Origin of the sequence: Maribacter sp. MAR_2009_72, from assembly GCF_007827235.1 — a bacterium.
Classification (GTDB): Bacteria; Bacteroidota; Bacteroidia; order Flavobacteriales; family Flavobacteriaceae; genus Maribacter; species Maribacter sedimenticola.
Genome location: NZ_VISB01000001.1, coordinates 634,385 through 1,095,757, shown reverse-complemented (window position 1 = coordinate 1,095,757; position 461,373 = coordinate 634,385). Strand labels below are relative to the sequence as shown.

At 37.3% G+C, this 461,373-nt stretch carries 421 protein-coding genes, 1 other RNA gene and 1 riboswitch (1 of these 423 running past the window's edge); of the genes, 197 read left to right on the top strand and 225 right to left on the bottom strand.

Annotated features, from left to right (window positions below):
• The 3 genes from JM81_RS04725 to JM81_RS04715 form a co-directional block, all read right to left on the bottom strand.
• Window positions 1–218, bottom strand: partial view of a universal stress protein gene (locus JM81_RS04725; protein ID WP_144800973.1) — the 5' portion only. The gene continues 628 nt to the left of window position 1, outside the view; 218 of the gene's 846 nt are visible here — the first part of the coding sequence; its start codon is at window positions 216–218; its stop codon lies beyond the left edge, outside the window.
• A 99-nt stretch (window positions 219–317) separates the two neighbouring features.
• Window positions 318–1,367, bottom strand: coding sequence for a response regulator (locus JM81_RS04720; RefSeq protein WP_144800971.1), 1,050 nt, complete (start codon window positions 1,365–1,367; stop codon window positions 318–320).
• Window positions 1,364–2,518, bottom strand: a complete 1,155-nt coding sequence (locus JM81_RS04715) for a PAS domain-containing sensor histidine kinase (RefSeq protein ID WP_144800969.1) — start codon at window positions 2,516–2,518, stop codon at window positions 1,364–1,366. Before JM81_RS04715 ends, JM81_RS04720 begins: the two co-directional genes overlap by 4 nt.
• Before the next feature lie 90 nt (window positions 2,519–2,608).
• Here JM81_RS04715 and JM81_RS04710 point away from each other — a divergent pair, with 90 nt between their 5' ends.
• The 4 genes from JM81_RS04710 to upp all read left to right on the top strand — a co-directional run bounded on the left by JM81_RS04710 (window position 2,609) and on the right by upp (window position 5,261).
• Entirely contained in the window at window positions 2,609–3,019 is a 411-nt protein-coding gene (locus JM81_RS04710; RefSeq protein WP_144800967.1) for a hypothetical protein, read from the top strand.
• An 80-nt stretch (window positions 3,020–3,099) separates the two neighbouring features.
• Window positions 3,100–3,732, top strand: coding sequence for a WG repeat-containing protein (locus JM81_RS04705; RefSeq protein WP_186435526.1), 633 nt, complete (start codon window positions 3,100–3,102; stop codon window positions 3,730–3,732).
• Window positions 3,733–3,737: 5 nt separating this feature from the next.
• On the top strand, window positions 3,738–4,499 hold the full coding sequence (locus JM81_RS04700; protein WP_144800963.1) for an SDR family NAD(P)-dependent oxidoreductase: 762 nt from the start codon (window positions 3,738–3,740) through the stop codon (window positions 4,497–4,499).
• Between the two features lie 108 nt (window positions 4,500–4,607).
• Window positions 4,608–5,261, top strand: coding sequence for a uracil phosphoribosyltransferase (gene upp / locus JM81_RS04695; RefSeq protein ID WP_144800961.1), 654 nt, complete (start codon window positions 4,608–4,610; stop codon window positions 5,259–5,261).
• An 11-nt stretch (window positions 5,262–5,272) separates the two neighbouring features.
• Here upp and JM81_RS04690 read toward each other — a convergent pair whose 3' ends face one another.
• The gene (locus JM81_RS04690) at window positions 5,273–7,768 is read right to left on the bottom strand and encodes a cation-translocating P-type ATPase (protein WP_144800959.1); all 2,496 of its coding nucleotides are present in this window, start codon (window positions 7,766–7,768) and stop codon (window positions 5,273–5,275) included.
• Window positions 7,769–7,924: 156 nt separating this feature from the next.
• Here JM81_RS04690 and JM81_RS04685 point away from each other — a divergent pair, with 156 nt between their 5' ends.
• Entirely contained in the window at window positions 7,925–8,683 is a 759-nt protein-coding gene (locus tag JM81_RS04685) for an RNA polymerase sigma factor (protein ID WP_144800957.1), read from the top strand.
• Between the two features lie 75 nt (window positions 8,684–8,758).
• Here JM81_RS04685 and JM81_RS04680 read toward each other — a convergent pair whose 3' ends face one another.
• Complete coding sequence (locus JM81_RS04680; RefSeq protein WP_144800955.1) at window positions 8,759–9,226, bottom strand: pyridoxamine 5'-phosphate oxidase family protein; 468 nt, start codon at window positions 9,224–9,226, stop codon at window positions 8,759–8,761.
• Between the two features lie 419 nt (window positions 9,227–9,645).
• On the opposite strand from JM81_RS04680, the gene JM81_RS04675 reads away from it, so the two are divergent.
• The 8 genes from JM81_RS04675 to JM81_RS04640 all read left to right on the top strand — a co-directional run bounded on the left by JM81_RS04675 (window position 9,646) and on the right by JM81_RS04640 (window position 20,562).
• Window positions 9,646–11,286, top strand: coding sequence for a TldD/PmbA family protein (locus JM81_RS04675; protein ID WP_144800953.1), 1,641 nt, complete (start codon window positions 9,646–9,648; stop codon window positions 11,284–11,286).
• 25 nt (window positions 11,287–11,311) lie between these two features.
• Window positions 11,312–12,628: a TldD/PmbA family protein gene (locus JM81_RS04670; RefSeq protein ID WP_144800951.1), complete on the top strand. Its 1,317-nt coding sequence runs from the start codon at window positions 11,312–11,314 to the stop codon at window positions 12,626–12,628.
• A 94-nt stretch (window positions 12,629–12,722) separates the two neighbouring features.
• Window positions 12,723–13,343, top strand: a complete 621-nt coding sequence (locus tag JM81_RS04665) for a DUF4159 domain-containing protein (RefSeq protein ID WP_089260575.1) — start codon at window positions 12,723–12,725, stop codon at window positions 13,341–13,343.
• A 12-nt stretch (window positions 13,344–13,355) separates the two neighbouring features.
• On the top strand, window positions 13,356–14,360 hold the full coding sequence (locus tag JM81_RS04660; protein ID WP_144800949.1) for an AAA family ATPase: 1,005 nt from the start codon (window positions 13,356–13,358) through the stop codon (window positions 14,358–14,360).
• Between the two features lie 21 nt (window positions 14,361–14,381).
• A complete protein-coding gene (locus tag JM81_RS04655) occupies window positions 14,382–15,281 on the top strand; it encodes a DUF58 domain-containing protein (protein WP_144800947.1) in 900 nt (299 codons plus the stop codon).
• 1 nt (window position 15,282) lies between these two features.
• Window positions 15,283–16,578 (top strand): BatA domain-containing protein, encoded by a 1,296-nt coding sequence (locus tag JM81_RS04650; protein WP_144800945.1) that lies wholly within the window; start codon window positions 15,283–15,285, stop codon window positions 16,576–16,578.
• The gene (locus JM81_RS04645) at window positions 16,578–18,815 is read left to right on the top strand and encodes a tryptophan-rich sensory protein (protein ID WP_261374960.1); all 2,238 of its coding nucleotides are present in this window, start codon (window positions 16,578–16,580) and stop codon (window positions 18,813–18,815) included. The genes JM81_RS04650 and JM81_RS04645 overlap by 1 nt, the downstream gene beginning before the upstream one ends.
• Window positions 18,808–20,562 carry a hypothetical protein gene (locus JM81_RS04640; protein WP_144800942.1) on the top strand — a complete coding sequence of 585 codons (1,755 nt, stop codon included), beginning with the start codon at window positions 18,808–18,810 and terminating at the stop codon, window positions 20,560–20,562. The genes JM81_RS04645 and JM81_RS04640 overlap by 8 nt, the downstream gene beginning before the upstream one ends.
• A 7-nt stretch (window positions 20,563–20,569) precedes the next feature.
• Here the strand turns inward: JM81_RS04640 and JM81_RS04635 are convergent, their stop codons facing one another.
• From JM81_RS04635 to JM81_RS04580, 13 genes are all read right to left on the bottom strand, one after another.
• Window positions 20,570–20,983, bottom strand: a complete 414-nt coding sequence (locus JM81_RS04635; RefSeq protein WP_089259956.1) for a DUF6691 family protein — start codon at window positions 20,981–20,983, stop codon at window positions 20,570–20,572.
• 1 nt (window position 20,984) lies between these two features.
• The gene (locus tag JM81_RS04630; protein WP_144800940.1) at window positions 20,985–21,545 is read right to left on the bottom strand and encodes a YeeE/YedE family protein; all 561 of its coding nucleotides are present in this window, start codon (window positions 21,543–21,545) and stop codon (window positions 20,985–20,987) included.
• Window positions 21,546–21,650: 105 nt separating this feature from the next.
• Window positions 21,651–21,839 carry a DUF2892 domain-containing protein gene (locus tag JM81_RS04625; RefSeq protein ID WP_144800938.1) on the bottom strand — a complete coding sequence of 63 codons (189 nt, stop codon included), beginning with the start codon at window positions 21,837–21,839 and terminating at the stop codon, window positions 21,651–21,653.
• A gap of 9 nt (window positions 21,840–21,848) precedes the next feature.
• The gene (locus JM81_RS04620; protein ID WP_144800936.1) at window positions 21,849–22,154 is read right to left on the bottom strand and encodes a hypothetical protein; all 306 of its coding nucleotides are present in this window, start codon (window positions 22,152–22,154) and stop codon (window positions 21,849–21,851) included.
• Window positions 22,155–22,186: 32 nt separating this feature from the next.
• Window positions 22,187–25,399 carry an efflux RND transporter permease subunit gene (locus tag JM81_RS04615; protein WP_144800934.1) on the bottom strand — a complete coding sequence of 1,071 codons (3,213 nt, stop codon included), beginning with the start codon at window positions 25,397–25,399 and terminating at the stop codon, window positions 22,187–22,189.
• A gap of 124 nt (window positions 25,400–25,523) precedes the next feature.
• The gene (locus JM81_RS04610; protein WP_144800932.1) at window positions 25,524–26,606 is read right to left on the bottom strand and encodes an efflux RND transporter periplasmic adaptor subunit; all 1,083 of its coding nucleotides are present in this window, start codon (window positions 26,604–26,606) and stop codon (window positions 25,524–25,526) included.
• Window positions 26,607–26,638: 32 nt separating this feature from the next.
• A complete protein-coding gene (locus tag JM81_RS04605; RefSeq protein WP_144800930.1) occupies window positions 26,639–27,943 on the bottom strand; it encodes a TolC family protein in 1,305 nt (434 codons plus the stop codon).
• Between the two features lie 166 nt (window positions 27,944–28,109).
• On the bottom strand, window positions 28,110–28,304 hold the full coding sequence (locus JM81_RS04600) for a DUF6132 family protein (RefSeq protein ID WP_144800928.1): 195 nt from the start codon (window positions 28,302–28,304) through the stop codon (window positions 28,110–28,112).
• Complete coding sequence (locus JM81_RS18385) at window positions 28,304–28,444, bottom strand: hypothetical protein (RefSeq protein ID WP_186435525.1); 141 nt, start codon at window positions 28,442–28,444, stop codon at window positions 28,304–28,306. Before JM81_RS18385 ends, JM81_RS04600 begins: the two co-directional genes overlap by 1 nt.
• Window positions 28,445–28,496: 52 nt before the next feature.
• Window positions 28,497–29,951, bottom strand: a complete 1,455-nt coding sequence (locus JM81_RS04595; RefSeq protein WP_144800926.1) for an NAD(P)/FAD-dependent oxidoreductase — start codon at window positions 29,949–29,951, stop codon at window positions 28,497–28,499.
• Window positions 29,952–30,373: 422 nt separating this feature from the next.
• A complete protein-coding gene (gene cydB / locus JM81_RS04590; RefSeq protein WP_144800924.1) occupies window positions 30,374–31,411 on the bottom strand; it encodes a cytochrome d ubiquinol oxidase subunit II in 1,038 nt (345 codons plus the stop codon).
• Between the two features lie 9 nt (window positions 31,412–31,420).
• A complete protein-coding gene (locus tag JM81_RS04585; protein WP_144800922.1) occupies window positions 31,421–32,776 on the bottom strand; it encodes a cytochrome ubiquinol oxidase subunit I in 1,356 nt (451 codons plus the stop codon).
• A gap of 235 nt (window positions 32,777–33,011) precedes the next feature.
• Window positions 33,012–33,491 carry a Dps family protein gene (locus JM81_RS04580; protein WP_144800920.1) on the bottom strand — a complete coding sequence of 160 codons (480 nt, stop codon included), beginning with the start codon at window positions 33,489–33,491 and terminating at the stop codon, window positions 33,012–33,014.
• Between the two features lie 238 nt (window positions 33,492–33,729).
• Between JM81_RS04580 and JM81_RS04575 the strand changes: the two genes are divergently transcribed.
• The gene (locus JM81_RS04575) at window positions 33,730–34,107 is read left to right on the top strand and encodes a hypothetical protein (protein ID WP_144800919.1); all 378 of its coding nucleotides are present in this window, start codon (window positions 33,730–33,732) and stop codon (window positions 34,105–34,107) included.
• A gap of 81 nt (window positions 34,108–34,188) precedes the next feature.
• On the top strand, window positions 34,189–36,486 hold the full coding sequence (locus JM81_RS04570) for a TonB-dependent receptor (protein WP_144800917.1): 2,298 nt from the start codon (window positions 34,189–34,191) through the stop codon (window positions 36,484–36,486).
• A gap of 38 nt (window positions 36,487–36,524) precedes the next feature.
• Here the strand turns inward: JM81_RS04570 and JM81_RS04565 are convergent, their stop codons facing one another.
• Window positions 36,525–37,118 (bottom strand): class I SAM-dependent methyltransferase, encoded by a 594-nt coding sequence (locus JM81_RS04565; protein ID WP_144800915.1) that lies wholly within the window; start codon window positions 37,116–37,118, stop codon window positions 36,525–36,527.
• Window positions 37,119–37,129: 11 nt separating this feature from the next.
• Window positions 37,130–37,657 (bottom strand): DsrE family protein, encoded by a 528-nt coding sequence (locus JM81_RS04560; RefSeq protein WP_089259961.1) that lies wholly within the window; start codon window positions 37,655–37,657, stop codon window positions 37,130–37,132.
• Window positions 37,658–37,839: 182 nt separating this feature from the next.
• Here JM81_RS04560 and JM81_RS04555 point away from each other — a divergent pair, with 182 nt between their 5' ends.
• Window positions 37,840–38,877, top strand: coding sequence for a c-type cytochrome (locus JM81_RS04555; protein WP_144800913.1), 1,038 nt, complete (start codon window positions 37,840–37,842; stop codon window positions 38,875–38,877).
• A 5-nt stretch (window positions 38,878–38,882) separates the two neighbouring features.
• Window positions 38,883–40,217 (top strand): OprD family outer membrane porin, encoded by a 1,335-nt coding sequence (locus JM81_RS04550; protein WP_144800911.1) that lies wholly within the window; start codon window positions 38,883–38,885, stop codon window positions 40,215–40,217.
• A 16-nt stretch (window positions 40,218–40,233) separates the two neighbouring features.
• Here JM81_RS04550 and JM81_RS04545 read toward each other — a convergent pair whose 3' ends face one another.
• Together JM81_RS04545 and JM81_RS04540 are read right to left on the bottom strand one after the other, a co-directional pair.
• Complete coding sequence (locus JM81_RS04545) at window positions 40,234–41,544, bottom strand: FAD/NAD(P)-binding oxidoreductase (RefSeq protein WP_144800909.1); 1,311 nt, start codon at window positions 41,542–41,544, stop codon at window positions 40,234–40,236.
• Between the two features lie 130 nt (window positions 41,545–41,674).
• Window positions 41,675–41,881 carry a DUF2892 domain-containing protein gene (locus tag JM81_RS04540; RefSeq protein ID WP_089259965.1) on the bottom strand — a complete coding sequence of 69 codons (207 nt, stop codon included), beginning with the start codon at window positions 41,879–41,881 and terminating at the stop codon, window positions 41,675–41,677.
• Window positions 41,882–42,107: 226 nt separating this feature from the next.
• Between JM81_RS04540 and JM81_RS04535 the strand changes: the two genes are divergently transcribed.
• Window positions 42,108–42,989, top strand: a complete 882-nt coding sequence (locus JM81_RS04535) for a sterol desaturase family protein (RefSeq protein WP_144800907.1) — start codon at window positions 42,108–42,110, stop codon at window positions 42,987–42,989.
• 27 nt (window positions 42,990–43,016) lie between these two features.
• Here JM81_RS04535 and JM81_RS04530 read toward each other — a convergent pair whose 3' ends face one another.
• The 9 genes from JM81_RS04530 to JM81_RS04490 all read right to left on the bottom strand — a co-directional run bounded on the left by JM81_RS04530 (window position 43,017) and on the right by JM81_RS04490 (window position 50,067).
• Window positions 43,017–43,286 (bottom strand): heavy-metal-associated domain-containing protein, encoded by a 270-nt coding sequence (locus JM81_RS04530; protein ID WP_144800905.1) that lies wholly within the window; start codon window positions 43,284–43,286, stop codon window positions 43,017–43,019.
• Between the two features lie 3 nt (window positions 43,287–43,289).
• Window positions 43,290–43,931 (bottom strand): DUF3365 domain-containing protein, encoded by a 642-nt coding sequence (locus tag JM81_RS04525; RefSeq protein ID WP_144800903.1) that lies wholly within the window; start codon window positions 43,929–43,931, stop codon window positions 43,290–43,292.
• Window positions 43,932–43,949: 18 nt separating this feature from the next.
• The gene (locus JM81_RS04520) at window positions 43,950–44,294 is read right to left on the bottom strand and encodes a rhodanese-like domain-containing protein (protein ID WP_144800901.1); all 345 of its coding nucleotides are present in this window, start codon (window positions 44,292–44,294) and stop codon (window positions 43,950–43,952) included.
• A gap of 85 nt (window positions 44,295–44,379) precedes the next feature.
• Window positions 44,380–45,042 carry a peroxiredoxin gene (locus JM81_RS04515; protein WP_089260576.1) on the bottom strand — a complete coding sequence of 221 codons (663 nt, stop codon included), beginning with the start codon at window positions 45,040–45,042 and terminating at the stop codon, window positions 44,380–44,382.
• Window positions 45,043–45,249: 207 nt separating this feature from the next.
• The gene (locus tag JM81_RS04510) at window positions 45,250–46,659 is read right to left on the bottom strand and encodes an MBL fold metallo-hydrolase (protein WP_144800899.1); all 1,410 of its coding nucleotides are present in this window, start codon (window positions 46,657–46,659) and stop codon (window positions 45,250–45,252) included.
• Between the two features lie 123 nt (window positions 46,660–46,782).
• A complete protein-coding gene (locus JM81_RS04505) occupies window positions 46,783–48,198 on the bottom strand; it encodes an MBL fold metallo-hydrolase (protein ID WP_144800897.1) in 1,416 nt (471 codons plus the stop codon).
• Window positions 48,199–48,281: 83 nt separating this feature from the next.
• Window positions 48,282–49,079 (bottom strand): sulfite exporter TauE/SafE family protein, encoded by a 798-nt coding sequence (locus JM81_RS04500; protein ID WP_144800895.1) that lies wholly within the window; start codon window positions 49,077–49,079, stop codon window positions 48,282–48,284.
• 69 nt (window positions 49,080–49,148) lie between these two features.
• Entirely contained in the window at window positions 49,149–49,781 is a 633-nt protein-coding gene (locus JM81_RS04495) for a Crp/Fnr family transcriptional regulator (RefSeq protein WP_089259973.1), read from the bottom strand.
• Between the two features lie 7 nt (window positions 49,782–49,788).
• Complete coding sequence (locus tag JM81_RS04490; RefSeq protein WP_315897743.1) at window positions 49,789–50,067, bottom strand: DUF983 domain-containing protein; 279 nt, start codon at window positions 50,065–50,067, stop codon at window positions 49,789–49,791.
• Window positions 50,068–50,364: 297 nt separating this feature from the next.
• Between JM81_RS04490 and hemN the strand changes: the two genes are divergently transcribed.
• Together hemN and JM81_RS04480 are read left to right on the top strand one after the other, a co-directional pair.
• Entirely contained in the window at window positions 50,365–51,726 is a 1,362-nt protein-coding gene (hemN, locus tag JM81_RS04485; RefSeq protein WP_144800891.1) for an oxygen-independent coproporphyrinogen III oxidase, read from the top strand.
• Between the two features lie 44 nt (window positions 51,727–51,770).
• Window positions 51,771–52,592, top strand: coding sequence for a universal stress protein (locus JM81_RS04480; RefSeq protein ID WP_144800889.1), 822 nt, complete (start codon window positions 51,771–51,773; stop codon window positions 52,590–52,592).
• A gap of 80 nt (window positions 52,593–52,672) precedes the next feature.
• Here JM81_RS04480 and JM81_RS04475 read toward each other — a convergent pair whose 3' ends face one another.
• The 10 genes from JM81_RS04475 to JM81_RS04430 all read right to left on the bottom strand — a co-directional run bounded on the left by JM81_RS04475 (window position 52,673) and on the right by JM81_RS04430 (window position 63,621).
• Window positions 52,673–54,124, bottom strand: coding sequence for a vanadium-dependent haloperoxidase (locus JM81_RS04475; protein WP_144800887.1), 1,452 nt, complete (start codon window positions 54,122–54,124; stop codon window positions 52,673–52,675).
• Between the two features lie 64 nt (window positions 54,125–54,188).
• Complete coding sequence (locus JM81_RS04470; protein ID WP_144800885.1) at window positions 54,189–54,677, bottom strand: GTP-binding protein; 489 nt, start codon at window positions 54,675–54,677, stop codon at window positions 54,189–54,191.
• An 18-nt stretch (window positions 54,678–54,695) separates the two neighbouring features.
• The gene (locus tag JM81_RS04465) at window positions 54,696–55,400 is read right to left on the bottom strand and encodes a sulfite exporter TauE/SafE family protein (RefSeq protein ID WP_144800883.1); all 705 of its coding nucleotides are present in this window, start codon (window positions 55,398–55,400) and stop codon (window positions 54,696–54,698) included.
• 5 nt (window positions 55,401–55,405) lie between these two features.
• Complete coding sequence (locus JM81_RS04460) at window positions 55,406–55,852, bottom strand: FixH family protein (protein WP_089259980.1); 447 nt, start codon at window positions 55,850–55,852, stop codon at window positions 55,406–55,408.
• Window positions 55,853–55,867: 15 nt separating this feature from the next.
• Window positions 55,868–57,286 carry a cytochrome c oxidase accessory protein CcoG gene (gene ccoG, locus JM81_RS04455; RefSeq protein WP_144800881.1) on the bottom strand — a complete coding sequence of 473 codons (1,419 nt, stop codon included), beginning with the start codon at window positions 57,284–57,286 and terminating at the stop codon, window positions 55,868–55,870.
• Window positions 57,287–57,332: 46 nt separating this feature from the next.
• Window positions 57,333–58,289 (bottom strand): cbb3-type cytochrome c oxidase N-terminal domain-containing protein, encoded by a 957-nt coding sequence (locus JM81_RS04450; protein ID WP_144800879.1) that lies wholly within the window; start codon window positions 58,287–58,289, stop codon window positions 57,333–57,335.
• Window positions 58,286–58,477, bottom strand: a complete 192-nt coding sequence (locus JM81_RS04445; protein ID WP_089259983.1) for a CcoQ/FixQ family Cbb3-type cytochrome c oxidase assembly chaperone — start codon at window positions 58,475–58,477, stop codon at window positions 58,286–58,288. The genes JM81_RS04450 and JM81_RS04445 overlap by 4 nt, the downstream gene beginning before the upstream one ends.
• A gap of 5 nt (window positions 58,478–58,482) precedes the next feature.
• The gene (ccoN, locus tag JM81_RS04440; protein WP_144800877.1) at window positions 58,483–60,687 is read right to left on the bottom strand and encodes a cytochrome-c oxidase, cbb3-type subunit I; all 2,205 of its coding nucleotides are present in this window, start codon (window positions 60,685–60,687) and stop codon (window positions 58,483–58,485) included.
• Window positions 60,688–60,812: 125 nt separating this feature from the next.
• Window positions 60,813–60,974 carry a cbb3-type cytochrome oxidase assembly protein CcoS gene (gene ccoS / locus JM81_RS04435; RefSeq protein WP_144800875.1) on the bottom strand — a complete coding sequence of 54 codons (162 nt, stop codon included), beginning with the start codon at window positions 60,972–60,974 and terminating at the stop codon, window positions 60,813–60,815.
• A 250-nt stretch (window positions 60,975–61,224) separates the two neighbouring features.
• Window positions 61,225–63,621 (bottom strand): heavy metal translocating P-type ATPase, encoded by a 2,397-nt coding sequence (locus JM81_RS04430; protein WP_144800874.1) that lies wholly within the window; start codon window positions 63,619–63,621, stop codon window positions 61,225–61,227.
• A 292-nt stretch (window positions 63,622–63,913) separates the two neighbouring features.
• Here JM81_RS04430 and rpiA point away from each other — a divergent pair, with 292 nt between their 5' ends.
• From rpiA to JM81_RS04395, 7 genes are all read left to right on the top strand, one after another.
• Window positions 63,914–64,591: a ribose-5-phosphate isomerase RpiA gene (rpiA, locus tag JM81_RS04425; RefSeq protein WP_144800872.1), complete on the top strand. Its 678-nt coding sequence runs from the start codon at window positions 63,914–63,916 to the stop codon at window positions 64,589–64,591.
• Window positions 64,592–65,062: 471 nt separating this feature from the next.
• Window positions 65,063–67,093, top strand: a complete 2,031-nt coding sequence (locus JM81_RS04420; RefSeq protein ID WP_144800870.1) for a transketolase family protein — start codon at window positions 65,063–65,065, stop codon at window positions 67,091–67,093.
• Window positions 67,094–67,118: 25 nt separating this feature from the next.
• The gene (gene fsa, locus JM81_RS04415; protein ID WP_089259989.1) at window positions 67,119–67,772 is read left to right on the top strand and encodes a fructose-6-phosphate aldolase; all 654 of its coding nucleotides are present in this window, start codon (window positions 67,119–67,121) and stop codon (window positions 67,770–67,772) included.
• A gap of 139 nt (window positions 67,773–67,911) precedes the next feature.
• A complete protein-coding gene (locus tag JM81_RS04410; protein ID WP_144800868.1) occupies window positions 67,912–68,769 on the top strand; it encodes a CPBP family intramembrane glutamic endopeptidase in 858 nt (285 codons plus the stop codon).
• A 354-nt stretch (window positions 68,770–69,123) separates the two neighbouring features.
• Window positions 69,124–70,686: an arylsulfatase gene (locus JM81_RS04405; protein ID WP_144800866.1), complete on the top strand. Its 1,563-nt coding sequence runs from the start codon at window positions 69,124–69,126 to the stop codon at window positions 70,684–70,686.
• 225 nt (window positions 70,687–70,911) lie between these two features.
• Entirely contained in the window at window positions 70,912–74,100 is a 3,189-nt protein-coding gene (locus JM81_RS04400) for a glycoside hydrolase family 2 TIM barrel-domain containing protein (protein ID WP_144800864.1), read from the top strand.
• A 35-nt stretch (window positions 74,101–74,135) separates the two neighbouring features.
• Window positions 74,136–75,266: a formylglycine-generating enzyme family protein gene (locus JM81_RS04395; protein ID WP_315897742.1), complete on the top strand. Its 1,131-nt coding sequence runs from the start codon at window positions 74,136–74,138 to the stop codon at window positions 75,264–75,266.
• 5 nt (window positions 75,267–75,271) lie between these two features.
• On the opposite strand, the gene JM81_RS04390 is transcribed toward JM81_RS04395, so the two are convergent.
• Window positions 75,272–75,967: a LytR/AlgR family response regulator transcription factor gene (locus JM81_RS04390; RefSeq protein ID WP_186435524.1), complete on the bottom strand. Its 696-nt coding sequence runs from the start codon at window positions 75,965–75,967 to the stop codon at window positions 75,272–75,274.
• A 228-nt stretch (window positions 75,968–76,195) separates the two neighbouring features.
• On the opposite strand from JM81_RS04390, the gene trxB reads away from it, so the two are divergent.
• Window positions 76,196–77,179, top strand: coding sequence for a thioredoxin-disulfide reductase (trxB, locus tag JM81_RS04385; RefSeq protein ID WP_089259996.1), 984 nt, complete (start codon window positions 76,196–76,198; stop codon window positions 77,177–77,179).
• A gap of 68 nt (window positions 77,180–77,247) precedes the next feature.
• Here the strand turns inward: trxB and JM81_RS04380 are convergent, their stop codons facing one another.
• The 7 genes from JM81_RS04380 to JM81_RS04350 all read right to left on the bottom strand — a co-directional run bounded on the left by JM81_RS04380 (window position 77,248) and on the right by JM81_RS04350 (window position 83,586).
• Window positions 77,248–77,694: a hypothetical protein gene (locus JM81_RS04380; protein WP_144800858.1), complete on the bottom strand. Its 447-nt coding sequence runs from the start codon at window positions 77,692–77,694 to the stop codon at window positions 77,248–77,250.
• A gap of 137 nt (window positions 77,695–77,831) precedes the next feature.
• Window positions 77,832–78,869 carry an aminotransferase class I/II-fold pyridoxal phosphate-dependent enzyme gene (locus JM81_RS04375; protein ID WP_261374959.1) on the bottom strand — a complete coding sequence of 346 codons (1,038 nt, stop codon included), beginning with the start codon at window positions 78,867–78,869 and terminating at the stop codon, window positions 77,832–77,834.
• Window positions 78,869–79,882, bottom strand: a complete 1,014-nt coding sequence (locus tag JM81_RS04370) for a dipeptide epimerase (protein WP_144800854.1) — start codon at window positions 79,880–79,882, stop codon at window positions 78,869–78,871. The genes JM81_RS04375 and JM81_RS04370 overlap by 1 nt, the downstream gene beginning before the upstream one ends.
• Window positions 79,883–79,968: 86 nt before the next feature.
• Window positions 79,969–80,700, bottom strand: coding sequence for a head GIN domain-containing protein (locus tag JM81_RS04365; RefSeq protein WP_144800852.1), 732 nt, complete (start codon window positions 80,698–80,700; stop codon window positions 79,969–79,971).
• A gap of 96 nt (window positions 80,701–80,796) precedes the next feature.
• Window positions 80,797–82,584 carry a PspC domain-containing protein gene (locus tag JM81_RS04360; protein ID WP_089260001.1) on the bottom strand — a complete coding sequence of 596 codons (1,788 nt, stop codon included), beginning with the start codon at window positions 82,582–82,584 and terminating at the stop codon, window positions 80,797–80,799.
• Window positions 82,585–82,586: 2 nt separating this feature from the next.
• Window positions 82,587–82,922: a PadR family transcriptional regulator gene (locus tag JM81_RS04355; protein WP_068484071.1), complete on the bottom strand. Its 336-nt coding sequence runs from the start codon at window positions 82,920–82,922 to the stop codon at window positions 82,587–82,589.
• A 181-nt stretch (window positions 82,923–83,103) separates the two neighbouring features.
• The gene (locus JM81_RS04350) at window positions 83,104–83,586 is read right to left on the bottom strand and encodes a DUF4870 domain-containing protein (RefSeq protein ID WP_144800851.1); all 483 of its coding nucleotides are present in this window, start codon (window positions 83,584–83,586) and stop codon (window positions 83,104–83,106) included.
• A gap of 195 nt (window positions 83,587–83,781) precedes the next feature.
• Here JM81_RS04350 and JM81_RS04345 point away from each other — a divergent pair, with 195 nt between their 5' ends.
• From JM81_RS04345 to JM81_RS04325, 5 genes are all read left to right on the top strand, one after another.
• Complete coding sequence (locus tag JM81_RS04345) at window positions 83,782–84,240, top strand: DUF4442 domain-containing protein (RefSeq protein ID WP_089260003.1); 459 nt, start codon at window positions 83,782–83,784, stop codon at window positions 84,238–84,240.
• 61 nt (window positions 84,241–84,301) lie between these two features.
• Window positions 84,302–84,769, top strand: a complete 468-nt coding sequence (locus tag JM81_RS04340; protein WP_144800849.1) for an FKBP-type peptidyl-prolyl cis-trans isomerase — start codon at window positions 84,302–84,304, stop codon at window positions 84,767–84,769.
• Between the two features lie 336 nt (window positions 84,770–85,105).
• The gene (locus tag JM81_RS04335; RefSeq protein WP_144800847.1) at window positions 85,106–85,324 is read left to right on the top strand and encodes a hypothetical protein; all 219 of its coding nucleotides are present in this window, start codon (window positions 85,106–85,108) and stop codon (window positions 85,322–85,324) included.
• Between the two features lie 53 nt (window positions 85,325–85,377).
• Window positions 85,378–86,175 carry a TIGR00266 family protein gene (locus JM81_RS04330; protein ID WP_089260006.1) on the top strand — a complete coding sequence of 266 codons (798 nt, stop codon included), beginning with the start codon at window positions 85,378–85,380 and terminating at the stop codon, window positions 86,173–86,175.
• 198 nt (window positions 86,176–86,373) lie between these two features.
• Window positions 86,374–87,027: a DUF2461 domain-containing protein gene (locus JM81_RS04325; protein WP_144800845.1), complete on the top strand. Its 654-nt coding sequence runs from the start codon at window positions 86,374–86,376 to the stop codon at window positions 87,025–87,027.
• Here the strand turns inward: JM81_RS04325 and JM81_RS04320 are convergent, their stop codons facing one another.
• Window positions 87,028–88,572, bottom strand: coding sequence for a M81 family metallopeptidase (locus JM81_RS04320; protein WP_409994647.1), 1,545 nt, complete (start codon window positions 88,570–88,572; stop codon window positions 87,028–87,030).
• A gap of 342 nt (window positions 88,573–88,914) precedes the next feature.
• On the opposite strand from JM81_RS04320, the gene JM81_RS04315 reads away from it, so the two are divergent.
• From JM81_RS04315 to JM81_RS04300, 4 genes are all read left to right on the top strand, one after another.
• Window positions 88,915–90,615, top strand: a complete 1,701-nt coding sequence (locus JM81_RS04315; protein WP_144800841.1) for a GMC oxidoreductase — start codon at window positions 88,915–88,917, stop codon at window positions 90,613–90,615.
• A 3-nt stretch (window positions 90,616–90,618) separates the two neighbouring features.
• A complete protein-coding gene (locus JM81_RS04310; RefSeq protein WP_144800839.1) occupies window positions 90,619–91,215 on the top strand; it encodes a gluconate 2-dehydrogenase subunit 3 family protein in 597 nt (198 codons plus the stop codon).
• Between the two features lie 136 nt (window positions 91,216–91,351).
• Window positions 91,352–91,933, top strand: coding sequence for a GDP-mannose pyrophosphatase NudK (gene nudK / locus JM81_RS04305; protein WP_144800837.1), 582 nt, complete (start codon window positions 91,352–91,354; stop codon window positions 91,931–91,933).
• Between the two features lie 23 nt (window positions 91,934–91,956).
• Window positions 91,957–92,457, top strand: a complete 501-nt coding sequence (locus JM81_RS04300) for a peptide-methionine (S)-S-oxide reductase (RefSeq protein ID WP_144800835.1) — start codon at window positions 91,957–91,959, stop codon at window positions 92,455–92,457.
• Here the strand turns inward: JM81_RS04300 and JM81_RS04295 are convergent, their stop codons facing one another.
• Window positions 92,458–93,726: a D-alanyl-D-alanine carboxypeptidase/D-alanyl-D-alanine-endopeptidase gene (locus JM81_RS04295; RefSeq protein WP_144800833.1), complete on the bottom strand. Its 1,269-nt coding sequence runs from the start codon at window positions 93,724–93,726 to the stop codon at window positions 92,458–92,460.
• A 143-nt stretch (window positions 93,727–93,869) separates the two neighbouring features.
• Here JM81_RS04295 and JM81_RS04290 point away from each other — a divergent pair, with 143 nt between their 5' ends.
• Both JM81_RS04290 and JM81_RS04285 read left to right on the top strand, forming a co-directional pair.
• The gene (locus tag JM81_RS04290; protein ID WP_089260012.1) at window positions 93,870–94,067 is read left to right on the top strand and encodes a hypothetical protein; all 198 of its coding nucleotides are present in this window, start codon (window positions 93,870–93,872) and stop codon (window positions 94,065–94,067) included.
• 77 nt (window positions 94,068–94,144) lie between these two features.
• Window positions 94,145–94,555, top strand: a complete 411-nt coding sequence (locus JM81_RS04285) for a lipocalin family protein (RefSeq protein WP_089260013.1) — start codon at window positions 94,145–94,147, stop codon at window positions 94,553–94,555.
• A gap of 1 nt (window position 94,556) precedes the next feature.
• Here the strand turns inward: JM81_RS04285 and JM81_RS04280 are convergent, their stop codons facing one another.
• From JM81_RS04280 to JM81_RS04270, 3 genes are all read right to left on the bottom strand, one after another.
• On the bottom strand, window positions 94,557–95,492 hold the full coding sequence (locus JM81_RS04280) for a LysR substrate-binding domain-containing protein (RefSeq protein ID WP_144800831.1): 936 nt from the start codon (window positions 95,490–95,492) through the stop codon (window positions 94,557–94,559).
• Window positions 95,493–95,702: 210 nt separating this feature from the next.
• The gene (locus tag JM81_RS04275; RefSeq protein WP_144800830.1) at window positions 95,703–96,197 is read right to left on the bottom strand and encodes a CIA30 family protein; all 495 of its coding nucleotides are present in this window, start codon (window positions 96,195–96,197) and stop codon (window positions 95,703–95,705) included.
• A gap of 307 nt (window positions 96,198–96,504) precedes the next feature.
• Window positions 96,505–97,113 carry an FMN-binding negative transcriptional regulator gene (locus JM81_RS04270; RefSeq protein WP_144800828.1) on the bottom strand — a complete coding sequence of 203 codons (609 nt, stop codon included), beginning with the start codon at window positions 97,111–97,113 and terminating at the stop codon, window positions 96,505–96,507.
• Between the two features lie 127 nt (window positions 97,114–97,240).
• Here JM81_RS04270 and JM81_RS04265 point away from each other — a divergent pair, with 127 nt between their 5' ends.
• Window positions 97,241–98,074, top strand: a complete 834-nt coding sequence (locus JM81_RS04265; RefSeq protein WP_144800826.1) for an alpha/beta fold hydrolase — start codon at window positions 97,241–97,243, stop codon at window positions 98,072–98,074.
• A gap of 62 nt (window positions 98,075–98,136) precedes the next feature.
• Window positions 98,137–99,270: a M23 family metallopeptidase gene (locus JM81_RS04260; protein ID WP_144800824.1), complete on the top strand. Its 1,134-nt coding sequence runs from the start codon at window positions 98,137–98,139 to the stop codon at window positions 99,268–99,270.
• Window positions 99,271–99,327: 57 nt separating this feature from the next.
• Here JM81_RS04260 and JM81_RS04255 read toward each other — a convergent pair whose 3' ends face one another.
• Window positions 99,328–100,161, bottom strand: a complete 834-nt coding sequence (locus JM81_RS04255) for an endonuclease/exonuclease/phosphatase family protein (RefSeq protein ID WP_261374958.1) — start codon at window positions 100,159–100,161, stop codon at window positions 99,328–99,330.
• Window positions 100,162–100,297: 136 nt separating this feature from the next.
• Here JM81_RS04255 and JM81_RS04250 point away from each other — a divergent pair, with 136 nt between their 5' ends.
• Together JM81_RS04250 and JM81_RS04245 are read left to right on the top strand one after the other, a co-directional pair.
• Entirely contained in the window at window positions 100,298–100,678 is a 381-nt protein-coding gene (locus JM81_RS04250) for a glyoxalase superfamily protein (RefSeq protein ID WP_144800822.1), read from the top strand.
• A 46-nt stretch (window positions 100,679–100,724) separates the two neighbouring features.
• On the top strand, window positions 100,725–101,708 hold the full coding sequence (locus JM81_RS04245) for an SDR family oxidoreductase (RefSeq protein ID WP_144800820.1): 984 nt from the start codon (window positions 100,725–100,727) through the stop codon (window positions 101,706–101,708).
• A gap of 311 nt (window positions 101,709–102,019) precedes the next feature.
• Here the strand turns inward: JM81_RS04245 and JM81_RS04240 are convergent, their stop codons facing one another.
• Both JM81_RS04240 and JM81_RS04235 read right to left on the bottom strand, forming a co-directional pair.
• Entirely contained in the window at window positions 102,020–102,763 is a 744-nt protein-coding gene (locus tag JM81_RS04240; RefSeq protein ID WP_144800818.1) for a DUF6090 family protein, read from the bottom strand.
• A gap of 52 nt (window positions 102,764–102,815) precedes the next feature.
• Entirely contained in the window at window positions 102,816–104,312 is a 1,497-nt protein-coding gene (locus JM81_RS04235) for a M28 family peptidase (RefSeq protein WP_144800817.1), read from the bottom strand.
• 402 nt (window positions 104,313–104,714) lie between these two features.
• Here JM81_RS04235 and JM81_RS04230 point away from each other — a divergent pair, with 402 nt between their 5' ends.
• The 4 genes from JM81_RS04230 (at window position 104,715) to JM81_RS04215 (ending at window position 111,042) form a co-directional block, all read left to right on the top strand.
• On the top strand, window positions 104,715–105,911 hold the full coding sequence (locus tag JM81_RS04230) for an FIST signal transduction protein (RefSeq protein ID WP_144800815.1): 1,197 nt from the start codon (window positions 104,715–104,717) through the stop codon (window positions 105,909–105,911).
• Window positions 105,912–105,920: 9 nt separating this feature from the next.
• The gene (locus JM81_RS04225; RefSeq protein ID WP_144800813.1) at window positions 105,921–107,246 is read left to right on the top strand and encodes an adenylate/guanylate cyclase domain-containing protein; all 1,326 of its coding nucleotides are present in this window, start codon (window positions 105,921–105,923) and stop codon (window positions 107,244–107,246) included.
• 98 nt (window positions 107,247–107,344) lie between these two features.
• On the top strand, window positions 107,345–109,564 hold the full coding sequence (locus JM81_RS04220) for a hypothetical protein (protein WP_144800811.1): 2,220 nt from the start codon (window positions 107,345–107,347) through the stop codon (window positions 109,562–109,564).
• Window positions 109,561–111,042, top strand: coding sequence for a hypothetical protein (locus JM81_RS04215; RefSeq protein ID WP_144800809.1), 1,482 nt, complete (start codon window positions 109,561–109,563; stop codon window positions 111,040–111,042). Before JM81_RS04220 ends, JM81_RS04215 begins: the two co-directional genes overlap by 4 nt.
• 105 nt (window positions 111,043–111,147) lie before the next feature.
• Here the strand turns inward: JM81_RS04215 and JM81_RS04210 are convergent, their stop codons facing one another.
• From JM81_RS04210 to JM81_RS04165, 10 genes are all read right to left on the bottom strand, one after another.
• Window positions 111,148–111,741 carry a Pycsar system effector family protein gene (locus tag JM81_RS04210; protein ID WP_222430287.1) on the bottom strand — a complete coding sequence of 198 codons (594 nt, stop codon included), beginning with the start codon at window positions 111,739–111,741 and terminating at the stop codon, window positions 111,148–111,150.
• Between the two features lie 21 nt (window positions 111,742–111,762).
• Window positions 111,763–112,371 (bottom strand): HD domain-containing protein, encoded by a 609-nt coding sequence (locus JM81_RS04205; RefSeq protein WP_144800807.1) that lies wholly within the window; start codon window positions 112,369–112,371, stop codon window positions 111,763–111,765.
• Between the two features lie 101 nt (window positions 112,372–112,472).
• Window positions 112,473–113,513, bottom strand: coding sequence for an adenylate/guanylate cyclase domain-containing protein (locus tag JM81_RS04200; protein WP_144800805.1), 1,041 nt, complete (start codon window positions 113,511–113,513; stop codon window positions 112,473–112,475).
• A gap of 4 nt (window positions 113,514–113,517) precedes the next feature.
• Entirely contained in the window at window positions 113,518–113,892 is a 375-nt protein-coding gene (locus JM81_RS04195) for a response regulator (RefSeq protein WP_047245016.1), read from the bottom strand.
• A gap of 18 nt (window positions 113,893–113,910) precedes the next feature.
• A complete protein-coding gene (locus tag JM81_RS04190; protein WP_144800804.1) occupies window positions 113,911–117,561 on the bottom strand; it encodes an ATP-binding protein in 3,651 nt (1,216 codons plus the stop codon).
• A gap of 18 nt (window positions 117,562–117,579) precedes the next feature.
• Window positions 117,580–119,697 (bottom strand): sensor histidine kinase, encoded by a 2,118-nt coding sequence (locus tag JM81_RS18505; RefSeq protein WP_261374957.1) that lies wholly within the window; start codon window positions 119,695–119,697, stop codon window positions 117,580–117,582.
• Between the two features lie 6 nt (window positions 119,698–119,703).
• Window positions 119,704–121,869, bottom strand: a complete 2,166-nt coding sequence (locus JM81_RS18580) for an ATP-binding protein (protein WP_261374956.1) — start codon at window positions 121,867–121,869, stop codon at window positions 119,704–119,706.
• Window positions 121,862–122,209 carry a hypothetical protein gene (locus tag JM81_RS04175; protein ID WP_144800803.1) on the bottom strand — a complete coding sequence of 116 codons (348 nt, stop codon included), beginning with the start codon at window positions 122,207–122,209 and terminating at the stop codon, window positions 121,862–121,864. Before JM81_RS04175 ends, JM81_RS18580 begins: the two co-directional genes overlap by 8 nt.
• Before the next feature lie 416 nt (window positions 122,210–122,625).
• A complete protein-coding gene (locus JM81_RS04170) occupies window positions 122,626–123,318 on the bottom strand; it encodes a peptidase E (RefSeq protein ID WP_144800802.1) in 693 nt (230 codons plus the stop codon).
• A 53-nt stretch (window positions 123,319–123,371) separates the two neighbouring features.
• On the bottom strand, window positions 123,372–124,676 hold the full coding sequence (locus tag JM81_RS04165; protein WP_144800801.1) for a DEAD/DEAH box helicase: 1,305 nt from the start codon (window positions 124,674–124,676) through the stop codon (window positions 123,372–123,374).
• Between the two features lie 460 nt (window positions 124,677–125,136).
• On the opposite strand from JM81_RS04165, the gene JM81_RS04160 reads away from it, so the two are divergent.
• A complete protein-coding gene (locus JM81_RS04160; protein WP_144800800.1) occupies window positions 125,137–125,373 on the top strand; it encodes a hypothetical protein in 237 nt (78 codons plus the stop codon).
• A gap of 183 nt (window positions 125,374–125,556) precedes the next feature.
• Here JM81_RS04160 and JM81_RS04155 read toward each other — a convergent pair whose 3' ends face one another.
• From JM81_RS04155 to JM81_RS04135, 5 genes are all read right to left on the bottom strand, one after another.
• A complete protein-coding gene (locus JM81_RS04155) occupies window positions 125,557–127,107 on the bottom strand; it encodes an NAD(P)/FAD-dependent oxidoreductase (RefSeq protein WP_144800799.1) in 1,551 nt (516 codons plus the stop codon).
• 225 nt (window positions 127,108–127,332) lie between these two features.
• Entirely contained in the window at window positions 127,333–127,806 is a 474-nt protein-coding gene (locus tag JM81_RS04150; protein WP_144800798.1) for a hypothetical protein, read from the bottom strand.
• 107 nt (window positions 127,807–127,913) lie between these two features.
• On the bottom strand, window positions 127,914–128,288 hold the full coding sequence (locus JM81_RS04145) for a hypothetical protein (protein WP_144800797.1): 375 nt from the start codon (window positions 128,286–128,288) through the stop codon (window positions 127,914–127,916).
• Window position 128,289: 1 nt separating this feature from the next.
• Entirely contained in the window at window positions 128,290–129,762 is a 1,473-nt protein-coding gene (locus tag JM81_RS04140) for a potassium/proton antiporter (protein WP_144800796.1), read from the bottom strand.
• A 110-nt stretch (window positions 129,763–129,872) separates the two neighbouring features.
• Window positions 129,873–130,664 carry a glycosyltransferase family 2 protein gene (locus JM81_RS04135; RefSeq protein WP_144800795.1) on the bottom strand — a complete coding sequence of 264 codons (792 nt, stop codon included), beginning with the start codon at window positions 130,662–130,664 and terminating at the stop codon, window positions 129,873–129,875.
• 388 nt (window positions 130,665–131,052) lie between these two features.
• Here JM81_RS04135 and JM81_RS04130 point away from each other — a divergent pair, with 388 nt between their 5' ends.
• Together JM81_RS04130 and JM81_RS04125 are read left to right on the top strand one after the other, a co-directional pair.
• Window positions 131,053–131,445 carry an Hsp20/alpha crystallin family protein gene (locus JM81_RS04130; protein ID WP_409994646.1) on the top strand — a complete coding sequence of 131 codons (393 nt, stop codon included), beginning with the start codon at window positions 131,053–131,055 and terminating at the stop codon, window positions 131,443–131,445.
• An 81-nt stretch (window positions 131,446–131,526) separates the two neighbouring features.
• The gene (locus JM81_RS04125; RefSeq protein ID WP_186435523.1) at window positions 131,527–131,793 is read left to right on the top strand and encodes a hypothetical protein; all 267 of its coding nucleotides are present in this window, start codon (window positions 131,527–131,529) and stop codon (window positions 131,791–131,793) included.
• A 62-nt stretch (window positions 131,794–131,855) separates the two neighbouring features.
• On the opposite strand, the gene JM81_RS04120 is transcribed toward JM81_RS04125, so the two are convergent.
• On the bottom strand, window positions 131,856–132,725 hold the full coding sequence (locus tag JM81_RS04120; RefSeq protein ID WP_144800793.1) for an AraC family transcriptional regulator: 870 nt from the start codon (window positions 132,723–132,725) through the stop codon (window positions 131,856–131,858).
• A 160-nt stretch (window positions 132,726–132,885) separates the two neighbouring features.
• Here JM81_RS04120 and JM81_RS04115 point away from each other — a divergent pair, with 160 nt between their 5' ends.
• From JM81_RS04115 to JM81_RS04075, 9 genes are all read left to right on the top strand, one after another.
• Window positions 132,886–136,377, top strand: a complete 3,492-nt coding sequence (locus JM81_RS04115) for a PVC-type heme-binding CxxCH protein (protein WP_144800792.1) — start codon at window positions 132,886–132,888, stop codon at window positions 136,375–136,377.
• Between the two features lie 22 nt (window positions 136,378–136,399).
• Complete coding sequence (locus JM81_RS04110; protein ID WP_144800791.1) at window positions 136,400–137,260, top strand: sugar phosphate isomerase/epimerase family protein; 861 nt, start codon at window positions 136,400–136,402, stop codon at window positions 137,258–137,260.
• A 10-nt stretch (window positions 137,261–137,270) separates the two neighbouring features.
• A complete protein-coding gene (locus JM81_RS04105) occupies window positions 137,271–138,401 on the top strand; it encodes a Gfo/Idh/MocA family protein (protein ID WP_144800790.1) in 1,131 nt (376 codons plus the stop codon).
• Window positions 138,402–138,604: 203 nt separating this feature from the next.
• The gene (locus JM81_RS04100) at window positions 138,605–139,927 is read left to right on the top strand and encodes a 2TM domain-containing protein (protein ID WP_144800789.1); all 1,323 of its coding nucleotides are present in this window, start codon (window positions 138,605–138,607) and stop codon (window positions 139,925–139,927) included.
• A 354-nt stretch (window positions 139,928–140,281) separates the two neighbouring features.
• Window positions 140,282–140,566, top strand: a complete 285-nt coding sequence (locus JM81_RS04095) for a 2TM domain-containing protein (protein WP_089260046.1) — start codon at window positions 140,282–140,284, stop codon at window positions 140,564–140,566.
• Window positions 140,567–140,583: 17 nt separating this feature from the next.
• On the top strand, window positions 140,584–140,874 hold the full coding sequence (locus JM81_RS04090) for a 2TM domain-containing protein (protein ID WP_144800788.1): 291 nt from the start codon (window positions 140,584–140,586) through the stop codon (window positions 140,872–140,874).
• Window positions 140,865–141,203, top strand: coding sequence for a 2TM domain-containing protein (locus JM81_RS04085; RefSeq protein WP_144800787.1), 339 nt, complete (start codon window positions 140,865–140,867; stop codon window positions 141,201–141,203). Before JM81_RS04090 ends, JM81_RS04085 begins: the two co-directional genes overlap by 10 nt.
• 2 nt (window positions 141,204–141,205) lie before the next feature.
• Window positions 141,206–141,541, top strand: coding sequence for a 2TM domain-containing protein (locus JM81_RS04080; protein ID WP_144800786.1), 336 nt, complete (start codon window positions 141,206–141,208; stop codon window positions 141,539–141,541).
• A gap of 11 nt (window positions 141,542–141,552) precedes the next feature.
• Window positions 141,553–142,317, top strand: a complete 765-nt coding sequence (locus tag JM81_RS04075) for a LytR/AlgR family response regulator transcription factor (protein WP_144800785.1) — start codon at window positions 141,553–141,555, stop codon at window positions 142,315–142,317.
• A gap of 27 nt (window positions 142,318–142,344) precedes the next feature.
• On the opposite strand, the gene JM81_RS04070 is transcribed toward JM81_RS04075, so the two are convergent.
• A complete protein-coding gene (locus JM81_RS04070) occupies window positions 142,345–143,547 on the bottom strand; it encodes an LETM1-related biofilm-associated protein (RefSeq protein WP_144800784.1) in 1,203 nt (400 codons plus the stop codon).
• A gap of 213 nt (window positions 143,548–143,760) precedes the next feature.
• Here JM81_RS04070 and JM81_RS04065 point away from each other — a divergent pair, with 213 nt between their 5' ends.
• The 3 genes from JM81_RS04065 (at window position 143,761) to JM81_RS04055 (ending at window position 146,701) form a co-directional block, all read left to right on the top strand.
• Window positions 143,761–144,471, top strand: a complete 711-nt coding sequence (locus tag JM81_RS04065) for a DUF4331 family protein (protein ID WP_089260052.1) — start codon at window positions 143,761–143,763, stop codon at window positions 144,469–144,471.
• 22 nt (window positions 144,472–144,493) lie between these two features.
• Window positions 144,494–145,291, top strand: a complete 798-nt coding sequence (locus tag JM81_RS04060; RefSeq protein WP_261374954.1) for a DUF4331 domain-containing protein — start codon at window positions 144,494–144,496, stop codon at window positions 145,289–145,291.
• A 129-nt stretch (window positions 145,292–145,420) separates the two neighbouring features.
• Window positions 145,421–146,701, top strand: coding sequence for a tetratricopeptide repeat protein (locus tag JM81_RS04055; protein WP_144800783.1), 1,281 nt, complete (start codon window positions 145,421–145,423; stop codon window positions 146,699–146,701).
• Between the two features lie 336 nt (window positions 146,702–147,037).
• On the opposite strand, the gene JM81_RS04050 is transcribed toward JM81_RS04055, so the two are convergent.
• Window positions 147,038–149,284, bottom strand: coding sequence for an efflux RND transporter permease subunit (locus tag JM81_RS04050; RefSeq protein WP_144800782.1), 2,247 nt, complete (start codon window positions 149,282–149,284; stop codon window positions 147,038–147,040).
• Between the two features lie 109 nt (window positions 149,285–149,393).
• Between JM81_RS04050 and JM81_RS04045 the strand changes: the two genes are divergently transcribed.
• Complete coding sequence (locus JM81_RS04045) at window positions 149,394–150,491, top strand: BamA/TamA family outer membrane protein (RefSeq protein ID WP_144800781.1); 1,098 nt, start codon at window positions 149,394–149,396, stop codon at window positions 150,489–150,491.
• A 5-nt stretch (window positions 150,492–150,496) separates the two neighbouring features.
• Here JM81_RS04045 and JM81_RS04040 read toward each other — a convergent pair whose 3' ends face one another.
• A complete protein-coding gene (locus JM81_RS04040; RefSeq protein WP_144800780.1) occupies window positions 150,497–151,285 on the bottom strand; it encodes a DUF547 domain-containing protein in 789 nt (262 codons plus the stop codon).
• A 220-nt stretch (window positions 151,286–151,505) separates the two neighbouring features.
• Here JM81_RS04040 and JM81_RS04035 point away from each other — a divergent pair, with 220 nt between their 5' ends.
• Both JM81_RS04035 and JM81_RS04030 read left to right on the top strand, forming a co-directional pair.
• A complete protein-coding gene (locus tag JM81_RS04035) occupies window positions 151,506–152,210 on the top strand; it encodes a glycosyltransferase (protein WP_144800779.1) in 705 nt (234 codons plus the stop codon).
• Complete coding sequence (locus JM81_RS04030) at window positions 152,203–153,252, top strand: VOC family protein (protein WP_144800778.1); 1,050 nt, start codon at window positions 152,203–152,205, stop codon at window positions 153,250–153,252. The genes JM81_RS04035 and JM81_RS04030 overlap by 8 nt, the downstream gene beginning before the upstream one ends.
• Before the next feature lie 14 nt (window positions 153,253–153,266).
• Here JM81_RS04030 and JM81_RS04025 read toward each other — a convergent pair whose 3' ends face one another.
• The 7 genes from JM81_RS04025 to JM81_RS03995 all read right to left on the bottom strand — a co-directional run bounded on the left by JM81_RS04025 (window position 153,267) and on the right by JM81_RS03995 (window position 160,582).
• Complete coding sequence (locus JM81_RS04025) at window positions 153,267–153,449, bottom strand: hypothetical protein (RefSeq protein WP_089260059.1); 183 nt, start codon at window positions 153,447–153,449, stop codon at window positions 153,267–153,269.
• Window positions 153,450–153,515: 66 nt separating this feature from the next.
• Complete coding sequence (locus JM81_RS04020) at window positions 153,516–154,307, bottom strand: anti-sigma factor domain-containing protein (protein WP_144800777.1); 792 nt, start codon at window positions 154,305–154,307, stop codon at window positions 153,516–153,518.
• Window position 154,308: 1 nt separating this feature from the next.
• Window positions 154,309–154,842 (bottom strand): RNA polymerase sigma factor, encoded by a 534-nt coding sequence (locus JM81_RS04015; RefSeq protein WP_144800776.1) that lies wholly within the window; start codon window positions 154,840–154,842, stop codon window positions 154,309–154,311.
• A 74-nt stretch (window positions 154,843–154,916) separates the two neighbouring features.
• Complete coding sequence (locus JM81_RS04010) at window positions 154,917–155,510, bottom strand: superoxide dismutase family protein (protein WP_144800775.1); 594 nt, start codon at window positions 155,508–155,510, stop codon at window positions 154,917–154,919.
• A 111-nt stretch (window positions 155,511–155,621) separates the two neighbouring features.
• The gene (locus JM81_RS04005) at window positions 155,622–156,347 is read right to left on the bottom strand and encodes a DUF2490 domain-containing protein (protein ID WP_144800774.1); all 726 of its coding nucleotides are present in this window, start codon (window positions 156,345–156,347) and stop codon (window positions 155,622–155,624) included.
• 22 nt (window positions 156,348–156,369) lie between these two features.
• Window positions 156,370–159,621, bottom strand: coding sequence for a VPS10 domain-containing protein (locus JM81_RS04000; protein WP_261374953.1), 3,252 nt, complete (start codon window positions 159,619–159,621; stop codon window positions 156,370–156,372).
• A 370-nt stretch (window positions 159,622–159,991) separates the two neighbouring features.
• The gene (locus tag JM81_RS03995; protein ID WP_315897741.1) at window positions 159,992–160,582 is read right to left on the bottom strand and encodes a methyltransferase domain-containing protein; all 591 of its coding nucleotides are present in this window, start codon (window positions 160,580–160,582) and stop codon (window positions 159,992–159,994) included.
• Between the two features lie 147 nt (window positions 160,583–160,729).
• Here JM81_RS03995 and JM81_RS03990 point away from each other — a divergent pair, with 147 nt between their 5' ends.
• The 13 genes from JM81_RS03990 (at window position 160,730) to JM81_RS03925 (ending at window position 174,117) form a co-directional block, all read left to right on the top strand.
• Window positions 160,730–163,957, top strand: a complete 3,228-nt coding sequence (locus JM81_RS03990) for a S41 family peptidase (protein ID WP_144800772.1) — start codon at window positions 160,730–160,732, stop codon at window positions 163,955–163,957.
• 118 nt (window positions 163,958–164,075) lie between these two features.
• A complete protein-coding gene (locus JM81_RS03985) occupies window positions 164,076–164,810 on the top strand; it encodes a DUF3667 domain-containing protein (RefSeq protein WP_144800771.1) in 735 nt (244 codons plus the stop codon).
• 208 nt (window positions 164,811–165,018) lie between these two features.
• A complete protein-coding gene (locus tag JM81_RS03980; RefSeq protein WP_144800770.1) occupies window positions 165,019–165,522 on the top strand; it encodes a hypothetical protein in 504 nt (167 codons plus the stop codon).
• Between the two features lie 208 nt (window positions 165,523–165,730).
• The gene (locus tag JM81_RS03975) at window positions 165,731–166,108 is read left to right on the top strand and encodes a hypothetical protein (RefSeq protein WP_144800769.1); all 378 of its coding nucleotides are present in this window, start codon (window positions 165,731–165,733) and stop codon (window positions 166,106–166,108) included.
• A 29-nt stretch (window positions 166,109–166,137) separates the two neighbouring features.
• Window positions 166,138–167,328: an alpha/beta hydrolase gene (locus tag JM81_RS03970; protein ID WP_261374952.1), complete on the top strand. Its 1,191-nt coding sequence runs from the start codon at window positions 166,138–166,140 to the stop codon at window positions 167,326–167,328.
• Window positions 167,329–167,523: 195 nt separating this feature from the next.
• Entirely contained in the window at window positions 167,524–167,889 is a 366-nt protein-coding gene (locus JM81_RS03965) for a hypothetical protein (RefSeq protein ID WP_144800768.1), read from the top strand.
• 397 nt (window positions 167,890–168,286) lie between these two features.
• Window positions 168,287–168,853, top strand: a complete 567-nt coding sequence (locus JM81_RS03955; protein ID WP_144800767.1) for a TetR/AcrR family transcriptional regulator — start codon at window positions 168,287–168,289, stop codon at window positions 168,851–168,853.
• Window positions 168,854–168,921: 68 nt separating this feature from the next.
• Window positions 168,922–169,893 (top strand): alpha/beta fold hydrolase, encoded by a 972-nt coding sequence (locus tag JM81_RS03950; protein ID WP_261374951.1) that lies wholly within the window; start codon window positions 168,922–168,924, stop codon window positions 169,891–169,893.
• 37 nt (window positions 169,894–169,930) lie between these two features.
• Window positions 169,931–170,497, top strand: a complete 567-nt coding sequence (locus tag JM81_RS03945) for a Crp/Fnr family transcriptional regulator (RefSeq protein ID WP_144800766.1) — start codon at window positions 169,931–169,933, stop codon at window positions 170,495–170,497.
• Between the two features lie 76 nt (window positions 170,498–170,573).
• Entirely contained in the window at window positions 170,574–171,311 is a 738-nt protein-coding gene (locus tag JM81_RS03940; protein WP_144800765.1) for an SDR family oxidoreductase, read from the top strand.
• Window positions 171,312–171,485: 174 nt separating this feature from the next.
• The gene (locus JM81_RS03935; RefSeq protein WP_144800764.1) at window positions 171,486–172,469 is read left to right on the top strand and encodes an aldo/keto reductase; all 984 of its coding nucleotides are present in this window, start codon (window positions 171,486–171,488) and stop codon (window positions 172,467–172,469) included.
• Window positions 172,470–172,543: 74 nt separating this feature from the next.
• Complete coding sequence (locus JM81_RS03930) at window positions 172,544–173,443, top strand: sterol desaturase family protein (RefSeq protein ID WP_144800763.1); 900 nt, start codon at window positions 172,544–172,546, stop codon at window positions 173,441–173,443.
• A gap of 53 nt (window positions 173,444–173,496) precedes the next feature.
• On the top strand, window positions 173,497–174,117 hold the full coding sequence (locus JM81_RS03925; protein WP_144800762.1) for a DUF998 domain-containing protein: 621 nt from the start codon (window positions 173,497–173,499) through the stop codon (window positions 174,115–174,117).
• Between the two features lie 21 nt (window positions 174,118–174,138).
• Here JM81_RS03925 and JM81_RS03920 read toward each other — a convergent pair whose 3' ends face one another.
• The 3 genes from JM81_RS03920 to JM81_RS03910 form a co-directional block, all read right to left on the bottom strand.
• Window positions 174,139–175,383 carry a metal-dependent hydrolase family protein gene (locus JM81_RS03920; RefSeq protein WP_144800761.1) on the bottom strand — a complete coding sequence of 415 codons (1,245 nt, stop codon included), beginning with the start codon at window positions 175,381–175,383 and terminating at the stop codon, window positions 174,139–174,141.
• A 12-nt stretch (window positions 175,384–175,395) separates the two neighbouring features.
• A complete protein-coding gene (locus JM81_RS03915) occupies window positions 175,396–176,820 on the bottom strand; it encodes an amidohydrolase family protein (protein ID WP_144800760.1) in 1,425 nt (474 codons plus the stop codon).
• Between the two features lie 118 nt (window positions 176,821–176,938).
• A complete protein-coding gene (locus JM81_RS03910) occupies window positions 176,939–177,535 on the bottom strand; it encodes a YdeI/OmpD-associated family protein (RefSeq protein ID WP_144800759.1) in 597 nt (198 codons plus the stop codon).
• 122 nt (window positions 177,536–177,657) lie between these two features.
• Between JM81_RS03910 and JM81_RS03905 the strand changes: the two genes are divergently transcribed.
• Window positions 177,658–181,053 carry a ThuA domain-containing protein gene (locus JM81_RS03905; RefSeq protein ID WP_144800758.1) on the top strand — a complete coding sequence of 1,132 codons (3,396 nt, stop codon included), beginning with the start codon at window positions 177,658–177,660 and terminating at the stop codon, window positions 181,051–181,053.
• 79 nt (window positions 181,054–181,132) lie between these two features.
• Here JM81_RS03905 and JM81_RS03900 read toward each other — a convergent pair whose 3' ends face one another.
• The 8 genes from JM81_RS03900 to JM81_RS03865 form a co-directional block, all read right to left on the bottom strand.
• Window positions 181,133–181,603, bottom strand: a complete 471-nt coding sequence (locus JM81_RS03900) for a GAF domain-containing protein (RefSeq protein ID WP_144800757.1) — start codon at window positions 181,601–181,603, stop codon at window positions 181,133–181,135.
• An 87-nt stretch (window positions 181,604–181,690) separates the two neighbouring features.
• On the bottom strand, window positions 181,691–182,296 hold the full coding sequence (locus JM81_RS03895) for a YkgJ family cysteine cluster protein (RefSeq protein WP_144800756.1): 606 nt from the start codon (window positions 182,294–182,296) through the stop codon (window positions 181,691–181,693).
• A gap of 113 nt (window positions 182,297–182,409) precedes the next feature.
• The gene (locus JM81_RS03890; protein ID WP_089260079.1) at window positions 182,410–183,525 is read right to left on the bottom strand and encodes a DUF2914 domain-containing protein; all 1,116 of its coding nucleotides are present in this window, start codon (window positions 183,523–183,525) and stop codon (window positions 182,410–182,412) included.
• A 101-nt stretch (window positions 183,526–183,626) separates the two neighbouring features.
• Entirely contained in the window at window positions 183,627–185,243 is a 1,617-nt protein-coding gene (locus JM81_RS03885) for a M1 family metallopeptidase (RefSeq protein ID WP_144800755.1), read from the bottom strand.
• Window positions 185,244–185,288: 45 nt separating this feature from the next.
• Window positions 185,289–186,620, bottom strand: a complete 1,332-nt coding sequence (locus JM81_RS03880; RefSeq protein WP_144800754.1) for a M28 family peptidase — start codon at window positions 186,618–186,620, stop codon at window positions 185,289–185,291.
• Window positions 186,621–186,755: 135 nt separating this feature from the next.
• Window positions 186,756–187,931 carry an MFS transporter gene (locus JM81_RS03875; protein ID WP_144800753.1) on the bottom strand — a complete coding sequence of 392 codons (1,176 nt, stop codon included), beginning with the start codon at window positions 187,929–187,931 and terminating at the stop codon, window positions 186,756–186,758.
• Between the two features lie 4 nt (window positions 187,932–187,935).
• Window positions 187,936–189,459, bottom strand: coding sequence for a nuclear transport factor 2 family protein (locus JM81_RS18500; protein WP_222430286.1), 1,524 nt, complete (start codon window positions 189,457–189,459; stop codon window positions 187,936–187,938).
• 21 nt (window positions 189,460–189,480) lie between these two features.
• Window positions 189,481–191,694 carry a bifunctional alpha,alpha-trehalose-phosphate synthase (UDP-forming)/trehalose-phosphatase gene (locus JM81_RS03865; RefSeq protein WP_144800752.1) on the bottom strand — a complete coding sequence of 738 codons (2,214 nt, stop codon included), beginning with the start codon at window positions 191,692–191,694 and terminating at the stop codon, window positions 189,481–189,483.
• A gap of 103 nt (window positions 191,695–191,797) precedes the next feature.
• Here JM81_RS03865 and JM81_RS03860 point away from each other — a divergent pair, with 103 nt between their 5' ends.
• The gene (locus tag JM81_RS03860) at window positions 191,798–193,600 is read left to right on the top strand and encodes a glycoside hydrolase family 15 protein (protein ID WP_144800751.1); all 1,803 of its coding nucleotides are present in this window, start codon (window positions 191,798–191,800) and stop codon (window positions 193,598–193,600) included.
• Here the strand turns inward: JM81_RS03860 and JM81_RS03855 are convergent, their stop codons facing one another.
• The 7 genes from JM81_RS03855 to JM81_RS03825 form a co-directional block, all read right to left on the bottom strand.
• A complete protein-coding gene (locus JM81_RS03855) occupies window positions 193,601–195,022 on the bottom strand; it encodes a pyridoxal phosphate-dependent decarboxylase family protein (protein ID WP_144800750.1) in 1,422 nt (473 codons plus the stop codon). It abuts the gene before it with no gap.
• A 101-nt stretch (window positions 195,023–195,123) separates the two neighbouring features.
• Entirely contained in the window at window positions 195,124–196,935 is a 1,812-nt protein-coding gene (locus tag JM81_RS03850) for an acyl-CoA dehydrogenase family protein (RefSeq protein ID WP_089260086.1), read from the bottom strand.
• A gap of 48 nt (window positions 196,936–196,983) precedes the next feature.
• Entirely contained in the window at window positions 196,984–197,340 is a 357-nt protein-coding gene (locus JM81_RS03845; RefSeq protein WP_144800749.1) for a four helix bundle protein, read from the bottom strand.
• A 45-nt stretch (window positions 197,341–197,385) separates the two neighbouring features.
• Window positions 197,386–198,576: an acetyl-CoA C-acyltransferase gene (locus JM81_RS03840; RefSeq protein ID WP_144800748.1), complete on the bottom strand. Its 1,191-nt coding sequence runs from the start codon at window positions 198,574–198,576 to the stop codon at window positions 197,386–197,388.
• 7 nt (window positions 198,577–198,583) lie between these two features.
• A complete protein-coding gene (locus tag JM81_RS03835; RefSeq protein ID WP_144800747.1) occupies window positions 198,584–200,989 on the bottom strand; it encodes a 3-hydroxyacyl-CoA dehydrogenase/enoyl-CoA hydratase family protein in 2,406 nt (801 codons plus the stop codon).
• A 15-nt stretch (window positions 200,990–201,004) separates the two neighbouring features.
• Window positions 201,005–201,454, bottom strand: a complete 450-nt coding sequence (locus JM81_RS03830) for a MarR family winged helix-turn-helix transcriptional regulator (RefSeq protein ID WP_089260090.1) — start codon at window positions 201,452–201,454, stop codon at window positions 201,005–201,007.
• Window positions 201,455–201,710: 256 nt separating this feature from the next.
• Complete coding sequence (locus tag JM81_RS03825; RefSeq protein WP_144800746.1) at window positions 201,711–203,480, bottom strand: AMP-dependent synthetase/ligase; 1,770 nt, start codon at window positions 203,478–203,480, stop codon at window positions 201,711–201,713.
• Window positions 203,481–203,734: 254 nt separating this feature from the next.
• Between JM81_RS03825 and JM81_RS03820 the strand changes: the two genes are divergently transcribed.
• Window positions 203,735–206,332 (top strand): DUF6923 family protein, encoded by a 2,598-nt coding sequence (locus JM81_RS03820; protein WP_144800745.1) that lies wholly within the window; start codon window positions 203,735–203,737, stop codon window positions 206,330–206,332.
• A gap of 70 nt (window positions 206,333–206,402) precedes the next feature.
• Here JM81_RS03820 and purL read toward each other — a convergent pair whose 3' ends face one another.
• Entirely contained in the window at window positions 206,403–210,125 is a 3,723-nt protein-coding gene (gene purL, locus JM81_RS03815) for a phosphoribosylformylglycinamidine synthase (protein ID WP_144800744.1), read from the bottom strand.
• Window positions 210,126–210,401: 276 nt separating this feature from the next.
• Here purL and JM81_RS03810 point away from each other — a divergent pair, with 276 nt between their 5' ends.
• Both JM81_RS03810 and JM81_RS03805 read left to right on the top strand, forming a co-directional pair.
• Complete coding sequence (locus JM81_RS03810) at window positions 210,402–210,767, top strand: winged helix-turn-helix transcriptional regulator (protein WP_089260093.1); 366 nt, start codon at window positions 210,402–210,404, stop codon at window positions 210,765–210,767.
• A gap of 153 nt (window positions 210,768–210,920) precedes the next feature.
• Window positions 210,921–212,513 carry an amidohydrolase gene (locus JM81_RS03805; RefSeq protein WP_144800743.1) on the top strand — a complete coding sequence of 531 codons (1,593 nt, stop codon included), beginning with the start codon at window positions 210,921–210,923 and terminating at the stop codon, window positions 212,511–212,513.
• A 75-nt stretch (window positions 212,514–212,588) separates the two neighbouring features.
• Here JM81_RS03805 and JM81_RS03800 read toward each other — a convergent pair whose 3' ends face one another.
• A complete protein-coding gene (locus tag JM81_RS03800; protein WP_144800742.1) occupies window positions 212,589–213,803 on the bottom strand; it encodes an RsmB/NOP family class I SAM-dependent RNA methyltransferase in 1,215 nt (404 codons plus the stop codon).
• Between the two features lie 152 nt (window positions 213,804–213,955).
• Here JM81_RS03800 and JM81_RS03795 point away from each other — a divergent pair, with 152 nt between their 5' ends.
• Window positions 213,956–214,978: a WD40/YVTN/BNR-like repeat-containing protein gene (locus JM81_RS03795; protein ID WP_144800741.1), complete on the top strand. Its 1,023-nt coding sequence runs from the start codon at window positions 213,956–213,958 to the stop codon at window positions 214,976–214,978.
• Between the two features lies 1 nt (window position 214,979).
• On the opposite strand, the gene JM81_RS03790 is transcribed toward JM81_RS03795, so the two are convergent.
• The 7 genes from JM81_RS03790 to JM81_RS03760 form a co-directional block, all read right to left on the bottom strand.
• A complete protein-coding gene (locus JM81_RS03790; protein ID WP_089260099.1) occupies window positions 214,980–215,417 on the bottom strand; it encodes a hypothetical protein in 438 nt (145 codons plus the stop codon).
• Entirely contained in the window at window positions 215,410–215,916 is a 507-nt protein-coding gene (locus JM81_RS03785) for a hypothetical protein (protein ID WP_144800740.1), read from the bottom strand. The genes JM81_RS03790 and JM81_RS03785 overlap by 8 nt, the downstream gene beginning before the upstream one ends.
• Window positions 215,917–215,949: 33 nt before the next feature.
• Window positions 215,950–216,516 carry an RNA polymerase sigma factor gene (locus tag JM81_RS03780; RefSeq protein WP_186435521.1) on the bottom strand — a complete coding sequence of 189 codons (567 nt, stop codon included), beginning with the start codon at window positions 216,514–216,516 and terminating at the stop codon, window positions 215,950–215,952.
• A 74-nt stretch (window positions 216,517–216,590) separates the two neighbouring features.
• Window positions 216,591–218,420, bottom strand: coding sequence for an ABC transporter ATP-binding protein (locus JM81_RS03775; protein WP_144800739.1), 1,830 nt, complete (start codon window positions 218,418–218,420; stop codon window positions 216,591–216,593).
• Window positions 218,420–220,129 (bottom strand): phospho-sugar mutase, encoded by a 1,710-nt coding sequence (locus JM81_RS03770; RefSeq protein ID WP_144800738.1) that lies wholly within the window; start codon window positions 220,127–220,129, stop codon window positions 218,420–218,422. Before JM81_RS03770 ends, JM81_RS03775 begins: the two co-directional genes overlap by 1 nt.
• Window positions 220,130–220,167: 38 nt before the next feature.
• Window positions 220,168–221,130, bottom strand: a complete 963-nt coding sequence (locus JM81_RS03765) for a glycosyltransferase family 2 protein (protein WP_089260103.1) — start codon at window positions 221,128–221,130, stop codon at window positions 220,168–220,170.
• Window positions 221,131–221,177: 47 nt separating this feature from the next.
• Window positions 221,178–221,699, bottom strand: a complete 522-nt coding sequence (locus tag JM81_RS03760) for a DUF4199 domain-containing protein (RefSeq protein ID WP_089260104.1) — start codon at window positions 221,697–221,699, stop codon at window positions 221,178–221,180.
• A 180-nt stretch (window positions 221,700–221,879) separates the two neighbouring features.
• On the opposite strand from JM81_RS03760, the gene JM81_RS03755 reads away from it, so the two are divergent.
• The 3 genes from JM81_RS03755 (at window position 221,880) to mtaB (ending at window position 224,898) form a co-directional block, all read left to right on the top strand.
• Entirely contained in the window at window positions 221,880–222,149 is a 270-nt protein-coding gene (locus JM81_RS03755) for a type B 50S ribosomal protein L31 (RefSeq protein WP_089260591.1), read from the top strand.
• A 160-nt stretch (window positions 222,150–222,309) separates the two neighbouring features.
• A complete protein-coding gene (locus JM81_RS03750; RefSeq protein WP_144800737.1) occupies window positions 222,310–223,485 on the top strand; it encodes a GlmU family protein in 1,176 nt (391 codons plus the stop codon).
• A gap of 84 nt (window positions 223,486–223,569) precedes the next feature.
• Window positions 223,570–224,898, top strand: a complete 1,329-nt coding sequence (gene mtaB / locus JM81_RS03745; protein WP_144800736.1) for a tRNA (N(6)-L-threonylcarbamoyladenosine(37)-C(2))-methylthiotransferase MtaB — start codon at window positions 223,570–223,572, stop codon at window positions 224,896–224,898.
• A 37-nt stretch (window positions 224,899–224,935) separates the two neighbouring features.
• On the opposite strand, the gene JM81_RS03740 is transcribed toward mtaB, so the two are convergent.
• Complete coding sequence (locus JM81_RS03740; RefSeq protein ID WP_089260107.1) at window positions 224,936–225,232, bottom strand: GNAT family N-acetyltransferase; 297 nt, start codon at window positions 225,230–225,232, stop codon at window positions 224,936–224,938.
• Window positions 225,233–225,410: 178 nt separating this feature from the next.
• Here JM81_RS03740 and JM81_RS03735 point away from each other — a divergent pair, with 178 nt between their 5' ends.
• Window positions 225,411–226,073, top strand: a complete 663-nt coding sequence (locus JM81_RS03735) for a YqiA/YcfP family alpha/beta fold hydrolase (protein ID WP_144800735.1) — start codon at window positions 225,411–225,413, stop codon at window positions 226,071–226,073.
• A gap of 64 nt (window positions 226,074–226,137) precedes the next feature.
• Window positions 226,138–227,094: a lytic transglycosylase domain-containing protein gene (locus tag JM81_RS03730; RefSeq protein WP_144800734.1), complete on the top strand. Its 957-nt coding sequence runs from the start codon at window positions 226,138–226,140 to the stop codon at window positions 227,092–227,094.
• A 6-nt stretch (window positions 227,095–227,100) separates the two neighbouring features.
• Here the strand turns inward: JM81_RS03730 and JM81_RS03725 are convergent, their stop codons facing one another.
• Window positions 227,101–227,616 carry a DUF2892 domain-containing protein gene (locus tag JM81_RS03725; protein ID WP_144800733.1) on the bottom strand — a complete coding sequence of 172 codons (516 nt, stop codon included), beginning with the start codon at window positions 227,614–227,616 and terminating at the stop codon, window positions 227,101–227,103.
• A gap of 255 nt (window positions 227,617–227,871) precedes the next feature.
• On the opposite strand from JM81_RS03725, the gene rpmH reads away from it, so the two are divergent.
• The 4 genes from rpmH (at window position 227,872) to JM81_RS03705 (ending at window position 233,766) form a co-directional block, all read left to right on the top strand.
• The gene (gene rpmH / locus JM81_RS03720) at window positions 227,872–228,039 is read left to right on the top strand and encodes a 50S ribosomal protein L34 (RefSeq protein WP_027067351.1); all 168 of its coding nucleotides are present in this window, start codon (window positions 227,872–227,874) and stop codon (window positions 228,037–228,039) included.
• Window positions 228,040–228,128: 89 nt separating this feature from the next.
• Entirely contained in the window at window positions 228,129–230,981 is a 2,853-nt protein-coding gene (gene carB / locus JM81_RS03715; RefSeq protein ID WP_089260110.1) for a carbamoyl-phosphate synthase large subunit, read from the top strand.
• 219 nt (window positions 230,982–231,200) lie between these two features.
• Window positions 231,201–232,496 (top strand): hypothetical protein, encoded by a 1,296-nt coding sequence (locus tag JM81_RS03710; protein WP_261374950.1) that lies wholly within the window; start codon window positions 231,201–231,203, stop codon window positions 232,494–232,496.
• A 52-nt stretch (window positions 232,497–232,548) separates the two neighbouring features.
• Window positions 232,549–233,766 carry a Pycsar system effector family protein gene (locus JM81_RS03705; RefSeq protein WP_144800732.1) on the top strand — a complete coding sequence of 406 codons (1,218 nt, stop codon included), beginning with the start codon at window positions 232,549–232,551 and terminating at the stop codon, window positions 233,764–233,766.
• 37 nt (window positions 233,767–233,803) lie between these two features.
• On the opposite strand, the gene JM81_RS03700 is transcribed toward JM81_RS03705, so the two are convergent.
• Complete coding sequence (locus JM81_RS03700; RefSeq protein ID WP_144800731.1) at window positions 233,804–234,154, bottom strand: GIY-YIG nuclease family protein; 351 nt, start codon at window positions 234,152–234,154, stop codon at window positions 233,804–233,806.
• Window positions 234,155–234,543: 389 nt separating this feature from the next.
• Between JM81_RS03700 and JM81_RS03695 the strand changes: the two genes are divergently transcribed.
• The 6 genes from JM81_RS03695 (at window position 234,544) to JM81_RS03670 (ending at window position 249,291) form a co-directional block, all read left to right on the top strand.
• Window positions 234,544–237,612 (top strand): SusC/RagA family TonB-linked outer membrane protein, encoded by a 3,069-nt coding sequence (locus tag JM81_RS03695; RefSeq protein WP_144800730.1) that lies wholly within the window; start codon window positions 234,544–234,546, stop codon window positions 237,610–237,612.
• Between the two features lie 17 nt (window positions 237,613–237,629).
• Window positions 237,630–239,291 (top strand): RagB/SusD family nutrient uptake outer membrane protein, encoded by a 1,662-nt coding sequence (locus JM81_RS03690; RefSeq protein WP_144800729.1) that lies wholly within the window; start codon window positions 237,630–237,632, stop codon window positions 239,289–239,291.
• 209 nt (window positions 239,292–239,500) lie between these two features.
• A complete protein-coding gene (locus JM81_RS03685) occupies window positions 239,501–241,291 on the top strand; it encodes a hypothetical protein (RefSeq protein WP_144800728.1) in 1,791 nt (596 codons plus the stop codon).
• A 54-nt stretch (window positions 241,292–241,345) separates the two neighbouring features.
• Entirely contained in the window at window positions 241,346–243,655 is a 2,310-nt protein-coding gene (locus tag JM81_RS03680; RefSeq protein ID WP_144800727.1) for a GH92 family glycosyl hydrolase, read from the top strand.
• Between the two features lie 6 nt (window positions 243,656–243,661).
• The gene (locus tag JM81_RS03675) at window positions 243,662–245,197 is read left to right on the top strand and encodes a glycoside hydrolase family 28 protein (RefSeq protein ID WP_261374949.1); all 1,536 of its coding nucleotides are present in this window, start codon (window positions 243,662–243,664) and stop codon (window positions 245,195–245,197) included.
• A gap of 65 nt (window positions 245,198–245,262) precedes the next feature.
• The gene (locus JM81_RS03670) at window positions 245,263–249,291 is read left to right on the top strand and encodes a two-component regulator propeller domain-containing protein (protein ID WP_144800726.1); all 4,029 of its coding nucleotides are present in this window, start codon (window positions 245,263–245,265) and stop codon (window positions 249,289–249,291) included.
• 7 nt (window positions 249,292–249,298) lie between these two features.
• Here JM81_RS03670 and JM81_RS03665 read toward each other — a convergent pair whose 3' ends face one another.
• The 4 genes from JM81_RS03665 to gndA are packed head-to-tail and all read right to left on the bottom strand — an operon-like array spanning window position 249,299 to window position 252,445.
• Window positions 249,299–250,111, bottom strand: a complete 813-nt coding sequence (locus JM81_RS03665) for an SDR family oxidoreductase (protein WP_144800725.1) — start codon at window positions 250,109–250,111, stop codon at window positions 249,299–249,301.
• A 15-nt stretch (window positions 250,112–250,126) separates the two neighbouring features.
• Window positions 250,127–250,462 carry a n-acetylglutamate synthase gene (locus tag JM81_RS03660; protein ID WP_186435520.1) on the bottom strand — a complete coding sequence of 112 codons (336 nt, stop codon included), beginning with the start codon at window positions 250,460–250,462 and terminating at the stop codon, window positions 250,127–250,129.
• Window positions 250,463–250,494: 32 nt separating this feature from the next.
• Complete coding sequence (locus tag JM81_RS03655; protein ID WP_222430285.1) at window positions 250,495–251,034, bottom strand: DUF3124 domain-containing protein; 540 nt, start codon at window positions 251,032–251,034, stop codon at window positions 250,495–250,497.
• A gap of 10 nt (window positions 251,035–251,044) precedes the next feature.
• Window positions 251,045–252,445, bottom strand: a complete 1,401-nt coding sequence (gene gndA / locus JM81_RS03650; RefSeq protein WP_144800723.1) for an NADP-dependent phosphogluconate dehydrogenase — start codon at window positions 252,443–252,445, stop codon at window positions 251,045–251,047.
• A 185-nt stretch (window positions 252,446–252,630) separates the two neighbouring features.
• On the opposite strand from gndA, the gene zwf reads away from it, so the two are divergent.
• Together zwf and pgl are read left to right on the top strand one after the other, a co-directional pair.
• On the top strand, window positions 252,631–254,163 hold the full coding sequence (gene zwf / locus JM81_RS03645; RefSeq protein ID WP_089260122.1) for a glucose-6-phosphate dehydrogenase: 1,533 nt from the start codon (window positions 252,631–252,633) through the stop codon (window positions 254,161–254,163).
• 34 nt (window positions 254,164–254,197) lie between these two features.
• Complete coding sequence (pgl, locus tag JM81_RS03640) at window positions 254,198–254,923, top strand: 6-phosphogluconolactonase (protein WP_144800722.1); 726 nt, start codon at window positions 254,198–254,200, stop codon at window positions 254,921–254,923.
• Here the strand turns inward: pgl and JM81_RS03635 are convergent.
• The 6 genes from JM81_RS03635 to JM81_RS03610 form a co-directional block, all read right to left on the bottom strand.
• Window positions 254,904–255,449 (bottom strand): acyl-CoA thioesterase, encoded by a 546-nt coding sequence (locus JM81_RS03635; protein WP_144800721.1) that lies wholly within the window; start codon window positions 255,447–255,449, stop codon window positions 254,904–254,906. The genes pgl and JM81_RS03635 overlap by 20 nt on opposite strands.
• Window positions 255,450–255,485: 36 nt before the next feature.
• Window positions 255,486–255,851: a 6-phosphogluconate dehydrogenase gene (locus JM81_RS03630; RefSeq protein WP_089260125.1), complete on the bottom strand. Its 366-nt coding sequence runs from the start codon at window positions 255,849–255,851 to the stop codon at window positions 255,486–255,488.
• A gap of 120 nt (window positions 255,852–255,971) precedes the next feature.
• Complete coding sequence (gene rmuC / locus JM81_RS03625; RefSeq protein WP_144800720.1) at window positions 255,972–257,321, bottom strand: DNA recombination protein RmuC; 1,350 nt, start codon at window positions 257,319–257,321, stop codon at window positions 255,972–255,974.
• A 113-nt stretch (window positions 257,322–257,434) separates the two neighbouring features.
• Window positions 257,435–258,136, bottom strand: a complete 702-nt coding sequence (locus tag JM81_RS03620) for an ABC transporter ATP-binding protein (RefSeq protein ID WP_315897761.1) — start codon at window positions 258,134–258,136, stop codon at window positions 257,435–257,437.
• Window positions 258,137–258,235: 99 nt separating this feature from the next.
• Complete coding sequence (locus JM81_RS03615) at window positions 258,236–259,267, bottom strand: FecCD family ABC transporter permease (RefSeq protein WP_144800718.1); 1,032 nt, start codon at window positions 259,265–259,267, stop codon at window positions 258,236–258,238.
• Window positions 259,268–260,416: an ABC transporter substrate-binding protein gene (locus JM81_RS03610; protein WP_144800717.1), complete on the bottom strand. Its 1,149-nt coding sequence runs from the start codon at window positions 260,414–260,416 to the stop codon at window positions 259,268–259,270.
• 70 nt (window positions 260,417–260,486) lie between these two features.
• A riboswitch (cobalamin riboswitch) is annotated at window positions 260,487–260,742 on the top strand.
• Between the two features lie 69 nt (window positions 260,743–260,811).
• On the opposite strand from JM81_RS03610, the gene JM81_RS03605 reads away from it, so the two are divergent.
• Window positions 260,812–262,683 (top strand): TonB-dependent receptor plug domain-containing protein, encoded by a 1,872-nt coding sequence (locus tag JM81_RS03605; RefSeq protein WP_144800716.1) that lies wholly within the window; start codon window positions 260,812–260,814, stop codon window positions 262,681–262,683.
• 57 nt (window positions 262,684–262,740) lie between these two features.
• On the opposite strand, the gene JM81_RS03600 is transcribed toward JM81_RS03605, so the two are convergent.
• Together JM81_RS03600 and JM81_RS03595 are read right to left on the bottom strand one after the other, a co-directional pair.
• Window positions 262,741–264,207, bottom strand: coding sequence for a S41 family peptidase (locus JM81_RS03600; RefSeq protein WP_144800715.1), 1,467 nt, complete (start codon window positions 264,205–264,207; stop codon window positions 262,741–262,743).
• 27 nt (window positions 264,208–264,234) lie between these two features.
• On the bottom strand, window positions 264,235–265,764 hold the full coding sequence (locus JM81_RS03595) for a S41 family peptidase (RefSeq protein ID WP_144800714.1): 1,530 nt from the start codon (window positions 265,762–265,764) through the stop codon (window positions 264,235–264,237).
• A gap of 230 nt (window positions 265,765–265,994) precedes the next feature.
• Between JM81_RS03595 and JM81_RS03590 the strand changes: the two genes are divergently transcribed.
• The 6 genes from JM81_RS03590 to JM81_RS03565 all read left to right on the top strand — a co-directional run bounded on the left by JM81_RS03590 (window position 265,995) and on the right by JM81_RS03565 (window position 269,704).
• Complete coding sequence (locus JM81_RS03590; protein WP_089260133.1) at window positions 265,995–266,504, top strand: RNA polymerase sigma factor; 510 nt, start codon at window positions 265,995–265,997, stop codon at window positions 266,502–266,504.
• Complete coding sequence (locus tag JM81_RS03585) at window positions 266,491–266,925, top strand: hypothetical protein (RefSeq protein WP_144800713.1); 435 nt, start codon at window positions 266,491–266,493, stop codon at window positions 266,923–266,925. Before JM81_RS03590 ends, JM81_RS03585 begins: the two co-directional genes overlap by 14 nt.
• Before the next feature lie 5 nt (window positions 266,926–266,930).
• Window positions 266,931–267,488 carry a DUF4252 domain-containing protein gene (locus JM81_RS03580; RefSeq protein WP_089260135.1) on the top strand — a complete coding sequence of 186 codons (558 nt, stop codon included), beginning with the start codon at window positions 266,931–266,933 and terminating at the stop codon, window positions 267,486–267,488.
• 112 nt (window positions 267,489–267,600) lie between these two features.
• Window positions 267,601–268,143 carry a DUF4252 domain-containing protein gene (locus JM81_RS03575; RefSeq protein ID WP_089260136.1) on the top strand — a complete coding sequence of 181 codons (543 nt, stop codon included), beginning with the start codon at window positions 267,601–267,603 and terminating at the stop codon, window positions 268,141–268,143.
• Between the two features lie 64 nt (window positions 268,144–268,207).
• Window positions 268,208–268,747: a DUF4252 domain-containing protein gene (locus tag JM81_RS03570; RefSeq protein WP_144800712.1), complete on the top strand. Its 540-nt coding sequence runs from the start codon at window positions 268,208–268,210 to the stop codon at window positions 268,745–268,747.
• 147 nt (window positions 268,748–268,894) lie between these two features.
• Entirely contained in the window at window positions 268,895–269,704 is an 810-nt protein-coding gene (locus JM81_RS03565) for a mechanosensitive ion channel family protein (RefSeq protein ID WP_144800711.1), read from the top strand.
• Between the two features lie 54 nt (window positions 269,705–269,758).
• Here the strand turns inward: JM81_RS03565 and JM81_RS03560 are convergent, their stop codons facing one another.
• From JM81_RS03560 to JM81_RS03550, 3 genes are all read right to left on the bottom strand, one after another.
• Complete coding sequence (locus JM81_RS03560; RefSeq protein ID WP_089260139.1) at window positions 269,759–270,646, bottom strand: mechanosensitive ion channel family protein; 888 nt, start codon at window positions 270,644–270,646, stop codon at window positions 269,759–269,761.
• Window positions 270,647–270,765: 119 nt separating this feature from the next.
• Window positions 270,766–272,109: an adenylosuccinate lyase gene (gene purB, locus JM81_RS03555; RefSeq protein ID WP_144800710.1), complete on the bottom strand. Its 1,344-nt coding sequence runs from the start codon at window positions 272,107–272,109 to the stop codon at window positions 270,766–270,768.
• 115 nt (window positions 272,110–272,224) lie between these two features.
• Window positions 272,225–272,791: an adenylosuccinate lyase gene (locus JM81_RS03550; protein ID WP_144800709.1), complete on the bottom strand. Its 567-nt coding sequence runs from the start codon at window positions 272,789–272,791 to the stop codon at window positions 272,225–272,227.
• Window positions 272,792–272,825: 34 nt separating this feature from the next.
• On the opposite strand from JM81_RS03550, the gene JM81_RS03545 reads away from it, so the two are divergent.
• Window positions 272,826–273,299 carry a heme-binding domain-containing protein gene (locus tag JM81_RS03545; RefSeq protein ID WP_089260142.1) on the top strand — a complete coding sequence of 158 codons (474 nt, stop codon included), beginning with the start codon at window positions 272,826–272,828 and terminating at the stop codon, window positions 273,297–273,299.
• Here JM81_RS03545 and JM81_RS03540 read toward each other — a convergent pair.
• On the bottom strand, window positions 273,268–273,948 hold the full coding sequence (locus JM81_RS03540) for an SIR2 family NAD-dependent protein deacylase (RefSeq protein ID WP_144800708.1): 681 nt from the start codon (window positions 273,946–273,948) through the stop codon (window positions 273,268–273,270). The genes JM81_RS03545 and JM81_RS03540 overlap by 32 nt on opposite strands.
• A 51-nt stretch (window positions 273,949–273,999) precedes the next feature.
• On the opposite strand from JM81_RS03540, the gene JM81_RS03535 reads away from it, so the two are divergent.
• Complete coding sequence (locus JM81_RS03535; RefSeq protein WP_144805571.1) at window positions 274,000–274,653, top strand: TrmH family RNA methyltransferase; 654 nt, start codon at window positions 274,000–274,002, stop codon at window positions 274,651–274,653.
• 40 nt (window positions 274,654–274,693) lie between these two features.
• Window positions 274,694–275,224, top strand: a complete 531-nt coding sequence (locus JM81_RS03530; RefSeq protein WP_144800707.1) for an SRPBCC family protein — start codon at window positions 274,694–274,696, stop codon at window positions 275,222–275,224.
• A gap of 192 nt (window positions 275,225–275,416) precedes the next feature.
• On the opposite strand, the gene JM81_RS03525 is transcribed toward JM81_RS03530, so the two are convergent.
• The 5 genes from JM81_RS03525 to JM81_RS03505 all read right to left on the bottom strand — a co-directional run bounded on the left by JM81_RS03525 (window position 275,417) and on the right by JM81_RS03505 (window position 281,189).
• Window positions 275,417–277,114 (bottom strand): alpha-amylase family glycosyl hydrolase, encoded by a 1,698-nt coding sequence (locus JM81_RS03525; RefSeq protein WP_144800706.1) that lies wholly within the window; start codon window positions 277,112–277,114, stop codon window positions 275,417–275,419.
• A 51-nt stretch (window positions 277,115–277,165) separates the two neighbouring features.
• Window positions 277,166–277,936 (bottom strand): carboxypeptidase-like regulatory domain-containing protein, encoded by a 771-nt coding sequence (locus tag JM81_RS03520; RefSeq protein WP_089260146.1) that lies wholly within the window; start codon window positions 277,934–277,936, stop codon window positions 277,166–277,168.
• Window positions 277,937–278,010: 74 nt separating this feature from the next.
• Entirely contained in the window at window positions 278,011–279,813 is a 1,803-nt protein-coding gene (locus tag JM81_RS03515) for a DEAD/DEAH box helicase (RefSeq protein ID WP_144800705.1), read from the bottom strand.
• Between the two features lie 157 nt (window positions 279,814–279,970).
• On the bottom strand, window positions 279,971–280,615 hold the full coding sequence (locus JM81_RS03510; RefSeq protein WP_144800704.1) for a DUF4337 domain-containing protein: 645 nt from the start codon (window positions 280,613–280,615) through the stop codon (window positions 279,971–279,973).
• Window positions 280,602–281,189 (bottom strand): non-canonical purine NTP diphosphatase, encoded by a 588-nt coding sequence (locus JM81_RS03505; RefSeq protein WP_144800703.1) that lies wholly within the window; start codon window positions 281,187–281,189, stop codon window positions 280,602–280,604. Before JM81_RS03505 ends, JM81_RS03510 begins: the two co-directional genes overlap by 14 nt.
• Window positions 281,190–281,249: 60 nt before the next feature.
• Here JM81_RS03505 and JM81_RS03500 point away from each other — a divergent pair, with 60 nt between their 5' ends.
• The 5 genes from JM81_RS03500 (at window position 281,250) to serA (ending at window position 285,931) form a co-directional block, all read left to right on the top strand.
• Window positions 281,250–281,702: a methyltransferase family protein gene (locus JM81_RS03500; protein WP_144800702.1), complete on the top strand. Its 453-nt coding sequence runs from the start codon at window positions 281,250–281,252 to the stop codon at window positions 281,700–281,702.
• Between the two features lie 96 nt (window positions 281,703–281,798).
• Window positions 281,799–282,404: a SatD family protein gene (locus tag JM81_RS03495; RefSeq protein ID WP_144800701.1), complete on the top strand. Its 606-nt coding sequence runs from the start codon at window positions 281,799–281,801 to the stop codon at window positions 282,402–282,404.
• A 1-nt stretch (window position 282,405) separates the two neighbouring features.
• Window positions 282,406–283,110 carry a DUF3307 domain-containing protein gene (locus tag JM81_RS03490; protein WP_144800700.1) on the top strand — a complete coding sequence of 235 codons (705 nt, stop codon included), beginning with the start codon at window positions 282,406–282,408 and terminating at the stop codon, window positions 283,108–283,110.
• Between the two features lies 1 nt (window position 283,111).
• Complete coding sequence (locus JM81_RS03485; RefSeq protein ID WP_144800699.1) at window positions 283,112–283,897, top strand: alpha/beta fold hydrolase; 786 nt, start codon at window positions 283,112–283,114, stop codon at window positions 283,895–283,897.
• A 141-nt stretch (window positions 283,898–284,038) separates the two neighbouring features.
• Window positions 284,039–285,931, top strand: a complete 1,893-nt coding sequence (gene serA, locus JM81_RS03480; RefSeq protein ID WP_089260154.1) for a phosphoglycerate dehydrogenase — start codon at window positions 284,039–284,041, stop codon at window positions 285,929–285,931.
• A 113-nt stretch (window positions 285,932–286,044) separates the two neighbouring features.
• On the opposite strand, the gene rlmH is transcribed toward serA, so the two are convergent.
• Window positions 286,045–286,518, bottom strand: a complete 474-nt coding sequence (gene rlmH, locus JM81_RS03475; RefSeq protein WP_144800698.1) for a 23S rRNA (pseudouridine(1915)-N(3))-methyltransferase RlmH — start codon at window positions 286,516–286,518, stop codon at window positions 286,045–286,047.
• Window positions 286,519–286,582: 64 nt separating this feature from the next.
• Here rlmH and nadC point away from each other — a divergent pair, with 64 nt between their 5' ends.
• The 4 genes from nadC to priA are packed head-to-tail and all read left to right on the top strand — an operon-like array spanning window position 286,583 to window position 291,308.
• Window positions 286,583–287,440 carry a carboxylating nicotinate-nucleotide diphosphorylase gene (gene nadC, locus JM81_RS03470; protein WP_144800697.1) on the top strand — a complete coding sequence of 286 codons (858 nt, stop codon included), beginning with the start codon at window positions 286,583–286,585 and terminating at the stop codon, window positions 287,438–287,440.
• A complete protein-coding gene (locus JM81_RS03465; RefSeq protein WP_089260157.1) occupies window positions 287,441–288,409 on the top strand; it encodes a YihY/virulence factor BrkB family protein in 969 nt (322 codons plus the stop codon). It begins immediately after the preceding gene.
• The gene (locus tag JM81_RS03460) at window positions 288,406–288,846 is read left to right on the top strand and encodes a DUF2147 domain-containing protein (RefSeq protein ID WP_144800696.1); all 441 of its coding nucleotides are present in this window, start codon (window positions 288,406–288,408) and stop codon (window positions 288,844–288,846) included. Before JM81_RS03465 ends, JM81_RS03460 begins: the two co-directional genes overlap by 4 nt.
• 5 nt (window positions 288,847–288,851) lie before the next feature.
• Complete coding sequence (gene priA / locus JM81_RS03455; protein WP_144800695.1) at window positions 288,852–291,308, top strand: primosomal protein N'; 2,457 nt, start codon at window positions 288,852–288,854, stop codon at window positions 291,306–291,308.
• A 53-nt stretch (window positions 291,309–291,361) separates the two neighbouring features.
• Here the strand turns inward: priA and JM81_RS03450 are convergent, their stop codons facing one another.
• Window positions 291,362–292,054 carry a LytR/AlgR family response regulator transcription factor gene (locus JM81_RS03450; protein ID WP_058103007.1) on the bottom strand — a complete coding sequence of 231 codons (693 nt, stop codon included), beginning with the start codon at window positions 292,052–292,054 and terminating at the stop codon, window positions 291,362–291,364.
• Between the two features lie 230 nt (window positions 292,055–292,284).
• On the opposite strand from JM81_RS03450, the gene rpsF reads away from it, so the two are divergent.
• From rpsF to hisS, 6 genes are all read left to right on the top strand, one after another.
• Entirely contained in the window at window positions 292,285–292,629 is a 345-nt protein-coding gene (gene rpsF / locus JM81_RS03445) for a 30S ribosomal protein S6 (RefSeq protein WP_089260160.1), read from the top strand.
• 5 nt (window positions 292,630–292,634) lie between these two features.
• Window positions 292,635–292,931 (top strand): 30S ribosomal protein S18, encoded by a 297-nt coding sequence (gene rpsR / locus JM81_RS03440; RefSeq protein WP_027067300.1) that lies wholly within the window; start codon window positions 292,635–292,637, stop codon window positions 292,929–292,931.
• A 13-nt stretch (window positions 292,932–292,944) separates the two neighbouring features.
• Window positions 292,945–293,397, top strand: coding sequence for a 50S ribosomal protein L9 (gene rplI, locus JM81_RS03435; protein WP_089260161.1), 453 nt, complete (start codon window positions 292,945–292,947; stop codon window positions 293,395–293,397).
• Window positions 293,398–293,499: 102 nt separating this feature from the next.
• A complete protein-coding gene (locus JM81_RS03430; protein ID WP_144800694.1) occupies window positions 293,500–296,607 on the top strand; it encodes a carboxypeptidase regulatory-like domain-containing protein in 3,108 nt (1,035 codons plus the stop codon).
• Window positions 296,608–296,667: 60 nt separating this feature from the next.
• Complete coding sequence (locus tag JM81_RS03425; RefSeq protein WP_144800693.1) at window positions 296,668–297,144, top strand: DUF6495 family protein; 477 nt, start codon at window positions 296,668–296,670, stop codon at window positions 297,142–297,144.
• Window positions 297,145–297,226: 82 nt separating this feature from the next.
• The gene (gene hisS / locus JM81_RS03420) at window positions 297,227–298,603 is read left to right on the top strand and encodes a histidine--tRNA ligase (RefSeq protein ID WP_144800692.1); all 1,377 of its coding nucleotides are present in this window, start codon (window positions 297,227–297,229) and stop codon (window positions 298,601–298,603) included.
• Here the strand turns inward: hisS and JM81_RS03415 are convergent.
• Complete coding sequence (locus tag JM81_RS03415; protein ID WP_261374948.1) at window positions 298,592–299,167, bottom strand: NUDIX hydrolase; 576 nt, start codon at window positions 299,165–299,167, stop codon at window positions 298,592–298,594. The two genes, hisS and JM81_RS03415, sit on opposite strands and share 12 nt — an antisense overlap.
• Window positions 299,168–299,190: 23 nt before the next feature.
• Complete coding sequence (locus JM81_RS03410) at window positions 299,191–300,282, bottom strand: M42 family metallopeptidase (protein WP_144800691.1); 1,092 nt, start codon at window positions 300,280–300,282, stop codon at window positions 299,191–299,193.
• Window positions 300,283–300,386: 104 nt separating this feature from the next.
• Here JM81_RS03410 and JM81_RS03405 point away from each other — a divergent pair, with 104 nt between their 5' ends.
• On the top strand, window positions 300,387–301,079 hold the full coding sequence (locus JM81_RS03405) for a DUF4294 domain-containing protein (RefSeq protein WP_144800690.1): 693 nt from the start codon (window positions 300,387–300,389) through the stop codon (window positions 301,077–301,079).
• Here JM81_RS03405 and JM81_RS03400 read toward each other — a convergent pair.
• From JM81_RS03400 to JM81_RS03355, 10 genes are all read right to left on the bottom strand, one after another.
• Entirely contained in the window at window positions 301,076–301,315 is a 240-nt protein-coding gene (locus JM81_RS03400) for a DUF6095 family protein (protein ID WP_144800689.1), read from the bottom strand. The two genes, JM81_RS03405 and JM81_RS03400, sit on opposite strands and share 4 nt — an antisense overlap.
• Window positions 301,302–302,216: a DUF4249 family protein gene (locus JM81_RS03395; RefSeq protein WP_089260168.1), complete on the bottom strand. Its 915-nt coding sequence runs from the start codon at window positions 302,214–302,216 to the stop codon at window positions 301,302–301,304. The genes JM81_RS03400 and JM81_RS03395 overlap by 14 nt, the downstream gene beginning before the upstream one ends.
• Window positions 302,217–302,220: 4 nt before the next feature.
• Window positions 302,221–304,620 carry a TonB-dependent receptor gene (locus JM81_RS03390; RefSeq protein WP_144800688.1) on the bottom strand — a complete coding sequence of 800 codons (2,400 nt, stop codon included), beginning with the start codon at window positions 304,618–304,620 and terminating at the stop codon, window positions 302,221–302,223.
• Window positions 304,621–304,734: 114 nt separating this feature from the next.
• Complete coding sequence (locus JM81_RS03385) at window positions 304,735–306,951, bottom strand: NADP-dependent isocitrate dehydrogenase (protein ID WP_144800687.1); 2,217 nt, start codon at window positions 306,949–306,951, stop codon at window positions 304,735–304,737.
• A 642-nt stretch (window positions 306,952–307,593) separates the two neighbouring features.
• Window positions 307,594–307,944 carry a 50S ribosomal protein L19 gene (gene rplS, locus JM81_RS03380; RefSeq protein ID WP_089260171.1) on the bottom strand — a complete coding sequence of 117 codons (351 nt, stop codon included), beginning with the start codon at window positions 307,942–307,944 and terminating at the stop codon, window positions 307,594–307,596.
• Between the two features lie 137 nt (window positions 307,945–308,081).
• Window positions 308,082–308,756, bottom strand: coding sequence for a tRNA (guanosine(37)-N1)-methyltransferase TrmD (trmD, locus tag JM81_RS03375; protein WP_144800686.1), 675 nt, complete (start codon window positions 308,754–308,756; stop codon window positions 308,082–308,084).
• Window positions 308,757–308,770: 14 nt separating this feature from the next.
• The gene (locus JM81_RS03370) at window positions 308,771–309,214 is read right to left on the bottom strand and encodes a GNAT family N-acetyltransferase (RefSeq protein ID WP_144800685.1); all 444 of its coding nucleotides are present in this window, start codon (window positions 309,212–309,214) and stop codon (window positions 308,771–308,773) included.
• Between the two features lie 36 nt (window positions 309,215–309,250).
• Window positions 309,251–309,871, bottom strand: a complete 621-nt coding sequence (locus JM81_RS03365; protein WP_089260174.1) for a tRNA (guanine-N1)-methyltransferase — start codon at window positions 309,869–309,871, stop codon at window positions 309,251–309,253.
• Between the two features lie 143 nt (window positions 309,872–310,014).
• A complete protein-coding gene (locus JM81_RS03360; protein ID WP_144800684.1) occupies window positions 310,015–311,463 on the bottom strand; it encodes a glyceraldehyde-3-phosphate dehydrogenase in 1,449 nt (482 codons plus the stop codon).
• Window positions 311,464–311,583: 120 nt separating this feature from the next.
• Window positions 311,584–312,975: a S1C family serine protease gene (locus tag JM81_RS03355; protein WP_144800683.1), complete on the bottom strand. Its 1,392-nt coding sequence runs from the start codon at window positions 312,973–312,975 to the stop codon at window positions 311,584–311,586.
• Between the two features lie 127 nt (window positions 312,976–313,102).
• Between JM81_RS03355 and dapF the strand changes: the two genes are divergently transcribed.
• The 4 genes from dapF to JM81_RS03335 all read left to right on the top strand — a co-directional run bounded on the left by dapF (window position 313,103) and on the right by JM81_RS03335 (window position 316,218).
• On the top strand, window positions 313,103–313,879 hold the full coding sequence (dapF, locus tag JM81_RS03350) for a diaminopimelate epimerase (RefSeq protein ID WP_144800682.1): 777 nt from the start codon (window positions 313,103–313,105) through the stop codon (window positions 313,877–313,879).
• On the top strand, window positions 313,873–314,397 hold the full coding sequence (locus JM81_RS03345) for a GNAT family N-acetyltransferase (protein ID WP_144800681.1): 525 nt from the start codon (window positions 313,873–313,875) through the stop codon (window positions 314,395–314,397). The genes dapF and JM81_RS03345 overlap by 7 nt, the downstream gene beginning before the upstream one ends.
• Entirely contained in the window at window positions 314,397–315,440 is a 1,044-nt protein-coding gene (gene mltG / locus JM81_RS03340) for an endolytic transglycosylase MltG (RefSeq protein WP_144800680.1), read from the top strand. Before JM81_RS03345 ends, mltG begins: the two co-directional genes overlap by 1 nt.
• Before the next feature lie 148 nt (window positions 315,441–315,588).
• Entirely contained in the window at window positions 315,589–316,218 is a 630-nt protein-coding gene (locus JM81_RS03335; protein ID WP_089260180.1) for a hypothetical protein, read from the top strand.
• Window positions 316,219–316,273: 55 nt separating this feature from the next.
• On the opposite strand, the gene JM81_RS03330 is transcribed toward JM81_RS03335, so the two are convergent.
• The 3 genes from JM81_RS03330 to dnaA are packed head-to-tail and all read right to left on the bottom strand — an operon-like array spanning window position 316,274 to window position 318,888.
• Window positions 316,274–316,999 carry an SAM-dependent methyltransferase gene (locus JM81_RS03330; protein ID WP_144800679.1) on the bottom strand — a complete coding sequence of 242 codons (726 nt, stop codon included), beginning with the start codon at window positions 316,997–316,999 and terminating at the stop codon, window positions 316,274–316,276.
• 1 nt (window position 317,000) lies between these two features.
• Window positions 317,001–317,450 carry a low molecular weight protein-tyrosine-phosphatase gene (locus JM81_RS03325; protein WP_144800678.1) on the bottom strand — a complete coding sequence of 150 codons (450 nt, stop codon included), beginning with the start codon at window positions 317,448–317,450 and terminating at the stop codon, window positions 317,001–317,003.
• A 13-nt stretch (window positions 317,451–317,463) separates the two neighbouring features.
• A complete protein-coding gene (gene dnaA, locus JM81_RS03320; RefSeq protein WP_089260596.1) occupies window positions 317,464–318,888 on the bottom strand; it encodes a chromosomal replication initiator protein DnaA in 1,425 nt (474 codons plus the stop codon).
• A 202-nt stretch (window positions 318,889–319,090) separates the two neighbouring features.
• Here dnaA and JM81_RS03315 point away from each other — a divergent pair, with 202 nt between their 5' ends.
• On the top strand, window positions 319,091–319,489 hold the full coding sequence (locus JM81_RS03315; RefSeq protein WP_144800677.1) for an acyl-CoA thioesterase: 399 nt from the start codon (window positions 319,091–319,093) through the stop codon (window positions 319,487–319,489).
• Window positions 319,490–319,492: 3 nt separating this feature from the next.
• Here the strand turns inward: JM81_RS03315 and JM81_RS03310 are convergent, their stop codons facing one another.
• From JM81_RS03310 to ribD, 4 genes are read right to left on the bottom strand one after another with little or no spacing between them, the layout of a single operon-like run.
• Window positions 319,493–320,095, bottom strand: coding sequence for an IMPACT family protein (locus tag JM81_RS03310; RefSeq protein ID WP_144800676.1), 603 nt, complete (start codon window positions 320,093–320,095; stop codon window positions 319,493–319,495).
• 15 nt (window positions 320,096–320,110) lie between these two features.
• Window positions 320,111–320,995 carry an EamA family transporter gene (locus JM81_RS03305; RefSeq protein ID WP_144800675.1) on the bottom strand — a complete coding sequence of 295 codons (885 nt, stop codon included), beginning with the start codon at window positions 320,993–320,995 and terminating at the stop codon, window positions 320,111–320,113.
• Window positions 320,996–321,598: an HAD family hydrolase gene (locus JM81_RS03300; RefSeq protein WP_089260186.1), complete on the bottom strand. Its 603-nt coding sequence runs from the start codon at window positions 321,596–321,598 to the stop codon at window positions 320,996–320,998.
• Window positions 321,576–322,697: a bifunctional diaminohydroxyphosphoribosylaminopyrimidine deaminase/5-amino-6-(5-phosphoribosylamino)uracil reductase RibD gene (gene ribD / locus JM81_RS03295; protein ID WP_261374947.1), complete on the bottom strand. Its 1,122-nt coding sequence runs from the start codon at window positions 322,695–322,697 to the stop codon at window positions 321,576–321,578. Before ribD ends, JM81_RS03300 begins: the two co-directional genes overlap by 23 nt.
• Window positions 322,698–322,774: 77 nt before the next feature.
• Between ribD and JM81_RS03290 the strand changes: the two genes are divergently transcribed.
• The 5 genes from JM81_RS03290 (at window position 322,775) to JM81_RS03270 (ending at window position 327,822) form a co-directional block, all read left to right on the top strand.
• Window positions 322,775–323,260 carry a GNAT family N-acetyltransferase gene (locus JM81_RS03290; protein WP_144800674.1) on the top strand — a complete coding sequence of 162 codons (486 nt, stop codon included), beginning with the start codon at window positions 322,775–322,777 and terminating at the stop codon, window positions 323,258–323,260.
• A 2-nt stretch (window positions 323,261–323,262) separates the two neighbouring features.
• Complete coding sequence (gene prmC, locus JM81_RS03285) at window positions 323,263–324,117, top strand: peptide chain release factor N(5)-glutamine methyltransferase (protein WP_144800673.1); 855 nt, start codon at window positions 323,263–323,265, stop codon at window positions 324,115–324,117.
• Between the two features lie 165 nt (window positions 324,118–324,282).
• The gene (gene ligA / locus JM81_RS03280; RefSeq protein WP_144800672.1) at window positions 324,283–326,274 is read left to right on the top strand and encodes an NAD-dependent DNA ligase LigA; all 1,992 of its coding nucleotides are present in this window, start codon (window positions 324,283–324,285) and stop codon (window positions 326,272–326,274) included.
• Window positions 326,275–326,281: 7 nt separating this feature from the next.
• Window positions 326,282–327,520 carry a cation:proton antiporter gene (locus JM81_RS03275; RefSeq protein WP_089260598.1) on the top strand — a complete coding sequence of 413 codons (1,239 nt, stop codon included), beginning with the start codon at window positions 326,282–326,284 and terminating at the stop codon, window positions 327,518–327,520.
• A complete protein-coding gene (locus tag JM81_RS03270) occupies window positions 327,517–327,822 on the top strand; it encodes a hypothetical protein (RefSeq protein ID WP_144800671.1) in 306 nt (101 codons plus the stop codon). Before JM81_RS03275 ends, JM81_RS03270 begins: the two co-directional genes overlap by 4 nt.
• 111 nt (window positions 327,823–327,933) lie before the next feature.
• Here JM81_RS03270 and JM81_RS03265 read toward each other — a convergent pair whose 3' ends face one another.
• Window positions 327,934–328,617, bottom strand: coding sequence for a hypothetical protein (locus tag JM81_RS03265; protein WP_144800670.1), 684 nt, complete (start codon window positions 328,615–328,617; stop codon window positions 327,934–327,936).
• 225 nt (window positions 328,618–328,842) lie between these two features.
• Between JM81_RS03265 and JM81_RS03260 the strand changes: the two genes are divergently transcribed.
• On the top strand, window positions 328,843–332,112 hold the full coding sequence (locus JM81_RS03260) for a S41 family peptidase (RefSeq protein WP_144800669.1): 3,270 nt from the start codon (window positions 328,843–328,845) through the stop codon (window positions 332,110–332,112).
• Between the two features lie 115 nt (window positions 332,113–332,227).
• On the opposite strand, the gene JM81_RS18575 is transcribed toward JM81_RS03260, so the two are convergent.
• From JM81_RS18575 to JM81_RS03230, 6 genes are all read right to left on the bottom strand, one after another.
• The gene (locus tag JM81_RS18575) at window positions 332,228–332,926 is read right to left on the bottom strand and encodes a hypothetical protein (protein WP_261374946.1); all 699 of its coding nucleotides are present in this window, start codon (window positions 332,924–332,926) and stop codon (window positions 332,228–332,230) included.
• Window positions 332,927–333,014: 88 nt separating this feature from the next.
• The gene (locus tag JM81_RS03250) at window positions 333,015–333,932 is read right to left on the bottom strand and encodes a gluconolaconase (RefSeq protein ID WP_222430284.1); all 918 of its coding nucleotides are present in this window, start codon (window positions 333,930–333,932) and stop codon (window positions 333,015–333,017) included.
• Window positions 333,933–334,057: 125 nt separating this feature from the next.
• Complete coding sequence (locus JM81_RS03245) at window positions 334,058–336,946, bottom strand: glycosyl hydrolase 115 family protein (RefSeq protein ID WP_144800668.1); 2,889 nt, start codon at window positions 336,944–336,946, stop codon at window positions 334,058–334,060.
• Between the two features lie 114 nt (window positions 336,947–337,060).
• Window positions 337,061–337,510 (bottom strand): GNAT family N-acetyltransferase, encoded by a 450-nt coding sequence (locus JM81_RS03240; RefSeq protein ID WP_186435519.1) that lies wholly within the window; start codon window positions 337,508–337,510, stop codon window positions 337,061–337,063.
• A gap of 11 nt (window positions 337,511–337,521) precedes the next feature.
• Entirely contained in the window at window positions 337,522–338,430 is a 909-nt protein-coding gene (locus JM81_RS03235; protein WP_144800667.1) for a bifunctional metallophosphatase/5'-nucleotidase, read from the bottom strand.
• Between the two features lies 1 nt (window position 338,431).
• Window positions 338,432–339,217 carry a 5'-nucleotidase C-terminal domain-containing protein gene (locus tag JM81_RS03230; protein ID WP_144800666.1) on the bottom strand — a complete coding sequence of 262 codons (786 nt, stop codon included), beginning with the start codon at window positions 339,215–339,217 and terminating at the stop codon, window positions 338,432–338,434.
• A 45-nt stretch (window positions 339,218–339,262) separates the two neighbouring features.
• Between JM81_RS03230 and JM81_RS03225 the strand changes: the two genes are divergently transcribed.
• The 13 genes from JM81_RS03225 to JM81_RS03165 all read left to right on the top strand — a co-directional run bounded on the left by JM81_RS03225 (window position 339,263) and on the right by JM81_RS03165 (window position 351,746).
• Window positions 339,263–339,796 carry a DUF6913 domain-containing protein gene (locus JM81_RS03225; RefSeq protein WP_089260198.1) on the top strand — a complete coding sequence of 178 codons (534 nt, stop codon included), beginning with the start codon at window positions 339,263–339,265 and terminating at the stop codon, window positions 339,794–339,796.
• Between the two features lie 2 nt (window positions 339,797–339,798).
• Window positions 339,799–340,689, top strand: coding sequence for a 4-hydroxy-tetrahydrodipicolinate synthase (gene dapA / locus JM81_RS03220; protein ID WP_089260199.1), 891 nt, complete (start codon window positions 339,799–339,801; stop codon window positions 340,687–340,689).
• Between the two features lie 118 nt (window positions 340,690–340,807).
• Window positions 340,808–341,635 carry an outer membrane protein assembly factor BamD gene (locus JM81_RS03215; RefSeq protein ID WP_245838862.1) on the top strand — a complete coding sequence of 276 codons (828 nt, stop codon included), beginning with the start codon at window positions 340,808–340,810 and terminating at the stop codon, window positions 341,633–341,635.
• A gap of 11 nt (window positions 341,636–341,646) precedes the next feature.
• Window positions 341,647–341,979, top strand: a complete 333-nt coding sequence (locus JM81_RS03210; protein ID WP_171017225.1) for a DNA-directed RNA polymerase subunit omega — start codon at window positions 341,647–341,649, stop codon at window positions 341,977–341,979.
• Window positions 341,980–341,983: 4 nt separating this feature from the next.
• The gene (gene coaBC / locus JM81_RS03205; protein ID WP_144800665.1) at window positions 341,984–343,189 is read left to right on the top strand and encodes a bifunctional phosphopantothenoylcysteine decarboxylase/phosphopantothenate--cysteine ligase CoaBC; all 1,206 of its coding nucleotides are present in this window, start codon (window positions 341,984–341,986) and stop codon (window positions 343,187–343,189) included.
• Entirely contained in the window at window positions 343,182–344,075 is an 894-nt protein-coding gene (locus JM81_RS03200) for a DUF4835 family protein (protein WP_089260202.1), read from the top strand. The genes coaBC and JM81_RS03200 overlap by 8 nt, the downstream gene beginning before the upstream one ends.
• Before the next feature lie 54 nt (window positions 344,076–344,129).
• Window positions 344,130–345,791, top strand: coding sequence for a DNA repair protein RecN (gene recN, locus JM81_RS03195; protein ID WP_144800664.1), 1,662 nt, complete (start codon window positions 344,130–344,132; stop codon window positions 345,789–345,791).
• Between the two features lie 156 nt (window positions 345,792–345,947).
• Window positions 345,948–346,754, top strand: a complete 807-nt coding sequence (locus JM81_RS03190; protein ID WP_089260204.1) for an enoyl-ACP reductase — start codon at window positions 345,948–345,950, stop codon at window positions 346,752–346,754.
• A gap of 55 nt (window positions 346,755–346,809) precedes the next feature.
• Entirely contained in the window at window positions 346,810–347,811 is a 1,002-nt protein-coding gene (locus JM81_RS03185) for a glycosyltransferase (protein ID WP_144800663.1), read from the top strand.
• Window positions 347,812–347,816: 5 nt separating this feature from the next.
• Window positions 347,817–348,782 carry a CdaR family protein gene (locus JM81_RS03180; protein WP_144800662.1) on the top strand — a complete coding sequence of 322 codons (966 nt, stop codon included), beginning with the start codon at window positions 347,817–347,819 and terminating at the stop codon, window positions 348,780–348,782.
• On the top strand, window positions 348,779–349,366 hold the full coding sequence (gene coaE, locus JM81_RS03175) for a dephospho-CoA kinase (RefSeq protein ID WP_144800661.1): 588 nt from the start codon (window positions 348,779–348,781) through the stop codon (window positions 349,364–349,366). The genes JM81_RS03180 and coaE overlap by 4 nt, the downstream gene beginning before the upstream one ends.
• 80 nt (window positions 349,367–349,446) lie before the next feature.
• A complete protein-coding gene (locus JM81_RS03170) occupies window positions 349,447–351,027 on the top strand; it encodes a sensor histidine kinase (protein WP_144800660.1) in 1,581 nt (526 codons plus the stop codon).
• Window positions 351,028–351,032: 5 nt separating this feature from the next.
• Window positions 351,033–351,746: a response regulator transcription factor gene (locus tag JM81_RS03165; RefSeq protein ID WP_089260209.1), complete on the top strand. Its 714-nt coding sequence runs from the start codon at window positions 351,033–351,035 to the stop codon at window positions 351,744–351,746.
• Window positions 351,747–351,801: 55 nt separating this feature from the next.
• Here JM81_RS03165 and JM81_RS03160 read toward each other — a convergent pair whose 3' ends face one another.
• Genes JM81_RS03160 through JM81_RS03130 form a run of 7 tightly spaced genes read right to left on the bottom strand, consistent with a single transcriptional unit; the run spans window position 351,802 to window position 357,983 of the window.
• Window positions 351,802–352,290, bottom strand: coding sequence for a gluconokinase (locus JM81_RS03160; protein ID WP_144800659.1), 489 nt, complete (start codon window positions 352,288–352,290; stop codon window positions 351,802–351,804).
• Window positions 352,283–353,206: a tRNA (adenosine(37)-N6)-dimethylallyltransferase MiaA gene (gene miaA / locus JM81_RS03155; protein WP_144800658.1), complete on the bottom strand. Its 924-nt coding sequence runs from the start codon at window positions 353,204–353,206 to the stop codon at window positions 352,283–352,285. The genes JM81_RS03160 and miaA overlap by 8 nt, the downstream gene beginning before the upstream one ends.
• Window positions 353,199–354,056: an ion transporter gene (locus JM81_RS03150; protein WP_089260211.1), complete on the bottom strand. Its 858-nt coding sequence runs from the start codon at window positions 354,054–354,056 to the stop codon at window positions 353,199–353,201. Before JM81_RS03150 ends, miaA begins: the two co-directional genes overlap by 8 nt.
• 1 nt (window position 354,057) lies before the next feature.
• Window positions 354,058–355,425 (bottom strand): exonuclease domain-containing protein, encoded by a 1,368-nt coding sequence (locus JM81_RS03145; RefSeq protein ID WP_144800657.1) that lies wholly within the window; start codon window positions 355,423–355,425, stop codon window positions 354,058–354,060.
• Window positions 355,426–355,462: 37 nt separating this feature from the next.
• A complete protein-coding gene (locus JM81_RS03140; protein ID WP_144800656.1) occupies window positions 355,463–356,116 on the bottom strand; it encodes a YggS family pyridoxal phosphate-dependent enzyme in 654 nt (217 codons plus the stop codon).
• A 5-nt stretch (window positions 356,117–356,121) separates the two neighbouring features.
• Window positions 356,122–357,012 carry a 3-hydroxyacyl-CoA dehydrogenase family protein gene (locus JM81_RS03135; RefSeq protein WP_144800655.1) on the bottom strand — a complete coding sequence of 297 codons (891 nt, stop codon included), beginning with the start codon at window positions 357,010–357,012 and terminating at the stop codon, window positions 356,122–356,124.
• A complete protein-coding gene (locus JM81_RS03130; RefSeq protein WP_144805565.1) occupies window positions 357,009–357,983 on the bottom strand; it encodes a Gfo/Idh/MocA family protein in 975 nt (324 codons plus the stop codon). Before JM81_RS03130 ends, JM81_RS03135 begins: the two co-directional genes overlap by 4 nt.
• Before the next feature lie 147 nt (window positions 357,984–358,130).
• Here JM81_RS03130 and JM81_RS03125 point away from each other — a divergent pair, with 147 nt between their 5' ends.
• Complete coding sequence (locus tag JM81_RS03125) at window positions 358,131–358,772, top strand: protein-L-isoaspartate(D-aspartate) O-methyltransferase (RefSeq protein WP_089260216.1); 642 nt, start codon at window positions 358,131–358,133, stop codon at window positions 358,770–358,772.
• Here the strand turns inward: JM81_RS03125 and smpB are convergent.
• The gene (smpB, locus tag JM81_RS03120) at window positions 358,769–359,230 is read right to left on the bottom strand and encodes an SsrA-binding protein SmpB (RefSeq protein WP_089260217.1); all 462 of its coding nucleotides are present in this window, start codon (window positions 359,228–359,230) and stop codon (window positions 358,769–358,771) included. The genes JM81_RS03125 and smpB overlap by 4 nt on opposite strands.
• An 87-nt stretch (window positions 359,231–359,317) precedes the next feature.
• Window positions 359,318–359,860 (bottom strand): SixA phosphatase family protein, encoded by a 543-nt coding sequence (locus JM81_RS03115; protein ID WP_144800654.1) that lies wholly within the window; start codon window positions 359,858–359,860, stop codon window positions 359,318–359,320.
• A gap of 84 nt (window positions 359,861–359,944) precedes the next feature.
• On the opposite strand from JM81_RS03115, the gene JM81_RS03110 reads away from it, so the two are divergent.
• A complete protein-coding gene (locus JM81_RS03110; protein WP_144800653.1) occupies window positions 359,945–361,573 on the top strand; it encodes a type IX secretion system membrane protein PorP/SprF in 1,629 nt (542 codons plus the stop codon).
• Window positions 361,574–361,653: 80 nt separating this feature from the next.
• Here JM81_RS03110 and JM81_RS03105 read toward each other — a convergent pair whose 3' ends face one another.
• Together JM81_RS03105 and clpB are read right to left on the bottom strand one after the other, a co-directional pair.
• Window positions 361,654–362,247: a TetR/AcrR family transcriptional regulator gene (locus JM81_RS03105; protein ID WP_089260220.1), complete on the bottom strand. Its 594-nt coding sequence runs from the start codon at window positions 362,245–362,247 to the stop codon at window positions 361,654–361,656.
• Between the two features lie 110 nt (window positions 362,248–362,357).
• Window positions 362,358–364,958, bottom strand: coding sequence for an ATP-dependent chaperone ClpB (clpB, locus tag JM81_RS03100; RefSeq protein ID WP_089260221.1), 2,601 nt, complete (start codon window positions 364,956–364,958; stop codon window positions 362,358–362,360).
• 156 nt (window positions 364,959–365,114) lie between these two features.
• On the opposite strand from clpB, the gene ytxJ reads away from it, so the two are divergent.
• A complete protein-coding gene (gene ytxJ, locus JM81_RS03095) occupies window positions 365,115–365,510 on the top strand; it encodes a bacillithiol system redox-active protein YtxJ (RefSeq protein WP_144800652.1) in 396 nt (131 codons plus the stop codon).
• Window positions 365,511–365,539: 29 nt separating this feature from the next.
• Here the strand turns inward: ytxJ and JM81_RS03090 are convergent, their stop codons facing one another.
• A complete protein-coding gene (locus tag JM81_RS03090) occupies window positions 365,540–366,724 on the bottom strand; it encodes a hypothetical protein (RefSeq protein WP_144800651.1) in 1,185 nt (394 codons plus the stop codon).
• Window positions 366,725–366,969: 245 nt separating this feature from the next.
• Here JM81_RS03090 and glyA point away from each other — a divergent pair, with 245 nt between their 5' ends.
• On the top strand, window positions 366,970–368,244 hold the full coding sequence (gene glyA / locus JM81_RS03085) for a serine hydroxymethyltransferase (protein ID WP_144800650.1): 1,275 nt from the start codon (window positions 366,970–366,972) through the stop codon (window positions 368,242–368,244).
• 11 nt (window positions 368,245–368,255) lie between these two features.
• On the opposite strand, the gene JM81_RS03080 is transcribed toward glyA, so the two are convergent.
• The 8 genes from JM81_RS03080 to JM81_RS03050 form a co-directional block, all read right to left on the bottom strand.
• Window positions 368,256–368,900 carry a hypothetical protein gene (locus JM81_RS03080; RefSeq protein ID WP_144800649.1) on the bottom strand — a complete coding sequence of 215 codons (645 nt, stop codon included), beginning with the start codon at window positions 368,898–368,900 and terminating at the stop codon, window positions 368,256–368,258.
• 156 nt (window positions 368,901–369,056) lie between these two features.
• Window positions 369,057–369,728 (bottom strand): response regulator transcription factor, encoded by a 672-nt coding sequence (locus tag JM81_RS03075; protein ID WP_089260226.1) that lies wholly within the window; start codon window positions 369,726–369,728, stop codon window positions 369,057–369,059.
• A gap of 28 nt (window positions 369,729–369,756) precedes the next feature.
• Complete coding sequence (locus tag JM81_RS03070; protein ID WP_144800648.1) at window positions 369,757–371,850, bottom strand: ATP-binding protein; 2,094 nt, start codon at window positions 371,848–371,850, stop codon at window positions 369,757–369,759.
• Window positions 371,851–371,943: 93 nt separating this feature from the next.
• Window positions 371,944–372,120 (bottom strand): hypothetical protein, encoded by a 177-nt coding sequence (locus tag JM81_RS18380; protein ID WP_186435518.1) that lies wholly within the window; start codon window positions 372,118–372,120, stop codon window positions 371,944–371,946.
• A 136-nt stretch (window positions 372,121–372,256) separates the two neighbouring features.
• Entirely contained in the window at window positions 372,257–372,988 is a 732-nt protein-coding gene (locus tag JM81_RS03065; RefSeq protein ID WP_144800647.1) for a LytR/AlgR family response regulator transcription factor, read from the bottom strand.
• 139 nt (window positions 372,989–373,127) lie between these two features.
• Complete coding sequence (locus JM81_RS03060) at window positions 373,128–374,672, bottom strand: right-handed parallel beta-helix repeat-containing protein (RefSeq protein WP_261374945.1); 1,545 nt, start codon at window positions 374,670–374,672, stop codon at window positions 373,128–373,130.
• A 19-nt stretch (window positions 374,673–374,691) separates the two neighbouring features.
• Window positions 374,692–375,081 carry an acyl-CoA thioesterase gene (locus tag JM81_RS03055; RefSeq protein WP_144800646.1) on the bottom strand — a complete coding sequence of 130 codons (390 nt, stop codon included), beginning with the start codon at window positions 375,079–375,081 and terminating at the stop codon, window positions 374,692–374,694.
• A 1-nt stretch (window position 375,082) separates the two neighbouring features.
• Window positions 375,083–376,138: a glutaminyl-peptide cyclotransferase gene (locus JM81_RS03050; protein WP_144800645.1), complete on the bottom strand. Its 1,056-nt coding sequence runs from the start codon at window positions 376,136–376,138 to the stop codon at window positions 375,083–375,085.
• Between the two features lie 135 nt (window positions 376,139–376,273).
• Between JM81_RS03050 and ffs the strand changes: the two genes are divergently transcribed.
• Both ffs and JM81_RS03040 read left to right on the top strand, forming a co-directional pair.
• Window positions 376,274–376,372, top strand: an RNA gene (gene ffs / locus JM81_RS03045) — signal recognition particle sRNA small type.
• Window positions 376,373–376,462: 90 nt separating this feature from the next.
• On the top strand, window positions 376,463–377,272 hold the full coding sequence (locus JM81_RS03040) for an SDR family oxidoreductase (RefSeq protein ID WP_144800644.1): 810 nt from the start codon (window positions 376,463–376,465) through the stop codon (window positions 377,270–377,272).
• A gap of 30 nt (window positions 377,273–377,302) precedes the next feature.
• Here the strand turns inward: JM81_RS03040 and JM81_RS03035 are convergent, their stop codons facing one another.
• Window positions 377,303–378,685 (bottom strand): TlpA family protein disulfide reductase, encoded by a 1,383-nt coding sequence (locus JM81_RS03035; RefSeq protein WP_144800643.1) that lies wholly within the window; start codon window positions 378,683–378,685, stop codon window positions 377,303–377,305.
• A gap of 178 nt (window positions 378,686–378,863) precedes the next feature.
• Between JM81_RS03035 and JM81_RS03030 the strand changes: the two genes are divergently transcribed.
• Together JM81_RS03030 and JM81_RS03025 are read left to right on the top strand one after the other, a co-directional pair.
• Window positions 378,864–380,486 carry an ABC-F family ATP-binding cassette domain-containing protein gene (locus JM81_RS03030; RefSeq protein ID WP_089260234.1) on the top strand — a complete coding sequence of 541 codons (1,623 nt, stop codon included), beginning with the start codon at window positions 378,864–378,866 and terminating at the stop codon, window positions 380,484–380,486.
• Between the two features lie 32 nt (window positions 380,487–380,518).
• Window positions 380,519–381,643, top strand: coding sequence for a hypothetical protein (locus JM81_RS03025; RefSeq protein ID WP_144800642.1), 1,125 nt, complete (start codon window positions 380,519–380,521; stop codon window positions 381,641–381,643).
• A 9-nt stretch (window positions 381,644–381,652) separates the two neighbouring features.
• Here the strand turns inward: JM81_RS03025 and JM81_RS03020 are convergent, their stop codons facing one another.
• Window positions 381,653–382,375, bottom strand: coding sequence for a hypothetical protein (locus JM81_RS03020; RefSeq protein ID WP_144800641.1), 723 nt, complete (start codon window positions 382,373–382,375; stop codon window positions 381,653–381,655).
• Window positions 382,376–382,579: 204 nt separating this feature from the next.
• On the opposite strand from JM81_RS03020, the gene JM81_RS03015 reads away from it, so the two are divergent.
• Entirely contained in the window at window positions 382,580–383,155 is a 576-nt protein-coding gene (locus JM81_RS03015; protein WP_144800640.1) for a fasciclin domain-containing protein, read from the top strand.
• Here the strand turns inward: JM81_RS03015 and pheT are convergent, their stop codons facing one another.
• A complete protein-coding gene (gene pheT, locus JM81_RS03010; protein WP_144800639.1) occupies window positions 383,156–385,585 on the bottom strand; it encodes a phenylalanine--tRNA ligase subunit beta in 2,430 nt (809 codons plus the stop codon). It abuts the gene before it with no gap.
• Between the two features lie 123 nt (window positions 385,586–385,708).
• Between pheT and JM81_RS03005 the strand changes: the two genes are divergently transcribed.
• Complete coding sequence (locus JM81_RS03005) at window positions 385,709–386,935, top strand: peroxiredoxin family protein (protein ID WP_144800638.1); 1,227 nt, start codon at window positions 385,709–385,711, stop codon at window positions 386,933–386,935.
• Window positions 386,936–386,938: 3 nt separating this feature from the next.
• Here the strand turns inward: JM81_RS03005 and leuB are convergent, their stop codons facing one another.
• Window positions 386,939–388,057, bottom strand: coding sequence for a 3-isopropylmalate dehydrogenase (gene leuB / locus JM81_RS03000; RefSeq protein ID WP_089260240.1), 1,119 nt, complete (start codon window positions 388,055–388,057; stop codon window positions 386,939–386,941).
• 2 nt (window positions 388,058–388,059) lie between these two features.
• Window positions 388,060–389,232 (bottom strand): 2-isopropylmalate synthase, encoded by a 1,173-nt coding sequence (locus JM81_RS02995; protein WP_144800637.1) that lies wholly within the window; start codon window positions 389,230–389,232, stop codon window positions 388,060–388,062.
• Window positions 389,233–389,377: 145 nt separating this feature from the next.
• Between JM81_RS02995 and JM81_RS02990 the strand changes: the two genes are divergently transcribed.
• Together JM81_RS02990 and JM81_RS02985 are read left to right on the top strand one after the other, a co-directional pair.
• A complete protein-coding gene (locus tag JM81_RS02990) occupies window positions 389,378–390,922 on the top strand; it encodes a hypothetical protein (protein ID WP_089260242.1) in 1,545 nt (514 codons plus the stop codon).
• A gap of 13 nt (window positions 390,923–390,935) precedes the next feature.
• On the top strand, window positions 390,936–391,790 hold the full coding sequence (locus tag JM81_RS02985; RefSeq protein ID WP_261374944.1) for a DMT family transporter: 855 nt from the start codon (window positions 390,936–390,938) through the stop codon (window positions 391,788–391,790).
• A gap of 11 nt (window positions 391,791–391,801) precedes the next feature.
• Here JM81_RS02985 and JM81_RS02980 read toward each other — a convergent pair whose 3' ends face one another.
• The 4 genes from JM81_RS02980 to panB form a co-directional block, all read right to left on the bottom strand.
• The gene (locus JM81_RS02980; protein WP_245838868.1) at window positions 391,802–392,332 is read right to left on the bottom strand and encodes a DUF4252 domain-containing protein; all 531 of its coding nucleotides are present in this window, start codon (window positions 392,330–392,332) and stop codon (window positions 391,802–391,804) included.
• A gap of 35 nt (window positions 392,333–392,367) precedes the next feature.
• A complete protein-coding gene (locus JM81_RS02975) occupies window positions 392,368–393,066 on the bottom strand; it encodes an RluA family pseudouridine synthase (RefSeq protein ID WP_144800635.1) in 699 nt (232 codons plus the stop codon).
• An 81-nt stretch (window positions 393,067–393,147) separates the two neighbouring features.
• The gene (gene lspA / locus JM81_RS02970; protein WP_144800634.1) at window positions 393,148–393,645 is read right to left on the bottom strand and encodes a signal peptidase II; all 498 of its coding nucleotides are present in this window, start codon (window positions 393,643–393,645) and stop codon (window positions 393,148–393,150) included.
• A gap of 11 nt (window positions 393,646–393,656) precedes the next feature.
• Window positions 393,657–394,475, bottom strand: coding sequence for a 3-methyl-2-oxobutanoate hydroxymethyltransferase (gene panB / locus JM81_RS02965; RefSeq protein ID WP_089260246.1), 819 nt, complete (start codon window positions 394,473–394,475; stop codon window positions 393,657–393,659).
• A gap of 109 nt (window positions 394,476–394,584) precedes the next feature.
• Here panB and JM81_RS02960 point away from each other — a divergent pair, with 109 nt between their 5' ends.
• The gene (locus JM81_RS02960) at window positions 394,585–395,061 is read left to right on the top strand and encodes a nuclear transport factor 2 family protein (RefSeq protein ID WP_144800633.1); all 477 of its coding nucleotides are present in this window, start codon (window positions 394,585–394,587) and stop codon (window positions 395,059–395,061) included.
• A gap of 16 nt (window positions 395,062–395,077) precedes the next feature.
• Here the strand turns inward: JM81_RS02960 and JM81_RS02955 are convergent, their stop codons facing one another.
• Window positions 395,078–396,118: a ThuA domain-containing protein gene (locus JM81_RS02955; RefSeq protein ID WP_186435517.1), complete on the bottom strand. Its 1,041-nt coding sequence runs from the start codon at window positions 396,116–396,118 to the stop codon at window positions 395,078–395,080.
• Between the two features lie 176 nt (window positions 396,119–396,294).
• On the opposite strand from JM81_RS02955, the gene JM81_RS02950 reads away from it, so the two are divergent.
• On the top strand, window positions 396,295–396,825 hold the full coding sequence (locus JM81_RS02950) for a hypothetical protein (protein WP_144800632.1): 531 nt from the start codon (window positions 396,295–396,297) through the stop codon (window positions 396,823–396,825).
• A 22-nt stretch (window positions 396,826–396,847) separates the two neighbouring features.
• On the opposite strand, the gene JM81_RS02945 is transcribed toward JM81_RS02950, so the two are convergent.
• From JM81_RS02945 to JM81_RS02925, 5 genes are all read right to left on the bottom strand, one after another.
• A complete protein-coding gene (locus tag JM81_RS02945; protein WP_144800631.1) occupies window positions 396,848–397,228 on the bottom strand; it encodes a VOC family protein in 381 nt (126 codons plus the stop codon).
• 36 nt (window positions 397,229–397,264) lie between these two features.
• Window positions 397,265–397,735: an OsmC family protein gene (locus JM81_RS02940; protein WP_144800630.1), complete on the bottom strand. Its 471-nt coding sequence runs from the start codon at window positions 397,733–397,735 to the stop codon at window positions 397,265–397,267.
• Window positions 397,736–397,788: 53 nt separating this feature from the next.
• Window positions 397,789–398,949 carry a DUF3095 family protein gene (locus tag JM81_RS02935; RefSeq protein WP_144800629.1) on the bottom strand — a complete coding sequence of 387 codons (1,161 nt, stop codon included), beginning with the start codon at window positions 398,947–398,949 and terminating at the stop codon, window positions 397,789–397,791.
• A 302-nt stretch (window positions 398,950–399,251) separates the two neighbouring features.
• Entirely contained in the window at window positions 399,252–400,028 is a 777-nt protein-coding gene (locus tag JM81_RS02930) for a TIGR03915 family putative DNA repair protein (RefSeq protein ID WP_144800628.1), read from the bottom strand.
• A gap of 208 nt (window positions 400,029–400,236) precedes the next feature.
• Window positions 400,237–401,496: a putative DNA modification/repair radical SAM protein gene (locus JM81_RS02925; RefSeq protein WP_144800627.1), complete on the bottom strand. Its 1,260-nt coding sequence runs from the start codon at window positions 401,494–401,496 to the stop codon at window positions 400,237–400,239.
• Between the two features lie 138 nt (window positions 401,497–401,634).
• Here JM81_RS02925 and JM81_RS02920 point away from each other — a divergent pair, with 138 nt between their 5' ends.
• Entirely contained in the window at window positions 401,635–402,402 is a 768-nt protein-coding gene (locus tag JM81_RS02920) for an XRE family transcriptional regulator (protein ID WP_089260253.1), read from the top strand.
• A gap of 9 nt (window positions 402,403–402,411) precedes the next feature.
• Here JM81_RS02920 and JM81_RS02915 read toward each other — a convergent pair whose 3' ends face one another.
• The 4 genes from JM81_RS02915 to JM81_RS02900 form a co-directional block, all read right to left on the bottom strand.
• Window positions 402,412–402,837 carry a GNAT family N-acetyltransferase gene (locus JM81_RS02915; RefSeq protein WP_089260254.1) on the bottom strand — a complete coding sequence of 142 codons (426 nt, stop codon included), beginning with the start codon at window positions 402,835–402,837 and terminating at the stop codon, window positions 402,412–402,414.
• 50 nt (window positions 402,838–402,887) lie between these two features.
• Window positions 402,888–403,589: a hypothetical protein gene (locus JM81_RS02910; RefSeq protein WP_144800626.1), complete on the bottom strand. Its 702-nt coding sequence runs from the start codon at window positions 403,587–403,589 to the stop codon at window positions 402,888–402,890.
• A gap of 74 nt (window positions 403,590–403,663) precedes the next feature.
• On the bottom strand, window positions 403,664–405,355 hold the full coding sequence (ggt, locus tag JM81_RS02905) for a gamma-glutamyltransferase (RefSeq protein WP_144800625.1): 1,692 nt from the start codon (window positions 405,353–405,355) through the stop codon (window positions 403,664–403,666).
• 56 nt (window positions 405,356–405,411) lie between these two features.
• Window positions 405,412–406,008 (bottom strand): ACP phosphodiesterase, encoded by a 597-nt coding sequence (locus JM81_RS02900; RefSeq protein WP_144800624.1) that lies wholly within the window; start codon window positions 406,006–406,008, stop codon window positions 405,412–405,414.
• Window positions 406,009–406,102: 94 nt separating this feature from the next.
• On the opposite strand from JM81_RS02900, the gene glmM reads away from it, so the two are divergent.
• The gene (glmM, locus tag JM81_RS02895) at window positions 406,103–407,491 is read left to right on the top strand and encodes a phosphoglucosamine mutase (RefSeq protein WP_144800623.1); all 1,389 of its coding nucleotides are present in this window, start codon (window positions 406,103–406,105) and stop codon (window positions 407,489–407,491) included.
• Between the two features lie 56 nt (window positions 407,492–407,547).
• On the opposite strand, the gene JM81_RS02890 is transcribed toward glmM, so the two are convergent.
• Window positions 407,548–408,444, bottom strand: a complete 897-nt coding sequence (locus tag JM81_RS02890; RefSeq protein WP_144800622.1) for a lysophospholipid acyltransferase family protein — start codon at window positions 408,442–408,444, stop codon at window positions 407,548–407,550.
• 57 nt (window positions 408,445–408,501) lie between these two features.
• On the opposite strand from JM81_RS02890, the gene JM81_RS02885 reads away from it, so the two are divergent.
• Window positions 408,502–409,152, top strand: a complete 651-nt coding sequence (locus tag JM81_RS02885) for a rhomboid family intramembrane serine protease (RefSeq protein WP_144800621.1) — start codon at window positions 408,502–408,504, stop codon at window positions 409,150–409,152.
• A gap of 125 nt (window positions 409,153–409,277) precedes the next feature.
• Window positions 409,278–410,939: a hypothetical protein gene (locus tag JM81_RS02880; protein WP_144800620.1), complete on the top strand. Its 1,662-nt coding sequence runs from the start codon at window positions 409,278–409,280 to the stop codon at window positions 410,937–410,939.
• Between the two features lie 77 nt (window positions 410,940–411,016).
• Here JM81_RS02880 and JM81_RS02875 read toward each other — a convergent pair whose 3' ends face one another.
• Together JM81_RS02875 and JM81_RS02870 are read right to left on the bottom strand one after the other, a co-directional pair.
• The gene (locus JM81_RS02875) at window positions 411,017–412,135 is read right to left on the bottom strand and encodes a TlpA disulfide reductase family protein (protein ID WP_144800619.1); all 1,119 of its coding nucleotides are present in this window, start codon (window positions 412,133–412,135) and stop codon (window positions 411,017–411,019) included.
• A 100-nt stretch (window positions 412,136–412,235) separates the two neighbouring features.
• The gene (locus JM81_RS02870) at window positions 412,236–412,730 is read right to left on the bottom strand and encodes a hypothetical protein (RefSeq protein WP_089260608.1); all 495 of its coding nucleotides are present in this window, start codon (window positions 412,728–412,730) and stop codon (window positions 412,236–412,238) included.
• Window positions 412,731–412,820: 90 nt separating this feature from the next.
• Between JM81_RS02870 and JM81_RS02865 the strand changes: the two genes are divergently transcribed.
• The gene (locus tag JM81_RS02865; RefSeq protein ID WP_144800618.1) at window positions 412,821–415,739 is read left to right on the top strand and encodes an FAD-binding and (Fe-S)-binding domain-containing protein; all 2,919 of its coding nucleotides are present in this window, start codon (window positions 412,821–412,823) and stop codon (window positions 415,737–415,739) included.
• Window positions 415,740–415,746: 7 nt separating this feature from the next.
• Here the strand turns inward: JM81_RS02865 and JM81_RS02860 are convergent, their stop codons facing one another.
• Window positions 415,747–416,592, bottom strand: a complete 846-nt coding sequence (locus JM81_RS02860; RefSeq protein WP_144800617.1) for a UDP-2,3-diacylglucosamine diphosphatase — start codon at window positions 416,590–416,592, stop codon at window positions 415,747–415,749.
• 227 nt (window positions 416,593–416,819) lie between these two features.
• On the opposite strand from JM81_RS02860, the gene aroC reads away from it, so the two are divergent.
• Together aroC and JM81_RS02850 are read left to right on the top strand one after the other, a co-directional pair.
• Complete coding sequence (aroC, locus tag JM81_RS02855) at window positions 416,820–417,884, top strand: chorismate synthase (protein WP_144800616.1); 1,065 nt, start codon at window positions 416,820–416,822, stop codon at window positions 417,882–417,884.
• Window positions 417,885–417,944: 60 nt separating this feature from the next.
• Window positions 417,945–419,246 carry a dicarboxylate/amino acid:cation symporter gene (locus JM81_RS02850; protein ID WP_144800615.1) on the top strand — a complete coding sequence of 434 codons (1,302 nt, stop codon included), beginning with the start codon at window positions 417,945–417,947 and terminating at the stop codon, window positions 419,244–419,246.
• Window positions 419,247–419,267: 21 nt separating this feature from the next.
• Here JM81_RS02850 and JM81_RS02845 read toward each other — a convergent pair whose 3' ends face one another.
• The 4 genes from JM81_RS02845 to JM81_RS02830 form a co-directional block, all read right to left on the bottom strand.
• Window positions 419,268–420,065 (bottom strand): DUF1206 domain-containing protein, encoded by a 798-nt coding sequence (locus tag JM81_RS02845; protein WP_144800614.1) that lies wholly within the window; start codon window positions 420,063–420,065, stop codon window positions 419,268–419,270.
• Between the two features lie 106 nt (window positions 420,066–420,171).
• Window positions 420,172–421,212, bottom strand: coding sequence for a DUF748 domain-containing protein (locus tag JM81_RS02840; protein WP_315897740.1), 1,041 nt, complete (start codon window positions 421,210–421,212; stop codon window positions 420,172–420,174).
• Between the two features lie 191 nt (window positions 421,213–421,403).
• A complete protein-coding gene (locus JM81_RS02835; RefSeq protein ID WP_144800612.1) occupies window positions 421,404–421,808 on the bottom strand; it encodes a thiol-disulfide oxidoreductase DCC family protein in 405 nt (134 codons plus the stop codon).
• 306 nt (window positions 421,809–422,114) lie between these two features.
• Window positions 422,115–424,286, bottom strand: coding sequence for an endonuclease MutS2 (locus tag JM81_RS02830; RefSeq protein WP_144800611.1), 2,172 nt, complete (start codon window positions 424,284–424,286; stop codon window positions 422,115–422,117).
• 199 nt (window positions 424,287–424,485) lie between these two features.
• On the opposite strand from JM81_RS02830, the gene JM81_RS02825 reads away from it, so the two are divergent.
• Together JM81_RS02825 and JM81_RS02820 are read left to right on the top strand one after the other, a co-directional pair.
• Window positions 424,486–425,154, top strand: a complete 669-nt coding sequence (locus tag JM81_RS02825; RefSeq protein WP_144800610.1) for a uracil-DNA glycosylase — start codon at window positions 424,486–424,488, stop codon at window positions 425,152–425,154.
• Window positions 425,155–425,233: 79 nt separating this feature from the next.
• Window positions 425,234–425,662 carry a response regulator gene (locus JM81_RS02820; RefSeq protein ID WP_089260272.1) on the top strand — a complete coding sequence of 143 codons (429 nt, stop codon included), beginning with the start codon at window positions 425,234–425,236 and terminating at the stop codon, window positions 425,660–425,662.
• A gap of 1 nt (window position 425,663) precedes the next feature.
• On the opposite strand, the gene JM81_RS02815 is transcribed toward JM81_RS02820, so the two are convergent.
• The 6 genes from JM81_RS02815 to JM81_RS02790 all read right to left on the bottom strand — a co-directional run bounded on the left by JM81_RS02815 (window position 425,664) and on the right by JM81_RS02790 (window position 431,776).
• The gene (locus tag JM81_RS02815; RefSeq protein ID WP_144800609.1) at window positions 425,664–426,509 is read right to left on the bottom strand and encodes a substrate-binding domain-containing protein; all 846 of its coding nucleotides are present in this window, start codon (window positions 426,507–426,509) and stop codon (window positions 425,664–425,666) included.
• The gene (gene ppk1 / locus JM81_RS02810; protein ID WP_144800608.1) at window positions 426,496–428,538 is read right to left on the bottom strand and encodes a polyphosphate kinase 1; all 2,043 of its coding nucleotides are present in this window, start codon (window positions 428,536–428,538) and stop codon (window positions 426,496–426,498) included. Before ppk1 ends, JM81_RS02815 begins: the two co-directional genes overlap by 14 nt.
• A 46-nt stretch (window positions 428,539–428,584) precedes the next feature.
• Window positions 428,585–429,451, bottom strand: a complete 867-nt coding sequence (locus tag JM81_RS02805; protein ID WP_144800607.1) for a nucleoside phosphorylase — start codon at window positions 429,449–429,451, stop codon at window positions 428,585–428,587.
• Window position 429,452: 1 nt separating this feature from the next.
• On the bottom strand, window positions 429,453–430,385 hold the full coding sequence (locus tag JM81_RS02800; RefSeq protein WP_144800606.1) for a DUF1835 domain-containing protein: 933 nt from the start codon (window positions 430,383–430,385) through the stop codon (window positions 429,453–429,455).
• A 108-nt stretch (window positions 430,386–430,493) separates the two neighbouring features.
• The gene (locus JM81_RS02795) at window positions 430,494–430,823 is read right to left on the bottom strand and encodes a translation initiation factor (protein WP_144800605.1); all 330 of its coding nucleotides are present in this window, start codon (window positions 430,821–430,823) and stop codon (window positions 430,494–430,496) included.
• Between the two features lie 2 nt (window positions 430,824–430,825).
• Complete coding sequence (locus tag JM81_RS02790) at window positions 430,826–431,776, bottom strand: isopenicillin N synthase family dioxygenase (protein ID WP_144800604.1); 951 nt, start codon at window positions 431,774–431,776, stop codon at window positions 430,826–430,828.
• A 121-nt stretch (window positions 431,777–431,897) separates the two neighbouring features.
• On the opposite strand from JM81_RS02790, the gene JM81_RS02785 reads away from it, so the two are divergent.
• From JM81_RS02785 to JM81_RS02740, 10 genes are all read left to right on the top strand, one after another.
• Window positions 431,898–433,874 carry a dehydrogenase E1 component subunit alpha/beta gene (locus JM81_RS02785; RefSeq protein ID WP_261374943.1) on the top strand — a complete coding sequence of 659 codons (1,977 nt, stop codon included), beginning with the start codon at window positions 431,898–431,900 and terminating at the stop codon, window positions 433,872–433,874.
• A 152-nt stretch (window positions 433,875–434,026) separates the two neighbouring features.
• Complete coding sequence (locus JM81_RS02780; protein WP_144800603.1) at window positions 434,027–434,506, top strand: lipocalin family protein; 480 nt, start codon at window positions 434,027–434,029, stop codon at window positions 434,504–434,506.
• A 38-nt stretch (window positions 434,507–434,544) separates the two neighbouring features.
• Window positions 434,545–435,228, top strand: a complete 684-nt coding sequence (locus JM81_RS02775; RefSeq protein ID WP_379921833.1) for an OmpA family protein — start codon at window positions 434,545–434,547, stop codon at window positions 435,226–435,228.
• An 82-nt stretch (window positions 435,229–435,310) separates the two neighbouring features.
• The gene (locus JM81_RS02770) at window positions 435,311–436,432 is read left to right on the top strand and encodes an NAD(P)/FAD-dependent oxidoreductase (RefSeq protein WP_144800601.1); all 1,122 of its coding nucleotides are present in this window, start codon (window positions 435,311–435,313) and stop codon (window positions 436,430–436,432) included.
• A complete protein-coding gene (locus JM81_RS02765; RefSeq protein ID WP_144800600.1) occupies window positions 436,432–437,139 on the top strand; it encodes a methyltransferase domain-containing protein in 708 nt (235 codons plus the stop codon). Before JM81_RS02770 ends, JM81_RS02765 begins: the two co-directional genes overlap by 1 nt.
• A gap of 21 nt (window positions 437,140–437,160) precedes the next feature.
• Complete coding sequence (locus JM81_RS02760) at window positions 437,161–438,216, top strand: type III polyketide synthase (protein ID WP_144800599.1); 1,056 nt, start codon at window positions 437,161–437,163, stop codon at window positions 438,214–438,216.
• Window positions 438,217–438,222: 6 nt separating this feature from the next.
• Window positions 438,223–439,020, top strand: a complete 798-nt coding sequence (locus JM81_RS02755; RefSeq protein ID WP_144800598.1) for an SDR family oxidoreductase — start codon at window positions 438,223–438,225, stop codon at window positions 439,018–439,020.
• 16 nt (window positions 439,021–439,036) lie between these two features.
• The gene (locus JM81_RS02750; protein WP_144800597.1) at window positions 439,037–439,489 is read left to right on the top strand and encodes a 3-hydroxyacyl-ACP dehydratase FabZ family protein; all 453 of its coding nucleotides are present in this window, start codon (window positions 439,037–439,039) and stop codon (window positions 439,487–439,489) included.
• On the top strand, window positions 439,482–440,762 hold the full coding sequence (locus JM81_RS02745) for a beta-ketoacyl-[acyl-carrier-protein] synthase family protein (protein ID WP_144800596.1): 1,281 nt from the start codon (window positions 439,482–439,484) through the stop codon (window positions 440,760–440,762). The genes JM81_RS02750 and JM81_RS02745 overlap by 8 nt, the downstream gene beginning before the upstream one ends.
• A gap of 26 nt (window positions 440,763–440,788) precedes the next feature.
• Window positions 440,789–441,043 (top strand): acyl carrier protein, encoded by a 255-nt coding sequence (locus JM81_RS02740; RefSeq protein ID WP_144800595.1) that lies wholly within the window; start codon window positions 440,789–440,791, stop codon window positions 441,041–441,043.
• A gap of 51 nt (window positions 441,044–441,094) precedes the next feature.
• Here the strand turns inward: JM81_RS02740 and JM81_RS02735 are convergent, their stop codons facing one another.
• Window positions 441,095–442,039: a TerC family protein gene (locus tag JM81_RS02735; RefSeq protein ID WP_089260287.1), complete on the bottom strand. Its 945-nt coding sequence runs from the start codon at window positions 442,037–442,039 to the stop codon at window positions 441,095–441,097.
• A gap of 174 nt (window positions 442,040–442,213) precedes the next feature.
• Between JM81_RS02735 and JM81_RS02730 the strand changes: the two genes are divergently transcribed.
• Together JM81_RS02730 and JM81_RS02725 are read left to right on the top strand one after the other, a co-directional pair.
• Window positions 442,214–442,822 carry a nitroreductase family protein gene (locus JM81_RS02730; protein WP_144800594.1) on the top strand — a complete coding sequence of 203 codons (609 nt, stop codon included), beginning with the start codon at window positions 442,214–442,216 and terminating at the stop codon, window positions 442,820–442,822.
• Window positions 442,823–443,010: 188 nt separating this feature from the next.
• A complete protein-coding gene (locus tag JM81_RS02725; protein ID WP_144800593.1) occupies window positions 443,011–443,340 on the top strand; it encodes a hypothetical protein in 330 nt (109 codons plus the stop codon).
• Between the two features lie 30 nt (window positions 443,341–443,370).
• Here JM81_RS02725 and JM81_RS02720 read toward each other — a convergent pair whose 3' ends face one another.
• Entirely contained in the window at window positions 443,371–443,673 is a 303-nt protein-coding gene (locus JM81_RS02720) for an HPF/RaiA family ribosome-associated protein (protein ID WP_089260611.1), read from the bottom strand.
• A gap of 230 nt (window positions 443,674–443,903) precedes the next feature.
• On the opposite strand from JM81_RS02720, the gene JM81_RS02715 reads away from it, so the two are divergent.
• From JM81_RS02715 to JM81_RS02705, 3 genes are all read left to right on the top strand, one after another.
• Entirely contained in the window at window positions 443,904–444,218 is a 315-nt protein-coding gene (locus tag JM81_RS02715; RefSeq protein WP_144800592.1) for a hypothetical protein, read from the top strand.
• Window positions 444,219–444,334: 116 nt separating this feature from the next.
• Window positions 444,335–444,658 carry a hypothetical protein gene (locus JM81_RS02710; protein WP_144800591.1) on the top strand — a complete coding sequence of 108 codons (324 nt, stop codon included), beginning with the start codon at window positions 444,335–444,337 and terminating at the stop codon, window positions 444,656–444,658.
• 77 nt (window positions 444,659–444,735) lie between these two features.
• On the top strand, window positions 444,736–445,287 hold the full coding sequence (locus tag JM81_RS02705; RefSeq protein ID WP_144800590.1) for a DUF4251 domain-containing protein: 552 nt from the start codon (window positions 444,736–444,738) through the stop codon (window positions 445,285–445,287).
• 28 nt (window positions 445,288–445,315) lie between these two features.
• On the opposite strand, the gene JM81_RS02700 is transcribed toward JM81_RS02705, so the two are convergent.
• Entirely contained in the window at window positions 445,316–446,827 is a 1,512-nt protein-coding gene (locus JM81_RS02700) for a TolB family protein (RefSeq protein WP_144800589.1), read from the bottom strand.
• 269 nt (window positions 446,828–447,096) lie between these two features.
• On the opposite strand from JM81_RS02700, the gene JM81_RS02695 reads away from it, so the two are divergent.
• The 6 genes from JM81_RS02695 to JM81_RS02670 all read left to right on the top strand — a co-directional run bounded on the left by JM81_RS02695 (window position 447,097) and on the right by JM81_RS02670 (window position 451,221).
• Window positions 447,097–447,525: a peptidylprolyl isomerase gene (locus JM81_RS02695; RefSeq protein WP_144800588.1), complete on the top strand. Its 429-nt coding sequence runs from the start codon at window positions 447,097–447,099 to the stop codon at window positions 447,523–447,525.
• Between the two features lie 152 nt (window positions 447,526–447,677).
• Window positions 447,678–448,580 (top strand): DUF1080 domain-containing protein, encoded by a 903-nt coding sequence (locus tag JM81_RS02690; protein ID WP_144800587.1) that lies wholly within the window; start codon window positions 447,678–447,680, stop codon window positions 448,578–448,580.
• Window positions 448,565–449,104, top strand: a complete 540-nt coding sequence (locus tag JM81_RS02685; RefSeq protein ID WP_261374942.1) for a TlpA family protein disulfide reductase — start codon at window positions 448,565–448,567, stop codon at window positions 449,102–449,104. Before JM81_RS02690 ends, JM81_RS02685 begins: the two co-directional genes overlap by 16 nt.
• Entirely contained in the window at window positions 449,104–450,345 is a 1,242-nt protein-coding gene (locus JM81_RS02680) for a hypothetical protein (RefSeq protein ID WP_144800586.1), read from the top strand. Before JM81_RS02685 ends, JM81_RS02680 begins: the two co-directional genes overlap by 1 nt.
• 78 nt (window positions 450,346–450,423) lie before the next feature.
• Window positions 450,424–450,900, top strand: a complete 477-nt coding sequence (locus JM81_RS02675) for a nucleoside deaminase (RefSeq protein WP_144800585.1) — start codon at window positions 450,424–450,426, stop codon at window positions 450,898–450,900.
• A gap of 126 nt (window positions 450,901–451,026) precedes the next feature.
• Window positions 451,027–451,221 carry a cold-shock protein gene (locus JM81_RS02670; RefSeq protein ID WP_089260297.1) on the top strand — a complete coding sequence of 65 codons (195 nt, stop codon included), beginning with the start codon at window positions 451,027–451,029 and terminating at the stop codon, window positions 451,219–451,221.
• A gap of 884 nt (window positions 451,222–452,105) precedes the next feature.
• Here JM81_RS02670 and JM81_RS02665 read toward each other — a convergent pair.
• The 4 genes from JM81_RS02665 to rnhC all read right to left on the bottom strand — a co-directional run bounded on the left by JM81_RS02665 (window position 452,106) and on the right by rnhC (window position 455,868).
• On the bottom strand, window positions 452,106–452,570 hold the full coding sequence (locus tag JM81_RS02665) for an RES family NAD+ phosphorylase (RefSeq protein WP_144800584.1): 465 nt from the start codon (window positions 452,568–452,570) through the stop codon (window positions 452,106–452,108).
• Entirely contained in the window at window positions 452,567–453,136 is a 570-nt protein-coding gene (locus JM81_RS02660; RefSeq protein ID WP_144800583.1) for an antitoxin Xre/MbcA/ParS toxin-binding domain-containing protein, read from the bottom strand. Before JM81_RS02660 ends, JM81_RS02665 begins: the two co-directional genes overlap by 4 nt.
• Window positions 453,137–453,643: 507 nt before the next feature.
• A complete protein-coding gene (locus tag JM81_RS02655; protein WP_144800582.1) occupies window positions 453,644–454,927 on the bottom strand; it encodes a hypothetical protein in 1,284 nt (427 codons plus the stop codon).
• A complete protein-coding gene (gene rnhC / locus JM81_RS02650) occupies window positions 454,927–455,868 on the bottom strand; it encodes a ribonuclease HIII (protein WP_144800581.1) in 942 nt (313 codons plus the stop codon). The genes JM81_RS02655 and rnhC overlap by 1 nt, the downstream gene beginning before the upstream one ends.
• 35 nt (window positions 455,869–455,903) lie before the next feature.
• Here rnhC and JM81_RS02645 point away from each other — a divergent pair, with 35 nt between their 5' ends.
• Both JM81_RS02645 and JM81_RS02640 read left to right on the top strand, forming a co-directional pair.
• Window positions 455,904–456,947 (top strand): type II toxin-antitoxin system RnlA family toxin, encoded by a 1,044-nt coding sequence (locus JM81_RS02645; RefSeq protein WP_144800580.1) that lies wholly within the window; start codon window positions 455,904–455,906, stop codon window positions 456,945–456,947.
• Window positions 456,947–457,309: a type II toxin-antitoxin system RnlB family antitoxin gene (locus JM81_RS02640; protein ID WP_144800579.1), complete on the top strand. Its 363-nt coding sequence runs from the start codon at window positions 456,947–456,949 to the stop codon at window positions 457,307–457,309. The genes JM81_RS02645 and JM81_RS02640 overlap by 1 nt, the downstream gene beginning before the upstream one ends.
• Before the next feature lie 190 nt (window positions 457,310–457,499).
• Here JM81_RS02640 and JM81_RS02635 read toward each other — a convergent pair whose 3' ends face one another.
• The 3 genes from JM81_RS02635 to JM81_RS02625 are packed head-to-tail and all read right to left on the bottom strand — an operon-like array spanning window position 457,500 to window position 460,511.
• Window positions 457,500–459,014: an amidohydrolase family protein gene (locus tag JM81_RS02635; protein WP_144800578.1), complete on the bottom strand. Its 1,515-nt coding sequence runs from the start codon at window positions 459,012–459,014 to the stop codon at window positions 457,500–457,502.
• A 15-nt stretch (window positions 459,015–459,029) separates the two neighbouring features.
• Window positions 459,030–459,956 (bottom strand): protein-glutamine glutaminase family protein, encoded by a 927-nt coding sequence (locus tag JM81_RS02630; RefSeq protein WP_144800577.1) that lies wholly within the window; start codon window positions 459,954–459,956, stop codon window positions 459,030–459,032.
• 18 nt (window positions 459,957–459,974) lie between these two features.
• Window positions 459,975–460,511, bottom strand: coding sequence for a hypothetical protein (locus JM81_RS02625; RefSeq protein ID WP_144800576.1), 537 nt, complete (start codon window positions 460,509–460,511; stop codon window positions 459,975–459,977).
• Window positions 460,512–461,373 lie beyond the last annotated feature (862 nt).

The window sequence follows — 461,373 nt, the reverse complement described above, 5'->3', positions numbered from 1 at the left end:
ACTAATTCGTTTAGTTTGCTATTGGTTAAATTTTCAATTGAATTTTTGTTTTTTTCAAAATTGGTATCGTCCACATTATGAAAAGGACCATATACTTCATCTGCATAGGCATGGATGATATAAAAATTGGTACGTTCACATTTAAACAGGTTTAAGGCATAAGAGATAGCATGATCTGCGTTACCGGAGAAATCTGTAGGTATGAGTATATTTTTCATGGCAATTCTTTTTATGGACGTGATAAAAGTATTTGAGGTCCAAAAGAAAACCTATGATAAATGTCATGAGGAGCGTAAAGTGAGTGTTATTAAGTTAAGTTAGGTTACATATTGCAGTACTTTTAGTTCCTTAATACGTATGTTCCTACCTTCAATTTCAATCAGTCCTTCCTTTTTAAAGCTAGATAAGGTGCGTATTAGACTTTCAGTGGCAATACCAGCTACACTTGCCAGATCTGCACGTGAGATTCGTATTGGCTTTGAGGCATCATTGTTCATGATTTCCGCAAACTGCAGTAAAGTTTGGGCAGTTTTTTTTCGTACGGAACTGTATGCCATTTGTAGTAGTTGATGTTTTATTTCAGAAATATTATCCGATAAAAGTGTCATTAGCTCTAACGGTATGGTGTGGTTTTCGGCAACTATTTGGTGTAGATGTTCCTTACTTACCGCAGCTAGTTCTACTTGTTCCAAGGCAGTAGCAGATTCTTGGTTTACACTATTGTTCATCAAAGAGGTAAACCCAAGAAAATCATCTGCATGGTATAGGGTGGTAATCAATTCCTTACCATCTTGGTCCATGGTATGGCACTTTACGGCTCCTTTTAAAATTAAATATACGTAGGTTGATCGGACCCCTTCTTCATAAATGGTCTCACCTTCGTTCATTTTAATGATCTCTCCATGATCGTCAAAATAGTTTTTTAATTGATTGAGGTTACCAATGGCATCTGGATCGTTAACCTCTTCAGTAGTATTTGTTTTTAGCTGATGGAGCAATTTGGATTTTGCCAATCTACTTTCAATGGCGCTAACTAAATCCTCTTCTTCAAAAGGTTTGGTAAGGTAATCATCGGCACCAAGATCCATTCCTTTGCGTATAGCCTTATGCTCCGTTATTGCGGATAAGAATATAAACGGAATATTTTGGGTGGATTCATCGGAGGAAAGGGCATCCAACACACCGTAGCCATCCACTTCCGGCATCATGATATCACATACAATTATATGCGGTTTTTTTTCCTTTACGGTCGCAATGCCAATTTTTCCATTAGGAGCCGTAATAACGTCATAACCTGATAATTCTAAAAGTTCTGCGGTATTCTCCCTTAAAATATTGTCATCTTCTATGAGTAAAACGGTTTTCATTGGGTATTACTTTTTATGTTTCTTGGAATTTGGATGGTAAATGTTGACCCCACATTTTCTTGGCTTACAAAAGAAAGGGTAGACCCCAAATTTTCAAGATGTTGTTTAGATATGTTTAGACCTATACCGGTTCCTTGATTAAGCAGGGCATTTTCTGCTCTAAAATACCGGTCAAATATATATTTTTGTTGCTCTTTGGGAATTCCTATACCTTCATCCGCAACCTGAATGGTAAAGTAATCATCCTTTATGGTGAAAATAATTTTTATAGTGGTTTCCTCCGGAGAATATTTTATGGCATTTTGAAGCAAATTGGACAAAGCTAGGGCCAAAGTTTTTTCATCAAAGGTAACGACCACTTCATCTATATTGTCTGGATAGCGGATCTTTTGTCCAGTTTTCAATAACATATTGGCATCATAGACCACCTCATTAATGACCCTGCTTAAAGGAAAATCCTCAATGCTGTAATTTACTTTGCCCAGTTCAAGGCGCTCAACGGATAAAAAGTCATTAAGTATAGTATCTAACTGCCGTACCTTGGATTTTATGGTGTCTACATGTTTGTCTCTTTTTTCTTGTTGGCCAGTTTCTGTATACTTGGATAATAAGGTCACGGAAGTAAGAATACTGCTCAAGGGAGTTTTAAATTCATGAGAAACCAAAGATAAAAATCTAGTTTTCAGTTCGTTAAGTTCTTTTTCCTTCTCCAGGGCATCGGTTAGTTGCTTTGTGCGTTCCTGTACGGTCTGCTCTAAGTTTAACGTATAGTTTTTACGTTCCGTAATATCGGTGACCAAAGCCATAACATACGTATTTCCATATAGCGTAAAAGGATTAAGACCGGCTTCAACAGGAAATTCCTCGCCATTTTTTCTTAGTCCGCTAAGATCACGGCCATGTCCCATTTTTCGTTTTTCGCTTTTTTTCATGAAGCTTGAAAAATGCCCTTCATGTTTATGATGATACCGCTTAGGAATAATACACTCCAACGATTTTCCTATGAGTTCCTGCTTTTTGTATCCAAACATTTCCTCGGCAGAGGAATTGGTCGCTACAATTTCTTGAGCGGTATTTACTAAAATAATTCCTTCGGATATTCCTTCTGAAAGTAGATGGAAAACGTTACTGTCCTTTTCAAAAACATTCATTTCTAAATATAATCCTTAACTGATAATTATCATAGTAAAGGTGATAATATAAAAGTAAATTTTCTTCATGATAATCTTAAATCTAAAAAAATGTTGAACTCTCAAAAATTTGGTCTGGAGCTATATGAAAATTTAGGGAAAGTATTTTACGCTTTGGCAAGTGCGGACGGTACAGTACATATAAAGGAAATTGATCATTTAAGGTCCTTTATTAGAAGTTATTGGTTGCACATAGATGATATAGAGGATGAATATGGTTCTGATGCTGCCTTTAGGATAGAAACAACGTTTGACTGGTGTTTGGAATATGATAAAAAATCAGCGGACTGTCTTCAGCAATTTAACATATTCTATGAGGAACATTATAACCTATTTACTCCTGAGGTAAAACGATTGATTTTGGATACGGCCAACGCAATGGCCAATGCTTATGCCGGTAAAAATAAGGCAGAATTGATTGTTTTATCAAAAATTGAAATTTTGTTTACGGAGCATGGGTAGTGGTAATCTACCTATATGACAATGGTCATAATGAATGGATTAATATGGAATTACTTTAATAAACTTAAAATATGGGAATTATGAAAAATAGATTGATGCTTTTAGCGATAACCGTCTTGGCCGTACTACCCGTTTCGGCACAAATGGTACAAGGTATAGATGAAATAGCACCTTTTAGTGAAGGCCTGGCCGCTGTTCGTAAAGGTGGTGAATGGGGATTTATAGATGAGGAAGGAAAGCTGGTAATAGATTTTAGAGATGATGTGTATTGGAACCCATCTCAAGATAACGCAATTGCTCTTGGTGCACCATACCCCATGTTCAATGAAGGACTTTGTGCCATTACACAGAAAGTTGAAGATGGTGTACCCGTATTTGGATTTATGGATAAAACCGGTGCGGTGGTGGTCCCCCCACAGTTTCTAAATGTGACCCCTTTTAAAGATGGTTACGCTACAGCTGTTTTTGTCGACAAAACATTTAAGGGCGAAAATGAATTCAAGCTCAAAATTTATGAATATAAATTTTTTGATGTACTTGTCTCTAGCAACGGTGAGATTGCCGAATATTTTGGAAAACGAGACCATATACAAATGACCGTTAAACGGTACAAAGTACCCACTATTGGTGCAAAAATGCTCAATGCACAACTAGTGGCCACCCATAAGCCAGATCAGGGATGGGCCATACAACAACTACAAACAAAAAAATAAGAATTATGAAAAGGTTGAACAATAAAGTAGCAGTTATTACCGGGGGTACTGGAGGTATAGGTATGGCTACGGCAAATTTATTTTTGGATCAAGGTGCAAAAGTAGTGTTGGTCGATAATGATGCCAATGCCATTGACAGATTACGTAAAGAGTTAACACATGAAAACATAGCTTTTGTTCAAGCGGATGTTTCCAGTAAGACTGATACCCTTAAGTTTTTGGATTTTACCTTAAAGACATTTGGCAAAATAGATATCTTTTTTGCCAATGCTGGTATTGAGGGGGTTGCCCAGCATATAGCAGATTATCCGGAAGATATATTTGATAAGGTAATCAATGTAAATATAAAGGGTGTTTGGTTGGGCTGTCAACACATAATCCCTAAAATGGAAATTGGCGGTAGCGTTATGATTACGTCATCTGTTGCGGGTTTAAAGGGTTTTGCCAACCTTGGAGCGTATGTGGCTTCCAAACATGCCGTGGTAGGAATAATGAAAGTTGCTGCCATAGAAAATGCATCAAGAAAAATACGTGTGAATACAATACATCCCGGTCCGGTTGATAATGATATGATGCGTAGGATTGAAAGCGATATGTCTCCGGAAAGTCCTAAGACGGTAAAGGATGGCTTCACTGCTGCAGTACCTTTTGGACGTTATGCCACATCAAGGGAGATAGGGGAGATAGCCCTTTTCCTGGCCTCTGATGAAAGTAAGTTCATTACTGGTTGTACGCACTTAATAGATGGTGGAATGCTCACTGCCTAATAATAATCGGTTTAAATGGTGAGAAAAACTTGAATGTATTGATACGTGATATTGATACATTCAAGTTTTTATATTTGTAAATGGTACCTTACCTTAAAATTGACAACCATGATCATTCATAATTTAAGTGAAGAAAATTCTGTTCTAAATCAGTTTATTTCTGAAGTACGAGATGTACATATTCAGAAAGATACTATGCGCTTTAGACGAAATATAGAACGTATTGGGGAGGTGTTAGGTTATGAACTGAGCAAATCATTGTCGTATAATGCTACTACGGTAGAAACACCTTTAGGTTCTAAACCAATGAACCTTAGTAAGGACCAATTGGTTATTTGCTCCATTTTACGTGCAGGACTACCCCTTCACCAAGGATTATTGAACTATTTTGATACTGCGGAAAATGGTTTTATATCCGCCTTTCGTAAACATGAAGGGGATGCCGATGATTTTAAAGTAATCGTAAATTATTTTGCGGCACCTACCTTGACTGGCAAAATATTGATTTTAACAGATCCTATGCTAGCCACGGGAAGCACTTTGGAAAATGTACTATTGGCATTAAAGGAGCACGGAACTCCTGAGGCCATTCATATCGTTTCGGTTATAGGTTCCCGGCAAGGGATAGATAAGGTAGCCAATATTTTTCCGGATAACACCCATTTATGGATCGCTGCCATTGATCCCAAATTAAACACCAGAGGATACATTCTTCCCGGTATTGGGGATGCGGGTGATTTAGCTTATGGTCAAAAACTGTAGTTTAATAGAGTTTAGCGGCGTTTGCCCCATTTCACCAGTTCATACCATAAAACGGATAGAGTGCCTACGATGATGGACATTCCGATCTGTGTTAGTGTCAAACGTTCAAACTCAAAAAAGTGGGTCAATACGGGCAGGTAGAGTAATAATAATGTTAAAAGTATGGTGATGCCGATAATTAAGGGGACCAATGAATTCTTGTACCTAATGGTCGTAAAAATGGAATAATAAAATGAGCGGTTGACTAAGGTCAAAAAAATATTGGCTACTATCAAGACCAAAAATACCATAGTCCTGGTAGTACTTTCACTATAGGAAGCTTCAACCGCATAACGATAGATAAACAGTGCGCCAATGGTGATGACAAGTCCTTGTAGAATGCTAGTGGCCAATTCCTTATAATTAAAAAAAGTGGTGGAGAACGGGCGAGGTCTTTTGTCCATTAAATTTTTTTCCATAGGCTCATTTTCAAATATAATGGAGCATGTAGGTCCCATGATCAACTCCAATAAAATAACATGTGAAGGTGAAAATATATTTGGGTATATCCACCGCAAAGCCAAGGGAATAAAAACGGTCAATATTATGGGAATATGTATGGATATGATATACTGTATGGCCTTTTTTAAATTGGTGTAGATTTTTCTGCCCATGGCAATGGCATCGACCATTTTGGAGAGATCATCGTCCACCAAGATTAAGGAGGCGGCCTCTTTGGCTATTTCCGTTCCTTTTTTGCCCATGGCTATACCTATATGTGAAGCCTTTAAGGCTGGCCCGTCATTAACTCCATCCCCCGTCATGGCTACAATTTGGTTATTTTCTTTCAGGGCATTTACGATTCTAAGTTTTGCATCTGGAAACATCCTTGAAAAAACATTTACCGTCTTGACCTTTTCTTTTAATTCCTGATCGGTCAATTGCATAAGTTCATCACCGGTCATTGATTTTTCATAGCCAATAAAATTAATTTGTTTGGCTATGGCCATAGCGGTATTTGCATTATCCCCCGTAACCAGTTTAACTTGTATTCCCGCTTTGTCAAAATCCTGTAATACTTGGCTAATGTTATCTTTTGGAGGGTCGTAAAATGCTACAAGCCCCATAAAATCAAACTTAAAATCCTGCTGGTGTTCTGGATAGGTTGATCCCGTAAAAATACCTTGACCAACGGCCAGTAATCTATACCCTTCCCTTCCTAGGTTATAAATAGTCTCCTGTAGTTTTTCTATCTGCTTTGACGTAAGGTTGGAGACTGCAATTAGGGCTTCTGGCGCTCCTTTGGCCGCAATGATCAAATTTCCTTTTTCATTTTCAAATAAATGGGTCATCATTGGTGGTTTACCCCCTAAAGGATACTCGTGAACCATTTTGTAATTTGGTCGCTCATCAACTTGGGAGAAGCTTCCATATGCATTGTGCAATGCCACTTCCATAGGGTCAAACGGTATAGGTTCACTGGCCCACATGGCCATTTTAATTAGGTCTTTTTCTGGTTGTTCCAGGTTTTCATCCGCATTGACAATGGCATAGGTTTGCAGCGTAAACAGTTTGGCCAAGGCCATTTTGTTCTGGGTAATGGTGCCTGTCTTATCCGTACAAATGACCGTGGCACTGCCCAGTGTTTCCACTGTTTTCATTTGTTTGACCACAATGCCCATTTTCATGAGTCGCCATGCTCCTAAGGCCATAAAGGTTGTGAAGGCAACGGGAATTTCTTCAGGAAGAATACTCATGGCCAAAGTGAGTGCTTTTAATAAGCTATCAAGAACGGCACCGGAACGAAGGTAGTTAATGATCCAAACAAGGATAAATACTGCTCCGCCCCAGATGGACATTAATTTTACAAAATTTGAGATCTTTAGTTCTAAAGGGGTTTTTTCTACGGTAATTTGATCTAGGCTCTTACCAATTTTACCTAATGAGGTTTTGGCGCCAATAGCTGTAATTTGTGCTATGGCCAATCCACTTGCAACGGTGGTTCCGGTAAATATTTCCGGATTTGGGCCATTGGCATCTTTGTAGATCGGTAAAGATTCGCCCGTCAAAATAGATTCGTTTACAGAAAAATCGTTAGAATGTTGAATGACACCATCAGCAGAAATGGTGCTACCTTCTTCTGCCATAAAATAATCGCCTATGACCAATTCATGACTATCAATGGCAATTACCTCACCGTTACGTATGACCTTACTTTTGGGTTGAGTAAGATTTTTAAGGTTCTCAAGGGCCTTTCTACTTCTTGAATCTTGATATAGGGAAATGGAACCTACCAATATAATGGCCGCAACCAAAAAAATACCGTCACCCCAATTACCTGTAATAAAATATATAGCAGAGGCTACCAATAGAAGAATGACCATAGGTTCCTTGGCTAAACTTTTAAGGGCGTCCACAAAGCTATTTTCCTTTTGGTGATCAAAGGTATTGGAGCCATATTTGGTCCTTGATGCCACCACCTCTTGGTCCGTAAGGCCAGAAATTCCAAAATCTTTGGGTGTATTCATGAATGCAAATTGATAGACCGTTTTAAGATAATTCTTTATTGTTTGAAAATCACCAAATTATAGGAAAATCAATTGGTCGGTACTGATAATTATCATAGTATTTATGTGTAAAAGGATGCAATTTTAGGGTACTATAAAAACTTTAATCTCAGTACTATGGAAACCGTAAACAAGACTGTTCACATTATTTTAAAAGAGACATATACCAATTTAATTACTTTAAAAAAGAAAGATGACCAAGAAGCATTCAACAATGAACTAATGAAAATACTACCCAGAATTTACCGGTATGTTTCCAATAGGCTCAATAGTGCTGTGGCCAATGGTACGTTGAAAAAGGATATGTTTGATCCCAGTGATTTTACCGATCAGCTATTTATAGAAGTCTATGACCATATGGACAAAATTGGTAATGAGGATGAACTTCATGCATTTCTTTTTAAAACGGTAGACCGCTTGTTAGAGGATAGTTTAGTGGAGGAGGAATTTGATCAGCTTTTTTTTGAGAATATAGATGCGTATTCCAAACCGGAATGGGATGCCATGGAGGAAAATTATAGTACAGATGGTGATGGTGACCTGGTCATGCTAGAGGAACTGGATGATTCTTCCTATGATAAAGGAGATTATAGCTTGGATCATGTCTTTATCACGGATGATGAAAAGGAACTTGCCGCAAAATTAGATGAGTCTTTGAACAAGGAACGCATTGAACGTCATATGCGTTTGGTACTTGGAAAAATGAATTCAGCCATGAGAACCGTCTTTGAACTTTTTGTACATCAAGGTTTTACCTTAAAGGAAATAGCGCACATTAGAGGGACCAAATTTACTGAGGTGGAGCGGATTTTAACGGATGCCCGTAAATTTTTAAAGGAGAGTTTTGAGAAAAGGTTCTTGATCGAAAGTAATTAAGGAGGAATAGAAACGAAAAAAGCTCCCAATTGATTATTGGGAGCTTTTTGTATATTTAAGGTTTAAAGCTCAAGTTTAATTCACTGATTTGTTTTCCCTAAGTTTTCCGGTACAATCGCTAATAGTAATGCGAAATACGATTGGAGCATCTTCGTCATGTATTTTAGCAGAAAATTCACTGATATATTTTGGGTGTGCCCCGTATTTGTTTAGCAGCACATCCTTTACCCCTTTAGAAAATTCATGTAACATATGCTTGGCGTCAATGCGGGACAACTCTTCAAAAGTACCTTGTACCAAAACCGATTTCCAGTTTTCTATGGAAGAAATTTCATCTACGCCCATACTAACTGCATTGTTTTTTCGCATGGCCTTTATCTTATGTCCTTCGGCAGAATAACTTATAATAGAATTATGTTCCACATCATAGAAGAAAGTAATGGGTACTATGTGTGGAAATCCTGCAGATATGTAAGCTAACCGTCCAATATAATTTTGTTCCAGTATTGCCCTGCATTCCTCTTCAGTTAAATTTCTTCTCATAATTATGGTGATTTGATGTTGAATTAAATATAGGTGGCATTATCTGGACAACCTATGATATAAATCAGGTATGTTCATATCATCTGCATGGTTAAAGTTTCGGAGAGGTAGAACTATTCAATTGTGGTTAACCAATTTTATTAAAGCTTTAAAAAGGAAAAATAAAAAGGGAGTATATAATTTTACATTATTCTCAAAAACAGGGTGTAAAGTTATATTTTATGTTAAGATTAACATAATTGTTAAAAAAGCCTCTCTATTTTTAGAGAAGGATAAGTAGTAATGCAATGTGGAACTTGTGTATGGCCGGCATTCTTTTGTATTCGCCTCCCATATGGATCTTGAGCACATTGGCATATAACCTATGTATTTCCTTGGAAATATATATCATATTCTAAAAAACCACTTAAAACTAACACATGAAAAGAAGAGATTTTGTACAGTACGCCGGGTTGGGTGCCGGAGCATTGATGATGCCATCATTATTGCTAGGTAACGACATCCCTACAGAGGCGTTACTGGAACCAGGTATGGATGCCTTGGTGAAAAAACGAATGGCAGATGTTGCCTTAAATACTGCTAAATCATTGGGTGCTACCTATGCAGATGCCCGTATAGGCAGGTATTTAAATCAGTATGTATTCACTAGGGAAGACAAAGTTCAAAACGTGGTCAATACAGAATCCTTTGGTATAGGTATACGTGTAATCGCTAACGGTACATGGGGTTTTGCCTCTACCAATAGTGTTACTGAAGATGGTATTAAAAAAGCAACGGAGCAGGCAGTTGCCATTGCAAAAGCTAACTCTAAAATTCAAAAAGAACCGGTGAAGTTAGCTCCTGTTAACGCATATGGAGAAGTGTCTTGGAAAACACCGATAAAAAAGGATTTTAAAGAAGTTCCAGTTTCAGAAAAGGTAGATCTTTTGCTAAGTGCAAATGCCGCTGCTTTGGATAACGGAGCAAACTTTGTGAACTCCGCATTATTTATGGTCAACGAGCAAAAGTATTTTGCTTCTACGGACGGCTCTTATATTGATCAGGATATTCACCGCTTGTGGCCAACATTGCGAGTAACTGCTGTGGATAAGGCTGCCGGTACTTTTAAGACCAGGGAGAATATGAGTGCTCCCGTAGGTATGGGCTATGAGTATTTAGACGGATTGGAATCTGAGAAAATTGATGGTCCTGCTGGATTGCGTTTATATAGAAACAGCTATGACATGGTAGAAGATGCCACTATCGCAGCAAAACAGGCAAGAGAAAAACTTACGGCAAAATCTGTTGATGCCGGTAAGTATGATTTGGTTTTAGAGCCTAATCACCTAGGTTTAACAATTCATGAGTCCGTGGGTCACCCATTGGAACTGGATCGTGTATTAGGTTACGAAGCCAACTACGCAGGTACAAGTTTTGCCTCATTGGATAAATTAAAATCGGGCAACTTTAAATATGGTAGTGATATCGTCAACCTTGTTGCGGACAAGACCCAAATGGGTTCTTTGGGCGCTGTTGGTTATGATGATGAAGGTGTGAAATCTAAAAAGTGGGATTTGGTACGAAACGGCGTATTGACAAATTTCCAAGCCATACGTGATCAAGCACATATGATTGGTGAAGAGGAATCTCACGGTTGTTGCTACGCACAAAGTTGGGACGATGTTCAGTTTCAGCGTATGCCAAACGTATCATTAGAGCCTGGTAAAGAAAAGTACTCTATTGCCGAAATGATAAAAGACGTTGAAAAAGGTATTTATATTGCTGGTAGAGGTTCTTACTCTATTGATCAGCAACGTTATAATTTCCAGTTTGGTGGTACTGTTTTTTACGAGATTAAAAATGGTGAAATTGTGGGTATGTTAGAAGATGTAGCCTACCAAAGTAACACCCAAGAATTTTGGAATTCATGTGTTAAGATTTGCGATAAGGATGATTACCGTTTGTTTGGTACGTTCTTCGATGGTAAAGGGCAGCCTTCACAGGTGAGCGCTGTATCTCATGGTAGTTCTACTGCCAGGTTCAATGATGTAAACGTAATTAACACAGGTAGAAACATTTAATTGTTTCACTCTAAAAAGAACAACAATGGCAATTTATACAAAAGAAGAAGCAAGAAAAATATTGGAGAAGGCATTGAGCTTTTCCAAAGCCGATACCTGCGAGATTAATTTAAGTGGGTATAATAGTGGTAATATAAGATATGCAAGAAATACGGTATCTACATCTGGGTACAGTTCTAACCAAAGCTTGGCGGTACAGTCTAGCTTCGGTAAAAAATCAGGTACGGCAACTATTGATGAGTTCGATGATGCATCACTGGAAAAAGTAGTGAGAAGGGCTGAGGAGTTGGCTCAACTTTCTCCTGAGAATCCGGAGTTTATGGAGCCTTTAGGTCCGCAAGTGTATGATGAATCGATCACATATAGCGAGTCAACAGCAAACATAACGCCGGAGTATAGAGCAGAAGTAGCCAGTAGCAGTATTGTACCTGCAGCTGCAAAAGATGTTACAGCAGCAGGATTTTTAAATGATTCGGCAGGTTTTAGCGCTATGATCAATTCTAAAGGGCTGTTCGCTTACAATCAATCTACCGATGTTGATTTTACAGTGACCATGCGTACCAATGACGGTACAGGTTCTGGTTGGGTTAAAAGAGATTTTAACGATGTAGATAAGTTTGATGCAGAAGAAGCTGCAAAGACCGCAATTGAAAAAGCTGTACTTTCAAGAGAGGCAAAAGCAATTGAGCCAGGGAAATATACGGTAATATTGGAACCAGCCGCTTCGGCAGATTTGTTACGTAATATGTTCCGTTCTTTAAACGCGCGTTCTGCCGATGAGGGAAGAAGTTTTATGTCCGCTCCTGAAGGTAAAAATAAGATTGGGGAAAAAATAGTGGATGAGCGTGTCAATATTTATTCGGACCCATTGCATCCAGAAGTACCTACATCTACTTGGAACGGAGAAGGGCAACCTATAAAAAAGACGAGTTGGATTGAAAACGGAGTGGTGAAGAACTTGGCGTATGACCGTTTTTGGGCAAAGGAAAAAGGTGTAGAGCCAGTTCCTTTTCCGTCGAACGCAATTATGGCTGGTGGCGATGCCAGTTTAGAGGATTTGATCAAGAGCACTAAGAAAGGAATTTTGGTAACACGTTTATGGTATATACGTAGTGTTGATCCACAGACCTTGTTATATACGGGACTTACCAGAGACGGAACTTTTTATATAGAAAACGGTGAAATTAAATATCCTGTAAAAAACTTCAGGTTTAATGAGAGTCCGATCATCATGCTGAACAATCTAGAAACCCTTGGAAAACAAGTACGTATCAATGGTAATTTAATACCTTATATGAAGGTGCGCGACTTTACGTTTACCAGTCTTTCAGATGCGGTGTAAGGCATCATAAAGCACTATAAACTGGTTGATTGTGACATTTCACATCAGCCAGTTTTCTTTTTTCAAGCGGAATAAAAACACTAATTACTTGCCCTTGAGCAACGAATTTTTCTTCACGAGATTACAGTATGAGTCCGGCGACTGGGATGTGGATCAGCGTATGCCATCCAACCTGCTGAACTCATTGGTGGAGTACACCACCTTGAAAGTAGATACGCAAGAAAAGATAATCACCTTGGCAAGCGATGATATTTTCAAGAGTCCGTTTTGCTATATCTCAGGTCATAAATTGGTAGAGTTTACCAAAAAGGAAAAAGAGAATTTTGAGAAGTATGTGCGCAACGGAGGCTTTGTTTTTGCCGATGACTGCAATCATGATATTGACGGCTTGTTCGCAAAATCCTTCGAGCGGCAAATGGAAGAAATATTTGGTCCGTCCGAATTAAAAAAAATACCCAACGACCATGAAATCTATACCATATTCTTTGATTTTGAAGATGGTCCGCCTACCACATCACAAGAGCTGAACGGCTGGGGCGATGATTTGGTGCACGATTATTTAAAGGCAATAGTCATTAACGGTAGAATAGGGGTACTGTACAGCAATAAGGATTACGGTTGCGAGTGGGATTATGATTTTAGAAACAAACGTTGGTACAAAATAGACAATACACGGTTTGGGGTAAACATTGTTATGTATGCCCTAACCTCATAAACATATTTTTGAATGGATAAAGAATTACAACGCATTGCAGATGAGGTAGAAATGCTTTCCGGTAAATTAAGTGCCCTAAAGCAAGAAATCGGGAAAGTGATTATTGGGCAGGAAGAAACCGTATCGCAATTACTGATTACGTTTTTAGCCGGAGGTCATGCATTGTTAGAAGGGGTTCCCGGTTTGGCAAAAACACTAATGATTAGGACTTTGGCAAATGCCATCGATTTAAAGTTTAAAAGAATACAGTTTACACCCGATTTAATGCCTTCGGACATTATCGGTACCGAAATTTTGGAGGAAGATCATACCACAGGTAAAAAGTTCTTTAAGTTCAATAAAGGACCCATTTTTTCTAATATTATACTAGCGGATGAAATTAACCGTACACCGCCAAAAACTCAGGCGGCATTATTGGAAGCGATGCAAGAATTTGAGGTTACCTACGGAGATAAAACCTATCCGTTAGATAAGCCATTCTTTATTCTGGCTACACAAAACCCAATTGAGCAATCAGGAACCTTTGTTTTACCCGAAGCACAGCAAGACAGATTCTTGTTGTACATCAAAATAGGATATCCAACACAGCAAGATGAAGAAGCCATTTTAAAAGCGACAACGGGTACCTTTAAAAAGAAATTGAACCGAGTTATTTCGGGCGATGATATCGTGCGTTTGCAACAGCTGGTAAGAGAGGTATCCATCAGTGATGCGCTCATCAGTTTTGTGAGTGATATCATCAGGGCAACCCGCCCAGAAACCACGACCGATGCGTTTGTAAAAGACTGGGTAGATTGGGGGGCAGGTCCGCGTGCAGGTCAAGCTATGATCTTAACGGCAAAAGCTAATGCCTTGTTAGAAGGTAGATTAGCGGTAACATTAGATGATATTAAAGCAGTGGCATTGCCCGTACTACGTCATAGGGTTTTGGTGAATTTCAGGGCAGAAGCGGAAGGCATTACGTCTGATAAAGTGGCAACCCATTTACTGAGTGCCATTCAACTAAAAGGTAAATAATAACTCTCGATTATCGAGTTTATGGCAAAACAGGACTATCAAGATTTATTAAAACCAGAAGTCATCAATACGGTTGAGGGACTTTCCTTAATATCGCGCATTGTGGTAGAGGGCTTTACGGCAGGTTTAAATAGAAGTGCCAGTGTGGGTCCTGGAATGGAATTTAGTCAGTACAGAGGTTACGAACCCGGTGATGATTTACGGCTGTTGGATTGGAAAATGTTGGCACGCTCGGGCAGGTATTACATCAAACAGTCGGAAATTGAGAGTCAGGTAACCATTAAGTTTATTATAGATACCAGTGCATCCATGTTGCACAAAGAAACCGAATTGTCAAAGGTGGATTTTGTTCGCGTGTTGGTGGCTACCTTAGCCTATTTGGCGCATAGGCAAGGTGATGCGGTGGGCTTATTCGCTTTAAATGAAAAAGATGCAATTAGCATATATCCTAAAGCGGATAAAAAGCATTACAACCGGTTGCTGTTAGAGTTGATTAAACTTTCAAACACAGGAAAGTGGCCGGCAACCCATATTTCAAACAAACGCATACCGAACAGAGGAGGGAAGGAGCTGATTTTTTTCTTGACGGATATGTATGAAACCGTTGACGAGATTTCAAAATTTATAAAGGGATTAAAATCCGCTAAGAACGAGGTGGTGGTTTTACAAATTATGGGTGCTGCCGAGATGGATTTCAATTACGGTGCTAATATCACTTTTGAGGATTGGGAAACAGGAGCAAGAATAAAGGTAGATACGCAGCAGGCAAAAACCGAATATTTAAATGCTCTTGAAAACAGATTGAAAAGTATAAAAGAAGAATTGCTGTCTAACGGAATAGACCATCATGTGTTTAGAATGGATGCACCTTTGGGCGAAGCGCTTCAATTATTTTTAAAACAACGAAAAAGAATCGGTTAGTATGTCATTTGCACATCCTTCATATCTATGGGCTTTATTGGGACTTCTGGTTCCCATAGCCATCCATTTATGGAGTAAAAAGGAAGCAAAGACCATTAAAATTGGTAGTGTGCAGTGGTTATCAGAATCAAAATCAAAACAATCTAGCAGTATTCAATTGAATGAATGGTGGTTGTTGGTGTTACGCATGGGCATCATTTCGCTGTTGGTATTGTTGATGGCAAAACCACAATGGCAATCAAAAGTGAGCAATACATCCCTGACCTATATTATTGAACCAGAGCTGGTACAGTATACTGGTTTTATGTCCCGCTTCAATGAAATAAGCGATGATCAAGAAATTAGACTGTTGCGAAAAGGCTTACCGTTAAAGGAAAAAGAACAAGACATAATTGCGCAGCATTTTTTACTTGATTATTGGGGTTTGGCATCTGAAATGGATGCCCTACAGACCGATAGTATTGTTGTCTTTACCAAGGGTTTAGCAAAGGGGTTAAAAGGGGCAAGACCGGAAACCAAGCATAAAATGCATTGGGTAGTCATTGATTCCGCATTAGCGAAAGAGACACCTTTATTAGCCTATAAAAAGAAGAATGGTTTACAATTGTTTACAGGCAAGAGTACTCCGTTTGATACCAAAGTTACCAATAAAAATGTCAACTTAGGCGATGAATTTACGCTTAGCAACAGTGGGGATAGCTTAGTAATTTCAGGAACGAATCCGGTAGATAAAATTCCTGTGTATGTTCAAAAATCCATCAAAATAGCACTTTATTATACCGATAGTTTACAGAAAGACAAATCGTATATAGAGGCATCGTTAAAGGCGCTTTCCATTTATTTGGATAGGGAGATTCAGGTAGAATCTAGCTTAGATACTGAAGTAGTATCAGACAAAGAAGCAGATGCCATCATCTGGCTTAGTGCAAAACCTTCCCCTAAAACGACAAAAAAGTTACTGGCCTTCAAAGAGGATGCGCTATCGCAATCAATGGTAATTCCCGGCGTAGAGAAGCATAGTTTCTATTTGACCAAACGCATAAACTCAGAGAATGCGATTACGGAGCGATTAACGGAGCAATTGTTACAAATGCTGGAAGTCAATGGTGAGGTTGAAAAATTAGTAGCTGAGGTGGATCATCGTTCGGTCTCTACGGCTGAATTGGAAACCACTTATACACCTAGTAAAAAGAAGCAAAAACAAATGGCAAGTCAGAATGTGAATCCGTACTTATGGTTAATCCTCTTAGTATTGTTATTGGTGGAACGCTTTGTAGCATATAAACGCAAACAGTGATGGAGCAGGGCAAACTAAACTTGGTGAAATTTCAAAAGCGATGGCAGTTGTTGTCATACGCCGAGGCTGTTCTGTATGCCTTGGGCATTGCTGTACTATGCTATTTTATTACTGAAAACGTATGGTTTGGCTTGGCATTATTTATTTTAAGCGTGTTACTTTTTGTCTTCATAAAAAAGCCTTGGAAGCATAATTTGAACACTATAAGTTCATATATAGATGCCCACGTTTCAGAAGCCTCATTTAGTACGGGACTACTATTACAACCAGAAGACAACTTATCCAATTTAGCGAGGTTGCAACGCTATAAGGTTTCGGAAGAACTCACCAAAAGATTGGGGGATATAAGTCCGCCAAACGCCCTAAAACAAGCATTTTTAGTCATGCTAGGTTGTATATTACTCGGCTTTATATTTCACAAGTTGGCTATATTTCCCGGGGTTGCTAACGAGCTAAACAATCCTAAAAATATCGAGCAAATTCAGTTTGTGGCAACGGATAGTGTACAAGCTAAAAGCAGTATTCCGGCAATTGAGAAGCAGGAAATACGGGTTATTTATCCATCGTACACAAGATTGGGGAGTAAAACTACAGCTGACCCAAATATAAAGGCAGTTACCGGAGCTAAAATTCAATGGAGGTTACAATTTGATGCAGTAGTGGTAACACCAATATTAGATGTGATGGGCAAGTTAATACCCATGCAAAAATCAGAAACGGGTTATCAAGTGCAGTTGCCTTTAACAGCATCAGGTTTTTATAGTTTTAAATTTCAAAATGAAGAAGGAACAGAGTTTACATCCGATTTGTTTTCGTTGGAGGCGGTAGCGGATAATCCGCCCGAAATAGAGATTTTAGGATTGGAACAGTACACCTATTTTGATTTTTCCGATAAAAAATTGGTAGAACTGCAAAGTACCATTACAGATGATTTTGGAATTGATGAAAGCTACATTATTGCAACAGTAAGTAAGGGAACGGGAGAGTCTGTGAAGTTTAGGGAAGAAAAATTGAATTTTAAGGAAACCATTTTAAAAGGAACCAAATCTATAAGAGCCACCAAAACATTGGATTTGAATGCATTGAAAATGGAAGTAGGTGATGAGCTTTATTTTTATATAGAAGCCTTTGATCAAAAACAGCCGAAGCGTAATGTGGCACGTAGCGAAACGTATTTTGCAGTAATCAAAGATACCGTTGGAGAGCAATTTGGTGTAGAAGGAACTTTAGGCGTAGACCAAATGCCCGATTATTTTAGAAGTCAGCGACAACTGATTATTGACACCGAGAAATTAATAAAGGATAAGCCCAGCATTTCAATTCAAGAATTTAAATCGAGAAGTAATGAATTGGGGTTTGACCAAAAAGCGCTTCGCCTAAAGTACGGACAGTTTATGGGCGATGAATCTGATATGGCAGAAGCACCTGCCGTGATCGAAAGTCATGAAGAAGGTAAAGACCATGATCATGCTGAAGATCAAGAAAATATGCTCAAAGAATTTATGCATGACCATGATGGTGATAACGAGCATAACTTGGTAGAACAGGATGAGCATGGACATGAAGATACAAGCGAAGAACCAGAAGACCCTTTGCATGATTACCTGCATAATCATGATGATCCAGAAGAATCAACCTTGTTTGAAGAATCTTTAAAAACCAAATTAAGAAAGGCGTTAAGTATCATGTGGGATGCCGAATTATATCTGAGATTATACGAACCAGAAAAGTCGTTGCCGTTTCAATACGACGCTTTAAAATATATTCAAGAAATAAAGAACAGTGCCCGTATTTATGTACATCGCATAGGTTTTGATCCACCACCGATTAAGGAGGAAAATAGGCTTACCGGAAAAATAAAGGACATTAAAAATTATAGTAAAAACGAAACTACTAGTGCAGACCAACCTTTTGAAGCCATTATAAACGCAGTTAGCCGATTGGAACAGTTGGTACATGGCGAACAGGAGTTTAAAAAGGATGATACTATACTTTTTACCGCTGCAGGCAACAAACTGGCACAATTGGCAATAGAAAACCCGAGTAAATATTTGCAGGTACTGCAAGGGCTAAAAAGTATAGAGAACAACACAGGAAGAACCATTGAAAATTACCGATTCGTTCAAAAAGGATTGTTACTGGCTTTGCCAAGTACGCCGCAGGTGCCCGGATCTGAAAAAGTGTACAGAGACGAAATCAATTCATTATTTCTAAAACAATTGGAAGTGTATGATTGATGGAATTTCGTTTGTACAGCAAGAATTATTAATACCCATTTTATTGGGAGGTTTACTGGTATTTGTAGTTTTTGTTTTTAAGGAATGGCGTACACGAGACAAGGGCAGGTTTACTTTAAATGCTATAGTAGCATTTATAACCCTGATTGCTTTAATACTAATTGTTTTAGAACCTAGCAAAGAAGTAGAAATACAGCACAAGCAAGGACTACTTTTAACCGAAGGCTACCGAACGGCACGACAAGATAGTTTAGAGGCGATTTACGAGGGAATTCAGGTATTAGAATATAACCCAAAGCAACCGGTTCGTAGGGCTTTAGATTCGCTAACAAGTCTGGTGATTATTGGCGATGGGGTAGCACCCTTTGATTTTTATAAGTTTGATAGTATACCCACTAGCTACTTACCAAACGAAATTACATCAGGTATTACCAAAGTAAAGTGTAATGATCATCTTGTTTTAGGGGATGAGTTTAGGCTGAACGGAACTTATGCCAAACCGAAACTAGGTTCCATCTTGGTATTGCAAGATTCACGAGGTAATGGTTTGGATTCTATTCTTTTAGAAGATAAGAGTTCGCAAAATTTCTCTTTAAAAACGGTCCCAAAAGTTAGTGGTGATTTTATTTTTAAATTATCGGAAAAAGATAGTGTGGGCAAGATGTTAGAGTCAAATCCGCTTCCAATTACAATTCGTAAAAAAGAACCTATTCGCGTTTTGATTGTAAATACTTTTCCAACATTTGAAACAAAATACCTCAAGAATTTTTTAGCGGATGAAGGGTATGAAGTTACGGTTCGTAGTCAGCTGACAAAAGGCAAGTTTAAGTTCGAGTATTTTAATACCAAAGCATCGCCAATTTATCAATTTACGGAGGAGAGCTTACGTAAGTTCAATGTAGTTATTACAGATACCGAAACCTATTTTAATTTCGGAAAAACGGTAAAAAATCGCTTTGAACATAGCATACGTGAAAACGGATTAGGCTTGTTAATTCAACCAATCGAACTGCTGTTTAAACTTGGTAAAGCAATGCCTTATTTTAGTTTTAAAAGCGATGGCGTAAATGAGGTACAATTACCCAATAATACCATCAACATAGAAAAATATCCTTTTACATTTAATGAAACATTCGCCGTGAATGCAATAGATTCAAATGAACTTGGCAAATTATCGTATTTTAGGCAATTGGGCTTGGGTAGAGTTGCAACCACTACATTGTTAAATAGTTATCAGTTAGTGTTGCAGGGAAAGAATCAAGCTTATAAAAGTATTTGGACTCAGATTTTAGATAAGATTGTACAACGAAAAGAACAAGTGGTAGCATGGCAATCGCAAACGGAATTGCCAAAAGTGGGCGAGCCTTTTTCTTTTGTATTACGTACCGGTTTGGAAGATTTTCAAGTATTGAATACTGAAGAAAAACGTGTTCCCTTGCTACAAAACGCAAATGTGTCTTTTAAATATTCGGGTACTACCTATCCGAAGAAAGCAGGGTGGAATACTTTGGAAGTAGAAGGCGACAGTACCACTCAATTTTCCTATTACGTTTATGATGTCGATGATTGGAAATCTTTAAGTGCATCTCATAAAAGAGAAGCGAATGCAAAACAGTTTGGTAATGCAATAAAAGAAAATAGGACAGTTATGGTAAACCGTCCTATATCGCTACTATTTTTTTATATCCTTTTTTTACTGGGGATTGGATGGTTGTGGTTATCACCAAAATTATCCGCCCTAAGCTAAATCAGTTTTAATGCGGTAGTTTGTCCTTTAACAAACCATACACAAATGTTCCCAATAGCGCACCTCCTATAACGACTAGTATAGAAGGAAATCCAGCACCTACCAACACATACATAGGACCTGGGCAAGCACCTGCCAACGCCCATCCTAAACCAAAAATAATACCACCTATTAAATAACGGGCAACACTTTTTGTTTTAGGGTGTAAATTCATTTCTTTTCCTCCAATGGCTTTGATGTTATTTCTTTTTATAATCTGTACGCCAATTACCCCTAGAACAAGTGCGGAGCCAATAATGCCATACATATGAAAAGATCCAAACTGAAACATTTCATAAATACGAAACCACGAAGCAGCTTCAGATTTATACATGATGATGCCGAAAAATATACCTATGGTCAAATAACTTAAATACTTCATGTTAACTAAAAATTAGGGGGAATAAAAGGTGAATCATAACCAAGCCGCCAATAAAAAAACCAATCACGGCAATTAAAGATGGCAACTGTAAATTACTTAGTCCGGATATAGCGTGACCACTGGTACAACCACCCGCATAACGAGCGCCAAACCCAACCATGAATCCGCCTAAAATCAAAATTGCTAAAACAAAGGGGTCCGATAAATTTTCGGATGCAAACAATTCTGTAGGCAAATACGCCGATCCAGCACTTTTAATTCCATAATCCTGTGAAAGATGTGTGGCAATTTCCGGATTTATTTCAACGGTATTATTTGATAGGAATTGTGAGGCTATAAACCCGCCGATAATGGAACCTAAAACAACAGTAAGGTTCCACCGTTGCGACTTCCAGTCGAATTTAAAGAAATCACTGTATTTTCCTGCACCACCGATAGAACACATGGTTCTTAAGTTGGAAGACATACCAAATTGTTTGCCAATATATAGCAAAACAAACATAGTAAGGGCAATTAAAGGTCCGGCAACATACCAAGGCCAAGGATCATATATCCAATTCATCTAGTCAATTTTTCAACTAGCAAAAATAGACTATTTAAGGTATAAATTATGTAACAATGGTTAAAGAGCTAGAAAATTGACTTTTAACTACATTGATTCAGGATATTAATTTTTTTTCACGCCTAATTTTAAAAGAATAGTCTCCAGCAGACACCATTTGGTAAAGGCCGATTGAATCAAATTCACTCCAATAAATACCGTAAACCATAACCAATTGATACTTACATAAACAACTAAAACAACACTTAATAAAATAAATGTTCCAACGATAACTCTAAAATAAGTATTTAACATATTTGACGTTTAAATTGATTTTTCAATAGGTACCACTACCGCTTTGATAGGGTTATTGGTATCTAAATTTTTATTGAATGACCTAATCAGTGTAAACAGTAGTTCAATGTTTTCATCTTCGGTAAAGGAGAATAATAAGCTGGATTGCACTCCACTTTTTTCACTGGGAAACCAATTGGAAGTGCGCACCAATGTCGTATTATTTTTATAACCTTCTATATCGGACCCACTAAAACTCTCTATATCGGCTTTTTTAAAAAGCCGAATAATATCTTTTTCAAATTCTTCAACAACAGTTACAATAAGTAGTTTCATTAGTATATTATTTAATTTTGACCGTTATCTATTTAATCGATGTTTTCTACTTCTGGATAATTTTTCTTTTCTATCATGTAGTACACCAAAGGCACAACCAATAGGGTAAGCACGGTAGAAACAATAGTTCCTCCCATTAATGAGATAGCCAAACCTTGAAATATTGGGTCAAATAAGATTACGAAAGCTCCAATAACTACGGTACCTGCAGTAAGCAAAATTGGAGTGGTACGTACCGCACCAGCTTCAATTGCTGCCTGTTTAATAGGTACGCCTTCGGCTAATCGCAGGTTAATGAAATCTATAAGTAGTACCGAATTTCGTACCATAATACCAGCAAGGGCAATCATACCAATAAAAGAAGTAGCGGTAAAAAATGCGCCCATAATCCAGTGACCTAGAATAATTCCTATCAATGATAATGGTATGGCTACCATCATTACAATAGGGGCTTTAAAGTTTTGGAACCATCCTACAATTAAAATATAAATTAAGATGATGGCTCCCATAAAGGCAATTCCCAAATCACGGAATACTTCAAGAGTAATTTGCCATTCACCATCCCATTTCACGGTATAGTCATCTTCAAACTCAGGTTGACCTAAGTACATTTCGGTAATTTGATATCCTTTAGGCAATGCTATTTCTTTTAGCTTTTCTTCCATACCTAATATCGCATATGCGGGGCTCTCTAATTCTCCTGCCATATCTGCCATTACATATACTACGCGTTTTTGATTTTTACGGTAGATACTCTTTGCACTGGTAGTTTCCTTAATGTCGACTAAATCTGCAATAGGCACCATTGTACCATGTTTAGAAGTAATTTTTAATTGTGAAATATCTGAAATTGTTGATTTCTCCTTTTCATCCAAAGCCAATAGTAAACCTACTTGGTTGCTAGCATTTTCATCGTATAAATTGGTTATAGCCCTATTCGATAATGCCATATTCATGGTATAGGCAATTTGCTGTGGTGCCACGCCATAAAGCATTGCTTTCTCTTTATCGATTACAAATTGATATTCTGTTTGGTCTGCTTCCACCAGCCAGTCGATATCAACAACGTCATCGGTATTCTTTAAAATATCTTGAACGCTATTGGCAATTCTCATTTGCTCTTCATAGTCAGGACCATAAACTTCTGCTACAATTGTAGATAATACAGGAGGCCCGGGTGGAACTTCAACCAATTTTACATTCGCATTATATTTTGCCGCTATTTTTTGAATAGCTGGGCGCAATAATTTTGCAATGTCATGACTCTGGGCAGATCGTTCACCTTTGTCAATAAGATTAACTTGAATATCTGCCATATTACTACCTCCACGTAAATCGTAATGGCGTACCAAACCGTTAAAGGTAATAGGGGCAGAGGTACCTACATAGTTCTGGTAATTTACAACCTCTGGTCTAGTAGATAAATATTGAGCAATTTCTTGGGTAACCACACCTGTACGTTCTAACGTAGTACCTTCTGGCATATCGATAACCACTTGAAACTCGTTCTTGTTATCGAACGGTAACATTTTAACGGCTACAGATTTGGTGAAGAATAATACCATAGAACCCATAAGCATTAGGAAAGTCAATCCTAAAAATAACCAACGCTTACGACTGTTTTCAATTAACGGTCTTTCGAACTTGTTATATATTTTGTAGATATAAGTTTCTTCAAGAGGCTTTTCTTTCTTTTCAACTTTACCTTTTTTATCTTTTTCTCTCAAGAAAATATACCCCAAATAAGGTGTTATGGTCAAAGCCACGAAAAGAGATAAAATCATGGCTATTGATGCACCTATGGGCATTGGAGCCATATAAGGACCCATTAAGCCAGATACGAATGCCATTGGTAAAACTGAGGCGATTACGGTAAATGTGGCTAATATAGTAGGGTTACCTACTTCATTTATAGCATACAGTGCAGCTTGCTTAAACGGTAGCCGTTTCATTTTAAAATGCCGGTGCATATTCTCGGCAATAATAATGGAGTCATCTACCACAATACCTGTTACAAAAACCAAGGCAAATAATGTAATTCTGTTTAAAGTGTAGTCAAGCATATAATAACTCAACAATGTCAAAGCAAATGTAATGGGTACGGATAAAAATACGACCAAACCACCACGCCAGCCCATAGCTAACATAACTACTAATGTTACCGCAATTATAGACCCTATTAAGTGTAATAAAAGTTCTGACACTTTATGAGATGCAGTTTCTCCATAGTTTCTAGTGATTTCTACGTGAACATCATTAGGAATTAATGTGGCTCGTAAATGGTCAACTTTATCAATAACGATATCTGCAATTTTCATCGCATCGGCACCCTTTCTTTTTGCTACCGAAATGGTAACCGCTGGGTATTCAGATTTGTAATCAGTCACCTTATCACTGGCCTGCCCGAAACCTAAAGACACATAACTTTGTGGAACTTCCGGTCCGTCGATAATGCTCGCAATTTGTTTTAAATAAATAGGCTGGTTTTGTTGTACACCAACCACAAGATTTTCAACATCGGTTACCGAAGCCAAAAAATTACCGGTATTTACCAAAAACTCAGTATCATTCTTATCAAAACTACCAGAGCTTAATTGCGCATTGTTAGTCTTAATCATTTCAGAAACAGATAAGAAATCCAATCCACTGGCGGCTAGTTTATCCTTATCTAGAACCACTCGTAATTGGCGGTCTTGATTTCCTATTTTATGGGTAATAGCCACATCGTTTACCTTTTTAATCTCGCTTTCTAACTCTTGTGCCATTTGGCTTAACTGGTACCCGTCATAATTTTCACTCCATAAGGTAAGTCCAAGCATAGGCACGTCATCAATAGCACGCGTTTTCACCAATGGGAATGTTACGCCCTGCGGCATAATATCCATATGCTTATTAATTTCATTGTACAGTTTTACAAAAGAACGCTCTATGTCTTCGCCCACGTAAAACTGAACAATGACCATACCCTGTTCTTTCATTGAAGTTGAATACACATATTCTACACCTTTAATATTCGAGATTAATTTCTCTAAAGGTTTAATTACACGCGATTCTACTTCAGCAGGACTCGCACCAGGGTAGCCTACAAATATGTCTGCCATTGGCACGTCAATTTGTGGTTCTTCTTCCCTCGGAATCAAAAACGAACTGTACACCCCAATGACCATAAATACAATCATTAGTAGTACCGTTAACTTACTGCCTATAAATAATTTGGCAATTTTACCAGCTAAACCTTCCTTCATTATTTCTATATTTTATTAGTGTGTTACCACCTGCCGGTTGGCAGGTGGACGGGCTTTCCGCTCATACTCCTCGGCACAAAAAGTGCCTGTGGGGTAACCGCTTCAATCCCTAACCCAGATTCGTTTATTGATTGGAGATTTTTGCTCCGTTAAATAATTTCCCTTCCGCAGAAACTATATATTGTTCATCTGCAGATAATCCTGATAATACTTCTACTTGATCACCAAAAGTTCTTCCCAATCGCAACCAACGTAATAAGGCTGTATTGCTTTGGCTCACGGTATAAATTCCGAATAATTGACCATTCTTCACAATGGCTTCTACAGGTATCATTACGGCAGAACTTGTTGTTTTTCGTGCTACCGGAAATTGTACGGTTGCGTACATACCAGATAAAATCTGAGCATCGGTTTTGTCTAATATAACCTTGACCAAATATTGACCTCCTGTATTTTTAGAAGAAGTACTCACTTCTGTTACCTTACCTTTTACATTCTCATTTAAAGCTTTTACCTGTACGGTAACCTCAGTGTCATTTTTAACAGCAAGAATTTCAGATTCCGGAACCATTGCCAAAACTTGATATTTACCTGGAGATTCTACTTCTAGCAAAGGCATACCTGGGTTTGCCATATCACCTGCACTAATGAATTTATTGGTGACTACACCATTAAAAGGAGCACGAATATTCGCATAACCCATTTGTGCATTTACACCGTTTCTCATTTGTTTAGCAGACTCTAAACGTGCCTTTGCCATGTTATAATTGGCTGTGATATCATCTAGTTCTTTCTGTGAAGCACTGTTTTCTTTAAATAAAGTTGAGAATCTATTAAAGTCTTTTTCGGCATTAGTAAAAGCAGCTTCAGCCTCAGTGATTCCTGCATTTACCTGTGCTAATTGAGCCGATACATCTGCATTGTTAACACTCATTAGTAATTGACCTTTATTCACTTTATCACCAACATTTACATATATCTTATCTACATACCCCATCATACGGGTACTGATATTTGCACTCTTGGCAGCTTCAATTTTTCCACTTACGGTTAAAAACGGACTACTACTATCTTCAGAAACAGTTTTTACTTGAACGGCTATTGCTGGCGAGTTATCAACTACATCTTTTTTATCTTTGCTTCCACAACTAGAGATTAGGATTGTTGCTCCTAAAATTGCCGAGATTATATATTTTTTATTTTTCATCTTTTTGCTTGGTATTAAGTAATGGATTTATGCTATTCTTTCGTTAGAAATTGTACATACGCCAAGGCGTAATTATGTTGAAAAATTGTTGCGTAATATTCTAATTGCTTTTGAGAGTATTGCGTTTCGGACATTAGTAAATCTGTAGTTTTTTCTAAACCTTGCTTGAATCTATTGGTGCGTATACGTAATGATTCTTCAGATTGTTCTAGTGCCAGTTTTGTAAGCTTTAATTTGTTTTTAGCATCTTCATAACCTCTTTTTGCTTTGTTAAGTTCTAATTGGCTTTCAGATTTATACTGTTCTAACTGTAATTTAGATTTGTCATATTCAGCCTTACTCTTTTGAGATTTTCCAAAACGCTTACTTCCTTCAAAAAGATTCCATTTTAATTCTGCACCAAATAAATATCCTTGGGCTTGACCTTGGAAAATTTCATCGTCATGTAACTCATAAGTGCCAAAGGCATTTAATCTAGGTAAGAAAGACATTTGGTCTGCCTTATGCATTTGTCTATATGCTTCGGTAGCCGAATTCATGGCTAAAATATCTTTTCTGTTTTCAGATAAGTTTACAATCGTTGCAGTCGCATCATTAGTGATAGCTAATGAATCTGAAGGTTTTAAAATTTCATTTTCATCAGTATTCATTAAAACAGATAGGTAGTTGCTGGCATTTAGAATATTACTTTTTGCGTATTGCAGTTGATTCTCTATTTCTGTAACCCGCACTTCTATAGAAAGAACATCAGATTTTTGTAGGTAGCCTTGTTTGTAGCTATTATCAGCTATACGCTTATTTTCTAAAGCTGTTTCTTGGGCTTTTTCTAAAACCTTCACCGTTTTATAGGCGAGTTGTAATTGCATATAGGCTTTTTCAACCTCAAGCGCTAAATAATCTTCTGTTCGTCCAGATTGCAGCTCAGTTGCTGTTAACTTAGCTTTTGCTGCTTTACGTTGATAAATTCCGTCGAAGTTTATAAGCGGCTGTTGTACTTCAACCCTGGTCGCAAAATCTTCTATTTGGCTAGGGTCATTTAACAAATCTGGGTTAAAATCTGCCGCAGTTAAAATTTCCTGATTCAGTTTGGATCCAAAAGCCATTAAGGGGTTCGTAGTAGCTATAGCTGTATGTGAAACGCTAATATTGGGCAATAAAATGGCATTGGTCTGTTTGTAATCACCCTTGGCGGACAATACATCCTGATGTGCCATTTTTAACGTGTTATTCTGTTCCTTAACTTTAGCTAGAACTTCATCTTTTGTAATTGACTTAGTTTGCTGTGCAAATCCAGAATAAAAGACCAATAACAATACCAATCCTAATTTATACTTCATCGTATTCATTTATTTAGTACAAAATTAGGGTGGTAAAAGAGGCTGTACAGTAACTAATGTTACCTATGAAAATTTCTTTATAATTAAAAATTCATGAAAAAAAGAAAAGCACCCTTTTATAAAGAGTGCCTTTTGCCATCAGCTGAAAATTAAAAGTAAATTCAGCTCATTTTTTAGAAGTTTTTACAAATATATTGAATAGCAACCCACCCATTAAACCACCATATAATGTACTGTTTAAAGGTTTGGAAGTAATGGCACATGTACCACTAATACAACCAATTTCCACGTAATATAAATACCCGGAAAGAGCGCCGATCACCACACCAATTGCAGTTAGTAAAATCACTTTTTTTGTCATTAATTATGGGCTTTTCTAGTGCCGCCATGACCTCTGGCTACAACCAACATTATTTTTATACTCAACCAAATGAATTTAAAAAATTGAATTATTGGGTTCATCATATAAAAACGCTTGGATTTGGATATTCTTTGTGTCATTTCTTTTAATTTTAGGTTTTATACTTTCAATTCTAAATAGTAATATTTGAGGTTATTCAGGAATTAGCCACCAAAAAGGTTTCATTTTTGCTTTATAGATAAAAGCGTAGTGTAAGGCTAGTTTTAACCAATGTCCGGCCAACCCAATTTCGCCAAAAGTCTTGTTTAATTGTCTTCCTTGTGTATCTGGATATTTTTGGTAATCAGGTACAATAGGGTAAGTGGTAATACTAACGCCACTGCCTTTTGTCATGCCATATCCTGCCGATGCAATACACGCAGCACCCATATTGCCTAACGAACCTTTATGGTACAATTCTTTTTTTCCTTTAATGATATCGATAATATTATCTGCCACTAATTTTGCGGTAATACCAGAAGGCATTCCTGTTCTGGGTGGGGCAGGAGATATGGTCGTTCCGTTCTTACTGACACGTGGCTTTGAAATTGCATGTGGTGGAGCAAAAGCGATACCTGGTGCGAAAATATTTTTATAAGATGGATTCTGATACGTTTCAGGCCAATCTTGAACACTCCATTCTTCATAGGGTTTAGGTGTATAATCAGCATCTACCAACATAAATCCTTTAAAGAGTTTTTCTGTGATATCTTCATTGTTTTTATCAAAAGCCTTAAAGCCATGCCCTGAGAAAGCAGGTATAAGCATCGCAAAATCATATGTTTCAGTATGGTATTCGCCATCTAAGGTTTCATAATGAGCTATACCGTCTTCTATTTTATTAACCCCTGCACCAATTATCCATTTAATACCACGGTCTTCGAAAACCATTTCTACCATTTCGCTAGATTTCATGATGTTGTTACCATAGGTAAGTAACATTCCATCCATGCCAAAATCACCTAATTGATGCTCATTGGCAATCCATACAACTTCAGCTTTGTCACGTACGTTGTATCGTCTCAGTTCTTGTTCAACATTTAAAATGTATTCAAAAGCGGCACCTTGGCATGTGGATTTTGCATGACCAGTGCCAATAAGTATTTTTACTTTTTTACCTTGTTTCATTTCTTGAATCAAGTCGTTCAAAGCATGCCAGGCATGTTCGGCGTGGGTATATGTACAAACAGAATATGCTTTATTAGTACCCGGTTTTAGACCTTCGGTCATATCAAAAGCTAATTTGGGTCCAGTAGCGTTTATTAAATAATCATAGGATACTTTTTCGGTTTGTCCTTTTTTCTCATCGTTTACATATTCAATATTTATAAAAGGCTTTTCAAGTTCTACATCACCTTCTGGGTGAAACGTAGTTACTTTTGCTTGTTTATAACCAATATTTTTTCTCTTGTATAATGGAGTCAAGGGAAATAGAATTTGTTCAGACTTCATACGACCGATACCTACCCATATATTAGATGGTATCCATTGGTAATTGCTATTGGGCGAAACAACCAGAACTTCATGTTCTTTCGATAGTTTTCTTCGAAGGTGCGCAGCAGCAACATGACCCGAAATTCCCGCACCTAATATGACTATTTTTGACATTATGACAAGGTTTAAAGTTTACACGAAGTTCACATTTAACTAAAAGGCATACAGCAACTTTGGTTACATATAGTCCATAATTTACCTAGTAATAATTACCATTTTATAGGATGTTCCCATTAATAGTATGAAGCTAAATTTTAAATGAAATTATATTAAGGATTTATGAATCAAGATTGATTAATATCATATTTCTAAAAAGATATGGTAATTAATTTTGTGTACATTTTTTAATATAGGTGAAGAATGAGAGGTAGTTCAAATACATTAATTTATATCGTTGCGGGTATCATATTACTTCATTTTGTGGTTGGTTTTATTTGGCTTGTTTATAAGCTAAATAAGAAAAAGGAAAATGAAGATTAGAGTAAAATTGCTTTTAGCATTTTAATATGGAGAGCGTTGGGGTATTAGGTAGACTACTAATAACTAGTATCATCTAGCTGCACCTTTCCATTAAAAGTTTTATATAAAAATAATAGGTAACCAACTAAAATGGGAGCTCCAATGACTACCATGGTAAGCATAATACCCAATGATTTTTGAGATGATGCGGCATTATATATAGTAACACTGTGGTTGGGATCAATTGTTGATGGCAATAAAACAGGATACAATTGAAAAGCTACCAACATTAATAGAAACGCCATGGTCAATGAGGAAAACACCAATGCGTGAAAATATCTTTTTTTAGAGACCAACCTTGGCACATTAGCTACTGCTAAGAAAGCCAATATGGGCAGAATAAAGAATAGTGGCTGTGCCTTAAATTTATCGGTTACCCCATGTATAAATATGAGTGTATAAAGCGAAGTTACCGCAAAGCTGGTAATAAAAAATATCATGCCTTTTTTTAATAGAAAAGTCAATCTTGCATGTAAGCGCCCTTCCGTTTTAAGTAGAAGGAAGATAGCCCCTTGGGTCATAAACAATGAAAGTGTAGTAAAGCCCGTCATAATTGCATACGGACTTAGAAAAGCAAAGAAAATACCTCCTTTGTATGAGAAATTTTCACCGATTTCAAAACCTTGTAATATATTTCCTAAAACAACTCCTAGTAGAAAGGCTATTAAGGTATTTGATATGAAATAGGTAAAATCCCAGGTTTTTCTCCACCAAGTCATTTTTTCCGCACTTCTAAATTTTATTGCAGAAGAGCGCAAGACCAATAATAAGAGGAAAAGCATAAATGGAATGTACATTGCAGAAAGCATAGTGGCGTACATGACAGGAAATCCGGCAAAAAGTGCTCCGCCACCAATAATAAGCCATACCTGATTGGCATCCCATAAGGGTCCTATTGCATTTATGGCAATACGTCTACTAAGGTCTTTTTTAAAAAAAAGATGCCAAGATCCAGCACCATAATCAAATCCTTCTAAAATTGCATAGCCAGAAAACAATAATCCGACGACTAAATACCAAAGGGTAGGGTAATCTATACCTAAAAAAGTTTCCATAATTTGTAATTAAACGTATTTTAAAAATTCATTTGGATTTTTGGCTTCGTCGTAGGGACCGTGCTTTATCTTTTTATTCATAGAATAGAGAAACAAAAGAAACAAAATGGTATATACTATGGCAAAAAGGATTAACGAGAATAGAATTTGGTTAGCCGATACTTCTTGTGAAAATCCTTCGCTAGTTCGTAAATGACCATAAACTATCCAAGGTTGTCTACCCATTTCAGCGGCAAACCAACCAACTTGGTTTGCAATTTGTGGTAAAATAGCGGAAAAAATAAATATTCTCAACAACCATTTTTTCTCAAATAACTTTCCTTTCCACCATAGAAAACTTGCATATAGTGTCAATGCAATTAAAAACATACCAATGGCAACCATAATATGATAAAACTGAAAAACGGCATTTACTTGTCCGGGCCTATCTTCTTCTGGAAAAGCATTTAATCCTGTAATAGGAGCTTCAAAATTTTGATGTACCAAGAAAGATAATCCGCCAGGCAGACCAATACCGGTTACCTCTTGGGATTCATTATCTACCCAACCAAAGAGATATAGGTCTGCCGGCGCGGATTTTTCATAATGTCCTTCCATAGCGGCCAATTTTGCAGGTTGATTTACGGCCACACCATCTGCAGAACTATGACCTGATAATAGTTGGGTCAACGAAATAATTGTAGCTACGGATAAAGCAATTTTAAATGCTTTTTTTGAAATTTCGGTAAACCTTCCTTTATATAGATAGTAGGCATGTACGCTCAATACCAAAAAAGCACCTGATAAAAACGCGCCTTGCCAAACATGTATTATTCTATCTAAACTTGAAGGATTAAATACCATAGCCCAAAAATCTGTTACTTCTGCTCTGGCATTAAAACCTTCACCTACAATATGATATCCTGCAGGTGTTTGTTGCCAGCTATTTGCAACCACTATCCATACGGCAGAAAACATTGAACCGAAAAATACACCTAGTGCAGAAATAAAATGGACTCTAGGTGAAACTCTATTCCACCCGAAAAGCAAAATGCCTAGAAAGGTGCTTTCAAGGCCAAAGGCGAACAAACCTTCGGCAGCTAATGCACTGCCAAAAATATCGCCCACATATTTTGAATATACTGCCCAGTTTGTGCCAAATTCAAACTCCATTATAATACCGGTTGCAACCCCAATACCAAATGTTATCGCAAAAAGTTTTAACCAAAAACGTGTTAAGACCTCATATTGTTTATTACCTGTTTTTAGATATAAACCTTCCATTACGACCATAATTAAACCAATACCTATACTCAGGGGTGGATATATATAATGAAAGGCAATGGTGAAAGCAAATTGTATTCTGGCAAGAATTTCTACGTCCATAAAGCACTGTTTTTTACAAAACTATTTAATAACTAATTATGCAACGGTAACATAGGTTACAATAGCATTAAAGATACTTATAAATGATTTTTTAGATGTGAAATACAAAAGACAATTTCTTAGTTAAAGCAATAAAATAAAGGGCTTGAAAAAGTGTTTATCATATTTTGGAATATAAAAATCCCTAAAATTTGATCACACCAATTTTAGGGATTTTTAATAATTGAAGACTATATTAGTCTTTATATGCAGAAAGCATCCAAACTAATTTTTCTTGCTGTGTAATATAATCGCTCATTAATGAAACTGTTCCTTCATCTTCAGCCTCAGCAGCAATTTTAAGCGTTGCCCTTTCTTTTTTTAATAAGATACTTAAGCTTTCTAATATATTATCAACAGCCTTATCGCCGTCAACAACATTTTCTATAGGCTTAATCTCAGAGCTTTCTATATACTTGGCAAAAGTATGAATTGGTGTATTGCTTAAAGTAAGTACACGTTCTGCAATTTCATCTACTTTAATTAAAGCGTCATTATACAATTCTTCAAATTTCATATGAAGTTCAAAAAATTTTCTTCCTTTAATATTCCAATGAAAACCTCTTAGATTCATATAAAACATTTGGTAGTTAGATAACACATCATTTAAATGAGTTGCGATATCGTTAGTGCTGTTTTTGTCTAATCCGATGTTTGATAAATTCGTATTTGTCATGACTTCTGTATTTAAAACTATATGATTAGTAATAGGGTAAGATTATAGATAAATTAATATTTGATAAATTTATTTTATAGTTGTAATGTGTTTAGTAACCTAAGTTACATAGAAATCTTTTTAACATAGTTTAACAATTGTCCCGGCTTAAAGAATCCCATGTATTGCGAAGTACGTTATTTCGTTTATGTGACTAAAGTCACATTTTTAAATCAATAAGGGCACTTAATTTTGCAGCATGAAGTTGTCAAGCTTTACTATATCATTAATGTTTACATTCATTTCATTAGCAAGTAGTTATAAGACTGCTAGTGTAATGAGCTATTATGCTTTGTTTACAACTGATTTTGTGGAGCGATTTTGTGAGAATAAAGAACGACCAGAATTAAAATGTGATGGTAAATGTGCCCTATCTCAAATGTTATCTAAGAAAGCCGATGATGAAAAGACACCCATTAATTTAGACTTGCTTAAAAATGAAACGGTATTGTTTATTAAATCGTTGACTGCATATGAGTTTGTACAACAACCTAGAAAAGTGGTGCATAATGTACTGTATCGTGTTCTTTACGATTTTCATTTTTTTGAACGTATCAAACATCCTCCCAAAATTTAAAAATTTTCATTTCAATTTAATGTATCTAGCTCCTTATTAAGAGGAAGTTGGATAGTATTTCTATTAATTAAAATTTTTAAAATGAACCTAAAATATCTTTGGGTACTATCGGTATTATTATCGACACCCTTATTATACGCACAAAATTTATCAGGAAAAATCATCTCTAAAATTGACCAACAACCACTTGATGGTGCTCACATTTTGACTAATAACGGATTAGCAACATATACTAATTTTGATGGTGATTTTGTTTTAAAAAATGTTGAAGAAAATGTGATATTGACCATATCTTATGTTGGGTATAAAACCATACAACAACAAGTACTTGACATTAATACCCCAATTGTAATCACTTTACAAGAAGCGCCCATTGCCATAAATGGAGTTTTAGTGACAGGAAATATGAAAATTGACCCTGTACTTACCTTAGAGACCAATGATTATGTAAAAAAAATAGTTCAGCCCAGAAACGTGGCTGATTTATTCAATGATGTTAATGGTTTTTCGTTGATTAAAAGAGGGAATTATCCAATTGATCGTAGTTTTAGAGCAACGCAATATGAGCAGTTAAATGTGCAGTTTGATGGTGGTACAAAAGCCATGAATGCTTGCCCCAATCGTATGGATCCCATTACTACCCATGTGATACCAGAAGAAATTGAAAAAATTGAAATTATAAAAGGACCATACTCTGTTAGATATGGTGCTACTTTTGGTGGTATCGTTAATATGGTGACCAAAAAACCAACTGTAGAAGATTATGGTCTTCATGGTAGTGTAAGTGGTGGTTATGAAAGTAACGGTAATTCTATGGTCTCTATGGCGAGGTTACAACAGGCAACTGAGAAATATGACGTAGCAGGTAATATTGGTTTTCGTGATTTTGGTAATTATGAAGATGGTGACGGTACAGAAATTCCGTCTTCTTTTAGAAACTTGGATTATGGCATAAAAGCGGGTGTTAATTTTACTGAAAATCAAAGACTACAAGCACATTGGCGACAGTCTATCGGGCGCGATGTTTTACATGCTGGTCTTCCTATGGATACCGAGGAGGATAATAGTAGTATTCTCTCTTTAGATTATAAATTAGGCAGTATGCCAGGTCTTGTAGAAAGCATAGATTCTAAAATCTACTATAGTTATGTTGATCACATAATGACCAATTACAATAGGCCAACCTTTATGATGACATCTGCAATTTCTGCAATTGATGCTACAACGGCAGGTGGTAAAGTAGAGTTAAAATTAAAACCAACAGACAATCTTGCCGTATTTACAGGTGTTGATGTTTTGCATATTGCACGAGATGGCAATAGAACACGTTTAGTAAAACGCAATGCTATGGGAATTTTAGAAACACCCTTGACATTTGAAGATAAGGTATGGCAAGATTCCTATATAAATGATATTGGTTTATTTGCAGAAGGTAAATACCCCATAACAGAAAAAACCATGTTAACTGCAGGTGTTCGTTATGACAATGTAACTTCTGAATCAAAAGATCCAGAAGCTGATTTTACTGCTTTATACACTGATTTAGATAAAAGAACCGAACATAATGTTAGTGGTACCGCTTCAATTAAATATGTGTGTTCTCCGCAATTTATTATGGAAGTGGCGTTTGGTCGTGGTGTTAGATCAGCAAATATGATAGAACGTTTTATTAATCATTTTAGCGTAGGTCAAGACGCGTATGAATATGTTGGTAATCCTAATTTAGAGGCAGAGGTAAATAATCAGTTTGAGTTAGGTTTTAAAGGAAAAATGCCTATTTCCGAAAACACTTCAGATATGTTTAGGTATAGCACTTCATTCTATTACTCCCTTTACGAAAATTATATAGTAGCTATCATAGATGAAACACTAACAAGAAAATTCATGCCAATGAATGAACCGTACAACGCAAAGGTTTTTAGAAATTTAGATGATGCGTACAAGACAGGTTTTGAAATTATGGCAGGTATAGATTTTTGTAATCATTTCAATTTTACCACTGAACTTGCTTATGTATATGCGAAGAATAATGACTTAAATGAGTCATTACCTCTGGTACCACCTTTAGTTACAAGGTTTAAATTGGGCTTTGAAAAAGAAAAGTTTTGGGTGAATGCAGAATATAGGCTGACTGCCGAGCAAGATAATATTGCGTATTCTTTTGGTGAGCAGGTTACACCAGGGTATGAAATAATGGATTTACGTTTAGGTGTAATACCAATGAAGAACCTAACTTTAGGTGTTGCTGCATTAAATGTTTTCGATAAAACATATAGTAATCACCTCAATTTCGCATTTAATAATCAGGCAGAATTTGGAACGGAACCCATCAATGATCCAGGAAGAAATCTATCGGTTTTTATTCAATATGAATTTTAATAGATGAATATAAAAAAGGGACCAAATGTGGTCCCTTTTTATATTTTAGTGCCGGTAAACCGAATAAAAGAAGCATCACCAATATGGTAAATTCCTTCGTTCAATTCTATTTCCTTTTCTTCTAAAATTTCAAAACTTATTCCATTAAACTCATTTTCAATTTCATCAATTGCATAGAGCATGTCAATATTCTTAGGTCCACCAGAAGATTTTCCTAGTTGATTTTTAGAGAATGCCTCAAAAATGATATGTCCGTTTGGTTTTAATGATTTTAAAAGATGTTGGTTTGCTTTCTTTCTAATAGCTGACGGAAAATGTGCATAACAGAAGGCGATTACATCAAACTTATTAGTAGCATTAAATTTAAGGGCATCAATTATTTGATATTCAATGTTAAAGCCATTTTTTAAAGCAAGACCCTGCGCTTTAATTTTAGCAGATTCACTAAAGTCAAAAGCCAATACTTCCCAACCTTTAGATAGTGCATAGACGGCATTTCTACCTTCACCTTCGGCAGGCAGTAAAATAGAACCTACATTTAATTTATCTAATTGTTGTTTAAAGAATTCATTTGGCGAGCTCCCATAAGCATAACTTTCTTCGTCATAACGCTCGTTCCAAAAATCTTTCATGTGGTAATTATTTATGGCATCAAAATATATCCATCTATTTGATAATTGGCAAGGACCATCATAGCCGATAGACCTAGTTCGGTGTTTGGGTTTAAATCGTTAGCCTCAATTCCTCTGGCCGCAGTAGCTTGGGCACAAACATAAAATTGTACTCCATAATCTTTTAAAAGCTTTATAACTTCTGCATTTGGGTTTTCCTTTTCATATTTTGCTTTATACTTTTCATTGTTCAGGGCAGTAAAGGTAGCACCACCATGAATGGCGGCCACTATATGAACCTTGTCAGCAGAAATACCATTGGCTCCCAACATGTTGATCAAGCGTGCAATCTTAAAATACCCAATATTGGTACCTTCCATTTCCCGCTCATCCTTAAGGTCAAAGACCACATTGTATTCTTTGGTGGGGTCAGGTAAAGAGGCCATATTTTTAAAATCTTTTATTTTTCCATAACCATCTATAATGGGCGTGGTCCAATCTTGAGATGTTACAATTTGTGTTCCCATAAGTAAAATGGCAATTAGAAGTGCATTTTTCATTTTCGTTGAATTTATAGAGATAGTGTTGGTTTAAATTTAAATATTATTTATCTCTAATGTCAGTTATTTTAAAAGGAATAAAAGTAAATTAATGTATTTAACGTAACTGTAACCTTGGTTACTGTACTATTGATCGTATAATTATAGATTCGCTATTTAAATTAGCTTAAAATTATATTTCTATGAATGAATTGCGGGTATTGGCAAAACAACTTTTTAAGCTATTTGTAATAGTCTTTGTTTTAATAGGCCTTGTCTTTATATGGTTGTTGACCTATAAACCGAATTCTAAAAAGGAAATATTAGATAAAACTGAAATTATAGTTTCTATTGAGAATTGGAAAGCTAAAGATGCAATTTTGGAGTTGACCAATATGCCCCGCAGGGTTAAATCTGGATATTATCTTATTTCAGAAACGTCTGCTTATATGGGTCCTTACGCCGTTAGGCCAGAAGATCGGTATAGTGGCAATAATTTGGCATGTTCCAATTGTCATTTGCAAAAAGGGGCCCAGGCAGGTTCTGGCTCTTGGGTAGGTATTTTGGAGCGCTTTCCACAATTTGGGGGTAGAGCAAATAAAATGGGCACCATTGAAGATCGTATCAATGGTTGTATGGAACGAAGTATGAACGGTAAAATACTACCAGTGGATTCAGAACAAATGAAGTCCATTATAGCATATATGGAATGGTTGGGCGAAGATATTCCGGAAAGTAAAAAGGCTGAGTTTAAGGGATATCCCAAAATTAAGATTCCAGATGAAAAGGTAGATTTAGTGAAAGGTAAGCAAGTATATAGCAAAGAGTGTGTTGTTTGTCATGGTGAAAATGGAGCTGGCGTTCTTAATACTGAAGTTGGTAAGGGATATACCTATCCGCCTTTGTGGGGACCGGATAGCTTTAACGATGGGGCAGGTATGAACAGGGTTATTACCGCTGCAGAATTCATTAAAAGTAATATGCCTTATTTACAGGCTACTTGGGACAATCCTAAACTTACGGACGAAGAAGCTTATCATGTAGCGGGCTATATCAATAGTTTTTCTCGCCCTCATAAATTTAATACCGAAAATGATTATCCGGACAAAAAACTAAAACCGGTATCTACACCTTACGGTCCTTGGGTAGATGATTTTTCTCCAGAACAACACAAATACGGACCGTTTCCGCCCATCATTGAATTTTATAAAAAGAAATACGGAATTACAAAAACAAAGTAGGCATTATGCGAATTCTATTAATACTCATTTATTGCCTTCCGTTTTTTGCCATGGGTCAAGATACCCTCAGCACCAAGAAAGGAACCTTTTCCGGACAATGGCGAACCTATTATATGCGGACAGCAAACAAAGGTGATTTAAAAAACTTTAATGCCTTGGCCACAGGAGGTAAATTAAAATACCAATATCAATTTACAGATAATTTGGAAGTTGGTGCAGCCATATATAATTCTACTAATATAGGCTTAGAGGATTTAACTGTTCCTGACGATGCTACTGGTAGAATTAGTAGGTATGAAGAAGGATTGTTTGATCGATTGAACTTAAATAACGATGCAGTTTTTTTATTGGGTGAATTATATGCAAAATATAAATTGAACCAGCATGCCTTTACCCTAGGGCGTATGAAGATTAATACACCTCTTATAAACCCTGAAGATGGTAGAATGATACCAACTTTAGTACAGGGTTTATGGTATAATTATAAAATAGGTAAAAACACCTTTCAATTTGGGTTATTAAATGAAATAGCACCAAGGTCTACAGGTCAATTTTATGGTATAGGCGAGAGTATTGGAACATACCCTGTAGGTAGAAATAAGTATGGAAATGCTTCCCTATATACTGATAATACGGAGTCGGATTATATACTGATGTTTAATTCAGATTTTGAATTAGCGAAGAACTTAAGAATAAACGTATGGAACCAATATGTAGAAAATGTGTTCAATTCTATTTATATTAAACCTTCTTTTAAGTTATCTAAATCTGTGCAAATAGCAGGGGAGTGGCTACATCAAAATAAAATTGGAGATGGGGGTAATGCTATAGATTCCCTGCGATATTTTAATCAAAATACAGCAGATGTTTTAGGATTGAAAATGTCCTATACGGATAAGGTAAGATTAGTTTCTTTGGCCTATAATAGAATTTTACCTCAAGGTCAATTCATATCTCCAAGAGAATGGGGTAGGGAAGACTTGTTCAGCTTTCAAAAACGAGAGCGTAGCGAAGGTTCTGCGGATAATCATGCACTGGTTCTAAACTATAAACAAGAGTTTAAAATTTTTAAAGAGGATCTAAACCTAATTTCAATATTAAGTATTGGAAAGCATTGGAAACCAGATGTAACCAATGCTATTTTAAATAAATATGCAATGCCAGATTATACCCATATCAACCTGGATATTTTTTTTAAAATAAAGAAAATTAAAAGCCTACGACCAGAATTATTGATTACCTCTAAAATGGGAAACGGGGATATTCCTGATAACCCTAATTTCTATTTCAATAAGGTTGATTTGTTTCATTTGGATATAATCTTGAATTATAATTTTTAAATGATATTATGTTCAGTTAAACGTTTTTACCTTTCATCATCTTGTTCCAGTACAAATAGGGCAACCCGTATTTTTTAAGCATCCATAATCTCCAATGTTCTTTAGAAGAATCGTTTATGAGCATTCTTTTTAACTTAGGATCCGGGGTGAAATTATTGTCATAATCAAACTCTGCCAACACCATTTTGCCATAATCCGTAACCAATGGGCAAGAAGAATATCCATTATAGGATTTAGTTCCCATTTGTTTACTTTTCATCAAAAGGTTCAAATTATCTACTACGATAGGAACTTGTTTACGAATTGCGGCTCCTGTTTTAGCAGTAGGTAAGGCAGCGACATCGCCTAACCCAAAAATATTGGCGTAGGTATTATGTTGCATAGTTTGATGGTTAACATCTAACCAACCCGCTGCATTAACTAAAGTCGAATCTTTTACAAATTTTGGTGCCACAGAAGGCGGTGCCGTATGCATCATATCATAGTGAATACCATAGCGGTTGCCATCAACGCTAACTTTTACATCTTTATAATTATATTGAAATTTTTCATCTAATTTTAAGTCATCGACCTTATTACTAGAAATAACCACACAACCACCAGCAGTAATTTCTTGACCCATTTCATACCAGGCAATTTGTTTATCACCATCTACAGCAACCAATTTATGATGGAATCTTAAGTTGATATCTTTTCTGTCAACAACTTCCATTAAAGTCTTCGCTACTTCTTTTACACCAAAAATAACTGTGCCCCCTGTAGCAAAAATCACATCAGTCTTTTTTCTAATACCACTTTTTCTAAAATGGCTTTCTGCTAAATACATTATTTTTTGAGGTGCGCCGCCGCATTTTATAGGCGTTGTAGGTTGTGTAAATAGGGCGGTTCCGCCTTTAAAATTTCTTATTACGTCCCAAGTATGTTCTGGGTCGGTATAATTACTGCAGACCACACCTTTGTCCATAACTTCACCTAGTCCTGGTACTAAACTAAAATCATATGCCAAACCGGGGGCTACTACCAAATAGTCATAAGTAATATCTCCTTTGGTGGCTGTATGTACCTTGTTATGTTCAGGGTCAAATCCTGTTGCTTTATCCTTGATCCATGTTGCACCTTTTGGAATGACCGATGACATTGGTCTTGCCGTTTTTTTGTAATCATACGTGCCGGCACCAACTAAAGTCCATGCAGGTTGGTAATAATGGGTCTCTGCAGGTTCAATAATTGCAACGTCTTTTGCTTTTTTTGAATGTAGAAGTTGGGCAGCAACCATAATTCCGGCGGTTCCTCCTCCTATAATCACTATTTGATGATGTGAGTTCATTTTTAGACTATTTAATTAGGATTCAATAAATATAGTCTTTGAAAAATGATAATTATGTAACAAAAGTTACATAAGATTGTGTATAATGCACATCTTCATTTAAGAGTAGTAATTCTTGTCCATCGAACGATCATTTATTCAATTTGCAGGTATTTATGCCTAATAGCGTGTATAGCGGACAGAAACTAACAAATGTGGTAAGAATCAAAACGCCTGCAATAGCAGCCAATATATAACCAAAAGTTCCAGTTACGGTATCCGTATAAAAAGTAGTTAAAAGTGCAACGGCAATAAAGATTCTAATAAATCTGTCTGTACTTCCCATATTTTTTCTCATGATAGGTTGTTTTAATAATTAAACAAAGATGTAAGATCACAGCCAAGCATTGACTTGTTTAAAGTTACCTGTTTTAACTGGACTTACCTTTGCAAAGTAATCGCAATCTCTTAAATATGGTATGACATTGGTCATGTTCAACAGATAGTCAAAAGTATGGTTTAGGTAACATAAGTTGCATATAGGAGGGCGTATTTATGGTATTTTTGTAAAAATCTAATAATCAATGGAAGCATATTTAGATGCATTTTTAAACGCAATCACCGGAACGTTAAGTTGGACATGGAAATCAATTATTTTTAATGTTCCATGGTACCTGAATTATTTTTGGGGATTGATACTGATTTCCTTGTTGGTATGGGTTTTGGAAATTAAATTTCCATGGCGTAAGGAACAAGGTGTTTTTAGAAAGGATTTTTGGCTGGATGCTTTTTATATGTTCTTCAATTTCTTTCTCTTTGCAATTGCGATAAGCGGTATTTATAAGATACTTCAAGTATTTTTTGAGGATATTGGCATTTCATCTAATAGTTTGGCCTTGATCGATATTTCTACTTGGCCCATGTGGGGACAGTTATTGCTATTTTTTATAGTGTTGGATTTTGTTCAGTGGTTTACCCATATCTTGCTTCACAAGTATGCTTTTCTATGGAATTTTCATAAGGTACATCATAGCGTAAAAGAAATGGGATTTGCAGCCCACCTAAGGTACCATTGGATGGAGAATATACTCTATAAACCATTAAAGACTTTTGGGGTTATGGTATTGGGAGGTTTTGAACCGGAACAGGCTTATATTGTTCATTTTGCTGCTATTGCAATTGGTCATATAAACCATTCCAATATAAAAATTACTTGGGGACCTTTAAAATATGTGTTCAATAACCCGGTCATGCATCTGTATCATCATGCCTATGAATTGCCGCCAGGTACGTATGGTGTTAATTTTGGAATTAGCCTTAGTCTATGGGATTATTTATTTAAGACCAATTATATACCTGAAGACAGTGGCAAGGTGAAGTTGGGTTATCCTGGTGACGAAAATTTACCTAAGGACTTTTTAGGGCAGGTTACCCACGGTTTTAGAAAAAGGAGAAGTAACATTTAGTTTCTTCTCCTTTTTCTATTCTTAATTTTAGTTTGCTAGTTTACCAGAAGCACAACTTACAAACGACTTGGCTTTGGACAAGACGGAATTTTCTTCATCTAAGCTGGGGTATCCTATGGACTTTAATTTAGATTTTACCGTAGCGATATCTTCTTTTTTTAAAGCTTCAAAAGAAACCGATGATTTTTCAACATTTACGGATACATTGGTAATAGTAGGAATTTCTTCTAGTTTAGATATAATAGTTTTGGCACAGCCACCACATTTTAAATTTTGAATAGGAATTATTGATGTCATATCTTATTTACTTAGTTCGTTATTAAAAGTTATACTCCAAATACCCCTTACCTCATTTTTTGTATAGCCAACCGCTTGGTCATATGGATATTTATTATTCAAAAGTTGTGTAACCTTTGGATCAATATTCATTTCTGGAACTCCGTGGCAATTTAAGCACATAGCATTGGTAATAATTGGGGAATAGAAATTAGTAGTACCGTCCTCGTTTGAGATTATTGGTTCGTAAGGCTCGTTGTTATTGATTTTTGATTTAAAAAATTCAATATACTCCAGTTCTTTTTGGTTTGCTTGGTTGTTGGTATTTCTTGGTTTGTCACTGACCCTTCTAATTTTGGCATGATGAACAAGTGCCATACTATCCGTTAGCGGATATGCCTTTTCATTACAAAATTCTACAGCACCAACGGTACCGCTTTTTTGTAAGCTGGTCATAAGATTTTTACCTAGAACTTTTTGGGTACTCTGTGCAAACTTTTTTCCTTTTTCTAGCAGGATACTATCGTTGGTTTTCAGGTCAACGACCATAGTATTATTGATCTTGGATTCATTCGTAACATCATCTAAGCTCTCTTGTTTATTTTTCGGAGACTCTTGACACCCTATAAAAAAAAGTAGCCCTAATAGTAAAGTAAAATGTTTCATTTAAATCAATTTTATAGTTTATTTCCATGCACTATAACCACCCCTTAGGTCAAACACTTGTTCAAAGCCCATCTTTAACAGTTTACGTGCTGCTTTTTGGCTTCTAGCTCCTGATCTACAATACACATAAACTGCTTTTTCTTTATTTAATTTTTCAAAATATTTTTCAAAATTACCCGTATTGAAAAAATCCACATTTATAGCATTCTTTATATGGCCACCCCCATATTCTAAGGCAGTTCTTACATCAATAGGCTTAATGTTATTGGTGATGATTTGGGTTGCGTATTCGTTCTTGTTCAATATAGTGATATTACCTGTGGTTACTTCTTTTTTACCAAAGAGGCTACTTAAAAATGACATAGTGTTTTATTTAAAATTAATATTCAATAATAGAAAGTAACGGTCTTTTATTTGACCGTTACTTTCAAAACCAACCAATAAAAAATTAATTAAGACTTTTTTTAGCTAAATACCAATCAACCTTTTCCAAAGTATCATCGGCAATACGAGCATTAAGTTCATTTAAGGTTTTTGGTGGGGATACAATGACCTTGTCACCTTTTTTCCAATCCAAAGGCATTGCTACCTTATACTCATCTGATGTTTGCAAAGCTTCTAAAGCCCTTAAGATTTCGTCCATATTTCGCCCAACATTTAGTGGGTAATACATTATTAGTCTTATTTTTTTCTTTGGGTCTATAAAGAAAACGGCACGTACTGCTGCAGTTTCACTTTCATTAGGCTGAAGCATTCCGTATTTCTTGGAAACCTTCATGTCCAAATCTGCTATAATAGGAAAATCAAAATATACGCCTGTATTTTTGCGAACGTTCTGTACCCATCCTAAATGCGCATGAACACTATCTATACTTAAACCCAACAGTGCAGTATTAAGTGCATCAAATTCTGGTTTTCTTAGTGCAAATCCACTCATTTCAGTTGTGCATACCGGTGTAAAATCTGCAGGATGCGAAAACATGACGATCCACTTATCTTTTGCAAATTCAGATAATTTAATTTTTCCTATAGTTGTTACAGCTTCAAAATCTGGAGCAATATCCCCAATTCTAGGCATGCTTGCTATTTCATTATTTTGTATTGTTTCCATGTTCATCTAATTTTAACTAAAGGTACAGCTAGGAGGCAATAGGTACAGTAACACTAGTTACATAGCATAAATAAATCAGAAAAAAAAGGAGGGGTACTTTAGTATAAAAAGTACCCCTCCTAACATCAACCAAACTGCCGTTAAACAGCATTAAAAACTAAATCAAGTTTTAACATAATAAAATATCGTGTCCAATAATAATTTTGACTATAGTGTAGTAGGGCAGATAAAATCTGATACTGGTATTCCTGCTTCTTTTATTGATTTGAATCCTCCTTTTACATCTATTAGATTATGAATACCTCTACTTTTTAAAATAGATGCCGCAATCATACTTCTGTAACCACCGGCACAGTGTACATAAAACTGTTTCTTTTCTGGAAATTCTGCTAAATGATCATTTAGGAAATCTAACGGAGTATTTTTTGCATCTAGGATATGTTCAGATAGAAATTCAGATTCTTTACGCACATCAAATACAGGTGCTTTTTCAGTTTCAAGAACTTCTTTAAGCTTGTTGGCATCAACTTGGCTAACGGTATCATATTCCATTGCTGCCTTTTTCCAAGCATCAAAACCTCCTTCTAAATACCCTAAAGTACCATCAAAACCAACTCTAGAAAGTCTAGTCACTGCCTCTTCTTCCAAACCAACGGGAGTAACCAATAAAATAGGCTGTTTAACATCGGCTATTAAAGCACCTACCCAAGGAGCAAAGCTACCATCAAGACCAATAAAAATAGAACGTGGTATATGACCAGCCGCAAAATCATTTTGGTTTCGCACATCTAATACAATGGCACCTGTTTCATTTGCAGCAGCTTCAAAAGCCTTTGGGGAAAGAGCTCTTGTACCACGTTCCAAGACTTCTTTTATATCTTCATAACCTTCTTTGTTCAATTTTACGTTTAAAGGAAAATATTGAGGTGGTGGTAGTAAACCATCGATCACTTCATCAATAAACTCTTCTTTGGTCATATCTGAACGTAAAGCGTAATTCATTTTCTTTTGGTTGCCCAAGGTATCTACTGTTTCTTTCATCATATTCTTACCACATGCAGAACCGGCACCATGAGCGGGATAGACGATGACGTCATCTGCTAAAGGCATAATTTTTTCACGTAGACTGTCAAATAAGAATCCGGCTAGGTCACGCTCTGTCAATTCGCCCATTTTCTGAGCAAGATCAGGTCTGCCCACATCACCTAAAAATAAAGTGTCTCCGCTAAATATAGCATAGTCTTTACCATTGGCATCTCTTAGTAAATATGTGGTACTTTCCATTGTATGCCCAGGAGTATGTAATGCAATAATGGTAATATCACCTAATTTAAACTCTTGATTATCTTTTGCTATTATAGCTTCAAAAGACGGATTTGCTTTTGGTCCGTATATAATATCAGCACCAGTTTCTTTGGCCAAGGTTACATGACCACTAACAAAATCTGCATGAAAATGGGTTTCAAAAATATATTTTATTGTAGCGTTGTTGGCCTTTGCTTTGTTTATGTAAGGTTGTACTTCCCTTAATGGGTCAATTATGGCAACTTCTCCATTACTTTCAATATAATAGGCACCTTGCGCCAAACAACCTGTATAAATTTGTTCTACTTTCATTATTCAATGATTTAATTGTGGTCAAAATTACAAGTTGGGCCATTCATGCACAGTAACTAAAGTTACATAGGGTAGGGGGCAAAAAAAAGAGCCCTGTACTTACAAGGCTCTCTTTGGTTTAAATTATAATAGTGTTGTGGGGCAGACGTAATCAGAAACAGGAATAGAAGTTTTGGAAATTGCGTCAAATCCACCTTTGACATCGGTAAAATCCTGCCATCCCCTTTGTTTTAATATAGATGCGGCGATCATGCTCCTGTAACCACCCGCACAATGAAGGACAAAAGGTTGGTCCTTAGGAAATTGAGCAAGGTGCTGGTTTATTTCGTTTAAAGGAACATTGATAGCCCCAATAACATGTTCAGAATCATATTCGCTCTTTTTTCTTACGTCGATAACTAAAGGCTTTTTGGTAGCAATTAAATTTTCCAATGTGGTAGCGTCTATTCGATCACTAGTTTCATATGCCTTATTTGCGCCTTTCCAGGAATCAAATCCACCTTTTAAGAATCCTACCGTATTGTCATATCCAACCCTGGACAGTCTAGTAATGGCTTCCTCCTCCTTGTCCTTATAGGTTACCAAGAGAATTTCCTGTTTTATATCAGGAATCATTTCACCTACCCATTGGGCAAAACTACCATCCAGTCCTATGTTGATACTGTTTGGAATAAAGCCTTTTGCAAAATCTTCCGCATTTCGGGTATCCAGTACCAATGCACCTGTTTCATTGGCTACGGTTTCAAAAGCTTCTGGAGAATATGGCGTGGTTGCCCGATCCATAATTTGATCTAGACTTTCATACCCCTGTATGTTCATAATGACATTTTTGGGGAAATACCCCGGAGGTGCGGTTAAACCGGTCAACAATTCTTTAATGAACTCTTCCTTGGTCATGTCTGGTCTTAGGGCATAGTTGACCTTCTTTTGATGACCTAGGGTATCCGTTGTTTCCTTGCTCATCATTTTACCGCAAGCGGAGCCCGCCCCGTGATTAGGGTAAACGATCAAATCATCATTTAAGGGCATGATTCTATTCCTTAACGAATCGTACAAATGTGCCGCTAATTTTTCTTCGGTAAGATCGGCCACTACATGCTGTGCTAAATCTGGTCTACCTACATCACCAATAAACAGGGTGTCTCCCGTTATCAATCCATGTTCTTTATCATTTTCATCAATTAAAAGATACGTGGTACTCTCCATGGTATGGCCAGGGGTATGGATAACCTTCACCTTATAATCGCCAACTTCAAATATCTGATTGTCATTTGCCGTTGTGGCCTTGTATGCCGGTTTAGCTCCGGGACCAAATACGATTTCAGCTCCTGCTTTTTTCTGTAGGTCTAAATGTCCGCTGACAAAATCTGCATGAAAATGTGTTTCAAAGACATATTTGATTTTTGCATTATCTTTTTTGGCACGTTCCAAATAAGGCTGAACTTCGCGCAATGGGTCAAAAACCGCGGCTACACCCTTACTTTCTATATAATAGGCAGCGTGTGCCAAACATCCGGTATAAATTTGTTCTACTTTCATGATATAATTGTATTGATTAATACCTAAAATTACTTGAAGAAAACATGTTGTACAGTGACATTGGTCACATAAGGAATTTTATTTTAAAAAAATTCCATGTAGAAAATAAAGGCCGCCATAACAAGAATGAAATAACCAAAACCTTTCTTTAACTTATTGCCGTCTATGAAATTGCCAAGGTAGCTACCAATAAAGATGCCTATGAGCGAAAGGCCGGTAAAAAGGAAGAGAAAGCTCCAATCTATGAGCATTGTCATAGCATCGCCCAAAAGAAAACCAAGCAAAGATTTTATGGCAATAATGACCAATGAGGTTCCTACGGCGACTTTCATTTCTACATTTGCCAAAATGACCAATGCGGGTATGATCAAGAAACCGCCACCAGCACCGATAAGTCCTGTAATACCGCCAACCAATAATCCTTCTAGAAGAATTAACGGATAATTATAGGCAACGTCACCTTTAGTTGTTATAACTTTTTCCTTTTTAAGCATGGAGTATGCCGCAGGAATCATTAAAAGAGCAAATAGGCCGAACATGGCCATTCTACGGGTAAATTGTAATTGTTCAATTTCAAAGAGGACATCTGGCATTGCTGGAACTACATAATGTCTTACCATAGTAACACCAATAATGGCAGGTATGCCAAAAACTATGGCGGTACGCCAATCTACATACCCTTTTAAATGTTGTTGCCAGCCTCCAACAAGCGCACTGGCCCCCACAGTGAATAGGGAGTATGCCGTAGCAGCTTTTTCATTGATGGTAAACAGATAGGCCAGAACAGGTACGGCCAAAATAGAACCGCCACCGCCAATGAGTCCTAATGAAATGCCAATGACCAAGGCGCTGAAGTATCCAATAATGTGCAATATTTCCATGATATTTTTTTAATACCACAAAAGTATTGCGGGTGCCTGTCCTTGGCAGTAACAATGGTTACAAAGGCACTATAATTGAATTATTTCCAAATAATTTCTATGAAGTTTTATTTTGCCCATTTCCTCTAATTTTTTTAATAGTCTAGAGATCACCACCCTAGAGCTGTGTAGGTCGTAAGCAATTTCCTGATGCGTGTTATGTATGATATCATCTTTGGTAACCCTGGCCTTCTCCTTTAAGTAGCCTACCAAGCGTTCGTCCATTTTTTGAAAAGCGATGCTATCCAAAGTACTCAAAAGCTCGTTCAATCTTTCGTGGTAACTATTGAATACGAAGTTGCGCCATGATTTGTATTTGGCCGTCCATTCCTCCATTTTTTGAATGGGCACCATTATCAACTTTGCATTGGTTTCGGCAATGGCCCTTATTTCACTTTTTGCATCGTTTATGCAGCATGCCATGGTCATGGAGCAGGTGTCTCCCTTTTCAAGATAGTATAGCAATAACTCATCACCATCCTCATCCTCTCTTAAAATCTTAATAGCTCCAGATATGAGAAGGGGCATACCTCTTAAATAATCACCTATTTCAATTAACTTAAAACCTTCGGGAACCTCTTTAAAAGTACCTACCTGAACAATTTCATTGATTAGTTCATTTTCAAAAATAGTTCCGTACTGTTCTTTTAAATCCTGTATCATATCAATTTTAGTTAACGTTCTGTGCTATTTTCTTGTCAAATTTAAAAAAGAAATTGGCCCAAATAATCTTAGAGACTGCGGCAATCCATGGCATTGTCAATACCAAGGCAACAACAATCAACGTAAACAATGTACCTATGCTTGTCTGTAGGCCAAAAAGTAAGGTCAGCACGTAAACTGCAACCGCTACGGCAATACCAACAGCATACGAGACATACATGGACCCCGTATAGAAACTGGGTTCAATACTATACTTTAAATCGCACTTGGGACAGTGTTTTTTCACCTTGTTGAAGTTACTTAATTTATAGGGATTGGCTTCTAAAAATTCCCCTTTATGACACCTAGGACACTTAATAAAAAGTATACTATATAGTTTGGTACCCTTTAATAGCATATGATTAAAATTTAGAGCAAAGTTATTGGATTGCACTTTTTGATAACGTAACAATGGTTACACAAGGCCTTGGTTAAGTTGATATCCCAAAAAATCAAAATTAACGGCTAGTACCCAATATGAAACTGATAAAAGTCATATTATTTTTTAGGATGGGTACATAAGTTTGTAGTAAAATCAAATACTATGTGTTCGCTTGTTCAAAAATATAATGTACCAGGCCCTAGGTATACCAGTTACCCAACCGTACCATTTTGGGATATTTCTACATTTTCCGGTAAAAAATGGGAAGAAACGGTCAAAAAAAGCTTTCATGCGAGCAATTCAACTACGGGTATTAGCCTTTATATCCATCTGCCTTTTTGTGAAAGCATGTGTACCTTCTGTGGTTGTCATAAACGTATAACGAAGAGGCATGATGTGGAATTACCCTATCTTAAATCCGTTATTAAGGAATGGCGACTTTATACAGCGTTGTTCGATGATAGGCCAATAATCAAAGAACTTCATTTGGGTGGTGGTACACCAACCTTTTTTTCACCAGAAAACTTAAAATTTCTCATAGAGGGAATTCTAAGGATAGCGAACAAGGCTACAGATGCCTCCTTTAGTTTTGAAGGTCATCCCAACAATACCACCAAGGAACATTTACAGGCATTATACGATGTAGGATTTAGAAGGGTCAGTTTTGGGGTACAGGATTACAATGAAACCGTACAAAAAGCAATTAATAGGATACAACCTTTTGAAAATGTACGTAACGTTACCCAATGGTCCAGGGAAATAGGGTATGAGTCCGTGAGCCATGATATCATCTTTGGATTGCCACATCAAAAATTGGAACATGTGGTACACACTATTGAAAGAACCAAGGAATTAAAACCAGATAGGATCGCTTTTTACAGTTATGCCCATGTGCCTTGGTTGGCGGGTAATGGTCAACGGGGATATAATGATGCAGATCTCCCGGCGGGCGATGAAAAAAGGGCCCAGTATGAAATGGGTAAAAAAATGTTGCAGACCAGTGGGTATCAAGAAATTGGTATGGATCACTTTGCATTGGAGACAGATGCATTGTATCAGGCTATGGTAACGGGCAGCTTGCATAGGAATTTTATGGGGTATACCAGCTCCAATACCCATTTAATGGTTGGTTTGGGTGCATCCAGTATTAGTGATAGTTGGTACGGATTTGCGCAGAACGTTAAGAATGTTGAAGAATATCAAAATTTGGTGAACAACAATATTATACCCTTGTATAGGGGTCATATTTTAACTGAAGAAGACCAAATTATACGTAGACATATCTTAAATTTAATGTGCCAGTTCAAGACTTCTTGGAGCGCTTTTAAATTGCACTTGCCCCAAATGGACAGTATATTGGAAAGGTTGTATGAGCTGGCGGAAGACGGTATAGTTGAAATTACGGAAGGTAACTTAAAGATAACCGAAAAGGGAAGACCTTTTGTGCGGAATGTTTGTATGGCATTTGATTTACCATTGCAAAAGAAAGCACCGGAAACAAAGTTGTTTTCAATGACCGTTTAAGAAGTAACTTAGATAACATAATATGAACTTCAAATAACAAAATCATGAAAAAGATTATTGTACTTACGGATTTTTCGGAACAATCCAATCATGCCCTTAAGGCTGCGGCGGACTTGGCTAAAAAATTCAGCGGGGAGCTGTTGGTGGTTCATATGTTGGAGCTTAATCAAGCTTTGCTTACCTCACCAGATGGGGTGTATGCGGAACAGACCGTATTCCTAGTAAAACTGGCAGAAAAGAATTTGAAGGAATTTTTGTCCAAGCCTTATCTGGAAGGACTAACGGTAACTCCCATCATTAAACATTATAAGGTGTTTAGTGAATTGGATTCAATTGCCGAAGACCATAGTGCAGATTTAATCGTCATGGGATCTAACGGTACAAATGGTTTTGAGGAAATTTTTATTGGTAGCAATGCAGAGCGGGTAGTACGTAATGCTACCGTACCCGTTTTGGTCATTAAAGGGGAAATAACAGATTTTACTATTGAAAGATTTGTTTTTGCCTGTGATTTTAATGACGATAGTTTACCGGCTTTTCAAAAAGCAAGGGAATTTGCAGAACTGTTCAAAGCATCTATGGAAGTCGTTTATATCAATACCCCCAACGATAATTTTATGAGCAATAGGGATGCTTACCAGAAAATCAATAAATTTTTGACCAAGGCGAACGCAGCGGACCAAGTTGAAGTATATAATGATTATAGCGTAGAGCAGGGTATTATTAATTATGGGAACACAATTTTAGCAGATGCTATAGCCATACCTACCCACGGTCGTAAAGGCATATCGCATTTTTTTAATGGAAGTATAGGTGAGGACGTTGTTAACCACGCCAGGATTCCTGTAATTACATTTAAGATATAGCTCTAACCACATCTATAAACAAAAATAAACCCAAGGCATATGCCTTGGGTTTATTTATTTAATGTATTTCCTGTAAAATTTTAGTTACCTAGGTGTTTGTTGTAGAACTCCCAAGCTTGGTGCGCTACATCTCTTCCCAATTGTAATCCGGCAATATTATCCGCTTGAATATGGTAGCCTCCCATAACCCTGGAAATACCGGCCATATTGGCTGCTTCTGTAAAGGTCGGGAAAGTTATGGTAACCGGTTTTCCATAGTATTTGGCATCCAATTCCGTTAAGGTTCCTGGTACCAATTCAACAGATACCCCAAAATTGTCATCCCCGGTAAAGAGCCGTAATACTTCTGCACAACCCCCGCTAATGGTACTATGGCCAGAGGTATAGCTGGGAAAAGGAGGGCATAGAAAAACATCTGGGGAATACGGTCTCCATTCCTGACCTTTCATTTCTACGATACCTTTTCCGGGTCCGCCCCACGCTTTAATGGTCTTATCTTTATAATATTCATGAACCAACGCATAAGGTCTTGCAAAATCATAGAACATTTTAGAGTCCCAAGAGGCTATAAATGCATCCATGGCGGTAATTTCGGTTAGAAAATACATTTTTACATCGTCATCTAGGGTATGGTTGTCCCTTCTAGAAACATCTTGCGCAAATTTTAGCCAGTGACCGGCCTGTTGAACAGATTGTGGTCCATCTCGCATAAATTCAACCAAGGCCTTATCCTCATCGGTTAGGTTTGCCTGCAGGTCAACCACTTCTTTAACCTCAAGTTTTAATTGTTCCGAGCCCACCATTGGTGGCGGTCCAGGTCTAAATTGATCGGCTGAGGTAAGGGTTATAGGGGTAACCTTTTGCCAATATGGGGTTAGGCAACCAGGTGCAAATTGCCCTCCTTTGCCATCTGAAAAATATTTGGGTTGCCAACGGTTAATATCCGTACTTTCATCTGCGGTATTTACAGGACTATAAGTAGTATAATCAAAATAGGGTTTGCCATTGGAACCTGATACTTCACCATATTGATTGCTTCCATCATTCTTTCTGGCTTCAATAGTAGCCCTTGCTGCTAGATTACCTATGCCCTCTGGAGTGGAGGGGTCCAAAGATTCGTTATCCGGATCAAGGCCTAGATCTATCATAAATTTTCGGAACATATCGGTATCGGAATAATAGTATTCCTTCATGGCGCCAAATGCGGCATAGCTAATGGCTATTTCCTTATTGGAAAGGGAGTGCTCTGCCAAAGGTCTTCTTTCCACATTTTTTAAATATACCGGAATAGCGTTTTGGTCATACCTGGACCATGCATCGAAAATTGTGGTAAATATCAAACCTAAATATCTGGAGGTGATGGTTGGCCTTGGCTTAAATTTTTCGGTATCGGATGCAGTGGCGTCCAATGCCATTTTGCCCCATTTATAGGCAATGTTTTCGGTACCCGTTGGTTCAATTTTCTGTTGCTGTGCGGTCATATGCACATGTAGAGAAAATAGGGTCAGTAAAAAAATAATAATACGCTTCATTAGTTTTGTTATTAGACTATTGAACAAAAATCAAATATACTAAAGTGAGTTAAAGATTTTAAATTCATTCTGTAAGAACATTCATCATAAAATTATATAATTGTAACATTTGTGGTTTTCCCTTTTTTTTTCCTGCCCTGCCAAGGAAATAAAGTACCGTCCATAAAAGTATAAGTATGACCATGCCTCCTAATTGTATATGGTAGTTTTTGCCAAGGGAAGCACTTGAATAGGCCCAAATCCCCATCACAATAAATAGTATGGCAATGACAAAATGGATGAACATAAAAAAGGTCCATAAAGTAGGGTTGGGGCCAAAAACTCCATATAGTTTACAAGTATTTTCTTCATCTACAATTTCTAAATGCAATTGTGGCGACCAAAAGTGATTGTTGAGGTTATTGAATCTTATAAAGACATGTTCATCCAATCGCTTAATTACAAAAGGGTGGTCCATAGCATGTTGAAAATGGGTCAATATGGTTTCCTTATCCTGAACCAATGTAAGCTGAAACCTTGGCCTAAGTACAATATCATTTGGTAAAGGTTTCATGGTTTGGAATATTGGAAATTAGTTATGACATTCTATAGAGCTGCTAACCATATTCGTAGCAGGAGCGGGAGAGATATATGGAATACCCAAGCCTAAACCCCTTAGTATAAATAGAATACCAATGGCAACTACAAATACAGGTATGGTCTTTTGAATTTTCTGTTTAATACCGCCCTTTAACAGACTGCTAAAATAAATTGCGGTAGTCATTAGTGGTATGGTACCTACGCCAAATAGGAGCATATATAGTCCACCTTGTATTGAACTACCCATTGCAATAGAAGCAAAAAGGGCCATATAAACCAGACCGCAAGGTAGAAATCCATTTAGGAATCCTATGGTCAAGAAGGTATCGGGAGATTTTTTTTGGAGCTCTTTGCCCAATCTACTCTTTACCTTGGATACCAATTTAAAAATAGGTTTGGAAAAATTATACTTGTTAAAGGTTTGATATGGAATTAATACGATGAAGATCATGAGGATACCAATGGCAATGGAAAGTTTTTGTTGTAATCCAAAAACGGATAAGCCTTTTCCCAATAAACCAAATAATAGTCCAATAATTCCGTATGCCAATAAACGTCCTATATGATAGATGAATATCTGTCCAAATTTTTTATAAGGGTTTGTCCTATCTACCGGAAGCAAAAAGGCAATGGGTCCGCACATTCCTACACAATGCAAACTTCCCATAAATCCTAATATGAGGGCAGATAGTACCATTTTTATTAATGGGTTATACTTTTTTTAAACAAAAATTCTTTTCCTTGATAGCTCCATGCTATTTTAATGTCCCAACGACCATCCAACAAGCGTTCATTAGGTATGAGGAATTTTGAGTTTGTCAAGGCAATGGGTAAGTCAAAATCCAAGTGCTTATTAGATGGTCTATAAAGGGACACATTTCCTGATACCGCAGATACGTCATAATGGTTTGGGAAAACGATCAAAAGACCTTCCTTTACATTCGTTACCTGTAGCGGTTCTATTTCGTCCTTTGCGTTTTGTTCCGCATCTATTTCTTTTTGATAGCCTAACTCTGCCTTATAATAGTCCTCGGTAACTAAATCATGGTTGGCGTCATGGCTCGTGGTCATTTTGACAACGAAGAACATGATAAAACTTATGAAACCTATTATGGCTATAACAATACCGGTACCCCAATTAATTTTCATGGTGATTTTAATTTGCTATTTATAACTGCGTGGTGCCAAAAAGCGCGCTGTAGTGGTCTCTATTAATTTATCCTTACTGTAAACCCCTATCTTAAGGTTGTTCTTATCCCCGCTTAAGACCGCTGCATTTATCTCTATAAACAACGTACCTTCTGCCAAGGCTTCTGGTTGTACGTCAAAATTTTCATGGCGTACCAGTTTAATTTCACCTTTTGGAGATATTAATTTAAAATGAACGTCCTCAACTGTTTTAGTGGTTTTGTTCAGCAATTTGTAGGTATACACATTACTGATGATATTTCCCTCTTTATGTTCGTACAGTTGCCCTGGTAGCCTTAGAATATTTGCTTCAAGGTCGTTTCTCAGGAACATCATACCTATTAGTACCCCTGTCAATATAATCAATACGGCGGTATACCCTTTTAAACGGGGCGTAAACTTAAATTTCTTCTTTTTGGTAATTTCATCTTCACTGGCATAACGGATCAAACCTTTTGGTAAGTTTACTTTTTCCATGATGGTATCGCATTCATCAATACATGCCGTACAATTAACACATTCCAACTGAGTTCCGTTTCTGATGTCTATTCCCGTTGGACAAACGTTTACGCATTGAAAACAGTCTATGCAATCACCATGGCCAAGTGCTTCACGGTCTTCGTTCTTACGCCATTTTTTTCTTCCATTTTCGGCCTCACCACGTTTGTGGTCATAGGCAACAACAATTGATTTGTTGTCCAATAGTACTCCTTGCATACGTCCATAAGGACAGGCAATGATGCAAACTTGTTCCCTAAACCAAGCAAAGACAAAATAAAACACGGCCGTGAAAATCAACAAAGAGATCATTGTGCTTATATGCTGTGCCGGTCCGTCCGTAATGTATTGTATCAAACGGTCACTACCAATCAGATAAGCAAGAAACACATTCGCAATTATAAAGGAAATAATAAAAAAGATGCTCCATTTAAGCATTCTTTTTCTAATTTTCTCAGCGTTCCATTCCTGTCTGTCCAATCGCATTTGGGCACCACGGTCACCATCTATCCAATATTCAATTCTACGAAAGACCATTTCCATAAATATGGTCTGTGGACACATCCATCCACAAAAAATACGGCCAAATGCAACGGTAAACAATGCAATGAAGACCACCCCAATGATCATGGAGATTACAAATAGGTGAAAATCTTGAGGATAAAATGGAAAACCAAAAATATTAAAACGTCTTTCCAGGACATTGAACATTAAAAATTGGTTGCCGTTAATTTTGATAAAAGGGGATAAGATCAAGAATGCAAGGAGTCCATAGCTAACATATTTACGGTACTGGTAAAACTTGCCGCTGGGTTTTTTTGGAAATACCCAAGCCCGTTTACCATCTTCCTTTATGGTGCCTATAGAATCCCTGAAATGATCTTGATCTTGTGACATACTATTTTTCTTTACTGCATTTGGGAGGTATGGCCCTCCATCAATATTAGTTCATAGTAACCGATGCCGAGTCTATTGCGATTTCAGGTACATCAGTTTCTACCGGAGCTTCCTGGGCCGGAGCATTGGGATCTGCCCATATATCTCCTTCCGGTGCTTTAGGGTTTGCAGGAGTAGTGCCTTGAAAACTCAGTACATAACTTGCAACCTGGGCTATCTCTGCTGGTTTTAGATTCTGTTTCCAAGCGATCATACCCTTACCATCACGTCCACCTTCGGAAATGGTGTTGAACACATTTTTAATGCCTCCGCCAAGAATCCAATTCTGATCGGTCAGGTTAGGACCTATACCACCGCCACCATCTGCCATATGGCAGGCCACGCAATTACTTTCAAATATGCCTTTACCGGCATTAAGGTCGCCGGCATCGGTCAATAGTTCTACCGTGCTGGCGTCTACTAGGCCTTTAGCCGTTTTTTTGTATTCTTCAATTTCCAATTGGGCTGCTGCAACTTCTTGCTCGTATTCCAATTTTTGGTCGTAATCGTTAAAGACATGAAAACGCAATAGGTAAACCACACCAAATACTATTGATGCATAGAACAGGTATACCCACCAAGGTGGTAAGTTATTGTCCAGTTCTCGTATACCGTCATAATTATGGTCAAGTATAATTTCCTCTTCAGACTCTATAGGCTTGCTGCCCAACATTTTGGCATACATCTTTTTGCCCCATGTCCATTCCCATTTTTTATTTTTTTCTGCCAGATACCGTAGTTTGGCTTCTTCATCCAAGGTGTTGAACAATACGTTTTCTATAGCCTGAACAATAAATGCAATGGCCAATAATAACAGTAAAATCAAGGCCATAAAGCCGAACATCATAGTAGGGTAAGCAATGAAAGCCGGTTTATCGCCACTTTCTATATAAATCTCCATAAGTACAACGACCATAAAAAAGGCCACTGTTATTCTAAACCACCAAGCTGTATTATTTTTCATAGGTCTTTATTTTGTTGGTTATCTTCTTCTAAGGGTAATTCGCTAACTTCTTTGATATATGATTTAGAGGCTGTTATTACCCACCAAAACAAGAGGGTGAAAAAAACAAAGAATATGAGCAATGATATCATGGGGTAGGTTGCTACGCCATCTATGGTTTCCATGTAACCTTTTACAAATTTGAACATGTTTTTTAGTTTTTGTTATCAGATAATAATTCGCCAGTTTCCTTAATTTTAATATCCGTACCCAATCGTTGTAGATAGGCTATTAAGGATACAATTTCACGGTCTCTCATTTCTGTAAATTCCTCACCGTTTTCTGCCGCATATTTTTTATCGGCCTCATAGGTTCTTGCAAAGTCAGGATCACTATATAGGTTTTGTTCTATTTTTTCCGCTTGTGCATCTATCATGGCATTGGCGTTTGCAATGTCTTCTTCTGTATAAGGAACACCAAGAGTAACCATAGCTTCCATTTTTGCTTGAATATCGCTTCTGTCATGCTTATTACGTACCAACCACGCATATGCAGGCATAATGGAGCCAGATGATGTACTTTGTGGGTCATACATGTGGTTCAAGTGCCAGTTATCGGAATATTTACCACCAACCCTTAATAAATCTGGTCCTGTACGCTTACTTCCCCATAAGAAAGGATGGTCATAAACAAATTCACCGGCTTTGGCATATTCGCCATAACGTTCAACCTCACTTCTAAAAGGACGAACCATTTGTGAATGGCAACTTACACAGCCCTCTCTAATATATAGGTCACGACCTTCCAATTCTAAGGGTGTATAAGGTTTTACACTGGTAATGGTCGGTATATTGGACTTCACCAATATGGTAGGTACAATCTGTATGATACCACCGATCAATATGGCAATGGTAGCCAAAATGGTCAATTGAATTGGTTTACGCTCTAACCAAGTATGGAATGTTTCACCGGCCGTTCTTCTTTTTGAAACCTTTGTAAGGGCAGCAGCTTCTGCCAATTCGTCTTCTATGACACTACCGGCTTTAATGGTTCGTACTACATTGTAAACCATTACGATTGCACCAACTATATAGAGACTGCCACCAATGGCACGCATCCAATACATAGGCATAATTTCGTTTACGGTTTCCAAGAAGTTTCCATACACCAAAGTGCCATCAGGATTAAAATCTTTCCACATTAGGGCCTGTGTAAATCCGGCAACGTACATTGGTAAGGCATAAAGTATAATACCAAGTGTACCGATCCAGAAGTGGAAGTTGGCCAATGGGGTAGAGAATAATTTCTTCTTGGTCATTTTTGGAACCAACCAATAGATCATACCAAAGGTCAAGAAACCGTTCCAAGCCAAGGCACCTACATGAACGTGGGCAATAATCCAATCGCTGAAGTGGGCAATGGCATTTACATTTTTAAGGGATAGCATAGGACCTTCAAAAGTGGCCATACCATAACCGGTAATTGCGACAACCATAAACTTTAGGACCGGATCGGTACGCACTTTGTCCCAAGCACCACGTAAGGTTAACAATCCGTTGATCATACCGCCCCATGATGGAGCCAAAAGCATGACCGAAAAAGCTACTCCTAGGTTTTGGGCCCAATCTGGTAGAGCGGAATATAATAAGTGGTGAGGACCGGCCCAGATATAAATAAAAATCAATGACCAGAAATGTACAATGGACAGTCTGTATGAATACACCGGTCTGTTCGCAGCTTTGGGAACAAAATAGTACATAAGCCCTAAAAAGGGAGTAGTAAGGAAAAATGCCACGGCATTATGCCCATACCACCATTGTACCAAAGCATCTTGTACCCCAGCATATACGGAATAACTTTTTAGTGCCGTTACAGGTAATTCTAAACTATTGAAAATATGTAGTACCGCTACAGTAACAAATGTTGCCAAGTAAAACCATATGGCCACATACAGGTGGCGCTGTCTTCTTTTGATCATGGTGCCTATAAGGTTAATACCAAAAGCCACCCATACCAATGCAATGGCTATATCTATGGGCCATTCCAGCTCTGCATATTCCTTAGAACTAGTATAACCCAACGGAAGGGTAATAGCGGCGGCAACAATGATCAATTGCCATCCCCAGAAATTAAATTTGCTAAGAAAATCACTGTACATACGGGCTTTTAACAATCGTTGCGTAGAGTAGTAGACTCCCGCGTAAATGGCATTCCCTACAAATGCAAAGATTACCGCGTTGGTATGCAACGGGCGTAAACGACCAAAACTTAACCATGATATACCGTCGGTTAAATTTGGAAACATGAACATGAAGGCCAATAATAAGCCTACAGACATACCCACAATACCCCAGAACATGGTTGCGTAAAGGAAATTTTTCACGATTTTGTTATCGTAATAAAACTGCTGTACTTCCATAATTATACTTGTTTATTTAGTTGGATTTTATTTTTATTGAATGGAGAACAGAGCGAAAAAAAATTAGAGAACAAACTCTTGTTAATTTGCAAATGTCCTACACGTTTAATCATTTACTCTTTACTTTACTTTTTTTTAGGTTTAACCAGTTCGTCCTCAAAAAGCATGCGAACAGAAGGGGTGTAAGAGTCGTCATATTGGCCTTGCCTGACCGAAATGATAAAAGCGATAAAAAAGATGATTGCCACTACCAGGCTAATCGTCAATAACACATAAATTACACTCATACCTAATTGAATTATGCTGTAAAATTAGGAGTGGAAAAGCCGTTAGAAAATGACATTTGTCATACTTTATTATTTTCTGTGTACAACCGTATTTTCAGGTTTGAAAAATATAAACCACGTGTTGTTATATTGCTTTAAATCAATAATTTAGGGTAATGTAAAAATTCAGATTAGTTAAAAACTAAAGGAGTGAAGAATTGATTTTTTATTAAAAATAAATTGAATACCCCAATTGGGTTAGTGTTCAATTTTAAGAAAGTTTTCTTCCTAAAAGATTGGTCATTATCGTCGTAAATACAACTATACTTATAGAGCTTAGCGGCATTAAAATTGCTGCAATAACTGGCTCTAATTGCCCGGTGACGGCAAAGTAGAGGCCTATACAATTATAGAGCAAGGATAGTACAAAACTCATTTTAATTATTTGTATTGACTTTCTGGATGCTAGGATATATTGATATAACTGTTGAAATTTGGAAGCATCTAAAATTGCATCACATGCGGGGGAGAATACATTGATGTTTTCTGATATGGCAATGCCTACATTACTTTGGGCTAGGGCACCGGCATCATTCAGTCCATCACCAACCATCAACACTTTTTTTCCTTGATCCTGTAAAGTTTTGATGAAATTAAGTTTTGTTTCCGGTTTTTGGTTAAAATACAACGGGGTCATTTTAGGAAGTAGTGCCTCTAGGCGTTCTTTTTCACCCTCATTATCACCAGACAGGATTGCTAGATTCAATGTTTCTGACATGTTCTTGAAAACGGAGGACAACCCTTCGCGATATTGATTATGAAAAACGTAGCGCCCTTTATACGCATTGTTTGAGCTTATATAAATTGAGGTATCCATTAAATTTTCAGTAGTAAACTTACCCACAAAATTTGCTGAACCAATTTTCATTTTAATATCGTCTTTTGAGCTCTTTAGCCCATTACCAATATGTTCCTCGTATTCATCTAACGTTATGATATCCTGTTCTTTAAGAAGGTCATATAAAGATCTGCTTAAAGGATGGTTAGAGGCCCTAATGGTATTTTTCAATATAGATTCCTCATCAGGTGTTAAAGGCATACCCTCATAGTGCGCCGTACTTTTTTGTGTGGTCGTAATCGTCCCTGTTTTATCAAATATTGCAGTATCTATCTTGGCCAATTGTTCAATAGTCTGCGTATTTTTTATGTAGAATTTTTTCTTCCCAAAAATACGGAGCATGTTCCCAAGTGTAAAAGGAGAGGCCAATGCTATTGCGCAAGGACATGCAATGATCAATACCGCGGTAAATACGTTCAAGGCTTTACCTGGGTCATAAAAAAGCCAGAATGCCGTGGCTAAAAAAGCAATGGATAGTACCCCAATGGTAAACCGTTTGCCAATACTGTCCGTAAGGTTTTGGAATGCGGTAGCCTTATCCGTTTTAAAGACTGCATTGCCCCATAGCTGGGTTAAATAGCTTTGGGAAACGGATTTGGAGGCAATCATTTCTATGACCCCGCTCAATTGTTTTCCGCCTGCAAAAATTTGTTCTCCAATTTTTTTTGATACCGGTTCTGACTCTCCTGAAACAAAACTGTAATCTATTTGCGCATTGCCGTAGGTAAGCTTGCCGTCTACCGGAATCATTTCTTCATTTCTGATCAAGATTCTATCACCTTTTGCAATTTCCTGTACGGGTACCGTTTCTTCCTTTCCATTAGGGGTTAGGCGAGTTATGGCTATGGGAAAATAAGATTTGTAATCTCGCTCAAAGGACAAAAAGCTATAGGTGCGCTGTTGAAAGAATTTACCAAGTAGGAGAAAGAATACCAACCCGGTAAGCGAGTCAAAAAATCCGCTGCCAAGGTTAAAGGTTATATCAAACGTGCTTCTAAGAAAAAGAACTACGATGCCAAGGGCAATGGGTACATCAATATTTAAGATTTTGGCACGTAAGCCTTTAAAGGCGGATACAAAATAATCACTTGCGGCATAGAAAACCACAGGTAACGAGAAAACAAACATGAGCCAACGGAATACATCTTGATATTTGTTCAGCCAGTATTCTCCCCCAGAAGCGGCGCTAGAGCCTAGGTCAAAATATTCCGGAAAGGATAGGAACATGACATTCCCAAATGCAAATCCGGCTACGCCCAACTTATAGAGCAGACTTTTATCCGTTGTTTTTTTACTGCCCTCAAAATCCTCTAAGGATATGTAAGGTTCATAGCCAATTTTTGTCAATAGCAATACCAGTTCCTTTAAACTAATGCCTTCCTGCTTGTAGGTAACCCGAATAGTTTTTTGTGGAAAATCTACTTGAGAATTGGTTACCTGTGGGTTCAGCTTGTTTAAATTCTCCAATATCCAGATACAGGAGCTACAATGAATGGTAGGGATGTAAAGGTTTACGATCTGTACGGCACCATCATTAAACTCCGTTAACCTAGATATGATTTCTTCGTTATCAAGGAAATCATATTTACCTTCTATAGCTTTGGGTGTTGTACCCGCAGCCTCCTGCAGGTCGTAATAGTATGAGAGATCGTTACTGCTAAAGATTTCATAGACCGTTTTACATCCTGCACAACAAAAAGGTTTTTCGTCAAATGTAATTGGCGTACCCGTGCATGTATCCCCGCAATGAAAACAATTTGTAGTCTGCATAGTTATTGCTAAAACTTATATCAAAGATGAAAATGATGACATTTTAATACTATGACATTTGTCAGCTTTTAACTTCAGCCAATAAATAACCATCATAATTTGGATTTTATTGATAGTAATACTACTAAATTTGTGGCCGAAAAAAGTTACCGGTTAAGGCTATTGTTGTAATATGGCAAAGTTAGTTATGCGTATCACTAATTATTCGGCATTTGCAAAATATAGTTCAAACGCTTCGGTTTATTATAAATATCTTTAGCGGCAGAAATTAGTAACTAACAATAAACGAAAAGTGAGCGGGGTTAACGAAAAAAAAGTTGCTGCCTTGGAAGCGGTAAAATATGTAAAATCTGGAATGAAGGTTGGCTTGGGTACGGGTTCTACGGCCTTATATATGATCCAGGCCATTGGCGAAATGGTCAAGAACGGACTTAATATCAAGGCAGTGGCAACATCCGTGGAGACCGAAAAATTGGCAAAAAGCCTTGGAATAGAAATAATTACGCTTGCTGAGGCAAAAAGGCTGGACATTACCATAGATGGCGCGGATGAAGTCAATGAAGAATTTCAATTGATTAAAGGTGGGGGCGGTGCATTGTTACGGGAAAAAATTGTAGCCCATAATACCAATCTAAATATTATCATAGTAGATTCGTCCAAGAAGGTATCAAGATTGGGAAAATTTAAATTGCCCATAGAGACCATACCGTTTGCTACCCAATTGATCATTAGTGAACTGGAGGCCATGAATTTAGAACCTATACAACGATTAAACGGTGATCAAGTCTATAGGACAGATGAAAATAACGATATCATTGATGTAAATATTTGGAATTGTGATGAACCGTTATCAGATTTGGAGCAACGCTTAAAGGCTATACCGGGGATTGTAGAAACCGGCTTGTTTTTAACCACGACCAATGTGGTCATTGTTGCAGAAGGAGAAAAATCGGTAAGTAGAAAAAGGTAGCTTGTTTGGAAGTAAGCTTTAATGGTGTCCATAGAAACAAGGATATAATCTTTGATTTTGGTCGTAAGTATTATTTGTAGGTGGGTAATACCTTCCGGTCCTAAATACAGAAAATGAAAATTTTGTTACATTAATAAAGGTCAAATTGGACCCTAACGCGGCTGGAAATAATTAGCAAAGGAATATTGGCATGATTAAGATTGCTGGTGAGCATATCTTTTTAAAGGTGTAATGGTCTTGTTTTTAGTAACTAAGAAAGGTTATAGGTTATTTCTTTTCCTTAATATATTTTCGAAAACCCTTTCGAAAGCGCTAATAATCCACACTATCGGTATAAAGGGGCTTATGACTTGAAAGCTATAGAATTATGTTGCTTCAAATATTTTAATTAGCGCTTTAGATAAAGTATCTTTGGGTAGATTTTTAAGAAATCAAAAAAACACGAACCTTAAAAAATAATCTGATTAATAAATGAATAAGGAAATAGATCAATTAGCGGCAGATAATATTAGGGCATTGGCGGTTGCCATGGTTGAAAAGGCGAACTCCGGACACCCAGGCGGACCAATGGGCGGGGCAGATTATATGCATATTTTATATTCTGAGTTTTTTAACTACGATCCATCTGACATGCACTGGCCATTTCGTGACCGTTTTTTCATGGATGCTGGTCACCTATCCACACTAATGTACGCCCAGTATTATTTATTGGGTAATTATGCAAAGGATGATGTTGCCAATTTTAGACAATGGGGATCGGTAACACCGGGTCACCCAGAAGTAGATGTGGCAAGGGGTATTGAAAATACATCTGGTCCATTGGGCCAAGGTCATACAATGGGTGTTGGTGCGGCAATTGCGGCTAATTTTCTAAAAGCACGTTTTGGAGATTGGATGAACCATAAGGTTTACGGATTTATATCCGATGGTGGTGTACAGGAAGAAATATCACAGGGGGCAGGAAGGATTGCCGGTCATTTGGGATTGAGCAATTTTATTATGTTCTATGATTCCAACGATGTTCAGCTTTCCTCTAAAACAGATGAGGTTACCTCTGAAAATACGGCCATGAAATATGAAGCATGGGGATGGAAGGTTGTCACTATTGATGGTCATGACCATGAACAGATCAGACAGGCATTGAAGGATGCCAATGCGGAAACCGAAAAACCTACCTTGATCATTGGGGAGACCATTATGGGGAAAGGTTGTGTAACTGCAGATGGTACTTCATATGAGGGGTATACAGAACTACATGGTAAGCCAATTGGCGATACAGGGGCGGACTATGAGAAGACCTTGGTCAATTTAGGGGCAGATGTAGAAAATCCTTTTGATATTTATGCCCAGGTAGAGGAATATTATGAAGGCATCATCAATAGAAAGAAAGATGAGGCCCAAGCTAAAAAGAAGGAAATAGACGCATGGCGTGCACAAAACACCGAGCTCTCCGCTAAGCTAGATGGTTTCTTGGAAGGGAAGATGCCAGCATTGGATTTTTCTTCAATTCAGCAAAAAGAAGGTCAGGCAACAAGGGCGGCATCGTCCAATGTATTGGCGTACTTGGCGGAAAACGTAGAAAACATGATCGTTTCCTCCGCAGATTTGTCCAACAGTGATAAAACCGATGGATTCCTTAAGAAAACAAGCGTATTGCAGAAGGGTGATTTCTCCGGTGCATTCTTACAGGCCGGCGTTGCAGAATTGACAATGGCAACAATAGCAAACGGTATAGCCCTTCATGGTGGGGTAATACCAGTGGTGGCCACGTTCTTTGTATTCTCTGATTATATGAAACCGGCCATTCGTTTAAGTGCCATTCAGGAATTACCTGTAAAGTTTGTTTGGACACATGATGCCTTTAGGGTAGGTGAGGACGGTCCTACACATCAGCCAATAGAGCAAGAAGCCCAAATACGTTTGTTGGAAAAATTAAAGAACCATAGTCATGAGCAGAGTTTTGTGGCCTTGCGTCCTGCAGATTCTCAAGAAACGAACGTAGCCTGGAAAATGGCAATGGAAAACCAAAAGACACCCACGGGCCTAATCTTATCCAGACAAGGTATCAAAGATGTTCCGGCAATGAACGGTACACGTTACGAGGCAGCTTTGGGAGCGGAAAAAGGAGGTTACCTGGTGCAGGAAGTAGCTGACCCGGATGTTATTTTAATTGCCAATGGTTCTGAGGTTTCTACCTTGGTAGCGGCCACAAAATTATTGGAAGAAAAAGAGGGGTTGAAGGTGAATATTGCATCCATCCCATCAGAAGGTATATTTAGACAGCAGCCGCAGGCTTACCAGGAGAAGGTAATTCCACCAAACAAACCGGTATTTGGTCTTACGGCAGGTTTGCCCGTAAACTTGGAAGGTCTGGCCGGACCAAATGGTAAGGTTTTTGGATTGGAGCATTTTGGATATTCTGCACCCGCAACGGTTCTTGATGAGAAATTTGGCTTTACCGGAGATCAGGTATATCAACAAGTAGTCGATTTTTTAAAGTAATTAACAATATTAAAATAAGATAAGGATGAAATTTTTTATAGATACAGCAAATTTAGACGAAATCAAGGAAGCTCAGGATATGGGTATTTTAGATGGTGTAACCACTAATCCTTCCTTGATGGCAAAAGAAGGCATTACCGGCGCGGAGAATATTTTGGCACATTACAAAAAAATATGTGACCTGGTTGACGGTGATGTAAGTGCAGAAGTAATTTCTACTGATTTTGAGGGTATGATCGAAGAAGGGGAGAAGTTGGTTAAGATCAGTCCGCAAATCGTCATTAAAGTGCCTATGATCAAAGAAGGGGTTAAGGCAATTAAGTATTTTTCCGATAAGGGATACAGAACAAACTGTACGTTGGTATTCTCCTCTGGCCAGGCATTATTGGCTGCAAAAGCAGGTGCAACCTACGTGTCACCGTTTATTGGCCGTTTAGATGATATTTCTACGGATGGTTTAGGTTTAATAGCGGATATCCGTTTAATCTATGATAACTACGGTTTTGAAACAGAAATTTTAGCGGCTTCTGTACGTCACGTAATGCATATTATTGACTGTGCCAAAATCGGTGCGGATGTAATGACCGGTGGCTTAGGTGCCATTACTGGACTTTTAAAGCACCCATTGACTGATAGTGGTTTGGAGAAGTTCTTGGCCGATTATAAAAAAGGAAACTAATTGTAACCAATTAGTCTAATTGATATAAGAAGCATCACTTTTAAGTGATGCTTTTTTTTGTTTTATATTAGTTGGGGTATAAAAGATATTTGTAATTGTATTGATATATAATTCATTGCAGAAATTTCAAAAAATGTAAATGATAAAAGAAACATTTCTTGATTTATATCATTTTCTAAATAACCCAGGCGATAGTAGATCTAAGTTATCTTTCAAAAATAAGTTGGTATTTATTTTCATTCTCTTATTATTTGAATTAATAATTACGGCATTATTTATTATTCCAATTGAATATGGGATTGAATTGTTTATTGATGTTCGATTTGATAAAATTGATTATTCTGAAACAATTTGGAGAATTGTTCTTTTAAATATTCTTCTCATCCCGTTTGTTGAAGAGCTTATATTTAGATACTTTTTAAGATACAAAGTTTTTAAAACTAGATTTATTAGCTTGGATAATTGGAAAAGAATCTTTGGTTTTTTAGTTTATGTATCCGCTTCATTATTTGGATTACTACACATTACTAATTATGACAACAACGAGCATTTGTTTTATGTTTTGACTCCCTTTATTACTTTAAGTCAAATATTTGGAGGTTTAATAATTACTTTTATACGAGTGAGACTTTCATTTCTATATGGGGTTATATATCATATTCTTTGGAATTTTTTAGTAATTATCGCAATACCAGCAATAATTATAACAGTTCAAAATCCTATCGACATTACTAATGATGTATGTACTTTAAAGATTACTGAAAAATTATTTTTTGAAGAAAATTTGAGTCAAGAACTAAAAATAGACAGCTTAAATGGTAAGATTTTTGAGATGACTATTAACCAATATTCTCTTCAACATATTCTTGATACTTTATATAATCCAAAAACTTACTATATAGATGATGTTTTAATAGACGGTGAGTTTAAATCGGAAAATGGAATTGAAAAAAGTAAAATTGTTGACATTCTAAAAATATATTATGACATAGAGTAAAAACTTCGGCTAACTATGTCTTAATGTAATATGAACTCCATTAATTCTTAATATTTAAAAATGCCTACCAACTAGCGGTACGTTTTTTAGGTTGCTACATTCACTCTTAATGCTTCCAATTAATTGGTAGTGATAATAGTACGATGTAAATCCCAAATTATCAGTAAGTAATTAGAAGGTAAAATTATCTGTGCGTTTATTCAGTAGATGCAAAATCATTGGGTTGTATAGAACTGAATTCTTAAGATATAGGACAACATTGAACATATGAATATGTAATGGTTGAGAACGCTATTCGCCCCTAAAGTTTTAGATATTTCAATATCTTTAAAGCTATCTATCAACCTATACCATATGAGAAATCTATTTCTAGGTCTTTTTATTGCTTTGTCTTTTTTGTCCTGTAATGAAGAAAAGAAGTCAGAAGCGCCTACAGAACAAAAACCGAACATCATTTACATATTAGCAGATGATTTGGGCTATGCTGAAATAGGGGTTTTTGGTCAGGAAAAGATAGAAACACCCCATATAGATGCCTTGGCGAAACAGGGTATGATTTTTACCCAGCATTATTCAAGTGCTCCGGTATGTGCACCGGCCAGATATATGTTTCTTACTGGTAAACATTCCGGTAAGGCCTTTATTCGTGGCAATGATGAGTGGAACGAGCGTGGTGATGTCTGGAATTACAAAGCAATGGCAAAAGATTCTACGTTAGAGGGGCAGCGACCGGTACCTCAAGGAACAAAAACAATTGCTTCTTATTTAAAAGATGTTGGCTATAAAACGGCTTTGGTTGGTAAATGGGGTTTGGGAGCGCCACATACGCATTCCATACCCAACGAAATGGGTTTCGATTTTTTCTATGGATTCAATTGCCAACGTCAGGCACATACATACTACCCGTTACACCTATACAAGAACAGAAACCGTGTGCATTTGGCAAATGATACCGTTGCACCTAGTTCACCTTTTCCAAAAGGATTGGATCCAATGAATCTCGAGAATTATAAGGACTACACCTTAACGGACTACGCACCGGACTTAATGTTCCAAGAACTTACCGGCTTTATTGCTCAGAATAAGGACCATCCTTTTTTCCTGTATTGGGCAACTCCCATTCCGCATGTAGCATTACAGGCACCACAGCGTTGGGTAGATTATTATATAGAAAAATTCGGTGAGGAAGAACCCTACCTTTCAGGTAACGGCAATGGGTATTTTTCGCATCGTACACCACATGCCGCCTATGCTGCCATGGTTTCCTATTTTGATGAAAATGTGGGTAAGTTGGTGCAGCAATTGAAAGATGAGAATATTTATGAAAATACATTGATCGTTTTTACATCGGATAACGGACCAAGTTATGCCGGTGGAGCGGATCCCCAATTTTTTGATAGTGCCAAACCTTTTAAGGGTGGGTATGGTAGGGGCAAAGGATTTGTTTATGAAGGTGGAATTAGAGTGCCTACATTTTTTACTTGGCTAGGTAAAATTAATCCAGGTACTACTAGTGACCACGTATCTGCACATTATGATATGTTGGCCACTTTTGCAGATATTACAGATTTTGAAATTAAGCATGAAACGAACGGTATAAGTTTATTGCCTACGCTGCTAGGTCAACAAAATCAAGAACAACATAATTTTTTGTATTGGGAGTTTCCGGAATACGGAGGCCAGATTGCCATTAGAATGGGCAAATGGAAGGTAGTACGCCAACATATAAAGGATGATATGCCGCCCACCTTAGAACTTTATGACCTAAATGTAGATGCATTGGAACAGCACAATATTGCATCTAAACATCCTGAAATTCTACAAAAGGCGGACAGCATTTTCAAAATAGAGCATACCATGCCTACTACGGTACGTTTTCAAATTCCCTTATTGGTAAATGGATTGTTAAGTCAATAATTATTGGCTATCCATTTTATGAAAGGAAATGGTCCCGTTCACTTATTTTTTCCTTCTCGTTTACCAAGTTTAGTTGTATTTTGCAGGGATTCAAAATTGCCGAAAATTTATATTTTTAAGCTATAAAATATGAATGTTGGTAATTGGCTAGGGTCAAAATGAGAAAACAATAGTATTAAATCCAATTTTCCGTTGTACGGAAGCATACAGTAGAACACGCATAATATGAAAAACAGCTTAAAATTTTACGCCTTCACTTTTTTGTTAATTTCAGTTTTTGGTCAGGCCCAGGCTCCAAAATGGGAGAACCCTGAGTGGGAGAATCCGGAAATATTTCAAATAAACCGTTTAGAACCTACTGCTTCTTTTTACAGGTATACGGACATTGAAAATGCCTTGGCAAACGATAGTTGGGAGAATTCCCCATTGTATCAATCCTTGAATGGAGAATGGGATTTTAAATATGCGGCTAGTGTTCCGGAAAGGCCTGTTACTTTTTTTCAAAATGACTTTGACACCTCTGGTTGGGACAAGATAAAGGTGCCTTCCAATTGGGAATTGCAAGGGCATGGTATTCCTATCTATACCAATATAGAATACGTCTTTCCAAAGAATCCACCGTTCATACCACATGATGAAAATCCTGTTGGTAGCTATAAACGTAATTTTAAGATTTCAAAGGATTGGGACGGTAAGCAAGTGTATTTGCATTTTGGCGGCGTTAGCGGGGCAATGTACGTATATCTTAATGGTACAATGATTGGCTATAGCGAAGGCAGTAAAACACCCGCGGAATTCAATATTACGGATTATTTGACAGAAGATGACAATACTTTGGCCGTACAGGTGTTGCGTTGGTCTGATGCCAGTTATATGGAAGACCAAGATTTTTGGCGATTAAGCGGTATTGACAGAGATGTGTATCTATATGCCACCAATGACGCAACTTTATATGATTACAGGGTAATTGCAGATTTGGACAATACCTATTCCAACGGAATGTTAAACCTGGATATGGAATATAGGAACACGGGTAAAAATATAAAAGGGTACCAATTGGATATTGTTTTAATGGACGATGGCCAAGAAATTTACACCACAACTCAAAAAATTGATTTGCCTAAGGGAAAGACCAAAGTCCAGTTTAATAAGGAATTGCCCAAAATAAAAACATGGAACGCGGAACAACCAAACCTTTATACATTGCTCTTTGCCCTAAAGGACAAAAAAGGTAATGTTGTAGAGGCTATACGTTCTAAAATAGGTTTCAGAAAAATAGAGATTAAGAATAATCAGTTCTTGGTGAACGGCCAACCAGTATTGGTCAAAGGGGTAAACCTTCACGATCATGATGAGGTTACAGGGCATGTAATCGGTAAAGAAATTACCTTAAAGGATATGGAGGTGATGAAACGCAGTAACATAAACGCCATTAGGTGCAGCCATTACCCAAAGAATGAATTCTTTTATAGAATGGCGGACAAATACGGATTTTATGTGGTGGACGAGGCCAATATAGAAATACACGGTATGGGTACTACCAATCAAGGATTGGACAATAATGAGGAGGCAAAAAAAATACATCCAGGTTATTTGCCGCAATGGAAAGCAATGCATTTGGACAGGACTATTAGGATGTATGAAAGGGATAAAAATTATACCTCTATCGTAACATGGTCTTTAGGCAATGAAGCGGGTAACGGTAAAAATCTTGAAGCTACGTACGCATGGTTAAAGTCTAAAGATGAGACTAGGCCCGTGCAGTATGAGGGTGCCACTAATTATGCAAATTCAGATATACAGGCACCTATGTATGCTACCATAGAACAAACTATTGCATATGCGGAAAACAATCCACAACGCCCTTTGATTCAGTGTGAGTATGCCCATGCCATGGGAAATAGTGTAGGCAATCTTCAAGATTACTGGGATGTGATAGAAAAATATGATGTTCTTCAAGGAGGATTCATTTGGGATTGGGTAGACCAAGGTTTAAAGGCGGTAAATGAGAACGGTGAGGAGTTTTATGCCTTTGGTGGCGATTTAGGCGGTGCCGAAATACAGAACGATAATAATTTCTGTTTAAATGGCTTGGTAGATCCGGATCGCTCTGCACACCCATCCTTATATGAGGTGAAAAAGGTTTACCAGTATGTAAAGTTCAATTCTGACAATCCTAAATCCGGTGTAATTTCATTGAAGAATATGTATGATTTCACCAATTTATCGGCATATAATTTTTCATGGAGGCTATTGAAGAATGGTGAACAGATCGCCAATGGTAAAATAGCGGATGTCAATGTTGCCCCTTATGCCACTCAAGACGTACAAATAGCATTACCGGAGCTCAAGGAAGAAGATGCCGAGTATTTATTAAATGTCTATATGACCACTAAAAAGGCAGATGCCTTGATACCGGTACATTTTTTACTGGCGTATGAGCAATTTCAACTTACGGATTATACGCCCACTATTTTTGAAGAAGATATAGACGGACTTGAAGTTACCAAAGAGGATAAGATTATTACCGTAACGGGAAATGATTTTAAAATTGGTTTTGACAGTGCCAATGGTATGTTGGTAAATATAGATTATGGGCTGGGAAATTTACTGCAAAAAGGTCCGAGCGTAAATTTCTGGAGGGCGCCAACGGATAATGATTATGGCTATAATATGCCCAAGCGCCTAAAAGTTTGGAAAGAAGCTACGGAAACTCAAAGTTTAGTCAGTTTAGAGGTGAATTCCAATGAAGGAAAAAAGAGTATCGATGCCGTAAAACTGACCAAGAATCCATTTAAGATTCGGAAAGATTTTAAATTGTCCGCAAAATATGGGCTACCCTCCGTAAAAGGGCAGGTGAACGTAACCTATACCATTAATAACAAAGGGCAAATATTGGTAAGTACTGCACTGGATGGCATTGATAATAATCTGCCAATATTGCCAAGATTCGGAAATAATTTGATCATTGATAAAAGTTATGACAATGTAACGTGGTATGGCCGTGGAGAACATGAAAATTACCAGGATCGTAAAACTTCTGCGTTGGTAGGGGTATATGAATCTAAAGTATCAGATCTGTACTATGAATATATCCGACCTCAAGAAAATGGGTATAGAACGGATATTAGGACAGTATCCTTTACCAATGATGCCGGACAGGGGTTTACCGTAAGTGCTCCTCAACTCTTTGGATTTAGTGCGCATCACCAGTTAAATTCAGATTTTGATGAGGGCGATGAAAAAAGACAGCAACATACTTATGATATTCTTAACAGAGATTTGATAAATATCAACATAGACCATAGTCAGATGGGAGTAGGTGGGGATAATAGTTGGGGATTGTTGCCACATGACGAGTATCAGATAAAACCGAAAAATTTATCATTTTCTTATATAATCAGTCCTCAATAAGCCAGTAAAAAACTAATTTGGGCATGTAAATGATTATGATGAAAAGAAGGACCAATTTAATTGTATTGATGCTGATTTGTTCTATGTTAGCATGTTGCAAAACGGAACCAAAAAGCAATGCTAGCGTGCATGAAGAAGCTGTGCAAAAAACGGGTGGTGTAGCACCAAATCATAAACTAATAGTGGAAAAACCAGCTGATATTGCCGTACCGGAGGGTATGGTGTGGGTGCCAGGGGCGGCATTTAAGCAAGGAGCCGTAGGTTTGGATAAAATGGCCATGGGGCATGAGAAACCGGCAATAGAAGTCTTGGTAGACGGGTTTTTTATGGATGTCACAGAGGTTACCAATAAGGAATTTGCGCAATTTGTCAAGGAAACTGGATATATAACCGTGGCGGAGCGCGGTATAGATTGGAATGAATTAAAGAAACAGGTACCCGAAGGAACCCCAAAACCACATGATTCCATTTTACGCCCAGGATCGTTGACATTCAAAAAAACCAAATCTCCGGTTGCAAATCTTTATGATTTTTCACAATGGTGGCAATGGTCTATTGGGGCCAATTGGAAACATCCCAATGGGCCTGAAAGTTCAATTGAGGGTAAAGAGGATTACCCAGTGGTACAGGTGGCTTATGAAGATGCAATGGCTTATTGCAAATGGGCGGGAAGACGCTTACCTACGGAAGCCGAGTGGGAACTGGCCTCTAGGGCTGGAAAATTTGGAACAATCTATCAGTGGGGCAGTGATAGCGGCCAACTGGTTAAGAGTGCCAACACATGGGAAGGAAATTTCCCAAATGAAAACACTAAACTAGATGGTTTTGAATTAAGGGCACCCGTTAAATCGTATCCACCAAACGCATATGGAATATATGATATGGCGGGTAATGTGTGGGAATGGACCAGTGATTGGTATAATAGTGGGTATTACAAGGAGTATACAAATAAGGGCAAAGTAATCTTAAATCCTACAGGGGCATTGGAACCGTTTACACCGAACAATCCTTTAGCAAGGGAGAAGGTGATAAAAGGGGGCTCATTTCTATGTAGTGCATCGTATTGTGCAAGCTATCGTATATCGGCACGTATGGGTTCCAGCATGGATTCTGCTTTGGAACACACAGGGTTTAGAACGGTTGCAACTGTAAAAATGCTGCAATAAGTTCACTAATCCACACAATTGAGAAGTTTGTCCAACTCTAAGTTTTTGGTTCGGCTTATCGGTATTTTTTTATCCTTTATTTCTATGAATTCATGATTGTACCGTTCAACCATATTTAAGTTGATGATGAAGGATTTATGGATGCGAACAAATTTATCATCTTTTAGTCGCTCATGAAAAGCACTCATAGTGGACAAGATTACATAGTTTTTTTCTGGGGTAATGACTTTTACGTAATCGCCTAGGGCCTCTACCCAATGAATAGCATGTATATTGAGTTCTACCTGTTTTAAGTTATGTTTTACCATTAATTTACCTTCCGTATTGGACAACGAGCGTTTTCTAAATTTTTCAATGGCTTTTCCTATTGCAATATCAAATCTATTCTTGCTATAAGGTTTTAATAAAAAATCAGTCGCATTGTAATCAAATGCTTCTAGGGCATATTTGGGATTTTGGCTTATAATAATGACTTCTGCCGGTACTTTAAGTTTTCTTAGAAACTCAAATCCGTTCATAACGGGCATTTCAATATCCAAAAAAATGAGATCAACCGGTAATTTGTCAATTACCGACAGTGCCTCTGAACCGCTGTTAAAAGATCGGTATAGTTGCAATTGAACGTTCTTTTCAACCAGTCTTTCCAGTAAAATCCTTTGTACGTTGGAGTCTTCTACTATGGCACATTTTAATGTTCTCATATAGTAATTGTTAATGGTTCTCTTAATATGTACGGGAGAAAAGGTGTTGGGGTTCATAAATTTACAAAAAATTAAGACTTCGTTATAATTTTATATTAACTATTGGCATCCCTTTATTTAGTATATGTTCTCCTTATGTGCAGATTAAAACTTTTGATAACTTAATTGTAAGTTTTTTGCTCAAAAACCTACTTTTGTAGTAGAACGAAAACTGAACAACTTCAAATTATGTCTGATAAAATAGAACGCGTTAAAACATTGATTATAGGATCTGGTCCCGCAGGTTATACTGCGGCAATTTATGCCGCCAGGGCAGATTTAAAACCGGTAATGTATACGGGTATGGAACCTGGAGGTCAGTTAACGACCACGACCGAGGTAGATAATTTTCCCGGATATCCTGATGGTATCGATGGGCCTACGATGATGGTGCAGTTGCAGCAACAAGCGGAACGTTTTGGAACGGAAGTAAGGATCGGGATGATTACTGCAGTGGAATTTTCCAAAGTACCGGGAGGCATCCATAAGGTTATTGCAGATGGCGAAAAGGAGATTGAGGCAGAAACGGTTATCATTTCTACAGGAGCATCGGCAAAATATCTAAATATTCCAAGTGAGCAGCGTTTGCGTGGCGGCGGCGTATCTGCTTGTGCCGTTTGTGACGGATTCTTCTATAAAGGTCAGGATGTTGCCATTGTTGGGGCAGGTGATACCGCTGCGGAAGAGGCTTCTTATCTGGCCAATATTTGTAATAAGGTGACCATGTTGGTACGAAGGGATGAAATGAGGGCTTCCAAAGCAATGCAGCATAGGGTAAACAGCCTTAAGAATATTGAGGTACGTTATAATACGGAAGTAGATGAGGTTTTGGGCGACCAAGTGGTAGAAGGTTTACGTATGGTGAACAATAAAACCGGCGAAAAAGATGAAATTGCCATTACGGGTCTGTTCATTGCCATTGGGCATAAGCCAAATACGGATATATTTAAAGGTCAACTGGATATGGACGAGACGGGTTATTTAATAACCAAAGGCAAGTCAACCAAGACCAATTTACCTGGGGTGTTTGCAAGTGGCGATGCTCAGGACAAAGAGTACAGGCAAGCGGTTACCGCTGCTGGATCAGGTTGTATGGCCGCATTGGATGCGGAACGATATTTGGCAGAAATTGGTTCTGTGGAAGAGACCGTTGCAGGGCAGTATAAAATATAAATTGCAAGAATACCATGAAAAAAGCGCCATTTTCTAGAAAATGGCGCTTTTTCATGTTTAGAAACGGTCTAATCGATTCTTTTGTAATTTTCGGAGAACGTCCGGTTTCCTTCCTCGTCTAAACTAATTTGGCTGAACTTATCATCGCTCAGCATTAGTTCAAAGGTAAAGATCCTCATAGTATCCATAGCCTGTATCATTTCATTGTCACCGTATTCCAAGGTTTCTACCAGGCGGTCTTCAGTAATATGGTACGTTCCATAACCGAACCTTCCTACTTTGTCTACCGGTACATAACGGCTCCACATTATTTTACCGTTGTAGTACATTTTAACCTGCCGGTAACCGTCTGTTGTGGGTACGGTATCAATGACCTGTTGGCCATCATAATTATAAAAACTTTCTAATTCCCAAGTGCCCTCAATAGTGTGCATGTAGTCAGTTTTAAGGGTATTGGTAGAGGCTGCTGAAACCAAAATGAGCAATAATGCAATTAATCCTAGAATTTTTTTCATAATGGTAAGGTTTAAGTTAATAATTGTGTTGAATGAGTACTAAAAAGATACGATAATTATTTATAAATTAACATAAATTACCCATGTTAATTATGGATTTAATAATTATGTATCTATTTGATTGTTGATATAATAAATCAAGAAGGGTCAAAGCGATTTATGGTATCACATAGGGTAAGAATGTCTTCGGCCGTATGTAACGCACTGATTACAATACGGCTCATTACCGCATCATTGCAAGTAGGATATCTAAAATTGGTAACGATAATTCCATTTTTTTCTAGGTACAATGTCAATTGTTCATTTTGAAAGCTAAACGTAGGATGGCCTGTAGAGAACTTGAACAAGGATGGTAACTGTACATTCTTGGTGAACAAGGTTAAATTTTTTTGTAATACCAATTGTTTCTTATGAATGATGTGTTCCGCATCCTTAATTGTAGCTAAAGCAGCTGGAGCGGCAGGACTGGAGCCTCCGTACATTTCTGTATCCCTTAATCGTTCTATCATGGTATTAGCGCCAAAAATGGCACCGGCACCTATACCGTATCCCTTTCCTAAGGAACATGAAACCACTAGGTTCTTAGGGTTAAGGGATTGTAAAAATCGATAGCTTCCACTACCGTTAATTCCCGTAATGCCAATTCCATGGGAATCATCGACCACTAAGGTGGTATGTTGCAAGGGTATGGTCGTTAGCCAATGATAATCCGGATAATGCTGACCGTTAAAATCTATGCTGTCCAATAAGATTACTTTTTCCTGATTTGGAAATTTTTTTAAATCCGTGATCATTGCTAAAATAGTAGCATACTTATTGGTCATCTCATTGGATAATGCGGAATGGGTTTGTGGTGCGTAAAATAGCTTGTGGTCGTTCTTGCACAAGTATTGATAAATTAACTGACCGGCAAGATAACCGGAGGACATGGTCATACATTGTTCTGAACCAACGATATGGGCTAAATAATGCTCTACTTCATCATACACGGAAAGTTTAATATTGGATTTACGTGATGCACCGTACCCCGTACCATATCTTTTCATGTTTTTAAGGTAAAGCGCTTGAAAAGCCATATTGGTCTGTAACCCTAAATAGGAGGTTCCGCCAAAATACAGATAATTTTTATCCTCTATTTTTACTTCTCTTCCCGGAAATTCATTTAGGATATGCATTATTCTAGGAGCTGAATACCGCTGCCGGCCAATTTAGGAAAGATAACCTTTGCTTCGTTAGTAATCTGTACTCCCGTAGCAATGTCTTTTTTTAACAATAAGGCACCGTCCATATCTACATAATCTAGCTGTGGCAATAATTGGGCAATGGCAGAGATGCCAACGGTAGACTCCGTCATGCAGCCCACCATAACTTTTAGGCCCAATTGTTTGGCTTTTTTGATCATGCGCAGGGCAGGGGTAAGACCGCCACATTTGGTCAATTTTATGTTGATACCCGTGTAGTGAAGGGCACATTTTTCAACATCGCTCTCCACAATACAGCTTTCATCTGCAATTACCGGTAATACGCTATGGTGCATTACCTCTTCCATACCGGCCCAGTCATTGGCCTTTAAGGGCTGTTCCAAAAATTCAACGCCAAGTTCTTTAAGAATTGAGGCGTTAAATATCGTCTCTTGGGCGGTCCAGGCACAATTGGCATCTATCCTAAAAACGGCGTTGGTATGTTTTCGTAATTCTCTCACTATGGCTACATCGTCTGGAGTGCCCAATTTAATTTTAAAGATAGGCCACGGCATTTCCTGCATTTTATTCAGCATAACATCAATACTGGCAATACCTATGGTATAGTTGGTTATGGGGTAATGGCTATTGTCCGTACCCCAAAGGGTGTACAGTGGTTTTTCCTTCAATTTACCATAAAGGTCATGTGCCGCTAAATCTAATGCACAGACAGCAAAATTGGATAAGCCTTTGGAGGTTAAAAATTGATGAAATACTTCTGGGGTAGTAAAATTGAAAGTGGTTATTTCTTCCTCGACCGCCATTATTTCCTTTTCCATACTATCTACAGTAATTTTATAGTAGGGATTGGAGGTAGCTTCACCATATCCGGTTTTACCGTTTAGTGTCAAGGCAGCGATGAGGGTATCCTGAACATCATGGGACTCCCTGGAAATACTGAATGTATGTTTTAGGGGGAGGGAATATTTTTTTAAGAGTACTTGCATAGTACTAATATACAGATAAGGATGCTACTAAAAAATGAAAACCCGCTGAACGTTCAGCGGGTTTTTAATTATTCTGTTCCTTGTAATCAATACTTGTGTACGCTACCGGAAACCGATTTGTTCTTTTGTACGGAAGGTTCGCCTTTGTACGAGATGTTGCCACCGCTAGATGCTTCTGCAGTTAAATTATCCTGTACATAGATGCTCACATTTGCACCACTGCTTGCATCCGCATTGCAGGCAACCGTCTTTAAGTCGCCGGCTTTGATATTGGCACCACTGCTACCATCCACATATACTTCTTTGGCCGTACCTGATAATGTAATATTGGCTCCGCTACTGGCATCGACTTCCATATCCGTAACATTTACATTGGCGCTTAAAATTGCACCGGAACTGGCATCTACTTCCAGTTTTTCTGACTGTATCATGTTCTCTGCCGTTAATTGTGAGCCGCTAGAAGCATGAAGACCACTTACTTTTGGTAAAGTAACGTATACTTTTTTGGTAGCTCTGCCAATGTTCTCTATGGCATGAATTTTAAGTTTGCCGTTTCTTATATCGGTACCGATCAAATCCATAATATTTTCATCTGCCTCTACCAAAATATCAAAATCGCTTCCTTGGGTAACATACACCTCAAGACCTTCCGATGCCGATACTACGGTAAATTCTTCGGTTATTTCACGGGTTTCCTCAACGACCACGCCGTTACCTTTTTCCCCTGAACCAAAATCCCCAAAGTTAATGTCAAAGCCGCAAGAGGATAATAAGAGGGCTAAGACTAGAGCTACTGTAATTCTTACTAATGTTGTCATGATTGTTTGTTTTTAGATTGATGTAAATTTGATGTTTTTATAAGGTTGTTACCACAATATCTTACCCAACTGTAGATACTGGTAACCGAACTGTAATTAATTGATACTGTCATTGGCGTTGATCTTTACGCCGTTCTCGTCCACTTTCATTTTAAACATTTCTCCGTTATCGTTGACATCGATATCAATACCGTTTTCATTGATCATAATTTTTCCTTTTTCCCCGTTGCCGTTAATATTGATATCTATGCCCTGGCCATTAATGTTGATACGGTTTTTGTTTTCATCCTCATTTTGAATACCCAGATAATCAGGGCAGTCTAAACAATGGAGTTCACCATTATCTTGCATTTCCCAAACATAGCCTTCCAGGTTATCCACATCCCTGTCCGTAGACATGGTCGTAATCCAATTTCTGCTATTGTCCTGTTCATAAGTTAATATGGTGCCTACCGGTAAAAATACATTTACACGTACTTCCTGATCTTTGAACTTTGGACCTTGTGTGGTCAGGTAATCATTTAAGGAAATGGTATTACCGTTTATCTCATAATCATAATTTATCTGCTCCGCAATTTCCTTTGCTTCCCTGTTAGATGGTCCGTCTGCTTCTTTACGTACTTGAATACGCACTAAACTGTCCTTTGACTTTCTTATGCGGAAACGCACATCATCAGAAACCAAGATCTTGTTACCTGCCTCATCATAAGAAATAAACGTATCTCCCATATGCATGTTTTTCTCATAATCGAACTCATCTGTCGTTATAATTCTTAGGGCAATGGTATCTGAAGGTATTACGCTCGTAATTTCATTCTCAACGGATGTGCTACCCGTATATGCGTGCGATGCCGCTTCCCTAATTCCAAAGACAATTAATAGAATTATGGATATGAGCCATAAGCCCAGCAATGAAAACTTAGCAATACTACCTATGGATTTTAGGTTGTTCACCAGTATTTTAAGCCCAAGGTACATTAGAAAGAAAAAAGGAATACCAATAGCGAAAAATGCCAATAAAGATACCACCCAGATTGGCATGTTGGTAGAATTCACCACATTGTAAAAATCAATGCCAGGTACATGGATCACATCCAAAATACCAACGGTAAACATACCTACAAATAAACCTATTAAGGTTGTGGCCCCAATAATGACCAATAAAATACCTATAAACTTGCCAAAAATCTTAAAAATAAACATGACAATATCACCAAAGGTGTCAAAAATTGTTTTCCCTCCTTTTTTGACGGTGTCGCCTACTTTTTCGTAATCGACACTTTTTACACGATCCGCTACGTCATCAAAACCCTCTTTGACCTTACGTTCAATATTACTAATGTTAACGGCTTGGCCGCTCATGTCCAATTTTTGAGAGGTAGTCTTTGCCTCTGGAATAAGGATCCATAACAGGCCGTAGATAAAGATGAAGCCGCCCCATGTAAAAATGGTAAGGAAAATCCATATCAAACGTATCCAAAGGGGGTCAATGCCAAAGTAATGGGCAAGTCCGGAAGAAACACCTGCAACATATTTTTTATCGGTATCCCTAAATAATTTTTTGACCCTGGTCTTTGTACCGGTACTTTTTGCCCTTGGCTCATCTTCAAAAATTTCCTCATCTACCATATAATCTTCGGGCTGTCCCATAATGGCAATGACCTCGTCCACTTCCTTATGGGTAATTACCTGTCTGTCGTTCTCCAATTTTTCATGGAATAATTCTGCAATACGGGCTTCTATATCCGCAATGATTTCGTCACTTCCAGGTGTGTTGGCAAAGGACCGTTTTACCGATTCCAAATACCTTCGCATTTTATTATATGCCTCTTCGTCAATATGGAAGAGCATGTTTGCTAGATTTATATTTACTGTCTTGTTCATTGTTAGCTGTTTTTAGTGTTGGTTACCAGGTTGGTTGCTTTTCTCAGTTCGTCCCAAGTAGTGTCCAATTCCTTTAAGAAGAGTTTTCCCGTCTCGGTTAAGGTATAGTATTTTCTTGGCGGTCCAGATGTGGATTCTTCCCATCTGTAGTTTAAGAGTCCGGCATTCTTTAACCGGGTAAGTAGCGGATAGATTGTTCCTTCTACTACCAGCATTTTGGCATCTTTAAGCGTTTCTAGGATTTCTGATGCATACTTGTCATGCCCGTTTAAGATGGACAGGATGCAGTATTCCAGAACCCCTTTTCGCATTTGCGCTTTTGTGTTTTCTACGTTCATAATGTCTTTTTGCTTTTTATGCAGACCCCCTCTTGCTGGGGGTTGCTCCATGGTCCCTGTTGTCTGCATAGATTAACTGTTCGTTTTTTGATTGATGAATAAACATCCTGATTGATTTTTTTTGATTGATTGATAAACTCTTTTAGGTGTGATGAGTACCTATTTTTAATGATTACGGTAATTATTTAATAAACTTAATGATTAGCGGATACTGAAAGTGTTGGCCTTCATTAGTACGTATGGTAGCCAATATGGTGTACACAATATTAATGATGAACAAAGCTGATTGGGCAAAAACCAAAACTCCTGCAGGTATCATCCACGGTCCAAAGAAATGGTCACTATCAAAATGAAAATTTACCGAGTTCAGATTTGAAAATGTTGAAAATCCAAAATGGTCAAAATCAAAGAGATTTGGAATCAGTCCGCCTAAAAAGAAGGGCAAACTGATCATGCCAATTAAAATGGAGTAGAGCAAAATGCTAATTTGAAAATTCAGCGCTTGCTTACCGTTATGGTCTACGAAATCATATTCCTTTTTATTGGCGGTCCACAATACAAGGGGAATAATAAAATTCCCAAAAGGAATAAAATACTTGGAAAACGTACTTGCATGGATAATTGCAGAGAGGTTTCTTTCGTGCTTGGTTAATGTTTCTGTCATGATTGATGTATTATTTGATGATTGATGTTTTGGTTACTAGGTTAAGACCAATTACGTTGATAACCTATTAACTTCCTATGCAAATATATGTCTAAAAAAAGGTACTATGTAACGCATAGTACTAATATTTAACATTAATTTAACATTTTAGAATACTGTAAATTATGGCTACTTTTATCGAAATAATAAAAGTATATGGCTGTTACCGCTAGTAAATTCAATATGTTCGCCTTTATGAAACTACCGGCCGCCTGGTGGTGCGGAGTGCGTTTAAGGGAAATAGATAAGGAACGTGCAATTGTTACCGTAAAACATAGATGGATCAATCAAAATCCGTTTAATTCCATGTTTTGGGCCGTGCAAGGAATGGCCGCAGAGTTGTCCACAGGGGCCATGATGATAGACCAAATAGAGGCTACTGGAAAAAAAATTTCAATGCTGGTGGCCAATAATAAAGCCAATTTTTCTAAAAAGGCAACAGGTAAGATAACATTTACCTGTACGGATGGCCATTTAATAAAAGGTGCGTTGGAAAGAACCATTGCCACGGGAGAAGGGCAGACCATTTGGATGAAATCCGTAGGTGTAAACGAAGAAGGGGTTGTGGTCAGCACATTTGATTTTGAATGGACGGTGCGTTTAAAAAAGAGATAGTGTACGGGAGAATTACCCAAAATAGAAAGAAATTTAATTGAATAAATAATAATATATAATAATGAAAAAGTGTTTAGTTCCCTTGCTGTTATTGTTGGTGGTAAGTTGTTTACCCGATAATTCGAAATCAGAAATTCCAACGACGGATTTTACGGCTGCGAACGAGGAAGAGATAATTACCTATATAAACGATAATAATTTAGATGCTCAAAAAAGTGCATCCGGACTTTATTATGTAATTGAAAATCAAGGAACAGGTGCGGCACCAACGGCAAGTTCTGATGTTACCGTGGCGTATAAAGGATATTTTTCAGATGGTTCTGTATTTGACGATAGTCAAGGAGATGGCATTACCTTTAATTTAAGTGGAGTTATTGCTGGGTGGACAGAAGGCATCACATATTTTAATGAAGGTGGTAGTGGTATATTATTGATACCCTCTCGTTTGGCATACGGTAATGCGGGTAGATCGGGAATTCCTGGTGGAGCCGTTTTAATTTTTGATATAGAATTGCAATCGGTTAATTAATAAAGTAGTATTTCCCTTATATTTAAGGAAGTTTATCAGTTTAAGCAACCTTTGGCGAACAAAATATATTTTAAGGAAACTCAGAAATTCACCCAAGGATGGTTATGGATTTTATTGATAACTCCTTTGGCTCTTTAGGTATATCAAGTTCTAGCTCCTATTTTTCAGACCGATCCCAATACATTTGGCAATCTTTCATTTTCTATAACAGCACCTAAAAGTTTTTGGATTAGTTTTTTAGTATTGTTATTAGTAATTCTATTTATCGCATTCTCAAAACTAAAGACGATAATTACAGAAGACACTATACAAATTAGGCATTTGTTATTTGTAAAAATGATTATCAACACTAAGGATATTGAAAAAGCCGAAATGATTACATATGGTTTTGTAGGCTATGGTATTCGGCTAAGTTTAAAACATGGTACGGTATATAACGTTAAAGGAAATACTGGACTGGCCATTATCTTAAAAAATGGTTCAAAGTATTTGATTGGCACCCAAAAAAAGAAAGAATTATCAGGTGTCATTAAAAAAATCTTACCGGATATGTAACATTTGAATGCTAATGCACATCTAATAGTCATCAATCAAAAATAAATTATACAATGAACGCACACGAAATAGACTACGAAATTTTTGGAGAAGAAATGCAATATGTAGAAGTAGAGCTAGACCCACAGGAGGCGGTAGTAGCCGAGGCGGGTAGCTTTATGATGATGGATACGGATATAAAAATGAATACCATTTTTGGAGATGGCAGTAATCAAGATAATAGTGTTTTAGGTAAAATATTCTCTGCGGGTAAACGTATGTTAACAGGAGAAAGTCTTTTTATGACCGCTTTCTTGAATATTGGTCAGGGAAAGAAAAAAGTCAGTTTTGCATCGCCATACCCAGGTAAGATTTTACCAATAGATTTATCTGAAATGGGTGGTCGTTTTATTTGTCAGAAAGATGCTTTCTTATGTGCCGCTAAAGGCGTTTCAGTTGGTATTGAATTTTCAAAGAAATTGGGACGTGGACTTTTTGGAGGTGAAGGATTTATCATGCAAAAATTAGAGGGGGACGGAATGAGTTTTATTCACGCCGGCGGAACCTTGGCTAAGAAAACCTTAGGTCCTGGAGAAGTGTTGAAAGTTGATACCGGTTGTATTGTTGGCTTTACAAAAGATGTGGACTATGATATAGAGTTTGTTGGGGGTATCAGAAATACCATATTTGGGGGTGAAGGACTGTTTTTTGCGACGTTAAGAGGTCCGGGTACCGTATATATTCAATCACTACCGTTCAGTCGTTTGGCGGGCAGGGTTCTTGCTTCTATTCCTCGTGGAGGAAAGGACAAAGGTGAAGGAAGTATTTTAGGTACATTAGGAGATATCGTTGGTGGTGATAATCGGTTTTAATTTTAAGTACAAAGTAGGAAGTACAAAATAAGAAGTTCGAGGTACAAAGTAAGAAGTACAAAGTAATAAGTACGAGGTACAAAGTATTAAGTACAAAATGAATTTGATTTTTGAACTTGAACTTATAATTTTTAACGAGCAACGAGCAACGAGCAACGAGCAACGAGCAACGAGCAGCGAACAACCAACAACCAATTAATGAGTTTCAAAAATCAAATAGAATTCCTTAAAGAACTTCAAAAGAATAACAATAAGGAATGGATGGACGCAAACCGAAAATGGTATAAGGAAGTACGGGATGAATATATCAATTGGCTAGATAGTATGAACAATAGACTATCACATATTGATAAGGATTATTACGATACGCCCGGTAAAAAGGGCATCAATAGAATTAATAATAATTTGATGTTTCATCCCAACAAACCCGTGTACAAAGATCACTTTGGTGCCGGATTTGATAAAAAACCAAAGACAGCAGATTTCTATTTTGAGTTGGGTATAGAACGATGCATTTTTGCTGGCGGTTTATGGAGACCGGAACCAAAAGTAGTACGTAGTGTTAGGGAGGCTATAGATTATGATGGTGATGAACTTCAAAAAATCCTGAATAAAAAATCATTCAAAAAGCTGTTTGGCGGATTATATGAAGATGTAAACCTGACCAAAGCACCTAAAGGGTTTGCGCAAGACCATAAGCATATAAAATTGCTCCGTCATAAAACCTTTGCGGTTGAGATAACCTTTGCCACGGAGCAGACTTTCCATACAAATTTCGAAGAACGATTAATTGAAGTGTATCAGGAGATGCTACCCTTTAGGCGGTATTTAAACAAGGCAATTACCGTTTAATTATTCAGCGTTTGAAGCCGGTATCCATCGGGCGGACAGGTCAGGGTCTTCCATGTCCGCATCTAAAGGAAACATAGGTCTTTTAATACGTTTATAACCCAATCTTTGTAAATCTTGGTCCACACCGCCTGGTGTCAATGCCATAGTCCAATCGCCACGCATATCATATAATTCAGGAACTAAATATCCAATTTTAACCACCACAATATCGGTTTCCTTAGGTTGTAATCCTAAGTTGGTGAAATCGCTTAGATGGTGGTAGGGTTTCCGTTTCTTGGTGACTATGACATCAATATTGCCCACTTTAACCACAACTTCTACTTCTGCGTTGACATCCCCTTTTTTAATGGCGGTTATGGTGCCTTCCAAAGTCAGTGGTCCGGCAAAACGGTTATCTACAGCCGCACCCGCTTCCGCTTTAATTTTTCCTCCCACACCTATTTCTAGAGCTTTTTCGACAAATTCAGGTCCAGGTATAGAGGCATAAATAAGAGATTTGCCATTTGTAGAGGTAAATTCAGGTCTGTCCAACAATTCCTTTAAAGTCCAAGTAACATCACCAGCACCCCCAGCTGTGGGGTTGTCGCCCATATCGCTTATCATATAAGGTTTTTTATCACTGGCCAATGCCAATTTCAAACTCTCGTCCAAAGTGGTGGTAGGGGCTACAAATTCAAATTGTTTTCTAACCTCCCAAAAACTTTGTGCTAGATGTTCAGCTCCCTGTTCAACTTGCTCTTTATTATCACCGGTCACCATAACCACGGCATGGTTTCTTGGTTCATCTGCCCAAGCGTAGCCTATCCAGATAGCCGCATCAATGACTCCGTCTTGTTTTGTGATATCCGGAATTTTTGCATACAGACTTTTGCCCGGTTCTATGCGTGTACTCGTTTTTTCCCCTGGTAAAAGTATGGGTACGGGAACCCAAGCTTTGTATGCAGGTTTACCTTTGCCATTTTCCAATCTATCTATAAGATTGGTCACAGCTCTTTTTTTAGACTGTATTGCATCTTCATGCGGCGCCATACGATAGCATGTAATGAGATCGGAATGTTGTGCCAATCGTTCAGAGACATTGCCATGTAAGTCCATGGAAGTTGATACCAGAACATCATCGCCAATGACCTCACGTATACGGGCTATCAAATCTCCCTCGGGGTCATCCAAACCAACAACGCTCATTGCACCGTGTATATCAAAAAAAAGTCCGTCATACGGTCCGTTTTCTTCAAGAAGTTTTAAACTTTTGGCTACCAAGGATTCATAAGCCTCTCTCGTTACGGTGCCTCCTGGTAAAGATTTGCCTACCAGTGTTGGTATCCATTCTGCCCTTTGTCTCTGTAATGAATCCAGCTGTAAAAAAGGATATCTGTTATAAACGGAATCCCCAATTTTTGCATGAAAGGCTTCTTCCGTAGAAAGGGCTGGAGAAAACGTGCTACTTTCAATTCCTATACCGGCAATGGCAATTCTCGGTAATTTTTTTTGTTGCAGGTCCTTTGTACCCTCATTGCAGGAAGAAAGAACCAATACGAACAGAATCAAGTAAATGTATGTAGTTTTCAATACAGAAGTTGGTTTATGGTTTGTTATGAAAAGATAGAAAAAAAGCAGTGTTATAACCAATAGTATTTGCCCGATGACCTGTATGAGGCTATCAATGTAATAAAATAACCTGTTAGGCACACTTTTAACGAAAAGGTTTTCGAAGATATGGATGTTGGTTTTTTGATTGTTTAATCCATATTATGATGTAAACACAACACTTAATTTTAAAGTTTAGGCTGTATTCTATGTTGATAGTAAATAGCTAGAAAGTGAACAAAGTTTGACACGTGCATTAAATCAACTAAATTGGATGTAGAAATCAACTCAAACCAAATAATGGCAAATTTTAATATTGATGCAAAGAAGGAGGTCACCTATGATGCGATCGTTATTGGATCGGGAATTAGTGGCGGATGGGCGGCAAAGGAACTTTGTGAAAAAGGATTGAAAACATTAGTGCTGGAGCGTGGGCGTATTGTTGAGCATGTAGTGGATTATCCTACCATGAACGTAGATCCTTGGGATACAGAACTACGGGGCGGTCTAACACCAGAGCAGAAAGAAAAACACTATAAGGCAATCAGGTCTGGTTGGATCGGTACAGATACGGAACATTTTTGGGCAGATGATAAAGCTAATCCATATACGGAAGAAAAGCCTTTCTTATGGTTGCGAGGCCATCAAATGGGGGGGAAGTCTTTGTTATGGGGCAAGCAGACCTACAGATGGAGCGATTTGGATTTTGAGGCAAATGCCAAGGACGGCCATGGAGTAGATTGGCCTATCCGATACAAGGATATAGAACCTTGGTATACCTATGTGGAGAAATTTGCGGGCATTAGTGGAGAGGCTTTAGGTTTACCGCAATTACCGGACAGTTATTTTTTACCACCAATGGAATTAAATTGTGTTGAAAAACATGTGAAAAGTAGGATAGAGGAGGAGTTTTCCGGTAGAAACATGATTATTGGAAGGGTAGCCCATTTAACCCAACCCCACAATGGTAGGGGCCAATGTCAAAATCGAAATAGATGTAGCCGTGGTTGTCCATACGGAGCTTATTTTAGTAGTAATGCCGTTACTTTACCTCCGGCAAATGCTACAGGAAACCTGACCATACGACCTTTCTCAATTGTTCAATCCTTGGTTTATGATGAAAAAAAGGAAAAAGTCACCGGAGTAAGAATCATTGATTCCGAGACCAATGAGGCCATAGAATATTCGGCAAAAATAATATTCGTCAACGCATCGACCTTAAGCACAACACAGATACTCATGAACTCTAAATCTAACCGTTTTGAAAACGGATTGGGTAATGATAGTGGTGAGTTGGGCCATAACCTAATGGACCATACCTATAGGGTAGGTGCAATAGGAACGGTAGAAGGTTTTGAAGATAAATATTATAAAGGGAGAAGACCTAATGGCATCTATATTCCCAGATATGTGAATATTGATGAGAAGAGTAAATCTGATAAATTTTTACGTGGTTTTGGTTATCAAGGAGGAGCCTATAGAGGGGGCAATGCGGCAAATGTAGAAGCCTTTGGAGCAGATTATAAGGATAGCATACTAAAACCCGGTCCATGGGAAATGTTCATAACAGGTTTTGCGGAATGCCTACCGTACCACGATAATAAAATTTCCTTGAATACGGACGTTTTGGATAAATGGGGGCAACCGACATTAACTATAGATGCTGAATTCAAGGAAAATGAAAAAGCGTTGAACAAACAAATACAGGAAGATGCCGTAGAAATGCTCACAAAAGCCGGGGTCAAGGATGTTTTAGGCTTTGATAATGAGCATCCGCCAGGATACGGAGTGCACGAAATGGGTACAGCACGAATGGGGCGTGATCCAAAGACTTCCGTATTAAATGGATTTAACCAAGTGCATGCCGCTAAAAATGTATTTGTTACGGATGGTGCGTGTATGACCTCGTCATCTTGTGTAAATCCGTCATTAACCTATATGGCATTAACGGCCAGGGCAGCGGACTATGCGGTATCCGAATTAAAAAAATTAAATATCTAGGCAATGGACAGAAGAAAAGCGTTACAAAAAACAGGACTTTTTGCGGGAGCAACATTTTTAATGCCTTCCATGCTTTCATTATTTGAATCTTGTAAATCTGAAAATAGATTAGATTGGAAACCGTTGTTCTTTACGGATGTAGAGGCAAAAACTATTGCTTCCTTGGTAGATAAGATTTTACCTAGAACAGATACGCCAGGGGCCTTAGATGTAAAATCGGATATTTTCATCGATACGGTAATTGCTAAATCTTACGATAAGGCCGGACAACAACATATGAGGGCGGATATAGCCGCTTTTAATGAAAATTGTTATTCTAAATATGGTGATGTATTTTATAATTTAAGCGATGATGATAAAACGGCCGTATTGAATGAGGCAGAAAAAAGTTCAGGTAAATTTGGCAAAGGCGTATGGGGTGCTGGTGTAGGGCCTCAAGAAGAAATTGGTTTTTACAGGTCAATGAAGTCCATGGCTATTTGGGCATATATGACGTCTGAAGAAATTGGTAAAAATGTTTTGAATTATGATCCCGTTCCAGGAGAATATGAACCTTGCAAGCCGCTTTCCGAGGTTGGGAATAAATGGAGCTTAGGTTAAGTTTTTAAAATTCTAATGAGATGCTTTAAATAGCTTCACTACAATAGACCATCATAATGCATATTCTTTATGATGGTTTTTTAATGGAATCAAGATTCTAAGGTATATTTATGGTCAAACTTAATTTTCTTGTAGATTGAAAAATAATAAAGTGCGCAATATAAAGAGGGAAATTTTATCGGATAATTGGTACACCCTTAATAAATATACATTTGAATACCAAAGACCAGATGGTACTTGGGAAACGCAAAATCGTGAAGCATATGACCGCGGAAATGGGGCGGCCATACTTCTGTACAATACGGATAAAGGTACAGTGGTAATGACCAAGCAATTTAGGATGCCTACCTATGTAAACGGAAATGATGATGGTATGATGATAGAGGTTTGTGCCGGTTTATTGGACGGTGACAACCCGGCGGACTGTGTACGGAAGGAAACCGAGGAGGAAACTGGGTATAAGATCAATAATGTCAAAAAAGTGATGCAAACTTATATGTCCCCCGGGTCCGTAACCGAAATCTTGCATTTGTTCGTAGGTGAGTACGATGACAGTATGAAAGTCAGTGAAGGTGGTGGCGCTGAGGACGAAACTGAAAATATAGAAGTATTGGAATATCCTTTTGATAAAGCAATGGAAATGATCGCCACTGGTGAAATCATTGACGCAAAAACCATTGTACTACTACAGTATGCCAAATTAAATGGGTTAGTTTAAGCAAAAACATCCGACAAAAATATATGGATGATTTAGATACCATAGGGTTTGGAGGTGGTTGCCATTGGTGTACGGAAGCTGTATTTATGGCACTTAAAGGCGTTGTTAAGGTTGAACAAGGTTTTATTGCGCCATTAAAGAATATGGGAAGTTTCTCGGAAGCGGTGATTGTACATTATAGTCCAGAGATAATAGATTTGAAGGATTTGGTTGCCATTCATTTAGATACTCATAGAAGTACCAAGAACCATTCTATGCGTAACAAGTATCGTTCTGCCATTTACTATTTTGAGAAAAATGACAAGCCTGTTCTATTAAAAATTATGTCAGAGTTGCAACAAGATTTTAATGCCCCGATTATTACGGATATACTTTCGTTCGGAACTTTTAATTCATCCGAAGAACAATTTCAAAATTATTATTTCAGCGATATTGATAAACCGTTCTGTAAAACCCACATAGCGCCCAAGATTAACTTGTTGAAAGAGAAGTATGTTCAACATGTTTCTACAAAGGTAATTTAGTTAGTAGTGATCTCGCAGCATTTGCAACATTGCTTCAAGATGGGTGCGTTCATCACTTGTTGAATTTCTAAAATGATTGTTCATTACACTGAAAATCAAGGTTTTTCCAGAGTTTGTAATTAAATATCCACTTAGGCAATAAGTGTTGCTCAGACTACCCGATTTGGCATAAATATATGGTTTTTGATTGCCGGCAAATCTATTTTTTAATGTACCGGATAGTCCTCCGGCAGGGAAAATAGTATATAAACGTTCCCTAGGTAAATCTATATATAGTTTGTTTAAAACTTCTACCATATTCTGTGGGGTAAACAAATTGTACCTTGATAAGCCGGAACCATCTACCCAACGCGGTGATTGAACTAGATCGGCCAGCTGGTTCTCCAAGATGTAAGTTCTGGCCATAGCACTGCTCAACGTATCTTTTAACTCAGATACCGCAAGGATCAATAACTGCTCTGCAATAAAATTATCACTTTCGTGCATCATTCTAATGTATAGGGAATCTGCATTTATGCCACGCAAGGTTTTTTTTGTTCCCTTGGGCATACGCGGCCGTGTTGTAATTTTTTGATTCAAGGTATTTTCCAAGATAGAGCGTGTAGTTGCCGTACTCGTGATAAACGGTATTTCTAAAGTATCACGACCTTGGGTTGGATAAAAAAATAAATTGGAAGTTTCCTTGCGTTGGTCGGTATGGTTCATATTTAGCACACTATCCTTGAAATAAGGGGGAGTGACCTGTATTCCTTGATTTGTATTTATCATTACCACATTTCCGTATATGGGTAAAGCATTTTTTTCTGGGGAATAATACCATTGATAATCATCCCATGCCCAACCTGGACCATATTTTTTATCCTGAAAATTATCCGTTACATACACCAAATTGTTCTTGCTTTTCAAAAATGTAAATGCAGTGGAATCCTTTAAATACGGGTGTAGAAATGATGGGTCGCCTGTACCCTCAAAATATAGGGTGTCGTTAGATTCTATATATTTAAGAGCGGGTATGTGGTCTGGGATGGTTTTAATAGAGGTGTACAGGGTGAATATTTTGGTATTACTGGCAGGTATAAAATATTTATCACTTTCACGATCGTATATGGTATCCTTGGTTTCGGCATCGATCACTAAAATACCTGTAAATTGATTTTTGTAAAATGGGGTAGATAACTTATTATCCAGTTGTTTTGTAAGCAAGGCCCTAGAGCTACGGCAAGCGGTAAAGGTCAATGTAACTAAAAGGATATAAAGTAAATTCTTCATGGCTTCTAAAGTACAAAAGATTCATCTTTAAAATCTTGAAAAATTTAACACGCAAAGGTTTACTTTAACTTTTTATATGCAATATTAACCCTCCAAATCTGTTTACCTTTATACCACAACAAACTAATTAATTAATGTTAATCATGGCTATTTCAATGCTAGAGTATAGTAAAACAGTACTTAAAAAAGTGAGCTTTGATACATTGCTTTTTTGCAAAGAATTAAAAAAAGCGCTCATGACCTTACTACCGGAAGAGGTAGAAGAATTGAAAATCTGGTTGGAACATTATATTACGGACAAGCCAGAATTACAACAAAGTTTAATTTACTTAAAATCATAACAAAGAGCCACTGTACAGTGGCTCTTTTTGTAAGCAACCAATTAGCTGTTTCTGTATCTATTTAATAAATAGATGTTATGAAAATTTCCATATCAATTTTATTATTGTTCTTTCTAACGTGTCAAAAAGATGATGTTTTTTACGATACCCCAATAGATGAAACGGGTATAGTGGGTGAGTGGTTGCTAAAGGAAACGTATATAAGCCCAGGTGGTGAAACCGATTGGAAAGATGTAGCCGAAGGGCATATGTATTTATTCCGATCAGATGGTAGTTTTCAAAAAACGGCCACGGCAACAACACCAGGGCAAACAGGAGATTATGAAATAAATGAAAATGAACTAATTCTATACGTTAATAACGATACGGCAAAAGATACCTTGGGTTTTAACGCCAATTTCAACGACGTGAAAACAATTTTGACATTGTCGCCTACGTACCCCAATATGTGTATAGAAGGCTGTTATTACCGCTATAAGAAGCAGTAGTTTATTTGTTCAACGGACTAATAATCTTAACATCCTGAAAAGCAATTGCACCGCGTACTACACTTGTAATTACATCTTTTAGGGCATCGGTTATTTGTACCTTTAGTTCTTTTTTGTGGTAGATCAAACTAACTTCACGGGCAGGTGAAGGTTCTTTAAAATATTTAAGTTGTTTCTTTTTTCCGGTATCTAGTTCAATGGTGTTCAGGTAGGGGAGTAATGTCATTCCCAGTCCTTCGTTAGATAGGTTGATCAAAGTTTCAAAACTTCCACTTTGCAGACTAAAATGTTCACCGCCTATTTTTGGTGTCTTGCAAAGATTTAATACGCCTTCCCTAAAACAATGTCCGTCTTGTAGCAATAAAATATCGGCTATATCCAAATCTTCCGGGACCAGTTCTTTTTTGTTGCCCAAACGATGCTCATTAGGTACATAGCCAACAAAAGGTTCATAGTATAAAGGTCGTTCCTTTATAAAATCTATCTCTAAAGGAGTAGCCGCTATTGCGGCATCTAAATGGCCATCTTGTATATTTTTGATCAGGCTTTCCGTATTCTGCTCCTTTATGATCAAATTTACCTTTGGATACTTCTGTATAAAGGTTTTTAAGAACATAGGTAGTAACGTTGGCATTATGGTAGGTATAATTCCTAACACATAATCCCCGCCAATATATCCTTTTTCCTGTTCAACAATATCTTTTATCCGTGATGCCTCATTGACAATATTCTTGGCCTGTTCCACAATTTTTTTACCAACTTCTGTTATGGAAATGGGCTTTTTACTACGGTCAAAAAGAAGAATATCAAGTTCATCCTCTAACTTTTGTACTTGCATACTAAGGGTAGGCTGTGTAACAAAACTTTTCTCTGCAGCAAGCGTAAAGTTTTTATATTCCGCTACGGCAAGTACATATTGCAATTGGGTAATGGTCATATGTATAGTTTAAGGCTATAAAGTTACCAAAAACTATATTTAGAACCTATAAATGATTTCACTGTATCATTAAATTATTAATCCAAATTGGAAATGAAATCCTACGGTTGAACAGAGGCTCTTAAATTATGGAATTAATTCTAATAAATGCTGATAATGGTATTGATAAAACGTTGATAATATAACACTTACAGGTGTTATGTAAAGGTGTTATTTTAATTGGATATAGTCCAATTCAAGATTAAAATCCTCTTCTTTGTTATTACCAATTAGAATACCTATCTGAGTAAGAAAATCGCCATGGTAATTAGGCATCTTTAGGGCATCTCCTCTAAAAAAAGGTTCCATTTTCGAGAATGGTATGGTAATGGTTTTCCATTCCTTACTACTCGTAAAATGATAAATATAAGAGTGCCGTTGATGCTCTCCGGATTTACATCTAAATTGATATTTTTTTCCATCGCCCTTTAACCTAATTTCAAAAGATGAAAACTTTGATACATCAATCCTATCCATATCGTACCGCACCAAACAAAAACCGCCATTGTGTTCTAAGGATACATGTCCGCTAAAAACACCTTTACCCTCTTTGTTCAGTTGAACAAGTCCCATGGAGACACCGCCCATGACCTCATCATTTACTATATGCCAGTTGCTAAGTTTCTTTTCTTTGGAAAATTGATAAATCATTAAAACATCGCTCATAAATTTCCTTAAATTAATAACCATTTAAAAGTACACGATGCCTAAGGTACATGTACATTCATTTAAAGTATAATTTGACTTAATAAAATTGGAGTAAGTAAAAAAGGGCCATGTTATATTCTCTCCATTTTATGGCCTATGTTCTAAATAGTGTTCTAAGTCCTTATAGGCAAAATTGGTAATTGATAATAATACCGATACAAACGTCATAATAAGGGAAAAAAGTAGATAGGTCATGATAATAGCCTTTTTAAGAATCTACCTTATTTACGTCAAAAATTGGAAATGGTTTGTTGTTTCTTTTATGTTAAGGAATCATTTTTCTCATTTCACCCGCAACCGCCTTCTCTGCAGGGCCTCTTTTTTCCAATTCGTCAATAATCTTAGCATGGTCTTGGTTTCTGCCTTGCGATAATTTGTGAACGGCCTGTATCTCATTAATGGTAATTTCAAATCCTATTATGCCCGTAACCTGTCTCATGGTTTTTTTGGACATATCATTTAAGGAGATAGGATTTTTAGAAGCTTTTTCATACTTATCGACCAATTGATGCAGGGCATCTAGAAGCTCTTCTTGACTTTGTAACTTAACCGTTCCATAAACGTGAACGGCGACATAGTTCCATGTTGGAACCTCTTCTTTTGTGTACCAAGAGGAGGAGATATAACTATGTGGACCGTTGAAAATGCATAGGACTTGATCTCCGTTTGCTAGATTTTTACTTTGAAGGTTTGCCTTGGCTATATGTCCTACCAAAACCTCAGAACCTTTTTTATTTTGGGTAAGTTCCAAAGGAATATGTGTACCCCAAGGTTTACCTTCTATGGTATTGATTAGGATACCAAAACTATTATTTTTTAAGAAGTTGCGTATCTCTGTTGGGTCATTGTTTCTGTAGTGTTCCGGTATAAACATGAATTACGTTTTATACCGTAAATATAAACGATATTCCTTCCTTTTTATGAGCAAATTATTTAATGTTTTACGCTAAGTCTACTCAATGACGATAGCTATCTTGTATTGAATTTTTTAAATAAAGAATATGCCATTTATAACAAATACAAAAGCAAAAGAACCTGTAGATATATTTTATGAAGATTACGGAAGTGGACAACCAGTCATACTTATACATGGTTGGCCGTTAAGTAGGAAATCTTGGGAACAGCAAGTATGGAAAATCGTTGAGGAAGGATTTCGCTGTATCTCTTATGACAGGAGAGGGTTTGGTACATCTTCCGCACCATGGGCAGACTATGGTTATTCTGCTTTGGCCAGTGACTTACAGGCCATAATTGAAAAATTGGATTTAAATGATGCCATTATTGTCGGGTTTTCTATGGGTGGAGGAGAAGTAGTCCGTTATTTAACGGATTACGGTTCTGATAAAATTGCAAAAGCGGCATTGATCAGCTCCATTATTCCTTTGGTGAAACAAAAATCTGACAATCCAGATGGCGTAGCGGAAAAGGATTTGGATGGAATTATAGATGCTCTACAAAATGATAGGGTAGGGTTTTTAAAGGAGTTCAGCAAAGGGTTCTATAATTTTGACGAGAATAAAGGTGAGCGGGTAAGTCAGGCACAATTAGATTATGATTTTACCATTGCTTCCTTTGCTTCGCCCAGAGCTACCATACAGACTGCTTTGGCTTGGATGCATACAGATTTTAGGTCCGAGTTGAAGAATGTGGATGTACCTACGTTAATCGTACATGGAGATGCAGATGCTACGGTGCCCATTGAAACCTCGGCCAAACAGGCAGCAGCGGAAATTAACGATAATACCTATAAGATCATTGAAGGGGCTCCACATGGACTTAATATTACCCATGCCAAAGAACTGAACGATATCCTAATAGGCTTTTTAAAAAAATAAGCATTTGACTAAGTTGAAAAGATCGGGCCACTTTGCCCGATTTTTTCTTTTCTAGAAGTTTCATGATAAGAAGAACGACTTTTATACAATGTGCAATTCTACTTCTTGTACTGATTTCAATAGGTTGCAAGCAGATAAGAAAGGTGGCAGATGTACTGGTACAACCTACCGCAAGGGAAATTTATGCACGAAATTTTGAGAACGATAATCAACAGTTTGCCATATGGGAAAGAGCGTTTAAAGAAGCAAGAAAAGATAGTTTGCTCATTAATTTGCCCTATGTGGAAATAGCCAAAGGGTTTTCCCATAGGTATGTGGTCTATAGTTATAACCTCTTTTTGGAAGAGGGAGTAACATTACATGTTGATATAAAAAATAGGGAAGAAGAGAGTCGGTTTTTTATAGACGTCTTGCAAATAGCATCAGATAGTAGCATTGCTCAATTTGCACAAAATGAAATCAACAGCCCTATATTGCAGATTGAGATTGAAACAACAGGTACCTACAAAATATTGATACAACCGGAAATAAATGCTCTAGGTGATTTTGAGATACAAATGTACAATACGCCCAGGTTCATGTTTCCTGTGGCAGGGAGCACTAATGATGCCGTACAAAGTTTTTGGGGTGCCAAGCGTGATGCCGGCGCACGTTTACATGAAGGTATAGATATATTTGCCACACGCGGCACCCCGGTGGTTGCCGCCGCGGAGGGTAGAATTACTTCAGCAGGTAATAGGGGGTTGGGCGGTAAACAAGTATGGTTGCGTACCGGTTTGTTGGGAAAGTCGCTTTACTATGCCCATTTAGATAGTATTATGGCACAGGTAGGAGATAGGGTCAACGTAGGAGATACTTTGGGTCTGGTAGGTAATACAGGCAATGCCAGGTCTACCGCGCCGCATTTACATTTCGGTATATATAAAACCGGTAAAGGAGCGGTTAATCCGTTACCATTTGTATGGAAGACCACCAAGCCGGAACTGACGAATCCTTTGCCGATCACACCTCAACTAAAGGTTTCTTCAACAAGGGCCAATCTAAGAAATAGTCCTACCACCAATAGTTTGGTTGTGGGCGAGGCAATTAAAAGTGATACGTTACAATTACTGGGGTATACAAACAAATGGGCCCATGTACTTACCGCTAGCGGTAAAAAGGCTTTCGTTCATAGTAGTTTAGTAGCTACACCCTAATAAACGGTTGTTCAATAAGGCCTTGAACATTGTTTATGACCCCACAGAATTAAGTGTTCAATTTAATTGAACATGTGCCAATACCGGAAGGTGGTCAGAGATATGCTTATTATTTTCCATGCGGTCATCAATATGCATATACCTGTTTACGGTTGCATTCTTTATAAATACATAGTCTATCCTATCCGTAAGGTTTTTTTTATGGTTAAACCCGTTAAACGTACCAGTTGGCCCATAAAAGGGTTGTCTGGAAATTGATTGGCCGTCTTGTAGCACATTTTTTAAATATTGAATTGGTGCTTCTTGGGGTTTTAAATTTAAATCACCCATAAGTATAACGGGTAAATTTTCTGTGTTGAGCTCTTTTATTTTAGCCACGATCAACTGTGCGGATTTTTCCCTGGCTAACGTTCCCCTGTGGTCAAAATGTGTGTTGAACACCCAAAATTGCTTTTGCGTTTGTAGGTCTTGGAATAAGGCATAGGTACATATTCGTTCTAGTGCCGCATCCCACCCCACAGAAATTTTTTGGGGAGTATCGGACAGCCAAAAAGTTTCACTTTGTATCATTTTATATTTTGATGCATTGAATAAAATAGGGGAATACTCGCCCTTTGTTTTGCCATCTTCACGACCCACGCCAACGTAATTGAATCCTTTTAGATGTTGGTTCAAATAACTCAATTGTCTGTCCAACACCTCTTGCATACCCACAATACCCGGTTGATAATGTGTAATTAGATTAACCATGGCTTCTTTTCTATCGTTCCAATTATTTATGGTGTCACCGGTATTGTCATATTTAATGTTATAGCTCATTACTATGGCATCTTGTGCTATAGTAGTTGTTGTAAATAGTAGAACCATTAATATTTGAAGCGCAATTTTCATTTATTGAATTTATAGGTTGTTTTCGCTTTATGAAGATAATGATATTGTTATTGTTTTCACTCACGAATAAGGTGAAATTCAAAGTATAAACGCTTTCTTAACAACTGTTATTTATTGCTTTTTGTATTTTCACGGTATGGAGGTAAAAGGCTATTTACATCAAATACATCCCGTGCTTCCCGTTTGGGATGTTGTAGAGGCGTTGGATTTTTATGTCAACCGTTTGGGTTTTAGGATTGCATTTGCGGATGATTCCAAAAAACCTAAGTATGCCGGGGTCATAAGAGATGCTATAGAAATACATTTACAATGGCACGATGTTAAGGAATGGGAATTGGAAATTGATCGGCCCATGTTGCGTATCGTTACCCAAAATATCCAAGCATTGTATAATGAATACGCAGAAATGGATATTTTTAATCCCCACACCTTATTGCGAGAAACGGCGTGGGGTACCAAGGAATTTGCCTTTTACGATCCATTTAAAAATGGTTTGACCTTTTATAGGGATATATAATATAAGTTAATTTAAAAATTTGATTATCATATAAATAGAATAATAAATGAAAGTATTGTTTATTGGTGGAACCGGAAATATAAGTACACCTAGTAGTAAATTGGCCATTGCAAACGGAATAGATTTATATGTGTTGAACAGGGGCAAGGCAAAAGTTGAGCTCAAAGGTGCACAATCCATAATAGGTGACATCAATAAACCCGAGGAATTAAGCGAATTAAAAAAACATGATTGGGATGTTGTGGTCAATTGGATTGCGTTTACCAAAGAAGATATTGAACGTGATATTGAACTATTTAGTGGAAAGACCAAACAATATATATTTATTAGTTCCGCGTCTTGTTACCAGACTCCGTTAAGTTATCCGGTAATCACTGAATCTACGCCGTTGTACAATCCGTTATGGGATTATTCACAGGATAAAATTGCTTGTGAGGACCGTTTGCAGCAAGAATACCGAAATAATGGATTCCCTATTACAATTGTAAGGCCATCATTGACCTATGACACGGTCATACCTATAGCTATTGGCGGATTTGATAAATTTAATACCGCTCAACGTATATTGGACGGTAAGGAAATTATAGTTCATGGTGATGGTACCTCTCTTTGGACGGTAACCCATTCCGATGATTTTGCAAAAGGCTTCGTTGGTCTGTTAGGGTTACAAACGGCTATAGGACATGCATTTCACATTACCTCTGATGAAGTGCTAAGCTGGAACATGATTTATAAAATTTTAGCCGATGCCCTGGGGAAAGAAGCTAAAGTGGTACATATAGCCTCTGATTTTATCTGTAAAGTTGAACCTTCATTTACAGGAACACTGTTGGCTGACAAAGCAGAAAGTGTCTTGTTTGATAATACCAAAATAAAAACCTTCGTTCCCGGATTTAAAGCAACCATTCCTTTTTCTGAAGGGATAAAAAGGACCGTAAAGTGGTTACAGGAAAATCCGGAGTACCAAAATATTGACGACGATACAGAAGCTAAGATAGAGAATGTCTTAAAGGCTTATAAAGGTTTGTAGATTTTTGAGAATACTAGCAGGTTGATTCACCATTTGTATTGCCCACCCCTAGACCCTCTAGGGAGGGGAATAGTTTATTGTTTTAAAAGGACTTTGAGTAGATTATTGTTGTTTTTAAAACTTCAAATTTGCCAGAAACCCACAAACTAAAACGTGTTTTTCCCCTCTTGGGAAGGGATTAAGGGTTGGGTTCTTTGAGTCTGCTGAATTTTTTCTTTACTGTGAAATTATAATAAAAGTATACATTGTACACAATCATTTTCTTCACCGTGGAGTGGTAAGTGATGAGTAATTATATACTAACTTGAATCTTACTTTTCATGATGCTCTAAATAATTATCTATTCTGTGATATAGGAGTGCAGCATCTCTTTTAGCATACTCAAGCCTACTTAAAATAGAATAGGCATACGTTAATTCTGAATTAGTGAGTTGGTAAAATTTATCCTTACGCATCATTTTTAAAAGAATGGGGATTTCATTGGGACTTACGGAATCTGGAAATTTAGGGTTAAATACTTTATATGAGTTCATAAAATGCGGATAATCACTACGTGAATCTGCACCATATTCATATAAGAATTCTAAATTTAAATAGTACGCAACAATCTCATCACGAATGTCTTGGTCTGAGATAAGGCTAATATTACCTGTACTTGATAACTCATTATAAGTTCTGTTATTAGGGGTAAGCCTGCCGATGCCATAAATACCACCATAAGCTACATCATTTATAAATGTGATGGTATCGGTTGGTATAATACTGTTCAGATAATAATTTTTAGCTTTATTTAAGCCTTGTATTTTTTTATCACCTCTTTTAAACCAACTTCTTTCAAAATATAAAGAATCCGATAGTAAATCTTCTTGAATGTTCTTGAGGTAATTCAGTTCTACTTCTCTGCTTTTACGAGACTCATTCCAATTATTAATCTGTAATGCAATCAATATTCCAACAACAACGAGAATAATTTCACCGATGGCGTATTTTAAGTACTTGGAGACTTTGCCTTCTTCGAGCAGGTTTCTTCGGATTTTTCTAAAGAAATTAATCATTGGTCAATTGTTCTGATTTCTGGGCGTCAAATTGATTTATTTTAGAGTGCGTTCAATTTTTAATAGGAGCTTCAGGAACTTTACTATATAGTACATTTGCTGCAGCTTCATACTTATCTCCTTTTATCCAATAAGGCCTTTCCGGGTCATTGGCAATAGAACGACCGGAAAGTATATATCCTTTATAAAATTTTACCAAGTAATCATAGTCTAAACTATTGGCCTCATCAGCAGCCTGATGATAGTATTTGTTTATTTCATCATCAAAGGCATCAAAACCTGTAGAGTATGTAGGAGAAGGGATACCGACTCTGGCAAAGCTTACATTATCGCTGCGGTCAAAGAGCCCTTCTTCCGGGGCTACCTCATCAATATCCAAAGCTTTTAACCCAAAGGTCTTAGCACCTTTAATCATTTTGTTTTTAGCAGTGGTACGGTTTAGACCGGCAATCGTAGCTAAGCTTGTATTATTGTAACCGCCGCCGTCTGTATTGAAGCAGTAAATCATTTGATGTAATGGTATAACCGGGTTTTCTACGTAATACCTACTACCTAAAAGCCCTAATTCTTCACCTGTAAATAAGATAAATAGAGCTGAGCGTTTGGTAGGATACTTGGATAAATTTTCTGCCATTGATAAAACTGCTGTGGTTCCAATAGCGTTGTCTCTGGCGCCATTGTAAATACTATCACCTTGTGCATCGGGTGTGCCAATACCAATATGATCATAATGGGCAGAATAGATAATATACTCCTCCTTTAGCTTTGTGTCCGTTCCTTCCAATACTCCAATTACGTTTTGCGTTTTTAGTATTTCATTTTGGATTCCCGCACTCTTAATTTTTATTTGTATGGATTCGTTACCAAGTTTTTCTAAGTTTTCAGGAGAAGTCTGTACCCATAAAAAAAGCGGTAAAGGTTCTTTTTCACTTTCTGTTAGACTTGTACGCTCCTCAAAAGCATGTTTAAAACGTGGCCATAAAGCAGTATCAAAAGAACCAACTTCAATTAAACCCCTTGCACCATTCTGAATTGCTAGTTCCCGTTTAGGTGCTCTACTACGCAGGGCAGGTCTCAATTCATTATTTTCTGGAGTACCAGCCTTTACAATAATTATTTTACCTTTTACATCTTTGCCTTTATAATCTTCTTCAAGACCATAATTAAGATAGATGGCATCCTCTTCACTATCAATGGCATCTATATCAAAAGCAACCACTTCAGGATAGTTTTGTCCACCAAATGAAAGTTCTATGTCTTCGGACAAAAAGTAATGGTGCAAATCTACATTTTGATAGTACGTTCCATTTTTGGGGTTTGGCTTAACACCATATCCTCTTAAAGTGTTGGCTAAGTATGATGCGGCTATTTTCAATTCTGGAGAACCGGTAGCGCGTCCTTTTAATGCATCATCTGCCAAAAAGTAAATATGGCCCTCAATTTCGTTTCTATTAACGGTCTGCTCGGCTATTTCTGAATCTGTCTGTGCAGCGACAAAGGTAGATATGGAAAGTCCTAGAATAGTAAATATTATTTTTATGGATTTCATACTTTTTATTTTTTAAATGGTTATACTGTCGTTTGCCTATTTACAGTTTCTAGCTCCGACCAAAAGGCTTTTGGCCAATTACTGTTAATCCAATGATATAAAACTATAGTTTGTATTTGGATGTTCTTTGTTAAAATTAATACTAGAAACCATAGCTTTTAAATGAAATATACGCCAATTATTAGCGTATTGAATAATTCGCAATAAATTTTAAAAATTTTAGAAGTACTACATAATTAGTAAAAATAATTTAGAATATTGAATGATTTAGGCTTGAAATTTTGAATTTATGAAATTGAATTATGTTGAAATCCATAATAATGATTTTCAACTATATTTTTCATATATTTACGTGAGTGCCAGCCGTTTCCCCTTAAGGTTGTCTAAACCAAAAATTAAAAGATGGAAACAAAAATAGGTATTGGTTTTAGCAACCAGACAGTATCTGAACGTGCTGGAATTGAAGCTGCGAACCTAGCTCTCCAAAATGGAAATATAAAAAGACCTGATTTTGCTCTTATTTTTAGTGGAGGCAAACATGATCCCCACGAGTTTTTAAAAGGTGTAAACCAAGTTTTACCTGATGTTGCAAAGGCAGGCGGTTCTTCCTTCGGTATTATTACAGATGATTTTATTGGTTATGATGGTTTTGAAGTAGGTGTAACCGTATTCAGCTCTGACAACATTCGGTTTCAAACATTTGCCGCTGGATATCTTAAGGAAGATGAGTACGCAGTAGGGGATAAACTTGGTAAAAAAATTAAAGGAGCCATTAGTGACGACTCCCAAGGTTTATTTGTGTTCTATGATTCCAGTAAGCAGCAAAATCCTCCAATGCTAAATTTTGCAACACCCCTTTTTGCTGCTTTAGAAAAATACTTACCCTCAGGGCTTGCAGTAGCTGGAGGTGGTTTTTTGGCGGATATGATGCTGAGTTCTTGTTACCAGTATATAGATAATAACGTGTACACCCAAAATGCTATTGGAATTTTAATGTCTGGTAATTTTACTATGGACGTTGCAATATTGCACGGTTGCCAACCTTGTAGTGATTATATTACGGTTACAAAAACGAACGGACCAGTATTGTTAGAAATTGACAACCAACCAGCATTAGAAGTCATAGATGGATTACTTGGTGGTAATCACGGTATAAATGTCAAGGACTTTGCCATGAACGTAACCCTTGGTGTAAATAGAGGTGATAAATTCAGCGCGTTTAAAGAAAGTGAATACGCCAATAGACTTACCCTGGCAGTTGATGAAGAAAATAAGGCTTTAATAATGTTTGAACCAGACCTTAAAGAGGGAACCGAGGTTCAATTAATGAGACGTAATTTGGATTCTAACTACGTAACAGATGTTATTAATGTGTTGAAAGAAAAAAATCCAAATCCTTCGTTTGCTTTTTATATTAACTGTGGGGGTAGGGCAAAACCCTTCTCTGGCGTTGGATTCGAAGATGCGGAAGAAGTACGTAACAATTTAAACGGAATTCCATTGGCTGGATTTTATTCAGGTGTGGAAGTTGCCAAAGTAGGTGAGCATTTACAAGCCCTTGATTGGACAGGTGTTTTATGTGTATTTTCAGAGTTATAATTTAAATAAATGAGTTCAACAACACATACAGAGTCAGCGCAGAAAGAAATTGATTACTATAAAGAAAGACTTAAAAAACTGACAAGTTCTTATATGTCTTTGGAGTATAGAAATGCTGCATTGGCAAAAGATGTATTGGAAATGAGTGAGGGTCTCAAGGTAATTTCTTCCTTACAGTATAAAAAAGATTCTGGCCTAAAGTTAGAAGAACTTTTAGATTTTCTTACGGAAAATATCAATGTTCGTTTAAAAATGGATGTAACGCTGTTACTTATCCCAGAAAATGAAATGAACCAATCTTTTAAGCCTAAGTTTATAAAGGCATTTAACAGCTATAATAAAGAAGCAATTTTAAAAAAAAGTGTTTCTTTCAATACTGATTTTGTAGAAAGTAAATCCTATATCATTAGTGATGACAATGAAAATTACAAAGATTTTATATCAAAAATTAGGCAAGTATTAGAAATAGACCATTTTATTTTATCCCCTATAATTAATACGGAAGAAATAATTGGTTACATATTTACTGGAAGAAGATCTCAATTATTACAGACCGGCACAGGATTGGTATCATATCACCACAATATTTTGGAAGCAATTAGTAGTGTAATTTCAGCTTTAAGAAGTCAAATAGATCGTAATAAAATTCTAGAAAAAAAAGTAGCAAAAAGAACGGCAGAATTGCGGAAAGAAAAGGAAGTAAGCGAAAAACTTTTGTTGAATATACTTCCTTATGAAACTACGCTTGAGCTTAAGAAAAATGGGTTTGCAAAAGCTAAGGATTACAGTGTAGTAACTGTACTTTTTACCGACTTTGTCAATTTTACCTCGTTCAGTGAAGGCTTGGAATCACAAGAATTAGTAGCGGAAATCGATTTTTACTATAGTGCTTTTGATAACATCATCAGTAAGTATGAGATTGAAAAAATTAAAACGATCGGTGATAGCTATATGTGCGCCGCGGGGTTACCCGTTAAAAATTTTACACATGCTATAGATGCCATTAATACGGCACTGGATATACGTGATTTTGTAGAAAAAACGAAATTGGAACGAATAAAAGAGAACAAGCATTATTTTGATATTAGAATTGGCCTTAATAGTGGTCCGGTTATAGCAGGTATTGTAGGTATTAAGAAATTTGCCTATGACATATGGGGCGATACTGTTAATATAGCATCCCGGATGGAATCTAGTTGCGAACCTGGTAAAATAAATATAAGTAAATCTACATATGACTTGGTTTGGAAAGATTTTGATTGCACGCATAGGGGCGCCATAAATGTTAAAAACAAGGGAGTAATAGATATGTATTTCGTAGAGAGATTAAGCTGATTTATCGCTTATAACAGCTAGCTTACGCTAACAACGTTTTGGTTCTCGCCAGGGATAATGCCTTGATTATTTTATAAAAATAACTTTAGAACCATACCATGAGCCAATTTAATTTTCCACGTATCAATTTTCATGGCAGCGTATTGTTAGACGTTGCTACAGCAAATAATGGTCGCTTTCATCCTTTAAAAGTGTATGACCAAAACGCAGCTTTACCTTATTTTCCACCAAGAGTATATTTATTAAAAGACCAAGTTGCATATGTTAAACTAACTTGGCCGCAGTTCCCGGTAATTTCAGATGGAGAAGAATTCTATGTGGAAATTACCCCTATAAGCAATGCTGATATTTTTATAGAGTGGTCTAAATGTAATATTGGTACTTATGATAAAGACAAACAGTTTATGGAGTTTTACCTCTATGCTTTTTTATCTGATAACGGAATTACAAAAGACTCACCCAATTGGATACAACCCGGATATTGGAACTATTATGGTGATATGAGTGTTTATACGGAAGATGTGAGAATAACAGGTGTACAGTTACCTAATGGAAATGGTGTAAGTACATGGAGTCCAGGAAATACAGATGGTTGTCCTCCTATTTTATCTCAAATATTAGGAACATCTCTTTCCTTTCACACCGATTTTTTTGCAGAAGACCCTAGATCATCTGCTGTTTTTTGTGATGTGGATAGCGAGGGACAGACTTGTACCCAATTATTTTATGGAAAAGCGGGAATTTACGATGATTCTAACGGGCAGCAACGAACATTTTTCAATGGTAAACCATGTAAGTCTACTTTTAATTGGATGACATTGAGTAAGATGCTGAATTGGATGGATAAAAGTTTAATGCCAATGAGTGGTGCTACCTATTTTTATTCTACAATAGATTTAACAAATACGGATAGTACAAGTAACAATTACATTGACCCAGAACTTCAGGCATTGTTTAACCAATATGCCGGACAAAATGTTACTGCACTTTCTATGAAAATTTCAGTGCATGAAGTTTATGAAGTCCACAATCCAGATTACGGTAAAATGCCTACAACGCCAATGGGTAATAATCAAACTAATGTGCCTAAAAACCCGGCCAGAGTAGCTTTTTCAGGATCTATATGTCCTTATGTGGATGGTGATATGAAAACCAATACCATAGCTAGAATATTGAAGAATCCACCATCTGTGAATATTCCTATTGACAATACGGACAATAAAATTAAACCGCCAACGGTAAAAGAAGGCTTAAAATTCGTTCCAAACAAGTTAAAGGTACCTACCTCTGTTCAACTGCCACCGTCATTTCTTCATCATGACCAAATAAACAATATAATTTCTTTGGATATGATAAACAGCATACCGGAATATGGTATGGATTTAGGAGTTCCTTATCCCTATGGAGGCGATACCTCTATACCTCCATTTATGAAATTCGAAAATTATGATTTAGGAGTAATAAGTCTCTACTTCATGCAAAGAGGCAGTAGTATTCCTAGTTTGATAGGCAGTATAAGTCATAGTGAACATTATAATTATGAAAGGTTTATAAGTATTGGAGGGGTTTTTAATTTTCCTACTAAACCAGGAGTTGATTTTACCAATGGTACTTTCTATCTAAGTACGCCAACACAAAAAATAGCAGTGGAAGATGAATATCTTATATTGAGTGATCAACAAGGTTCTTATGCGGAACAAAATCAAAGTTCAAATGAAGGATATATGTCCGATGGTTTACCCAAGGGGCCTATATTTATTAGGGCTTTCAAAAATGGTATACCTATAAAAAAAGAGGATCCTTGTCAAGGTTGGGTACAAACCATCAATTTAGCTGAAGAATCTAAATCTCAAATGCCCATTTCAATTTATGACGGAATGCCATTTTCATATCCGGTAGATAAACCTGGGTGTTGCATGTATGGTTTTGCAGCTACCACATCTCAACTAATGCCTGGAGATTGGAGTAAATTCGAATATTTTCTTTCCAATGGTTATTTTATAACAACACGCGTGTTGGAATATAGTACAAAACTTCAAAATCTTTTAGCCCAATCCTCCATAACATTTGATGATATTTATGACAATGTATTGGTCAATTACCATACGGTATTACCTATTATGGCAGTAATCTTACCCTTTACTGAAGAAACATGGAGAGAGCCGTGGGTATTAAGAAGAATGCTCGCCTCCATAGCCGAAACCAGTTGGAACGGCCCTATGTATATGCCGGTAACTAGGGAACTTTCTGCACAGCAAAGACAATTACTGCAAAAGTGGGCATATCAAATTTTAGGGAATGAAAATCAAGAAGCATGATCAACACACAAAATTTATGGGGTAATATCTGTTTTATTATAGTGCTATTTACTTTAGGCTGTAAAGAAAACAAGACCAAACAAGTACAAATTAAAAATAATCTGCAATTGCATGTTGCCGCTCATTCAGAAAAGGCGAAAATAGATGATGAGGTGCCAGATGTGTTTCAAGTAAGTGTACGTGAGGCAGAGCTGAATTTTAAAATCCCGGCATTTCAGAGTGCAGCTGTTGCCAAATATGATGGTAAATGGTTGCTTATTGGGGGCAGAACTGTTGGTTTGCATAGTTTGGATAATGATCCGCCCGCTTTTAGGAAGGATAAAGCAAACGATTCTATTTGGGTAATAGATCTAGAAAGCCAACAAAGCATTGGTGTACCTGTACCAAAGGAATATGGCAGAAATCTATCGGCAACAAGTCAACAATATTATCAGGTTAATGAAAAATTGTACTTGGCAGGAGGTTTTACCGTAAAGGATACGTCAGCCGTAAATAATTGGACCTCTGATCTATTTTTTGAAATTGATCTTCCATCCTTAATTGATTATGTAACTAATAATGCCACAATACCGTTAGAACAAGTTTTTACCAAAGTTATTCAAAATCCTTATGTGCAGGTAACTGGGGGCGAAATGATGGTCGTTAACAATAATTTCTACATTATAGGTGGTCAAAATTATCAGCAGGCCTATGTTCCAGGTTATACTGGAGTTTATACGAATGCAATACGAAAATTTAGTTTGCTGAATAATAATGGAATTTGGCAATTGAGCGATACCTTAACACTAGAGGATAGTGAAAATCTACACAGAAGGGACTTTAACATGACGGAAACGGTTATGTACGGAAATGATTCCATAGGGGCGGTAATTTACGGTGGGGTATTTACAAATAATGAAATGGCCTACAGGCACCCCGTTTATATAAATGGTTTGGTATCGGGTATACCTACTATTGAAATTGACACCAGCTTTCATCAAAAAACAAACCTGTACACCGGTGCTAAGATACAAGCTGCACTTTTTTATAACGACAAGGGTTGGTTTTACAATCATACCACATTTTTAGGGGGTATATCCTATATGACGTTAAAGCCGGGTGCAGATAGTTTATCGGTACCCGAAATGGGTAACGAATTGCCTTTTTCCAATGTGATTTCTTCATTTTTAACAGATGGGGAATTTTATTCAATTGAAAAAGTACAATTACCACCTAATGAAATCTTACCTACCTATTTGGGTACTAATGCAACGTTTTTTGCAAAACCTGGGTTTGCATTAAAAGGACATCCAGAAATATTGGATTTAAATAAGATATTTAATAACATTGATTTTAATCAACCAGTTTCTATAGGTTATATGTATGGTGGTATATTGTCACCTGTTCCTAATACTTTTACAAGTAACGGGCATATGAGTACATCAACAAATAAAAAACTTTATGAAGTTTTTATGACCATGAAAATACCTGGGAGTTAATAAAGCACATGTTTAAAATAGACTAAACAGTTATCCAAAAATATTTTGGGAACATACATATCCTAACGTATTGGTTTTACCAATTTTGTATATTAATACACTATGTTAGTTAAATAAAAACTTAAGCATGGTAAAAATAATACTGGCACCAAGAAGGGCAAAGAGGCCAAATGCTAAAAAGCGTATTGCCAAGTTTACACATTTAAATTTATATGCGGAGATTTTGGAAATAATAAAAATTTGCTGACCCAATTGATCAAAAAGTTCTTCTTCTTTTAAACTGATATTATAAAAGGTTTGCGAAAACTCGTGTATAGTTCCAAATTTTGATATGATATCTCCAAAAAAGAAAATATTAGGGTCGTATTGGGCTTCTATTTTTGGTATAAAGCAGCGAACGCTAAAGTAAATTGAAATAATAGTGCATAGCATCCAAATGCCCAATAAGATTAATATGAGGATATTGCTCACTTCGTCCTGCAATACGGCAGTAATATTTTGATAAATGATATTCAGTAAAATACCATAAAAAGATAAAATTAAACCCGCTTTTATCTCAGATGCCTTTATTAAGCTAAAAACATAATTGATGCTGCCCCAATAATGATCTACAAGCTCTTCGGTATGTGCACTTTTTCCCTTAACCAATGTGCCTACCTTTTTTTTAGCATCTTTTTGTGTTTTGGTCTGTTTTTCCATTTTAGGGGTATAATAAATTAATTATTTCTGAGGCCTTATCTTACTTTTTATTTCTTGTAAGGTTAACATTTTTTTAGAGGACCTATTTTCTTTTGCAAAAGCAGTATGGTAATCATGATTTTCTAAGAAATCCACCTGTACTTGTAACCATTCTTCTTTTGTTTCTAAAACATTGTAATAAATAAATTCTTTAAATAATTCCTTGCTCAATTTATTATAATCTGTTCTTCCAAGATAATCTAAATCGGCATCTGCTAAAATTTCTTCATAAAAAGTGGTTGGTTTTTGAGGAACTTTAGTAGCTCTTATTAAACCATTAACCGTGGCAATTTGTCTTTCATTAAGTTCCTTTTTTAAAAAAGGTTCAATTTCTTTAATACCTAATTCTTCATGATCAACTGGTGAAATTAAATAACCTATATCATGACTTATTGCAGCTATACGAATTAAATCTGCGTTGTCTTTGTCAATTGCATAGTGAGAAATATATGTATTACAAACATTGGCTACATCTATAGTGTGTAATATGCTATGATAAGTTAGATGACAAGGCCATTTGTCTTTCATATAAGAAAGAATTTCTAAACTTAAATTGGGGTAAGATGCTTTATTATGTAAGTGTGTAACCATTGTATGGTAACGAAATTTGAAAAAAATAAAATTTATATTTTCAATTTACGATTTATAGAATAAAAATCATTTTGTTTTAAATACTATTCGGGTTAAACATGTTATTCTATTACATTATAAACAGTAAGAGGTTGCGCTTTGTTTTTCATGTTAATACTACCAAGGTTCTCACATTTAAAAGCTTCTTTTACTTGTTCATAGCAACTTTCGCAGATAATTATTTGATTTTCCTTAGCGGCATCTTGCAACCTGGCGGCCGTATTTACGGTGTCGCCAATTACGGTATAGTCAAGCCGTTTTAAAGTAGCGGAACCTATATTGCCCGATATCATTTCTCCACTTTTAATACCTATGGAAACTTTTGGTTGGTATGTTTCTTTTCCTTCCTCTTCGGGTAAGCTGTTCACTTGATTTCTAATGGCAAGAGCGGCATCAATGGCGCGATCTAAATGATATTCTCCCCTAAATACGGCCATTACTGCATCACCTATAAATTTATCTATTATGCCATTCTGTTCCATAATTTCTTTGACCATGGCATCAAAATAAGTGTTGAGCATGGTGACTACTACATCCGGACTTGTAGTTTCACTTATTTTTGTGAATCCACAGACATCTATGAACATGACCGTGCCTTCAATGCTTTCGTTTGCCATGATCTTTGACTCGTACTCCTGTCCCCCCATGAAATTAAGCACGTTTTCATCCACATACATTTTAAGGATATTATTTTCCTTAATTGCCTGTAGTGTCTTTCTTATTTCTTTGGCATGCTTCAGGGTTTTCTCCATGGTCAAAGTAAGGTCCTCAAAATTGATGGGCTTGGTAATGAAGTCAAAAGCACCACGGTTCATGGCCACACGAATATTTTCCATATCACCATAGGCGGAAACAATGACCGCTTTAATAAGCGGACTGGATTCATGCAGTTCTGAGAGTAGGGTAAGACCGTCCATCTCTGGCATGTTGATATCGCTCAAAACAATATCCACCCCTGGATGTTCAGCAAGTTTATCCAATGCATCCTTCCCGTTTACCGCAAAGACAAATTCATATTCGTTTTGCCGTATTTGCTTCCTAAATTTTTGTTTGATGAGTATCTCTAAGTCCGTCTCATCATCTACTACCATTATCTTTGCCATAGTCTTACGTTAAGGTTATCAGCTTGTCTTTAAGGAGTGAAAAATCTAAAGGTTTGGTTAGAAAGTCGTCCGCACCTAGATTTTTTGCCATTGTTCTATTTTCATCATCTCCATAGGCGGTAATCATCATAACCATAGGAGGCGGTTTTACATAATTTTTTTTGATGGTATCTAATAATTCCAATCCGCTCATACCCGGCATATTAATGTCAGATAATATAAGTACTGCTTCATGTTCCATTGCTTTCATTAAGTTTAAGGCTTCTTCGCCAGAAAAGGCAAATACAAACTCTAATTCTTCTTTTCGTATTTCTTTTCTAAAACGCTGTTGAAAAAGCACTTTAACATCTTGTTCGTCATCTACAACTAATATTTTCATAAGGTAGTTTTTAGTGGTTTATTTTATTGGTAATGCTATGGTGAAGGTGGTGCCTTCTCCCTGTTTGGTGTCAACAGTTAATTCACCGCCATGTACTTTTACAATATCATAGCTTAGTGATAGTCCTAATCCGGTTCCTTCCCCAGAAGGTTTGGTCGTGAAAAAAGGTTGAAATATTTTATCCAATACCTCTTTAGGCACTCCGTTACCATTGTCCGATACTTTTATGAATACCATAGTATCTTTCTTTTCCGTAGTTACCGAAACGGTAGGTTCGTAACCATTTGGGTTTTCTTCTTTTTTCTTTTTTACCACATAAAAAGCATTGGTAATAAGGTTTAGAATAACTCTACCCATATCTTGAGCTACGATATTCAATTTGCCGATTGAGTCATCAAAATTAGTATTCAACGTGGCATTGAAGCTTTTGTCTTTTGCCCGTAAACCATGATAGGCTAGGCGTAGGTATTCATCTGATAAAGTATTGATATTGGTCAATTCTTTTTGACCGGTACTACTACGGCTATGTTGTAGCATTCCTTTTACGATACCATCGGCACGTTTACCATGAAAGATAATTTTATCCTCATTGTCAGAAACATCTTTGGCCAGGGCTTTTACTTCATCATAATTACCATTCTCAATTTCTTCTACCATTTCTTCTAGAAGTTCTTTATTTACTTCAGAGAAATTATTGACGAAGTTTAACGGATTCTGAATTTCGTGGGCAATACCTGCGGTAAGTTCACCCAAACTTGCCATTTTTTCAGATTGGATAAGCTTTGATTGTGTGGATTTTAATTCGTCTATCTTTGTTTTTAGCTGAACCGTTCTGTGACTAACACGTTCTTCTAAGATTCTATTTTCTTTAGTTAATTTTCTGGCCCTAAAAACAATATATGCCCTTAAAATACTAGCTGCAATTAAACCGAAGAGCAAGTATGCCCACCAAGTTTGCCACCATGGGGGATTTATTTTGAAAGATAGGCTATCGGGATCGGACCAATTGCCAATGGAATTTCTAACGGCAACTTTAAAGGTGTAATTTCCTGGTTTTAAATTATAATAGTTCTTGGTCTTGGTTGCATTTGCAGCATAGCTCCAATCTTCATCTTCACCATCTAGAATAAAACGATAGTTTAATTTATCCCTGTTGAAAATATCATTACTACCATAACTAAAACTAATACTGTTCTGATCATAAGGTAGGATAAGGCCTTGAGGTAGGTTGTATGGACGTTTTACCGAATCCCATGTTATACTATTGGTACTGGCATAAGTTGAAGTTTGCACCTTTGTAGAATCTTTCTTAAGGTTGAACCCGAAACCCGGATTTTCATCCATGACGAACATGCTGTTAATTTGAACGGAGCTGATGGTACTGTCTTGATGAGGTTCTGAATTAAGAACAAGTAGCTTCCATTCACTGGAAGTACTCGTAACACCTGACCAAAACTGGCCATTTTTTAAAAATTTAGGTGAATTTTGTAAATAGTCGTTCGATTTAAAACCGAGTCCACCGTTAAAATTATAGAAGCCTTTATCTGTTGTTTTTGCACTGGCTTTTTCCACGGCAATTAGGCCATTACCACTAGCGGCGTACATCATGCCTCCTTTTTCGGTCAGATCATAAAAATCTGTAGGGTATAGTCCGTTTTCTTTCTTTATTGAGGTAAGCGTATTTTGCTCTAAGTTGAGTATGTTAATACCATTTGCGGTAGCTAACCATAGCTCTCCTTCGTTAGAAATTTTGGCTATGGATACATTGTTATTGCTAAGACCTTGTTCTTCTCTAAGGTAACTTACGGTGTTCGTTTTTAAATTTACCTTGGCTAATCCATTCGTAGTAGGGATCCAAAGAATTTCTTTATCATAAACCATTATGGATCCGCTTCCCGCTATTAAAATATCAGGGTCATTTTTGGAAACTACTTTTTTAAAGCTGTTGTTTTCAATATTATATACATACAGACCTTTATTCGCATATATTGCAAAGGTATGTTCATTTATAATTGCAATACCTGCTCCGAAAACTGCGGCAGAATTGGCGTATGAAGTTATTTTACTTTTTTTCCTATCAAGAATAGAAAAGCCATCTCTAGTATTTATAAAATAAATATTAGGTGTGATCTCTTTAATAAAACTAATTGTGTTAGGATTGCAATGTAATTGCTGAAAACTAAGAGCTTTTATAGATTTATTTTTCAAGTTGATAATATTGATTCCCGCAGCTGTTCCTAACCATATATCACCATTTGAGTCTTCTTCTATTTCCCAGATTTCCTCATTTATTAGACCTCTAGTGTCATCAAAATATTCCGTTTGTAAAGTGTAATTTGTGGTTATTAGCACTCCATTATCCGTAGTGGCAATCCATAACGAGCCATCCTTTCTTTTTAAGGGTCTAGGAATTTTTAGGGAGCCTTGTAGTGTGCTGTTTAATAGTATTGTTTTATATTTTTCCAGATTATTACTTAAAATATATGCCTCTTTAGCTCCCAAAATCCAGATATTACCTTTGTTATCTTCTACTATTTCGGTACCTATTATGTCATAGGCATTTTCGGCATCTAATAATTTTATAGTATTTTCTTTTAAGGAAAGCTGAAAAACCCTAGGATTAGCATTGTTATTGTTTGTAGAAGGATAAGGATAGTTTAACCAAATGTTACCCAATTGATCTTCTGTAATATCCCAAACAATAGAGTTTATTTCAATATCTGCAATTCTTGAAAGTGTTTTAAGTTCCTTTCTATCTTTGTCTAAAATCGCCAGATGATTCGTAAAACCTAACCAAAGGTTATTATTACTATCTTCAAAAAGCCTCCAGGGTTTGGAGCTATTTATATTTGTTATCTTTTGCATATTTCTTAACTCCGGATCTATTGTATAGAAGCCTTCATTAAGTGATGCTATATACATTGTACCGAGATGGTCGCAGAGTATGTCGAACGGGGTGAAATTTTCAGTTCTGGTAATGGTATATTCTATATTATTATCGAAATCTAATACATGGATTATGCGATCAGCAGGTCTAACCAACCAAAGTTTGCCTTGTTTGTCAAATTCCATTTTATAGACTGTATTGTAGTCATAGATAAATGCATTTTCACCGTCATAAAGTGTTAATGGTGATGCAGAGGAAGATGACGCTATCCAAATACCACCATCCTCCGTTTCTAAAAAGGAGGTAATATCATTAGAGAGCAATCCTTCATTTGATGAAAGTTGTAAAAGGTTTACGTTAGTACCGGCCATATTTCCAAGTGGTTTAATTTTGGTAATGGTCGGTTTTTTTATGGTAGATTTTGTGATAGTAAACGAAACGGTATCAAACTTCAAATCTTCTACTGGAAAATTGTCCCAATCCAAATCGTATTCCTTCATTGGGGACTTCAGCGGTTTAAACGTGTTTAGTTCAAAAGGTTTGTTGGGCAAGGCATCTACATCTAAATCATAAGCAACAGGGGTTGTAACGGTATCGTTGGTTATGGTTTCCCATTCAAAAGGTTCTGGTTCCGTAAATTGTAAAGGAATGGTTTCTGGAACCTTATAATCACCTACAGTAGTTTCCGTTTCGGACTTGCTTTGTTTATGGCAAGAAACCAAAAACAGGCAGCAGAAAAAGCCGATTATAAGTACAAGTTTACTTTGTTGTGTATTTTTCATACTGGTTTGGTTGTTGGTCTAGTTTGGTAATTCTATAATAAATGTGGTTCCTTTATTTTTTGTTGTTTCCACTTTTAGATTTCCATCATGTCCTTTTGTCACAATATCATAACTCATGCTTAAGCCCAAGCCGGTACCTTGACCAGTTGGTTTAGTGGTAAAAAAAGGTTGGAATATTTTCTCTTTGACTTTTTCAGGAATGCCATCACCATTATCAGAAACACTAATGGTGATATGTTCATCAGACTTTTTGGTACTGACAGTAACTATGGGCTTAAAACTAACATCTCTTTGTTTTTTCTCGTTTACCGCATAAAAAGCGTTGGTAATCAAATTAAGAATTACCCGCCCCATGTCCTGTGGTACAATATTTACTTTTCCAATGTTCTCGTCAAAATCGGTTATGAGTTCGGCATTAAAAGTTTTATCCTTTGCCCGCAGACCATGATAGGCCAAGCGCAAATACTCATCGGCAAGGGCATTGATATCCGTAGGTTCTTTAGTGCCACTGCTACTCCTAGAATGTTGTAGCATTCCTTTTACAATATTGTCCGCACGTTTACCGTGATGGTTTATTTTTTCAAGGTTTTGTTTGATATCCAACGAAATAGCTTTCACTTCTTCAAGATCTCCTTTATCCAATTCCTCGTTCATTTCATCAACAAGTTCGTTGCTTACTTCAGAGAAATTATTGACAAAGTTTAAGGGATTCTGAATCTCATGGGCAATGCCGGCGGTAAGTTCACCAAGGCTTGCCATTTTCTCGGATTGGATGAGTTGTGATTGGGTGGCTTTTAGATCATCTAAAGATTGATTTAATTCTGATGTGCGCTCCTTAACTTGTTGTTCTAAGGTATCTTTTTGTTCAGATAGAATGGATTCTTTTTCTTTGGATAGTTTTTGAACACGTTCTAAATTTAAACGTAAGGATTGACTTCGGATACCAAAGAAATAGCCCAAATATATGGTGATACTTAAAGGTAATAAAATATAGGCAAAAGGAATATAGTAGATTAATTGTGGTAGATCAATATAGCCTAGTTGATGTAAAGTAGCTATAATCCAAAATATTAAATTAAGGACACCCGTTAAAAGAAAAATTAGAGCTCCAATTTTATCAGATTTAAATGAAAGACTACTAACTCGTAGAAATTCAAAAAGTATGATAACTCCAAAAATATGTCCGGTAATTACTGAAGTGACAAAAAACCCTAAAAGGATGAATAGGATACCTATTGCAGTAATACCCCAATAAAAATACCCAATACGTTTATTGAAAATTTTATAGATGCAATAGAGAACAGCTAAGGGATAGAGTACATCAAGAATACCAATAATAAAATCATATTTAAACTCATAAAAGTTAGTTTTATATTCTAACAAAATGGCACCAAGAAAACAAGAGTATAATAGACTGGTTAGTGCAAAATAACCATTGATTTTTTCGCGTTTAAAAAAAATATACAAACAAAGAAAAAGTACAAACATAAATAATACAATACCAAAGACGATATATAAATTGTTGTAATAATTTCTTACCTCTTTACGTGGAGTTACAAGTCTTGGATCGGTGGTTAATATATTATGTAATGAGGTGGCTTGTATGTTAATAAGACCTTCGTTCATATAATATTTAGGATATTTTCGCTGAGAATTTACAAACCTAACAGCCAATAAATGTTCTTTATTTTTTTCTAAAGGCAAGTGAAATACAATATTCCAGGAAAAGATCGTTTCAATTTCTTCTGGATTGGAACTCACTTTACCAAGGGTGCGTATAAGTTTACCATCAAGATAAATTTCAGAAGCACCTACTTGATAAACATATAACACAATAGGATTATTGAACGTGCTGTCTGTTTTAATAAGCTTGCGAAACCATACAATTTCATTGTCGCCACCAATAATTTTATTATTTGGTTTGTTTAAATTTTTACTTGAGATTGTTGTCCAAGATGAATCATCAAATTTGGGGTCAGACCAATTAATATTATCACCCTTTTTATAACTCCAATTAGATTCAAGATATGCCCATCTATTTACTAAGGTGGTATCTGAAATTGTTAATACTTTATCCTGTTGACTAAAAACTGTCAACGAAAGCAGAAAACCAATAATGTATAATATATGTTTCATTATCATTTAAATTAAAGGAAAAATGATTTTAAAAGTGGTTCCTTCACCTTGTTGTGTTGTCACCAGCAATTCACCACCATGCCCCTTAGTAATAATATCGTAGCTCATGCTTAAGCCCAAGCCGGTACCTTGCCCAGTAGGTTTGGTGGTGAAAAAGGGTTGGAATATTTTCTCTTTGACGTTTTTAGGAATGCCATCACCATTATCAGAAACACTAATGGTGATATGTTCATCAGACTTTTTAGTGCTGACAGTAACTATGGGCTTAAAATTAATATCACTTTGTTTTTTCTCGTTTACCGCATAAAAGGCATTGGTAATCAAATTAAGAATTACCCGCCCCATATCTTGTGGTACAATATTTACTTTTCCAATGCTCTCGTCAAAATCGGTTATGAGTTCGGCATTAAATGATTTATCCTTTGCCCGAAGACCATGATAGGCCAAGCGCAAATACTCATCGGCAAGGGCATTGATATCAGTGGGTTCTTTTGTGCCGCTGCTGCTCCTAGAATGTTGTAACATACCTTTTACAATATTGTCCGCACGTTTGCCGTGATGGTTTATTTTTTCAAGGTTTTGTTTGATATCCAATGAAATAGCCTTTACTTCTTCAAGATCTCCTTTATCCAATTCCTCGTTCATTTCATCAATAAGTTCATTGCTTACTTCAGAGAAATTATTGACAAAGTTTAAAGGGTTTTGAATTTCATGGGCAATGCCGGCAGTTAACTCTCCAAGTGAAGCCATTTTCTCGGATTGGATGAGTTGTGATTGGGTGGCTTTTAATTCTTCTAAAGATTGATTTAACTCTGATGTTCTTTCTTTTACTTTTAATTCTAACTTTTCATTTTGTGAAGTAATTAGCGCACTCTTTTCAGCTTCAACCTTTACAAGTTCCATTGCATTTTGAAGCATATCCTCATTTTTCTCTCTCATGCGATAAGCGACAAATGCCAACATGCCTAAAAAGAGAATGGCTTTACCGATCGTATCACTATGAACCATTATTAACCTTAGACTAAAATCATCTTTTATAGAGGATTGTCTTACTAAAAGTCCAAGAAGAGTAATGACATAAGAAAATGTTAAACAATAAAGAAGTATTCTAGCAGATAAAACTTTATTCTTAGACTTTATGGATAGGTAGATTAAGAAAATGCCAATACTAATTTTAAATATAAAATATAGGACATCCCCTATATCGTTAGTTGCAAAGAAGAAAAATAATGGTATTATCAAACTTGCCAAAATAAGCCATTTAGGAACTTTTCCATAATATATTTTATAGGCGAACAAAACGCAGAATAAGTAAAAACATAATTCTAAATAAAATCCGCAATAGGCAAGTATTATCATGTAATGAGAAGGAATTGTAAAGTATAAACTACTACCACCATAGAAAGCTAAGCTAAAATTATCTAATACCATTATAGTAGAAAAAAGAGCGATAAAGAGTAGTTCACTTTCCTCTTTAATGAGGAAATAAAGAAGCCAGAAAAGAATGAAGAAAATGAAAGAACTCAATAAATTAAATAATTGTCTATACCCTATAAAACTCATGTAGTCAAAATAGTCATTGGTAACAAATCTGGTAGAGCCCAAAGGAAGCAATTTAGCAATGCCCCAATAGGTACTATAGTCAACATAATGTATGGCTAATGTATATGTAGTGTCAGGCTCTAAAAAAATAGGAGATCGTATGTCGAAATCTTGAATATGCTCTTTAAACGAGGCTCTGTCATTCCCTTTTTCTCCAAATTGGCGGAACAACTTTCCATTTATATAAATATCCTCTGCTGCATGGTCTTCTTTGTCCAAGTAGAGTGGAAGCTTTGCAAAAGCACTATCAATGGTAAATTGCAATCTGAACCATCCTTCAAATTTTCCGGAACTATCTGCCATATCATTGGTTATCTCAGAAGGATTTAATCGTTCCCAACCCCCTAAATCAATGTCCATAGATGATGCATCTTGGCTATTTCCTGATTTAAAAATCCAACCTGCTTTATTTGTCAACCTTAAACCAAAAATTGAATCTAAATCTGCTTTCGTAAAATGCACGATTGTATCTAGTGCCAATCCATTTTTATCTACCGGGTTTTCTTGCCCACTTGCCGTAAATAGCATACAGAAAAATAGCGTGATGAATAGGAGGGATTGTTTAATCATGTATTCTAAAGTTAATTATGAAAGTGGTGCCTTCACCTTCTTTTGTGGTTTCGTGGAATTCTATACCGTGTGGTTTGCATACCATATCATAGCTCATGCTCACGCCAAAGTTGGATCTATGAATTATAGATTCTGAGGTTGAACCCTGTTCAATGATGCCAGTAAATAAATTGGTAGTAGTAGAACGAATTAAAAATGTTCCATGTAAGAAAGTACCGTTAAAACAAGTGTCATAATTAAAATTAGAAACATAGGTTTTTGCGGAGACATTTAAATAACAGTGTAACCACTTATTATAAAAATCTAATGCCGTAACTTCAATATTCTTGGTCGGTTTCATTACTTGGTCGATACTATATAACTACGGCTATTTAGAAAAATGATGTATATATACTATCAATGGAGTTTTAGGCCATTTCTAAATATTTAAAAACAAAACCGTATTCTAATTGATCAATATAATGACCAATCATAATTTGATTTTCAAAATAAAATTTGGGGAGACTTTGTAGTTGTTTAAATTAAGGAAATTAGCTTTAACTTGTATTAAATCCAGAATAGAATTTACTTAAAGGCTTAACATCCTGATTTTTAATTGAATATTGCCGAATGAATAGGGATGTAGCTGATTTTTTTTAAATACCGCTATAATTTTTTGAGTGAGTAAAGCCATTTGGAATTACTTTTTGGGCAGTAAACAATCTTTAAAACCTTGAAATTTTTATATCTACCTATAAATTCGATATTAAAGTTAGATTAACTGATTATGGAATTTGGTAAGCAATTTTCCACAATTTCACCGTCTTTTAAATACACGTAATAAGAGTGGTTATCTGCATCTAATGAAACGGACGTATGTACTTCTTCGTTAATAAAATGAATAGCAGATCGGTCATCACACGCGTAGCCTTCTGAAAGTTTTCCGGATAGAATGTTTTCATGATAGAGTGGTCGTCTATATTTTTCTGAGTTGTAATGTGGACAGTGGCTTTTATCAATGAATGACATCCCTTTTACAATACTCAATTCCTTAGGTCTGGAATCCGTAGTGCCACCATTGAACCAGCAAAGGGAACCAGCACTCCCGCCACCCATTACTACGCCGTTGTCATAGGCATTTTTAAGTGCAATGTCTATACCTTGGGCTTTCCATATGGCAAGCATATTTAGGGTGTTGCCGCCGCCCACAACAATGGCATCCATATTAGAGATAATTTCCTCGAAACTTTCTTTTTGGTCATAGGAATTGATCCAAACGCTCATGACATGTGGCACTACATTAATCTGGGAACAGACTTCATGAAAAGAATTTATATAATCCCGGTCTTCACCACTAGCTGTTGGTATAAAGCAGAGGTTGGGTCTATCCTTACCGGTTGCCTCTGCCATGTATCTTAAAAAGGGCACGGTATGTCGCCCGCTACCATAAACCAATACCTGTTTCTTCATGCCTTGCCAAAATAAAGGTTAAAGATACAGGATACATCGTATTTTATAAAATGCTATTCAGAACTGCTATTAAAATTTCTAGGTTTTGGTTTATTGGTATTTCTGTTGTTCTTACCTCTAAAATTTGAATTCCCGGATTTTTTTTTATGGTTGTTCTGACCCTTGGAACGGTTGTTGGATCTTGGCTGTCTTTGTGGCCTATCCTCTTTTTCCTCTGGAGAATCATCCATAAAAGGATGCGGACCTAAACGGGGAACTTCTTGTTTGATCAATTTTTCAATATCCCTTAAATAAGGTCTTTCATCTTTATCACAAAAAGAAAGGGCAGTACCGCTTGCATTGGCACGACCTGTTCTACCAATACGGTGTACGTAGGTTTCAGAAACATTGGGTAGGTCATAGTTAATGACCAAGGACAACTCCTCAACATCTATGCCCCTTGCCGCAATATCAGTAGCTACCAATACTTTTAGCTTGCCATCCTTGAAGTCGCCCAAAGCTTTTTGCCTTGCTGTTTGGGACTTGTTGCCATGAATTGCGGCAGAACGAATATCTGCTTGGGCCAATTTTTTGACAATTTTGTTTGCGCCATGTTTTGTGCGCGAAAATACAAGTACCGAATCTTGTGGTTGTTGTTCCAATAAATGCACCAATAATTTAGGTTTGTTGGCTTTTTGGACAAAATATACGCCCTGCTCAACTTTTTCTGCGGTAGCCTGTTCAGGTTTAATCGTCACCCGTTCAAAATCGCCCAACATTTTACGGGATAGCTCCACAATATCTTTTGGCATAGTGGCCGAAAAAAATAGGGATTGCCTTTTTGGAGGCAGTTTGGCTATAATTTTTTTAATATCGTGAATAAAGCCCATATCTAACATCTGGTCGGCTTCGTCCAGAACAACATGCTCCAAATCCCTAAAGGAGATTAAACCTTGGTTCATTAGATCTAACAAACGCCCAGGTGTGGCAATCAATATATCAACTCCGCCCCTTAAGGCGTTAACTTGTTTACCTTGTTTTACTCCACCGAAAATAACGGTATTCCTTAGTCCGGTGTGTTTGCCATAAGCGGTAAAACTTTCACCTATTTGAATGGCAAGTTCACGTGTGGGGGTCACTACCAAAGCTTTTACCTTTCTTTTGGATTGGCTAAGACTAATTCCTTCATAAAGATGATGAAGAATTGGAATGCCAAAAGCAGCCGTTTTTCCTGTACCGGTCTGTGCAACCCCTAAAAGGTCCTTGCCCTTTAGCAATATAGGTATAGATTGTTCTTGAATTGGTGTTGGGTGGGTATATCCTTCAGCTTCCAAGGCTTTAAGGATGGGTTCGGCTAAGCCGAGTTCTTTAAATGTCATAATTTTTAATAAGCCGCAAAGGTACACTTAAATGTGGAAGGAAATGTAAAGTGAGGTTAAAGTACAAAATACAAAGTAAGAAGTATTAAGTATTAAGTAAGAAGTATAAAGTAGTTGAAAGTAAGAATATAGAAAATAGAATAAAGAGAATAGACTTTTTTGATTATTACCTAATCAAGTGTATTTAGCAAAGCTAAATTTTATAACAACCAACATCTATTTTCTCTTCTCTATATTCTATCTTCTTTTATGTACTTGAGTTTGTATTTGAATTTCACCTGTACATCGATTAACGACACTAAATATCGGTAAGCTGAAAGCAGGGCTGATGTCGTTTATCGACAAGATTTTACACTTAGTCCGAATCTATGTCAAGTAACGAGAATTTGGTGTTTTTCAGCGATTCACGACCTAGTAAAACAAGGTCTTGGGCGTTCTATTAGTGTAACAAACGCAAGTCATGAAAACAATAGCAACAATCATCTTCATCATCTTTTTAAGCTTCACTGCCCAAGCTCAAAATTCTACAAAGGAAGTTAAGGTAGCTACTATAGAAATGAGCATTGTAGAAGACATTACAATTACTGAAACTGCTAACAATAAAATGGAGGTTGCGCGTTTGTACAAGTATAAAAATTCAAAAATTAAAAAAGCGTTGAATTTCATCACTAAGGCCAACAAACCAAAAATGGCATAATTTCAGTGTTCAGTTGCCAGTTACAGTTTACAGTATTAAGTACAAAGTGGAAAGGAGAAAATAGAGTAGAGAGGAAAGACTTTTGGTAATGAAAATTTTGCTTTGCAAATTATCATTTTTCAACAAACAACAAACAACAACTCATTTTGAACTTGAACTTGAACTTGAATCTTGCACTTGAACTTACAACCCTGCCATGGCAGCTTCGGCACATCTTTCACCATCCATAGCTGCTGAAACAATACCACCTGCATATCCACCGCCTTCTCCACAAGGAAATAAACCTTTAATGTCCGGATGTTCCAATTGCTCGTTCCTTGGGATGGTTACCGGGGAAGAAGTTCGTGATTCAACCCCAACTATATTAGCTTCATGCGTGTAATAGCCATGCATTTTTTCTCCAAAGGCTTTAAAGCCCTGTCGTAATCTACTACCTATTAATTTGGGCAATAGTGAATGTAATGGTGCAGATTTCAATCCGGGTTGGTAAGAGGTAGGATTCAAATCTTCGGACAAATTTCCGTTTACGAAATCAGTTAAACGTTGTGCCGGTGCGGTCTGCGTTCTTCCACCAGAAGTGTATGCCAACCGCTCCAAATCCTTTTGATATTCCAAACCTTTTAATGCGCCAAATTTTTCATATTTGGGAATATCCGTGTCTACGTTAATTTCTACTACAATACCTGAATTTGCATAAAGGTTATTTCTTTTTGATGGGGACATACCATTGACCACAACTTCGCCTGGTGATGTAGCGGCGGGAACAATAAAGCCACCCGGACACATACAAAAGGAGTAAACGCCTCTGTCCTTAACCTGCTCTACAAGACTATATGACGCTGCGGGCAACAATTCATGTCGTTCACCGGAACAATGGTATTGAATACTGTCAATAATATGTTGCGGGTGCTCTACACGTACACCCATGGCAAAAGATTTTGCTTTTAGGGTAATGTCTTTTTTATGCAATAAAGTAAAAATGTCTCGAGCGGAATGTCCGGTAGCAAGTATTACCCGTTTAACGGACATTTCATCTTTTTCGTTAAGAATAATGGCTTTTAAGGTGTTGTTTTTAATGATAAAATCCGTCACCTTGGTATTAAAGTGAATTTCGCCACCACGATCAATGATCACCTCTCTAATATGCTGTACAATTTTGGGCAATTTGTTCGTGCCAATGTGAGGATGGGCATCTACAAGAATTTGGTCTGTAGCGCCATGGTATACAAGGCTTTCAAAGATGCGACGAACATCTCCCCGTTTTAAACTACGGGTATACAATTTACCGTCAGAATAAGTTCCTGCGCCTCCTTCACCAAAACAATAATTGCTTTCCGGATTTACCTGATGGTCTTGGTTAATGGCTTTTAAATCTCGCCTACGATCTTTAACATTATTTCCCCGTTCCAGTACAATGGGTTTGTACCCCATTTCCAAGCAGCGCAGTGCGGCCCACATTCCTGCAGGACCAAAGCCTATAATATGTATTGGTTTGGCTTTGGAAACATCTTTATAGTCAAAATTTATGGCATCTTTAGGGGCCGGTTCGTTGATATATACGGCCAATTTATAGTTGAAAACAATTTTTGGTTTACGGGCATCTATAGATTTTCTAAGCACCTTGATCTTAAAGGAACCTTCTTCCAGACCTAAATAGTTGGTGGTACGCAATTCCAGACCGTTAGGTGTAGCTTCTTCTTTTAATGATAACCGCAATTGTACATTTCTGACCATGCCGCAAAATTAAATGAAATAAAGCGATCCTATTTCAATAACTTATAAATCCTTTTCAGGAAATTACTGCGTATCCCCAATTTAAACTGTGGTTACAGATTCAAAATGTGTACTAAGCAAATGGCTATAAAAATAATAAGAGAACAGCAGGTACTTGATCTTTTAAATGCTAAATGATATAACCAGGCACCTGCTGTTTTTTGTTTAATGATAAATTACTTAGTTTTAGGCCAACAAGGTCTTGATTCTATTGTTCCATTTTTGAATAGATTGAAATTCACCACTTAATTGAAAATGCGTTTCAGCATTGTAAAATTCCAGCACCTTGTTGCTCTCATTAACATCTTTTGGAAAAAATAATAGGTTTAACCGTTCCGTTATTTTTTCCTTCTTATGATTGTTACGGCCAATATTTGCAATTTCACATGTTAGGATATTGCTTAAATCAATGTATTGTTCTTGAATTATTTCGTTTGTAATTGAAGTAAAAAACACAAACTTGTTCTGTTGATCAATACCTATGGCATAATGGCCAAATAGCTCATATTCTTCTACAATTGCATTATGCTTTTTTGCAACATTTTGTAAGGTTGTATATAATTTTCTTTCCTTTATTTTTCTATTTCCATTGGTTAGAATAAAAGGTATTGCACAGAGTGCAACAGATGTAATGCCAATTACGGCAACTCCTATTTCCATTTTGGTGATTTTTAAAATTGATAAGACTGCTATGTATATAAAGCAATTGATTTGCTTTGTATTAAGGATATAGCCAACATAATCGTATATGTGGCAGGGGAACGGACTTACCAGAAATTATGAAAAGGAAATATAAGATTAGACTTTCTGTGTCTGATCAGTAGGGTAGTATAGTAATTGTTGTACTGCTTAAAACCAGAATAAAAGAAAAGTTCTTGGTTACTGCTTAGCAGGCTAAAACACGACAGCGATAGTTTAAAATCTATGGTAATACTTTCGGTGCTATCGGAAAATGTTATCTGGGGCTGTTGTGCATGCGGGGACAGGGCCCTTGAGGAGGCCTTTAAAATTTGGTTTTGACCTTCATCCTGGACTACATGGATTTCGTTAACGGTGGAAGCATTGTCCACTGCGTTAAACATCCCAAAACTATACGTTAAGAGAAGTGTAAAAACCTTAAGTAATTGACCCACTTTTTTCATGTTATGCGACAACATTTTGGTCGAGAATTTGATTCACTTCTTTCAAGCTATCTTCATTATCCAACAACAATACCAAGATATCGTTTGCCTTAATAACGGTAGCGCCTCCGGGACGTACAAATTTATTGTCCCTTTTGATCATTACAATAAATGCGGACCTTGGGAAATGCAGATCAATAATTCGTTTATCGACCGCAAAACTATTTTCAGGAATAGTCACCTCTTCCATCTCTGACTTGGGGAGGTTTAAAATATACCGATCATTCTCTGTAATTGGCTTCACTTCATCTGGCAAGGCCACATGCAACCATTTTGCGAATATAGAAAGTGTGGTTCCTTGTATAAGAACAGAGGTTACGGAAATAAAGAATACGATGTTAAAGATCATATTTGCTTTATCTATACCGGCCAATAATGGGTAAGTGGCGAACACAATGGGTACGGCACCGCGTAGACCTACCCAAGAAATATAAAACCGTCTACGCATTCTCATCTTAAAAAACATTAAGCTTAGAAATACACTTACGGGGCGCGCCACAACAATCAAGAATACGGAAATAAGGATTCCAAGTCCCATATACGGGATGATTTCTGAGGGAAATACCAAAAGTCCTAATGTAAGGAACAATACAATTTGCATTAGCCAAGCCAAACCATCGAACATTTTTATAATGGTAGATTTATGGATCAAATCCTGATTGCCCAGATACACTGCACAAATATAGATGGCAAGGAAACCATTACCGCCAACGGCGTCCGTGGCAGAAAAGGTAATGAACATTAGCGCTATGACCAACACGGGATACAGACCTTCAAACCCAAGTTTAATCTTGTTGATGATAATCTCGCTCAATTTCCCAAATGCAAATCCGCCAATTCCACCCAAAACCATTTGCTGTAGGAACAAGGGTATAATAGAGAACACACTTAAATCTTGATTGATGACCAAGGTCAAGAAAGCAAGCGTGAGTACATAGGCCATTGGGTCATTACTACCGCTTTCCAACTCCAAGGTGGGCCGTAAGTTGTTTTTAAGGGCTAAATTTTTTGACCTCAATATAGAGAATACCGCCGCCGCATCGGTTGATGAGACTATAGAGCCCAGCAACATACTTTCATAGATGGTGAAATCCGTAATATAGTACACAAAGGTACCTAGGGTAACCGCGGTAAGCAATACCCCCAGGGTAGAAAGTACCAAGCCTTCCTTTAAAATAGGTTTAACCGCTTTCCAGTGGGTATCCAGGCCACCACTAAATAAGATAAAATTAAGCGATACAATACCTATGAACTGTGCAAGTTGTGGATCATTGAACCTAATGCCGCCTATACCGTCCGATCCTGCCAACATACCTATGGCCAAGAAAAGAATAAGGGTAGGCACACCAAACTTATACGAGGTTTTCCCGACTATAATGCTAATAAATAGCAATAAGGAGCCCACCAGTAATATGTTTTCTATGGTTAAGTTCATGCGTTCAAAGTGCCAATTTTACACCTGCAAATTTACTGTATTGATTGTATTAAGCTATGTATTGTACGGTTTTGTTTATATAATTTTTGACATCGAATTATGGAGTGGTACTAATTGTGTTTTTTACAATTTTCCACGAGTTGAAGTACGTTATAATACGCTGCATATTGTGCTTTGATTTTGGCATTACTACGTCGACTGGGGCTATAGTTACCGTTGGTAATAGTTACTTTATGCACGGGAAAATTTAATTGATGGGCCAGTAGACATAATAAAAGATCCAATCCCCATTTCATATCATAGGAGACTACAATTGGCAGTTGCAAAAGTTGTTCAATGACACTTTTTGTGAATAGTACCGTTCCTGAAGAAACAGGGTTGTAATTTTTAATTTTTAAACCTTCCATTAGATAGACCCTCATTTTTTCTTGCTCCGAAATTTCCAGTGGTGATAGTTGGCTTTGATCTGCAACAAAGCGTTCACCTATAAGAATTTGTATTTTGCTGGATCTGTTTTGCTCAATGAGCTCCAAGAACATTGAAATGGCCAATTTATGGGGTACATCGGTATCCATATCACATTTTAGAATATAATGTGGTCCTAGGGACAGCGCGGTTTGCAATAATCTTTTGGTTGAGGTTACGATTCCCATATTGCTTTCATTTCTCAAAATTGTGATATCTACCGGATTGTTTTTGGCAATTTGGTTTAAAATAGCCAGGGAACTATCCGTACTGCAATCGTCCAAGATCAAGATTTGAAAAGAAAAGGCAGGGTATTCAAGAAGATGTGAAGTAATTTGTCTTAACGTATGTTCTATATGAAACTCCTCATTATAGCAAGGGATGACAAGGGTTATGGAAATTGGTACAGGTAATTGTATTGGTTGATCGTGGTTCATAAATTAAGAAAGATGGCAAATTTGACCCATAGCAATAAGGACCTTAAATTAAGGTAAAACAGATAAAATATAGGTACAAAAAAGAGAAAGCCATAATAGGTGCAATGGTGTCATTTAAAAATGTCAATCTGACATTTTTGAAAAAAGAAAATTTGACATCACTTCTGATAATTTGACAGAATTTATAATTGAATCATTGTCAACTTATGGTATCGTTCCAATTTGGTATTTAATTTGCTTGTATGATAATGAAGTCTATACGATTTCAGATTTGAAACAATGTTTAATTTAAAATTTTGTAGTTATGAGCAATTTAGTAACTGTTCCTAAAAACGGAAGTTTAACAAACACTACTTCAAATGTAAACTTCCCATTATGGTCTAATTAGATCGATGATTTGTTTAACCGGGATTTACCATTGGTATTCACCTCTAATTTTAATACCGGAATAACCTTACATAAAGTAAACATCAAGGAAACAGCCGATGCCTTTATGGTGGAGATGGCTGTGCCGGGTCTTAAAAAATCTGATTTTCATATTGACCTAGATAATCAAGTTTTGTCCATATCTACGGAAACCAAGGAAGATAAGGAAGAAAAAAATTCCAATTATACACGAAGGGAGTTTGGCTATGCTTCTTTTAAAAGATCATTTACCTTACCTGAAACCGTAGATGATGATAAGATCAATGCCAATTACACGGATGGTATCTTAAGTATTCTCTTGCCCAAAAAAGAAGAGGCCAAACAAAAGCCGGCAAGGAATATTAAAATTTCTTAATTACAGTTTAAAGAATGGTATAATAGGAGGCCAATAGGCCTCCTAACTACCAAAATGTTCAATCATTTATAAGGTAGTATTATGTCAAGAAAGTTTAAACCAGGTGATTGGGTAAAGGTCAAAGGATTGCTCAATTCGCCTAAAATGCAAGTGCTCAAATACGTTTCAAAAAAGAATCCCATTTTTGGCGTTTTATATAATAATAGCTACGTAGAATGTGTATGGTACCATAATGGTGAACGAAAGTCAGACATTTTCCATCAGTACAAGTTGGTACATGCCATGGATACCGGTGGACTGTTCATAACGGTGCCAATAAAATCAAAAACAACATATTCTAAAATATAGCATGCTGAATTTTTAAGCCATATAAACCACAGTCAAATTTATATAGCGGGTACCATTAATTATTAATAGACTTCATATTCTTTTTTGTAGGCCAAGGGCGTACGTTGGGTAATGTTCTTAAACTGTTTATTGAAATTGGATAAGGTAGAAAATCCACTTTCATAGCAAGCCTGGGATACATTCATTTTCTGTTCTATAAGCAGTTTACAGGCATGGCCTATGCGTATTTCGCTCACAAATTCAGAAAATGATTTATTGGCATGAAGTTTAAAATATCTACTAAACGAGGTAGGTGTCATATTGGTCAATTGAGCCAGTTCATCCAATGTCATCCTACGTTTAAAATTATTCATTACAAAAGCATAGACATTGAACATACGTTGGGTATCGGCTTCGCGTAGGGTATTGGTATAACCGGGGCTGGCCAATATACCATATTCCTTGGTTTGGCTAATGAAGTCCAGTATTTTTAATAGATGTAGAATTCCTTCAAAGCCATCTTTGTCCAATAACTCCAGCATTAATTTCTGTAAAATTGTGGCGGTCGTTGCAGTAAATTCCATACCCCTACGACTTTTATGGAACACTTGTCTTAAGCGTATGGCCTCATCGGTCTTCAATAAATTCTCCCCCAAAAAATTTTCATGGAAATAAATTACCACCCCTTTGGACCATGCAATATTTTTTTCCTGTTCATGCACATGCTCACTACGCCACATGTGTGGTAGATTTGGACCTGTAAAGGTAATATCTCCCGCTTTATAGGATTTTACGTTATCACCAATAAACCTGGTGCCACTTCCTTCCAGCACTAGGAATAATTGATATTCAGAATGAAAGTGCCAGTGTGGGTCAAAAACCGGCTCGTTCAACGTTCTAGCCAAATAGGCCTTTGTTTCTGGAATCGGAGATTTTTGAAGAGCAGATTTCATTAATGTGTTACAAATTGAAAGGTCGTAATTGCATACTAATTTATCAATAAAACTATCATTTATAAAATGAAATGATAAAATACAGTCAGTATGTGGTAAATAAGAGTGATTTCCAAGGTACTATTTTATGTAATATTGAGATAACAAAACAACGCTCATTATGAAAATCAACTACCCGTCGCTCAAAGTATTAATTATACTCTTGTTTTTTGCGGCATGTTCACCCACCGAAAAGAAACAAACGGATGATGCTCCTCGAAGGATAGAACTTTTATTCTTAGGACATGAAATAGAGCACCATAACTCAAGGGAATATTTTCCAATATTGGCTTCGGCGTTGACCAAGGATGGTATTAATATATCGTATACAGAAAAGCCTTCTGACCTAAATACCGAAAATCTTGCAAAATATGACGGACTCATTGTGTATGCCAATCATGAGGAATTGGAAAAAGCAGAGGAGAACGCCCTGCTCAATTTTGTAAAGGAAGGTAATGCGTTTATTCCTATTCATTCCGCTAGCTTCTGTTTTAAAAATTCTCCTGAATACATCAATTTGGTAGGGGCGCAATTCTTGAGTCACGATACCGGTACCTTTACTGCGAATATTGTAGATAAGGCACATCCTATCACAAAAAATCTGACCCCTTTTGAAACATGGGACGAAACCTATGTACATGATAAAATTGCAGATGATATTACCGTTTTAATGGAAAGGGTTGAGGAAGACCATCGTGAACCTTGGACATGGATTAAACGTTTAGGAGAGGGTAAGGTTTTTTATACCGCTTATGGACATGATGAGCGAACATGGCAGAACAAAGGATTTCAGGACTTGGTAAAGAACGGTATACTTTGGGCGGTCAATGATGAGGTTAAAAAGAATTGGGAGGGTTTTATGAAAGATATGCCGACCTTAACTTATGAGGAACGCGCAAATATTCCCAATTATGAGAAGAGAGATCCCGCGCCAAAATATCAATTACCGTTGTCGCCAGAAGAATCAAAAAAATTAATTCAGGTACCTGCCGGTTTCAAAGTTGAACTATTTGCTTCGGAGCCACAGATTATTAATCCAATTGCTATGAACTGGGATGAAAAAGGTAGGCTATGGGTCATTGAAACCGTAGATTATCCCAATACGGTACGTAATGATAATAGTGAAGGTGATGATAAAGTGAAAATTTTGGAGGATACCAACGGAGACGGTAAGGCAGATAAGGTAACCATCTTTGCGGATAAATTGAATATACCTACCAGTTTTACCTTTTATGACGGAGGCATTGTCGTATCGCAAGCTCCACATTTTATTTTTTTAAAGGACACAGATGGTGATGATAAGGCCGATGTAAAAGAGATTCTTATAGACGGTTGGGGTACGTTCGATACCCATGCAGGACCGTCCAATCTACAATATGGTATAGACAATAACCTTTATGGGGTAGTAGGATATTCCGGGTTTGACGGTGAGATTTTTGGAGAGGATTATAAATTCAATCAAAATGTATACAAGTTTCATCCCAAGCGTAAGACGTTTGAAGTATTGACCAATACTAGCAACAATACGTGGGGTTTGGGGCTTACAGAGGATAATTCAATTTTTGCATCCACGGCCAATAATACCCATAGTGTATTTGTAGGGATTCCTAATGCCACCTTGGACCATGTAGAAGGTATTGGAAAGGACGGAAGTGCAAAAATAGACGGCCATTATTTTATGCAGCCTATTACGCCCAACGTAAGGCAAGTAGATGTTTTTGGAGGATTTACGGCAGCTGCAGGCCATCATTTCTATACCGCAAGGGCATATCCAAAGGAATATTGGAACCGTATTGCTTTTGTATGTGAGCCAACCGGTGGTGTGGTGCATCAAGCAAAAATTGTAAGGGATGGCGCAGGATATTTGGAAGAAAATGCAGGAAATCTATTTGCCTCCTCAGATGAGTGGAGTTCACCTGTAGATGCTAAAACCGGCCCTGATGGTGCCGTTTGGATAGCGGATTGGTATAATTTTATTGTACAGCATAACCCTACGCCCAATACGGAAAGGGGTGGTTATGATGCCGAAAATGGAGAGGGAAATGCCTATGTTAATCCGTTACGTGATAAAGGACATGGAAGAATCTGGCGTATTGTACCCAAACATGATTATACCTATGAGGAAATGCAATTATCCAAGGATGACCCAGACGCTCTACTCGAAGCTTTGGGTAGCGATAATCAATTTTGGAGGTTAACGGCACAGCGCCTATTGGTAGAAAGAGGTAAGACAGATGTGTTGAACGATTTATATAAATTGGTAAATGCCAAACAAGTAGATGATGAGGGCTTAAACAATGCGGCAATGCATGCCCTTTGGACTATTGATGGTTTGGATGCCATGGATACCGATAGCAATGCAGTGGGTGTTGTTAAGGGAGCTTTGTACCATAAAGCCTCTGCAGTACGTAAGGCGGCCATTCAGTTATTACCTAAGAATGATGATAGTGATGATGCATTGTTCAAGGCCAATACTTTAAATGATCGCGATCCCAATGTACAGTTGTCCGCCCTTATCTATTTTACATCAAGGCCATCATCACAAAAAGTAGGTTCATTACTACACGATCTTGGAAAAAATGATGAGGTTATCAATGACCTATGGTTGTTCAAAGCGTTATATGCCGCTGCGGCAAAACATGTAAGTGGATATCTAAATGCATTTATGGAAGCAAATCCTGGTTTTAAAGCTCCCGGTAATGAGGTGAGCGATTTTAGTTCGCCAACATATGACGATAGCAACTGGGAGTCTATGGAAATTCCCCAGTATATAGAGGATGCCGGTTTGGACATGGACGGTGTCATTTGGTTTAGAAAAGAAGTAAATGTACCGGGCCCAATGGCCAAAGAGGCCAGTATTCTTTCTCTGGGACCTATTGATGATTCTGATATTACGTACGTTAACGGTGTTGAAGTTGGTGGAATGGCTTCTAGTTATAGTTCCAATAGAACTTATGATATTCCTAAGGGAGTCTTAAAGCCAGGAAAAAACACAATTGCCGTAAGGGTAGAGGATAATGGTGGAGAAGGTGGACTTTATGGTAATTTTTGGCAATTATATATTAAATCAGGTGATGAATTGATCAGGATTCATGGACAATGGAAATATAAGGTAGAAAAAAATAGTACTGGGCAATTGGCCAAAACATATTCCAACACCGATATCGCCACGCTATTGATGAAGTATTATGGAGAAGGTGCCACAGAATCTTTGGCAGATGAAATAGAGGATGTCAATGCTAAAGTCATACAGATGAAAACCATCACCAATGAAATGAAATATGATGTAACTCAATTTAGGGTTAAGGCGGGTGAACAAGTTGCCTTGGTTTTAGAGAATCCTGATTTTATGCAGCATAATCTAGTAATTACCAAACCCGGAAAAAAAGAGGTAGTGGGTACCGCGGCGGATAAGATGGCCGCTGACCCTAATGCGGCACAGTTAAATTATGTACCACAAATGAGTGATGTTCTTTTTGCGACACCATTGTTAAATCCAGATGAAACCTATACCCTAAAATTCAAAGCTCCTTCTACGCCGGGGGAATATCCTTTCATTTGTACGTTCCCTGGGCATTGGAGAATTATGCAAGGGGTAATGATTGTGGAATAATTGAGGAATAAATATAGCAATGATGAAAAGTAACATAACATTTGGCGTAAGTACTTGGTTGTGGCAGTCACCGTTTACGACCAATTCGATCGCACTTTTTCCCAAGATAAAAAGTATGGGTTTTGATGTGGTGGAAATTCCATTGGAAAACCCTTCGCTTGTAGATGTTGCCCAAGTTAAACAGGCTTTAAGCGATAATGGTTTAACACCTACCGTATGTATTGTATTTGGGGATGATAAGGATTTGACCGCGGCAGACCCTATTTTCCATGACAATTGTTTTGAATTTGCCAAAAGATGTTTTGAACAGGCAAAAGCCTTGGAGGTTAATTTTGTGGCAGGTCCATTATATGCAGCCGTAGGTAAGGCCAGGTTGGCAACAGATGAACAACGTAAAATAGAATGGGATAGATCGGTAAGGAATTTAGGAAAGCTTGCATCCTTGGCTCGGGAACATGCATTACAAATTGCATTGGAACCCTTGAACAGGTTTGAGTCCGACCTTATAAATACCGCAGATGAAGTAATGCGCTTAATTGGGGACATCAATGAAGATTGTGTTAAAGTTGCGTTAGATGGTTTTCATATGACCATAGAGGAAAACAACATACGTAAGGCCATAAATTCCGTTGGTGATAAATTGATACATGTACAGGTTTCTGAAAACCATAGGGGAATTCCGGGAACCGGTCTAACTCCTTGGCAAGATTTTGCTGATGGTCTAAAGGATATTGAGTATAACGGCGCAATGGTAATTGAAAGTTTTACACCAGAAATAAGGGAGTTGGCCGCTGCTGTAAATATCTGGAGAAAATTAGCCGATGACCAAGATTCTTTTGCTAAACAAGGATTGGAATTTTTAAAAAGAACGTTTAACGATTAAGAGATCAAAAATGAGTGAAAAAAAGATAAAAGTAGCCATCATAGGACTAGGTTTTGGTGCAGAATTTATTCCTATTTACAAGAAGCACCCTAATGCGGAGCTGGTGGCGGTTTGCCAACGTAATGAAGATAAATTAAATGAAATTGCAGATGCTTTTGGTATAGCTAAAAGATATACGTCTTATGAAGAACTACTAAAGGATGATGAAATAGAGGCTGTTCATATAAATACGCCTATACCAAACCATGGGGAACAGTCTATCCAGGCATTAAGGGCGGGCAAACATGTTGCTTGTACAGTTCCTATGGCTACGACGGTGGATGAATGTAAACAAATAGTGGAGTTGACGGAGCTAACAGGTCTTACCTACATGATGATGGAAACCGTGGTTTATGCGCGTGAGTTTTTATATATGAAGGAGCTATACGATAATGGAGAATTGGGTAAGGTTCAGTTTTTAAAAGCTAGCCATCAACAGGATATGGACGGTTGGCCAAATTACTGGCCTGGTTTACCGCCAATGCATTACGCCACCCATTGTGTTGGCCCGGTGTTAGGTTTGACCAGGGATGAAGCGGAATATGTTTCTTGTTTTGGTTCCGGAACTATACGTAAGGAACTTATAAAGGAATACAATTCGCCATATGCCGTAGAAACTACACATATTAAGTTTAGAAATTCTGATTTAAGTGCCCAGGTATACCGTTCCCTGTTTGATGTAGCCAGACAGTACCGGGAAAGTATAGAGGTCTATGGTTCCAAAAAATCAGTGGAATGGCCTTTAATTGAAGGCAAACCTTTGGTAGTCCATACCGCTAAAAAACCGGAACCGGAAATTCCGGAAGAAGTGGAAAGTCCAGATTTTGCAAAACTGTTACCAAAGGAAATTCAATCGTTCACGACAGAAGGAGTATATGATGAAGATGATAATCAGCATTTGTCCTTTACCCAAGGAGCGGGACATGGGGGTTCTCATCCGCATTTGGTGCATGCTTTTATAGATGCCTTGGTAAAAGGTACTTCTCCCTATCCTAATGCTAGACAGTCCGCAAATATCACGTGTGTAGGAATACTGTCCCATGAATCTGCCATGAAAGGCGGTGAACTTATAAAATTACCCAGTTTTACGTTTACAAGTTAACAACCAAGCAACCAACCCTAATTACAGTTCGGAGGTCATTTTTGACATTTCGGACTGTAATTTTTTTTGTTTTATATAAAGGAATGCAATTTTAGGCTTGCATTATGATCCAGTTTAAGATTACAGGTTATGAAACAAATACCTATTTTTAGAATTTTGGAAGGGGTACTGCATATTTGGCGTAATGTTAATTGATCAAGGGTATGGGTAATTTTTTAAAAGTGTTGAAAATAGGGGTAATCATTACCCTGGTCATTGTAATCATTAATTTTTTATTTTCCGACTGGGACACTATTACGTGGTTTGGGGAGCTTCAATTTGCAGGTATAACTTTTCTCTATTCCTTTGTACTGACCTTTGTAAATGCATATTTCAACCAATATATCTCCAAAATATATAGTTGGGAAAAACATACTCAAAAACGATTGTGGTATGGTGCCATAGGTTCTATACTTCTAACTATTTTAGCATTTGCCCTACTAAGATGTTTTATAGAGGTAGTACTTTTTGGAAATGACTTCTCTAAATTTTTAGAGACCGAGAATCTTGGTCATTACTTGGGCATTTTGGTCATTACCCTTATTGTTTCACTCTTTTTGCACGCTTTTTATTTTTATAAGGCTCTACAGGATACCAAGGTAAAGGAACAAAAGATAATAGCAGGTTCTGCCTCTGCAAAGTTCGATGCACTTAAAAATCAATTAGACCCACATTTTTTGTTCAATAGTTTAAATGTATTGACCAGTTTAATTGAAGAAGATCCCGATCAGGCTCAAAAATTTACCACATCCCTATCCAAGGTCTATAGATATGTATTGGAGCAGAAAAGTAAAAATCTGATTTCGGTAGATGAAGAACTTAAATTTGCCAGAACCTATGTGCGCTTGTTAAAAATGCGTTTTGAGGACAGTATCATTTTTGAAATTCCGGAAAAGGCTTTAAATCCAGAAGCCAAAATTGTTCCTTTATCCCTACAATTATTATTGGAGAATGCCGTAAAGCACAATATTGTAACGTCTGCCAAACCACTTCATATCAAAATTTATGAAGAGGGCAACTATTTGTATGTAAGTAATAATTTGCAGGAAAAACAAGTGGTTAAAAAAAGTAGTGGGGTAGGCCTACAGAATATACGTCAACGATATGCCATTCTTACCAAAGAAGAAATGCAGATTTTTAAAAGCGACCGGGAGTTTAAGGTACGTTTACCTATGTTGACCACTGAAATTGCATTTAAGGAAACACAGGAATCCTTTATAAGTAGTAAACGTTATGAAAAGGCAAAGGAGCGCGTTGAGATGATCAAAGGGTTTTATGGAAACCTTATGGCGTATTGTATAGTGATACCCGTACTTGCCTATATCAATTATAGAACAACAAGTTTTACTTGGGTAATCTTTCCGGCTTTGGGTTGGGGTTTTGGTCTTGTGGGCCATGGTCTTAAAGCCTATGGCTATAATCCGTTCTTTGGTAAGAACTGGGAAGAACGCAAAATAAAACAATATATGGAGGATGAGAACTTTTAGGCTTTCATCATTGCTTAAATACCCATACCCGTATGATAACTATACACCTATATAAATAGAACTGGATAATTTTATAATATCTCACATTTTAAGGACGGTTATGTCCTTATCCCTGATCAAATATTTTAAGTTTCATGGTCCGCTTTTAGGGGATTTTACGAGTTAATTTACACGTACCATCATCAAACTTCTATATAGTACGGGCATGGTAATTTGGCTTTTAATATTGTATACGACCACTTTTTACAATTCAGTCATTAAAATTTACAACTGGGTAGTTCTATTTTTTAAAACCTGCACTTTCTACCGAGATTTGAGGTATAGAAAACAAATAATAACCTAAAACAAATTAAGATGGAAACCAATTTAATGAACAGCGAAAACTATAAGTATCAAAAAGCAAAGGAAAAAGTAAATGCCATAAAAGGATTTTACGGGAATCTATTGGCCTACTGTATAGTAATACCCATTTTGGCGTATATAAATTATAGGACTACTGAATTTCCTTGGGCTATTTTTCCTGCGCTAGGATGGGGGTTTGGTTTGTTGATGAACGGTCTTTACGCATACGGATATAATCCTTTATTCGGAAAGAAATGGGAGGAGAGAAAGATCAAGGAATATATGAATGAGTTTTAATAAAAAATATAGGCATCATGGACAATACAAAATATAATAAAGCAAAAGAGCGGGTTGTTGAGTTAAAGGAGTTCTATGGCAAGGTATTTTCGGCCTTAGGTACAATAGTAATCGTAGCCGCATTAAATTATTATTTTAATGAATGGCGTTACCCTTGGTTTTTATGGGTGGTATTTGCATTCGCAATTAGCCTTTTTTTAAAGGCGATTAAAATCTTTAACTTTAATCCTTTCTTTGGTAGGGACTGGGAAGAAAGAAAGTTACGCGAATTTATTCAACAGGAAGAAAACGAACAACGATGGAAATAAACGAATTTGAACAAAACGAGAAATTGGCAAGAGCCAAAAAACAGGTTAAGGAGTTAAAAGGATTTTATATTCATTTATTTGTCTACATATTGGTAAATCTCTTTATAATGAGTTTGACCGTTATGGCCAGAATGAACAGCGGGGAATCTTTCAATGAAGCGTTCTTTAACTTTGGAACTTTTTCTACGCCGTTTTTTTGGGGGATTGGTTTAGCATTTCATGGGGCAAGGGTATACCATTTTAATCCCTTTTTCTCAAAAGATTGGGAGGAAAGACAAATACGAAAATTTGTAGAACAAGAGCAAAAGAAAGCAGATAAATTTAGATAGGCATGAACAAATTGGAACAACATAGTAAAGAGCAAAGGGCCCTTCTACGTATTGAAAGTATTAAAAAATTTTTCAAACATTGTCGATTGTTCATCACGGCCAACGTATTGATTTTATTTGTGTCAAAAGATATATTTAATTGGTTTGATATAGCGGCTATTACGGACAATGGATTTAAGCAATGGGTTATGTGGAATATTGCAAGTATTCCAATAATTTGGTCAATTGTTCTAACAATTCATGCGCTGGTAGTCTTCAGGATACGTTTAGTTCGTTTTAAGTGGACCAAGCCTGAAATGCTGATTAAGTGGGAACAAAAAATGATACAGGATATTTAACAAAAGGAATTATGAAGACCATTATTATTGAGGATGAAAAACCTGCGGCACGCAGACTATCTAGAATGCTGGAAGAACTAGATGTAACCATAGCGACTATGTTACACTCCGTTGACGAGGCCATAGAATGGTTTCAGAACAATGAGCATCCAGATTTAATTTTTTTGGATATCCAGTTATCAGACGGTCTATCCTTTGAAATTTTTGATGTGGTTGAGGTGCATAGTGCAATAATATTCACAACGGCTTTTGATGAATATGCCTTACAGGCGTTTAAATTGAACAGTATAGATTATATCCTTAAACCTATTGATGATGAAGACTTGGAACAGGCGGTAAATAAATACCGTACTCGTTTTAAAACAGCCGTAGAGCCCAATAAAATAGCTTTGGATTTTGAGGACATCAAGAAATTGTTGGTAAATCCGTTAGAACGTGAATACAAAAAAAGGTTTACGGCCAAGGTAGGGCAACATTTAAAGATCATCAATGCAGAAGATGTAGAGTGTTTTTTTAGTGAAAATAAAGGGACCTATGCGGCGACCAAGGATGGACGTAATTATTTATTGGATACTACCTTGGAACAGTTGGAACCGGAATTGAAGCCACAAACCTTTTTTAGGGTAAGTCGCAAATACTTTGTGAATGTGGATTATATAAAGGATATCATCTCCTACACCAATTCTAGACTACAGATTAAATTGAACAACAATCCACAATTGGAAATTATAGTAAGTAGGGAAAAGGTAAAGGACTTTAAATTGTGGCTGGAATAATCATAATAATGGTCAATGCTGTTTTGCTTAATCAGTAAAATCTTCATCATCGATCCTATTTTCGTCAAAGGCAGACGGCAGTAATTTAGGAATCAATTTGATAAAAATAGGTAGTAGTATAGCCCCACCGGGCAAAATAAAAATGGCCAATGAGGGTATGCTCTTAAAAATATCCAAGAGTTGGTTTTGTACTTTTCTCTTTTCATCATTACTGAGGTCCCTCACCGTAGATTTGGATAATAAGGAAACCAATTCCGCACTTTGTGAAAGCTCTTTAACTAGACGTTTGCTATTTCTGAGAATTAATTTTTTTACGATCTTACCCATACTGTCGTAAAATTGATGGGCCAGATTTTTCTCCTTCAAATAATGAATAGTATGCATATTAAGCTTAAAAAAAGCGGTAACATGGGTAATGGATTCCAAGATAATAGCATTGGCAAGTCCCAAATCCTTTCCTATTCCAAAAATAAAATCAGACTCCGTATAATCTAAGGAGTGGTCTTCCCAAACGGTCAAACAGGCCATATCCAGAAAATATCTATTTTCCCATATATCCTTGTTGTTAAGCAATCGATCTCTATAAGATCCATCAAAGGTATGACTGGCACATTCTATATAGGTTAATGATGAAGCTAGTAATTGGGATAATTTGTTATCCTTTCGTTGAGCCTCCTTGGAACTTAAGGCATGGTAGGTAATGTTAATGGCCAAATATTCAATCTCTTCGGCTTTTGACTTTAAATTAACGGCATGGTTTAAATAATGCTTAAAAAGCAATACATCAATAAACAGTAAGGAGTTGGTAATAAGGTTATTGAATGTTTTGCTGAATATGTTGTCCTCTATATATATGCGGGAGGCCATGAGTTTTTCCAACTTTGAGGAAGTTTTGTTTCCTGTAAGCAATTTATCGAAAAAACCTACTTTGTTAATTTTAAGAATTTGATAAAATTTAAAGACCTCAGTAATAAAAACAGTATAATCTGTGGAGTGCGCTTCTATCTTATAGGTAAAATATAGGGCATTCAATAAATTTATCTTTGCCTTTTCATCTTCAGATAAGGTATGTTCCGGTCGTATGAAATGGGGTATGTCCGCATTTAGTCCATACACAAATCCATTTTTTCTCAAAGCGGAATATAGGGTATCAAAATTTGGATATGCGTTTTGGTTCTTTTGAACGACCGAGCCATATTTTTCAATCCAGCCAGAGGCAGACGGGTTCATACTTTCACTTTTTTAATGCGCAAAGTTAGCCAAATATTATAAGGTTGGTTAAGTAATGTGTATTATCTAAAGTCTTATAAAAAGGGTATTTATAATTGTTGTATTCTGAATTTTAGTGAATTATATAGGATATTTTAATTTTTTTTTGAAAAAAAATGAACCTTCCATTTAATGTCTCGTAAGTAAGGGTGATTCTAATCTAAAAATAAGATAATGAAAAAATCAAAATTATTTATGGGACTTGGGGCTTTGGCCTTAGTTGGGGGCCTTTTAGTTGCGGCAGATCATATTGATGCGCCCGGGGTAACCAACACAACGGCAGACATTGCCGATTTTTATGCGTTTGAACCTACAGAAGGTTCGGACAATACCGTTTTTGCGGTAGACTTACAAACCAATGTGCTGCCAGATTTGGCCTATGGTACATTTGATGAAAACGTATTGATGGAAATCAATATAGACAGAACCGGTGATCTTGTAGAAGATTTGGTCATACAAGCTATTCCACGAAACGGTAAAATGTACTTTTTTGGACCCGTTGCACCTAGCGAAACCGGATTGAACGGTACCGTTATGGTAGATTCCCCTTTAGGTTCGGTAGATATTTCGGCTGAAACCGCAATTGTAGAAACTACGGCAGACGGGGTATCGTTATTTGCAGGCCCTAGGCAAGATGCATTTTTCTTTGATTTTTTTCAGTTTAACGAAGTAATTGGTGGTACGGCTCCCTTAGGGTTTAAACCGGCTGGAGACCCCAATACAACAGACGATGATGATGAAACCGCAGTAGATACTTTTGATGGTGCAAACACAATGTCCATTGTCATTGAAATACCAAATAGTATGCTCGGCGAAACAACCGCTGTAAATGTATTACAACTACCTGTTTACAAAACTTGGGTAACTACCAATGTTAAACAATAATAACCTTATAAAAAGTAATAAAATGAAATTTAAAAATATAAAATATACGTTTTTGTCGCTTTGTGCAATGATGGCTTTGGCTTCTTGTAACAATGATGATGATAATACACCGGTTGTAGATACTGCAACCTGTAATGATGGTATTATGAACGGTGATGAGACCGGCGTGGATTGCGGCGGTTCAACCTGTGAACCTTGTGAAGATGCGATGGAGCCTATGGAACCGGATTTCTCTGGGACCTACGCACAGGCGGATTTTATGGGTAGACCAGGTATCAATACGGTATTAAGTGCAGATGAGGCCACCAAGGAAATGCATAACGTTTCTATCCCTTCTGAAATGGAAGCAACGTTTCAAGCTGCATTTGAAGCAAGATTGGAAGCATACCATGATGTTTATGCCAACATTTTAGGAGCTGACCCAGAAGCGGTAAATTTTGAGCCTAATATTTTAGGTGATATTTTGAACGGACCTACAGATGATGGATATACCAATAACCCGGTTACGGCTACGGTTTTGACAACTGTATTGGCCAACGATGTATTGGAAGTAGCACCAAATTTGCCAACAACATATTTTAACGGAGGTAGTGGTGCTCCAAATTATGATGGTGCAGTAGGACTAACCGGAAGAACCCCTCAAGATGATGTAATCGATGTTTCATTGATTTTATTGTTCGGTGGTGGTGACGGTGCTAGATTTAGTGGACAGGATACCAATGATGACGGTATGGCAGATTTACCAAGGTTAACTTCAGACGGTGTTGGGCTTACCGCAACTGTAGGTACTACCTTCCCATATTTGGGAGCTCCAGAATAAAAAGTTGCCTTCCCCTTATCGTAATAGCTATGATAAGAAAGGCACAACCCTAATTGCTTATGAAAAAGAAGGGCGGGGGAGTTGAAAAGCTCCCCTTTTTTTAAACAATCCAAAATAAAATACAACCTAATGAAATTTGTAAGGCTTTTAATAATAATGATATTGATATCCTCCTGTAGTTCCAAAGAGAATAATGGGAGTATAGCACAACAAGCGGATTATAATAATTATTTAGAAGTGAAGGAATTGAGCACCTCATCTAAATATTTTGATTTATGGAACTCTAAAATTAGACCAGATAGTATGCAGCTTACCAGTTTTGGTATAGTAGGCGGTGAATACAGTAGATACTTTCAACAGACTGGGGATATCCAATACTTGAAAAAGGCAGAGCAAAGCCTTAAAAGGGCCGTAGAGATTGCGGCAATTGGTAAGGCCGGTTATTACAGGGCTTTGGCAAGAAATTATATTTCACAGCACCGTTTTAAGGAAGCTTTACAATTAACGGATTCGGCCATGGCGATAAATGGAAGTAAAGTAGAGGGACAACGCCTTTATTTTGATATCCATATGGAGTTGGGCAATTATATGCTAGCAGAAAAGTATTTGGATAGTATAAGGAATATGTCAGATTTTGGATATATGATTCGTCTTGCCAAATGGAACGATTATAAGGGAGATTTGGATACGACCATAAAATTTATGGAATTGGCAGGAAAAAAAGCGGAGTCGGCTAAAAACAGTGAACTTATGCTGTGGAGTTATACCAACTTGGCGGATTATTACGGACATGCAGGGCGAATAAAGGATTCATATGACCATTATCTAAAAGCGTTGGCCATTGATAAACATAATGCCTATGCCAAAAAAGGTATTGCCTGGATTCTTTTTTCTAATGATAACAATCCTAAGGAAGCCATTAGAATTTTGGATTCCGTGACCGAGACATACCGTGCTCCGGACTACTTTTTACTAAAAGCGGAAATAGCGGATTATATGGGTAACGACTTGGTTCGTACAAAAAATTTAGATCGCTATTTTACCTTGGTTCAGGACCCGGCCTATGGTGACATGTACAATGCATACAATTTAGGGTTGTACTTGGACGAAACCAAGCAATACGACAAAGCGCTCAATTTGGCTAATCGTGAAGTAATGAACAGACCTACGCCAGAGGCATATAGCTGGCTGGCATTTAGCCATTTAAGAAAGGGTGATAAAGAAAAGGCTATGGAATTAATGGATACCCATGTTTATGGAAAAACCTTTGAGCCCGCTTTATTGTATCAGGCGGCAGAAGTATATAAGGCCAATGGTATCTATGACAAGGTCAGGGAACTTAAAGCAGAATTAATAGGGGCGTTATATGAACTAGGGCCCCATATGGAAAAGCAGATTCAAGATTTGTAATTAATTGCCCAATTATTTTCATTTCTGGTTTGTTTTAGGTTGGATTGTTTTTTTTCAGGGCCGTGGTTTATCCGCGGCTCTGTTATTTTTTAGGTATTTCGTCGAAAAATTAACAGATTTTAAGATTTGTATGGATGAAATGCATATATTTATCGACCAAATACATTTAAAATGCCCCAGCATCTTAAATACGTTAACTAAATGTTGTCACTAAAACTAGTAATGTTATGGAATACCTACTCTTCACATTATGGATTAGCTTAATGATTTTATTGGTTGGAAAAACAATTTTCGCGTATAGATCTCTTCAAAAAACGCTTAATAAAACCAATAATTCTATTTAATCAATTTTCTTAAAAGTACCGGTAGCAGGAGTAAATCCAGTATTAAGGCCGTTACCAGGGTTACACTTATGATCAATCCTATTGTTCTACTGGGTTGGTGAATGGAGAATAACATGACCATAAATCCAAAGAACAGGATAATGGTGGTGATGACCAATGCCCTACCAGTCTGTACAAAGGTTTTTTCCAGCGCGGCCTCTTTGCTTAGCCCTTGGGTAATTCCTAGTTTGTATTTTCCCAAGAAATGAATGGTATCATCTACCGCTATGCCAAAAACAATGGCAAAAACCACGGATAATGATGCCTCTAGCGGTATATTTAAAAAACCAAGTACACTACCGGCAAATAAAATTGGAAGAATATTGGGCACAAGTGATATCAGGAAAATTTTAATGTCCCTGAAAATAAATGCCATGATCACCCCAATTAAAAGAAGACCGTACAACAGTCCTTCCAATAAATTTTTTCTAATGTATTTTGAATTTTTATCTAGTAAGATGCTTTTACCTGTAATCTTTACCGTAACGATAGAAGTATCCATCTGGGTTGTAGCAAAATCAGTAATACTTTTGTAAACTACGCTAAGGCTGTCCGTTCCTACGTCTTGCAACTTTCCGTTGATACGGGCCACGGTTTCATCTTCAGAGATAAACTGTCCCAATTGTTTGCGTACTAAGCGATTGGCATCTTTTTTATATTTTTCAAAAGTAGATTTGTCAGGTGGAAGCTTAAAATAATCAGCGTTGTTCAGATGGTAGGCCTTATTGATGATTTTATAGGGCAAGTTTGCAGATTGTACGTTGCCAATGCTTTTAAGGGTTTTTAAATGGACCAATAATTTTTCAACTTCTTGCGCAACCTCAAAATCGGTCACTTTGAACTTTGGCTTGCTGGTTACTGCAATTTCCAGTGGTCTAAAACCTGCATAATTTTCTTGGAAAAAATCAAAATCTGCAGCAATCTTACTTCTTGCCGGTAAGGCTTGCTTAAATTCATAATCGGTTTTTATGAGATAAATTCCTAGAAAGCAGAGTAGTGTAAAAACTACGGTCCCAAAAATTATACTTTTAGGATATTCCCTAGTAAATGTATTTAGGCGCAATAAATAGGTTGTCCATTTTATAGAAACACTTTTGCCCCCAATCAGTTTTTTTTCCGGTAGACTGATCAATAATGAACCGGTCAGGAAAATGACCGTAAAATAGGCAACTAAAACACCAATTGCGGCATTGATTCCAAAGTCTTGGATACTGACCAATCTAGACGATAAAAGAGTTACAAAACCTATTGCAGTGGTTACCGAGGTCAATAAAGTAGTCATACCTACTTCCTTTAACGAAGATAGTATAGCGGTATAACGCGGTAAGCCGTTTTGAAGTTTTCGTATATAACTATCCGTAAGATGAATAACATCTGACGTACCAACAATGAGCATTAGCACAGGATAAAATACGGCCATGGCATTTAGTTCTTTCCCCAAAACTGCTAATAGTCCCATAAACAGTAACAATGAAAGGGCTATGGAAAATACGGAAATCCAGACAACGGGCATACTACGATAAACCAATAGTAGGATTATAAAAACAAGGATAGAGGCAACAATGGTGGTGGTTAGTACCTCTGTTTTCTGCATATCCACTATGGCCTCGTAAAAAAACGCCCTTCCCAAAATATGGTAGGAATTTAAATGATGCCTTTTTAAGGAGGCACGTACACTGTCCAATAACACACCGGACTGTTTATAATCCAAATTATCCTCGGTTTTTAAGGCCAGTACCATTGATGACCTATGTGCATCTATGAGTACATTGGTAAATAAGGAATCTTCCTGAATTTTGCGCCAGTCTTTTTCATATTGTAAAGTATCATCAATATGTATAATGGGTAGGGTAGTATAACCAAACGATGTTTTTAGCGGGTAGGATAGGGTGGTCAAGGAACTACTCTCCAACACATGTTCAAAACCCTTACTTTCACGGGAAAAGGAATCAAAATTGTTTAAAAATTCGTGTTGAAAGATATTGGGACTGTTTTTTACAGCTATAAGCAAGAAGTTGTCATCTGTACCAAATTTCTCAACATAATCATCATAAAACGCCAAGTCCGGATCCTCTTCGGGAAAGAACTGACTAAAATCAAAGGAGAATTTTAAATTGCCCAATTGAGTGGCGGAAACTGTGCCCAACAATACAAATGCCCCTATACATATTTTTTTGAGTAGACCTAGGTTGACCTTCATATAACGAAGTGAGGTGAAAATTATAATTCCAGTGCAAATTTACCATTCTAGTTAGTATTTACTGCATTAAGAGCATTAATAGCAACTATTATGTCGTTATTTTACCCATATGCAAAAAAATATAGCAAGAATACTTTTTGTGTTGCTTACAGGTGGGTGTTGCCTTTTACATGGACAATCACAGCAAGTGGAAGAGGACACTATAAAAAACTTAAGATTAAATGTCTTGCCCGTAGTATTCTATACACCGGAAACCGGTTTGGGATATGGGGCATTGGGTCTATCCACATTTAGGTTAAAGGGTGAAAAAACAACTACGCGACCCTCTTCCGTACAACTGGGCATTACCTTTACCTCTAAAAAACAGTTTTTAATGTTCATGCCATATGAATTTTATTTGGATGAGGAACGTTGGAGGTTTAAGGGAGAGCTGGGCTATTATAAATATTTCTATAATTATTACGGATTGGGAATGGATTCCAGAGAGGAGGACAAAGAACTGTATACTGCAGATTTTCCTAGGTTTCGCCTAGCTGCATATAGGGAATTGTTTAAAGGATTCTCAGTTGGTTTGGGCTATGAATTTGATGGATATAATGTATTGGAGCCAGAACCTAATGGACTTCTTGATGCAACAGCGGATATTATAGGAAAGGATGGGGGAACAATATCCAATATTGGATTGTTGGCCCTTTACGATACACGTGATAATATATTTCACCCTACAAAAGGTTGGTATATAGAGGGGGTCTTTTACAATAGTGCCCCATGGCTGGGATCTGATTTCACCTATCGTAAATTTGAGCTGGATACCCGCTATTATCAGCGAATAAAAGGTGATATCATTTTAGCTTCCAACTTATTTTTTGGTAACCGTAGTAGTGGTACGCCATTTCAGGATTTAAATTATTTGGGAACCAAGAGAACAAGGGGATTTGATAACAGGCGTTATCTTGATAAGAATGAAATTAGTTTGGCAACGGAATTGCGTTTTCCTATTTATAGAAGATTTAAAGGAGCTGTATTTGGTGCTTCTGGAACTGTAATACCATCGTTGAGCCAGGCCATTAATACCTCCTACAAAAGTGCATTTGGTGGTGGGTTCAGATATATAGTCAACAAAAAGGAAGGTACAAGATTACGGGTAGACTATGGAATCTCCAGTGAAGGTGGTCAATTTTATTTTACCATAAATGAGGCATTTTAAACTTATTAAAGCTCAATAAAATTATTGAGGTCCAAAGTCCAGTCATAATTTTGATACTCCAAGTCTATACCCTTGGTAGTAGGAATAAAACCTTTATTCTTCAATATTTTTTTAATACCGCCTTTCCCGCCAAAATCGCCCCTAAACCAATTAAATAAAGAACTAATTGTAGCAACTTTGGTACTCGGGTCATAGTCGGTGGTTCTTTCAAGGTACTGTTGGGTACCTTTATTAAACTGCTCATCTAAACGTTGCCACTCATATATTGCTACTGGCGGACAGTCCTTTGCGCCACAGTTTAAGGCAAAATGAATTTGATACACGGGATCGTTAACACGTAATTTTCGTTCAAATTTATTAGGAAACCATTTTCTAATATAGCCAAGGCCATATTCAAATTGCGACTTTCGTATAAGACCGTGTTCTATTTTGGCAAACGAAATGGTTTCTCCGGCTATTTTAATTTGCTCTTTTTTAAAAAAACTGCCACGATCATCATATAATTCTGGGTTTTTCTGTAATATCACCTGTATATACGCATTGTAGATGTTTATCCAAAATGCCAACCTTTTAGCATTGGAATCCAGGGCCTTGTCAAGTGTTGCAATGTTGGTATTAGCGAAAATATCCTGTAGCTCTTGCGTGTTTTCTTTATCGATGATTTTTTGCAGAAATAATTCTGACAATTTATTAAAGTCTTCTGGTATATCTGTCGAAGTTTGTGCGTTTATATTTTCACAATGGACCAAGAATGTAAAGCAGAACACCAACAAGGAATACAGGTAATTTTTCATATATATACTATTAGAGTATCTTAATTACGTAAATATGGGGAAAAGGTTTGTGGATTGTTAGTCGTATCAATAATTAAGTGATTACAAAGACCTTTTTTTATAATTTGTATCAGAATTAAAACTATTTTCATCAATTTGCGTAGGTAGAGGAAAGTCAAAACATTAAAAATTGAAAGACGGTATTTCTAAGGTAAAAATTTTCCAAAAGTAGTACGAATATATGATCAGTATAATAATACCAGCACATAATGAGTATGTTAATTTGGAACGTCTTTTTAACAGTGCGGTTTTTTTACATCACCGGCAACTTCTGGAAGTTATCATTGCCGCATCCCCATCAACAAATGACGCAACGTCATCGCTAAGCAGTATTCCAAAAGTTAATGTAATCAATTGTATTAACAAAGGTCGTGCGGCCCAAATGAATGAAGCTTCACAAATGGCTATGGGCAATGTTTTGGTTTTTTTACATGCAGATGTCTTACCACCGGCCAATTTTTTGGATAATATTTTAGACCGATTGGAGAATGGTTTTGATGCCGGTTTCTTTTCCTATAGGTTTGATAAGGAAACATGGTTTCTTAAAATGAACGCATCGTTTACCGCAAGGGATGGTTTTTTTACCGGAGGGGGAGACCAATGTCTGTTCATACGTAAATCTGTTTTTAACAATTTAGGCGCGTTTGATGAGCAACAGGTGCTTATGGAGGATTTTGAATTTTTTAACCGAATGAAAAAGGGCAAGGTGCCATATACCATTATAAAAAATGATCTAGTGGTCTCTGCCCGTAAGTATGAGTGTAATTCTTATCTTAGGGTTAACCTTTCCAATTTGCTTTTAGTAATGTTGTTCAAATTGGGTTGTCCCAGTTGCACATTAAAAAGTCTTCATAATAAATTGATACGAACCCCATATAATGGTTGAGGTAATAAATGGTATACAGCAAATTGGTATTGGGGTCTTGGATACTAAAACCGTATTTAATTGGTATAGAAAGCATTTAGGTTTTAATGTGTTATTGTTTAAGGATGAGGCAGTTGCGTCGTTAATGACACGGTATACCAATGGTAAGGCAGAAAAGCGTGATGCCTATTTATCATTAAATTTAGTTGGGGGTGGCGGTCTGGAAATTTGGCAATTTAAGGATAGGCTTCCCGCAGCTGCTCAAAATGATATTGTTCTGGGTGATCTTGGAATATATGCCATGAAGATCAGGTGTAAGGACCTTGTTGCCATGCATGGTTACCTAGAACATATAGGGGTATTGCAGTTAACCGATATCATAAAAACATTACCACATAGTGCCAGTTTTTATTTTGATGATCCATTTGGAAATAAAGTGCAAATGGTACAGGATTCCTATATGTTCAGTGCGGAAAAGTCTAAATGTGGTGGTGTTATGGGTGCTGTTATAGGAGTTAGCAATATGGAGCGATCCATAGAATTTTATAAAAGGATGTTGGGCTATACGGTAGTGCTGTATGATGATATAGAGACTAATGGTACTGCAGCCAATAAAAAGTATAGAAAGGTAATCCTTGGTCAAAATCGTAAGCATATAGGTGGTTTTGGAGATTTATTGGGTCCTACGCAATTAGAATTGGTGGAAATGCTACAAGGTACGCCTACAAAAATTTTCAAAGACCGTTTATGGGGAGATTTGGGTTATATACATCTTTGTTTTGATGTACAGGGTATGGACTCCTTAAGGGAAAAGGCCAAGATTCTGAAAACGCCCTTCACGGTGGATAGTTCCAACAGTTTTGATATGGGAGATGCCGCGGGTCACTTTAGTTATATAGAAGATCCGGACGGTACGTTGATAGAATTGGTAGAAACCCATAAGGTACCTATCGTAAAATCATTGGGCATTTATTTAAATCTCAAGAAAAGAGATCCGTATAAAACACTACCTAAATGGTTGGTTAAAAGTCTTGGTCTACATAAGGTAAGCAAAGACCTATAACCCTCAATAATCGTTTAACCCTTACTCGTCGTTCGTATCAATCCAATGCCCGAAAAGAAAAATATTGCGCCCAACACTCCATATACAATAAGTTGTTTGGTAGTGCCGGAACTGTTTCCAAATAAGATTGCCGCGTATACCAGACCGCCAATACCTAATAAGGTCAATACGGTCCCAAAAATTTTCTTTAAATCCATGGGCGAAAAATAATAAAAAAAGGGCAGTTAATAACTAACTGCCCTTTTAAACAATACATATATTTTTTAAGAAGCGGACACTACACCAAGTGTATATAATTGTTCCAAGGTGGGAGATTCACTTCCGCCCGCTGGTTCAAGTGTAATTCCAAATGCCTCTGATTCGTTAGGATTGTTCAAAGCAAATACCTTGTTCTCATCTGTAGCAAAATCTTCAAGGAGTCCCATACTTGTTGGTGTAAGGGGCGATAATTTCAAAGACCAGACTTGGTACACAAAACCATCTGGTGGTTCCGGTAAGCCTTTGGCATCTATGTAAACTTTTTCTTCTTTTTTGTTCCAATAAGCCTTTGCATAGGAGGTAGGGGATACCGTCTGTCCGCCAAGGGCAATAACATTAATATCCTTGTCCCTAATCGTATTCAATAATTCTTGCGTTTTTTCCAATGAAGAATCAGTGTCCGCTATTTGCTGTTCCAAAGAAGTATTTTGTTTTTCAACAACTTCAATGTTAGACTTAAGTTCCTGATTTTGTTGGTACATAAAGAACAGACCAATTGCCAATAATAATGAGGCGGCCCAACCAATATACGTCATAGCGGAACTAGATCGTTTATTCATTGAAATAACCTTACCTCCCTTGTTAATTCTGTCCATTAAGGATTGAAAGGTATAAGAAACACCCGGAGATGCTTTTTTGGATAAAGTCAATATGGAAGCTTCAATGGCTTCAATTTCCTTTTTGATTTCCGGATATTCCTTGGCATAGTTGGCTATTTCCAAATTTTCCTTATCAGAAAGGATACCGGCCACATAAAGTTCCAATATTCCCGATGCTATGTATTTTTGTACATCCATTCTATATGCTTTCCATGTTTTCCCTTAGTTGGGAAATGCAACTTCTATTTCTTGTTTTTACAGTTCCTATAGGAATGTTCAGCTCTTCGGCAGCATCTTTTTGCGTGTAACCTCTAAAATATAATAGTTCAATGATCTGAACACATTTTTCCTTTAAATTTTTCACAAGTTTTTTTAACCCTTTGGTATCTACCGCCATATGTTCCTCTTCCCTGCTTTCTAAAATACCTACGAAGTAATCTGCAGAAAGGTTCTTTTTTTGATTTTTATACGTTTTACTGCGTATTTCATCGATAGCTGCATTTCTGGCGATGTTTAGTATCCAAGTAAAGAACCTTCCTTTACTGGAATTATAACTTTCGGAATTGTTCCAGATTTTAATAAATACATCTTGACAAATTTCTTGGGCCACACTATCATTTTTAACAATGGTATTGATAACCCCGCAGATATTGTCGGCATACATTTCATGTAAGGTTTTGAAAGCGTTGGGATCCTTCTTTCTAAACTGTTCTACCAATAGGTCTAATTGCATGGATAAATTTTTATATCCGTTAAATATAAAAAAAGCTGTTCTATGAACAGCTTTTAAAAATTAAATAATTGACTCTATTCAATAATACCGGCACAACTTATACGTGCACCTGCGGCACCACTGGGCTGTGAAGTAAAATCATCTACACCTTGGTGAACGATTACTCCTTTGCCAAGAATATCCTTGTTTTCATCACCACAACCAATACACCACTCATCTGTGGAAAACTCAACATTGGCAGTACCATCTGCATCAGCGGTAAAATTACCGATGTCTCCTTTATGGTAGCCTTCTGCAGCTCCCCACTTTCCATGTGGTTCATTGGTAGGGTTCCAATGTCCACCGGTAGATGTTCCATCAGCAGAAGAACAATCTGCAGTTTGGTGGATATGTATGGCATGCTCTCCTTCAGAAAGACCGGTTAAATTTGCCGTCATGCTCACTTCACCATCCTCTTCGGTAAAAGTAACTTCACCTTTTACCTCGCTATCGCTCTTGGGTTCCATCATGAATTTAATGGTAGTGACCTCTTCGTTCATTTCCGCTTTGGCTTCTTCCATTAATTCCTCTACTTCTTCTTTGGCCTCATTGGTCTCTTTTTTGACCTCTTTACAGCTAAAGGCTGCAATTAGCGCTAAAAATGCTATTTCAAATTTTAATATTTTCATATTCATGTTTTTTAGGTTAGACCATAAAGTTACATATTAATACCTACAATCTTTGCTCATATACAATCGATTTTAACATGAAAAACGATTGCATTTATAAGAGGCTGAAAATTATTCCTTTTTCTTGAACAGACCGCTTAAATCCGTATTATAGAATACCCCAACCTGCAAACGGTCAAAATTAGCCCCGGTAAAATGATTTTTCAGGTATCCAAATTGCATGCTTAAATCTTCAGTTACATTTACCCCAAGTGCGGCATAGGCACGGTTCTGACCAAAAGCATTGTCTTGTAGATTTATGAAAATTTCATCATAGAAATTTAAGAAAAAGATATCGGTTAGGGGCAAGGTCATCTGTATTCTATACCTGGCCCGGTGCAAGGTATTGCTTACATTGGTATAATTGTCCTGCACAAAACGCTGTTCCAATCGGTAACGATGTTCAAATTTAAATTCCCATACCTTATTTTTCAAAATAAACTGTTCAAAGATCCTGTGTTCCGATATGGAATTGTTTTCAAAAAATACATCATCACCTAGAATATCAAAAGCACTAAAGGTAGGATCCGTTTCTATAAAACCGTATCCTAAAGTAGCTATAGCGTTGTCATTGATATGATAATTTGCACCTGTCCTCAATAACAATTGGTTAAAATTGGATGCCATTTCATAATATCTAAACTGTGCTTCTGTATGAACACTCCATTTATCTGAAACTTTATTAGTGCCAAAATACATGAACCAACTGCCAAAATCATCTTCACCCGTACCTTCATTTTGGGCATTGACATGTAGTGTAGCAATGCATAATGCCATTATAGCTAAAATGTTCTTCATTTTTTATCCTCTTCTTTATCTATTAATTGATGTTAAATGTTTTGGTTTCTTTAAATGGCGATAGGTCCAAACGTTCCATTGCCGCTTTGTATTTTGCCCAATCATCCGTATAAAAACTGTTTGTTTTGTCCAATGCGGTTCCTAATTCCTGTTTGGCAAAATTGATTAATTGGGTTTCTGTAGCGGTCATACCATTTTTGCGGGATCCTACATAGCTTCTTGCGTTTTGAAGCCGTTGCATAACCGTAATTTCCTTATTTCGGGTAATTCCTTGACGCTTATCTACCTTACCCAGGTAAAGGGCTATTACAGAATCTGTTTGTTTGATAATATCTTTGGATGCTTCAATTTGTTCCTTGTATTTCTTCTCGTCCAATTTCTTGAGGTCTTTCTGAAATTGTTCTGCGACTGTTTTACTTTCTACCAATTGCTTAACGGCATCCGAAGCCTTTTGCAAATAGGACTCCAAAAGCTTTCCATTGGTATATACTGCATTGATTGCTTCTGGTGAAATTTGTAAACGTGGGTCTGATTTTACGGTAATGGAGGATTCTTCAATTGCATCCCCATACATCATTTTAATAATATACGTTCCCGGTTTAACGTCTACACCGCCGGATTCCCTTTTCCTAGTCTGAATTTTTCGGGATGGCCTGTCCGGTCCTTTTTCATCCATTCCCCAGTATATTCTATGAAACCCAGGTTTTTCAGGCGTCTTATACTTTAAGGTTCTTATAAGTCGGTCACTATCATAAAAATCAAACTGTATAGAATCCTTTTTCTGTACCCCGGTTAATTTGGGCTGTTCTGTAGATAAAGAATCCTTGGCCACGTTGCCCTTATCGGCTTTATTTGTGGTACCTTTTTCCTCCTTATCTTTTTTTGAGTTGCCCTTTTTATTGCCCGTTTTCAGGTAGTATGTAATCATTGCACCTTGTTTTCTATTTTCACCTTGGTAAAGGGCATCTCCACCAAAACGGCTTCCCGTTGGTTGTTGATAGGCTGCTTGATAAGCGGTAGGAGGATCAAATAGCTCAACGTCCTTGTTCAATATACTTAAATCCGTTGCCAAGGCTCGTAACGGACGTATATCGTCCAACACCCATGCGGCCCTTCCAAATGTACCAATGACCAAATCATGCTCCCTTGGGTGTATGGCCAGGTCCTTTGTTGATACGGTAGGAAATCCTTCGGTCCATTTTTGCCATTTTTCTCCAGCGTTGAACGATAGGTATAGCCCGTCATCCGTTCCCAAGAACATTAGATTAGGATTTTCAGGATCTTCAATAATAGATAAGGTATAACTTTCCACATCATTGGCATCTACAATCCTGGTCCATGTTTTGCCATAATCCTTTGTTCTATATGCATAAGGGGTGTAATTGAACCTTCTATAGTCGTTGGCAATTAAAAGGGCTTCACCCTTATTGCGTGTAGATGCTTTAATTTGGGGAATCCAACTTCCTTTGGGCAGACCTTTTAAATTGGCGGTTACCTCTGTCCAGGTTTCACCACCGTTTTGGGTATAGTGCACACGACCATCATCTGATCCAACCCATAGCATATCCTTTTCTACTGAAGAAGGTTCAATGACCAAAATCGTGGTATGGTTTTCTGCACCTGTTGCATCCATGGAAAGTCCACCACTTTCACTTTGTTTTTGTTTTTCTGGATCATTAGTGGTCAGGTCAGGGGAAATTATTTCCCAGGTCAAACCTTTATCACTACTCTTATGAACAAATTGACTTCCAAAATATACGCTGCTATTATCAAAAGGTTCCTGGCTTATGGCCGAGTTCCAATTAAACCGCAGTTCTGTTTTTGCATCTGGCGGGGTAGGCCTAACAATATAGTTGTTACCTGTTTCATGATCAAAACGTTGTACAAAACCTTGTTGGCTCATGGTATAGCCATATCTAGAATCTTCAGGATCGGGAACTACGTCAAAACCGTCTCCAAAACTGATTTCTTGCCAGTAACTGTTTCTAATGCCCTGTGCTTTCCAAACATAGGCTGGTCCACGCCAAGAACCGTTATCCTGCATTCCGCCATAAACATTGTACGGATAATCGTTGTCCGTGGCTATATGATAAAACTGGGCCACCGGCAAATTGCCGATAAAGCGCCATGTTTTACCTCCATCTTTGGAGATATTGAGTCCGCCATCGTTACCGTCCATCATGAACTGACCATTCTCCGGATGTATCCAAAAAGCATGATGATCTGGATGTACCCCGTTATCCACTCCATAGGCCGGCATTAATTGTTCAAAGTTCTTACCGCCATCTTGGGATACGTTGACATAGGTAAAGACAGAAAATACCCTGTTTTCGTTTTCCGGGTCTACATAAATTTCGGAATAATAAAAAGGCCTGTTGCCTATATCTCCTTTATCATTGACCTTTTTCCATTTAAATCCACCATCCTCAGATTTATAGAGCGCATTCTTTTTGGCCTCTACCAAAGCGTAGACCACATTAGGTTTGCCTGCGGCTATGGCCACACCAATTCTTCCTAGGTCACCAGCGGGCAACCCATCCTCTTCGGTCAATTTTTTCCAATTCTTACCGCCGTCATGGGTCATATATAGTCCACTGCCGGCACCACCGGAGTTAAAGAACCAAGGCTCACGTTTGTGTTCCCACATTGCCGCAATCAGTTTATTGGGGTTTGAGGGGTCCATGATCAAGTCCGCCACACCGGTTTTATTATTTACAAAGAGAACTTTCTCCCAAGTTTCGCCACCATCCGTAGTTTTGAAGACACCACGTTCCGGGTGCTCGCCCCAAGGGGAACCAATGGCCCCCACATATACGGTATTAGGATTCATGAGGTCTATTTTTATTCTGTGGATGTGTCTCGTTTTTTCAAGCCCCATGGATTTCCAGGTTTTTCCCCCATCCAAGGATTTAAAGACACCGTACCCTCCATTTAAACTATTTCTAGGATTACCTTCACCGGTCCCTGCCCAGATTACGGAAGGATTATTTTGTTGAATAGCGACCGCACCTATGGACGCCGTGACCTCTTTGTCAAAAATAGGTTCCCATTTTATACCGCCTGAGGTAGATTTCCATAAACCTCCCGAAGCTGTTCCTACATACATAATATCTGGATTGCTGATAACGACATCAATTGCCGTAACCCGGCCGCTCATACCGCCAGGTCCAATATTACGGGGTTTAAGGTCCTGTACGAGGTCCATTTTAAATTCTTGGGCAGTAAGTAAAACAGATGCGAAAAGCATCAAAATGGAGAGTAATTTTCTTGTCATTTGAGTGGTTTGTTAGTTATGTTTCTAAAAATAGCAGAAAAGAAAGGGAAGTATTCTTAAAAGGATGTTAACAGTGAATACTTTTGAAGAATCTATAATCCTTTAACAGTTTTGGTGTTGGTTATTGGTTGTTTGTTGCAGATCTACGGTATTCAGTGTGCTGCTGTTCGTATCCGTGGCAGAATCAGCGAGCAATGTTCAGTTTTTTAATAGCAAGGTAAGATGCAATCCATAAGATCAGTGTTCCTAACATCTCGATAACGTAAGATGTGGCAAAGATCCAAACTGTTAATGGAACTCAACCAGAATAACCGAAAAAGGACTTGGGACAACGAAAAGCGAGCAGAAGACTGCGCGCTACAAATTATGGTCACAGAACCTCAAAAATACCGAACAACTCTTTACCTAATCTTGGGGGGATGGAATTGTAACAGCGATCAAAAGTGATCGTTTTAAAATAAGGGGTTAAATAACTGATATATAATTCTTTATTCCCTCCAAATGGGCGATTTTCCATGTCCTCTGTCAAGGGAAAATCAAACCAGACACCAACAAGTTTACCATTAGGTTTTAAAAGGCTGGCCATATGTTTGGCATAGGCCCTTCTATTTTCATCCGTAGGTACAAAGGAGCAAAAGAACGTCTGTTCCAGGATAAGGTCGAACTGGTCATGGTAATCAAAAAAATCCCCATGATGCACCTGTGATCTAGGAAAACTTTGATTTCGTTCAATAAAAGCTTGTAATGGTAAAATAGAAATATCTAAAATATGTACCTGCCTAAATCCTTGTTGCCATAAATATTCCGCTTCATAGGCATTTCCCGCACCGGGAATCAATATTATAATTTCTTTGTCCTCTAGCTGGTCTATATAATCTTTTATTGGGGTAGACGGGTATCCAATGTTCCATCCGGTGTGGTGTTCCTTATAGCGCTGTGTCCAATATTGCTCTTCGTTCAAAATCAGGATATTTATTGATTTATAAAATTAAACAGATTTAAGGGTAATGCCAAGTATGTAGAAAACCGATCCATTGGTCATTCTTCCTTTGTGGCAAACAAATCAATTTCCTACCTTACCCACCAGCTAACCATCAACGAATAACGTATGAGAAAATTTATTTGTGCCATAATTTTGGCTTGTTTTACCCTTGCCGGTTTTGCCCAAACCAACCCTAAATGGGCAAGGTATCCATCTATAGCACCAGATGGTAAAACCATAGCGTTTACCTATAAGGGCAATCTATTCTCCGTTGATGCAGTTGGTGGTCTTGCCAAACAACTAACGTTTCATGCCGCCCATGATTACGCTCCCGTATGGAGTAAGGATGGCAAGCACATTGCTTTCTCGTCCAATAGGTATGGAAATTTTGATGTTTTTGTAATGAATGCAGATGGTGGTCCCGCAAACCGACTAACGTTTCATAGCAATGATGAAACACCGTTTTGTTTTTCCGCGGAAAATGATAAGGTGTTATTTGGGGCAACCCGGTTAGATGCCATTACGCACAGACAATATCCTACCGGCACACAACCGGAACTCTATAGTGTCTCCAAGGAAGGAGGGCGCGTGGAGCAGGTACTGACCGTTCCAGCAGAAGATGTTCAGATAAACAATGAGGGCACAAAAATGGTCTATCATGATAAAAAAGGATATGAAGATGTATTTAGAAAGCATCATGTATCTGCCATTACCAGAGATATTTGGTCGTATACACCCGCAACAGGGGAGCATGTAAAATTAACCGATTTTGAGGGGGAGGACCGTAATCCGGTTTTTGCAAAGGATGGAAAGACCATATTTTATTTAAGTGAACGCAAAGGGTCGTTCAACGTATTTTCCAAAAGTTTGGATGAAAACCTTCAGCCTACCCAACTAACCAATTTCAAGACACATCCCGTCCGCTCTTTAAGTATAGGAAACAATATATTGGCCTTTGGCTATGACGGTGAAATTTATACCCTTAAGGAGGGTCAAGATCTAAAAAAGGTTAATATCATCATTAGAACACAAGAAGAAAATAACCCTACCGCGTATATTTCCATTAACGGTGGTGTAAGTGAAATGGATATAGCGCCCAATGGAAAGGAAATAGCTTTTATAAGCAGGGGGGAAGTCTTTGTTACCTCGGTAGATGGTGCGTTGACCAAGCGAATTACCAATACCCCGCAACAGGAAAGATTTGTAAAGTTCATGCCAGATGGCCAGAGTGTGGCCTATGCAAGTGAACGAAATGGCAAGTGGTCCATTTTTAAAACTTCAAAAGCACGATTACAGGAGCCTTATTTTTTTGCTGCAACCGTTTTTAGGGAGGATACACTAGTGAGTTCAAACAAAGACATTTATTTACCGGAATTCTCCCCGGACAGTACCTATATAGCCTATGTAGAAGGCAGAAGAACCTTAAAAGTGAAGAATCTAAAAACAAAGGAAGAATTTACATTGCTAACCCCTAAGGAGCTTTACCATATGCAAGATGGAGACCAATATTTTAAATGGAGCCCAGATAGTAATTGGCTGCTGGTAAGCTGGGGGGTATCATTAAGTAATTCAGAAGTATTGCTGATTTCCAAGGATGGCAAGCAAAGGAAGAATTTAACGCAAAGTGGCTATTATGATGGTTCGCCAAAATGGGTAGACAAAGGAAACCAGTTGCTATATTTCTCCAATAGGGATGGTCTTAAAAGTTACGCTACAAGCGGTAGGTCAGAATTAGATGTGTACAGTATGTTCCTAAATAAAAATGCATGGGACAAGTTCAACAAATCCAAGGAAGAGTATGATTTGTTAAAACTGATAGAGGATGCGGAAAAGGAAAAAGAGGAAGCGGCTTCCAATGATGATAAGAAGAAAAAGAAGGCGGATAAAAAAGAAGAGGTAAAACCCTTGATGTTTGATTTAGAAGATGTGGAACAAAGAAAATCCCGTTTAACCATTCACTCTTCTCTATTGGCGGATGCCGTGTTGTCCAAGGATGGCGAAAAATTATACTACCTGACCCGTTTTGAAAAAAATCTTAATCTATGGGAAACCGAAATACGGACCAAGAACACCAAACAATTGGTTGCCTTGGGAGCCAAATCCGGAAGTTTGCAATGGGATGCAAAAAAGGAAAATTTGTTTCTTTTAGCGGACGGTAAGATTTCAAAAGTTGATTTAACGGCAAAAAAGACCGAACCGGTAAAACTAAATGCCGAAATGGTTTTGGACGTGGATGCGGAGCGAGAATATATGTTCGATCACATATGGTTAAGGACAAAGGGAATTTTTTATACCTCTACCTTTCATGGTGTAGATTGGGACTTTATGCGTACCGAATATGAAAAGTATTTGCCGCACATTGGCAATGATTATGAGTTCGCAGAAATGATTTCGGAAATGTTGGGAGAGTTGAATGTAAGCCATGCCGCAGGCCGGTTCACCGATACAATTGAAAACGGCGATAAGACAGCTTCTCTTGGTATTTTTATAGATTATGGTTATTTGGGTAAAGGATTAAGGATTATGGAGGTTATTAAAAATGGACCCTTGGACAAAGCCGGATTTGATATAGAACCGGGAATGAACATTGAAAGGATAAACGGTATTGAAATAGATACGACAGTAGATGCAGCCTTTTACTTAAACCGGATAGAAGGGGAATTCACATTGTTGGATATTCTGGGAGACAATAACAAAAGAAAGCAAATTACCGTAAAACCCATTTCCTTGAACGAAGAAAATAAATTGTTGTATAAGCGCTGGGTCAACATCAATGAAAAGGATGTATTGGAAAAGAGTAACGGTACATTGGGCTATGTGCATATTCCCGGTATGAGTGACGGGCCTTATAGAAGCATTTATGAAGAAATGTTGGGTAAGTTTAATGACAAGAAGGGGGTTATTGTAGATACGCGGTTTAATGGAGGTGGAGATTTAGTTGCGGATTTGGCCATGTTCTTTACGGGAGTACCCTTTTTGTCCTATGAAACGGAGACCAGGGTAGTAGGCGGTGAACCTACGTCTAGATGGACCAAGCCTACATTGGCCATGTTCAATGAATCAATGTACAGTGATGGTTCATGCTTTGCAAGTGGATATGTTGATTTAAAAATTGGTAAAACGGTTGGTATGCCGGTACCGGGCACCTGTAGTTGGGCCGGTTGGGAACGTTTGCCCAATGGTGGGCGTTGGGGCGTTGTTCCAATTAGTGCAAAGAACAAAGCAGGTGAGTGGATGGAGAACAACGAAACCAATCCAGATATTTTAATTAAAAACCAACCAGAGATAATTGTAAAGGGTATTGATCAACAATTGGAAAAGTCCATTGAGGTATTGATGAAAGAAGTAGAATAGTTATTTCCACAATTAAATTTATACGCGCAACAACTTAATATAGTTACTGGTACTGATATTTAGTTGTTGCCATTCATTGTGGAATGCAATTTTTAACTAAGGAAAAAAACACAAATAAATGCAATGTTTAAATTGTAATAATTCGGTCAAGGAAAATTTCTGCCCAAATTGTGGACAAAAAACATCAACACACCGGTTTTCGTTTAGTTATATTTTTGATAATGGAGTATTAAACGGAATTTTTAACGTTAACAAAAGTTTTTTCTTCACTATAAAAGAGCTTTTTATACGCCCTGGGCATAGCATCAGAGAATATATTCAAGGAAAAAGAATACGACATATTAATGCTTTTAGTCTATTAATATTGCTAATTGCAATTGAATTTTTGCTTGATTTTGGCAATGTAAATAGTAATGAGACATTACCGGAAATGTTTAAGAATTCTGGGGATTCGCTGGATCAAATTTTCGAAACTTATCCGCAACTTACCTATTTAATTGTTATTTGTGTCACAACTATTTCCAGTTATCTGTTTTTTAGAAGAAGCAAACTGAATTTTGCTGAACATTTAATAATGAATATCTATTCTTGGTCTGGTTTAATTGTACTGGGATTACCTCTTACCTTATCATTTGCTTTCATTGATGATAAATCGCTGATAAGACCACTAATTAATATATATGCGTTAATTGGTTTTGGTTATGCTTTTTGGTTCTTTTATCAATTTTTTTCAGGATACCAATACAAAAAAATATATTTAGTTTTAAGAGTGTTATTGGTACTTATAATATCGCATATTTTGAAATTTATTACACTTGCTGCTTTACTTGAAATTAATAAGCTTACGAATTAAAATGCTGACTAAATTCACTCAAACGCTGAATATGGAAATCTGAATGATTGAATAATATGAACGATTAAAAATAACGAATTGGCAACACCGTATAAATTTAATTACTGATTTTTAGCCTACTTGCCAAAGTCCTGGAGCACTTTCTATATGTGATTTATTTGCTAAATTTAGTACTTGAACCACGCAACTAATAGTATACAAACACGATATGCCTAATTTAAAAAATATGAAATGTTTGTTGTTCATTCTTACTCTTTTACTTTTTTCATGTGATTTTAATGGTAAAAATGGAATTGAAATATATCAATTAAATTGGAGGTCAATAGACTTTCTTGAAAATAATAGGAAAGGAAATTATTGTGATTTAAAGATTAATCAGGAGGACCTATTTGACAAACCAATTCTAACAGATTCAGATATTGCTCATTTCGATTGGAATTCTCAAGAACTTATTTTAACAGAAAAAGGACGAGTAAAAATTGATTTACTAAAAATTCCATTGGACGGATTAGCGGTTGCCATGATTTTAAATGGAGAGATAATCTATGGTTTCTGGTTTTTGAACTCAGAATCTCCATACGGTTGTGGTGGTGTTTATTCAGAACCAAAACTAGATTTTAAATTAAAGTTTGGGCAAGCGGACGGTTATGATTATGGGAAAGACCCAAGATTTGACTCTAGAATCAAAGAATACCTAAAAACAAGAAACTAGCTAAAACAAAGCCTAGAATGAAAAAATGCGGACATTAGGGCTAAATCTAAAGGTCTGTGTATATTTTCTAAGTCGCTAAATCTTCCTATTTAGCTTTGAATAAAAAAATAAAACTAAACAATAAGCTTTTGCTGCGTGAGTAGATGGTAATAAAAAGTTTCCTCGCCTCCGCCTACACCTGGACCAAACCTTGTAGCCAATATTTGAAATGAAGACTGCCGTTAATATAAATTATAAACTTTGGAGGAAATATATTCATGAATTATACCAAAAAGATTGGAAGGTAGTTGAAAAATATTGTGCTTATGATGCCTCTATTGATTTTGATTTTATAATTCTTAGAAAAAATAGAATTACAATTAAATTTGGATGGGAATTATGGAACAATGGTGAAATTAAAACAAATAGTAAAGGGTTTGAAATTTTAAATTCTATTCATGATAATCAATTTGAATTTGGTAAGCCAAAAGTATTGAATTTTAAAACAATGTTAATTACTAGGCCAGTTACAATTTTTACAAGATTGAGTATGAATAAAAGAAAACTAATGGATAACTTTTTCTATTTTACAGGGAATAAAATTTAATATTTAAAATAGAAACACAGGTTGCAACAATGGCTGTAGTTTGGTTTTGCCATCCTTCTAACTTGAAAATATTAACTTTAAGCCAACTCAAATCCATGAAGTTAAGGTTCATTTTTATCATTTGCGGTTTTGTCAGTACAATTGGTATAGCACAGGAAAATAGCTCTCAAATTACTATTGGCGTTAATCATACTATTAAGTCTGCTATATTAAACCAAGATAGGACAATTCAAATTTACTTACCAGATAGTTATTCAGATTCAAGTCAAGACTATCCTGTTTTATATATTTTAGATGGACAATGGTATTTTTTAAGTGGCGTAGCAATTCAAAAAAGCCTACGAACTCCTAGTGCTATACCAGAAATGATTGTTGTAGGTATCAACAATAGCAATCCATTAAGAAGAACATTGTTCAATGATGAAAGTAAAAAGTTTACTGAATTCTTAATTAATGAAATAGTACACTACATAGATACTAATTACAGGACAAATAATGAAAGGGTCATTTTTGGCTGGGAAGCTGCCGCTTATTATATAAGTGAATTAATTTTAACAACGAGGGAATTTAATGGAGCTATTATAACTGACGGTGGTTTTGCTTCTGAAGATTTAGTGAAAGAGTTTACTTCAAAAGAAGATAAATATCTCTTTATGGCCAACTCCAGAAAAGATATTTATTATATAGGTTCAACAGATGCATTCCATAAAATATTAAAAGAGAACAATCCTAAGAACCTTATTTGGAAATACGATTTGTTTAATGATGAAGTGCATGAATCATTAGCCCATTTAGCGCTATATAAAGGTTTGAAATACTATTATCATAATTACGATTCACCAGTTTTTGAAAGTATTCAACAATTTATAGATTTAGGCGGAATGAATTACCTGACTAATTATTTCAAAGAAAGAGCACGACGTTTTGGGGGTGATGGACAAATAGATAATAGCACAAAAAATGCATTAATTTGGTTAGCATGGAACAGGGATAATTTTGAATATTTTAATTTCTTTATGAATGAATTCAGTGACGTCTTGACGACCAAAAGATATTCTTCAGGCTACTGGCAAAATCGTTTTGGCCAATTTTATTTAAAACACAAAGATTACCAAAATGCGATCAAATATTTTGAAGCAGGTCTTGTCGATTACCCATATTCACAATTTAAGGAAGAAATGCAAAAGGGACTTATTGATGCGAAAAACGGAACAAACTAATTAAAACACATTTTACAACACGGTACATAAATAATAGCGGCTAAGAACGAAAACAAAAACATGAACAATAAAGAAAGGTCAGTGTAAAACGAATATTAACCTATATAGCCTGTAACTGGCGATTATACTAAAGAATTGGCAAATAGTTATAATCAATTTAATGTGATTGACTTATCTAAACAGTAAACAATAAAAATGAAACAAATTTTAATCTTAATTTTTGCAATTTGTCTTTTCTCTAATTGTTCAAAAGATGATTCCAATAATGATGTAAACATTCGCTTATCTAATGTCACTGATATGGACTTTAAAAATATTATAGTCAATACCACAAACTATGGTAATTTAAAGTCCAACCAAGTTTCTGAATACAAAAACTTCAACAAGGCCTATCGATATGCCTATGTAGAATTGAATATTGGAGAGGAAACGTATACTATACAACCAATAGATTATGTTGGTGAAACACCGCTGACTAATGGTAATTACACCTATCAGCTAGATTTGGTTAGTTATAATGAAGGCTTTCTCGACCTAACCATTACACTGATAGAGGAATAAAATTTTTTGCGGACAAAACCCAATTATTCAACATCCTACACTTATGATATATGACGAACAGGATATGATTCCAAAACTCCAAAACTTAACAGATTTTGTTATTAATGCACAGGTCATAAGTTTAGATTGTGGTCATTGTATTAAATAAGAAAAGACAGTAGAAATAATCAAGCGATTTTGAAATGGTTGGGACAACAGAAAGTCTAAAGATGAAATAATAATATATTAATTTAAAAGTCAAACAGATTGGAGAAACTGATTTTAGAAAATTATTGGTTAAAAGAGATTATTTGGCTTTTTTTTTAAATATTTTAATACACGTATTGAAAGATATGTATTATGGAAAAATTAGTTACCGAACGTTTGGTAAATAAATAAATTATTTTAATTTTGCCTTATGAGACCACAAAAGATAATGGACAAGGAAATGCTTAATGGACTTTCGAAAGTTTTTAAATCGAAAGGATATGAAGCTGCTAGCCTCAATGAACTAGCCCAAATTACCGGCTTAAAAAAAGCAAGTTTATATCATAGATTTCCCAAAGGAAAACAAGGAATGGCAGCTGCCGTACTTTTAGATATTGAGAAATGGGTAACCCAAAATATATTCGATGTCTTAAATGGAGATGAAGAAGGTTTGCCAGAAGTACGGCTAAAAAAAGCATTGTCTAGCATTGAAAAATTATATGATGGCGGCAGTGAGCCTTGTATTTTTAGAGCATTCTCCATGCAATCTGCGTTAAATTTATTTGAAAAGAATATTAATGACGGAATGACTAGTTGGGTAAACGCATTTACATCTATTGGTATTGCATTACAGCAATCACCAGATACAGCTAGAGAATTAGCGTTAGAAGTCATAATTGAAATTCAAGGTAGCTTGATTGTTACTAAATGCATGAATGACACTACAATATTTAAAAATGCTTTAATTAAAATTGAGAAGAAATATTTAGCAACATAAAAAAATTTAAATAATTAGATTACCGAATGTTCGGTAAAATATTTTTGTAGAACTAGAACTACTATACTATGAAACATTTAAATCAGCTCTCCTTTCTCTTTTTAATTACCCTATTCGGTTGTCAGTCAAACCCTAATACAATTTCAAAAGAACTTAATAATACCCATAATCAAATGAACAAGACAAAATATAAGACTCTAGATGTAAACGGAATTTCTATAGCGTATCGTGAAGCAGGAAACGTAAATAATCCTACAATCCTACTATTACATGGTTATCCATCATTTTCTCATCAATATCGAAAAGTATTGAACCAACTTGCCGACGAATTTCATTTAATAGCACCAGATTATCCAGGTTTTGGAAACAGTGATTTTCCAACACCTGATAAGTATGAATATACCTTTGACAATATAGCATCTACCATGGAATCTTTTATAAAATTAAAAGGAATGGATTCCTTTGCCATTATGATGCAAGACTATGGAGCTCCTATAGGATTTAGAATAGCTACTGCTAATCCAGAAAAAATTACTGCAATTATAACCCAAAACGGAAATGCTTACGAAGAAGGTATTGGTGAAGCTTGGCAAAGTATAAAGGCTTTTTGGAAAGATAGAAATGAACGTACCGAAAATGCTTTATTACCTGCATTTACACTTGAGGGTTTAAAGTGGCAATATACACATGGTACTAGAAATCCTGAAAATGTAAATCCAGATACTTGGCAGTTAGATTTTTTAAGAATGAATAGACCTAATGCACATAAAGTAAACTTGGATTTATGGTATGATTATCAAAATAATTTAACCCTTTACCCTGTATGGCATAAATACCTTCGAGATAACCAACCGCCTCTATTGGTAGTTTGGGGAAAAAATGATGAATATTTTCCAGAAAGCGGTGCTAAAGCATTTAAAAAAGATGTAAAAAACATTGACTATAACATATATAATACAGGCCATTTTGCTTTAGAAGAAGATGGAGATATTATTATTGAAAAAATTAGAGTATTCTTGAATAGGGTTTTTACCAAATGATAATTCAATAGTATTTCATTGTACTCAACTTGTGGTTATGAAAGAATTAGTTGACTATATTTTACAATTTGGCAGCTTAAATAAGCAACAAATTGAGCTTATAAAGTGTAAATCTGAAGAAATTGGTCTAAAAAAAGATGACTATTTTTCTGAAGCAGGTAAGGTACCTAGACAAGTTGGTTTCTTAGTACAAGGAGTAGTTCGTGGTTGCTATTATAATAATAAAGGCGAGGAAATAACCCGTTGCTTCATTAATGAAAATAGCCTGATGGTAGACTATGTTAATTTTGAAGCAAATACAGTTTCTTCTGAATATTTACAGGCTTGTACCGACTGTAAGTTAATTGTTTTTTCTAAAAAAGGCTGGGAAGAACTCTCGCAAATTATTGTTGGTTGGGACAATATAAAAAACAAGATGGTTCAAATATGTATGTACCAAAAATCTAGAAATGGACCCGTAATTTCTCAAGACGCAACAACGCGTTATATAGAATTTATGAAAAATTACCCAACACTTATTAATAGAATTCCATTGTTATACATTGCCTCTTATTTAGGTGTTACACAACAATCATTAAGCAGAATTAGGAAGAGTATTAGTTAATCGCTTTTTATCATTTGGTAAACCATTTTATTTTTAATCATTAGAACTTTACTTCATTAATTTTAAGTAAAGAAAAATGAAAAAAGCATTAATTACAGGAGCCAATAAAGGCATAGGTTTTGAAACGGCTAAACAATTATTACAAAAAGGATTTTACGTTTACATCGGAAGCCGTGATTCAAATTTGGGAAAAGAAGCAGTTAAAAAATTAAAATCACAAGGATTAAGTAATGTAGAAGTAATTCAATTGGATGTCACCGATGAAAACTCTGTAAAAACTGGTCGTGAAGCAATAGGCAGTAAAACAACTTCTTTAGATGTGCTTATCAATAATGCCGGTATCAATGGCGGCAGTCCGTACACGGCACTTGAGGCAAGTTCTAAGCAATTTGAGACAGCATTCAATACCAATGTATTTGGAGTGGCAAGAGTAACACAAGCATTTATTGATTTATTAAGAAAATCGCCAGAACCAAGAATTGTAAACGTAAGTACCAGTGTTGGTTCTCTGTCGCTGCAAAGTGACCCAAGTTGGCCTGCTTACAACTTTGCTAAATTTGCAGTTTATGGTGCATCAAAAGCAGCACTGAATATGCATACCATTCATTTAGCGTATGAGTTACGTGAAACTAATTTTAAAGTAAATGCCGTTTGCCCTGGTTATACAAGTACTGATTTTACTTTTCATAACGGAGGTGATGTAAAAATTGCAGGAAATAGAATTATAAAATATGCTTTAATTGATAGAGACGGGCCCACTGGCAAATTCTTTAGTGAAGAAACCAACCCTGAAACAGGCGAAATATCTTGGTAAAAACTCATCGTTTAAAAATGTAAAAAAAAGCAAAATGGTACTTGGTGAAAGTTTTGGTAGTATTTATTTAATGACCAAATATTAAGTCTAGGTAATAAAGGAGGTAAATAACGAACAAAATTTATACATTGGTTTTTATCTTGATTAATGGTATATAGAAAATAAAATAATTGAATGAAAAATAGAATACTTGGTAATAAAGGTTTTGAAATAAGTGAAGTGGGTTTAGGTTGTTGGCAGATTGGTGGCAATTGGGGCAATGGTATCCAAGAAAATAAGGCTTTTGAAATATTGGAAGAAGCCGTAGCTAGTGGCATTACATTTTTTGATACCGCAGATGTTTATGGAGATGGCAGAAGTGAAAAACTCATTGGCGATTTTTTAAAACGTACAAAAGCAAATATTAGAATAGCGACCAAGTTTGGCCGTGGGGCCAATGTATTTCCAAATTCCTATACGGAACAAGCATTAAGGGAAAGTGTAGATTCATCTAGAAAACGGCTTAATGTAGAGTGTCTGGATTTGGTTCAATTGCATTGTATACCCACGCAAGAATTAAAAAATGGGCATATTTTCAATTGGCTGAGAACATTAAAAGATGAAGGTAAAATTCTGCATTTTGGTGCAAGTGTGGAAAGTGTGGAACAAGGGTTAATTTGTTTAGGGCAGGAAGGATTACAATCGCTCCAAGTTATTTATAACATTTTTAGACAAAAATTGACTCAAGAGTTATTACCACAAGCCGCTGATAAAGGTGTGGGCATTATTGTACGTTTGCCTTTGGCCAGTGGATTGCTCACCGGTAAATTTAGTTCGGGTACCACATTTTCGGAAAACGACCATAGAAATTTTAATAAGGATGGTGAAATTTTTAATGTAGGTGAAACCTTTGCGGGTCTACCGTTCAATAAAGGGGTGCAACTTGCCAATGAGCTTAAAACAATTTGTCCCTCGGAAATAAGTATGGTTGAGATGGCACTAAGGTGGATTTTGGACCATAAAGAGGTAACTACCATAATACCTGGAGCAAGTTCTCCTAACCATATTAAAGATAATGCCAAAGCAAGTGAATTAACTCCATTATCTAAAAAACTAATGAAAGATTTGGACACTTTTTATAAAGAAAAGGTGCATGCACACATACGCGGGGTATATTAGATGAGCAACTTCTACTATAAACAAATTGTTGGGATTACAATAGTTTCGTAAATTGTAAAGGGCAATATCAACATATGGAGATACCGGAAATTCCTAATTTAATTCATTACGCAATTCCCTTTTTTGCGGCAACGGTGGTATTGGAAGTTATTTTGACCGTTAAATTAAAATTGGAAGATTACGAATTTAAGGATGCCGGTACCTCAATACTTATGGGTCTGGGTAATGTAGCTATAGGTTTGTTTACCAAAGGCCTGGCATTGGGTGTTTTTTATGCTTTATATAATTTATTTCACCTCTTTGAGATACCGTTTTCATGGTGGGCATGGTTGATATTACTTTTTGCCGAAGATTTCTGTTATTATTGGTTTCATAGGATAAGTCACGAAAGTAGACTGTTTTGGGCCAGTCATATTGTTCACCATTCTTCACAGAATTATAATTTAAGTACGGCATTGAGACAGAGCTGGTCCGGTGGATTTTATACGTTTATTTTCTGGATTCCCCTAATAATAATTGGTTTTCATCCTGTTATGGTATTGGTACAAATGTCCGTAAGTTTAATTTATCAATATTGGATACATACGGAACTGATACACAAAATGCCCAACTGGTTCGAATTTGTTTTCAATACACCAAGTCACCATAGGGTTCATCATGCAACTAACCCCCAATACTTGGATAGAAACCATGCAGGAATCTTTATAATTTGGGATAGAATATTCGGAACTTTTGAACCGGAAGACGAAAAACCGGTCTATGGATTGGTAAAGAATATAGACACCTATAACCCAGTAAAAATTGCCTTTATGGAATGGTATAAAATGTTGGGCGATTTCTTTACTTCCAAAACCTCATTTTGGAACAGGTTAAAATATTTGGTGAAACCACCTGGATGGCGTCATGACGGTAATAGTGTACTTTCTTCAGATTTAAGGAAATCATGGGAGGAATCCAATAAAACGGTTAAGTAGTGTAACGTAATCATTATAATATAGTCTTATGGGTTAACCAACATCTACATTAAATGACCAACAAATTAGTAGCGTACATTGGAATAGCGGGAATAGCTTTATTTGCCATTGCGGCTATTGTTGGTCCGTTGTTAATAGATGATTATAGTGTAGTTAGTCAATACATTAGTGAATCGTTTGCCTCTAATACTGAATACGGATTGTATTTACAGTACTTCGGATATATACCTAGCGGAATTTTGACCACCATTTTCTGTTTTAGCGCACCAAAATATCTTCCTAGTTCAAGGTTGATTAAATCCGGATTTTTTGGACTTGCTATTTTTTATGGCCTGGGAACTATCCTTGTGGGCTTATTTCCATGCGATGCTGGTTGTCCAACCGCCATAGGCAATTCCAGTACGGCACAATTAATTCATAATGCGGTGGCTTCGTTGACGTATATTTTTCTACCACTTTGTATTATCGCCATTGGCCTAGGATTGAAGAAAACCGAATCTCATCAACGATTATTTCAAATTGCATTAATAACAGGAATTATAAGTGCCATTTTCATTTTTGTTTTATTTTCAAATGCGGAATCTGAGTACCGTGGTTTGTTGCAACGGGTAATTGAAACCTCGTTTATCATTTTTATAATTTCCAGTGCCTTGAACATAAAGGACAGCCAATAAATAGAAATTAGTTCAACTAATCTATTCCTTATAAATTACCCCATCTTTCATCACAAAAGAAACATCTTTCATAGTAGATATATCTTTGGTAGGATTTCCTTTTACGGCAATGATATCGGCTAAAAAACCTGTTTTCAACTGTCCTAAGCGTTTTAGGTGAAACATGTTTGCATTGCCAGACGTTGCAGTTTGCAATACCTTTATGGGTTTCATTCCATATGCTACCATTAGTTCCATTTCGCGGTAATTTTCACCATGTGGAAATACACCTACGTCACCACCAAAAACAATTTGCACACCAGATTCCAAGGCTTTTTTAAAGGAGTTGCGTTTTTGTACTATTCGCTCAGGTTCTTTGTCCGTAGCTTTGTTCCAGCCACGGTATTGGGTAATGGCGTCTCCGGCAGCTAGGGTAGGGCATAGTCCAATTCCTTTTTCCTTCATCAACTTAAAAATTTCCAAAGTACCGCCATCGCCATGTTCAATAGTTTCCACGCCGGCTAAGATGGCTCTTCTCATACCTTCTGGGGTGCTGGCATGGGCAACCACATATTTCCCTGCTGTAGAGGCGGTTTCAACCATGGCATTGATTTCTTCCTGTAAAAATGTTGGTTGGGAATCGGCACCTGGCGTCCATCGGTAATCGGCATATATTTTGATCAGGTCCGCACCATGGCCCATCTGTCTACGTACGGTTTCCATACATTGCTGCACCCCACTTGCTGGTTCTGCGCCAAGTGGAACACTTACACCGTCATGAAAACCTTTAGGTCCGTATGCTCCTGTTGCCACAATTGCAGGTCCTGCAACTAATAATCTTGGTCCATCTATAATTCCGTTATCAATGGTTTTTTTCAAATACACATCTGTATAGCCTGCACCTTCAGCGCCTAAATCGCGCATAGTGGTAATACCCGCCATCAATGAATTTTTTACGTGTACGGTGCCTCTTATGGCACGTTCCACTGGCGATTCCTTTAAAACTTGGTCATTCCAATCCGTCTCGTTATAAGGATGCAGCAATACGTGGGAATGTCCTTCAATAATGCCCGGCATTAAAGTACTCCCCGACAATACTATTTCTTGGGCATGCACCGGTAGCGCTACGCCGTTTGACTTGCCCACATAGGTAATTTGATTTTGTTCTACTAAAACGACCCAATTCTCATGCAGTTCGGTACCATCAAAAACCCGGTCTGGTTTTAAGAGTATTTGCCCTAAACCGGATGCTGAATAGAATAAGCAGATAAAGAATGCTAATCTCATAATTTATAATGTTTAATTGACTTCGGCCTCTATTAAAAGTTGTTGCAGATCTGATGCTGTATGTAAATTTCCGTTGGACAGGACCATAAAGATATCTCTAGTATATCTAATGTTTTCCAGCGGATTGTTGTTCAGTAAAACAATATCTGCGTATTTACCGGCCGCAATGCTTCCATAATCGGCATCCTGTTTTAAAAATAGGGCACCATTGTAGGCAGAAGCCCTTAACGCATCTAATGGTGAAATACCAATGTTGACCATAGCTTCCATTTCTTTGTGAAGGGAAATACCTGGGTACGTATAGCTATTGAAGGCACCACTATCCGAACCCGCCAAGAGGGATACGCCGTTTTGTTGAAGTTTAAGGGCAAGTTCCCCAAAAAAATGGTCCAATGCCTTGCGGTCCGCAACTTGTTGTTCCGTAGCATGTTCTACACGCGCAATTCTTCCTCTATAGGTTTTTTGTATGCCCTGTGTAATATATTTTAGATAGTCGTCATTGGTATGGTCTACTTCATCCAAATAACTAAGTACTCTTCCTATATGAAGGGTAGGTACAACAAATACGTTATGATCCTTAAGGTTCTTGAATGTTCTTAAGGCAGTTGAATCTGCAAAGGAAGACTGTAGTAAGGGCATGGCATCCCAAAATCCAATTTCATTTTTTAGCAGTTGCTGGGTAATAGCCTTTTCTTTGGTAGAGCAACCTTTCATAATGTAATATAAATGTTCAATGGCATCTATACCGGCATTAATTGTAGCATCCAATTCAACGGTAAAGGGCATATGACCAGATGTAATTAGACCTCTTTTTTCAGCCTCTTCAATGGTCTGCAAGTAATGGTCCGAAGTAATGCGGCTATCATAGATTTTTACAAAGTCTGCGGGTATGGATTGCAATGAATCCAACACTTTTGCAATATCATTGTCACTGTCCACTTCCAAAGAACCGGCCCAAGTAGCTCCAACGCCATCAACTTTTGGTCCTGATGTAAAAATTCTTGGACCGATCATTTTATTTTCGGCAATGGCCTTACGCCATGAAAGAACGGCAGTCGTTAAATCTCCGCCAGCATCCCTGACCGTGGTTATTCCATTGGCCATAAAAAGGTTTAAAAAATTTTGGTTTGCTTCCGTTAACGAGTCGCCACCCCTAAAATGTGTGTGGTTGTCCCAAAAGCCGGGGACAATATATTTGTCCTTGGCATCTATTATGGTATTGGCCTCAAACGAATTAAAGACGGTGTTTATGGATATGGTATCAATTTTATTGTTCCTTATCAGAATATCGGCATTGACAATACTACCATCTTCTAGGTTGATGATGTTTCCGTTTTTAAAAACTACATCATAGGTCGGTTTAGTTTCCTTACAACCCAAAAGGAATATGATCGCACCTGCGGTAAATATCTTTCCCGTTTTCCAAATTTTCTTCATGTATTGTATTTTGGTCAAGGAAAGGTAAAAAGAATATATGATAGATAATTCTTTTAAAGGAAACGGCATTTTGTAACATGTAGGATTTTATACTAATAGGTTACGGATAAGTTGTTTTTTATTTTTTGGAACTTTGCCAACCTCCATTGCCTCTGTATTTAAGGTTTTGATCACAATGGTGAATAATTTCTATAATTCTTTTATCTCTGGTTTCTTGTCTTTTGGCTTGGTTCAAGTAATACAGATAGCTTTTCCGTTGGCTATGGGTAAAATTCTTGAAGTGGGTAAAAGCTTGTGCATTGGCATTGAAAGCTAATTGAAGGTCTTTGGGGATTATTCCGCTTTCAACATCATCCAAAGCGGTCCAGGAACCATTCTGCTTTGCAACTTGTATGGCATCCAATCCGGCAGAGTGCATAAGACCTTCAGCTTTCAAAAATTTAATATGGTCTTTGTTGACTTTGCTCCAAACGCTCTTAGGTTTTCTAGGACAAAAATATTGCCTGCGCTTACCGTTACCCAAACTTTTAACCGTACTGTCTATCCAGCCGTAACATAAGGCTACTTGTACCGCCTCTTCCCAGCGCATGCTTTCATTTAAATGGGCAACGGAATAAAAAATGAGATGTATCCCCGTATATTGCATATGGTTATTGTGTAGCCATTCTCTAAATTCAGTATCATTTTTGAAATAGAATTCAGGTATTTTTGTCATAATCCTACATTTTAAGGGTTAAATTTTCATAAAAATACAATCTTTGGTATTTAAAGTATTGGTATTTACAATTACACGCCCTACTTTTAGCAATTCAACAACAACTAATCAACAACTTACGTATGAAAAAAATGTTACTGGTGCTGCTTTTGGGCTTTGCACTTACTATTGTCTCTTGTGGTGGCAATAAACGGGAGGGAGAACCTAAGGTCTTGGTCTTCTCTAAAACCATGGGGTTTAAACATGCTTCTATTCCTGCCGGGATAGCGGCAATTCAAAAATTGGGTAAGGAGAACGGCTTTGTGGTAGATACCACTAAAAATGCATCACTCTTTACCGAGGAAAATTTAGGGCAGTATGCCGCCATTATTTTTTTAAGTACCACGGGCAATGTGCTGGACCAATATCAAGAAGCAGCATTTGAACGTTATATACAGGCCGGGGGTGGCTATGTGGGTATTCATGCAGCGGCAGATACGGAATATGACTGGGGATGGTACAATAAACTTGCCGGCGCCCAATTTCTAAGCCATCCTAGTGGTACGCCTACGGCGGATTTTATCATTAAGGACAATACCTTTAAAGCCACGGAATTTTTCACGGACACGGTTTGGAACAGGACAGATGAACTCTACAATTACAAAAATATTAATCCAGAAGTTAAGGTATTGATGACCTTGGACGAGTCAACTTATGAAGGAGGGGCCAATGGAGATTTCCATCCTATTGCTTGGTATCATGATTTTGATGGAGGACGCGCATTTTATACTGGAGGAGGCCATACCGATGCCAGTTTTTCCGAGGAGCTGTTTCTAAAACATGTATTGGGCGGAATACAATATGCCATTGGTGACAATTTAAATTTGGACTATTCCAAGGTATCGTCACAAATACCCCCCGATGCTGACCGTTTTGCAAAGGTTACATTAAATGAAGGAGGATTTTTTGAACCTACTGAAATGGCCGTTTTGCCCAATGGTGATGTGTTGATTGCCCAACGTAGGGGAGAAGTGATCTTATATAATGAAGAGACAAAAGCATTGACCGAGGTTGCAAAATTGGATGTGTACAGCAAAACCTTGAACACCCCGGGAGTAAATGCGGAAGAGGGATTGATGGGCCTACAAAAATATCCTGATTTTGAAAATAACAATTGGATATATCTATATTACGCACCAACAGGAGATGATTGGGTCAATAGATTATCGCGTTTTAAATATAAGGATGGTAATTTTGACCTAGCATCTGAACAAGTGATTCTTGAGGTAGATTCCCAAAGGGAAATATGCTGCCATACGGGAGGATCCATTGCCTTTGGACCCGATAATCTCCTTTATCTTTCAACGGGAGACAACTCTACACCATTTAATGAGCCGGACCAAAAATATGTAAACAATGGGTTTGCCCCGTTGAACGATACCCCGGGTCATGAACAATATGATGCCCGAAGAACATCGGCCAATACCAATGATCTACGAGGTAAGATTTTAAGGATTAAGGTCAATGAAGACGGTAGTTATGCTATTCCAGAAGGAAATTTGTTTCCCGTAGGAACCGAGAAAACAAGACCGGAAATTTATACCATGGGACATAGAAATCCGTATAGGATATCCGTAGATATCAAAAGGGGCTATTTGTATTGGGGAGATGTAGGGCCAGATGCAAGGGCAGATAGTTTGGCCACAAGAGGGCCTAAAGGATATGATGAAATGAACCAGGCGCGTAAACCGGGCAATTTTGGTTGGCCTTTATTTATTGGGGACAACTTTGCTTACAAGGAGTATAACTATGAAACGGGCGAAACTGGTGAGGAATTTAATCCGGAAAAACCAATGAACACCTCCCGAAACAATACGGGGCTAAATGAATTACCACCAGCAATACCCGCTTATGTATATTACCCTTATGATGAGTCCGCTAGCTTTCCACAAACAACAACTGGTGGTAGAAATGCAATGGCCGGTCCAACATACTATTCCGATTTATATGAAGGTGATGAAAAACTACCGAGTTATTATGACGGCAAGGTCATAATATATGATTGGATGCGTGGGTGGATGTTTGCCGTTCATTTAGCGGAGGATGGCAGTTTTAGTAAAATGGAGCCATTTGCACCCCAAATAAAACTGAACAACCTTATAGATATGGAAGTAGGTCCCAATGGTAAGATCTATTTGTTGGAATATGGTAGTGGATGGTTTTCTCAGAATGCAAATTCAGCCTTGGGATACATAGAGTATAATGGCGGAAACAGGCCACCTTTAATAAACGAAGTTACAATCGATAAAACATCGGGTAAATTACCGTTGACCGTAACGGCCAATGTAGTATCTAATGATCGTGAGGGCGATGCCGTACAATATCTTTGGGATTTTGGAAACGGAGATACCAAGGAAACGACGGATCCAAGTGTAAATTACACGTATAATAATGCAGGTTCCTATAAATTGAACGTTACCGTTAGCGATGATAAAGGAGCGTCCGCTACAAGTGAAAGTTCAAGTATTGTAGCAGGAAATTCAAGGCCGGAGGTCAATATATCATTAGGTGGGGAAACCCCCTCTTTTTACCTGCCGGGACAAAAGATAGCTTACGATGTTACCGTTACTGACGCAGATGGGACTCCTATAGATTCGGACAATATTTTTGTTAGTGTCGATTATTTGGAAGGCATGGATAAAGTAGCTATGAATTTAGGACATCAGCAGGTATCAGCGGCGGTGACCGGAAAAGCACTTACACAGGCAATGGACTGCAAAACCTGTCATAAGGAAGCAGAAGCGTCCATAGGACCAAATTATAAGGATATTGCAATGAAGTATAAGGATAGGCGTGATGCCGCCAGATATCTGCAGGGTAAAATCGTTACCGGTGGTAGTGGTGTTTGGGGAGAGGTTACCATGCCCGCACACCCAAAAATTACTTCAGATGAGTCTAGACAGATTGCATTATATATTCTTTCATTGTCCGGAGAGCAGAAGAAGGAGAAATCATTACCTGCCAAAGGCAGTATAACCGCAGCACCGACTACACCAGGGCATATGCTCGTAATTACGGCAAGTTATACTGATGATGGTGCGGAAGGTACCATACCGTTAACAGGTTCCAAATCAATAGCAATACCTAGCAGTACCTTAAAATTTAATGACCAGATGAAGCTTGACGGAATGCAGGCTATGCAATTTGGTGGCATGGATTTACTGCTGATTGGAAAATCTAGCGGTTGGTTCATGTTGGAAGACATATCTTTAAAAGGAGTAAAATCTGTTTCTTTTACCGCAGGATGGCAATCGCCTCCTACTATGTATTTTGATTTTGAAATCCATGAGAACACTCCAGATGGTCCTCTTGTGGGATCTGGAAGATTAAATGCACAGCCAGAAGGCACGCAAGGTACCATGTTCACAGTTCCTATAACGGGAACGATTTCAGGTAGCGGCCCGTATTATGTAACCTTTAAAGGGGAGGAAGGTAAGGAACTTTCACAGCTGGCCTTGACCAGTGCTATTTTTAAATAGGAAATTCAAAAATGATAAAGCCCGCTATTAGCGGGCTTTTTTTTTGATATATAATTAGATTCTATTGTTTACATACTTTTTATTTGATCATTTTCTTACTGATCAAATTTCCAATTTGCATCAACAGGGATATTTCTTTTTCGGAAAAGTCATAGGGAATAGGTTTTGCTATTCCAATAGTACCGTAAAGGGTATTGTCATGTAATAGGGGTGCGGCCAATGAACCTTCTACTTTAGTATCCTTGGCAGAGGGTCTGGCTACACCAGAATCATCGGTTTGTAAATTGCACATTTCTACTGGTTTTTTTCGTTCTGCAGTAATACCGGCCATACCTTTTCCTATGGGGATGGTGGTAAGTTTAGGTATTAAAAATTCGGAAATTCCTTTATGGGCCGTCAATTGTAATAGCGAGTTTTGGTCAAGTGTATGTATGGTACCCGTGGTACAATCGAAAAAATTCAAGGTGGCGTTTAAGACCAGTTCCCAATTTGGGTGATCATTCCCTAATTCGTCAGTTATTGTTTTAGGAATTTCAGAAGTAATACTCATTATAATTTGTGTTCATGCCCACTAAAGGGGTTGTATCTTATTTAGACCAATAAATGTACATTTTATCTTTTTGAAGTCATAAATATTTTAAGCAACTTTAGTTCCTCTGGGCGGTCTGCGATAAGCATAATAGCCTAGTACGGCATTAATAGCCTTTGCAATTGCTATGCGAATAGGGTATAGTTCTTCTCCCAATGAAGCATCTATTGACCTAAGTTGCATGTAGTAATCACTGATTAGGGGATAATTTTTATTTGCGGCAATTTGTCTTTCTGCCTGAAGGACGGCTTCCGGTTTTCCTTCCTTAATAGGTTTACATGTTACTAGCGTAGGCTTATTGTTCTTGTGGAGCATAGCTGAAAAACCAAATAGTCTACAAATTAGACCCCTATGTGCATAATCTGAACAAAAGCCTATTTCCCCGGGGGATAAAATTGAATTCAGTATAGGACAAAGTGTTGTAGAGCGATCATTGTTCAATTGGTCCAAATATAGCTCCGCCTCTCCATTCTTGAATAATGAATAGGCAAAAGGTAGAAATTCCAAAGCAGTGGCATTGATATCCGGTTTTGTGCAACACTTGCCGCAATTGGCAACACAGCCTAACCCAGTGGATTTTTGAAAGGAGCCCACCTCCTTTTCCAATTGGTAGAAAACACGTTCTACGGCTCGGACTTTATGGTATATTGACAATCAATAAAAATTAGGGGAACGAAGGTAGGCTAAGTTTGCATACAACGACCAAAAGCTTTGAAAAATTATGAATTTTTTTACTATAAATGAATGGGGGTATGTAGTAAAACCAACTAAAATCGCTCTGTTTTTAGTTTTTTGCCATAATTGGTATTTCTCTCAATAATGGTAAACCCGATCACCCCCAAGACCTGCTCTTCCTCGGTTAGCACTTGTACTTCCCATTCCCCGGGCCTAATATTATTTTTGAACGTATATCCTCTAAAGCCTCCATCTCTACCACCGGTAATATCATAACCAATGTCATCTAAATTCTCCCACTCTTCGGTCTTTGGATTATACCATCTCCAACGATGAAAAACCGCTTTTTTTAAATTGGTAGGAGCAAAGATTGAAGAAAAGATATAGACATTCTGGTCTGGAGTATAGCTAAATTCCAAATTATGTTTTCGCCAGAAAACATAAGAATCTTCTGCCTCATAAGTAACGTGGTATTCATTATTCTTCAGTTCAATGTTATGTGCTACGATTCCTTTGTCCAGGGCAAGGGGTACCGGAGGTATGAGCTTCATAAAATAGAACAGATTTATTACCGCATATATGACCAATATAATACCGATCATCTTGCCTAATTGTATTTCTTTTCTTGTGCTAGGACTTTTACTGTAAATAAAGGTCAAAAGAACCAAGGTACATAATAGGCTTATTCCGCCAGAAATCAAAAAGACCATATTGTTCAATTCCTTTAGGAATACGGGTACCATAAATGCAAAGAAGGTAAAACTGATAAAATAATAAACCCCAAATTGCAGGTATTTGTTGGAGATTCTTTTTTTTAAAAATTCATTGGCAATCAATAATAGGACCAGAATTATAAAAAATGATGCCGTTTTGGATAAGGAGACACTTCTTGAAAAATAGATGACATACGCACTGGAAAGGCCTCCAAAGAAAAATTGAATTGCCAAGGGCAGATACTCTGTATATCGTTCAAGGAATGTATGTTTCCATTTGCCGTCGTCTGCCAAATTGTAGAGGTAAAGGGTAATGGAAAGGGATGTCATGTGTAGGCATAGAACCGTTAGGTCATAAGTACGGTCTATGCGGCCCAAGGTCAATGTGTCAAATATAAAACCCCCAATGAAGAAAAGGATGGGGGCGTATTTAGAATGCCTTCGAATAAAACTTCTAAAAGCACTATTTCTAAATTTTACGAAAGTTCTTTTCATTGATTAGGGATGGTATGCGCTAAAAATAACACAATTATTTGTGCACCCTTAACGCTAAGGCCAACATTTATACCTTATAACCATTGTACTTAATACGCTTGTTATTCATTTACCTGTTGGCTATTGATATAAAAATTTGGGTCTACTGCTAGTGTACTTAGATCGCCCTTAAGTTTTTTGGTTTGCCACTTATTGCCAGGTTTGATCCATAGGGGGTTGTTTTCTACATAAATACGTATAGGTAGCCTAAAGTCTGTATTAGTATTGGTGTACCGGTATATGAATTTATTGTCCTTAATTTTATATTCCAGGACAGGAATTTCAACAGTACGTAAATACTGGTCAAAGAAAGGTTTTAGGTTCATGTCCATCTGCTCGGCAATATATGTTTCAATCTGTGCCGTAGTAACTGTTTTATGATAAAATTCCTTGTTTAGACCTCGTAGTATCGTGCGCCATTTTTCATCGTTGTTGACAACCTGTCTTAACGTATGTAATATATTGGAGCCTTTATAATACATATCTCCACTACCTTCATAATTAACATCGTATATACCAATGATTGGTCTATCGTTGCGTATATTTTTACGAATGCCCTGAACATAAGCGTTCGCTGCCTGAGTACCATAATGATAGTCCAAGAACAGGCTTTCAGAATAGCAGGTAAAACCTTCATGCACCCACATATCCGCTGCATCCTTATAGGTGATATTATTGGCGAACCATTCATGACCCGCTTCATGGATAATGATAAAATCAAATTTTAGTCCCCATCCAGATCGTGATAGGTCTCTACCCAAATACCCTTTTAGATACTGATTGCCATAAGTTACGGAGCTTTGATGCTCCATGCCTAGATAAGGTACTTCAACCAGCTTAAACGAATCCTCATAGAACGGGTAGGGACCAAACCAATGTTCAAAAGCTTCCATCATTTTTGGGGCATCTTTAAAATGCTCTTTTGCTTTCTCCAAATTATCCTTTAAAACGTAGTAATCCATATCCAGGGCACCATTTTCTCCTTGGTATATTTCATCGAAATGAACGTAATCTCCAATATTTACATTTACTCCATAATTGTTAATAGGATTGGAAACGAACCATTGATAGGTATTGGTTTCTTTGTCGATACTTCTTAGTCGTCCATTAGATACGTTCATTAGACCTTTTGGGGCTTTTACACTAATCAACATACTATCTACCTCGTCATACATGTGATCTTTATTGGGCCACCATACACTTGCTCCCAGACCTTGGCAGGAAGTGGCAATGAAATCTTTGCCGTTATTATCTTTTTTCCAAGAAAATCCGCCATCCCAAGGAGCATTGACCGCTTCTTTGGGTTTTCCGGAATATGTGATAATTACCTCATTGTAATCACCGTTAATCTGTGGTTTTGTCAATGTAATAAAATGGGCATTGCCGTTATGCTCTACATCCAAAACTTTCCCTTCTTGCATAACTTTTTCAATCTGCAAAGGAGGTTGTAGGTCAACTTGTAGGACCTGATGCGGTTGTAATACTTTGTAACGTATAGTGTTGGTACCGTTGATATATTTTTCGGCAGGGTCAACTTCAATATTTAAATGATAGTAATTTAAATCCCACCAAGCGCGTTCTGGAGTTATGCTGCCTCTAAGGGTATCTTGTTCAGTAAAAGTTTGGGCTTGTAAAAGTCCAGCAAGACCTAAACAAATTGCAAATGCTGTTTTTCTCATGTTTGCGATTAAAATAGTTTGGGATTCAATAATGTTAAAAGGTGTTTACCTAAATATTCCATTTGGAAATACAACGGGACTTTCAAATCCGTTTTCACCAACTGCAGATATGCCAAAGAAATAATTATCGATTACAATACCGTTCAAAACAAATTCAGTGACATCGCCAACATAACGGCTATTGTCCCAGGTAGGGGAAGTAGTATCCCTCCAATAGATTTTGTAACCTTTGGCACCATTTACCTTACTCCATTGAAATTTTGCCGCAGGCTGAACGATACCGCCAATCTTTACGGTCATAGGTGCTGGTGGCGCCCAGGCCAGTGATGCCAGGTTGATAGCATTTACCGCGGTCAGTTTAGCGGCATATTCAAAATTTACGTGTTCCAGTACATCACCATAGGCAATGCCATCTTCTGCACGTATATCTTGGTGTTGTTGGGTATAATTTTCATGGGCTTCCATGATACGTATACCTGGAAAACCTGCGTCATTAAATGGCCTGTGATGACCACCACGACCAAAACGGTCTAGACGGTATATCATCATTGGGTTCATTTCGGGCATATACAGCGTTACGTTTTTGTGAACATATCTAGCCAATTGTCTAGAAACGCCATCTACTTCACCTCCATAAAAACGTCTTGCCTTTCTTTGTTCTTCTGTTTCCGTAGGGGGAACGGGCTCTGAAAAAATTCTAAAATCTACGTTGCTGATCGTGCCGTCCACACCTTTAATGTTACCTATCATGTCATTATTAAAAATACCGATAACTTCCCAGCCTTGGTCCTTAGCGTATTGAGCTACGCCACCACCGCCAAAGAGACCTTGTTCCTCTCCGGAAAGTCCCATATAGATTATACTGTTTTCAAAGGTGTATTTAGAAAGTACGCGGGCAGCCTCTAAGGTACCGGCCATTCCACTAGCATTATCATTTGCGCCAGGTGAATCATCTGTAAAATTGGTAGGGTCACTAACACGTGAATCAATATCACCACTCATGATGATAAATCTATTAGGATAAGTTGTTCCTTTTTGTATTGCCAGGACATTTACAATTTCAACATCCTTTACAATACGTTGGTTGGCTCCTTTTTTTACCAAATCTTTTTGAAAGAACACATTAAGACAACCATTACATGCAGCTGAGGTTTTTTCAAATTCGCTTTTGATCCATCTTCTTGCAGCACCAATTCCCCTAGTACTGGAAACCGTATCGCTTAATGTATGCCTTGTACCAAAATTTGCCAGTTTGGTAACATCGTTTTTAATACGTTCGGCAGAAACTGCATCTATAATATCATAAATGCGTTGATCGGTCTGGGCGTTTATTACAAACGTAAAAGCTAAAAATAGGAATAGGTAAAGGTTTTTCATTTCAAGTTTTTTAATAGGAAAATATAGTGTTGGCAATTTACTTCTAAAATTAAGTAAAATATAAGGGCGACCATAATTTGGTGCGAAAAACTATATCCGGTCTAACCGTAATTAAAAAGTTTTAAAGAGTTGTTTTCAATAGCTTTTTTTCGTTTTCTTTTGGATGAGGTAGTAGACACCTAATAATGGGCCTATACCTAGCAGTATGAATAACAAATTCATTGGGATAATTGTTTGAAGCAATCCAAGGAGCTGAATGCTAACAATAGTAATGGCAAAACCAATACAATTTACAATAGTAAGCGCTGTGCCCTTTAATTGTGGGGAAACAGAAGAGGCTACCAAATTAGAGAACTGAGGAGAATCTGCTGTAACGGCTATTCCCCATAAACACCAACATGTCAAAAATAGATATACGGGCAATACGAATATTACGGGCGAAATAAAACAGAATATGCCGGATGTAAGCAATGCTTTCAATGCTACCCTTTTACTTCCTATACGTTGAGAGATCATTCCTCCAAAAGCACAGGATAGCCCACCGAGCGCAATTACGATTCCTGTCCATAAAAAAACCGATAATTCGTTGTCGGTCTTATTAGAAAACCATTGCAAGGCAATAGGGGTAAATGCCCAAAAGGCATAAAGCTCCCACATGTGGCCAAAATACCCAAAAGCGGCTTTTTTAAAATCATGATTCTTGAAAAGTCTTGGACCTGCATTTAATTGTAAAGAGGTGCTTGCCACCCTGTAGGGACCGTTAGGTACAAGTGCTACTAGTAGAAAACCTCCCAAGACGGTTATACCAGAAGTAAGCTGTATAACACTATTAGGATCATTTGCCCAAGATGTACCTTTTATTAGAAAAGGAAATGCAGTACCTAAAACCAAGGCGCCCACCAAAAAGCCCAAAGCTTTCCCTAGTCCTTTTTCATAATAATCGGCTGCAATCTTCATTCCTACCGGATAGATACCGGCAAGGAAAAAGCCGGTACCAAATCTAGCAAGCAATAAACCAGAGATGTTCAAATTAGGTGCAATAAGGGTTAAATTGGATAAAGCAGCCAAACAAGCGCACACCATAAAAACTTTTGAGGGCGAAAATCGATCGGCAATCATTAGAATTCCAAAAATCAATGTGCCTATTATGAATCCGAATTGTACTGATGAGATGACATAACCAACAATATCAGGACCAAAATTTAAATTTTTGGCCAACGATTGTATAATGGCATTGCCCGCAAACCAAGTTGAGGTACAGGCAAACTGTGAAACTATTATAATAGGGAGTATATGTAGCGTTTGCTTCAATAGATCAATGTAAAAAGGTAACCTTGGCTATTTTATTATGTTCAATTTCATAAATACCTATTGCCGAGAAGGACTTACCGTTTGCAGTTATAAATTCTTCATCTATGACAATATTACCGATCACGATTCTATTCTTTGATTCACAGTGTAGGTCTGGTGTCGTTGCAAAAAAATCAGAATATCGATTTCGCATGTTTTCAATACCCGCTGTTCTAAGTACGCCATTGTCACCATAAATTTTTACATTTTCAGCGTACGGGCTTAAAAAAGTATTGATGTTTTTTTGGTTATAACCTTCAAGCTGGCGTTGTACAAGTATTTCCGGATCATATTTAGTGGGTAAATCCTGGATAAAGGTCATACTGTTTATAAGTCCATCAACTTTATATATTGCAACTTGTTGATGCTGTTTTCCACCAACGGTAACCTGTTCTTGGTCTATGACGGTCTGCCCCAGATGTATCCTAGAGGCGACTTTTACCTCTACAGACGGTGTTCTATCATAGAAAAGTTGATATTTTTCCTTGAGAATTTGTCGTCCAACATACAGTGTATCCATTGGATAATTAGAGACAATAACGTTTTCGGAAAAACAATTTGCAAATGCATTGACATCTCGGGCATTGAACGTTTCAACTTGCTGGTCAACAATTCTTTTTTGTGAATCATTGGAAACAAAACTTAAATAATTTCCTTGCGGACTTATGGCCAACCTAGAGATACTGTTCACATCTGGATTATTGATTTGGTAGGCCATTTTCCAATTCTTATCCTTTTTTGGATTAAACGATAGAATATTATTGTCAAAAGCAGTAATTAGGCTTCCGTCCTTCATCCAACTAATATCTTCTGAATTTTCTGGCAATGATATGATATCCTCTGAATGTAAGTATTGAGGATTTAAAGATTTGATCATATTTGTGGTGTTAGATTTTGAAATATAACTTATAAGATCGCTATCAGGTATTTTATGTAAAGACCTGCCCACATTTTGTTGAACCGTAATATTGGTAAGATTTTTTAAGTTGGATATAACTAGGTCCATTCTATTTTCGCGCAAAACCGTGCAGACCAGTAAGTCTTTTGAAAACCACACATGATAACCAACTTTTAAACTATCCAAAAGAACGCCGTGTTCATTGGTGTCCAAATTATATTCATAAAGTCTTTGTAAACCATTGTCATCCAATCTAATAGCTGAAACCGCATTTTTCCCAGGTATTTTCGTTGGGGAATATTCGCTGCCATTTGGGGTATTGGTAAGCCATGAAATAGACCTGTCGTTAATATGGTACAACGCAATATCCGTTTGACCGTTTCTCGTAGCTGCAAATAACAAATTGTCATTATCAAAAAACGAAGGCTGATTATCATAGCCTTCGTTATTGGAAATATTAATGGCATTATTTATATGCAAGGAATCAACTTCCATTTCCAAATAGGTCAAATATACCTCTGTGCTTTGTTGGGCTTGCAGATGAATAAAGGGCATAATACTAAGCAATAGCCAAAAACACTTAAATGTCATAAAATTAAATTGAGGTAAATTTCAATGCTTCTCTGCAAACCTTTTTAAAATGGAACGCACGTTTTTAGTGTTGTCCACAAAGTATTTAGCTTGTGTTTTTTGCCTACCAACCTTAACGGTTACGGCGTCATCAGGTAATTCCTGAAACATAAATTCATCGGTCCAATCGTCACCAATAGCAAAAACAAAGTCATATTCATGCTCCGTATATACTCGCATAGAGGCTCTACCTTTGTTTACGTTACTGCTCTTTATTTCCATAACCTTGTTGCCATTTAGCACGCTGAGGTCATCATTGGCTATAAGACTGGTTAATACCGTGTTTAGTTCTACCGATCTCTTTTGTCCAAAATCTGGATCGGTGTTTCTATAGTGCCAAGCTAAAGAGTAATTCTTTTCCTCAATAAAACTACCAGGTGTTCGATCAACAAAAGACTCAAGAACCGGTAGAATTTTTTCCATCCAATCTTTTTTGACCGTTTCAAGCATTCTAAACTCTTCTCCACCTTGTGAGATCCATACGCCATGTTCAACGATCATATTGTATTTTTTGGGAAGGAACCATTTGGTAAATGTTTCCTTGTCCCTGCCACTGATCAAATACATATCCGTATTTTCCTGTGAAGAAATTTGATCTAGCAGTTCGTACAACGCTTCATCAGGTGAAGCTTTTTGGGGGTCATTATGAAAACCGGCCAACGTGCCATCATAATCCAAGAAGACCAACCTTCTTTTTGCATTCTTATACTCTTTCATGATCACGTTCATCACATCCACGGATAAACGGCTAGATACATAAGTTTGATTATTATGTTTTTGATTGATCAAGGAGTTCATAAAGTCATTGGCCCATTTTTCTACATTATAGCGTTCCAATCTTTTTTGCAACAGGGCATTACGTGAAATCTGCTCTTCCTTAGGCATGTTCAAGGCTTCGTTCAAAGAATCGGCAATCTGTTCAAAGTTATTTGGATTGATCAATAAGGATTCGTTCATCTCATTGGCAGAACCTGCCATTTCGCTCAATATCAACACTCCGGTCTGATCTGTCCTTGTAGCAATATATTCTTTGGCTACCAGATTCATACCGTCCCTAATGGGGGTTAACCATGCAATATCTGATGATGTGTAAAGGTCGATCAGATTATCAAAAGGCATAGACCTATAAAAATACCAAATAGGTGTCCAGCTTACGGTAGATAGTTCACCATTGATTCTGCCCACCAATTCATCTATTTCCCTTTTCAATAACTGGTATTGGGGAACGTTTGACCTAGAAGGAACGGCAAGGATAATAAGACGTACTTTTTCCTTATACTGCGGATATTTGTTCAAAAAGTACTCAAATGCCTTAAGACGTTTGGCTATACCTTTTGTGTAATCAAGGCGGTCAATGGACAAAAAGAATTTTGCATCTGGAGCAGATTTCTTATGGGTATCCAACCTTTTTTGAAGTTCTGATTTTTCGTCTTCGCTTCGTTGGGAATGTTCTTTGGCCGCATTGCTGAACTTTTTATAGTCAATGCCCATAGGAAAAGAATCCACCTTAATAATACGGTCATCCAAATAAATATCATTAAAGCTTACTTCTAAGCCTAAAAGCCTTCTTACGGAACTTAAAAAGTGACGTTCGTAATCATAGGTGTGAAAACCAATTAGATCAGAGCCCAAAAGCCCGGAAAGTACCTCCTTACGCCATGGCAATGTTCTAAAAATCTCATAGGAGGGAAATGGGATATGCAAAAAGAAACCAATTGAAATATTCGGCCTTTCTGCACGTACCATTTGTGGTACTAGCATTAATTGATAATCATGTACCCAAATCGTATCATCGTTATTGGCCTTTTCTAAAATGGCATCGGCAAATTTTTGATTTACCGCTTTGTAGATTTCCCAACTTTCCAGTTCAAATTCGGAATATTCCAAGAAATAATGAAATAAGGGCCAAATGGTCCTGTTGCTAAAACCATAGTAAAAACCATCCACTTCCTTTTCGGTAAGGTTTACCTTGCTGGAACCATGTTCGGCAAGGGCGTTATCGATTTTGGAAACCAATTGCTCAGGAATTTCCTCATCGGTAAGTCCGCTCCATCCGATCCACAGACTATCTCCACCAGAATGAACGGATTTCATACCGGTTGCCAATCCTCCTACGCTTGGAACGGCCGTAATGTCTCCATTGCTAATTTGTAATTGAACAGGTAATCTATTTGAGATAATGATAGTTTTAGCCATAAAAGAGATTTATTTGCTTCTTCTTGAAAATTATTTTTCTAAATTTCGTGAAAAAGGAGGCCAATACCAATTGAAACCTCAAATGAATCAAGAATTTTATTGAATGGATAATTTAGACTACGGAATAATAGGAAATTGTAGAAGTGCAGCATTAATATCAAAAACAGGAAGCATAGATTGGTGTTGTTTGCCAGAATTTGACAGTCCATCTGTGTTTGCAAAATTACTGGATGAGGAAATAGGGGGTAGTTTTGAAATACATGTTGATGATAGTTATAAAATTACCCAGAAATATGAACCATATACCAATATATTGATCACTTCCTTTAAATCTGGGGAACATCATTTTGAGATCCATGATTTTATGCCAAGGTATAGGAAGGAAGGTAACGCATATCATGCTCCGCCAGAATTGATTCGCTATTTTAAATACATATCCGGCACACCCAAATTCTCGGTACTATATGATCCAAAGCTTGAATATGCTATAGGAACAACGGAATCCTTTATAAAAAAGGATTTTGTGGCCAGTTTAACCCATGATGTAAAGTTTGATACCATATTTCTATATTCATCCTTTGCTAAAGAACGTATTGTAAATTCTGAGCAAATAGAACTTACTGAGGATGGATATATATTAATAGGATATAATGAAAAATTGTTGTTGCCTACTACGGAACGTGCTTATTTAGATTTACAAAATACAAGGGTCTATTGGTTGAATTGGTCCAATTTAACGCCAACCTATAAAAAATTCAATGAGGAAATTTCACGAAGTGCCCTTACGTTAAAGTTATTGAGTTATGATAAGACCGGTGCCGTACTGGCTGCCGCAACAACCTCCTTGCCAGAAACCATAGGTGAGGTTAGAAATTGGGATTATCGTTTTTGTTGGATCCGTGATGCATCTATGGTAATCAAGGTAGTATCTGAACTTGGCCATAAAAATGTGGCAAGACGCTACTTGCAGTTTATTATTGATTTAATCCCGGATAAGGCAGAAAAACTACAGATAATGTACGGGATTAATAAGGAAAAGAAGTTAACGGAGGAAACATTGGATCACTTGGCCGGTTACAAAGGTTCCAAACCCGTTAGAGTAGGTAATGCGGCCTATCACCAAAAGCAGAATGATATTTATGGTATTTTAATGGATGTCATATATGAGCAAATGGTAAAGTTTAGTGTTGATATCGATAACGGGGAGGATTTATGGGCCATTACCAAAGGAATTGTTTGGATCGTTAGTAATAACTGGAAAGATGCGGATAAGGGTATTTGGGAATTTAGAGCTGAGGACAGACATTTTACATTTTCTAAGGTATTATGTTGGACTGCATTGGACAGGGCGATCAAAGTAGCGGAAATGCTTGATAAGAAGCATAAAATTGAAAAATGGGAGCCAATACGAGCGGAGATATGGAAAGATATCTATGACAACGCGTGGAATGATGAAGTTGGCGCCTACACCCAATCTTACGGTTCTAAGGAATTGGATGCCTCAGTTTTGTTAATGGAATCCTACGGATGTGTGGATGCCAAAGATGAACGTTACATTAGTACGGTCCATGCCATTGGAAAAGAGTTAAGTAATGATGGACTATTGTACCGTTACAAAAATGAGGACGATTTTGGACTGCCATCTTCTTCCTTTACCGTATGTACGTTCTGGTATATCAATAGTTTGTTTAAAATTGGCGAGCGTAAGAAGGCTTTGGAATATTTTGAGCGTTTATTGGGCTATAGCAATCATTTAGGATTATTTAGTGAGGACATAGATTTCAAGACCAAACGATTGCTCGGTAATTTTCCACAAGCCTATTCACATCTAGCGTTAATAGAATGTGCCATTAACTTTTCAAAGAAAGACAGTGAAGATCAAATGGTAGAGTCGTTACGAGATTGATTATAATACGAATCTTTTTATTTTTTGTATGAGATTCTTAAAGTGGGCAATGTCAGTAAACGGATTCATTACGGTAATCCTCATATAGAATTTTTGTCTCAATTTGGTTTGTACAATATAAAATTCGCCATCTTCTAACAAAGATTGGCGAATTTTTGCATTTAGCGCATTCTCACGTTCTAAGGTCAAAGATGGGGAACAATATCTAAAGCAAACAATGTTGGACATTGGGGTTATGGCAACTTCAAAATTGGGCTCATCTTCAATAAGGTCCGCAAACAGTTTTCCCATATCATATAATTGGGTTACGTAAGCGTCAAAAACTTCTTCACCATAAAATTTTAGTAGCGTATACCAATGGATGGCCATCATATTCTTTGTACACTCAAAGGTACGTTTGCCAGAATTATACCAATCTTCATGTTCCGAGTCTGACAATAAATAGTCTGCTTTTTGGCTAAACGTGGCCTTGGCATTGACTTCATCCTTAAAAAGGAGAGCAGTCGTCAATGCGGGCATCATCATCATCTTATGTCCATCTATCACTACACTATCCGCATGTTCTATTCCTTTTAAGGTATGCCTGTATTTTTCTGAAAATATCCCTGCACCTCCATGGGCACCGTCCACATGAAACCATATATTCATTTTTTGGGCAAATGCGGCAATCTTTGATAAGTCATCAAAAATTCCGGTTGCCGTAGACGGTGCGCTACCAACTATTGCAAATATTTCAATGCCTTTTGCCTTAGCTTCTACATATTTTGCAAGTAACACGTCTGTATTCATTGCAAAATTATCGGTTACGGGAATTTTAACGATACCTTGCGCACCCATGCCCATAATACGCGCGGCACGATCAACACAATAATGAGCTTCTTCACTAACCATAATACCTAATTGGTTCACCATACCCTTGTTCCATATATCTGCTTGGGTAATGGCCTTGCGGGCACTCAACAAAGCGGTTAGGTTGGCTAGGGTTCCGCCAGAAGTAAGGAACCCGGCAGAGTGGGGGCCATATCCTATCTTTTCGCATAGTTTTTCAGTTATTATGCGTTCTATGGCATTTGACGCCATACCCATTTCATAAACTGCTGTTCCGTTGTTCAATAACGAGCTTAACAATCCAGTTAGAGCGGTTATAGGAGCAGGAGGGGCAACCTGATGGCCCATATAATGGGGATGGTGGATATAAGTGGTATGTTTTGTTATTTCCTTGAATATATCCGCTTTGTCCCCATGGTGCAAAAACTCTTTCCAGAATTGTAGCTCGTTCTCAGGAGTATTCCATGGTATCGCCGTATTGGATAATTGAAAAAGCTTGTTCTCCAGGTGTTCCGTTAATTGGTCAATAAGTGAATGGCCAATGGAATTAAATTCAGATGGACTATATACTTGTTTGAGTAGTTCCTTGTGCATTGTTCAAAATTAGCGGTATGTTAGAATTTGAGCAAATAAAAAACCGCCCTTTTAAGGGCGGTTCCTATTCATTTTACCAAACAACAAAAAGGTAATCTGAACTAGTCAAAGGTATACCCGTTGTCTGCGGCAACTTTATCGGCAATTTGTGTGCGTAAAGCTACTACATTAGGGTAGTTCGTATATTTTGTAAAGCGTTTAAGTCCCATTAGCATCATGCGTTGCTCATCACCTTCTGCAAAGGAGATTATAGCTTCCTTACCTTTATTGATGATTTTTTCAACGGCATTGAAAAGATAAAGTTTAGACATGGCTATTTGCGTAGCCTGTGCTTCTTCACCAAAACGTTTCGCATTTTTTTCCGTACGTAATAGGGCAGATTCTGCCATATATACTTCAATAAGGATATCAGATGCCGCCAACATTAATTGTTGGTGCTTTTCCAATTCAGGTCCGTATTTTTGAACCGCAGATCCAGCCACCATTAAAAACACTTTTTTAAGTCTTTTTAAAATATCTTTTTCTTCAGCAAACAATTCAGAAAAATCAGGAGTATCAAAGGAAGGAATTCCCATAAGTTCCTCACCAACGGCAGTTGCAGGTCCTAATAGGTCTACATGACCTTTCATAGCCTTTTTAACAAGCATACCTACAGCTAACATTCTATTGATTTCATTGGTTCCTTCATAGATACGTGCAATTCTTGCATCTCTCCAAGCAGATTCCATTGGTGTATCTGCACTAAAGCCCATTCCGCCAAAAATCTGAACACCTTCATCAGCGGTATGTTGAACATCTTCGGATACTGCTACCTTTAATATTGAGCACTCAATTGCATATTCCTCCACACCTTTTAACTCGGCTTCTTGGTGGGTATTACCTTCACTTTCCCTAATAGCAATACGGTCTTCGATATTCTTTGCGGCACGATAGCAGGCAGATTCTCCTACATAGGCATTGGTGGACATATCTGCCAATTTGGCTTTTATAGCACCAAAGTTAACAATGGGAGTTTTGAATTGGATTCGTTCATTGGCGTAATTTACTGCTTCATTGATTACCCTTCTTTGGGCTTCCAAACATGCAGCCGCCAATTTAATACGACCTACATTCAATGCATTCATTGCTATCTTAAAGCCATTTCCTCTTGTTGAGAGCATATTATCCACAGAAACTTTTGTTTCATTGAAAAATACCTGACGGGTAGAGGAGGAGTGAATTCCTAATTTCTTTTCTTCATCTCCTAATGATATGCCATTACTAGGGTCATTTTCAACGATAAATCCTGTAATATTCTTATCATCCTCTATACGGGCAAATACGATAAACAGGTTACAAAAACCAGCATTTGAAATCCACATTTTCTGACCGGTTATGCTATACGTTTTCCCATCTTCTGATAACACCGCTTTTGTTTTACCGGAATTTGCATCTGATCCGGCACCTGGTTCAGTAAGGCAATATGCACCAAACCATTCACCTGAAGCCAATTTAGGCACATATTTTTGCTTCTGCTCTTCTGTACCGTATAAAGTTATAGGCATGGTGCCAATACCGGTATGCGCTCCAAATGCAGTACTAAAAGAACCTGTAGCGCCAGAAATATAATCACAGACCAACATAGTAGAGACAAAGCCCATTCCCATTCCACCATAGGATTCTGGAACGGCAACACTCAATAAGCCCAATTCACCGGCTTTGCGCATAGTTTCTTCCGTATACGCATAATCTTTTTTCTCAAAACGTTCCCAATGCGCCCACAATTCCCTGTCAACAAATTCCTTGGTGCTATCACGCATCATTCGTTGTTCCTCATTTAAGTCCTCTAGGGTGAAAATATCTTCACAATTGGTTTCCTTGACGAGAAATTGTCCTCCTCTAAGAATGTCTTTATTTATTGTTTCTGCACTCATGTTATTAATTGTTTTTAGAAATTAGAATTGAGAGAATAGAAAAGAGAATTATACAAGGCTATTTTGAAACCCCATGGTCATTTTCTGAAATTCTTCAATCTTGTCTTCGAGTAATTTTAATTTAATATCAGTTATATAATTTCTATGATATGCTATTAGTAGTTGTGTTCCTAGTTCAAAAGATGAACCTAAAGAGATACTTAAAAAATGACTAAACGACTTATCTGTTCTTGCAGATCCCTCTGCAATATTGCTTGGAATAGAGATAGAACATCTGCTCATTTGAGAACTTAAATCAAATCTCTCGTGCTTAGGGAAACTTAAGATAGTATCAGATATATCATTAGCTATGCTTATCCCTAACTTCCAAATTTTTAAATTTCTATAGTTATGCCTGAAAGCCATTTATCTTAATCTTATCTCTTTATTCTAATATCTAAATTCTATCGTTTAGTTTAAAAATTCAAAAATACCTGCGGCACCTTGTCCTGTACCCACGCACATTGTTACCATACCGTATTTGCCTTGCATATTACGCTTACGCATTTCGTCAAACAATTGAACAGAAAGTTTGGCACCGGTACATCCTAATGGATGTCCTAAGGCTATTGCTCCACCATTCACATTCACGATATCTTGGTTTAGGTCAAGCTCACGCATAACGGCCAAGGATTGTGAGGCAAATGCTTCGTTCAATTCAATTAATTCAATGTCGTCTTGTTTTAAACCAGCTTGCTTTAGTGCCTTTGGAATTGCTTTTACAGGTCCAATACCCATAATACGAGGCTCTACACCGGCAGCGGCATAATTCACCAAACGTGCAATAGGCTCAATATTGAGCTCTTTGACCATTTCTTCGCTCATGATAAGAACAAAAGCGGCACCATCGCTCATTTGCGAGGAGTTACCGGCTGTTACACTACCACCTGCGGCAAACACAGGTCTTAAACCGGCCAAAGCTTCTTTGCTGGTACCTTTTCTTGGTCCCTCATCCTTGGAAACGGTGTAACTTCTATTTGCTTTTTTACCATTTTCATCTACGTATGTCTGATCAACCGTTATAGGAACAATCTGTTCTTGAAAACGGTCTTCGGCTTGGGCGCGAAGTGCTTTCATATGGGAATTGTATGCAAACTCATCTTGGTCTATCCTAGATACATTGAACTGCTTAGCAACGGCTTCTGCGGTATTACCCATTCCCCAATAATAATCCTCATGGCCAGATTTTACCAAATCATAGTTTAATTCCGGTTTATTACCTGTCATGGGAACGGAGCTCATACTTTCTGCACCACCTGCTATGATACAATCTGCCATTCCTGACTGAATTTTTGCCGTTGCAATACCAATCGTTTCAATTCCTGAAGAACAAAAACGATTTACGGTCACCCCCGGTACATCCACAATATCCAATCCCATAAGTGATATTAAACGTGCCATGTTCAAACCTTGGGAACCTTCTGGCATAGCATTGCCCACAATAACATCGTCAATACGTTTTTTATCCAATTGGGGTACTTCACTCATCATATGCTGAATGGTCTCGGCGGCCAATTCATCAGCTCTTTTAAAGCGGAAAACCCCTTTTGGCGCTTTTCCCACTGCCGTTCTATATGCTTTTACTATATATGCTTGTTTCATATCCTTTTTAGTTTCTTAATGGTTTACCTGTTTTTAACATGTGCTGAATTCTTTCCAATGTCTTACGTTCCGTACATAATGACAGGAATGCTTCACGCTCTAAATCCAAAAGATATTGTTCCGATACGCGTGTTGGTTCAGACAGATCACCACCGGCCATTACGTATGCCAATTTATTGGCAATCTTTTTGTCATGCTCACTTATATAGTTACTGTCTTGCATGGAGTCCGTACCTACTAAGAACATACCTAAAGCCTGTTTGCCCAAAACTTTAATATCCTTACGTTTTACAGGTTGGGTATACCCTGCCTCGGCCATTAATTGAGCATGGGCCTTAGCGGTAGCAATTTGTCGGTCTTTATTCACCACCACAATATCCTTGCCCGATTGTAAAATTCCTAAATCATACGCTTCATAGGCAGAAGTGGATACCTTAGCCATACCTATTGTTAAAAAGTATTCTTGAAGTACGTTCAGTTCAACATCGTTTTTATGAAACAAATCTTGTGCTCGCAAGGCAAACTCCTTAGAACCGCCACCACCTGGGATTACACCAACTCCAAATTCAACCAAACCTATATAAGTTTCTGCAGCGGCTACTACTTTATCCGCATGTAATGACAGCTCACAGCCACCGCCCAAAGTCATACCGTGGGGTGCGGATACTGTGGGTATGGCGGAATAGCGCATGCGCATCATGGTATCCTGAAACATTTTTATTGCCATGTTCAATTCATCATACTCTTGCTCAACGGCCATCATGAATATCATACCGATATTAGCACCAACAGAAAAGTTTGGGGCTTGATTACCAACAACAAGACCTTGAAAATCTTTTTCGGCAAGGTCAATTGCCTTATTAAGTCCGGCAAGAACATCGCCCCCAATCGTATTCATTTTGGATTGGAATTCTACATTCAAGATTCCGTCTCCTAAATCTTCAACGACTACGCCGCTATTTTTAAATACTTCCTTGGATTTTCTAATATTATCCAAAATGATAAACGAATCCTGGCCAGGTATTTTTTCTATCGATTTTTTTGGAATATCATAATAGTAGGTAGCGCCATCCTTAACGGCATAAAAAGAAGTAGATCCGGCTGCGAGCATCTCTGTTACCCAAGCAGCAGGTGTTTCTCCTTCCGCTTTCATTATTTCTATTCCTTTCTCGACGCCAATGGCATCCCAAATTTGAAAAGGTCCGTGTTCCCAACCAAACCCAGCTTTCATGGCATCGTCAATCTTATAAAGTTCGTCCGTAATTTCAGGTATTCTATGCGATACATAGGCAAATAGGGCAGCAAAGTTCTTTCTGTAAAACTCACCGGCCTTGTCTTTACCTGCAACCAATACTTTAAATCTATCAACGACCTTATCTATTGTTTTGGTAAGTTCCAATGTGGCAAATTTTGCACTTTTCTTGGAACGGTACTCCATGGTATCCAAATCCAACGTCAAAATTTCAGTCTTGCCCTTTTCATCTTTGGATTTTTTATAAAAACCTTGGCCGGTCTTACTACCCAACCACTTGTTCTCCATCATAGTATTGATAAAACCAGGCAGTTTAAAGAGTTCTAACTTTTCATCATCCTTACAATTATCCGCAATTCCGTTGGCTACGTGCACTAAAGTGTCCAGACCAACCACATCTACGGTTCTAAACGTTGCGGATTTTGGACGACCTATTACTGGACCGGTCAATTTGTCTACTTCTTCTACAGTCATGTTCATATCCTTGACCATATGAAAAAGGCTTTGGATACTGAATATGCCTATTCTATTACCTATAAAAGCAGGGGTATCTTTTGCGATAACAGAAGTTTTACCTAGAAATTTTTCTCCATATCCGTTTAAAAATTCCAGTACTTCAGGAGAAGTCTTGGGTCCGGGAATAATTTCAAACAATTTTAAATATCGTGCGGGATTAAAAAAGTGTGTTCCACAGAAGTGTTTCTGAAAATCCTCACTACGGCCTTCACTCATAAAATGAATAGGAATACCCGATGTATTGGATGTAATCAATGTACCTGGAGTCCTATGCTTTTCCAAGTTTTCAAACACCATTTTTTTAATATCAAGTCGTTCAACAACTACTTCAATGATCCAGTCAACCTTGGCCACTTTTGCAATATCATCCTCTAAGTTTCCAGTAGATATCCTATCTGCAAATTTTTGATGATAAATAGGGGAGGGCTTAGATTTTAGTGCTGCAGCCAATGAATCGTTAACCAATCTATTACGAACAACTTTATCGTTAAGTGTTAAGCCTTTGGCTTTTTCCTTTTCCGTAAGTTCTCTTGGTACGATATCCAATAGTAATACTTCGACTCCAATATTGGCAAAATGGCAAGCAATGCCACTACCCATTATTCCAGAGCCGATAACTGCTACTTTTTTAATATGCTTGTTCATGTAGTTTAATCGGTATTAATTTGATATATTTTTTGAAAATAATTTTTTGTCCGCAATTAGTTTATTGATGGTTTCCGTAACCTCAAAGAAGTTCAGAATTTTTTCCTGGTCCACTTCTTGCCTAATAGCTTCATTAAATTGAAGTACGGTACTTTTAGAAAGGTTTCTTTTTTCCAGACCCATTTCGGTCAAATAGATTAATACCCCTCTTCCGTCATCTGGGTTAGGCTTTCTTAGAATGAGCCCTTTTTTTTCCATACTCTTTAAGATTCTGGAAAGACTTGTAGCTTCCATGCCCATTTTAGGTCCTAAAGCGGTAGATGGAGTTCCCGTTTTGGGGTCAATACTCAATAAAGTAAAACCTACTGCCATTGTAGAATCAAAATTCTTTGCTTCTTCATTATACATTCTAGCTACGGCTTGCCATGTAGCTCTAAGTGCATAATCAATTGTTACTTCTTTCATACGCTGGTGGTTGCAGCCCAAATATAATAAAATTTATTATGCATGCATAATAAATTTATGAAATATTTAAGCAAAACCTATTCCTTTTTTGAATTTGGTACAATTGCCTATATAAAATTACGGAATGCCGTATTTAACAAGAATTGGGTAAAAGATTAACTTGGTATTATACCAAGTTAATCCATATAGATTAATTAAACCCGGGCAGTAGGTTAAAATTCCGTTTGGGCTTTTCTAATTTTGGTGGAATATGGTCTTAATATCCATAAATATCATTGTATAGGTCAATGTATTTTTCCTTGATGATTTTTCTCCTCAATTTCATTGTAGGGGTAAGATGTCCGCCCTCAATACTCCAGATGTCCGGTGTAAGCCTAAATTGTTTAATTTTTTCCCATTTGGCAAAATTTTCATTGGCCTTGGTAACTTCTTCGTCCAATCTTGCAATTACTTTTTCATTAAGTACAATATCAGAATTTTCACCTACGGTAATTTTATTCTTCTTGGCCCATTCATAGATATAATCAAAATTGGGCTGAATAAGTGCAGCGGGCATTTTTTCACCTTCACCAATAACCATAATCTGCTCAATGAAACGGGATTGCTTGCATCTGTTCTCCAACAATTGGGGTGCTACATATTTACCGCCGGAAGTTTTGAACATTTCCTTTTTTCGATCGGTAATCCGCAAAAAACCTTCATGGTCTATTTCACCGATATCCCCTGTATGGAAGTAGCCATCTTTGATGACTTCGGCGGTTTTTTCCGGATCCTTATAATAACCCATCATTACGTTAGGACCCTTGCATAAAATTTCGCCATCTTCGGCAATCTTTACTTCCACATCTGAAATGACCTTACCTACGGTGGCAATTTTCCACCCGTTGTTACGTACATCGTTTACAGAGATGACAGGTGAAGTTTCGGTGAGACCATAACCTTCCATTACAGGAATACCTGCGGCGCCAAAAATTCTACTTAGACGGGGCTGCAAAGCGGCACTACCGGATACCATTATGCCAAGATTACCTCCTAGGCCTTCTTGCCACTTGCTGAAAATTAACTTGCGTGCTATGGAAAGTTTAAATTCATACCACCACCCGTTGGCCTTATAAGGTTCAAATTTTAGACCTACACCAACGGCCCAAAAGAACAGACTCTTTTTTATACCCGTTAGACTTGATCCTTTTGCAATTATAGATTCATATACCTTTTCTAACAACCTGGGTACTACGGTCATTAAATTTGGTTTTACTTCTTTTAAGTTATCACTTATTTTATCCAACCCTTCGGCAAAATGAATTTCAATTCCGCAATATTGGTAGAGATAAAGAATCATACGTTCAAAAATATGGCAAACGGGTAAAAAGCTTAACGCTGTATCATTGGTGCTAGAGGGAACACGTTCTTTACTTGCTACAACATTGGACACCAAATTATTATGGCTCATCATTACACCTTTTGGTCTTCCAGTGGTACCCGAAGTATAGATTAAAGTTGCAAGATCAGATGGTTGAACGTTATTCTTTAACGTTTCTACTTCTTCTTGGTTGGTCGTATCCGCACCTTGGTCCAATACTTCTTGCCAATTAGGGCAATTATCTATTTCATTGAACGAGTATACTCCTTTAAGGGATTTTACATTGCCCTTGATATTGTTGACCTTTGTCAATACCTCTGTACACGATACAAAACAATACTGTGCTTCTGAATGGTTTAGCACATATTCATAATCCTCTTCAGAAATAGTGGGATAAATTGGTACATTCTGTGCGCCGATCTGTAATATTCCAATATCCAAAATATTCCACTCCGTTCTGTTGGTCAATGAGATAACGGCTATTTTGTCATTAGGTTTAACTCCTAAGCGAAGCAAACCCCTGCTTATGGCATTTGCTTTATTAATATACTCTTGCGTGGAAGTGGCTATCCATTTCCCGTTTTTTTTGGTTACAAGAGCTTTTTCAAGGTTAAAATGCTCTAATTGATAATAAGGTATATCGAATAGACGGGTTATTTTTTGCATATGCAGATTATAAACTTTTTTGCAAAATAATGAAAGAACTCGGTATTTTAAAATTGTATTGACAAATAAAATAGCTTATGATTATAAAATTCTTAATCTGAAGGTTCAGCTGTGCTTCGGGATAATTTTAACTATTCGTCTACAATAAATTGCAAATGAACGGGTTATGTATGCAATTAAAATAAAAGTAGGAAAATTCCTTAATTTTTGGAATTATGTTTGTCCTTAATTTTTGTATTGAAATTGTAGAAAATATGAAAAAAAATTACACCATTTTACCATTTTATAACTTCACCTTTTTGCTTATCCTAATATTGGCGTGTAGCAAAGTCCTTTCCCAAGCGGAACCATTTAATTGTGACTATAATGCCTATTTATTTCAGTATAATGATATTTATGCGTTGGATTTGGCTTCGGGCAGCTCCTATTTAGTTGCTGAGGATATTACCGCTGGTAATATTAATGGTGTAGGTTATAACACTACAGATGGATTTCTTTGGGGCTATTTGTCTACCCCTTCCAGCACAATCGTGCGTATTGGTAAGGATTATTCCATAGAGCAATATACCATTCCTGAGTTGCCAACAGGAAATAAGTATGTAGGTGATATTTCCGCAAATGGTATATATTATTTTAAAGCAGGAGGCTCCTCATATTACAAAGTAGATATTAATCCTAGCTCATCTACTTATCTAGAATTTTTAGGAGCATTTGAATTAACTCAGTCCATGTCCATAGCGGACTGGGCATTTAATGCTGCGGACAATATGTTGTATACTGTAGAAAAAGGTACCAATATTCTTTATAGGATTGATCCAGATACAGGAGTGGTTAATGCTTTAGGAGTTGTACCCATACTTCAAGGGTTAAATTATACGTTTGGTGCGGTTTATTTTGATGTGGACGGTAATTTCTATGTTTCTGCAAACCAGACCGGTTCGGTATATAAGATAGAACAAGTGCAAGATATTGCGTTGGGCGTTATACAGTCCAATATTTTCGCCTTTGGTCCGGCAGCTTCAAGTAATGATGGTGCACGTTGTCCTACCGCCCCAGTGCCGCAAGAAGATTGTTTAAACGGTGTTGATGATGATGGTGACGGATTAATTGATTGTGATGACCCCTCTTGTTCAGGTGTAGCTACTTGCCCGGTAATCGTTACGACTTCTAGTGCTAATAAAGGTGGATTGGAAAGTAATGATAGATTGGCGAATTTAATCAGTAAACGTAATTATAATAGAGCCAAGGCAAATTATGTTTTTGATAAGAAAACGGCCAAAAAATTAGTGAAAAGTGCCTTGTACGGTCTAAATGCCAAAACTGATATTTTCAATATTCCCCTAAATTCATTGGTTCCTTTGGGTATTATTGGCGAGACAAGTACAATTGAATCATCTCCAAGTGATTTGCTGGATTTGACCAATGCATCGGACATTTATTCCGTAGATTATTTAAATGGAATGGATAATTTAGGTTCTTTAATGGTCATTAAAACCGATAGTCAGGTATATGAGCATAGCAAATTTATCTGTGACCGTTTTCTTGGAGCCCAATTATTATCGGTCTCTAACATACAATTAAGGGAAAAAGACTTCATCAAATCCATTATTAAACAACCGGACGGTAGTCAAGAATTTGCTTTGACATTCTCTGCAAGGGTTAACAATGATGGTAATTTTATAATAGAATCTCATTGGAACATTGATGCCTACACTAGTAATACCTCCTATTATAATTTTCAGATTTGGTCCAGTTCAGTAGATGATCTATTGCTATTGGCAGATGAGATACTAAATCTTTTGGAAGCAAATTCTGAGATTTCACAGTATAACGGATCAACACCGCCCCCAGTATTTGTTAAATCGGCCAGCTATAAAAATGGAGAAGTATTGTTAAATATAGTGAACTACAATAATTCCGATCATATAAATCTAGAAGGTGGTTTAAAATTAACGGAAACCAGTGACACAGAGAGTTTAGGGGTAACAGCGGATATTGAAGGATATTTGGATGCAGTTGCTCTTAAAACCGGTACTTTATTTGATATGGGCTTTAGGATAAGTGCCGGATTAGGGCAAACACCAGATGACCTTTTTGTTGCTGATGCCCCTTGGGGATTGGATGATTCTGGAGTTGATACCATGGTATCTAATTATGAGGTATTGCCAGCCGATGGACCTTATGTGGGAGACGGATACCCTATAGAGCGAAATATTAAATTAACAGGAACTACAAAAAGTTACTTAGGAGTCTACAGGGCCTTAAATCCTAGGTTTTCTGCTGTAAACCTTAACGAATACGCGAAAATGAGTTTTGAGGCTATGGGCACAGGAAGCTTAGAAGTTCAGTTGATAAAAGGTGACGGCACAATTTTTAAGACTTTTATAGCCTTAACTACAGAAATGAAAGGTTATACACTTCTTAATGCTGATTTTAAGAATGAGGCAGATGTAGGTACGGACTTTTCCAACATTAAGGTTATTTCCTTCAATTTAGTAGCTAATAATGAATATGCCGAAGAGAGAACATTGGAGCTACAAAATATAGATTTCCATAACCGAGAGGCGGCACAAGTTTTCGTCGATAATAATTTAAACAAATCTGTAGTTTACCCAAATCCCATGATAGAAAGAACAAGCCTTTATTTTTATGACGAAAACGCAGGATCATTTGACCTTGATTTATATACTATAAATGGTACTTTGTTAGGTAGTCACCATCTTGAAGGTGATAGTGTAGAAGGTCAAAATGAAATAATTATAGAACGTAAAGACCTGGATCCAGGACTATATTTATATAAATTAAAAAACTCCAATGAAAAAACATGGAGTGGTAGAATATTGGTAAGATAGATGTTTAGGTTTTAAATAGCTGTGTTCCCCCAATTGAGGGGGCGCACAGTTTTTTTTGCTCAAATTTTAGTTATTTGTGATTAAGAATCCAATCCTTGGCATTCACAAAGGCTTCAATCCAAGGTGAGACTTTATCCTTTCTATTTGAAGGATAATGTGCCCAGTTCCATGGAAAAATAGAACGTTCTATATGGGGCATTGTCACCAGGTGTCTACCGGTTTTATCACAAAGCATTGCCGTATTGAAATCACTACCATTTGGATTTGCCGGATATCCTTCATAACCATATTTGGCAACGATATCATAGTTGTCCTCAGAAAGCGGTAATGAGAATTTACCTTCTCCGTGAGAAATCCAAACCCCTAATTTGCTTCCTTCCAATGAGGAAAGCATTACGGAATTGTTTTTCTGTATTTCTACGGATGTAAAGTTGCTTTCGTGTTTATGGGAATCGTTATAGGTCATTTTACCATGGGTTTCATGCTCCGGATTTATTAGGTCTAGTTCCATGAACAATTGGCAACCATTGCATATACCTACCGATAGCGTATCTGGTCTAGCAAAGAAGTTCTTGATAACGGTGTTGGCCTTTTCATTGTACTTGATGGCACCCGCCCATCCTTTGGCGCTTCCCAAAACGTCTGAGTTGGAGAAACCTCCAACAGCACCTAAGAACTGAATGTCCTCTAAATTCTCGCGTCCTGAAATTAAATCGGTCATATGAACGTCTTTCACATCAAAACCGGCCAAATACATTGCATTGGCCATTTCGCGTTCAGAGTTACTGCCTTTTTCACGAAGAATGGCGGCCTTAGGTCTGTCTTTGGTTGCGTTTAAGGTTTTACTTGGCAGGCTTATAGGGGTATTATTGGAAAAGGTATACTGCAAAGGTTGAACCTTATAATTTTCAAATCTGTCCTTGGCCAGACCATTTGCAGTCTGTTGATTGTCAAGAAGGAATGATGTCTTGAACCAAGTGTCCCGTAAGGTTTCTATATTTAGTCCCATTTCCATACCATTGTTTTTTATGGTAAGAACGGCTTTGCTCGTAACGGTACCCAATTTAATGGCATCTATATTGTTAGATGCAAAAATGTTTGCTATACTGTCATCTTTTGCCTGTAGCACAACTCCTGCATTTTCAGAAAACAGAACTTTTATGGTATCTGCCTCGCCCAATGAGGTAAGGTCAAGATCGGCCCCTAGTTCAGTGTCCGCAAAGCACAGTTCCAGAAGTGTTGTGATCAACCCGCCGGAGGCAACATCGTGCCCTGCAACAATTTTATCGTCCTTAATTAAGGTTTGTATGGTGTTAAAAGCAGTTTTAAAGTATGCGGAGTCCGTAATGGTGGGGGTTTCGCTACCGATACTGTTCCTTGTTTGTGAAAATGAAGAACCTCCTAGTTTATAGGCATCCTTAGATAGATTGATGTAATAGATAGAGCCGGCATCTTTTTGTAGAACAGGTTCTATAACCTTGGTAATATCGTTACAGTTACCCGCAGCGGATATAACCACGGTACCCGGAGATATTACATCACCATCCTTATATTTTTGTTTCATGGAAAGGGAATCCTTTCCTGTGGGTACATTGATACCTAATTCAATTGCAAATTCGGAAACAGCTTGTACTGCTTTATATAAGCGGGCATCTTCTCCTTCATTTTTGCAGGGCCACATCCAGTTGGCGGATAAGGAAACGGAAGCCAAACCATCTTTTAACGGCGCCCAAACCAGGTTGGTCAAAGCTTCTGCAATACTGTTCTTGCTACCTGCGGATGGGTCTATAAGCGCAGAGATGGGGGAGTGCCCAATACTAGTGGCAATACCTTCCTTGCCTTTAAAGTCCAAAGCCATTACACCACAATTGTTCAAAGGTAACTGTAACGGCCCCACACATTGCTGTTTGGCAACACGACCACCTACGCAACGATCAACCTTGTTGGTGAGCCAATCCTTACAGGCCACTGCCTCTAGTTGGAGAACCGCGTCCAAGTAATCATGAAAATATTCAAGCGAATAGTTGGCATTGGCATAATTTCGAGCTACGGTATTATCGGTCATAATTGTTTTTGGAGAACTGCCGAACATATCTGAAAGTTCCAGGTCCATTGGCTTGTCTCCATTGGTCTTGGATTCGAACGTAAAACGATCATCACCTGTAACATCGCCCACTTCATACATTGGTGAGCGTTCGCGATCGGCAATTCGTTTTAATAGATCTATATGGTCCTTACCAATGACCAACCCCATACGCTCCTGTGATTCATTGCCTATAATTTCCTTAGCTGATAATGTAGGGTCGCCAACGGGTAATTTATCCAAATCTATTTTTCCGCCTGTTTCCTCAACAAGTTCAGAAAGACAGTTAAGGTGACCACCAGCACCATGGTCGTGGATGGAAACTATAGAATTTTCATCACTTTCCACCATACCGCGTATAGCGTTTGCTGCCCTTTTTTGCATTTCAGGATTAGAGCGTTGAACAGCATTAAGTTCTATCGCGGAACTGAATTCCCCCGTATCTGCACTGCTCACAGCCGCACCGCCCATACCAATCCTATAATTATCGCCCCCAAGAATTACAATTTTATTTCCGGTTTGGGGCTTGTCCTTAATGGCTTGTTCAACTTTCCCGTAGCCTATACCACCAGCTTGCATAATAACTTTGTCAAAGCCTAATCTGCGTTGATTTTGTGAAGCTGACGACATATTGTCATCGGTACTGTCAAAAGGCGAGGAAGCTTCATCATGTTCAAAAGTTAAAACCGAGCCAGAGATGAGCGGCTGACCAAATTTGTTTCCAAAATCGGAAGCACCGTTAGATGCTTTGATCAAGATATCCATTGGTGTTTGGTATAACCATTTTCTTTCTGGCATTCCCTTTTCCCAAGGTCTGTTTTGTTCCAAACGGGAATATGCGGTCATATATACGGCCGTTCCAGCTAAAGGTAAGGACCCTTTTCCGCCGGCCAAGCGATCCCGTATTTCACCACCTGCACCGGTTGCCGCCCCGTTAAAAGGTTCTACCGTAGTAGGAAAATTATGGGTTTCCGCTTTTAAGGAGATAACGGAATCAAATTCCTTTTCCTGATAAAAGTCTGGTCTATCTGCACTTTTAGGGGCAAACTGTACCACCTTTGGTCCTTTTACAAAAGCTACATTGTCCTTATAGGCAGATATGATATCATTAGGATGTTCCTGGGATGTTTTCTTGATCAATTTAAATAAGGAGGTAGGCATTTCCTCTCCGTCGATTACGAATGTACCGTTGAATATTTTATGCCTACAATGTTCAGAATTGACCTGACTAAAACCAAAAACTTCAGAATCGGTCAATTTGCGACCTATTTTTTTACTCAAGTTTTCCAGGTATTGCACTTCCTCTTCGTTGAGGGCCAAACCTTCTTGTAGATTAAAGGCTTGGATATCTTCAATTTCCAATATAGGTTTGGGTGCAACGCTAATAGTGAACACATCTTGGTCCAATACCTTATACTTCTGCGAAATCATTGGATCAAATCCTGTAAAATGCTCATCTACGGCATTAAATTCCTCAATTCTAATGATACCCTCAATACCCATATTTTGGGTGATTTCAGTAGCATTGGTACTCCAGGGAGTTATCATTGCGGCACGAGGCCCAACAAAAAAGGCGTCAAGTGACGCCGCATTTATTTTCGGTAGGTTGCCAAACAACCATATAAGTTTACCGGTATCTTCAGTTGAAAGTTCCTTAGCGGTCTGTACCGCAAAAACCTTTTTGCTAGGTTCCCCAAAAAAGTGAATCATTATAACGAGTCTGGTATTGATTTTTAAAGTACAAAATTAAGGTTTTAGCAGTTACTTTTCACGGTAATTTGAAACACTTTTAAACAGTAATTGTTAATGAAAAAAGTAGGATTTTGTTTTACCTTTATCCAATGAACTAAAAATTGCCGATAGTTTTTAAATTAGGTTTGAATTTTAGATTTTTATATAAGATTAAATTACAGTCTGTTTTAAAGACTTTTATAAAGACAGTATTTATACGATTAAAATAGGCATCCATTTTAAATTTGGGACAAAATGACAAAGCATAAAAGCGATATACAGGCGCTATCAAAATGTATGGATATGATAGGAGGTAAATGGAAACCCATACTCTTATATCATATTTCTAAGGGTACAAATAGATTTAATAAATTATTTGAAGCCATAGATGGGATAAATCGCCAAATGTTAAGCAAACAATTAAAATCATTGGAAAAGACGGGCATTTTGGACCGCACTTTATATGGAGAAATTCCGCCACGTGTGGAATATACTTTAACACCCGCAGGAAAGTCATTGTTACCTGTTGTACAAGCTATGATGCGTTGGGGGCAAAAACAACAGACGGAAAAAGTAGTTGTGCCAGACGCGCCGCAGAACCAACAGTTGCCGTTGTTTTAATACAGCTTTACAATAGTATAATTTTGGCATGCAAAAATTGCTATTAATATCAAAAAAATGGGTTGTAAGCTCTTAATTAGACAAAAATTGATGTAGAGCCACGGTAGGGCGATTGAATTTGCGTATCTTTTTGGAAGCTAATTCAAACCAACCATGAAAGAAAAAACTATCCTATTAGCGGCCATTTGCTCACTCTCTATGATGAGTAGTGCAATTGCCCAAAAGAAAAGATCAAACAAACAAATTGAAAAATTAAAGGCCGAAGTCGCATCCATAGTCGAGGATAATAAGAAGCAATCCCAAGTCATGGTCGATAAAATTTTCAGTTTTTCCGAATTAGGCTTTCAGGAAGTAGAGTCGTCCAAATACCTTACTGGGATATTAACCGAAAACGGATTTGAAATAGAAACTTCAATATCTGGCATACCTACGGCGTGGTTTGCTACTTGGAGCAATGGTGAGGGCCCTGTTATAGCATTGGGAAGTGATGTGGATTGCATTCCTAAAGCATCACAATATCCTGGTGTAGCCTATCACAAGCCCATTGTAGAAGGTGCGCCTGGCCATGGTGAAGGTCACAATTCCGGAATTCCAATGAATATTTCTTCTGCCCTTGCCGTAAAGAAGATTATGGAGCGAGAGCAAATAGGAGGTACACTATTGGTCTGGCCCGGTATTGCCGAAGAACTTGTGGCTGCAAAGGCGTGGTACGTTAGAGATGGTTTGTTCGATGATATAGACATGTGCATCTTTACACATGTGGGCAATAATTTAGGTGTCTCCTATGGACCCACAAGGGGCACCGGTCTAATATCCGTTGAATATAGTTTTGATGGTGAAGCTGCACATTCCGCAGGATCTCCCTGGCGGGGAAAAAGTGCCCTGGACGCTGCTGAACTAATGAACATTGCTTGGAACTATAAGCGTGAGCACCTACACCCGTTAAAACGTTCCCATTCTATATTTACGGATTCTGGAGATCAGCCAAACGTGGTACCTTCAAATGCATCTATATGGTTCTATTTTAGGGATATTAAATATGAAGGTATCATGGAAATGTATGCCATGGCCAACGATATGGCAAAAGGTGCGGCAATGATGACCGGCACTACTATGACCTCAAAGGTTTTGGGTACTGCCTGGCCAAGGCACTATAATAAGGTTATTGCAGAAACTATGTACGGGAATATAAAACAAGTAGGTTTGCCGGAATGGTCAGAGGCGGACCAAAAATTGGCAAAGGCGGTACAGACAGAAGTCGGTTCGGAAAAGGTAGAAGGTCTATCTACGGAATTAGCTGATTTGGGCCTTCCTGTAATTGAACCCGTAAGTGGTGGTTCTGATGATATTGGCGATATTTCTTGGAAAGTTCCAACGGTTACCCTGAGGTATCCGTCTAACATACCCGGACTTCAAGGCCATCATTGGAGCAATGCCATTGCCATGGCCACACCAATAGCACATAAAGGAGTTGTAGCCGGAGCAAAGGTTGAAGCCATGACCATATTGGATTTTCTGTTAAAACCCGAATTGATGAAAGGTGCGTGGGACTATTTTAACAATGAACAACAAAAGGATACCAAATATCAACCTATGATTTCAGAAAGTGATATGCCTCCAATTTACCTGAACAAGGATAAACAAGAACAATTTAGACCTGCTTTGGAAAAATTCTATTATGATGAGACTAAGTATGATACTTATTTAGAGCAGTTGGGGATTGAGTATCCAACATTGAAAGAATAGGTTGCTAAATATTGACCAATAAAAATAGCCTTTCAGCTTTTGTAAGTTGAAAGGCTATTGTTTATAATTTTTTAATTAATTGGTTTTTTCCAATAAAGCCATGAAGAAACCATCATAACCACTCTTTGAGGCATATATTTTTTTGTCTTTAACCAACGTAAAATCCTTACCCTCTTCAGATTTAAGGAAAGACTGTACTTGATGGCTATTTTCTTGTGGCAGTATGGAACAAGTAGCATAGACCATCTTTCCACCAGGTTTTACGATTTTGCTATAGTTTCTAATAATCTCATGTTGCGTTTGCACGATTTTATCCAGAAATTCGGGTTGCATTTTCCACTTGGAGTCTGGGTTTCTTCTTAAAACGCCCAATCCCGTACATGGGGCATCTATAAGCACTCTATCTGCACTACCATATAATTTTTTATATATTTTGGAAGAATCTATTTCCCTAACTTCAATATTGTGTGCTCCGTTACGTCTTGCCCTTCTTTTTAGTTCCTTAAGCTTGCTACCATAAATATCCATGGAAATCAGCTGTCCTTTATTCTCCATCAAGGAAGCCAAATGCAATGATTTTCCACCGGCACCTGCACAAGTGTCAACTACCCGTTGACCAGGTTCTACATCCAAAAATGCGGCAACCAACTGAGAGGAAGCATCTTGTACTTCAAACATACCATCTTTAAAGGCTTGTGTTACAAATACATTTGCACGCTCAACCAATTTTAAGGCATCTGGGTAACCACGTATAGGTTCGGCTACAATATTCTCGTCCAGTAATGCTTTTCTTAATGTTTCCTTATTGGTTTTTAAAGTATTGGTGCGTAAGATAACTTCAGCCGGCTCATTGAGTTTGGCTATTTCTTCTGTCCACAACTTATCGCCCAAAGCTTTTTCACCCAGTTCATCTATCCAATCTGGAATAGCTTCCCTAAATTTTCTAATTTTTGAAAGCTCGTCGAATTTTCCTTTTATCCTTCTTTCCGGTGTGGGTTCTATTTGTTTCCAATCCGGTAATTTTATTCCTTTCAAAACCGCCCAAACGGCCCACATACGAAACAGGTCCGGCCTGCTGAAGGGTGCCTTTACTTCTGCAATTTCTGCATATAATCTTTTATACCTTACCATTTCATAAGTGGTCTCGGCAATAAATCCTCGGTCGCGAGCACCCCATCGTTTGTCAAAACGAAGTACTTTCTGAACGACCTTGTCCGCATATTCATTTTCGTTAAAAATGAGATTAAGGGCATCTATTACGGCAAACACGAGATTTCTATGTAATTTCATGAGAAGAGATATTGTTTATTATGGTTGAAAGATTGTGTCACTGAGAAAAAGCTTGCACCTTTTAAGCCGTGGTCTTTCAAAAAATTAGGGTGCAAAGGTATTGTTTTAGAAGTGATTCCATTTATTTTTGAGAAACTTTATACGATAATATCATGCGCTATGTACTTCTATTGATTGTTTTACTGGTTTCCTGTACCGAAAGTAAACAACCGGTGACATTTACATCTACGACAATTGAAACCCTTTATACCGATTCTATAAGTGTAAGAGCTATTGAGCTTATGGGTAATAGTTTGGCTTTTGCGGCCAATAACGGTGTTTTTGGCACTATTGAATTAGGTACTGGAAAAGTAAGGGCCAATACGATTTCTTCACCAGAAGGAAATCCGCATTTTAGGGCTGTGGCACATACATCAAATGATTTTTTTATGTTGTCCATAGAATCACCGGCTCTATTGTATAAAACGGGTGGTAATGGACAGATGCAAGTGGTGTACAAAGAGGAGGGAGAAGGTGTTTTTTATGATGCCATGACATTTTTAAATGATTTGGACGGTATAGCACTTGGTGATAGCGTAGGGGGGTGCTTAAGTATTATCACAACCGCCGATGGAGGAAATACTTGGTCCAAGATACCCTGTAGCCTGCTACCGGAAGGTATTGTGGGTGAAGGCGCTTTTGCTGCCAGTAACAGCAATATCAAAACTATAGGGGATAATATTTGGCTGGCCACCACCTCGGGTAGAATCTTGTTCTCTCCGGATAAAGGTAAATCATGGCAAGCGTTCAGTACGCCCATCCGCAATACCCAACCTACGGAAGGAATTTATTCCATAGATTTTTACGATGCCAATACGGGAATTGCCATTGGGGGTGATTATACTGAACCAGATGATGCCAATGCCAATAAGGCCATTACGGTAGATGGAGGAAAAACTTGGAATCTATTGGCCAATAACATGGAACCAGGATATAAAAGTTGTGTACAATTTGTGCCGGGAACCAATGGTTACGGAATAGTTGCGGTTGGCTTCACCGGTATCTCCTATTCATCTGACAGGGGTAACAGTTGGAGAGAACTTTCAAAAGAGTCATTTTACACCCTTAGGTTTCAAAATGATAGCATAGCTTACGCCGCAGGCAAGAACCGCATTGCCAAAATTAAATTTCAATAGGCTATTTACCACCTTTGTTATGGCGATATTGTTTGATCAGATCACGTTTAAAATCCTCTTCTGCCTTTAGTAAAAGCAATGCTTTCTTAGCGGAAGTAACTTTACTGACTTCCAAAAGTAAGGCCTTGTCCAGTTCCTCTTCATCTTCTTCAATGGAAATTTTTAACGCCAGTAATTTTTTGGCATCCTTTTCCGTAAGATCATCACTGTTCTTTAATTTGCTCCTAATTTCATTATGGTCTTTACGACCTAAAGCATGTCTTTTCTCCTCATATTCATTGTATATAGGCCAAAATTCTTGTGCTTCCCTACTGTCCAAGGATAATTTTTCTGTAATGTAGGCTACTTTTAAGGATTTTATTTTTTCCCAATCTTTTTTATTTTGACTAAAAGAGAAAGCGGTAAAAAGCATAAATAGTATTACAATATATTTATTCATTTTCCTGTAAATTAAGTTCTTCAAAATCATTTATATTATCACTTAAATAGTCCAATATGTTTTCATTATCAATAGGTTGGCTCAACATGTTGGAATATTCTGTGTCTGTAAAAGGCAGCACTTCTGCTATTTCATAAGAGGTTAGGTCAAACTCCGTATTTTCAAAATAGGCCTCAATATCGGTATTGGCCAAATCGCTAAAATTGACATCTTCTACATTGTTCCATTGATATCCGAAAAAAACAAGGGCAATAGCCGCTACGGATGCTGCAATAGCTATTACTTTCTTGATTGGGAACAATGGTATTACTTTGGTTTCCTCAGATAGCTTTTCAGTAAGCTTTTCATTGAAGTTTTCAAAATAATTATCGGGAACCTTAAAAGCATTGTCCTTTGGTATAGCTACATGATCATCTGATAATTTAGCCATAAGTTTATCCTGAAAACTATCAAAATAGCCTTCTGGAGTTTTAAACGGATGTTTGTTTTTATTGTTCATGATACTTATTTGACTATCAAATACATAAATAGTTTAATCCTCTTTTAAAAATTGTTCTACTTTTTTTACCGCAAGGTGGTAAGAGGCCTTTAGTCCCCCTACGGATGTCTCAAGAATTTCCGATATCTGTTCATATTTTAATTCTTGAAAATATTTCATATTGAACACCAATTTTTGCTTTTCGGGCAAGGTTGCAATTGCTTTCTGCAACTTTAACTGTATTTCGTCACCTTCAAAATAAACATCACTTTGTAAATTGGCAACCAGCTTCTCTTGGTAATCCACGTCGTTCAAACCTTGAATTTTTGCCCTTTGTTTAATAAAACTTAAAGCTTCATTGGTGGCAATTCTGTACATCCATGAAAAAAGTTGACTGTCACCTTTAAAGCCATCAATATTCTTATAGATTTTGATGAACGTATTTTGTAACACATCATCAGCATCGTCATGATTTAGTACAATGCCCCTGATCTGCCAATAGAGTCGTTCTTTGTACGTACTTACCAATACCTCAAAGGCTTTTGCCTGGGTATTCTGGGTCTTGAGTTCCTGTACAAGTGTTTCCTCTGCTATCAATGGTTCTTGAGGTTTGTTCTTCATTAGGACTAAGAAATTATAAAAAGGTTTAACGGCAACGTTAATTTTCGCTACTACTAGTTCAATATAAGCGGCCTTTAGGATGCCAACGATTGCATCTGTACCAATTTTTTATAAGTGCCGTTCAACGCTAACAATTGGGTATGGGTACCTTGTTCCACAATTTCCCCTTTTTGCAGAACTACAATGTTGTCCGCGTTTTGAATGGTAGATAAACGGTGGGCTATTACTATGGAGGTTCTGTTCTTCATCATTTTCTCCAAGGCATCCTGAACCAAACGTTCGCTCTCAGTGTCCAGGGCAGATGTTGCTTCGTCTAAAATCATAATGGGCGGATTCTTTAAGACGGCCCTTGAAATGGACAGCCGTTGTTTTTGTCCTCCACTTAATTTATTGCCACTGTCCCCAATATTGGTGTCATAGCCTTTAGGTAGTTCCATGATAAAATCATGTGCATTGGCAATTTTGGCCGCAGCCATAATCTCTACTTCCGTAGCATTTTCCTTTCCTAGCGCTATGTTGTTTTTTACGGTATCATTGAACAGAATGGAGTCTTGGGTAACAAGTCCCATTAAACCTCTGAGCGATTTTTTACTCAGGTTTTTAATATTGTTGCCGTCAATACTTATTTCACCTTCGTTGACATCGTAAAATCTTGTAACAAGGTTGGCTATGGTACTTTTGCCGCTACCGGATTGCCCAACAAGGGCTACGGTAGTACCTTTTTTTACCGTCAGGTCAAAGTTTTTAAGAACGTATTCATCCTCATATTTGAACGAAATATGCTGAAGTTTTATGTCACTGTCAAATGACGTTAGTTCAATAGGATTTTTAATCTCTGCAATAGGGTTCTCTGTCTCTAAAATTTCTAAAACACGTTCAGCCGCCGCATTACCTTTTTTGACACTATAGGATGCTTTGCTTATAGATTTGGCAGGAGTAAGTATCTGATAGGACAGTGCCATATACGTAATAAAGAGCTCAGCTTCCAATGTTTTGTCTACAAGAACCATTTGACCTCCATACCAAAGAATTACGCCTATGGCGGCTATACCAAAAAACTCGCTCGTTGGGGATGCTAAGTTTTGTCTATTGAGCAGACTATTGGAAAAATTGAAAAACCTTTTTGTGGAAGATTGGAATTTTTTGGCAAATACAGATTCCGCATTAAATGCTTTAATAACTCGTAACCCACCTAGAGTTTCCTCTAAGATGGATAAAAAGAAACCTTGTTCATTTTGAACCTTGTCAGATTTTCGTTTTAAAGATTTTCCTATCAATGAAATTAGAAATCCGGAGAGCGGTAGAAATAGAAATACAAACAATGTTAGCTTAGGACTAATAGCCAACATGGCTGCAATTGTAAAAATTATTGTCAACGGTTCTCTTACAATTAATTCCAATATAGATAAAAACGAATGTTGAATCTCCAATACATCTGATGTAATACGGGCAATTGTATCGCCTTTTCTTTTTTCGGAATAATAGGATATGGGCAATTCTATTGTTTTATCATACAGTTCGTTTCGCAAATCTTTTAGAACGCCATTGCGCAGAAATGTAATGAAGTACATGGCTAAGTAATTAAAAAGATTCTTAAGAAGAAACATTGTAATAATCAACCCAACCATAAGCATGAGCACCTCTCCGGGATCACTTTGTTCGCTTTGTTCCGTAACAAAAAAGTTTAAAGTATCGGTTACATAATTTTTTAAATTAGAAATACCTGTCCATTCTGGTTTGGTATATATTTTCTCTGTTTGCTTAAAGAGCACGTTCAACATTGGAAATAAGGATATCATTGCCAATGTTGAAAACAGTGCATAAAAAATATTGGATATAATGTTCAGTAGCGCATATATCCTGTAAGGCTTCGCAAAGCGAAGGATCTTTTTAAAATAGTTCATTAACCTAAGTTAAGCTCAGAAAGAATATTTTTGATTTTCTGATCAAGTTCTGCCGATACTTTTTTGTAATCTTCAATCTTCTCCAATTTTGTATTCGTGCTGATGTAAAATTTAACCTTAGGTTCCGTACCGCTAGGCCTTGCGGCAATTCTGGTACCATGCTCGGTTTCGTATATTAATACGTTGGATTTTGGAATGTCAATGGCCTTTTCTTCACCGGTCAATACATTTTTTGCAATTGATGTGTTGTAATCTTCGATCCATTTAACCTTGGAGCCAGCAACTGATTCCACTGGGTTTTCTTTAAAATCCTTAAGCATCTGCTTAATTTCCTCGGCACCACTAATGCCTTTTTTGGTAATGGAAACTAGATGCTCTTTATAGAAGCCATAATCAACATAACATTGAATTAGGTCTTTATAGAAAGAACTGCCATTAGCTTTTGCCTGACTGGCTATTTCACATGCCAATAGGGTAGAGGTAACCGCATCTTTATCACGTACAAAATCACCTACCATATATCCAAAGCTTTCTTCGCCTCCGCCAATAAAATCAGATTCAGGGAAGTCTTTGATCATCTTACCGATCCATTTAAAACCAGTAAGTGATGTTTTGAACTCTACTCCGTAAGCTTTAGCCATAGCCTCCATCATTGGCGTAGATACAATTGTTGTGGCAATAAATTCATTTCCTTTAAAGCCTTTTTCCTTTCTCTTTTCAAGAAGGAATTTTGTCATTAAAACCATAGCTTGGTTTCCGTTAACAATTTCCATTTCACCTTCAAGATTACGCACGGCAATACCTAAACGGTCACTATCTGGATCAGTACCTACAACCATGTCCGCACCAATTTCTTCAGCTTTTTTTACGGCCATGGAAAGTGCTTCTGACTCCTCTGGGTTAGGGGATTTCACCGTGGGAAAATTACCATCTGGTTTTGCTTGTTCTTCTATAATGGTAACGTTATCATACCCACCTTGTTTTAATACTTCCGGTATTGCGGTTATAGAGGTTCCGTGCAATGAGGTAAACACAATTTTAAAATCATCTTTGCCATCTGCATTGAAACTACCGGCCTGAACCGATTGTTGAATAAAGGCATCATCAACTTCTTTGTCAATAACTTGTATTAGCGCATCGTTGGCAGTGAATTTGATATCTTCAAAACCAAGGGCGTTGATTTCCGCTATAATTTCTCCGTCCTGTGGTGGTACAATTTGTCCGCCATCCGTCCAGTAAACCTTATATCCATTATATTCTGGTGGGTTGTGGGATGCCGTTAAAACTATACCGGCATGGCAGTCTAAATACCTTACGGCAAATGAAAGTTCTGGGGTGGTCCGTAATTCTGAAAATAGAAAAACCTTGATACCATTGGCAGAAAACACTTCTGCGACGGTTCTTGCCAGAGTATCGCTATTATTACGGCAATCAAAAGCTATTACGACCTTGATTTCCTCACCTGTATAGACTTTATTCAGGTAATTACTAAGTCCTTGCGTACTTTTGCCCAAGGTGTATTTATTTATTCTATTGGTTCCTACGCCCATTACGCCCCTCATGCCACCTGTACCAAACTCCATATTTTTATAAAAACGGTCGTTCAGTTCCTCTTGATCATTGGCGATCAGGTGTTCAATTTCTTTTTTGACTGCAGGATCAAAAAAATCGGTCAGCCATGTTTTGGCCGTGTCAAGGATGTTATCCATATGGTTGTTGTTTATATGCTATTAAGTTAATGAGAATTTTAGTTATCAGAAAGCGACGTGTTAATTTCTTCGGATACAATATATCTGTTTTCCCCCTTTTTGGACCTGATCAATATTTCACCAAGAAACCCTGCCAAGAACAGCTGAGTACCAATAATCATGGCAACCAATGAAATATAGAATTGAGGTCGATCCGTAATCAATCTTCCAAACGGATTTATGAATAATTTATCGATACCTAAATAAATGGCAAAAGAAAAGCCAATAAAGAACATAAGTACACCAAGGGCACCGAACAAATGCATGGGCCGTTTTCCAAATCTTGATACGAACCAAATGGTCAATAAATCTAAAAAACCGTTTATAAATCTTTCCATACCAAATTTAGTGCTGCCGTATTTGCGGGCTTGGTGTTGAACTACTTTTTCTCCAATCTTTGAGAAACCCGCATTTTTTGCCAATACGGGGATATACCTGTGCATTTCTCCAGAAACTTCAATGTTTTTGACCACATCCTTGGCATAGGCCTTTAAACCGCAGTTAAAATCATGAAGACGAACTCCAGATGTTCTTCTGGCGGCCCAATTGAATAATTTAGATGGGGTGTTTTTGAAGATTATAGAATCATAACGTTTCTTTTTCCAACCGGATACAAGCTCATAACCTTGTTCGGTTATCATTTGGTATAACTGGGGTATTTCTTCTGGATTATCCTGTAGGTCTGCATCCATGGTGATAATTACATCACCTGTAACCGCCTTGAAACCGGCGTGCAAGGCTTGTGATTTGCCAAAGTTTCTTTGAAAATGTATTCCTTTTACAAATGGGTTTTTCTGTGAAAGTTGGTTGATGACATTCCAGGAACCGTCCGTGCTGCCATCGTCCACAAAAAGTATTTCATACGAAAAATGATTGGATTGCATTACGGATACAATCCAATCATGAAGTTCCTTAAGTGATTCTTCTTCGTTAAGTAATGGAATTACAATAGATAATTGCATGTGCTACTTCTGGTATTGCCCCCAAAAATACTACAATTACTTAGGTATTAATAAGCCGCTTCTTCTTTTTTTAGAATAAGACCGGTGATTAGGCCAATGATCAGGCCAATTACAACATTAATTATAAGACCTATAGGATACATGACCCATGCAAACCCTTTTTGCATCTCTATACCTTGATCAATTTGTTCTTCGGTAAGGCTAGGGTTGTCTGCCATAGCTTTTACTTTACCTATTTCGTATACTTTATCTAAATAGTCAGGTTCTATGACATTGGATAGTAAAAAGAAATACAATAATCCTACAATTGCTGCAATTAGAGCTACACCTGCACCAACTTTTAAAGCTTCAGAAATTGATAAAAGTCCGTTGCCCGTCTTTTTAAATTGTATGATTGCCATAACAATACCTGCGGCAAGAATTAAGGTCTGTGTAATTTGTACGGCCGCTCCTTGCTCATAATGCATGTCCATGATATAGAGCATGATGCCGAATATAACTCCGATAATTCCAGTAACAAGCCCATAATTCAAGGCAAACTTGCCAGTTTTTGGTTGGTTTTCTTCCATGATTTTTATTTTTAAAGGTTGATTTCTATATAGGTATGGTAATGTATGACAATGTTACATAAGTCTGCAATTTATTTTTTTATATTTTTTGATGTTTCTAATTGGTATTTTGGAGTTTTTCACTAAATTTGCAGCCTTAAAATGAGTGCCCGTCGGAATGGGTGCAATAAAGTTTTTAAAATGAAAAAAGATATACACCCAGAAAATTACAGGATAGTGGCCTTTAAGGACATGTCCAATGATGAAGTATTTTTAACTAAATCAACAGCTGAAACAAAAGAGACTTTAGAGGTTGAAGGTGTTGAATATCCTTTGGTTAAATTGGAAATTTCAAGAACATCACATCCGTTTTACACTGGTAAGGCTAAATTTTTGGATACCGCAGGTCGTATCGATAAATTTAAGAACAAGTACAAGAAATTTGCTAAGGAAGAAAAGAAGGAAGAGTAGAAATTGGTGTACAATTAATTTTTCTTATATACTAGAATATAGCGCCCTCGAATTTGTTCGAGGGCGTTTCTTTTTGCATTCAACTTGGTTTTAGGAACACTGAACCATAAAATATAGTACCTCTGCGGATATTTATTAATTTTGTTAAAAATCATCTTGTATGAATTATATTCTCTTTGATGGTCCACGTAGGGATCATTTATTGCCGTTTACCTTTACACGTCCGGTTGCTGAAATTAGGGTTGGTATTATGACGATGCGTGAACGCTGGGCGGCTTACTTAAAAGTTGGGGTTACGTCCTTGACCGAAGATTATTTAAGGGCTAAGTTTCCATTGCACATAGAGAGCGAGAATGTGTTTATTGATGCATCCATCTTACCATCAAATACATTGTTAAAGGCAATTGGTTCTTTAAAAATGGGTCAAGTACTCATGAAAGATGAAATGGTGGTGGCCTATTGCAGTGCAAGTGTTAAGGATAATGCACAACTTTCTGTTTTTGAGCAAATTGTTTTTGATCAGACTCTAGAGCAGATAAACAATACATGGGATATTTTTGAGAAAAATACCACTATTTTACAGTCAGATTTTGATTTTTTGACAAAAGGCAGAACAAGTTGCCCTATACCCAAGACCAATCAGGTAATACATCCTGAGCGGGTGTTTTTGGAAGAAGGGGCAAAAGTGGAATATAGTATATTAAATGCCACTGACGGACCAATATATTTAGGTAGGAATTCAGAAATATGGGAAGGTAGTCTTATTAGGGGAGGTTTGGCATTGTGTGACCACGCTATCATTAAAATGGGAGGCAAGCTTTATGGGGCGACTACCATTGGTCCCTATAGTAAAGTTTGTGGTGAAGTAAGCAATTCGGTAATTTTTGGCTACTCCAGTAAAGGGCATGAAGGGTATTTAGGTAATGCGGTATTGGGAGAATGGTGTAATATAGGTGCGGATTCCAATAACTCTAACCTGAAGAACAATTATGCAAAAGTGCGTTTATGGAATTATGCTACGGAAAGTTTTGAGCAGACCGGTCTGCAATTTTGCGGGCTAATGATGGGGGACCATAGTAAAACGGCCATCAACACCATGTTCAATACAGGTACGGTTATTGGGGTAAACAGTAATATCTACGTCCCGGGATTTCCTAGAAATTTTGTCCCTAGCTTTAGTTGGGGAGGCGCTTCTGGATTTTCTGCCTATCAGCCAGAAAAGGCGTTTGATGTAGCTAAGGTAATGATGGCAAGAAGGGGTGTGGAATTCAACGAAATAGAGGCGGATATTTTAAGGCATGTGTTCGAGATTACCAAAAAATGGAGAAAATATTAAGCAGCGTGTATTTTATGAGGTACTTTGGTTCTTGGTGGCTCCAATAAACTTTAAGTATTTTTGCACCTTGCAAGAAATAGTAGGATGAAAAAAAAGGTAGCTTTTTATACATTAGGATGTAAATTGAATTTTTCGGAAACATCTACCATTGCCCGAAATTTTACCGATGAAGGATTTGAGCGTGTAGATTTTACCGAAAGGGCAGATATGTACGTAATCAATACCTGTTCGGTTACGGACAATGCGGATAAAAAATTCAAGACCATTGTTAAGCAGGCACAAAAAAATAATGAAGATGCCTTTATTGCTGCGGTTGGGTGCTATGCCCAGTTAAAACCAGAAGAATTGGCAGATGTAGATGGGGTAGATTTAGTACTTGGTGCCACGGAAAAGTTCAAGATTACGGATTACATTAATGATTTGACCAAGAATGACCATGGTGAAATTCATTCGTGTGAAATTGAGGACGCTGATTTTTATGTAGGTAGTTATGCCATTGGTGACCGTACAAGAGCCTTTTTAAAGGTGCAGGATGGTTGCGATTATAAGTGTACCTATTGTACTATACCACTTGCACGTGGTATTTCCAGAAGTGACACTTTGCAAAATGTATTGCAGAATGCCAAAGATATCTCTGCACAGGGAATTAAGGAAATTGTCTTGACAGGGGTAAATATAGGTGATTATGGTAAAGGTGAATTTGGGAACAAAAGACATGAACATACCTTTCTAGACCTGGTTCAGGCGTTGGACAACGTATCGGGCATCCATAGGTTGCGCATTTCATCTATAGAGCCTAACCTACTTAAGGATGAAACCATAGATTTTGTTGCCCAGAGCAATACCTTTGTACCTCATTTTCATATTCCTTTGCAAAGTGGTAGCGATAGGTTATTAAAATTGATGAAGCGCAGGTATATGACCAAACTGTATACTGAGCGTATTGAACGTATAAAGACTATCATGCCAAATTGTTGTATTGGTGTAGATGTCATTGTTGGTTTTCCAGGTGAGACAGAAGAACATTTTTTGGAGACCTATCACTATCTAAATAATTTGGATATTTCTTATTTACATGTGTTTACTTATTCTGAAAGGGACAATACTCCCGCTGCAAATATGGAAGGTGTTGTTCCAAAAAAGGTAAGGAGTAAGCGAAGCAAAATGTTACGTGGGCTTTCCGTAAAAAAGAGAAGGGCGTTTTATGAAAGCCAATTAGGAAACGAGCTGACGGTTTTGTTTGAAGGGGAAAATAAAGAAGGGTATATCCATGGCTTTACGGAAAACTACGTTAAGGTAAAGTCACCTTGGGACCCGGACTTGGTAAATACCTTGCATGAGGTAAGATTGACCGAAATAGCCAATGATGGTTTAGTGAGGTTTGAATTTATAAAACAAAGTGTAGAAGTATAAAAAAAAGCCTTTCCAACGGAAAGGCTTTTTACATGTCTTAAATTCGAATACCGATAGGAAGCATTTCTTTATACTGTAATCGATTTTTTCTTAAAAATCCTGCAATGTGCGGGCTCGTAGGTACCACTCTTAGATTTTTTTCCTGTATGGTGCTAAGAACGGCTTTGATGAAATTTTCCCTAAAACCTTCTTCGGTAATTTCTTCAGGAACAACTAATTTGGTAAGAAATACTTTGCGTTCTTGAGAAGAATATTCTATTCTGGCAAGATGACCGTTTACGGTCGTTTCAAATTGGCGCAAAAAAGAATTGTCCTTAATGATAACATCGTTCATATAGATTATTTTTGTGTTGGTACTAGACAAAAAAATTACGACGTTCTCCTATCGTAATTTATTGTTGTTGAAATGCTGTACGTAATTTTTCCTATATCGTTATAGGTGATTTTCACACTCTGTACCAAAAGTAGTTAAAAAATCCCTAATTTCCTATCTTTTACATGGTTTGATGCGTATGAACGATAATTTAATACATGTTTATTGTATGCCCGGTATGGCTGCTAGTTCAGCTATATTTGAATATATAAAATTGCCCAACACGCATTTTAAGATGCATTTTTTAGAATGGGATATACCTCCGCATAACTGTACGTTTACAAGCTATGCAGAACAGATGTGCCAAAAGATAGAACATGGGAACAGTGTATTGCTCGGGGTTTCTTTGGGAGGGCTATTGGTGCAGGAAATGTCGAAATTTATAGAGGTAAAAAAAATAATTATAATATCAAGCATTAAGTTGACCCAAGAAATGCCCAATAAGATGAATTTTGCCCGTTATACTGGCGTTCATAAAATTTTACCTACCAGGTTAGTGAATAATGTTGAATTTCTGGCCAAATATGCCTTTGGTGAACCAGTGGTCAAAAGATTGGACTTGTATAAGCGTTATATGTCCATTAGAGATACAGACTATATAGATTGGTGTATTGACAAAATGGTTCATTGGAAACAAAATGAGTTGCCCAACAATCTAGTACACATTCACGGAGAAAAGGATACGGTGTTTCCCATAACCAAGATAAAGGATTGTATTACGGTTCCCAACGGTACGCATACAATGATCATACATCGCGCAAAATGGTTTAATGAGAACTTGCCTGCAATTATTTTGGAATAAGAAAGTTCTATATATACCTTTGGTAGAAACCTATTAGAGGTTGAAAAATTTTAAATTGTCATATATGAAAGTCATAAAGAATATATTGATGCTTTTGGGCGTCGTTTTTGTAGCGGGAACTTTAATTTTTGCCGTACAATCTACTAATGTAAATAATTTAAACGCTACAGTGGTTGCCAATGATAGTGTACAAATTAATGTAGCATCTGAGTACAGAATCTCGTCTATAGATATTCCGGAGGACTTAAATTTTGCCGGCGAGGTGGTACCACAGCAAGATCCAGAAATTATGGAGCGTGTGGATAGGGAATTTTTGGTCAATACCTATTGGCAGTCCAATGCCTTATTGTTAATGAAAAGGGCGAACAAATATTTTCCGATCATAGAACCAATATTGGCTAAAAATGGTATTCCAGATGATTTTAAATATTTGGCAGTTGCGGAAAGTGGTCTTACCAATGTGGTTTCACCCGCAGGCGCAACAGGATTTTGGCAAATAATGAGAGATACTGGTAGGGAATACGGTCTTGAGGTTAACGCTAACGTAGATGAACGCTATCATTTGGAAAAGTCCACGGAAGTTGCCTGTAAATATTTAAAGAAATGGAAAGAGAGGTATGGTAGTTGGGCATTGACAGCGGCAGCATATAATGCAGGCCCTGGGGCCGTGAACAAATATTTAAAGATTCAACAGGTAGATACGTATTGGGATCTTTTGTTGGGTAGCGAAACCGGTAGGTATGTATTTAGGATTATGGCCATTAAGGAAATACTTTCCAATCCTGAGAAATATGGATTTCATATCGATAAGGATGATATGTATACCGCAGTACCGACCTTTACGGTAGAGGTAGATACACCTGTAAGTGATTTTGCCGACTTTGCACAGGAATACGAAATCAATTACAAAATTTTAAAGCGCCACAATCCTTGGTTAAGGGAACCTCATTTAAATAATGCCTCCGGTAAAAAATATACTATAGAAATTCCTAATAAAGGATACTATGTAATGGGTAAGTAGAAATAATTAGATTTTTTTCATTTGCTGTTGCATCATCTTAATCTGATCGGTCAACATATTGTTTTTATCCAATTTTTTAGCTTCGTTCAGTAACGTAGTCGCCTCTCTTTTACGTCTTTTTTGCATGGCTATACCGGCAAGGCTTAGTTTGGCCATGGCTACATCATAATCCATGGTCAGGCCAAGTTTTAGGGCTTTCTTAAAATATTTTTCCGCTTGGGTAAGATTGGTCTGTGAGAATATAATGCCATGTAGGTAATTAAAATATCCTTGTTGTTTTACGGTCAATGCCGCTTCTGGGTTTTTTATTTTATCGAGCCATTTCTTTGTTCCTTCCAAATCTTGTTTTCTCATGCGCATAAATGCCAAAAGAATGATTTCATTTCTGAAATAAAGGAAGATAAAAATAGTGGATAACAATAGAAGGCTTATACCGTTACCTATATATCCTTCTATAAATTGATAAATGGCAAATGCAATGATGAGTCCGGCTATGACTAATTTTAAATTTTTATTGAACATGTTTTAGGTTTGTTTTTATCTAATTGGTTGTTGACCTATACTATGGTATGTACATGTAAGTCCAATAAAATATAGGCAACGGCACTACAAAAGTTTAATTCTGGCAAAATTAGTCAAAAGCATTGTTTTCAGCCGTACGGAATTATAAAAATATTTTTTTCATAAGCACTTGCCAAAGAAAAAACTCTTTGTATATTTGCGCCCAGTTTCACAGAGGATTCTGTAAAATATCAAATAATAGTAAAGGTTTAAGAGATGCCCGGACAAAAAAGAACATATCAGCCGTCAAAGAGAAAGAGAAAGAACAAACATGGTTTTCGTGAGCGTATGGCTTCCGTAAACGGTAGAAAGGTTCTTGCTAGACGAAGAGCAAAAGGAAGAAAGAAATTGACTGTTTCCTCTGAAACAAGACATAAAAAATAATGATTGTATAGTTTTTAAAATATCTAGGTGTTACTTTTCTGAAAGTAACACCTTTTTTTTGACCAATTCCCAAAATATATATTTCAAAAATGCCGAAAAGAAAAGATTTAAACTCAATTTTATTAATAGGATCAGGCCCAATTGTAATAGGGCAAGCATGTGAATTTGATTATGCCGGTAGTCAATCTTTGCGTTCATTACGTGAAGATGGTATAGAGACTATCTTAATTAATAGTAACCCGGCAACCATTATGACGGATCCCTCTATGGCGGATCATGTATACTTAAAACCGTTGACCACAAAATCTATTGTTGAAATTTTAAAGGCCCATCCACAAATTGATGCGGTTTTGCCCACCATGGGAGGTCAAACAGCATTGAACCTTTGTATAGAGGCCGATAAAAAGGGTATTTGGGAAGATTTTGGAGTAGAGTTGATCGGTGTGGATATCGACGCAATCAATATAACCGAAGATAGGGAGCAGTTTAGGGAACTTATGTTGAAAATAGGTGTAGGCATGGCACCACAGGCAACTGCAACCTCATTCTTGCAAGGAAAGGAAATTGCCCAGGAATTTGGATTTCCATTGGTAATTAGGGCTTCATATACACTTGGCGGTGCGGGAGCTTCCATTGTTTATAAGGCAGAGGATTTTGACGAACAGTTGAGTTATGGTCTGGAGATTTCACCTATTCATGAGGTAATGATCGATAAGGCCTTGATGGGATGGAAAGAATATGAGCTGGAACTATTAAGGGATAAGAACGATAACGTCGTAATTATCTGTGCTATAGAAAATATGGACCCAATGGGTATTCATACCGGAGATTCCATAACCGTGGCGCCGGCAATGACCCTATCCGATAAAACATACCAAAAAATGCGTGATATGGCCATTCATATGATGCGCAGTATTGGAGATTTTGAAGGAGGATGTAATGTGCAGTTTGCCGTTAGTCCAGATGAGAAAGAAGATATTATAGCAATTGAGATTAACCCACGTGTATCAAGGTCATCGGCATTGGCATCCAAAGCTACTGGGTATCCTATAGCAAAGGTTGCAACTAAATTGGCAATAGGTTATACGCTTGATGAATTGGATAATCAGATTACAAAGTCTACATCGGCATTGTTTGAGCCAACCTTGGATTATGTCATCGTAAAAATACCTCGTTGGAATTTTGATAAGTTTGAAGGTTCGGACAGGACATTAGGGCTTCAGATGAAATCCGTAGGGGAAGTTATGGGTATTGGGCGTTCATTTCAAGAAGCCTTACATAAAGCAACTCAATCCCTGGAAATAAAACGAAATGGATTGGGAGCGGATGGTAAAGGCTATAAAAATTATGAGCAAATCATCAGTAAATTGACCATTCCAAGTTGGGACCGTGTTTTCGTGATCTATGACGCCATTCAAATAGGAATTCCGTTGAGTAGGATTCATGAAATCACCAAAATAGATATGTGGTTCCTAAAGCAATATGAGGAGCTTCATTTCTTGGAAAAGGAAATATCCAAATACACCATTGCAACTTTATCTAAGGATTTGTTGTTAGAGGCCAAGCAAAAAGGCTTTGCCGATAGACAAATTGCCCATATGTTGGATTGTTATGAAAGCGAAGTTTATAACAAACGTACCGAACTGAACATCAACAGGGTGTATAAATTGGTAGATACCTGTGCCGCAGAATTTAAGGCAATGACACCGTATTACTATTCTACTTTTGAAGCAGAAATTGAAACTGCTGAAGGAGCCCGGTATGTGGAGAATGATAGTATAGTTACCGATAAAAAGAAAATTGTAGTTCTAGGTTCGGGACCTAACCGTATTGGTCAGGGTATAGAATTCGATTACTGTTGTGTACATGGTGTTTTGGCCGCGGCAGAATGTGGTTATGAGACTATAATGATCAATTGTAATCCAGAAACGGTTTCTACCGATTTTGATACTGCGGACAAGCTATATTTTGAGCCTGTATTCTGGGAACATATTTATGATATTATCCGTCATGAAAAACCAGAAGGTGTAATTGTTCAGTTAGGTGGTCAAACCGCATTGAAATTGGCGGAGAAATTATCCAAATACGGTATTAAGATCATAGGTACTAGTTTTGAATCGCTAGATTTGGCAGAGGATAGGGGAAGCTTCTCAGAGCTGTTAAAAGAAAATGATATTCCTTTTCCAAAATTTGGGGTAGCAGAAACGGCAGATGAAGCATTGACCCTTTCAGAAGAATTGGATTTTCCATTATTGGTAAGACCCTCTTACGTATTGGGTGGTCAGGGAATGAAGATTGTAATCAACAAAGAAGAATTGGAAGAGCATGTTGTGGACCTTCTTCGAAAAATACCAAATAATAAATTATTGCTTGACCATTATCTAGACGGTGCAATAGAAGCAGAGGCAGATGCCATTTGTGATGGGGAAGATGTTTACATTATTGGTATAATGGAGCATATTGAGCCTTGCGGTATACATTCTGGGGATTCCAATGCTACATTGCCACCTTTTAACTTAGGGGAATTGGTAATGCAGCAGATAAAGGATCATACCAAGAAAATTGCATTGGCATTGAATACAGTAGGTCTAATCAATATACAATTTGCTATCAAGGATGAGGTAGTCTACATTATTGAAGCCAATCCAAGAGCATCACGTACGGTGCCGTTTATAGCAAAAGCGTATAAGGAACCTTATGTAAATTACGCTACCAAGGTAATGTTGGGTGAAAAAAAGGTCAAGGATTTCACATTTAATCCGCAATTGGAAGGTTTTGCTATTAAACAACCGGTATTCTCCTTCAATAAATTCCCTAATGTCAATAAGAATTTGGGGCCTGAAATGAAGAGTACAGGTGAAAGTATATTATTTATAGATAGTCTTAAGGACGATGAGTTTTACAATCTTTACGCAAGGCGTAAAATGTATTTAAGTAAATAATAAACCTAAATCAGGAAATTTGGGGTAAACATGGCCAAGGCCGTTGTTTACCCCTTTTTTTATACCGGATTTTTAGTGTAACAATGACTTTCAGCAATACCCTTTACAACCTACATTATCCTTTTAAAATTATTGTTTAAGGTTAAAATAAAAATTTATAGCAAACTAAGTTCGTTCAAAAAATAGGTAATCTTACAGTATAGGAATCTAACTGTAGAAATGGGCAAAAAAGTTCTTTTAGCTGTAATTATTGTGATAGCACTTTTTGTGGGTTTCACGTATTGGTCGCTTTCCAGTACTTCTAAAACCTTTGACACTTGTGAAATTGTTGGTCGTGAAGAAATGAAACAAATCAATTTCAGGGAATTTGATTCTGTTTTGGTTGCGGCCAGCACACTTTATGAAGGCAATACTATAAAGAACATAATGCAAGGAGAGCAATATAGAAAAGCGTGGTCAACTCCAGTAAAAGTACCTATCGTCTTTTTGGATACCTTACTTGACGGGGTACATATTTTAGAAGAGGGTGGGGGTCACCAGACACATTCCTTAAAGTTGAAAACAGCAGATGGTACATTGCTTACCCTTAGAAGTGTTAGTAAAGATCCCTCGCCATTAATTCCTAAAGTGGCAGAATCACTTGGATTGGAAAATATAGTGGTGGATGGTATTTCTGCACAACATCCTTATGCAGCCCTGGTGGTCGCCAAATTAGCTGATGCGGCAAAAATATTAAATACCAGACCACAGTTGGTCTTTGTTCCGGAACAGGAGTTTTTGGGCAATTATAACGAGAAATTCGGTAACCGTTTATTTCTATTGGAATATGAGACAGAAGGAAACGCACAGTGGCTAGGAATAAATGCGGTAAGGACATTGCTTGATACTGAGGACCTACAAGAACTTAAATTTGAGAAAAATAAAAATGTAATTGTTGATCATAGGGCCTTGGTAAGGGCCAGGTTGTTCGATCTGCTTATTGGTGATTGGGACCGCCATTCTAAACAGTGGGGGTGGGCAATCAAGGATAGTTCAGAGATGAAGGTAGCAATTCCCATGCCCTGTGATCGAGATAATGCGTTCTTTAATCTTGAGGGCGTACTCCCCACATTAATTTCCAATAATACATTTCTGCCGGAGGTTCAATCATTTGAAAGTGATATCGATTTTTTAGAAGGTTTGGTTTCTCCCTTTGATATTTATTTTATGAAAGATTTCGATGAAAATATTTTTAAGGTGGAAGCTAGGGAACTGCAAGTATTATTATCAGATGAGGAAATTACCAAGGCATTTGCGGTATGGCCTAAAGAAATTCGTGAATTGGATGCCGATAATTTGATTGGTAAAATAAAGCAAAGAAGGAATGATTTGGTAACCTATGCCAAGGAATTTCATGATGTTGTAGCTTCCGCAGAACCAGTAACCGAACCATTAAATGGCTCAGAGGATTTAAAGTTGAATGACACCCAATTGACCTGTTTCAGTTGTTCGGGGAACTATAACAATGAAAGATAATAAATCAAAACATTAAAAGGCATAATCAAGAAATAAGGTAAATACCACAAGTATGAATTCTACCCATGTAAAAAAAGCGGCCAAATATGTAAAAATTTTGTTAGCGGAACAATTGAATAAAAATTTTCTTTTTCATAGTCAAGGGTATACCAATAAGTTGGTGAAAAAAGCGGAATTGATTTTAGAGGAGGATAACACCCAAATAGATCAAAATCTTGTATTGGTCGCAATTTGGTTTTTAAATGCAGGATACGCTAAAGATTATGATGGGCACATTACAGAAAGTGTACAATTGGCCGTAGATTTTTTAAGGCAAGAAGAAGTTGCGGAAGAAGAAATAGATCAAGTTGTTAAGCTTATTGAAAAAGCTTGGTCCAATGAACATCCTACAACTAATGAGGAAGCATTGGTTAAGGACATCAATACCTTTTTTTATGCTTCTAATGATTTTGAGGAACTTTTACAATTACTGCGTTTAGAACTTCAAAATTTTGAGAAAAAAGTTCCCGATCTGCATACATGGCGAATGGAATATGTAGAAAAACTTAGGGTTCAGCATACGTTCTATACGGATTATGCAAAGGAAAATTGGCAGGAAAAAAAGGAAGATAATATGCTTTCCTTAATTTCTTCCATCCAAAAAGCGGAAAAGAATTATAAAAAAGAGACGCTAAAGGCTAAATTGAAAGATGAAAGTCCTCAACGTGCTATACAATCCCTTTACCGTATTGAATTAAGAAACCATATTAAATTAAGTGATATAGCAGATACAAAAGCAAATATTTTACTATCGGTCAATGCTATTATTATTTCATTGTTATTGGCCAATCTTTTGCCCAAGTTGGATGCGCCCTCCAATTCATATTTAATTTACCCAACAGTAATCTTTATATTGTTTAGTATTGCTTCTATGATTATGTCCGTTTTAGCAACCAGACCCAAAGTGGATAACGCTAATCTTATGGAAGATGATATAAAGAAAAAGGATACCAATTTTTTATTTTTTGGCAACTTTCATTCAATGGATCTTTCAGATTTTAAATTAAAAATAAGGAACATAATAAAAAATAAAGAGTCAATATATGACTCCTTGACCATGGATCTTTACTATTTAGGAAAAGTACTTCAGCACAAGTATAGATTGCTACGTTGGACCTATACCATATTTTTGGTTGGTGTTATATTATCCGTAATTGCTTTCGGTTTCGCTTTAAAATATTTTGGTATGGAGGATGAACTATTAGATGCCGTTACTCCGGCAGTAAAATAGATTATGAAAAACGTGTAATGCTTTACAGGACAACCTATTAATTGAACCAGACCGCATATTTTTTTCTGCGCAATTCCAATGCCAATTGTTTTTCTATCTTTAACGCCTCGACTTTAGTTGGTATTAATGGAATATGATTGTATAGGCTTCCCCTAAGATATAGCCCATATTTTCTTACGATGGATGATGAAATATTAATTCCTTTTTTACTTAATGTGCCGTTTTTATGTTGTTCAAAACGTTCTTTGGGTGTTTTGCTGGTCATACCTACATATAAACATTCCAGGACACCATTAAATTGAGGGTTGGCCTCCCTAAACTTTTTGTTTTCAGTATATATTTTCTTGGATAGTTCAATAACATAAATGGAATATTGTGCTTTTGCCATACCTAATGGAGTGAATATCATTATAACAATTCTATATACAAGTTAGGGTTTATAAAGCAAAAGAAAATCAACCTTTTTGCATTATATAGGCAATTATCTTTTTTAAAATCGCAATAGTAGGGTGTAAAATTTACTAATCTTAATAAATCCATGTCAATATTGCTTTGTTTTGCTAAAATTTATACTATAAAATTGAAGAAAATGCATGTATTTCTTTAAAAAATACATCGTTTGTAAATAAAATGTTATTTTTTTACAATTTATAAATAGCTAATAATCAAGTAATTGATTGTTTTGTAAACTTTATATCCATGTTTCGGAATGATTTGTCCATATTAATTTCCTTAAGCTAAAATATATTCGGTCCGTAACTACTAAACAATCAACTTATGAACGGACTTAAAAAATTAATATGGGTCATTTGTCTGGGCCTGGGCTCTACATTATGGGCCCAAGATCAACTCTCTGGGGTTGTGAATGATGAAACCGGTACTCCTATACCCGGTGTAAACATTATGGTAAAAGGAACCTCTAACGGAACGGTAACTGACTTTGATGGAAATTATCAAATAAGGGTTTCTAAAGGAGAAACGTTGGTATTCAGTTATCTAGGCTTTAAGGGTCAAGAAATAGTCTACCAGAATCAAACTACAATAGATGTAATTCTTATGGAGGATACGGCAAAGCTAGATGAAGTCGTAGTTATTGGTTATGGGTCCGTTAAGAAAACAGATTTAACGGGCGCTGTAGCATCTATTGGAGCAGAGGAATTAACGGAACAGCGCAGAACGGATTTAGGTCAGGCGGTTCGTGGAACGGTGGCCGGTGTAGATGTAAGGCGTTTAAATTCCAAGCCAGGTTCACCGTTATCCATTAGGGTAAGGGGTAATACGGTAATTACCAATAGTAACCAGGCAAATGCGGATGGGCAGAGTGATGATGTTACGGCAGATTTATCCAGACCTTTATACGTGGTAGATGGGATATTCTTGGATAACATCAATATTTTAAATCCTGCGGATATTCAACAAATGGATATTCTAAAAGATGCTTCGGCCACTGCCATTTATGGATCAAGGGGAGCTAACGGTGTTGTTATAATTACCACCAAGAACGGTATTGAAGGTAAAACACAATTTTCATATGACGCCTCTTTTGGGGTAAGTTCCGCGAGTAATTTGGTGGATATCATGTCCGGAGATGAATATATTGAATTTATAGATGATAATTTAAGGGCACAGCAATGGAAGGCAGAATGGTTGAATAGTTCAACACCAGATCCTACCCCTGCAGATTTTGATAATTATACGATTAATAGAAGCCAATCATTCTTTGATAATGGGGAAACGGACAATATCGCCAATAGAAATTATTTTGATTGGATAGACTATATTACCAGGACAGCGGTTCAGTCAAGCCATACAGTTTCTATGTCCGGAGGGCAAAATGGTTTGGTATACAGCAGTTCTATAGGTTACTTAAAAGATGAGGGTGTCGTAGGTAATGACCAGGCATATGAGCGCTATACCGCCTCAACTTCCTTGTCCAAAAAGATGAATCGTTTTACCATTGGTCTAAGGGCATATCTCTCCTATTCAGAACAAGAAAAAGGAAGTAGGGAACTATTTAGAAGCGCCTATAGATTGCCGGTTACCGCAGATCCTTTTGATGATAATGGTGAATTGATATTATATCCTGATAATGAGGACCAACGATTCGTTAATCCGTATTACGAGGTAAACGGGGCATGGAAAAACAATCAAAGGATTTTAAATGTAATCTCTAATTTCTATGTTCAATATGAGCCTAGCGATTGGTTAAAGTTAAAAACTACGTTCTCCCCTAATTTATCATCTACCAGAAATGGTGAGCATAGGGGGTTACTTACTAAATCTGCAAGAAACGATCCCTCCAGGACCAGGGCTTATTATGGGGTAGATTTAAGGAACTCGTATACATGGGATAATACGGCCGATTTTAATTTTGATATTACGGACAAGCAGAAACTAGGTGCAACATTAATCACTTCTGTATATTACAACCAATTGGAAGGAAATAATATAGAAACCAGGAATGTTCCGGATTTTCACGGTTTTTATAATACAAGCGCCGGTACGGATGTTAGGCAATATAGTTCGTATTATGAAAAGGAAACCACGGCTTCTGTGGCAGGACGTATAAACTACAATGTCAATGATAAGTATTTGTTCACTTTTACAGGTAGATATGATGGAGCTTCTAAACTTGCCGAAGGTAACAAATGGAACTTCTTTCCATCCGCTGCTTTTGCATGGCGTGCCAGTGAAGAGCAATTTTTACAGAATGCAGATTGGTTGACCAACTTAAAATTCAGGATTAGTTATGGTAAATCCGGAAACTACAATACGGTATCGCCTTATAGATCGTTCGCTTTCTTGAACAATAGCAATTATCTATTTGGTGATGATCTAACGAACGGAAATATTGTAAACGGTCTTTCAAATCCGGAATTGACATGGGAAGTTTCAGACGAGGTAAACTTAGGTGTAGACTTTGGTATGCTGAACAACAGGGTTAATTTTTCTTTGGAATTATATGACAAGACCACGGAAGGTGCCATATTTTCAAGAAACTTGTTGAATGTTACCGGATTTAGCAGTGCGGTAGGGAATTTTGGTTCTATGAACAATAGAGGTATAGAATTTACCTTGAATACCAAGAATATACAGACAGAGGATTTTAGCTGGAATACCAGTTTAAATTTTGCCAAGAACAAAAATGAGATTTTGAAGCTGGAAGGAGATTTGGACTTACAAGTATTTGGTAGGCATAGTGCCTTAATAGTGGGCCAGCCATCAGATGCTATATATTCTTATGAAAAAGATGGTATTTGGCAAATAGACGAAGCAGCTGAGGCCGCAGTATATAATGCAGTACCAGGGGAACATAAGTATGTTGACCAGAATAATGATGGTATACTAGATGCCGCCAATGATAAGGTCGTAATTGGGACTACGGCACCTGATTGGACTGGGGGTATGACCAATAATTTTAAATACAAGAATTTGGATATGTCAGTGATGATGTATACAAGACAAGGTGTTTTTGGCCATTCGGAATTTCATCAACATCATGATACCAATGGCGAAACGAGGTTTAGTAAGATAGATGCTGCCTATTGGACACCTGATTCACCAAATGCAGATAACCCGTTACCGGGAATAGGCCCAACACAAGGCGAATACTTTTTTGAGGATATGTCTTTTGTGAAAATAGGAAATATTGGTCTAGGCTATAGTTTTCCTGCAACCTTGTTGGATAAGTTTCATATGACCAGCGCAAGGTTGTCCATAGATGTTCAAAATCCTTTTACGTTCACGGATTTTCAAGGACCCGATCCAGAAACAGGTTTACAGAATTCATATGATATGAGTTTTCAGACCAGGACTACCTTAATTGGTTTAAAAGTAGCATTCTAAAAATAAAATTTAAGAAAATGAATAGATATAAAAAAAATGTAGGGCGGTTGCTTATGCTTGCAGCTCTAGCTGTTACTGCCTATTCTTGTAATAAATATATTGAAGAGGAAAATTTCTCTAATTTAACAGGGGAGGATTTTATAACGGAAGACAATGCAGATAGGCTGGTTGTTGGTGTATATAACTCATTACGGGCCGTATACAAAGGATATGATATCCATATGCTCGGTACGGATATATTTACCACCCAGGGCAATGTAAATACAGATTTACACCCTTTAAACGTATATGTAAACATTAATAGTAGTACAGGGGAGTTTGCCAATGAGTGGCGAGATAATTATAATGTTATCAGTAAAGCCAATATTGCAATAAACCGATATACCAATGAAATAGAATGGACACCTTCTAATATTCCTGCAAGGGACAATGGTATTGCACAAGCTAGAACAATGCGTGCTATGGCTTATTTTAATCTGGTGCAACAGTTTGGTGGGGTAGTACTTACCTTAGAGGAAATCAATGAAATTAGTTCTGATTATGTCCGTGCTAGTGAGCAGGAAACATATGCACAAATAATTACCGATTTAGAGGAGTCCATTCCAAATTTGGAGGATGCGCCCGCAACCGGCAGACTTTCAAAGAGAGCGGCACAGCATCTATTGGCAAAGGTATATTTGACTAGGGCTTATACATCTTTTGGAGATAGTAATGATTTTAGTACGGCCGCAAGTTTGGCGGAAACCGCTATAGGTGGATATGATATCAGAACACAGAGTTATGCTGAAGTTTTTGATTATGACAATCAGGTAAACGATGAAATCTTGTTTTCCATTCAATATGGTTCCGGAGGAGATTTTCAGGATAGAAACAACACCAAGCATTCAATCATAAGATTTGCAGTAAATGAATTACCGGGTATGAGTAGACAAAACCCATACGGTATAAGAGGTGGTGATGTTATGCCTACAGAATTTTTCTATTCCCTTTTTGATGAAAACGATACTAGGGATGAGGCAACCTTTCATAGGGTGTTGTATACAGATACTGAGGATGCGGTAGGTACGGATAACATTGCGGTTGGTGATACCATCATCTATTTTCCAAAGCAGGCGATTTCAGAAGATGACCTATTGGATAAATTAAACAGATACTATGTGTATCAGCCAGATGAATATTACTTTAATGATTCGCCGGAAAATGTGGCCGGAGTTAATTATCAGTATACGGATAATACAATCTTTGCAAATTTCCCGATATTCAAAAAATTTGAAGATGTTGGTTTTGATGAGCTTGAAGGCGGTTACCGGGATACTTTTGTATTTAGGATTGCAGAAACGCATTTAATTGCAGCAGAAGCTTATTTGGGAGCGGGAAGTCCGGCACAGGCGCTTTCCCATATCAATATTGTAAGGGAAAGAGCAACAGGAGAAGCGGATTTTTATGCTACCGTAACAATTGATGATATTTTAAATGAAAGAGCCCTGGAACTAGCCGGTGAAGCCAGTAGGTGGAACGATTTGAAAAGAACTGGAAAATTGCAGGAGCGTATTAATCAATACAACCCGCATGTAGTGGACCATGGTTCATTTGATCCATCTGTTCATTTGTTAAGACCAATTCCGGCCACGGAAATTATTTTATCCAATAATAACATTGAGCAAAATCCTGGATATTAAAAGCATACATGAAAATTTGTTAGTTGAGTGAGCAGTTTTTTGTTAGTTAGGGCGGACTGGTTTGTCCGCCCTTCTTCTATTCATTTTTATACTACGTAAGAAATTCACTAAAACCTACTATCAGCTTAGGATATTGAATGGTTCAGGGTCAATTAAGAGAATGAAATAGTACATTTAAAGGAAGAAATCATTTGCCATTATAACATACCATGAAAAATAATATAAGTCGTGCACAATTTTTATCAGCGGGTAGCTTGGCCATGGCCGGATTATGGTATAGTCAAGGTATATGGGCAATGGGTATAAAATTTGTAGATAAAAAAAGTGATAAGTTACTAATATCAAGAGTTTTAGAGGCCAATGATCAAAGTGTCAAATCATTGTTAAATGAAGAGAAATTGTCCAGTTCAAAAAGATTTTCTTCCTATAGAAATGTTGCCAGGAATATATCCGTTATGGCAGCTTCTTTTTCCCATAAGGATTCAGACTTTTATCGGTCACAACGCGTATTGGAAGCTTTGCAACTTTATGCTGATATTTTATTGAAGGGTCAATATGAAGATGGTACGTTGGATTCTGGAGGAAACCGGCAATCACCTCCGGATACGGCATTTGTATTGGAGCATGTATGTGGTGCAATGAGTGTTTTGAAAAAAGACAACTTCAAGAACACCAATATTTTGACTAAAAGCATAGAAAAATTTATCTTAAATGCCGGGGAAGCAATGGTAACTGGTGGTGTACATACCCCAAACCATAGATGGGTGGTCTGTGCAGCTTTAGCGGGAATTTATGAACTTTATCCTGACGAAAAATACGTCAATAGGATAGAGCAATGGTTGGCGGAAGGTGTTTATACCAATAATGATGGTCATTATCTTGAGCGTAGTGCCAATTATTCCGCCGTAATCAATAGGGCATTGATAACCATTGCAAAAACGCTACAAAGGCCAGCGCTTCTAGATTCAGTTCTTAAAAACTTGATTACTTATTGCTATTATACAGAGCCAAATGGTGATGTAGTCTCTATTGATTCTCGAAGGCAAGATCAATTACGACCTTCTACAATAACCAAGTTTTATGTGCAGTATAGATATATGGCTCTACGGACTAAAAATCCTTTACTGGTATATATGACGAAACAAATAGAAGGATTTGCTGATTTTGATTCGGTTATTCTTTCCCGTTCCTTGATAGAATTTATGATTGAGCCAGAATTGGGGTATGAGTTGCCTAAATCCGATCTTGTATTTGAGGAGTATGAAAAGATGTTTTCATCGTCCCATTTGGTTAGGATAAAGAGAGGTAATATTACAATGACCTTATTTGGTGGTAATGATAGGCCGTTGGAAATTGTATCGGGGAAATCATCGAACCCAAATTTTCTAACGTTTCGTAAGGGAGCGGTGATATTAAAACACATGCGATTGTCAACATCATTCTTTAGAATGGGTTATTTTAGAAGCGAAGGAATTACAAAACAAGGAACATCCTATAAATTACATGAAAAGAAAGAAGCCTATTATTACCAGCCTTTAGAAAAGCAATATCATTTGGATAATGGGGATTATAAATTGTCGGAATCTCACGATAAAAGATTTTGGAACAAAATGGACTTTGATTCTAGGAAAAAGAGTAATGTTAAAACACAGGTTACGGACATAACATTAATTGAGCAAAACGGAAAACTTAACATTGATATCAAGGTAGATGGACCGCCCCATGTGGAAGTTACCTTGGAGATGTGTTTTGAAAAAGGGGGTACGTTAACCGGAACAACAACCTTGGATACCGATAAACATTTACTTAAATCGGGTTTTGGAATGTATCAGGTAGGAGAGGATCAAATTACATTTGGGCCGGGGCTGTACGTGCATAATCGGGTTTCTAGATTGGAAAGTGAACAATACGGTTATCATAACGGAACACTACAAACAGATGGCGAATATGTATATATAACAGGTATTACACCTTTTGCCCATAGCTTAACCTTAAGTTAAGGTTGAAGTAAAATCAATATAAAATTATAAGTAAGCAATCAATAAACCACACCAATGGTCAACAAGAAAAAATCGTTATTCTGGGATAGTTTAAAATTGATAATTCTAGCCTTGTGCCTTACCTCTTGCGAAAAGGATAAGAATGATATGGAAGTACAACTGGTAGATTTGGTATACCCACAATTGGATACTGAAAATTCACGTTGGTTTTTCTTTTCATCTGCCAACAGGCCTTTTGGTATGGTAAACCTAAGTCCAGATACGGAAATTAATGGTGCTTGGGGCAGTGGTTATCGTTACAAAGTGGACACTATTAAAGGATTTAGCCATATACATGCATGGCAAATGTCCGGTCTTTCCGTTATGCCTATAAAAACCACAACAGAAAGGGATAGCACTATTTTTACTGATTTTTATTCAAGTTTTGACCATAATGAGGAAATTATATCACCGGGGTATCATTATTTGGAATTAGAGCGGTATGGTATCACAGCAGAATTGACCAGTACAAAGAGGGTGGGTTTTCATAAATATACCTATGCTGAAGGATCTAAGTCACGATCGGTTCTATTGAATTTGAATACCGTATTGGGACCAAACGAAAATATTGATGGCACCCTGCAAAAAGATTCCAATATGGAACTTTCCGGGAGTTTTGTGATGACACCTACCAGAAGAAGGCCAAAACCGTTGACTACATATTTTAAAATAAAGTTCAATACACCCATAGCTACTATTGAACAGGATGAGCAGACCAATAATTATATGGTGGTATTGAACGACACTGAAGATCCTGTGTTGATGAAGGTTGGTATTTCATATACCTCTATCAATAATGCGGAGACCAATATAATTACGGAACTTCCCCATTGGGACTTTAGTAAAACTGTAAACGAGTCCAAGTTGGAATGGAATACAATGTTGTCCCGTATTCAGATAGAAGGGGGTTCCGATCAGGACCAACGAAGATTTTATACCGATCTGTGGCATGCCTTACAGGGAAGAAGGATTATTAGTGATGTCAATGGGGCGTATCCGGACAATACGGGCAAGGAGTTTAGAATAGGGCAATTACCCCTTAATGAGCAAGGAACTCCAAAGTTTAACCACTATAACTCGGATTCCTTTTGGGGTGCGCAATGGACGATAAATACCCTTTGGGGATTGGTATACCCTGATATTATGCATGAATTTAGCCAATCGTTAATGCAGTATTATAAAGATGGTGGGCTGGTACCAAGAGGACCATCTGGCGGCAACTATACCAATGTAATGACTGGCGCATCCTCAACACCCTTTATTGTATCTGCAATTCAAAAAGGAATTGTAAACGAACAATTGGATACCATTTATTCTGCTCTGAAAAAAAACCATATGCCAGGAGGGATCATGGGCAAAGCAGGTTATGAACATGATACGGATATAGGCGGAGGGCTAAAATATTATTTGGAGAAAGGCTATGTGCCTTGGCCTTTGCCAGAGGGTAAATTTGGTATTCATTTAGATGGATCTGGACAAACCTTGGAGTATGCCTATCAAGATTTTACCTTGGCTCAATTGGCCAAAAAAATTGGCAGGGAGGAAGATCGGCAATATTTTGAAAATCGTTCAAAGAATTACAAAAATGTATTCAATTCTGCTAGCGGATGGATGCAGGCTAGGAATGTGGAGGGGGAATGGTCAAAAGATTTTGATCCCTACGTATATGAAAACGGGTTTGTAGAATCTAATGCGGCCCAATCTACCTGGTTTGTTCCACATGACATGGATGGCTTAAGTGCTTTAATGGGAGGAAAGGATAATGCGGTTGACAAATTGAACGCGCAATTTAAAAAGGCAGAGGAACTGAATTTTACCTCGGGAAATTCCCATGAAAGTGAACTGCATCCGGAGTATAGAAGAATTCCCGTAAACCTAGGTAATCAACCTTCTATACAAACCCCTTTTGTGTTCAATAAACTGGGTAGACCAGATTTAACGCAATATTGGACGCGTAAGGTTGTTGAAAAAGCCTTTAGCGGACTAGCACCAAATACAGGATATAATGGCGATGAAGATCAGGGGTTAATGGGAAGCCTTAATGTATTATATAAAATAGGATTATTTCAAATGAACGGAGGCACAGAGGAAAATCCTGAATACCAAATAGGGAGTCCTATCTTCAATAAAATTAGCATTAAACTTCATCCTGGATATTATCAAGGAGAAACATTTACCATACAGGCAAAGGATAACAATGCATCCAATATATATTCTGACATCCCGGTATTCAATGGTGCGGAATTGCCCAATTATAACATACGGCATTCAGATATTGTAAAAGGAGGAGAGTTGATATTGAATATGAAAAACAGTGCAAATTAAACGGGAATGAAAACGAATCCATTATATATACCATTAGTATTTACCTTGTTATTGTTGACCCACTGTACCACAATGTGCCAAACGCAACTCCAAAACTTAAAAGCGTACCAAGTAACCGATTTTGGGGCATCGGACAAAGGAGATGAATTAAGTACGCAAGCCATACAGCAAGCTATAGATGCGGCACATAAAGCTAAGGGAGGTAAGGTTGTATTAACAAAGGGTACATATTTGTCAGGTACCATTGAGCTAAAGGATAATGTACATTTACAATTAGATGAGGGTGCTATATTATTGGGCACTACGGACGCCTATCAATATAAAAAATTGGAGCAGGGTAACCTGGCTCTGATCGTGGCAAAGGAAGCCAGTAATATCTCTATAACCGGTAAAGGAACTATAGATGGACAAGGGAGGAAATTGGCATTGGCCATAGATAGTCTTCACCACATTGGGGAGCGTATAGACCCTAAATATAACAAGAAACGCATGCGGCCAAATGAGTTGCATAGACCAGAATTGATAAATTTACTTAGGTGTACCAATGTAAATTTTTCCAATGTTACCCTAAAGAGTTCCGCCAGTTGGCTCCAGACCATTGAGCAATGTACGGATGTTAGGTATGACAGTGTCACTATTCATAACCGAGCCTATTGGAACAACGATGGTTTTGACATTGTAGATTGTAAAAATGTTAGTATAACCAATTGTAATATAGATGCTGCAGATGACGGTATTTGTTTAAAATCGCATTCTAAAGACCATTATAATGATGGTATATATATTGCAAATTGCACCATTAGGTCCAGCGCCAGTGCCATTAAGTTTGGTACGGCATCCTTAGGTGGTTTCAAGAACGTAACCATAGAGAATATAAAAGTTTTTGATACGTTTAGATCGGCCATTGCCATAGAATCGGTTGATGGGGGAATTATAGAAAACGTTAAGGTAAATAACATAACGGCCTTAAATACCGGTAATGCATTATTTATACGTTTGGGTCATCGATCAGGGGACAGACCAGGTGTAGTCAAGGATGTTAGTATAACGAATATAGATGTTCAGGTGCCATTTGGCAGGCCCGATATCGATTATGATTTAAGGGGACCAGAAGTAAATTTCTTTCATAATCCATTTCCATCTTCTATTACAGGTATTGAAGGGTACCATGTAGAAAATGTTCAATTAGAAAATATTACGATTAGATATCCGGGCAGGGCGTCCAAAGGAATGGCCTATGTGCCATTGAGTAGATTAAATCAAGTAAAGGAAGAGGTAAAAGGCTATCCAGAATTTTCCATGTTTGGAGAGCTTCCTGCGTATGGGCTATATGTACGTCATGTAACGGGCATTACTATGAAAAATATCATCTTTACTTTGGAAAATGAGGATTTTAGACCTGCCATAATATTTGATGATGTCTCCAATATTACACTTTCAAGATTAGAGGTGCCAAAAAGTAATAAAAGTGAGATTATCCTCAAAGATGCATCAATTAATTCTATAGATGAGGAGCTTTTGCAACAACTAGAAAAGCTTTAGGTAAAGTTTGTTTGTTAAGCGTTTAAATGCCTATTTTATGAGAATAAATAGATAGTGAACATATAATGAAATATTGTTATAGTTTTATGTTGATGGTGTTGGTGAGCTTACAATTAAGTTCGCAAAACCTGAAATTCAATCATTATAATGATAACAACGGGCTCTCCCATAATTCGGTTAGATATATTAACCAAGATAAACATGGTTTTCTATGGTTTGGTACATTTTCCGGGCTTAATAGGTTTGATGGCTATCAATTCAAACAATATCTAAGTACTTCTCCAGGACAAAAAACATTGTTGAACGATGATATAACCGCCCTTGAGATAGATGAGCGGACCAATACCATGTGGATAGGTACCCGTGGCGGACTAACTCGTTTTAATATGGATACCCACACGTTCCATACCTATCTTCCTGAGGACAATAAAAAAGATGCCTTGCCAGATCAAGAGATCAGATCTATATATATTGATCAATTTCAACGGATTTGGGTAGGAACTAAGAATGAGGGTTTAAGTATCCTGTATCCTGATAAAGATAGTTTTGAGCATGTTGAAATAGAGGGGTTTAACTACGTTAAAGATATATTTGAAGATAAGGAAGGTAATATCTGGGTCGGTAGTTATGGCTCTGGCGGGGTGGCAAAAATTTATTTAAATGCATCAGGAGCCATTCAACAGATTAAAAGGTATACTTTGGATATTCCCAATAGTACCGAAATAAACCCCTATATAAATTTCATAGATCAAGATCATAAGGGAGACCTATTTATAGGAACACGTGAGGGACTGTATAAGTTAGATTTGGCAATAGATGGCTTTAACAATTTGGTTATTTCTAAAAATGAACAAGGTAATAATCTAGGACCGTATTTTTTGGCATTGGCAAGGGCCCCTGATGGCAAATATTGGTTAGGGACTTTAGATGGGGTAGTGGTATGCCATCAAATGGAAGATTTGACCACAGGGAAGTATGAACTTCACCAATCCGTTTTGTCGGACGGTACATCGTTGGTGGACAATTTGGTATCGGCATTGTTTTTTGATAAATCTGGTGTGTTGTGGATAGGCACCGAAGATGGTCTGGACAAGTATGATCCGGTTGAAAATCAGTTTGCGCTCAATAAGGATATCTCAAGACTAATAGGTAACAAGGCACCTAGAATCAGGGGATTCTCAAAAGCATTTGATGATAGGATCATTGTAGCTACACGAAATAACGGTCTTTTTGTTTCCAATGGTAATGGGTATGAAGCATTATTGGACATTGGTACGGATATGGCCAGTATTTATACGGTAGATGGTAAGCTTTTCTATTGTGGACTATGGAACGGCAAAGTGCAGGTATATGACTACATCCGTAATAAAGCAAAAGTCATTGAGACCGGTTTTACGGCTTCGCCAGTGTTGGCATTTACACAGCTCAACACAAATACTATTTTAGTAAGTTCTTTTGGTGAGGGAGCAGTACTCTTGAATACGGAAAATTTAAGCGTAACACCTTATGATCAAAGATTTTTAGATGGTTTTCAAATCAATACCATGGTCAAGGATGGTAATGACATATGGTCCGCAACAGAGACAGGTATTGTTCGTTTGAGTATGGATTCTGGGGAATTTAAGGTTTATGATGCACTTTCGGACGAAAAAATAAACTTTCCTGATGCTAATAATGTGAGTGATATCCTTAAAGACGATAACGATATTATTTGGGCTTCCTCAAGATATGGATTTAGTTATTATGACCGTACATCAGATAGTTTTCAGACCTACTTAAAACATAAAGAACTTTCGGGCAGATGGGTAACCGATATTTTGAACGATAGTGATAATAACCTGTGGCTCAATATGAACAATAACAGTATTGCAAAACTCAATACTTTGACCAATGAGGCAAATATCTATCAAGTAAATAGTGGTAATAGATTAGACGTATTTAGCTCCGGGGGGTTTTACACTGCAGATGGCAGGAATATTTATCTTGGCGCCAAAAGTGGCATTATCCATTTTTCTACGGAAACATTGGAGAGGAACCTATCTAGTACAACACCGGTCATAACTGCGTTTAGGATACAGAACAAAGAAGTTACGCCTGGTATGGAAGTCAACGGCCAAGTTCCGTTACGATCGGATATCAACCTTTCCAAAAAGGTAGAGCTCAACTATGATAACCGAAATTTTTCGTTGCAATTTTCAGAACCTACTTTTGCCAACGAAAAGCTGAACAGTTTTGAATATATGCTAGAGGGTTTTGATGATCAATGGATCACTACCACAGGTTTTTCCCGTACGGTACAGTATACCAATTTATTTCCAGGGGATTATATATTTAAGATTCGTTCCAGAAACGGTGATGGACAATGGAGTGAGACCGCATCTTATCAAATAGAGATTACCCCCCCTTTTTGGATGACCCCCAAGGCAATCCTATTATTTTTGATTCTTTTAGGTTCGGTAATTTATTTGGTAAGGAGGGAGATTAAGAATCGTATTCGATTAAAACAAGAATTATTGACGGAAAAGGTCAATAGGGAACATGATGTTAAATTGAACAATGAAAAATTACGTTTCTTCACGAATATCTCACATGAACTCAGAACACCACTGACCCTTATTTTAGGACCTGTTAAACAACTTTTGGAAGATAATGCACAGCAAGTGACAACGTACCAAAAAAGCAGGTATGAGCTAATTCATAACAATGCAAACAGGTTGTTTTCTTTAGTAAACCAGGTTCTTGATTTTAGAAAAGCACAAAGTGGTGAACTTAAGCTAAAAACAATGGAAACGGATATTTTGGCCTATTCAAAAAATATATTCGATTCATATAAGGAATTGGCCAATAACAAGAATATTGAACTAAGCTTTATCACAGAAAATGAAGATATACATGGTTGGATAGATAATGACAAATTTGATAAAATTCTGTATAATCTATTATCCAACGCATTAAAATTTACGCCGGACTTTGGTAACGTAGAACTTTATTTACGCTATAATGAAAAAACAGGAAAATTAAATATAGAAGTAAGTGATAATGGGATAGGTATTTCCAAGAAAAGTCAGAAAAAGATTTTCAATAGGTTTTACCAAGCCACCTCCACTAAACAAAACAACACGGGGTCAGGAATTGGTCTTTCATTAGTACAATCATTGGTGGAACTCCATAAAGGTAGCATTGAGGTAAAAAGTAATTTGGACAAGGGTAGCATATTTATGGTAGAATTGCCTATAGAACGTAGATTTTATGAGGATGATGAGGTGTTTGAACTTTCGTTGCCAAAACATAGCAAAAACGAAGAATTGAAAGATGCACCCAAAAAAATTATTCAAGATACCGGATTAAAACAAAAAATATTGGTAATAGATGACAATGCGGAACTAAGAAAATATTTAGTGGATTATTTGTCTGGATTTTATAAAGTATATGAAGCGGAAAATGGAGATCAGGCATTGACTCTTTGTAGACAGATAAGACCTACCTTATGTGTATCCGATGTAATGATGCCCGTAATGAACGGACTCGAGTTTTGTGAGAAACTAAAGAACGATCAATTTATAAGTCATATTCCCGTAGTATTATTGACTGCATTGTCAGATAATAAGGATAAGGTCAAAGGATATGGCACAGGTGCGGACGGTTATTTGGTAAAACCTTTTGATCCGTCATTGTTAAAATTAATGATAGAGAATATTATTAAAACACGTTTGGATCTTAAAGCAAAATTTGCGGCCGAAACAGAAAGTGAGGTCAGCTTGCTCACGCATTCTCCCGTAGATAAGTCGCTTATGCTCAAGGTTACAGAGTTGATCAATTCCAATTTGGATAAATCAGATTTATCAACTTCTTTTCTATGCCAAGAGTTGGGAATGAGCTCCTCTAAATTATATCAGAAAATAAAGGAACTGACAGATTTGGCACCTACGGAATTTATTAGGACGGTACGATTGAAAAAATCAGCGTCCTTATTAAAATCAAAAAAGTACAATGTTTCTGAGGTTACGAATTTAATTGGGTTTAATGATCCGTTATATTTTAGCCGTTGCTTTAAAAAACAATTTGGATATCCCCCCAGTAAGCTATTAAAATAGAAAACTTTTATTCTTTAGGTGGTCTTCCAGTAAAATGGTCCATGGTATGATATACCCCTAGGACTTTGCCGGTAAGCCAATCAAAAGTTGTTATTGGTAGTACAGCTTGCGCAAAGCGTATCAATCTATACATATAACCGGGTATCGTAACCATTTTTTTGTTATTCTCTATAGAGGTAATGATGGTCAATGCAGTTGCTTCAGGTTCCAAGATGGGAATTTTTGAACGTACCCCATTAAACATTCCGGTAGCTATATAATAAGGCATTACGGTGGTTACCTTAATGTTCTTGTTTAATTGTTCCATTTCTAGGCGTACACTTTCGGAAAAACCTATTAGGGACCATTTACTTGCTACGTATACGGACATTTTTGGGTTAGATAATAAGCCGCCGGACGAAGCAATATTACATATATGACCCGTATTTCTCTCCATCATGGAATTTATAAATGCACGGGTAACGTGTATAGGGGCATTGGCATTAATTTGCATGGTCCTATCAATATCCGCTACGGTATGTTCAGATAAATACTTGCCTACAATGATACCTGCATTATTAATAAGAAAATCTACCCCGTTAAAGTTGTTTAAGACGTTTTTTGCCGTAGCATGTATACTTTGGATATCGGTAACGTCAACCTTCATAAGCACCAAAGAGCCCAAAGTGCCGTAAGTAGATTGCAACCTGGTAAAAGCACTATCGTCAATGTCCCATATAATGACCGTAGCACCTCTTTCAAGGAGTAATCTAACCATGATTTCTCCAATACCCGAAGCTCCTCCGGTTACGAGGGCAATCTTATTGTGGAACGTTTGCATTGTACTGTTTTAAGTTTAAATCTCCTCTATAATGGAAACCCCTTCAGATTTATCTCCTGATGTCCAACGCCATTGCTCATGAAGTCTAATTTTTCCATTTGGCAGAACTTGGGGCGTTGATCGGCATATGCCTGTCATGAGCTCACCTTGCACATTAATTTGATGATAGCGCATATCTATTGTTCCGTTGGCATCAACAATACCGAGTATGTGTCCTGTTGTAATTTGGCCTCCTGAATAGGTGGCAGTAAGTACAGCACCGTTTTGTTTATAAAGAAAAACGGTTCCATTCCCGGTTTCCCCATTTTCTGAAGTTGTGAGAACTTTAAAACGTTTGTTGTCATAGTTCATAATAAACTTGCCAATACCAGATTAAAAAAGGTCTATTCTTGCTCTACTTCAACACCTTCCGTTGTAAAGGAAAAAGCCTGTGCGCCAAGACCACCTACCATTACTGCCTGGAACAGGGGATTTAATTTTTTCTTGGAATACCAATCAATGATAAAATTGGCTCCGCTACCTCCTGAGGTGTCCTGCTGTTCTATAACATAATCAATAGTTTCCATAGGCTTAAGGTAAATAGGGGCATCAAGATAACTTCTAACCAAATCTCCCTGAGTATTATAATAATCTATTTTACTAACGAATAGACTATCACGAATACTGGTGTTTCGTATGCTTAACGTAGCGGTAAGCAACGTCCTTGTGTCCCTCGTCTGATTATAGATATCGGAATAGATTGGCACATAAACCTGTCGCAATAATGAATCGCTAATGGCTGCATTTGCCCTTCTGTTCAATGTATGGTCATCCAAAATTTCTACAGGTTGTTCCTTGGGGTTGACCTCTTTACATGAACTCATGGTATGTACCAAAAGTGCCATTGTACAATATCCAAATATTTTAAATACGGATGTTTTCAATTTTGTGATATTAAGCTTCCCACTCGGTATGGAAAATTCCTTCTCTGTCCAGTCGCTCATAGGTATGAGACCCAAAGTAGTCGCGTTGAGCCTGAATAAGGTTCAGCGGTAACTTACTAGAGGTATAGGCATCAAAATAGGTAAGTGAATTGGATAGTCCTGGAAGCGGTATACCGTTTGTTGCCCCAAAGGCAACTAACTTCCTGGCTGCATCAACGGTATCTTTGATTTTATCCACAAATGTGGCAGAGAGTAAAAGGTTGGGTAATGCAGGCTCCGCCTTAAAAGCTTCGGTGATATCTGCTAGTAGGCCTGCACGGATAATACAACCGGCCCTCCATATTTTAGCAATGACAGAAATATCCAGTTGATATCCATATTCTTTAGAGGCATCTGCCAATTGGTGCAATCCTTGGGCATAGGTAACAATAAACGAGAAATACAATGCCTTTTCTGAAAGATCGGTCAATTGTGCCTTTTCCATATGTTGCACGGTTGGTCTATCATAAAGGGCATCTGCCTTGATTCTTTCATCTTTTAATGCAGAAATCTCGCGCATACTAACGGCCACATCTATAGAGGGGACTGGTATACCCAAGTCCATCGCATTTTGGCTGGTCCATTTACCCGTACCTTTCTGCTTGGCCTTATCCAAAATTTGATCAACCAAACGGCCTTTGACCAGTGTGTCCTCTTGCTTAAAGATTTCAGAGGTTATTTCTACAAGAAAAGACTGTAACCTACCAGCGTTCCAACTGGCGAAAATGTCATGTAATTCATCATTATCATGATTGCCCCCTTTTCTTAATACATCATATATTTCGGAAGTAAGTTGCATTAGGCCATATTCAATACCGTTATGCACCATTTTAACATAATTACCTGCAGATTTTGGACCTAAATAAGCTACGCAGGGTTCACCATTATATTTTGCGGATACAGCTTCAAATATGGGCTTTATATGCTCATAGGCAGATTTGGATCCGCCGGGCATAATACTTGGGCCCTTACGAGCTCCTTTGGCACCTCCTGAAACCCCGGCCCCAAAGAAATTGATGCCCCGGTTCTGTAACGTAGCTTCCCTACGGTCGGTATCGGTAAAAAATGAATTACCGCCATCAATGATGATATCGCCTTTGTCAATATGTGGTAACAATGATTCTATTACGGCATCTACAACTTTTCCGGCAGGTACCAATAACATTATTTTACGTGGCTGCTTAAGATTCTTTACAAAGGTCTTAATATTGGTAGAGGCATCTACTTGCTCTAAATTTCCTCCTTCATTTTTTAAGGAATTCACCTTTTCGGCATCTAGATCATACCCAAAGGCAGAGAATCCGTTATCCGCAACATTAAGAATAAAATTACGTCCCATTACTCCAAGACCTACCAATCCAAAATCGTACATAAAAAGTTGTTTATAGAATTAAATTATCACTTTAGGAATTTATTTTGTTATAGGAATTCCTAGGCCCTATAAGGTATAGTTCAAAATTAATTTAAAATATTGACTTTAATGGTTAATGCAGTTGCAAAGCAACGTAAATTTGCTTTTCTTTTCAATATATTCTAAAAATAGTATAGAAAGCGTTTATGAAGAACACAGACAATCAAATGCTCATCATATTTGGAGCATCTGGAGATTTGACCGCAAGAAAATTAATTCCCGCAATCTTTAATTTATATAAGGGCAATCATCTTCCAGAGAACTTTGTGGTGCTTGGTGTTAGTAGAAGTGACCTTGGTGATCTAAAATTCAGGAACAAGGTAGTTTTGGAAAGTGTTTATCTTGAGGAGGATCGTAAGCAGTTTGATGAGGAATTTATTCAAAAGTTCGCCAATAAACTATTTTATGAGGACTTGGGTTCAGAATATGATACTTCGTATGAACGTTTGGAAAAACGCATTTCTGACCTTGATCAAAAATACGGCACTAACGGAAACCATATCTTTTATTTATCTACCCCACCAAGTCTTTACGAGCCTATAGCTAAAAATTTATCCGATCAAGGATTAAACGATCAGACCAATGGTTGGCGAAGGCTGATCGTTGAGAAACCGTTTGGATATAGTTTAGAAACAGCACAGGATCTTAACAAAGGGCTACATTCCTATTTTAAAGAAGGACAAATATTTAGAATCGATCATTATTTAGGCAAGGAGACCGTTCAAAATTTATTGGTTACCCGTTTTGCCAACAGTATTTTTGAGCCGCTTTGGAACAGAAATTACATACACCACGTAGAAATTACAAATGCGGAGAGCGTGGGTGTTGAAAAACGTGGAGGATATTACGATAAGAGTGGGGCGTTAAGGGATATGTTTCAAAGTCATCTATTACAGATTGTAGCCTTGATCGTAATGGAACCCCCATTAAGTGCCAATGCAGAGGAAATACGTAATGAGAAGTTAAAGGCGTTGAAGTCCCTTAAGATAATGACAGATGAAAAAACCCTCTATGAAAATACAATAAGGGCACAGTACGTGGCCTCTAAAATAGAAGGGGAGGAAGTTAAGGGATATAGGGAAGAAGATGGTGTGGACGAGGATTCAACTACGGAAACCTTTGCCGCCATTAAGTTTTTTGTTGATAATTGGCGATGGGCAGATGTACCCTTTTATGTTAGAACGGCCAAGCGTATGCCCACAAAGGTAACAGAGGTGGTCATACATTTTAAGACACCACATCATCAAATTTTTAAGGAATCCGGTGTAAGCAATAAAGACAATAAATTAATTATTAGGATACAGCCAGATGAAGGTATATTGTTGAAATTTGGTGTTAAGGTTCCGGGCCAAGGTTTTGAAGTGGAACGTGCCAATATGGATTTCTACTATTCTAGCTTGACCGAAAATCATGTTATGGAAGCTTACGAGCGACTGTTATTGGACGCTATGCAAGGAGATGCCACCTTGTATGCCAGGGCAGATGAAGTGGAGGCGGCATGGGCCTTTGTTGATCCTATTTTGGATTACTGGAAAAATGGTAAAGATGTTAAAATGTACGGATACGCCGCAGGTGTTTGGGGTCCGGAAAATGCCAATGATTTGATAGAGGGTCTAGGGGAGTGGCGCAACCCTAGTGAAAATTTAGCCGATGACCCAGGTTTCTGTGTAATTTGCTAAAACCTGTAATACGTTATAAAATATAGTATAGAGAATGGAAATTAAAGTTTATCAAAATAAAGAAAAGGTTGCAGAGGAATTTTCAAAGTATTTTATAGAAAAATCATCCACTAAAAGCCCATTTCATGTGGCGTTATCTGGTGGTAGTACCCCTAAAATAGTCTTTGATGTCCTAGCGGAAAAATTTTCCGATAAAATAGATTGGAACCTTATTCATTTTTATTGGGGAGATGAGCGTTGTGTAGCACCGGATGATGACGAGAGCAATTATAAGATGACGGTAGAACATTTGTTGTCCAAAATTAATATACCGGAGAAAAATATCCATAGAATCAAAGGTGAAGAAAATCCAAAGGAAGAGGCAAAACGCTATGGTGAACTCTTAGAAGATCTATTGCCCAAGGAATTGGGTTTGCCACAATTTGATTTGGTCATACTTGGAATGGGAGATGACGGGCATACGGCATCCATATTTCCACATGAATTAAAGTTGTGGGTCTCACCGGACAATTGTGAGGTGGCCATGCATCCGGAATCGGGTCAACTTAGGGTTTCATTGACCGGTAGGATTATCAACAATGCTAAAACAGTAACGTTTTTGGTTACTGGAGAAAGTAAGGCGGAGAAAGTAAAGGTTATAATTGATCGGGAAGAGGACTATTTGGATTACCCTGCAAGTCATGTATCTCCAAAGACTAAGGATTTAGTTTGGTTCTTGGATGCCGCAGCGGCAAAACTGCTTACTTTAGATCAATCTTAATATTTTCATTTTCCAATTCCTTGATATAGGCTTGCGGGTTAAACGTCTTTGATTCAAATTTGGTATCACGTTCCTGGGCTTCTAATTTGCGGTATTTGCTCCTTGCAAAACGGCGTACCCCTTGATCATCGGATATGATTAGTCCTGGAACGGGAACGTTTTTGCCATCATCTCCTTTGGCAACCATTGTAAAATAAGAGGAATTACAATGCTTTTTCTTACCTGTGGTAATATTTTCAGATTCCACGCGTACACCAACCACCATTGAGGTACGGCCCGTATAATTAATGCTTGCCTTTAAGGTAACCAGCTCGCCCACTTCAATTGGATTAAGAAAATTCACCCTATTGACAGATGCCGTAACGCAATATTGTTGTGAATGTTTGGATGCACATGCAAATGCTATTTGATCCATTAAGTTTAAAATATAGCCGCCATGAACCTTGCCTCCAAAATTGGAGTGTGAGGGTAGCATAAGTTCTGTTATGGATACCCTTGATTCCTTTACGTTTTTATACTTTTCCATCTGTTGGGGATGTGCTTTAAACAATTATAAATTCAACTAATTTCTAAAATGTGGAGATTGTTCACGTTCTACATCGGTAATAAAATATTTAGTGTCTCCCAACCAGAAAAAAGTGGCATAACGCTCTGTGTAATTTACCTTAACGTACTGGCCTTGGTATTCCTTTAACTTTTCTATGACCTCTTTGTCCTTGTCCAGAACAGAAAAAGAAAAAATTTGTGCACCGGATATTCCTTGACTGATCTCACCTTCCCATGTTTTTGCAATAACGCCTTTACGGGTAAGTTTGATCAATTCACCGGAACGCACTCCTTCGCTAAATGACACAAAGTAGATAAAGGCATAATAAATGGCTCCCAGTGCTATAACACCAAAAACTATTAGTGAAAGTATTTTTTTCATGTGGTTTATATTTTAAATAAATCTGTTCAACAACAAAATTAATGCGGGGTCAAGATATAGCTGAAATTTTAGTTTTACTAGTAAACCTTTAATATGTTATACCGTAGTTGTTAAAGTTTCTTATAATTCCAATTTTGGTTCTTCATCTATGTCTTCATCTTCCAAAGCTCTATTTAAAACAGATTCCGGAATCGTTTTTTTGGCCTTGGCACCCATTTTCTTTAATTTTTGAATACTCGTTACAATATTGCCGCGGCCTTCTACCAGTTTGTTCATAGCCCCTTTATATTCACTTTTTGCCTCATCCATTTTTTTGCCCACTTTCATTAAATCTCCAACAAACCCTTCAAACTTATCATAGAGCGCGCCTGCTTGTCGTGCAATTTCAATGGCATTTCGTTGTTGTTTTTCATTATTCCACATGCTGTCTATGGTACGTAACGTAGCTAAAAGGGTAGAGGGGGTAACAATGATAATATTCTGCTCAAAGGCTTTATTGTATAACGAACTATCTTGATTAATAGCGATTGCAAATGCGGGTTCTATGGGAACGAACATCAATACAAAATCGGGACTTTCCATTTCATAAAGGTCCTCATATTTCTTAGCGGACAACTGGGCAACATGCCTACGTAATGAGTTGATGTGGTCTTTTAAATAGGAATCCTTAAGCTCTTCATCTGCATTTACATAACGCTCATAATCAGTAAGCGATACTTTAGAATCTACAATCATTTTCTTGCCATCTGGAAGATTGATGATGACATCGGGAAGTACACGACTACCATCTGCCCTAGTGAAACTTTGTTGAACCGTATATTCTCGGTCTTTTTCTAGTCCTGACTTTTCTAAAACACGTTCTAGAACCAATTCGCCCCAATTCCCTTGCATTTTACTATCACCTTTTAAGGCTTTAGTTAAGTTTTCAGCCTCTTGGGAAATTTTCAAGTTTTGAGATTGAAGATTCAAAAGTTGTTCTCTCAGTGCAGAATGAATACTGATATTCTCTTTCTGACTAGCTTCTACTTTCTTTTCAAAAAGCTGTATTTTATCATTTAAAGGAGTTAGAATATCTTTAATATTCTTCTCGTTCCGCTCCGTGAATTTTAAGCTTTTTTCTTCTAGAATCTTATTGGCCAAGTTTTCAAATTCCTTTGTGAATTTTTCCTGGAGCTTTTCTACCTCTTCTTTCTGTTCACGGTTTTTATCGTGCAAATGCTCCATATCAGCTTGTGCCCGTACAATTCTGTTACCCAGCTGTTCCTTTTCTGTTTGTAGCGAAAATTTCTGTTGCTCTGTCTCTTTAAGGCGTTCTTGTAAAACCGATAAATTAGCTTGCATTTGCTGTTCGCGTTCCTCTAAGGCACTTTGCTTAGAAGTTGTTTTTAATTGCTGTATATAATTACCTAGAAAATAGCCGATTGCAAGGCATAGAATAGCAATTAGGAAGTAAATATATAGTTCGTTCATGAGTGTTTAATGTGATACAGTAAAGATACTGGATCAGGTATTAAAAATATAAAGCACCTATCCTGATTTATTCAACATAGGGAAGACCTAAATTGATATGGATTTTAAACCCTTCATTTCTTGATTTTAAAAGTACCAGAGTTGGCATCAAATGAAATCAGTTCTGCAGGAAATAAGGTTTCAAAATTTTTATGTTCAATATGTTTACACGGTTCATCAAAAGGATTGGTAAGTCCGTCTAATATCAACATTTTATCACATAACTGTATGGCTAACTCTATTTCATGACTCGTAAAAAGAATTGTTTTTTCGGTTTGATGAGCTATAGATTTCAAAAGTTTTAAAATCTGCACTTTATGATATAAATCTAAATGCGTAGTAGGTTCATCTAAAAGTATAATACTTGTGTCTTGAACCAAGGCCCTAGCAATCATTACACGTTGCAATTGTCCGTCGCTTAATTCAAAGCATTTTTTATCGAGAAACGGGGTTAGCTCCAATAGCTTAACACTTTTGGTAATGAATGCCATGTCATCATCAGATAATTTGCCTAACCAATTTGTATATGGTTGTCTTCCCAATGCCAATAACTCTTTTACAGACATGTTCTTTGATGCGAAAGGTTCTGTAAGTACTACACTCACCTTTTTGGCCAAGTCTAACGAATCAATATTTGCTAATTCTATTCCTTCAATTTGTATGGAACCGGATAGCTTTGGATGAAATCCGCCTATGGTGCGTAATAATGTAGATTTACCAATGCCGTTAACGCCAACAATAGCAACAAGTTCCCCTTTTTTTAAGTCGAATGAAATACTATCGGCAATGACTTTTTTGTCATATCCAATAGATAAATTACTGACAGTCAGTGTGCTATTTGTGTTTTTATCTTTGATAACTTTATCTCGTTTGCATTAAAACATCATTTTCTTTTTCCGGACCAATAACCAAATGACTACAGGAGCCCCAAACAAGCTGGTTATGGCGTTAATGGGCAATACGCTCATTGAACCTGGTAGTTGCGCAATTGTATCGCAAATCAACATTAATATAGCGCCACAACAAAGAACAGCTGGTATTAAAATTTTATGGTCGGTTGTGTGAAATAGTTGTCGGGTTAAATGGGGTACCGCTAGACCAATAAACGCTATGGGTCCTGCAAATGCGGTTATACATCCGGCTAAAAGTCCGGTGGCAATGATAATGGTATAACGCGATTTTTTCAAATGGATTCCTAAACTCTTTGCGTAATTCTCACCTAGTAAATATGCGTTGAGAGATTTAATGGAAAATATACTTAACAATATGCCTATGCAAGTACAAAGGCACAGAATTGATAATTGCATCCAGGTAAGATTACCTAGACTTCCAAATTCCCAAAAAATATATTGTTGTAATTTTTCAGCTTTTGTAAAATAGGAGAGTACACTTACAATAGCACTAGTAATACTGCCGAACATTAAACCAATAATAAGAAGTGCCATGGTATCTTTAATTTTAACGGCTACGGTAAGCACAACTAAAAGCACAAGAAAACTACCTGTACTAGCTGCAACTGCCAAAGCAATATCGTTAAAAGCGGAAAACGTCATAATTCCTGAAAATAGGGAGGAGCCCATAATCAATAACGCTGCGCCTAAACTTGCCCCGGAACTGATACCCAAAACATACGGGCCAGCAAGTGGATTCCTGAAAAGGGTTTGCATTAATAAACCGCTTAAGGCCAGACCACTACCAACCAAAATGGCGGTTAGGGCTTTTGGTATACGATAGTTCCAAATAATATACGAAGTGGATGAATCGGTAATATCGGTACCAAAAATAACATTAATGGTGTCCATGACCGAAATGCTGACAGAACCAAGACTTATATTTAAGCCCAAACAAATAAGCAATACTATCAGTAAAGCAATAAAATGGATACTATATGTAGGTTGTTTAACCAATTAATTTAGTGGTTTAAAAAAGAAAGGTTCATGCTCGGGTAAAAGATCGGGATGTAAAATATGAATTAAATCTTTCAACACAATATCAGGGCGTTGAGGTGCAAGTTCATAATACAGATTACCACCGGTTTCACCAATGGTATTGGCAAAAGTGTATACTTTTTTATTTTTAAATGCATCAAACTGTAGGTAATGTTCACTTGAAGATTCCATTTCAGTGTACGACTTAAACTGCGCAGGTCCAATCCAATATTCTGCAGTTTTGGCTTCGAGTAGAACATTTTCCCAACTTAAGGATAGACTACCGCTATCAGTAGTTTCTTTCCATAAGTAATTTGCGTTGGCATCTTTAAGAAAATTTGCCGCCCAACTTTTACCACCCGGTAAATACCATACATCTTTATACATTGCGCCGCTAAGTACAGTGGGCGTTGTATGTGCAGTTTTTGCTAATTTTTTTGCATCGAGGTACGTCTTTTCAATTTCAGCGAAAATGACATTTGCTTCAGATTCTTTATTGAAGAAGGGTGCTAAAAATTTAATCCATTCCGCTTTACCCAATGGTGTTTCTTCTACCCAATCACCATTATAGATTACGGGTATCTGGGAGCGTTGTAATGTTTCGTAAGCGCTATTACTTCCACTAACGGCAAAACCCACTACCAAGTCGGGTTTAAGGGCTAAAACAGCTTCTGTGTTTAAGCTTTCGTTGATGCCAAGTTCTTTGATTTGGCCAGCGTCAATTCGTTTTCGCGCGGCTTTAGAAGAAACATATTTGGTATCTGAGAATCCTACAAGCTTGTCTAGTGCGCCTAAAGCTTCAAGTGCAGGTATATGGGTAGTTGAGGTTACTACAATATTATCGATTGGTACGGAAATTATGGCGTCATATTGATTTTTATCCAACGAAATAAATGCTTGTTTCCCTTTAGGAATCAATGCATACGTAAAAGAAGCTTCCGCATTTGGCCAAGGTGCCAATATTTTAAGAATCGTAATGCCAGAGGCTTGTTTTTCTATTGTAAAACCATTTGCATGGTTAATTGCTACATTTTCAACTGCTATTTCTAATGGCGGCGATTCTGTCTTTTGTTGTTTACATCCACATAAAAAGAGTACGTAACCGAATAAGAGAAGTTGTTTAAGCATTTGTATTTTATATCTATTTTTCAAAAGTAGTATTATAAAAGTTTACCTAGAAAGATTAAACAAAATGTTTATTTTCGCCGTGAATTTTGGTTTTCGCTGCTTATGGCAGTGAAATTAAAAGGGAATCCGGTGTAAATCCGGAACTGTTCCCGCAACTGTAAGTTTATACCGACCACATCTATTGACGAATAGGTTTTAATTGGTACCTCGTTTAAGAGGATGTTATTTACTGCATAGCCACTTTGTTTTCTAATCCGGTATAGAACATGGGAAGGCAAAATAACATAAAACGAGTCAGGAGACCTGCCTTATTCAAACAACAATGTTAAACTTTCGGGATAAAGGTTTACGTATGGGTACAGACATACTATGCTCCCGTTTATGAATTTAAACGAATGAAAAATTATTTTTTGTGGCCAACGGTCACAGTATTGTTATGCGCTAAAGTAGGAGCGCAACAAGAACAGGATTCATCCAACATTTTACAACTAGACGAGGTCGTGGTGAGTGATTCACGATTTGAGCTAAAGCGTGAAAATTCCGGTAAAACCGTCATTTCCATTTCTCAAAAAGAATTGGAACAAAATCAAGGTAGGTCCGTTGCCGAAATCATCAATACCAAAAGCGGTATAGAAATAAATGGTACGAGAAGTTATGCCGGTCAAAATTTATCAACCTATGTTAGGGGAGGAAATAACCGCCAGGTATTGGTTATAATTGATGGAATTCAGGTTTCTGACCCATCAGGTACCAGTGCAGAGTATGATTTACGTTTATTAAATACTTCTCAAATCGAAAGCATTGAAATTTTAAAAGGAGCTGCAAGTACACTTTATGGTAATTCAGCGGCAACTGCGGTAATCAATATTACTACCAAAAAGGCGAAGAAAGAGGGACTTTCTATGGATGTGATTTCGAGTATGGGAACCAACCAATCTCAGGATGACCAAAATTTTAATATCTCTGATTTTTCCAATACGGTAAATGTATCGGCAAAACATGGAAAACTCTCTGTATTGGCTTCTGGTGGACATCAATTTACCGATGGGCTATCTGCAGCTATTGGTACTGAAGTAGATGTTTTTTCACGAGTTGATGGTAATTTGAAAGTAGGTTATCAATTTACAGAACGTTTTGGCGTTACAGCTTCTGCATTTTATAATAAATTGAACAGTGATTATGACAACGGTTTTCCAATTGAAGATGCCGATTTCTCGTTTTCCGGTGAGCAATCTCGTTTTGGTCTAGCTTCAACGTATAGGTATGAAAAAGGAAGTATCCATGTAAATACGGCGTTTAATCAAATAGACAGGTCTTTTGTTTCAAGCTTTCCCGCGGCATACGATTCTCAGTCTTATATTTTAGATGTTTTCAATAAATATACATTCAATGAAAACATACATACTATTGTAGGACTGAATTATATTGACAGTCAGACTTTGTTCAGTGAAGAGCAAAACACAAATACAGTAGACCCTTATGTAAATGTTGTGTATGTGGGTAAGCGTGGAATTAACATAAATGCAGGTGTGCGTTTAAATAACCATAGTGATTATGGTTCTAATTTTATCTACAATTTTAATCCATCATATAGAATAAATATTAATTCTGGATATCTGAAGTTCTTAGGTTCATTTGCTACCTCATATATAGCGCCTAATTTATCACAGCTATATGGACCATTTGGTGCAAACCCAGATTTGAATCCTGAAGAGGATACTACTATTGAAGGAGGTTTGGAATATAGACTTTCAGATAGGTTTATGATAAATGCGGTTTATTTTAATAGAACCGAAGATGATAGGATCGATTATGTAACCATAGACCCAAATACGTTTGAAAGTCAGTATCGCAATTTGGCAGATACAGCACATTTTAATGGGGTAGAAGTAGGGTTTTCTGCTGTACCAACAAAAGATGTAACTATTGACGCCAACTACACTTATACCAATTCTAAAGAAGGTTTGGCGTTGAGAATACCAAAGAGCAAGGTCAACGCTACAATTGGTTACACTATTGCGAATAATACATTTTTAGGCGCATCATATCAATTTGTATCTGATCGTACCGATACTGATTTTGCCACCTTTACCAATGTAAACTTAGATAGTTTCTCATTGGTAAACCTTCAGGTGAAACATCAGTTTTCAAATAATTTCGGGGCTTTTGTAGGTGTTGATAATCTTTTGAATGCAGAATATACAGAATTAGTTGATTATACGACTAAAGGTTTAAATTTAAGATTAGGGTTTAAACTAAATTTATAGCAAAAAAAAGGGCAGCTGATAAGCTGCCCTTTTTTCTTTACTAAAGTTAAATAAAAACTATTGGTCATAGACGGTATCATCGATCATTTTATTGTTCATAGGATTTGTCATTTTTGAACTTCCGATGATATCTACAGGGTTATGGACCGTAAAATCGCGCTTGCCCGTTTCTGACGTTATTTCCTGTATGGCCCTTGCCAATAAAGGTTCATTTTGATCACCTAAAATACCTAGATTGCCATAATCTTCCTTTAAAAAAATATCTGGTTGTAATCCAGAGGTATAGTCAAAGAAACCTTCCGTATTTTCGTTTCTACCTATTAAGGGCTGTATGGCCCATTGATTGTCAGGATTAATTTTATTAACCCTTGATGGTGTATATAAATAGGAATTGTCACGATCATCTACCAAAGTGGTTGAAAATTCGTTCTTACCTCTTGTAACATCCCCAATCTGAATAACGTCCATATAAGGTTCCAAACTATTGATCAACAATTCACTTGCCGAGGCAGAACTAGCGGATGTTAGCACATATAATTTATCAAGTCCTAAGCTATTAATGGTGGTACCATCTATCTTGTCCGTAAAATACACTTCTAACTGACTATCGTTAAACTGCTCCTGCAATTTATCATTGTACCTTTTCCTTAAAAAAATATTAGAAGTATTGGTATCATAAATCATGCTTGCAAGCAAACGTGTTGTATTTACCGAGCCACCCGGATTATATCTTAAATCCATCACCAAACTTGTAATACCTGCTGATTTTAAGGCTTGTATGGCACTGTATAACTGATTATCATATTCGTTGGTAAATTGATTATACATGATATAACCAATATTGGCACCGCCAATTTCAAAGGATTTGGAAATTAAAATCGGGTTTTCCGCTAAAGCTTCTTCTTTGGTAAGTTCTACTTCCTCTTCAGTAGGGCTTATGGAGCCATTGGCAAATTCGGCCATATTCAACGTATAGGTATCATTGCCAGTAAATAAGAGTTGCTGATAATTGGATAAGGTCAATGTTTGTCCATCCACTCCCGTAAACAAATCGCCCCTTTTGATGCTGGTAGTTGCAGCATTGGAGTTGGGAACAACGTAACGAACCACACCAAACAGTTCTTCACTATCCTGAAAACGTACCAGACCATATTCCAATCCGTTACTCTTGGAAATACCGGCTAAAGAATTGGTGAGTTCCCTATAATCATCGTTGTAAAAACTAAAACGGTCCTCAATATACTGAAGCTTGTTTACAAAGAACGCAGCAGGACTGTTTTCAGAATCTAAAAATGCGGTGTATTCTGCCCTACCTTCAGTAGTATTTGTAAACCGGTCATCTGCAAGGTCATCTACATTTTCTTGCCAGAAATACCAAAAGTTCATGGCCTTCCACATAAAATCCTGTACCTCTACATCTGCGGAGCCATCTGGGTCTACCGTAGTGGGCAAAGTTAAATCCTCATCCTTTGAGCATGATAGTACAAGGCAAAAGATGAGAAGCGCCAAAAATTTCTTTTTCATATATGTTTAAACTAAACTATTCCTTATTTATTCTTTGGGCAATAGTAGATCACCGGTAGGCATTCTACCATTATTAAGCAAAAGCGTGGCATTACGTGGATTATGAAGCTTAGAACTGGAAATAAGGTTTGCAGGTATCTGTACCTCAAAATTTCTTTTGGCTCCTTGACCAACGATTTCCTGAATGGCCCTTGCCAATAGGGGCTCATTTGCATCTCCCAAAATTCCAAGGTTGGTAATATCTTCGTCAAGTTCAATATCTGGATTTAAACCTTCTGAATAGTCAGAAAACCCACTGGCGTTCTCCACTTTACTTATTATAGGCTGTAATCCCCACTGCACGTTGGGGTTAATTTGATCTTCTCTTTCTGGATCATAAACATTACCGCCTTCCGGGTCATCTACAAATAAGACTGAACCTTGGTTTTTACCTATGGTGGTCGTACCAACGTGTACCACATTAATGTATGGCTCAAGGCCTACCATGACCAATTCACTGGCAGAGGCAGAGCTACCTGTTGCTATAATGTATACTTGAGGTAAATTTAAAGATGTCAATGCCGCATCGCTATTACCATCTTGCGTACCTGTAGTGCCTACAAAGTAATTATCGGTAAAACTACTGTCAAATTGCGATTGTAGTTTATCATTGTACCTGGTTCTATAAAAAAGGTCGTTGGTATTGGTACCATAGATTAAACTGGCCAATACGGCGGCAGTTGAGCCACGACCTCCAAGATTATACCTTAAATCCAATACCAAGTCCGTGATGTTTTGCGCTCTAAAATCGGCAAAAATTGCGTTCATTTCATCTTCCGTACCAGAAACGAACTGGTTGTACATGAAATAGCCGATTTTCCTGTCGCCAGCAGTAATGATTTCAGTAACATGAATTGGGTCTTCTACCAAACCTTCTACCTTGGTCAATGTTACTTCCTTATCGGTAGGGCTTATGGTATTATTATTTATTTCGGCCATGTTAAGCGTATACGTATCATTATCACCGAACAAAAGCGAAATATAATTATCCCTGTTCAACCGGGTACCGTTAACACCAATAAAAACATCACCTCTTTTAATATCTTTACCGGCTGCATCAGAGTTTTTGATAATATATTCTACATAACCAAATACATCATCCGTATTGCCGATCAAGGAAAGTCCAAATTGTAGACCGTTACTTTTGGATACCCCTGCAGAACTGTTGACCAATTCTCTATAATTTTCATCGTAAAAGGTAAATCTGTCCTCGGAAAAAAGCAACTTATTTTCCAACAGGTCTACTGGATTATCATTTTCCGTTAAATAGGCTTCATAAGCAGCTTGTGTATCAAAACGGTCATCCGCAAGATCCGTAACTTCACCCTGCCAAAAATAATACAGGTTTAGGGTCTGCCATAAAAAATTCTGTACTTCAATGTCAACAACTTCTTCTTCCTCAACGGGGGTTTCAATCTCTTCTTTTTCTTCTTCTTCAATAATGGGGTCGTCGTCATTTTTGTTACAAGAAGTTGCAATTAACCCTAGGCACAGTAGGGACAGGAAAAATTTTTTCATAATAATTTTTTTAGTGAATATTTACCTAAAGAACAAAAAACATTCCAAAAATAGAATGTTTGTATAGCACCTAAGTAAATGCATTTTCATTTATGTACGTAATTTACAAGCTTTAAGATGTTAAATTTACTCACAAGTCATCAGAATAAAAATTAATTGTAACAAAAATCGTTCTACTTCGTCTTCATTTTGTAAGCCTGTTAGCAAGCTTATGAACAGCCAAACCAAAAATGAAACAAACAGAGTTTTTAAATATTGTAATGCCTTTTAAGGATAAACTTTTTCGCATGGCCAAAAGGTTGTTGGTATCTACGGAAGAAGCTGAGGATGCTACGCAAGAGATACTGATCAAATTATGGTCCAAGAAAAGTAAAATTACATCCTATAATAACGTAGAGGCATTTGCCATGACCATGACCAAAAATTTTTGTTTGGATAGATTAAAGTCAAAACAAGCTGGAAATTTAAAATTGGTCCATAGTAATTATACGGATTCTAGCACATCGTTGCAGAACGAGGTAGAAGCTAAGGATAGTGTCAATTGGGTAGAACGTATAATGGATGAGTTGCCGGAACAGCAGAAAATGGTGTTACAATTAAGGGATGTGGAACAATATGATTACGATGAAATAGAAAAATTACTGGATATGAAACCTACAGCTATACGGGTTGCATTGTCCAGGGCAAGAAAAACGGTAAGAGAAAAATTAATGGAAAAGCATAATTATGGAATTGCATAATATAGAAAGATTAATAGAGAAATATTTTGAAGCGACCACTACAGTAGCAGAGGAAGAAATGTTAAGGTCGTATTTCTCAGGTGACGATGTTGCACCACATTTAGCGCAGCATGCCCCTATGTTCAATTATTTTACCCAGGCAAAAAAAGAACGCTTTACAAAGCCGGTCCCATTAAAACCTAGAAAAGAGTATTTAAAATGGGTTTCTGTAGCTGCAATTGCAGTCTTTATATGTGGGCTATACTTTTATCAACCTACACCGGCGCCGGTAACTTTGGCAGATGAGTATACCCAAGAGGAAATAGAGTCCGCAAAAGAGGCCTTTGCGTTATTGGCAATGAATTTCAATAAAGGCACAGAGCAACTCTATCACTTAGAGGAATTTGAGAAAACAACGAATAAATTTTTAACGAAAAAGTAAATAAAATGAAAAAGATAATACTATTGGCCCTGTTGGTATTGGCCCCAATACTTTCTAAAGCACAGGATATTTTTGAAAAGTATGAGGACAATGATAAGGTAACATTTGTTGCCATGCAGCCAAAAATGTTTCAGATGCTCGGTAAAATGAGTGTAAGTTCAGATGATCCAGAGGCAAAGGAGTTTTTTGAACTGGTCAATTCAATCACCAGTTTTAAAGTAATAACAACGGAGGACCCGGCCATTTCCAAAGACGTGGATAATTGGGTGACCAACCGGTTAAAGAGTTCATCTTTTGAAGAGTTGATGCGCGTACGCGATGGCGGTTCTAATGTGAAATTCTATGTCAAGGAAGGCAAGGATAGTGATCACGTAAAGGAATTGCTAATGTTCGTGACCGGCATGAAGGAAATGGATATTGATATCAACGGTAAAAAATTGGAAACCGTACTATTGTCCTTAACAGGAGATATCAATTTAAAATCAGTTTCAAAATTAACCGATAAGATGGATTTACCTGGTGGCGATCAATTAGGTAAAGCAGGAAATAAGGGAAATAAGTAACAAGTTCAGGATATGGTGGCCCTTACACAACGCATCATAAATGAACGACTAACATTCATCAATTAATCGATCATGGAAACTAATTAAGTGAAGTGATCTAAAAACAACAATCATGAAAAAAGTAGCAGTAGTATTTTTAATGGCAATGGTACCCTTAATGGGCTTTTCACAATCTGTATTCGACAAATACGAGAATATGGACAACGTAGGTTCCGTAATCGTTAATAAGGGGATGATAGACCTGGTCTCTAAAATTGGCGGTATGAGCGATGATGCCGAAGCTAAGGAATTTATGGACATCGCAAGTGGATTAAAGAATGTTAAGGTCTTTATGACAGAGGATGCCGGGGTTTCGGCAGATATGACGGCGACCGTTAAAAAATATCTTAAATCTTCTAAACTTGAGGAACTGATGCGTGTAAAGGATAAAGATGTTAATGTAAAATTCTATGTTAGGGATGGAGCCAAAAAGGACCATGTCACAGAACTGTTGATGTTCGTATCCGGTTTGGAAAATGTTGAGGTCGGTGATCATGGTCGCAAATTGGAGACCGTATTGGTAAGTCTTACCGGTGATATTGATCTAAATAAAATTGGTTCATTGACCAATAAAATGAATTTGCCAAAGGATTTGAACAAGGCATCGGGCAAATAGATAAAATAGGATATAAGGTCTTTTCCTTTTGGGAAAGGCCTTTGTCATTTAATAACCGAGTAGTATGAAAAATATAAAAAGGATTTTGGTCGTTTTATTGGCCGTGGTAGTTACTTCGTGTTCTTCTGAACAGAGCCTACAGCAATATTTTGTTGCAAATGCGGAAAACCCCAACTTTATGTCATTTGATATCCCGGCAAGTATATTAAACGTAGAAAAGGCCAATTTAAGCGAGACCCAGGCAAAGACCGCAAATTCTCTCAAAAAGCTAAATATTCTGGCCTTCAAGAAAAATGAAGTGAACGCGGCCGATTATGAAACGCAAAAGGTAGCGATAAAGAATATTTTAAAAGGTGGTGATTTTAGCGAATTAATGAAAATGAATACCTCCTTTGGTAAAGCCACTATACAATTAAAGGGTGATGACGATTCAATAGACGAAATTGTTATTTACGGCGATAATGATGAAAAAGGGTTGATTCTCGTTCGTGTCTTGGGTGACAATATGAATCCCGCAAGTTTCGTTCAATTGTTGCAAGCTATGGAAAAATCGGACTTTAATGGAGAAGGCTTGGAACAGTTAGGAAGTTTTTTTAAAGGTTGAGTTTTTGAGTTTTAACTATAAGCGGCCCGTTATTTTTAGATAACGGGCTTTTTTTGTTAACGCAGTTGAGAGTGTTTAAAGTGACTTTAAACAATTTATGGTGTCTTATAAATAAGAACAATAAATAACAACCTAAAATTGAAAAACATGGAGAAAGCACAAGTATGGATTGACAAAGGAATTGATTTGGTATTGGAATATGGGCCAAAAGTAATTATGGCCATTTTAATGTATTTGATAGGCTCATGGATTATAAAGAAATTGGTAGGGGTAATAAGAAAAGGAATGGCCGCCCAAGATTACGATGAATCTTTAAAGAAATTTTTGTTGAGTTTGGTAAAGTGGGCACTTACCATCTTTTTGATTATTACGGTGATATCCGTATTAGGTGTAGAAACCACCAGTTTTGCAGCTGTTATTGCAGCGGCAGGTTTGGCCATAGGTTTGGCTTTACAGGGATCACTGTCCAATTTTGCAGGAGGTGTGCTTTTAATCATATTTAAACCTTACAAGATTGGTGATTTGATCGAAGCACAAGGTGTTTTGGGAAATGTAAAGGAAATTGAAATTTTCACCACAAAATTAATTACCCCACAGAACAAATTGGCTATTGTACCCAATGGAGCCATGGCCAACGGTAATATCATTAATTATACAGCAGAAGGTAAAATGAGGGTAGATACAACGGTAGGTGTGGATTACGGTTCTGATCTTAAAAAAACCAAGGAAGTTTTGTTAGAGATGTTGGTGGCCAACCCTAAAGTGCTAAAAGACCCGGCTCCGTCGGTTAATGTTTCAGAACTGGCAGATAGTTCCGTAAACTTGGTGGTAAGACCTTTTTGTAAGCCAGAAGATTATTGGGATGTATTTTTTGCTACGGTTGAAGGAAGTAAACATGCATTGGATAAAGCTGGTATTGAAATACCTTATCCACATGAAGTACAAATTAATAAATAGATTAGTTGAATTTTAATAAAAATCCCGTTGTAGTTTTACAACGGGATTTTTTATTTATGCTTGGTCTTTAACCATTTGTAGACTGTTCTTGCCAAAATCCAAGGTACGTATTGGGAACGGAATATTGATTTCCCGATCATCAAAATGTGTCTTGATCAATTTAATGGCCTTATGTCTTGCGGCATGTTCTTGTTTTACATTGACACAATCTGCCCAAAACCGAACCATAAAATTAATGGAGCTATCTCCAAACTCAGTAAAGAAGAACTCTACGGATTCCCCGTCGTTCTGTTTAAAATTATCTTGGATAATCTTCACTGTCAAGTCCTCCACCATTTGTAGATCACTTTCATAACCAACACCGCAATGAACAAAAATTCTATTTCTGTTGTTCATGGAATAATTGGTAAAGGAACCGTCAATAAATTTTGAATTTGGAATAACCACAACATTATTGTCCGGTTGTTTTATAATGATATTGCGTAAACTTATCTCGGTAACAAATCCAGATACACCGTCTGCTTTTATAAAATCATTTATTTTAAGCTGAGGCATAAAGGACAATATCAATCCGCCAAATGTATTGCTAAGTGTACCCTGTAAGGCCAAACCTATGGCCAGACCAACAACACCTGCACCGGCCAAAATACTGGTAAGCACTTTATCAAGGTCCAATACGCCAAGTGCTATAAAAAAACCTATTAAAATAATGGTTACGAAAACGACTTTTGCAATAATTTCCTGTATGGATACTTGAGAGATTTTCCTAAGGATGGTTCTTCGTAAAACTTTACGTATTCCCCTGGCCAATAAATAAAATAAGAACATGACCAAAATTGCCATTATCAAATTTGGCAATTTTAAAATAATGGCATCTAACCAGCCCCCTAATTTTTCCCAAAGACTACTAACTGATTCTTCTACTGAGAAATTTGCTTGCATATACGTTTAATTTTGTGTTTAATTAATAATGTTAAAACACAAAACTAAAATTTTGAAAGTCAAATCATTAGCTTTAATCGAAATGAACCAAAGAAAAATGTAATTGAATTAAAAGTGACTTAAATTCCCGTATAATTGCTTGGAGAAATCTGTTTTAGCTCTTCTTTAATTTCATTGGATACATCTAAAGTATCGATAAAATTGGCAATGGAATTTTTATTTATAGTTTCATTGGTGCGTGTTAGACCCTTTAAAGCTTCATAAGGATTAGGATAACTTTCTCGTCTTAATATAGTCTGTATTGCCTCTGCAACTACGGCCCAGTTATTTTCAAGGTCTTGTTCAAACTTTATTTTGTTCAATAATAGTTTGTTCAATCCTTTTAGGGTAGATTGAAAAGCGATCATCGTATGTGCAAAAGGTACTCCTACATTACGTAGAACGGTACTATCCGTAAGATCTCTTTGTAATCTGGAGACGGGTAGTTTGGCAGATAGGTGTTCAAAAATAGCGTTGGCAATACCAAGATTACCCTCGGAATTCTCAAAATCTATAGGGTTCACTTTATGCGGCATTGCGGAAGAGCCAACTTCACCAGCCTTAATTTTTTGTTTAAAATAATCCATGGAAACATAGGTCCAAAAATCTCTATCTAAATCCAAGACAATGGTATTGATGCGTTTAAGGCAATCAAATAAAGCGGCCATATGATCATAGTGCTCTATTTGCGTTGTAGGAAATGAATGTTGAAGACCTAATTTTTCCTGAACAAAATTGCGACCAAACGTTCTCCAATCTATAGATGGGTATGCCACCAAATGTGCATTAAAATTTCCTGTAGCACCACCAAATTTTGCAGCGCTAGGGATATCGTTCAATAAATTAAATTGCTCTTTTAAGCGTACTACATAGACCATAATTTCCTTGCCCAAACGGGTAGGGGATGCAGGTTGCCCATGTGTTCTGGCAAGCATGGGTACATTGCTCCATTCTTCTGATAGGGCGTTGATTTTCTCCAATAATTCTTGATACTGGGGAACATAAACATCGTTCATGGCTTCCTTGATCGATAACGGAATAGCAGTATTGTTAATGTCTTGGGATGTCAATCCAAAATGGATAAATTCCTTATACTTTGCCAAGCCCAAAGAATCGAACGCTTTTTTTATAAAATATTCTACAGCTTTGACATCATGATTGGTAGTTTTTTCAATTTCCTTAATCTCTTGTGCATCAGCGGTAGAAAAATCTGTATATAGTTTTCTGAGCGCTTCGAACTTACTGCTATCAAAATCGGCCAATTGGGGCAATGGTATTTCGCATAGTGCTATGAAATATTCAATTTCTACCCTAACCCTGTACTTTATAAGTGCTTCTTCAGAAAAAAAGGGAGATAGTGCTTTGGTTTTTGAGCTATAGCGGCCATCAATTGGAGAAATGGCATTAAGTGCGTTAAGAGACATAATCAATGGTTGTATTATTAAGCGGCAAATATACCTATTAGCGCTATAGTTTAAAACACTTATGCGCAGAAGTTACAAGGGCATTTATTTAAAATTAGGTATACGGGTAGATGTCTTAGTCCTTTTTAAGCTTTTCAATTGCTTTCAATGTCATCCTTGCGCGGGCTTTATAAGCGGCACTCCCATATTCAAAGTTAAGTTTCAAGATTTGCTCCAATTCTGGATGTATCCAATCAATACTTTTTCCTAGTGAGAATAATGTGGTCATTGCATATGCTTTGGTGGCCACTTTATGCTCACCTATCAACCAATCAAAAGCTACCTCTGCAATAGTATTTAATTCTGTTTTGGTGAGTTTGTATTTTGGGCCGTCGCCGTAATGATAGCTTACCAATAGTTCACAAATCTTGGATGCGGGCCTAATGGAAGATTCAAGTGATAGATAAGGCAAAGCATCCTTAAAAGGTTGTATGTTATGGAATATATGGTGAATATCATCTTTGGCAACAAATTCCAAGACCCAACTGGCCTTGGCGGACAACGGAGCCTTATCGTCTTTCATAATTTCGATTAGCAAAGGTATTAATGAGGGTTGGGATAAAATGGTTGCCGCCATTTCACCTCTTTTCTCCCGTAATGCATTGACATAATTCAAAGCATTACAAAGCATTTCCTTTGTCATAAAATTGTATCTTTATTTCATATTTCCCCCAAATATGAAAATACTAAAAAAAATTAGCCTAGGCGTGGTTTTGATATTGGTTGCCATGCAGTTTTATAGTCCTACAAAAAATATTTCCCCAGGTGATCATACCGTAATTTTTACTAAGGAAACGAACCCGTCACAAAGCCTTAAAAATACCCTTAAAAATTCTTGCTTTGATTGTCATAGTGACAATACGGCCTACCCATGGTACAATAATATTGCGCCTATATCTTATTGGATCGCTGACCATGTACAGGAAGGTAAGGAACATTTGAATTTTTCAAAATGGGAGCACTATACATTGGATAAAAAAAATCATTTGTTACAGGAAATTGAAGAGGTGGTGGGCAATGAAGAAATGCCATTGACTTCATATACCTATTTGCACCGTGAGGCCGCACTGACCGAAATTGAAAAAAATGAAATTTTAGATTGGGTAAAGCGCACTCGAGTTATTTATCAATTAGGGAAGCTACCAAAGTAGGGACCCCTTCTACCGCTTTTTTGGAAATTACGGTTAAATTTTTTGCACTGCTTAAAGCAGGATTGGGATCAACAAAATATATAGGGGTTTCCGGTCTGGCAAAATCTATTAGACCAGCGGCAGGATATACTTGCATGGAAGTTCCTATGATGATCAAAATATCTGCCATTTGGGTATACGCAACGGCGTCCTCCAATAATGGTACCGCTTCGCCAAACCAAACAATGTGTGGTCTAATTTGATGGCCATTCTTGCAGAGGTCACCTACGCAGATATTATTGGAACAGTAAAATATATCATGTGGATTTTTTGTGCTTCTGGCCTTTAATAATTCTCCATGAAGATGCACAACATGGCTACTGCCGGCCCTTTCGTGAAGATCATCGACATTTTGGGTAACTATCGTAACATTGTAGAGCTGCTCCAACTTTACCAGTGCCCTATGGGCTTGGTTGGGCGAAACGGTCAGTAGTTGCTTTCTGCGTTGGTTATAGAATTCAAGCACTAACTCCGGATTTTTATTGAACCCTTCTGGGGTGGCAACCTCCATAACATCATGACCTTCCCATAACCCATTGGCATCTCTAAAGGTTTTTAATCCACTTTCTGCAGAAATTCCAGCTCCGGTCAATACAACAATGTTTTTCATATAGTCGTTCATTTCAGCTTAAAAATATACTTTTCTTATCTTGTCAACATGATAAATGAAAAGCTTTTAACATATTTGGAGCAATTTATTTCCGAGGAAAGAATAGAGCGTTTTAATGAGGTGTTGAGCCAAAGGACCAATTATATAACGGTAGCCATAGAAGATGTATATCAAATGCACAATACCAGTGCGGTCATTCGTAGCTGTGAGTCTTTTGGAATACAGCAAGCACACGTTATTGAGCGTAAATACGGTCAACGTTTGGATAGCGAAATTGCAATGGGCGCCCAAAAATGGGTGGATATTATACGTTATCAGGAATCAAGTGAAGCTATGGATGCATTGCGCGGCCAAGGTTATAAAATTGTTGCAACAAGCCCCCATGCCAATAGTTCCTTACTTCAAGACTTTCAAGTAACGGATAAAATAGCCTTGTTCTTTGGTACGGAAAGAAAGGGTTTAAGTGAATATGTATTAAATAATGCGGATACCTCCTTAAAAATACCAATGGTAGGCTTTACGGAAAGTTTGAACATTTCCGTCTCGGCTGCAATTATCCTTCAACAATTGACCGCACAATTAAAAGCAACCGAAATAGATTGGCAGCTAACTCCCGATGAAATAATCGCCAAGCGATTGGATTGGACCAAAAAATCCATTAAAAGCATTGATGATATTCTTGAACGATATGAACGGGATAATTAATTTTTATTAACTTGTTGTAAATAACCAATTTACCACCAACATGTATACCCTCATCATTATTTTAGGAATAGTATTGTTCATTGTATTGGTACTTGCCTTGATTGCCCCTAAAAATTATCATGTCTATAGAAGTATTGAATTAAATCATCCAACTAGTAAGGTTTGGGAACATATTAAATACTTGGAAAAGCAGAACCAATGGTCACCTTGGTCTAGAAAGGATCCTAACATGGAACAAAAAATTATTGGTACAGATGGTACTGTAGGTGCTGTCAGTTACTGGAACGGTAATAAAGAAGTAGGAGAGGGGGAGCAAGAAATCACCAAAATTGTAGAAGGAAAGCGTGTGGAACAAGATTTAAGGTTCTTAAAACCTTATAAGTCCGAATCTGAATGTTATATGGATTTAATAGAATTAGGCCCTAATAAAAGTAAATTGACATGGGGCTTTGCCGGGCAGAATAAATTTCCAATGAGTATAATGATGTTGTTTATGAACATGGATAAAATGGTAGGCAAAGATTTTGAACAAGGGTTGCAAAATTTAAAGGCTCAACTGCAAGGTGAATAATTAGTTATTGGTGAACATACCATCTTAAATGGTTAGAATTTTTCGTAGGCACAGAATTGACATTTTGAGTTCATAAAATTTTAAAGCGCTCTATATCAATTTTGCTATCGTTATTTATATTGGGTACTAACTATTACAGCAGCTCTTTATTCGTTCTAATTAATTATCATGTGATTATATGAAATCAAATAATTATTGTTCGGCGAGTTCCAGAAGAGCAGTGTTAAACTCATTTTCCAATTCAACCTGTTGATTGGCCACAACGACATAGGTATCCGTATACCGATCATATAATTTTGTGCCATTGCCAAAAATGCCTTTTACGGAGATTGATTTTTTACCTTTAGGAAGGTCTAGTCCAATTACGACTTTATCCGTGTACTTTTCGTTAGAGAAATATCTGCTAAAAGCATAAGGTTTTTCAGTAAGGCGATTATGGATTCCTGCACCGATACTTGGATGATCATTTCTAAAACGCCCAATTTTCTGCCAATGTTCCAGAATGTTTTTTGTTTGTGGAATGCTATCCAACTCGTTCCAATTCATAAAGGACCGCAGTGTGGCATCACCTTGGGTACCTTCAATCGTTAAGTTTCTTGCCGTTTCATCACCATAATAAATCTGAGAGGCTCCTGGGGTCAATAATAATACGTTGGCAGCCCTAAACGGGTCGTTACGCTCTTTGTCAAACGGTTGGCCATCATCATGTGAGGTAAGATAATTAACCACGCTTTTGTCCTTTAAGGTTGTGTGCAACAGTTTACTGTATTTTTTAAATATGGTTTCATACTCCTTTTCTGCATCTGTCTTTAGTTCAAAGTTGATAAGACTCTTAAAACCGTTATCGTAATAGTCAACCTTTTTATCCCCCAAATCAAAATCCCTTCCGCTTGAGATACCATAGTTGTAAACTTCGCCCACCATATAAAACGGATTATCGTCCAAGACCAATGATGCATTTTTTTGCTTCCAAAGCTTAAATGCAGCAGCAGCTTCCGTATATAATTCTGCCCATGCGTTTTCGTTGACGTGCTTAACGGTGTCTACCCTAAAGCCATCTATTCCAAATTGGTGTATATAATCCGTAAGCCATTTCATGATATAGAAGCGGGGTGCCCTGGGGTGTCCTGTTCTGTTGAAAAATACGTCAAGTTCATCTAGTTCTTCACTAAGTCTACCTTCTTTTTTCCATTTGGCCAATAAGGCATCGGGGAGTTTTACAGCTGTATTGGATTCTGTTCGTATATCTGGAAGGTTCTCAACCAAGGTACAACTTGTAGTATTTTCATAGGTTGTAAATTCACACGTTGGTGAGGTCCTGACCCATTCTTGCGGCCAGACCGGATCTTGGTCCGTTACCGGGCCGGTATGGTTCAAAACTACATCCAACAGAACGCGAATTCCTTTATCGTGTGCCTTTTTTACCAAATTCCTCAAATCTTCCTCGGTACCAAAATTAGGGTCCAAAGAGGTCCAATCCTTGGCCCAATATCCATGATAGGCATATGTGTTACCGGTACCTTCGTCAGTTGCGCCATGCACTTGTTCAATTACCGGAGTAAACCAAATTGCATTAACACCAAGGTCCGTAAAATAACCATCTTCAATTTTTTGGATTATTCCTTGTATGTCACCGCCCATGAACCCTCTTAATTTGCCAGTCTCTTGATCGCGCCCATAATTAATATCATTACTAGGGTTGCCGTTATTAAAACGATCGGTAAGTAAGAAATAGATTGTGGAAGATTCCCATTGAAAATTTGGGTTTGGTGTAACCGCTTGACCTGTTGTGAGGGATGAATTCTGGGTTTTTTCTTTATTCTCTTTAACGGTAGGCTGGCAGGCTACAAAAAGAAAAATAGAAAGTATGGCAAGTATGTTAGATTTCATTTCCGTGTTATTTTTGCTAAAGCTATAACAAGGAACCGAGTCTAAAAAATATTATTTTTTTCTATTTAGAACTTTGTATTCTTCATAGCAACTGCTTATGGCATCCAAAATTTGAAGGTCATTGGCTGTTGTGATAAATGATTTGGAGTAATTGCAATTATTAAGGATGTCTTGAATATCAACTTTTTCCAATTGAAGAAATTCCGTCAAAGTTTCACGATCAAATTTAGACGCAAGTAGATTTCTTATTTCGTCGTCTTCGCGCATTTGCCTTAATTTACGTAATTGTGCGGGTTTTTTGCCAAATAGATTCCGTAACAGGTCAGCAGGATTTAATATGGCTCCCAATACCTTTGTTACCGCGCTAGGGTTCTTGTTTCCGCCCTCATAGCTTACGCCCAATCCGGAAATACTATATTGGTATGCATTGTTGATCGGAAGGTTTTTGACGTCAATTTCTAAATAGCCGGTAAGTTGATAAGGCCTTACAATAACTTCTTCAAGGGCATAGGCCAATTCAGTAAGGGCAATTTCAGTATTTTCAAATTTGAACATGTCATTGGTTACGCGTACTTTTTGTGATTTAAAACCAAGAAATGAAAAGTATAGCGTATCATTTACTGCCGCTGTAATGGTAAATTCCCCTTTTTCGTTGGTTATTGTACCAAATACCTGGTTTAAATTGACAACGTGCACACTTTCTAAAGGGGAAGCTGTCTGTGCATTTATAACTACTGCTTTTATACGTTGTGCGTCATCCCCGTCCTGGGCAAAACCAATAAATGATAAACAAATAAAAAATAAGACTAGAATATGCTTCATGCTGTTAACAAGGGGTTTAATATGCAAACAAAACAAAAAAATACGCCGAAGCGTATTTTTTAATATACAATTAACTAAAAGAAATCACCTCTTCTTTTAGTGCCTGATCTTCTTTTTCCCGAGTTTGGACTATCAGATTTGCTCCGTTCCCTTCTTCGTCCCTTACCGGAACCACCTCTGTCATCATCTCTTTTTGCGCCTCTTTTGCCTTTAAAGCCACCGCCTCCGCCAAAGCTTCTACGTTTACCGCCGCCACCGCCACCGGGGTTTTTGGATACTTCCACATTAACAAATCTACCATCTACCTTAAAATCTGTAAACTTGTCCAAAATTTGTTGCGTGGATGAAGATTCAGTATTAAAGAAAGAAAAACTTTCCTTTACATCTACTTTAAATACGTCTTCTTGTCCCAGACCAACGGTATCTCGTACAAAATCCTTCAATGACATCCAGTCATACCCATCTTTTTCACCAACGTTGATGAAGTAACGAACCGCACCATTAGTAGGTATTTCACCACCTCTTCTGCTATCGCCCCTGTCCTTTCCGCCATCAGGTGAATTTAGGTCCTTGGATTTGTTATAATAGTTTGAGAATCTTGTGAATTCCGCGGAAATTAATTTTTTTATCAGTTCCTCACGATCTATACCTTCCAATATTTCGTTAATGGCGGGTAAGTAACTGTCTATATCAGAACTGGTTTCGGTATCCTTGATTTTATTGGCCAAATGATGAAGTTGAATACCACAGATTTCCATTCCCGTGGGTACTTTTTTCAATTCAAACTTTTGGTTGATCTTGTTTTCGATTGCCCTGATCTTGCGTTGTTCGCTTTTGGTGATCAAAACCATTGAAATTCCGGTTTTACCTGCACGTCCCGTTCTTCCGCTACGGTGTGTATAGGTTTCTATTTCGTCCGGTAACTGGTAATTGATTACATGGGTAATATCGTCAACATCAATTCCACGTGCAGCAACATCCGTAGCTACCAACATTTGAATTTGGCGTTTACGGAACGAGTTCATTACCAAATCTCGTTGGTTTTGGCTCAAGTCACCATGCAGTGCACCTGCATTATATCCGTCTTCTATTAAATTTTCAGCAACCTTTTGGGTGTCTCTCTTGGTTCTACAAAAAACAACTGCAAATATGTCCGGGTTGGTATCTGCCAATCTTTTAAGCGCAGGATAACGATCACGTCCGCCTACAACATAATATTCGTGCTGTACCGTAGTAGCGCCTGAATTTTTGGCTCCCACCGTAATTTCCTGTGGTGAGTGCATGAATTTTTTAGCAATAATGGCGACTTCCTTGGGCATGGTTGCAGAGAACAGCCATGTAGATTTGTCGTTGGGGGTTCCTGAAAGGATATCCTTGATATCCTCCATAAAGCCCATGTTCAGCATTTCGTCAGCTTCATCAAGAATACAATAGTCGATCTTGGAAATGTCTACCAGTCTTCTACTGATCATATCCTTCATTCTACCGGGGGTGGCCACTATAATTTGGGCACCACGCTTAATTTGCCTTGCTTGCTCCGTAATACTGGCGCCACCATAAATGGCTACAACGTTGATGTTGCGCTCGTATTTGGAATAGGCTTGCATTTCTTTGGTAATCTGTAAGCAAAGCTCACGGGTAGGAGATAGGATCAAACCTTGTGTGGTTCTACTGTCACTATCAATTTTTTGGATTAATGGAAAACCGAATGCGGCGGTTTTACCGGTACCGGTCTGTGCCAGGGCAACTAAATCGGTTTCGCTTTCCAATAAGATCGGAATTGCTTTTTCTTGTACTTCAGATGGATTTTCAAAACCCATGTCGGTAACAGCATCTAATAAGGACTTCTGCAGTCCCAGTGCTTCAAACTTTGTCATAAATATGTTATACTAAATCGCAAATATGAATGTTGCATAGAGCGATTATCGATATAACCTTAAATTAGACTCAGCGCAACACATGCTATACCAGCGGCGTTAATTAATTTGCAAAGGTACTACGAATTATTGGACTAGTATAATAAATAGGAAAGTATTAAGGAGCCAATACATAGCCGTATACAGATAGGATGCTTCCTATAATGCCAAATATAATCATAAGTACGATTAGGCTTTTTTGCAACAAGGGATTATCATAAATAATTATACAGACAGCGCCCAATACGATGCATATTTGATAAAAAAGCATACCATAGTCAAATTTTTTGGTGGCATAATCATAGGATGCTGCCAGTTCTTGCCATTCCTTGACACCGGTTATTTTTCCTAATTCGCCTTCAAGGTCTTGGGTCCAGTTATCTTGTCCTACACTGGCGGAACCGTTTAGAATTTCAGTTTTTTCGGCTCCATATTTCTCTATCTTGTATTGTACCGCTTTAATTTTTTCTTCTACAATGGGAATTTTATCTTCGGTAACGATTCCTGTGCTGATCAAGGCGTTTAAATAGTCATATTCACTTTCCTTAAGACTTTCCTTGATACTTTTGGATTGGTACCAGTTGGAGTAGCTGACTACATTGTTGTGTGCGATCATCATTTCTTCCTCCAGCTCTCCGTTTACCATTTGTGAAATAGCCATGAGGGCGGCAAATATTGCAATAAGGACACCGCCTATGGCTTCCGCTTTTTCAGATGCGACCGAAACTTCTACTGTTTCCCTGTAGTTTTTATCTTGTGACATTAGTATGCTTTAAATACGCTATTAATTTTTGAAACGCCCTGCCTCTGTGACTAATCTTATTTTTTTCGAACAAAGGTAATTGTGCAAATGTTTGGTCATACCCTGTAGGTTTAAATATGGGGTCATAGCCAAACCCTTGTTCTCCATATTGAGACATGGTAATTTCACCATCCACCTTTCCCTCAAATATATGGGTTTCACCGTTTAGATTTAGTGCTATAACGGTTTTAAAATAAGCCGAACGATCTTTTGACCCTTCTAATTTGGTCAATAATTTAGACATATTGGCCTGTGCATTGTTTTCAGGACCGGCATATCGTGCGGAGAGAACGCCAGGCTCACCATTTAGTGAGGTTACCAACAGTCCTGTATCATCTGCAAAGCATGGTAATTGATAGGTTTTCGTAATGTAATTGGCCTTTAATCTTGCGTTGCCTTCCAAAGTATTCTCGGTTTCTGGAATGGCTTCGTGGCACCCCAGCGTTTCTAAGCTTATTAGTTCTAACGAAGGAGGAACCAATTTTTGTAATTCTATTAATTTGTTAGGATTGTGTGTAGCAAAAACAAGTTTCATTGCAATAATTTGGGGGACCAATTAATTAGTTTTGATTTTCAAAAGTAGTAATTTTATAAAATGGAATTAAAGTTACCTCCCGCTTTGGTGTTTTTGGTCTTTGGCTTTTTAATGTACGGTCTTGATCTTGTATTGCCTTTTGGCCATTTTGATTTTTTTGGACGCATGTTGCTTTTTAAGGCTTTAATGGTTTCAGCCTTTGTAATTGTTTTTATATCCTTATTTCAATTTTATAGGACAAAGACTACCGTGGATCCAACCCGTCCGGACAAGGCGGCCAAATTAGTGGTAGATGGTATTTTTAAATACTCTAGAAATCCTATGTATTTAGCCATGTTGCTTACGTTATTGGCCTTAGGAGTGTATTTAGGCAATGCGTTTAATACTCTGGTAGCCGCTGCATTTGTTGCTTATATGAACCGTTTTCAGATAATTCCGGAAGAATTGGTTTTAAAGGAAAAATTTGGGCGTGCATATAAGGAATATTGTACGTTGACCAGACGTTGGTTTTAGACAATTTACAATGTATATATTATCTAAATCACTAATACTTAAAAATATTAGTTAATTTGCTTATAATTGAATATATTAGTGTTTTAAATAATAGTTATGATCGCAATTATAACAGGTGATATTATAAATTCTGAAAATTATCCATCCTCACAATGGATTGATATGTTAAAAACATATTTTAATCAATTTGGTGCATCGCCCATGAATTGGGAAATTTATAGAGGAGATGAATTTCAATTAAAGGTTACCAAACAAAATGCGCTGTTTACTGCAATAAGAATTAAGGCAATACTTAAGACCATAAAGGGTCTTGATGTTAGAATGGGAATAGGAATAGGGTTAGAAACCTATATAGGTTCTGGGGTAACGGAATCTAATGGTCCTGCATACCAACGTTCAGGTAGGAATTTTGAATCGCTCAAGGATAGCAAGGTCAATTTAAGCATTGCAACAGGTGTGGCCCAATATGATCGTACTTTGAACCTAATGTTGCAATTAGCACTTGATTTTATGGATGATTGGAGTGTGGTATCTGCAGAAATTGTAGCCTTGGTCTTAGATCATCCTGATGATTCCCAAAAAGAAATAGCCCAAAAACTGGGAATAAAGCAATCTGCGGTTAGCCAACGTTTAAAACGTGCCAGGCTAGATTTGGTATTGGATTTATTGAATTATTATAAAGAGATAATCACGGAAATTTAAGATGTTGATATTTATAAAATTGATTTTGGCACATTTAATTGGGGATTTTGTCCTTCAGCCAACTAAGTGGGTGGTACATAAGGAATCCAATAAAGTTTCCTCAAAGTATTTGTACTTACATGTTTTACTGCATTTTGTACTTTATATGCTTTTATTGTGGGACCTTGCCCTATGGAAAATGGCGTTGGTCATAGCTATTGGCCATTTAGGTATAGATATTCTTAAATTATATACCGATCCCATGTTTAAAAATAAGAGCATTCCTTTTTTTATAGATCAAGGGCTACATGTGTTATTGATATACATATGTGTATTTTATGGGGATCTAAGTGGAAGGACCGTTTTGTTATTTCAGGATATGGACTGGTACTTGGTTACGGCAATTGTATTTGTAACTTATCCGGCAGCGATCATAATGGGTAAAGTTTTGGAAGGCATGGCCAACCAGATAGAAACAGATCATAAATCCTTGCCAAATGCCGGTAAATATATTGGAATGATAGAGCGTCTATTTGTTTTAATCTTCATCGTTATTGGCAGGTGGGAGGTCATTGGTCTATTGATAGCCGCTAAATCCGTATTCCGGTTTAATGACCTTAAGGAACGAAACAATAGAAAGCTTACGGAATATATTTTGATAGGAACTCTGGTTAGTTTTGGTTTGGCAATTTTGGCCGGATTATTATATATGTCTCAATACCATTAGTATGTATGGAAAAAGTGTTCTAATAACATGCCTTATACTTTTTTGTTCAATTGGTGGTGCCCAGGAAAATACCTTTGTTTCATTTGATGGGGTACCTATTGTATATACAGATGAAGGGGAAGGAAAGCCGGTATTGTTAATACATGGGTTTATAAATACACGAAAGTCATGGGACAATACCGAACTAAAAAAAGATTTGTTGGCAAATGGTTACCGGGTAATAATACCTGATTTAAGGGGAAATGGAGAATCTGGAAAACCCCAGAAGGATGCTGCATATGCCGGTAATTCCGAAATTATGGATCTTAAATTATTAATGGATCATTTGCGGATCACTGCATATTTAGCAATTGGATATTCCAGGGGAAGTATACTGTTGGCCAAATTGTTGACCGAGGATAAACGAATATCAAAAGCGGTACTGGGCGGTATGGGAATAGATTTTACCAACCCACAGTGGGATAGGCGGATCATGTTCGCAAATGCATTCAACGGAGATGTAAACGAACTAACTATTGGTGCGGTCAATTATGCAAAGTCGATCAATGCAGATCTAAGGTCATTGCATTTGCAGCAGAAATATCAACCTGTAACTTTAAAAAAAGAATTGAAGGCCGTTAAAACGGAAGTTTTGGTGGTGCGCGGAGATCAGGATCTTGAAAACGGAAATTCAGAAAGTTTGAGCAAAGCCTTTAAAAACGGTAAGTTTGCCATAGTAAAAGGAGATCATAACAAGACATATAAGACCAAGAGTTTTGCCAGCGTAATACTACAATTTTTGGAGTAGGTCCATGCCTTTTGATTATATATGCATCATAACCAATCCTTTTTGTTTTATTTACAGGATATCGTTTAACAGGACAAATTTAATTTTTACTTTTGATGCTTAATTTTAACCAGAAACCTAAATCTAAAACAGTAGTTGGCAATGACCGAATTGAGTAGAAAATACGTTTTTGATTTCGATAGTACCTTGACCAGGGTAGAGGCATTGGATGTTCTTGCGGAAATGACCTTAGAGGGTAAGTCCAATAAAGAAGATGTGATCAAGGAAATACAGAAGATCACTAATCTGGGTATTGACGGAGATATCTCGTTTACGGAATCCTTGGAACGTCGTATCAAGTTGCTCAATGCCAAAAAGGAAGATTTGGACGGTTTGGTAAAGGAACTACGTAATAAGATTTCAAAATCTATTGAATCCAATAAAGAGTTTTTTCAGAAATACGCAGATGATATCTATGTGATATCCTGTGGTTTTAAAGAATTTATTGATCCAATTGTAGAGGAATATAATATTCCGTCTGAAAGAGTGTATGCAAATACATTTAAATTCGACGAAGAAGGTAATATCATTGGTTTTGATGAAAAAAATGTACTATCTCAGCATAATGGCAAAATTGATTGTCTTAGGCAAATGGATTTGGACGGAGAGGTTCAAGTAATAGGAGATGGGTATAGTGATTATGTAATGCGCGAGGCAGGTATTGCAGATAAATTTTTTGCATATACCGAGAATGTGCATAGAGAAAAGGCCGCAAACAATGCGGATTATGTTACACCAAGTTTAGATGAATTTTTATTTGTGAATAAATTGCCAAGAAATATCTCGTACCCAAAAAATAGGATTAAGGTCCTATTATTAGAAAATGTGCACACCGCTGCATTTGAAAATCTATCTGAAGACGGATTTTCCGTAGAACTTATTAAACACAGCTTGCCAGAAGAGGAGCTACTTGAAAAAATCAAGGGCGTACATGTTTTGGGTATAAGGTCAAAGACCCAGGTTACCCAAAAAGTTTTAGACGCCGCGGATAAATTATTGGTAGTAGGTGCGTTTTGTATAGGAACTACCCAAATAGATCTACAACATGCTAAGAAAAAAGGTGTTGTAGTATTCAATGCTCCTTACAGCAATACAAGATCAGTAGTAGAATTGGCCATTGGTGAGATTATTATGTTAATGCGTAGTGTATTTGATCGTAGTAGGGAAATACACGAAGGGCAATGGCAAAAAACGGCTGCAGGCTCTCGTGAGGTACGTGGAAAGAACTTGGGAATTGTAGGTTATGGAAATATTGGTAAACAATTATCCGTACTTGCAGAAGCCATGGGCATGCGGGTATATTATTATGATGTGGATGACAAATTGGCCTTGGGCAACGCGGTAAAATGCAACTCATTGGAAGATTTGCTAAACGTATCGGATGTGGTCACGTTGCATATAGACGATAATAAGGCCAATAAGAATTTTATTGGGGCACGTGAGATAAAGCAAATGAAAAAAGGAGCCATGCTTATTAATTTGTCTCGTGGTTTTGTGGTGGACATAGATGCTTTGGCAGATGCGTTAAAAGAAGGTCATATTGGCGGTGCGGCCATAGATGTATATCCGGATGAACCTGCCAGTAACGGTAGTTTCCAAACAAAACTTCAAGGTTTTGACAATGTAATATTAACTCCACATGTGGGTGGCAGTACAGAAGAGGCACAAAGGGATATTGCGGACTTTGTACCCAACAAGATTATGGATTATATCAATTCCGGTAATACGGTAGATGCGGTAAACTTCCCAAACATACGTTTGCCAAAGCAAAATAAATCTCACCGTTTCTTACACATTCATAAAAACGTACCTGGCATTATGGCCAAAATCAATAAGGTATTGGCAGAATATGAGTTGAATATTTCCAGTCAATATTTGTCTACCGATAATGAAGTTGGCTATGTCATAACGGATTTGGATAGGGAATATAATAAGGATGTAATCAAGGCTTTGAAAAAAGTAGAGAATACCATTAAGTTTAGGGTCCTATATTAAAAGTTCTTAAAAATTTAAACATAACAACTTAAAAAGTTCGAAATTGGGTTAAGCACTTAAATTCGGACTTTTTTTGTACATATAAAAAGTTTAAAACGGTTACAAAGGCTAATCTATTGGTGATGATACGGTTCGTTTCTTAAAATGGTATAGGCCCTATATATTTGTTCTGTAATGAATAAGCGCACCATTTGATGTGAAAAGGTCATTTTGGATAGACTGATTTTACCAGAAGCCTTGGCATATATTTCATGACTGAAGCCATAAGGTCCGCCAATTAGAAAGACCAGTTGCTTTATACCTGAATTCATTTTTTTCTGTAAAAAAGCAGAAAATTCTACAGAGGAGTAGTGTTTACCTTTTTCATCAAGGACTATAAGTACATTGGTAGGGGCTATTTTTTTAAGAATCAATTCGCCCTCTTTGCTTTTTTGTTGTTCTTCGGATAGATTTTTGGTTTTCTTTAAATCGGGTATCAGCTCTATTTCAAAATTGATATAGTGCTGTAATCGTTTATCGTATACATCAATTAGTTCTTGTAATTGGGAACTATCGGTTTTGCCAATGGCCAAAAGTTTTATAGTCATAGTTCAAAAGTAAATCAATTTCACAAATGGATTTGTAAATTAGCATAGTAATACATTCTAATATATGATTTCAGAAGCACAATTTAAGGAGGAGATAAAGTTAATAATAGCCAATGCCATTCGTGAGGATGTAGGTGATGGAGATCATAGTTCATTGGCCTGTATACCCAATACCGCTACCGGAAAGGCAAAATTACTCGTAAAGGACAAAGGTGTAATAGCTGGTGTAGATTTTGCAAAACTGGTCTTTTATTATGTCGACCCAGATTTAACAATTGATGTAAAGATTAAGGATGGGTCATCTGTTAAATATGGTGATATTGTATTCTATGTTGAAGGAAGTTCGCAAAGTATTTTAAAGGCGGAGCGTTTAGTACTTAATGCCATGCAACGAATGAGTGCTATTGCAACAAAGACCAATATGTTCGTCAATTTATTAAATGGCACGGGAACAAAAATTTTGGATACCAGAAAAACTACACCGGGAATACGTGCATTGGAAAAATGGGCGGTAAAAATAGGAGGAGGGGAAAATCATAGATTCGCATTGTATGATATGATTATGTTAAAGGATAACCATATAGATTTTGCAGGAGGTATTACCAAAGCTATCGAAAAGACAAAAAAATATTTAGAAGTTACCGGCAAAGATTTAAAGATTATCGTGGAAGCAAGAAATTTGGAGGAAATAAAGGAAATATTACAGTCCAGTGGTGTGTATAGGATTTTAATAGATAACTTTAATTATGAAGATACCCGTAAAGCAGTAGAATTAATTGGAGATACATGCCTTACAGAATCTTCTGGGGGTATTAATGAAAAAACCATTAGGGAATATGCTGAATGTGGGGTAGATTATATTTCCTCTGGGGCTTTGACCCATTCTGTATATAATATGGACTTAAGCTTAAAAGCGGTGTAAATGTCATTGGAGGTCGAAGAGAAACTAGATAAAATCCCTATTATTAACTGGCTCGTAAAGTTATTGAAAGAGATTAGGTTGCCAGGCTTTGAGGGGCTATCTGTATATGACCTTTTGGAAATGTATGTTTTGGGCATATTAAAAGGAACTTTGTCCACACGCGCAAGTGCAATTGCATTTAGCCTGTTTATGGCACTTTTCCCTTTATTGATTTTTATGGTGACTTTGGTCCCTTTTTTATTACCCTATATTAATATTGAACATGGAGATTTTGAGGTACAGTTTAGATTGTTCTTGGAATCATTTTTGCCCACGGCCACAGGAGAATATTTTGGAGAGGTGTTTCAACAGATCAAGGATCAAAAGAGAGGTGGGCTTCTTTCTTCATCTTTTGTATTGTCCATTTTTCTAATTGCCAATGGTGTCAACTCCATTTTTGGGGGTTTTGAGACATCGTACCATATAGAGCTTACACGTCATTTTTTCAGGCAGTATCTTTATGCGTTAATGGTAGGTCTTATTTTGGCCATTTTAATAATTCTTGGTTTTGTGGCCTTTGTATATTTTGAATTTTACGTACTGGGCTATTTATCGGAATTTGCAGCAAGGCAAGGAGGATACATTCTTGGTGAAGAGGAAGTAGTAGGTGTCCAAATTGCAAAAGTGTTATTTTTTATTGTTCTATCGTACTTTACTACGGCAATCTTATATTATTTTGGAACCAGGGAAGGAAAGCAAGCTAGGTTTTTTTCCTTTGGAGCATTAATGACAACCATTCTTTTTTTAATCACTTCATATTTGTTCGGTATTTATGTAGAGAAATTTGCACGGTATAATGAATTATATGGGGCGTTGGGAGGTTTATTGATATTAATGGTATACATCTGGTTAAATTCCAATATATTGCTGTTGGGGTTTGAGCTTAATGCCTCCCTGAATACACTTAGAAAAATCACAAGAAAAGAATGAGAGACCTAATTATAAAGTTTAGTTACCTATGTATGATAATGTGTACGGTAAGTGCATACGGTCAATCCGTATTTGGTAAATGGAAAACCATAGATGATCGTACCGGATTACCAAAAGGGGTCATAGAAATATATGAAAAGGACGGTTTAATGTATGGTAAGGTCATTAAAATATTGGAAGAAGGTAAAGAGGGGGTAACCTGTGTTAAATGCGATGGGAAGTTAAAGGATAAACCGGTAGAGGGCATGGAAATTATTACGGCAGGAGAACGAAATGATGATGGGGAGTGGAAAGGTAAAAGGCTTTTTGACCCAGAACAGGCCATGACATTCAGGTTTAAGATTTGGTTGAATCCTGATAATTCAGATGAATTGAAGGTAAGGGGTTATTTGGCCTTTATCTATAGGACGCAAACTTGGGTCCGCGTAGAGGGGTAATTGGTATGGCAAACTTTATCAATGTCATATTGCCCATTCCGTTAGAGCGTCTATTTACATATAGTATTACAAGTGAAGAAGCTGGTTTGTTAAAGCCTGGTATGCGTGTTGCGGTACCTTTTGGCAAATCAAAAATTTATACAGGTTTGGTATATAGTATACACCAAGACCCACCACAAGCCTATGAAGCTAAGGAGATTCATCAACTTTTGGATGATTATCCTATTGTACATGATACACAGTTAAAACATTGGGAATGGATAGCTTCATATTACATGTGCACATTGGGGGAAGTGGTGCGCAGTGCACTGCCAAGTGCATTTTTGTTGGAAAGTGAAACCTTGGTACTCCGTAATACGGCTTATGAGATTGATGAAAATGATTTGCTGGACGATGAATTTTTAGTGTTCGAGGCATTGCAGCATCAATCTGTCCTTAAGGTTCAAGAAGTTTCTGCCATTGTGGAACGGAAAAACATTTTGCCCGTCCTAGAACGGTTATTGGCCAAAAAAGTCATTGTACTTAAAGAAGAGGTATATGAACAATATAAACCTAAGTTGGTCCGCTATGTTCGTTTAGGTGCCCAGTATACAACGGATGAGAAATTAGAGGCCCTATTACATACCTTAACTAGGGCACCTAAACAAAGCCAAGTTGTACTCACTTTATTTCAATTACAGGGAAGTACCGGAAAACCAATAAAGGTTTCCGAGCTGGAAAAATCGAGCAACACTTCAAAAGCTATTATTAAATCTTTGGTGGACAAGGCTATTCTAGAGGAATATTATATAAAAACCGATAGGGTTAACTATGATGGTGGTACGGAGCATGTTGATAGTAAAGCGCTGAACGAGTATCAGGAACAAGCCTTGCTGGATATTAAAGCATCTTTTCAAGAAGATAAGGTTACGTTGCTGAAAGGAGTAACATCTTCCGGTAAAACCGAGGTATATGTAAAGCTCTTGGAGGAATGTCTGGAAAAAGGTCTTCAAGCATTGTATCTCTTACCGGAAATTGCCTTGACTACCCAGTTGATAAGCAGGCTACAGGAATATTTTGGTGATAAGATTGCAATATATCATTCTAAATATAATGTTCAGGAGCGGGTAGAGGTATGGCAGAATGTATTGCAGGGCAAGCCAAAGGCGCAATTGGTCATTGGGGCTAGATCGGCCATGTTTCTACCTTTTGGCAAATTAGGTTTGGTAGTTGTAGATGAAGAGCATGAGGGATCTTTTAAGCAATTTGATCCGGCTCCCAGATATCATGCGCGTGATGCCGCTATAGTGCTTGGCCTTATGCACAAGGCAAATGTACTTTTGGGTTCGGCAACCCCTAGTATAGAAAGTTATTTTAATGCACAGTCACATAAATATGGCTATGCGGAAATTACAAGAAGATATGGCAATGTGCTCATGCCGGATATGGAGCTTGTGGATATAAAGGAAGCAACCCGTAAAAAGCGGATGAAAGGACATTTTTCTGAACAACTGTTCGTGGGTATAGATGAAACCCTAAACGAAGGCGGTCAAATTATTTTGTTCCAGAACAGAAGGGGTTTTGCACCATTGTTGGAATGTTTAACATGTGGCCATACGCCTCAATGTCCCAATTGTGATGTAAGCTTGACCTATCATCAATACAGAAACCAGTTGCGCTGCCATTATTGTGGACATCATACCGCTTTACCAGAAAGTTGTTTTGCATGCGGTAGTCCAGAATTGGATACCAAAGGTTTTGGTACGGAACAGATAGAAAAAGAGGTTTCTGCATTATTTCCCAGCGCAAAGGTTGGCCGTATGGATCTGGATACTACCCGCGGAAAACACGGGTACGAAAAAATAATAACAGCTTTTGAACAACAGGAATTGGATATTTTGGTAGGTACGCAAATGTTGACCAAGGGTCTGGATTTTAGGAATGTGAGCTTGGTAGGTGTTATGAATGCGGATTCCTTATTGAATTTCCCGGATTATAGGGCCCACGAGCGTACATATCAATTATTGACCCAAGTTTCAGGAAGGGCTGGACGAACGAAAAAGCGGGGTAAGGTCCTTATACAGACCTATAATCCCTACCATCAAATTTTAAAGCAGGTTACCACGGGCGATTATGAAAATATGTATGCGGAACAGCTGTATGAAAGGGGGCAATTTAAGTATCCGCCAATATGTAGGATCATTAAGGTCACGTTTAAACATAAAAACTACAATGTAATCAATGAGGCTGCAGATTGGTTTGCTGGGGCGTTACGATCAAATTTTGGAGGAACGGTCTTGGGTCCGGAGTATCCGCCTGTTGCCAGGATAAGAAATCAATATTTAAAGCATATTATGGTAAAGGTGCATAGTGGGGAATCCTTGGCAAGGACTAAAGCCAATATTAGGCGCATAGAAACATCCTTTAAGGCGGTATCCATGTACCGTAGTGTACGGGTAATTTATAATGTAGACCATATATAATATAAAAAGACCGCTGTTAGGCGGTCTTTTAAAGTAGAATTATCTCATATTTCTTATACGTTACTTAGCGCTTCGGCCAATTCTGTTTTTTTGTTTCTGCTCAGTGGTATTGATCTACCGCTAACCTCAACATTTTTACTGTTGAATTTTTCAACCTTCTCTAGGTTAATGATATAAGACTTGTGTATTCTTAAAAACTTGTCTTCCGGCAATTGCTTTTCAAAAGATTTCATTGTTGATAAGATTACGATATTTGCCTCATCGGTTACTAGTTTTATATAGTCGCCAAGTGCTTCTATCCACTTAATATCATTTAATATAACCTTTCTTTTCTTAAGGTTGCTCTTTACGAAAATGTGTTCTTCATCTTCGTTCACGCGATGCATTTGTTCATAATTTGCAACCGCTCTTTTCACAGATGCATCAAAGCGTGCCATGGTAATGGGTTTATGTAAATAATCCGTTACATCATAGTCAAATGCTTTTAGTGCATAATCTGGTTTTCCGGTAATCAATATTACCTGAGGACTGTTTTCTAGGGACTCGAGTAGGTCGAATCCTGTGATAATTGGCATTTCAACATCAAGAAAAATAAGGTCGATCTCATGGTTCTTGATTCCATTTTTTGCTTCGATAGCATTGCTGTATTCTGCTACCATAGTTAAATTAGGATGATTGTTTACCAACTTTGCTACGGCCATCCTTTGCATGGACGAATCGTCAACGATGATACTTCTTAACTTCATAAGGGCTGATTTGTGGGGTTAAATCATCGACAAATAACCGAAAAAACCTGCTGAACTACAACAAAAGATGTGAACAATGCAGTGTTGATCGTGTACTTGGTAATGATCATATGTTTAAGATTTGGTTTATTTTTTTAATGTTGTTACCATTCAATAACGAAGAATATTCACATTTCTTATAATTATTTTAAAATAATATCTATTTTTGCACTCCTTAAAACAAATATAATATGAACCATTACGAAACTGTTTTCATTTTGAATCCCGTTCTATCTGATGTTCAGATAGAGGAAACAGTTAAGAAATTCGAGGATTTCTTAATTAAGAATGGCGCCAAAATGGTAGCCAAAGAGAACTGGGGGCTAAAGAAATTAGCTTACCCTATCCAAAACAAGAAGAGTGGATTTTATCACTTGTTCGAATTCACTAGCAACGGTGAGGTCGTTATGCCTTACGAGCAGGAATTTAGAAGAGATGAACGTGTTATGCGTTTCTTGACCGTTAAATTGGACAAGCACGCCATTGCATGGGCAGAAAAAAGAAGAACAAGAAACAAAAAAACCGCTAAAGCTTAAGTATTATGGCAACATTACAACAACAGGCAAAAGGAAAGAAAGATGGGGAGATCAGGTATTTAACTCCATTGAACATTGAGACCAACACAAAAAAGAAGTATTGTCGTTTTAAAAAATCCGGTATTAAATACGTGGATTATAAGGATGCGGATTTTTTATTGAAGTTGGTAAACGAGCAAGGTAAATTATTACCTAGAAGACTTACAGGAACTTCGTTGAAGTATCAAAGAAAAGTAGCCCAAGCGGTAAAAAGAGCTCGTCATTTGGCGTTAATGCCATATGTTGCTGATTTATTAAAATAATAAGAAAAGTATCATGGAGCTTATATTAAAAGAAGACGTACAGAATTTAGGTTTTAAAGACGATATAGTAAATGTTAAGAACGGATATGGAAGAAATTTCCTTATTCCTCAAGGCTTGGCCGCTATGGCTACTACATCGGCTAAGAAAGTTTTGGCCGAAAACCTAAAGCAAAGAGCACACAAAGAGAAAAAAGTAATTGATGCCGCCAAAAAGACAGAAGAGGCATTAAAGGCTTTGGAATTGAAGATAACTGCTAAAACAGGAGCTGCAGATAAATTGTTTGGTTCTGTAACTAATGGTGATTTGGCAGATGCACTTGGAAAAGAAGGGCATGAAATCGATAAAAAATTCATTAGCATCTTGGGTGGTGCGGTTAAAAGAACCGGACCATATAATGCACAGATCAGATTACACCGTGAGGTTATCGTTGATTTTGGATTTGAAGTTGTTGCCGAGAAAAAGTAATAACAAGATTTGTTAATAATTTAAAAAGAGCTATGCGTGCATAGCTCTTTTTTTTATGCTTATTTTTGGCCGATAACTCATAACCACCTCAAAACTAATTTTATGAAAAAACAAGTATTGTTTCAACTGTTATTTTTGATACTAACAGTAACAAGTTACGCTCAGGTTACGACCTCCAACATTAGGGGTTTGGTCGTAGATGATCAAAAGGAGCCTTTGTTTGGCGCCAATATTGTAGCGGTCCATACTCCAACGGGAACAAAGTATGGTTCCATTACAAATGAAGATGGTAGATTCAATTTATTAAACCTCCGTGTAGGCGGTCCCTATATATTGGAAATTACATATGTTGGTTTTAAGACCTATACCCTAAATGATGTCTATTTATCCTTGGGCCAAACATTTAATGTAGATACCCAGTTAACTAGCGAAAGTCAATCCTTGGACGAGGTGACCGTAGTATCTGATCGTTCAGGGACTTTTAATAGTGATAGGACAGGGGCAGAGACCAATGTGGGCAGAAGGGAGCTGACACGTTTGCCTACAATTACCAGATCAGCACAGGATTTTACAAGATTGGAACCAACGGCCAGCGGTAATTCTTTTGGGGGTAGAAACGATCAGTTCAATAATTTTTCGTTGGACGGTGCCATATTCAATAACCCATTTGGATTAGATGCGGCAACACCTGGCGGCCAGACAGATTCTCAACCTATATCCTTGGATGCCATAGACCAAATACAGGTTTCTACTGCACCTTATGACGTTACACAGTCAGGTTTCACCGGAGCATCCGTTAATGCGGTAACAAAAAGTGGATCTAATGAATTCCATGGTACTGCCTATGGTTTTTTTAGAAATGAGGATATGACCGGGGGCAAGGTAAAAGGAGAAGATGTTGTTAAACCAAAATTGGAACAAAATCAATATGGTGTAAGTATAGGTGGCCCTATTATAAAAAACAAACTATTCTTTTTTGCCAATTTTGAAAAAGATGATAGAACAGATTTAGGAACCAATGGTTGGGTGCCTAATACAGGTTCTGGTGCAATTAACGAATCTAGGGTGTTAGAGAGCGACTTGATTGCAGTGAGAGATCAATTATTGGCAGTTGGTTATGATCCCGGTGCATATGAAGGTTTTGTGCATAAGGCAGAGTCTACAAAGGGTTTGCTCAAATTAGACTGGAATATTGATGATAACAATAGATTGGCGGTCATTTATAATTTCTTGAACGCCAGTAAGGAAAAGCCGGCGCACCCTACTGCTATTCAGTTTAGAGGGCCAAGTGCCAATACGCTTCAATTCCAGAACTCCGGTTATGAGATCAACAATGAATTAAAATCGGTTCAAATTGAATTGAACAGTACCCTATCGGAAACTGCTACGAATAAATTACAGGTAGGGTATACCCATTTCAACGACTATAGAAATCCATTTTCCACTCCAGCGCCATCAATTAATATATCCAAGGATGGTTCTAATTACATTATTGCGGGTCATGAACCGTTTTCCGCAAATAACAGATTGGATCAAAAAGTATTTCAGGTAACGAACAATCTTAATTTCTATAAGGGCGATCATACCTATACTGTAGGTTTTTCGTTGGAAAAATTTATGTTCGACAATTCATTTAACCTTACTGCTTATGGTTTTGATTTGTTCGGTAGTGTGGATATAGCAGATTTCGATGCAACCACATATGACTTTGCAGGCCCGCTATCAACCTTTAACGCAAATAATAGTGTTCCGGATGGTGAAGGTTGGGCACTGGCAGAAACCAATGTGGGTCAATTGGCATTTTATGTACAAGACGAATGGAACTTGAGTGAAAAGTTCAAGTTGACCTACGGCGTAAGATTTGATAAGCCTTTGTTTTATGATTCTGCAGAAAAAGCACAAGATGTTATAGATAGGGCGTTTGTAATTGCAGATCAACCTTATCAAAACCCAAATACAGGAGAAACGGTATTTATTGATAATACCCAAATGCCAACCAATGATTGGCTGATTTCTCCAAGAGTAGGTTTCAATTATGATGTCTACGGAGATCGTTCATTGCAATTACGTGGTGGGTCAGGATTATTTACAGGACGTTTCCCATTTGTATGGTTAGGAAACCAAATAGCTGCCCCAGATGTATTTTTCCTTCAGGCTGTAGATCCGGAATATAAATTTCCACAAGTTTGGAGAACCAACATAGGTGCGGACAAACGTTTGGATAACGGTCTGGTACTTACTGCTGATGTCTCCTACACCAAAGATATTAATGGTCCACATGTCCAGAATTGGGCATTGACGTCCCCTTCCGGTAATTTATCCGGCGTGGATACAAGGGCAATTTATACAGATGCCGATTTATTGAATAGTTTTGGTTTAGGTGCAGGTCCGTATGTATTTACCAATTCCAACAAGGGTAGAATTTGGAACGCATCATTAAAAGCTGAGAAAACTTTTGATAACGGTCTGTATACTATGGTGGCTTATAGCTATTTGGACGCCAAGGATGTAAATTCTATTGAAGCGGAGATTACATCAGATGCCTTTGTAGGTAACCCAGTGGTCAACGACGCCAATGCAGATGTTCTGGCACCTTCAAAATATGGGGATAAGCATAGATTCATTGGTGTGGCCAGTAAAAATTGGACTTATGGCAATGATAAATGGGGGACAACCATTTCAACATTCTTTGAATATGCACAAGGAGGAAGATTCAACTACACATATGGAGGTGATATTAATGGTGACGGTTCCGGGATCAATGATTTGATTTACGTACCTACACCAGCAGAAATTGATCAAATGCAATTTTCAGCTGCTGGACAAGGAGCTGCATTCAATAATTATATTGAGCAGGACGATTATTTGAGCGGTAGAAGAGGACAGTATGCAGAACGCTATGGGGCATTGGCGCCATGGAGAGGTAGATGGGACCTTAAAATTCTTCAGGATTATAAGTTTAATGTATCTGCCACCAAAACAAATACTATACAATTCAGTATAGATGTCTTGAATATTGGAAATATGATCAGTTCTGAATGGGGCTTGGTGCAACAACCAAATAATATACAGCCGGTTGGTGTATCTGTAGATTCGGATACAAACGTACCTACCTATACATTTAATCCAGATTTAACGGAAACTTTTGGTTATGATGCAAGTCTATTGTCAAGATGGCAAGCCCAATTTGGTCTACGCTATATTTTTTAAAAAGTGAAATAAAGTTAAAAAAGCCCTGACAATTCTGTTGGGGCTTTTTATTTTTGCAATATGAAGTATACAAGACTTACAAAGGAACAATTGGAAGAATTGCACCAAGAATTCATTAAATTTTTGGCTACACAGTCCATTACGGGAGATGAGTGGGAGAAGATAAAAAAGGATAAGCCAAAAATTGCAGAAGAGGAAATAGATATTTTTAGTGATTTGGTATGGGAAGGAGTGTTGACCAAGGTAGGCTACTTGGAAAATATTTCTAAGGATCAAATGCATTTGTTTCATCTCACGGATAAAGAAATGAAATTAATTTCGGTCAAAGTAATGAACCCAGAAGTTGACCTCACCACAAAAGAAGGCTTTGGTTGGTTCAAGAAAAATTGGCAATCGGACTTTGTAGAATACCTTACGGCTTCCAAAGCCTATACCGATGATAAGAACGTAGATAAGTTTTTGTTGCTGCAACAAGGTGCGGTCATAACCAAAGGGGAGTTGTACCAATGGTTTGAGAATGTAATTGAACCATCATAAAACTACTTGCATTTATTTATTAGTTCTTCTTCATTGTAGTCTAGGTCAATGAAGGTTATATTTGTAAATCAATCAAACATTCATGGCACAAAAACCATCCATACCCAAGGGTACGCGAGATTTTTCTCCTTCAGAAATTGCAAAACGTAATTATATTTTCGATAGTATAAAGAAAAATTTTCAAACCTATGGTTTTCAACCTATAGAAACACCCTCTTTTGAAAATTCCGAGACCTTATTAGGTAAATATGGGGAAGAAGGAGACCGTTTAATTTTTAAGATATTAAACTCGGGCGATTTTATAAGCAAGGTAGACAATGTTACCTATAGCTCTAAAAACTCGGCAACTATAGCTCCTAGAATAACGGAAAAGGCATTACGGTATGATTTGACCGTTCCTTTTGCCCGCTACGTGGTTATGCACCAGAATGAATTGGATTTTCCTTTTAAACGCTATCAAATTCAACCGGTTTGGCGTGCAGATAGACCACAGAAAGGCCGTTTTAGAGAGTTTTTTCAATGCGATGCGGATGTGGTTGGTTCAGACTCATTGCTGCAGGAAGTGGAGCTCATACAGCTTTATGATGCGGTATTTGCAGATTTAAAGTTAGACGGCGTAACTATTAAAATGAACAATCGTAAAATTTTGGCCGGTATTGCGGAAGTAATCGGTGCCAAACATTTATTGATAGATTTTACGGTTGCTTTGGATAAGTTGGATAAAATTGGAGAAGAAGGTGTAAAGAAGGAAATGCTGTCAAAAGGTATTTCCAAGGAAGCTATTGATAAAGCGTCACCGTTGTTTGAACCACAGGGCAGTAATGTAAATCAATTAGAACGTTTGGAAACCTTACTTGAAAGTTCAGAGGAAGGTAAGAAAGGTTTGGAGGAGCTCCGGTATATCCTGGAAACCATTTCGTCCATTGGTCTGCAGACCGCAAAACTTACTATAGATGTAACTTTGGCCAGAGGACTAAATTATTACACTGGGGCTATTTTTGAAGTAGCAGCTCCAGAAGGTGTTAAAATGGGCTCTATTGGCGGTGGAGGAAGATATGATGATCTAACCGGTATTTTTGGATTGAAGGATGTGAGCGGAGTGGGAATTTCATTTGGATTGGATAGAATCTACTTGGTGTTAGAGGAACTAAACCTTTTTCCCAAGTCCGTAGATAGAACATTGGATGTGCTTTGTCTTAATTTTGGGGCAAAAGAGGCACTTGCCTCCTTAAAGTTGATAACCGTATTGCGCAAAAATGGTGTATTTGCAGATGTGTATCCGTCCAATGCCAAAATCCAGAAGCAATTTAAATATGCCAACAATAGAAAAGTACCGTATGTCATTCTTTTGGGCGCGGAAGAATTGAGTTCAAATACCTTTATAGTAAAACATATGGAAAGTGGTCAACAGACTACCTATTCATTTTCTGAATTGGATAAGTTTATTTCAACCCTCTAGCAGCTGATGTTGTATGGCTTTGATAATTGTGCTGTAATATTGCAGTGAATGGGGAACGTATTGCGTGGTATTTATGTTTTCCACTTCTGTTTGGAAAGTTTCCAAGGACAATAGCTTAAGTTCATCTACTTCACTTTGTTGTTTAATCAATGAGGTTACCGGTACGGATATTTCAGAAATATAGGTATGGTGAAATTCACAATCCAACAACGTATTGGAATGGTTTTGAACCGATTTGAAAATTCCGATTTTTATAAGTTGTTCTTTTTGGATATCCAGCCCTATTTCTTCCTTTACTTCCCTTATTGCAGTATAAAGTGCGGTTTCTCCGAACCCTATGTGGCCAGCAACGGAAACATCCCACAATCCCGGAAATGTATCTTTGGTTATAGACCGTTTCTGCAATAGAATTTGTCCCCTTTTTGTAAAGAACCAAATATGTACCGTTGCATGAAATAGCCCCTCTGCATGGGCAATAGACTTCATTTGAGATGTACCTGTAGCGGAACCATCCTCATTTAATATATCAATTAGTTCATCCATTTGAAAAAAAAATCCCTCCATATTAATGAGGAGGGATTATAAGTTTAATCGAAATAACTAAAGGTTTCCCCTTCCTTAATATTTAATAATGTTTCATAAATAAGTTGAATTACATTTTCAACATCCTCCCTATGAACCATTTCAACCGTTGTGTGCATATACCTTAAAGGTAAAGAGATCAATGCAGATGCAACGCCGCCATTGCTATAGGCAAAAGCATCGGTATCCGTACCTGTTGATCTGGATGCGGCCATTCGTTGAAAAGGTATTTTCTTTGCTTCTGCGGTCTCTATTATACGCTCACGCAGTTTATTCTGTACCGCAGGGGCATAGGAAATTACAGGTCCCAATCCTATTTCAGTATGACCTTGGGTTTTCTTTTCGATCATTGGTGTGGTGGTATCATGGCATACATCCGTGATAATGGCCACATTGGGTTTTATGGTCTGTGTAATCATTTCTGCCCCGCGAAGTCCAATTTCCTCTTGAACGGAATTGGTAATATAAAGACCAAAAGGTAGTTTAACTTTATTTTCATGAAGTAAACGGGCCACTTCTGCAATCATAAAACCACCGGCACGGTTATCTATTGCCCTACATACAAACTTATCACCGTTCAAAACATGAAATGTATCAGGATAGGTTATAACGCATCCTACATGTACGCCCATTTTCTCTACCTCGGCTTTATCCTTAGCGCCTATATCAATACAGATATTGTCCAATTTTGGAGCAAGTTCCTCTTTTTCGCCTTTGCGGGTGTGTATGGCAGGCCATCCAAAAACGCCCTTTACAATACCGTCTTTAGTATGGATATTTACCCATTTGGAAGTTGCTATTTGGTGATCGCTACCTCCATTTCTTATGACATAGATCAAACCATTGTCCGTAATATAGTTTACGTACCAAGATATTTCATCGGAATGACCTTCTATAACCACTTTGTATTTGGCATCTGGATTAATAACACCTACGGCTGTACCATAAGTATCGGTAATGAAGGTATCCACATAAGGTTTAAGATAGTTCATCCATAATTTTTGCCCCTCCCATTCATAACCGGTTGGTGCAGCATTATTTAAGTATTTTTCAAAAAAGTCCAAGGACTTATCCGTAATTATTTTTTTATTCGCCATCTACATAATTTTAAGATACAAACTTAACAATATTAGCGTTGTATTAATAATAACCTTTTGTATTAATCGTTAATTTTGGCAAGACTTTTGCTTAACCTGTGTCAATGAAATATGTATTTGTATTCTTTTTAATTATAGGAGGTTCCATACCATTATGTTTTTCCCAAGTAGAGGAACAGGAATTGGATTCCATTTCTGAAAGAATGATCATTGTTGCAGGTGACTCATTGATACAAAGTTCAATTGCACTTGAAGAGGCCTATGTTTTTGGGAAACTTAAATTTTCGTCATATGACGATAAATTGCGGTATTATATTCTGCGTAGAAAAACAGAAAAAGTCTATCCTTATGCCAAACTTGCCGCAGAACGGTTGGTGGAATTGAATGATAGTTTAGCAAGTATAAAGAATAAGCGAAAACGTAATAAGTATACAAAAAAGGTTCAGAAATACATTGAAGAGGAATTTTCTGAAGAGTTAAAAAAGCTTACCCGTACAGAAGGCCAAATTTTGGTAAAACTGATCTATAGACAAACGGGTTCTACTGCATTTGATTTGGTAAAGGATTTAAGAAATGGATGGCGTGCTTTTTGGTACAATACCACGGCCAAATTATTTAAAATCAGTATAAAGGAAGAGTTTCATCCGGACCAGATTGAAGAGGATTATCTTATAGAGGATATCTTACAGCGCGCTTTTTCAAAAGGGAAATTGGAACGGCAGGCAACCGTGTTGGACTATAATTATGACCAACTTTACAACAAATGGAAAAAAACGACCAAAGTACCTAAGGATTAGCTGTTTTTGTTTTTTTTGCCAAAGACGGATTCAACAATGGTGGATATACCTTTAAACCCCATAATGACTGCCCAGCCGGCTAAAATTATCCCCAAAATGCACACAGGCCAAAATAACGGATGCTCTTGATTTTTAAAAGCTTGCCATAAAACAAACGGTGCAGTAAACATTAACACTACCGTGGTTGCTAGTCTTTTAAGGCCTTTAACAAGCAAATCTTTATCAGTTCTCTTCATGTTGAATAACAATACTTTTTTTGTATTCCTGCACAATTGCAAAATAACCTAGTGCAAAATTGTTTGACCGCTCTACATTATCTTTGACGTCATCATTGTCAATACCGGTTATATTGGTAATGTTGCCCCTAACCGTAGCTGCAGGAGTTTGAAAAGGACCCTGGTCACCACCTGATTGTACAATAATTTGGTTCATATAATTATAGAATGCCTCTGTAGCACCTAATAGACTAATTTCTACGGTATCATCTGTATCCAAGGCCAGATCGGCATCGTAAAAATAAGAGAATACAAATGTTTGACCTTGATAGAATTCATCTTCGGTAACTAAATATTCATTAAAGTCAAAATCCAGAATATAAAAATCATCTCGTTCTCCATTATCGGTAAAAGTTACAATGACCTCGGTTTCATCTCCGGAAAATAGAGTTTGATCCCCTTGTTCCAAACTGTCTATTGGTACTGATTTTACATATGTGGTAGAAGCAAAATAGCGTTCTTGTTCGGTCTCGATAATAAGTTGAAAAACATCTCCTTCATTAATATTTTGAACCCTAATTCTTTGATCACTATCAAATGATGGATCAGGCACCCATTTACCACTACCAGGTTCAAGTTCGGTTAAATTAGAAACTCCGCCTCCTTCAAGTATTTCGGGTGCATCTATATTTGGTGTGCCATAATATATAACAGCGTTCTTTATATTGGCAACAGTATTGGTTTCAAAAAAGGAACTACTCTGTGTTACCGTGATTTCAATAGGCACATATTCTTCCGTTTCATCTACGCGTATAACGCCGTTGACAATAAGTCTTGTATCGTTTTCCGGTAAGGTCACGTCTATTACATCCTCACAGGATGCAACTAAGATCATCAATAGGATCAATGCTAGTTTTTTCATGATCTTACAGTTTAAAATTATAAGTTACTGCGGGCACAATGCCAAATATAGAGGTTCTAACAGCTTCATTGGCCCCGGTGTCATCATTACGTCTAAAATTAATTGAAGCGGCATTACGACGGTTGTAGACGTTGTAAAGGCTAAAAACCCATTCTCCTTTAATTTTTCTATCCGAATTTTTTCTAGGGGTCAAAGTTGCGGATAAGTCAAGACGATTATAGTCCGGTAAGCGCTCGCTATTTCGTTGTCCATAGTATGGAATGGTTAACCCTTCAAATTCAAATTGGCCTATGGGGTAATTGGTAGGTTGACCGGTTTGATAAGTGAAATTACTGCTAAAGCTCCATTTTTTATTTAAATCGTAGCTAACGAATACGGATATATCGTGGGTTTTATCATACGGTGTATTGTACCAATTGCCAAAATTGATGCCAGATTCCAAATTACTCCTGCCATTATCGGTAACCGCTGCTCTTCCCGGTGTTCGTTGTTCAGATTTAGATAGTGTGTATGCTAGCCATCCTTGTAACTTACCTTCATTTTTACGTAACAAAAGTTCAAGACCATACGCTCTTGCCTCACCGTTTAGAATTACCTGTTCAATGGCATTGTTGGCTATAAGGTTTGCACCATCTATATAGTCAATTCTATTCTGTACATCTTTATAAAATACTTCACTTTCCACAGAATAATCCCCATCTGCCAAATTTTTAAAATAGCCAAGGGCATATTGGTCCAACAACTGTGGTTCAATAAATGGGCCACTTGGCGTCCAGACATCTAAAGGGGTAGGGGAGCTTGTGTTGGATAAGAGATGTAGGTATTGTGCCAATCTGGTATAGCTGGCCTTGACCGAACTGGTCGCTGTCATTGTATAGGATAGGGAAGCTCTAGGTTCAAAATTTCCAAAAGTAGATAATGTGGTGCCTCTACCAGGATTGATTACATCTATGGGCTCCGCTTCCTTATAGATTAGTAATAAAGGATCAAACTCCACAGGATTGTTATTGGCATAGACATTTAGCTCATCTTGGCCTAATCGTATAAAATGACTATAGCGCAATCCGTAACCAACGCTTAAATTATCCGTAATACGTTGTTCCACATCAATGTAAGCGGCAAATTCATTGGCGTATTTTTGTATTAATTGCTCTTCTACAATTCCGGATTCGGAATTGCTAGGTTCAATCTTACCCGGATTAAATTGATAATATACATTGTTGATACCGTAGTTTACTTGAAGTTTGTCGCTTAGGTAATGTTTAAGGTCATATTTTACATTAAAATTACGTATGCCTGAATTCCAGTTAAACCCAACAAAATCCAATTTTAGGCCGTAATAATAGTCGGAATAAATTAATGATAGGTTGGAAAATAATTTATCTGAGAATAGATGATTCCACCTAAAATTTCCAACAGCGTTACCATAAGTGTTTACAAAACTATCATTGATTCCAAAAACATCCCTTCCAAAATAACCACTTAGGAAAATGTTGTTTTTCTCATTAAGCCTATAATTTAATTTGGTATTTAAATCGTAAAAATAAGCGGTATTATCAATATCGAACAGGGGTAAAAAAAGGTGGGCGTATGAAGCTCTTCCACCAATTAAGAAGGCGGACTTATCTTTTTTAATTGGGCCTTCCAATAATAGTCTGCTTGCCACGGCTCCTATACCGCCATTCATTTTAAATTCCTTGCTGTTTCCTTCTTTTTGAAAGATATCCAGTACAGAAGAAACCCTGCCACCATAACGAGCCGGAATCCCCCCTTTATACAATTTTACATCCTTTATTGCATCTGGATTAAATACAGAAAAGAAACCAAATAAATGAGAAGAATTAAAGATTATGGCCTCATCCAATAAAATTAGATTTTGATCGGCAGCTCCACCACGAACATTAAAACCAGATGCCCCTTCACCTGCATTTGTTACTCCAGGTAGTAAGAGAATAGATTTTATGACATCTGCCTCGCCTAATATAACCGGTATTTTTTTAATAGTGCCAATGGATAAGGTATTGACGCTCATTTGAGGTTTTCTAATATCCATTTTCTCTACGTTCTCGCTAACAATTACTTCATCTAACTGCTCGGCCTCTTCGTTCATAAAAAAATCTATTTTTTTATTTTCGGATAGAACGATTTCCTGTGTGATATCGGTAAAACCTAAATAGCTGATACGGAGTTTGTAGGTTCCTTCTGGTAGGGTGATGGAGTAAAAACCGTATTCATTGGTAGTAACCCCTGTTTGTAATTCGGGAAACGCAACGGTAACCCCAATTAGTGTTTCATTACTTTGATTTTCTGAAATGGTACCACTTAGCGTATACTTTTGTTGGCCACAAGAAACAGACGGAAAAAGAAAAGCACAAAAAAGAATAATGAGTAAATATTCCTTCATCAATTTTTTTTGTAAAAATACTTAGAAAAGTAAGATGTTCCTAAGTTAAAAATTGACCCAATAAAAATACCCTTAACCAATGGTTAAGGGTATTGACTGTAAATATTATTTCTTTTATAGGGTATTAAGAATATTATTTAACGTTGTACTAGGACGCATAGCTTTTTCCACTAGTACTTCATCTGGTTTATAATATCCGCCTATATTTTGTTCAGAACCTTGGGCATCGATCAATTCCTGAAGAATCTGGTCTTCTTGTTGGTTAATTTGACTGCTTACCGTGGTGAATATAGCTTTTAAATCTGCGTTGTCATTCTGTTCGGCCAAAGCTTCCGCCCAATATTTGGCTAAATAAAAATGACTACCTCTAGTATCCAGTTCCTTTACTTTTCTTGATGGAGACTTATCGTTCAATAGGAATTTTTCAGTGGCACTGTCCAAAGTATCCCCAAGGATCTTAGCTTTGGCATTATCATTTTTCTCTCCATAAAATTCCAAAGAAACTCCTAAGGCCAAAAATTCTCCCAACGAATCCCAGCGCAGGTGTCCTTCTTCCATAAATTGCTCCACATGCTTAGGAGCGGAACCACCTGCTCCAGTCTCGAACAATCTTCCTCCGTTCATTAAAGGAACTATCGATAACATTTTTGCACTGGTACCCACTTCTAAAATTGGGAATAGGTCGGTCAAGTAATCCCTAAGAACATTTCCTGAAACGGAGATGGTATCTTTACCGGCCTTCATCCTTTTTAAGGTGAATTCCGTAGCTGCCGTAGGAGCCATAATTTGAATATCAAGATCTTGGGTGTCTTCGTTTTTTAGATAAACATTGACTTTCTTTATCAGTTCCGCATCATGGGACCTGTTTTTATCCAACCAAAAAATTGCAGGGACATTGGTGGCCCTAGCTCTTGATACGGCCAATTTCACCCAATCCTGCACGGGGGCGTCTTTCACCTGGCACATACGCCAAATATCTCCTTGTTCAACTTCATGTTCTAAAAGCACTTTTCCGGAAGCAATGTCCACTACTTGAACTTTACCAGGCTCTTGAATTTCAAAAGTCTTGTCATGGGAGCCATACTCTTCTGCCTTTTGTGCCATTAAGCCTACATTAGGTACCGTGCCCATAGTGGTGGGGTCAAAAGCACCATGTTTCTTGCAAAAGTCTATTGTTGCAGTATAAATACCGGCATAACTACTGTCTGGAATAACAGCTTTGGTATCTTGTGATTTACCTTCGGAATTCCACATTTTTCCAGAATTTCTAATCATTGCTGGCATTGAAGCATCAATAATTATATCACTAGGTACATGTAGATTGGTAATTCCCTTATCTGAATTTACCATGGCCAAATCTGGACCGTCATTAAAAGCTTCATCCAAATCTTTTTGAATCTGGCTGCTTTCTTCGGAAGGTAATTGTGCTATCTTCTGATATAAACTGGCCATACCGTCGTTAGGACTAATACCTAACTTGTCAAATGTGGCCTCATATTTTTTGAATACCGGCTTTAAAAACGTTTCTACTACGTGTCCAAAGATAATTGGGTCCGATACTTTCATCATTGTAGCCTTTAAATGCACGGAAAATAATACACCCTTATCTTTAGCGTCCTTAATCTCTTTTTTAAGAAAGTCTAATAACGCTGTTTTACTCATAACGGTGGCATCGATAATCTCACCGGCCAATAGGTCAATATTTTCTTTTAATATGGATGTAGCACCGTTGCTTACCAATTTTATTTGTACGGCAGTTGCGTTGGGCACGGTCAAGGATTTTTCATTGGCTTGGAAATCACCTTCGCCCATAGTAGCAACATGGGTTTTGGAATCTGGGCTCCAGGCCCCCATACTATGTGGATTTTGTTTGGCGTAGTTTTTAACGGCTCTTGGAGCTCTACGGTCAGAGTTGCCCTCTCTTAACACGGGGTTTACGGCACTACCTTTAATCTTATCGTATTTTGCCTTTATTTCTTTTTCTTGGTCATTTTTAGGCTCGTCAGGATAATTGGGTAAGTTATATCCCTTTGCCTGCAGCTCTTTAATGGCGCCGTTCAATTGCGGTACGGAGGCACTGATATTAGGTAGCTTAATAATATTTGCTTCCGGCATTTTGGCCATTTTGCCCAATTCTTCCAAATCGTTAGATACCCTTTGTTCTGGCGTTAAAAATTCTGGAAAAGTTGCGGCTATTCTGCCTGCAAGTGAAATATCCTTGGTTTCAATCTGTATTCCCGAAGTTTTGGTAAAAGCTTTTACAATAGGTAAAAATGACTCTGTTGCCAATGCTGGCGCCTCGTCAGTTTTGGTATAAAATATTTTGGACATATTTGGTTTTGTTTTTAATTAAAGCGGAACAAATATACAATTTTATATAGGCTAAAAAGATAGGATTTGCCTGAATATTTAAGGATAGAAAGGAAGATTTGTGAAATAACAAAAGCCATATCATTGTACAAGTACATTGATATGGCTTTTTAGAAAAAGTTTACGGACAGTTTGTTTTAATTTTTCATTAAAACGGCAACCCTTGATTGCACCCGCTTCACTGATTCAACGTTTGAAATAATGGATATCCCTAACAAGCCGTTCAGGATAACATCATATTTCATTTTTATTACCTTCATTAACTACATAATGCTTAATTACATAAGTCCTAATAATTAATTCATTAAAACTAGGATAAAGCGACAGCCTTATTTGTTTTAACTCACTTGAATCTATTGCATTGCAACTATCAAGTTCAGTAATAATCCAAAGAACGCAAACTTTGAAATGACCTTAACATCGGATTTCTTGGTTATCCTTATTTAACAATCACACCTCAAGATATAAAAAATTTTGTTTGTTTTCGTTTTTTTTAACTATTTATTAATCAACAGGTTGTAAACTGTGTTGTTCACAATTGTTTATAAAAAAAAGCTCCGTTTCATAGTTGAAATGGAGCTTTTATATGATTGCGGATATTTATTATCCTCTAACTTCCTTGATTCTGGCTTTCTTACCGGTCAATTCACGGAAATAGTAAATTCTAGATCTACGTACTTTACCACGCTTATTAACTTCAATTTTTTGAAGAGCAGGTAAGTTGATAGGGAAGATACGCTCTACACCTACGGTACCTGACATTTTACGGATGGTAAAAGTTTCAGTAGCGCCGGTTCCCCTACGTTGAATTACTACACCTTTAAAAAACTGTGTTCTGGTCTTTTCACCTTCTCTAATCTCATAGTACACTGTAATAGTGTCACCAGATGAAAACTTTGGGAATTCTTTTTTGGTTACGAATTCGTCTTGTACAAATTTTATTAATGATTCCATTGTATTGTTAATTGGAATTAGGTCAAAGCAACATTCACGATTTTCGTCAGAGGTTGTTCTAACAGGGTGCAAAAATAATCCTAATTTTATAACCTACAAGTATTTTTTGCGATTTTTAAAATTATAGGGGTTATATTTTATTTTAATAAGTCCGGACGTAGTTTTTCGGTTCGCTCCATGGCCTGGTTTTCGCGCCATTCCTCTATTTTGCCAAAATCACCGCTTAAAAGTACATCGGGTACCTTCATACCTTTATATTCCGCTGGCCTTGTATAAACCGGTGGGGCCAAGAGCCCGTCCTGAAAAGTATCGGTTAGGGCAGAGGTTTCATCATTGAGTACGCCGGGTAAAAGTCTAATTACTGCATCACAAAGGACGGCTGCCCCCAATTCGCCACCGGAGAGCACATAATCGCCAATTGAAATTTCCTTAGTGATATAGGCGTCCCTTATTCTTTGGTCAACACCTTTATAGTGGCCGCACAAAATTATAATGTTGTCTACCATGGACAATTGATTTGCCATTTGCTGATTTAGGGTTTCGCCATCTGGGGTCATATATATGATATCATCATAATCTCGTTGTGACCTTAAATTGGATATGCATTTGTCAATTGGTTCAATCATGAGTACCATTCCTGCTCCACCACCAAATTGGTAGTCGTCTACATTTCTATATTTAGTTGTGGTATAATCCCTGAGGTTGTGAAAATGGACTTCAACCAAATTCTTTTCAATGGCTCTTTTAAGTATTGAAGCTTCAAAAGGACTGGTCAATAATTCGGGTAATACCGTAATGATGTCTATACGCATGGTGTGTAAGCGGATTATTTAACCGACCAAAAGTAGTGAAAACAATGCGAATCTTTCTTCCAGCCTAATTTTTCATATAATTTCTGGGCAGGATTGTCTACGGCAGTTTCTAGGGCCAAACCTTTATAATTAAGGGAAGTACAATACTCTTGGGCTTTTAGCAACAAATCTTTTCCAATGTTTTTATTGCGAAAAATAGGATCAACGTACAAGTCGTTCAAAATTAGGGAGGGTTCTAGACTTACAGATGAAAACGTAAAGTATAATTGTATAAAGCCTACGGCCTTGCCATCTATATATGATGTAAAAATGATCGATTCTTGGTTTTTGATTCGCTCGTTCAAAAATAAAGTTGCGGCGTGAATATTTGACTGCTGTCCGTAAAAAATACGGTAGCCGTCAAAGAGATGAACCATATCCCTAACCTGTGCTAAATCAACTTGTAAAATAGTATTCATGGTAAAAAAAAGCTCCTTGGTAAGGAGCTTGTGTATTTATTTCGTTTTTTTCTGTTTATTGATTTCATCTTGAAGCTGCCTACTGATCTTTTGCTCTCGTTCCAGTGCCCTTCTTCGATGATCTTCATATTCTACCTCAAGTTCGGATAAATTCTGTTTTGCCTCTTGAGTTAGGATGTTACTGTTTCTAAATTTATAAATAAATAAGCCCAGTAACAGGAACAATCCTCCAATAATGGTCCATAATATAAAATTGTAGGTTCCTTTTGATACCGGAATACCAATAAATGACATGCTATCCTTTTCTTCTGTTACCGCCACTAGGTTAGTAGTGGTTTCTTCCAACTTTTTATTCAAAGAACTAATGGTGGTCTCATGTTCGGATATTGTAGCCTTAAGTTCACTCGTTTTCTTGTTCATAGCGGCGATGGAATCCAATACGTTTTTACGTATCTTGAATAAGTTGGATTCCTTGACGACCTCGTACCTGACTCCATCTGCCCTGTAATTACCGGAGCGTTTGGATATATAGTCGAACTGATTGCTAATGGGTCCTTCATCCAAAGATAGTTTGTCATCTTCTTCAGTTTCTTGTGCATATTGTAGGTTTGCAACAAGCAGGAATGCCAGAACTAATAGTATTCTATTGAATTTCATGTAATAGGTTCTTGTATTAAAAAAATGATTTAGAGTGGGCTAAAGTAATTTATTAAAGTCAATTTAGAAAAAAAAAAGGGCAAAGGTTATAAGCCTTTATTAATGTACGTAGCGTATTAAAAAAAAGATGTTTTTTCTTAAAATTAGTAATAGGTAAAGCGGCGCACTTTGGCAATATATTTAGCTAATCGTATGACTTGATGCGAGTAACCGTATTCATTATCATACCATATGTAAAGTACTATTTTTTTTCCTGTATCTGAAACTATGGTAGCACAACTGTCATATATAGATGGAGCAGAAGTGCTAATGATGTCGCTAGATACAAGTTCTTTGTTGAGCGAATATTTTATCTGCTCTACCAAATCTCCTTCCAAAGCATATTTTTTGATCATGGTATTGATACCTTCCAAGGAGGTTTTTTGATCAACTTCTATATTTAAAATGGCTAAGGAACCGTTTGGTACGGGAACTCTAATGGCATTTGAAGTCAGTTTGCCTTGAAGGGAGGGTAAAGCCTTGGCAACCGCCTCTCCGGCACCGGTCTCCGTAATTACCATGTTCAATGCTGCGGCCCTACCTCTACGATATTTACTGTGCATGTTATCCACCAAGTTCTGATCATTGGTATATGCATGAATTGTTTCCAAATGTCCATGCTTTATACCTAAGGTTTCTTCAATAACTTTTAGGATAGGACTGATTGCATTTGTGGTGCAGGATGCCGCTGAAAATAATTGGGCGCTATCAGGATCGTATTCTAAATGATTGACACCATGTACAATATTGGCTATTCCTTTACCGGGAGCGGTAAGTAATACTTTTTCTGCTCCCTTGGCCTTTAAATGCCTTTCTAGCTGTTCCTTTGTTCTAAAAGCCCCTGTATTATCAATGATTAGGGCATTGGAGATTCCGTATGCTGTATAATCTATTTCTTCCGGTGCGTTGGCATAGATTACATGGACCGTTGTGCCGTTAATGATTAATTTTTGGTTTTCATGATCGGTATTTACGGTTCCGTTAAATATTCCGTGTACGGAATCGGTACGTAATAAACTGGCTCTCTTTTCAAGATTTTCGCTAGTATCCTTTCCTCTAACCACAATGGCCCTTAACCGCATTTGGTTTCCTTTACCGGTTTTGGACATCAATTCCCTGGCAACTAATCTGCCAATTCTGCCAAAACCATAAAGCACAACATCCTTTGGTTCTATTGTTTTATAGTTCTGTGCGGTTTTTAATTTATCGAACACAAATTCCTTTACATTGTCAAATGTATTATCGTCAGAGTGAAATTCATATGTTAGTTTACCAATGTCCAATTTGGCAGGAGGTAAAGGAATACTTGCTATTGCGCGTAAAATTTCTACGGAATCAAAAATTGATATTGGTTTCTGGACAAACTCACCTGCATATTCATGTAAATGGATAATGTCACTTACATTTTTATCGATTACTTGGTTCTTGAACAGAACAATTTCTATCGATTTGTCATACCATAGGTCACTTACAATTTTTATGAATTCTGTTGTCGCCTTTCTTCGATCGGCCTGAAAGGCCAATTCCTTCTCATACGTGGTGGTTGGAACCATAATCAGTTGATGCTTTTTTTTTGTTGTTTTTTGCGAAATTATGAAAATTAAAAGCTTTTAATGTGAATTATTATTAAAAAAGCCTTCGTTGTTGCGAAGGCTTTAATTTTTAGAAATTTACTATTGGAAAATTAATCGATCTCGTTCACCATTGGATCCCAACATGGTAATGACCGTTTTATCATATTTTGAAATTGCGCCAAATGCATTGTATGCATCGTCAATATTCCCAATTTCTACCTCATCTACTTTTATGATTATTTTTTCGGACAAACCATATCCTCTATACCGTTCGGGCACACCAATAATCTTAACCCCGGTTTTGGTCCTATACACTTTCTTGTCATGTTCGGTCAGGTTTCTGACTTCAAGACCCATTTCTGGAACTACCAACTGTTGCCGTTCTTTTAGTGTTAGCGGCAATTCCATAAGTTCCTTATCCCTATCGATAACAACATTTAAGGTGTCGCCAGGTCGTTTGGTAGAAAGATATCCGGTTAGGTCGGGATATTTGTGTACGGTAATTTCGTCCACTTTTTTAATAATATCCCCAATTTTCATACCTGCCTCTTCTGCAGCGGATTCAGGCTCTATACGTTCAATATATACACCATCTATATTATTGATTCCTTTTTCAATGGCATCACGTGTATTTACAGGAGCGGGACTAATACCCATAAATCCTTTTTGTACATTACCATATTCCAGGATATCCTGAACAACCTTTTTGGCAATATTACTGGGCACTGCAAAGGAATATCCTATATATGAACCAGTTTGGGATGATATTGCTGTATTGATGCCCACTAGGTCACCATTTGTATTTACCAATGCACCACCGGAATTTCCAGGGTTTACCGCGGCATCCGTTTGGATAAAGGATTGGTGCTTGCCCAAATTACGCGCTTTGGCACTAACGATACCTGCAGTTACCGTAGAGGTAAGGTTAAAAGGATTGCCAACGGCAAGGACCCATTCCCCAATCTTAGTCTGGTCAGAGTCCGCAAATGCCAAATAAGGAAGTTTTTCCTTTGCATCTATTTTTAATAAGGCTATATCTGAATTGGGATCTGTTCCAATCAATTCCGCATCATAGGTTTTATTATTGTTCAAGGTAACCTGTAACTGATTTGCTTTGGAAATGACATGATTGTTTGTGACTATATATCCGTCAGATGAAATAATGACTCCTGATCCCGTTCCAATTTGGGGAACAGTACTACCGCCATGCCCATAGAAAATATCAAATATGGTGGTGGGGCTTTTCCTGAGGGTAATATTGGCCACGTGAACTACAGCGTTGACCGTATTTTCTGCAGCTGTGGTAAAATCCACTTCATTTATACCCGCTCCTTTTGCGGAAGTGGGTGTATAGCTCGTATTGACAAAACCATTCTCACTGGTTTGGGTAATAATGGTAAAGTTTTCTTTCTCGATGAAATATTTATATCCCACTAAAGTAATTGCACCTGCAAAAACTGCTACAAGAAGAAGACTAGCTATTTTTTTCATAATCTATTTAAATTTAGCAAACTACCTGTAAAATTACTGGTTTTTATGAGTATTTATAAGCGTTTAACTACTTTTTAACTACTCTTTGCAACTTAATTATGTGGTATATTTGTCACTTTAAAATAACATGAAAAATACATTTTACAAATATCAGGGTACAGGGAACGATTTTGTCATGATCGATAACCGAAACGGAGACTTTTCCCATACGGATAACACCTTGGTCGCGCATTTATGTGATCGACGGTTTGGAATAGGTGCAGATGGCCTCATTTTATTGGAAAATGATGATGACACAGATTTTAGGATGGTATATTTTAATGCGGATGGTAATGAAAGTACCATGTGCGGTAACGGCGGAAGATGTATTGTGGCTTTTGCCCATTTTTTAGGTATAGTTGATGATGAAATGGAGTTTATGGCCATAGATGGACCTCATAAGGCACTAATACAGGGGGGCATGGTAAGTTTAAAAATGCAGGATGTTAGTGAAATAAAGGAAAAGTCCAACGCCTTATTTATGAATACAGGCTCGCCACACCATGTGCAAATGGTAGAAGGTCTAAAGCAATATGATGTAAAAAAAGAAGGAGCTCGTTTGCGGTACGGGGTGTATGGAGAGAAAGGAAGTAATATTAATTTTGTTGAAGCAAATACAACGAACGGATTTAATATACGCACTTATGAACGTGGTGTAGAAGATGAGACACTTTCATGTGGTACCGGGGTTACTGCGGTAGCCTTGGCAATGCACCATTTAGGAAAGACTAGTGCCAACCAAATTGCAATAAGTGCCTTGGGCGGCAATTTAAGTGTTGATTTTAAATATAATAATGGCTCTTATACTGATATTTATTTAAAAGGTGCGGCTAAACAAGTATTTAAAGGCGAAATGGAGTGGTAACATTAAAAGGAAATATAGTGTATTTAAGGGCCTTGGAACAAAAGGACCTGAATTTCCTATATGAATTGGAAAACAATACCTTGGTCTGGGAAATAAGTGGCACGGTTACACCTTATTCCAAAGATGTGCTACAGCTGTATTTGGACAATGCCCATAGGGATATTTATGATGTAAAGCAATTGCGTTTGGTAATCAGCAATCTTGAACATAAGACAATTGGATTGATCGATCTATTTGATTTTGACCCCAACCATAAACGGGCAGGTCTGGGAATAGTTATTCATGATGAGGCACAGCGTAATAAAGGTGTTGGGGCAGAAGCCATAAGTTTATTGTGTAATTATGTGTTTCAGGTGTTGGGATTACGGCAGGTATATGCCAATATATTGGAGGATAATATAGCAAGTATGCATTTGTTCCAAAAATTAGGTTTCATTCCCGTAGGTGTAAAAAAAGATTGGGTACGTGTGGGGAGTACATACAAGAATGAAATTTTATTGCAAAAATTGAATACGTAATGAACATTAAGCGAATTATTTTAGGGGTAGCAGTATTGGGATTAATCGGTGGAGCAATATTTGCCTATATTCTTTATAGTACTTTTTTTACGCCCAATACCAGTTTTGAAACGAAAGAAGCTTATGTGTACATTCCTACCGATGCTTCAATAGATTTATTGAAAGAACAATTGACACCTTATATAGACAATTGGGAATCATTTAAATCTGCAGCGGACAAGAAAGGGTATCTACAGAATATTAAAGCGGGTAAATACAGGCTTAAAAAGGGCATGAATAATAATAAGCTGGTAAACTCTCTAAGAAGCGGCAACTTACCGGTGAAGGTTTCATTTAATAATCAAGAGACCCTACAGGATTTGGCGGGTAGGATAGCGGCACAGATAGAGGCGGATAGTATGGCATTGTTGGCAGCGTTTGAGGATAAAGCTTTTTTGGATGAAAATGGTTTTAATGATGCCAATAAATTAGCGGTATATATTCCTAACAGTTATGAATTTTTCTGGAATACATCTGCTACAGGATTTAGGGATAGAATGCTGAAGGAATATCAACGTTTTTGGACCAAGGAACGTAAGGACAAGGCAAATGCTTTGGGGTTATCTCCAAACGAAGTTATGGCATTGGCTTCCATAGTACATAAGGAAACTGCCAAAGTAGATGAGCGGCCACGGGTTGCGGGAGTTTATTTGAACAGGATAAGAAAAAATATGTTGTTACAGGCAGATCCAACCGTAATCTATGCCATAAAAAAAGAAACGGGAAATTTTGATACGGTTATTAAACGTGTGCTATATAAAGACCTGGAATTGGATTCTCCATATAATACCTACAAGTATTTAGGTTTGCCTCCTGGACCAATTGCCATGCCGGACATTACTGCAGTGGATGCTGTTTTAAATTCGGAAAAACACAATTATTATTATTTTGTAGCCAATGTTGAAAAATTTGGGTATCATATGTTCGCGGAAAGTTTGGCGCAACATAACCGAAATAAAGCACAATACATCCGGTGGATAAACTCCCGTAAAATCAAAAGATAGGTAAATTACCCGAATTTTAGCACTTGTTAACTAAATCTTGATAGTTTTAACAGAACCTTCTCATTCTACATAAATTTCCATTCTACCTTTGTCTTTGAAATTTAAGCAGGCAAATAGTAGTCGCCGTAAGTCTTAAGAAATAGATACTATGAAAAGATGGATATTGATAAGTTGTCCTCTTGTTATGATGTTTATTTTATCTGGTTACGGGTTTAAAACATTAAAGGTTAGTGTTCCGGATCAGCTTAAAATGAAAGAACCTACTTTAGTTTCGTTTCCTCAGGACGAAACATCTTTACCCGGTTATGAAATTAGACCTCCCTATATTGGCAGTCAGTTTATAGGATTTAAGGAAGCCTTGGCCTTTAAAGAATCTCAAGGAAATTATTTTGTTACCAATACTTATGGTTATTTAGGAAAATATCAATTTGGCTTAGGGACATTGGCGCTTGTAGGTATCTATGACGGCAATCATTTTTTAAGCAATCCGGAATTGCAGGAACGTGCGTTCTATGTTAATATTTCACGTAATAAGTGGATATTACGTAAAGATATAAAGCGTTTTGTAGGAATGAAAATGCGGGGTATTGAGATTACGGAATCCGGAATATTGGCCGCTGCGCATCTAGCGGGTCCAGGAAATGTAAAGATCTTCTTAAGGTCACAAGGAAGAATGGACATAAAGGACGGATATGGGACAAGTATATCTAATTATATGAAAAAGTTTTCAGGTTATGATATTTCTATAGTTTCACCAAAAAGAAACCCTAGAATTTAAAAGTTTAAGTAGATATGAAAATGGGAAACCTTGGCAGTGTTTTGTCAAGGTTTTTTTATGCTTGAATAATAAATATTGCGGGTCGTTTATGTAAATCTACATGTTCCCTTTTCCAATTTATAGCCGTTTTGGTTTTAATATATTCCGTAGGCAACGTAATATCTGCGGCAACGCAAATTCTTGTACTTGGGGCCAATGTCTTAATCAGTTCCTCTAACATTTTATTATTGCGGTAGGGCGTTTCAATAAATATTTGCGATTGATTTTCCTCCTTGCTTTTTCTTTCCAAGGTTTTAATATACTTTTTGCGCTCGGCTCCATCAATGGGTAAATAGCCGTTAAAGGCGAAATTTTGGCCGTTCATACCACTTGCCATTAATGCCAATAATATGGATGAAGGACCTACCAAGGGTACTACCTGTAGATTTTTTTCATGTGCGATTTTGACTACTGCTGCACCCGGGTCTGCAATACCCGGGCAACCGGCCTCTGAAAGGATACCAATATCAAAACCTTCTAAACAGGGGTTTAGGAATGTAGGTATTTCTTGATGTTCAGTAAATTTGTTTAATAGGGATAATTTAAGTGATGGCTGGGATTTTCTTGGACTAATCTTTTTAATGAAATGGCGAGCGGTTTTTTCGTTTTCTACAATATAATGGTCTAACCGCTCTATTGTTTGCTTTATGGAAATTGGTAACACCTCTAAAGGGGCCATATCTCCCAAGGTAGATGGAATCAAATAAACACCTCCAGATTTTGCGCTGTGCTGTGTACTCATATTAGTTATTTATTTTGGCGGCTATTATTTCACAAGCTTCATCGATCATCTGAAATACGTTCTCAAATCCATCGTTGGAGTCATAGTAAGGATCCGGAACTTCACGGTCCGTAGCATCTATTTCGTTTAAAATTAACCTTACTTTTGAGCTATCCTCTGTATTACGGGCCTGGGCAATAATAGTTCTATAATTACTTTTGTCCATAGCGTAGATTAAATCAAAACGGTCAAAATCTGAAATAGAAAATTTTCGGCATCGTTGCTTGCTGATATCTATTCCGTGGTCAAAAGCTACTTTTATTGATCTCGGGTCAGGTGGGTTGCCTATGTGGTAACCGGCAGTACCTGCAGAATCTACTTTTATTTGGGTGTTCGCTACTTTATTTTGAAGTATACCTTCCGCCAATGGGGACCTACAAATATTTCCTAGGCAAACCATCAACACGTTCATGGGGCAGGGGGTATTATGAGAATTTTTTGGTCAGGTCGTCAATATACTTCCTAAACTGTTTATCTGTCTCCGCAAGATTGTCCACTGTTTTGCATGCATGCAAAACGGTTGCATGGTCTCTTTTGCCAATTTGAGATCCAATACTTGCCAAGGAGGCCTTGGTGAATTTTTTGGCAAAGAACATGGCTAATTGTCTTGCTTGTACAATGTGCCTCTTTCTCGTTTTGGATTGAAGCGTAGCAACATCCATCTCAAAATAATCGGAGACTACTTTCTGGATGTAATCAATAGATACTTCACGTTTGGTGTTCTTCACGAATTTCTCTACGACTTGCTGCGCAAGTTCTATGGTTACTTCCCTTTTGTTCAGGGTAGACTGTGCGATCAATGAAATTATTGCGCCTTCTAATTCCCTGATATTTGTTTTGATATGTTTGGCAACATAATCAATAATATCTTCTGGAATTTCAACCCCGTCCCTATATAGTTTATTCTTAAGGATAGAAATTCTTGTCTCATAATCCGGACTTTGCAATTCTGCAGATAGGCCCCACTTAAATCTTGAAAGCAATCGTTGTTCAATATCCTGCATGTCTACAGGAGCTTTGTCAGAAGTAAGGATTACCTGTTTGCCGTTTTGGTGCAAATGGTTGAATATATGGAAAAATACATCTTGGGTACCGGATTTTCCAGATAGGAACTGTACGTCATCAATAATCAGTACATCTATTAACTGATAGAAATGTATAAAATCATTTCTAGTATTTTTCTTAACAGATTCTATATACTGTTGTGTAAATTTCTCAGCAGAAATATATAGTACAGTACGCTCTGGATATTTATCCTTTATTTCAACTCCTATGGCATGGGCCAAATGAGTTTTGCCTAGACCAACGCCACCAAAGACCAATAACGGATTAAAGGATGTTCCGCCAGGTTTGTTGGCTACTGCCATACCTGCCGATCTTGCCAATCTGTTGGAATCCCCTTCCAGGAAATTATCAAAATTATAATTTGGGTTTAACTGGGATTCTATCTTTATGTTACGTATACCTGGTATTACGAACGGATTGCGTAATTCTGGGTTTTTAGACTTAATGGGTACATCCATTTCTTGCGCGGCCATTGCTCCCCTGTTGGAACTTGGAATCTTTTCTGTGAAAGGTTCTTTGTTACCATAGGTATTCTCCATGCGTATGATGTAGACCAACTTTGCGGTTTCTCCCAATTCCTTGGTCAGTGCAACTTTTAAAAGCTTCACATAATGTTCTTCCAGCCACTCATAAAAGAACTTGCTGGGAACTTGTATACTTAATGCATTTTCTGTTAACTTAATTGGTTTAATGGGTTCAAACCAAGTTTTGAATGCCTGCGGTTGGATATTATCCTTAATAAACACCAAACAGTTTTTCCATACGGAATTAGCAGTAACACTCATAATAAAATCTTCACTTTTTAAGGTTAGCATTTAGCTAAAGGCGATTGAAAAAATTCAATCAATGTTCTCATTCAACTTGGGCAAATATGTGAACAATTTATTTAAAAAAAAAATTGATTATCATTGAATATGACCTTTTTTTTTCTCATGTTCGTTAACCCATAGGGGGAGCTTTTAAATATATACTTTTTACTCCGAATAAATGCGATCAAATCAAATTTCTTTTAGAATAAGATACAGTGAAACCGACCAAATGGGCGTTGTCTATCATGGTAACTACGCTCAATATTTAGAGATGGCAAGGGTAGAGTGGTTAAGGGTGTTGGGTATTTCCTACAAAAAAATGGAAGAGGATGGTATTATGCTTCCTGTAATTAGTTTATCAATCAATTACTTGAAACCTGCATTGTATGATGATTTGATTACCGTAAAGGTAATATTGAACAAAAAACCGGTGATTAGAATAGAATTTGATTATGAAATAACCAATGAGGCGGGTGAGCTGTTGGCCACGGCAAATACTGTTCTGGTATTTATGGATATGCAGAGAAAAAGGCCTACTAGGTGTCCTGATTTTTTGTTAAAAAAATTGAACTACTGATTTCTATTGGTCAGTTTTGATTTTTAGTTTGTGTTGTGTCTTAAAAAGATTCAGTGTCCGTCTAAAATCACTTTTCTTAACAGCTATCACCATTGAACATTTTAAATGTAGGTCTTGGGATATAATTTCCAGTTGATGTTTTTTGACCATACGCATGACCACATCCATTTCGGCATACTCAAATTCAATTTTAAATTGTTGTTTTATGATCTTGGTAATTATTTGCGCTTGTTCCAATGCTATCTTGGCAGTTTCCTTGTAAGCTGTAATTAATCCGCCTACGCCAAGTTTTGTACCTCCAAAAATGCGGACGACGGCTACAAGGGTGTTGGTAACATCATACGATTGTAGTTGTCCATAAATTGGCATACCTGCAGAATTATTGGGTTCGCCGTCATCATTGGCTCGGTAAGTTTTTTTCGTCGTACCAATTTGCCATGCATAACAAACATGGTTGGCCGTAGGATATTCATTTTTTAAGGAAGCTATATACTGCTTTACCTGTTCTTCATCGTTCACCGGAAAACAATACCCAAAGAATTTACTTTTCCGTTCCTTGAAAAGGATAGGTGCAGTAGGTTTCAAAATAGTACGATAGGAATCCATTTGAAATTGAAAAGTTTATATGAGCATTGTTAGATGTTGTCCAAAAGCGACCATAATAATACTACATACGGCTAAAACAATGCCTAACCAATTTTTAGGGGTAAGTCTTTCCTTGAACAGTATAATTCCTAAAAGGGTGGAAAACATGACTATGGCCACATTATTGATCGTAAATACCGATGCGCTGTTCCAAGTGGGGTGCTGTAGAGCCTTTAGTAAATAAAAAATTGAAAAATAGTTGGGTATTCCCAAGCAAATACCGCCAATGATATTTTTAAAATTAAATTTTAAAGGTACTTTGGTGGACTTTAAACCGATGTAAAAAAGTCCTATAAGCCCTGCCGAACCAAATACCGTAGCGGAAAATAGGGCATATTCTTCCTCTGGCATGTGGGCGTCTTGAAAGTATTTGATACTGGTGTCTATAACTCCTGAGCCCAGAAATACAAGTACGGGTAGGGCAAATGCCCATTTATTGGCCTTTATTTTTTGTTCCTTTAAGGAGGCAAAATAAACGGCCAATAGCGCAAGGATGATACCTATGATTTCTAGTATGCCAAGAATTTCCTTGTAGAAAAATACACCAAAAAGAACCGGTATGGTCAAAGACATTTTGGTTGCTACAGATGCTACGGATACACCAAGTTTTTGGGAAGTAGCCGCCATTAAATTAAATATAAGTATGAATAACAGACCTAATGATAGGCTGCCCCAGAACCAACTTTTTTGTGGCACGTCTACCAAGGTAATGGGACCTGAATAATTAAAAAGTCCAACACTACAGGCTACAAAATAATTTACAATAATCGCAAAAAGAGTCTGTACACCAAATTTGGCATATAATTTAAAAACAACAAAAATTAGGCTAGAGAAGAGAATACTTAACGCTAGGTGTATCATTTACAGATGCCTTGAAATTTCTTGGATATCCTCTTTACCTACTTGTAAATTCCAACACTGAATACCCAATTTGGCGGCGCTATCCGTATTTTCTTTGGTGTCGTCCACAAAAAAAGTTTCATTGGCAACCAATGCATTTTTTTGTAATACATATTCATAAATATCCGCATTTGGTTTGCGCATCTTAATTTCCTGGGAAAGGTAGAATCCTTCAAAACATATTTTGAACCTTTGAAAACGTTCCATCCCCATTGATGCTATTACTTTTTCTATGTGAAGGTCGTTTGTATTGCTTAAAAGAAACAATCTATACTTGTTTTCTTGCCGTAAAAGTTCAATAAATTGTAAACGCTCCTCTGGAAAATCCAAGATGATAGAATTCCAAGCCGCTTTAATTTGCTGAATGCTGGCCGTAGTAAAGACTGATTGTAGTCGATGTAGGAATTCTTCGGAACTCATAAGTCCCATTTCGTATTCCTTGAAAAGGGAATCTAGTTCTGGAGTCAGTTCGGTAAATCCAAATTTAGCCATTTCCAATAAGGGCGCTTCTTTATTTAAATTTATAAAGATATCACCAAAGTCAAATATAATGTTCTTGATCATTATGTAATACGGTTAATTGGTCATTTAAAATTTGAGTGTGTTGTGTTGTATAACCTTTGATCCTTGGAGCGGACAAGCCAGTGCCAAAACGGTTGGTTCCTTTAAAAATTCTGGCTTCATCCCAAAGATTTGCATCTATAAAACTTTGCAAGGTGTGCAAACCACCTTCAATAATAATGCTTTGAATATTTTCTTCGTACAGGATTTTACATAGTTGCTGTGCCAAATTAGCTTCAAAATCTACGATTTTATACCTTGCGTTGGAGTTGTATTGTTTGCTGTCTACAACTTGGGTACAAATTAAGGTTTGCTGCTTTCCATCAAAGATATGATAGGTTGAAGGTATTTTTAGTTCGCGGTCAAGTACAATACGTAAAGGGTTCTTTCCGGTCCAATTCCTAACATTTAGTTGCGGATTATCGGCCATTACAGTATTGGTGCCTACAAGAATACCAGGTTCTTCACTTCGCCATTTGTGCACTAATTGTCTTGATCGTGTATTGGTAATCCAAAATGGTTCTTTTTTATCACCACGTCGTAACGTGTCTGGAGCTATATAACCATCTATGGTCTCCGCCCATTTTAAGATGATATAAGGCCTTTTCTTAATACAATTGGTCAAAAAACGTGCATGATGAACCTTACATTTTTGTTCCAGAATACCCACTTTTACGATACATCCTGCACTTTTAAGTCTTTTAATACCATTCCCTGCAACCTTTTCGTGAGGGTCCTTTAAACCTATAACCACTTTGGGTATGCCCATTTGTATGATCAGGTCCGCACAGGGCGGTGTTTTTCCAAAATGGGAGCACGGTTCTAAGGTTACATAAATTGTCGCATCTTTTAATTGGGATTTATCGCTTACGGAATGTATGGCGTTTACTTCTGCATGGTTTCCTCCAAATGCACTGGTAAACCCTTCTCCAATAATCTTTCCACTGTGGACAATGACTGCACCTACCATAGGGTTGGGAGCAGTAGAGCCAAGGCCGTACTTCGCTATTTCAATGCACCGTAGCATGTATATTTCATCATTAGTAAGCAAATCTACAGATGGCGGTACTTTTTTATTTGGCTGAGGATTATTAATGGACATCAAACTTTACCTTTTTACGCATATCACGTATCTTCACAGATCAAAAATAGTACTTTAAAACCTATTGTCTTTTTGCCATGGAAAATGTTGTGATCAGGGAAATCAAAAAAGAGGATAATGTCCAAGTTGCCAAGGTGATAAGGCAAGTGTTGATAGATTTGGGGGTTCCAAAGGTAGGTACGGCATATGAAGACCCATCTTTAGATAACATGTACCGGCATTATGATAAGCCTAGGGCTACCTACTTTGTTGTGGAACATGATGGAACAATTTTAGGTTGTGCAGGGATAGCTCAATTGGATAATTACAAGGGTAATGTTTGTGAACTTCAAAAAATGTATTTCCTGGAATCGGCGAGGGGTAAGGGAATTGGCCATAATATGATACGGGCGTGTTTGGAACGTGCAAAGGAATATGGTTTTGAATCTTGTTATCTGGAAACCATGCCTTACATGAAGGCGGCCCAGAAACTATATAAGAAAATGGGGTTTGAATATATAGATGCTAGAATGGGAGATACAGGCCATTATTCCTGTCCTGTGTTCATGCTTAAAAAATTATAGTTGTGTTACTACGGGAAATAAGGAACATATTTCATTCAGAGCTCGATACGCTCTACACCAAAGATGAAGTTACCAGCTTTTTCTATATACTTACTGCGCATTATTTTGAATTGGAACGTTTTGCCCTGGTATTTGAACCTAACTTGGTTATTGATAAAGATCAGGAAACGATATTGTTCAAAGCCTTGTCTCAGTTAAAGATGGAAAAACCTATTCAATATATTACCGGTATTGCCCATTTTATGGATATGGATTTTAAAGTCAACGAACATGTCTTGATACCTAGGCCCGAAACCGAGGAATTGGTAAGGTGGATTTTGGAAGATAAAGCAGGTGTAGATACCAACATACATATCTTGGATATGGGTACCGGTAGTGGGTGCATTCCAATTTCCTTGGCTAAAAATTTACCTAATGTTCACGTAAAGGCCTTGGATATATCTCCAAAGGCTTTATTGGTTGCCAAAGAAAATGCTGCTGTACAGGGGGTTAAGATAGATTTTCAACTTGCGGATATTTTTGACTACCATACGGATAATGTACAGCGTTTTGATATTATCGTATCCAATCCGCCCTATGTAAGGGAACAGGAGAAATCTAATATGCAAAAAAATGTATTATGCAATGAGCCTGGTTTGGCCCTTTTTGTTCCTGATGATGATGCATTAAAATATTATAGGGCCATTGTGCATTTTGCAACAAGGAATTTAAATCAAAATGGTAGCTTATATTTGGAAATCAATCAGTATTTAGGTGAAGAAACCAAACAATTGTTGGTCCAAAACAAGTTTAAGAATGTGGAGTTACGAAAGGATCTTTATGGCAATCACAGAATGCTAAAGGGAATAAAAAAATAAAAAGTATTAGGGTATTTTGCGATAGTTATAAGGATTATGGTAGAATAGAGAAGATTCAAAGATCGGTCAGGTAACTGTCAATGTGGAGCGTTTACTGTAAATAATGAACGGTTAGCCACCTGTACCTACCCAAAATAGGATGAATTAAGAGCAGCTATAAATTAAATGGAAGCTAGAATATTAGAATTACGAAAAGAACTACGGGAGCATAATTATAATTATTATGTATTGGACAATCCTACCATATCTGATTTTGAATTTGATATGAAGCTTAAGGAGTTGCAGGAGCTAGAGGCAAAGCATCCAGAAAACCATGATCCCAGTTCACCTTCGTTAAGGGTAGGCGGTATGATCACCAAGAATTTTGAGACCGTGGTACACGAACACCGTATGTATTCCTTGGACAATTCTTATTCCAAAGAGGATTTGGAGGATTGGGAAAAAAGAATACAACGCAATTTAGGGGATGTGCCGGTAACATTTACGTGTGAGCTAAAATATGATGGGGCGTCAATAAGTATCACCTATGAAAATGGCAAGTTGGTAAAGGCCGTAACCCGAGGTGATGGTATTCAGGGCGATGATGTCACCAATAATATCAAGACTATAAAATCCGTACCCTTACAATTAAAAGGCGATTATCCGGAAAAATTTGATATTAGGGGGGAAATTGTATTGCCTTTTGATGGTTTTCTAAAAATGAATGAAGAACGTATTGCCAATGGCGAGGAACCTTATATGAACCCTAGAAATACCGCATCCGGTAGCCTAAAACTTCAGGATAGTAGCATTGTGGCCCAAAGACCATTGGACTGTTTGTTATATAGTATAGTAGGAAGGAATTTAAATTTTGAAACCCAGTTCCAAATGTTGGAAAAGGCCAGGGAATGGGGTTTTAAGGTTCCTACGGTAGCCAAGCTTTGTAAGACTACCACTGAGGTCATGGCATTTATAGAGGAGTGGGATGTAAAGCGTCAAGAACTGCCCTATGAAACTGACGGAGTGGTCATTAAGGTTAATAGTCTGCAGTATCAAGAGGAACTAGGGTATACCGCAAAAGCACCAAGGTGGGCCATGGCCTATAAATTTAAGGCGGAACAAGTATTCACCGTTTTAAATGAAATTACGTATCAAGTAGGGCGTACAGGTGCCATAACTCCGGTAGCCAATTTAGAACCTGTATTGTTGGCAGGAACTACAGTTAAAAGGGCCTCGTTGCACAATGCGGACCAGATAGAGAAATTGGATATTCGTGTGGGCGATACGGTCTTTGTTGAAAAAGGTGGGGAAATCATCCCTAAGATTATAGCGGTGGATTTTACAAAAAGGCCAGCGGATTCTAAACCTACGGAGTATATCCATGAATGTCCTGAATGTGGAACACCATTGACCCGAACAGCGGGTGATGCCAAGCACTATTGTCCAAACGAGTATGGATGTCCGCCCCAAATTACGGGTCGTATTCAGCATTATATTTCAAGAAAGGCTATGGATATAGAAGGTTTGGGAGGAGAAACGGTAGAGCTTTTGTTTAAGGAAGGACTTATCAATGATTATGCGGATTTATATCAATTGACCAAAGAGGATATTTTGCCCTTGGAACGTATGGCAGAAAAATCAGCGGAGAATTTAATAAAAGGTGTGGCAGAATCCGTAAAAGTACCTTTTGAGCGGGTGTTGTTTGCCTTGGGTATTCGCTATGTAGGTGAAACCGTAGCCAAGAAATTGGCAAAGGCCTATAAAAATATAGATGCGCTCAAGGAAGCGCCTTTGGAACATCTGACGGCAGTAGATGAAATAGGGGAGCGCATTGCACAAAGTGTTATCCAGTTTTTTGCCAATGAAAAGAATTTAGATGCCATAGAACGTTTAAGGCGCTATGGTGTGCAAATGTCCATTTCTGCGGAAAAGTTACAAAACCAGACTAATATATTGCAAGGCAATACCTTTGTAGTTTCCGGTGTGTTTGAACAATTGGGTAGGGACGAACTAAAGAAAAAAATTGAGGATAACGGTGGTAAAGTGGGCTCATCCATTTCCTCCAAGACTACCTACTTGGTGGCAGGAGATAAAATGGGACCGAGCAAAAGAGCCAAAGCGGAAAAATTGGGAGTTCCCATAATTACAGAACAGGAATTTTTAAACATGTTGACCTAAAATGAATATGGATATTTTTACGATAACGTCAGTACTGGTATTTTTATCGGCCATTTTTGGCTATATCAATGCCCGTTTTTTAAAATTGCCCAATAGCATTGGTTTAATGTTAATAACCATTGTATTTACTTTAGTGGTATTTGCCATTGGCTATGTAGACGATACGTTGATAAACGCGGAAAGATATATCATTACACAAATAGATTTCAAATCTGTTTTGTTGGATATCATGTTGAGTTTTCTACTTTTTGCAGGTGCCTTGCATACCAATTTTGAACAGTTAAGGGTACAACGTTGGCCTATATTGGTATTCTCGACCTTAGGCGTTTTGGTGTCAACGTTTTTAGTGGGCACCAGCGTCTATTATCTTCTTCAAATATTGGGTATGGACATTGCCTTTATTTATTGTTTATTATTCGGTTCATTGATATCGCCTACGGATCCCATTGCCGTATTGGGCATATTAAAAAAAGCAGGAGCCCCTAAGCAGTTGGAAACTAAAATCGTTGGGGAGTCATTGTTCAATGATGGAGTTGGGGTAGTGGTATTCTTAACTATTTTTCAATTGGCATCCTCTACGGAGGTAGCGGTCTCCCCATTGGAAATTTTAGAGCTTTTTGGTGTTGAGGTCATTGGTGGTCTGGCACTGGGCCTTGCCTTGGGTTGGGGCACCTATAAGTTAATGAGGTCCATAGATGATTATGACATTGAAGTTATTATCACCTTGGCTACGGTCATGGTTGGGACCCTAATTGCACAAAAATTTCATTTATCGGCCCCTTTGGCCATGGTGGCGGCAGGTTTGGTGGTCGGTAACGATACGGTACGTAATTCTGCCATGTCGGCAACAACCGAGACGTACGTGGATAAATTTTGGGAACTGTTGGATATTTTGTTGAACACATTATTGTTTGTATTGATCGGTATGGAAATGCTGGTACTATCCTTTAAAACGGATTACATAATTGCCGGTCTAATGGCCATACCTTTAGTATTGCTATGTAGGTACTTATCATTGTTGCTCCCCATTAAATTTTTTGAGAAAAGGTTGGATTTTGTTCCCAAAACCAATTTGGTCATGACTTGGGGCGGATTAAGGGGAGGAATATCCATTGCGTTGGCCTTAGGACTTACAGAAGCCATGCATAGGGATGTTTTTTTGGTTATTACCTATATAGTAGTTGTCTTTTCAATTATAGGGCAGGGATTAACGGTTGGTAAATTAGTAAAAAGGGTAACAACATGATGCCACAAAACTATTCGGAATTTAATTCCACTTTACAACTTTCCGATCCACCAAAGGACTGGCCCGATGCATTAAAGGCAATGTGGTATGATGCTCAGGAAAATTGGGAGGCCGCACATGATATTGCACAGGAACTTCATAGTAAATTGGGTAGTTGGATGCATGCATACTTACATAGAAAAGAGGGAGACCGATTTAACTCAGGTTATTGGTATCGATTGGCTGGTAGGACCTATCCGGATATTTCTTTGGATGTTGAATTACAAAAAATTGTTGAGTTTATTTTGGAGGGTAACGGCTAGTTGATTTGGAAATATGGATTTTTGCAGTATATAATTACGATTTTTAGAACTGTGTTATATGCTATTTCAAAAGCTTAAGATTAAAGTAAATGCTTATGGATGGCCACTCTATTAATGCCTTGATACTAGGTTTACTGGATAAACCAGCCCACATGGTATTTCTGTATCATTGACCCTGTACCAAGCCTTATTGTCTTTAAAGAAGAAACCCGCACGCACTTTATCGTTCAATCCTTTTTTAAAGAGTGTAATCACATAAAAAATATTTGTTTCCTTAGGTGGTATGGTCAATTTTAATGACGTCGGTTTTTGGAGCGTATTTTCTAGGGCAGCCGCTAAATCTGTAAGCCCATAGTTAAACAACGGTACCTTATCAATACGCATTGTAGCATTTGGTAGTAGTACGTTTAGGGAATTGTCGAAAGATGTTCCCTGCGGAATGGAAGTTTTGGGCATTTTAAGTGATAGTTCAAAAGTTGTTTCTGTAGTATTGATTATACGTGACCAAAAAATAGCGTAGACAAATTTTTGTCCATTGGAAAAAGTATAGGTAAGGCCACCTTTTGGCAAACTATTTTGTACAATAATTTGTTTTCCCTTTGTATTGGTGTATAGGTATGTAGTATCTATCCATGCGGCAATGGAATCTAATTGTATTTTTTGGTTTTCATTAGATGCCGTAGAAGTCAACTTCGTATTTGCTAACGAATTAGGGGTGAACTCATTTTTATGTTCCTGTTTGCAGGAAAATAACAGTACAGTAGTCAATAATGTTATGAGTAGCCGTTTTATCATTGTTATATTGGTTGCTCTGCTGTTTAATTAATTGGTTTTATATTGGTAGTTGTTGATAACGAAAGATCGCTTTTTTTTCCAAAGAATACTACGAGTAATTATAAAGCTTATGTAAGAACATCTTAACATAAGTTGTTTATTGCAACCATTTTTAATCCTTAATTTTAGTCATCATGAAGGGTGCTGTAGTATGTTACCCTAAAGTTGCCATCTAAACAAAACCGTATGAAAAAACAATTCCTTTTAGCCGCCACAGTATTGGTGGTATGGGGCATGGCTGCCCAAGAAACCTTATTGCTACGGCAACCTACCTTATCTAAGAACGAGGTAGTCTTTATTTACGCCAATGACCTATGGAAGGCACCGGTTACCGGTGGTGATGCCATACGGTTAACCAGCGGTATGGGCTATGAATATGCGCCACATTATTCACCAAACGAGCAATGGATCGCTTTTACGGCAGAATATGAGGGCAATGATGATGTGTATGTTATTCCCGCAACAGGTGGAACACCAAAGCGGCTTACCTTTCACCCTTCGGTAGACGAGGTTCAGGGTTGGACACCTAATGGTGAAATTCTTTTCCGTTCTACACGAAAAGCAAGACCTACCATGACCAGTCAGTTCTATACGGTATCCTTAGAGGGTGGTCTGCCCAAGGCTTTGGAAATTCCTAGAGGGGCCTATGGGGAAATCTCTGAAGATGGAAGCCATATAGCATATACACCGATCACTTCTTGGGACCCGGAGTGGCGTAATTACCGTGGTGGACAGGCCATGCCCATTTGGATCGTAGATTTGAATACCTATGAGTTGACCACCACCCCACAATTGGACCAAGAACGTCATTTATATCCGGTTTGGATAGGAAAAAAAGTATACTATTTATCGGAGCGTGATTATACCAGTAATATCTGGAGCTATGATACCGCTACCCAAACTGAGGAACAAATAACCTTTCATAAAAAATTTGATGTTAAAAGTCTAGATGCCGCAGGAAATCAATTGGTGTATGAACAAGGTGGGCGTTTACATATTTTGGACATTGCCACCAAGCAGGCCAAAACAATTAACATTAGTGTTAAGGGGGATTTGAATTTTAGTCGTTCCCGTTGGGAAGAGGTCACCGCCAACAATGTAATTAATCCCAATATTTCACCCAATGGCAAACGTGCCGTTTTTGAATACCGTGGCGATATTTTCACTTTCCCAAAGGAAGAGGGTAGCTGGCGAAACCTTACCCAGAGTAGCGGGGTTGCGGATAGGTCTCCCATATGGTCCCCTAAAGGAAATAAAATTGCATGGTTTTCTGATGCAAGTGGGGAATACCAGTTGGTGGTGGCAGACCAATTTGGGCAGAACAGGAAAACATACCCCCTTGAGAATCCAACATTTTATTTTAAACCGGATTGGTCGCCCAACGGAAATCTCATTGCCTATACCGATACGGATTATAACATTTGGACCATAAATCTTGTTATAGGAAAGGTAAATAAGGTTGATACGGACCGTTATGCGCACCCTAATAGGTCCATGAACCCTGTATGGTCGCCAGATAGCCGTTGGTTAACTTATGAAAAACAGCTGGACAGTCATTTTAAAGCGGTTTTTATTTATGATACCCAAAGCGGAAAAGCGGTGCAGGTAACGGATGGTACTGCAGATGCTACCAGTCCGGTGTGGGACGTTGCGGGCGAATACCTTTACTTTTTGGCAAGTACGGATTATGGACTGGCATCGGGGTGGTTAGATATGAGCTCCTATGACCCAAGTATTACCCGTAGCCTTTATGCCCTTGTGTTGAGCGCACAAGGTAAAGCCCCAAATCTTCCAAAGACCGATGAAGAAGATATAGACGAAGCTAAGTCCGATGAGACCAAAACATCATCCAAAAAGGCTAAAAAGGACAAAGATGAACCTAAGAAAACCATAAAACCGGTACAAATAGATTTTCCTGGCATTCAAAATAGGATAGTGGCCTTGGACTTACCTGCGCGTGACTATCAATTTTTACAGGCGAGTTCGGAAAAGCAGGTGTTCGTTGCCGAAGCCATCCCAAATCAAGTTGGGCTAAAAATGCACAATTATGACATTGCCAAGGAAAAGGCGACCAATTTTGAAGACGGGGTAACCCAAATGGTAGTTTCAAAAGACGGTGCACATACCCTTTTGAAGCATAAAGCAGGGTGGACCATTACCGGAACAAAAGATGCACCCAAACCAGATGATAAAATAGCGGTATCGGCACAATTAAAAATAGACCCTACGGCAGAATATGCACAGATTTTCAAGGAAAGCTGGCGTTATATGAGAGATTTCCTATATGTGGACAATGTTCATGGGGCACCGTGGAATGAGGTTTATAGTTGGTACCAACCTTGGGTAAAGCATGTAAGGCATAGAACGGACCTTAACTATATAGTGGATATACTAAGTGGGGAAGTAGCCATTGGGCATTCCTATGTATCTGGTGGGGATATGCCCAAAATAAATGAGGTTCCCGTAGGATTGCTAGGTGCCGATTTCAATGTGGTTGATGGGTATTATAGAATTGAGAAAATCTACACCGGGGAAAAATGGAATCCTAACATAAGGGCTCCATTGGCAATGCCCGGTCTTGATATTAAAGAAGGCGATTATATAGTTGCCATCAACGGAAAGCCAGTGGCTCAAAATCAAAATATATATGCTTTGTTGGAACAGACCGCCGATCGTACTATCAATATTTCCGTGAATAATTCACCATCAATGAACGGGTCTAGAAGTTTGACCGTGAAACCTGTTGAAAATGAATACCAATTACGTTTTATTGATTGGGTAGAAGGGAATAGAAGAAAGGTTGATGTATTATCTGGCGGAAAACTAGCTTACGTATACATTCCCAATACCAGTAATCCGGGTTTTGAAAGTTTCAATAAATATTATTTTTCGCAGCAGGATAAAAAAGGGGTTATTTTGGATGAGCGAAACAATGGTGGTGGTTCCGCTGCAGATTATATGATTGATATAATGGCACGGGAACCTTTTGGCTATTTCAATAGTAAAGCCAACGATAATAGGCCTTGGACCTCTCCCATAGCGGGAATTTGGGGACCTAAGGTTATGATCATAAACGAACGCGCCGGTTCCGGAGGTGATTTGCTACCTTACATGTTTAAGGAAAAAGGCCTTGGTCCCTTGGTAGGAACCCGAACTTGGGGCGGTCTGGTAGGTACTTGGGATACTCCGCGTTTTATTGATGGCGGACGTATGGTTGCGCCACGTGGCGGATTCTATAACAATGATGGAGAGTGGGATGTGGAAGGTATAGGAATATCGCCTAATATAGAAGTCATACAAGACCCAAAATCTATTGTGGCCGGTAAAGACCCACAATTGGAGCGCGCCGTTCAAGAAGCCATGAAACTATTGGAAACACAAGAGTTTATCATGAAACTGGAACCCGCGGCACCGGTAAGGTGGAAACGCCCGGTAGGCTATGAAAATGAAAACTGATATTAATAAAAAGCCCAACTTCGGTTGGGCTTTTTTATGCGGTCAACATTAGTGGAAACAGTTTAAATCCCATCGTGAATAATTTTAACAATTTAATATATGAGAAGTGTAATAACTAATTTAATGTAGCCAGGTTTGTTATTGTTTCTGTGTCAGCTAACTTTCTTCCTTCTTCAATTCCTAGCCAAGAATCGCTTGCATGTTTCTCTGACCAAAATCCGTTTAAAATAGATTGATTCAAGACTTTATATACAACTACGCCTTTATATATTTTATATGCATCACCTTCATAAGAAAAATTAATGACCAAAATATTATTGTTATAAAAACCAGTACCAACTTGGGTTTGCTCACCACCAATTACCCATTCTGCATGAACCCTGTGATTTCCCGTTTGTTTTAAGTGTAGAAATCCTGAATACCTACTTTTTTCTTCATTTTGATTAAAGCCTATGATATGGTACGTACCCTGCAGGTTTTCAATCGTATTGTTGGAAATTACGGGGTTAGAGGTGTAGGTACTGTACATCAGTTGTCTTTTCGCCACTTCATCCTTTAATGCGTTAATTTCGTTTTGGGATAAATGGTCTATTTGCAACAATGCTTTTTTTGAATTTTCCATCCAACCGTGTACATCCGTATGGATAGGAAAATCAGTTTTACTTGGGCTTTTTTTCGTAATAGTTTCGATTTTATTTTTATTCTTATTCGATTTTAAGAATAGGTAAAACATAAAGAACGCTACACTTAATAGTACGATGACAATACCGAATACTACTTTTATAGGTACAGTTTCGTATAATATATTGGCCATAGAATGAATTACGTGTACCTATTTTAAAGGTAAATTTTAGTTCATTATCCATATTAGGATTGACTAAAATTAGGTTGCCCAAATAGGTTTAATTATTGATACTTACCGAATAGATTTTACCGGCCATCATATCAGGTAAGAGCAATCTACCTTTTTCCTCTTCCAAATAAAAATCTGCAGCAGATTCTAGATTATCAATCAGCACAGTAGACGCTTCTGTTGTACCATCTATTTTCCATACTGTACCAGAAGCCCAACTACTAATATAATAATCTCCCTTACTGTCTTGCTCAACTGCATCTGCACCTCTAAATTCTCCTTTTAAAGGAGTTAGTTGTCCATTACGTTTTACTAAGAAATTTCCTTTAAAAAATGCGCCAACCATGATATCGCCATTATTGTCAACACCAACGCCATTTGGGTTTAGCATTAACGGGTTTGTGTCTTGGGCAATTGTAATATTGCCTTTTAAATCTATATGATAAATACGACCTAACTCTGGTACTAATTTAGCCTCATCACTTTCTAGGGGCCAAAGGTTATTGTCTTTGTCGCGCATGTATTGGGTGGCACCCATATCGGCTACATAAATTCCTGTGTCATCTGCATTTATGGACACATCGTTTAAATATAACACCTCTTTAGGGAAGTCATCTTTGTCGACAAATACACTTTTGTTTCCTTGTTCATCAATTTTCCAAATACGTGTAACATCAGAAAAGTATAAGTGATTATTTAGATATACAATTCCTTTAGGTTCATTAAAGCCATTGGCAAAGGTTGTGACCCCTTCTGTAGAAATTTGGACTACGGAACCATCACCTTCATCTTTGCCGTTCATTATAGTAACATAATAATTGCCGTTGAAACCTTTGGTTATACTTTCTGGCTTAACACCCACTTCAACAGGAAATTGAATTTCATTTTGTGAAAAACAGAAAGAAATGGCAAAAAATATTGAAACGCAGAGTAAAATTGTGGAACGTAGTTGACTGTACATTTTCATGAGTGTTGGTTTTAAGTTGATGCAAGCTAAATTTAATAAAAAATAACCTTACAAAATTGCCCTTTGTAGTGTTAAACAATTGAAATCTATATCGTTATATTTTTATTTGCTTCTCATAAAGTCCCTTATTCTTGTTTTCTATTTTGGAATTTAAAAGTTTTAGGTCCTATATAAGATTTTTTTAATCCGCCAAAATCCAACATAACTTTTTGTACTACCATACCTGGATCAATTACATGTAATTTAAGGGTATGTATCCCAGGAGTATCAATTTGCATTTTAATAGAATTGATGGCACTATTTCTCATTACGTTCTTGGCCCATTCCTGGGAATATTCCTTTACAAAATTTGATTGTACTACTATGTCCTGTTCATCTAACTGCATACCATATGCGGTACCATGTTCCTTATCTTTTGAAAACAGGGGAAGCATAACGGTCTGTATACTGACCTCACCGGGTTTTTCAACATAAAAATCATACGCCACGTAAGAATCGTACCCTTGGTCAAAAGTTGCATTGCCCAATTGCAAGGCTTCATTTGAATAGCCCAGACCAGGGATTTTTTGAAAATGGATACCACCATTTTCTGTTTTTCTATGAAAATTTGTAGGATTAATACTAATTACCCCATCCATGGGCATATAGATAGAATTGTTAGGAGCAACTTGCTTGTTGGCTACGACTTTTATAATACTCTTTTCTGTTGAAGTGTGAATTATAATTTCACCCTCATTTTGTCCTAAGTTTGGCACTCGATCCCAAATTACGGAAACGTTAATACGTTCTTGTGTTTGAACTGTTCCTTTTAATCTATCTAAAATCAGCCAAGGGGCACTTGTATTTGTATAAAAATTTAGAGGCTCTTTACCGGTGTTGTACACTTCAATAAAATGTGATTGTTTATTTAAATTGCTGAATTGGGGAAGGGTTTGGTTTTCTGTTTTTTCAGAATTGCTGCCTTCTACAAAAATTTCAAGAGATCCATCTTTAGGTGTAATTATTTTCTTGGTAGGCGCAATTTGAACTTGTGGCAAGAAGCCTGGAGCGGTCATCATTCCATTCCATTTTCCGTTCAATAGATTATTATACTTTTTGGTGATATCCGCTAAGGAATCATGATATAAAACAACTTTTGCCGCCAGTTCATTGGTAGTGGTTCTTTTTTGTTTGGCATACCATCTGTTTTTTTGTGCCAATAACATTTCATGGTTGTATAATGATGCGCCTTTTACAGGGTAGTAGACCATTTCGTAAAAAGCAGCTTTTTTTTCATCAGGAAGTTCTTTTAAAATTTTCGTTGCCATTTGTGCAATTTTGCCATATTCCGCCAATCTGGTTTCCGCCTCGTTATAGTTGATAAAAGAAAAGTCCGTATCTTTTATATTCTCTTTGGCTTCTAGGCTGTTCCATTTCCAATCGCCCGTCATATATTCCGGTTTGCGGGTAAATCCATGATAGTAATACCGGTCCAAGATATAAGCAAGGTCATTGGTATACTGCTCACCAAAAATATGGGTCAATTTTTCTACTTGGTAATCATTGATGTTTTCAAAATTAAAACGGTCAAAATCCCAAGCCATATCCATGAACAATTGCATTCCCATTTCACCAGGCTTTATGTCCCCAACGTTTAATAACCAGTACTTATCGGCTCCCAAGGAATATGCTTTTTGCATTTCGGTGTACATAAGGGCCGGTGGGGTAGTATTTAGCCAGAGGTAGTCGTTTGGCCAGCCTAGATAGGAGATGTGGTAATATACCCCTGCACCGCCGGATCGTTGCTGTTCTTTTTTGTTGCTTACTTTTTTAATGTAGCCGTAATTGTCATCTGGCCAAACAATAATAATATCCTCAGGAACCTCCAAGCCTTTTTCATATAGCCCTAAAACTTCTTTATAGGGTACAAATATCTGTGGAACATCAACAATAGGGTCGTTCATGTATTTGGTCAGTATGGCACGTTGGTCCTTAATGGCCTCGTCCAACATTTTAAATTTCTGCTCATCAGAACCGCCGGACATACCTTCGTCGTGCATTCCGCGCAAGGCAATGGTGTAAATGTTTTCCTTTTCCTTGGCTTCGTTTACTCGCTCATCCAATACGCGGTTAATTTCTTTTTTATTGGTTACATAATTCCACTCACCTTGGGTTTTTTTGTCCCATTCCGTAGCATTGTTGTAGAGTAGTGGTTCACAGTGGGCGGTAGTGATCATTATAGCATAGGAGTCCGCCATTTCCATATTCCCGGGGACGGTATAGAATGCCTTTGTAACTTCGTGCATTGCCGGGGCCACCATATTACCTTTAAGGCGAAGGACAAGTTCAAATACTTTTTCGTAGGTATTTGGACCAATATTTTGAATATTCGAATCCATTTTGTTTGCAGCCCAAGGTAATAGTCCCCAATCTTCATCGTTCAGGAAAATTCCCCGATATTTAACTGAAGGGGATTTGGAGGTATAACTAAGGTTTTTAAGATAAATTTCCTTTTTCTTTTCCACAGGAACATCTGCCCAATAATACCATGGAGATACCCCCATAGCTTCGGAAAGACTGAATACACCATAGGATGTTCCGCGTTTATCGCTTCCGGTAATAACTAGGACATTCTGATTTTTCCTGAACTGGCTCTTAATGGTCTGTATTAGATAACGTTCAGGTTGATCTTGAATAGTGGAAACATTCAATTTATGAGATCGAACCAATTCGTCTATCCATTTATTTTGGCCTAGGGTTCCAACGAGAATTATATTCCCTTTAAATTTCTTGATATCATTAATATTGTTGATAATGCTGGGACGTTGATTCGTTACCTTGTGCACATCTTCAGCAAAAAGATTTACCGATTTTTTTACGACCGGAAAATCTGTATTTTCCATATAAATCGTTGTAGGACTTTCAGTGGTTACAATTGGAAAATAAACATCTAAGTTTATTGCCGAATCTACGATGTTGAATTGGGACAAAATTAATTGTGGAAGCAGAATAACCGCCAAAAGAATCTTTCTCATAAATAAAACAAAAGTTAAATGTAGTAAATACACTTATTAAATCCAATTGTTTCTATTGTATGATTAAATTTAAGTAAGGTCCTGCAATGTAATTTACGGGAGAAAAAAAGTGTATTAAAGGTCTTTTTTAAAACAAACACTATTTGCTATGCCAACATAAGGTGGATAGTTGGCAATAACCTGATAACCATTTTTCTTATAAAGGGCTATAGCTTCTGGCTGCCGCAAACCAGTTTCCAACACACAGGTTTTATAACCTAATTCTTTTGCCCATTCTTCCAGCCCTGTCAAAATTTTAGATGCAAAACCTTGACCGCGATTTTCTGGTAGTACGAACATTCGTTTTACCTCAACTGAAGTTTCATTGAACTTTTTAATAGCGCCACAGGCTATAGGCATATCATCCTCATACAAAACTAGTGTATGTTTTAGATGGGTAATACCATTGAACTGGGCATAGAAACTATGATCCTCACCGTCACGTTTTGCAAGGTCTGTGTCCAAAAGACTGACTAAATCCTTAAAATCTGGGTTTTGAGAGTCTGTACGGAGTATTTGAATCATTAGTTACAATTTTAGACTTTTATGGAATAGCCAGAGGCTGTATTTTTTTCGATATCAAAATTAAAATCTATCCTGCCCAAGTGAACGCCAAAGCACCCCACCTGATTCACCAAGACGTCCCTATCATTAGCATTGCTGATTATAGTAGGTTTTTCCAAAAATGTATGGGTATGGCCTCCAATAATCAAATCTGTGTATTTAGTTTTTTTTGCCAATTTTAAATCATCTGGTTTGTTGATAGAGGCATACTCATATCCTAAGTGCGAAAGACAGATGATTAAATGGCATTGTTCCGATAATTTTAATTGCTGCTCTGTTTCAACGGCAAGTTCATAAGGATCTAAATATTTTGTTTCCTGATATAATTGTTTGCTTACCAACCCATTCAGCTCAATTCCTAATCCGTAAACCCCAATTTTTATACCATCCTTTATATAAATTTGATAGGGTTTGGTCAGTCCTTGCAATGGTGTATTGGTAAAATCGTAATTAGCGGAGATAAAATCAAAATTAGCATGAGGCATTTGCGCAAGGAGTCCATTTATGCTATTATCAAAATCATGATTTCCTATTGTTGCCCCATCATAATTGAGCATGCTCATTAATTTAAATTCAAGTTCGCCCCCATAAAAATTAAAATACGGTGTACCTTGAAAGATATCTCCGGCATCAAATAACAAGGTGTTGGGATTCTCTTTCCTTATACGCTCCACTAGTCCGGCCCTACGGGCCAATCCACCAAGGCCGGGAAAATTAGCATGATCCTTTGGGAAGGCGTCTATATGGCTATGAACGTCATTGGTATGTAAAATAGTAATATGTTTTTTGGAAGGGGTGGTACACCCATTCAACCCAAGTCCACCCAAAGTCAATAAACCGGATGTTGCTGCGGTATTTTTAATAAATGTTCTTCTTTTCATATTACTGTAGCTGATAAAAACGTGAATCTACTTTTGGTTCAAGCGTATCTACTTTGGTAAAATAATCTATCATGGCATTGCGTATCTTATATTCGGTTTCGGTGATGGATACATATTCTTTAAAAAAATTCATGTTATCCCCACCTGTGACCAGGTAATTGGAGGTTGCCACAAAGTAAGTTTGTTCCTTATTCAAAGGTTTTCCATTGATGGAAAACGTATGTACGCTATAGTCTTTGTTAAGTACCAACTGCATACCGGCAATTGGGTGTGCTCTCTTTGCCTTGCTTAAATAATCTATCATTTTAAGTAGCGAACTGCCTTTTAATTCTACTACGACTACCGTATTCTCAAAAGGCATGACCTCATAGGCCGTTCTGGCCGTTACATTTCCTTTAGATATTGTAGCGCGTATACCGCCATGGTTTAAAAGGACAACATCTATATTATTTCCTGTACGTTGTTTAAATATGGGTTGAGATTGTTGCAATACGATATCTGCCATGAGGTTGCCGGCCGTAGTATTATATTGACCATCGGTTTTGCTAATGGTAAAAGGGGCATAGGCAAGAGGGTTAGTTAATATTTCCTCAATTCTATCGTGATAGGGTGTTATAAATTCCTGTATGGAATCAATGGCCGTAGAATTGCTGTCTATGGTAATTCTGTTGCCTTCTATAGAGGAAATAGTTGGTATCCCTTCCTTACACGATAAGAAAAGACTAATTGTTATAAATATAACAAAGTGTTTTATTTTTAAATAATCAAAGTGTTTTAACTTCGCCATAGAGTTGCAGGGATATTATTTACATTTGTGTAAATGTAAAAATACATGTTTTTAAAAGTTATTAAGGACAAGTTCAAACAGAAATCTGGTCGAAAATTATTGAAACAATTATCGGTCAATCCTGTAGCAGTAACGCGTGAGAAAAAGGGAATACGTTCTTTAGGTTGTATTGTGGATTTGGATAGGTTTGAAAAATCTGAAGTGTTTTTTCAGTTTCAGGAAGAGTTTTCATTACGTCCAAATGCAGTTAAAATAATAGGATACAAGCGGTTATATGATAAAAATTCACCCTATGCCACACCTGTATTTTCAGATAAGGATTTAGGTTGGAACGGTGAAATTGAGAATAGTTATGCCCATGAGTTTTTGGGAAGGGAATATGATCTTTTGGTCAATTATTATGATGAAGATAGTCTTTTGTTAAACTTGATGACGGTAAAAACAAAAGCACGGTTAAAAGTAGGGTTTAAAGAAGTGGACCCATTGTACAATGATTTAATTTTTGATACGCCATTAAAGGATTTTCAGGTATTTAAAAAAGAACTGAAAAAATATTTAGGCATTTTTAAGGAGATTTAGTTATGAAAGAATTACAAGGAGCAGGTGTTGCATTGATTACGCCTTTTAAAGAAGATGGTACAGTAGACGTAGTTGCTCTTAAACAAGTAGTAGCCTATAATATTGAACGTCATATAGATTATTTGGTAGTATTGGGTACTACAGCAGAATCGGTAACATTGACCAAAGCAGAAAAGCAACTGGTCATGAATACGGTAGAGGAGGCGAATGCCGGTAGACTTCCATTAGTGCTAGGTGTAGGTGGTAATAACACTATGGGCCTTGTAGAGGAATTAAAAACCCTTGATCTAACTGGGTATACGGCCATATTATCTGTGTCCCCTTATTATAACAGGCCAACCCAGGAAGGTATTTACCAACATTTCAAGGCCATATCCAATGCATCTCCATTACCAATTATACTTTACAATGTACCAGGTAGGACGGGAAGTAATATGTTGCCCGATACCGTGGTAAGATTGGCAAAGAATTTTGACAATATCGTTGCCGTCAAAGAGGCCTGTGGCAATATGATACAGATACAGGAATTAATAGCTAAGCGACCAAAAGGTTTCTTAGTACTTTCTGGCGATGATATCACCGCGTTACCCACCATAGTAGCGGGTGGTGAAGGGGTTATTTCCGTAATAGGGCAGGGACTTCCGCTAGAGTTTTCATCAATGGTCCATGAAGCCATGAACGGACATGTGGAGGAGGCCTACGTACTTCATTATAAAATGCAGGAAGGCATGCAACTTATTTTTGAAGAAGGAAACCCGGCGGGTGTTAAGGTAATGATAGAATACTTAGGTCTTGCCAAACCATACGTACGCTTACCATTGATTCGTGCAACAGATGCATTGAAACATCGTATAGTTTCCTTTATGGAATCTATAGTGCGCATACCTGCATAATTTTCGTTAAATCTTCCATAAAAGGGACTTTTCTGCTATGGAAAGCATGTATTTTTATTGGTTTAAAATGTTTTTTAAATCCATTGATAATCACTAATTTTGCAAAATGTTTTTTAATATGAGGAGATTATTCCCAATTCTGTTGATTACCATTGCTTTACAATCGTGCAACGAGTACCAAAAAGTGCTTAAGAACGATGATGTAAAAGCAAAGTATGATATGGCAGAAAAATTTTATGCGGAGGGCGACTTTAAAAGAGCCAATAGACTGTATGAACAAATAGCACCAAAGTATGTTGGTAAGCCACAAGGTGAACGTGTTATGTTCTTTTTGTCCAATAGCTACTTTGAGCGTGGTGATTACAATATGGCGGGCTATCAATTTGAGCGTTTTGTAAAATCTTATCCAAAGAGTGATAAGGTTGTTGAAGCATCTTTTTTGGGGGCCAAAAGTTTTTACGAACTTTCTCCAGAATATTCTTTAGATCAATCTGATACTGATAAGGCCCTATTGAAACTTCAAAATTTTATCAATACCTACCCTGATTCTGAATTTTTTGCTGAAGCCAACAATATGGCCAAGGAATTAACGGTAAAAAAGGAGCGTAAATCATTTGAAATTGTCAAGCAGTACAACAAATTGGGAGAATTTAATCTTGATATGTTGAAATCTGCGGTGACCGCAAGCGATAACTTCGTTTCTGATAATCCTGGATCCGTTTACAGGGAAGATGCCATGTTCATTAAAATGGATGCTCTTACCCATATGGCCATGAACAGTTTTGAAAGTTTAAAAGAAGAGCGTTTAAATGAGGCCAAGGCCGCATATTTGGCACTAAAAAAGAAGTATCCGGAGTCTAAATACGACAAAAAAGCGACCAATCTTTTAGAAAAAATTGATAAGGAATTACAACGTTTTCAAGATCAAGGCGTTGAATCAAAGTAAATAATTTAATTATGAATATGAACGATTTAAAAAACTCTAAAGCTGCTGTTTCTACTGTTACCATTAACCGTAATGAGTTTGACAAGCCTACCGAGAATATTTATGAAGCTATTTCAATTACTGCAAAGCGTGCTGTTCAGATAAATTCTGAGATTAAAAAAGAGCTTTTGGAGAAATTGGAAGAATTTGCTACATATAGTGATAGCCTAGAAGAGGTTTTTGAAAATAAGGAGCAAATTGAAGTTTCCAAGTTCTATGAAAAATTACCAAAACCTCACGCAATGGCGGTAGAGGAGTGGTTAATGGATAAAATTTATCACAGGAATACAGAAAAAGACGCCTAAGAATATGTTGCACGGCAAAAACATCCTTTTAGGCATAACCGGAGGGATTGCTGCTTATAAGACTACTTTCTTAGTTCGTTTATTCATAAAAGCTGGCGCTAACGTTAAGGTTATCCTTACCGATAGTGCCAGCTCTTTTGTTTCGCCACTTACTTTGGCTACTTTATCCAAGAATGCGGTTATATCGGATTTTGTGAAATCTGAGGAACATAGTGTGGAGTGGAACAATCATGTAGAACTTGGGCTATGGGCCGATCTAATGGTCATAGCTCCTGCGACTGCAAATACGATGTCCAAAATGGCCTCAGGTGCTTGTGATAACATATTGTTGGCCACATACCTTTCTGCCAAATGTCCTGTATATGTAGCTCCGGCTATGGATTTGGATATGTACAAGCATCCAAGTACCAAAAACTCCCTGAGTATTCTGAAATCTTTTGGTAATCACGTTATCCCTGCTGCCAGTGGTGAACTTGCCAGTGGTCTACATGGGGAAGGTAGAATGGCGGAACCCGAAGAAATCATCAAATTTATTAAAGCGCAATTGAACAAAGGATTACCGCTTTCTGGTAAAAAGGTCCTCATAACCGCTGGTCCTACGTATGAAGCTATAGACCCTGTACGTTTTATAGGAAACCATTCAACAGGGCTCATGGGGTTCGAGCTGGCTAAAACTGCGGCCAATTTAGGTGCCCAGGTATATTTGGTGACCGGGCCTACGAGGCATAGTGTTGCCCATGATAATATTGAAGTAATTCCGGTTGTTTCTGCAGACGAAATGTACAGGCATGCACATGCATATTTTAAAAATGCCGATATTGTTATTTGTGCTGCAGCCGTAGCGGATTACAAGCCTAAAACCGTAGCGGAACAAAAAATTAAAAAATCCGATGCCAGTTTTACCTTGGAATTGGTTAAGAATGTAGATATTCTAATGTCTCTCGGAGAACAAAAAAAGGAGCAATTCCTTGTAGGTTTTGCTTTGGAAACCCAAAACGAAGTTGCTAATGCCTTGGGAAAATTGCAGCGTAAGAATTTGGATGCCATCGTGTTAAATTCGCTACGGGACAAAGGGGCCGGCTTTGGTGGTACAACCAATAAAATTTCATTTATAGATACCAATTCAACGATAACTGCGTTTGAACTAAAGACCAAGGCAGAAGTTGCGGTCGATATTTTTAATGAAATTATCAAGAGACGATATGCGTAGATTTATTTTTTTTGTGATTTGCTGTTTTATAGTGTTTGGGGTAAGTGGGCAAGAATTAAACTGCACCGTTACTGTAAACTCCGATCAGTTGTCACAAGGAGATCTACAAGTGTTCAAAACCTTAGAGCGTTCGTTGAATGATTTTATCAATAAGTCTAAATGGACGAATAGGGTTTTTAAGGAAAATGAACGGATTAACGCACAAATGTTCATTACCATAACGGAATATGAATCAAATAGATTTAAAGGTAATATTCAGATACAATCTTCAAGACCGGTTTATAATACCTCTTATTCTTCGCCTATTTTTAATTATAAGGACAATCAATTCAATTTTCAGTATATCGAGTTTCAGCCATTGATCTTTAACGATAACCAATTTGAGTCCAACTTGGTAAGTGTACTGGCGTATTATGCATATATTATCATAGGGCTCGATGCGGATACGTTCTCGTTGGAAGGTGGCACGGAATATTATAGAAAAGCCCAGAATATCGTAACAATGGCTCAAGGTAGTAATTCTGCCGGTTGGAGCCAATCTGCGGACTCTAACCGTAGTAGGTTTGAACTGGTTGACAATCTACTGTCCAATACCTATAGAGAGTACCGTATTGCTATGTACAATTATCATAGAAAAGGCTTGGATATCATGCCAGATAATAATAGCACGGGCAAGCAGGTGATAGCGGGTACTATGAATTTGTTTCAAACCATGATCAATAGAAGACCAAATGCATTTTTGATATCAACGTTCTTTGATGCCAAATCAGAGGAGATATTGAATATTTTTTCGGATGGTCCAAAAGTAGATATCGTTAAACTGAAGGAAACACTGAACAAAATTGCTCCATTATACGCATCTACTTGGAACGATATTAAATATTGAACCTTTTTTCAAAACGGAATATAGATTACCTTTGTAGTTCTAAAATTCCGAAACGTGCTTTCAACCCTTTCCATTACAAATTATGCATTGATCGATAGCTTAGAAGTGGGCTTCGATAAAGGTTTTACCGTAATTACGGGAGAAACAGGTGCAGGTAAATCCATTCTTTTAGGAGGTCTATCCTTGGTTCTAGGTAAAAGGGCGGACTTATCTTCCCTACGTTTAAAGGATCAAAAATGTATAATTGAAGGTGTTTTCAAAATAGATACCTATGGACTTCAATCTTTTTTTGAGGAAAATGATTTGGATTATGATGTGCATACCGTAATCCGTAGGGAGATTTTGTCTAGTGGGAAGTCAAGGGCTTTTATAAACGATACGCCGGTTACGTTAGATGTGTTGTCGCGTTTGGGAGAAAATCTTATAGATATCCATTCCCAGCATCAGACCATGCAGCTTACGGAAAATGAATTTCAGTTAAAACTGGTTGATGCCTTGGCCAATAACCAACAGCGTCTTGCTGTCTATGTTAAGTCTTTAAAGGCATACCGCAAGGCACAGGGAGAATTGGATCGGATGATGGAGGTGCAACTTACCGCCAACAAGGAACAAGACTATAATACATTTTTATTGTCCGAGTTGGAAAAGGCACCATTAAAAGTTGGGGTAGTAGAAACCTTGGAAGAGGAATATGAGCAGTTGAACAATGTAGAATTGATCATGGAACATTTATCCAAAGGGGATCAGTTGTTCAATGATGAGCAAATTGGGGTGTTGTCTTTGGTTACCGAAATGCGGCAGTCACTTTCTAAATTGGTGGATTTTGGAGCAAATTACAAAGAGCTTTATCAGCGTGTACAATCCGTTTTAATAGAATTGGATGATATAAATTCGGAATTACAACATATACAAGAGGGTGTAGAGCCTAATCCCGAAGCACTGGAACAAGTAAGTTCAAAGCTGCAATTACTTTATAACTTGCTAAAGAAGCATAATGTAAACGATGTTTCCGAGCTCATAGAAATTAAGAACGAATTGGCCGACAAGGTTTTTGAAACGGCACATTTAGATGAGAAAATTGCGCTAAAGACCAGGGAGCTACAGGATATGCAATCCGTATTGGAGGAGCAAGCGGTAGTATTACGGGAAAAAAGAAAAGAAGTAATACCAGATTTAAAATCAAAATTAGAGGCAGACCTTGCCCAACTAGGAATGCCCAGTGCCTCTTTTCAAATTAATCTCAATGCCGCAGATTCTTTTACGGCAACAGGTATGGATGAGCTACATTTTCTTTTTACCGCAAACAGGGGAGGAAATTATGGCGAATTGAAAAAAGTGGCATCAGGAGGTGAGCTCTCTAGGATTATGTTGGTCATTAAGGCCATTTTAGCCAAATATGAAAAATTACCCACCATTATGTTCGATGAAATCGATACAGGGGTCTCAGGTGAAATTTCCAATAGAATGGCGGACATAATGAAGGAAATGAGCGGAGACCTTCAGGTTTTTTCCATTACACATTTACCACAAGTGGCCTCTAAAGGAAACCATCATTTTAAAGTGTTCAAAACTGAAGGAGAGGAGCGTACCATGACCAATATGAAAAAATTGGCCGAAGAAGAGCGAATCGTAGAGCTGGCACAAATGTTAAGTGGTAATGATCTTTCAGCTTCGGCATTGGCACATGCTAAACAATTATTGGGTAGCTCTATTTAATTTTATAGTACGTTCAAACTACATCTCTTTAATTTTGATCAACTATTAGGGAAGTTAATTTATAGGTCAATTTTGGAGTTTTAAAGAAACCTGCAATTAGGTTTTAACATATTTTGGATATCTTTGGTCTTTAACTAAACAATACAATCAACGAACATGGGATATAATTTATTAAAAGGAAAAAGGGGAATTATTTTTGGTGCATTGGACGAAAATTCCATTGCTTGGAAAACGGCACAGACCGTACATGATGAAGGCGGTACTTTTGTATTGACAAATGCCCCAATAGCAATGAGAATGGGTCAAATAGACGAATTGGCAAAAAAGACCGGCTCTCAAATAATTCCTGCAGATGCAACCAGTGTAGAGGATTTGGATAATTTAGTTGAAAAAGCAGTTGAAATTTTAGGAGGCAAGATAGATTTCGTGCTTCATTCCATTGGAATGTCCGTAAACGTGCGTAAGGGCCGCGCCTATACCGATGAAAAATATGATTTTACGGCCAAAGGTTGGGATGTTTCCGCTTTATCGTTCCATAAGGTTATGCAATCGTTGTATAAGGCAGATGCCATGAATGAGTGGGGTAGTATTGTTGCATTGACCTATATGGCGGCACAACGTACTTTTCCAGATTACAACGACATGGCGGACAATAAGGCCTATTTAGAATCAGTAGCCCGTAGTTTTGGTTATTTCTTTGGTAAGGAAAAAAAGGTTAGGGTCAATACTATATCACAATCACCAACCGCCACCACTGCTGGACAAGGTGTTAAAGGTTTTGATGGTTTCATAAGCTACGCTGAAAAAATGTCGCCACTTGGTAATGCTACTGCTCAGGACTGTGCGGATTACACCGTTACATTGTTTTCTGACTTGACCAGAAAAGTGACCATGCAAAATTTATTCCATGACGGAGGCTTCTCCAACACCGGGGTAAGTCAAGAAGTAATAGAGAAATTTTAATCAGGTTTTTAATATTCCAATTTTTTTGGAGCCTATTCATTAGAGGAAAGTAATAATGGAATTATCGTTTTCTTTTATCGTTCCCGTGTACAATAGACCCAATGAAATTAGGGAGTTATTGGATAGCTTGTCCTTACAGACCTATCAAAAGGGTTTTGAGGTGGTTATTGTTGAGGATGGCTCTACCATTTCATCAGAACAAGAAGTAAGGGCATTTGTAAATGCCCTTACTATTTCATATTATAAAAAGGACAATTCAGGCCCAGGGGATTCTAGAAATTATGGTATGCAGAGGGCCAAGGGTAATTACTTTATTGTTCTTGATTCGGATTGTATTCTTCCATCTAATTACCTAACGGAGGTGGAGCAAAGTTTACAAAAGGATTTTGTGCATTGCTACGGAGGTCCAGATGCCGCGCATGAATCTTTTACGATTGTTCAAAAAGCAATAAATTATGCTATGACATCCTTTTTGACCACTGGTGGTATACGCGGTGGTAAAAGGGCGGTTGATAAATTTCAACCTAGAAGTTTTAATATGGGACTTTCCAAAGAGGTGTTTGATAAAGTTGGGGGGTACGGTAAATTACATCCTGGCGAAGATCCAGATTTAACCATACGTATCTGGAACAAAGGGTATAGGACAAAATTAATTTCTGAAGCCTTTGTATATCACAAAAGACGTATAGATTGGAAAAAGTTTTATACACAGGTCAATAAATTTGGAATGGTACGTCCAATTTTGAACAAATGGCACCCAGCTACTAGAAAGCTTACCTATTGGTTTCCAACGTTATTCTCGTTAGGCCTTATTTTCGCAGTAATTTTGGTAGGATTAGGAGTTTATCTACCATTGTTTTGCTATGTTCTATATTTTAGTATTTTATGGTTGGATGCATTATTGAAAACCAAAAACATTTTAGTTTCTATTTTAGCCATTTTTGCAACAGGAGTGCAGTTCATAGGATATGGTTATGGATTTCTAAAATCAACAATTTGTTTGGCGGTCAGCAGTAAAAAAGCCAATGAAATATTTCCAAAACTGTTCTTTAAATAAACGCAATGAAACCGCTATTGGAATGGATACGTACGGGATTAAAAAAAAGAAAAGTAAAGGTTTTTCTTTTGTTTTTGATTTGTGCCTCATTAGCATGGTTTATTAATAAATTGTCCCAAACATATACTAGTAATACAACTTTTTATGTCAATTATATAAATGTACCTTCTAAGTATTTGTTGGCCAATTCGCCTAAAGAGGAAATTCAAGTAAGGCTAACGGCGGCGGGATTTCAATTTCTGGGTTATCATCTTAAACCAAAGCATATTACGTTGGATGTCAGTAAAATGGTAGAGAAGGATTCCTTGTATTATTTAACCTCCGATCAAATTCGAATACAACTAGAGGACCAACTGAATAATTACAGCACATTAACCGATTTTGATAGTGATTTAATTTATTTTGATTTTACTTCTTTGGAAACAAAGAAAGTTCCCGTTATCGCCATGTTGGATATTACGTATGCTACCAATCATATTTTAGAGGGTAAAATTGGTATTCTTCCGGATTCTATTGAATTAACAGGGCCAAAAAGTAAGATAGATACCATTAATACCTTAAAAACGGAACTTTTACAATTAAATAATATCATTAGCACATTTTCGGAACAAGTGGCCCTTAAGCTACCTCAAGATTTGGAAGGAATAAATTTTTCAGCTACCAATGTGCAGATAAAGGGCAAGGTCGTAAAATTTTCTGAACAGGTAATGGAAATACCGGTTACGGTAATCAATGTGCCGGAAGGAGTTAAGGTGCGTACATTTCCGGAAATTGTCCAAGTGCGTTGCCAAGGTACCATCCAGGATCTTAAAGAACTTGAGACCAATGATTTTATGGTAGTGGCAGATTATTTAAAGGTTGCTGATGAAACAGAAAATAGGCTTGCCATTACACTGGAGCGTTATCCAAAAACCTTACATAACGCCCAGATGAATGCCAATGAAGTGGAATTTATATTAAGGCGGGAATGATTGTAATAGGACTTACCGGTGGAATTGGTAGTGGCAAAACTACTGTGGGAAGAATGTTCCAGGATTTAGGTGTGCCCGTTTACAATTCAGATGTACGGGCCAAGGAGTTAATGAATTCCTCAAAAAAAATACAAAAAGAGTTAATAGCACTTTTTGGCGAAAAGGTTTTTAAAGACAAGGAATTAAATAGAGCTTTTATTGCGGAGAAAGTATTTAAGGATAAAAACTTGCTAGAACAGTTAAACGCAATAGTACACCCAAAAGTAAGAAAGGATTTTTTGAAATGGTCCAAGGATCAGACTTTTGCTTATGTTATACAGGAGACCGCACTTTTATTTGAGAACAATTCCCAGAAGTTATATGATGAGGTAATTTTGGTTACCGCTCCAAAAGAACTAAGAATAGAGCGGGTTTTACAAAGAGATCAAATTACTAGGAAAGAGATTCTTTCTAGAATGAACAATCAGCTAGAAGATAAGGTGAAGGTCAAATTGGCAGATTATATAATTGAAAACATAGACCTTGACCAAACCCGTCAAAATGTTTTGGACCTACATAAGCGTATCCTTGCTAAATACTGCTAGTCCCCCAATTTTAACATTTTTGTTAAGGTTAGGTTAAACGTACAATCCTCTATCTGTTAAATCTTTAATTTTATGCTCCAATGAACAAAAAGTTATTTGTGCTCTTAATAGTTTTAATGAGCCTTTCGCTTATTGGTCTGATTTTCGTTCAAAGTTTCTGGATCAAAAAATCCATTGATAACAGTGAAGAGCAATTTTCAAGTAGTGTTTCAGAAGCATTGAACAGCATCACCAATAAAATATCGGAAAGAGAGACTAAAGACTATTTTGATAGATATTTGAATGCTAAGGATAGTATCGGTGAACTTAAGGGTACGCAGCTGTTTAATTTTTTCTTTATTGATAGAGATGTCAACTCCAATGAAATAATGCTGTATGAACACGGTATTTTGGAAGAGGACTATGGCATTTCATCTACGTTCTTTGATAACGGTGATGGTGTTGACACCACCATTATAAAAAATTTGACCAGTAGGCGAAAAACTACGATTTGGAAAGAGGATTTTGACCTGGAAGGCAATCGTTTTCGCTTAAACCCCATTCAACGTATAGAGAAGATTGGTGGCCTTAATAAGATGGAAAAGGCCGCTATGGAGGAGATGTTCATGGTACATGCAAAACGGGTTCCTATTCATAAAAGAGTTTCCAAACAGGAAATTGAACTTTTATTACAGCGAGAACTTGAGAATAGGGGAATAGATATTGCGTTTGAGTACGGCGTATATAGCAATGGTTTGCCCACCAAGGTGAAATCTTCCAAATTTAAATATGCGGAGACCAATGTTTATAAAGCGCCAATGTTTGTTGATTTTGAGGGAATTTCCAATTTTGACCTGTTAATTTCCTTTCCTAAAAAGAAACGATTTTTAGTACAGTCTATTTTGGGACTTGCACTATTGTCATTATTGTTTACGATAATAATTGTAGTGGCCTATGCAGGCGCAATTTATCAGTTGATAAGACAGAAACAGATTTCCGAAATAAAAACGGATTTCATCAATAACATGACGCATGAGTTCAAAACACCAATTGCAACCATTAACCTAGCCGTAGAGGCAATTCGAAATCCAAAAATTATTGCGGATCAAGAAAAGGTATTACGTTATCTGCAAATGATTCGTGATGAGAACAAGCGTATGCATGCACAAGTTGAGAACGTTTTAAGAATATCCAAATTGGAGAAAAATCAATTGGATATCAGTAAGGATAGGGTAGACGTGCATGAAATCATAGAGGATGCAATAACCCATGTAGATTTGATCGTTGCGGATAGGGGAGGTTATATACACACCCATTTAGATGCGGAACGCTCAGAGGTTTTGGCAAACGAGATGCACTTTACCAATGTAATCGTTAATATGCTGGACAATGCCATTAAATATTCAAATGAGGCACCTAAAATAGATGTCTTTACGGAACGGGCAAAAAATTATATAATCATTAAGGTACAGGATCAAGGTGCCGGTATGAGCAAAGCCGTTGTTAAAAAAGTTTTTGAAAAATTTTACAGGGAGCACACAGGTGATATCCATAACGTAAAAGGACACGGACTGGGGCTTGCGTACGTTAAAAAAATTGTTGAAGATCATCAAGGCGAAGTTTATGCCGAGAGCGAAAAAGGAAAAGGAAGTACATTTTACATCAAACTGCCGTTAATATAAATATTATGGAAACAATAAATAAGAAAATACTTTTAGTTGAGGACGATCCAAATTTTGGAATTGTATTGAAAGATTATTTGTCAATGAACGACTTTGATGTTACGTTGGCTAAAAATGGAATGGAGGGATTTGAAAAGTTCAAGAAGGATAATTTTGATATCTGCATTTTGGATGTAATGATGCCCTATAAGGATGGATTTACATTGGCGAAGGAAATTAGGGAGAAGAATGAGAACGTTCCAATAGTATTTCTTACGGCGAAAACAATGAAGGAAGATGTTTTGAAGGGATATAAGGCAGGGGCGGATGATTACCTGAACAAACCTTTTGATTCTGAAGTATTGTTGATGAAGCTAAAGGCCATTTTACAACGTAAAGCTTCCAATGGTTTGGCGGATAGTAAAAAGTTTGAATTTACAATTGGTGGTTTTCATCTAAATTCTAAACTAAGATTCTTGAAATATAAGGATAATGAAGCTATTAAATTATCTCCTAAAGAAAATGAGCTTTTACGTTTGTTGGCCTTACATGAAAATGACTTAATGCCAAGGGAATTGGCATTGACCAAAATTTGGAGGGACGATAATTACTTTACTTCACGTAGTATGGATGTATACATTGCAAAACTACGTAAGTACCTAAAAGTGGATGATACCGTAGAAATTTTAAATATTCACGGTGAAGGTTTCCGTTTAGTTGTCAAGAACGAGGGTGAATAATTTACCTATAATCCTATGAAAATTTAAAAGCATCCGGTTTAGGATGCTTTTTTAGTTACAACATTTTTATAATATCCGCTACTATGGCTTCAGGAGATTGGTCAATGGATACGGTTATGGCATCATGGGGGATTTCTAAAGTATCAAACTGTGACCTTAATAATCCTTTGGGCATAAAATGATTTTTGCGCTGAATCAACCGATCATTGATAAGTTCATAACTTCCTTCCAGGTAAACTATTTTGTGTAAACCTTCTAATTGATTTCCTAAAATAACCCTGTATTTTTCCTTTAAAGCGGAGCAAACAATTACAGCGCCCGTTGTTGTGTGTTCTAAGGCAAGTTTATTTAATCGTTCCAACCAACCTTGGCGGTCGTCATCGTTTAATGGAATACCAACGCTCATTTTTTTAATGTTCGAAGCCGGATGAAAATCGTCTCCGTCAAAAAAAGGAATGTTTAATTTTTGTGCCAATAGCGTGCCTATGGTAGTTTTTCCACTGCCCGAAACACCCATTACAAATAAAATCTGTGGATTATTCATGAATTAGGTTTACTAGTTCTTCATCAATTTTAAGAATTATTGTGCTAAGATTATCATCATAGTTGAACCAAAATGTGTCTATATTTTTTAAGAACCAAGTAAGTTGGCGTTTTGCAAACCTCCTAGTATTCTTTTTGATTTCGGCAATGGCAAAATCCAAAGTCCATTCACCTTCAAAATATCTGAACAATTCTTTATATCCTACAGTTTGTAATGCGTTATACGATTTATAGAAATGTAGGCTTTTGGCCTCTGCTAACAAACCTTCTTCCATCATAAGGTCAACTCTTTTGTTTATTCGGTCATATATTACAGGCCTATCGGCTTTAAGACCTACGGTAATTACGCTGAAGTCTCTTTTTTCTTTAGGTTTATTGATAAAAGTTGAATAGGGTCGGCCACTTCCAATACATACCTCTAAAGCCCTTATTACGCGTTGTGGATTATGTACATCAACCTTTCCGAAATATTCCGGGTCCAATTCCCTTAAGGTTTCCTGCAAATAGGGTAATCCTTTATTTTCCAAGGTTTGATTAAGATTTGACCGTATTTCTGGAGAGACGGATGGAAAGTTATTTAAACCCTCTGTAACTGCATTTACATATAGTCCGCTGCCTCCTACCATAACCACTACCTCATGCTTTTTGAAAAGAGCGGCAATTTTATTGAGCGCCTCTCTTTCGAAATCACCAACAGTATAAGGTTCCACAATGCTTTTATGTTGAATGAAATGGTGTTTGGCCTGTGCAAGTTCACTTGTTGTGGGTACCGCGGTACCAATACTCATTTCTTTAAAAAACTGTCTAGAATCAGCTGAAACGATCTCTGTATTGAAATGATTTGCCAATGCTATGGCAAGTTTGGTCTTACCTATGGCAGTAGGGCCGGTTACTGAAATCAGTGCTTTTTTATTCATTTAATACCGATCCACAATTATAGCAATGCGTAGCATCATCACGATGACCTTCTTTGGTACATGACGGACAGGCTTGGGTGTTTACATGAATATACTTACCGGCACTTAAATTTCCTGTCTTGTCCCTGGTCTGTCTACCAAATTCTGCTGTAACGATACCCGTAGGTACGGCTATGATTCCATAACCTAATAGCATGATTATGGTAGCAATAAATTGACCAGATGGGGTAATAGGTGCAATATCTCCATATCCAACAGTGGTAAGGGTAACAATGGTCCAATAGATGCTGGTAGGTATGCTAGTAAATCCTGCTTCATCTCCTTCCACAATATACATTAGGGTACCCATCATTACTGATACAATAAGTACGGCAAAAAGAAATACTGTAATCTTGGCCCTGCTGGCTTTTAATGCACTCTTAAGTTGTGACGCCTCTCCTAAAAACTGAACCAATTTTAAAATCCGGAATACCCTTAAAAGTCTAAAGGCTCTAACGGCCAATAGGACTTGAGACCCTGCAAAAATATAGGAGATATATAATGGTATGGTAGATAAAAAATCAATGATACCATAAAAGCTGAATATATATTTAGACGGCTTTTTAATGCAAATGATACGGACAATATATTCTATTGTAAAAAATATGGTGATAACCCATTCCAAAACAAGTAGTACCCTATGGTACTTAATATCAATACTTTTTACACTTTCCAGCATAATAAGTATAATGCTGAAAATTATGAGTATAAAAAGAATTATATCGAACAATTTACCCATAGGGGTATCCGCTTCGTAAATAATTTCATGAAGCTTGTTCTGCCAAGGCGATAATTTTTCTTCCTCTTTCAATTTATGAATATATCTCTACTGTTTTAAGTACTTTCTTTTTTCTTAAGTATGATTCAATAAGAAAATTGGCATCCCTGGTTCCGTTCATTGGTGTAATAAGGTTTTCCAAGATATGAATATTATTTATTTGATGGTTAAGGTCATAAAATCCTAAACCAACCAGTGAACCATTTTTTATTAAGATAGCACTTTGTTCGCCAATTTCCCTTCCTTTGTCCAACAATACCATGTTTTTCTGGGCCAAATTATACTTCTCTATAGAAGCCGTAACCCTTTTGTTATAAGTTTCTTCAGGTTCTTTGCCTATACATGCTCCTAGGCATAATCCATCGTCATAATTGGAACAATTTGAACGTGCTTCACTTATACCGTTAAGTTTTTCGCATAGTTGAAACTCTTTGGTTATTTTAAACAAATGATTTTTTCCGCTAAAAATGCCATTGAACAATCCTAGAGGTTCCTTGCACTCCTTGTATGGTTTTATGCGTAATGTTATATACCCATTTTCATTCTTCTCTTTACATAAGGCATGGGAGTACATTCTTTTTCTTGGTATGGCATTGTACTTAGGTCTAAGTTTCAAAAGTTCTTCGTATTCCTTCAGTATGGCCACCAATTCATTTCCTGTTTCCTCATAAGTGACTTTTTTGGTGTCTTTGGCCAATTTTCGTGATTTGTCCCCGTTTTTGGTAAAGAGTTGGTTTACCTTCTTTTTAATATCGGTAGTCTTATTCAGATATATGATGTCCCCATCTTTATTATGCATGTAGAATACTCCTGTTTTATTGGGTAGATCTCTAACGATATCTAATTGTTTTTCAGAAAGCTCACCTTGGCTTTCTTTGCGTATGGTTTCTTTGATAATTACTTTTTCGGAATCTTTGGCAAGCAATAATTTAAATAGTTTTATGGTGGCCAGGGCATCACCATTAGCCCTATGGCGATCACTTACCGGAATACCCAAAGATCTTACCAATTTTCCCAAGCTATATGATTCTGCTTCTGGTAATAATAATTTTGAGAGGTCTACGGTACATAAGGTTTTGCGCTCAAAGTTGTAACCCAACCTTCTAAATTCCGTCCGTAGGATTCTGTAATCAAATTGAGCATTATGCGCTACTAAAACGGTATCCTCTGTAATTTCAATAATTCTTTTGGCTACTTCATAAAATTTGGGGGCAGTCCTTAACATTTTATTGTTGATTCCTGTTAATTTGACTACGAAAGGCTGTATTTCCTTTTCAGGATTTATAAGACTTATAAATTTATCCACCACTTGTTGACCGTCAAATTTATGGATAGCAATTTCCGTAATGCCTTCTTCATTAAATTTACCACCAGTGGTTTCAATATCTAAAATTGCGTACATTCAGTAAAAATGGTTTTTAAGTATGGTTGGTTTACAATTAATTTCGTGACCCAAAGATACTACTTCCTATACGTACCATATTGCTGCCTTCTTCTATGGCAACTTTATAATCACCGCTCATGCCCATAGAAAGAATATTAAAATCTGCATATTTAGATTGTAGTTGTTCATATAAGGTAAAAAGATTTTTGAACTCACGACGTACTTGCTCCTTATCATCGGTAAAAGTGGCCATCCCCATTAATCCTTCGATTTTAACGTTTTCAAATGATTTAAAATCTTCATTATCAACAAGTTCTAGTAATTCCTTTTCGTCGAATCCAAATTTGGTATCTTCTTCTGCAATATGTACCTGCAATAGACAGGAAATGGTTCTATTGTGTTTTTTTGCCTGTTTATTTATTTCCTTAAGTAATCTTGGGCTATCCACGCCATGAATCAAAGCTACATACTCCGCCAAATATTTGACCTTGTTTCTTTGTAAGTGTCCGATCATATGCCATTCTATATCCTTTGGCATTGCTTGCCACTTTTCGGTCATTTCTTGAACCTTATTTTCTCCAAAGATACGTTGGCCTTCCGCATAAGCTTGGTCTAAATCTGCTATTGGTTTTGTTTTGGACACGGCAATCAATGTAACCGTGTCCGGAAGAGATTGAACAATAGCGGCTAAATTTTCCTTTATGGACATAAGTTTTAAATTATAAATTGGTTAGCGACAATTTCCGCCTTTTTACTTTTGGAATAATCATAAAAACCTTCTCCGGATTTAATTCCTAGTTTCCCGGCCATGACCATGTTTATCAATAGGGGAGAAGGTGCATATTTTGGATTTTTAAAACCATCATACATAACATTTAATATGGATAGGCACACATCTAAACCAATAAAATCCGCTAATTGCAAAGGTCCCATAGGATGTGCCATTCCTAATTTCATAACCGTATCAATTTCTTGAACACCGGCAACATCATGGTGTAAAGTCTCTATGGCTTCATTGATCATGGGCATTAAAATCCTATTGGCTACAAAACCAGGGTAGTCATTTACCTTTGTGGGTGTTTTGCCTAATTTCTTGGAAAGGTCCATAATGAGATCGGTAGTGTCCTTTGATGTGCTATAACCGTTTATGATCTCTACTAGCGACATAATAGGTACCGGATTCATAAAGTGCATGCCAATTACCTTTTGTGGTCTAGTGGTGGCTGCGGCAATTTGGGTTATGGAAATTGAGGAGGTATTGGATGCCAAAATAGTTTCCGGATCGCAAAGGGTATCTAGTTTTTTAAATATACCCAATTTAACCTCTACATTTTCAGTTGCGGCCTCTATGACAAGGTCGGTACCAACAACCCCTTCTTCCAAAGTTGTAAAACTTTTGATATTGGATAGCGTATTTTCCTTGTCGGTCTTACTTATTTTTTCCTTTGCCAGCATACGGTCCAAATTTTTGATTATGGTGGCTATACCATTATCCAAGGCCGTTTGTGTTACATCTATTAAATGTACATTATAGTTGCATTGTGCAAAAACATGGGCAATACCATTACCCATGGTACCGGCACCAATTACGGCAATTGTTTTCATATAGATGTAGTATTAAATGATGAAATAATTTGTAAGGCCACTTCCAAGGCCTGTGTACCTTGTCGTAAACTTACTACCGGTGTAGTATCATTGTTTATGGCATCTGCAAAAGATTCCAATTCATCTAGTATGGCATTATTGGTAGCAATAGAGGGGTTTTCAAAATATATTTGCTTTTTGATGCCTTCCGCATTTTGTAGAATCATATCAAAATCACCAGCTTCCTTGGGAGCGTCCTTCATTTTAACTACCTCAACCTTTTTCTCCAAGAAATCTACCGAGATATACGCATCTTTTTGGAAGAACCTTGATTTTCTCATATTTTTCAGGGATATTCTACTGGCAGTTAAATTGGCTACACAACCATTTTCAAATTCAATGCGCGCATTTGCAATATCTGGAGATTGACTTATCACCGATACACCACTAGCGTTTATCTGTTTAACTTTAGAATTTACCACACTGAGAATGGCATCAATATCATGAATCATTAAATCTAGCACCACGGGTACGTCCGTACCTCTTGGATTAAATTCCGCCAAGCGATGACTCTCAATGAACATAGGTTCTTTGATCGTATCTTTTATAGATGTAAAGGCAGGGTTAAAGCGCTCTACATGTCCTACCTGGCCTTTCACGCAGAATTTCTTTTCCAAATCCAATAAAGATTGTGCCTCTTGTAGGGTATGGGTAATTGGTTTTTCAATAAAAATATGTTTACCCTGTTCTATTGATTTTTTGGCACATTCAAAATGAGAAAGGGTGGGAGTAACAATATCTACTACATCTACTGCAGCAATAAGCTCATTAATGTTATCAAAATAAGTATAACCAAATTCTGCACTTACTTTATTGCCATTAATTATATCCGCATCATAAAACCCAATTAAATCATATTTTGGAGATTCTTTAAGCAATCTAAGGTGTATCTTTCCAAGATGCCCGGCTCCTAAAACACCAACTTTTAACATTTGTTTCTTTTTTCTCAAAAATACGCATAGTTGTGTAGTTTTATCCCATGAGGAAATTCAATTTTTATGAATTTGAACTTAAGTTTTGAACAGGGTCTTCGTTGGTTGAAAGAACTTTGCTAACTTTGGTTTCCAAACCAACTACCATTGAGAGATACCTTAAAACACAGGGGAATGCGCAATCATTTGGCGCAACTATTGATTGATAAGGGAATTACGGACAATAAAGTTCTTGACGCCGTAAGGGAAATTCCTAGACATTTATTTATGGATAGCAGTTTTGAAGGGCATGCCTACCAGAACAAAGCATTTCCTATTGCTGCGAACCAAACTATTTCACATCCTTACACTGTTGCATTTCAAACTGAATTATTGCAATTAGCAGAAGGGCACAAAGTTTTGGAAATAGGTACGGGTAGCGGATATCAAACCGCAATATTATTGAACCTTAAGGTAAAGGTTTATACCATAGAACGTCAATTGGAACTTTTCAAGAAAACCAACTTATTCTTTAAAAAAATGGGATATCGCCCTAAAAAAATCATATTTGGGGATGGATACAAGGGGCTTCCGGAAAATGCACCGTTTGATCGTATAATAGTAACAGCAGGTGCTCCAGAGGTGCCAAAGGCTCTGTTGTCTCAGCTAAAGGTGGGGGGTAGATTGGTCATACCAATTGGATTTGAGGAACAAATTATGACCTTGTTCGTAAGAACGACCGAAAAAGAATTTTCCAAAACAGAATATGGTTCTTTTAAGTTTGTGCCCTTACTTGAAAATAAGAATTAATTATTAAAATTCTTTTTTACACGATCAAGGTTACGTTTGTTGTCGCGGTCTTTAAGTACTTCTCTTTTGTCGTATAATTTTTTACCTTTTGCCAATGCTATTTGTAGCTTGGCCAATCCTCTTTCGTTAATGAAAAGGTTTAAGGGAACAATTGTAAGTCCTGATGTTTTTACCTCTTTGCTCAATTTTTTAAGCTCTCTTTTTTGTAAGAGTAATTTACGTTCTGCTTTGGGTTTATGATTAAAATGAGACGCATGGGAATATTCATCTATTTGCATATTAATGACAAATAATTCTCCCTTGTCGTTAAATTCACAGAAACTCTCGGAAATGGAGGCACGACCTTCACGAATAGATTTTATTTCGGTACCGGCCAAAACTATTCCCGTTGTATATTTATCCAAAAGCTCATATTCAAAACGAGCTCTTTTGTTCTTAATGTTGATATTCTTTTGCATTAAAAGCAAAAATAAGCACAATTGTATGAAAGTGGGGGAAAATTGTCATTATTTGATTAAGTGGCGTTTTAACGTATAGGCCTTTACTTAGTCAGGGCAATTACAGTTGAACAAAAGTTTGGTTACGGTGGGTATATCATTGACAATTTGAACGATAAACAAAGTACCGTTTTCACTATCATCGATATCTGTAAATTTATCTTCCTCAATCAATAAATTGACAAACTCCGGGGTGGTATTGCTATGGCCTACGATAAGAACATTTTTATTGAGGTTATCTGCCTTAAATTGTTCAATATCAAGGATTCTAGGGTCGTAATATTGAACGTCAATATTTTTTTTGACCGATGTGGGAGCAGCGGTCATGGATGTTCTGTTATAATTGGTAGAGTAAATGGCGTCCAACTCAACGTCATTAAAAATTTCTGCCCAATGCATTGCCCTTCCCAAACCCTTTTGGTTTAATTCTGGATCCGCATCATCTGGGTTACTTCTTATTTTTTCCGCATGCCTAATCAAGTAAAAAGTTGAAACCGTAATTTCTTCGTTTGGTAGTTCTTTTGCTGGTTCTTCCTTGCAGGATAGCGTAAAGGTTAGCAATATAAGAAGCGCAAATTTTACAACTTTCATAAAATTAAATTTATTGGATTAATTTAATAACTAAAATTAGTTTAAAATAGTACTATAAATAGTCTATTTTTTGTTTTTTTGCATATGAAAAAATTCTGTGGGGCACTTCTTATTGGTTTTGTAGTTTTAGGCTTAAGGGCGCAGGATGTCGTACTGCCTACTGATTTTAGACAACAAAACCTTACTGAATATAATGGTAGCTTATTAAATCCGGCATATAGCTTAGGGCGCAACAATCCGTCTTCCATTGCCATGTGGGCCAGATGGCAATGGCAAACCTATGATGCCGATCCTACATCATTATTTATAAACTATACGGCCAATATCAATGAAGTTTCCGCAGCAGGTGTGGGTTTTTTTCAACATAATACCGGTATTTATTTAAATACGGGCGCAGCATTGAACTATGCGTACAACATTCAATTGAATGAGGATGTATTTCTGGGTGTTGGACTTAACCTTTTTGCATTTCAGCAAAAATTGGCCGATCAACGCTTTTTTGTGCCCAATCCAATTCAGACCACCATTAGCAATGATTTTATTATTCAAATGGCACCAGGTATAAATTTAAGGGTCGATAAATTCAACATAGGTTTAGTGTCCGAAAATCTGTTTGACTATAACCTTAGCACAAATGAACGTAACTCCGACCCTGGTGACCGAATGTTTTTTGCGTTGGCCAGTTACGATATTCCCATTTCAATTTTAAATGGGGATGATAATTCAGTTCTAAGACCCTCCTTATATTATAAAACCGTACCGGGCGTGGATAATCAATTGGGGCTACAAGCGTTGTTGACCACTAACAAATATTGGGTGCAAGGAGGTTATAATAGTTTTTATGGTATTTCCGGTGGAGTAGGTGGCAGGTTTTTTAAACGATTGTCCATAGGTGCTCTTGTAGAAGTAGGTACCAGTAACGACCTGAAAGGTCAGGACCCATCCTTTGAATTGGTAACGTCTTATAAATTGGGCAAATTACAATCTACGGAGGATCAACTTGAAGAAGAGTTGATAGCGGCCCAAAAGGAAAAAGAAGAACTGGTTAAGGATGAATTGACTAGGGCAGAAAAGCTTGCTGTTAAAAGAGAGGCCAAAAAGCAAGACCGTTTGGAAAAGTTGCAGGCCCAAAGAATACAGGATTCCATATCGGAATCTACACGATTGGCTGAAGCTGAGGAAAAGATTTCCAAAAGAGATTTACGAAAAATGCGTGATTCCATTGCAGAAGCCAAGGCGGCACAAGCACTAGCCGATGCAAGAGCGTTGGATCAAAAAAGGAAGCAGGATTCCATAGCATTGGATATGAGGCAAAAGGAAGAGGCCTTAGCGGCGTTGCAGCAGCAAAAGCAAGATTCAATAGCAAAGGCAAATGCCGCTATTGCCGAAGCGGAGCAATTGGCCGCACGTAATGAAGTGGTACAGCCAAGGGCAGGAGAGAAGTATGAAGAAGTGGAAAAAGAAGGCTCCTTGACCCCAGGTTATTATTTAATAGCTAATGTATTTGGAACCAAGAAGTATTTAGATGCCTTTATGGCGGATATGGGTAAAAAAGGCTTAAATCCTAAATCTTTTTATCGTTCATTGAATAAGTACAATTATGTATATTTAGGAAAGTATAACACAATAAAAGAAGCCAGACAGGCTAGAGATTCAAAGTTAAATGGACGTTATACTGAAAAGTTATGGATATTTAGGGTTACGGGTAAATAGTAAGGGGTATAATACGTATACCCAGTATTGCTTTTATCTATTGTGAAAGGATACCCTTTTTTATAAAAGGGTACTTAGTTTTATTTAAGTTCTCTCCTAATGAGCACTTCCAAGTAGGTAACCGTATTCAATAAATATTTTCTATCCTTGGTCAAGGTTGCCATTGCAATAGAGCCTTGTATAATGGTAAATAATTGCTTTGCAAACTGTAAGGGCGTAACAGGAAGTTTAAATTCGCCCTTATTGACCCCGTTTTCAAGGACCAATGCAATTTTACCCTCAATGTCCTTAATGGTTTCCTTTGTAGCGGAAGCCAGTAACCGGTTATTATGTTGTGCATCTATACCCACATTAAGAATGGGGCAGCCACCCATGGTAAGGGTAAATACATCATACTTTTTATAAAATGCGATTAAGTTGCCGATTTTCTCCATTGCGGTGCCCTCAATGGCCAGTTGTTCATCTATCGCGTTTAATAACAAAGTGCGATTATATTCAAAGGCAGATAGGGCCAACGCCTCCTTATTTTCGAAATTGCCATATAACGCTCCTTTGGTTAAATTGGTGGCTTCGGTCAAATCGCTCATACTGGTGCCAATATAACCGTGCTTGTTGAACACTGGTGCGACTGTCTCAATAATATAGGCGGTCGTTCTTTCGGCTTTGGTAGACATATTCGACGGTTTTATGCGAATATAAAAAATCTATACTGTATGGTATATATTGTTGATAAAAAAAAGCGTCCATAAAAATTATATGGACGCTTAATTATCAATTTATAAAATTATACGGTAATATCCTCTTGATTTCTAAATACAAGGCTGTTGTCAAAAGCATCTAATAATACAACACTATCAGATTTGATTTCGCCGCTTAACAATGATTTGGAAAGATTGTTCAATACTTCCCGCTGTATCGTTCTTTTGACGGGCCGTGCTCCAAATTGTGGGTCATATCCCTTGTTTGCCAAATATTCTATTGCTTCCTGGGTAGCATCCAAAGTAATTTGTTGCTTATCCAACATCTTCTTCAAGTTTTCTAACTGCAACTTTACAATTTCCTCAATGTTATCTTTGGTCAAAGGCGTAAACATTACAATATCGTCTATCCTATTGATAAATTCAGGTCTAATCGTTTTTTTCAGTAGCCCAAGAACTTCAATCCTGGCCGCTTCAGTTGCGCTATAGATATCATCTGTATTCTCAAATTTCTCCTGTATGATTGCACTACCCATGTTACTCGTCATGATTATAATAGTGTTTTTAAAATCTGCAACCCTACCTTTATTATCGGTTAACCTACCTTCATCCAATACTTGTAAAAGAATATTGAACGTATCTGGATGGGCTTTTTCAATTTCATCCAAAAGAACTACTGAATATGGTCTTCTTCTGACCGCCTCTGTCAATTGACCTCCTTCATCATACCCCACATATCCTGGAGGGGCGCCTACTAATCTACTAACCGAATGGCGTTCTTGATATTCGCTCATATCTATACGGGTCATCGCGTTTTCATCATCAAACAGATATGCTGCCAATGTTTTGGCCAATTCGGTCTTACCGACACCTGTAGTACCTAAGAATAAGAACGATCCAATTGGTTTCTTGGCATCTTGCAAGCCGGCCCTACTTCTTCGTATGGCATCCGAAACGGCCTCAATAGCCTCCTCTTGGCCAACCACACGTTTGTGCAATACCTTTTCCAATTTCAGCAATTTTTCACGTTCACTCTGTAGCATCTTGGTAACCGGAATTCCAGTCCATTTGGCAATTACCTCTGCAATATCCTCACTGGTAACCTCTTCTTTAATAAGTGTTCCCGAGTTTTGTTGCGCATTGAGATCATCTTGCAACTTGGTAAGTTTTTCCTGTGCCTCTTTGATCTTGCCATATCTAATTTCGGCAACGGTGCCATAATCACCGTTACGTTCTGCACGCTCGGCTTCTGCCTTGTAGTTTTCAATGTCCAACTTTGTTTGTTGAATATTGTCCACAACGGTTTTTTCACTTTCCCATTGAGCAAATATTTCATTACGTTCTTCCTTAACATTGGCTAAGTCTAAATTTAAGACCTTTAGCTTTTGTTTATCGTTTTCACGCTTTATGGCTTCAATTTCAATTTCTAATTGCATGATTTTACGGTCAAGCACATCCAGTTCCTCTGGTTTGGAATTAATTTCCATTCGTAACTTGGATGCTGCTTCATCCATTAAGTCAATAGCCTTATCCGGTAAGAACCTATTGGAAATATAACGTTGGGAAAGTTCAACGGCAGCAATGACGGCCTCGTCCTTTATACGGACCTTATGGTGGGCCTCATATTTTTCCTTGATTCCCCGTAAGATGGAAATTGCGCTTTCAGTATCAGGTTGGTCTACGACAACTTTTTGAAACCTTCGTTCAAGAGCCTTGTCCTGTTCAAAGTACTTTTGATATTCATCTAATGTAGTAGCGCCAATTGCCCTTAATTCACCACGTGCCAAGGCCGGCTTTAGAATATTGGCCGCATCCATGGCACCTTGGCCGCCACCGGCACCTACCAAAGTATGTATTTCATCTATGAATAGGATAATGTTGCCATCTGCACTAACTACTTCCTTAATGACCGCTTTAAGGCGCTCTTCAAATTCACCTTTATATTTAGCTCCTGCAATCAAGGCTCCCATATCCAGGGAATAGATAACTTTTTCCTTGAGGTTTTCCGGTATATCCCCTTGAATAATTCTATGGGCCAAACCTTCTACAATGGCTGTTTTACCCACACCGGGTTCACCCACTAAAATTGGGTTGTTCTTGGTACGCCTAGATAAGATTTGTAAAATTCTACGAATCTCCTCATCCCTACCAATAACTGGGTCCAATTTACCGCTATCTGCAAGTTGATTTAGGTTTTTTGCATATTTCTGTAATGAGTTGTAATTATCCTCAGCACTTTGCGAGGTGACTTTATCACCATTTCTTAATTCTGCAATTGCGGTATTCAATTGTTTTTCCGCAACACCTTGGTCTTTTAATATTTGGGAAATTTTGCTTTTAGAGCGTAAAATGGATATAAACAAATGTTCAATGGAAACGAATTCATCTCCCATTTCCTTAGCAATGGCACTGGCTTCATTGAGCGACTTGCCTGCTTCTCTTGAAAACTGAATGTCACCACCCGTTACTTTAGGAAAACTCTGTAGCTCTTTATCCAATATCTGTTGTACCAATGTAAAATTTACCCCTAATTTTTTAAGTAAAAAGGGCATAACATTTTCCTCAACCTCTGTTAAGGCCTTGAATAAATGTTCATTCTCTATTTGTTGATGCCCCAAATTGTGTGCAATCTGTTGGGCATGCTGTATAGCCTCTTGGGATTTTATAGTAAAATTATTTATGTTCATTATCTGTATTTTTAGTTAATTGTAATACTTTTGAGGTGTGATGTTCAATAATCTTACCAAGTAATAAGGTAAGACAAAATGGCTTGATTTAACAGAAAATAACAGACAAATAGTCAGGTTCGATGTGTATCAAGAACATTAGACCGAAGATAATTTATGGGAATATTTAGTGGAATTTTTGGAGGGGCAAAAAACGAAGGGGAGCAAAATAGTAAATCAATTCCTTGGCAAGATTTGACCATGGTTGCCCAATTAGAAGAAATAAAGCAAGCATCCGCCGCAAGGCCACAAGTAATTTTTAAACATTCTACCACATGTGGTATCAGTAGAATGGTCCTGAATATGTTCAAGGGCAATTATAAGCTGGATGAAGGGCAAATGGATTTTCATTTTTTAGACTTACTTGCCTATAGAGAGGTGTCCAATGCAATTGCCGCTACGTTTAACGTTATGCATCAATCGCCCCAGATGCTCATCATTAAAAATGGGGTAGTGGTCTACCATAATTCCCATGGTGCAATTTCAGACGTAGAATTAGAAGAATATGTATAAAAAAAAGCCCCAGAAATTTGGGGCTTTTTTTAGTTAAAACTTTGTCTGTTCAGAATATTTTTGAGGTTGTTCTTTAAGTCTTCCCCCGCATCATATACCATTTGCTCATTGCTTGGAAAAGGTACTCTTGCACGCTGTAACAATGCCGTTAAATTATTGTCCAAGGCTCTTTTGTCACCGCTATAGTTGGCATATATATGTTCAAAAACAAATTGGCTGCTCAAAGGGTATTGATTTATTTTTTGTTGTTTTTTTAAATCTATAAAATTTACAACACCGGTAACTTCCGCACTCTTAAATTGTGTAAATTGATAAAAATCACAACGAACCGTCTTGAACTTATCGATTTTAATGCTATTCCCTAAACTGTCCGATACCACATTGCCATTGCGATCCTCCACAAACGTATACCCATCCTTAATCTGCTTCTCCTTGCTTATTTGCTTTTCGCTTATCTGTTCCGGTGAAATATTTATATTTTCAAAAGATAGCTCCATTAAATAGTCGTACACTCTATCTTTAATTTCATTGGTATGGTATTCCGTCCACTGGTTGTTAAGGCCGTAAGTATTTAAATTCAAAAGTTCATCCTCTAAACGTCGTGGAATAACCATATCCGTATTATTGTTCATCTCTACCAAAACATAATCCAATCCTTTTTGGTAGGCTTCATCTATTTTTAAAGTTACATCTTTAAAATTAGGATTAAGTTGCTGTAAATAATTCAACTCATTGTAAGCAGTCCTATAATCAGATTTATAAGTGGCGTTGTTTATTAGGTTGTTTGCCCTATCATATAAATAGTCAGATAGATTCAATTTAGAAGCTATGATATTATCATCGTAATTTTTAAAACTAAATTGAGCCTTCCTGTTTTCATCCTGAATATATAACGGCAATAACGGTTTGATCCGCTCTTGGATAGCCTTTAGGTTGTTATAGGTATTGTATATCTCTTCAAAATTAGCAGGATTGCCATCTTTTTTTAAAAATTTTATGTGCTGTAATTCCCGCTCAGCATGTTTTTTAAAACCTTCTTCCAAAAGAACAATATAGGTCTGATTGCTTTTTTTGGTCTTGTTTTCTGCAATGTTTACAAGTGCCTTATTGATTGCGCCAAGGTAATTGCCTGTATTTAGGGCTTCTTGTGTTTTTTTAACTCCGCTACATGAAAGGAGTATTCCTATAAAACTGAATAGTAGAAATTTTTTCATGACTGATAATTTTAGAATTCAATAGAGCTATTTCAACAGCCGTGCCACAAATAGCTGAATAGATAACGAATGGGGGTGATTAATAGTATATTTTCGATGAAATCCATACATGGTTGGAATAAAACAGATAAACCATAGATAGTTATTAACTTTTATTTAATAAAAAATAATCCCTTTTGAACTTTTTTATATTTCATTAGATAGTCTATTTGTATTTTTGCAACTTATTCAAAAGAAAGAACAGCATGCAACGCGACACTACGATTTTTAATCTAATAGAAGAAGAAAAGCAACGTCAGATCAATGGAATTGAATTGATAGCTTCAGAAAATTTTACCAGTCCCCAAGTAATGGAGGCCCAAGGTTCCGTTCTTACAAATAAGTATGCAGAAGGCTACCCTGGAAAGCGTTACTATGGAGGTTGTGAAGTTGTGGATAAGGTAGAACAGTTGGCCATTGATCGTGCAAAAGAGCTATTTGGTGCCGCATATGCCAATGTACAGCCACATTCGGGTTCGCAAGCAAATGCTGCCGTTTATCATGCATGTTTAAAGCCAGGAGATAAAATTTTAGGTTTTGACCTATCGCACGGTGGACATTTGACCCACGGATCTCCAGTTAACTTTTCAGGAAGATTGTATAAGCCCGTATTTTATGGGGTGGATAAGGAGACTGGTAGATTGGATTATGATAAAATTCAAGAGATTGCTACCAAAGAGCAACCTAAGTTGATAATTGCAGGTGCTTCTGCCTACAGTAGAGATATGGATTTTGCCCGTTTTAGAAAGATTGCGGATAGTGTGAACGCTATTTTATTGGCAGATATATCTCACCCTGCAGGATTAATTGCTAAAGGTTTATTGAGCAACCCTATACCGCATTGCCATATTGTGACTACAACAACACACAAAACTTTGCGAGGGCCAAGGGGAGGTTTAATATTGATGGGAAAAGATTTTGAAAATCCGTTTGGGATAACCTTAAAGAACGGCAAGCTAAGAAAAATGTCAGCTTTATTGGATTTGGCCGTTTTTCCTGGTAATCAAGGAGGTCCGTTAGAACATGTGATAGCTGGTAAAGCTATTGCTTTCGGTGAAGCATTAACAAGTGAGTATGCGGCATATATTGAGCAGGTAAAGAAAAATGCCGATGCAATGGCCAAGGCATTTGTTAAGCGTGATTATCATATTATTTCTGGCGGTACGGATAACCACATGATGTTGATCGATCTGCGAAATAAAGATATATCCGGTAAAGATGCCGAAAAAGCATTGGTAGAAGCAGATATTACCGCAAACAAAAATATGGTGCCTTTTGACGATAAATCACCTTTTGTAACTTCTGGTATTAGATTTGGTACTGCAGCAATTACCACACGTGGTCTAGTAGAGGCGGATATGGAGGTTGTCGTTGATTTAATTGATCAGGTCATCAACAACCCAGAAGATGAAAAAAGCTTGAAAACCGTTAAGACCAAGGTTAATGCAATGATGAATACCAGGCCTATATTCAACGCCTAGGTCATGATCATTTATTCTGTTAGGAACTCAAGGTCTCCGCTGACGTAAGTATTACGCATTACGTCATAAATAGAGGCCTCATCATCTTTATCAAGATAAATGCCCCAGAATTCTAAATAGGACTTTGGGGCAAAATCTATGGCTGAATCTGAAATTTCAGAATTTTCCAAATTTTCTTCAAAAATGGGCACAAAAATTTCATAAGGTTTTTGTGTAAGTCCCTTGGTCAAAAAGACATAATTACACGCAATCTGTTTTAGAATATTATTGATTTGGGTAGGAATACTTTTGTCATAGATGCGCTTAATTACAATACTGGTATCATTTAACGAAATTGTAAGCTCATCTATATCTATTACAAGTTTGTTTTTCAAATTAAGTACTTCCAAACCGTGTTGTAAAGGTGCTTCGTTTTTATGGTTGTTGCCCCATCTACCGGTATTGAAATGTGAAAATAATTCCATTAAATCCAGGTTACAATCAAATTCCAGTACCAGATTTATTCCGTTAGAGGTTATACTCTTACTCTTTAATTTTACTGTAGAAAAGTAATAAAACTCTAGGGTAGATAGAAATTCATCTAAGCCAATTATCTCTTTATTGTATTCTAATTTTAATCTAGAATTATTGATAAAGTTTTCAAAATTGAAAGGCATAAGCAATTTTTTAAAGCATTCTTTCTATAAAGATACTTTTCTCCCCAATTTTATAACACTAGGAAAACCTTATAATTTTGGAGGATATTATAATAAAATGACACAGATAAATCATAATTATCTGTAATTCAATTACTTAATTTAGGTGGTTGATTTTTAAAGAAAACCACGATTTTTGGCTTCGTTGATTAATGCTAAATCGTTGCCGTTTTTTATATCAAATAACGCTTTCAGTTGTCTTTTACGAGCTTCGACCGTAGTATTGGCAGAACCGATCAAAGGGGCAATATCCCTGGTATGGATTCCTTGTGATAGATGATAAAGAATTTTTTGATCTTGATCATCGATTACAATATCACTGGACATTCTTCTTCTTATGGCAGCCAAGGCACTCGCAGTATAATAAGATGAATTCTTCATAATGGTCTCTACCATACTTTTCAAAGAAAGTTCATCTATCTCTGACTTTACCATGTAGCCGTCCGGATTAACTTTTTTAAAAATATTGTTGATACGGTAATTGTCACTGTATGAAGACATAAATACAACTTTTGATTTAGGCACTTCTTCTCTTGCTAAAATGCCAAGGTCAATACCAGTTCTGGGGTCTTTGGATTCTACTGAGAAAAGCTGGATGTCCAATAGAATGATATCATAGGGAATGGCTCTTTTTGATAGTTCAATCTTAGCCTTACCTTTTTCAAAACTTTTTGCGATTTCAACTTTTACGTTAAAATCATTAAAATCAGAATCTTCCAAGATATATTTATATCCTAAAGTCGTCATTTCATGATCATCTACCGCTAAAATCCTTACTGTTGAATCCATTATGGTTGTTCTATGCTATTGTAAGTTACTAAACGTTTTCAAACCTAGTATTATTATCATCAAAATTATTTGATTTATTTCTAATGGGTATCCTTAAGGTAATTGTGGTTCCCTTCCCTTTTGCGGATTCTATGTTCCACGTACCGTTTAGCTTATTGATCCTAGAAGTAATATTTCTGATACCAATACCTTTTTTGCCTTTTACATTTTTAAAACCTACCCCATTATCACTCATAATTATCTTAAATTCATCATCCGTTCTAAGAAAAGTTATTTCAAATATGCTGCATTGGGCATGCTTGATTGCATTTTGAAACGTTTCTTGGATAATTCTATAGGCATTGATTTTAATATCACCGTCCAAACTATCCCAATCCTCATCTTCATTGAATTTAAAGAAAGTATTAATGGCCACATTTCTTTTAGCAGCATCTAAAAGTGATTCTATAGAATCCGTAAAGTTGTTGATCTTTTGGTAAGCGGTATGGCTCAGTTCATGAGAAATTGAACGGATCTCATTCTCAATTTCCTGGAGAGAGCCCAATGCCTTTGATTTTTCGGCAATGGCTTCTTCCGTTACACGTTTATTTAATCCGGTCAAAATCATTCTAGCGCCCAGCATTTTACCAAGTACGCCGTCATGTAACTCTTCTGATATTCTTTTTTGTTCCAGCCGTTTAACCTCATCAACTTTTTGTTTTTGAGTAAGCATGAGGTTAAAAATTTCCTGGTTATTGGCCTGCTGTTGTTGGTCAAAACGAAGTTTTTGGTTTTTGGCACGTTGGGTGATAATGATATAGATGGATAGTCCTAATAAAAATAACCCCCCTGCAATGGCAATCCAAATACTGCGTTGTCTGGAAAGAATGTTCTTTTCACTTTCAAGCTCCACATTTTCTGCAATAAATTCATCGGTTTCAAACCGGATACGTGCAAATTTGTTTTGTTGTTTACGCTCTTCTTTTTGTAAACTATCGTCTAATTGAATATATTTTTCAAAATAATCTATTGAATTTTTTTTGTCCAAAGTCGCCAATAGTGACCAAGTTTGAAGTAGGATTTCAAGGTTTTCACTTTCCAATGAAAGAGTTTCCGCTTTTTTGGCACTTGTTATAGCTGCTAACGTGTCCTTAGAATAAACTAAGTATTCAGAAAAATTAAAATAAGAACCGGCAAGGCTTGCAGTTTGTTCTTCTTTAGTCTTAATGTCAATTGCTCGCTTAAAAATGCTTTTTACCCCTAAAGTGTCTTCGCTATAAAGTTTGCAAGCTGCTAAATTGCTTAACGCTATAGCATATAACTTAGGTTTGTCCTGTAATATGTTTTTAGTTGTAATTACTTTAAAAAAATTTTCAATTGCATTCTTGTATTCTTTTTTATCTCTGTATAGAACCCCTATATTATTGATAACTTGCGCTTCTTCGTAATTTTTAAAATTTAAGAAACTTAGATAATATAATGCTTCATTATAGTAAGAAAGAGAATTGTCATACTCACCCAAAGCACCTGATAAAATACCTAATAAGTTATAGCTGTGGTAAAGGAAAAGTGTATTGCCCGTTTTTTTAAATTGTTCAATAGCTTTTATAATTGCTGATTCACTTCCTATATAGTCTTTTATTTCAATTTGAATTTTAGCCATTTCTAACAATATCCTTCCAGATAATTCTATTTCATTGAGTCTTTCAAAGACTTTTTGAGCTTCGTTAAATGCGTAATATGCACTATCCTGAACGGCATATTTATCATAATAAAGAGCCAAATCCCAGTAGCTATTAGCTAAGGACAAAGAATCCTGGATTCTCTCATTTAGTTTTATTGCTTTTTTGTTGATTATACGGAAGAGTGTACTGTCAAAGGTAAAACTTTGGTTAAAGGATAATTGGGAATAGTATTTGGCTTTTACAGTATCGATTGGTTGTTGGTCGGCATAATGTACCGCTTTTTGCAGTAATTGTAGTTTCTTATCATTGTTGTTCTTGATACTTTGACCCTCCTTAATCCAAATACTAATGCTATCATTATTAGTAGATGGAACGTTATCGTCCAATTTAATATCCGAGTTGGTACAAGCTTGAAGTGAGATTAAGATTAGAATTGTATGCAGGTATTTTTTAAGCAAGAAATAGGTTTATGGGATATTATTGAAACCAAGGTATAAAAAAAAAGTCTTCAACCGTTGGTTGAAGACTTTTTATATGGTAATAGTAGCTGACTAGCTTACGCCAGACTGTCCACCTCTAGGAGGCAATTCAGCTGAACAATCAGAACAAGCCAAAGCTTTGGAAATATCATTTAAAAAATCAAATTCATTGGCACTATTCTCAATTACAAAAGTTGCCATTCCTAACGCCATTACTGCTACTGCTAAAATACTCGTTACTTTTTTCATTTTGTGTGTTTTTAGGGGTTTTTGGTTTATTATACTGCCAAAGTAATATCCATTAAACACTTAAATAGTAAGTTTTTCCACACTTTAGTGAAAAGGTGGAATCTGCTAGTAAATGACCTGATTTTGAGAGAATTCGTTAATTTAGGGAACTTAGTGTATTTCTGGACAATACTTTCTTAAGGTTGTTCATATTTTCCCTATACGTTTTGGAGAACGGTAATTGTTCGTTGACGGTCTTTAGGGCGCAAATAGATTTTCCAAAATTTATCCTAGAAACATAATCAGTATTGACGATATAACTCTGGTGAATACGTATAAAGTTATTAGGTAACGTATTTTCAAAGGTTTTTAGTGTCTTATAGGCATTGGTTACGGTGCCGTCCTTCATAAAAAACTCTGTTGTATTATTGTCGGCTTTTAAATAAAGGATATCATTAGTGTTCAAATACTGAAAATCGTTATATGATTTTAAGCACAAGGTTGCGGGTGCTTTCTCCTTTGGCATTCTCTTTTTCAACTTTAATAATGATTTTCTAATGTCAAATTCATTAAAGGGTTGAAGCCAATAATCAAAGAAGCCATTTTTTATAGCATCATAGGCATAATCCTTGGAGGTAGCTATACCAATAAGTATAGGTAGTTCATTTACGTATTGGTGTATTTCCATGACCATTAAAAATATGGAAGCATAATCATGGTTAAGGTTGATAAACACGATATCTGGACTAAACTTTAAAATATCGTTTAATCCATCATTGGGATTTGTGGTGGTATTAATACATTCAAAATCACCATATTCATCCAAAAATGCATGTAACTGCAAATTGGAAACAGCATCAGAATCTATTATGGTGTACGTGTAATCCAAAAGAAATTAGTGTCTTCTACGAAATTACTTATAGCCAGCTAATTACGGACCAAGAATGTCCTTATAAAAATGGAGGACTTTTTGATAAAATCAACATATATAGGCTTTGTGAGAGAAAAACCTTTCAAGTTTAAGCTTGTTATTCGCTCGTTTCTTTGATTATTGCTTGATATGCACCCAAATCTGAAGTTAATGTCCGGGAGGTTCCTAGTAGGTCATTTGGTACATTGTTGGCAATATTTTGGTCGCCTTTACCAATTATATAAGAATCCAGGCCTATTCTAAAATCATTGCTGGATGGTTTAAAATAATCCAAATTTCCTCCCGTATAGATGTTGGAAAAATATTCCGTATTTAAAAAATCATATAACGGACCATCCTCAGCGGGTAGTTGGTCTTGCGTATATTGTATATGGCAATTTAGAAAACTAAAGTTGAACAATTTATCATTAGATGGGGTAAGTTCTAGTTCATATGCCGTATTGCCATCAATGATGCTATTTTTAAAATCAAGTTGTACTAAATCAAAATTAAGTTCTGGATTACTTCTGGAACTACTGGAAACGGTAAGGGTTGGTACAATTCTAAACCCTTTATTCCAATAATTGGCAATGGTACAATGCGTAAAACTATAGTGGCCTCCGTTTTCTATTTGCAAGGAGGTAGAGCCTGCACCACCTAAAACAAGGTTTTCGGCTATTATAATTGCTTGTTTGGCCCAGATATTATGTTGACCATTGTTATAAACCTGACTATTTCTTATGACCAGTGATTCTGTATTTTGAATTGCTTCCCCTTCAATAAATAATCCGATCTGCGCATTTTTAATGGTCAGATAATCTATAGTGTTTCCAATACTTCCTTTACTTATCCAGATAGTCCCCCATTGACCGGGCATATCATTATAAGCAGGTTCAAGTCTGTCTCCTTCAAAAATCACTTGATTTTCTAAACGATCCTCATCATCACTCAATTTGCCATTAATTGTAATACGAGCTTTTTCCCTTACGACCAAACCGGAATTGTTGTGAAAATATACCCTTGCACCAGCATCGATTTGAAGTTCTTTTTCTTCAGGTACTACGGCGTAACCAAAAATCACATATGGTTTATTGGCAGTAAAATGTAACGAATCTTCACTAAGTTCAAAACCGTTTACGTTTACTTCTTCACCATTTTCATCGGTATATAAAGTGATATTGTTTACATGGTTTCCTAAATTATTGGGATGCAAAAAAATGGCGTCTTTTGCCAAAGTGATCAATTCTACGGATTGTTGAAAAGGAGATTGATTAAACAAAATGGCATCCGTATATATAATTTCATTACTATTATCCGTAATCTCAATAGTCGTTTCAATTAGTATATACAGACTGTCTTGAGCGTATAATGGAATATTGTCAAATGCTTTACCCGCCACACCGTCCACATTTAATCTATAATAACTATCGGCGCCGTTTCTTAAGGATATTTCAGGAATAAACATATCCTCTTTAGTGCGGTTATACACTTTTAATGTGTATGTACTGCTGCCAATATTAGTAAATACGGTATCTAGGAAAACCGTGTCTTTGGAAAAGGTCAATTGCCCCATACTTGGGGAATATTCAAAATTTTTTCTACAGGAAGTAGTAAAAATTAAGACAATAATGGCAGAGAATACAATAAGTAAATTTACTCGCACAACCGTTATATTTTTCAAGTTAAAGGAAAATATCCTTTAATTTATCGGACACCCTAATAGGCCTATTGGTCTTGCTGTTCAATAAACACCATTCCGTACGTGCAAGAACCAATACCTTTTGTGTTTTTCCATGAATCATTTCTACAATTCTGGTAGATTTTGCTCCTGTGCTCGTCTTGATAAAAGTTGTCATGACTATAGGGTCATTTAAAAATGCCGCAGATTTGTATTCAATATGGTGACTTAGTACTACCCAAATTACTTCTTCTTGCAGCTCATTGGGGGCTTTGTGCTGCCAATGCTCTTTTGATATATCTTGAATCCATTGGACATAACGAACATTGTTAACATGGTTCAAGTCATCCAGGTCATCTTTAGAAACTATAAGTTCTTTCCTGTATACATCCATATTATTTTTTCTGGATTTTTACTTCAAACATTTTATCCCAGAATTTTCCGGTAACGAAAAAAGTTTTCCGTTCAGGATGATAAGCTATACCGTTCAAAACATTATTTACCTTGTCCCAATCTGCCGATTTTGTTATTAAATCACTAAGTCCGCTAAAATTAATAACCCCTTCAATGGCACCAGAATTACTATTGATAATCATGACACTAGGCTTTTGATATACATTGGCATAAAGTTTTCCATCAACAAATTCCAATTCATTTGCGGAATTTACTATAGATGAATTGGTAACGGTTTCAATATAACCTTCCTCGGTCATGGTATTAGGGTTTATGAACCAAATCTTTTCCGTTCCATCACTCTTAAATATTATATTGCCGTCATTGGCAAGTCCCCATCCTTCACGACTTTTTCCATATTGGAAATTATCCAATTTCTTAAGGGTGTGTAGGTCATAAATAAATCCAAGTCCGCTTTTCCAAGTAAGTTGATAAATTTTGTCGTTTAAAATGGTAATGCCTTCTCCAAAATAACTATCGTCCAAATTTATTTGTTCATAAACCTTGCCAGTTGAAAAATCTAATTTCCTTAAAAATGATTTTCCGTTCTTACCCGTACTTTCATATAGGGTGTCATTGAAGAACTCCAATCCTTGTGTATAGGCACCGGTATCATGAGGATATTCCTTTATGATGGTATACGTATATATTTCAGGAGCTTTTGCTGAAAAAACTTTAATGTTCTTATTGATTACCACGGTTTCACCTTCAGAATTAATTTTAGCGGTAAGGGTTTTATTTCCTAGAGTGGATACATCAATTTTAATAGTATTGTTGGTAAGTGGAACATCTTTGCCGTCTATACTATAGGTGACCTGGTTAATATCCTTATTTTTTTTATTTTTAATGGTAACACCTATTTCATCAAATTGTGTAATTTTTTTTACATTTTTATCAATGGTGATTTCAAATAAATTCGATGCTTTTTGATTGCCACTGCCACATGCCATATAAAGGCTAGGTATAAGAATTATGCAAATTATCTTAACTATTCTCATTAAAAAATTTTGGTATTTATGTTTCTATACTGATTTTCAGCACGTAAGAATTGCTGTTTAGAGAAGGCAATTTAATTCATAAAAATTAGAAACTAAAAGGATTGTGAAAGATTTAAAAGATTGTATATTTGCAGCTGGCAAGTCCTACACGACCAGCTCCTGTAGAATCCCCCAGGGCGGGAACGCAGCAAGGGTATATGGTCGTAGCGGTGCGATGTAGGTAGCTTGCCTTTTTTTGTACCTTATATTCAAATAATTTTTAAAAAGGTAACTTGTTAAAAACCAGAATTATATATGGTTTTGATTCACTTATTTTTCTGAAAAATGAATTCAAAAGTAGTTTTAATAACAGGCGGTTCTTCGGGAATAGGAAAGGCTGTAGGCATTTATCTAACAGAGCAAGGATATAAAGTTTATGGCACTACACGTAACAAGTCAAAATACCCCTTGTTTAAAGATTTTCCACTTTTGGAAATGGATGTTCGTAACACTGCTACCATAGCTAAAGCGGTTTCAACGCTAATGGAAAAGGAAGATACCTTGGATGTTTTGATAAACAATGCCGGAGTGGGTATTACCGGACCTATGGAAGAAACTCCTCAAGAGGAAATTATTAAGGCCTTTGCTACTAATTTTAACGGTCCTCTCAGTGTCATCAATGAAGTTTTGCCTATAATGCGTCGTCAGCAACATGGTTTAATAATCAATATTACTTCAATAGCCGGTTATATGGGATTACCTTATAGGGGTATTTATTCTGCAAGTAAGGCAGCTTTGGAATTGGTAACTGAAAGTTACAGAATGGAGACCAAACCTTTTGGGGTGAAATTTACCACTTTGGCACCAGGGGATTTTGCAACTAATATAGCTTCAGGGAGGTATCACACTCCTGTATTTGAAAACTCTCCTTATAAAGAAAAGTATCAAAGCACATTGGAATCTATTGACCAAGATGTGGACGGTGGTGGCGATCCACGTAATGTTGGCAGAAAGATTGCTAAAATTATTGAAACAAAAAATCCTAGGCCCCATTACAAGGTTGGGTCTTTTATTCAAAAACTATCATTGACCCTTAAAAGTGTTTTGCCGGGTCTTTGGTTTGAAAGATTATTGGAGCGGCACAGCGCCAATTAAGGATATACCGGAAGAATACCGGATTTAAATTCAATTATAATAAATGTTGGAAAAACCGTCTACTATTACACCATTATTGGTTATTATGGCCTTGTTCATAGGGTAGATAACCAATGTTTCAGTAAATTCTTTATAATTATCCGTATGGTATTGAGATTGGGTGTCCACACCTAGGTTTTTTAAAATCACCTTCCAATCGCTGTAGTCCGTCCTAATGTTGATACCTACAAATTCGTGGTCAGGTTTTTTGTCCTTTAGTTCCGCTACTCTTTTAAAAATTTCTTGGTATTGTTTTTTATTGTTTCCTGACCAAAAATAGAACATTACCTTTTTGTTCTTTCCAATCTCTGACAGTGTTCTGGTTTCATTATCAAATGAAGCAACGCTTAAATTAGGTATGACCTTTGAAGGCTGTAGGTTAGCTATTCCTTGGTATAGATTTTCAATCTCCTCTATATGCATGTTGTTTTTGGAGACCGTTTTAAATTCATTCAAGAACATTTCATTGTACTCAGGTTTGTCCTTTCTTTTTAAAAGATAGTCAAAAGCCACATTTCTGAACAAATTATCCCTTAATTCCTTCTCCATAACAAGACTGTCGATTAATTGCAGTTTGTGCTTGTTAAAATGTAAATGTTTGCTGGTATTAAAGTTTCTATTTTCGCAGCCTTTTATACAGTTCATATAGGACATATTGCCAAAATGGGCCTTCATGAAATCGTAATAGGGTCTTAGGTAGGTAAAATTCTTATTGTTGTAATCAATGGTGTTACGGTAGGCATAAAAACCTTTTGGGAGTTCATGTATATTTTCCTCTGCAGTTTTTCTTCTATGTTGAAAAGGATAAATTTCCTTATACCTATTGTACGTATATTCAATATTACCGGCCAAAAGTTCATAGCCATCATCAGAAATGGCAGTTTCTGCTCTTAGTTCGTTCAATCGTTTTAACTTATCATTCTTAAGACTTGAAATTTTGGAAAGAAATTCCTGAGGTTCCATTTCATAGTATTCAGCGTACATTGTTCTATCTTCCTCTTCTGCAGATAAAAACAATTCCAAAAGAAAATTGTTAAGCTCCTCGTTTGTTCCGGAAAACACTAAGGATTCATCAAAATAAATGGTGTTGAGCCTAACCATTAAACTATCTCCTTTTTCTAGATATACATACTGGTACTCGGGAGCAAGGTTAAAATGGTAAAGACCATTTTCTATATTGGCCAAATTGAATTTAAATCTATTCTTACCGTCCAGTTTGGCAGAATCAATTTTTTCCCCGCCCTTAAAAAGTACTACTTGGTCACTGGTAGGGTTTACGATTTCGCCTGCGAATAGAACGGTTTCCGAATCCTTTTTGGAAGAGGTGCAGGCTACAGAAAAAAGTACAATTGTACAGAGTAGAATTCTAATCATATGGTATTAGGGACTGATACATTCCAAAAATAAGGAACGTAAGGGCTGGTAGCTGTTAACGGCTAGTTAAATATTGTGAAGTTGAAAGTATAATAACTTAATGGAAATAGATGCTTTACATACTTGAAAAAGCTTATTTATTCTGTATTTTTGCACGGATTTTTAAATTACTGTTATTATGCTTTCTGTATCTAATCTTTCTGTACAATTTGGAAAAAGGGTGTTGTTCGATGAAGTAAACGTTGCTTTCACCCAAGGAAACTGTTATGGTATCATTGGTGCCAATGGTGCAGGTAAATCTACATTCTTAAAGATTCTTGCAGGACAAATTGAACCTACTTCCGGCCATGTTCATCTAGAGCCAGGTAAAAGAATGTCCATTTTGGAGCAGAACCATAATTCTGCCGATGCCTATACCGTATTGGAAACCGTGGTAATGGGTAATAAGCCTTTGTATGAAATTAAAAAGGAAATAGATGCACTTTATGCTGATTATGATGATAAGAATGCAGATAGGATAGGGGAGCTGCAGGTTAGCTTTGAAGAAATGAACGGATGGAACGCGGATAGCAATGCCGCGGCTTTACTTTCCAATTTAGGAATCAATGAAGAATATCATTATACGTTGATGTCGGAACTTGATTCCAAATTAAAGGTAAGGGTACTTTTGGCACAGGCCTTATTTGGAAATCCGGATGTATTGATTATGGATGAGCCTACCAATGATCTGGATTATGAAACAATTAGTTGGCTAGAGAACTTTTTGGCAGATTATGAAAATACAGTGATCGTAGTGTCGCATGACCGTCACTTTTTGGATACGGTGTGTACGGATATTGGGGATATTGATTTTGGAAAACTTAATCTATACTCGGGTAACTACACATTTTGGTATGAGAGTAGCCAATTGGCAGCCCGCCAAAGAGCACAACAGAATAAGAAATCTGAAGAGAAAGCCAAGGAGTTGCAAGAGTTTATTGCACGTTTTAGTGCCAACGTAGCTAAAAGTAAACAAGCTACATCTCGTAAGAAGATGTTGTCCAAATTAAAGGTAGATGATATTAAGCCTTCTAGTAGAAGATATCCGGCAATTATCTTTGATAGGGAACGAGAGGCCGGCGATCAGATTTTACAGGTAGAAGGACTTTCCGCTTCTACGGATGAAGGAGAATTGTTGTTTAACAATATCAATATAAATCTCGCCAAAGGGGATAAAATTGCTGTAATTTCAAGGGATTCAAGGGCTACAACAGCTTTTTATGAAATTATAAACGGGAACAAAAAGGCGGATAAGGGATCTTTTCAATGGGGTGTTACCACTACACAATCCTATCTTCCGGCAGATAATGCTGAATTTTTTAACGAAAACATAAATCTTGTAGATTGGTTAAGACAGTATGCCAAAACCGAGGAAGAGCGAGAAGAAGTATATATTAGAGGATTTCTTGGTAAAATGTTATTCAGTGGAGAAGAGGCATTAAAGAAATGTACGGTTCTTTCCGGAGGAGAAAAAGTACGCTGTATGCTTAGTAGAATGATGTTGTTAAGGGCCAATGTGTTAATGTTGGACGAACCTACCAACCATTTAGATCTGGAAAGTATTACGGCATTCAATAACTCGCTAAAGAATTTTAAGGGAACGGTACTGTTTACTACCCATGATCATGAATTTGCCCAAACGGTTGCAAACAGGATTATAGAATTAACTCCTAAGGGCAACATTGATAGGTATTCTACGTTTGATGAATATATGTCTGACAAGGCATTAAAGGAGCAACGTAATAAGATGTACGCTGTTTAAGCATAAAATAGATTAACCCAAATCAATGTTTTATGAAAACCTACAATTATGTGGCCTATATTGGTATGGCCCTAAGTATCCTAGCTTGTGATACGGTTACCAATATTGATACGGAAGAGCCTTCTTCCTTATTCGATGCCGATTATACTGTTATTTTGGAAAAGGATGGCCGTACATCTGCAGTGAATTTGGCCGCTGCGGAAGATGGTATGGAACTAAAGGAAGAATCCGCGGGATTTGAAAAGATTCCTAATACTACCCAAAACTATAGGGGCCAACAAAGTATAGGTTATTATTATACCAATAATTGTCAAGCCTTTGTTCAAGTGTTCAACGCACAAAATGATAATTCCTTTGTCATAACCGCATTTACCGATATAAATCCATGTGATATTGAAGTTACTGCTATTGCTTATACTGAAAATGCAATATATATAGCCTATATACAGGAATTGGCCGGCAAGAATGACCAATTCGCTATACGGTCCATTTCAAGGACGGGTGGTCAGGCTTCGTTCGTAGATGTTATGTTGGATAAAAAACCTGTGGATATGATACCTTCTACAGGAAGGTTATTTGTATTGACCGCTAATGAATATGTAGATAATGCATATTACTTAACAGTTATTGACGAAGAATCAAAAGGCCAACTAACGGAATTGGATATGGGGAAAGATGCAGCCAAACTGTTAAGAAATCACAGTAATCAGGTCATTGTGGCTTACCCAGAGTTGCACACCACCTTAGATCCTGTAAGTTTGGATAAGACCTACACCATGTACGGCAAAGGTACCGAACCGGGGTTTTTAACGGCAAAAGATGTGTACATGGATAGTTCCGGCCAAATCTATTATCAAAAGACGGAATCGTCCGCTGTTGTCAATACGGTACCCGCCATATATAATTTTGAACGAAACAGTACGGTAGTTTATCTGTTCGAAAATTTTTTAACGGAGTCAGAGATGGATGTCAAATATAATATCGGAGCTACGACCGCAATTGGTTACGATGATGCCAATGGTTTTATCCTGATAGGCTATCAGAAAAAGAACCAATTGCAACATGGGGGAATTTTAAGAGTCGGTATAACTCCAGATTTTAAGCTAATTGATCATATAGATTTAGAAGGTGTTCCGCAAAGCATTTTTGTGAAATAGCAATGAATATTAACTATTAAAATATTTGCTGTTCCAAATGGCCGGATTGAAATTTTTACCCAGGGCAAAGCCATAAAAAATAACTACTGCAGCAATACACTTGAACACAAAAAAATACATGATCCAAAATTGGGCATTAGTACTGGATTTTGAGAAAAGACCATTGGGAATCATCAATGTGGCTACATAACTGATCATTAGTACAAGAACCGCTAAATTCACTATGTTTTTAAACGGCCACATCAATAACTTTCTCATGGGGTGTAGGTCATTGCCCCATTTATGAATTAAATAAAAATAGCCATTGCCTATTGGGGCAAAAAGTAAAGGATCATCCTTGTCTTCCAATTTAAATAGTTTGGATGGAGCTATAATTTTAAAACCTTTAATTTCCGTTTGATGTAAATTTTCCAATTGTTTTATTTTGGAGAGGGCTTCAACCGGTAGTTTTCCTTTAAAATATTTGGTATCCAAAAAGCGTAAGCGGTAATCTATACAAATGTTTTTTATATCCTCAATGTGATAAATGTTTTCAAGTTTCAATTCATTTAACTTAAAATCATTTTGTAACATTTTTGAGGATGAAGATACGTTGGTCTCAATACGGTCAAAATCTTCATCTACTTGAGAGAAAATTTCTAATACGTTATCAAGTAGGTTTTCTTCTGATTGTATACGCTTAAACTTGGCTTTGTGTAATTTTTTTTCAAGGTCTGTTTTAGGTAATAACATATCTCTTTCTTTAGCAATCCTCTCAAAGTTAGCCAATTAATGAGATTGTTGAAATTTTGTTTAATCTTAAAAAATGTTAATATTTTGTTAAATTGATGATTTGACTTATTTTGGATAGGTATAACATTGTCTATGTTGTATATTGACGGATAAATCGTGCATTTCATCGATTTTAATTATTTGAGCCCTAATTGAACTTACTATATGAAAAGATTGACATTGTGCATGTCATTGTGCACCCTAATGTTAGGTATTTATGCAAACGCGCAAACATCCTTGATCAAGCTCCCTATGGAGCAATTGCCTTCTAAATTAATTGTGTCAAAAAAGACCATAGAGGAGCGTACGGCAAGCTTTGAAAACTATTCTACACTTTCCTCCATATTAAAGTCTACCCATTTGGATAAGGTTTTGGCCTATGATGGGGAATTTACGGTGTTTGCACCATCAAATACAGCTTTTAAAAAATTGCCCAAGTTAACGGCGGATAAACTATTGGACCCTAAAAACAGTAAAGTTTTAAGAGATGTACTTTCATACCATATCATTGCGGGGAATTTTTCTGCATCTTCAATTCTTAGGGCCATGTGTAGGGGTAATGGTGTAGCAAGGTTTACCACGATCTTGGGAGAAAAGATAACGGCTACCATGAATGGCATTGATATTGTCCTCACCGATAATGCTGGGAACAAAGCTACAATTGTACGGGCAGATTCCACCCAATCTAATGGGGTTATTCATGAGATAGATGCCGTCTTTCTACCTATACGGATTTACTGATTACCGTAAACTTGCTCCTAGTTTTTGTTCGTAATTTTTTTGAAGCTTGCTCATTATTTTCTCTATCTGCTTATCCGTCAGTGTACTCTTATCATCTTGGAGGGTGAAACTGACTGCATAGGATTTTTTGCCCTCCGGTAAGTTAGCACCTTCATAGACATCAAAAAGAGAAATATCCTTTAAGTATTTGCGCTCTACGCTCTCAGCCAATTCATAAAGCTCTTTATACGTAGTTTTCTGATCGAGCAACAAAGCAAAATCCCTCTTAACTTCTGGGTATTTAGGAATCTCTTTGTATAGCACTGGAGTATTGCTCAACTGTTTCAGGATTACGTCCCAATTAAAATCGGCAAATAAGATATCCTGTTTAATATCAAATTGTTTAAGAATGGTTTTTTTGACCAACCCAAAAGAAACTAGATTGTTTTTCTTATAAAATAAAGAAAGGCCTTCGGAGAATAAATTGGATTCCGTTGGCAAACTTTTTAGGTCACTAAGTCCCAAACGGGTAAGAATGGTTTCTACAATTGTTTTTAATTCAAAAAAATTGGTTGCAACAGGTTTGCTGGTCCAACTTTCTGGTAAGGTGTTTCCGCATAAAAGAATACTGAGGTATTTATTTTCTATGCGTTTATTTTCTTTGGATAAATACGTTTTACCAAATTCAAATAATTTAAGATTTCCTCTTTTTCTATTGATATTATAATTGGCCGTTTCTAGGGCAGAAAATAAGGAAGCTCGTCTAAGTACTGATAAATCTCCACTCAGGGGGTTAATGATCTGTACGGATTCCGTTTGGCTGTCATTTGTTTGCAACAGCTCGGCATAATTTGGATTGGTAAGGCTATTGGTAAGTATTTCATAATAGCCCTTAGATGCCAAAAGGTTGCCTATTGTATTTTGAATAATATGGTCCTCTGTAGGAGAAGTGGTAGCTATAGAGGCATTTAATTTATTACCAAAAGCAATATTGTTATATCCGTATACCCGTAAAATTTCTTCGATGACATCAACTTGGCGCTGAACATCCACTCTGTAGGAAGGTACTTCAAGCCCCATACCAGCTTCGGTAACGTTCTTTACTTTAATATCAAGTGATGCCAAAATGGATTTAATGGTATCCTGCGGAATATCTTGCCCTATTAATTTATTTATTTTTTCAAAGGCCAGGAATACTTCAAAATTGGTGACTTTATTGGGGTACAGGTCAATAATATCTGATGTTATTTCGCCGCCGGCAATATCCTTTATGAGCAAAGCGGCTCGTTTAAGGCTGTATTCAACATTTTCAATATCAATACCGCGTTCAAACCTAAACGATGCATCCGTATTTAATCCATGTCTCTTTGCAGATTTCCGGATAGCCACCGGATTAAAATAAGCACTTTCTAAAAATATAGAGGTTGTACTCTCGGTAACACCGGAATCCAATCCACCAAAAATACCTGCCAGGCAAAGTGGATTTTTGGAATCACATATCATTAGATCATCTTCATGTAAGGTTCTTTCTACACCATCTAACGTTGTAAACTTGGTGCCTTTGGGCATGGTCTGAACAACAATTTTATGTCCTTTTATTTTTGCGGCATCAAAAGCATGTAAGGGCTGACCTAATTCGTGCAATACATAATTAGTAGCATCTACGACATTGTTCTTAGGTGTCAATCCTATGGATTTAAGCCTATTTTGTAGCCAAGTAGGAGAAGGCTGTACAATTAAATTGCTTAGCGTAACCCCGCAGTATCTAGGGGCCAAAGAAGAATCCTTTACATCTACGTCAATTTTTAACGAACGATCGTTTATGTTAAAATGACTGGTAGAAGGTGTAATCAGTTCCTTGGTAATTTCTTTTTGTTTTAGACCGGCCTTTAGGTCTCTTGCCACTCCAAAATGGCTCATGGCATCTGCACGATTGGGAGTTAGTCCAATTTCAAAGATTTCATCCAGCTCAATATCAAATAGCTCCGCACAAGGCGTACCTACCTTTAAATTTTTATCCAATACCATAATGCCTTCATGGCTTGTGCCCAATCCTAATTCGTCTTCGGCGCAAATCATACCGTGACTTTCCTCTCCTCGTATTTTTCCCTTTTTTATAGTCCAGGCTTCTCCTTCTGGGGTATATAATGTAGTACCTATGGTAGCAACAGGTACTTTTTGCCCTGCCGCGACATTACTTGCGCCACAAACTATTTGTAGGGGTGCTTCCAAGCCTATATCTACCATGGTAACATTCAACTTGTCCGCGTTGGTATGTTTTTCACAGCTAAGGACATGGCCTACGACCACTCCTTTTAGCCCTCCTTTAACAGATTCAAATTTTTCGACACCTTCAACCTCAAGTCCTAAATCGGTCAATAGTTCAGCGGTTTCATCAGATTCCCAATCTATTTTAATGAACTGTTTTAACCAGTTGTATGATATTTTCATTCAAATCATTTAAGGGCGCAAAGATAAAACAATGCCCGTAGACATTCAATATGGAGATAAGTGTTTCTTTTAATTTTTAATTGTGGGTTATATATCGTTATTTCGGGCCGTAAATGTATTGTGATGAAAATAGGTGTAAGAATCTTGATTTTTTGTATGTTGATAATATCCTGTAAGGAGCAAGTACAGGATGCAAGTTTGAACGAAGGAATCTGGCGTGTAGAATTGGAAGTAATGGATAACCAACTACTACCGTTTAATCTTAAAGTGAATAAGGGTGAGAATGGGGAATATATCATGAAAATCCTTAATGCGGATGAAGTGATTGAAGTAGATGAAATAAAGATTTTTGGAGATTCAATTATAATGCAGACCCCTGTGTTTGAGGGATATTTGGCAGGGACGTTTACCAATTCTTCAATAACCGGTTCTTTCGTTAAGGAAAGTTTGGACAGAATAGTACCGTTTAAGGCCGTATATGGAGAAGAAGAGCGTTTTTCAATAAAAAATTCCAGCAAAAAAAATGTATCCGGCATATGGGAAACCTATTTTAGTCCCCATACGGATGATGGTTATCTGGGTAAAGGTATATTCTTGCAAGAAGATAATAAGGTTACAGGTACTTTTAGAACTACGACTGGAGATTATAGATATTTGGACGGTGTCGTAGACGGGGACTCGTTAAAACTTTCCGCATTTGATGGGGCTCATGCCTTCTTGTTTACCGCAAAGGTTACGGATTCTAGTATGAACGGTATATTTTATTCCGGGAATCATTTTAAGGAACCTTTTATTGCGAGTAGAAATGAAGGTTTTGATTTACCAAGTCCAGATTCATTAACTTTTATAAAAGAGGGATATGATCAATTGGCGTTTGAATTTCCAAATATTAACGGGGTTACGGTTTCTTTGGCAGATGACCAATTTAAGGATAAGGTGGTCATTGTACAGTTAATGGGAACATGGTGCCCCAATTGCTTGGATGAGACAAAGTTTTTGGTGAATTACCTTGAGCAAAACCCCAATGAGGATGTTGCAATTATTGGTTTGGCATTTGAATCTGCCAAGACAAAGGAGAAGGCTATTAAGGCAATTGAGCGTCTTACGGATAGGATAGGGGTAAGGTATCCTATTTTATTAGCGCAATATGGTTCTTATGATAAGGCAGAGGCCCAGAAAAAACTACCTATGCTTAATCATGTATTATCCTACCCAACTACCATATTTATTGATAAAAAAGGTGATGTAAGAAAAATTCATACCGGATTCAACGGTCCTGCAACGGGTGATAAATTTTTGGAATTTAAAAAGGAATTTAACGGGTTTATTGACCAATTGCTACAAGAGTAATGATTAAATGATAGTAGATTTGCCTAAACCTATATTTTCATCGTTCATGGTAAAGGTGCCATCCAGTTCCATGATGTTGTCCGCTATGAAATCACCTACGTAATTTGTTCCATATTTGGAACTTCCCATAATATCCGGAGTAACGATTTTTTTAGAAAACGATTTCAAAACGGCAGCCACTACAGCATCTGATTCTTCATCCATCTTAAAATGTTGCAATAACATGGCCATACTTAAAATAGATGCGACAGGGTTGGCAATATTCTTACCTTTTGCATCTGGATATGAACCGTGAATAGGCTCAAACATAGCGTATTCCAGTCCTACGGAGGCTGACGGTAACAAACCTATGGATCCGGCAATTACACTTCCTTGATCGGAAAGGATGTCGCCAAACATGTTGTCCGTAAGTATAACATCGAATTGAGATGGATTCAAGATCATCTGCACTGCGGCATTGTCAATAAAAAGGCAATCTAAAGTAACATCTGGGTAGCTCTCCGAAATAGAATGGACCACTCTGCGCCACAATCTTGAAGTTTCCAATACATTGGCCTTGTCTACCAAGGTAACTTTCTTCTTTCTTGAACGTGCTGATTTAAAGGCTAAATGTGCTATTCTACTAATTTCCGCTTCGGTATATGTGCAGGTATCCGTGGCTGAACTTTGGTCGTTGCCTACGGCTTTGTCCCCATAATATATGCCTCCTGATAATTCCCTAAAAATGACCAGGTCCGTATCCTTTACACTTTTTTTGGGCAGCGGAGATTGCTTTACGAGAGAGGGAAATACCTTTACGGGTCTAATATTTGCGAAAAGGCCAAGCTCCTTTCGTAATTTTAACAGGCCTTGCTCCGGCCAAACCTTGGCTTTAGGATTATCATCAAATTCTGGCAAGCCCAAAGCCCCAAATAGGGTGGCATCGGTATTTTTACAGATTTCCAATGTTTCATCGGGTAGTGGGGTGCCTGTTTTTTTTATCGCAGTAGCGCCTATTAACCCTTTTTTAAAAGTAAAGCTATGGCCAAAGGTTTCTTCAACAGAACGTAGGCATTTAATGGATTGGGCTACGACTTCGGGCCCAATACCATCACCTTCCAATACCGCGATATTTAAATGCATAATTAACTAATACGTTGTAAATCTATTTTTGAGGTTTCAACAATTTGGTGAATATCCTCGTCCTTGACCTCTTTTTTTGAATCTGCATAGGCCAAAAATTCTTCATACACGGTATCCAATTGGGTTTTGGTCAGTTCATAACCTACAATCTTGGCTCTATAGGCCAAAGCGGCCCTTCCGCTCCGTGCGGTAAGCACAATGGATGATTCCGTTACACCTACATCAGAGGGATCCATGATTTCATAAGTTTCCCTGTTTTTGATAACACCATCTTGATGAATACCGGAACTATGTGCAAATGCATTGGCCCCTACGATAGCTTTGTTGGGCTGAACCATCATCCCCATTTTATTGGAAACCATTTTACTGGTATCATAAAGAAGCTTGCTGTTTATGGTGGTATCTAGGTTAAGGTCCGGATGCTGGCGCATAATCATCACTACTTCTTCTAAGGAAGTATTACCTGCACGCTCCCCAATACCATTAATGGTACATTCTATCTGCCTGGCACCGTTCATAACGCCCGCTATGGAGTTTGCCGTAGCTAGGCCCAGGTCATTATGACAATGACATGAAAGTATTGCCTTTTCTATTCCCCTTACGTTTTCCTTTAAATATTTGATTTTGCCGCCATATTCCTCCGGAAGGCAGTAACCTGTTGTATCTGGTATGTTAAGTACTGTAGCACCTGCTTTTATAACGGCTTCGCAAACACGTGCCAAAAATTCATTGTCCGTTCTTCCTGCATCTTCAGCGTAAAACTCAACATCCTCTACAAAAGTCTTGGCATAGCTGACCGCTGCAACAGCGCGTTCTATAATGGCATCCCTGTTAGAATTGAACTTATATTTTATATGTGAGTCAGATGTACCTATACCTGTATGTATTCTTGGTGTCTTGGCATGTTTTAACGCCTCTGCGGCCACTTCAATATCTTTCCTTACCGCTCTGGTCAATCCGCAAACGGTAGCATTTTTAACGAGTTTTGCTATGGCTTCGACAGATTTAAAATCACCCGGACTTGAAACAGGGAAACCGGCTTCGATGATATTAACGCCCAATAAATCTAGACGCTCAGCGATGACCAATTTTTGGTCCATGTCCAACTTGCAGCCAGGGACCTGTTCTCCATCTCTTAATGTCGTGTCAAATATTTGTACTATATCTTTACTCATTATATTTATGTAATTTTACTCGTCAAACGAATATATAACCTAATACACAAAATTCATAAATTTTGTTACCACGTTTACAACGTTAAGACAGATTTTTAGGTATATAAAATGCTGAATTGCAATTATTTAAATACTTTTTTTTACGATGACAAATGCCCATAAAGATGCTTTGTTTGTTTTAGTGAAATCTCTTTCAAAATCTGAGAAGCGACAGTTCAAGCTTTATGTTGGCAGATTAGGGGTAAATACCGATGCAAAATTCCTGGCGCTTTTCAATTTATTGGATAAAATTAAGCAATATGATGAGAAAATAATACTAGAAAGTGGGATAGTTAAGAAAGCACAGTTATCTAACTTAAAAGCACATCTTTATAAGCAAATTTTAGTGAGCTTACGCTTAAATCCCGTAAATCAGAATATTAGGGTTCAAATACGTGAGCAATTGGATTTTGCCACCATTTTATACCAAAAAGGACTGTATAAGCAAAGTCTTAAAATTCTTGACAAGGTAAAAACGATTGCCATTGAAAACGAGGAAAAGAATATAGCCTATGAAATCGTAGAGCTGGAAAAAATCATTGAAACCCAATATATTACGCGCAGTATACCGGATAGGGCTAATGAATTGGCCGTACAGGCCAAGGAATTGTCCGGTCATAATGTAATGACCAGCAAATTATCCAATCTTTCCCTTCAGTTATACGGAATGATGCTGAAAGTAGGTTATGTGCGCAGCGATGAGGATTACCAAAAAGTGAAAACGTATTTTAATGATCATTTGCCCTTGTACAATATTGAGGATTTAGGGTTTCGTGAAAAATTGTGGTTGTACAAAGCATATTTATGGTATAGTTTTTTGACTCAGGATTTCCTGTCGTGCTTTAAATATTCCAGTAAGTGGGTTGATCTTTTTTATGACCATAAGGACATGATTTACCTGAACCCTGTTTTCTTTTTAAAGGGTAACCATTATTTATTGGAATCATTGTTTTATGTCCAGTACAGTTCTCAATTTAAGGAGGTCCTTGAGCGTTTGGAACGAACCATAAAGGAAAAGGAATTTCCTGATAATGATAATATAAATTCTTTGGTGTTTATGTACATCAATGCCAATAAGTTAAACCTGCATTTTTTAGAGGGTACTTTTGAAAAAGGGTTGTATTTGGTAAAGATTATTGAATACGGAATCAATAAGCACAGGGATCGTATAGATGTGCACCATGTTATGGTTCTCTATTATAAAATAGCCTGTTTGTATTTTGGTATAGGGGATAACAAAACCTGTATTCAATATCTTAAAAAGATCATTGATAATAAAAATTTGAAGATGCGTGAAGATCTTATGTGTTTTGCACGGGTTTTAAGTCTTGTGGCGCACTATGAAGCTGGAATGGATTATCACTTGGAAATTCAGTTAAAAAGTACCTATAAGTTTCTTTTAAAAATGAACGATATGCATGCCGTACAAAAGGAGATGATAAAATTTCTGAGAGGCTTGGGTAGCATTTACCCTAACGAGTTAAAGGCAGAGTTTCAAAAATTATATACAGAATTAAAAAAGTATGAAAATCATCCTTATGAGAAAAGGGCCTTTTTATATTTAGATATCCTATCATGGTTGGAAAGTCATTTACAAAATAAGCCGGTGTCGCAAATAATTCGCGAAAAAGCGATGGCACATAGTCGTTAAGGTAATTTCTGTTATGAAGAAATTACATCTACAGCATTTATTGGAAATTAATCTTGCCATGTTCTTTATTGCCACTTCTGGCGCATTGGGCAGATATGTTCAATTGCCCGTAACCGTAACTATAGGGGCTAGGGCCATTCTAGCATGTTTTGCACTAGTAGCATTCTGCTGGTACAAAAAATATTCTTTTAAGATAAAACGTAGCGATTGGACATTAATTGGGCTAACGGGAGTGCTTATGTGTGTGCATTGGTTAACCTATTTCTATGCCTTGCAATTATCTAGTGTGGCCATAGGTATGTTATCCTTGTTCACTTATCCTGTTATTACCGCTTTTTTGGAACCATTAGTGCTTGGTACAAAATTTCAGCGGATACATTTTCTCTTGGCAGTCTTGGTTTTGGTAGGTATGTATATGCTAAGTCCTTCGCTGGATCTTAAAAATTCCAATTCCATTGCAGTTGGGTTTGGAGTATTATCCGCATTGGTCTATGCTATTAGAAATATCTTGTTGAAAAAAAAGGTGTCGGAATATAATGGATCTGTTATTATGGTATATCAAACAGCGATAACAGGGGTTGTTTTACTGCCTTTTCTGGGTACGGTGCCTTTGGTACAGGTGGTAACTCAATGGCAGGCATTAATTACCTTGGCAATATTGACAACTGCTATTGGCCATACCTTGTTTTTAATGACCTTTAAACATTTTACCATTACCACGGTAAGTATTTTGAGTAGTATACAGCCAATTTATGGAATACTAATTGGGGCACTGTTTCTTGCAGAAATACCACAGGTCAATACTATAGTTGGCGGTATACTTATTTTAAGTTCTGTCGTGATTGAAAGTATTAGAACCAAATCTTAAAGTAGCAAGATTTAATTATTGGGTTGGGTGCCTCTTGTAGTGGGACCAAATTGACTGATTATATTTTCTCCGAATTTAGTGAATTGTTCATTTTTAGCCATTTCCCTAACCTTTACAGGGTCAAAATCACCATTGAAATATAAAAAGGAACCGGACAGGTTATCGTTATTGTAAATAAGGATTTCCTTTACTGAATTTCTTTTTTCACGTATGGAAACCACATTACGCTTAAGCTCATCGTTTTTCCTAAAGACTTCTATAAAGGAAGAACCCGTAATACCGTTCATTTGCGCATTTAAATATTGTGATCTAGCAGGGGTGGCACTTGGAAATTGCATAAATCGCAGGTCTTTTGTATTACCTACCAAAGCTTTCATTTCTGGAGAAATTTCACTGATCATTGCCAACATGAATTGGGGAACCCGTATTGCTGTTACCTGATCATCGTTTTTATGGTCATTGTAAAAATTATCAATAGAATTATATCCGCCACAAGAAGATAAAATAGCAAGAAGGAAAATGAAAATTGGAAATCGGCTCATAATAATAGGTTTAGATTGCTTTAAAAATAGTGAAATTAAAGACATGCGTTCCATATAGGGTCATTAGGAGGTGGGGCCACAATTTCCATTTGTTCTTTTTTGACGGGATGCATGATTAAGAGCTTGCGGGCGTGTAAATGGATGCTTCCGTCTGCATTGCTCCGGTTAAAACCATATTTTAGATCTCCTTTTATGGGGCATCCTATGGCGGTAAGCTGACTTCTTATTTGATGATGCCTTCCGGTTTCCAAATCAATTTCCAATAAGAAATAGTTTTGCAAACTCTTTAAGAGTTGATACGTAAGAATTGCTTTTTTACTGTCGTTTACCTCCTTTTGTTGGGCGTATGATTTATTCTGTTTGGTGTTGCGTTTTAACCAATGTACCAATCTTTTTTCATTATTCTTGGGTTTGTTCTTAACTATGGCCCAATACGTTTTTTTGGCTTCTTTTTCCGCAAACATCTTGTTAAGTCGGGGTAAAGCTTTTGAGGTTTTCGCAAATACCACAATACCGGAAGTAGGTCTATCTAAACGATGAACAACACCTAAATATACATTACCCGGTTTTTGATATTTTTTTTTCAAGAAAGCCTTTACGGTCTCGCTTAATGGCTGGTCACCAGTCTTGTCTCCTTGAACAATATCTCCAGGGCGTTTATTGATTACAATAAGGTGATTGTCCTCATAAAGGACCTGTAAATTTTCTATTGTAGAATGTTGTTTGTTTGACAAATTATTTTGGGCTAAAAAAAATTAAAATAAATTGATTAATATTTTGGATAATGCATGTGGTAATTAAAAAGTTCGCTGTTTTTATAATGATAAAGTTTTACTCTTGATCATTTCATATAATAAAAGTACAATGCCTATGGTTACGGCAACATCCGCTAGGTTAAAAATTCCTGTGCGCAAAAAAGCAAATCTTAATTGAAAGGAATCTGTCACTGAACCATATACTATCCGATCAATTAAATTACCTAGACCACCCCCAATAACCAATGCAAAAGCTGTAAGGGATAAAGGTTTTAAGGAGGATTTTGTTAGAATTCTATATAAAAGAATTCCCAATACCAATAATGGTATGGCCTGAAAAAAAATGCGCTTGACCAAGGGAGGAAAATCTTGACCAAAACCTAACATTGCGCCAGTATTTTCAATATTTGTCACTATAAAATAATCCTTTATTACGGAATTGTACGATTGTGGTACTATTTCTAACCTTGTTAAAACTTTAACCAATTGATCGCTTGCTATGGTCAGTAATACAATAGATGAAATCCAAATTTTAGAAAAGTGGGTAGCGCCTTTCATTCATAAGGGTTCTAGTATTGCTCATCGTCATTTGGAAAATCCAATTGTTTAACATCATCCACGTAGTTGGATATGGCTTTGCCCATCTCTTCATAAAGGTTCATATACCTCCTTAAGAAACGAGGATTGAACTCATGGGTCATACCCAATAGATCATGGACTACTAATACTTGTCCGTCTGCATATTTGCCCCCTCCAATACCAATTGTTGGTATGGTTAGACTTTCAGATACTTTTTTGGTAAGTTCTGCCGGAATTTTTTCAAGTACCAAACCAAAACAACCTAACTTCTCCAAAAGCTTTGCGTCTTCCATAAGCTGCTCCGCTTCTTCTTCTTCCTTGGCCCTTACGGTGTAGGTGCCAAATTTGTATATGGATTGTGGGGTTAAACCCAAATGTCCCATAACCGGTATTCCGGCGGCTAGTATACGTTTAACGGATTCCTTGATTTCTGCACCGCCCTCTAATTTTACTGCATGGGCACCACTTTCCTTCATTATTCGTATAGCTGAACGCAATGCTTCCTTTGGGTCGCTTTGATAGCTTCCAAATGGTAAATCTACCACCACAAGCGCTCTATGTACCGCCCTGATAACGGAAGATGCATGATAAATCATTTGGTCCAATGTAATAGGTAATGTAGTCTCGTGGCCGGCCATAACGTTACTGGCAGAATCACCAACTAAAATCACATCGACCTTGGCCGCATCAACGATTTTGGCCATAGAGTAATCATAAGCGGTCAGCATGGATATTTTTTCCCCGTGCTGTTTCATGTCCACCAATGATTTTACAGTGATTCTTTTATATTCTTTTTTTGCTGTTGACATAGTTAGTTTTTGATTTTTAGCACTATAAAAGTAAGGAGTTTTAACGACTAGACCGATTTTGAAAAGAAAATCAATTTATATTCTTATTTTACGCATAAACCTGATTGCCATGATTAAGAAATATGTCCTTTGCTTTTTAATAGGGTTGTTCACTATAGCTCTTACTGCCCAAAACCAAGAGGAAGCGGCGGTAAAGCAAACTATTGAAGATTTTTTTAAGGCTTTTCATAAAAAAGATTCTTTGGCATTATATGAAATGGTTCACGAAACTATACGGCTACAGACCATAAAGACATCAAAAGATGGACAACCCGTTCTTTTTAATGAAGCATATGATACACTAGTAGGCTCAATAACAAAAATACCGGATACATTAAAATTTGAAGAGCGTATTTTGGATTATAACATTAAAATAGATGGGGCAATGGCCAACGCTTGGACCAAGTATGAATTTTGGTTTAATAATGAATTTCATCATTGCGGTGTTAACTCATTTCAATTGTTTAAAGAAAACAATACATGGAAAATTATATACTTAATAGATACAAGAAGGGTCGAAGACTGTAAAGCTTCAACCCCAAAATAAGATAAATTTGTATTAATTACTTTCTCCAATCAATGGATTGTACCATATCCTCCGTTGGAAAATTTTCTGGAATCTTTTGTGTTACCTTTCCTGTAGCAGCCCATTCTGCTCCACGCTGTAGGGTAGTAATGAAGCCTACACATTCCATACTATAATCAAAATGACCCAATGTAGAATGAAAAACCCTTCCCTTGCCATAGTTTATGGCCATAAGTTGCGCTACATGTTGTCCTAATCCTTTTATGTTCGGGTCCCATGGTGGAGCGTTTTTCTCCACATCTGCAAATGCGGTGGCAAGAATTGTAGCATTTTCAAACGGACCTCTCATACGCTCGTAGAGTTCGTCTTGGGTGTGCAGCCATTTCTTAGGCAAACCTTTCATAATGGGATGTTCTGGAGCCCTTGTGGTCAATTGAAATTCATATTCTGCACCATGGGACCCACACACACCTTCACCATTGTCCTTGATCAATTCGCCAGCTTCGTTATAGTAAACATATGGGCCTGAACTTTCATCACGCCCTCCCCAGGCACCCAAACCTATCATTTTGTTGTATTCTTCCCATTCGCCCCAGGCATTGTTAGCGGCGTGTAATACTACCAATCCACCGCCGTTGGCCATATAGTCTTCAAAGGCTTTTCTTGTATCTGCTGGCCATAGTGGTGAACTTTCGCCCAAATTGGATATGATTAAGTCGTAATCGCTAAAATTTATTGTGAAGTCAGATGTAGTAATCGGTGCATCGGATATGGCGTATTCCTTATCATTTAATGGATAATCTTCAATGAACATGGTATAGGCTTCCGGTCTGGATTGGTTGTATTTAATGCCTAACCAAACGGAATCCATACGTTCTATTTCTACGGTAAAGAGTTCTGTTAGTTCCAAATAGTCCTTGATCATCATGGTAGTTTTGGGCCATACATAATGATTGTTCTGACCATCAATGATCAATGCTTTAAGTTTAGCGGGCGGTTCTTCTTGGACTTCCTTTTTTTTCTCGCCACAAGAAATCATCAACAAACAGAATAATGGTAATGCCATTAGTTTTTTCATGGTTTTGCTATTTAAGTTGCATATGCTTTAGTACATATGCATATCTTGACTTTAAATGTACATGAAGTAGTTTAGATTACAAAAACTCCTGTTTTAATATCCTTAAATGAAATAATAGGAATATGTTGTCGATTAGTAAAACAGCATATATTTTAGCGTTAAAAATAAAATAAACAATGAAGTTATTAGGAATAGGGTCAAGGATTATACATGAAACTTTTGGTAAAGGTGTAATTACCAATGTATCCTCCAAGCAATACTGGGTAACCTTTATGGAAAATGGACTGGAAACCATTGCTATAGATGAAAAGTTTGATGTGGTCGAGGCCGTAGAGGCAGAGGTAGATACGGTAAGCTTTTTAGATGTGGAAACAACATTGGTCTCCATATTGCAAAAATGGAGCGATGTTACCCAACGGGTAGCTATAGCCGATAAATGGAAGGGAGGTAATCTTGTTCTAGAGCCGGGCGATACCTCTCTTACCAATAAAGAAATTCCTATAGATACATTTTTTCATAAGATCGTTATGGTACGGGATCGCATTAGGGTTATGGAGCAGAAAATAAATTCCAGTAAAAATCTAGATGATCAGGAGAAAGTGGATCTTCAACAATATATAACACGTATTTATGGTAGCTTAACTACGTTTAATGTGCTGTTTAAAAATAAGAGCGATCAGTTTACGGGAGCCAAGTCAGCCAATTAGAATTGTTGAAATGTTGGGTGGTTCAATCTTTTATTCGCCATGGAGGATTTAGTCTATTCTCTCCAGCATGATATAAAATAATTTGGTTACCGTCCCTATCCTTTAATCGGGCTTCTCTCCATTGCCATCTTTGATCTATTGGTAATTGATCAAATTCTATGCCTTTGTTTTGCAGCTCTTGAACATATGAATCTAGATCTTTACATTCAAAATAGACGTAGACGCCATCTCCTGTCGGCAATTTTTCAACCAGATGAATGGAAAATGTAGAACCGCCTTCCGGACATTCAAAGCGGGCGTAATGGGGTAGGGACTTTACAATTGGCTTTAGCCCTAGTTTTACATAAAATTCAAAAGATTCATTTAAGTTCAGCGAAGGAACGGTAATCTGGTTCAGGTTCATTGGTGCACTTTTTAGACTTATGGGTAATTGTATGGCTTAACCAACCAATGTAGTGGGTTGATGATGTACTGTAAAATTGCATGAATTTGCAATGAAACACATACGGTTTGCCTTTTCGTGAAGTGAATTGGCCAATGCTGTTAAAGTTCCATCGGTAATGGTAACGATAGGGTTAAGGGTTACCATAGTAAATTTACCGCTACCATCAACTGATTCTTCCATTGTTCCTTTTGCGTTGTCTACATAACTGGTGACCACAATCTTATGTACGCTACAAAGATGTAAAAACCATAGCATATGACAGGAGGACAAGGAAGATAGAAATAGGTCTTCAGGATTATATTTGGACTTATCACCTAAAAAAGAAGGGTCTGATGAACCTTGAATGGCATCATATTTTTCTGCAACCATGATTTCATGATCTCTGCTATATGATGCGTAATTTAATGTCCCTTGCCCTTGATTGCCCGTCCATGTTACCTGTGTCTGATAGTTGTGTTGTTTCATTTTTAATGCTATGTGTTTCACTTTAAAATTAGATGTATGAATTTAAATCATTTTTATTTTAAGGTAGCAAGTTTGGTTTTAAACATTTTGGCAGCTGATGTATAGCCACCTTCTGTACCATCCACAAAATGGGCATGTTTGGTCTTCCTGTCCAAAACATAGCAAGACATTACGGATGCATGTGTAACATGAATTCCGTAAACAATTTTTTGTGCAGCCTCTAAGTGATTTAGATAGGAAATAAATTCATTTATTTTTGATTGCTCTGCCGTAAAGATGGTGTTGATGGTTCCGTCTAACATAAAAGTGTGAGAAAGTTGGCCAATTTGGGTTAAATACCGTTTTCCTTCTTTTGAAAAATTAAAATATATTTTACCAAATAGTGTCTGTATCCAGTGTTTAAGTACGTAAATGAGACTTTTGTTGGAAATACTAATTTTCATTTCCTCTAAAATTTTACCTAGCCTAAAGTCCAATTTTAAACTATTGGAACGTATGGGTTGTCTTTTGTTGAATGCACCAAAGAGTAGGTTCATCTGTGTAAGCACATCCTTATAAATTGCGCTCTGCTGATTTTCATCTGGTACATCCAATAATAGACACACCACTTTTTTTTGTAATTGAACAGGGCTGATCTGTTCCCACCTGCATTGCATTCCTTCAAGGTTTAAAAGATTTTTTTTAAAGTTGGTGTCGGTTTGTGCTACAAATGTTCGTTTAATGATTGCCTCTGCTTTTTTTAAACCGTTTCCTAAAACTATAGGAATGGTCAATTGTGGTGTTAGTTGATGTTTTAGGATTTTAATACATGTTTTTTCCGACGCCAACTCTTCTGTGGATATATGGCCGACCCTTAGTAAAAGATTGGTGTTTCTTTTAATATGTAGACTATAATTTTTAAGAACAGTGATTATTTCCGACAACAGCATATCCGGAAGTAAAAAAGTAGCTCCGTCTCCACCAAAGAAATAAGGTATTTCTATATTCTTCTTTTTTTTCCTGACCGTATTTAAAACAGATATGATAGCGCCGGTTGCAGTAAGGTTTATTTGATGGTGTTTTCCCTCTTCAACCGCTTGTGTTGAATTTTCCACATCCACAACAACAACATGCCAGGAGTTTGGAATCTTTGAGAATTCAGTTTCAATACCAATAATTTCGCTCAGTGCCCTGGTCGATTTTTTTAGTTTGGAATAAAAGTAAATATCCCTCATTAAGGTGTTTTGAACAATGAAGTTGGAGTAATATGAGCTTCTGTTGATTCAGATAGGTTAAAACTAAATAATATTTAAGTAATAGGTCTAAAAAATGCCTGCTATCTTATAATATTTAGAGAAAACTAACTCTTTTTAAAAATATGAATTAAGGATGAATAGTATGTCCACAATGAAGACCATGATTGGTAAGAGGGGTAAATGAATTTCTAAACCCTAATTTAAGCTTTCAATTATTCTTTTAACAACATGGAATAGCCCAATAATATATGAGACTTGTTAATACTGAATGAACGGACAAGTTACACCGCCTCTTTTTTTTCTGAAAGGTATTTCCAGTACCGTTTTGGTACGTGTTGGGTATGCAATTTTGTGTTAATACGGGATTTAATATTCGTGCTTTTAAAATAATTGGTCCAAAGATTTTGATATTCGTATTCTTCATCAGTAAAAGCAGTACTCTTTTCAAGGCTATTGGTGTGTATCTCAGTTAGATCTAATGATATGACTTCAACCGATTTTAGGTCATAGAACAATCCGTACTTACGTTTAACATCATAAATTATCCATTGCTGGTCTGCATAACGATTTCTAAAGTGTTTGGAAATCAATGGTAAAACATCAAAATCAGGTTCTATATTGGCAAAATAGACACCGTCTTTTGTTAACTGAAACCTTATAAAGGCCTCCATACGATGCTTTTCACGACCCACTTTGTGTGCAATTTGATTGATTTTTAAGATACAATCATCGCTGAAATTAGTTGCGCTATTAATTTTACTTCCCATTAATTTTCTGATGTAGTGATAAAGCAGGGCTTCAATATTCCTATTTTCACTTAAAAACGTAAAATATATATTCTTAATAGCAGCATTACTTTTCTTGCGAATACCGTTCCATACTCGCTGTGCCTTTTCCACATTTGTAAAGATTGTTTCTGTTTCAGCAAAAAGACCGCCTTGGTTTTGACCCTGACGTTGAATATCCGCATAAGATAGTTTTTGTTCATAGGCTATAAATACAGCCGTAAGAAAACCGTTAAAACTACCATCGTAAACAAGGGTTTTTGTAGTTTCCATATTTATGATTTAAATATTAAATAGTGTAAATAATTGCCTTAAAATAGCCGCTCTTTTCTTAAGGTTACTTCTTAATAATACCAGTTGGTAACCAAAGGCCAAAACATGGGAACGGCAATAGTCCCAAGCGTTTATCGGTCTAATATTGTCAGTAAACTTTAGTGTATAATTTTGATTCGGCATCATTTAAATATTTTTAAGTGTTACTTTAGTTAAATAAGGATAATTGATTGGTATATTGATTTTTGAATTTACTTTTTAAATTTTGCAGTATCATACTTCTAATACGTATGGCATCAAGGTCTCTGCGTTCCCAGTCCGTAGAATTGCAAATGATAAAAAATTTGGCCCTATTAAGTGCTACCCCCATTTTTTTTAAATGGTCCCAGTTTAATTTCCTAAATTTTCTACCGTTAAGTATTTTATTTACCGAGCCCATTCCAACACCTGGTATTCGCGCAAGTATATGTTTGTCCGCTTTATTGATATCTACGGGAAAGAAATTTAGATTCCTTAATGCCCACATCAATTTAGGGTCAATATCCATATCTAGATTTGGATTGTCTGCATCCAAAATTTCATTTACGCTAAAACCATAAAATCGCAACAACCAATCTGTTTGGTATAATCTATTTTCCCGTAGCATGGGAACCTCCGTTCCAAGGGATGGTAATCTGCTATCCATAGAAATAGGAACATACCCTGAGTAATACACCCTTTTCATATTGTAATTCTTGTAAAAATGGGTTGCGGAGTACATTATATCCTTATCGCTTTCTCCTGTGGCACCTACGATCATTTGGGTACTTTGCCCTGCAGGGGCATATTTAGCGGTATGTTTAATAATTTTTTTCTCCTCTTTGTAGCGAATGATTTCATTTTTGACCTTAAGCATCGGTTTTATGAAATCTGCATGATTTTTGTCCGGAGCCAGAAGTTTGAGACCGGATATTGTGGGGATTTCTATATTCACCGACAAGCGGTCAGCATATAATCCGGCCTCGTACATAAGTTCATCACTTGCACCGGGTATGGATTTTAAATGAATATATCCATTGAAGTTTTCCTCTTCCCTCAGTTTTTTGGCAACGGCAATGAGGCGTTCCATGGTATGGTCCGCACTTTTAAAAATACCGGAGCTTAGAAATAATCCCTCAATATAATTTCTTCTATAGAAATTGATAGTCAGGTCTACAACCTCCTGAATTTTAAAGGCGGCCCGCTGTATATCGTTACTCTTCCTCGTTACACAGTAAGCACAATCAAAAATACAATGGTTGGTCAGAAGTATTTTTAATAGCGATACACACCTACCATCTTCTGTATATGAATGGCAAATTCCATTTCCTGTATTTCCTAGGCCATTGTTCTTGTTGGTTCTATTGCTACCACTACTGGAGCAGGAAACATCATATTTGGCCGCATCTGCCAAAATATTTAGTTTTTCTTTTATTCTATTGAAATCCATAGCATTTTAGTAATTATTCCAAATTTATGGATATATTCCTAATTATGGAAATAATCCAAATAAAATTTTGGATATAATCCATATTGAGTATATTTGAAGAAGAATGGCGGAGAACCACTTAGTTAAACAAATTTGATTATGGAGAACGAGCTTACATTAAAACGATTTACGGATCTTAGAAGGGATTTGGGCTATACACAAGCAGATTTTGCGGCGTTATTGGGCGTATCCAATACTACGGCAGATATAGAAAGAGGGCGTACCAAATTATCGGGCAAGGTAGTGCTTGAGTTGCTAAAACAATTCAAGATAAATCCCCTTTGGCTTTTTGGGGAAAGTGATGAACAATATCTGGAAACCTCCAAGACCAGTGTTATTCCTAAAGTGGTTACAGTGGATACTTCCAACCAAGAAAATATGGTATTGGTAAATGCTAAAGCTGCGGCGGGATATCCCCAGAATATATCCGATACTAGCTGGTACCAACAATTGCCGGCATTTGATTTACCAATTCCCGAATTCAGAAATGCTACCTATAGGGGCTTTCAGGTAGAAGGTGATAGTATGCTTCCCAATCTGCACCCTGGTGAGTGGGTTTTGGCAAGGGCAATAGAACATATTGATTATGTTAGTGCCAATAAAATGTACGTGGTGGTATTACAGGATTCCATAATGGTTAAGAAAATTGAAAAACGTCCAAATTCCAATAATATCACATTGGTTTCATTGAACGAGACGTATCCGCCTTATGATATCAAACCTTTCCAAATTCAGGAAATTTGGGAGGTAAGTAGTAAGATTACGTTTAATGTAGATGCTACCACGGATAATGGATTATTGCGACAACTACAAGAGTCTATGCAAGAGTTAAAGAATCAATTACAGCACGTTAAAAAGGTAAATTAAAGTGATACTTTAAATCTTTTTAATATACAGCCCGCTTTCTTTTAATGTAAACCCTAAGCTTTTATATAGCGAAATGGCTGCTGTTCTATGGTGGCCGCTAAATAATAAAATATCTTGAAGTTGTTCAGATTTTGCATGGTCTAGAAGCTTCTCCATTAGCTTTCTTCCTATACCCTTGCCTCTGTGGGTTTTTGCGACAACTACATCCTCGATCATACCTTTATGTCCGGATATTACTTTGTATTTGGCCATCATTGCAATACCTATTAACTTATTGTTATCCATGCAGATAACGATGTCCGTAGTTCCATATGCACTAAAAATTGAATTTAAATCCAATTGATCTAATTCGGCATTTAGTTCTAGGTATAACTGGGATAATTGCTGTTGCAGGTCGGAATTAACTTGTTCTTTGGTTAATAGTTGTATGGTCATAATTGGGTATTCTAAGTTTTAATAATGAACAATTTTGTAATGAGTCGGATTTAAGGCAAGGCATTGACCGTTCCCATAGAAATGGTGAAAGGTCCTATGGAATGGGAGGTAGGTAGTAGTGCACCGGTTTCTGTTTCTTTCCAATCGTTCCAGGAAGCTTCCAAGCCTCCAATAGGAATAATATTCACCCACATTTGAAAACTTTTTGGTTTTCCACTAGGCTCCAAAATCCATAAATAGGAGTCTCCAGGGGTGTCGCCGCCTTTTTTGTAAGTTACTAAAAGACCTTCGGAACCGTCTTCTAAATCTACCAAATAGCGTTCTGTACCAGCATCGAATACTTTATACGGGGCAACTAACCAAAAGGAATCATTATTGAAATAGCCAATTGCTTTTTCAATAAGGTCTTGACTTTCTTCATAAGATAGCCAAACATCATCTTTATAAACAATACTTGAGGAAGGACTTATAAGGTCAAGGTCTATACTGTAAGAATCCCACTTTATTTGAACCGTTGCCTTGGTTTTGTTCCAGGAGTATATGTGTTCATCCCTAAATGACCACTCCAAAACTTGGGAATTGTTATACTTATCATAGTGTAAAGCATCTAACATTCTATACGCCAATGCATCTGCTTCAGGTCCGGAAACACCTTGTGGCAGAGGTTTGTTATATGCATAATATAGCAGTCCAAACCCTAGGCCCAACACTAATAATACTATGATTAATAGTTTAAATAATTTATTTAGCATATGTTGTTTAATTAATTGATATTAAGATGAAAAGAATGAAAATATAATCTTTTTAAAAATGCATTTAGATTAGTCTAAAACCCAACTGCAGTATCGTCTCCGCGTGGATCGGCTCCTCCTTCAAGTTTACCGTTTTTAAGAATGCGTATTGCATCAACCTTACCAATGATAGGGGTGCGCTCTTCGTTAATTAAATATCCTTTTGATTTTAATTTTTCTTTTAGTGGTGTTGAAAATCCATTGGGTTCAAATATAACCGCATCGGGCAACCATTGATGATGAAAGCGTGGCGCGTTCACAGCATCTTGCATACTCATATTAAATTCATATCCGTTTAAAATAGTCTGTGCTACCGCGGTAATAATCGTAGATCCCCCAGGGGTACCTACCACCATCCACAATTCTCCATTCTTTTCAACAATGGTGGGGGTCATGCTACTTAACATTCTTTTTTCAGGTTCAATGCTGTTGGCTTCTGCACCAACCAATCCAAACATATTGGGAACTCCAGCTTTAGCACTAAAATCGTCCATTTCATTATTTAGGAAAAAGCCAAGTTCATCACAGTATAGTTTGGAGCCAAAATTGCCGTTTAACGTAGTTGTAACCGATACGGCATTGCCCTCCTTATCTACAATGGAGTAATGTGTGGTTTCCATACTTTCAACAATTTCAACGTTACCATGGGCAATAGTTTCCGACTTTGTTGCTTTATCCCAAGAAAAATCATCCATACGGATCTTTAGATAAGTTTTGTCTAGAAGAGATGATGTTGGGATATCAACAAAATCAGGATCTCCTAAAAAATAGTTTCTATCCGCGTAGGCACGCCTAGAAGCTTCGGTAAACAATTGTATCGCCTTTTCACTATTATGTCCAATTGAGGCAATATCATAAGGTTCTATCATTTTAAATATTTGGTTCATGGTAACGCCACCGCTACTAGGAGGTCCCATGGAGATAATTTTTAAATCCTTATAGTTGAACACCACGGGCAATCTCCAAACCGCATTATAATTGGCAAGGTCGTCCATGGTTATAAAACCGCCGTTTGCTTGTACAAAATCTGATAATTTTTGAGCGATTTCCCCTTTGTAAAAACCGTCCCTGCCTTGTTTGGAAATGGTGCGCAGTGTCTGTGCCAAATTTGGATATGTTATGATATCGCCTTCTTTATACATTTTGGCAAATTTGGTACTGTCGCTATTGACTTCAATGAATACCTCCTGATAATTTTTAAGTATTTCAGCTTGTTTGGCAGTTACTTTAACTCCATTTTCCGCTAAGGCAATAACGGGTTCAAAAATTGCCTTTAAGGGCATTTTCCCAAATTTCTTATGTACTTCAATGATACCTGCGACAGAACCTGGAACCCCTACGGAGGTTGCGCCCAATGTGCTCATGTCCGGAATAACATTGCCAAACGAATCCAAGTACATATCCTTATGGGCGGATTTGGGGGCCTTTTCCCTAAAGTCCAATGAGCCAATATTGCCATTAGCCTGTCTATAGACCATAAATCCTCCACCACCAATATTTCCGGCCCTGGGGTAAGCTACGGCAAGTGCCAATTGTGTGCCGATCATGGCATCAAATGCATTACCGCCTTTTTCCATAATATCGCTCCCAATTTTGGAAGCTTCTTGCCTGGCGGAAACTACCATGGCATTTTCCGTAACCGTTCCTGTCGGAACCGCCGGATTCTGTTTGCACTGACAGCAAATAATTAGCGTTAACAACACAAACGCAGTTTTTAGTGGTCTCATTTTTGGTGGTATTATAGGTTTATGTTATATATTATAAATGTTTATATTTCAAATGTTTAAATTTTTTCATTTATCGATTTGTATTTTAGTTTGGAATAGGTGATGAGTTCGGTAAAAAATTCTTTAAACTCGTGCTCAAAAGCGTGGTAATGTTCCTCCAGGTCCGTAATCGCAAAATTCATTTTGGACCTATTTTTAGTTCTGCGGTTCATTCCGTTCAAGACTTTTGCTATCCCATCCATATTGGAATAGTTGTAGATCCAGTTATCGGCGATCATATACGGCATCATACGTTTTACACCATCCGGTAACACCTCGAAATTATCTTCAAGAAGATCATAAAATCGATCTACATAGACATCCAAAGGAACATCGGAATAGGTTTTCCAATTTTTGGCCAAAAAATGATCATAGAAGATATCCACGATGACCCTGCTGTAATGTCCATAATTCTCATGAAGACGTTTACTGCTTATTTTCGGTATGGGGTGGGTATCGGTAAAAGTGTCTATATGTCTATGTAATTTAATCCCCTTTTGTATCCTTTTAGGTAAATGCTGGTACTTATTGCCTCTAATACTATCGGCAATAAAATTTCCTAAGGTTATTTCATCATCGTCAAATGACAGATAAATATGGGCTAAAAAGTTCATTTACCTATTTTATGCAATATAAATCGAATTTACAAAGAAGGACAATAGCGGTACAAATGAACCGTTTATATTTGCAAAAACTTATTAAGAATATATGACACTTATAAAATCCATTTCAGGAATTAGAGGAACCATTGGTGGAAAGCCAGGTAATAATTTAACACCAATTGATGCTGTAAAGTTTGCTGCATCTTATGGAATATGGTTAAAGGAATATTCAAAGAAAGATGATTTGCGGGTCGTCATAGGTCGTGATGCACGTTTGTCTGGAGAAATGATACAGAATTTGGTGGTTTCAACTTTAGTGGGCTTGGGTATAGATGTTATAGATTTAGATCTCTCAACCACACCCACCGTAGAAATTGCGGTACCTTTAGAAAAGGCAGATGGCGGTATAATCTTAACGGCCAGTCACAATCCAAAGCAATGGAACGCTTTAAAATTATTGAACGAAAAAGGGGAGTTTTTAAATGCCGAGCAAGGGGCAAAAATTTTGGCAATTGCTGAAAAAGAAGATTTTGATTTTTCAGAAGTTGATGATTTGGGCGAGATCATAAAAAATGATAGTTATATAGACATTCATATAGATGAAGTATTGAATCTTTCTTTGGTGGATGCCGAAGTGGTAAAAAAGGCTAAGTTCAAGGTTGTGGTAGATGGCGTTAATTCTACCGGGGGTATTGCCATTCCTAAATTGCTTAAAGAGTTTGGGGTAGAAGTAGTAGAACTGTATTGTGACCCTACCGGTCATTTTCCACATAACCCAGAACCGTTAAAGGAACATCTTACGGATATTTGTGACCTGGTAGTCAAAGAGAATGCAGATTTTGGTATTGTTGTGGATCCAGATGTAGACCGCCTTGCTTTTATAAGTAATGATGGAGAGATGTTTGGGGAGGAATATACCTTGGTGGCCTGTGCGGATTATGTATTGGGCAAAACAAAAGGAAATACCGTATCCAATCTATCCTCATCACGTGCTTTAAGGGATATTACCCAAAAACATGGTGGTACCTATGAGGCCGCAGCAGTTGGTGAAGTAAATGTAGTCACCAAAATGAAGGCCAATAACGCCATTATTGGCGGTGAAGGTAACGGGGGAATCATATATCCAGAAAGCCATTACGGTAGGGATTCTTTAGTCGGTACGGCATTGTTCTTAATGTTGATGGCGGAAAGGGGAGGCACCGTGGCTGAACTTAGGGCCAGTTATCCCAGTTACTTTATGAGCAAGAAGAAGATTGAGCTTACGCCAGGACTGGACGTTGATGGAATTTTAGAATCTATGGCAAGTAACTATGCAAATGAGGAATTGTCTACGATAGATGGGGTTAAGATAGATTTTGCCGAAAATTGGGTTCACCTGCGTAAATCAAATACAGAACCGATTATTAGAATATATACCGAAGCCAAAAGCCAGGAAGAAGCAGATGGTCTTGCCAATAAGATTATTGGGGAAATCAAGGAAATTGCCGGTATATGATAAAGGTGTAAAATAGCCCAAGGCTAATAATGCCATAAAATTATATTGAGATGAAATTAACCTGTTACTGCAAAGGAGGCAGGTTTTTTGTTTCTGTGCTTCCAACGTTTATGGGTCCATAAATAATGTTCTGGCTTTTCTATAATCTGGGCTTCCGTTAATCGTAGAAAAGCATTGGTGATTTCATGTTCTTCGGTTTCTTTGGCATTTCGAGCAATAGGAATGAATTCTGCCTGGTAATGTCCTCGCTTTACCTTGCTTACCTTTAAAAAAACCACGGCCAATCCGGTCTTGCGTGCCAAAGTTTCACCACCATTGAAGATGGGCACCTTAATGTTCATGAATTTTGACCAGTATTGAGCTCTATGTGCTTGTGGGGATTGATCGCTCACCATGCCATAAGTTGCCCTAATATTATTCCTGTAATTTTCTATGACCGTTTTTGCCGTTTGCCTTTGTGTAATTAAGGTAGTGTTCCATCTGGCCCTTACTTTTCTTATAAATGCATCAAAATAACTATTGTTTATTTTTTGGTAAACGGCATACCCTTTGGATTGAACATAATTGTTAATGCTCACGTTCCACTCCCAATTGGCGTAATGGGCACAAAGAATAATAATACTGCGTTCTTTTTCAATTTCCCGTAATACCTCAGGATTTATAATGTGGTATTTTTTGGCTACCTGCTCCTTACTCAGGTTCATGGTCTTTACCATTTCTAGAAATGTATCACAAAGATGATGGTAAAATTCCTTTTCTATATGGGCTATTTCCGCTTTACTCTTATTGGGGAAAACAAGATTTAAATTTTCCTGTACCACTTTTCGCCGATACCCAAAAATATGATAGACAAAAAAGAAGGCAACGTCAGAAAAGGCATAGAACAAAGAGTGTGGTAATATGGAAATGAACCATAAGAGGGGATAGGTCAGAACAAAGGCCAATAGTTGCATTCACAGAAAAATTATGGGCAAATATAGTTATATTTGAGGCTAATTAAATGGCATAGAATGTACAACCTTCATTTGGCAACAATAGCGATTATTGCAGCAAACGTATTGGTATCGTTAAAGGGATTTAATGATACCGTTTTTTTTGAACGATATAAATTTAGCATAGGGGCCATTAACGCAGGTCAAAAAGATCGCATGGCTACTTCTGGATTTTTACATGTGGATGTTTCTCATTTGTTGTTCAACATGTTGACTCTGTATTTTTTTGCCGGTGTGGTCATCAACTGGTTTGGAACGGTAAAGTTCTTTATCATATATGCTGTAAGCCTCTTGGCGGGCAGTTTGCTGGCCTTGAACTTTCATAAAGACGAACCGTATTATTCTGCAGTAGGTGCCAGTGGTGCGGTTACGGGTATTCTATATGCGGCTATTTTACTACAGCCCTCCATGCAATTGGGTATCATGTTTATTCCCATTCCTGTGCCTGCTTATGTAGTGGGTATTGGATATTTGTTATACTCTATATATGGTATGAAAAAACGTTTGGGTAATATTGGACATACTGCCCATTTTGGAGGTGCAATTGGCGGCTATGCCTGTACCTTGTTGTTCATGCCCAGTCTTTTGCAGACCGATACGTTAATGGTGGGGTTGTTGGCCTTGCCTATAATTCTTCTGTTTGTCTTGGAAAAAATGGGCAAAATATAGTTTTTTTGGTCACGGAAGATTTAAAACCAGTTTTTTAGCTAAAATTTTATGCATTTCATCGGATTTATGTAATAAACGGCAACAATCAGCAAGGTTCGTCGTTATTGCAAAAACCCAAATTTGAAATGAGATCAACTTTATCTTTTAGAAAAATATGGTTCCTGGCCATATCCGCAGTGTTTATGATTGCGAGTTGTAGTGATAAGACTACCATTTTCGAAAACCCCGAGGATAATTTAATCAAAGAAACAGATCAGCAAAAACTGGACAACAGTGTAAATTTTGACCGTGCAGGTGTACTTGATATTTATGAAGATCCTGCAACAAGTGCCAAAAGGTACGGTAATATGACCGGTAAAGCTGAGCCGGCAGGAGATTATCCGCTTACCCTAATTGCCCAGATATCGCCACCAACGTTTGAAAACGGCGAGAATTTGGCGGCTACCCACGTGGCATTGGACGGAGATTATGGTTATGTTTCCTATAATACTGTGGGTGAGGACTTTGTAGGTACCATAGATGTTATTGATATCAGTGATCCTTATAATCCTAGTTTGACCTCTAGGGTGTATTTTACCAATGCAGATTTAAATTCCATTGCTTATGACGGTGGTTATGTATATGTAGCTGGTGGTGTAGATGCGGAACAGTCCGTAACGGCCACATCAAATTCATTGGTTGCCAAAATTGCAGTAAATAACGGAAGGTTAAACACCTCGGATATAACATTTGGCTTTCAGGAAGGTGATAATGCTACGGATGTACAGGTTGTGGGCAACACGGTATATGTTACCAGTGGGCAGGAAGGATTTGTCGTTGCCTATGACAAGAGTGACATGACAGCCTTAAATGAAGCCGCGTTTACAGATTTAAGATCTATTGCGGTCAATGGAGCCGATATAGCCGTATTGGATGCCGCCCAGGGGGTGAGTGTCTTAGATCAAAGCTTGTCGGTAAAAAATACAATCGCAATAGATTCTGATTTTGGAATAGATGCTAAGCGCACATTGGATTTTTCTGGTGAGAATATCATTGTATCCGAAGGAAATAAAGGAGCGGGTATCTATAATGCTACTACCGGTAGTTTTGTTGAGCATATGCCTATACTGACCAATCCGGAAAACGCAGAGCCTGGAGATATCGTTACCAATGGTGTTGCCGTGAACGACGATGTTTTGTTAATGGCCAATGGCGCCGGTGGTTTAAGCCTTTCAGAGACCAGGGCGGATAATACTACAGGTGTTGGTGTTATCGAGTTGACCGGTTCCATAAACTATGTTGCCTCAAAAGGGGATTATGTATTTGCCGCATCCGGTAGGTCCGGATTTCAGATTATAAAATTGAACAGGCCTAGCGAAAGTCTTGTGGAGCGTTGCGAAGATTTGCCTTCGTATAACGGTACATCAAACTATAGTGTGTCAAATGGGGAACAGGAAGCATACTCAGGCTCCAAAAGATTCAATTCTATTGCTGTGGACGGTTCATTGTTGCTTTGTGGTACTTGGACAGTTAGCAACGGTATAGATATCGATGACAACAGTGTTTTTGAAATGAACGGAGCCATTACGATTGGTAGACAATATAGAACTCGTGATGTAGTGGTTGGTGCAGGTTCTACGTTGCGTATTGAGGGAAATATAATTATTTACGGCGATTTAATTCTTGAGGACGGTGCTACCGTGGAGTTTTTGGGAGATTCATCCATAGCCGCTGTAGTAGGTAATGTTATTAAGAATGGAGATACGACGATAACAGGTACTTTTAATGACTACTTCAATAGATTTTAAATGACCTATTAAAAATAGAAAATCCCCTGGCACCATCTGTTGCTAGGGGATTTTTCGTTTCATATTGGTTTGGAATCTTAATTTAGAAGCTCCGCCACCTTTTGTTCAAGGGCGGGTCCTCTTAAATTCTTTGCCACAATAACGCCATTTTCGTCTAGGAGAAAAGCCGCTGGTATAGCTTTTACATTGTATAGTTGGGCAATTTGATCATCAAAATAAGCAATATTGGATATATGGTTCCAATCTAGGCCGTCATCGGCAATTGCCTTCTTCCAAGCCTCTTCAGTTCTATCTAAGGAAACGCCTATTACGTTTAGGCCCTTGTCGTGGTATTTATTATATACGGCAACAACGTTTGGATTTTCGTTCCTACAAGGTTTGCACCATGCTGCCCAAAAATCTATTAATGTAACCTTGCCCATTACATCCTTTAAGGCAATGATTTCGCCATCTGGGTTTGGACCTGAAAAATCCGGTGCTTTTGCGCCTATACTGGTGTTTTTACTGGCTTCTGCAGATTTTTTAAGCTTTTCTAAGTTTTGCTGAATTTTTTTGCCAGGTTGAGAACTTCTAATTTCTTCCGTAAACGTATTGAAAATAGTTTCCGCTTCCTCAAATTCAACTGCTTTGGTACTAATGGCCCTGTCCAAGACAAGCGCAGAAATCAAAGCCTTTGGATTGGCCTTTGCATAATTCAATTCAAAATCCTTGTACTCTTCCTGTAGTTCTGTCATTTCATCCTGCAGAGCCAACGCTGCTTCTCCTGTGGCAGATTTCATATCTTCTTGAATAGATCTTGCTTGCAAAGAGATTGCCCTGGATTGATCCATGTAATCGGCAAAACTCTCATTTTGGAACGTGCCTTTTATTTCGGCAAAACCCATGCTATCTTTTTGGGCGTTAAATTCAATAGTTCCGTTCTCAAGGATTACGGCTGTGTAGCCCGGTACCTGTTCAACAAATATGTAATGTAGTTCTGGCGTATTGGCAACTCCGGTAAACGTAAATTCGCCATTTGTAGTAGTTGCCGTATCTACTTCTACGGGTTGGTTGTTATCGCCAATTTTTTTAAGGAATACACTTGTACCATCTTTTAATTCCCCCCTTAAATTACCGTTTAATGTAAAACCCTCTGGGTTGGAGTTGCAACTGAACAATAAGCCAATGGCCAGTAGAATAACAATATTATTTTTCATATAATACACTTAGGTTAGGTTGCAAATGTACTTATATAAAGGATATAAAAAAAGACCTTTGACGGTTGCGCCAAAGGTCTTTGAATTAAGGTATCTTGTCTTAGAATTGATATCTAATACCAAGTCCAATATCAAAATCAAAATTATCTGAAAATCCGTTATAACCGGAAACACCTAGTTCAGGTCTAAAGTCCAAGGAGAGAATCAACGGAATATCAAAATTATATTCAATACCAATGTCGCCCGCAGCAAATACGAACAATCCGCCATAATCATCATTTGGTAGTCCTGGAAAGTCAACACTTCCTAGGCCGCCACCAACACCATAATACCAATTAAAATCACCCTCAATGGTTCTTACCCATTGGTAAAGTCCAGCTAATTTAAAAGCGTTAAAGTTTCTACTGTCCCTCCATCCAAGGTCAACTTCCAACCTATTGTTAAGGCCTAATGATTTCTGGTAGCTAATTTCGGCACCAAAGCCGTCACTGTCCCCCAAACGTAGTCCTAATGCATGATTGGCTATGTCCTGAGCCGATGAAAGCGAACAGGTGGCCATAAAAATAAGTACGGTAATTCCTTTTAAAATCTTCATATAGTTCATGTTTTTTGTGATGAAAAATGAGCTTTTTTATAATGTGGCTCACACAATAAAACTTAATTTAGCACTCAAAATTGTGCTATCTTGAAAAATAATTTCCTGTCAAAGTTACAACAAGATTTAGAGGGTGAGGTCTTATATGACGACCTTACAAAAAGTTTATATGCAACGGATGCTTCGGTTTATAGAAAAATTCCATTAGGAGCAGCCTTCCCTAAATCTGTAAAGGATATCAAGCGTATTATTGAATTTGCAAATCATGAAAGTATTGGAATAATACCCAGAACCGCCGGAACGTCCTTGGCTGGACAATGTGTTGGTGATGGTTTGGTGGTAGATGTTTCTAAATATTTTACAAAAATCATCAAAGTAGATGAGGCAAAAAAGCAGGTTACGGTACAACCAGGGGTAATACGGGATGAGCTCAACCAATATTTAAAACCGTACGGTTTATTTTTTGGACCCAACACTTCAACCTCTAACAGGTGTATGATCGGTGGTATGGTAGGTAATAATTCCTCTGGTACTACATCTATACAATATGGGGTGACCAGAGATAAGGTTGTTTCATTGAAAACAATTTTGGCCGATGGTAGCGAGGCTGAATTTGGTAGGCTTTCTTCTACCGAATTTCAAGAAAAAATGAAAGGTAATTCATTTGAAGCTTCACTTTATAAAAATATTTATAATGAACTAATTGACAATGAAGTATCAAGCGAAATAATTACACAGTTTCCCAAACCTGAAATTCACAGGAGAAATACCGGTTATGCCGTAGACGAACTTTTAAAATCCAACGTATTTGGTGGTCCTCTGGGTTATTTCAATATGGCGGAACTGCTTTGTGGAAGTGAAGGTACCTTGGCATTTACAACTGAAATTACCGTTCAATTGGATGAATTGCCCCCGGCATTCTCTGCCATGGTCGTAACCCATTATACATCGTTAGAAGATTGTTTAATGGATGTAGTACCGGTAATGGAGCACCCATTGCAACTATGTGAAATGATGGATAAGGTTATTTTGGATTGTACAAAAAATAACCGTGCGCAACTTGCAAATCGTTTTTTCGTAGAAGGTGATCCGGAAGCATTATTAATGTTGCAAGTTTCTGCCCATTCCGAAATAGAGCTAAATAAAGCGGTAGATGCTTTGATCAAGACCGTGGAAAAGTCCGGACTAAGCTATGCAAATCCTGTATTGGTCGGCAGTCAAATTAGTAAAGCCATTGAATTGCGTAAGGCCGGTTTGGGGCTACTGGGCAATATTGTTGGAGATATGAAAGCGGTAGCATGTATAGAGGATACGGCCGTTGCTCTGCCCGATCTAAAGGATTTTATAGCAGAATTTTCCGTAATCATGAAGGGGTATAAGCAGAACGCGGTGTACTATGCACATGCCGGTGCCGGTGAACTTCATTTGCGTCCGATTCTAAATCTTAAAAAGGCTACGGATGTTGCATTGTTCAGGAACATTACAACAGATGTTGCCAAGCTTACCAAGAAGTATAGGGGTTCGTTTAGTGGGGAGCATGGTGATGGTATCGTAAGGGCAGAATTCATTCCGCTCATGATTGGGAAAAAAAATTATGAACTGCTCAGGAGGGTAAAATCATATTTTGATCCCAAAGGTATATTGAACCCGGGGAAAATAGTAGATGCTTATCCTATGGACCAATCATTCCGTTATGAAGTGGACCGTGAGGAACCCAATATAGAAACACTTATGGATTTTTCCGATAGTGAGGGTATCCTTAAAACTGCGGAGAAATGTAATGGTAGTGGGGACTGCAGAAAAACCCATCATATGAACGGGGGTATGTGTCCAAGTTACCATGCTACAAAAAATGAAAAAGATACCACTAGGGGCAGAGCAAATACATTAAGGGAATTTTTGACCAATCCTAAAAGTACGGCACAAAACAATTTTGACAGTCAAGAAATCAAGGAGGCTTTTGACTTGTGCTTAAGTTGTAAAGCTTGTGCCAGTGAATGTCCAAGTAATGTGGATGTTGCTACGTTGAAGGCGGAATTTTTATATCAATACCAAGAGGCCAACGGCTATCCTTTAAGAGGAAAATTGTTTGCATATAATACCAAGTTAAACGGGTTGGCAAGTAAAGTTTCCGGCTTGACAAATGCGGTATATGAATCCAAGTTTTTTGGAGGTTTATTGAAAAAATCCAGTGGTGTGGCTCCTGAGAGAAGTCTGCCAAAAGTTTATAGTTTTAATTTTGATAAGCATCTTCAAAATACTGCTAATCAATATCCTATAAATAGAAATAAAGTAGTCTTATATATAGATGAATTTACCAGGTATTTGGATATTGAAGTTGGGAAGGATGCAATTTCCCTTTTGATTAAATTAGGATATGAAGTTCAACTATTTTATGCTGAAAGTGGCCGTACATTTTTATCTAAGGGCTTTTTGAAACAGGCAAAAAAACTTGCCCTCAAAAATATGGTAGAGCTAAAAAAATTTGCAGATCAATCAATTCCTATATTGGGTCTGGAGCCATCTGCAATACTATCTTTCAGGGATGAATATAAACGGTTGACCACAGATCGGATCGGTGCGCAACACATTGCCGATCATTCTTTCTTAATAGAAGAATTTTTGGCTAGTGAAATTGCTAACGGAAACTTGAGTGCATCTTCCTTTACAACGGAGTCAAAAGATGTAAAGATTCATAATCACTGCCACCAAAAAGCATTGAGCAACCAAAAAGTAACTTTTGACATTCTTAATTTACCGGTCAATTATAAAGTAAGTATTATCCCTTCCGGTTGCTGTGGTATGGCAGGTTCATTCGGATACGAAAAAGAGCATTACGGGACCAGTATGAAAATAGGTGGCTTAAAATTGTTTCCTGCAGTTTCCAAATCGTCACCGGATACCATAATTGCAGCAAACGGAACCAGTTGCAGGCACCAAATTTTTGATGGTACCAAAAGAATAGCAAAGCATCCTGTCAGTATTTTGAACGACGCGTTGGTATCTTAATTAAGGTTCATTGTTTTTGTTGCTTTTTTTTGTTGGCTTTATTAGTGATGGTGGCAATCAATTCGTTGATATCCATGGATTTTAATTCCTCGTCCATATAGAAAGAGGCTAGTTTATCATTGTCATAATGATATAGTTTCCATCGTTTAAAGGAATATTCCAAGGCGGTCTTGTGAGTAACCCAATCCCCGGAGTTTAAATATAGGCAACTGCCCTTTTTTGTTTCTATAACCTGTTTTTTAGGATGATGGCTGTGTCCGCAGATAACATGGTCAAAATGCTGGTCAATGGCTAGTTGGGCCACATTGTGTTCAAACTTTGCAATAAGGTTCGGGTCCCGTACTTTTTGGTATTCCGTACTTAAAAAGGGCTTGTTTCTTTTGCCCATTTTTTTGAAAATTCTAGATTTTAATTTGGAAAACCTTAAAAGGGTCGTAAAACCTATGCTTCCTAAATGAAGCAACCAATGGGAGTATCTAAGGGAAATATCAAAAATATCGCCATGAAAGAAAAGCGTGTTTTTTCCATTAAGTTTTAAGATCAATTTATTGGATACTTTAATGGCTCCCATATGTATTGGGTCAAATTTTCTAAGAGGCTCATCATGATTACCGGTAATATAGTGTACTTCAGTACCTTTGGCCGCTAGGGAGAATATTTTTTTAATGACCTTTAGGTGTGCCGGTGGAAAATAGTTGTTTTCCATTTTTTTGGTATCTAGTATATCACCATTTAACACTAAAATCTTTGGGTCTATGCTAGAAAGGTAGGTTAGTAGTTCTTCTGCGTGACATGTATATGAACCCAAATGGATATCGGATAGTACGACAATTTCTAGACGGCGTTTTTTCAAAGGCGTAATTTTCGTACAAAATTAAACCTAATGGTATGGTTATCAGTTCGTAGCAGCATCATTTTTACATGATGCTAAGGTTAAATAATTATTACTGGAAAAGATTACTTTGTTTAGGTAATAAGCGATTGTAATATTTTTGTATCAAACATTTAACTTTTACCTTTGAAGCTTGGACTTTTATAGTCTATAGATTGTTTATCCATTAATAATTGAAATAATTTATCATGGCCGGAAATAGCTTTGGAAACCTATTTAAAGTTAGCACGTTTGGAGAATCTCATGGCAAGGCCATAGGTGGGGTTATAGATGGATGTCCGTCTGGAATTACATTGGACCTCGCAGCAATTCAAAAAGATTTGGATAGGCGTAAACCCGGTCAATCGGCTATCGTAACGCAGCGCAAGGAACCGGATGAAGTTGAATTTTTCTCCGGAATCTTTGAAGGGAAGACTACAGGTACTCCCATTGGTTTTGCAATTCACAATACCAATCAAAAATCTAAGGATTATGGTCATATCAAAGACTCCTATAGGCCATCTCATGCGGATTATGTGTATGACCAGAAATACGGATTTAGGGATTACAGGGGTGGCGGTAGAAGTTCTGCAAGAGAAACGGCAAGTAGGGTAGTGGCCGGTGCTATCGCAAAGCAATTTTTAAAGGGTATTGAAATACAGGCTTTTGTATCCCAAGTGGGAAATTTAAAATTGAACAAGGATTATAAGGAACTGGACCTTTCCCAAACTGAAAATAATATAGTGAGATGTCCGGATCAAGAAATGGCCTCACAAATGGAAGATTATATCAAAGCCATTAAAAAGGAAGGGGATACTATTGGAGGTGTAATTACCTGTGTTGCCAAGAATGTACCAATAGGTTTAGGAGAACCGGTATTTGATAAATTACATGCCGAACTTGGTAAGGCAATGCTATCCATAAATGCCGTTAAAGGTTTTGAATATGGTAGTGGTTTTGATGGTGTAACCATGAAAGGCAGTGAACACAACGACCAGTTTAATACTGATGGTACTACAAAAACCAACTATAGTGGCGGTATACAAGGTGGCATAAGTAATGGCATGGATATTTATTTTAATGTCGCATTTAAACCTGTGGCAACGGTCATACAAGGGTATGAGACCATAGATAGGCAAGGGAATAAAGTACAGACCCAAGGAAAGGGTAGGCACGATCCCTGTGTGGTTCCAAGAGCCGTTCCCATAGTAGAGGCAATGACGGCCTTGGTGCTGGCAGACTTTACGTTGATCAACAGAGCCATTAAATTATAGGTTCCTTTTTAGCACTTTTACAAGCAAAATACTATCTTACTTCCCAAAACCAAATTATATATGAGGAAGCTAGAGTTGCATTGGCAAATTCTATTGGGAATGTTGGCCGGAGTATTGTTTGCATTGGCCATGGTACAGTTGGAATGGGGACCACAATTTATTTCGGATTGGGTAAAACCATTCGGTAATATTTTTATCAATTCATTAAAACTTATTGCAGTTCCTTTGATATTGGCATCATTGATCAAAGGAGTCTCTGATCTTAAGGATATTTCCAAGCTTTCACAAATGGGTGGAAGAACGATAGCTATATATATATTCACCACAGTTATTGCCGTATCCATTGGTTTGGGGGTGGTAAATATTGTAAAACCTGGTGCTTCAATTAGTGAGGAGACCCGATCGGAATTGGTGGAAAATTACAAAGGTGATGCGGATGCAATAAAGTCCAAGGCGGACAAGCAAAAGGAAGCTGGGCCTTTACAGGCGTTGGAAGATTTGGTACCAAGCAATATTTTTAAGGCGGCATCCGATAACGGAAATATGCTTCAAGTAATATTTTTTGCTATATTTTTTGGTATAGGTCTAATTTTAATACCTGAAGAACAAGCTTCACCGGTAAAGAAATTTTTTGATGGCTTCAATGAAGTGATATTAAAGTTGATTGATTTGATAATGCTTGCAGCTCCTTTTGGAGTATTTGCTTTATTAGCGGCACTGGTGGTAGAGTCCCCAAGTTTGGATTTGTTCAAGGCGTTGGCTTGGTACGCCCTATGTGTGGTATTAGGGCTAACTTTAATGTTAGGGGTGTACCTGTTAATGGTTTGGGTCTTTACGAAAACCTCGCCAAATACCTTTATGAAAGGCATGTCCCCGGCGCAATTATTGGCTTTTTCTACAAGTTCAAGTGCAGCTACATTGCCCGTGACCATGGAACGGGTAGAGGAGCATTTAGGCGTAGATGAGGAGGTTACCAGTTTCGTTCTTCCAATTGGCGCTACCATTAATATGGATGGCACAAGCCTTTATCAAGCTATAGCCGCTGTTTTTATAGCTCAGGCCTTTGGTATGGAACTAAGCCTATCCGCTCAGTTGGGTATAATCGTAACGGCTACCTTGGCATCAATAGGTAGTGCTGCGGTACCAGGTGCGGGAATGGTAATGTTGGTCATAGTTCTTGCTCAGGCAGGAATACCAGAAGCAGGACTGGCATTAATATTTGCCGTTGACAGACCTTTGGATATGTGCCGTACCGTAATCAACGTTTCCGGTGATGCTACTGTTTCCATGATGGTGGCAAAGTCCGTAGATAAATTGCATTCGCCCAAGGTTAAAAACTGGGACGACAATTATAAAAAGTAGGGATTTGAAGGTATTTATGCTTTAGACGTCAAATTGGCGATAAGCGGCCATGGTAAACATATATAGACCATAGCAAATTAAACCTATAGCAATGGTACCTAATAACCAATGTCCATAAACTTGTTCTTGGATAAAGGAAAAAGCTTGAGCGGTACCTTTGACCGTATTGGAAGAGTTTCCCTTTAAATTAAAGCCAGCGGTAAGAAAGAAATAAGCAATGATCAAGGTTACGATTCCTCTGGAAATGAGTCCGGCATAACCTATACGTCTAACGGTCTTTCTTTTAATGACCGAATTGATATTTTGGAGATTTAATTTTTTAAGTACATCTCCATTTTGGATTTTTAGAAATTGAAAAACTCCCTTTAATGCCAGTCCCGCTCCAACGACGATAAATATCAATGCGCTCAACGTTCCGTTTTGTAAGCTTGTATTTCCGCCTCCACCACCCTTAGCTATCAGGGACGTAATGTTGAGTGCGTCCAAAATTGCAAAAACTCCAATTGAAGCATATACCAAACCGCTAACGAAAAAGCCCACACGTTTTCCTAGGCCTTTGATGTCGGTGCCATAATCTTCAGGGTCGTAAATGCTGACAATAAATCTCCATAGTGCAAAACAGAGAAGACCAAGTCCCAAAATAAAAATAATCACGGTTCCAAAGGGTTGGTTCTCCAAATAGTCGATAACCTCTAATTTACCAGCCTTTTGACCTCCCATATTAAATGCGGAAAAAAGCGCTAAAACACCGGTAATGCCATAAACGGTTCCTTTGGCAATATAGCCCAATACGGCAATCTTCCTTAATTTTTGGTTCATAGGAGTAAATGTTTAAAGCTACACTGGCTATTTTAGCCAATTTGATGTTTTGGAATTGTAGAATATTAAAAAGGCATAGAAAGTTGTATACATCCTTAACCCAGTTTTATTTAGATTTTTTTTCCTCTAATGCGTCAGCACCCTCTGTGGCATCCTTAAAATTTAAATCGTCATCTACTACCCCTTTATAGGCTTTTATCCAAGCATTTTTAAAAATACCGGTAATGGTAGGGATGATCTTTGTCTTTGCGCTATTTAAATCACCTTCTATAGGTATTTTTGTTGCCAATGTATCTTGCCTATGATTCTTTAACAAGAATTTAAAGAAGCCAACAAAGCCTTCCCATAATGTTTTCAAGAAACCATCATCCTTGCCGATCAATTTAGCATTCCGTAAAATAGGCTTAAACGAACCTTTTAAGTATCCATCGGCAATGGCCATTTCTCCGAAAAGGTCAAAAGTGCCTTCGTCGAAATCTATGCCTGCATAAAAGTTCGTGAAATCATTTAAAGCCTTGGCATTTGCTTTTTCCAAACTAAAGGAGATGTCCATATCCGGAATTTCCTTGACCAAGTTCATGTCTCCTTTTAGAATAACATTTCCGTTACCTATAGAGACTGCTGTGGCGTATATAGTAGAAGGTAATGTCCTTGTTTTTTCTACCACATTCCTAAGGTTGGACGCAGAAAGGTTTACGTTGGAAAGGTTCAGGTCAATATTGGGGTCTGCCTGTAATTGTAGAAAGGCAAACTTACCTTGTTTAACGGTTAATTGATTGATGTCTATGGGAACTAAGTCCGTAAGTGCTTTGGACCAATCTTCGGTATCGGTTTGGGCCGTATCTTGTTGTTGGTCTTCAAAAACATAGATCACGGTTGGTTCTTTCATGATAATTTCACTCACTATTTTTCCATGAATCAATGCTTTCCACTCAATGGAAATGTCGGTTTTCTTAAAGTCTAGAAAAGGAACATCGGAATTTGCATTTACTTTATTTAAATACATTCCCTTTATAGTATATGCACCGCGGATTAAAGCAAGGTCAATATCTTCAACATGTCCATAATATCCGGGAATATCCGCTAAAACCTTATTGACATAATCTTTAACGATATAGGGTAGGGCAATGCGAAAAATAAGTAACACTACAATAAGTGTTATAGGTAGTAGGTATCTTTTTTTCTTGTATCGCCGTCTTTTAATTTTGCTCATTATGTTTCAATAATGGCGATAATATAATTTAAATCTTTGGTATATAGTTGATATAATGGGGATAGGGGCAAAACTATTATTCTTTGGATTAGTAAAATTTTAGATGCACCGATTTATCAATAAGGTTAAATGAACTTTTGCTTTATTTCATCCGTTGGTATCATACATTCTTCTCTTTTGCCATACCATTGATACCTATTTCGAGCTATAAAATCGTATACGATATTACGGAAAGACTCCGGTAACCATAATAAAATGCAGGAAATTGTTCTTATTCCTTTTAATTCTTCACCAATCTTTAAAGCAGCTGTAGATTTTATATAATAAGCAACGTTGGGTTCAATAAGAATAATAGAATCAACTTTTTCAGTATCTATATTTCGTTCTAGAGTCAATTTTTTTCCAGTTTCACTTTGCAAGGCGGCAAATTGAAATTGGTTTTCAGAATCTCTTTTAATGATAAACTGTACGGCTCCGTTACACAAATTGCAGACCCCGTCAAATAAAATAATTTTCTTTTTATTTTCCACGGATTAAAGATACAATGAGTACCAATTATATCATTACCATTTATAATCTATTTAAGAAAGATGTTCAATGGATATTTATTTATTCCTAAATCTTTAATAGATTGGGAGTGCTAGACATATAATTGAGATATCACTGGTATAAATAACAATTCCACTAAAATATTCCTATGATAAATTTAGGCGTCAGCAGGAATTAATGTAATAAAGGGTCAATAAGTACTAGTTTTATGTGAATATGGTGTTTAACAATTTATAAAAATCGTATACGATTTAATTTAAAATACTTAAAATCAGTTTGTTAATATGTTATTTCTTTCGTTCTACCAATTCCAATTGGTCAACACTAACATTGGTCGTAAAAATGCCATAGTTGACTATCGCTTTTCCTTTTTCCAAGGAATCTATTGACCCTACGGACTTGCCATCTAACATACGTACACGATCACCAATTTTGAAAACTGGTTTAGGTTTGTTTTTTTCTTTTGCTATGGCCTTTTTCTTGGCAACCTTTTTGTTTTCACGAATGACCTTCACCTCTTTTTGGACTTCTTGGGCTACTTTTGCTTTTTTTGCACGTTCTGCCTTGGCCTCATTTGCAGTTTTTTTCTTGCGCTTGCTATTCTCCGTTTCCACAATTCGTAATAGCTCAGATACCAACTGGCGCTTTTTATTGTCCAAAAAGTATTTGTCCGCAGCAATGTTCACCTTGTTTCCCAATTGAATCATACGTTGATCATGGTCGTATAACTCTTGATAATTTTCCAATTTGCTCTTGATTTTGGCATTCAGCTTTTCCAAGCGCTCACTTTCCTCTCGCGCCTTGTTTTCCTCCTCTTTGAGTCTAGAGCCTGTCTGTGCCATTTTACTGCGTTCTTTTTGTAATTTGGCAATAGTGGCATCAAACCTTACTTTTCCACGCTCTATTTTCTTTTTGGCCTTGTTGATCAGGGAATAGGGGATACCGTTCTTTTGTGCTACCTCAAAGGTAAATGAACTACCTGCTTGCCCAAGTATAAGTTGAAAAGTGGGCTCAAGGGTCCTGCCATCAAAAAGCATATTGGCATTGGTAACATGGGGCAGTTCATTGGCCAATGCTTTTAAATTGGCATAGTGGGTAGTGATTACGCCATAGGAACCCCGCTCATAAAACACTTCTAAAAATGCTTCTGCCAAGGCACCCCCCAGTTCCGGGTCGCTACCTGTACCAAACTCATCGATCAAGAACAAGGTATTGTCATCGCAGCGTTTTAGAAATTGGTTCATGTTCTTTAAGCGGTAACTGTACGTACTTAGGTGATTTTCAATACTTTGGTTGTCACCAATATCCGTCAATATTTTTTTGAAAAAGCAAACTTCGCTACGTTCGTGTACAGGAATCAACATACCGCTTTGAAGCATAGCCTGTAATAGGCCAATGGTTTTCAACGTAATACTTTTTCCACCAGCATTGGGGCCGGAGATGACGATGATCCTATTTTCCTGGTGCAGCTCTATAGTCTGGGGATATGTTTTTTCGTTCTTTCGCTTATTGCTTAAATATAAAAGCGGATGATAGGCATCCCTTAAATAGAGTCTGTTGTTGGTATTGATAGTAGGCATTAGGGCGTTGATATCTTCCGCGTGCTTCGCTTTTGCGGCAATGACGTCCACTTGTGACAAATAATCCTGATAATCGCTTAAAAGCGCTCTAAATGGCCTGATTTGATTGGTTAATTGTTTTAGTATCCGTTGTACTTCTTCTTTTTCTTCGTATTCCAGATTATTCAGTTCCCGGCTATATTTTAAAACTGCTTCCGGTTCAATGTAAACGATACTGCCGGTTTTGGAAGTGCCCATTACCGCACCCTTAATTTTTTTACGGTACATGGCCTTTACGGCAAGGACCCTTCTGTTTTCCACCACACTCTCCCTTATTTCATCCAGGTAATCGGATGATTGGTAAGTTGAAAGTGCCGCGCCAAAGCTTTGGCTGATCTTACCCCTGACTTGGTTGATTTGCCTTCTGATAATCTGAAGGTTGTCCGATGCATTGTCTTTTACCTCACCAAAACGGTCAATTACGTTGTTGATCAACACTGGAATTTCGGTTGTTGGTTCCAGTTTTAATGCAAATTCATGGAACAATGGATAATATTCCTTGAATTTTTTAAAGAATTTTTGATGTTGGGCAACCGTGGTGCAAATACTCGAGATACGTTTGAATCCCTGTAGTTCTAAAATGGTATTTTCAATTTTTAACAACCGTAAATCTGCATTGATACTATCAAATCCATGATTTGGAATACGGTTTTCACTAACCAGGGAAGAAAGGTATTCGGCCGTTTTACCTAATTCGATTCTAATAACTTCCTCGGTTAAGAAAGGTGCTATATTCAACGCTGCCTCTTTGCCCAATTCAGTATGGCAACGCGCTGCAATCTGCTGTAAAATGGAAGGGAATTCTAAATCCTGTAATGTTTTGGAATGTATATTGGCCACGAGCTAATTTAATATGGGGTAAAGGTACGGATTGAGAGCGATATCTGAAATTTACGAAGCAAGCGTTGTTTGGTCTTGGTAACAGTTTTTTTAAGTAGTGTAGTTCCTTTTAACAAATGAGGCCATGTTACTTGGGTTTCATATGTTGAATACATTGACAATTAGATAAATTTGTAACCTGGTAAACATACTTTACATTATGATTATAAAAAATATACATCCCACTTGGACACAGGAATTAAAGGAAGAATTTGAAAAAGAATATTTTCGGCAACTAATAACCTTTGTGGAACAGGAATATCGGCAGTATACCTGTTACCCGGCTATGGAACACATCTTTGCCGCCTTTGAAAAAAGTAGTTTTGCCGATGTTAAGGTAGTCATTATAGGACAAGACCCTTATCATGGGCCCAATCAGGCTAACGGATACTGTTTTTCAGTAAATGATGGAGTAAAACATCCACCTTCATTGATAAATATTTTTAAGGAAGTCGAAACAGATATAGGAAACCCGTACCCCTTAAGTGGAAATTTGGAGCGATGGGCCGCACAAGGGGTTTTGTTACTAAATGCAACATTGACCGTTAGGGAACATGATCCGGGCAGTCATCAAGGAAAAGGTTGGGAAGTTTTTACCGATGCGGTCATTAAAAAACTATCTAGCCAGAAAAAAGATATCGTTTTTATGTTATGGGGCGGTTTTGCCAAGAAAAAGAAAAAATTAATTAATATGAACGCCCACCATATTCTAGAATCCGGACATCCATCGCCCTTAAGCGCAAATAGGGGATATTGGTTTGGAAATCAGCATTTTTCCCATTGTAATAAAATATTGACAGGTATGGGCAATAAATCTATTATGTGGTAAGTTATTTATTAATAATTTTTTTTATAACTTTAAGAAGACACTATTTTATAGGTATAACATTAACTAACAATAACTCGCTATGAAAAATTTAGACAGATTAAACAGCATTTTATTGGTGGATGATGATGAGGCAAGCAACTTTCTTCATTCCATTTTCATCAATAAGCTTGATTTGGATGTTAATTTAAATTCTGCCCTAAACGGCCAGGAAGCATTGGATTTCATTTTAGGTAAAGGTCAGGAAGAACTGGAATTACCTTGTATGGTCATGCTAGATCTTAGAATGCCTGTTATGGACGGATGGCAATTTATGGAGGCCTATGAAGAAATGGTCCCAAAAAAATTAAAAGACCAGATTACCATCGTTCTTGTTACCATAAGTGATAACCAAGAGGATAAAGATCGCGCCATAACCAATCCACATATAGCGGATTTCTCACAGAAACCTTTATCTGACGATACGTTTAAACAGCTTATTCAAAAGCATTTTAGCTTAGCTGCAATTTAAATTACGTCAAAATATGATCGGCAGGAATTATTTGGTCGATCAAATTTAATTCATTTAGGGTATCCTGTACTTTTAACAAGGTATGTTCAGATAGTTGCTTTTGACTCCATTGGGTTAATTGCAGCCATTCCTGTATGTCCTCTAATTTCTGTTTATACCTATGGGCCAATGTACGGTCAATACTGGGTATTTGTTTAAATTCTACGGTATAGGTGTTGATAATTTCCCTTATATGGGCAATGAGGTTTCCGTTTTTCGCGATAAATGATGTCGTTCCTGCAAGTACAAAACAGGGCCATGGCGTGGGGCAATCTCCTAAATGCCTGAAAATACCACCATCTACCAATGGTTTCGTCGTAAAATGTTCCCACATAAAATAATCTGCATTTCCCGTAGAAAGGCTTTGGACCGCACCCTCAAGGTTGTTTACCAGGTTAAATTTCAGGTTTTCTAAATCCCACCCCATTTGTTTTGCATGTACATAGGCCATTAAATGACTTCCGCTACCAAATCTGCTTATGGCCGCAGTAGTGTTTTCAAGGTCCTTTAAATCCTTTAAACTACTGTTGGTATCCACATGAATGCCCCACAGCAAGGGAGAGGCAATATATTCTTGTATGATTTTGGCCTTGTTTCCTTCTGTAATACTTTTTACAATTCCTTCCGTTAGGATTATGGCTAGGTCCGCCTCGTTATCCTTTAATAAATTGCACATTCTGCCGGTACCCTCTGGCACATCTGTCCACACTAAATCAAGACCTCTTTCCCTAAAAGCTCCTTCGTCTATGGCCAGATGCCAAGGAAGGTTGAAATGTTCCGGTACACCTATAATTTTAACCGTTTTCATTTAATTTATTTTTAAGATAGTCATAAATGGCATACTGTGACCTTACAGGTTCCTGGTGGTCTTGGACGGTCACTTTTTTATTGGAATTTTCAATATCCAATATTCGAGCCTTTTGGTTATCGTTAAGCTGTAAAGTTAGAATATGTTTTAATTCACTAAAAATATCTGGGTCAAGAATAGGGGTAAGCACCTCAATTCTGCGGTCCAAATTTCTGGTCATCCAATCTGCGGAGCCAACATACATGAGTTCATTACCACCGTTTTCAAAGAGATAGATCCTGCCATGTTCCAAATAGCGATCTATGATACTTGTAATAAGAATAGAATCTTTCATTGGGGCATCAGGATCGCCACTAGCCTTTAGATAGCAACAAAAGCCTCTGACAATCAGCCTAACCTTAACTCCGGCATTGACCGCTCTATATAGGGCATTAATCATATCGGCATCCTCCAAACTGTTCATTTTGGCTGTAATGGCGGCATGTTTTCCACTTTTTGCAGCATCAATCTCGTTTTGTATAAGGTTTAAAAAGGTAATACGTGTGGTAAAAGGTGAAACCAGAAGACGTTTTAACTTGGGAATGATTAATTTTCGCTCCAACACCTCAAAAACCTGTTTTAGGTCCTTTGTTATTTTTTTATGGGCCGTAAAGAGTCCGTGGTCACAATAGATTGTTGCAGTCTTTGCATTAAAATTCCCAGTACCTATATAGGCATACCGTCTAAATTTATCACCTTCTTTTCTAAATACCATAGCAATTTTAGAATGCACTTTTACCTGTGGAATACTAAATATTACCTTGGCTCCTTTTTCTTGGAATATTCTGCCCCATTTAATATTATTTGCCTCATCAAAACGTGCTTGGGCCTCTACGAACAAAGTAACCTCTTTTCCATTGTCCAAGGCTTTTAACAATGCATTTGCCAAAGCCGATTTTTCTGCAATTCTATAAATTGTCATTTTAATGGCAGTTACCTGTGAATCGTTTGCAGCGCTTTCCAAAAAATTTTCAATAACATTGAAATCCTGATAAGGAAAATGTACCAATTGGTCTTTTCTGGCTATTGTTTCGAAAACATTGTTGGATGTTGATAGAACCGGATGTGGTAAGGCAGGCTTTGGCTCGTATTGTAAATGTTCGGTACCCATTGGCCTCGGAAAGCTAAAAAAATCGGAAAGGTTGTGGTATGTTCCTCCTGGGGATAAGTCGGCCTCACCTAAATTCAAATGAGTTTTAAGTACATTCAATAATTCATTGGGTATATTACTATCATACAATAAGCGCGTAGCTTGCCCGGTTTCCCTTTTATTCAGGGAATTGTATATTTTCTCTACCAGTGCGGCATCCGTATAATCATCTTCTAAATATAACTCCGCATCTCGAGACAATTTTATGGAATAGCACTGTGTAATTTCCTGATTGGGAAATAGCTTATCCATATTAAGTCGAACAACATCATCTAAATAACAATATTGGTGATGGTCGCCCGGTAATTTTATAAAACGATCTGCTTCATCGGTAGGAATTTGCACTAGGCTATATTCGTTGTTCTTATGATGAACGGCCAAATATAATGCACCATCTATAAGCGATACATTGTTTGTTGTACTATGTATCTTACAATAAGGCTGTATAGAAGTATGGAATAGGTTGGTTAAAAATACTTTTTGTTCATCATTGAATTCACTTGGGTTTCTTAAGAATATATGGTGCTTTTCCAACTCGTTCAAGGTAGTCGCTATCACCTTGCCAAAAGTAATTTGTTGTTGTTCTATAGTTTCTAAAATATGTTTTAAGGTACTATTTGCCTTGAGCATTAGTTTCTTTCGCAACTTCTTGTCCAACTGCCGTATTTGGCGAAGACCGGAAACCCTAACCTTAAAATACTCATCTAAATTCGAAGAAAAAATTGCAAGAAATTTAAGTCTTTCCAATAGGGGAGTTGACTTATTGGCTGCTTCAAGTAATACACGTTCATTAAAATAAAGCCAATTAATATCCCTATGCTTCAAATTTTTATTTTTCATAAGCACAAAAATAAGAAGACCACGGCAGGATACTTTTAAAAATGCGTTAACTAAGACGCCCTAAACAAAATTTTATTAACTCATCTACGGATTCCGATGGAGTTTTGGAGAATTCCCCTGTTGCTCTATTTGCCAGAATACAGTTTAAGGAAACGGCGTGATGGCCTAATAAATGGGCAAGGGCATATATACCGGACGTTTCCATTTCCAAATTTGTAAGTTGCAGGTTTTGGTAAGAAAATGAGGAGAGTTTCTGCATTAATTCCATTTGGCTGGGCTTAAGACGTAATTGGCGGTGTTGAGGGCCATAAAAGCCTGTATTTGTTGCGGTAAAGCCTAATCGTATACGATTATCAATAAATAATTTTGCTAGATTATCTGCATATTTTATTATATATGGTCGTGCTTTATTGGCATTCCAATTACAGTATGTTATAAAAGCATCCTCAATATCCGTAAAACCCATATTTTCATGCTCATAAAAATGTAAAAGCCCATCAAAACCAATGGCGTATTCGCTGATTAAAAAAGAGTCAACCGGAATATTGGGTTGAATGGCGCCACTTGTACCGATTCTAATAATATTAAGCGGGGTATGTTTAGATTTAAGGGTGCGGGTGGAAAAATCAATATTGACCAAGGCATCCAGTTCATTAAGCACAATATCAATATTGTCCGTACCTATACCCGTGGATATAACGGAAATTCGTTTACCGTTCTTTATACCGGTATGCGTAACAAATTCTCGTTTTCCTTTTTTTAGTTCTATACGATCAAAATAATTGGAGACTTGATGTACACGATCGGGATCACCTACCGTTATGATGGTGGTCGCTATATCTTCTGGAAGTAGATTTAAATGGTATATACTGCCGTCATCATTGATGATCAGCTCAGCAGGCCTTAATTGCATGCTATAATTTTAGAATTCTATTGGCATTGGTATTATAAAGGTAATTGTACTTTAATGCCCCGCCTAAGTAAACATCATTATCCTGTATACAGGAATAGTAACTTGTTTTGCCCTCTAAAATTTCCTTTCCCTTTTTAGATAACCTAACCGGATTTAAACTGCTGATCAAAGGTTTTAACCTTGTAATTGCACGGTCATATTGGGTATCGGCAAAACCAAGGTTACCTTGATTATTGAGGAGAACGTTCATGAATTCTTTTTTTGATTTTGGCTTTTCGTCCATGGCCAATCTCAAAATGGTGTTTTCCATATCGTTTAGTCCATTTACGATACTGGGAAATCTTTTTAGATGTGTTTTAATGGCATCTCCTAAATAGTCAAATTGGTAATCATTAAAATCGGTCAGATTCTCCAATCGTATAGGATTGTTGCTACAATATAGTTGCCAGACGTAATCCGCAAATTCGGTATCGTCCTGCGTTAATATTTTTTTATTTCTGTATAGACCAAGTAGCTGATCATCGGTAAGTTCCGTAAGACTGTACATGTTATCCGTTTCATCTTCCTTACCACAGCATACCAAAGATATTTCAGCATATTTACGATGGGTAAGCAACCAACTGATAACGGCCAACATATTTACTTGGCAGAAAAGATCGTATTCAAACCATAATACTATTTGGTCCTGTTGTTTATGGCTACATAGTGAGCGGTATTCCTTTAAGGTTTTTTCGATGAACCATGATTTTGAAACCTTGTAATTTTTATGAAGGAATTCAAACCTGGTTTTCCAAAAAGTTTCGGTGCCTACAGTGGGTAATGTCTTTCCTTCACATAGCATTTCGCGCCATGTGATGACATCTCCCTTTAAATTCAATTTTTGGAGTCGTTGCGTAAAAATATCGCCATTGGTAATATGTAAAACAGAACTCATGCCAGATTATGATTTAGTTTGGTGAACATTAAAAATAAGACTTATAACAATGCTAAAAAATAATTTAACAGAAAACAAATTAATTGCAAGTCTATTAAACTATAAAAATTATCCTCCTACGCGTTTTACCTTAAAGCCTTTCTCCTTTAAAATGTCCATGATTTTTGCCCGGTAATCTCCCTGGATAATGATTTTGTCATCCTTAAAACTACCGCCTACGCTCAACGTTTTTTTGATATCCTTGGCCAATTTTTTAAAATCTTCCGTTGCACCGGTATATCCTTCCAAAATGGTAATTGGCTTGCCTTTACGCTTTTCGTATTTACAAATTATGGGCTCATCCTGCAACCAAATACGGTCCTGTGGTTCTTTTTCAACAGGAATATCTTGGGGTTCATGATCGGGAAAAAGATTTTTAAGCTGGTCTTGTAAGTCCATTGTTACTTCTTTATCAATCCTAATTCAATCAAACGCTCATGTAAAAATTCGCCCGCAGTAATGTCGGAATAAAGTTTTGGATGATCTTCATCAACACAATTATCTAAACAGTTCAATGACATTTCGCTAACCGGATGCATAAAGAATGGTACGGAATATCTAGAAGTGCCCCAAAGTTCCTTAGGTGGGTTTACCACTTGGTGTATGGTAGAAAGCAATCGGTTATTGGTCAATCTAGAAAGCATATCACCTACATTGATCATTAATTCGTCCGGCTTTGCAATGGCATCTACCCATTCGCCCTCATGGTTCTTTACTTGTAGACCTTTACCATGTGCCCCCATTAAAAGGGTAATTAAATTGATATCACCATGTGCCGCCGCTCTTACCGCATTTTTAGGTTCCGTGGTAATAGGAGGATAATGAATGGGGCGTAATATGGAATTACCGTTTTTAATGAAATCATCAAAATAATATTCATCCAAATCTAAGTGTAGGGCCAGGGCACGCAAAACATATTTTGCGGTTTTTTCAAGCATTTTATAGGTCTCTTTTCCAACTTCATTGAATTTGGGAAGCTCTTTGACCAATACATTGTCCGGATATTCCTTTTCCAATTTAGGGTCGTTCTCCACATACTGTCCAAAATGCCAAAACTCCTTTAAGTCTCCTTCCTTTCTGCCTTTTGCATGTTCCTTTCCAAAGGATGTGTAACCTCGTTGACCACCAATACCTTCTATTTCGTATGAATCCTTAACATCTTGGGGCAGATTAAAGAATTTTTTAATTTCGTCATACAAGGAATCAACCAGTTCGTCCGATAGAAAATGACCGCTCAGCGCAACAAAGCCTATTTCTTCAAATGCCTTACCGATCTCATTTATAAATTTTTGTTTTCTTTTTGGGTCCTCCGAAAGAAAATCAGATAAATCAATACTAGGTACCAAGCTCATAATTTTATGATATTTATGTAAAATTAATAATAATTGCCGATTTACAAGCTGTGTTATAAATGTTAGTTGCTGTAGGCATTTTTGTTACATTTATATTTTATAATACTTACAATACCAGTTGATGGACTATAAACAATTTAAGGTTGATAAGGATTTTCAGATAAAACTCTATAAATCAATGCTGTTGCCCAGAATGATTGAAGAGAAAATGTTGATTTTACTACGTCAGGGTAAAATATCAAAATGGTTCAGTGGTATTGGCCAGGAAGCTATTTCTGTAGGTGTGGCCAGTGCACTCAATAATGATGAGTACATTTTGCCCATGCATAGAAATCTTGGCATTTTTACGACAAGGAATATTCCTTTGCACCGCTTGTTTGCACAATGGCAGGGTAAAGCCAGTGGTTTTACACAAGGGCGGGACAGAAGTTTTCATTTTGGAACCCAAGAATATAGGATTATAGGGATGATATCACATTTGGGTCCGCAATTAGGTGTGGCAGACGGTATTGCCCTTGCCCATAAACTGCGTAATGAAAAAAAGGTAACTGCGGTTTTTACGGGAGAAGGGGCCACGAGCGAAGGTGATTTTCACGAAGCGTTGAATGTGGCTTCCGTATGGGATTTACCGGTATTGTTCTGTGTTGAAAATAATGGATACGGACTTTCCACGCCTACCAATGAACAGTTTAAATGTGAGCATTTGGCCGATAAGGGTATTGGCTATGGTATGGAGTCCCATATAATAGATGGCAATAATATCCTTGAGGTATATACTAGGGTAAGGACTCTGGCCCAAGATATGCGTAATCGTCCTAGACCGGTATTATTGGAATTTAAAACCTTTCGTATGCGGGGGCATGAGGAAGCCAGTGGAACCAAATATGTTCCACAAGAATTAATGGATACCTGGGCCGCTAAGGACCCGCTTGATAATTTTAAGCAATTTTTACTGAAGCAGGATATAGTCAATATGGAGTCTATTGAAGAATTTCAAAAGGATATACAGGACAAAATAGACTCACATTTGCAAATGGCGTTTAATGAAGATGCAATTGTACCTAATGAAAGTAAAGAATTAATTGAGGTATACAAAACATTTGATTTTAAATTAATTGAACCCTCAATACATACAAAAAGTATCCGCTTGGTAGATGCCATATCTCAAGGGTTAAAGCAGTCAATGCAAAGGTTTGAAAATCTGGTTATCATGGGTCAGGATGTGGCGGACTATGGAGGTGTATTCAAGATTACGGAAGGCTTTATCAACGATTTTGGAAAGGAACGAGTGCGTAACACGCCCATATGTGAATCGGCTATAGTTTCCGCTGCAATGGGCTTGTCCATAAACGGTATGAAAGCGGTCATGGAAATGCAATTTGCAGATTTTGCAAGTACGGGTTTTAATCCCATTGTCAACTATTTGGCCAAAAGTTATTATAGATGGGGGGAACATGCGGATGTAGTAATCCGTATGCCATGTGGTGGCGGGGTAGCCGCCGGTCCGTTCCATTCACAGACCAACGAGGCCTGGTTTACAAAGACCCCGGGACTTAAAGTAGTGTATCCGGCTTTTCCCTATGATGCAAAGGGTTTATTGGCCACGGCCATTGAAGACCCAAATCCGGTGTTGTTCTTTGAGCATAAAGGGTTGTACAGAAGTAGCTATCAAGAAGTACCCGTAGATTACTATACACTACCATTTGGCAAGGCAAGTTTGATTAGGGAAGGTGCATCTATTACTATAGTTACTTATGGGGCAGGGGTTCATTGGGCTTTGGAAACGTTGGATACATTAGGGATAGATTCAGCAGATGTGCTTGATTTGCGTACCCTGCAACCGTTAGATATAGATGCCGTATATAGTTCAGTACGGAAAACGGGTAAGCTGATCATTCTTCAGGAAGATAGTTTGTTTGGTGGTATTGCTAGTGATATTTCCGCCTTGGTCATGGAACATTGCTTTGAATATTTGGATGGCCCCATAAAAAGGGTAGGTAGTTTGGAAACTCCTATTCCTTTTAACTCCGCTTTGGAAGCACAGTATTTGCCAAAAGACAGATTTGCCGTTATACTTCAAGAATTAATAGCTTACTAGGATACACGTTAACATCTTTTTTTTTAGAGCCAAAAGATATGCGGGTAATCAGTCATCTTTGCAATGTCTTGAGGTAATTTATAAAGATTGCCCATCCAAAAAGTAAGACATAACGTATATACGTTTTAACCTTAACCTAAATACATTTATTTATGAAGAAATTAGTTTGGCTAGTCAGTATCGTTCTTTTAGTGTCGTCTTGTTCCATCTCAAAGGATGCACGAGCTAAAAGAAACTTGTTGAGCGGTACCTGGACTTTGGATAATGTTGCTTTTGAAGGAAACACCGGTAATGTAAAAGCTGTACTGTTCAATGATGTGGAGGATATCTGCTTAGAAGGTAGCGAGTGGTTCTTTCGTGATAATAATAGTACCGGAAGATATACTATTAGTCCGTCAACACTGTGTAATGGCGGTGACCGCTATATTAGATGGTCTGTGGTAGAAAGAGAGGAAAATTATAGCAGTCAGCTACAATTTAAATTTATCAATGAAAAAAATCAGGATATATCGGGCGGTGCAGGATATCGATTGACTATTGATGCCCTTACCGATTATGCAATGGTACTAAAATCCAACGTTATGGTAGACGGTTCACCTGTGAACGTGGTATATGAGTTCAGTAAAAAATAATAACCTACTTAATAATTAAAATTAAACATATGAAAACAATGATATTACGTAAGACCAGCTATATTCTTGCACTGGCAATGGTAATGAGCTGTAGCACGGTAAAAAATGCAAATAAAACGCAAAAAGGTGCAGTTATAGGGGCCACTGGTGGTGCCGTAATTGGCGGAGTGTTGGGCAATAACGTGGGTAGTGGTAACAATACTGCCCTTGGTGCAATATTGGGTGCTGCCATTGGTGGTGCTGCAGGTGGATATATTGGTAATAGAATGGATCGTCAGGCAGAACGTATTGAGGAGGAAATACCTGGTGCGGAAGTAAAAAGAGTTGGTGAAGGTATCAATGTAACCTTTAATGAAGATGCAGGGGTATATTTTGATACCAATAAATCTAACGTACAAGGAACATCGGCCGCAACTTTGGATAAATTGGCGAACATTTTCAAGGAATATCCAAAATCCAATATTTTGGTCGAGGGACATACCGATAGTGCCGGGGCGGACGAATATAATATGAATCTGTCCAAGCAAAGGGCACAATCCGTTACCAATTACCTAGTTGCAAAAGGTATAGACGCAAGTAGGTTTGATACCAAATGGTATGGAGAGAACCAACCTGTAGGCGATAATACTACGTCTGAGGGTAAGGCAAAGAACAGACGTGTGGAATTGGCCATTGTTGCAAGTGAGGAATTAAAACAAGAGGCGAAGTCCCAAACAAATTAAGAGGCATACTTTTATGCTTTTGAATTAGAAATAAAGACCCTGCTAATAGCAGGGTTTTTTGTTTTGATGTAACTTTCCATAAGTGAAAGAACACGAAATTGTTATCATAGGTGGCGGATTGGCCGGTTTGACCGTTGCGATACATTTGGCGCAAGAAGGTATGGATGTAGCAGTTATGGAAGCCAATACCTATCCGCACCACAAGGTGTGCGGGGAATATGTGTCTAAGGAAATAGCACCTTATCTGGGCAGGTTGGGTATTGATCTCCATAACGTAGGTGCGGTAGATATAAAAAGACTTCAGCTTTCAGCCGTAAAAGGTGATTTATTGCAGACCAATTTGGACCTAGGGGGATACGGGATCAGTAGATATACCTTGGATAATTTATTGTATAAGAGGGCAAAAGCTTTAGGTGTTCATTTCTATTTTGAAAAAGTTGTTCAATGTAATTTTAGGGAAAATGGCTTTATTATAACCACGATTACCAGAGCGTACACGTCCAAATTGGCTATAGGTGCCTATGGTAAACGTTCTTTATTGGACAAAAGCCTTAAACGGAATTTTAGTTTAATGAAGCACGGTTGGTTGGCGGTAAAAGGTCATTATACCTGGAATGATTTTCCATCGGATGTTGTGGGTCTTCATAATTTTGAAGGAGGGTACGGCGGACTATCAACAACGGAGCTAGGTCACATTAACTTTTGCTATTTGGTACATTATAACAGTTTTAAGCGCTATAGGGATGTACAGGAGTTCAATAACCATGTGGTGGCACAAAATAAGTATTTAAAGCAATTTTTGGAAGAGGCAACTCCAGTTTTTGAACAACCAATGACCATTGCCCAAATTTCATTTTCCAAAAAGGAGGTAGTTGTAGATCATCTGTTAATGTGTGGCGATACGGCTGGACTAATTCATCCGTTGTGCGGTAATGGCATGGCCATGGCGGTTCATAGTGCAAAAATTGTGGCCGAGTTAATTTTGACCTATAAAAATGATTCGGCATACGATCGCACACAATTGGAACAAGAATATATAAAAGCCTGGTCCGCAAATTTTGGAAAGCGTATATGGATGGGTAGAAAATTACAGTCTATATTAATGCACGATAAGTGGGTTTCGTTAGGAATTCGCACTATCGGAAAGTCTCCCCGTGTCCTAAATTATATTATTTCTAAAACACATGGTAAACTAGTGCATTGATGAAGGATTTTTTTAGAAGAAGTACGGAGATTGAAATTATGGATCACTATAATGGGTCCAAAGAGTCACTACAAGCCATTTTAAACGATATCAATAGGGTAAATCGATTATTAGGAGGATATGCTATAACATTAAATGCTGTATTTCAATTAATTGCAAAAAAAAGAAAAGAATCGTATACGATTTTGGATATGGGTTGTGCAGAGGGTACCATGCTAAGAAAACTCGCTTTAGCCGCTAGAAAGCGAAAGATTAAGGTTCAATTGATAGGGGTGGACCTCAATGCACAAAGTTTGGAATTGGCTCGGCGAAATTCGGTTGAATTTCCGGAAATTAGGTATATGCAACGTGATATTTTATCCGCGGAATTTTTACCAGCGCAATTTGATATTGTAATGACCACCTTGACCCTTCATCATTTTAACAATGTGGAAATTGTTAAATTTTTAAAAAGGTTTGTTTCATTGGCTTCTATAGGTGTAGTCATTAATGATTTACAAAGAAATCCACTTGCATACTATTTGTTCAAAGTGTTCGGGCTATTTTTTATTAAGACGGAAATTGCCCAAAAGGATGGACTTTTATCTATTCTGAGGGCTTTTAAAAGGAGGGAACTAATGGGGTATGCGCATCAAGTTGATGGGGCGGATCATTACATTAAATGGAAATGGGCCTTCAGGTATCTGTGGATTTTAAAAAAGAAGTAGTAGATTAGGGTAAGAATGGCTATGAATTATACAAGAATTGTTAGTGTCACCAAAGAATTGCCCAAATATTATAGGGAGACAAAAGAAATACTACCCTTAGTGGAGTTCTGGTTAAGCGGTCAGGAAGAACGTTTTATCAGAAAGGTAATTAAGATATTTGAGGGTGCGGCCGTGGATAAACGTTATTCCATAATGCCGCCCGAAGAGGTTTTTTCAGCAACCACTTTTGAGGATAAAAATAGGATTTACGTACGGGAGGTTAAACGTATGGGCGAAAATGTGCTCAGAAATGCCCTGCATAAGAGTAAATGGCAGGCAGATTCCTTGGATTATATCATTACGGTAAGTTGTACGGGTATCATGATTCCGTCTTTGGATGCTTATCTCATTAATGCGTTGGGTTTAAGAAAGGATGTCGTAAGGCTTCCGGTAACTGAAATGGGTTGTGCCGCTGGAGTGTCCGGGATTATCTATGCTCATAATTTCCTTAAATCCAATCCGGGAAAACGTATCGCATTGATATCCGTTGAAAGTCCTACCGCTACTTTTCAACTGAATGATTTTTCCATGGCCAATATGGTTAGTGCGGCCATATTTGGTGATGGTGCGGCATGTGTTCTGTTATCATCGGAGGAACATGCAGTGGGGCCCAAGATCGTAGGAGAGGAAATGTACCATTTTAAGGATGCCACCCATATGATGGGTTTTGATTTGACCAATCACGGATTAAAAATGATACTTGATCCTGCAGTACCCGAAACCATTGCCGATCATTTTGAAGATATTGTGCATCCTTTCTTAAAAAAATATGAAACCTCTATAAACGATGTGGACCATTTGATCTTTCATCCTGGGGGCAAGAAAATCGTACAGACGGTAGAATCGCTTTTTGGAGCGTTGGGTAAGAATATAGATGATACCCGTGAAGTTTTGCGCTTATATGGCAATATGAGCAGTGCCACCGTATTATATGTATTAGAGCGTTTTTTGGAAAAGCCGATACCGGTTGGGGAGCAGGGACTAATTTTAAGTTTTGGTCCTGGGTTTTCAGCACAGCGTGTATTAATAGAATGGTAATGTATTATGGGTACAACAAATAACAACAATACGTTTTGGGCCTTAATTTTAGGCGGCAGCAGTGGCCTGGGACTTGCCACGGCCAAAAAATTGGCCGCTCATGGTTATCATGTAATTATTGTACATAGGGACAGGCGTTTGGAGCTGGAGGATATTGAAGCATCGTTTAATATGATCAGGGCTTATGGCAATAAGTTGATTACCATGAATATAGATGCCTTTAATGCGGATAAACGCACTGCGGCCGTTATGGAAATTCAGAATCTGCTGCCTCAAGGACATTGCATCAAGGTATTGGTGCATAGTGTGGCCAAAGGTACGTTGAAACCAATGTATTCGGAACAAGGGTCAACCTTGGTAAATGCGGATTTTAAGATTACGTTAGAGGCAATGGCACTTAGCCTTTATGATTGGACCAAAGCATTATTTGCTGCAGATGTATTCGCCGCGGATACCCGTATCATTTCATTTACAAGCGAGGGCAATACTAGGGCATTGCCCAATTATGGCGCAGTTTCCGTGGCAAAAGTCGCGTTGGAAGCGCTAACGAGAAATATCGCCTTGGAATTTGCACCAATGGGAATTAAGGCCAATTGCCTACAAGCGGGAGTTACCCTCACCAAATCCTTAAAAATGATACCGGGCTATGCATCCATAAAAGAACATGCCTTGGCCCGCAATCCTAATAAACGGTTGACAACACCGGAAGATGTGGCCAATGCAGTATATATGTTAACGCTTGATGAAGCAAAATGGATAACCGGCACGGTCATAAAGGTCGATGGAGGGGAAAGTTTACAGTAATGAATATAGCAAAAAGATGAGTGAACGATCATGGCAATGGGTACTGGAGGCCTTACCATATACTGAACCTTTTTTGTTTGTGGATGAACTTACGAATATACATGCCACGGGAGCGGAAGGTCAATATCGTTTTCCACCGGATGCCTATTTTTATAAAGGACATTTTAAGGACCGCCCAGTTACGCCCGGTGTATTGTTGACGGAGTGTTGTGCGCAAATAGGTCTAGTGTCTTTGGGAATTTTTTTATTGAAGGATGAAAAGAATTTACAGTACCTGACCATTGGCATGAGCAGCACCGCAATGGAGTTTCTTAAACCGGTGTTTCCGGGAGAGATTGTACGGGTAGTATCCGTACTGGAATATTTTAGGTTTCAGAAATTAAAATGTAGCGTAAAAATGTTTAATGAGGAGAATAATTTGGTTTGCAAGGGTACCATAGCGGGCATGATAGGTTTCAATAATGGGTAGGCGCGTAGTTATCACAGGTATGGGCGTTTGTGCCCCAAACGGTATAGGGTTAACCAATTTTACCCAATCACTTATTCAGGGCACTAGTGGAATTACGCACCGGCCACAACTGGAAAAATTAGGTTTTGGTTGTCAAGTAGCCGGTGAGCCACCGGTAAACCAGGCCATGTTGGCCAACTATTTTACTCCATTGGAACTCCGGGGCTTAAACGCAACCGGAATTGTATATGGGGTCATAGCGGGTATGGATGCATGGGCCGATGCCGGTTTGAGTAAAAATACCACGTCAATTCCAAATTGGGACCAAGGCATCATTTTTGGTACCGGTATTCTAGGGGTCGACAAGTTTAGAGAGGCCATTCATTTAATTGATGAGGGAAACGTTCGTCGGTTGGGAAGCACATCGGTCATACAGACCATGGCAAGCGGTATAAGTGCCTATTTAGGTGGATTGTTAGGGTGCGGAAATCAAGTGACGACAAATTCTGCGGCGTGTACCACAGGTACCGAAGGGGTCATCATGGCGTATGACCGCATTAGCCAAGGTAAGGCAGAAAAAATTTTAACGGGTAGTTGTAGTGATAGCGGACCCTACGTTTGGGGCGGTTTTGATGCAATGCGCATACTGCCAAGGACCTATAACGATAACCCTACCCAGGCCAGTAGACCTATGAGTGCCACCGCTGGCGGATTTATACCCGGTAGTGGTGCAGGGGCATTGGTAATGGAATCCTTGGAAAGTGCCCGGAAAAGGGGTGCAAGAATATATGCAGAAGTTTTGGGTGGAGAGCTCAATAGTGGCGGACAACTGGGCGGAGGGTCCATGACCGCACCAAATAGTATGGCGGTGCAGCGTTGTATCCGCAAGGCTATCTCCAATGCGGGTATTAGTACTGCGGATATCGAAGTTGTTAACGGACATTTGACGGCGACATCCAAAGATGCGTTGGAAATTGAAAATTGGAGCAAGGCTTTGGGGCGTTCAGGCAAGGACTTTCCGTATATTAATTCTTTTAAGGGAACGGTTGGTCATTGTTTGGCCGCCGCCGGAAGCATAGAATGTGTGGCAAGTATATTGCAGTTTCAAGAAAATACTATTTTTAAGAATATTAACTGTAATGATCTGCATCCGGACATTGAATCAATCATTAGTGATCAATGTGTTCCTCGGGAACCAATTTCTAATAATGCTTCAATTATTGCAAAGGCAAGTTTTGGCTTTGGAGATGTTAATGCTTGTGTCATTTTCAAATCCTACAAATCGGATATATAAACCAATCGGTATTAAAATTAGTGTATATGGAAAGGGAAGAGAAATATCAAACTTTAAAAAATATAGTAAAAGTATATTTGCCTGAAGATGTGGATGTTGCCGATATTAAGCAAAATAGTCACTTTATGGAAAACCTGAACATTAATTCGGCCAATTTAGTGGATATTGTATTGGATGTGGAAGATGCTTTTGATATCAGGTTAGAGAATGAGGATATGGATCAGATGCAAACGGTAAATGATGCATTGGCCATTATAGATGCAAAATTATCGCAAAAATAAGTTGTGCTCAATAGCTGCACCAATACTTCATAACCTTAATCAGATTACTCATTATGGTGTTGTCTTCTCCTTGATCAGTACCGAGGCTAAAATACCAGATACCAATGAAATTGAAATAACCGCTAAGGATACCCATTCCGGTAGTTCAATGTAGTGCGAAAAGAGCATTTTAAGTCCAACAAATGCTAGGATTACCACCAGACTATAGTTAATGTACCTAAACTTTTCAAGCATTCTTGAAATTAGAAAATACATAGACCTTAGGCCTAATATTGCTAAAATATTAGAGGTAAATACAATAAATGGGTCTGCGGTGATGGCCAAAATAGCAGGTATACTGTCAAGTGCAAAAAGAATGTCGGTTAGTTCAATAACGATTAGGGCTACAAATAGTGGCGTAGCAGCTTTAACGCCCATTCTTCTAATGAAAAAATCATGTCCGTGCATTTGGGTGGTCACGGGATAAATCTTTTTGATCTGTTTAAATACAAAGGAATTTTTTGGATCAAAATTATCATCCTCGCCCTTGAGCATATTAAATGCAGTGTATAACAGAAAAATACCGAAAATATAGATAATCCATTCAAATTTGGTGATGAGGGCAACCCCAAAGAAAATCATCAGTGCCCTAAATACTATGGCTCCCAAAATTCCCCAAAATAGTACACGGTGTTGGTACAAAGGCGGAATCTTGAAAGAACCGAAGATTACAGCGATGACAAAAACATTGTCCACGCTCAGGGACAACTCTATCAAATACCCCGTAATATATTTTAATACGGCATTGTTGGGTGTAAGTCCGGTTGGATTTTCAATTAGTCCGGTATTGAACAACCAATAGATCACGCCGCTAAAACTTAAGGCAACGGTTACCCATATAGCGGTCCATATCCCGGCCTCCTTAGATTTTATGACATGGTCGTTCTTATGGAACACTCCAAGGTCTAAGGCTAGAAAAACAAGTACAAAGGCAATAAAAACGATCCAGACTATCATATGCAAATTTAAAAGTGGCAAAGGTACTATAAATAGTCCTTTTGAAAATTATTTTAGCAATTTCTTCACAGCTTGAGAATCAACTCAATACATTAAAAATTAATGGGATAAGATCAATCAAAATTTTCATTTAAACGTACTTTTAAAATAAATTTTTAACTGTAAAAGATAAATATGGTACAGCAAGAACACATTGAAAAGGAAAAAGTTGCGGATACGGATCATGAACTATTAAATCTATTGAAACAGCGGTATAGCCCAAGGATTTTCAGTGATCAAGAACTACGTGAAGAAGAGATGCAGACTTTGTTTGAAGCTGCTAGGTGGTCTGCCAGTTCCAATAATTGGCAGCCATGGCGATTTATATATGCGCATAAAGGATCGGATACCTATGATAAAATAGCGGAATGTTTGGGAGAGTTCAACCAGTCATGGGCAACCAATGCTCCGGTACTTATGCTATCCGCCTATAAGAAAACCAATCCGGAGGGTAAGGAGAATTTTCATGCCCTGCACGATTTGGGAATGTGTTTGGGGACCATGGCCATACAAGCGGAACATATGGGCATAGCACTTCACCATATGGCAGGTCTGGATTGGAAAAAAGCCCATAACATATTCAAAGTGCCAGAGGAGTATCATATTACTACAGGAATTGCCATTGGTTATTACGGTGGCACGTTAAGCGATTTGCCGGAGAAATTGCAAGAGGCAGAAGTAGCTAAACGTAAACGAAAGCCCCAGGAGGAATTTGCTTTTAAAAATGAATGGAGAACCATATAAAGTTATAGTCACATTCGCCCTTAAAAAAATTAAATTAGCTTACAACTTAAGTTTAAAAATTACCGGCAATATCGTGGGTAAGAAGTATGGATTAAATGTAAACTTTTTTCGATAAACAGATAAGTTTATAGTAGAATATTGGGGTTTGTATTTTATGTATTAATTTTCTCTTAGAACACGTTATTGACATGAAAAATATAACCCTATTTGGGGTTGTCGTTGTAGGATTTTTTGTAGGAATTCATACAACGCAGGCCCAAGACACCGTAATGGTGGAATCTTACGTAAAAAAACGTACCCTATTGAACCAATTTGAGTCGGATTTTGTGCTTCCGGCCTCTAAGAGGATTGCATTAAAGCAGAGTAGAATTGCATATCAATACCACACTAAGGAAATATTGGACACCCTTGATATTTCGGACAGAAAACGAAAGCGTTTAATCGAGGAATTAAAACGCAATCCGTTTTCTGAACGAATACAAGAGGTAATAGCCAATGAACACGAGGCTAAGGAATAAACATCTTCCGTAGCTCCGGAATAATAGTGTTTAATGCGATTGCATCTTGGCCTTACGTTTTTCCAATTGTCGTTGTAAATCTTCTACGGACGAGGCAATGGAGGCCTCAAAACTAGCGGTGGAGGATTGCGCAAACAAACGCGGCCCTGGGGCACTCAAGCGGATGTTGCATACCATACCGGTGTCTGGGGAAGAGGTGTTTTCCTTCTTAAAAAAAACATCGGATCGTACTATAAAATCGAATTTGTCCATTAATTTTTCTAATTTCTGGGCAGCCATAATCTCTAAACGATTGCTGGCTTTGACATCGTCATATTCAAAATTGATATTCATAGGTTGAAAGTTTAGTTTAAGGTACTCATTTCCGTTAATCCATACAACTAAAAAAAACTTAAAAATAATTTTCATTTAGGTTATGAATTTCTAACCCTTTTGTTTTTAAATCGTTATCTTAAAGGTGGGAAAATTAAATTTAAGTTAAAGCATGTAAAAGTCCATTTATCTTCGAGCAACTTTCTTAATTTGAACTAAAATTCCCACAAACCATTTAAATCCTTTGTGCTATGGAAAATGTTCAGGACAAATCTAAATGTTTAGGAAAATTAGAACGTTGTTATAACATCCTTCAGCATATAAGAACTAAGATAGATTCATACCTATATGAGCCTTCTACCTGTGCACTTTTCGAGACCAAGGAATATCTAAAACAAAAAATAGATAAATTGATCGCTGCCAACGAGTCCTTATTGAATTACTTACGTGGAACCAATGAGTTATTGCCCGATCAATTTAAGGATGTAAATTATCATATTCAGGAGACTTTTGAACTTGAGGATGATTTTACGGACTACACCTTAAAATCCAGTAAGAACTCTTAGTACGTTATCATTTACATTAAAGTTGAGTGGAAATCTTTGGATAAGTAAATAAATCTTACTTGTCCTTATTTTGAAATTTGTTAGTACTTTAGGGGAAGAACCTAAATGATCAAACAATGAAAACGTTATATCGTTTTGCATTTTGCTGCTTATTATTCAGTGTAGCAACAGTACATGCGCAAACGGACAGCCTACAGAAAAAGTCATCCTTGTCCGTTGAGGATGACGGACCTATTATGTACCAGTTTGAACCTAATTACGCAGCGGTACAATTAAAACGTAGAACGGCACTACTACAAAAGATCAGGGGGTTGGATACTTTGGATATTTCCGAGAAAAAGAGGCTTAGACTGATCAAGGCACTCTATAAGGACCTGAATTCCGAAAAAGTGCAAAAAACGATCTTAGCCGATACCCAGTTCGAGGAGGAAGAATTTTAGTATCATTTTATGTGAAGGAATCCTCAACTGGCATAATTTTAGTGGGTTATAATGCATTATCGATACTATTGAAAGCTATGGGAAGGAAAATTTTGTATTTGTTATTTTCAGCGCTTTTGTGGAATTGTTCTACAACCAAGGCACCCACAGAAGCAGAGATCAGTTCGTTGCAGGAGGTTATGCAGCATCAATCCTTTGAATTCATTGCGGAATGGGCAAACCCTATGGCTACACGTAGTCTAAATAATATTTCCAATGCAGGTCTTTTGCCTCCTGGAAGTAATGTTACCCGTATCAATCTAATGGGGAATCCTAATTATTTAAGGGTGATGGGCGATTCTGTATCCGGTAATTTGCCCTATTATGGAGAGCGACAGTTCAATGCAGGCTATGGATCCGCTACCGGTATTGAATTTGATGGTCGAGCAAAATCGTATTCAGGGGTGTATGATACGGACAAAAATGCATTTAAAATCCAGTTCAAGGCCAAAAACAATACCGAACAGTATACCGTTAATTTGTTGGTCTACCCAAATAGAACCGCACAAGTATCGGTCACATCATCAGACCGTTTATCCATACGTTATGAAGGTGCTATAAAAGAAATAGATAAACATAATAATCAATAATTAAAGCTATTCTATATAAAGTTATCATTTAATAACTATCCGTATTCGTTACAAAAGCTATTTTCTTGCTATCCGGAGACCAACTTGGAACATTAATAGTACCTTGTCCGCCATAAATATGGGCCAAAACTTTGGGTGTTCCTCCTTTAGCGGGCATAATTCTTAACATGCAATGTTTATAGAACGGATGTTGGCTAGGGTCAATATCTTTTGGAAAGGAAATGAAGACGATCCAATTTTGATCGGGACTAATATGGGGAAACCAATTGTTATAGTCATCAAAGGTCAGTTGGGTCTGTTTTTTTCCATTGGCCTTCATACGGTACAATTGCATGGTTCCGGAACGTACGGAGTTGAAATAAATATATTTGCCTTTAGCATCAAATTCAGGCCCATCATCCAAGGTAGCAAAATCCGTCAGTTGTTCTTCCTTTCCTGATTTTACATTGATTGAAAATATGTTATAAGCTCCGTTGCGTTCGCCCGTGAACAACATTTCCTTATTATTGGGAGACCACCCGTGAAAATAGGAGGCACCGACCCCTGGTTTGGTCACCATTTTAGGTAGTGAATCCCCCTGGGTAGGCAAATAGTAAAGTGCGGATTTACCCCCGTCGTCTTGGTTATGGTTGCTTATGCCCAAGAGTTTTCCGTCAAAGGTAAGTACGTGGTCATTATTGTTATGTACTGCAAATCCGGTATTTAACGGAGTTATGGTAGAAGTTTCCAACTCATAATTATAAAGATGTCCTTTGGAATTATAAATCAATTTCTTGCCATCAACCGTCCAATTGGGAGCTTGGATAGAATGGGCGGAATGGTGGAGTATTTTTCTATGACCGCTCTCCACATCCATTAGTTCCAAATTACTGCCAATATAATCCCTATACGGGGAGTAATCTTCTGCTACGGGCTTTATGATCCTTACGTTACTGAAGGTAGCGCTCTCCAATACCTTGGGGTTGTGGGAACAGACATAGACACCTACATAAACTTCATTGTCCAACTCCATATCGGTGAGGGTCTCACTTACGAATTCCTCCCCAAATTTGGCCGTAGACATCATGTAGGTAGTTCCCCGGCGTTCCAATTGTATTATGGTGGGCGATTGTTGGTCGGACTTTAGTTCTTCGGTATTTCCTCCAACCGTTTTACGGTACTGCAAAGAGGTGAGTCCGTCCCCATGTGTGCTGGCGTTTACATGTCTGGAGTTGGTATCCAGGTTGTCCTTGATGATCCAACCGGCCTTACGGTGGGGGTCTTTTCCTTCACCGTTAAAATGTACGGTGGCCCTCACTATAAAATCACCTTGTATGGTGGTCCATAGGTATTGAAATTCATCAGCGCCAAACCACATATTGGTTCCGGAACCTGTTAAGGTATAGGTCTGGTCCTTTGCATTGTAATTGGCGGTGCCTTTGATCTTTGGGTTGCCTACGGCGGTATTTCCATCAAAAATTCCAATAGTATGTTGGGCTATGGTGGTATTAAAGCATAGAAAAAGGCATACCCATATGCCTAAGGAGCAGTGTAGTTTCATAATGAACGTAATTTTGTTGGTTGTTAAGTTGACCTTTAAATATACGGTTTTAATTGCTTTAAAAATGGGGTATGGCCCTAAAGAAACGGTAGAGCTATGCACAACTACGTTCGTGAAATTGGGTCTAAATGGTGCGTAAATCGCTTAATACATGCTTATTTACGTTAAACTAAACCTAAAAGCCCAAGGTTTTGCGCTATAATTCTTTTTTGGCCTATGAGAACGATACCTTTGTTTCTTATAAAAGATAATTAGTAGAATAAAACAGTATGAGCAAAGTAAAAGCAGACGACAGAGTAGTACTTCATTACACAGGAAAATTGAGTGATGGCCAAGTCTTTGATAGTTCCGTAAACAGGGAGCCTTTGGAAGTGAAATTAGGAGAAGGTAGCTTAATCCCCGGTTTTGAAAAAGGATTGTTGGATATGGCGCCCAATGAAAAAAAGACCATCGTAATTGCCAAGGAAGAAGCCTATGGCGAAAAACGCAAGGAACTTTTTCAGACCGTAAGCAAATCGGATTTACCTGAAGATTTAAAGGTAGAGGTAAATATGGCACTAATGGCCACCAATGCGGACGGTAGCGAAAAGCAACTGCGTGTTGCGGAAGTAAATGATGACAATATTGTGGTAGATGCAAATCATCCATTGGCCGGTGAGGACCTTACGTTTGAGCTAGAGCTTGTAGCCATAAAATAAATAGTATTCAATTATAGGAAAACCGTTCTGAATAGGAACGGTTTTTTTTTGTTTTCAATCGTGATTTAAAGTAAGTTCGTACAGTCCTTTTACGCGCATCGTAAAGGTGCTTAAGCAAGAAGACATTATTGAATAACCCATTTAGAACTTCCATGAAATTGACAACTAATTTCTCAATTAAAAACGCCCTTAGGTCAAGTATTAAAATATTGGTGCTACCATTGGTTATCGTAGTATGCATTGCCTGTGGAGAAAAGTCCACCAATGAAGCGGAAGATGACTGGGTAGCTATTTTTGATGGCAGCAACTATGGGGACTGGACCCCAAAATTTACCGGTGCCGCCCTTGGGGAAAACTATAGGGACCGTTTTGTGTATGATGATGGACTGTTGAGTGTCAGGTATGCTAAGACCGATACGTTCAAGGGCAATTTCGGACATTTGTTTTACAAGGAAAAATTTTCACATTATAAACTAAGGGCCACTTACAGGTTTGTTGGCGATCAAATGACCGATGGTCCTGCATGGGCCTTTCGTAATAACGGACTGATGTTGCATTGTCAAGAACCGGGCACTCTAGGCTTGGACCAGGATTTTCCCATTTCGTTGGAACTGCAATTATTAGGGGGCGATGGTAACCAACCGCGCACTACGGCCAATCTATGTACCCCGGGCACCAATGTGGTTTTGAACGATAGCCTATTTACGACCCATTGCGTAAACTCCGTTTCCAATACCTATCATGGGGACCAATGGGTAACTGTGGAAGCCTTGGTTTTGGGTGATTCATTGATACAGCATAAGATGGAGGATAAAGTGGTCATGGCATATAGCTCGCCCACTATTGGCGGAGGAAATATTGCCGGCTACTTGGATTCCGCCTATAAGGAAGGAGAGGCGTTAAAGGAAGGTTACATAGCCATACAGGCAGAATCCCATCCCATAGATTTTAAACGGATAGAGGTATTGAACCTCTGTGGATGTATGGATGAAAAGGCCAAAAATTATAAATCCTATTACATAAAACCCGATAATTCTACATGTATCTACGAATAAATTATTTTTCTACTTCCATAAAGTATCTAACATGCAGTTTGCTTTGTCTGGTATTCTTGAACTGTAAGGACAACAAAGACGCAAAAACTACATCTCCCGTAAAAGCCCAACCCTTGGTGCAAGAAAAGGCCGTAACATCACTTTATGAGGATTTAGAGGGCAATGCGGTATCGTTGAAGGACTTTAAGGGAAAACGCATTCTAATGAACTATTGGGCCACCTGGTGCAGGCCCTGTATAGAGGAAATGCCCGATTTGCTGGAACTGCAGTCCATCCTGGAAAAGGAAAACTACGTCTTTCTACTGGCATCGGACCAATCCGTGGAAAAGATAACAAAGTTCAAGTTGGACAGGGGCTTTGATTTTAAGTTTATAAAATACAATGGGTCGTATCCAGAGAAGGACATTAGCGCCTTACCCGTAACCTTGATTTATAATGAAGTAGGGGAGCAGGTAGCCCGTTTTGACGGCGGTATGTCTTGGAACACCCCAGAAATGGTAGAACGGTTAACCAATATAAACTGATGCAAAAGGTAGTATATAGGTTGTTCTTGGTCCTTTTCCTGCTATGCGTAGGATGCAAACAACAGCAGGAGCGGCCACAAAAAAAGGAGGTGGCGCAGTTAGACCTTCAGGAAATGAAATCGCCCGCCAAGGCAATGAGCTCCCTACCGCATGTCGTATCCAATAAGGACCTGACCCTACTTTCTTGGGTAGAGGCGGTCAACGATTCGGTCTTTACCGTTAAGTATGCCCAATTGCAGGATGGGGAATGGCAAGGGGCGCAGACGATCATAACGGGTAGCGATTGGTTTGTCAATTGGGCGGATTATCCAATGATCGCGGAAAACAACGGCCATTTATGGTCCCATGTGCTTAAGAAATCCAGCAAGGGTACCTATTCCTATGATATTCAGATGAACATAAAACCCCGTAATGCACAGGAATGGACTACGGGATTAGCGTTACATACCGATGCAACCCCTACGGAACACGGTTTTGTGAGTGTTACGCCATACAAGGATGCCTTTTTCGTGAATTGGTTGGACGGTAGAAATACCATGGAAAATGAAGTAGGGGAGCGGGGGGCAATGACCTTGCGTGCCGGTGTGGTTTCCGTAGCGGGAAAATTGGCCCAGGAGGAGGAATTGGATGCAAGTACGTGCGACTGCTGCCAGACCACTTCCGCCATTACCGATAACGGGCCCGTGGTGCTGTACCGTGACCGTACCGAAGATGAAGTGCGGGATATCAGCATTGTAAGACAGGTAAAGGGGCAGTGGACGGCACCAAAAACCATCCATGACGATAATTGGGTCATAAAAGGTTGTCCCGTCAACGGACCAAAAGTGTCCGCAATGGGAAATAATTTGGTCGCTGCGTGGTTTACGGCCGCACAGGAAACGCCCAGGGTACAGGTAATATTTTCCGATGATGGCGGAGAGCATTTTTCCAATCCCGTTTTAATTGCCGATGAACATGTAATGGGCCGGGTAGATGTCCTTTGGGTGGACGAGGAAACGGCCGTAGTAAGTTGGATGGAATCCGAAGCGGGAAAAGCCTCTTTCAAAGTGATGCAAGTAAATAGAAACGGAACATTGTTCACACCACGGACTATAGCCGTAATGGATGGTTCACGCAAATCTGGATTCCCACAAATGGAAATAGAAGAGGGAACCCTATATTTTGCTTGGACCGATTATACGGATGATACCTATAAGGTAAGAACGGCTAAAATGCTGGTAACGGCTTTGGCAACGGATTAAGGCATACTTAGTGGCGAAAAGGCATAGGTGTAAAGCAAGAAAATACGAAATTTGCCAGCGTTAAAATAAATAGAAGAGATGACGGAACAGGATGAATATTTTATGAAGAGAGCCATAGCCCTCGCTGCAGAAGGAATGCAATCCAATGCAGGCGGACCCTTTGGCGCAGTGGTGGTGAAAGATGGTGAGATCATTGCCGAGGGATACAATCAAGTAACCTCTACCAATGACCCCACCGCACATGCAGAAGTAGTGGCCATACGCAAGGCCTGTAAGACCTTGAACAATTTTGAATTAACGGATTGCACCATTTATACCTCGTGTGAACCCTGCCCAATGTGCTTGGGTGCCATCTATTGGACCAGGCCCAAAATGGTATTTTTTGGATGCAACCGAGAGGACGCCGCAGCCATAGATTTTGATGACCAGTTTATTTATGATGAAATTGATAAGGATATAGATGGGCGTCAGATAAAGTTTGTACAATTGGCCCGTAAAGAAGCCTTGACCGTTTTTAGGGACTGGGATACCAAACAGGACAAAACTGCCTATTAGCCAACAATATTCCGGCAAATAGTGATAAATACGGAGGCTATAAGAGATAAGACGCGTAGCCAAAACATATTTATGGCACTATAATTGAATGTAGTAGATTAATTAGTAACATTTAATTAGAGTACCATGAGTAAAGGAACAGTAAAATTCTTCAACGAGACCAAAGGTTTCGGGTTTATTACGGAAGAAGGTTCAACGAACGATCATTTCGTTCACATTTCAGGATTAGTAGATGAGATACGCGAAGGCGATGAAGTCGAGTTTGAGCTAATTCAAGGAAAAAAAGGATTAAACGCGGTAAACGTAACAGTTATAGATTAAGACGCTTAAACTTTTAATTGTAATGCCTGTCAGCAATGATGGGCATTTTTTTTGTTTTAGTTTGATGAATATATGGCTCAATCAGATTTTCGGTTGGGATGAAATTTATGTAGATGTGGGATATTAAACATTTTATTTTACATACACGAGCATTTGAAATTATCCTGGGGATGATTTTAAATGTCGGTGAGATGATGTGTAGGATTTGGTATGTCGGATTTTTATATAATTTTTAAGGTTCTATTGTAGAAGTAATAGTGGCATTCTAAAAAGTCTATTTTACATAATATAAATTATAGTACAGATTGATATATAAGTAGTTTTGATTCAACACCTTAGCTGTAAGCTATAATTCTATTATGTAAAATATCCTTCACATTTATAGCTCTTAAGCAAATTACTAACAGGGTCATCAACCTTTTTAATTTACGCTACTGGAAATTTTTAGCACAGAATTAATTTTATTCTAAACTTCGAAATTCCGCAACCCTTATAAGAAACCCTCCGTCTGTACTCATAATTTGCCGTTATGTAAAATAGCCGCTGCCAAACGCTCGATTGCTTTTTAAATTCCAAAATGCTGAAAAACACATTTTAAATTTAAACACAATTTGCCAGCGCTTGCCAACGCCAAAAAAAGCAAAACTTTTAGATTCTTTTGAAATTCATGTACCTGCCTGCCGGCAGGCAGGTTTGAGGAAATATGTGTAAGATTTTTTTCTACAGCATTCCTGCCTGCCGGCAGGCAGGCTCGTCAGCTTGCCGTAACAGCTAAAATTTTCTCTGTGAGCAAAATTCTTAGCCCTTGCTACTTCTAACGTTTCTAGAAACCTTTCTTTAATTTCTATTTGACATAATGTTTATATATCTATAATCAGAACAGATTATTTCTTTTTAAATAATCTTTGATCAAAACCAAAAGGGCTTTTTTCTACTATTTTGACCTTTGAAAATTCAACGTGTGAAGGATTTATTAAAAAATTATAATCTCCAGGAGCAACCACTGACGGAACCTTTAAAATCAGGTCTTTGTTGGCTTTTATGAAATCATCACCGATTTTCTGTGTTATATGTGAAGGAGGATGGGAATTCCATGTTGTACCTTTTAAATTCTTGGGATGAACAACGGAGATATTGACATCAGGTATTTCAATTGAAATTACAAAATAACCTTTGGGTAAAATACCAAAAGGAACATTCACCGCAACTTCTGCCATAGCCAAGGCAATTGATGATGCTGTATATAAAACCTTGGTTCCTTTATTATTCCATCTGCCCCCATTTATTTCAGCGCCAGTGCCTGATAAATCATCTTTGTATTTCCCTCTTGCGATTCTATAAACAATCATGCTAAAATACCATGCTCTATTCTACCTAAGGCATCTTTTACAATACCTAGGCCTACAGAAGTGTCTAGTAATTCTTTAGGACTTACACCGCCCATAGCAACATTATCCATCATCAGCCAAGAATGAAAGGAATCCATATCTCCAAAAACTTCTTCCCCGTATTGCATTAACTGTTGAATTTCAACAATCTTTTCTGTCTGTTTTGGCGCGAAAGTTTTGTTATCCTTTTTATATCTGACGAGTGTGCGCAAAGTTGTATCTAGTACAATAGCCCAGTCTTTATCCTTTAGAGGTGTTTTAACCGCAACGCTTTCAAATGTTTTATAGTCAATGCCATCTCTAATGACCGTTACCAATTCAAAGCCGCGAGAATCATCATTCCAATCATATGAGACAGCTTCAAGAATTTTTTTTGGTTTTCCTTCAAAGGTAACTTTAATTATATTCTCATTTACTGCCGTTTTCTTATGCACAGCTTTCCCGACAAGGTCTTTTTTATGCAAACTAACACCTTGTCTAACATATTTAACTTGTTTTGCCTGTCCCGTCTTCTTTTTAGTTGTCATACTTAAAATTTAGTTTGTCTAAGATATAAAAACACGATGACATTTGTCTTAATTTTAACGACAATTTACCAAAAATATTGTTTTATAATTTTTAACACATGTAAAACAACCTATTCTTTTTTCTTGATACGGCAAAAGTATACTTTGAGCTAGATGATGCGGCTGCGAAATCGACGCAGGAGATTCAAGAATACCTTAAAAAAACAATAGATAAGTAATGAACTAAACAAAAAGATGCCAACGCCCCAACCCGCCACCAAAAGTAATCAGCCAATGGCTAATTTCTTTTGTCACGTAGATAATTTTGGAAACAACCTGCCTGCCGGCAGGCAGGTGTACGGCTCAGTCGCTATATTTTAGGATCCATTGTAACTCTTAAGACTGCTTTTAGAAGAAACAACAAATATAGCTGTTGACAATTATGGTAACCAGCCCCCTAAAATTCTTAACGCTCCTCTCCCCTATTGTTTTACCAAAATTCTCTTAGGCCCAATCAATTACCACAAACTAATCCTTTACAACTGAAACGTTTGTGGCCTTAACAGATTCTTTGTTCTTTTTTTTATCGAATGCTTTAACTAATTGAAAATTAATTTGCTGTCCTTCATTAATTGATTTTGGAAGTTCACTTTTACTGCAAAAAAAAGATTCTTTCCCAGATTTTATAAAACAAAATGGTTTTGTAGGATCTCCAAGTTTGACAAAACCTCTAAGCATTTTGGAATTGATGCTTTTTCGCGATTTGTTTACAGTTTTTCTAACTCCTAATTCGCTCCATATTTCCTTGCACATTTTGAAAATGTCTTTTATTCTATTTGAAACAGTTGCATGTCCAGTAGTCGCCCTTAAATTATCCGTTCGTTTTATTAGTTCATCAGAGACAAACCAACCGTTTTCCTCTCTTATAAGCTTAACTAGATGCAAATGAAAAAACGACTCTTTCAATTTGTTTTGCTTTTCAAATTCATTAGCTAAATCAGAAAATAATGAAATTTTATTAATTAGTGGACCTGGAGCTATTGCTGCACGCAAAAGCATTTTAAACCCTTCCACAGCTTTGCCATTTTTTATAAGTAGTTTACCATATTCTTGTAAAATCCACCAATCTACTCTATCATTACGAGTGAGTTTTTTATAGATTTCTTCTCCACCTTCAAAGTTTTGTCGGGCTATTTGAGCTTTAGCGGATAACCTATCAAAAAACTTCGATTTACTTCTAAACTCTCCCTTTACATTTTCTATGAATTCCAAACCCTTCTCAAAATCTCCAACAGCTACTAAACCAACCGCCTTATAATAATACCAAAGTTCCCTATCTGTCCAGTTACCCTTAATTTCACTTTCAGATTTTAGTTCTTCAGAATCTATTTTTATTAACCAATCATTCATTAAAACCCAATCTCTATTTCTTTTCGCCGTTTTTATCACTTTGAAAACAACAAAGTTATAGGCAATTATTTCTGGCTTCATCTCCAAAATTGAATTAGCAATATTAACCACAGATAAAGTATCAATGTTTTCGGGTAGATTAAAGAGTTTCGCAGATATATTAGTCCATATACATTCATTTCTACACCAATCAAAATCAGGAAACTTAGAGTATATTTCAGAAGATAGTTCTAATGCCTCATTATATTTTTGTTCTTTACGTAAACAATGTAATAGTCCAGCACCTGTAAATTTATTCTCTTCTATCGCCCATAGTTCACGATAGATTTTTATAGCTGCTTTAAAATCACCAGATTTACGTAATTGATTTGCCTCAGCACTTTTATCTAAATTGTCCGACATTAATTCAATACTTTATCAGTTGTTTTAAAATGTAATTTGGCTACATTCTTTAAAACATCTGTATTATAATTTTCGATTAAACTTCTGGCTTGATTTACCACTTCTTCAGAAACACCTTTTGATAATTTCATACCATATTCAATCGATAACTTATTTATTTTTTCTAAAAAACGTGCCCTTGCTAAAATTGAAGCTGCTGCAACTGATGTATATTTTTCGGCTTTATGTTCTTGTTTTAAAGTTACCTCTCTTCCTTTTTCTTGTAACTTACTGATAATGAATCGTTCATCGGCAAATTTATCTGAAATTGCCAATTCGCAATCAACTTTAGTTAAAACCTCTTCTATGGCTTTTGCGTGGCCCCAAGCAAGTAGATTGTTTAAGTTTTTTCCTTCTTTTTTAAAAGTATCATACAAGTTATTATAAGTAAGCGGAGCGATTTCAACAATTACATACTGATTTACACAAATTCTTTTTATCATTTGTGCAAGTTCAAGTATTTTTTTGTCACCAATTTTCTTACTATCCCTAACCCCATTATTATCCAAAATTACTTTTGTTTTTGCATCAACATAAACACCTGCCACAACTAGGGGACCAAAATAGTCTCCTTTTCCTGATTCATCAGTACCTATGGCATTTTTGAAAGAATTAACCTTTTCATTATCTTCAATATCATTAATAACATTCTCATTCTTGACTTTTGTTTCATTTCCTTCAAGGAAACTGGATAGTTTTGACAAAAAAAGTGAGTCATTTATGGTTGAATAATCGAATTTAATATTTCCTTTTTTATTATAAAAAATCCTAAAATTTAAAGAATCATTATTTACTTTAATTTTGAATTGTCTACCATAATTGATATCCTTTACCTCCAAAATATTATATTCATTCCTTAATTTGTTCTCAATTTCTTGTAATATTGCTCCGACATTATCCATAGAATTGTAATATAGTAAGATAAATATAGGCAGAAATGGCTTCAGAATACAAAGACCTTCCCATAAATAGAGAGAAAATAGACCAGATGTTAAACGAATATCCGGGAATTAAAAGTTTCACTAAAACTGAAAAACCTAATGGTCTTTTTCAATATCACCTTAATACTGAAGGTGGTCCTGCATGTTTAAATGTATACTTACTTAAAGGCGGTGGAACAACCTTTCATCCTTCAGGAAAAAATCAAGAGTTCACTAAATCAGTAGCAGGTTTTCTTAAAGCAAATTGTTTGAGGGGTGATGGTGAAACTAAAAGTATTAGGATAGCAAATTTCCCTTCTGAGGGTAAAGATTTATTATTTAATTTTTTAAAGGAGGAATGCAATGCAAAAGTAAATAATGGGGATAATCATCCCCATGGTAAACAATATAAGATTGTTGGTAAAGATGGCGATTCAGTAGTTTTTTGGATATATACTAATGGTGCCTGTCATATACAAGGGCGTCAGTACTCAGTTTATACTGATATCTTAGAGATGTTGGCTGAAATAATGGATTATCGAGAAATAATAGATAGTCAGCTCAAAACTATAAAAGTTGATATAACTGCAGCTGAGGCTTTAGGAGATATGCAAGTATTACTACCTTCCACATTTGATTTTATTAAAGATAAACTCAAAGCTATTATTAGCCCAGCTCTCGCTTTGAAAAAGCTTGATATTGAGTTAACTGATTATTCTAGCTTTGCTTTTCCCGTTTTAAGAGGCTTGGAAGGCTATTTAAAGCAGGTTCTTGGACATTTTGGTATAGTTATTGGGAAAGATGGTTTCGGTGAGATTGTGGAGTCAAATAGTGTGGGTAGACCAGTACTAACAGAATTTGCAAGAGAAAAAATTACAGTTACTAGTAAACAAAAAGTTATATTAGACCTTTATAAATATTTTAATAAACATAGGCATGGGCTTTTTCATGTTGATTCGGCTATTGAAAGTGCGCGAGTACTGGAAAATAAAAGTGAATGCATAACGTTAATTGATAATACAGTCATATTGATTGAGGATTCGCATAAAAGTTTGTTTTAATGAATAAACCTTATCACATAAGTGATTATTACGATAGTTTTAAATCTCATTTAGTTTTTTCAACAAGTTATTTGGGATTGGAAAACTATATTGCTGATTTAGCTCATCATTTTCGTAAAACAAAATATGAAGGCAATGTTATAATTGATTTATTGCTAAGTAATGGTAAAACTCGCAATAGATACATTCAAATATACTTTGATGGCAAGAATTTTGACATTGAAATTGCCAAAAGCATTAAGGCAAATAAGGAACTCCAAGATAAAAGCTTATGCTATTATGCAGAAAATTCCGAGTTGTTAAAGGATAGTGTACTTAATAAATCACAAGCATACTTAATTAAGAATAGAATTGCTATTTAAATCATAGTGATGCTTTTCCTTAAGCACCCCAAATTGATTCTATTTTATTAAGCCCATGGCACACACATTGACTTCCCTCCTATCGTCGGTCAGTTAATAAGTGTTCCATTACCTTTTGAGAAGAAACTTTCTAAATAAATTGGTGTTAAGAGGCAATTAACTTCGTTAAGTAAAAAAGCTTAAAAGAAGTTTAAGACGTTAAATTTGAATCATTCATATTTAAATATCTTAGAAAATTATTTGCAAAAAAATCATCAATCGAATTCTTTAATTCCCCTACCTGAAAAATTTCTAGAAACAGTTCATAATACTTTTTTTGAGCATTAACAATTCCAATCATATGCCAATCTGTACCAAAACAAATTTTATCTTTCAATTTGAATGTTGCATTTTCATTCGAAAAATTTATTACTAAATTTTCAATGAATTGGTTTTTATGTGCTTCTGATTCCATGATTTTATGTAAATGTGCGACTTCACAATAAACATTTGGGTATCGTTCACATAATTCCACGACTTTTCTAGCATAGCATTCCTCACTAGCCCATTGTTCTTCATCACTATACCAACCATGAAAATCATGCCCTTTAACATTTGGATCTCCCCCACCAGCATGACCAAAGCAAATTCGTAAATTTTCATAACTAGGTTGTTCTAGCAATTTTTGCCAATAATCTGGGTCGCTGTTCAGACCATATCCTTTCTTTGCTTGAAAACCTACCGGTGTACAATGCGTGAAAACTGGAATTTCGTCTTCTTTGCATATTTTAAAAAAATCAGAGACTCTTTTCCTGACCTTGGAATTTGGATCACCATATGGCAAATAGCCCATTGGAGGATAGAACTTGACTCCAACATTACCCATATCTAGTCCCTTCTTCACTGACTGTATAGCGTTTTCATTCTTGGGATTGAAAGCGGTAAATCCTACCAGTTTGCTATTAGAAGCTTTTACTATTTCCATCATGTTACTTGATTGCGTAGGATGAAAATCATAGTAGGGTTTGCCTTTTTTATATGAAGCCTTCATGTCCATCATGTAATGAGCCAACAAATGTGGTTTTAAATTACCATAGCCATTTATTGCTTGTTCATATATCTTGGCTTCATTTGAAAGCATCAGTGCTAAAAACGTAAGTACTGGAATATGTTCGTGACCTATATATTTCTGCAACTCTTTTTCCGATTCTTCTGAGCCTAATTTTGAGAATGACCACTCAATATCCTCATTGAATGATGATTCAAACATTTGATTAATCAAGATAACAGCTTTGTTTTCACCTACTAAGCTTACCTCGGATGAATTTTTATCTAAAAAATCATCTGCGCTAAACGAGTTACCTCCAGTTTGCTCTACTCTTCGTTGTTTTGCCAATTCTATCAAAGCCTCGAACAGATTTGAGTTTCGTAAATTTTCTTCAATGAAACTTTCGCCAGTTTCTTCCAACAATTTAGTATGTGTCCTTTTTACTAGCCACTCAATTACCTCAGTTTTTGGCGTATGTTCTGTAAAGTTGGCAGACTCACCTGCAATATTATCCATATCAAAATCATCGGTAATTGCATTTAAAAGTTTAGCCAATGGACCGGCAAGAGGTTTGAGAACAAATACCTTTTTTATTATCGCCTTAAGTGGTAAGTACCTTGCATTGAATAAATGTATATGTGCGTCAACAAGTTTCTTGGGTTGAATAGTGATTTTCATATTTATTCTGATTTTTCATTTAACTTTAAGCCAGTGCAAAACACGACCGTGATAAAAGTCCATGGCCTCATCTATTAATGGACCATGTGTTTCTAAGAGGTTCCTCATATTCGTAACCTGAAAACTATTAAATCTTTGTTGCGGCGCAAATAATCCTATCATATCTTCTACATTTCCTAGTAGAAGTTTTATTTGACCATCTGAATCTTCATAACCGCCTTCAAGTCTTTGCAATAAAAAAACAGCCACATCATTAACCGCCAATTCTCTTTCAACAACCGCGTTGTCAAATGTGTCGGTCATATTTTCTACATCTTTATATGGATAAAAGAATCCATTGATTACGGTGGTATTTCCTGTACCATCAGATTTTGGTTGTGTGTTAAAGAAATAATATTTCGAATCTAAAAAAGTGAATTTTGAGATTGTGCTATTATTTATTTTTGAAAACCATTCTTTTAATTTCAGCGGCTTTTCAAGCGAAATGGAAGGATCAATAACTAAAGTATCCACTATGCCAGTAGAACTCTTAGTTAAAACACTTGGTGCTACATGATATCCCCAATATATTTTATCGTCAGGCACGAGGTCATTTGGATCATTAATTTCTAGTTGCCTTTTATCACTATGATCCAAAATTATCGGGGCAAAAAGCCAAATTTTAGAATGTTGTATTTCTTTTTTCTCTAATATCCGATGCATCATTTGAGCTCTTTGTTGACATCCACCTTGCGGATAACTAAAGGTCATCCCAGAGTAAACAATAATATGGTTGAATACTTCGTTAATTTCTTCTTCTAAATATATTTTTAACTCAGATAGTGTTTTGGTAAACGTTCCACATTTACAGTTAAAATCTTTTTCAACTTCAAAATATGTTTGAGCATTCGATGTTTGAATTACTAAAAAAAATAAAATTGTCAAATACGAAATTTCTTTCATGATAACTTTGCTATTAGATTAAAAAGTACTCTTCTCATCGGCTTGGACCTCTTCACCTTTATTAATAATATATAAGCCCGCCTTTGTAAGTTTGGAAACTGGTATTGAGTATGATATAGTTAGAAACCCTCTCTTTTGATTTTCTTCAATTGTACCTAATTCATAACCATAGCCCACGTGAAAGTCTAAGATATTTATACCAGCGGTTAGAGCAAATATATTTGTTGGGGTTGTACCAGTTTTAGCGGAAAACAAAAATCCCGCTTGAACTCCAATAATATTATTAAACTCGTTGTCTGTGATTTTAGAATTACCGTCAGTAGTTTGATATAGTCTACCCAAATTGTAACTTATCCCTGCGCCTACTGAACTGAAGAAGGTTACATTCCCTTTAGCAAGTTCGTCCGCGGTATCGTCAATAAAATTAAATCTTACTAAGGGCACAGTGAAATTTGTGTTTAGGACTTTTGAATTTTTATATTCAGTAACTGAAAGTGATTGAGAATAACTGGTCAATGTCATCAGCATAATTAGTAAAATGACTGCTTTTTTCATTTTTTTTGGTTTTGATTAAAACTGATAAAAAAACTTAAACGACGAAATACCCAACAATGGGTATTTAAGGGGGGGAAGAAATAAAATGTAGGTAGAAAATTATTTGAGGTATTTAAATATATAAAAAATTAACAAGAAATAAATTACGGATTTATAGAATAAAATAAATAATGTAGTAAAATACCATTCCACACACATTGCCCTCCCTCCTACCGTCGGTCAGTTAATAAGTGCTCCATTACTTTTTGAGAAGAAACTTTTTAGAAGAAAAATTTAAATAGAAATTGTAAAAGAAAACTTTGCTTTACCCAAGCAAAGTTACATAACGCAGAACATTATGTTTCAAAAACGAAACATAATTTGACGTTATATCAAATAGCGATAAGTTATAAGTAATTAATGTCTATTCCTAGTCTAGAGATGTAAAACGCTATTTTCAAATTGTGGTTATCATCAGGGCGGTAAATTTTTCAGTAGATTTTGGGCAACTTGCCGCAACAGCTAACGGCAGTATTTTGGAAGGTCTACTAGACCTTCTAAAATATGCGCGAGACTGCGCGTTGGCCAAGCGTAATAATTTCTTAGCACTTGCTAACCTTTCGTCTTGTTTTATGCTTTACTTTAAACCAAGTATACGTTTAAAAGTTCGTAGTTCGCCTTTGTAAAATTGGATAAGATTTTTCTTAAAATTGTTTTGTTTAGATGTATTCTTCATGGTACTGAATATTATATTTATACTATTAGTATATAAAACATGAAAATTGTCACACTAAACAGAAGAAAGTTTTTAGAAGACGACATAATTTTTAAAGATTAATAATCTTAAAAAATTTGTGCGAGATGAAGCGTTGGAAAAGAAAGT

Excerpts from the sequence above, each read along its gene's own strand:
- JM81_RS04510 (WP_144800899.1), bottom strand. The coding sequence starts at position 46,659 with ATGAAAGTAGAACAAATTTATACAGGTTGTTTGGCGCAAGGTGCCTAT.
- JM81_RS03270 (WP_144800671.1), top strand. The coding sequence starts at position 327,517 with ATGATGCCACAAAACTATTCGGAATTTAATTCCACTTTACAACTTTCC.
- JM81_RS03955 (WP_144800767.1), top strand. The coding sequence starts at position 168,287 with ATGAGACCACAAAAGATAATGGACAAGGAAATGCTTAATGGACTTTCG.
- JM81_RS04045 (WP_144800781.1), top strand. The coding sequence starts at position 149,394 with ATGCAAAAAAATATAGCAAGAATACTTTTTGTGTTGCTTACAGGTGGG.
- JM81_RS04350 (WP_144800851.1), bottom strand. The coding sequence starts at position 83,586 with ATGACAGAAACATTAACCAAGCACGAAAGAAACCTCTCTGCAATTATC.
- JM81_RS04070 (WP_144800784.1), bottom strand. The coding sequence starts at position 143,547 with ATGAACCCGTCTGCCTCTGGCTGGATTGAAAAATATGGCTCGGTCGTT.
- JM81_RS03785 (WP_144800740.1), bottom strand. The coding sequence starts at position 215,916 with ATGAACAATAAAAACAAACATCCGTTTAAAACTCCAGAAGGCTATTTT.
- JM81_RS03935 (WP_144800764.1), top strand. The coding sequence starts at position 171,486 with ATGAAAAATAGAATACTTGGTAATAAAGGTTTTGAAATAAGTGAAGTG.
- JM81_RS03830 (WP_089260090.1), bottom strand. The coding sequence starts at position 201,454 with ATGAAAGAAGTAACAATTGATTATGCACTTAGAGCTACATGGCAAGCC.
- ppk1 (WP_144800608.1), bottom strand. The coding sequence starts at position 428,538 with ATGAAAAATAAAAATTTGAAGCATAGGGATATTAATTGGCTTTATTTT.
- JM81_RS03910 (WP_144800759.1), bottom strand. The coding sequence starts at position 177,535 with ATGACAAAAATACCTGAATTCTATTTCAAAAATGATACTGAATTTAGA.
- JM81_RS02735 (WP_089260287.1), bottom strand. The coding sequence starts at position 442,039 with ATGATAGTCTGGATCGTTTTTATTGCCTTTGTACTTGTTTTTCTAGCC.
- JM81_RS04710 (WP_144800967.1), top strand. The coding sequence starts at position 2,609 with ATGTTGAACTCTCAAAAATTTGGTCTGGAGCTATATGAAAATTTAGGG.
- JM81_RS02755 (WP_144800598.1), top strand. The coding sequence starts at position 438,223 with ATGGGTACAACAAATAACAACAATACGTTTTGGGCCTTAATTTTAGGC.
- JM81_RS02850 (WP_144800615.1), top strand. The coding sequence starts at position 417,945 with ATGAGGAAGCTAGAGTTGCATTGGCAAATTCTATTGGGAATGTTGGCC.
- JM81_RS03275 (WP_089260598.1), top strand. The coding sequence starts at position 326,282 with ATGGATATTTTTACGATAACGTCAGTACTGGTATTTTTATCGGCCATT.
- JM81_RS02995 (WP_144800637.1), bottom strand. The coding sequence starts at position 389,232 with ATGAGTAAAGATATAGTACAAATATTTGACACGACATTAAGAGATGGA.
- JM81_RS04200 (WP_144800805.1), bottom strand. The coding sequence starts at position 113,513 with ATGGCAAAGATAATGGTAGTAGATGATGAGACGGACTTAGAGATACTC.
- JM81_RS04205 (WP_144800807.1), bottom strand. The coding sequence starts at position 112,371 with ATGGTTACACACTTACATAATAAAGCATCTTACCCCAATTTAAGTTTA.
- JM81_RS03200 (WP_089260202.1), top strand. The coding sequence starts at position 343,182 with ATGCGTAGATTTATTTTTTTTGTGATTTGCTGTTTTATAGTGTTTGGG.
- JM81_RS03890 (WP_089260079.1), bottom strand. The coding sequence starts at position 183,525 with ATGAAAAGAACTTTCGTAAAATTTAGAAATAGTGCTTTTAGAAGTTTT.
- JM81_RS03170 (WP_144800660.1), top strand. The coding sequence starts at position 349,447 with ATGAACAAAAAGTTATTTGTGCTCTTAATAGTTTTAATGAGCCTTTCG.
- JM81_RS04330 (WP_089260006.1), top strand. The coding sequence starts at position 85,378 with ATGAACGCACACGAAATAGACTACGAAATTTTTGGAGAAGAAATGCAA.
- JM81_RS02845 (WP_144800614.1), bottom strand. The coding sequence starts at position 420,065 with ATGAACCAAAAATTAAGGAAGATTGCCGTATTGGGCTATATTGCCAAA.
- JM81_RS03260 (WP_144800669.1), top strand. The coding sequence starts at position 328,843 with ATGAAAAAACAATTCCTTTTAGCCGCCACAGTATTGGTGGTATGGGGC.
- JM81_RS04445 (WP_089259983.1), bottom strand. The coding sequence starts at position 58,477 with ATGTTCAAATTTGTAAAAGGTTACATGGAAACCATAGATGGCGTAGCA.
- JM81_RS03115 (WP_144800654.1), bottom strand. The coding sequence starts at position 359,860 with ATGAAAGTTGTAAAATTTGCGCTTCTTATATTGCTAACCTTTACGCTA.
- JM81_RS04430 (WP_144800874.1), bottom strand. The coding sequence starts at position 63,621 with ATGCAGACTACAAATTGTTTTCATTGCGGGGATACATGCACGGGTACG.
- JM81_RS03780 (WP_186435521.1), bottom strand. The coding sequence starts at position 216,516 with ATGAAGAACAAACCTCAAGAACCATTGATAGCAGAGGAAACACTTGTA.
- JM81_RS02960 (WP_144800633.1), top strand. The coding sequence starts at position 394,585 with ATGATTAAGAAATATGTCCTTTGCTTTTTAATAGGGTTGTTCACTATA.
- JM81_RS03860 (WP_144800751.1), top strand. The coding sequence starts at position 191,798 with ATGGATAATTTAGACTACGGAATAATAGGAAATTGTAGAAGTGCAGCA.
- ytxJ (WP_144800652.1), top strand. The coding sequence starts at position 365,115 with ATGGGAATATTTAGTGGAATTTTTGGAGGGGCAAAAAACGAAGGGGAG.
- panB (WP_089260246.1), bottom strand. The coding sequence starts at position 394,475 with ATGTCAACAGCAAAAAAAGAATATAAAAGAATCACTGTAAAATCATTG.
- JM81_RS04365 (WP_144800852.1), bottom strand. The coding sequence starts at position 80,700 with ATGACAACATTAGTAAGAATTACAGTAGCTCTAGTCTTAGCCCTCTTA.
- JM81_RS04335 (WP_144800847.1), top strand. The coding sequence starts at position 85,106 with ATGATTATCAACACTAAGGATATTGAAAAAGCCGAAATGATTACATAT.
- ribD (WP_261374947.1), bottom strand. The coding sequence starts at position 322,697 with ATGTCCATTAATAATCCTCAGCCAAATAAAAAAGTACCGCCATCTGTA.
- JM81_RS03055 (WP_144800646.1), bottom strand. The coding sequence starts at position 375,081 with ATGGATGTATACAGGAAAGAACTTATAGTTTCTAAAGATGACCTGGAT.
- JM81_RS04555 (WP_144800913.1), top strand. The coding sequence starts at position 37,840 with ATGAATGAATTGCGGGTATTGGCAAAACAACTTTTTAAGCTATTTGTA.
- JM81_RS02710 (WP_144800591.1), top strand. The coding sequence starts at position 444,335 with ATGAAAACGTTATATCGTTTTGCATTTTGCTGCTTATTATTCAGTGTA.
- JM81_RS03225 (WP_089260198.1), top strand. The coding sequence starts at position 339,263 with ATGTTTTTAAAAGTTATTAAGGACAAGTTCAAACAGAAATCTGGTCGA.
- ccoS (WP_144800875.1), bottom strand. The coding sequence starts at position 60,974 with ATGAGTGTAATTTATGTGTTATTGACGATTAGCCTGGTAGTGGCAATC.
- JM81_RS03190 (WP_089260204.1), top strand. The coding sequence starts at position 345,948 with ATGGGATATAATTTATTAAAAGGAAAAAGGGGAATTATTTTTGGTGCA.
- JM81_RS04550 (WP_144800911.1), top strand. The coding sequence starts at position 38,883 with ATGCGAATTCTATTAATACTCATTTATTGCCTTCCGTTTTTTGCCATG.
- JM81_RS02900 (WP_144800624.1), bottom strand. The coding sequence starts at position 406,008 with ATGAACTTTTTAGCCCATATTTATCTGTCATTTGACGATGATGAAATA.
- zwf (WP_089260122.1), top strand. The coding sequence starts at position 252,631 with ATGAAGAACACAGACAATCAAATGCTCATCATATTTGGAGCATCTGGA.
- JM81_RS02890 (WP_144800622.1), bottom strand. The coding sequence starts at position 408,444 with ATGCAACTATTGGCCTTTGTTCTGACCTATCCCCTCTTATGGTTCATT.
- JM81_RS02915 (WP_089260254.1), bottom strand. The coding sequence starts at position 402,837 with ATGACCATACAACTATTAACCAAAGAACAAGTTAATTCCGACCTGCAA.
- JM81_RS18500 (WP_222430286.1), bottom strand. The coding sequence starts at position 189,459 with ATGACATTTAAGTGTTTTTGGCTATTGCTTAGTATTATGCCCTTTATT.
- rpsR (WP_027067300.1), top strand. The coding sequence starts at position 292,635 with ATGGCAACATTACAACAACAGGCAAAAGGAAAGAAAGATGGGGAGATC.
- JM81_RS04150 (WP_144800798.1), bottom strand. The coding sequence starts at position 127,806 with ATGGAAATAGGAGTTGCCGTAATTGGCATTACATCTGTTGCACTCTGT.
- JM81_RS03990 (WP_144800772.1), top strand. The coding sequence starts at position 160,730 with ATGAGAAAATTTATTTGTGCCATAATTTTGGCTTGTTTTACCCTTGCC.
- JM81_RS03510 (WP_144800704.1), bottom strand. The coding sequence starts at position 280,615 with ATGTCACAAGATAAAAACTACAGGGAAACAGTAGAAGTTTCGGTCGCA.
- JM81_RS03570 (WP_144800712.1), top strand. The coding sequence starts at position 268,208 with ATGAAAAATATAAAAAGGATTTTGGTCGTTTTATTGGCCGTGGTAGTT.
- JM81_RS04340 (WP_144800849.1), top strand. The coding sequence starts at position 84,302 with ATGAAAAAGTGTTTAGTTCCCTTGCTGTTATTGTTGGTGGTAAGTTGT.
- JM81_RS04480 (WP_144800889.1), top strand. The coding sequence starts at position 51,771 with ATGAAAAAGATTATTGTACTTACGGATTTTTCGGAACAATCCAATCAT.
- JM81_RS03865 (WP_144800752.1), bottom strand. The coding sequence starts at position 191,694 with ATGGCTAAAACTATCATTATCTCAAATAGATTACCTGTTCAATTACAA.
- JM81_RS03250 (WP_222430284.1), bottom strand. The coding sequence starts at position 333,932 with ATGAAAATGTACAGTCAACTACGTTCCACAATTTTACTCTGCGTTTCA.
- JM81_RS03360 (WP_144800684.1), bottom strand. The coding sequence starts at position 311,463 with ATGGTTCCAACCACCACGTATGAGAAGGAATTGGCCTTTCAGGCCGAT.
- JM81_RS02660 (WP_144800583.1), bottom strand. The coding sequence starts at position 453,136 with ATGACAACTAAAAAGAAGACGGGACAGGCAAAACAAGTTAAATATGTT.
- JM81_RS03915 (WP_144800760.1), bottom strand. The coding sequence starts at position 176,820 with ATGAAGAAAATTTGGAAAACGGGAAAGATATTTACCGCAGGTGCGATC.
- JM81_RS02940 (WP_144800630.1), bottom strand. The coding sequence starts at position 397,735 with ATGAAACAACACAACTATCAGACACAGGTAACATGGACGGGCAATCAA.
- JM81_RS04215 (WP_144800809.1), top strand. The coding sequence starts at position 109,561 with ATGATCAACACACAAAATTTATGGGGTAATATCTGTTTTATTATAGTG.
- JM81_RS04410 (WP_144800868.1), top strand. The coding sequence starts at position 67,912 with ATGATAAAAGAAACATTTCTTGATTTATATCATTTTCTAAATAACCCA.
- lspA (WP_144800634.1), bottom strand. The coding sequence starts at position 393,645 with ATGAAAGGCGCTACCCACTTTTCTAAAATTTGGATTTCATCTATTGTA.
- JM81_RS04370 (WP_144800854.1), bottom strand. The coding sequence starts at position 79,882 with ATGCAAGTACTCTTAAAAAAATATTCCCTCCCCCTAAAACATACATTC.
- JM81_RS03600 (WP_144800715.1), bottom strand. The coding sequence starts at position 264,207 with ATGAAAAAGAAATTTTTGGCGCTTCTCATCTTTTGCCTTGTACTATCA.
- JM81_RS04680 (WP_144800955.1), bottom strand. The coding sequence starts at position 9,226 with ATGAGAAGAAATTTAACTGAAGAGGAATGCAGGGCAATACTGGAACAA.
- JM81_RS18505 (WP_261374957.1), bottom strand. The coding sequence starts at position 119,697 with ATGAAACATATATTATACATTATTGGTTTTCTGCTTTCGTTGACAGTT.
- JM81_RS02950 (WP_144800632.1), top strand. The coding sequence starts at position 396,295 with ATGAAGTTATTAGGAATAGGGTCAAGGATTATACATGAAACTTTTGGT.
- hemN (WP_144800891.1), top strand. The coding sequence starts at position 50,365 with ATGTGTTCGCTTGTTCAAAAATATAATGTACCAGGCCCTAGGTATACC.
- carB (WP_089260110.1), top strand. The coding sequence starts at position 228,129 with ATGCCGAAAAGAAAAGATTTAAACTCAATTTTATTAATAGGATCAGGC.
- JM81_RS03665 (WP_144800725.1), bottom strand. The coding sequence starts at position 250,111 with ATGCAAACGTTCCACAATAAGATTGCCCTCGTAACCGGAGGAGCTTCG.
- JM81_RS02720 (WP_089260611.1), bottom strand. The coding sequence starts at position 443,673 with ATGAATATCAATTTTGAATATGACGATGTCAAAGCCAGCAATCGTTTA.
- JM81_RS03580 (WP_089260135.1), top strand. The coding sequence starts at position 266,931 with ATGAAAAAGATAATACTATTGGCCCTGTTGGTATTGGCCCCAATACTT.
- JM81_RS04105 (WP_144800790.1), top strand. The coding sequence starts at position 137,271 with ATGAGTGAAAAAAAGATAAAAGTAGCCATCATAGGACTAGGTTTTGGT.
- pgl (WP_144800722.1), top strand. The coding sequence starts at position 254,198 with ATGGAAATTAAAGTTTATCAAAATAAAGAAAAGGTTGCAGAGGAATTT.
- JM81_RS02760 (WP_144800599.1), top strand. The coding sequence starts at position 437,161 with ATGAATTATACAAGAATTGTTAGTGTCACCAAAGAATTGCCCAAATAT.
- JM81_RS03235 (WP_144800667.1), bottom strand. The coding sequence starts at position 338,430 with ATGAAAAGAAGAACATTTATTAAAAATACCGCAGCAACATCCGGTTTA.
- JM81_RS03265 (WP_144800670.1), bottom strand. The coding sequence starts at position 328,617 with ATGATAAAACGGCTACTCATAACATTATTGACTACTGTACTGTTATTT.
- JM81_RS03315 (WP_144800677.1), top strand. The coding sequence starts at position 319,091 with ATGCGATCAAATCAAATTTCTTTTAGAATAAGATACAGTGAAACCGAC.
- JM81_RS04530 (WP_144800905.1), bottom strand. The coding sequence starts at position 43,286 with ATGACATCAATAATTCCTATTCAAAATTTAAAATGTGGTGGCTGTGCC.
- JM81_RS02750 (WP_144800597.1), top strand. The coding sequence starts at position 439,037 with ATGAGTGAACGATCATGGCAATGGGTACTGGAGGCCTTACCATATACT.
- JM81_RS03145 (WP_144800657.1), bottom strand. The coding sequence starts at position 355,425 with ATGTACGCAATTTTAGATATTGAAACCACTGGTGGTAAATTTAATGAA.
- JM81_RS04655 (WP_144800947.1), top strand. The coding sequence starts at position 14,382 with ATGGCAAAACAGGACTATCAAGATTTATTAAAACCAGAAGTCATCAAT.
- JM81_RS03140 (WP_144800656.1), bottom strand. The coding sequence starts at position 356,116 with ATGTCCATAAAGGAAAATTTAGCCGCTATTGTTCAATCTCTTCCGGAC.
- JM81_RS04210 (WP_222430287.1), bottom strand. The coding sequence starts at position 111,741 with ATGGAAAAACAGACCAAAACACAAAAAGATGCTAAAAAAAAGGTAGGC.
- JM81_RS04700 (WP_144800963.1), top strand. The coding sequence starts at position 3,738 with ATGAAAAGGTTGAACAATAAAGTAGCAGTTATTACCGGGGGTACTGGA.
- JM81_RS03940 (WP_144800765.1), top strand. The coding sequence starts at position 170,574 with ATGAAAAAAGCATTAATTACAGGAGCCAATAAAGGCATAGGTTTTGAA.
- gndA (WP_144800723.1), bottom strand. The coding sequence starts at position 252,445 with ATGTACGATTTTGGATTGGTAGGTCTTGGAGTAATGGGACGTAATTTT.
- JM81_RS02725 (WP_144800593.1), top strand. The coding sequence starts at position 443,011 with ATGAAAAATATAACCCTATTTGGGGTTGTCGTTGTAGGATTTTTTGTA.
- JM81_RS03965 (WP_144800768.1), top strand. The coding sequence starts at position 167,524 with ATGAAACAAATTTTAATCTTAATTTTTGCAATTTGTCTTTTCTCTAAT.
- JM81_RS04295 (WP_144800833.1), bottom strand. The coding sequence starts at position 93,726 with ATGAAGAATTTACTTTATATCCTTTTAGTTACATTGACCTTTACCGCT.
- JM81_RS02930 (WP_144800628.1), bottom strand. The coding sequence starts at position 400,028 with ATGGAAACTACAAAAACCCTTGTTTACGATGGTAGTTTTAACGGTTTT.
- JM81_RS04025 (WP_089260059.1), bottom strand. The coding sequence starts at position 153,449 with ATGGATTTAAAGAAAATTTTTGGGACCGTATTGACCTTATTAGGTATT.
- JM81_RS03245 (WP_144800668.1), bottom strand. The coding sequence starts at position 336,946 with ATGAGAAAGATTCTTTTGGCGGTTATTCTGCTTCCACAATTAATTTTG.
- JM81_RS03390 (WP_144800688.1), bottom strand. The coding sequence starts at position 304,620 with ATGAAGGAATATTTACTCATTATTCTTTTTTGTGCTTTTCTTTTTCCG.
- JM81_RS03690 (WP_144800729.1), top strand. The coding sequence starts at position 237,630 with ATGAATAGATATAAAAAAAATGTAGGGCGGTTGCTTATGCTTGCAGCT.
- JM81_RS03700 (WP_144800731.1), bottom strand. The coding sequence starts at position 234,154 with ATGGCAAAAGCACAATATTCCATTTATGTTATTGAACTATCCAAGAAA.
- JM81_RS04010 (WP_144800775.1), bottom strand. The coding sequence starts at position 155,510 with ATGAAAATATTAAAATTTGAAATAGCATTTTTAGCGCTAATTGCAGCC.
- JM81_RS04090 (WP_144800788.1), top strand. The coding sequence starts at position 140,584 with ATGGACAATACAAAATATAATAAAGCAAAAGAGCGGGTTGTTGAGTTA.
- JM81_RS04500 (WP_144800895.1), bottom strand. The coding sequence starts at position 49,079 with ATGGAAATATTGCACATTATTGGATACTTCAGCGCCTTGGTCATTGGC.
- JM81_RS04160 (WP_144800800.1), top strand. The coding sequence starts at position 125,137 with ATGAAAACAATAGCAACAATCATCTTCATCATCTTTTTAAGCTTCACT.
- JM81_RS03805 (WP_144800743.1), top strand. The coding sequence starts at position 210,921 with ATGAAAGAAAAAACTATCCTATTAGCGGCCATTTGCTCACTCTCTATG.
- serA (WP_089260154.1), top strand. The coding sequence starts at position 284,039 with ATGACCGAATTGAGTAGAAAATACGTTTTTGATTTCGATAGTACCTTG.
- dapF (WP_144800682.1), top strand. The coding sequence starts at position 313,103 with ATGAAAAATACATTTTACAAATATCAGGGTACAGGGAACGATTTTGTC.
- JM81_RS04475 (WP_144800887.1), bottom strand. The coding sequence starts at position 54,124 with ATGAAGCGTATTATTATTTTTTTACTGACCCTATTTTCTCTACATGTG.
- JM81_RS03240 (WP_186435519.1), bottom strand. The coding sequence starts at position 337,510 with ATGATTCAAATACTCCGTACAGACTCTCAAAACCCAGATTTTAAGGAT.
- JM81_RS03840 (WP_144800748.1), bottom strand. The coding sequence starts at position 198,576 with ATGAAACAAGCATATATAGTAAAAGCATATAGAACGGCAGTGGGAAAA.
- JM81_RS03430 (WP_144800694.1), top strand. The coding sequence starts at position 293,500 with ATGAAAAAACAAGTATTGTTTCAACTGTTATTTTTGATACTAACAGTA.
- JM81_RS04405 (WP_144800866.1), top strand. The coding sequence starts at position 69,124 with ATGAGAAATCTATTTCTAGGTCTTTTTATTGCTTTGTCTTTTTTGTCC.
- JM81_RS02795 (WP_144800605.1), bottom strand. The coding sequence starts at position 430,823 with ATGGACTTACAAGACCAGCTTAAAAATCTTTTTCCCGATCATGAACCC.
- JM81_RS03565 (WP_144800711.1), top strand. The coding sequence starts at position 268,895 with ATGGAGAAAGCACAAGTATGGATTGACAAAGGAATTGATTTGGTATTG.
- JM81_RS02675 (WP_144800585.1), top strand. The coding sequence starts at position 450,424 with ATGACGGAACAGGATGAATATTTTATGAAGAGAGCCATAGCCCTCGCT.
- JM81_RS04630 (WP_144800940.1), bottom strand. The coding sequence starts at position 21,545 with ATGAATTGGATATATGATCCTTGGCCTTGGTATGTTGCCGGACCTTTA.
- JM81_RS04125 (WP_186435523.1), top strand. The coding sequence starts at position 131,527 with ATGTCAAGAAAGTTTAAACCAGGTGATTGGGTAAAGGTCAAAGGATTG.
- JM81_RS03850 (WP_089260086.1), bottom strand. The coding sequence starts at position 196,935 with ATGAGTGCAGAAACAATAAATAAAGACATTCTTAGAGGAGGACAATTT.
- JM81_RS04545 (WP_144800909.1), bottom strand. The coding sequence starts at position 41,544 with ATGAACTCACATCATCAAATAGTGATTATAGGAGGAGGAACCGCCGGA.
- JM81_RS04290 (WP_089260012.1), top strand. The coding sequence starts at position 93,870 with ATGGCTATTTCAATGCTAGAGTATAGTAAAACAGTACTTAAAAAAGTG.
- JM81_RS04345 (WP_089260003.1), top strand. The coding sequence starts at position 83,782 with ATGGCTGTTACCGCTAGTAAATTCAATATGTTCGCCTTTATGAAACTA.
- JM81_RS04380 (WP_144800858.1), bottom strand. The coding sequence starts at position 77,694 with ATGAAAAAAATTCTAGGATTAATTGCATTATTGCTCATTTTGGTTTCA.
- trmD (WP_144800686.1), bottom strand. The coding sequence starts at position 308,756 with ATGCGTATAGACATCATTACGGTATTACCCGAATTATTGACCAGTCCT.
- JM81_RS03050 (WP_144800645.1), bottom strand. The coding sequence starts at position 376,138 with ATGAGAATAGTTAAGATAATTTGCATAATTCTTATACCTAGCCTTTAT.
- JM81_RS02700 (WP_144800589.1), bottom strand. The coding sequence starts at position 446,827 with ATGAAACTACACTGCTCCTTAGGCATATGGGTATGCCTTTTTCTATGC.
- JM81_RS04465 (WP_144800883.1), bottom strand. The coding sequence starts at position 55,400 with ATGGTACTATCTGCCCTCATATTAGGATTTATGGGAAGTTTGCATTGT.
- rmuC (WP_144800720.1), bottom strand. The coding sequence starts at position 257,321 with ATGAACGAACTATATATTTACTTCCTAATTGCTATTCTATGCCTTGCA.
- JM81_RS02805 (WP_144800607.1), bottom strand. The coding sequence starts at position 429,451 with ATGCAATTAAGGCCTGCTGAGCTGATCATCAATGATGACGGCAGTATA.
- JM81_RS04250 (WP_144800822.1), top strand. The coding sequence starts at position 100,298 with ATGGAGGTAAAAGGCTATTTACATCAAATACATCCCGTGCTTCCCGTT.
- JM81_RS04610 (WP_144800932.1), bottom strand. The coding sequence starts at position 26,606 with ATGAAAAATAAAAAATATATAATCTCGGCAATTTTAGGAGCAACAATC.
- JM81_RS04720 (WP_144800971.1), bottom strand. The coding sequence starts at position 1,367 with ATGAAAACCGTTTTACTCATAGAAGATGACAATATTTTAAGGGAGAAT.
- JM81_RS04005 (WP_144800774.1), bottom strand. The coding sequence starts at position 156,347 with ATGAAGAACATTTTAGCTATAATGGCATTATGCATTGCTACACTACAT.
- JM81_RS03330 (WP_144800679.1), bottom strand. The coding sequence starts at position 316,999 with ATGAGTACACAGCACAGCGCAAAATCTGGAGGTGTTTATTTGATTCCA.
- JM81_RS03660 (WP_186435520.1), bottom strand. The coding sequence starts at position 250,462 with ATGAACTATGACAACAAACGTTTTAAAGTTCTCACAACTTCAGAAAAT.
- JM81_RS02740 (WP_144800595.1), top strand. The coding sequence starts at position 440,789 with ATGGAAAGGGAAGAGAAATATCAAACTTTAAAAAATATAGTAAAAGTA.
- JM81_RS03185 (WP_144800663.1), top strand. The coding sequence starts at position 346,810 with ATGGAATTATCGTTTTCTTTTATCGTTCCCGTGTACAATAGACCCAAT.
- JM81_RS04055 (WP_144800783.1), top strand. The coding sequence starts at position 145,421 with ATGAAATTTGTAAGGCTTTTAATAATAATGATATTGATATCCTCCTGT.
- JM81_RS04620 (WP_144800936.1), bottom strand. The coding sequence starts at position 22,154 with ATGAAACTACTTATTGTAACTGTTGTTGAAGAATTTGAAAAAGATATT.
- JM81_RS04690 (WP_144800959.1), bottom strand. The coding sequence starts at position 7,768 with ATGAATACACCCAAAGATTTTGGAATTTCTGGCCTTACGGACCAAGAG.
- JM81_RS03985 (WP_144800771.1), top strand. The coding sequence starts at position 164,076 with ATGCAATGTTTAAATTGTAATAATTCGGTCAAGGAAAATTTCTGCCCA.
- JM81_RS04170 (WP_144800802.1), bottom strand. The coding sequence starts at position 123,318 with ATGAAGAAACAGGTATTGGTTTATGGTAGCGGGCGACATACCGTGCCC.
- hisS (WP_144800692.1), top strand. The coding sequence starts at position 297,227 with ATGGCACAAAAACCATCCATACCCAAGGGTACGCGAGATTTTTCTCCT.
- JM81_RS03500 (WP_144800702.1), top strand. The coding sequence starts at position 281,250 with ATGGAATTAAAGTTACCTCCCGCTTTGGTGTTTTTGGTCTTTGGCTTT.
- JM81_RS03980 (WP_144800770.1), top strand. The coding sequence starts at position 165,019 with ATGCCTAATTTAAAAAATATGAAATGTTTGTTGTTCATTCTTACTCTT.
- ccoG (WP_144800881.1), bottom strand. The coding sequence starts at position 57,286 with ATGTCACAAGATCAAGATCATTTCAGGGATTCTATAGGCACCATAAAG.
- JM81_RS04240 (WP_144800818.1), bottom strand. The coding sequence starts at position 102,763 with ATGATTAATTTCTTTAGAAAAATCCGAAGAAACCTGCTCGAAGAAGGC.
- JM81_RS03760 (WP_089260104.1), bottom strand. The coding sequence starts at position 221,699 with ATGGAAGAAAACCAACCAAAAACTGGCAAGTTTGCCTTGAATTATGGG.
- JM81_RS02910 (WP_144800626.1), bottom strand. The coding sequence starts at position 403,589 with ATGCTAAATAAATTATTTAAACTATTAATCATAGTATTATTAGTGTTG.
- dnaA (WP_089260596.1), bottom strand. The coding sequence starts at position 318,888 with ATGAGTGTTACTGCTAATTCCGTATGGAAAAACTGTTTGGTGTTTATT.
- JM81_RS03685 (WP_144800728.1), top strand. The coding sequence starts at position 239,501 with ATGAAAAATAATATAAGTCGTGCACAATTTTTATCAGCGGGTAGCTTG.
- JM81_RS04115 (WP_144800792.1), top strand. The coding sequence starts at position 132,886 with ATGAAAATCAACTACCCGTCGCTCAAAGTATTAATTATACTCTTGTTT.
- JM81_RS04525 (WP_144800903.1), bottom strand. The coding sequence starts at position 43,931 with ATGAAACATTTTACTTTACTATTAGGGCTACTTTTTTTTATAGGGTGT.
- JM81_RS03485 (WP_144800699.1), top strand. The coding sequence starts at position 283,112 with ATGTATGGAAAAAGTGTTCTAATAACATGCCTTATACTTTTTTGTTCA.
- JM81_RS04355 (WP_068484071.1), bottom strand. The coding sequence starts at position 82,922 with ATGAACGTAGAAAACACAAAAGCGCAAATGCGAAAAGGGGTTCTGGAA.
- JM81_RS04505 (WP_144800897.1), bottom strand. The coding sequence starts at position 48,198 with ATGAAAGTAGAACAAATTTATACCGGATGTTTGGCACACGCTGCCTAT.
- JM81_RS04065 (WP_089260052.1), top strand. The coding sequence starts at position 143,761 with ATGAAAAAATCAAAATTATTTATGGGACTTGGGGCTTTGGCCTTAGTT.
- JM81_RS03795 (WP_144800741.1), top strand. The coding sequence starts at position 213,956 with ATGCGCTATGTACTTCTATTGATTGTTTTACTGGTTTCCTGTACCGAA.
- JM81_RS02690 (WP_144800587.1), top strand. The coding sequence starts at position 447,678 with ATGAAATTGACAACTAATTTCTCAATTAAAAACGCCCTTAGGTCAAGT.
- JM81_RS03900 (WP_144800757.1), bottom strand. The coding sequence starts at position 181,603 with ATGAGTATTACTTCTGAAATTCCTAAAACAATAACTGACGAATTAGGG.
- JM81_RS04310 (WP_144800839.1), top strand. The coding sequence starts at position 90,619 with ATGGACAGAAGAAAAGCGTTACAAAAAACAGGACTTTTTGCGGGAGCA.
- JM81_RS04280 (WP_144800831.1), bottom strand. The coding sequence starts at position 95,492 with ATGACCATTACCCAATTGCAATATGTACTTGCCGTAGCGGAATATAAA.
- JM81_RS04325 (WP_144800845.1), top strand. The coding sequence starts at position 86,374 with ATGAGTTTCAAAAATCAAATAGAATTCCTTAAAGAACTTCAAAAGAAT.
- JM81_RS03355 (WP_144800683.1), bottom strand. The coding sequence starts at position 312,975 with ATGAAAAAAATAGCTAGTCTTCTTCTTGTAGCAGTTTTTGCAGGTGCA.
- JM81_RS03605 (WP_144800716.1), top strand. The coding sequence starts at position 260,812 with ATGAAAAATTATTTTTTGTGGCCAACGGTCACAGTATTGTTATGCGCT.
- JM81_RS04275 (WP_144800830.1), bottom strand. The coding sequence starts at position 96,197 with ATGAGCGATGTTTTAATGATTTATCAATTTTCCAAAGAAAAGAAACTT.
- JM81_RS03290 (WP_144800674.1), top strand. The coding sequence starts at position 322,775 with ATGGAAAATGTTGTGATCAGGGAAATCAAAAAAGAGGATAATGTCCAA.
- JM81_RS03530 (WP_144800707.1), top strand. The coding sequence starts at position 274,694 with ATGTATACCCTCATCATTATTTTAGGAATAGTATTGTTCATTGTATTG.
- JM81_RS03005 (WP_144800638.1), top strand. The coding sequence starts at position 385,709 with ATGAAAATAGGTGTAAGAATCTTGATTTTTTGTATGTTGATAATATCC.
- JM81_RS04300 (WP_144800835.1), top strand. The coding sequence starts at position 91,957 with ATGGATGATTTAGATACCATAGGGTTTGGAGGTGGTTGCCATTGGTGT.
- JM81_RS03410 (WP_144800691.1), bottom strand. The coding sequence starts at position 300,282 with ATGGCGAATAAAAAAATAATTACGGATAAGTCCTTGGACTTTTTTGAA.
- JM81_RS04265 (WP_144800826.1), top strand. The coding sequence starts at position 97,241 with ATGCCATTTATAACAAATACAAAAGCAAAAGAACCTGTAGATATATTT.
- JM81_RS02745 (WP_144800596.1), top strand. The coding sequence starts at position 439,482 with ATGGGTAGGCGCGTAGTTATCACAGGTATGGGCGTTTGTGCCCCAAAC.
- JM81_RS03705 (WP_144800732.1), top strand. The coding sequence starts at position 232,549 with ATGAATTCTACCCATGTAAAAAAAGCGGCCAAATATGTAAAAATTTTG.
- JM81_RS03945 (WP_144800766.1), top strand. The coding sequence starts at position 169,931 with ATGAAAGAATTAGTTGACTATATTTTACAATTTGGCAGCTTAAATAAG.
- leuB (WP_089260240.1), bottom strand. The coding sequence starts at position 388,057 with ATGCATTTAAATATCGCGGTATTGGAAGGTGATGGTATTGGGCCCGAA.
- JM81_RS03215 (WP_245838862.1), top strand. The coding sequence starts at position 340,808 with ATGAGGAGATTATTCCCAATTCTGTTGATTACCATTGCTTTACAATCG.
- JM81_RS02870 (WP_089260608.1), bottom strand. The coding sequence starts at position 412,730 with ATGAAGATTTTAAAAGGAATTACCGTACTTATTTTTATGGCCACCTGT.
- JM81_RS04715 (WP_144800969.1), bottom strand. The coding sequence starts at position 2,518 with ATGAATGTTTTTGAAAAGGACAGTAACGTTTTCCATCTACTTTCAGAA.
- JM81_RS04190 (WP_144800804.1), bottom strand. The coding sequence starts at position 117,561 with ATGAAAAATACACAACAAAGTAAACTTGTACTTATAATCGGCTTTTTC.
- JM81_RS18575 (WP_261374946.1), bottom strand. The coding sequence starts at position 332,926 with ATGGCCAATATATTATACGAAACTGTACCTATAAAAGTAGTATTCGGT.
- JM81_RS03820 (WP_144800745.1), top strand. The coding sequence starts at position 203,735 with ATGAAAAAAAATTACACCATTTTACCATTTTATAACTTCACCTTTTTG.
- JM81_RS04140 (WP_144800796.1), bottom strand. The coding sequence starts at position 129,762 with ATGAACTTAACCATAGAAAACATATTACTGGTGGGCTCCTTATTGCTA.
- JM81_RS03730 (WP_144800734.1), top strand. The coding sequence starts at position 226,138 with ATGAAAGTCATAAAGAATATATTGATGCTTTTGGGCGTCGTTTTTGTA.
- JM81_RS04515 (WP_089260576.1), bottom strand. The coding sequence starts at position 45,042 with ATGGAAACAATACAAAATAATGAAATAGCAAGCATGCCTAGAATTGGG.
- JM81_RS03595 (WP_144800714.1), bottom strand. The coding sequence starts at position 265,764 with ATGAAAAAATTTTTCCTGTCCCTACTGTGCCTAGGGTTAATTGCAACT.
- JM81_RS03490 (WP_144800700.1), top strand. The coding sequence starts at position 282,406 with ATGTTGATATTTATAAAATTGATTTTGGCACATTTAATTGGGGATTTT.
- coaE (WP_144800661.1), top strand. The coding sequence starts at position 348,779 with ATGATTGTAATAGGACTTACCGGTGGAATTGGTAGTGGCAAAACTACT.
- JM81_RS02670 (WP_089260297.1), top strand. The coding sequence starts at position 451,027 with ATGAGTAAAGGAACAGTAAAATTCTTCAACGAGACCAAAGGTTTCGGG.
- JM81_RS03585 (WP_144800713.1), top strand. The coding sequence starts at position 266,491 with ATGGAATTGCATAATATAGAAAGATTAATAGAGAAATATTTTGAAGCG.
- ggt (WP_144800625.1), bottom strand. The coding sequence starts at position 405,355 with ATGAGACCACTAAAAACTGCGTTTGTGTTGTTAACGCTAATTATTTGC.
- ccoN (WP_144800877.1), bottom strand. The coding sequence starts at position 60,687 with ATGGAAGTACAGCAGTTTTATTACGATAACAAAATCGTGAAAAATTTC.
- JM81_RS02705 (WP_144800590.1), top strand. The coding sequence starts at position 444,736 with ATGGGAAGGAAAATTTTGTATTTGTTATTTTCAGCGCTTTTGTGGAAT.
- JM81_RS02825 (WP_144800610.1), top strand. The coding sequence starts at position 424,486 with ATGATTATAAAAAATATACATCCCACTTGGACACAGGAATTAAAGGAA.
- JM81_RS04645 (WP_261374960.1), top strand. The coding sequence starts at position 16,578 with ATGGAGCAGGGCAAACTAAACTTGGTGAAATTTCAAAAGCGATGGCAG.
- JM81_RS02655 (WP_144800582.1), bottom strand. The coding sequence starts at position 454,927 with ATGTCGGACAATTTAGATAAAAGTGCTGAGGCAAATCAATTACGTAAA.
- JM81_RS02790 (WP_144800604.1), bottom strand. The coding sequence starts at position 431,776 with ATGAGCTTGGTACCTAGTATTGATTTATCTGATTTTCTTTCGGAGGAC.
- JM81_RS04315 (WP_144800841.1), top strand. The coding sequence starts at position 88,915 with ATGGCAAATTTTAATATTGATGCAAAGAAGGAGGTCACCTATGATGCG.
- ligA (WP_144800672.1), top strand. The coding sequence starts at position 324,283 with ATGGAAGCTAGAATATTAGAATTACGAAAAGAACTACGGGAGCATAAT.
- JM81_RS03630 (WP_089260125.1), bottom strand. The coding sequence starts at position 255,851 with ATGAAAAAAATACTTTCACTAATAGTTTTTGGTGTTATAGCACTGGGA.
- JM81_RS03520 (WP_089260146.1), bottom strand. The coding sequence starts at position 277,936 with ATGAAGCATATTCTAGTCTTATTTTTTATTTGTTTATCATTTATTGGT.
- JM81_RS02955 (WP_186435517.1), bottom strand. The coding sequence starts at position 396,118 with ATGAAAAAACTAATGGCATTACCATTATTCTGTTTGTTGATGATTTCT.
- JM81_RS02875 (WP_144800619.1), bottom strand. The coding sequence starts at position 412,135 with ATGAAAAATAATATTGTTATTCTACTGGCCATTGGCTTATTGTTCAGT.
- JM81_RS04165 (WP_144800801.1), bottom strand. The coding sequence starts at position 124,676 with ATGACATTTAAAGAACTCGGCTTAGCCGAACCCATCCTTAAAGCCTTG.
- JM81_RS04660 (WP_144800949.1), top strand. The coding sequence starts at position 13,356 with ATGGATAAAGAATTACAACGCATTGCAGATGAGGTAGAAATGCTTTCC.
- JM81_RS04080 (WP_144800786.1), top strand. The coding sequence starts at position 141,206 with ATGAACAAATTGGAACAACATAGTAAAGAGCAAAGGGCCCTTCTACGT.
- JM81_RS02645 (WP_144800580.1), top strand. The coding sequence starts at position 455,904 with ATGGCTTCAGAATACAAAGACCTTCCCATAAATAGAGAGAAAATAGAC.
- mtaB (WP_144800736.1), top strand. The coding sequence starts at position 223,570 with ATGAAAAAAAAGGTAGCTTTTTATACATTAGGATGTAAATTGAATTTT.
- JM81_RS04095 (WP_089260046.1), top strand. The coding sequence starts at position 140,282 with ATGGAAACCAATTTAATGAACAGCGAAAACTATAAGTATCAAAAAGCA.
- JM81_RS03110 (WP_144800653.1), top strand. The coding sequence starts at position 359,945 with ATGAAAAAATTCTGTGGGGCACTTCTTATTGGTTTTGTAGTTTTAGGC.
- JM81_RS03370 (WP_144800685.1), bottom strand. The coding sequence starts at position 309,214 with ATGAATACTATTTTACAAGTTGATTTAGCACAGGTTAGGGATATGGTT.
- JM81_RS02625 (WP_144800576.1), bottom strand. The coding sequence starts at position 460,511 with ATGAAAAAAGCAGTCATTTTACTAATTATGCTGATGACATTGACCAGT.
- JM81_RS04650 (WP_144800945.1), top strand. The coding sequence starts at position 15,283 with ATGTCATTTGCACATCCTTCATATCTATGGGCTTTATTGGGACTTCTG.
- JM81_RS03230 (WP_144800666.1), bottom strand. The coding sequence starts at position 339,217 with ATGGCGAAGTTAAAACACTTTGATTATTTAAAAATAAAACACTTTGTT.
- rpsF (WP_089260160.1), top strand. The coding sequence starts at position 292,285 with ATGAACCATTACGAAACTGTTTTCATTTTGAATCCCGTTCTATCTGAT.
- JM81_RS03810 (WP_089260093.1), top strand. The coding sequence starts at position 210,402 with ATGACAAAGCATAAAAGCGATATACAGGCGCTATCAAAATGTATGGAT.
- JM81_RS02880 (WP_144800620.1), top strand. The coding sequence starts at position 409,278 with ATGAGATCAACTTTATCTTTTAGAAAAATATGGTTCCTGGCCATATCC.
- JM81_RS02715 (WP_144800592.1), top strand. The coding sequence starts at position 443,904 with ATGGAAAATGTTCAGGACAAATCTAAATGTTTAGGAAAATTAGAACGT.
- JM81_RS02920 (WP_089260253.1), top strand. The coding sequence starts at position 401,635 with ATGGAGAACGAGCTTACATTAAAACGATTTACGGATCTTAGAAGGGAT.
- JM81_RS04585 (WP_144800922.1), bottom strand. The coding sequence starts at position 32,776 with ATGGACGTAGAAATTCTTGCCAGAATACAATTTGCTTTCACCATTGCC.
- JM81_RS04670 (WP_144800951.1), top strand. The coding sequence starts at position 11,312 with ATGGCAATTTATACAAAAGAAGAAGCAAGAAAAATATTGGAGAAGGCA.
- JM81_RS04135 (WP_144800795.1), bottom strand. The coding sequence starts at position 130,664 with ATGAACCACGATCAACCAATACAATTACCTGTACCAATTTCCATAACC.
- JM81_RS04060 (WP_261374954.1), top strand. The coding sequence starts at position 144,494 with ATGAAATTTAAAAATATAAAATATACGTTTTTGTCGCTTTGTGCAATG.
- rplS (WP_089260171.1), bottom strand. The coding sequence starts at position 307,944 with ATGGAATCATTAATAAAATTTGTACAAGACGAATTCGTAACCAAAAAA.
- JM81_RS03505 (WP_144800703.1), bottom strand. The coding sequence starts at position 281,189 with ATGAAACTTGTTTTTGCTACACACAATCCTAACAAATTAATAGAATTA.
- JM81_RS03090 (WP_144800651.1), bottom strand. The coding sequence starts at position 366,724 with ATGAAAAAATTTCTACTATTCAGTTTTATAGGAATACTCCTTTCATGT.
- JM81_RS03400 (WP_144800689.1), bottom strand. The coding sequence starts at position 301,315 with ATGAAGAGAACTGATAAAGATTTGCTTGTTAAAGGCCTTAAAAGACTA.
- JM81_RS02925 (WP_144800627.1), bottom strand. The coding sequence starts at position 401,496 with ATGGATTTCAATAGAATAAAAGAAAAACTAAATATTTTGGCAGATGCG.
- rnhC (WP_144800581.1), bottom strand. The coding sequence starts at position 455,868 with ATGGATAATGTCGGAGCAATATTACAAGAAATTGAGAACAAATTAAGG.
- JM81_RS03495 (WP_144800701.1), top strand. The coding sequence starts at position 281,799 with ATGATCGCAATTATAACAGGTGATATTATAAATTCTGAAAATTATCCA.
- rpmH (WP_027067351.1), top strand. The coding sequence starts at position 227,872 with ATGCCCGGACAAAAAAGAACATATCAGCCGTCAAAGAGAAAGAGAAAG.
- JM81_RS04450 (WP_144800879.1), bottom strand. The coding sequence starts at position 58,289 with ATGAAAAATAATACAGCTTGGTGGTTTAGAATAACAGTGGCCTTTTTT.
- JM81_RS04155 (WP_144800799.1), bottom strand. The coding sequence starts at position 127,107 with ATGGTCAGAAATGTACAATTGCGGTTATCATTAAAAGAAGAAGCTACA.
- JM81_RS02775 (WP_379921833.1), top strand. The coding sequence starts at position 434,545 with ATGATATTACGTAAGACCAGCTATATTCTTGCACTGGCAATGGTAATG.
- JM81_RS03610 (WP_144800717.1), bottom strand. The coding sequence starts at position 260,416 with ATGCTTAAACAACTTCTCTTATTCGGTTACGTACTCTTTTTATGTGGA.
- JM81_RS03925 (WP_144800762.1), top strand. The coding sequence starts at position 173,497 with ATGACCAACAAATTAGTAGCGTACATTGGAATAGCGGGAATAGCTTTA.
- JM81_RS04540 (WP_089259965.1), bottom strand. The coding sequence starts at position 41,881 with ATGAGAAAAAATATGGGAAGTACAGACAGATTTATTAGAATCTTTATT.
- JM81_RS04255 (WP_261374958.1), bottom strand. The coding sequence starts at position 100,161 with ATGAAAATTGCGCTTCAAATATTAATGGTTCTACTATTTACAACAACT.
- JM81_RS03395 (WP_089260168.1), bottom strand. The coding sequence starts at position 302,216 with ATGAAAAAACTAGCATTGATCCTATTGATGATCTTAGTTGCATCCTGT.
- JM81_RS04110 (WP_144800791.1), top strand. The coding sequence starts at position 136,400 with ATGAAAAGTAACATAACATTTGGCGTAAGTACTTGGTTGTGGCAGTCA.
- JM81_RS03425 (WP_144800693.1), top strand. The coding sequence starts at position 296,668 with ATGAAGTATACAAGACTTACAAAGGAACAATTGGAAGAATTGCACCAA.
- JM81_RS03540 (WP_144800708.1), bottom strand. The coding sequence starts at position 273,948 with ATGAAAAACATTGTTGTATTGACCGGAGCTGGAATTTCTGCAGAAAGT.
- JM81_RS04075 (WP_144800785.1), top strand. The coding sequence starts at position 141,553 with ATGAAGACCATTATTATTGAGGATGAAAAACCTGCGGCACGCAGACTA.
- JM81_RS03675 (WP_261374949.1), top strand. The coding sequence starts at position 243,662 with ATGAAAACGAATCCATTATATATACCATTAGTATTTACCTTGTTATTG.
- JM81_RS03180 (WP_144800662.1), top strand. The coding sequence starts at position 347,817 with ATGAAACCGCTATTGGAATGGATACGTACGGGATTAAAAAAAAGAAAA.
- fsa (WP_089259989.1), top strand. The coding sequence starts at position 67,119 with ATGAAATTTTTTATAGATACAGCAAATTTAGACGAAATCAAGGAAGCT.
- JM81_RS18385 (WP_186435525.1), bottom strand. The coding sequence starts at position 28,444 with ATGACACAAAGAATATCCAAATCCAAGCGTTTTTATATGATGAACCCA.
- JM81_RS02635 (WP_144800578.1), bottom strand. The coding sequence starts at position 459,014 with ATGAAAATCACTATTCAACCCAAGAAACTTGTTGACGCACATATACAT.
- cydB (WP_144800924.1), bottom strand. The coding sequence starts at position 31,411 with ATGGAAACTTTTTTAGGTATAGATTACCCTACCCTTTGGTATTTAGTC.
- miaA (WP_144800658.1), bottom strand. The coding sequence starts at position 353,206 with ATGAATAAAAAAGCACTGATTTCAGTAACCGGCCCTACTGCCATAGGT.
- JM81_RS02980 (WP_245838868.1), bottom strand. The coding sequence starts at position 392,332 with ATGAGCCGATTTCCAATTTTCATTTTCCTTCTTGCTATTTTATCTTCT.
- JM81_RS03880 (WP_144800754.1), bottom strand. The coding sequence starts at position 186,620 with ATGAAAAACCTTTACCTATTCCTATTTTTAGCTTTTACGTTTGTAATA.
- JM81_RS03465 (WP_089260157.1), top strand. The coding sequence starts at position 287,441 with ATGTCATTGGAGGTCGAAGAGAAACTAGATAAAATCCCTATTATTAAC.
- JM81_RS04600 (WP_144800928.1), bottom strand. The coding sequence starts at position 28,304 with ATGACAAAAAAAGTGATTTTACTAACTGCAATTGGTGTGGTGATCGGC.
- JM81_RS03755 (WP_089260591.1), top strand. The coding sequence starts at position 221,880 with ATGAAAAAAGATATACACCCAGAAAATTACAGGATAGTGGCCTTTAAG.
- glyA (WP_144800650.1), top strand. The coding sequence starts at position 366,970 with ATGCAACGCGACACTACGATTTTTAATCTAATAGAAGAAGAAAAGCAA.
- JM81_RS02765 (WP_144800600.1), top strand. The coding sequence starts at position 436,432 with ATGAAGGATTTTTTTAGAAGAAGTACGGAGATTGAAATTATGGATCAC.
- JM81_RS04575 (WP_144800919.1), top strand. The coding sequence starts at position 33,730 with ATGAAGTTGTCAAGCTTTACTATATCATTAATGTTTACATTCATTTCA.
- JM81_RS03825 (WP_144800746.1), bottom strand. The coding sequence starts at position 203,480 with ATGCAAAAAATAACCCGTCTATTCGATATACCTTATTATCAATTAGAG.
- JM81_RS03080 (WP_144800649.1), bottom strand. The coding sequence starts at position 368,900 with ATGCCTTTCAATTTTGAAAACTTTATCAATAATTCTAGATTAAAATTA.
- JM81_RS03450 (WP_058103007.1), bottom strand. The coding sequence starts at position 292,054 with ATGAAGTTAAGAAGTATCATCGTTGACGATTCGTCCATGCAAAGGATG.
- JM81_RS04260 (WP_144800824.1), top strand. The coding sequence starts at position 98,137 with ATGATAAGAAGAACGACTTTTATACAATGTGCAATTCTACTTCTTGTA.
- JM81_RS04120 (WP_144800793.1), bottom strand. The coding sequence starts at position 132,725 with ATGAAATCTGCTCTTCAAAAATCTCCGATTCCAGAAACAAAGGCCTAT.
- JM81_RS04040 (WP_144800780.1), bottom strand. The coding sequence starts at position 151,285 with ATGAAAAATTACCTGTATTCCTTGTTGGTGTTCTGCTTTACATTCTTG.
- JM81_RS04085 (WP_144800787.1), top strand. The coding sequence starts at position 140,865 with ATGGAAATAAACGAATTTGAACAAAACGAGAAATTGGCAAGAGCCAAA.
- JM81_RS03335 (WP_089260180.1), top strand. The coding sequence starts at position 315,589 with ATGAAAAGATGGATATTGATAAGTTGTCCTCTTGTTATGATGTTTATT.
- JM81_RS03035 (WP_144800643.1), bottom strand. The coding sequence starts at position 378,685 with ATGATTAGAATTCTACTCTGTACAATTGTACTTTTTTCTGTAGCCTGC.
- JM81_RS04565 (WP_144800915.1), bottom strand. The coding sequence starts at position 37,118 with ATGAAAGATTTTTGGAACGAGCGTTATGACGAAGAAAGTTATGCTTAT.
- glmM (WP_144800623.1), top strand. The coding sequence starts at position 406,103 with ATGACACTTATAAAATCCATTTCAGGAATTAGAGGAACCATTGGTGGA.
- JM81_RS18380 (WP_186435518.1), bottom strand. The coding sequence starts at position 372,120 with ATGAAAAAAGTAACGAGTATTTTAGCAGTAGCAGTAATGGCGTTAGGA.
- JM81_RS03165 (WP_089260209.1), top strand. The coding sequence starts at position 351,033 with ATGGAAACAATAAATAAGAAAATACTTTTAGTTGAGGACGATCCAAAT.
- JM81_RS03560 (WP_089260139.1), bottom strand. The coding sequence starts at position 270,646 with ATGCAAGCAAATTTCTCAGTAGAAGAATCAGTTAGTAGTCTTTGGGAA.
- smpB (WP_089260217.1), bottom strand. The coding sequence starts at position 359,230 with ATGCAAAAGAATATCAACATTAAGAACAAAAGAGCTCGTTTTGAATAT.
- JM81_RS03545 (WP_089260142.1), top strand. The coding sequence starts at position 272,826 with ATGAAAATACTAAAAAAAATTAGCCTAGGCGTGGTTTTGATATTGGTT.
- JM81_RS02935 (WP_144800629.1), bottom strand. The coding sequence starts at position 398,949 with ATGAGGGATATTTACTTTTATTCCAAACTAAAAAAATCGACCAGGGCA.
- JM81_RS03975 (WP_144800769.1), top strand. The coding sequence starts at position 165,731 with ATGAAGACTGCCGTTAATATAAATTATAAACTTTGGAGGAAATATATT.
- coaBC (WP_144800665.1), top strand. The coding sequence starts at position 341,984 with ATGTTGCACGGCAAAAACATCCTTTTAGGCATAACCGGAGGGATTGCT.
- JM81_RS03710 (WP_261374950.1), top strand. The coding sequence starts at position 231,201 with ATGGGCAAAAAAGTTCTTTTAGCTGTAATTATTGTGATAGCACTTTTT.
- JM81_RS04520 (WP_144800901.1), bottom strand. The coding sequence starts at position 44,294 with ATGTCATTTTTAAGTAGCCTCTTTGGTAAAAAAGAAGTAACCACAGGT.
- JM81_RS03460 (WP_144800696.1), top strand. The coding sequence starts at position 288,406 with ATGAGAGACCTAATTATAAAGTTTAGTTACCTATGTATGATAATGTGT.
- JM81_RS02800 (WP_144800606.1), bottom strand. The coding sequence starts at position 430,385 with ATGAGTTCTGTTTTACATATTACCAATGGCGATATTTTTACGCAACGA.
- JM81_RS04235 (WP_144800817.1), bottom strand. The coding sequence starts at position 104,312 with ATGAAATCCATAAAAATAATATTTACTATTCTAGGACTTTCCATATCT.
- JM81_RS04615 (WP_144800934.1), bottom strand. The coding sequence starts at position 25,399 with ATGAAGGAAGGTTTAGCTGGTAAAATTGCCAAATTATTTATAGGCAGT.
- JM81_RS03590 (WP_089260133.1), top strand. The coding sequence starts at position 265,995 with ATGAAACAAACAGAGTTTTTAAATATTGTAATGCCTTTTAAGGATAAA.
- JM81_RS04245 (WP_144800820.1), top strand. The coding sequence starts at position 100,725 with ATGAAAGTATTGTTTATTGGTGGAACCGGAAATATAAGTACACCTAGT.
- JM81_RS04030 (WP_144800778.1), top strand. The coding sequence starts at position 152,203 with ATGGTTGAGGTAATAAATGGTATACAGCAAATTGGTATTGGGGTCTTG.
- JM81_RS03740 (WP_089260107.1), bottom strand. The coding sequence starts at position 225,232 with ATGAACGATGTTATCATTAAGGACAATTCTTTTTTGCGCCAATTTGAA.
- JM81_RS04535 (WP_144800907.1), top strand. The coding sequence starts at position 42,108 with ATGGAAGCATATTTAGATGCATTTTTAAACGCAATCACCGGAACGTTA.
- JM81_RS04100 (WP_144800789.1), top strand. The coding sequence starts at position 138,605 with ATGGGTAATTTTTTAAAAGTGTTGAAAATAGGGGTAATCATTACCCTG.
- JM81_RS03695 (WP_144800730.1), top strand. The coding sequence starts at position 234,544 with ATGAACGGACTTAAAAAATTAATATGGGTCATTTGTCTGGGCCTGGGC.
- JM81_RS03790 (WP_089260099.1), bottom strand. The coding sequence starts at position 215,417 with ATGAATAAATATATTGTAATACTATTTATGCTTTTTACCGCTTTCTCT.
- JM81_RS03885 (WP_144800755.1), bottom strand. The coding sequence starts at position 185,243 with ATGAGAAAAACAGCATTTGCAATTTGTTTAGGTCTTGCTGGACTTTTA.
- JM81_RS04495 (WP_089259973.1), bottom strand. The coding sequence starts at position 49,781 with ATGATACAGGATTTAAAAGAACAGTACGGAACTATTTTTGAAAATGAA.
- priA (WP_144800695.1), top strand. The coding sequence starts at position 288,852 with ATGGCAAACTTTATCAATGTCATATTGCCCATTCCGTTAGAGCGTCTA.
- JM81_RS03800 (WP_144800742.1), bottom strand. The coding sequence starts at position 213,803 with ATGAAATTACATAGAAATCTCGTGTTTGCCGTAATAGATGCCCTTAAT.
- JM81_RS04020 (WP_144800777.1), bottom strand. The coding sequence starts at position 154,307 with ATGGATGTACAAAAATACATAGCATCGGGAATATTGGAACTTTATGTG.
- JM81_RS04145 (WP_144800797.1), bottom strand. The coding sequence starts at position 128,288 with ATGAAAAAAGTGGGTCAATTACTTAAGGTTTTTACACTTCTCTTAACG.
- JM81_RS03765 (WP_089260103.1), bottom strand. The coding sequence starts at position 221,130 with ATGCAATTATCTATTGTAATTCCATTACTTAACGAAGAAGAATCACTT.
- JM81_RS02815 (WP_144800609.1), bottom strand. The coding sequence starts at position 426,509 with ATGAAAACGGTTAAAATTATAGGTGTACCGGAACATTTCAACCTTCCT.
- JM81_RS03905 (WP_144800758.1), top strand. The coding sequence starts at position 177,658 with ATGAAAAAAATGTTACTGGTGCTGCTTTTGGGCTTTGCACTTACTATT.
- JM81_RS04570 (WP_144800917.1), top strand. The coding sequence starts at position 34,189 with ATGAACCTAAAATATCTTTGGGTACTATCGGTATTATTATCGACACCC.
- JM81_RS04625 (WP_144800938.1), bottom strand. The coding sequence starts at position 21,839 with ATGTTAAATACTTATTTTAGAGTTATCGTTGGAACATTTATTTTATTA.
- JM81_RS03030 (WP_089260234.1), top strand. The coding sequence starts at position 378,864 with ATGCTTTCTGTATCTAATCTTTCTGTACAATTTGGAAAAAGGGTGTTG.
- JM81_RS03770 (WP_144800738.1), bottom strand. The coding sequence starts at position 220,129 with ATGGATAACATCCTTGACACGGCCAAAACATGGCTGACCGATTTTTTT.
- JM81_RS02820 (WP_089260272.1), top strand. The coding sequence starts at position 425,234 with ATGAAAAATTTAGACAGATTAAACAGCATTTTATTGGTGGATGATGAT.
- JM81_RS03135 (WP_144800655.1), bottom strand. The coding sequence starts at position 357,012 with ATGAAAACAATTGCCGTAATTGGTGCCGGTACCATGGGTAATGGTATT.
- JM81_RS02665 (WP_144800584.1), bottom strand. The coding sequence starts at position 452,570 with ATGATTGTTTATAGAATCGCAAGAGGGAAATACAAAGATGATTTATCA.
- JM81_RS03950 (WP_261374951.1), top strand. The coding sequence starts at position 168,922 with ATGAAACATTTAAATCAGCTCTCCTTTCTCTTTTTAATTACCCTATTC.
- JM81_RS04050 (WP_144800782.1), bottom strand. The coding sequence starts at position 149,284 with ATGAAGGTCAACCTAGGTCTACTCAAAAAAATATGTATAGGGGCATTT.
- JM81_RS04470 (WP_144800885.1), bottom strand. The coding sequence starts at position 54,677 with ATGAAACCTTTACCAAATGATATTGTACTTAGGCCAAGGTTTCAGCTT.
- JM81_RS02885 (WP_144800621.1), top strand. The coding sequence starts at position 408,502 with ATGTACAACCTTCATTTGGCAACAATAGCGATTATTGCAGCAAACGTA.
- JM81_RS03775 (WP_144800739.1), bottom strand. The coding sequence starts at position 218,420 with ATGAACTATTTTAAAAAGATCCTTCGCTTTGCGAAGCCTTACAGGATA.
- JM81_RS03015 (WP_144800640.1), top strand. The coding sequence starts at position 382,580 with ATGAAAAGATTGACATTGTGCATGTCATTGTGCACCCTAATGTTAGGT.
- JM81_RS04595 (WP_144800926.1), bottom strand. The coding sequence starts at position 29,951 with ATGTCAAAAATAGTCATATTAGGTGCGGGAATTTCGGGTCATGTTGCT.
- JM81_RS04560 (WP_089259961.1), bottom strand. The coding sequence starts at position 37,657 with ATGAAAAATGCACTTCTAATTGCCATTTTACTTATGGGAACACAAATT.
- JM81_RS03725 (WP_144800733.1), bottom strand. The coding sequence starts at position 227,616 with ATGTTCAATAAAAATTTAAAATTAGTCATAGCCGGACTCATCATTGCA.
- dapA (WP_089260199.1), top strand. The coding sequence starts at position 339,799 with ATGAAAGAATTACAAGGAGCAGGTGTTGCATTGATTACGCCTTTTAAA.
- JM81_RS03210 (WP_171017225.1), top strand. The coding sequence starts at position 341,647 with ATGAATATGAACGATTTAAAAAACTCTAAAGCTGCTGTTTCTACTGTT.
- JM81_RS02730 (WP_144800594.1), top strand. The coding sequence starts at position 442,214 with ATGGTACAGCAAGAACACATTGAAAAGGAAAAAGTTGCGGATACGGAT.
- JM81_RS03385 (WP_144800687.1), bottom strand. The coding sequence starts at position 306,951 with ATGTCCAAAATATTTTATACCAAAACTGACGAGGCGCCAGCATTGGCA.
- JM81_RS02780 (WP_144800603.1), top strand. The coding sequence starts at position 434,027 with ATGAAGAAATTAGTTTGGCTAGTCAGTATCGTTCTTTTAGTGTCGTCT.
- pheT (WP_144800639.1), bottom strand. The coding sequence starts at position 385,585 with ATGAAAATATCATACAACTGGTTAAAACAGTTCATTAAAATAGATTGG.
- JM81_RS04195 (WP_047245016.1), bottom strand. The coding sequence starts at position 113,892 with ATGAAAATATTAGTTGTAGATGACGAACAAGATGTTAAAGTGCTTTTT.
- JM81_RS03835 (WP_144800747.1), bottom strand. The coding sequence starts at position 200,989 with ATGAACAAGCATATTAAAAAAGTAGCAGTTATCGGCTCTGGAATAATG.
- purL (WP_144800744.1), bottom strand. The coding sequence starts at position 210,125 with ATGATTCACTTTTTTGGGGAACCTAGCAAAAAGGTTTTTGCGGTACAG.
- JM81_RS04285 (WP_089260013.1), top strand. The coding sequence starts at position 94,145 with ATGAAAATTTCCATATCAATTTTATTATTGTTCTTTCTAACGTGTCAA.
- JM81_RS03855 (WP_144800750.1), bottom strand. The coding sequence starts at position 195,022 with ATGCACAAGGAACTACTCAAACAAGTATATAGTCCATCTGAATTTAAT.
- JM81_RS03515 (WP_144800705.1), bottom strand. The coding sequence starts at position 279,813 with ATGACAAAGTTTGAAGCACTGGGACTGCAGAAGTCCTTATTAGATGCT.
- JM81_RS03310 (WP_144800676.1), bottom strand. The coding sequence starts at position 320,095 with ATGGATTCCTATCGTACTATTTTGAAACCTACTGCACCTATCCTTTTC.
- JM81_RS04175 (WP_144800803.1), bottom strand. The coding sequence starts at position 122,209 with ATGAAACCGACCAAGAATATTGAAGTTACGGCATTAGATTTTTATAAT.
- trxB (WP_089259996.1), top strand. The coding sequence starts at position 76,196 with ATGTCTGATAAAATAGAACGCGTTAAAACATTGATTATAGGATCTGGT.
- nadC (WP_144800697.1), top strand. The coding sequence starts at position 286,583 with ATGATTTCAGAAGCACAATTTAAGGAGGAGATAAAGTTAATAATAGCC.
- JM81_RS03325 (WP_144800678.1), bottom strand. The coding sequence starts at position 317,450 with ATGAACGTGTTGATGGTTTGCCTAGGAAATATTTGTAGGTCCCCATTG.
- JM81_RS04420 (WP_144800870.1), top strand. The coding sequence starts at position 65,063 with ATGAATAAGGAAATAGATCAATTAGCGGCAGATAATATTAGGGCATTG.
- JM81_RS04705 (WP_186435526.1), top strand. The coding sequence starts at position 3,100 with ATGAAAAATAGATTGATGCTTTTAGCGATAACCGTCTTGGCCGTACTA.
- clpB (WP_089260221.1), bottom strand. The coding sequence starts at position 364,958 with ATGAACATAAATAATTTTACTATAAAATCCCAAGAGGCTATACAGCAT.
- JM81_RS04640 (WP_144800942.1), top strand. The coding sequence starts at position 18,808 with ATGATTGATGGAATTTCGTTTGTACAGCAAGAATTATTAATACCCATT.
- JM81_RS03025 (WP_144800642.1), top strand. The coding sequence starts at position 380,519 with ATGAAAACCTACAATTATGTGGCCTATATTGGTATGGCCCTAAGTATC.
- JM81_RS04605 (WP_144800930.1), bottom strand. The coding sequence starts at position 27,943 with ATGAAGTATAAATTAGGATTGGTATTGTTATTGGTCTTTTATTCTGGA.
- JM81_RS04675 (WP_144800953.1), top strand. The coding sequence starts at position 9,646 with ATGAAAAGAAGAGATTTTGTACAGTACGCCGGGTTGGGTGCCGGAGCA.
- JM81_RS03365 (WP_089260174.1), bottom strand. The coding sequence starts at position 309,871 with ATGAAATTCAATAGAATACTATTAGTTCTGGCATTCCTGCTTGTTGCA.
- JM81_RS04015 (WP_144800776.1), bottom strand. The coding sequence starts at position 154,842 with ATGCAATTAGACCTATTGGTAGAACAGTTTAGAAAGAAGGATCCCAAC.
- JM81_RS04220 (WP_144800811.1), top strand. The coding sequence starts at position 107,345 with ATGAGCCAATTTAATTTTCCACGTATCAATTTTCATGGCAGCGTATTG.
- JM81_RS04270 (WP_144800828.1), bottom strand. The coding sequence starts at position 97,113 with ATGTTTATACCGGAACACTACAGAAACAATGACCCAACAGAGATACGC.
- rlmH (WP_144800698.1), bottom strand. The coding sequence starts at position 286,518 with ATGACTATAAAACTTTTGGCCATTGGCAAAACCGATAGTTCCCAATTA.
- JM81_RS03550 (WP_144800709.1), bottom strand. The coding sequence starts at position 272,791 with ATGACAAAGGAAATGCTTTGTAATGCTTTGAATTATGTCAATGCATTA.
- JM81_RS03300 (WP_089260186.1), bottom strand. The coding sequence starts at position 321,598 with ATGATCAAGAACATTATATTTGACTTTGGTGATATCTTTATAAATTTA.
- JM81_RS04375 (WP_261374959.1), bottom strand. The coding sequence starts at position 78,869 with ATGCATATCCTAAATGAATTTCCGGGAAGAGAAGTAAAAATAGAGGAT.
- rplI (WP_089260161.1), top strand. The coding sequence starts at position 292,945 with ATGGAGCTTATATTAAAAGAAGACGTACAGAATTTAGGTTTTAAAGAC.
- JM81_RS03970 (WP_261374952.1), top strand. The coding sequence starts at position 166,138 with ATGGCTGTAGTTTGGTTTTGCCATCCTTCTAACTTGAAAATATTAACT.
- JM81_RS03415 (WP_261374948.1), bottom strand. The coding sequence starts at position 299,167 with ATGGAGGGATTTTTTTTTCAAATGGATGAACTAATTGATATATTAAAT.
- JM81_RS03920 (WP_144800761.1), bottom strand. The coding sequence starts at position 175,383 with ATGAGATTAGCATTCTTTATCTGCTTATTCTATTCAGCATCCGGTTTA.
- JM81_RS03525 (WP_144800706.1), bottom strand. The coding sequence starts at position 277,114 with ATGAAATCTAACATACTTGCCATACTTTCTATTTTTCTTTTTGTAGCC.
- JM81_RS02685 (WP_261374942.1), top strand. The coding sequence starts at position 448,565 with ATGTATCTACGAATAAATTATTTTTCTACTTCCATAAAGTATCTAACA.
- JM81_RS03405 (WP_144800690.1), top strand. The coding sequence starts at position 300,387 with ATGAAATATGTATTTGTATTCTTTTTAATTATAGGAGGTTCCATACCA.
- purB (WP_144800710.1), bottom strand. The coding sequence starts at position 272,109 with ATGTCTCTTAACGCACTTAATGCCATTTCTCCAATTGATGGCCGCTAT.
- JM81_RS03575 (WP_089260136.1), top strand. The coding sequence starts at position 267,601 with ATGAAAAAAGTAGCAGTAGTATTTTTAATGGCAATGGTACCCTTAATG.
- JM81_RS03680 (WP_144800727.1), top strand. The coding sequence starts at position 241,346 with ATGGTCAACAAGAAAAAATCGTTATTCTGGGATAGTTTAAAATTGATA.
- JM81_RS02945 (WP_144800631.1), bottom strand. The coding sequence starts at position 397,228 with ATGAACCTGAACCAGATTACCGTTCCTTCGCTGAACTTAAATGAATCT.
- JM81_RS04395 (WP_315897742.1), top strand. The coding sequence starts at position 74,136 with ATGATGAAAAGAAGGACCAATTTAATTGTATTGATGCTGATTTGTTCT.
- JM81_RS04035 (WP_144800779.1), top strand. The coding sequence starts at position 151,506 with ATGATCAGTATAATAATACCAGCACATAATGAGTATGTTAATTTGGAA.
- JM81_RS03075 (WP_089260226.1), bottom strand. The coding sequence starts at position 369,728 with ATGGATTCAACAGTAAGGATTTTAGCGGTAGATGATCATGAAATGACG.
- JM81_RS03635 (WP_144800721.1), bottom strand. The coding sequence starts at position 255,449 with ATGGAAAAGTATAAAAACGTAAAGGAATCAAGGGTATCCATAACAGAA.
- JM81_RS04685 (WP_144800957.1), top strand. The coding sequence starts at position 7,925 with ATGGAAACCGTAAACAAGACTGTTCACATTATTTTAAAAGAGACATAT.
- JM81_RS04225 (WP_144800813.1), top strand. The coding sequence starts at position 105,921 with ATGAGTTCAACAACACATACAGAGTCAGCGCAGAAAGAAATTGATTAC.
- mltG (WP_144800680.1), top strand. The coding sequence starts at position 314,397 with ATGAACATTAAGCGAATTATTTTAGGGGTAGCAGTATTGGGATTAATC.
- JM81_RS02985 (WP_261374944.1), top strand. The coding sequence starts at position 390,936 with ATGAAGAAATTACATCTACAGCATTTATTGGAAATTAATCTTGCCATG.
- JM81_RS02990 (WP_089260242.1), top strand. The coding sequence starts at position 389,378 with ATGACAAATGCCCATAAAGATGCTTTGTTTGTTTTAGTGAAATCTCTT.
- JM81_RS03845 (WP_144800749.1), bottom strand. The coding sequence starts at position 197,340 with ATGGCTTTCAGGCATAACTATAGAAATTTAAAAATTTGGAAGTTAGGG.
- JM81_RS04360 (WP_089260001.1), bottom strand. The coding sequence starts at position 82,584 with ATGAACAAGACAGTAAATATAAATCTAGCAAACATGCTCTTCCATATT.
- JM81_RS03735 (WP_144800735.1), top strand. The coding sequence starts at position 225,411 with ATGAACGATAATTTAATACATGTTTATTGTATGCCCGGTATGGCTGCT.
- JM81_RS03670 (WP_144800726.1), top strand. The coding sequence starts at position 245,263 with ATGAAATATTGTTATAGTTTTATGTTGATGGTGTTGGTGAGCTTACAA.
- JM81_RS03305 (WP_144800675.1), bottom strand. The coding sequence starts at position 320,995 with ATGATACACCTAGCGTTAAGTATTCTCTTCTCTAGCCTAATTTTTGTT.
- JM81_RS02630 (WP_144800577.1), bottom strand. The coding sequence starts at position 459,956 with ATGAAAGAAATTTCGTATTTGACAATTTTATTTTTTTTAGTAATTCAA.
- upp (WP_144800961.1), top strand. The coding sequence starts at position 4,608 with ATGATCATTCATAATTTAAGTGAAGAAAATTCTGTTCTAAATCAGTTT.
- JM81_RS18580 (WP_261374956.1), bottom strand. The coding sequence starts at position 121,869 with ATGATTAAACAATCCCTCCTATTCATCACGCTATTTTTCTGTATGCTA.
- JM81_RS03930 (WP_144800763.1), top strand. The coding sequence starts at position 172,544 with ATGGAGATACCGGAAATTCCTAATTTAATTCATTACGCAATTCCCTTT.
- JM81_RS04635 (WP_089259956.1), bottom strand. The coding sequence starts at position 20,983 with ATGAAGTATTTAAGTTATTTGACCATAGGTATATTTTTCGGCATCATC.
- JM81_RS04230 (WP_144800815.1), top strand. The coding sequence starts at position 104,715 with ATGGAAACAAAAATAGGTATTGGTTTTAGCAACCAGACAGTATCTGAA.
- JM81_RS03750 (WP_144800737.1), top strand. The coding sequence starts at position 222,310 with ATGAATTATATTCTCTTTGATGGTCCACGTAGGGATCATTTATTGCCG.
- JM81_RS04390 (WP_186435524.1), bottom strand. The coding sequence starts at position 75,967 with ATGAGAACATTAAAATGTGCCATAGTAGAAGACTCCAACGTACAAAGG.
- JM81_RS02695 (WP_144800588.1), top strand. The coding sequence starts at position 447,097 with ATGAGCAAAGTAAAAGCAGACGACAGAGTAGTACTTCATTACACAGGA.
- JM81_RS03130 (WP_144805565.1), bottom strand. The coding sequence starts at position 357,983 with ATGTTAAAAGTTGGTGTTTTAGGAGCCGGGCATCTTGGAAAGATACAC.
- JM81_RS02785 (WP_261374943.1), top strand. The coding sequence starts at position 431,898 with ATGGACTATAAACAATTTAAGGTTGATAAGGATTTTCAGATAAAACTC.
- JM81_RS02640 (WP_144800579.1), top strand. The coding sequence starts at position 456,947 with ATGAATAAACCTTATCACATAAGTGATTATTACGATAGTTTTAAATCT.
- JM81_RS04400 (WP_144800864.1), top strand. The coding sequence starts at position 70,912 with ATGAAAAACAGCTTAAAATTTTACGCCTTCACTTTTTTGTTAATTTCA.
- JM81_RS02680 (WP_144800586.1), top strand. The coding sequence starts at position 449,104 with ATGCAAAAGGTAGTATATAGGTTGTTCTTGGTCCTTTTCCTGCTATGC.
- JM81_RS03020 (WP_144800641.1), bottom strand. The coding sequence starts at position 382,375 with ATGTTATTACCTAAAACAGACCTTGAAAAAAAATTACACAAAGCCAAG.
- JM81_RS03105 (WP_089260220.1), bottom strand. The coding sequence starts at position 362,247 with ATGTCTACCAAAGCCGAAAGAACGACCGCCTATATTATTGAGACAGTC.
- JM81_RS03040 (WP_144800644.1), top strand. The coding sequence starts at position 376,463 with ATGAATTCAAAAGTAGTTTTAATAACAGGCGGTTCTTCGGGAATAGGA.
- aroC (WP_144800616.1), top strand. The coding sequence starts at position 416,820 with ATGGCCGGAAATAGCTTTGGAAACCTATTTAAAGTTAGCACGTTTGGA.
- JM81_RS04460 (WP_089259980.1), bottom strand. The coding sequence starts at position 55,852 with ATGAAAATTAATTGGGGTACCGGTATTGTTATAGCCATAATAGGTTTC.
- JM81_RS04580 (WP_144800920.1), bottom strand. The coding sequence starts at position 33,491 with ATGACAAATACGAATTTATCAAACATCGGATTAGACAAAAACAGCACT.
- JM81_RS03160 (WP_144800659.1), bottom strand. The coding sequence starts at position 352,290 with ATGAATAATCCACAGATTTTATTTGTAATGGGTGTTTCGGGCAGTGGA.
- JM81_RS04000 (WP_261374953.1), bottom strand. The coding sequence starts at position 159,621 with ATGACAAGAAAATTACTCTCCATTTTGATGCTTTTCGCATCTGTTTTA.